Below are 369,762 nucleotides of genomic sequence, written 5' to 3'. Positions count from 1 at the left end.
TGCGCGGGTGGTTCCGACGGATGCTGACACATCTGCGCCGGCCCGCGCGGGATGTGTGGCGCAATCTGTCGCTGTGCGCGGGTGGTTCCGACGGATGCTGACACATCTGCGCCGGCCCGCGCGGGATGTGTGGCGCAATCTGTCGCTGTGCGCGGGTGGTTCCGACGGATGCTGACACATCTGCGTCGACCCGCGCGGGATGTGTGGCGCAATCTGTCGCCGTGCGTGCCCGCATCCGACGGTTGGAGACATATCTGCGACGACGACGTGGGGGCCGTCGCCGCGGCCATCCAGCAGGCGTACTGACCTCGGCGGCCGCCGTCTGTGCGGCGGCCGCCGGGACGCCGCGTCACTCGAAGACGATCGTCGCCGTCTCGTCGTTCAGCACGATCACCGGGGTGATCGGCGACAGGCCCGCGGCCCGGATCCTCTCCGCGTCGAACCGCGCCAGCGGGTCGCCCGCCTCCACGTGATCACCGGTCTTCACGAGCGTCTCGAACCCGTCGCCCTTCATGCCCACCGTGTCGATCCCGATGTGGATCAGCAGTTCGGTGCCGTCGTCGAGGGCGAGTCCGATCGCATGCCCCGTCGGGAAGACGGATGCCACGGTGCCGGCCGCGGGTGCCACGACGGTGTCCCCCGTGGGATCGATGCCCAGGCCTGGCCCCATCGTCCCGCCCGCGAACATCGGGTCGGGCACCTCGGTGAGCGGGATCACCCGACCGGGCACCGGCTGGCGCAATGTCAGGCGCTTCGGCGCCCTGGCGCGGCTGCGCTGCTCCGCAGCGGCTCCGGCCGCCATCGCCGCCGCCGCCACGGTCGGCACCCCGAGCATCGTGGAGACCCCGGCGCTGAACCCCTGCTCCGCCGCCCCGCGACCCGGGAGGCCGGCCTCCGCCTCCGTGGCGGCCTCGATGCGCGCCGTGCGCCCGCTGATCAGGTCGTCCATCGCGTCCTTCACGAACTGCACGTTCAGGCCGTAGACGACCTGCACCGAGTGCTCACCGGTCTTGATCGTCCCGGCGGCGCCGGCGCGCTTCAGGGCGTGCTCGTCGACCTTGGAGGTGTCGGCGATCTCCATCCGCAGGCGCGTGGCGCAGTTGTCGACGTCGATGATGTTCGTCGCTCCCCCGAGGCCCGCGATGAACTTCTCCGCCGTGCCGTGATAGCCGCTGAGGCTCGTCGCGATGTTGTCGGCGTCCTGCGCGTCCTCGTCGTCTTCGCGGCCGGGGGTCTTCACGTTGAAGCGCTTGATCACGAACGAGAACGTGAAGAAGTAGATGAAGAACCAGCAGACGCCCATGATGAGGAGGATCCACGGGTTCTGCGCGAGCGGATTGGCCCACTGCAGCACCATGTCGATGAAGCCGCCGGAGAATCCGAACCCGAGCCTGGTCGGAAGCAGCGCCGCGATGCCGACGGAGATGCCGGTGAACACCGCGTGGATGAGGAACAGCCACGGCGCGACGAACATGAAGGCGAACTCGAGCGGCTCGGTCACGCCGACGAAGAAGGATGCGACAGCGGCCGACAGCATGATGCCGTAGGTCACCTTCTTGCGCTTCGTCTTGGCGGTCATGTACATCGCGAGGGCGGCGCCCGGCAGGCCGAACATCATCACCGGGAAGAACCCCGACATGTACTGACCCGTGACGCCGTAGACGCCGGCGCCGTTGTTGCCGGCGAGGAAGTTCACGAGATCGTTGATGCCGGCGACGTCGAACCAGAACACGGAGTTCAGCGCGTGGTGGAGACCCGTCGGGATGAGCAGCCGGTTGAAGAAGCCGTAGAGCCCGGCGCCGAAGGGCCCGAGCGTCGCGATCCACTCGCCGAAGGTGACGAGCGCGCCGTACACGACCGGCCAGATGAACATGAGGGCGACGGCGACGACGAGCGACAGCCCCGCCGTGACGATCGCGACCGACCTCTTGCCGGAGAAGAACGAGAGCGCGTCGGGGAGCTTCGTGTCCTTGAATCGGTTGTAGCACCACGCCCCGATGAGGCCCGCGATGATGCCGACGAACACGTTCTGCACCTTGCCGAAGGCGGGGTTGACGTCGGCGACGTCCGAGACGCCCTGCAGGTTCTGGATCGTCGCGGGGGCGAGGAGCGTCGTGATCGTGAGCCACGAGACGAGCCCGGCGAGCGCGGACGTGCCGTCGGTCTTGTTGGCCATCCCGATGGACACGCCCACCGCGAACAGGAGCGGCATGTTGTCCAGGAGGGCCCCGCCCGCGGCGCCCAGGAACGCCGAGACGACGTTGGCGCCGCCCGCGGCGGAGCTGATCCAGTAGGAGATGCCGGAGAGGATCGCGGCGACCGGCAGCACGGCCACCGGCAGCATGATCGATCGGCCCAGGCGTTGGAAGAAATTCATCGATTGTCTCCATCCGAGGGGTCAGAGGCCCGGGACCCGCATCAGCGACGATGCGCGCGCACGACGGCCGGACGTACAGGATCCTCTCAGCTTCGCTCTCCTTTTGCAAGGGGTCTGAACTAACCCCCTGGATCCGTGCGGATACGACGGCTCTCAGCGCCCGCGCCGGCGGCCGTCTGCGCGCTCCGCGGCCGCTTGCCGAACGGACCTGCTCCCCAGGACGGCGCGCGTGAGCGCGTGCACGGCGAACATCGCGGGCGCCGCGCTGATCGCGACGACGATGGATCCGGCATCCTGCTCGAGGCGCCCATGATCGCGGAGGACTCGCCGCGCCCAGAGCCAGAAGGGGATGACCACGACGGGCGCCGTCACCACGCCCGGAGTGTAGGCACAGCGCACCACGCTCGCCGCGAGGTGCGTGAAGCCGTGCGCACCGAAGGCCCACAGTGCGCCGCGGAACCACGGCGACCGTCCGCCCGTGGCTGCTCCCGCGGCGGCGACGGCGGCCATGATCGCGCCCATGATCGCGATGGCGAGGTTCACGTGGGTCTGGGACACTCCACTGGCGCGGAGGTCGGCCGGGACAGGCACCCGGCGGGGCAGGCGCGAGAGCACCGCGCGGGAGGTGTGCGACATGGTGACGAGCTCTTCCGCATCGTGCACCGCCCACGCGACGAAGAGGCCGAGACATGCCCGGGTCAGTATCCGCATGAGGCACCGCCACGATTTTAGTTGATACGCTACTGCCAGTAGCATAACTCTCATGAGGAGCGACGGCGAGAGGTGCGCATGACCGGCACGCGTGGGCGACCTCGTGAGCGACGGGTCGACGACGCCGTGCTCGATGCGACCATCGGGCTGTTGCATGCCCGCGGATACGCGGCGCTGCGGATCGACGACATCGCCACAGAGGCGAAGACGGCCAAGACCACGATCTATCGCCGATGGCCGAGCCTCGTCCACCTGGTCGTCGCCGCGATGGAGCGTGCTCTCGGCGATCGCGGGCTCTCGTCGACCGGGCATCTGGCGGCGGACCTGGATCGTCTGGTCGACGCGGGACTCGGCCCGTTCGGCGCCGGCGGCTCCCCCGTACTCGCGGTCGCACTGGACATCGACCGTCAGCGCGACGACGAACTTCGCAGCATCTACCGTCGACGCATCATCGATCCGGTCCGGGAACACGCCGTCGCACTGGTGACGGCGGCGATCCACCGGGGCGAGCTCGGCCCCGACGTCCACCCGCGAACCGCGGTCGACGCCGTCATCGGGGGGCTGATCTACCGCGCCGCGGTCCTCGCCGAGCCGGTGTCCGTCGAGGAGGCGAAGGAGTTCTGGAGGGATGTGCTCGGGATGAGACCGCCCCGCGCCCGGGACCGAGGCACGACGCACGACGCGGAGGTCTGACGCACCCGACCTGCGCCGTCGCAATCACGCCGCGGCGATGCGGGCGCGGTGCCGTCGGACCGCCGCGCGGTTGGCGCACCGTACGGAGCAGTATCTCTGGCGTCCATTGCGGGTGGTGTCGACGACGACCGCGGTGCAGGGATCGCCCGGCGCCTCCCCCGCTGCGCAGCGGTGCAGCCGATGCTGGCCCCGTGTCGTGAGGTGCAGCGCCGTCCCGACGCTGAAGACGGCCGAGAGGACCTCCGGCAGCGACCGCGCGTCGTCGTCGCGATAGTGCAGGTGCCAGCCCTCGTCGTCGTGGTCGGTGAGTCGGGGGTACGCCGATGCCTCCCTCATCTGGTCGTTCAGAAGGCGCGCGCGTCCGCGCGGATCCGTCTCGTCGACGACCCTCAGCCAGTCGTCGACGATCGCGCGGACGCGGGTGTGATCGTCCGCCTGCTCCGGGAACTCGACGGTCATCCCCTCGTCGCGAGTGCGCGCGACGATACCCGCGCGATCGGACGGCCAGTCGTTCGCGAGCGACGCGGCGAGAAGCACCGCGTACTCGCCGTAAGGGTTGAGATGCATAAGGGCATTACATCACGATGGCAGCATGACCGCCATCGCGCACTCCCAGCCCGTACCCGCGTCCACCTCGGCCACCTCGCCGCACGAGCACGGGTGGAGCGTCGAGTCGCGTCACTCGACGTCCGACGGCGTGATCCTCTACGTGCGGTGCACCTCGTGCGGAGTGCGGCGCGTCGATCGTGAGCATGGCCGGGGCACGCCGCCCACGGCCCTGAGCACGACGGCGCCGCGCGAACACCCCACCGGAGCCCCCGCACGCCGCCTCGCCGGCCTGGAGCACCTCGTCGAGCCGGTCACCACCGACCGGGCGCCCGTCCCTCCGTCAGGAACTCCGCGGTGACCGCGTAGAGCCGCTCGATCGCTTCGGGGACGAGCGTCTCGAAGAACGCGAAGGCGTGGATCATGCCCGATGCCACGATCAGCTCCGCTCGCGCACCCGCAGAGCGCATCCGTTCGACGTATCCGACGGCCTCCGAGGAGAGGGGGTCGTACTCCGCGGCGATCACGAGCGTCTCGGGCATGTCGGCCGAGAACGGCCCGAACAGCGGCGACGCCGCCCGACGGTCGACGCCCTCGAGGAAGTAGTGATCGAAGTACCACGCGACCCGCTCCGCCGAGAGGAAGTACCCCTCGGCGAACTCCCGGACGCTGTCACCGCTCATCGTGTAGTCGAGACTCGGATAGAGCAGCACCTGGCGTTCGATGGGAGACTCCCACTCGCCCCGCGCGGTCCGCATCGCGATGGATGCGAGTTTCGCCGCTCCCCCCGAATCGGCGACGGCGTACACGTGGCCCGCCGTCGCGACCCCGTCGACGGCGTCGTCGAGGTGACGGAGCACCCGGTAGACATCGGTCAATCCCTGCGGGAACGGCGCTTCGGGCGAGCGGCGGTAGTCCACCGACACGACCACCATGCCGGTCGCGACCGCCGTCCGCCGCGCGGACGCGTCGTACACGTCCAGGTCGCCCGCCATGTGTCCCCCGCCGTGGACGAAGAGGATGACGTCGCTGGCGATGTCGGGCCGCGGGACATAGACGCGGACGGGCACGGGGACGCTCCCGCCGGCGGCCCGGTCGAACACCCGGGCGACGGCGAGCGTGGGCAGCTCGAAGGCTCCCAGACCGGCGAGCGCTGCCCGAGCGGACTCCGGAGTGGGGACGACCCCGTCACGGGCGGCTTGGGCGACGAGCGGATTCAGCTCGTCGAGGTAGGTGCGGAACGCGGGATGCAGGCTCACGCGATCTCCTTCGACGCGTGGGGCGTCTGTCTGCGGAACCAACGCCAGATCAGGAACGTGCCGATCACGAAGGTCGATTCCACGATCACGATGAACACCAGTGGGACGGTGGAGACGGGAACGCCGTCCTGGAGCCCTCCGGTCGCGTCCGCTATCCATGCGAAGACCTGGATGATCACGACCGACCCGGCGTACGCGACGGCCCAGAAGATCGAGAAGGTCACGGCGATCTGCCGGGGGGACACACCCGGCCGGATGAATGCGAGCTGCACGAAGAACGGCATCGGGAAGAAGATCACCAGGCCGAGGATGACGCCGATCAGGGGTGCGAGGCGGTGGTCGGACAGGGACAACACCGCGGCGGCGGTCACGATCTGCGCCGCACCGCAGAACACGACGACGACGGGCTTCCTCGCGTTGGCGACGCGAGACGACACGATCGTCCCCGCCAGAGCACCGACGACGCCTGCGTACACGACCCACCGGATCGTCTGAGGATCCATGAACGTGAAGGCGACGATGTAGTAGGACAGCAGCCCTGTGTACGAGAGCGCGAACACCCAGTTGAACCACTCGCGGAACCCGTCCCGCATCGTGTACGACCCGTCCGTCACGGACACGGCGCGGCTCGCGCCGGCGAGCCCCCGACGCGCGATCACCAGCCACAGGATGAGCAGGATCGCCGAGAGGGCGGCCGCGAGCACGACGGCGAAGCCGGGGTCTCCCGCCAGCTGCATGCTGAAGGTCATGGCGACCGCGAGGCCGGTGTTGAACGCGACGGAGTTGACGCCGTTCGCGACCTGCAGCGCGCGGCCGGTCAGCAGACGTGCCACGATCCCCGACAGCAGCACGACCATCAGCGCGCCGCCGAGACCCAGGACGAAACGGATGAAGAAGATGAGCGGGAAGGCATCCGTGAGCGAGGCCAGCCCGCCGAACACGATGAGCCCCGATGCCAGGGTGAACGCGTGTCGCGGGCCGAGCCGGAGGAGGACGTTTGCCGCGACCACGCTCCCGATCACCTGAGCCAGGGTGATGGCGTTCGTCATCAACGCCGTCCGGGACGCGCTGAAGCCCAGGCTGCGCACATACAGGTCGCCCCAGTTCCAGGCCACCGCGAACAGCATGTAGCTGAGGAAGAGCATCGCCGAGAGGAGGAACTTGACCGTGCCGGACGCCTCGGGGGCGGTCGTCCTCGCCGGCATGGTCGACGAGTCGCTCATCGCAGGTCCCTCCTGTACGCGGTGGCAGCTCCTGTCGAGCGCGTCACGGATAGAAGCGTAGGACCCGCGGGGCCGCGGTTCCCGACACGCATCCCCACTTCTAGGGGGCGCCGTGTGGCGTTCCGCTCGGATCGTCGCACCTCCTCCTCCGACCCGCGTCCGAACGCCTCGGCACCCCACTACGCTCGCCCCGTGGATCCGACCGTCGCCACGGTGCTGATCCTGGTGTGCACCATCGCCGCCTTCATCAGCAATCGCCTTCCGCTCGGAGTGGTCGCGCTGGGTGTGACGGTGAGCCTTCACCTCACCGACGTCCCGACACTGCCGGAGGCCTTCGCCGGCTTCTGTGACCCCACGGTGATCTTCATCGCGTCGCTCTACGTGGTGAGCGAAGCACGTGATGCCACGGGCGTCACCGCCTGGGCCGGACAGGCTACTCGGCCGCGCCGCGATACGCCGTGGGGCTCTCTTCGTCATCGTCGCCCTGCTGACGGCAGCCGCCGATCGCCACCCCCGCGAACCTCATGGTGATGCAGCCCGGCGGCTATCGCTTCGGCGACGACGCGAGATTCGGGCTCCCGCTCGCCCTCTTCCTCCTCGCCGTCGCCGTACTGTACATGCCGGCGATCTGGCCGTTCACCCGGTGACACCGAAATCCCCTCGAACCGGGGGACGGTCCACCCCTGCCGAGTGCCGACGCCGCCCCTTGGAGAGTTCCCGCCGGAGCGGCGTCGGTCAGGGCCCACCCTGCCTCGGCGGGTTCAGTTCCATCGGGCGCGGGCGTCGAGCACGGTCTCCGGATCGGCAGCGGGGTCGATGCGACCGATCACCAGGTCGCCGGTCCGAGGGGAGTCCACCCCTTCGCCGAGCCAGAACCCCTCGCCGAGCACCGCGCCGCGGGCACCGGTGAGTTCGAGGGTGTCCCGGCCCCGCAGGGCGAGCGCCCAGCGGTAGTGGTCGGTGAGGCCCCGGAGGGGGCCATAGGCGGCGAGTGTCTCGTCGGGGGGTGCGGCGCGCCCGTCGAGGATGAGCGTGTCGACGGAGGATCCGGAGAATCTGCGGATCCAGTCGGCGAGGTAGACCGACGCGTTCTCGGCGTCGTCGGCGTCGAACTCCGGGTCGCGAGCCTCTCCCGCCACCGCCGCGAGCCACGCCCACGGCGACGCGATCTGCACCGCCACCGGCACCGGACTCGTCGCGGTGACCACACGGACCAGTGCGACCGCATCGTGGGCGAGGTCGTCGTCGGCCAGGAGCGCCCGCAGGGCGGCCGTAGGGTTCCGGGCACCGGACATCCGATCGGACAGCGGCCGCCGCGCCCGCAATTCCGTCTCGACATACGCCCCGAGATCGAGCAGGCTCAGGTCGGGGCGAAGCAGCGCGCCGACCTGAGCGAGCAGCCGCGCATGTGCGGTGGGCTCCCACGGCACGTCGGCTCCCTGCAGCAGGACACGCTGCGCGTACTCCCGTGCGTCCAGCAGCAGCCGGGGCGCCGCGCGGCCTGTCGCAGCGAGCGTCACGACTTCCTCGCAACGATCTCGCCGTGCCGTTCCTCCAGCTCACGGACGCGAGACTCGAGTTCCGAGATCTTCAGGTCGCGGCGATCGGGGACGAGGATGATCGGCAGCTCGTCGACCGGCGCGACGACGCGGCGCGCACCGTCGATGTCGTAGATCGTCGCGGTGAGCTCGGCGGCGTCATCGCCCCAGGATCCGTAGTAGGCGAGGGCCGCGGGCGGCTCATCCCGGACGAACTCCTCGACGAACTCGGCGTAGGGCTTCCCTCGGCGCAAGCGGGCGGCACGGGCCTGGCGACGCAGCTCCTCGGTGCCGTCGACATCGAGACGACGCGTCTGCGGGTCCCACGCCACAGCGAAGATGTCGGTGGCGACCGTGGTCGAGATGCGGCCGAGCTCGAGATCCTTCGCGACGGCAGCGGGGTCCCGGTCGAGCGGGTCGCCGTAGCCGCCGCCGGCGCCCTGCGAGATCATGTACAGCTCGCCGTCCTTCGCGACGTCGAACTGCAGCCCCATGTGGGCGGTCTGGTACGTGCCGCCCTCGAACGGACGCTCGTTCATGACCTTCTCCATCGAGAGGTCGAACGATCCGGGCCGGGTGCGGAACTCCTCGTACGCGTTGATCCCCTTGACCATCGCGAGCGGGTAGGTACCCGAACCGTAGCCGCCGAACTGGCCGTAGATCGACGAGAACTTCGCACCGCTGGTCACGGTCATGAAGCCCCACAGGGGCGTTCCCTCCGACGCGACGATCATCTCGTACCCCATGCCGCCGGTGTGTTTGCCGAACCCCATGTTGTCGCGCACGAGTCGCTTCGCGACCAGCTGCATGAACGGCACCTCCTCTTCCATCACCTCCTGCTCGGCGGTGTCCGCCATGGCGCAGAACAGCGGCGAGACGGCATCCTCCCCGTCTCGGAAGGCCTTGGCGCCGCCGGGCATGCCGTTGAGGTCGGCGCAGAGGTTGCCGAGCTGGTCGCCGTGCTGGTTGACGCCCCCCCAGAGGAACGTGTTGATCTGGTTGAACCACGGGGCGATGACGTTGGAGAACTTCTCCGGATTGGAGAACTGCAGCTTCGCCCACGGCGCCTGCAGCGCCGAGAACCCGCGGAAGGACGCCTGCAGCGACTGGCCCATCGGCGCGTCGTACGACGCGTCCGCCCACGTCCCCTCGTCGGAGATGATCTCGATCGGACTCATCGCCGAAGTGCAGCGGGGCAGGTCCGGCCACCAGAATGCGAGGATCGCCTGCATCATCATCGATTTCACGGAGCACAGCGGCGAGTTGATCGCCCGGTTCAGGATCTCGGGCCCGGTGCCGCGCAGGTCGATCGTCATCTGGTCGCCCGCGACGGTGATCGCACAGGCGAACTTGATGAGGATGTTCTCCTTCAGCGTCGAGTCCATGAACTGGTTGAACCGCACGGTGCCGTCGGGCAGCTCCGAGATCCGACGCCGCACCTCCGTCTCGACATCCTCGACGGTGATGCGCAGCGCCGCGACGAAGGTCTCGACGCCGACCTCGTCGATGATCGCATCGATGCGCTGCTTGATCCGGTTGACCGAGGCGATCTTCACTTTCAGGTCGGCTAGCTGCAGCTTCGGATCGCGCACCGAGTGCTGCAGGAAGGTGAGCAGGTCGCGACGCAGCTCGCCACGCTCGACGATCTTGAACGGACTCATCCGCAAGCCGTCGTCGAACGGCGTCTCCGACCCCGACGGCATGCCGCCCGGCTCACACGCGCCGTTCTCCCCCTCGTGGATGGTCGCGGCGACCCACGCGATGATCCGCCCGTCGCGCACCACCGGCATGATCATCGACTGATCGGTGTTGTGCACGTTCCCGTACCGCGCGTCGTTGTGGATGAACCCGTCGCCGTCGTGGATGCCGACGGTCGGCTCGTCCTTCCAGTACTTCATGATGTACCGGATAGGGTGGTGCAGAATCGCGCTGAAGGCGATCACCCCGTGGCACGAAAGATAGGTCACATCCCCTGCCGCGGTGTAGACGGCGGTGGTCAGATCGCCCCACTTCGCGCCCGGCGCGGCCCCCTGGGCCTCGCACATCTCGTAGCCCTCGTCGAGGGCGCCGGCGAGGCGCTTGCGGATGCGGTCGACCTCCAACGGATCCACCCCCCGCGCGATGAAGTCGTCCTCCATCTCGGACCGCGGGGCGATGTGGTGCGACCGCATGATCTCGGGGTCGGGCCCCAGGAACAGCGTCGTGTCGTCCATGAATTTGTCGACCCACTCCTGCTCGAGGGGGCTCAGCCCCGTGGTGCCGGTGGTGGGCTCGTCGATGATCGTCATCGATCTCTCCTTGCTCTGATTGTTCACTGATGGGATTCGGAGGCCGCCGCGGCCTCCGAGCTCAATCGCGCAGGAACCAGACCGCGCCCTGCGATGTGGGCTCCAGGCGCCACCCCGGTTCCACGAGGTAGGTCGTGTTCTCCGTGGTGACGATCGCCGGCCCGGGGATCACGTGGTCGTGGTGGATCGCCGACGCGTCGTAGATGGGTGCGTCGACCGGTTCGTCGTGCCCGGTCAGGTGGATGCGGCGCACCCCGACCGCGTCCGGGAGGATGCGCGGCCCGTCGTACTCAAGCGAAGCGAACTCGACCGTGTCTCCGGAGACGAAGGAGGCGACCCGCACGGTGCCGATGCGAATGCCGGCCTCGGGCGCGGCGCAGTTCGAGCCGAACCGGTGGCTGTACACGTCGCCGAACACCTTGGTGACGTGGAGCACATCGCCGACGCCGTGGAGACGGGTGATGTCGAGTGTCACCGCCTGGGTCAGCAGCTGGTTGCCGTACCGCATGTCCAGTTCGAGACGGTGCTCCACGTCGGCCGGGTCGAAGCCCTGCCGCACGAGATCCTCGCGCCCCTTGGCCTCCAGCTCTTCCACGAGCGCGTTGAACTCCGCGTACCTGTCGAAGAGCGTGCGGTTCGTCGCGTTGTAAAGCGTGATGTGCGCGCCGCGCTCGTGGAAGTGCATCTGGCTGAGGTTGCCGGCGCCGCAGGCGCTGAACACCGACGAGAACGGCGGCGCGAGCACGCGCCGGATGCCCGCCTTGTCGGCGATCCCGCACGCGTGCAAGGGGCCGTTGCCCCCGTAGGCGAGCATCGTGAAGTCCTCGGGCAGGTAGCCGCGCACGCGCAGCTCCTTGGCGATGCCGATCGCCATCTGCTCGTCGACGCCCTTCTTGATCTCCTTCGCCGCATCGATCACGTCGAGGTCGAGCGCATCGCACAGCTCTTCTTCGATGGCGAACCTCGCCCGCTTCACGTTCAGCGTGATGAAGCCGTTGGCGTAGTTCTCCGGGTCGAGGTAGCCCAGCAGCAGATCGGCGTCGGTGACGGTCGGCCTGAGGCCGCCGCGGTCGTAGCACGCCGGCCCCGGGTCGGATCCCGCAGATTCCGGTCCGAGCTTGACACCCTTGTGGATGCGGTCGTAGCTCGCGATCGAACCGCCGCCCGCCCCGAGGGTCAGCAGGTGCACCATGGGCACCGACACGAGCCAGCGATCGATGGTCGGCTGGAAGTCATAGTGCTTGACCCCGCTCTGCGGAACCAGGCCGATGTCGAACGACGTGCCGCCCATGTCGGTGGCGATGACCCCGCCGATGTCGGTCTTCGCCGACAGATGCTCGGCCGCGCTGACGCCGGCGATCGGACCCGAATGGATCGTCTGCAGCGCGTCGGTGGAGTTCATCTGCGCCATGCCGCCGGAGTTGTGCACGACGAGCATCGGCTTGTCGTACCCCGACCCGCGGAGGTTGTGTGCGAGCTGGCCCAGGGCGTGGAACATCGTCTCGTGGAGGAACGCGTCGACGATCGTCGAGGTCGCCCGGACATACTCTCCCTTGCGCCCGGAGACCTGGTGCCCGAGCAGAACCGGGATCGCACCCAGCTCGTGAGGCGGATACTCCTCGTGGATGATCTCCTGGATCCGTAGTTCGTGCTCCGGGTTCTCAGTGGCGTTGGTCAGAGAGACGACGAGCGCTTCGGCTCCGGCATCCACCAGCTCACGAACGCGCGCCCGCACGTCGTGTTCGTCGAGGGGTGCGACGACACCCCCCGCCGAGTTCACGCGCTCACGCACCGAACGGATCAGGTGACGCGGCACGAGCGGCTCCGGCCGCTCGGCGGCGGGAAGGTTCTGCTGCATCGAGGGGTCCAGTCCCTCGCCGTAGCCGCGGCCGCGCGAGAGCGGAATGGTGTCCTCGAAGCCGTGGGTCACCAGGGCGGCGACACGCGGCCCCTTCCGCTCGATGAGCGCGTTCGTCCCGAGGGTGGTGGCGTAGCGCACCGAGTCGACCCCCGAGAGCACGGTCTCACGATCGAGGCCGGCCCGCGAGCACGCGAGTTCGAGCGCCTCGTTGAAGCCGAGTGCCAGGTTGTGATGCGTGGTGAGCGCTTTGGCCTCGATGTACGAGTCGTCCCACACGAAGAAGCAGTCGGTGAACGTGCCGCCGATGTCGACGGAGATGCGGCGCATCAGCGCACACCCCCCTCGATGAGACGGGCGCGCAGCGGCGCACCCCCGGTGTGCTCCTGTACGTCCTCGCCCGGACCGTAGGCGATGACGGTTTCGGGGTCGACACCGCGCTCATCCCACTGGGCGCGGATCGCATCGATGTCCCACTCCATGTCGACGACGGGCGGATGCCCGGGCGGCACGTACTCCGTCTCGAGCTGCGTCGCGCAGGTCGGACAGTAGTACTCCAGGATGCGGCAGTAGTCGGGGTCGGGTGAGAACGTGTACTCGTAGCGCTCCGGGTCGATGATCGGCTGATGGATCTCCCGGGGGTCGCGGTCGTAGACGAGCGTGCCCTCCTTGTAGTTGCCGCGCGCACTCCCGAAGTCGTGGTCGCAGCGCCGGCAGCGCCAGCTCTCGTCGTCGAAGTCGATGTACAGGTACTCCGTCATCGGGATCTTCATGTCATTCCTCATTTCCTCGTTGAAACGGAACAGGTCGTGGTGGGGGTGTGGGTCGATGTCAGTGGTCGCGCTCCAGCAGGAGGTCGCCGCCGGCAGTGACGCTCAGCGTCCAGCTCTCGAGCACACGGGCGGTGAAGAACGGCCCCTCGACGATCGCGGGGCCCGCGGCGGTCGCCCCCGGCTGCAGGTCGTCGAGCCGGAAAACCGGCACGTCGTCGACCCGGTCCGCGCCCGATCGGACCCGGCGGGTGTGCACGGGCAGAGCGACGCTGCGCGCGACCGCGACGTCGCGCGCGATCGTCGCCTGAGGCAGCGCCGCTGCGACATCCAGCCGGAGAAGGAGCGCGTGACCGGGAACGGGAGTGGGAAGGTCGTCCGGGTCGTACGGCACGGCCTCCTCGTGATCCCCGAGCTCGTTCTCGCGCTCGACACTCCACACGAGGCGGCACTGGTCGAGCGGGTACCCCTCCTGGAACATGTCGCGCTCGGCACGAGCGGTCAGGACGCGTCGCTGAGCTTCGAAGGCCGCGGCATCCGGACGCTCCACCGCCGTCTCGTAGGTGCGGCCGATGTCGCTGAACCCGATGCCGAACGCCGAGAAGACCGCGGCCAGGCGGGGGACGATGATGCGGCGGATGCCGACGAGCTGCGCCGAACCGCACGCGCTCATCGGGCCGGCGCCGCCGAATGCGGCGAGCGTCGTGTCACCGTCGGCGAGGTCGACGAACGCCTCGGCCATGCGGGCGACGTACGCCTGCTCCATCTGCACGAGCGCCTCCTCCAGACTGATCCCGAGCGGGTCGGCGACGCGTGCCCGGACGACCGCCTCGGCGCGAGCCGCGTCGAGGGCGAATCCGCCGTCGAGGTAGGTGCCGGCATCCAGGATCCCGAGCAGAAGGTTCACGTCGGTGATCGTGGCCCGAGTGCCGCCGAACCCGAAGCATGCGGGTCCGGGAGCGGCCCCCACGCTCTCCGGTCCGACCTGGATGCGGCCGTCCACGACCTCGATGATGCTCGAGCCGCCGACGCCGCTGGAGTGCACCTCGCTCAGCGGATACGACACCGGCGCCCCCTCCACTCGCCCACGTCGGGCGGTGGCGATGCCCGCGGCGTCGACGACCCCCACGTCGGTCGTCGTTCCGCCGACATCGACCATCAGCACCCGCGCGAAACCGTAGGCGTCGGCGATTGCCCTCGTCCCCTCGAGTCCGCCGCGCGGACCGGACGAGTAGGTCTTCAGCGCCACCGATTTGGCGACGCGCGACGAGGCGCCGTCGTTGCGGTACACCAGCAGGGGGTTCTGCACCTTGTGGGCGCGCAGACGCTCCTCCGTGCTGTAGAGGAAGCGTTCGATGACCGGGTGCAGGAACGAGTTCAGCAGCGCTGACCATACGCGACGGTCGCGACGGGAGTCGTCCACGAAGTCCCACGAGTACAGGAGCGGCACGCTCCCCAGCAGATGCCGGGGGAACGTTCGCAGCAGGATGGCGCGGAGACGGCGCTCGGTCTCGCCGCGGTCCTCGCCGACCGCCACGACGATGCGCGCCGCGCCGGCGTTGATGAGCCTGTTGACCTCGGCGATCGCGGCCTGTTCGAGTGCGTCATCCGCCACAGCGGTATCGATGACCGCGATCCGGCCGCCCAGCAGGTCGTCGAACAGCCCCTCCTCGTCCGCCGCACCGCGCAGCTCGTCCACGATCGCGGCGTCGTCGACGAGCAGGCCGAGCTCGGGTCCCTTGCGTTCGACGAGGGCGTTCGTCCCCTGCGTCGTCGAATAGCGGATGTGGCGGGTGTCGTGCAGGGCGCGCTGAAGGTCGGGTTCGCCGTAGAGCTCGCGCGACGCCTTCGTGATGCCGTCGAACAGGCACTGCGAGAGGTCGAACGGCGTGGTGAGCGTCTTCGTGAAGGTGAACTGGGCCCCGTCCCACACGCACACGTCGGTGAGCGTTCCGCCGTTGTCGATGTTGATCAGCATGTTCATGGTGACTCCGTCGTCGGGCCCGGCCCTGTCGCCGGGTGAGAGCGATCATCACCCGCGTCTCACGGGCGTCGACTGTCTCAATTCGATACAGTCCGAGCACGCAGGCGAACGCGACAATGGTGATCGGATGGCAGAATCGACAGTCACCGACTGATCGAGCACGACGAAGTGCGAACGGGTGTGATCGTGGAACAGACGCACAATCGGCGACTCGAGATCGCCGCTGCGCGCGCGGTGTTCCTGGAACAGGGCACACCGGCGGACGAGGTACGCCCGGTCGTGGCCGCATCCTGGCAGCGCAGCCGGTCTCTCGGAGTCGACGCGCTGACGTCGGCGCCCGGCTACCACACCGACCTCGACACCGACGGGCGACTGGTGTCGGCAGCGCGCCCCGTGCTGGACCGGCTCGCCGACGAGGTCGCGGAGCTCGCGCTCAGCATCGCGCTCACCGACGCGAGCTCACGTCTGCTCCTGCGCGTCGATACCGAACAGCGCATCGGACGACTGCTGGACTCGGTGCACTTCGCGCCGGGGTTCGACTACGGCGAGTCCGCCGTGGGGACGAACGGCGTGGGGACGGCTTTCGAGTCGCGTCAGCCGGTGACGATCAGCGGCCCCGAGCACTTCGCCGAACGGCTGCAGGCGTTCTCCTGCACCGGAGCACCCATCCGGGACCCGCTCTCCGGCCGCGTCGCGGGTGTTCTGGACATCACCTGTCTCTTCGAGGACTCGTCGCCCGTCCTGCGCTCCCTGGTCCGGGCCACGACCAGCGAGATCGAACGGCTCCTCCTGGTGGACCGGGGCTTCGAGCAGCAGGCGGTCTTCGACGCGTACACCCGCATCGCGACGCGTTCCAAGGGCGCCGTCGGCGCCGTCGGTCTCACGGTGCTCCTCGCCGACCACACGATGCACGATCAGTTCAGCCCCGCCGAGTACGAGGAACTGCGCACTCATGCGCGCTACCTCGCGGATCGCAGCGAACGCGCCGAGGACGACATCCAGCTCAGCAGCGGGACACGGGTGCACCTGCGCGCGCAGCGAGTGACCGCCCGGGAACGGGCCGTGGGAGTCGTCTTCGACGTCTTCCGTCTGTCCGACGCGTCCGCGGCGGACGCGGCGGCTCTGACGGCTCCGACCACGGCGAGCCCGGGTTGGCGACGCGCCGAGGCGGACGTCACGACGGCGATCCGGTCGTCGTCGCCCGTCGTCGTGGCAGGCGAAGCTGCCACGGGAAAGGCCACGCTCGTCGCGGACGCGTTCCGCGGCGCGCATCCCACCGGCACGGTCGAGGTCGTCGACTCCCCCGCGCGCGCGGAGGCGCTCGCCGATGAGCTGCCGCACCGGGAGTCCGCCACCCTGGTGCTCATCAGGCGGTTGGACGGCTGGGACGCTGCGTCCGCAGCGTCGATCGCGCGGCTGGCGGAAGCCGCCGGCCCCCCGCACATGCTGGCGGCCACGTTCACCGGATCCGACGGCGACGGCCGCCATGCCGCGCTGCTGCAGGTCTTCGTCGCATCCGTGGTCGTGCCCCCGCTACGGCATCGCACCCACGACCTTCCGCAGCTCGTAGACGCCGCGCTGAGCGGCATGAGCCGTCCGCGCGGACTGTCGCCCCGCGCACTGCGGGCGCTCGCGAACCACGATTGGCCCGGCAACCTCGTGGAGCTGCATGAGGTGCTCCGGTGCGCCGCGTCGCGACGACCCGCCGGTGCGATCGAACTCCACGACCTCCCCGAGTCGCTCTCCGCCCGCGCACCGCGCCGGCTCAGCACGATGGAGTCGTCCGAACGCGACCTGATCGTCGCCGCGCTGCGCGACACCGAGGGCAACCGGCTGCGCGCGGCGTCGCAGCTCGGCATCAGCCGCGCGACGCTGTACCGCAAGATCGGCCAGTACGGAATCGCCCTCTAGCGCGAGAAAGCCCGGCCGAAGGCCGGGCTTTCTCGCGCTGATTCGCTGTCGCGACTGACTTTGGTGGACCTGAGGGGACTCGAACCCCTGACCCCCTGCATGCCATGCAGGTGCGCTACCAGCTGCGCCACAGGCCCAATCTCTGGGTTGTCACCGCTCCCGCGGCAACCCTTCGATGCTACTACATCTCACGGGGTGCGACGAATCCGTGCGCTCACTCGGGCGCGTCGGCACCCACGGCTGCGGGCAGACCGGTCGGGATCACCGGGCAGTCCTTCCAGAGCCGCTCCAGACCGTAGAACACCCGCTCCTGCTCGTGGAAGACGTGGACGACCATGTCGCCGAAGTCGATGAGGATCCAGCGCGCCTCGTGCTTGCCCTCCCGGCGGAGCCGCTTGACACCCTGCTCGAGCATCGCCTCCTCGACCGCATCCGCGATCGCCGCGACGTTGCGCTCGCTGTTGCCCGTGGCGAGCAGGAAGGCGTCGACCAGGGGCAGCGGCTCGGAGACGTCGAAGGCGACGAGGTCTTCCGCGCCCTTGCTCTCGGCCACGGCCGCAGCGATCTCGATCAGTTCGCGCGTGCGCGCACTCGTGGTCATCGGAATACTCCTGTCACAAGGGCGACGATGAGGGCGCCGGTGAGGGCGAGAGCGAGCGCTCCCGCCGTGATCACCAGAGCGAGCATCAATCGACTGCCCTTCTCGGGCGCCGGGGGCTTGATGATGTCCTCGGCGCTCTTGATGGTGCTGATCGCGGAACTCGCCGCGATGGGGGTCGGCGACGACGACGCGGGCAGCTCGCCGTCCACGAGGATCGCGTCGATGTCCTTGCCGTCCGACGAGCCCTGGGTCGTCCCGGCCGAGCCGAGCGACTCGGGCAGGGCGAACGTGCCGGTGATGAGGACCTCTCCGGTCGCCGTCACGGGCGAGGCGAACGATCCGGTGTCCGGCGTCTGCGAGAGGATCAGCGCGTTGGACGCAGAGATCGACCCCGTCGCGGCACTCCCCCGGCTGAGCAGCTGGTCGAAGGATGCCGGCAGCTCGATCTCGACGCCGTCGCCGGCGAGCAGCTCCGACCCGAACGTCGGCGCCACGACCGGGCGCTCCTCCTCGTCGTCGCCGGCATCCGTCGCGGCAGCAGCCGCCGCCTCGACACCCGACGGCGCCTCGTCGGCAGGTGCGGCCGGCTCGTCCGCCACCGGCTCGTCCGCCGCATGCTCGTCCTCGACGGGGATCTCGACGTCGGGCGCCTCGCTCTGCGCCTCGGCCAGCGCGTCCGCAGCGACCTCCGCCGCCACGACGGGCTCGACCGCGTCTTCCGGCTCCGCCGGCTCCGACTCCGGCTCCGAGACCTCGGCGTCCTCCTCGGCCGGCTCGGGTTCCGAGACCTCGGCGTCCGCCGCCGTCGGCGCGTGCTCCTCGGATCGCTCACCCTCCGACTCGCCCTCCGCGTGAGCGACCTCGGACTCGGCCTCGGCCTCGGCGGGAGCGACGACCTCTGGCGCCGCGTCGTCGTGCGACGCATCGGAGGCGTCCGCGTGCTCGCCCTGCGGATTCCCGTCCGCATCGATGACCGGAACGGACGCCGTCCGCAGCCGCTCCTGGCGACGCGCTTCACGACGGGTGAGCGCGGGCGCATCCAGGTCGACGTCGGCCGCGGCGGGCGGCTCGTCCGCGACGACGGCGGGTTCGGCGGCGCGCGGCAACGGAGCCGCGGGCTTCGGCTCCGCCGCGGCGGGGACGTCGTCCGGTGTGATCACCGGGGTCGAGGCGGTGTTGCGCAACTCGCGCAGCTGACGTCTGGTCAGCTGCGGCGCGCCGGGTTCGTCGGGTGTGCTCATGGCTCGCTCCGATACAGGTGGTGCTTCGCAATGTATTGGACGACGCCGTCGGGGACGAGGTACCACACCGGGTTTCCCTCACGAACCCGTGCACGGCAGTCCGTCGACGAGATCGCGAGCGCGGGGACCTCGAGCTGGCTGACGACCTCGCTGGGCAGCCCCTCGGTCGTCAGGACGTGGCCAGGACGCGACACCGCGACGAAGTGCGCGAGGTTCCACAACTCGTCGTGCTGCCGCCAGCCGAGGATCTGGGCGATGGCGTCGGCGCCGGTGATGAAGAACAGTTCGGCGTCGGGTCGCGCCGCCTTCAAATCGCGCAGCGTGTCGATCGTATAGGTGGGGCCGTCCCGATCGATGTCGACCCGGCTGACCGTGAATCGGGGGTTCGAGGCGGTGGCGATCACCGTCATGAGGTAGCGGTGCTCGCCCTCGGTGACCTTGGTCTTCTGCCAGGGGACGCCCGTCGGCACGAACACGACCTCGTCGAGGTCGAAGGACTGCGCGACCTCACTGGCCGCGACGAGGTGCCCGTGGTGGATGGGGTCGAACGTCCCGCCCATGACCCCGATGCGGGGCGCGCGCGCAGGAACCACGGGACCGGCCTCAGTGATGGCCGTGGCCCACCTGAGCCTGGTCGACGGGGTGCGCCTTGGCGTAGGCCTCGGCCTTGTGCGCGTGACGGTTCGCCACGTTCCGGTACGAGACGGTCACCAGACCGAGCGCGAGGAACACGACGAAGGCGATCGCGCCGTAGATGAACGTCTCCGCCTGCACGTTGCCGTGGTGCTCGGCTCCCTCGGCGGCGAGGACGAGGATCGTGGCGAGGGTCATTCGGGCTCCGTTCGGGTCAGCTGAGTCGAGTTTACGCGGTTCACGCCCGGATCTGACCGGATCCGCGGGCGAGCCACTTCGTGCTGGTCAGTTCCGGCAGGCCCATCGGGCCGCGCGCGTGCAGCTTCTGGGTGGAGATGCCGACCTCCGCGCCGAAGCCGAATTCGCCGCCGTCGGTGAACCGGGTCGAGGCGTTGGCCATCACGACGGCCGAGTCCACCTCCGCGAGGAAGCGCTCCGCCCGGGCATCGTCCGCGGTGATGATCGACTCGGTGTGGTGCGTCGAGTAGCGGCGGATGTGGGCGAGTGCGGCATCCAGGTCGTCGACGACGCGCATGGACAGGTCGAGGCTCATGTGCTCGGTGGCCCAGTCTTCGTCGGTGACGGGCACTGCCCCCGCGACGAGGGAGCGGACGTCGTCGTCGCCGTGGATCGTGACGCCGGCCTCCTCCAGCGCGGCCGCGACCGGCGGGATCAGCCGCTCGGCGGCGTCGCGCAGCACGAGCACCGTCTCGACGGCGTTGCAGACGCTCGGGCGCTGAGCCTTCGCGTTGACGACGATCTGCTCCGCCCACTCGAGCGGGGCCGAGCTGTCGAGGACGATGTGCACGACCCCCGCCCCGGTCTCGATGACGGGGACGGATGACTGGGTCACCACGGTCTCGATGAGCTGTGCGCTCCCGCGCGGCACGAGCACGTCGACCAGGCCGCGCGCCTGCATGAGCGCGTTCGCCCCGTCGCGTCCGAAGTCGTCGACGGTCTGGATCGCCTCGGGATCGATCCCGCGCGCCGCGAGCGCGCCGCGCATCACACGGACGAGCTCCGCGTTGCTCGACTGGGCGGCCGTACCGCCGCGGAGCACGACGGTGTTCCCCGCGCGCAGCGCCAGCGCCGCGATGTCGACGGTCACGTTCGGCCGGGCCTCGTAGATCGAGCCCACCACCCCGAACGGCACGGCGACCTTCTGCAGGGCCACGCCGTTCGCGAGCGTGCGCTCGTCGAGCACCCGCCCGACGGGGTCGGGCAGCTCGGCGACGGCCCGCACCGCCGATGCCAGTGCGCCGACCCGCGCGTCGTCGAGGCGCAGGCGGTCGAGCAGTCCGTCCGACAGGCCCGACTCGCGGCCGCGCGCGAGGTCCTCGGCATTCGCTGCGACGATCGAGGGCACGGATGCCTCGAGGGCGTCGGCGATCGCGCGCAATGCGTCGGCCTTCTCGGCGTCGCCGAGCAGGCCGACCGTCCGGGCCGCGTCCTTCGCGCGCTGCATGCGCTCCTGAGCGGTCGTCGCGGTGATCGTCATGGCGTCAGTCTATCGAGGCGGCCGAGGGTCGACCCGCCGGTCAGGACGCCGTCGCCGGCGCGCGCAGCGTGCCCGTGTGCGAGGTGGGCACGACGTCGGGGTCGGGCGCGAACCACGTCCCGATCGGCGCACCCGACAGCGCCTCGGCGACCAGGTCGGCACTCGTGACGAGCACGCCGATCCCGGCGGCGGCCGCGAGGCGGGCGGCACTGACCTTGGTCGCCGCTCCCCCGGTGCCGACGCTGTTGACGACGACGGATCCGAACTCGAAGCCCGCCAGATCGTCACCGAACGCGACCGTGTCGATCGGGCGTGCGCCCGGCTCGCTCGGCGGCCGGGTGTACAGGCACTCGATGTCGCTCAACAGCACGAGGGCGTCCGCACCGATGAGCTCGGCGACCAGGGCGGCCAGCCGGTCGTTGTCGCCGAAGCGGATCTCGTGCGTGGCGACCGTGTCGTTCTCGTTGACGATCGGCAGGATGCGCAGGCCGAGCAGCCGCTCCATGGCACGGCGCGCGTTGGAGCGGTGCGTGACGTTCTCCAGGTCACCCGCGGTCAGGAGCACCTGCCCGGCGACGATCTCGAAGGGCCGCAGCGCATCCTGGTAGCGGTAGATCAACACGTTCTGCCCCACGGCGGCGGCGGCCTGCTGCGTCGCGAGGTCGACGGGACGCTCGTCGAGTGACAGATAGGGCATTCCCGTGGCGATCGCGCCCGACGAGACCAGTACGACCTCGGTGCCGCGGGCGTGGGCATCAGCGAGAGCCTGGACGATGAGCCCGATCTTGTCGGCGTTCTCGCCGCTGATCGACGACGACCCGACCTTCACGACGACGCGGCGGGCACCGTCGATGCCCGAACGATCCCGGATGCTCACGACTCGTCGTCCTCCACCCCGTCGCCCTCCCAGGCGGTGTCGCCGGCGATGCGCTCGCTCTCGAGCTCGGCGCGGGCCTCCGCCTTGGCGTCCATGCGCTCGTGGTAGCGCTCGCGACGCTGCGACGTCGTGCGCCGCGGGTTGAGGTCGAGGCGCGGGTCCGTACCGCGCGGCGCCGTCATGAGCTCGGCGGCGGAGGAGAGCGACGGATGCCAGTCGAAGACGACACCGTCGCCCTCGCCGATCACGACGGTGGACCCCGCGACGGCGCCGACGCGGAACAGCTCGTCCTCGACGCCCAGCTTCTCCAGGCGGTCGGCGAGGAAGCCCACCGCCTCCTCGTTCTGGAAGTCGGTCTGCTGCACCCACCGCACGGGCTTGGAGCCCAGGATGCGGTAGAGGTTGCCGTAGGTGCCGCCTTCGACACGGATCTCGAACTCGCGCTCGGCACCCTTCGGGCGGATCACGACACGCTCGGGGACGGGTGCGGCGGCGAGCTCCGCGCGGTGGCGGGCGACGATGTCCGCAAGGGCGAAGGTCAGCGGACGCAGGCCTTCGTGGCTGACGGTGGAGATCTCGAACACGCGGTAGCCGCGGGCCTCGAGCTCGGGACGGACGAGGTCCGCGAGATCCTTCGCCTCGGGGACGTCGACCTTGTTCAGGGCGACGAGCTGCGGGCGCTCGAGCAGCGGCGTCTGTCCCTCGGGCACCGGGTAGGCTCCGAGCTCCTCGAGGATGACGTCGAGGTCGGTCAGCGGATCGCGCCCCGGTTCGAGGGTCGCGCAGTCGAGCACGTGCACGAGCGCCGTGCAGCGCTCGACGTGCCGCAGGAACTCGAGTCCGAGCCCCTTGCCCTCGCTCGCGCCTTCGATCAGGCCCGGGACGTCGGCCACGGTGAAGCGCACCTCCCCCGCCTGCACCACACCGAGGTTCGGGTGCAGCGTGGTGAACGGGTAGTCGGCGATCTTCGGCCGAGCGGCCGACACGGCAGCGATGAGGCTGGACTTGCCGGCAGAGGGGAATCCGACGAGAGCGACGTCGGCGACGGTCTTCAGCTCGAGGAAGACATCGCCCTCCCAGCCGGGGGTGCCGAGCAGGGCGAATCCGGGCGCCTTGCGCTTGGGGTTCGCCAGCGCGGCGTTGCCCAGGCCGCCCTGGCCGCCGGGCGCCGCGATGAAGCGGGTGCCGGGGACGATCAGGTCGGCCAGCACCTCGCCGTCCGCGTCCTTGACCACGGTCCCGACCGGGACAGCGAGCTCGAGGCCCTCGCCCTGGGCGCCGGAGCGGTTGTCGCCCATTCCGAAGCCGCCGTTGCCGGCGCTGCGGTGCGGCGAGTGGTGGTACGACAGGAGGGTCGTCACCTGCGGATCGGCGACGAGCACGACGTCGCCGCCGTGTCCGCCGTTACCGCCGTCGGGCCCGGCGAGGGGCTTGAACTTCTCGCGGCGCACCGACACGCAGCCGTTGCCGCCCTTGCCGGCACGCAGGTGCAGCGTGACGCGGTCGACGAACGTCACCATGTCGGTCTCCTTATCGAAAGAAGGCGAGGGGCGAGCTGATGCTCACCCCTCGCCGAAAGCGTGGATCGCGTCGTGCGGATTACTCCGCGGCCGCCACGATGTTGACGACCTTGCGGCCGCCCTTCGTGCCGAACTCGACCGCACCGGCCTCGAGGGCGAACAGGGTGTCGTCGCCGCCGCGACCGACGTTCGCGCCCGGGTGGAAGTGCGTGCCGCGCTGGCGGACGATGATCTCGCCGGCGAGGACCTGCTGGCCGCCGAAGCGCTTCACACCCAGTCGCTGGGCGTTGGAGTCACGACCGTTGCGGGTGGAGCTTGCGCCCTTTTTGTGTGCCATCTCTGCGTCTCCCGAGTCTTACTTGATGCCGGTGATCTTGACGCGCGTGAGGTCCTGACGGTGCCCCTGGCGCTTCTTGTAGCCGGTCTTGTTCTTGAACTTCTGGATCACGATCTTCGGGCCGCGCTCCTCGCCGAGGACCTCGGCGGTGACGGTCACCTTCGCCAGCTTGTCGGCGTCGGTCGTGACGGTGTCGCCGTCGACGAACAGCACGGCGGGAAGCTCGAGCTTCTCACCGATCTTCGCCTTCTGGCGGTCGAGAACGACGATCGTGCCGACCTCGACCTTTTCCTGCCGGCCACCGGCGCGCACAACTGCGTAAACCACTTCACACCTGTTTCTTCTGTGGAGCGCGGGGCTCCGAGTTGTCCCTGCGAGACGTGAACACCTCGAGGGGAAAGTCGCGGTGCGGACGACCGCCGGCGGGACCCGCGGCTGGACGGCAGTCACAGAAACGAGTCTGCGACGCGACGCACCAAGGGACTACTTTACCGGATGCCGGAGCATGAGGCAAAAGACGCCGTCGGGCGTGTCGGAGCTCTCACCCCGTCGCCGAGACGAGGCGCGAGATATGGAGACTGAGGTACATCGTCTCATCGGCGCTCAGGCGCGATCCCCCGAGCTCGAGCACGTACCTCACCCGCTGAGCGCACGCGTAGGCGCGAGGATGCGCCTCCCGGATCCCCTGCAGCAGCGGCGTGTTGTCGTCCGTGAACTGGGTGCCCGAGTCGATGCGCACGAACAGGTACCGTAGGTGCGTCACGAAGCGGCTGACGTTGAGCTCGCCTTCGCCGAGCGGCGTGTCCAGTTCTGCGGAGACGATGTCGAGCACCTGCCGGATGCGATTGGTCATCGCGATCGTCGCCTGCAGCCCGTCCGAGGCGAACTGCGCGTTGACGATGTGCAGCGCGAGCGAGGTCGCCTCATCGGGCGGGAGGCGCACGCCGAGCTCCGCATTGGCGAGGGCGACGGCCTCGCGTCCGACCGCGAGTTCGCGCGGATACAGCTGGGCGATCTCCCAGCGCAGCGGATAGTCGACCTCCACGCCCTCCTGCGCGCGGCGCACCGCGAACGCGAGGTGGTCGGCGATCGACAGCACGAGGCCCTGGGTGATGCGCGTGTCCAGCCGATCGTGCACCATCCGGGCGATCGCCGCGGAGCACTCGATCGTGTCCAGGGGGATGTCCGAGGCGACCGCCGCGAGCCGTTCGAGGCTGTGCGCGGGACCCGGGACGAACCTCTGGTCGACCAGCTCGTCGCCGAGCTCGTCCCCCGGCCTCCGGCCGTGCCCGATGCCCTTGCCGAGCACGACCGCCTGGGCGTGCTCCTCGTCGTCCACGATCACGGCGTTGTTGTTGAGGACGCGGATGACCTTCATGTCGATTCCTTCGCTTGCGGAGCGGACTCCCGAGCGCGCCGCCACGGCGCGCCCGGGGTCCGTCGGTCACTCCCCAGTGAGTGAGGCGCCGTCGGTCGCGATGACGCGCTCGTACCAGTAGGACGACGTCTTGCGTCGTCGCCCGAGGGTGCGGAGATCCTTCTCTCCCCGGTCCACGTAGATGAAACCGTATCGCTTGGACGATCCCTGGTGGGTGGAGATGAGGTCGATCGCCGACCACGGGCAGTACCCCATGACGTCGACCCCGTCGGCGAGGGCGAGCTGCATCTGCGCGATGTGGGCGCGCAGGTACTCGATGCGGTAGCCGTCGTGGACCACGCCGTCGGCATCGGGCTCGTCGAAAGCGCCGAGTCCGTTCTCGGTCACCAGGAGCGGCAGCCGATAGCGGTCCCACAGTGCGCGGAACGTCGTGCGGAAGCCGACCGGGTCGATCTCCCACCCGAACGCGTTCGTCGGCAGGTTCGGGTTCGTCGTCGCACGGTAGAGCCCGACCTCGCCCCGGACCATCTGCTGATCGCCCTTGCGGGCGAGCAGGTCCTCCGAGGTCCCGGTCGGGGCCGCCACCGTCTGCGTGGCGTAGTAATTGAAGGCGAGGAAGTCTGGCTTCGCGGCCGCCAGGATCTCGAGGTCGCCGGGCTCGATCTCGGGCTCCCAGCCGCGCTCGACCAGGTACGCCCACGCGAGCGAGTTGTATCGTCCGTGGACCGCCAGGTCGGTGTAGAGCCAGTTGCGGATCGCGTTCCAGTCGTCCGCGGCGACCACGTCCTCCGGCGTCCCGGTGGCCGGGTACACGAACGCGATGTTCGGCGCCGGACCGATCTTGGCGCCCGGGACCGTCTCGTGGCACAGCGCCATGGCGCGGGCCTGCGCGAGGAACATGTGGTGGTTCTGCTGGTAGAGCGCGCGCTGTGCGTCGCCCGCGTCCACGGAGGTCACCCCGAGCGCCGTCCCGTGCAGGATCATCATGTTCTGCTCGTTGATGGTGAGCCAGCGCGAGACCTTGCCGCCGTACTCCGCGAAGAGGATGCCGGCGTAGCGGACGAAGGCGTCGACCGTCGCCCGGCTGCTCCAGCCGCCCTTCTCTTCGAGTGCCTGGGGCAGATCGAAGTGGTACATCGTGACGATCGGCTCGATCCCGTGCGCGATCAGCTCGTCGATGACCGCGTGGTAGTGCGCGATGCCGAGCGGGTTGATCTCCCCGTGCCCGTCCGGGACGATGCGCGTCCAGGCGATGGAGAAGCGGTACGCCCGGAACCCGATCTCGGCCATCAGCGCGATGTCCTCGCGGAACCGGTGGTAGTGGTCGCTGGCCACAGCGAAGTCGGTGCGGCCCTCATGCGGCACGTGGTTCGCGTCGATGACGGACAGGCCCTTCCCGTCCTCGGCGGCGGCGCCCTCGACCTGGTAGGCCGAGGTCGAGCCGCCCCAGAGGAAGGTCGAGGGGAACGGGGCGAGGTCGCGGTACTGCATCAGCGCACCGTCCCCGCCTCGAGGACGGGCTCGCCGGCCTCGAGGAGACCGTCCGTGCCCGCGGAGAACGACGGTGAGACGTCCAGGTCGGCGCCGTTGACGATCACGACGATGGTGGTGGTGTCGATCCCCGCGGCGCGGATGGCGTCGAGGTCCGCCGTGGCGAGCGGGTCGCCGGCGCGCACCCGGTCGCCCACGGCGACCAGGGCGGTGAAGGGGGCTCCGCCGAGGGTGACCGTATCGATGCCGATGTGCACGAGCAGCTCGACGCCCGATGCGGTGCGGATGCCGTAGGCGTGACCCATCGCGACCATGATCTCCCCGTCGACGGGCGAGACGAACTGCCCCGAGGCGGGGCGCACGGCGAATCCCTCGCCCATCGCCCCCGACGAGAAGGCCTTGTCGTCGACCTCGGCGAGGTCGATGGCCGTGCCGGTGACCGGAGAGACGATGCGCAGCTCGCCCGCGACGGGCTGCTCGTCGTCCGATGCCGGAGCGGTGTTCTCGGCCTGCTCGCGGTCCGCGGCGATGTCGGCCTTGGACAGGCCGAAGAAGTAGGTGCCGATCGTCGAGACGATGAAGGCGACGACCGAGCCCGCGACGAGCCACAGGAAGTTGACCGGCGATCCGGAGGGATCGATGCCGATGGGCAGGGTCAGCAGACCCGGCGCGCCCGTCGAGAACACCTTGACTCCGCCCGCGCCGACGACTGCGCCGCCGATGGCGCCCGAGATGCAGGCGACGATGAACGCGCGCTTGCGCGGCAGGGTGATGCCGTAGATGGCCGGTTCGGTGATGCCGAAGATCGCGGCGAGGGTCGCCGAAGCGCCGAGCGCCTTGGTCTTCTTGTCGCGCACGCGCAGCGTGATCGCGAGGGCGGCCCCGGCCTGGGCGAACACCGCGGCGAAGGCCGCCGACTTCATGTAGTCGAAGCCGTTGGTGGCGATGTTGTTGATGAACAGCGGCACGATGCCCCAGTGGATGCCGAAGATCACCAGGACCTGCCACAGGCCGCCCATCAGGACGCCGAGGAGGATCGGGGAGAATCCGTACGCACCGGTCATCATGTCGGCCATGACCGCGCTGAGCCACGTGCCGGCGGGGCCCACCGTGAGGACCGTAAGCGGCACCATCACGACGAGCACGATGAGCGGGGTGATGAAGTTGCGGACCGCCTCGTGGATGACGCGGTTGGCGAGCCGCTCGAGGTGGCTCTGGAGCCACACGGCCACGATGATCGGGATCACCGAGGAGGTATAGGTCTGCAGCAGCACCGGGATGCCGAGGAAGTCGACGACGTTGCCGGCCCGCAGGAACTCGAGCATGGTCATCGGGGTCACCTGGCCGTCGATGAGCCAGTTGACGTTGACGAGGTTCGTGTAAAGCAGCGCCCCGGCGATCGTCATCGACGTGAAGACGCTCGCCCCGAACTTCCGCGCCGCGGTGACGGCGAGCATCATCGGCAGGAAGGCGAAGAAGGCATCCGCGGCCGCGTACAGCAGCTGGTAGGTGGGCGAGGAGGCCGTCATCACCTTCGAGGTCGAGAGGATGATCAGCAGGCCCTTGAGGATGCCCGTGGCCGCCATGACCCCCAGGATCGGGGCGAAGATCGACGAGACGATGTCGATGGCCCGCGACAGGATGCCGACCTTGGCCGCCTTCTCGCCGCCGGACGCCGAGGCGACGCCTTCGGAGAGCGATGTCGGCAGCGCCGCGTACACACGGGGAACGTTGTTGCCGATCACGACCTGGTACTGGCCTCCGTTCTCGACGACGGCGATGACGCCGGGGAGCGCCTGCGTGCGCTTCTTGTCCGCGCGGCCGCGGTCCTTCAGCGTGAACCTGAGGCGCGTCGCGCAGTGCACGACGCTCGTCACGTTCTGTTCGCCGCCGACGCTGTCGAGCACATCGCCCGCCAGCGCCGCATAGTCGATCGAAGCCATCGCGGCTCTCCTTCGTTCGTCATCGAACTCGTGGATCTCGAGGCAACAAAAAAGGCCCGAGCCGCACGAAGAGGATTCTCTTCGATTCGGCCCAGGCCTTGCCTCGCTCGAGACGAGTTACATACCGGTGCCCGCATCATCACAGATGCGACAATCCGACGGTAGCACATGGACGGGGCCCTCCGGAGCGCCGCGTGTCCTGCGTCGTAGCATGGGCGGATGGCGATCCTCATCGACGGCGCGCGCTGGCCCGCGCATGGCCGCATGTGGGCTCACCTCGTGAGCGACAGCGACCTCGAGGAGCTGCACGCGTTCGCCGCCCGCACCGGCATCCCCCCGCGCGCCTTCGACCGTGACCACTACGACGTGCCGGACGACGCCGTCGACCGTCTCGTCGCCGCCGGTGCGCACCCGGTGAGCGGGCGCGAGCTGGTGACGCGCCTGATCGCCTCCGGGCTGCGCATCACCGCCCGCGAGCGCCGGGACCGCTGAGGCTCACTCGCCGCCGTCGGCGCCCTCACCCGCGGGAGCGGCCGTCACGGGAGTGCCGGTGAGCGCCGCGGTCGTCACGCGACGGCGCGCCCGCCCCTGACCGGGCGCCTTGGGCTCGGGCAGCGCGCTCAGGACGGAGTCGAGCAGCAGGTCCTTCTGCGTGCGCGGCGCGTCGGGCTCGCCACGGCCGGTCCGATCGGCTGCGGCTCCGGTGCGCGAGGACTCGCCGCGCTTGCGGCGGGGCTTCTTCGGGCGCTCCGCCGGAGCCTCGGCGTCGGCGGGGACCACGGCGGGGGCCGCCTCGGTCGCGGGGTGGATCGTCGAGGCGGCGATCGCCGCGAGCGCGGACTTGGCACCCTCGGTGATGACGTGCGTTCCACCGTTCCCGTTCGCCGGCGTCGAGCCCGACGAGCGAGGGCGGCGTCCGCCCGAGGAGCCGTTCGAGGCGGGAGCCCCGCGGTGCTTCACCACGGGGTCGTGGTGGACGATGACGCCACGACCCGCGCAGACCTCGCACGGCTCGCTGAAGGTCTCGAGGAGCCCGAGACCCAGCTTCTTGCGGGTCATCTGGACGAGGCCGAGCGAGGTGACCTCGGCGACCTGGTGCTTCGTCCGGTCGCGGCTCAGGCATTCGATGAGACGGCGCAGCACGAGGTCCCGGTTGGACTCGAGCACCATGTCGATGAAGTCGACGACGATGATCCCGCCGATGTCGCGCAGCCGGAGCTGGCGCACGATCTCCTCGGCAGCCTCGAGGTTGTTCTTCGTGACGGTCTCCTCGAGGTTTCCCCCCGAGCCCACGAACTTGCCGGTGTTGACGTCGACGACGGTCATCGCCTCGGTGCGGTCGATGACGAGGGAGCCTCCGGAGGGCAGCCACACCTTGCGGTCGAGGGCCTTCTCGATCTGCTCCGTCACGCGGAACCGATCGAACGGATCCTGGTCGTCCTCGTACTTCTCGATCCGCTCCAGGAGGTCGGGGGCGACACCCGTGAGGTAGGCCGTGATCGTCTGGTAGGCGTCCTCGCCCTGGATGAGCATCTTCGAGAAGTCCTCGTTGAAGACGTCGCGGACGATCTTGACGAGGAGGTCCGGCTCGGAGTGCAGCAGCGCCGGGGCCTGCTGGGACTCGACCTGCGTGGAGATGTGCTCCCACTGCGAGGTGAGACGCTGCACGTCGCGGGTGAGCTGGTCCTCCGTGGCGCCCTCGGCGGCGGTGCGGACGATCACTCCGCTCGACTCGGGGAGCACCTCCTTGAGGATGCGCTTGAGGCGCGCGCGCTCCGTGTCGGGGAGCTTGCGCGAGATGCCGTTCATGGCGCCGCCCGGGACGTAGACGAGGTAGCGGCCGGGGAGGGAGATCTGGCTCGTGAGGCGCGCGCCCTTGTGGCCCACCGGGTCCTTCGTCACCTGGACGAGGACGCGGTCGCCCGACTTGAGCGCCAGCTCGATACGGCGCGGCTGGTTGCCGGTCTCGACGGCATCCCAGTCGACCTCGCCCGAGTACAGGACGGCGTTGCGGCCCCGGCCGATGTCGACGAACGCTGCCTCCATCGACGGCAGGACGTTCTGGACCCGACCGAGGTACACGTTGCCGATGAGCGAGGACTCCTGGCTGCGGGCGACGTAGTGCTCGACGAGGACGCTGTCCTCGAGCACCGCGATCTGGATGCGCCCGTTCTTCGAGCGCACAATCATGTCGCGGTCGACGGCCTCGCGGCGGGCGAGGAACTCCGCCTCGGTCACCACGGTGCGGCGGCGACCGGCCTCGCGGCCGTCGCGACGACGCTGCTTCTTGGCTTCGAGGCGCGTCGAGCCCTTGATGCGCTGCGGCTCGGTGATCAGCTCGACCGCGCGCTGACGCGGCGCGCGTCCTCCGCGCTCGGTGGGAGCGGCGGTGTCGTCGGCGTCGGATGCCGCACCGCCGCGACGGCGGTTGCGCCGGCGCGCGCTGGATCCGGCTTCGGGAGCCTGCTCGTCACGGTCCTCGAACGCCCGGCCGGGGCGGGCGGGAAGCGGTGCGATCTCGGGTGCGTAGAAGAAGAGCTGCGTCGAGACCTGCGACACGAACTCCGCGGGGAGCAGTCCCAGCGACACGGCCGTCGCGGGCTCGGGGGCGGACTCGGTCTCGGGGGTCGGCTCCGCCTCGGGGGCGAGCTCCGCCGGAGCGGAGGCGTCGGCGGGGCTCGTTTCCGAGACATCCGCGTTCGGGACATCCGTCTCCGTCGCATCCGCGGCGGAGGCCTCGTCGACGATGGTCTCGGCGTCGGCGACGACCGCCTCCTCGGCGACTTCCTCGGCCGCTTCCGCATCGTCGACGATGCTCGCAGCGTCCGCGACGACGTCGGCGTCCGCGCGCTCTTCGGCGGCGACGAGGGCCTCCGCCTCGCTGACGACCTCGGCCTCCGCAGCGGCCTCCGCTGCGGGAGTCTCCGGCTCGGGCGTTCCGGGCTCGGGCGTCAGCGGCTGATCCGCATCGAAGGGCGAGGTGTGGGTCTGGTCGTTGTGCTCATCGGCCATCTCTGGCTTACTCCTTGCGGGGCGGCTCCGCGGGCCGTCCCGGGCGAATCTGGCGGTGACACTCCGGTCCGGAGGTGCCGCGTACTCATACGGTCTGCAGCCTCACCCGCTCGGCGGCGGGACTCGTGCTGCGAAGGGCATTCGTCGCCCCGAAGTCTTCGGTGATGTCCCGGTGCGCGGCGCGGCCGCGCGGACACCGGCCTTCATTATCGCACTTTCGACGGCGATTGCCAGGAGCGGCGCCCGACAAGGCCTCCCGGCGTAGTCATATGCATCCGATGACATAATCTCGGCATGCCGCAGCGCACCATCGACAGCCGACCGATCGCCCTCGCCGTCTGGCTGGTGATTGCCGGCGTGATCGGCTGGATCGCTGCCTTCGCGCTCACCACCGAGAAGTTCCACGCGCTGGCGACCCCGGACTCCGGCCCGGCATCGTGCGACTTCAGCATCATCGTGCAGTGCACCGCGAACCTCGATTCGTGGCAGGGCAGCGTGTTCGGGTTCCCGAACCCCATCCTCGGGCTCACCGGGTGGGTGGCACCGATCGTCGTCGGCATGGCTGTCCTCGCGGGGGCGCGCTTCGCCCGCTGGTTCTGGCTGCTCTTCGCGGCGGGGGTGACCTTCGCGTTCGGATTCGTGCTCTGGCTGATCGGCCAGAGCATCTACTCCCTCGGCACGCTGTGCCCGTGGTGCATGGTGACCTGGCTCGTGACGATCCCGACGTTCTACGCGCTCTGGGTCCATCTGTTCCGCTCGGGCGTGATCTCCGACGCACCGCGCGTGCGCGCTGTGGGCGCCCGGCTCGCGGCCTGGGTCCCCCTCATGGCGTTCGTGACCTACGCGATCGTGCTGCTGCTGGCGCAGCTGCGTCTGGACGCCATCCCCCAGCTGCTCGACGTCATCTTCTGACCCGGGTTGCCGCTCGCCCCCCCGCAGGTTCGGGGTCGCGTGTGGTCCAGGTTCGGGGTCGGGTGTCGTCGCGCGGGGCCGCGCCCCGCAGGTTCGGGGTCGCCACTGGCCACCCCCAGGGAAGTTCGGGGTCGCGTGTCGTCGCGCGGGGCCGCGCCGCGCAGGTTCGGGGTCGCCACTGGTCACGAGTGGCCGCGCCCCGCAGGTTCGGGGTCGCCACTAGCCGCCTCCGGGCATCCGCACCGACCACCCGCGACCCCGAACCTGTTCTCCACCGACAACAAGCGACCCTGAACTCGGTCAGCAGGGGCAGGATGCCGCGCATCACCCGTCTCGAGGCCGGACGGTCCGAGCGCCACCACTCCTCTCAGTCCACGGCGCAACCCGCTCACGATCGAGAAGCCCCGCACGTTCGGGTCGCCAAAGGCCGCCTCCAGGGATCCGCACCGACCACACGCGACCCCGAACACGCAGGCCACCGACCACACGCGACCCCAAACATGAAAGCCACACGCCCCGCACGCCACATGCGACCCCGAACGTGACGAACAGGGGCTGGATGCCGCAACCCACCCGCCTCGACGTCGACCCCCGAGCCGGCGACTGCCCCTCGCCCCACGGCGCCCTCACTTACGCGGTGACAGCCTCAGCAGGTTCGGGGTCGCCAAAGGCTGCCTCCAGGCATCCGCACCGACCACACGCGACCCCGAACACGCGGGCCGCCGACCACACGCGACCCCGAACACGCGGGCCACACGCCCCGAAAACCACACGCCCCGCAAGCCACACGCCCCGCAAGCCACACGCCCCGCAAGCCACGCCCCGCGACCCCGCGCGGGGCGGGCGTCAGAACCAGATCGCGAGTTCGCGGGCGGCCGACTCCGGGCTGTCGCTGCCGTGCACGAGGTTCTGCTGCACCTTCGCACCCCAGTCGCGACCGAAGTCGCCTCGGATGGTCCCGGGCGCGGCCGTGGTGGGGTCCGTGGTGCCGGCGAGGGATCGGAACCCCTCGATGACGCGGTTGCCGGCGAGGCGGATCGCCACCGACGGGCCGGACAGCATGAACTCGAGCAGCGGCTCGTAGAACGGCTTGCCTGCGTGCTCAGCGTAGTGCTGCTCGAGCAGCTCGCGCTCCGGCTCCACGAGCTTGATGTCGACGAGGGCGTACCCCTTCGCCTCGATCCGGGCGAGGATCGCGCCGGTGAGGCCTCGGGCGACCCCGTCGGGCTTGACGAGGACGAGGGTCTCTTCCGTGGGCATGTCAGTCTCCGTTCGTTGCGGCGCGCGCCGCGTTGCGGCGGTCGAGCGCTCCGCCCTTGATCGTCGCATACGCGTACATCGCACCGAAAATGAGCGCGACGAGGACGAGAGCGGGCACGAGGAACGCGCCGAGCGCGACGAGCACCTGCCACACCCATCCGAGCGCGATCCCCCAGCGGTGCCGGAGCACGCCGGTCGTGGCGATCATCGCGACCGCGAGCACGCTGCCCGCCACGATCCCCCAGACGTCCGGGATGCCCTCCGGGAGAGCTCCGAGCCCGTAGACGACGAGTCCGCCCAGGAACACGATGATCGACTCGAACCCGAGCACGACAGACGCGAGCGACTCCGCCGCGCCCCGCGGACGACGCGGGCGACGGGCACGCCTGGCCCGGCCGGAAGCCACGGATCCGCCGAGGGCGCCCGACCCCCCGGCCCCCTCGGTCCCCCCGGGGCTGGTGGGTCCGGTCATCCTCGCCACCCGTCCTTCCAGTCCTCCTCCGCAGCGAGCTGCAGGGCCTCACCGGCGAGCACGACGCTCCCGGCGATCACGACCGCCCGACGGTCCGACGAGGATGCCCACGCGCGGGCGGCCTCGGCGGCGTCGGCCAGATCGGGATGCACCGTCACGGCTCCCCCCGCGGCTTCGACCAGGTCGGCGAGGGCGTCCGCGTCGGCGGCTCGCTCGGAGGCGGGGGACGTCGCGAACACGTGCGTCGCCGCAGGGGCGATCGTCGAGACGATGCCGGCGATGTCCTTGTCGCCGAAGGCGCCCAGCACCACTCCCCACTCGTCGAAATCGAACGAGTCGCTCAGCGCCGACACCAGAGCACGAGCTCCGTGCGGGTTGTGGGCGCTGTCCACCAGCACCGTCGGGGCTACTCCCACGAGCTGCAGGCGTCCCGGAGAGGTCACCTGGGCGAGCCCGTCGGCGAGCACGTCGGGCGCGAGAGCCTTGTCAGCTCCCCCGATCAACGATTCGACGGCGACGATCGCGAGCGCCGCGTTGTGACCCTGGTGCGCACCGTACAGGGGGAGATACAGGTCGTCGTACGTGCCCGCGAGCCCGCGCACGCTGATCTGCTGCCCTCCGACGGCGAGCTTCTGTTCGGTGAGGCCGAACTGCGCGCCCTCGACGGCGAACGAGGCGTCCTGCGACGCCGCGGTATCCTGCAGCACCGTCAGCGCTGCCGGATCCTGCTCTGCCGACACGACGGCGGCGCCCGACTTGATGATGCCCGACTTGACGGTCGCGATCTCCCGCACGGTCGCCCCGAGCTTGTCCGCGTGGTCTAGGTCGATCGGGGCGAAGACGGCGACGTCGCCGTCGGCGGTGTTGGTGGAGTCCCACGCCCCGCCCATGCCGACCTCGATCACGGCGACGTCGACGGGGGCGTCGGCGAAGGCGACGAACGCCAGCACCGTCAGCAGCTCGAAGAAGGTCAGCGGCGCGTCGCCGGATGCGTCCAGCTCCGCGTCGACCAGGTCGACGAACGGTTCGATCTCGTCCCAGGCATCCGCGATGAGGGCGTCCTCGATCGGCTCGCCGTCGATCATGATGCGCTCGGTGAACCGCTCCAGGTGCGGGCTCGTGAACAGTCCCGTCCGCAGCCCGTGCGCGCGCACGATCGACTCCGCGAGGCGCGCGGTCGAGGTCTTGCCATTGGTGCCGGTGACGTGGATGACGCGATAGGTGCGCTGCGGGTCGTCGAGAAGCTCCAGCACGCGCCGCGTCCGCTCGACGCGCGGCTGCACCCACTGCTCTCCCTGGCGGGTCAGCAGGGCGGCGTAGACGGCGTCTGCGCGGTCGCGCGCGCTCATGACCCCACCTCGATCCGGCTGACCGCGACCGTGACGTCGCCGGTGTTCGCGTACGTCCCCGCCGCGACGACGGCCGTGTGATCGGCGTCGATGGTCTGGGCGGAGGCGAGCACCGACCCTTCGCCCAGCAGCGTCTCGCCACCCGGGCCGACGACGGCGTAGTCGAGGGCGAGCGTCTCGCCCGCGATGTCCGCGGCGGCGAACGCTGATGCGACGGCCTGCGCGTCCTCGGACGCGGCGAACAGCAGCTGCAGCCGGATGCGGTCGCTGACCTCGAAGCCCGCCGCCTTCCGCGTGTCCTGCACGGCGCGGATGACATCGCGCGCCAGGCCCTCGGCTTCGAGCTCGGGGGTCGTCGTCGTGTCGAGCAGCAGGAATCCTCCGTCGCTCAGCAGAGCGATCGCCGTCCCGTCCGCGACGCCGCCGGCCTCGAGGGTGAGGTCGTACTCCCCCTCCTCCAGTGCGACGCCGTCGACGACGACCGTGCCGTCCACCACTTCCCAGAGGCCTGCGCGCGCACCCGCGATCACGTGCTGCACCTGCTTGCCCAGGCGCGGTCCGGCGGCGCGGGCGTTGACCGCGAGCCGCTGACTGATGCCGTACTGCTCGGCGAGGCCCTCGCCCAGCTCGATCAGGCGCACCTCCTTGACGTTCAGCTCGTCGCGCACGATGTCCTCGAACTGCTCGAGCGAGGCGGCATCCGCGACGGCGACGGTGAGGGCGGGCAGCGGCAGGCGCACGCGCTTGCCCTCCTTCTTGCGCAGCGCGTTGGCGACGGACGACACCTCGCGGACGGCGTCCATCGCCGTGCGGATCTCGGGGGACGCCGGGAACTCGCTCGCGTCGGGCCAGTCCTCGAGGTGCACGCTGCGTCCGCCGGTGAGCCCCTGCCAGACCCGCTCGGAGACGAGGGGAAGGAGCGGCGCCGCGACGCGCGTGAGGGTCTCGAGCACCGTGTAGAGCGTGTCGAATGCCTCGGTGGACGTCGGATCGTCCGACACCCCCACCCAGAACCGGTCGCGCGACCGGCGGATGTACCAGTTGGTCAGCGCCTCGGCGAAGTCGCGCAGACGCGCGGCGGCGGTCGTGGAATCCAGCGCCTCGAGGTCGGCGGCGACGTCGCGCACGAGGTCGCCGGTGAGCGCCAGGATGTAGCGGTCGAGCACGTCCGTCGAATCCGTGCGCCGGCGAGCCTGGTAGCCCGCACCGTCGGGTCCGCCCGCGGCGTTGGCGTAGGTCGCGAAGAAGTACCACGTGTTCCACAGCGGCAGGAGGAACTCGCGGACGCCCGCGCGGATCCCCTCCTCGGTGACGACGAGGTTGCCGCCTCGCAGCACCGAGGATGCCATGAGGAACCAGCGCATGGCATCCGACCCGTCGCGGTCGAAGACCTCGCTGACATCCGGGTAGTTGCGCAGCGACTTCGACATCTTCTGCCCGTCGCTGCCGAGCACGATGCCGTGGCACGCGACTCCGGAGAACGCCGGGCGGCCGAACAGGGCGACCGAGAGCACGTGCATGACGTAGAACCAGCCGCGCGTCTGGCCGATGTACTCGACGATGAAGTCCGCCGGGGCATGGGCGTCGAACCACTCCTGGTTCTCGAACGGGTAGTGCACCTGCGCGTACGGCATGGATCCCGAGTCGAACCAGACGTCGAAGACGTCCTCGATGCGGCGCATCGTGGCGCGTCCGGAGGGATCGTCGGGGTTCGGCCGCGTGAGGTCGTCGATGTACGGGCGGTGCAGGTCGACCTCGCCCGCCTCGTTGCGCGGGAGTCGGCCGAAGTCGCGCTCGAGGTCGGCGAGGGAGCCGTACACGTCGACGCGCGGGAACTCGGGGTCGTCGCTCTTCCACACCGGGATGGGCGACCCCCAGAACCGGTTCCGGCTGATCGACCAGTCGCGGGCGCCGTCGAGCCACTTGCCGAACTGGCCGTGCTTGACGTTCTCCGGAGCCCAGGTGATCTGCTCGTTCGCCGCGAGGAGGTCGTCCTTGATATCCGTGACGCGCACGAACCAGCTCGAGACCGCCTTGTAGATGAGGGGGTTCCGGCACCGCCAGCAGTGCGGGTAGGAGTGCTCGTAGCTCGCCTCGCGGAGCAGCCGACCCTCGGCTTTCAGCAGCCGGATGAGGGGACGGTTCGCGTTCATCCAGAGCTCGCCCGCGACATCCGTGACCTGCGGGAGGAACTTTCCGCCGTCGTCGAGGCTCATGATGAGCGGGATGCCCGCGGCCGCCGTGACCCGCTGGTCGTCCTCACCGTAGGCGGGTGCCTGGTGCACGATGCCGGTGCCGTCGGTGGTCGTGACGTAGTCGTCGACGAGGATGCGCCACGCGGTGCCTGTCCCCCACACCTCGGCGTCCGCGTAGTAGTCGAAGAGACGGTCGTAGTGCACGTCTTGGAGCTCTGCGCCGCGCAGGGTGCGCTCGACGGCCTCGGCCGCCTCGGCGGCGCTCTCGTAGCCGAGGTCCTTCGCGTAGCCGGCGAGCAGGTCGGACGCCAGCAGGTAGCGGTGCGCCTCGCCCTCCGCGGCGTCCTCGTGGACGTCGGCGGCTCCGCGGGGGCCGCCGGGCACGACGACGTACTCGATCTCGGGACCGACGGCGAGCGCGAGGTTGGTCGGCAGGGTCCACGGGGTCGTCGTCCAGGCGAGGGCGCGGACGCCGGTGAGACCCAGCGTCTCCGCCTTCACGCCGACGAGCGGGAACGTGACGGTGACCGAGGGATCCTGGCGCATCTTGTAGACGTCGTCGTCCATGCGCAGCTCGTGGTTGGACAGGGGCGTCTCGTCGCGCCAGCAGTACGGCAGCACGCGATGGCCCTCGTAGGCGAGACCCTTGTCCCACAGGGTCGAGAACGCCCACAACACCGACTCCATGTACCCGGTGTCGAGCGTCTTGTATCCGCGCTCGAAGTCGACCCACCGGGCCTGGCGGGTGACGTAGTCCTCCCACTGCTGCGTGTACTCGAGCACGGACTCGCGCGCCTTCGCGTTGAAGGCGGCGATCCCCATGTCCTCGATCTCGCTCTTCTCGGTGATCCCGAGCTGTTTCATCGCCTCGAGCTCGGCGGGGAGGCCGTGCGTGTCCCACCCGAAGACACGGTCGACCTTCTTGCCGCGCATCGTCTGGAAGCGCGGGAAGAGGTCCTTGGCATATCCGGTCAGGAGGTGACCGTAGTGCGGGAGGCCGTTCGCGAACGGGGGGCCGTCGTAGAACACCCATTCGTCTGCGCCGTCGCGCCGGGAGATGGACGCCCGGAACGTGTCGTCGCTCGCCCAGAAGGCGAGCACATCGCGTTCGATCTCGGGGAAGCGCGGGCTCGGCGCGACGGCATCGGCCGCCGGTCCGAAGGCCGAGGCGGAAGGTCGGGGGTAGGTCATGTCACTCCAGCAGGTGCGTTGTGTCGTGCTCCTGCGAGGACGATCGTGCGACCGCGGTACCACCCCGCTTGTCGACCGCGGGCGTCCCGGCCGACCTCTCGTGCTGCGGCTGTGACGGGCCTGCCCCGCGCGGTTCTACCGGGCGGTCTCCCGCCGTTCTTCCACGAGCTCCCCGGTGATGGCCGGATCGATGCCGATCGGCCCATCATACCGGCTGCGACGGGGCCGGTGGGCGTGCGCGCAGGCGCCGTGCGGGGAGCGGGAGCGCCGCCTAGGCTCGACACATGGTCGCTCGCCCCACGCGCCCCGTGGCTCCCCGGATCGGCGCACCCGATCTGCCCACGTCGCTGGAGCGGGTCTCCCGTGTGGAAGCCCGCGCTGACCTCCTGGGCGTCGAGATCCTCGACCTCTCCGGCGAGGTCGACGCGCCGCATTCCCACATCGCCGAGGCCCGGGTGGCCCCGGCATCCGTCGGGCGCCTGGACCTGACCGGCGCGAGCCTCGTCGACGTCGCGGTGGTCGAGCTCCGCGCGGTCGAGATGATCGCTCGCGACGGCACGTGGCGCAACGTCGAGATCAGCGGCGGACGGATCGCGACGATCGACGCATCCCGCGCCCGATGGGACAGCGTCGCGGTGCGCGGCGTGCACGTGGACTACCTGAACCTCGCCTCCGCCGAGCTCGCCGACGTCCTCTTCGTCGACTGCCGGTTCGGAACCGTCGACATCCCCGAGGCGCGCCTGTCGCGGGTGTCGTTCGAGCAGTGCCGGGCCGACGAGGTCGACACCCGTGGTCTACGCGCGGGGGACCTGGATCTGCGCGGGCTGGAGGCCGGCGCGTTCACCGACGCCCGCTCTCTCGCGGGTGCGTGGATCGACGAGCGCCAGGCCGAGATGCATGCCGCGACGTTCGCCCAGGCGCTCGGCATCCGGCTGGCGTCGTGATCGTCACGACCGCGCGCCTGGATCTGCGCGAGATGACCGATGCCGACCTCCCCGCGCTGCGGCGGATCCTCCACGATCCGGTCGCGATGGCCGCGTACGATGGGGCCTTCTCCGACGCCGAGTCGCTCGCGTGGCTGCGCCGGATGCAGGAGAGCTATCGCCGAGACGGCTTCGGTCTCTGGGCCGCCGTCCTCCGCGAGACCGGCGAGATGATCGGGCAGTGCGGCATCACCCGGCAGCGCATCGACGAGGACGAGGTCATCGAGGTCGGGTATCTGTTCCAGCGCGACCATTGGCATCGGGGATACGCGGTCGAAGCCGCTGCCGCGTGCCGGGACTGGGCGTTTCGCACCCTGCAGACCGACGTGGTCTACGCGAAGGTGCGCTCCACCAACGTGGCATCCATGAACGTCGCGATCCGTCTCGGGATGACGGTCCGCCGTGCCTTCACGACGCACTATCGCGGCGTGGACATGCCGCACCTCGCGTTCGCGATCCCCCGCCCGCCCTCCCCCTCCCCGACCGCCTCGCCCTCGTCCGCCTCGCCCCCGTCCGCCTCACCCCCGTCCTGACTGCCGAGTGTCCACGACGCGCGGCCCCGCCGGCATCCCGCGCCGCGTGTTCTGGACACTCGGCGGGGTGTGGGCGCGGGCCCGCGGGGCGGGGAGGGGCGGGCGGGGGCGCGGGGAGGCGCGGAGAGGCGGGCGGGGGCGGGGCGACGGTAGACTGGGCGGCACCCACACTCAGGCACGCTCACACAGTGCCGCACATATCGCTCGAGGAGATACCGATGTCGAACGCGCAGATTCCCGACAAGCCCGCCCTGGAAGGCCTCGAGCAGAAGTGGGATGCCGCGTGGAGCGCGGCCGGAACGTATCTGTTCGACCGTGACGCGGCGAAGGCCACCGGCCGAGCCGGCGTCTTCTCCATCGACACTCCCCCGCCGACCGCCTCCGGCAGTCTGCACATCGGCCACGTCTTCAGCTACACGCACACCGACGTGAAGGCGCGCTTCGAGCGCATGCGCGGCAAGACGGTGTTCTACCCGATGGGCTGGGACGACAACGGCCTGCCGACCGAGCGCCGCGTGCAGAACTACTACGGCGTGCGCTGCGACACCTCGCTCCCGTACGACCCCGACTTCACGCCCCCGTTCCACGGCGACGCGAAGAGCCTCAAGCCGGCCGACCAGGTGCCGATCAGCCGCCGCAACTTCATCGAGCTCTGCGAGGAACTGACCCTCGAGGACGAGAAGGCGTTCGAGGACGTCTTCCGCCAGCTCGGCCTCTCCGTCGACTGGACCCAGACCTACCGCACCATCTCCGACGACACGATCCGGACGAGCCAGCTCGCGTTCCTGCGCAACCTCGAGCGCGGCGAGGCGTACCAGGCCATGGCGCCGACCCTGTGGGACATCGACTTCCGCTCCGCGATCGCGCAGGCCGAGCTCGAGGACCGCGAGCAGCAGGCGAGTTACCACCGCCTCGCATTCCACAAGACCGACGGTTCGGGCGACATCCACATCGAGACGACCCGGCCCGAGCTCCTCGCCGCCTGCGTCGCCCTCGTCGCGAACCCCGACGACGAGCGCTACCAGTCGTACTTCGGGCAGACCGTGCGCACCCCGATCTTCGACGTCGAGGTGCCGGTGCTCGCCCATCACCTCGCGCAACAGGACAAGGGATCCGGCATCGCCATGGTCTGCACCTTCGGCGACGTGACCGACATCATCTGGTGGCGCGAGCTGGACCTCCCCAACCGCACGATCCTGGGCCAGGACGGTCGCGTGCTTCCCGACGCACCGGAGGCGCTCGAGACGGATGCCGCGACCGCCGCCTACGCGGAGATCGCCGGGCTCACCGTGTTCAGCGCCAAGAAGAAGATGGTCGAGCTGCTGCAGGCCTCGGGCGAGCTGCTCGAGGTGTCGAAGCCGTTCAGCCACCCGGTGAAGTTCTACGAGAAGGGCGATCGGGCCCTCGAGATCGTGTCCACGCGCCAGTGGTATCTGCGCAACGGCGCCCGCGACGCCGCCTTCCGCGACAAGCTCATCGAGCTCGGCCAGGCCATGGACTGGCATCCCGACTTCATGCGGGTGCGCTACGAGAACTGGACGAACGGCCTCACGGGCGACTGGCTGATCAGCCGCCAGCGTTTCTTCGGCGTGCCGATCCCGGTCTGGTATCCCCTCGACGAGAACGGCGACCGGATCGAGGGCGGCGTGATCACGGCCGACACCGCCTCGCTGCCGGTCGACCCCACGACCGACCCCGCCCCCGGCTTCGACGAGGCGCAGCGCGGCGTGCCGGGCGGCTTCGAGGGCGAGAAGGACATCTTCGACACCTGGGCGACCTCTTCGCTCACCCCCCAGCTGGCCGGCGGCTGGCAGCGCGACGATGAGCTGTGGAACCTCGTCGCCCCGTTCGACCTGCGCCCGCAGGGCCAGGACATCATCCGCACGTGGCTCTTCTCGACCATGGTGCGCTCCGCCCTCGAAGACGATCGCGCGCCGTGGACCGACGCCGCCGTCAGCGGCTTCATCGTCGACCCCGACCGCAAGAAGATGTCGAAGTCGAAGGGCAACGTCGTCACTCCGGCCGACATCCTCGACCAGCACGGCACCGACGCGGTGCGCTACTGGTCGGCATCCAGTCGACTCGGCGCCGACGCCGCCTTCGACCCGCAGAACCCGACCCAGGTGAAGATCGGCCGGCGCCTCGCGATCAAGGTGCTGAACGCGGCCAAGTTCGTGCTCTCCTTCCCCGTGCCTGAGGGCGCCGAGGTCACCCATGCCCTCGACGCCGCGATGCTCGCGACGCTCGACCGGGTCGTCCGCGACGCGACGGCGGCGTTCGAGGCGTACGACCACGCGCGAGCGCTGGAGATCACGGAGGCGTTCTTCTGGACGTTCTGCGACGACTACCTCGAACTCGTCAAGGAGCGCGCCTACAACCAGACCGACGCGGGCCAGGCCTCGGCGGCGCTCGCGCTGCGCCTCGCGCTCTCGACGCTCCTGCGCCTCCTCGCTCCCGTCCTCGCCTTCGCGACGGAGGAGGCGTGGTCGTGGTTCGAGGACGGCTCGATCCACACCGCCGCGTGGCCGGAGCCGCTCGGCTTCGACGGTGACCCCGAGGTCCTGACGGCGGTGAGCGCCGCGCTCATCGGCATCCGCCGAGCGAAGACCGAGGCGAAGGCCTCGCAGAAGACGCCCGTCGCGCGTCTCGTGCTGGCGGCGCCGGATGCCGCGGTGGCGAGGCTCACACTCGCCGAGGGCGACCTCAAGGCGGTGGGACGGATCGCGCAGCTCGAGATGAACGGCGGAGCCGACGCCCTCGCCGTGCAGACCGTCGAGCTGGCACCGGAGGCGTGACATGAGACTCGGAACCCGGTGGGCCAGCGGCGACGAGCCGCCCCAGGCCGTTCCCGACGCTCTTCGCCCGCAGATCGCGGCCGTCGATCGGGCACTCCCCGACGACGACCTCGGTCAGCCGCGCCCGCGCTGGACGCTGACCTTCCTCGAGGGGCGGCCGATCGCCGAGCTTGACACCGGTGTCATCGTCGAGCAAGGTGCCGACGGCGTCGTCACGGTGCGCCACGACGACGAGGACGAGTTCGCCTGACCCGAGCGGGGCGGCGCTCCGTGCCGCGGGCCGGCGTGCCGGTGCGACGCCCGCGCCTTATCGACGGCTGTTCGGTGGGAGGCTCGGCCGCGCGTGTGTCTAGCGTGGGGACATGAGCCCGATGCTTCTGACATCGAGGGCGGCGCGCCGGCGCGCGGTCGTCGGGACCGTGCTCGTCGCTGTCGCCGTCGCGGTCGTCATGAGCCTCGCGCCGCTGCTCTTCGGGATGGCCGCCTCGCCCCCGGCGAGGATCGCCGTCTTCCTCGGGCTCTACGCCGCGATGGCCGCGCTCACCCTCGGCGCGCATCGCCTGGACGGCCTCTCCAAGCTCGGTCTCGGATTCTCGCGCGCCCGGAGCGGGCGCCAGGTCGCCATCGGCGCAGCGCTCGCCGCAGCGCTGCTCATCCTGGTCGTGGGTATCCCGGTGGCCGTCGGCGTCGACCCCGCGGACATCGTCGGATCGGGCAACACCCTCATCTTCGCGGCGCTGTCCGCGGTCGTCGTGGGCACCGGTGAGGAGCTCCTCTTCCGCGGCTATCTGCTGGGTCGCCTGACGGTCGCCCTGCGCTCCCCGGTCGCGGCACTCGCGATCTCCTCTGCGCTCTTCGGGCTGTCGCACCTGCCGCTGTCGGGCAGTTGGGCGCAGGTCGCGGTGACGACGGGCATCGGCGCCGTCTTGGCCGCCGGGCGGATCTGGCTGCCCGGATGCTCGCTGCTGTCGCTCATCGTCGCCCACGCGCTCTACGACTTCTCCCTTGCGGTCATCGCCGGCTCGCTCTCCTGAGAGCCGGGACCGACCGCAGCGGCCGCGACGTGCCGTCAGCGCAGCCCGAGCAGATACGCGCGGGCGCGCTGCGCGTCCCGTTCCGCACGCAGGCTCTCGTCGTTCTCGAGACGCCGCGCGAGGGCCGTGAGTCGCTCCGAGCGGGCATCCATCCGTCGCACCGCCCACCCGGCGATCGCCGTCGAGACGGCGAGGGCGATCCGTTCGGCGCGGGTCGGAGTGATCCGAGGGGCGTGGACGAGGGCCATCATCGGTCTCCCTCGTTCGTGTCGGTGGCGAGCTGGGCGCCGGGAGCGGTGCCGTCGATCGGGAACATGTCGAGCCGGATGAGGTAGGGACGCACGTCCTCGCCCTCCTGATCGCGGTAGGCCCGCACGGCGTCGCCGACGAGCGCCATGATGTCCGAGGACAGCTTCTCGAACTGCTCGCGGGTCAGCCGCGCGTTGGCCGTGGCGAGTTCCGCGGCATCCTCGATGCGGTCCTCGCGCATGGACCGCTCGATGAACCGCATGAGCTGTTCGTGGCGCTGGCGATAGGTCTCGGTGACGACGATCTGCGAGGCGGCACGCCCCGACGGAGTCCGCAAGGCGTCCGGCGTGGAGATCGTCACCGCACCTCGGGGGCGCTCCCACCAGCGCTCCCGCGCGGTGCCTCGACCGGCGACCTCGCGGATGAGGTCGTGCTTCGCGAGGGCCCGGAGGTGATAGCTCGTCGCACCGCTCGACTCCCCCAGCTGCTCGGCGAGCGAGCTGGCCGTCTGAGGGCCGTACTGACTGAGCAGGTCGTAGATGCGCACGCGCAACGGATGCGCGAGCGCCTTGAGCGCACCGGCATCGAGAGAGCGATCCTGCTCCGCGCCCGCATCGCGGGTGTCGGAGGTTCGCGGTGACTCGGTCATGGCTCGACTCTAGCAATGCAAAGTATTCTTTGCAAGCAATTCTTTGCATCCGATCCGGTGCTCACCGCTCGCTGCATCCCGCCGGTCCCGTAGCCCCTGCCCCAGGGCGTCCGTCCTCGGCGCCTAGGCTGGTCTCATGGTCGACGAGAACCCGCTGCTCTCCCCCTCACCCCTGCCGTTCGGCCTCCCGGACTACGCGGCGATCCGACCGGAGCACTACCTGCCCGCCTTCGAGGCGGCGTTCGCCTCGCACCGCGGCGAGATCGACGCGATCACCCGCGTGCGCTCGATGCCGACCTTCGCCAACACCATGGTCGCTCTCGAGCGTTCGGGCGAGCTGCTCGACCGCGTCGCCCGCACCTTCTACACGGTGTCATCGGCCGACGCCACCGAGGAGATCCAGGAGATCGACGAGCGCCTCGCCCCGCTCATGTCGGCCCACCACGACGCCATCCAGCTCGACGGCGCGCTCTACGCCCGCATCACGCACCTGCACGAGAGTCTCGACGACCTCGACCTCTCGCCGGAGGAGCGCTACCTCGTCGAGCGGCGCCACCGCGAGATGACCCACGCGGGAGCGGCACTCGACGACGCGCAGAAGGCACGTCTGTCCGACCTGAACCAGCGCCTGTCGGTGCTCACGACGACGTTCGAGAAGAACCTCCTGGCGGACACCAACGACCTCGCCGTCGTCTTCGAGGATGCCGCCGAGCTCGACGGCCTCACGACGGGAGAGCTCTCGGCGGCGGCACGGGCCGCGGATGACCGGGGTCTCCCCGGCCGCTACGTGATCACTCTGACGCTGTTCACGGGGCATCCGTACCTCTCCAGCCTCACGAGCCGCGACAGCCGGAAGCGGCTGATGGACGCCTCCCGCGCACGCGGCATCCGCGGCGGTGCGCATGACAACCGCGGCGTCCTGCGCGAGATCGTGCGGCTGCGTGCCGAGCGCGCCGCGCTCCTCGGGCACACGAGCCACGCCGCGTATGTGACGAGCGACGAGACCGCCGGTTCCGCCGAGGCGGTCGAGGCGCTGTTGCGCCGGCTCGCCGCTCCGGCCGCCGCGAACGCGCGCCGCGAGCAGGCTGCGCTGCAGGCGATCGTCGACGAGTCGCCGGAGCCGTTCCCCCTCGAGGCGCACGACTGGGCGTTCTCGACCGAGCGGGTGCGCGCGGCCGCCTACGACCTCGACCGGACGGCGCTGCGCCCGTGGTTCGAAGCGGAACGGGTCCTCCGCGACGGCGTCTTCCGGGCGGCGACGGAGCTGTACGGCATCACCTTCGTCGAGCGCGACGACCTGCGCGCCTACCACGCGGACGCGCGCGTCTTCGAGGTGCGCGAGGAGGACGGCGCCCCGCTCGGACTGTTCGTCCTCGACCTCTACACCCGTGACACCAAGCGCGGCGGCGCGTGGATGAACTCGATCGTCGCCCAGTCGGAGCTGCGCGGGACGGCGCCGATCGTGGTGAACAACCTGAATGTGCCCCAGCCTGCGCCGGGCGAGCCGACCCTGCTGACGCTCGACGAGGTGACCACGCTCTTCCACGAGTTCGGCCACGCGCTGCACGGGCTGTTCGCCCACGTGACGTATCCGCATTTCGCCGGCACGGCGGTCTTCCGGGACTTCGTCGAGTTCCCCAGTCAGGTGAACGAGATGTGGATCCTCTGGCCGGAGGTGCTCGCCGCCTACGCACGGCACATCGACACCGACGAGCCGCTTCCCGCCGACGTGGTCGACAAGCTCCTCGCCTCCGAAGCCTTCAACCAGGGGTACGCCACCAGCGAGTACCTCGCGGCGGCGTGGATCGACCAGGCATGGCACACCCTGGATGCCGCGGCGGCCGCCGGCGAGATCGACGTCGAGTCGTTCGAGGCATCCGCTCTCGCCGACATCGGACTCGACAACCCCGTCGTTCCGCCGCGGTACTCCTCGACGTACTTCGCCCACGTGTTCTCCGGCGGCTACAGCGCGGGGTACTACTCGTACATCTGGAGCGAGGTCCTCGACGCCGACACCGTGGAGTGGTTCCGCGAGAACGGCGGCCTCGACCGCGCGAACGGACAGCGCTTCCGCGAGCGCCTGCTGGGTGTCGGCGGATCGACCGATCCGCTCGCCGCCTACCGCGACTTCCGCGGCCGCGACGCCGACATCGCCCCGCTCCTGAAGCGACGAGGTCTCGGCGACGACTGACGCACCCGACGCGATCGGCGACCGGTCAGGCGTCGCGAGGGCGAACGACCTCGTAGACGAGCCGCGCGAACGGTCCGACGGCCCTCGCCGACACGAGCCGGAGCCCCTCCGCCTCGCGGCGTCGGGGCAGGAGCGGTGCGCCGCCGGCGAGCAGCACCGGCGCGATGGACACGGCGATCTCGTCGAGGACTCCGGCGTCCAGGAACTGACCCGCGAGGTCTCCCCCGCCCACGATCCAGATGTCGCGGTCGCCAGCGGCATCGCGGATGGCGGGGAGCGCCTCGCGGACCGGGCCCGACACGAAGCGGACGTCGGCGCCGTCGGGCACCGGCAGGTCGCGCGTCGTGAAGACGAACGTGGGCCGATCGCCGTAGAACTCGCGCCACTTCTCCGGCTGGGCGAGAAGATCCTCGTGCTCGAGCACCCACTCGTAGGTGGTCGAGCCCTCGACCATCACCCCGGCATCCGGCAGCAGGGCGACGTCCGGGTCCTCCGGCACGTCGAGGGCGAGCAGCCAATCGAGGGAGTTGTGCTCATCGGCGATCCACCCGTTGAGCGAGACGGCGGTGTCGAAGACGATGCGTGGCATACCCCACACGCTACGCCGGGCCTCCGACAGAGCACCGGTGGGGTGCAGGTCAGGCGCTCTTGCGCTTGCGCTCCAGGACGAGGGTGGGCTCGGCACCGTCGGTGACGGCGGCGCGGGTGACGATCACCTTCGCGACGTCCTCCATCGAGGGGATCTCGAACATGATCGGACCGAGCACGTCCTCGAGGATGGCACGGAGGCCCCGGGCGCCCGTCTTGCGCGCCACGGCGAGGTCGGCGACGGCGCGCAGGGCGTCGTCCTCGAACTCCAGTTGCGCACCGTCGAGCTCGAACATGCGCTGGTACTGCTTCACGAACGCGTTCTTCGGACCGGTGAGGATCTCGATCAGGGCTGTCTGGTCGAGCGGCGCGACCGAGGTGACGACCGGCAGCCGGCCGATGAACTCCGGGATCAGGCCGAACTTGTGCAAGTCTTCGGGCTCGACCTCGCTGAAGAGGTCGAGCTCGTTGCCCTTGTCCTGCAGCGGAGCGCCGAACCCCACGCCGTGCTTGCCGACGCGCGACGAGATGATGTCCTCGAGACCGGCGAACGCGCCGGCGACGATGAACAGCACGTTCGTCGTGTCGATCTGGATGAACTCCTGGTGCGGGTGCTTGCGACCGCCCTGCGGCGGGACGGAGGCGACCGTGCCCTCGAGGATCTTCAGGAGCGCCTGCTGCACGCCCTCACCCGACACGTCGCGCGTGATGGAGGGGTTCTCGGCCTTGCGGGCGATCTTGTCGACCTCGTCGATGTAGATGATGCCGGTCTCCGCACGCTTGACGTCGAAGTCGGCGGCCTGCAGGAGCTTCAGGAGGATGTTCTCGACGTCCTCGCCGACGTAGCCCGCCTCGGTGAGCGCGGTCGCGTCCGCGACGGCGAACGGCACGTTCAGACGCTTCGCGAGAGTCTGCGCGAGGTACGTCTTACCGCAGCCGGTCGGACCGAGGAGCAGGATGTTGCTCTTGGCGATCTCGACCTCGTCGGCGCGCTGTTCGGCCGGCTGCAGAGTGCCGTGCGCGCGCACGCGCTTGTAGTGGTTGTAGACGGCGACGGACAGCGCCTTCTTCGCGGAGTCCTGCCCGACGACGTACTCCTCGAGGAACGCGAAGATCTCGCGCGGCTTCGGCAGGTCGAAGTCGGCGACGGCGCCGTCTCCGGCCTCGGCCATGCGCTCTTCGATGATCTCGTTGCACAGTTCGACGCACTCGTCGCAGATGTACACGCCGGGACCGGCGATCAGCTGCTGCACCTGCTTCTGGCTCTTGCCGCAGAAGGAGCATTTGAACAGGTCGGCGCTCTCACCGATGCGAGCCATGACGCTCCTCCTCCAGGGACCTCTCAGGATGCTCTTCGAGCCTAACCGCAACCGCCGACACTTCGGCGGATTGAGTCGTTCGTTGTGGACGCGTGACCGGTCGAGACGCGACGGGGACCCGTCATCCGGAGCGTGCTCCGGGCGGCGGGGCCCCGTCGTGCGATGTGTCGGGTCAGGACGTGATCGCGGCCGGCTGACGCTTGCGCGAGGTCAGCACCTGGTCGACGATGCCGTACTCGAGCGCCTCGTTCGCCGACAGGATCTTGTCGCGGTCGATGTCCTTGTTGACCTGCTCCTGCGTCCGGTTGGTGTGACGCGCCATCGTCTCCTCGAGCCAGGTGCGCATGCGGAGGATCTCCGCCGCCTGGATCTCGATGTCGGAGGCCTGTCCGTGGCCGGCCTCGCCGACCGCGGGCTGGTGGATGAGGATCCGGGCGTTGGGCAGCGCGAGACGCTTGCCCGGGGCGCCGGCGGCCAGCAGCACGGAGGCGGCCGACGCGGCCTGCCCGAGCACGACCGTCTGGATCTGCGGCGAGACGTACTGCATCGTGTCGTAGATCGCCGTCATGGCCGTGAACGAGCCGCCGGGCGAGTTGATGTACATGATGATGTCGCGATCCGGGTCCTGCGACTCCAGGACGAGCAGCTGCGCCATGACGTCGTCGGCCGACGCGTCGTCGACCTGCACGCCGAGGAAGATCACGCGATCTTCGAACAGCTTGTTGTACGGGTCCTGGCGCTTGTAGCCGTACGCCGTGCGCTCCTCGAACTGAGGGAGGATGTAGCGGCTCTGCGGCATGAGACCCGGCAGCGCGAGTCCCTGCGGGGTGCCGAAGGCGGGGGTGTTCATTCGTCGATCTCCTTCGGGGTCAGTTCGCGCTGGTCTCGGTGCCGCCGCCGCCCACGACGTCGGAGGCCGACTCGCGGATGTGGTCGACGAAGCCGTACTCGAGGGCTTCCTGCGCGGTGAACCAGCGGTCGCGGTCACCGTCGGCATTGATCTGCTCGACCGACTTGCCGGTCTGCGCGGCGGTGATCTCGGCGAGGCGGCGCTTCATGTCGAGGATGAGCTGCGCCTGCGTCTGGATGTCGCTCGCGGTGCCGCCGAAGCCGCCGTGCGGCTGGTGCAGCAGCACGCGCGCGTTGGGCGTGATGTAGCGCTTTCCCTTCGTGCCCGCGGTCAGCAGCAGCTGCCCCATCGAGGCGGCCATGCCGATGCCGACGGTGACGATGTCGTTCGGGACGAACTGCATCGTGTCGTAGATCGCCATGCCCGCGGTGATCGATCCGCCGGGCGAGTTCACGTAGAGGTAGATGTCGCGCTCGGAGTCTTCGGCGGCGAGCAGGAGGATCTTCGCGCAGATCTCGTTGGCGTTCTCGTCGCGCACCTCCGACCCGAGCCAGATGATGCGGTCTTTCAGCAGTCTGTCGAAGACGCTCGTGGCGAGAAGTGGTTCAGCCATGGATGCTCCTGATTCCGGGTTTCCGTACGCCAATGAATCTACCGAGCGGGCGGGGCGCCCCCGCCCGTGTTCGCCGTCGGCGGAGCGCGTGTCGGCGCGCGGACGACGAGGACGACGAAGGGCCGGATGCGCTGGCATCCGGCCCTTCGTCGTGACGGTCTTACTCGGCGTCGGCCTTCTTCGCGGGCGCCTTCTTGGCGGCCGGCTTGCGTGCGGGCTTCTTCTCCGCCGCGGCCTCGGCCGGTGCGTCCTCGACGTCCGCGGCCGTGGCGGCGGGAGCCTTCTTCGCGGCGGCCCGCTTCGCCGGGGCCTTCTTCGCCGGCGCCTCAGCGGCGGCGTCCTCGGCCGGTGCCTCCTCGGAGGCGGCGTCCTCGGCGGACTCGTCCTCGTCCGGGGCGGCGAAGCCGGTCAGGTCGACCGCCTTGCCGTCGGTGTCGACGACCGTGACCTTGCCGAGCGCGATCGCGAGCGCCTTGTTGCGGGCGACCTCACCGACCATGAGCGGGAGCTGGTTGCCCTGCTGCAGCGCCTCGACGAACTCCTGCGGAGCCATGCCGTACTGGGCCGCCGACTGGATGAGGTACTGGGTGAGCTCCTCCTGCGAGACCTGCACGTCGTGCGCCTCGGCGAGCTTGTCGAGGATCATCTGCGTGCGGAACTGCTTCTCGCTAGCCGCGGTGACCTCGGCACGGTGCTCGTCGTCCTCCAAGCGCCCCTCGCCCTCGAGGTGCGCGTGCACCTCATCCTCGACGAGCTGCGCCGGCACGGGGATGTCGGTGGCCTCGATCAGCGCCTCGACGAGCTTGTCGCGCGCGGCGGCGCCCTGCACGTACACCGACTGCTCGGAGACCCGCTCGGCGAGGCTCTCGCGCAGCTCCGCGATCGTGTCGAACTCGCTCGCCATCTGGGCGAAGTCGTCGTCGGCCTCGGGCAGCTCGCGCTCCTTGACCGCGGTCACCGTGACGGAGACCTCGGCCTCGTCGCCGGCGTGGTCGCCGCCGACCAGCTTCGAGCGGAACGTGGTGTCCTCACCGGCGGTGAGGGAGTCGATCGCCTCGTCGATGCCCTCGAGCAGCTCGCCGGAGCCGACCTCGTAGGACACGCCCTCGGCGCGGTCGATCTCGGCGCCGTCGATGGTGGCGACGAGGTTCAGCTCGACGAAGTCACCGGTCGCCGCGGGGCGGTCGACGGTGACCAGCGTGCCGAAGCGGCCGCGCAGACGGTCCAGCTCGGCGTCGATCGCGGCCTCGTCGGTCGCGACGGGCTCGATCTCGACGGTCACGCCGGACAGCTCGGGCAGCTCGAACTCGGGACGGACGTCCACCTCGACCTCGACCTTGAGGTCACCGGAGAAGTCCTTGTCGCTCGGCCACTCGACGACCTCGGCGGAGGGGCGACCGACGGTGCGCACCTCGTTCGCCGTGACGGCCTCGCGGAAGAATCCGTCCAGGCCCTCGCTGACCGCGTGCTCGATGACCGCTCCCCGGCCGACGCGCTGGTCGATGATCGGCGCGGGCACCTTGCCCTTGCGGAAGCCGGGGATCTGGATGTCCTGAGCGATGTGCTCGTACGCGTGCGCGACGGCGGGCTTGAGCTCGTCGGGGGTGACCGAGATGTGGAGCTTGACCCGGGTGGGGCTGAGCTTCTCGACGGTGCTGGTGACCATGCCTGTTCGTTCTCCTCTGATTCGGTCGCGCAGGGGCGCGTCCGGGGTGTGGGTCTGGGTCTGTGGGGCCGGTGGTCGGGGCGACAGGATTTGAACCTGCGGCCTCCCGCTCCCAAAGCGGGCGCTCTACCAAGCTGAGCTACGCCCCGGGCGCGCACGCAAGCGAGCGCCGAATCACGGCCGTTGGTCAGTCTAGCCGACTCGACCTTGTAGACTCTTCTGGATGCCGTCGTGAGGCGGCTTCGGGGATGTAGCTCAATGGTAGAGCTTCAGTCTTCCAAACTGACGGCGCGGGTTCGATTCCCGTCATCCCCTCCACTGTGTGCCCGCCGCGTGCGGATCGGCCTCGCACGGCATCCGCGGCTCGAGAGCAGCGCGCCTAGGATCGATGCGTGAGTTCCTCGTCGCCCCACCGTGACGCGGTGCGCATCGGTACGGGGATCCTGCTGGCGGTCATCGGCTGTGCGCTCGTCTTCTGGCACGCGCAGATCGCCTCGTCGATCGAGTGGGAGTGCGTGATCAGCACGTGCGGCACCGACGATCTCCGCTCCGTGCTGCCGTGGCTCGGCGCGGGCTGCGTCATCGGCGCGTGCGCGTTGCTCGCCCGGCTCCCGCGGAGTTTCGGGCAGGCGATTCCCCTGCTGGCACTGAGCGCGACGGCGGTGGTGGGCCAGCTGACCTCCGACGGCCGCGACGGCACCTTCTTCCCCGTGACGGTGACCGTCGTCATCGCGATCGGCGCCGGCCTCGTCGGGCTGCTCTTCCTCGCCGCATCCCTGCGCACCCGGCGTCGATCCCGGTCCTGACACCGACCGTCGCACTCGCGCCAGCCTCGGAGATCTGCACATCTGCGGAGAGCTGGGGCACAGGCATCCGCAGATGTGCGGATCTCCGCGGGAGCGCGCGGGCGCGAGGGCTCAGCGCGCGTCGGATGCGGCGGCGTGCGCGGCGGAGTGGGCGCGGTACACGTCGGCGTTGCGGAGGATGCCGGCCTTCTCCTCGTCGGTGAGCTCCCGACGGACCCGGGCAGGCACGCCCGCCACGAGCGAACCGTCCGGGATGACGGCCCCCTCGAGCACGACCGCGCCGCCCGCGACGAGGCATCCCGCGCCGACGGACGCACCGGACAGGACGACGCTGCCCATGCCGATCAGGGTCCCGTCGCCGATCGTGCAGCCGTGGACGACCGCGTTGTGACCGACCGACACGTTCCGGCCGATGACCACGGGATGCCCGGAGTCGACGTGCACGGAGACGTTGTCCTGCAGGTTGCTGCCGGCGCCCAGGGAGATCGATGCGCTGTCCCCGCGGACGACGGCGTTGTACCAGACGCTCGCACCCTCCGCGAGGCTCACGTCTCCGACGAGGCGCGCCCCCGAGGCGACGAAGGCGGTCTCGTGCAGGCGGGGTGCGCGGTCCCCGAGCGCGAGGAGGGAGGCGTCGGCGGCGATCGTCATGCCTCGACCCTAGCCCCGGCGCATCCGGGGACGCAGGCCGGACCCCCGCCCCGGCGAGCCGCCGCACGAACCGCGCCGGTGACCCACCCCGCGAGCCGGGGAAAGCCCCCGGATCGGACGCTGTAAGCCCAGCCTTCTCTTGCTTGCGGAATGCCGGGCGCTGAGTAGCGTTGTCCTCGATGTGGGCACACGATGCCCGGCAGGAACATGAGGAGGAAGAGACCATGACCGACACCAAGACGATCTCGATGACCGCGGCGGGCCCCGAGGCATCCGCCGGAACCGCCCAGTTCCTCACCCCCGTCGCCGTGGGCCTGCAGGCCCTCGCGGTGAACGGCAAGCAGGCGCACTGGAACGTGCGCGGAGCGAACTTCATCGCGATCCACGAGCTGCTCGACCAGGTGGTCGCCAACGCCCAGGGCTTCGCCGACCTCGCCGCGGAGCGCATCGTCGCCCTCGGGCTGCCGATCGACGCCCGCCTGTCGACGGTCGCCGAGAAGTCCGGGGCCACGGCGGTCCCCGCCGGGTTCGCGCAGTGGCAGGACATCGTGCGCGCGATCGTCACCGACATGGATGTCGTCATCGCCGACGTCCAGGCCGCGATCGACGGGCTCGACGAGACCGACCTCACGAGCCAGGACGTCGCGATCGCCATCAAGGCGGGTCTCGAGAAGGACCGCTGGTTCCTCTCGGCGCACCTCGCCGAGTGAGCGCACGACGCTGAGATCACGGATGCCCCGGGCCGCACGGTCCGGGGCATCCGTCGTCCGAGGGGGAACGCGTCGCGGCCGTCACGCGAGGTGGGTCAGCCGCCCCTCGAGGAGCGTCGCCACGGCCCGCGTGCCGCGCAGCGACGCCTCGTCCGCGCCGAGCGGGTCGCGGTCGATCACGACGAGATCGGCGATGTCTCCCGGAGCGAGCGCGGACCCGCCGATCGATCCGCCTCCGGTGGAGGCGGCGAGGGCCGTCGCGGGGTCCACCGCCTGCTCGGGACGCCACGCGGGGCGGCCGTCGCGGGTCCGGTGCACCGCCGCCGCCATCGCCGCCCACGGGTCGAGGGGCGCGACGGGAGCGTCGGAGCCGAACAGCAGGTTCGTGCCGGCGTCCGCCAGCGCGCGCAGAGGGTAGGCGATCGCCGTCTGGTCGGCCCAGATCGTGTCGGTGAGGTCGCGGTCGTCCAGGGCATGCTCGGGCTGCACGCTCGCGCCGACGCCGAGGCGGGCGAACCGCGGGATGTCGGCGTGCGCGACGAGCTGGGCGTGCTCGATCGTTCCCGTCGCCCCGGTCGCGGCGAACGCGTCGAGGGCGTGGGAGTTGGCGAGGTCGCCGATGGCGTGCACCGCGCATGAGAGACCTCCCGCCGTCGCGCGCGTCATCATGTCGACGAGGTCCTCGGGCGCCACGGTCAGCACCCCGTGGTTGTGCGGGTCGCCGGGGTAGGCGTGCGAGCACGCCGCGGTGCGGGTGCCCAGCGAGCCGTCGGTGATCACCTTCAGGGAGCCGACCTGCACCAGCGCGGCGGGGTCGAGCGCATCGCCGGATGCCAGACCCTCCGAGATCGCCCGGTCCAGTTGGGCCGGGTACACGCCGAAGCGGATCCGGGTCGTGTCGAAGCCCCGATCCAGACGCCGCGCCCACGCCTCGGCGTTCCACGCCATGTCGAGGTCGACGACCCCGACGATCCCCCGCACCGCGGCCTCGGCGAGCGTCTGCACCACGAGCCGGTCTCCGACGACCGGATCGGCCGCGTTCAGCCGCCGGGAGATCTCGAACGCCGGCTCCTCACGGACGAGGCCCGCCGGATCGGACGGCATCCCTTCGCGGCGGAACGCGGCGGAGTTCATCCAGACGCTGTGCACGTCGGCGTTGATGAGGTAGGTCGGCACGTCGCCGGTCGTGGCATCGAGCAGGTCCAGGGTCGGCGCGTCCGGCCAGAGCGCGTCGCGGAATCCGGTCCCGATGCGGCGGCCGTCGGCCAGGATCGGCGCGCGTCCCATGATCGCGGCGCCCTCCGCGGCGGACACGACGTGGCCGAGCGGCTCCCGCTGCGCGACCAGGGCCCACTGGACCGTGTGCACGTGGTGGTCCCAGAGCCCGGGCACGACCCAGCAGCCGTCGGCCGCCACGATCGGGCCGCGTCGCGGCAGGGCCCCCGCGGGGGCGATGTCGACGATCCTGCCGTCGGCCAGGTGCAGATCGACCGGATCGTCGCCGAACGGATCCAGGCGGCCGGCGCCCGTGAGACGGGCCCCGGCGATGACGGTCGGACGGTCGCCGAGACCGAGTGAACCCGTCATGACCGATCTCCTTCCGCGGCGCGGCCGCGCGCCGCACGCAGGGCCGCGTGGGCCCGGCGCATCTCGTCGGCGAGCCGCGGGTCGGCGTAGGGACTCGCGCCCCGATCGAGTTCGCCGATGATCGTGTCGACCACGTCGTCCGGCCGGTTCTGGCTCAGCTTGCGCTTGGCGACGACCTTCGTGGGGGTGAGCCGGAAGCCGACCGTGCCGCGCTCCAGGCGCCGGACGAAGTCCTCGTCGTTCGGCGGCGCCCACATCGGACGCGGGTGCGGAAGGTCCCGTTCGAACCTGTCGACGAGCCGATCGAGGACGCGGAGGTTCTCGTCGGTGTCCAACAGCTCCGGCACACCGCTGAGGTGCACGGAGACGAAATTCCAGGTGGGCACGGCGGCGACGTCGCCGTACCAGCCCGGCGAGATATAGCCGTGCGGACCCTGGACGACCACCAGCAGCTCCCGCTCGCCGAGTCCGAGGAGGGCGTCGTCAGGCTTGCCGACGTGGCCGACGATGGTGAGGTCGTCGCGCTCCTCGTCGAGCAGCACCGCATAGTGCGACGCGACCATCCCGTCGGGGCCGGCGCCCACGAGGGTCATCCACGGGTGGGCGTCGATCACGCGGCGCAGCTCCGCCACGTCGGTCATCGCGAAGCTCGGGTTCTGTCTCATCGGGCCCTCCTCGACGACCGAGCGGCGTGCCGCCCGATCACTTCTGACACGAGGGGCACCAGTAGAGCTTGCGCGCCCCCATCTCTTCGAGGACGATCTCGGTGCCGCAGACGCGGCACGGCAGACCGGCGCGGTGGTACACCCAGTGCCGGTCGTCGCGATGCGCCATCGCGCGCCGGTACGCCTCCGGATCGAGATCGTCCATCGTCATCATCTGGCCCGTCTCCACGCCGATGACCAGCAGCCGGGCCCAATCCCGCCAGATCTGCCGGACGACGTCCTCGGGAACGACCTTGCCCGGCGTATGCGGGTCGACGAGGGCCCGATACAGCAGCTCGGCCCGGTACACGTTGCCGATCCCGCTGACGACGTTCTGGTCCATCAGCAGCAGCCCGATGGGCGTGGGCTTGCGGCGCACGACCGCGGTGAACCGGTCCTCGCCCTCGGCGAGGTCGTCCACGAGCGGGTCGGGGCCGAGCTTCGCGATCGTCGCCTGCACCTGATCGGGCGACTGCAGCTCGCACGCCGTGGGTCCGCGCAGATCCGCGCACGTGCTGTCGGTGAGAAGGCGCAGGCGCACCTGGCCGACGACCGGCGGAGGCCACTCATCCGCCTCGTCGTCGCCCAGTCCTCGGGTCTGCTCGCTCATCCGCACGCGCCCGCGGGTCTTGCGCGGCGCGCCGATCGAGCTCAGCGAGTTCTCCCCCGCGTCGTCGAGCACGCGTGCCGGATCGGACGTCAGATCGGTGCCGCGCTGGTTGGTCTGCCCCATCCGGCCGTTCGCGGAGGCGATCGTGGGGTCGACGATGATCTCGCCGGCGAAGTCCCACGCCCCGTACATCCCGAGGTGCACCCGCAGCCAGAGCTCGTCCTCGAACTCGAGGAACATCTGCTTGCCGACGGCGCGGACGCCCACGGCCTCGCGCCCGTCGAGCATGGCAGCTCCCTCCGCGAAGCGCCCCTGCGGGCTCGACGCGGCGACGCGGCGTCCGACGACGTTCCGGTCGAACTGCCGGGCGATGCGGTGGACGGAGTGGCCCTCGGGCATCAGCCGGCTTCGGGGTCGAACGCGTCGGCGGACTCGCCGCCCTGCGCCCCGGGCGCGGCGATCGCGCGCGGGTCGGGGAGGAGGGTGCCGTCGCGCTCGAAGTCCGCGAGCTGCGCGATGCGGCGCGCGTGGCGCTCCTCCCCGGAGAAGGGCGTGGCGATGAAGCGGTCGATGAAGGCGATCGCCTCGCCGACGGTGTGCTGACGTGCGCCGATCGAGATGACGTTCGCGTCGTTGTGCTCGCGCGCGAGCTCGGCGGTCGCGATGCTCCACACGAGTGCGGCGCGGGCGCCCTCGACCTTGTTCGCGGCGATCTGCTCGCCGTTGCCCGATCCGCCGAACACGACGCCGAGCGTCTCGATGCCCGCCGCCTGATCGCGCACCACGGCCTGGGCGGCGCGGATGCAGAACGCGGGATAGTCGTCGAGCGGGTCGTACTCGAGCGGACCGTGGTCGACGACCTCGTGCCCCGCCTCGGCGAGGTGGTGCTGGAGCTGGGTGGAGAACTCGAGGCCGGCGTGATCGGTCGCGATGTGGATGCGCATGGCCCCCATCCTACGAGCGGGACCCCCTCTGTCGCCGAGCGATATGATGATTCCATCATGCCATTCAGTCACGGGCAGCGCCCCCTGTACGAGGTGAAGGCGAATCTGTTCAAGGGACTCGCCCATCCCTTCCGCATCCGCATCCTCGAGCTGCTCGCCGAGGCCCCCGAGCGATCCGTCGCGGATCTGCAGACGCAGACGGGCCTCGAGGCATCCCACCTGTCGCAGCACCTGTCCGTGCTCCGCCGGCATCGGCTCGTGGCCTCCGAGCGCCGCGCGAGCCATGTCTACTACCGCCTCTCCGACCCCGCCGTGGCGGAGCTCCTCGCGGCGGCGCGGGCGCTGCTGCTGAACGTGCTCGCCGCCGCCGACGCGCTCCTGCGCGACGCACGCTCGCTGCCGGCGATCGCGGAGCGGCGATGAGCGCGCCGGCCCGCGCCGGACGGGCGTTCGCCTGGGCCCGGTCACTGCTGCCCACCCGTGCGGACTACGCGGCGCTGCCCCGGACCTGGCGGGGGGATCTGCTGGCGGGTCTGACCGTCGGGATCGTCGCACTCCCCCTCGCCCTGGGGTTCGGCGTCAGCTCGGGGCTGAGCGCGGAGGCGGGCCTGGTGACCGCGATCGTCGCGGGTCTGGTCGCGGCCGTCTTCGGCGGCTCGAACGTGCAGGTGTCGGGCCCCACCGGCGCGATGGTCGTCGTGCTGGTGCCGATCGTCGCCTCGCACGGACCGGGTGCGGTCGTCACCGTCAGCCTCCTGGCCGGCCTCATCGTCCTCGTCGCCGGAGTCCTTCGCCTCGGCCGCGCGGTCTCGTTCATCCCGTGGCCCGTCATCGAGGGGTTCACCCTCGGCATCGCGGCCATCATCTTCGCCCAGCAGGTCCCCGCGCTCGTGTCGGCGCACGTCGCCCCCGCCGCCGAGCACTCCTCGAACGCCGTCGTCGCCGCCGTGCAGTCGTTCGCTCACCTCGATCCGGGGTACGCCGCGTGGGCGCTCGGCGCGGTCGCCATCGTCGCGGGATGCATGCTCGGCGCCCCGCGACTGCATCGCGCTCTGCCGGGGTCGCTCATCGGCATCGTCGTCGTCACGATCCTCGCCGCGGTGCTGCCCGCGCCCCTCGCCCGCATCGGCGCACTGCCGTCCTCGTTCCCCTCCCCGACGCTCCCGGTGCTCGACCCGGCGACCCTCGGCGCCCTGGTCGCCCCGGCGGCGACCGTCGCCGCCCTGGCGGCCATCGAGTCCCTGCTGTCCGCCCGTGTCGCGGCGACGCTCGCCGACACCGGCGACGTCGATCCCGATCGCGAGCTCGTCGGTCAAGGACTCGCATCGATCGCCTCGTCGCTGTTCGGAGGGATGCCCGCCACCGGCGCGATCGCGCGGACCGCCGTGAACGTGCGCTCCGGCGGACGTACGCGACTCGCCGCGATCACCCACGCGATCGTGCTGCTCCTCGTCGTGCTCGCGATCGCGGGCCCGATCGGGCAGATCCCCCTCGCCGCGCTCTCCGGCGTGCTGATGGTCACGGCGGTGCGGATGGTGCACCGCGACACGGTCCGGACGATCCTCCGCTCGACGCGGGCCGATGCGCTCGCGTTCATCGTCACGGCCGTCATCACGGTCTCGTTCGATCTCATCGTCGCCGTCCTGATAGGTGTCGTCCTCGCCGGAGTCGTCGCCCTGCGCAACATGTCGCGCGCATCGTCGGTGCGCCGCGAGGAGATCGTCGGCGACGCCGAGCCCGGCGACGACCGCATCGCGATCCTCCGCCTCGGCGGGCCCCTGTTCTTCGCAGCCGCCGACCGCGTGTCCGCCGAGATCGACGGCGTCCGGGGTGTCTCGGTCGTGATCCTGCGGATGAGCCGACTCGAGCTCGTCGACGCGACGGGGGCGCGAGCCCTGGGAGACATCGTGCAGGCTCTCGAACGGCGCGGCGTCACCGTCCTGATCAAGGGCGTCCAACCCCGCCACGAGAGCCTGTTCCGCACCGTCGGAGTGCTCGGATCCCTGCGTCACCACAACCACCTCTTCACCGACCTGCCGTCGGCGATCGCGCACGCGCGCAGCCACGTGCGGCGCGAATCGGCGAGCGCGTAGGCTGGACCGGTTGCCGTCGGCGCCAGCAGCGCCCGTCCGCGGCATCCCACCCTCACCCTCGGGAGTCATCGCAGTGCCTGGACAGAACCTCACCCGCATCGAGGCGCAGGAGCGCCGTGCGATCGTCGACACGCAGAGCTACGACATCGCCCTCGACCTCACGACCGGCCCGGACGTCTTCCGGTCCCGCACCGTCGTCCGCTTCACCGGGGTCGACGGCGCCTCGACCTTCATCGACCTGATCGCGCGCGACGTGCGCGAGATCACGCTCAACGGCGTCGCCCTCGACCCCGCAGAGGTCTTCGCGGACTCGCGCATCGCGTTGCACGGGATCGCCGCCGACAACGAGCTGATCGTCGACGCCGACTGCCTCTACACGAACACCGGTGAAGGACTCCACCGCTTCGTGGACCCGGTCGACGGCGAGGTCTACCTCTACTCGCAGTTCGAGGTGCCCGATTCCCGTCGCGTCTTCGCCGTGTTCGAGCAGCCCGATCTGAAGGCGACGTTCACCTTCACGGTCACGGCCCCCGCGGCGTGGAAGGTCGTCTCCAACTCCCCGACCCCCGACCCGGTGCCGGCCGACGCGGGCACGGCGATCTGGGCGTTCGAGGCGACGCCGCGGATCTCGTCCTACATCACGGCGATCGTCGCCGGCCCGTACGAGTCGACGTTCTCGGAGCTCACGAGCGCGTCCGGCCGTGTGATCCCCCTCGGCGTGTACGGCCGCAAGAGCCTGTGGCAGCACCTCGACGCGGACTACATCTTCGACAAGACGCGGGAGGGCTTCGCGTACTACGAGGAGAAGTTCGGCTACCCGTATCCGTTCGCCAAGTACGACCAGCTCTTCGTGCCCGAGTTCAACGCCGGGGCGATGGAGAACGCGGGAGCGGTCACCTTCACCGAGACCTACGTCTTCCGCAGCAAGGTCACCGACGCCGTCAAGGAGCGGCGCGTCGTCACGATCCTGCACGAGCTCGCCCACATGTGGTTCGGCGACCTCGTGACGATGAAGTGGTGGAACGACCTCTGGCTCAACGAGTCGTTCGCCGAGTGGGCCTCCACGATCGCGACCGCCGAGGCCACCGAGTGGACCGAGGCGTGGACGACCTTCAACGCGATGGAGAAGACCTGGGCGTACCGCCAGGACCAGCTCCCCTCGACGCACCCCGTCGTCGCCGAGATCAACGATCTGCACGACGTCGAGGTCAACTTCGACGGCATCACCTACGCCAAGGGCGGATCGGTGCTCAAGCAGCTGACCTCGTGGGTCGGCATCGACGCCTTCTTCGCGGGCGTGGGCGCGTACTTCCAGAAGCACGCCTTCGGCAACACCGAGCTCGCCGACCTCCTCGCCGAGCTCGAGGTCACGAGCGGACGCGAACTGGGCTCGTGGTCGAAGAAGTGGCTCGAGACGGCCGGCGTGAACACGCTCTCGCCCGAGCTGAAGACGGATGCCTCGGGCACGATCACGCGCTTCGCGATCGTGCAGACGGCTCCCGCCGACTACCCGACGATCCGCCCGCACCGCCTGGGCGTCGGCTTCTACTCGCTCGACGGCGATGCGCTCGTCCGCACGCACCACATCGAGCTCGACGTGGACGGCGACCTCACCGAGGTGCCCGAGCTCGTCGGTCTCGCGCAGCCCGACCTCGTCCTGCTCAACGACGACGACCTCGCCTACGCGAAGATCCGTCTCGACGAGCGCTCGCTGCAGACCGCGATCGCACACCTCGCGGCGATCAGCGACCCGCTCGCCCGGTCGCTCGTATGGGGCGCGGCGTGGGACCAGACGCGGGACGCCGAGGCGTCGGCGTCGGACTACGTCGACCTCGTCCTGCGCAACATCGGCTCCGAGACCGAGTCGACCACCGTGCGCACCACGCTCGGCCAGCTGCAGCTCGCCGCCAACTCGTACGTGGCCCCCGCGCGACGCGCCGAGACGCGTCGGAAGGTCGCCGAGGGCCTCTGGGCCCTCGCTCAGGGCGCCGAGGCGGGCAGTGACAGCCAGCTGCAGTTCGTCACGGGTTTCGCGAACGCGGCGTCGACTCCGGAGCAGTGGGAGCAGGTGCGGGCACTGCGAGCCGGCGAGACCACCCTCGCGGGTCTCGAGATCGACGCCGACCTGTCGTGGGCGCTGCTCATCTCGCTCGCCGCGGGCGGACTCGTCGCGGCGTCCGACATCGACGCCGCCTTGGCCGCCGACAACACCGCGAAGGGCGGGGAGTTCGCGGCGCAGGCCAAGGCCGCGCTCCCGGACGTCGCCGCCAAGCGCGCCGCCTGGTCCTCGCTGATCGACACCGCCGACCTGCCCAACACGGTCGTCCGCGCGGCGTCGCTCGGCTTCGTCCACCCCGCGGGAGTCGACGCCCTCGCGGAGTTCGTCGGCCCGTACTTCGACATGCTCGTGCCGATCTGGGAGAGCCGGACGTACCACATCGCGGAGTACCTCATCATCGGCCTCTACCCGGCCCCGCTGGCGAGCGCCGCGCTGCGCGATGCGACCCGCCAGTGGCTCGACGCGCACGCGGACGCGCCCGCGGCGCTGCGCCGCCTCGTCCGCGAGAACCTGGCCGGTGTCGAGCGCGCCCTGTCGGTGCAGGAGCGCGACGCCGCCGAGTGAGTGCATGATCGGCCGCGCGTCCTCCCTCCGACGGACGGATGCGCGGCCGATCTCATCCCCTCGCAGGATGCCCGCGCGTACGGCGGCGCGTAGCGTCGAAGCATGATCGTCGCAGAGAACCTCACCAAGAAGTACGGCAGCACCACGGCCGTCGATGACGTCTCGTTCACGGTGCGCCCGGGTCACGTGACCGGGTTCCTGGGCCCCAACGGCGCCGGCAAGTCCACGACGATGCGCATGATCGTGGGACTGGATGCTCCGACCGCCGGCGACGTCACCGTCGGCGGCCACCGCTACGCCCAGAGCCGCAGCCCCCTCACCGAGGTGGGTGTGCTCCTGGACGCCAAGGCGGTGCACACGGGGCGCTCCGCGCGCGCACACCTGCGCGCCATGGCCGCCACCCACGGCATCCCGTCGTCGCGCGTCGACGAGGTCATCGGCCTCACGGGCCTCGAATCCGTCGCGGGCAAGCGCGCGGGGAAGTTCTCGCTCGGCATGGGCCAGCGCCTCGGCATCGCCGCCGCCCTGCTCGGCGATCCGCGCACGCTCATCCTCGACGAACCCGTGAACGGCCTCGATCCCGAGGGCGTCCGCTGGGTGCGCGAGCTCGTTCGGCACCTCGCCGCCGAAGGCCGCACGGTCCTGCTCTCCAGCCACCTGATGAGCGAGATGTCGCAGACGGCCGATCACGTCATCGTCCTCGGCCGCGGGCGCGTCCTCGCCGATGCTCCTCTCGCCGACCTCGTGAGCGCCTGGACCCGCGCGGAGGTGCTCGTGCGCACGCCGCGAGCCGCCGACCTCGCCTCGGCGCTGGCCGCACCCGATGTGACGGTGAGCGACGCGGGCGGCGGAAGCCTGGTGGTCTCGGGCGTCCCGGCCCGCGCGATCGGAGACCTGGCGGCCGACCGCGGCATCCCCCTGCACGAGTTGACCCCGCGCACGGGTTCGCTCGAAGAGGCGTACATGGCACTGACCGAAGGCGCCGTCGAGTACAAGACCAAGGAGATCCGATGAGCACCGTGACCGCCCCCTCCCCCCGCACGGGCACGGTCGCCGTCCCGGCGGCGTCGCCCTACCGTCTGAGCTTCGCGCGGGTCGTCCGCAGCGAGTGGCTGAAGCTCGTCTCGCTGCGCTCGACGTGGTGGTCCCTCGCGATCGCCGTCGTCCTGTCGGTGGGCATCTCCCTCATGATGGCCGCCGCCAGCCGTGACTTCGCCCCCGGCTTCTCCCCCGTCGTCACCATCGTGATGCCGATGCAGTTCACGATGCTCGTCGCCGGCATCCTCGGCGCGATCGCGGTCACCGGCGAGTACTCGACGGGCATGATCCGCTCGACCTTCACCGCCGAGCCGCGCCGCGGCGTCGTCCTCGCCGCCAAGTCGCTCGTGATCGCCGTCGTGATCGCCCTGACGACCGCCGTGACGTATGCGATCGCGATCGTGGCGACCGCACCGATCCTCGCCACGGCGATCGACTGGTCGCAGCCCGCCGAGTCGGTCATCCCGCTCGTGAACGGCGTCTTCGCCATGGCCACGTTCGCCCTCATCGGTGTCGGCTTCGGCTTCCTCCTGCGCAACGGCGCAGGCGCGATCGCCGCCACGGTGGGCGTGCTGTTCGTGCTCACGATCGTCCTGAGCATGTTCTCGATCGCCGGCGAGGGCTGGGCGTGGCTCGTCGATCTCGGCGACTACCTGCCCGTGTCCGCCGCACAGGCCGCCACCGCACCCGACGGAGAGAACGTCGTGCGCGGCCTGCTGACCCTCGCCGCGTGGCCCGCGGTGCTCCTGTCCTGCGCCTGGCTGACGCTGCGCCGACGCGACGCGTAGGTGACCGCCTCGGCAGATTCCCGCAGCTCGCCCGACACCGCGTCGGGCGAGCTGCGTCTGCCGCGTCCTCCCGGCGTCATCCGGAGGTTCTGGGCGCGGCATCCGCGCGTCGCGGACGTGCTGATCGCGCTCGTGGCGATTGCGTTCACGGGGATGTCCGGAGCCCGCAGCGGCGATGCGCCGCTCTGGGACGTCGTGCGGCCGGCGGCGTCCATCGTCCTGATCCTCGCCTGTGTCGCCCTGGTGGTGCGCCGCAGATGGCCGATCCTCGGTTTCGCGCTCGCGGCGACCGGTTCCCTCCTGACGATCCCGTCCGGCGGCGGGGTCGGTCTCGCCGTCCTCGCGGTCTTCACCTACACGGTGGCGGTCTACCGCAGCACCTCCGCCGCCGTCACGGCCTCGGGCGTGACCATGGCGGCCGCTCTCCTCGCGAGCGTCGTCGGCGTCGCCGCAGCAGGCCTCTCATGGCAGTCCGCGGCCAACGGCTGCGCCTCCGTGCTCCTCACCCTGGTGGTCGCCGCCCTCGTCGGCGCGAATGTGGGCAACCGGAAGAGGTACGTGAGCGCGATCCTCGACACCTCCCGCCAGCTGTGGGAGGAGCGCGAGCAGCACGCCCGCCTGGCCGCATCGGCAGAACGCACGCGCATCGCCCGCGAGATGCACGACGTCGTCTCCCACTCCCTCACCGTGATCGTCGCCCTCGCCGAGGGCGCCACCGCCACGCCCGACGCCGAGCGCGGACGCGCCGCCACGGCCCGCATCGCCACGACGGCACGCGGAGCGCTGGACGAGATGCGCGACATGCTGGGGGTGCTCCGCGACGACAGCGGGGAGCACGCGCCGCTGGTCCCCCTGGACGGCGAGGCCGTGCGCACCGCCGTCGCCGCCGCACGGAGCGCCGGCGTCCCGGTGGTGCTGCACACCTCGGGCCCGGAGCCGACGCAGCTGCACGTGCGGCTCGCCGTCGCCCGCGTCGTGCAGGAAGGCCTCACCAATGTCATCCGCCACGCCCCCGACGCCCGCGAGGTCACCGTCGACATCGCGAGCACGCCCGAGGCGGTGACGGTCGAGATCGTCAACGACGCGGCGACGAAGCCCGTCTCCACGGGCGGCTTCGGCCTTCGCGGGCTGCACGAACGGGCGGCTCGGCTCGGCGGGACCGCCGAGGCGGGCCCTGTGCCCGGGGGCCGGTGGCGCGTGCTGCTCCGCGTGCCCTCCCCGGTCGTCGCCGACGCGGTCCGCGACGGAGGTGCGCCGTGAGCGACGCGATCCGGGTGCTGATCGTCGACGACCAGCCGCTGATCCGGCTCGGATTCGCCATGGTGCTCGACGCGGAGTCCGACATCGAGGTCGTCGGTGAAGCCGGCGACGGCGAAGAAGGGTTCGCCCAGAGCATCCGGCTGCGCCCCGACGTCGTGCTCATGGATGTGCGGATGCCGCGCGTGGACGGCGTCGCCGCGACCGGCAGAATCGTGTCCGCGCTCCCGGACACGCGCGTGCTCGTGCTGACGACGTTCGACCTGGACGACTACGCCTTCGGAGCCCTCGACGCCGGCGCCGGCGGGTTCCTGCTGAAGGACGTCGACCGCACCGCCCTCGTCGGCGCGGTGCGTGCCGTCGCCCGCGGAGACGCCGTCCTGTCGCCGCGGGTCACCCGCGAGGTCCTCGCCCGGATGACGGGCGACCCCGGCGGGGCCCCGAGCGGACCCGGAACGAGCGGTCCGACGGCGGGCGGTTCCGCGCCGACCGCCGAGGCGTCCGAGGACGAGCGGCGTCGGATCGCCGACCTCACCCCGCGCGAACGGGACGTCTTCGGCGCGATCGCCCGCGGCCTCACCAACGCGGAGATCGCGACCGAGCTGTTCCTCGGCGAGACGACGGTCAAGACCCACGTCGGCCGGGTGCTGGCCAAACTCGGCGCGCGGGATCGCATCCACGCGGTGATCATCGCGCACCGCTGCGGCTGGACGGACGGACGGCCGCCTCCGTCGGAGCCGGGTCACAGGAGCGCTCGTTAGGATCGGAGCGATGCGGTACTTCTCCGACACGGGCGGCGACCCCGCCCCCTCCCTTCTCGACACCGAACCCTGGCGGACCATCCTCACCTGGCTCACCGAGGTCGGCCTCAATCTGCTCGCGGTCCTGTGCATCGTCATCGGCGCGTTCGCCGCCTCGTGGGTGCTGCGACTGGTCATCCGCCGGGTGGTGAACCGCATCGTGTCGGGAGCCAAGAACAAGGCCAACGTCGACGACACCCAGGCCCTCGAGCGCTCGCCTCTGGCCGCGATGCGCCTCGTCCAGCGCACGCGCACGCTCGGCTCGATCCTGCAGAACATCGTCAACGTGACCCTCGTGATCATCGCGACGCTCCTCATCGTCAACGTCATCAACTCCGACGCCCTCGGATCGTTCGCCCTCCTCTCGGCCGCGATCGGCGCGGGCCTGGGTTTCGGCGCGCAGAACATCGTCAAGGACGTCCTCAACGGCATCTTCATCGTCGCGGAGGACCAGGTCGGCATCGGCGACGTCGTCGATCTGGGGCTCGCGACGGGCGTCGTCGAGTACGTGAGCGTCCGCATCACCCACGTGCGCGACGTCAACGGCACGCTCTGGTACGTCCGCAACGGCGAGATCCTCCGCATCGGCAACATGTCCCAGGGGTGGTCGCGCGTCATCGTCGACCTCGCCGTGCCCACCGACGTCGACATCGCCGATGTCGAGAAGGCGATGATGGATGCCGCGAAGAGCATCCAGAAGGACCCGAAGTGGCGCTCGCGCGTCATCGAGGCGCCCGAGGTGTGGGGCCTCGAATCCATCACGGGCGACGCGCTCGTCATCCGGCTCGTGATGAAGACGCGCGCCAACGCCAAGGACGACGTCGCACGCGAGCTGCGCATGCGCCTCAAGCGCGCGATGGACGACCTCGGGATCACCCTCCCCGCCCTGAACTCGATCACCCTCAGCGGCCTCGAGGGCGCCCAGCGGGTGCGCGGCGCGAACCCGCCGAAGACCAAGCCGACCCTCGTCACGGTCGTCGACGACAAGCCGGTGTGGCGCCCCAAGCGCGGGACGACGAAGAAGCCGCGCGGCGCGACCGAGACCGAGACCTCCGGCCCGTCCCCCGATTCCACCCCTTCCGGAGCCAACGAGGAGCCCACACCGTGACCGACAGCGATCCGCGCAGCTTCTACGACGAGATCGGCGGCCACGACACCTTCGTGAGGCTCGTCGACATCTTCTACCGCGGCGTCGCGACCGACGAGGTGCTCAAGCCCATGTACCCCGAAGAGGACCTCGGGCCCGCCGCCGACCGCCTCACGATGTTCCTGGAGCAGTACTGGGGCGGACCGGCCACCTACAGCGAACGCCGCGGGCATCCGCGCCTGCGGATGCGTCACGCGCCGTTCCACGTCGACCCCGACGCGCGCGACCGCTGGCTGCGGCACATGCGCACCGCCGTCGACGAGCTCGCCCTGCCGCCCCTGCACGAGGCGACGCTGTGGGACTACCTCCAGCGCGCGGCCCATGCGATGGTGAACACGTTCGAGCCGAGCGGGATCGGGCGCGCGGCCGCCCCGGGCGCCCCGCACCTGCCCATCCACCCGGGCACCGCCTGATCGACCGCGTCCAGCCTCCGCCCGACCGGCAGCATCCCCGTACGACGAAGGAGTCGTCCATGGCCACCACCCCCGCACACGCAGCGGACGTCCTCGTCATCGGCTGGGGGCTGGCCGGCCTCGTCGCCGCCGCCGAGGCCGCCGCGGCCGGTCGGCGCGTCGTCATCGTGGACCAGCAGCCGCGCTCCGACCTGGGCGGGCAGGCGTTCTGGTCCTTCGGCGGACTCTTCTTCGTCGACTCGCCGGAACAGCGTCGCATGGGCATCCGCGACTCGCTCGACCTCGCCCGTCAGGACTGGTTCGCCACCGCCGGCTTCGACCGCGACGACGACGGCTGGCCGCGGCGCTGGGCGGACGCCTACCTGGACTTCGCCCACGGCGAGAAGCGGGCCTGGCTGCGCCGGAAGGGGGTCGGCTTCTTCCCCGTGGTCGGATGGGCGGAGCGCGGCGGATACACCGCCACCGGCCCCGGCAACTCGGTGCCCCGCTTCCACATCACCTGGGGCACGGGACCGGGGCTCGTCGCGCCCTTCCAGCAGGCCGTCGAGCGCGGCGAGGCCGAGGGACGGATCACGATCCTGCCCCGCCACCGCGTCACCGCGCTCACCGTCGAGGAGGGTACCGTCACCGGCGCGACCGGCGAGGTGCTCGCCCCGTCGGATGCCGCGCGAGGCGTGGCGAGCCCGCACGACGTGGTGGGCGGGTTCGAGGTTCGGGCGGGTGCGACCGTCGTCGCCGCCGGCGGCATCGGCGGCAACCACGACCTCGTGCGTCGCCAGTGGCCCGAGCGCCTGGGCACGCCGCCGACGCACATGATCACCGGCGTCCCCGCCTACGTCGACGGGTCGATGCAGCCCGTGGCGGCGGCGGCGGGCGCGCGGCTGATCAACGGCGACCGGATGTGGCATTACGTGGAGGGCATCCGGAACTGGAACCCGGTGTGGCCGCAGCACGGCATCCGGATCCTCCCCGGGCCCTCCTCGATCTGGCTGGACGCGACCGGGCGTCGGCTGCCCGTCCCCCTCTTCCCCGGGTTCGACACGCTCGGGACGCTCGCGCATCTGCGCGCGACGGGGCACGACCACTCGTGGTTCGTGCTGTCCCAGCGCATCGTCGAGAAGGAGTTCACCCTGTCGGGCAGCGAGCAGAATCCCGACCTGACCGGGAAGGACGTGCCGCTGCTCGTGCGATCTCGGCTCGGATCCGGCGCGGCGGGACCCGTGCAGGCGTTCCTCGAGCACGGCGCCGACTTCGTGGTGCGTCCGACGCTCGGCGAACTGGTGCAGGGGATGCGCGCCCTGCCGGGAGGCGAGGCCCTCGACGGCGACCTCGTGCGGCGCGAGGTGGAGGCACGGGATCGCGAGATGGACAACGACTTCACGAAGGACGCGCAGATCGCCATGCTCCGCTCCGCGCGCGCGTACCGCGGCGACCGCCTCGTGCGGACGGCGGCGCCGCACCGGATCCTCGACCCGGCGGCCGGCCCCCTGATCGCCGTCAAGCTCCACGTGCTCACCCGCAAATCGCTCGGCGGCATCGAGACGGATCTGTCCTCACGCGCGCTCGGCGCGGACGGATCTCCCGTCCCCGGGCTGTACGCGGCCGGCGAGGCGGCCGGATTCGGCGGCGGCGGCGTGCACGGGTATCGCGCACTGGAGGGCACGTTCGTCGGCGGCTGCCTCTTCTCCGGCCGCATCGCGGGGCGTGCGGCCGCGGAAGCCGTCTGAGCGCGTCCCGGGTCAGACGCCGGTCGCCCGGACCGGTGTGAGCCCCACGCGCACGGTTCCCCGGGTCAGCACGTGGCCGCGCGCGAGGCTGACGCGCGTCCACGGCCCGTTCGTGCGCACCTCGGCGGACTCCTCGCCCCCGATGAACCCGAGCGCGAACGCGGCGAACGCCGTGCCCAGCGGCAGATCGTCCAGCGGTCCGTCCGCGGCGCCCCAGATCGACGCCCGCACGGCGTGGAGGGCCTCCTCGCCGGCGTCGGTGGGTGCCGTCTCCGCCACGGCGGCGATCCCCCACTGCGCGCGCTCGGCGAGCGTGGCCGCGGAGAGCGTTCCGACCGCGCTCCACCCGCTGCGGGGAGCGGAGACCCCCGCCCACGTCGCCGTGACCGCCGTCTCGGGCAGCTCCAGCGCGGACGGATCGTCGGCGACGGCGAGACCGGACCCCGGCACGACGAGGTCGCAGACCAGTTCGGGGTCTACGCGCACCGCGCGCATGCCGATGATCGTGGGCGTGGATTCCATCAGACTGCGCGGCGCCAGCGGTGCGGCGCTCATGAGCAGCAGACCGCCCTCGGCCTTCAGCCGCACCGCTCCGTCCCCGAGGCGGGCGGCGCGGCGGGCGAACGTGAGGGCGTCGGCGGCGGAGGGGGCGTCGGCGAAGAGGAGACGGTGGGACATCCGCCCTAAACTACCAAGCGGCTCGTCGGGACCGGCGCGCCGGGAAGGAACAGCGTGGGAGTGTCAGGCCGATCGCCGGAGCCGGGGCACGCGCCCGAGGCGGATGACCCGGTCGCCACGATGCTCGACGTGCTCGATCTCGACTCGGGCGCGGCACGCACGACGGAGGACATCTTCACCGGCTCGTCCCATCCGATGCCCGCCGGCAGGATCTTCGGCGGGCAGGTGCTCGCTCAGGCGATCGTCGCCGCGGAACGGACGACCGACGAGGACCGCGTGCCGCATTCGATGCACGGCTACTTCCTCCGACCGGGCGATGCGACCCAGGGTGTGACGCTCTCCGTCGATCGGATCCACGACGGCCGCTCGTTCGCGACGCGGCGCACCCAGGTCTACCAGGACGGGCTGCCGATCTTCTCCATGATCGCCTCGTTCCAGCGCGAGGACGGCGGCCTGGACCACCAGGCCGAGGCGCCCACCGACGTCCTCTCGCCCGAGGACGCGCTCGACCGTCGGGCCGGCGCGACGCTCCATCCGATCTCCCGGCGCCTGCTCCGCGACAGTCCGATCGAGGTCGTGCACGCCGACGGGGCGATCTACGACACCGTGACCGGCGCGCACGAGCCGCGCCAGGACGTCTGGATGCGCGTGCGTCGCCCGATCGGGGACGACCCGGCGATGCACCGGGCGGTCCTCGCCTACATGAGCGATCTGACGATTCAGGAGCCGGTGCTACGCGCCCACGGGGTGGCCTGGGCGTTCCCGGGGCTGAAGGTCGCGAGCCTCGACCACGCGATGTGGTGGCACCGTCCGGCGCGAGCCGACGAGTGGCTGCTCTACACCCAGGACTCGCCGAGCGCCCGCGGCGGACGCGGGCTCTCCACGGGACGGATGTACACCCGCGAGGGAGCCCTCGTCGCCACCGTCGCGCAGGAGATCACGGTCCGCGTGCCGGAGGGCGACCTCAGCGCCGCGTGAACGCGACCGGCTCCCCGAGGTAGGGGCCCCAGGCCTCACGCATCCTGGCGCTGAGGCGCGTCGGTCGGAACGTCTGCGCGTCGACGAGCACGACGACGGAGGATGCCCGTGCGTAGAGGGTCTGGTCGGCGTCGCTGAGGGGGCTGTAGACCTCGTAGCAGACCTCGACGCTCGACCCGCCGATCGCGCCGAACCACATCTGGACGTCGAGCGGCTCGCGCCGGTAGGGCACCGGTGCGAGGTACTCGATCTCCTGCCGCGCGATCAGGGTGAGCACCGCGGCATCCGCCCCCGCGTCGATCACCGCCGTGTCGGGAGCCTCCTCGCCCACGATCGGCTCCCAGAAGACGCGCACGCGCGCCTCCTCCAGGAGCTTCAGCATCGTCGCGTTGTTGACGTGGTTGAACGCGTCCAGATCGCCCCACCGCAGCGGGATCGGGACGTGGATGCGCTCAGTCACGGGTCAGCTTGCGGTGGGTCGAGCGGTGCGGGTTCGCCGCGTCCGGACCCAGCCGCTCGATCTTGTTCGCCTCGTACGCCTCGAAGTTGCCCTCGAACCAGTACCACTGGTCGGGGTTCTCGTCCGTGCCCTCGTAGGCCAGGATGTGCGTCGCGATACGGTCCAGGAACCACCGGTCGTGGGTGATCACGACGGCGCAGCCCGGGAACTCCAGGAGCGCGTTCTCCAGCGAGCTCAGCGTCTCGACGTCGAGGTCGTTCGTGGGCTCGTCGAGGAGGAGCAGGTTGCCGCCCTCCTTGAGCGTGAGCGCGAGGTTCAGACGGTTCCGCTCGCCACCGGAGAGCACGCCGGCCTTCTTCTGCTGGTCCGGGCCCTTGAAGCCGAACTTCGACACGTAGGCGCGGGAGGGGATCTCGGTCTTGCCGACCGTGATGATGTCGAGGCCGTCGGAGACGACCTCCCACAGCGTCTTGTTCGGATCGATGTTCGCGCGGCTCTGGTCCACGTAGCTGATCTTGACCGTCTCGCCGACCTTCAGGTCGCCGCCGTCGAGCGGCTCCAGTCCGACGATCGTCTTGAACAGCGTGGTCTTGCCGACGCCGTTCGGGCCGATCACCCCGACGATGCCGTTGGGCGGCAGGCTGAAGCTGAGGCCGTCGATCAGAGAGCGGTCGCCGAAGCCCTTCTGCAGCTTCTTCGCTTCGATGACGACGCTTCCCAGGCGGGGACCCGCCGGGATCTGGATCTCCTCGAAGTCGAGCTTCCGCGTCCGCTCGGCCTCCGCCGCCATCTCCTCGTAGCGCTGCAGACGCGCCTTCGACTTGGTCTGGCGTCCCTTGGCGCTCGATCGGACCCACTCGAGCTCGTCCTTCAGCCGCTTGGCGAGCTTCGCGTCCTTCTTGCCCTGGATGTCGAGGCGCTCGGCCTTCTTCTCCAGGTAGGTCGAGTAGTTGCCCTCGTAGCCGATGAGCCGGCCGCGGTCGACCTCGGCGATCCACTCGGCGACGTTGTCGAGGAAGTACCTGTCGTGGGTGATCGCGATGACCGCGCCCTTGTACGACTGCAGGTGCTGCTCGAGCCACAGGACGCTCTCCGCGTCGAGGTGGTTCGTCGGCTCATCGAGGAGCAGCAGGTCGGGCTTCTGGAGCAGCAGCTTGGCGAGCGCGACGCGACGACGCTCACCGCCGGAGAGCTTCGTGACCGGCTCGTCCCCGGGCGGCGTGCGCAGGGCATCCATGGCCTGCTCCAGCTGGGAGTCCAGGTCCCACCCGTCGGCGGCGTCGATCTCCTCCTGGAGGACGCCCATCTCGGCGAGGAGGGAGTCGAAGTCCGCGTCCGGGTCCGCCATCAGGGCCGAGATCTCGTTGAACCGGTCGAGCTTCGCCTTGATCGCGACGCCCTCCTGGATGTTCTCGAGGACCGTCTTGGTCTCGTCGAGCTCCGGCTCCTGCATGAGGATGCCCACGGTGAAGCCCGGGGTGAGCTTCGCCTCGCCGTTGGAGGGGGTGTCGAGCCCCGCCATGATCTTCAGGATCGTGGACTTGCCGGCACCGTTCGGGCCGACCATGCCGATCTTCGCGCCCGGCAGGAACGACATCGTGACGTCGTCGAGGATCAGCTTCTCGCCCACCGCTTTGCGGGCACGGACCATGGAGTAGATGTATTCGGCCATAACGCGCCAAGTCTACGGGGCGGCGCGCACGCGCGGACGACGGGAGAGGTGCGTCGAGCCCGCGCCTCCGGTCGTCACCAGTCGATCGGGCGCGTCTGCCCGATGAGGCAGGTATCTCCGGGAACGAGCGGGAGGACCATCGCGGTCGGCACGGCGATAGACGGCCCCACCTGGCCGACGAGGCACTCCCCGTCCCATCGGACGGAGAACTGGATCGAGTCCGCGGGGTTGCCGACGGTCGTCTGGTCGTTCGTGACCTCCATGTCCGCCTTCGGGAAGCCGGCGGCCACCAGCGCATCGATGTACGCCCGCCCCTGGACGCGGGCGTCCGTCGCGGCGACGCCGTCCATCACCTGCGTGAACAGCGGCAGGTTGTCGGCCGCCGATCCCTCGGGGAGAAGCACCGCGCCCGTGGCGGTCGGGGACGGGTCCGGGGCTGACGACGCCGGCGGATCCGCCGGGGTCGGAGCGCATCCCGCCGCGCCGACGGCCCCGATCGCGCCGGCCACGACGATCGCCGTGGCGACGAAGGCCCGCGAGGCGGGGCGGTCGGATCCGGGCACGCACCGATCCTAGGCCGTCGGCGTCGTGGCACTCGCCGTCACGGCACCGGCGGCCCGCACGGCGACGGCATCGGCCACCCGCACGGCGACAGCGTCAGCCCGCACGGCGACAGCGTCAGAAGGGCGGTCCCTCCTCCTCGTCGGGCGCGACGGCCCATCCGTCCTCCGCCGCGAGTCGGGAGTCGGGCGGGTCGGCGGGCACGGCGTCGCCGGGCCCCTCCCCCTCCGCCGCGGCATCGTACGCGGCGGCCGCACCGTGCTTGCGGAAGGAGGCGACCCCGAACTTGAGGTCGGGCCCGAGGCTGCTGGCCTCGAGGTCGACGCTCGTGCCGGTGCGGCCGGCGGCCTCCCACCTGCGCACGCGCAGACGCCCGACCGCCACGACGCGCTGTCCCTTCGCCAACGACGCGAAGGCGTGCTCGGCGAGCGCGCGGAACGCGGAGACGTTGTAGAAGTTCGTGTGGCCGTCCTGCCACGCGCCGTTCTCGAAGCGGCGCTCGGTGCTCGCGAGTCCGAACGTGACCATCGGGATGCCTCCCCCGGTCGTGTGCAGCACCGGTGAGGCGGTGACATTGCCGGTCACGGCGATGAGATCTGTCATGGATCGCTCCCTTTCGTGTGCGCGCCGCAGTCGGTCTCCGGCGCCGCTCCGGCACCCGCGTGCCCGTGTCGGGTGCCGGAGCACGCCCAGCTTCCCGCCGCTCGTCGTCGCGCGTCCGCGATGAGCCGACGAATGTGGACCACAGTCCGCAATCCGCGGCTGTGGAGGACGGCATCGCGCGGCCCTCGGCCTTCGGGGCGATGTCGGAGGTCGCACATATGTTCGAGTGAAGGAGGAAGACATGACGACCATCACCCCCACCCCTCATCCGATCGTCCGCGGAGTGACGCTGCGCGCCGTCTCGGCCACCCGGTGGCGCGTACTCGATCGAACCGGCCGCGTCGTGGGGCACCTGCGCGCCGAGGACCGCGCCGAGGGCGTCCGATTCCACGCCGAGAGGTTCGACGTGGCGGCCGCGCGCCTACGACATCTGGGGGCGTTCTGGACAGCCCGCGAGGCCGTCGAATGCCTCAGGTACCTGCGCTGAGCCGAACGCGACTCACACGAGGGCGTCGGCCGCGTCGACGGCCTCCACGGGCGCAGCGGCCCGCACCTCGGGCCAGCTCTCCGCGAGGACGTCGACCGCCCGTCGGAGGTCCTCGACGGGCGCCGTGAACGGAATGCGCAGATGACGATCGTGCGTCCCGTCGACGGCGAACCGAGAACCGGCCGAGAGGAAGACCCCGCGCGGGCGGACCGCCAGCACGAGTCCCGAACTCAGGGGCGCGTCCAGCTCCACCCACATCGCGACGCCGCCCGCGACACGGGGCGCACGCCAGGCGGGGAGATGAACCGCCAGAGCATCCGAGAGCGCATCCCGCCCCGCGCGCAAGAGCTCGGCGCGCTGCGCCAGGACGTCCGGCATGCGCGCGAGCAGGCGCACCGCGACCGCCTGCTCGAACTCGGGGGTCCCGAGATCGCGCGGCGGGCGCGCGGCGAGCAGGCGGGAGATCCGGTCGCCGTGGGCGCGGATCCACCCGACGCGCAGGCCGCCCCAGACCGTCTTCCCGAGCGATCCGACCCGGACGACGTCGCCGCCGACGGCGAACGCCGGATCGCGACGGGCACCGTCGTCGATGACGAGGTCCGCGGTCGTGTCGTCGACGACGAGCAGCGTGCCCGCACGGGCGGCGGCATCCGCGACGACCGTCTCCTCCTCGAGGCTCATGGACCGACCGGTCGGGTTCTGGAAGCGGGGCATGAGGTAGGCGAGGCGGGGCTCGGTCCGGGCGAACGCCTGCACCGCGCGGTCGAGGTCCCAGCCGTGCTGAGCGGAGACGGGCACGCCGACGAGACGCCCTCCGGCCAGCCGGAATGCTTCGGCGGCATGGGGATAGGTCGGCGTCTCGATGAGGGTGCGATCCCCGCGCCGCAGCCGGCTCTCGGCGAGGAGGTGGATCGCCGACTGCGCACCCGTGGTCACCATCACCTCGTCGGGGGTCGTCGGAATCCCCATCCCCGTGTACCGGTCGGCGATGGCGGTGCGCAGCGCGATCGCACCGCGCACGTCGTACCCCGCACGCGACACCAGCGACGCGGCATCCTCCGCCGTCTCGCTGATGACACCGGCGAGCCCCGGCCACGCGGCGGGGCTCGCCTGCTGGAGGTCGATGTCGCCCTCGCCCGCGGCGACCCGGCCGGGCTCACGGCCCCGCTGCGGGAGCGTCACACTGCCCGACCCGCGGAGGCTCTCGATGTGGCCGCTGTCGCGGAGGCTGCGGTACGCGGCCGCCACGGTCGTCCGGCTCACGTTCAGGGCACCGGCGAGTTCGCGCTCCGCCGGGAGCGCCGTCCGAGCGGCGAGCCGATTGTCGAGGCAGAGCAGCCGGATGCCGTCGGCGAGCGCTTCGTACCCCGGGGAGCGCGTTCGCCACCCGCCGAGCGCGACAGCGAGCGAACGCGCCGTGATCCGAGAATCCATGCGGCCACCATAGCGCAATTGGCATCGTGCTCTGAGTCCAATTGTGCGCTGAGATGGACCCATGTCACTCCGGATCACCCAACTCCTCGTCGGCCTCGTGTTCTACGGCGCGGGCTGCGCGATCATGGTGCGCGCGGACATCGGGGTGGACCCGTGGACCGTCTTCGGGCAGGGCGTGTCGGTGCAGACCGGGATCGGCATCGGGTGGGTGACCAACATCGTCGGCTTCCTCGTCCTCCTGCTGTGGATCCCGTTGAAGCAGCGGCCGGGGATCGGCACCGTCGCCAACATCCTCCTGGTCGGAACGAGCATGCAGCTGACGCTGTCGTTCACTCCCGCCGTCCAGGGGTTCGCCCTGCAGGTGCTCGTCTTCGTCGGCGGCATGCTGCTCGTGGCGGTCGCCTCCGGGCTCTACATCGGCGCCGACTTCGGGCCCGGCCCGCGCGATGGGCTCATGACCGGGATCCATGCCCGGCTCGGGTGGCCGATCTGGGCGGCCCGCCTCGGGGTCGAGGCGTCCGTCCTCCTCGCGGGATGGCTGCTCGGCGGCACGGTCGGGCTCGGCACTGTGCTCTTCGCGGCGGGTATCGGTCCGCTCGTGCACCGCACGCTGCCGCTGTTCGACGGACGCCGTCGCTCCGCGCGCCGGGCGACGGCGGTGACGACACCCGCGGCGTGAGCGCCGACGGCTCAGTGTTCGCGGAAGGTCGGCCAGTCCGCACCCGGCGGCAGGTGACCGTGCAGCGCGTTCTTCGCGATGTCCATCGTCGGATAGGTCCCGAGGCTCGAGTCCGCCCCCGCCACGGTCGCGGTGTATCCCTCGTCACCGCGACGCACGGTACCGACCACGTTGCCTTCGGACCCGTACGCGACCCACAGACCAGACGAAATGGTGCTCATGATGACTCCTCTCGTCAACGCCGACGCTACGCCGACGCCGACCGGAAAGCCAGAGGACGAACCGAGGTGCCCCCGGATGGATTCGAACCATCGACCGGCGGATTAGAAGGCCGCTGCTCTATCCCCTGAGCTACGGAGGCGCGGATCCAGCGTAGCGGGCTCGGGGCCGGTGTCCGGCCGTCTCATTAGGATGATGGGCATGGTGAATGCCGCGGAGAACGACCGCCTCGTCTGGATCGACTGCGAGATGACGGGGCTCGACCTCGAGAACGACGAGCTCGTCGAGATCGCGATCATCGTCACCGACTTCGACCTCACCCCCGTGCACGAGGGCTTCCAGATCGTCATCAAGCCCGACGCGTCGGCGCTCGACCACATGGGCGAGTTCGTGCGGTCGATGCACGAACGCTCGGGCCTGCTCGCGGAGATCCCGAACGGTGTCAGCCTCGCCGAGGCGGAGTTCGAGGCGCTCGAGTACATCCAGCGTTTCGTCGCCGAGGGCAAGGCCCCCCTTGCCGGAAACACCATCGGCACCGATCGGATGTTCCTCGCCAAGTACATGCCGAGGATCGACCGCTGGCTGCACTATCGCAATGTCGACGTCTCCAGCGTGAAGGAGCTGTCGCGGCGGTGGTACCCCCGCGCCTACTTCAACGCGCCGGCGAAGGACGGCGGACACCGCGCGCTCGCGGACATCCGCGAGTCGATCCGCGAGCTCGCGTACTACCGCGAGGCGGTGTTCGTGCCCGCTCCGGGCCCGACCAGTGACGAAGCTCGACAGGCCGCTTCCGCCGCCGTGTCGTCGTATGCCTCCGAGGTGTAATAGAATCGTCTGGTTGCCCGGTGACGGGGACATGGTGGCTATAGCTCAGTTGGTAGAGCACCGCGTTGTGGTCGCGGGGGTCGCGGGTTCAAGCCCCGTTAGCCACCCCACTTTCGCCCTCGTACCGGGGGCGCGGACGACATCCGTGGCGCGAACGGTCGGAATCGGGGATGCCACGCGGCGGAATGGTGCATCTTTGTTGGGGAGACCCGCCGGGAGGTGCGCATGATCGAGATGGACGCCGATGCGTTCGACGCCCTCGTCTCCGATGAACTCGACGCTCTGCCGGACGAGATGATCGGCGGACTCGACAACGTCGTGTTCGTCATCGAGGACCGGCCCGAGGACGGATCGCTCGACCTGCTCGGGCTGTACGACGGACTCGCTCTGACCGAGCGCGACCGCTACGGCGTGGGCGAGCTGCCCGACCGGATCATCGTCTACCGCGAGCCGCATCTGGACGCCTGCGACGACGTCGAACAGCTGCGGGACGAAGTCCACACGACGCTCGTGCACGAGATCGCCCATTTCTACGGCATCGACGACCGGCGGCTCCACGAGCTCGGATGGGCGTGAGCTCTGCCATGGCATCCACGCTCCCCCTCGACGACGTCGACCTGGCGGTTCGGGATCACACGTCCGGCCCGTGGCAGGCGGTGGTGTGGAACGACCCGGTGAACCTCATGAGCTACGTCACCTACGTGTTCCGCACGTACTTCGGCTTCTCCCGCGAGCGCGCGGAGCAGCTCATGCTCTCGGTGCACCACCGCGGCCACGCCGTCGTCGCCGAGGGCGCGCGGGAACTCATGGAGCTGCACGTGCAGGCCATGCACGACTTCGGCCTCTGGGCCACGGTACGAGAGGGCGGCGCATGACCCGTGTCCTGCTGGAGATGTCCATCCTCGAGGCCGCGCACCTCACCGACCTCGTCGAGCAGTTCGCCGACCTCATCGCGGAGACGGTCGACGACGCCGTGGATGACGATCCGGCGATCGCCCGGCTCGTCCCCGACGCGTACCGCGACGATGCCGTGGCGGCGGACGAGTTCCGCCGCCTGACCCAGGGAGACCTGCTCGATCGTCGACGCGACGACGCGACGACCGTCCTCACGACGCTGCGGCGCGAGGGAATCGCCCTGCGGCCGGAGGAGATCTCGGATGCCGACGCGACGGAGGCCTTCGTCGTCGAGCTCGACGGACCCGGGGTCTCGGCGTGGCTGCGCACCCTCACGTCGGTGCGCCTGGTCATGGCGACGCGTCTCGGGATCACCGACGAGGGACAGGACGACCCCGACGATCCCCGCTTCGGCATCTACAACTGGCTCGGGTTCCGCCTCGAGGGACTGCTCCACGCGCTCGAGGACTGAGCCCTCAGGGGACCGCGACGACGATGGTCGCGAGCGATCGGGGGTCGTCCCGATCGAGATGGCGGACCTCCTGGTCCGCCCAGCGCTCCCAGTGCGGACGGTAGGTGTCGCCGTCACGGGCCAGCGCACGCTCCCGCCTCGTGTCCTCCGGGGACTCCAGCCACACCCGGATCGGCGCGAGAGGCGCGGACGCAGCCGTCAGCACCCCGGATCCCTCGATGATGAGAGCCGCGTCGGGTGACGTGACGGCCTCGTCCCCCGGCGCCGAAGTCGACCAGTTCCAGCGGCGCCAGCGTGCGGGTCTCCCGGCATCCCAGGGAACGAGGATGTCCGTCCGGGCCGTCTCCGCCCCGGACTCGAGCCCGTCCCACCCGGGGTAGAGCTCGTCGAGCGCCACGACCTGCACGGGGCCGGGCCACGTCCGGGCGAGGCGAGCGGCCAGCGTGGTCTTCCCCGCGCCCGAACGACCGTCGATCAGGATCGCCACGCGATCCGGCGCGAGCGCCCGCGCGGCAACCCGCACGCGCTCGAGCGCGTCGGAGATCGCGGCGTCGAATCCGTCAGCGCTTGAGGGCACGGATGACGCGGCTGAGCGCCCGGCCGGCGACCCAGACGAAGGGGATGCCCACGGCGAGCAGCGAGATGATGTTGGGCTCGAAGCTCACGCCGTCCCCGCGCCGGATGTAGGCCCCGACCGGGAACGCCGCACCCCCGCCACCGCCGCCGGCAGCGCCGTTGCCGTCATCGCCCGCGCCGAACCCCGACCACGAGACCGCGACGGGGACGAGGCGCACGCCGTCGACATCCTGCTGTTCGCCGTAGACGCTCGTGACGCCGAGGGACGCGGTCTGCTTGGCGAGTTCGAGTGCGAGATTGGGCATACGACCACCGTAGCCGCTGGCGTGCGCCCGCGCGACGGCCCTCAGTCGCGCGGAAGCCGTGGATTCGTCGGAAGCGCGTTGACGTCGCGACGCGGCCCGAGCACGCTCGCGCGGGTGACCGCCCCGCCGCCGAACCTGGTGCGCGCGTCGTCGAGGGCGGCGTCCACGCGGCGCCAGTCCTCGTCGTCGTCCCAGAGGGCGAGCGCCGCCGCTCCCCCGCTCTGCAGCTTCTCGGCGCGGACCCCGATGAGGCGAACGGGCTGCGACAGCTCGAGGGCGTCGAAGAGGCCGATCGCGACGTCGCCGATCCGCTGCCCGACGTCCGTCGGCTCGGGGAGAGTGCTCGCCCGGGACAGCGTCGTGAAGTCGGCGTAGCGGAGCTTCAGCGCGACCGTCCGCGCCTCCCACCCGCCGGTCCGCAGTCGTCCGGCGACGCGGTCGGCGAGACGGCGCAATTCGCTGCGCAGCGTCGCGGGGTCGGCGACGTCGTGCAGGAAGGTCTCCTCGTGGCCGATGCTCTTCTCGACGCGGTCTGTCTCGACCTCGCGGGGGTCGCGGCCGTGCGCGAGCTGCCAGATGCGCTCGCCTCCGGCCGCCCCGAGCGTGCGCTCGATGACCCGGCGCGGCGAGGCGAGGATGTCGGAGACGAGACGGATGCCTCGACTCTCGAGGGCTTCGGCCGCCTTCGGTCCCACGCCCCAGAGGGCGCGCACCGGAAGCGCCGCGAGGAAGCCCGCGGTCTCGGCCTCGCTCACGATCAGCAGACCGTCCGGCTTGGACAGGGTCGACGCGATCTTGGCGACGTGCTTGGTGGACGCCACGCCCACGCTGCACACGAGGCCGGTCTCCGCGAGCACCCGGCGGCGCAGCATCCGCGCGATCTCGCCGGGCGAGCCCCAGAGCCGCCGCGCGCCCGACACGTCGAGGAACGCCTCATCGATCGACAGGGGCTCGACGAGCGGGGTCATCTCGTGGAAGATCGCCATCACCTGTCGCGACAGCGTCGCGTACCGCTCGAAATGCGGCACCACGACGATCGCCTGCGGGCACAGCCGCAGCGCCTGGGCCACGCCCATCGCCGAGCGGACCCCGTACCGTCGGGCCTCGTACGACGCGCTCGAGACGACGCCGCGCCCCTCCATCCCGCCGACGATCAGGGGCTTGCCTGCGAGCGACGGGTCGTGGAGGACCTCGACCGAGGCGTAGAAGGCATCCATGTCGACGTGCAGGATGCGCGTCCCCGTGTCATCCGCGTCGTCGGGCGACACGCGTCGCCCACTCCCATCGCCGCGTCCCACGCACCCATTCTCGCCGACGCCCCGGACACGCGCCCCATCCCCTCCCGAGTGTCCACGACGCGCGGCGACGCGCCCCCCTCTCGCCGCGCGTCGTGGACACTCGGCGGACGGGGGCGAGGGGCGGGGGGGCGAGGGACGGACGGCGGGCGGGGACGGGGGCGAGGCGCGGGCGGCGGGCGGGTCAGCCGGCGGCGCGCTCCAGGACGAGCTCGCGGACGCGGGCGGCGTCCGCCTGGCCCTTCATCGCCTTCATGACGGCGCCGATCACGGCGCCGGCGGCCTGCACCTTGCCGTCGCGGATCTTCGCGAGCACATCGGGCTGCGCGGCGAGGGCCTCGTCGATCGCGGCGATGAGCGCACCGTCGTCCGAGACGACGGCGAGCCCGCGGGCGTCGACGACCTCCTGCGGCGTGCCCTCACCGGCGATGACGCCCTCGAGGACCTGCCGGGCGAGCTTGTCCGTGAGCGTCCCTGCGTCGACCAGCTGCTGCAGCGCGGCGACGGATGCCGGGTCGACGAGCGACCCGGGCTCGACGCCCTGCGCGTTCGCGATGCGGGAGATCTCGCTCATCCACCACTTGCGTGCGGCGGCGGGTGCGGCGCCCGCTGCGATCGTCGCTTCGACCTCGGTGAGCAGTCCCGCGTTGACGATGCCCTGGAAGTCGATGTCGGCGAAACCCCAGTCCCCCTTGAGGCGGCGACGGCGCACCGCCGGCGCCTCGGGGAGCGCCGCACGCAGGCTCTCGATCAGGTCGATCGAGGGCGCGACGGGCAGCAGATCGGGCTCCGGGAAGTACCGGTAGTCGTCGGCATCCGACTTCGGGCGCCCGGGCGAGGTCGTCCCGGTGTCCTCGTGCCAGTGCCGGGTCTCCTGGGTGATGGTGCCGCCGCCGGCCAGGATCGCGGCCTGGCGCTGGATCTCGTAGCGCACCGCACGCTCGACCGATCGCATCGAGTTGACGTTCTTGGTCTCGGTGCGGGTGCCGAGCTTCTCCTGGCCGCGCGGGCGGAGCGACACGTTCGCGTCGCAGCGGAGGTTGCCGCGCTCCATCCGCGCCTCGGAGATCCCGAGGGCGAGGACGATGTCGCGGATGGCCCGCACGTACGCCGCCGCCAGCTCCGGCGCCCGGTGCTCGGCCCCGAAGATCGGCTTCGTGACGATCTCGACGAGCGGCACCCCGGCGCGGTTGTAGTCCACGAGAGAGTACTCGGCGCCCTGGATGCGTCCGGTCGAGCCGCCGACGTGCGTGAGCTTGCCCGCATCTTCCTCCATGTGGGCGCGCTCGATGGGCACCGTGACGATGTCGCCGCCCTCGAGCTCCACCTCGACCTGACCTTCGAACGCGATCGGCTCGTCGTACTGCGAGATCTGGTAGTTCTTGCCGAGATCGGGGTAGAAGTAGTTCTTCCGCGCGAACCGGCTCGACGGGGCGATCTGACAGCCGAGCGCGAGGCCCAGGCTGATCGAGAAGCGGACGGCCTGCTCGTTGACGACGGGGAGCGAGCCGGGCAGCCCCATGTCGACGGGCGCGACGAGCGTGTTCGGCGCCGCGTCGTGGTTCGACGCGTGGGCAGGGTTCGCCGCGGGCGAGAACATCTTCGTCTCGGTGTTGAGCTCGACGTGCACCTCGAACCCGAGCACGGGCTCGTAGAGCTTCAGGGCCTCGTCGAAGTCCATGAGTGCGGCCTTGGCCATCAGCGGTTCCCTCCCAGGAGCGGTGCGCGGTCCAGCAGCGGACCACCCCACGAATCGACGAGCAGCGCTTCGGCGGCCGCTCCCACGCGGTAGAGGCGGGCGTCCTCGCGCGCCGGCGCGATGAACTGGATGCCCACCGGCAGCCCGTCCTCCTCGGCGAGACCCGACGGGATCGAGATGCCCGGGATCCCCGCGAGGTTCACGGGGATCGTCGTGACGTCGTTGAGGTACATCTGCAGCGGGTCGTCGATCTTCTCGCCCAGCCGGAACGCGGTCGTCGGAGCCGACGGCGTCGCGATGACGTCGACCTGCGCGAAGGCCGCGTCGAAGTCGCGCTGGATGAGCGTGCGGACCTTCTGGGCGCTGCCGTAGTAGGCGTCGTAGTACCCGGCCGACAGCGCATACGTGCCGAGGATGATGCGGCGCTTCACCTCGTCGCCGAAGCCGACCTCGCGCGAGCGCGCCATGACGTCCTCGACGGTTCCGCCGGGCACGTCGACCCGCAGGCCGAAGCGCACGGAGTCGAACTTCGCAAGGTTGCTGGACGCCTCCGCGGGAAGGATCAGGTAGTACGCGGCGACGCCGTACTCGACGTGCGGTGCGCTGACCTCGACGATCTCCGCCCCCTGCGCCTCGAGCAGCGCGAGGGCCGCGCGGAACGATGCGGAGACGCCGGCCTGGAACCCCGAGTCGGGGAGTTCGCGGATGACACCGACGCGCAGCCCCTTCAGGACCTCGCCGGTCGCGCCCTCGCGGGCGGCGGTGGCGAACGACGGCCAGGCATCCGTCAGCGACGTCGCGTCGTGCGGGTCGTGCCCCGCGATCACGTCGTGCAGCAGGGCGGAGTCGAGCACCGTGCGGGAGACGGGGCCGACCTGGTCGAGGGAGGATGCCAGGGCGATCGCGCCGAAGCGGCTGACGCCGCCGTAGGTGGGCTTCATGCCCACCGTGCCGGTGACGTGCGCGGGCTGGCGGATCGAGCCGCCCGTGTCGGAGCCGAGCGCGATCGGCGCCTCGAAGGCCGCCACGGCCGCGGCCGAGCCGCCGCCGGATCCGCCCGGGATCCGGTCGAGATCCCACGGGTTGTGCGTCGGGCCGTACGCGGAGTGCTCCGTGGAGGAGCCCATCGCGAACTCGTCCATGTTGGTCTTGCCGAGGGGTACGAGCCCCGCGGCGCGCGAGCGCGCGACGACGGTGGCGTCGTAGGGCGACATGAACCCCTCGAGGATCTTCGACCCGCTCGTGGAGGGCATGTCGGTGGTGACGAGGACGTCCTTGATCGCGAGCGGAACGCCGGCGAGCTCGCCCAGCGGCTCTCCCGCGGCCCGGCGCCGGTCGATGCCCTCGGCGACCTCGAGCGCGTGGTCGCTCACGTGGAGGAAGGCGTGCACGTCGCCGTCGACGGCGGCGATGCGGTCGAGGTGGGCGCGCGTCGCCTCGACGCTCGAGACCTCGCCGGCGGTCAGCTTCGCGGACAGGTCCGCAGCGCTCAGGCGCGTGAGGTCGCTCACTGCTCCTCCCCCAGGATCGCCGTCACCCTGAAGCGGTCGCCCGTGGCGTCGGGCGCGTTCTGCAGCACCTGCGCGGTGGTCAGCATCTCGCCCACGACATCGGGGCGGAAGACGTTCTCGAGCGGGATCGGGTGGCTCGTCGCGGGCACGTCCGGGGTCGCGACCTCCGACACCTTCGCGATGTTGTCGACGATCGCGGAGAGCTGGCCGGTCAGGCGCTCCACCTCGGCGTCGTCGAGCTGGATCCGGGCCAGCACGCCGAGATGGCGGACGAGATCAGGGGTGATTTCAGACACCCGCACATTCTACGGGCGTTCCCACACTTGACCTGCGTATCAGAACTGATGAAACTGTCAGACAGTCTCATCCGGAAGCGCCGACGAGGGCGCCCGTCCCGAAGGATGTCCATGGTCACCGTCGACCCGATGCCCTCCCCTGCCACCCTCCCCGCCCGCGCGGACGTCGTCATCGTCGGCGCCGGCCCTGTCGGCCTGTGCGCGGCAATCCTGCTCGCCGGCCGCGGGCTGCGCTCGATCGTCCTCGAGCGGCACGACGCGCCGTACCCGCAGCCGCGAGCCGTCCACCTCGACGACGAGGTCCTGCGGATCCTCGACCGCGCCGGAGTCGGTGCGGACTTCCGCCGGATCAGCCGCCCCGGCAAGGGCCTGCGACTCGTCGACGCACGACTGCGCACCCTCGCGATGTTCCGGCGGTCGGAGTCGGCGGATCGATCGCTCCCCGCGGCCAGCATGTTCCACCAGCCCGACCTGGAGCTCCTCCTGCGTTCCCGCGTCGCCGACCTGCCCGAGATCCACCTCGCCTGCGGATACGAGTACGACGGGTTCACCGACATCCCGGGCGGGGTCCGCGTGCGCGCGCACCGGACGAAGGGCGCGACAGCCGAGGACGTCGACGCGCGGTATCTCCTCGGATGCGACGGTGCGCGCAGCACCGTCCGCGACCATATCGGTGCTCGGATGCAGGACCTCGGCTTCGACCAGCGGTGGGTCGTGATGGACGTCGAGGTGGCCACGGGGGTCCGCTCGTGGGGCGGGATCGACCAGGTCTTCGACGCGTACCGGGCAGGGACCTACATGCAGATCGACGATCGACGGCACCGGTGGGAGTTCCGGCTGCGAGACGGCGAGCGCGGCGCCGATTTCGCCGATCCGCACGTGATGCGCGCCGTGATCCGGCCGTGGCTCGACGATCCGGAGCACACCGAGCTCACGGTCATCCGGTGCGTCGAGTACGCGTTCCGCGCGATGATCAGCGATCGCTGGCGGCGCGGTCGCGTGTTCCTCGCGGGCGATGCCGCGCATGTCACGCCGCCGTTCGTCGGGCAGGGTCTCGGCTCGGGACTGCGCGATGTCGCGAACCTCTCCTGGAAGCTGGCGGCACACGCCGCAGGCGCCCCCGACGAGGTGCTCGACACCTACGCCGCGGAGCGCGCGCCGCACACCCGCGCGCTGATCCTCCGCGCCGTCATGATCGGTCGCGCGATGACGAGCACGACGATCCGGGCGCGCGCTCTGCGCACGCTGCTGCTGCCGCGCGCCGAGCGGGTGCCGGGGCTCTCCACGCTGGCGACGAGTTCCGTCACGCCCGCGCTGGTGCCGTCGCGGCTCGTCTGGGGTGCGCGCGCCGACCGGCGCGGGATGCTCTTCCCCTACGAGATCCCGGGCGGGGCGACCGCCGGCGGCTGCCTCGTCGAGACGTCCGGACGACCGGATGCCGCCCTGGCGCGCCTGGCGCGCCGGCACGGCCTGCTCTGGGTCTCCGGGTGGCGCGGCCCGGCCCCGTCGATGCTGCGCCGCTGGTCGGGGGGCAGGCGATTCCTGCTCGTCCGGCCGGACGGCACCGTCGCGGCCGGACATCGGGGTCGACGGCGGGCCGCCGCCTCCCTCGCCCGCTATGCCGCCACGCTGGCCCCCGCCGCGACCGCGGACCTCGAGCCGGCGCGGGTCACCGGGGTCAGCTGATCTCCGGGAGCGGACGGTACGCGATCTCCCGGGCTTCGGCGGGGTCCATGCCGCAGGCCCGGAGCAGCTGCTCGGAGAGGATGCTGAACGCCGTGTCGGGGTCGCGGGAGCCGGCGCGCGTCTCGGCGCCGCCGGACAGGACCCGGTGCAGCAGGGCGAGCAGTCCGCCTCCGGCCAGCTCCAGCGCGACATCGACGTCGGCGACGTCGAAGCGCCCCTGCTCGACCGCGTCGACGAGATCGCGCCGACCCTGCGGAGCGAGTCCCGTGGTGGCCGACAGCGGCCGCAGACCCAGCTCGAGCAGCTCGTGCGCGAACTCTCGGTCGGTCGTGGCCAGACGCCCGGTCAGACGGATGCCGCTGACGAACCGCGCGGCGGGATCCGGCATGTCCGCGAGCGCCGTGTTGACCTTGTCGGCCCAGTCGTCGAGGACAGCCTCCGTCGCGACGTCGAACAGCTCCGGCTTGGAGGCGAAGTGGTTGTAGAACGAGCCGAACCCGACGTCCGCGCGTTCGGTGATCTCCTGGATGCTGGCGGCCGCGGCGCGACCGTCCGCGATCAGCTCGCGGGCGGCGCCGATCAACGCCTCTCGCGTGCGCCCGCGCCGCCGTGCGGACCTCGATGCATCGTCGGAACTCATCCGCCGCAGTCTATCGAGCGGTCGATGCTTGCAATCCGCGACGACATAACTGATACTTTCATCACAATTGATCACACTTGACAAAGGAGTTGAGGATGGACGATCTGAACGCCGATGCCGGCGCTCCCGTGGCCGACGTGCACTCCGGGCTGCACAGCGAGGCCGGCGGGCTGCGGGCCGAGCATCCCGGGCGGGCGAAGAATCCCGTCATCAAAGTGCGAGACCTCGCCTGGCTCGAGTTCGCCAAACCCAATCTCGACCGCGCCGAACTGTTCGCGCGCGACTTCGGCTTCTCGGTCGCGCAGCGCACCGCCGACGCGCTCTATCTGCGCGGCACATGGTCGCGCGTTCCGTGTCTCGTGATCCGAAAGAGCGAACGCGGCGGTTTCGTCGGTCCCACCTTCCTCGCCGATGACCGCGCGGACCTCGACCGCCTCGAGCGGGCGCTCGGAACGCCGGTCATCCCCTACCTCGACGGCTGGGCGATCGAGATCGCCGACCCCGCGGGCATCCCGATCCGCATCGTCGCGGGCCTTGAGGCGCTGCCGGCCCTGCCCGATCAGCAGCCGCTCGTGTGGAACACGGGCAGCGCGGTCGCGCGCATCGACGTCGCGCAGCGCCCTGCGCCGCAGCCGGCCCGCGTGCAGCGGCTCGGCCACGTCGTCCTGGAGACCCCGCGCTTCCGTCGCACGCTCGACTGGTACCTCGAGAACCTCGGCATGATCGTCAGCGACTTCCTGTATCTCGACGACCTCCGCGACCGCGGCCCGACGATGGCGTTCATCCGGTGCGACCGTGGCAGCGTCCCGACCGACCACCACACCCTCGCGATGCATCTGGGGCCGGGCAGCGGCTACGTGCACTCCGCGTATCAGGTCACCGATCTCGACGCCGTCGCGATGGGCGGCGAGTACCTGCGCGGTCAGGGATACGACCGGGTCTGGGGCATCGGGCGACACATCCAGGGCAGCCAGATCTTCGACTACTGGCGCGACCCCGACAAGCTGATGTTCGAGCACTTCGCGGACGGCGACCTCTTCGCCTGCGACGTCCAGCCCGGCTGGGCCTCGATGAGCGCGAGCGGGCTGTCCCAGTGGGGCCCGCCGGTGACCAAGGACTTCCTGGGCACGAAGCTCTCCCCTCATCTCATCAAGAACGTCACGTCCGCGCTGCGGGGCGAGACCGACCTCGATCCCACTGTCCTGCGCAGCCTGATGAAAGCGATGGCACCGTGAGCGTCTCCCTTCTCCGATCCTCCGAGGGGTGGTGGATCGATCGCGGCGACCGCGCCGAACCGTATCCGACGTCCGCGCGCACCACCGGCGAGCTCATGCTCGAGCGCGACGACATCCTCGCCGCAGCGACGCGCGCCGCCGGCGACGGCGTCCCGATCGCCGACCTGGACCTGCTGTCCCCCATCACCGCTCCGTGCCGGGTCGTCGCACAGATGGTCAACTACCGCTCGCACGCCGTGGATTCGGGGATCGACCCCGACACGGTGCCGACGACGTTCTTCCGCAAGGCATCCGGATCGATCGCCCCCGCGCGCGCCGTCGTCACCCGACCCCCTCACGTCGGCTTCCTCGACTACGAGATCGAGCTCGGCCTCGTCTTCCATGCACCGCTCGACGTCGGCGGGAACGCGCGACTCGAGGACGTCGTGGGCGCCCTCGTCATGGCCGACGACCTGAGCGCACGGGACGTCCAGCTGACGAAGACCCAGTTCTACGAGAGCAAGTCCTACCCCGGCTTCACACCGCTCGGACCGCGACTGGTCGTCCTCGCACCCGGCGAGCACGCCTACCTCCAGCAGGACCTGCGCCTGACGCTGTCCGTCAACGGCGTGACCCGCCAGGATCGGACGGTCGCCGACATGATCACGCCGCCGCAGGACGCCCTGGGCGTGCTGCAGCGCTTCCAGCGCATGGATCCCGGCGACGTCCTGCTGACCGGCACACCGGGTGGGACCGCTCTGAAGGCGCCGCCCGCGATCGTGGAGAAGATCGCGGCCCTCCTTCCCGCGCCGGTCAAGTGGCGCGCGTTCTTCCGCTCCCAAGAGCGCAACACCCGGTACCTCCAGGACGGAGACGTGGTCGAGTCGACCATCGTCAGCTCGGACGGGCGCCTGGATCTCGGCCGTCAGGAACTGACTGTGAGGGATGCCTCGTGACCGTCGCCTATGCCGTCGCGGCGGGGCTGCTCGCCCTCGCGTGCCTGGCGACCGGCGGCGCGAAGCTCGCCGGCACGGCCGGCATGCGAGCCCGCGCCGCGCACCTGCGCGTGCCCTGGTCGGGCTACGTCGTGATCGGCACCCTCGAAGCGCTCGCCGCCGCCGGGCTCGTCGCCGGCGTCTGGCTTCCCGTCCTTGGCGCGGCCGCGGCGGCGGGACTCGTCGCGCTCATGGCCGGAGCGGTCGTGATGCACGCCCGCTCGGGCGAGCCCGTCGCCGCGACGGCACCCGCGCTCGTCGTCGGCGCCCTCGCCGCCTCCGCGCTGGTCCTCGCCGTGCTCCGGTTCTGATCGGCCGGAGCGTCACACCATGAATCGACAGGCAGACCCCATGGCCCACCCCCGCACTCCCCCCTCCACCGCACCCGGCTCCCCCGCGTCGGCGGCGCCCGGCATCCGCATCGACGCGATCGCCGACGTCGAACGGATGGAGTCCGTCCCGCTGGCCGCACGCGGTCTCCCCGGAAGCACCTACGAAGCGCTCGCCGCAGGCGCGCGCATCGATCCGCCGGCGCCCGCGCTCTCCTTCTTCCTCGACGTGGCGGGCTTGCGCGATCCCGTCGTGTGGACGCACGAGGAGCTGCTCTCCGACATCCACCGCACGGCGAACGCCCTGCGCCGGCTCGGCGTGCAGCGCGACGACGTCGTCGCCTTCGTGCTCCCGAACCTGCCCGAGACCCACCTGGTGATCTGGGGGGCGGAGACCGCCGGCATCGCCTTCGCCGTCAATCCTCTCCTCGACGGCGCCCAGATCGCGCAGCTGCTGCGCGCCGGCAACGCGTCGTGGCTCGTCACGCTCGCCCCGACGCCCGGCACGGACGTCTGGGAGCGTGTGAGCGCGGCGGCGGCGCAGACCGACTCGCTCCGGGGCATCCTGACGGTCGATCTGGTCCGGTATGCCCCCGAAGCCCAGCGCGCGGCCCTGGCGGCCCTCGCCGCCACGACGGGGCCGACGATCGGCGACGTCGAGGTCCGCGGGTTCGCCGAGGTCATCGCCACGGCGCCGCACGACCGACTGGAGTTCCCGCCGCCGACGTCGGACGACGTCTCCTCGTATGTCTGCACGGGCGGGACGACGGGCCTCCCGAAGATCGCACGCCGCACGCACGGCGCCGAGGTGTACGACGCGTGGGCGGTGCAGCCGTTCGTGCCCGACGCGTTCCACACCGGCGCGGCCGTCTTCTGCGGCCTGCCGCTCTTCCACGTGAACGCGCAGCTGGTGACGGGCCTCAGCCCGTGGTCGCGCGGCGCGCACGTCGTCCTCGGCACAGCGCAGGGGTACCGGGGAGAGGGGGTGCTCGACGCCTTCTGGGAGATCGTCGAGCAGTACCGCATCCGGGTGTTCTCCGGCGTCCCCACGGTGTTCGCGGCGCTCCTCCACCGCTCCGCGGGCGATCACGACGTCAGCAGCATCGGCTACGCCCTCTGCGGGGCGGCACCGATGCCCGAGGAGCTGTTCCGCGCGTTCCAAGAGCGGACCGGTGTGCGCGTGCTCGAAGCGTACGGACTGACCGAGGGCACGTGCGCCTCGAGCGTGAACCCCGCCGCGCGACCGCGCATCGGCTCGATCGGACTGCGACTGCCGTATCAGCGGATGAGCGTCGGCATCTTCGACGACGACGACACGTTCCTGCGCTTCGCCGCGCCCGACGAGCCGGGCGTCCTGCTCATCAGCGGCCCCAACGTGTTCGCCGGATACGTCGATCCCGACCACGAGCGCGGCCTCTGGGTCGAGGCCGACGGTGCGCGCTGGGTGAACACCGGCGACATGGCGCGTCAGGACGCGGACGGCTACTTCTGGCTCACCGGGCGCAAGAAGGAGATCATCATCCGCGGAGGCCACAACATCGATCCGAAGGTCATCGAGGAGCCGTTCCACGAGCATCCCGCCGTCGGTCTCGCCGCGGCGGTCGGCCGACCCGATGCGCACGCGGGAGAGGTGCCCGTCGTGTACGTGCAGCTCGTCCCCGGGGCGGCGGCGACACCGGAGGGGCTGCTCGCCTCCGTCGCGCCGCGCATCGGCGAGCGCGCCGCGCAGCCGCGCGCCGTGCGGATCGTCGACCAGCTGCCGATCACGCCGGTCGGGAAGATCTTCAAGCCTGCGCTCGTGCGGCGCGAGATCGAGGACGTCTGCCGCGCGGCGGCGGCGGGCCTGCCCGTGACGGTCCACTCCGTGGACGTCGTGCAGGACCCCGCTCGCGGTCACGTCGCACACCTGCACGCGTCGGGTGATGTCGCGGCGCTGCGGGAGGCGCTCGCGCCCTTCGCCTTCCGGATAGAGATCCACGATCGGTGACCGGGGCGGGCCGTCGCGCGCGCACCGCCGCTAGGCTGGCGCGCGTGACGAGCTACGACCCGCCCCGCCCCTGGATCCGCAGCTACGCAGACGGCGTCCCCGCCGATCTGGCGCCGGTCGACGGCTCGCTCCTCGACATCGTCGAGGCATCCGCCCGGGACTACCCCGACGCTCCCGCGCTGCAGTTCTTCGGACGCACGACGTCGTACCGCGAGCTCATGGACGCCATCGAGCACGCCGCGGCGGGGCTCAAGGCTCTGGGGGTCTCGAAGGGGGACACCGTCGGGATCGTCCTGCCGAACTGCCCGCAGCACATCGTCGCCTTCTACGCGATCCTGCGGCTGGGCGCGATCGCGATCGAACACAATCCGCTCTACACGCCTCGTGAGCTGCGCAAGCAGTTCGAGGACCACGGGGCGAAGACGGCGATCGTGTGGAGCAAGGTCGTCGGCACCGTGCAGCAGTTCCCCGCGGACGTCGCGGTGCCGAACCTCATCAGCGTCGACGTGACCCGTGCGATGCCGCTCTCCCTGCGCCTGGCGCTGCGGCTGCCGGTCGCGAAGGCGAAGGCATCGCGCGAGGCGCTGACCGAGCGGACCACGGGTGCCCTCGCGTGGGAGAAGCTCCTGCAGGCGCCCGCGCTGCCGGCATCCGTCCCCGGTCCCGGCACGGACGATCTCGCGATCATCCAGTACACGAGCGGCACGACCGGCACACCCAAGGGCGCGATGCTCACGCATCGGAACCTGCTGGCCAATGCCCGCCAAGCGCAGGCGTGGGTGCCCTCGATCGTGCGCGGGCACGGCTGCGTCGTGTACGCGGTGCTGCCGATGTTCCACGCGTACGGCCTGACGCTCTGCCTCACCTTCGCGATGTCGATGGGGGCGCGCCTCGTCCTGTTCCCCCGCTTCGAGCCCGCGATGGTGCTCGAGGTCACCAAGAAGCACCCCGCGACATTCCTGCCCCTCGTCCCCCCGATCGCCGACCGGCTGCTGAAGGCCGCGCAGGAGGACGGCGTCTCGCTCGCGGGCACCGAGGTCGCGATCTCCGGCGCGATGGCGCTGCCGCACGAGCTGGTCGTGCCGTTCGAGAAGGCCACCGGCGGGTACCTCGTCGAGGGGTACGGCCTGTCGGAGTGCTCTCCGGTGCTCATGGCGAACCCGGTCGCCGACAACCGCAGACCGGGGACGGTGGGACTCCCGCTGCCGGGTACCGAGTGCCGGGTGGTCGATCCCGACGAACCGTCGACGGATGTGCCCGCAGGCGAGCGCGGCGAGCTGCTCGTCCGCGGCCCGCAGGTGTTCCGGGGCTACTTCGGCAAGCCGGAGGAGACCGAGGAGGTCTTCGTCGACGGCTGGTTCCGCACGGGCGACATCGTGCAGATCGACGAGGACGGGTTCGTCCGGATCGTCGACCGCATCAAGGAGCTCATCATCACCGGCGGGTTCAACGTCGCCCCGACCGAGGTGGAGAACGCGCTGCGCCAGCACCCGCACGTCGTGGATGCCGCCGTCGTCGGCCTTCCCAGCGACCGGTCCGGCGAGGAGGTCGTGGCGGCCGTCGTCCTCGACGGTTCGGGCGAGGTGGACACCGAATCGATCCGCGAGTTCGCCCGGAGCGTTCTCACTCCGTACAAGGTGCCCCGACGCATCTTCGTCGTCGACGAGCTGCCGAAGTCCCTCATCGGAAAGGTGCTGCGTCGCCAGGTGCGCGAATCGCTGCGGGAGCTCACGCAGCCGGAGGCTTAGGCGTTCGGGCTCATCCCGCGGGCCGGTGCCACGTCACTGCGTAGCGCCAGAGCGCGAACCGCTGCCAGCGTGCACCGGGCAGCGCCTCGGCGGCGATGCGGCGCGCCTCGCGGAACGTGTGCGGCGGCGGCCAGACCGTGGGCGCCGAATGCTCCCACACCCGGCGGGTCCGGGACAGCCACTGGTGCTGGACGACACCGCCGAGGGAGCGGAGTCGATCTCCGGCGGAGGCATCGCGCGCCAGGCCGATGACGACGAGCACTCCGCCCGGAGCCGTGAGGTCCGCGAGCCGGCGCAGCCCGGATCCGAGGTCCGGGAGGTGATGCCCCTCGACGGCGGAGAGCGCAATGTCGGAACCCCGTCGTAGTGTGATCAGTGTCAGAAACGCACACGTGCCTACCTTCGTGCGAATCGGATGCCGCGGCGACGCGGCGGACGGCTGAGGAGCGACCATGGGCACGATCGGACACACCGCGACGGATGACCTGAGTGACGCCGCCGAGCTGTCTGCCCTGGTCGACGACATGCTCGCCGCGCGCGCCGCACTCGCCCGGGCGCAGGCCGCGGAGACCCGGGTCCTCGCTGCGGCGGTCGAGCTGGTGCTCGCCCGCTCCGAACGTCGGCGGCTGCGGCGCTCGGACGAGTCCGATCTCGCGCTGCGTGAGGTCGCCGCCGAACTCGCCACCGCGATGCGCGTCAGCGACCGCACGGTGCAGCGCCGCATGAGCGGTGCATTCGAGATCACGAAGGGCTACGCGCTGACGCTCGAGGCATGGGAACGGGGTCGCGTCGACGCGGCACACGTCGGCGCGATCGTCTCGGCCGGCGGAGGGCTCGATCCCGACGCGCGCGAGCGGTTCGAACGGCTCGCACTCGCGGCGGCCGAGACGACGAGCGCCGGACGGATGCAGGACCTCGCCCGCGCCATCGCGGCGCGCATCGACCCGGACGGCACGACCGCACGCATCCGCGACCGACAGCTCGACCGCGGGGTGCGCGTGTACGACCTGGGTGAGGGGATGTCGCGGCTGCTCGCGGACCTGCCCGCGGTGCTCGCGCATGCCATCCACGATCGGCTCACGCAACAGGCCCGCGTCGTGCGTGACGGCACGGATGACTCCGCGCCGCCGTCGCCGCCCACGGAGGGCGTCGAGTCTGAGATCCCGGGAGCGTCGCACGCCGCACCCGACGTCACGACGTGTGGCGGGACTCCTCTCCTCGAGGACGCCTCGCACGCCGTGCCGGACGCTCGAACCCTCGATCAGCTGCGCGCGGACATCCTCAGCGATCTTCTCCTCGCCGGGGCACCGGCGGCGCACGGCGCAGGGCTCGACACGGTCGTCGCCCACATCCAGGTGTCGGTACCGCTCGAGACGCTCGTCGACGGCGGGGTCGTGCCGCCGCTCCTCGCCGGTTCTGGGCCGGTCGGCTCCGACCTCGTGCGTACTCTCGCCGGGCGCATGCCGACGTGGGATCGCGTGACTGTCGATCCTCGCTCGGGAGCCGTGCTCGCCGTCGACGCGTACCGGCCGTCGGCCGCGCTGCGGCGGATGCTGCGCGCGCGGGACGAGCACTGCCGGTTCCCGGGCTGCCGATGCTCGGCGCCCCGTTGCGACATCGACCACACGCACGATGCGGCGTGGGGAGGTGCGACGAGTGTCGAGAACCTGAGTCATCTGTGCCGACGACATCACACGCTCAAGCACGAGACCGCGTGGACCGTGCGCCAGCGCGGCGGCGGCGTGCTCGAGTGGCGAAGTCCCACCGGGCGCCGCTACACGGACCGGCCCGCCGCGACGGTGCGGTTCGTGCCCGACTCCGACGACCCGCCGCCCTTCTGATTCTCCTGATTGGAAGAAGCCCCTCGCACGCCCACCGCGCCGTCGGGCCCGCAGCGCGGCAACGGCCCTGCCGCGTCAGCCGGCGTCGGGCTCGAGCGCGTCGAGAGCCGCCGGCCCCTGTTCCACGAGGATTCGGAACTGCGCCGCATCGATGATGCGGATGCCCAGCTCCTCCGCCTTGCCGAGTTTGGACCCCGCTCCGGGGCCAGCCGCGACGAAGTTCGTCTTCTTCGAGACGCTCGAGGCCGCCTTGCCCCCCGCAGCGAGGATCGCTTCCTGTGCACCCTCGCGGCTGTACCCCTCGAGCGAGCCCGTGGCCACGACCGTGACGCCGTCGAGCACGCCGCCGGCAGAGGCGGCCGCACCCGGGCCCGGGTGCCCGGGAATCTCCAGCCGCGCTCCCGCCGCCTCCCACCGCTCGACGATCTCGCGATGCCAGTCGACCTCGAACCACTCCCGCAGCGCGTCGGCGATGATGCCGCCCACGCCCTCGACGGCAGCGAGGTCTTCGCGGCTCGCCGCGCGGATGGCCGCCAGGGATCCGAACCACTGCGCGAGCGCGCGCGCCGCGACCGGCCCGACGTGTCTGATGCTCAGCGCGACGAGGAACCGCCACAGATCCTTGGTCTTCGCCTTCTCGAGCTCGGCGAGCAGCTTCAGCGCCTGTTCGGAGGGCAACGTCTCGCGGTAGTCCTTGCGGATGCCTCGACGTCGCCGCTCCGCGGCATCCAGCTCCTCGGTCCCCGGCGGGTACTGCGCCGGCCCGAGCTTCTGGAAGGGCGCGCGGCGCACATACTCTCCGGTGGTCTCGTCGACCTTCGCCTCTCCCGTCTCGCTGTCGCGGACGACGACCTCGATCGGCACGAGTTGGTCGAGGGTGAGATCGAACAGGGCCGCCTCGGTGATCAGCGGCGGAGTGGCAGGCGTGGACGGCTGCGTGAGAGCCGCCGCGGTGACCTCGCCGAGCGCTTCGATGTCGAGCGCACCGCGCGAGCCGATGTGCTCGACGCGACCCCGCACCTGCGCGGGGCACGACCGGGTGTTGGGGCAGCGGAGGTCGATGTCGCCCTCTTTCGCCGGCGCGAGCGGGGTGCCGCAGGAGGGGCAGTTCGCGGGCATGACGAAGGCGCGCTCACTGCCGTCGCGCAGTTCGACGACGGGTCCGAGGACCTCGGGGATGACGTCGCCCGCCTTGCGCAGCACGACCGTGTCGCCGATGAGCACGCCCTTGGCCTTCACGACGTCCTGGTTGTGGAGGGTCGCCTGGCGGACCACGGACCCCGCGACGAGCGCGGGAGCCATGACGGCGAACGGCGTGGCCCGCCCGGTCCGCCCCACCGACACGACGATGTCGAGCAGCTTCGTGTTGACCTGCTCGGGCGGGTACTTGTAGGCGATCGCCCATCGGGGGGCGCGGCTGGTCGCGCCGAGTTCGTCGTGGAGCGCCAGCTCGTCGACCTTGACGACAACGCCGTCGATCTCGTGCTCCGGGTCGTGTCGATGCTCGCCGTAGTGCGCGACATACGCCTGGACGCCGCCCAGGTCGTCCTCGGTGCGGAAGTAGGGGCTCGTAGGGAGCCCCCAGTCGGCCAGCAATCCGTAGACCTCGCTCTGCGACCCCACCGGCGGATCGGGCCATGCTCCGATGCCGTGGACGTACAGACGCAGCGAGTCCAGCCGGGCCTGTCCGGCTTCGAGCTCGAGACCGTCCTTCTTGTCCAGCTGCTGGCGCAGTCCGCCACTCGCGGCGTTGCGCGGGTTCGCGAACGCCGGGAAGCGCCGCGCGGCGCTCCGCTCGGCGCGCTCCTCATCGACGCCACGGCCGCGCATCTCGGCGACGACCCGTTCGCGCAGAGACGCCTGCAGGGCGTTCAGGTCGTCGAATGCCGCGACGGGAATGAACACCTCACCGCGCACCTCGACGAGATCGGGGTGGCCCGTGCCGCTCAGCCGCGTCGGGATCCCCGCGACCCTCACCGCGTTGACGGTGACGTCCTCGCCCACCCGGCCGTCACCGCGCGTCGCGGCCGATACGAGCACTCCCCGCTCGTACCGGAGGCTGATCGCGAGCCCATCGATCTTCAGCTCGACCAGCCACCTCACCGCGCGCCCCGCCGCGCTCTGCGTCTTCGCGCACCAGTCCCCCAGCTCCTCGGCGCTGAAGACGTTGTCGAGACTCAGCATGCGTTCGGCGTGCTCGACAGGTGCGAACATCGAGGACTCGGCCGCGCCCACACTGAGCGTCGGGGAATCCTGACCCTGAACGAGCGGGAACGCGGCCTCGACGCGCTCCAGACGGCGCATCCATCCGTCGTAGGTGGCATCGTCGACGAGCTCCGCGTCACGACCGTAATAGGCGTCCCGCGCGTCGACGATCAGTCCGACGAGTCGTTCCGCCTCGTCTCTCGCCTCGTCCAACGTCGTCGGGAGGGAGTCGTCTCTTGCTGCCACCCGGACAGTGTAGGTCGAGTCGCCGACATCGTCGCCCCGCGACGCATCTCGCCCCTCCGAGCCCCGCGCGCCCAGTCTCCACGACCCACGACGGAGTTTCGGTCCCCTCGGGCGACCGAAACTCCGTGGCGAGGGCGTTCGGTCGCCAGAGGAGCCCGAAAGCGCGCCGCGTTCGCGCCCGGATCCGAGAGGGAAAAGCTCAGGGCACGCGGGTGAGCTTGCGCGGATTCGAGATCCGGCGGATGCCGCGGATCCGGTCGCCCGCGAACTCGACGGCGATGACGTCGGTCACCCCGGACACCGTCATGGACAGCGCCGATTCGCCGTTGACCTCGATCACGGCGATGCGCGGTGACTCCCCGTCGAGGGCCGACTTCGCCATGATGCCGCCGAAGAACCGCAGGATGCGGGCAGGCCCGAAGATCGGGTTGACGGCACTCTTGACGATGCCGCCGCCATCCGACCACAGGACGGCGTCGTCGGTCAGGAGCCGTGCGACGCGGTCGACGTCGCCGCTCTCGATGCCGTCGACGAGCTCCCGGATCGCGACGGCGACGCTCGCCGACGACGGTCGAGGGCCCGCGCCCGCATCCGTGAGGTGCAGGCGTCGCTCGGCACGCGAGACGAGCTGACGGACCGCGGCAGGAGTCCTGTCGAGGATCGGCGCGATCTCCACCGCCGTCATCCCGAACGCGCGGTGCAGCACGATGGCGGCCCGTGCGTCGGGGCCGAGCTGCTCCGCCAGGTGCAGCATCGCGATGGACAGCAGCTCCCGCCCGGCCACCACGTCGTCGGGCAGCCGGGAGGTCGCCACGGGCTCGGGCAGCCACGGACCCGGATAGTCCTCCCGAAGCGACTGCACGTGGCGGAGCCGATCGATCGACCGACGGACGCATGTGGTCGTGAGCCACGCGGGCCACGATCGGATGGCGCTGCCCGCCCGCTCGGCGGCGAGCGCGTCGAGCGCGACCTCCGAGGCCACGTCCTCCGCCGCCCCGTAGTCGCCCAGCATCCGGTACGCGATCCCGACGAGACGGTCTCGCTCGCCGGCCCACGCTCGCGCCGCCGGACTCGCCGTTCCCGCGCGATCGGCGGACGGCTGCGGCTGCATGACGACCACCCTAGGTGCCGGTCAGGACGCGGCCGGCGGAGCGATGGGATGCTTCGCATCGACCGGCGGCGTCATCCCGGTCGAGATCGCGATCCTGTTCCAGACGTTGATGGTCGCGATGGTGAGCACGATCGACCCCAGCTGCTTCTCGGTGAGGTGCTGCGCGGCATCCGCCCAGATCTCGTCGGTGACGCTCGCGGGGCCGAGGGCGGTGACCGCGTCGGTGAGGGCGAGCACCGCGCGCTGCCGAGGATCGAGCAGTTCTCCCGCGTGCTGCCAGGCGGCGACCGCGTGCAGCACGCGGGCGGGGATGCCACGAGCGGCGCCCTCGGTGGCGTGCATGTCGACGCAGAACCCGCATCCGTTGACGATCGAGGCACGCAGCTTGATCAGCTCGTACAGCTGCGGGTCGACGTGGGTGCGCGCGTAGGCCTCCATCCCCAGGACGGCGGCATAGCCGGTGCGGTTCGTGCGGGACAGGTCGATGCGGGACATCCGAGCTCCTCGTTCGGCGGGGGCCGGGTCGCCCCCTCACCCCTGTGTCGATCCCCCGCCCCGAAGTGTGACACCCCCGCACCCCGCACGATCATCGCGCCCGTCTCTCCCGGAGTTTCGGACTCCTCTGTCGCCCGAAACTCGCCGTACGCCTCGATCGGACGCCAGAGGGGTCCGAAACTCGGAACCGCACCGCCACCCCACCCCGAGGCGCAACCCCCACCCGGGGCTACGCGGGGACGGCGGAGAGGGTGCGGTCGATCGTGAACTGTCCGATGACGCGGGTGCCGTCGTACAGGACGGCGGTCTGGCCGGGCGCGACGCCCTCGAAGGCCGTCTCCGGCACGACGCGGAGCCCGCCGTCCGACAGTTCCGCCCGGGCGGGGACGGGATCGGCGTGCGCACGGATCTGCACGTGGCAGGCGAACACACCCGAGCCGGGCGCGCGGCCCGTCCACGTGTACCGGTCCCCGGCGATCTCGGCGGTCGCGAGAGCCTCCTTGGGGCCGACGACGACCGTGTTCGAGACGGGCCGCACCTCGAGCACGAAGCGGGGCTTGCCGTCGAGGGCGGGGACCCCCAGCGACAGGCCGCGGCGCTGCCCGACAGTGAAGGCGTGGGCTCCCTCGTGGCTGCCCACGACCGCGCCGGTGCGATCGACGATCTCGCCCGTCGCGGCGCCCACGCGCTCGGCGAGCCACCCGCGCGTGTCGCCGTCGGGGATGAAGCAGATGTCGTGACTGTCCGGCTTCTGCGCGACGGTGAGCCCGCGCGCCGCCGCCTCGGCCCGGACGAGCGCCTTGGACGGGGTCGCCCCGAGCGGGAAGTACGTGTGGGCGAGCTGGTCGGCGGTCAGCACGCCGAGCACGTACGACTGGTCCTTCGCCTCGTCGCTCGCGCGGTGCAGCTCGCGCCCATCCGGACCGTCCACGAGCGTCGCGTAGTGCCCCGTGCACACGGCGTCGAAACCGAGCTCCAGGGCGCGCTCCAAGAGGGCCGCGAACTTGATCTTCTCGTTGCAGCGCATGCAGGGGTTGGGCGTCCGCCCCGCCCGGTACTCGGCCACGAAGTCGTCGATGACGTCGTCGCGGAAGCGCTCGGAGAAGTCCCACACGTAGAACGGGATGCCCAGGAGGTCGGCCGCGCGCCGCGCATCCATCGCATCCTCGATCGTGCAGCATCCGCGGCTGCCGGTGCGCAGCGTCCCTCCGGCGCGGGAGAGGGCGAGGTGCACGCCGACCACGTCGTGCCCCGCCTCGACGGCCCGGGCGGCCGCGACGGCGGAGTCGACGCCACCGCTCATCGCCGCCAGGATCCGCATCCGACCAGTCTACGAGCGGGCGGCTACGCGCGGGTCGCGGCGCCGGATGCCCGGGTGTACGCCTCGGGCAGCGCGGCGAGCACGGCGTCGACGTCCGCGTCCGTCGAGGTGCGCCCGAGCGTCATCCGCAGGACCGACCGGGCGGAGCGCGCGTCGCGACCCAGAGCGAGCACGACGTGCGAGGGCTCGGCGACCCCGGCCTGGCACGCCGACCCCGTGGAGACCGAGATGCCCGCCCGGTCGAGCAGGAAGAGCAGCGACTCGCCGGCCGCCCCCGGGAACAGAATGTGCACATTCCCCGGCACCCGGCGGACGGGGTCCCCCAGGAGTTCCGCGGCCGGGATCGCCGCGCGGATGCCCGCCGTCAACCGGTCGGCGAGCGCGGTCAGTCGCACCGCCTCGGCCGGCTGCTCCTCCATCGCCTCGGCGAGCGCGGCGGCGAGCGCGACGGCGCCCGCCACATCCGGCGACCCGGAGCGGAGGCCCCGCTGCTGGCCTCCCCCGTGCATGAGCGGCGACAGGCGCGCATGGCGGGACACCAGGAGAGCGCCCGTGCCGACCGGAGCGCCGAACTTGTGCCCCGACAGGCTCATCGCGACGAGCCCCGACGAGCCCGCCGCATCGCCGCGCCACCGGTCGAAGGAGACGGGGAGGTGCCCGACCGCCCCGACGGCGTCGAGGTGCAGCGGCACCCCCGCGTCGGCGGCATCCTCGGCGAGCCGCGGAGCATCCTGCACCGTGCCGATCTCGTTGTTCACCACGAGCGCGGTCGCGAGCGCCGCTCCGGGCAGCGCACGCGCGAACGCGTCGCCGCCGATCCGGCCGGTCCCGTCGAGCGCCACGCGCCGCACCTCGGCGCCCTGGCCCTCCAGCCAGGCGACGGTGTCGAGGGTCGCGTGATGCTCTCCGTCCGGGAGGACGACGCCGGACGCCTCCCGGCCGCGTGACCACCACAGACCTTTCAGCGCGAGGTTCACCGACTCCGTGCCGCCGCCCGTGAAGACGACTTCGATCGGTTCGCACCCGAGCAGAGCCGCGAGGCGTTCGCGCGCGCCTTCGAGCATCCGCCGCGCCTCCTGGCCGGCCCCGTGCACGGACGAGGCGTTGCCCACCGCGGTGGACGCGGCGAGCCAGGCGTCGCGCGCGCTGTCGCGCAGCGGGGACGAAGCGGCATGGTCGAGATAGATCACGTTCTCCCGCCCTTCACGACACCGAGGCCCACCCGGGATGAGACCCGGGCCTCGGCCTTACTACTCTAGAGCGCATGGCCACCCCGAAGCCTCTGACCATCGCCCCCTTCCTCGACGCCCGGTACGACGGCCTCGGCGTGACGACGGGGCCCGACGGCGGGACGCTGCGGGTGTGGTCGGGCGAGGCGTCGGCGGTCGAGGTCGTGATCTTCGACGCGACCGACCTCGACTGGATCACCGCGGTCGTGCCGCTCGCCCCGATCGGCGACGGAGTGTGGACGGTGACCACTCCGGAGCTGCACCCTGGGGCGCGCTACGCCCTGCGCGTCGACGGGCCGGCGGGAGCGCGCAACCTCTTCAACCCGGAGACGCTGCTCCTCGATCCGTACGCCCGCGGCCTTGTCCCGGTGCGTCGCGGTGAGTGGCGGTCCGTGGTGGTCGACCTCCCCACCGCGCCGCCGGCGATCGACCGCCTCGCGACGCCGCTCGATCGGACCGTCGTCTACGAGGCGCACGTGCGAGGGCTGACCAAGCGGCATCCGGACATCCCCCCGGCGCTGCACGGCACGTACGCCGGGCTCGGCCACCCCGCGATGGTCGAGCACCTGACCTCGCTCGGGATCACCGCGGTCGAGCTCCTCCCGATCCACGCGTTCGACACCGAGCCGCGACTGCTCACGCAGGGCCTGACGAACTACTGGGGATACAACACCCTGAACTTCTTCACACCCCACGGCGCCTACGCGACGGCGGAGGCGCGCGCCGCCGGCCCGGAGGCGATCCTCGCCGAGGTGCAGACGATGGTGCGCACGCTGCACGCGGCGGGCATCGAGGTGATCCTCGACGTCGTCTACAACCACACGTCCGAGCTCGACATCGGCGAGCCGCGATCGAGCTTCCGCGGCATCGACAACTCCGGGTACTACCGCCAGCACGACGACGGGTCGTACATCGACGTGACCGGATGCGGTAACTCCGTCGACACCTCGACGGACGCCGCCGCGCGCCTCGTGCTCGACTCGGTGCGCTACTGGACGGAGGTCGTCGGCGTCGACGGCTTCCGCTTCGACCTGGCGACGACGCTCGGCCGGGACGCCGACCATGCATTCCGCGCGGACCACCCGCTGCTGCGCGCGCTCGTGGACGACCCCCGCCTGGCGGGCATCAAGATGATCGCGGAGCCCTGGGACGTCGGTATGGGCGGATGGCAGACCGGCGCGTTCGGCGCCGGGTGGAGCGAGTGGAACGACCGCTATCGCGACCGGGTCCGCAACTTCTGGCTGAGCGACGTCGACTACACGCGCCGCGCGGGCACCCCACCGGCGGGGGTGGGCGGCTTCGCGACGCGACTGGCGGGGTCCTCGAACACGTTCAGCGACGAGCGCGGCCCCCTCGCGAGCATCAACTTCGTGACGGCCCACGACGGATTCACGCTGCGCGACCTCGTGTCCTACGACGTGAAGCACAACCTCGGCAACGGCGAGCAGAACCGCGACGGGGCCGACACGAACCGCTCCTTCAACCACGGCGCGGAGGGGCCCACGGACGATCCGGCCATCCTCGCGACCCGCCGCAAGGCGATCCGCAACCTGCTGGGCACGCTGCTGCTGTCGGCGGGGGTGCCGATGATCACGGCGGGAGACGAGCTCGGACGCACGCAGCGCGGCAACAACAACGCCTACTGCCACGATTCGGACCTCACCTGGATGCACTGGCAGCTCGCTCCCTGGCAGGACGATCTGCTCGCCCACGCCCGGGCCCTGGTGCGGATCCGCCACGAGAACCCCGCCCTGCGCCCGGCGCGGTTCGCCCACGACTCCCGGGTCGTGCCGAGCGCCTCGATGATCGACTGGTACGACGAACACGGCGAGACGATGTCGCACGAGGGATGGACGAACCCGGCGCACCGCACGCTCCAGTACGCCGCGCGCTCGACGCCCGTCGACGAGGCGCCCAACGGGATCCTCCTCGTGGTCCACGGGAACGAGCGTCCGATCGACGTGACGCTGCCGCGCATCGACGGCGTCAACGCCTACACGTCGCTGTGGTCCAGCGTGCCGGAACGGCCCGACGACGCACTCCCCGCGCACGCGCCGGGCGACATCATCGCACTTCCCGGCACGGCTCTCCACCTGTTCCGCATGGAGTGACCGCGGCGGTAGGTTCAAGACGTGGCCTCGAAGAAGCGAACGTCAGAACCCCGGCCGGAACCTGCCCCCAGCGTCCGCAGCCTTTCCGAGATCCCGGCCCGCGATGCGGCGCCCTGGAGCGGGGCGCCGGCCACGCGGATCGGACGCATCCCGCTGAGCCTGCCGCACCCGAGCGTTCCGGATGCCCGGTACCACCCCTCCGCGTACGTGGGCGAGGCCGTGCCGTTCCAGGTGACAGCGTTCCGCGAGGGCCATGACCTCATCGGCGTGCACGTGCGGCTCACGGCGCCGTCGGGCGCGGTGTCGCTGCATCGACTCTCGGCCCTGCACGACGGGTTCGACCGGTGGCGCACGAGTGTCGAGCCGCTCGAGCAGGGCCGGTGGACGTTCCGCTTCGAAGCGTTCGCCGACGACTTCGCGACCTGGGAGCACGCGGCGGACCTCAAGATCGCGGCCGGCGTCGACTCCGCCCTGATGCGCGAGATCGGCGCGCGCCTTCTGACGCGCGCGGCGACCGAGAAGGACCGCGGCGCCGCGCAGATCCGGGCTCTCCGCGCCGCCGCCGCAGCCCTGCGCGACGCGCAGACCTCCGACGAGGACGCTCTCGTCGTCGTGCGCGACCCGCAGCTCGCCGGCTTCTTCCGCGAGCGGCCGCTGCAGTCGCTCCTCACGGTCGGTCCCGACGAGGAGCTGCTCGTCGAGCGGGAGCGCGCCGGCGTCGGCGCGTGGTACGAGTTCTTCCCCCGGTCGGAGGGCGCGAAGCGCCTCAAGGACGGCACGATCAAGAGCGGCACGTTCCGGACGGCCGCCAAGCGCCTGCCGGGCGTCGCCGCCATGGGGTTCGACGTCGTGTACCTCGTGCCGGTGCACCCGATCGGCGAGACGAACCGCAAGGGGCGCAACAACACCTTGACCGCATACCCCGAGGACCCCGGATCGCCGTACGCGATCGGGTCCCCGGAGGGCGGACACGACGCCCTCCACCCCGATCTGGGGACGGCCGCCGACTTCCGCTTCTTCGTCCGCGCGGCGCGCGAACAGGGCCTCGAGGTCGCCCTCGACCTCGCCCTGCAGGCGGCGCCGGACCATCCGTGGGTCGCCGAGCACCCCGAGTGGTTCACGACTCTCCCCGACGGCACGATCGCCTATGCCGAGAACCCCCCGAAGAAGTACCAGGACATCTATCCGCTGAACTTCGACAACGACCCGGCGGGGATCTACGCCGAGATGCTCCGGGTCGTCCGGCACTGGGTCTCGCAGGGGGTCAAGATCTTCCGCGTCGACAACCCGCACACGAAGCCCCTGCAGTTCTGGGAGTGGCTCATCGGCACGGTCAACGCCGAGGATCCCGACGTCATCTTCCTCTCCGAGGCCTTCACCCGCCCCGCGGTCATGCGCTCGCTCGCGATGGTCGGGTTCCAACAGAGCTACTCGTACTTCACCTGGCGGAACACGAAGGCGGAGCTGGAGGAGTTCCTCGAATCGGTGTCGCACGAGACGAGCGACTACATGCGCCCGAACCTCTTCGTGAACACGCACGACATCCTCACCGAGTACCTGCAGTACGGGGGTCGTCCCGCGTACAAGATCCGGGCGGCGATCGCCGCGACCGCGGCGCCGATCTGGGGGGTGTACGCGGGATACGAGCTCATCGAGAACGTCGCCCGCCCGGGCTCCGAGGAGAACATCGACAACGAGAAGTACGAGTACAAGCTGCGCGACTGGGAGGGCGCGGAGGAACGCGGCGAGTCGCTCGCGCCGTATCTCCGGCGGCTCAACGAGATCCGCGCCGCGCACCCCGCTCTGCGCCAACTGCGCAACTGGTCGGCGCACTGGAGCGACGACGACGCCATCCTCGTGTACTCCAAGCACCTCGACGCCGCCCTCTCCCCCGACGGCCGCAGCGACACCGTCATCGTCGTCGCCAACGTCGACCCCCACTCGGTCCGCGAGACGACCGTGCATCTCGACACGCGGATCTGGGGCGTCGACCCGGGCACGCCGTTCGAGGTCGAGGACCTCATCACGGGGGCCACCTGGACCTGGAACCAGAACGCCTTCGTCCGTCTGGACGCGTTCGTCGAGCCCGTCCACATCCTGCACGTCAAGGAGGCTCGATGAGCACCGTATCCGACCAGATCCTCGACGCCGTCGCGAGCGGCTCGTACCACGCACCCCATGACGTGCTGGGGCTGCACGAGGGCCCGGACGAGACGTGGGTGATCCGTGCGCGGCGCCCCATGGCGGCGTCCGTGACGGCCGTCACCGATTCCGGGGCCGAGATCCCGCTCGTGCACGTGCGCGGCGGGGTGTGGGAGGGCGCGACGACGTCACGACCGGACTCGTACGAGATCGTCGCCGCGTACGACGGCGCTCCCGAGTACCGCAGTGACGATCCTTACCGGCACCTGCCGACGGTGGGCGAGATCGACCAGCACCTCATCCGGGAGGGCCGGCACGAGGAGCTCTGGAACGTCCTGGGCGCCCACGTCCGGCACTTCCCGGGCGTGAGCGGCGTCGCGTTCTCCGTCTGGGCGCCGAACGCACGCGCGGTGCGCGTCGTCGGCGACTTCAACTCGTGGGACGGTCAGCCGCACGCGATGCGGAGCCTCGGCTCGACGGGCGTGTGGGAGCTGTTCGTCCCGGGCATCGGCGCCGGCACCGCCTACAAGTACGAGATCCTCACGCCGCACGACGGGTGGATCCTGAAGGCCGACCCGATGGCGCAGTGGGCGGAGGTCCCGCCGGCCACCGCTTCGGTGGTCACCGAGTCCGCGTACCGCTGGGGGGACGACGCGTGGATGTCCGCGCGCGCGCAGCGCTCCCCCTCCGACCAGCCGATGTCGACCTACGAGCTGCACCTCGGGTCGTGGCGACCGGGGCTCGGCTACCGGGACGCGGCCGATCCCCTGATCGACTACCTCACCGAGGTGGGCTACACCCACGTCGAGTTCCTGCCGCTCGCGGAGCACCCCTTCGGCGGCTCCTGGGGCTATCAGGTGTCCGGGTACTACGCGCCCACCAGCCGTTTCGGGACGCCCGACGACCTGCGCTACCTCATCGATCGCCTGCATCAGGCGGGCTTCGGCGTGATCATGGACTGGGTCCCCGGTCACTTCCCGAAGGATGCCTTCGCGCTGGCCCGCTTCGACGGCCAGCCTCTCTACGAGCACCCCGATCCGCGGCGCGGCGAGCACAAGGACTGGGGCACCCTGATCTTCGACTACGGACGCAACGAGGTGCGCAACTTCCTCGTCGCGAACGCGCTGTACTGGCTCGAGGAGTTCCACGTCGACGGGCTCCGCGTCGACGCGGTCGCCTCGATGCTCTACCTCGACTACTCGCGCAACGAGGGCGAGTGGGAGCCGAACGAGTACGGCGGGCGTGAGAACCTCGAGGCCATCCGTTTCCTGCAGGAGGTCAACGCGACCGCCTACAAGCGCTACCCCGGCATCGCGATGATCGCCGAGGAGTCGACGAGCTATCCCGGGGTCACGGCGCCGACCAGCGCGGGCGGACTCGGGTTCGGCCTGAAGTGGAACATGGGGTGGATGAACGACACGCTCGTCTACTTCCAGCGCGACCCCATGTACCGCTCGTACCACGAGGGAGAGCTGTCCTTCTCGTTCGTCTACGCGTTCAGCGAGCACTTCGTCCTGCCGATCAGTCACGACGAGGTCGTCCACGGCAAGGGGACGCTGTTCACCCGGATGCCCGGCGACCACTGGCAGAAGCTCGCGAATGTACGCGCCTTCCTCGCGTACATGTGGGGCCACCCCGGCAAGCAGCTGCTCTTCATGGGCCAGGACTTCGGCCAGCTGTCCGAGTGGTCCGAAAGCCGGAGCCTCGACTGGTGGATCCTGGACCAGCCTCCGCACCGCCAGCTGCTCGACTTCGTCGGCGCCCTCAACCGCGTCTACAAGGAGCATGCTCCGCTGTGGTCGCGCGACGACGACGGTGCGGCTTTCCGCCGCCTCGGCGCTCCGACGTGGAATCCCAACGTCATCGCCTTCTCCCGTGTCGACCACCACGGCAACACCGTCGTCGTGGTGTGCAACTTCTCGGGCGAGCCGCTGAACGACTACGTCCTCGAACTGCCGGCGGGCGGCGAGTGGAGCGAGCTGCTCAACTCGGACGCCCTGCAGTACGGCGGATCCGGGGTCGGCAATCTCGGGACGGTCCACGCCGACCCGCAGGGCCGCGCCACGATGGTGATCCCCCCGCTCGGCGTGCTCTGGCTGGGCCACAGCTCCTGACGATGACGGCCCCCGCTCGGAGCGGGGGCCGTCATCCGGTCGAGATCAGAACAGCAGCGACGACAGCCGTCCGCGGGCGCGGATGACGCGGGGGTCCGCGTCGCCGACGAGGCCGAACAGCTCCAGAAGGCGCTCGCGCACCGGGCCTCGCTCGTCGTCCGGGAGGGCGGCGAACAGGTCGAGCAGACGCCCGAACGCGTCGTCCACGTGGCCGCCCGCGAGATCGAGATCCGCGACGGCGGACTGCGCGTCGACGTCGAGCGGAGCGGCCGCGGCGGCGGCCCGCGCCTCCTGCAGATCGAGGTGCTGGACCCGATCGAGCAGACGGACCTGTCCGAGACCCGCTCGCGCCTGCTCGTCGCGAGGGTTCTCCGCGAGGGCCGCCTCGTATGCCGTCACGGCGCGACCGTAGTCGCCCGCCTCGATCGCGTCGAACGCCTCCTGATGGAGCGGGGGCAGCGGCGGCTCGGCGTCGTCTTCCGCGTCGGGGCCGGGCTCACCGACGGGGACGACCCCCGTGACACCCTGTTGCGCGGCCAGCTGCAGCAGCTGGGCGAACACCTCGCGCACCTGCTGCTCGGGGACCGCCCCGGTGAACAGCGGCACGGGCTGTCCGGCGACGAGCGCGACGACCATCGGGATCGACTGCGCGCGGAAGCCCTGAGCCAGCTGCGGGTTCGCGTCGACGTCGACCTTCGCGAGCACGAGACGGCCGCCCAGCTCGGTCACGACCTTCTCCAGGATCGGGCTCAGCTGCGTGCACGGCCCGCACCACTCCGCCCAGAGGTCGACGACGACGGGAACGGTGCGGGAGAGCTCCAGTACCTGCCCGAAGCTCGCATCCGTGACGTCGAACACGAGCGAGGGAACGGCGCTCCCCCCGCCGGCCCCGGAGGCCGCCGAGGCGGGCTCCGCGGCGCGCGACCGCAACGCCGACAGGTCGACGGCGCCGCGCAGCACCGCTGTGGGATTCGGATCGCTCATCAGCCGACCACCTTCGCTTCGAGGACGTTGGACGAGTATCCCAAGAGCTGGATGCGCTCCTTGGAGCTCTGGCTCGGGACGAAGAAGAAGAGCTGGTTCGCGTAGGTCGTCGTGAACCCGGTCGCGGACTGGGCCACTCCGGCGAGCGTCTGCACGACCGGATACTGGTCGACCTTGATGACTGCGTCGGTGTTGGTCGGCGTCACGGTCTCGAGGTCGTCGACCGTCACGGCGACGATCGCCCCCGAGTCCAGGGTCGCCAGCGCGACGGGGGGCACGGTGCCCGCCTGCGCGGAGAACGTCATCGCCCCCGTCTGGGCGCCCGTCTGGTTGAACGTCTCGAGGCGGGAGGATCGGCTGGCGGCGAGCTGGGTCTGGAACGCGTCGTCGTCCTCGTCGAACTGCGAGGCGAAGGCGCTGCCGGATCCGTTCGTCACGACGTCGGCGTAGGCGGCGGCGAGATCCTTGGGGGCGATGGCGAGGAACGGCGAGTCTTCGGGGATCGGGATCGCTCCGACGTAGTCGGGGGCGAGGTTCAGCTTCGCATCCGAGGAGAGGTCCGCCAGGGTCGTCAACTTGTACGGGGACCAGGGGTCCTGCTGGGTCACGCTCATGATGACGTCGGGCTTGTCGGTCCCGCCGTCCGAGCCGCCCGCCGCGACGGCGAAGAAGGTCCGCGGCCAGTCGTCGTTCGCCTCCGGGAGGATGACCACGAGGTCGCCGCTCGGCACGGGGGGCAGAGCGGCCTGGTCGGCGATCGCGCCGCGGAGGGTGTAGTTGGTCGTGCGCGTCGCGAGCGCCGTGCCGCCGAGTCGGGCCGCCGCGGCGTCGGGGTCGCGGTTCTCATCGGCGGTGGCGACGTCGGTCGAGATCCGGCTGATGATCCGCTCGGCCTGCGCCTGCGTCACGACCGGGCTCCCCTGATCCTGCGGCACGACGACCGACGGCGTGGGCGACGGTGTCTCGGTGGGCACCAGGCGAGGCCAGGCGTCCGGAGAGCATCCGGTCGCCAGCATCGCCGAGAAGGCCAGGACCGGCACGGCGATGAGCGACCGCCGACCGCGGGTGAGCCCGCGCCGTGTCGGCGTCGCCGAGATCACGCCCTTGTCGGCGCCCTCCACCGCGAGGTCGATCGGTTCGGTGACCGGCAGCGGCAGCCCCTTGCGTCGAGGGCCCCGGGAGCGGCGCGCGTGCCGCACGCCCAGGACGTACAGGACGATGCCCGCCGCGAGCAGGATCGATCCGAAGACGATCAGAGGACCGGCCCAGGGCGTCTCGGTGCGCACGGGCCAGGTGAGGCTGAGCGACTGCGGCGCCGGGGCGGTGCCGTCGGTCGCCACGAGCAGGCTCATGTCGGCAGGCAGCTGGAGCTGGGTGATGAGGAGGTCGTCCTGCTCGAACTCGTCGAGCCACAGGTCGGAGCCGACCGGGGTGAGGGCCGGTTCGCCGGCGGTCGAGGTCTCGGCGGCGGCGACCGACTGCGAGGTGACCTCGCCGTCCGCGAAGCCGACGTGGGTGTAGTCGGCGCGGGCGAGCCACGCGTCCAGGTCGGCGGTGCGCCCGTAGGCGGCGAAGATCTTGCCGCTCTGCTGCACGCGGAGCGTCTGCGGCCCCTCGTGGCTGTCGAGCACGCTGCCGTCGATCAGGACGTACGGGGCGTCGCCGCTCACCTGGATCGCCTGGCTCTCGGACTTGGGTCCGACGAGAACCGTGCGCTGGGCGATGCCCGCACCGATCATGAGAGCGGCCAACACGAAGGCGACCACGGCCCACACGAAACGCACGAATCACACCTTCCTGAGCTCACCGACTCGGGCTCGGGAGCACACATCGACGTTCCAGCCTAGCGAAGAGGACCTGTGCGTCGCCCGGGAGGCGTGTCAACCCCGCGTCATGCGCGGGCCACGCCCACTAGTCTGCGTATCCTGACACCACGATCGGTGATCCTGAGGAGTTCGCGTGAAGCTGCACCACCCGTTCCGCACGGCCCTCGTCGCCACGCTCGGCGTCGGCGTCGGGATCCTGCTCATCACGAGCATCCAGTCGCTGTCGACGATCCTCCTCTACGTCGGGACGGCGCTCTTCCTGGCGCTGGGCCTCGACCCGCTCGTGTCGTGGCTCGAGCGCAAGGGGCTGCCCCGCTGGGCCGCTCTCCTCATCACGTTCGCCGCCGTCATCGCCGTCATCACGGGGATCGTGGTGATCGTGATCCCGGTGCTCGTCGGGCAGATCTCCCAGCTGATCGCGCAGATCCAGACGCTCGTCTCCCGCGTCGTCGACGGACAGTGGGACCCCGTGGCCGACCTGCACGGCTGGCTGCAGGCCACGTTCCCGACGCTGAAGGTGGACGAGGTCTTCTCGTACGTCGCCGACTGGGCGAACTCGCTGGACTACGGCAAGATCGGCGGCGCGGCGACCTCCGCGATCCTCGGCATCGGCGCCGGCATCATCGCCGGCTCCACCGGCGCGCTGATCGTCCTCATCCTGACCATCTACTTCACCGCCTCCACGCCGAACCTCAAGGCCGCCGTCTATCAGCTCGTCCCCGCGTCCAAGCGCGCGCGGTTCATCGACCTCTCCGAGCAGATCACCGCGTCGGTCGGACACTACGTCATGGGGCAGGTGACGCTCGGCGCGATCAACGGCGTCCTGAGCGCGATCTTCCTCTCCATCATCCAGGCGCCCTTCCCCGCCGTGCTCGCGGTCGTGGCCTTCTTCTTCTCGCTGATCCCGCTCGTGGGAACCCTCACCGGTTCCGCGATCATCGTGCTGACCTGTCTGATCCCCGGCCTCGGCTCACCGCTGACGGCGCTGGTGGCCCTCATCTGGTACGCGATCTACATGCAGGTCGAGGCGTACCTGCTCTCGCCGCGGATCATGAACCGTGCGGTCTCGGTGCCGGGAGCGGTCGTGGTCATCGCCGCCCTCGCCGGTGGATCCCTGCTGGGGCTGCTGGGAGCCCTTGTGGCGATCCCCGTGGCAGCGAGCATCCTGATCATCTACCGCCAGGTCGTCGTACCCCGCCAGAACGAGCTCTGACAGGCGCGCACGTCGCGCCGCGTCAGTCGTCCCACTCCGTGGCCAGCGGCAGCGCGTCGGGATTCACGGCGGCGACGATCTCGGTGAGCACGCGTCGGGTCTGGCTCTCCCCCACCCACAGGTGCTTGCCGCCCTCGACGGCGATCAGCACGGCGCCGGGGACCGCGGCGAACCGCTCGCGCGCCTCGGCGGGGCGCAGATAGTCGTCGAACTCGGGGACCAGGACCACCATCCGGCGGTCGTCGCCGGCCCAGGCCGCCACGTCGTCCGCCGTCGCCCGATGCAGCGGCGGCGACAGGAGGATGACGCCCTCCACGTCGTGATCGCGACCGTACTTGAGCGCCAGCTCGGTCCCGAAGGACCAGCCCACCAGCCAGGGGCGGGGAAGGGCGCGCTCACGGACGACGTCCATCGCCGCCGCGACGTCGAAGGCCTCGGCACGCCCGCCGTCGAACGCACCCTCGCTCGTACCGCGCGGCGACGTCGTCCCGCGCGTGTTGAAGCGGAGGACGGCGAGGTCGGCGAGAGCCGGCAGGCGCGCGGCGGCCTTGCGCAGAATGTGCGAGTCCATGAACCCGCCCGCCGTGGGCAGCGGATGCAGGGTCACGAGCGTCGCGACCGGCGCCGTGTGCTCGGGCAGGGCGAGTTCCCCGACCAGGGTCAGGCCGTCGAGCGTCTCGAGCTCGATGTCCTCGCGCCGGGCCGGGAGCAGAACGGGTCCGCGGATCTCCATGTCAGCCGATCCTCCAACAGGTCGTGTGCCAATGCCGCCTCGCGGCGAGATCCGCGGCGTCCCCCAGGACCCCATCGGCGCGCCAGGTCACCACGTGCGCGACGCCGGGCGACACGTCGCGTCGGCACCCGGGGCACGTGTAGGTCTTCTGCGCGGCGGCGGCGCTCACCGGCTGGATCGTCCACGTGACGCCGCGGCGCACCTCGGTGCGCTTCCAGCCGCTCAGCAGACGATCGAAGGAGTCGTCATCGGGTTCCGGACGACGACGGTTCGCGCGGGGCATCCGATCAGTACCACCCCACGGACTGCGAGTGACCCCACGCGCCGCACGGCGATCCGTAGCGCCCCGAGATGTACCCGAGGCCCCACGCGATCTGCGTCGCGGGGTTGGTCTCCCAGTCGGCGCCGGCCGACGCCATCTTGTTGCCCGGCAGAGACTGCGGGATGCCGTAGGCGCCGCTCCCGGCGTTGTAGGCGTTCACGCGCCAGCCGGACTCGCGATTCCACAGCGCGACGAGGCAGGAGAACTCGCCGTCGCCCCAGCCCCGCCCCTGGACCATCCCGTAGGCGATGGCCTGGGCGCTGCCCGGATCGGGGGCCACGAACGGCGGCGTCCAGACGGCGGCCGACTCGGCCGTCGCGCGCTCCGGCGTCGGTGTGGGCGTCGGCGTGGGGGTGACGTAGACCGTGTATCCCACGGCACCGCGGTCCATGGCGACCTCCGCAGTGACCTCGCCGAGGTAGGACTGCGCGTCGGCGAGCGTGCCGGCGTACAGCGACACGGGCGGGAGGTCGGCGGCGACGGCGCGCGGAACCGTGGCGCCGAGGGGCGCGAGGTACGCGATCCCGAAGCCCGCGACGGCGAGCACGGCGCCGACGCTGAGCATCCGGCGACGCCGCGACGGCCGGGGCGCCGTCGTACGGACGGCGGTGCGGGCGTGCGGGGCGACCGGGCGGTCGGCCGCGGAAGTCAACTCGGCGTCGGAGGTCACAGTGCTCCGATTCTACCCAGCGAGACGGGGCGACTCCACCCGGCTCGAGGGGCGACGCCACGACGGCGTCGCGGTGTCAGACGACGGCGAGCATGACCTCGATGACCGCGTCGAGGACCGCGTCGACCTGCGCCTCGCTGTAGCCGCCGCGCTGCATCCGGAAGGCCACGCCCCGCACCTGGTCGACGGTCACCGGCTCCCCGCTCTCGAGGAACCGGGCGATCTTTTCCGCCACGATGTCGACCTCGTCCACGCGATATCCGAAGCGGAGCAGACCGACGCGACGGAAGCGCCGACCCCGCGGCCGTGTGAGCCGGTCGAGCACCTCCTGGGCGAGCCTGCGCGACTGCCCGACCCACGCCCGCGCTCCGGCGCGGCTGAGCGCGTGCTCGCGCTCGCGGGCGGCGAACGCATCCTCGATACGGCCGAGCGCCGCATCCACGGCGCCGACCTGGTAGCCGCGCCGCACGAGCGGGAAGGCGACGGTGCGCACCGCGACGGAATCGATGTCGGCGGACTCCGGCGACTCGAACGCCGCACGTGCACGTTCGAGGAACGCGTCGACATCGCCGGGGCGATAGCCCTTCTGCCGTCCCGCGGCGTGCGGGAAGGGGGACGGGGCGGTCGCGATCTGATCGGTCATACACTCACCAGGGGGAAGAACAGGAAGTAGAGGCCGAGCGCCGCGGCCGCCGAGGGCAGGATGGAATCGAGGCGGTCGAGCACGCCTCCGTGACCCGGCAGCCAGGAGCTCATGTCCTTGATGCCGAGGTCGCGCTTGATCATGGACTCGCCGAGATCGCCGACGGTCGCGCAGGCGAGGATGACGACGCCGAAGACCGCGCCGACCCACCACGGCGCCTCGAGCACGAAGATCGCGTAGACGACCGCGACCGCGGTGGTCGCGACCGCCCCGCCCGCGAAGCCCTCCCACGTCTTCTTGGGACTGATCCGAGGTGCCATCGGGTGCGATCCGAACGCGAGACCGCTCGCGTAGGCGCCGGTGTCCGCGACGACGACGACGAGGATCATCCCGAGCACCCACCACTCGCCCTGCTCCTGGCGCAGCAGCACCAGCGTGAGCGAGCCGAGGAAGGGGACGTACAGCGGCATGAAGCCCGACACCAGGACATCGGTGAGGACGTCGCCGTAGCTGCGGCCGTCCGCCGCCGCCATCTGCGCGAGAAGACGCCAGATCACGACCGCGACGACCGATGCGAACGTGACGACCAGATGCGTCCAGTGCCCGACGAAGTACCCGGACAGCATGATGAGGCCGCCGACGACGAGCTGCGGGACGAGATCGACGCGACGACCCGCCGTCTGCAGCGCCCGCGTGAACTCGAAGACGCCGAGGAGGCACACCGGGATCGCGAACAGCAGGAAGGCCCACTTCACGAACAGCAGCGACGCGAGCACGAGCGCGCCGACCCCGACGCCGATCACCGTCGCCATCAGGAGGTTGCGCCCCGTGCGCGCGTTGATGCGGTCGTTGACCTGCTCGAAGTCCGCGCGGGCCTTGTCGATCTGGTGCTCGAACTCGCTGCGCGCGGCTCGCACATGCTCGCCGAAGGCCGTCGAAGGGTCCGCCGGTCGACGGCCCGTCGCTCGGGTCGGGGGTGCCTCCTCCCCGGTGTCGGGTGCGTCGGAGGGATCGCTCATCGCGTCAGACCTCGAGGAGTTCAGCCTCTTTGCGCTTGAGCGCCTCGTCGATCTCGTCGACGTGCGAGCGCGTGAGCGCGTCGAGCTCCTTCTCGGCGCGAGCGAGCTCGTCCTCGCCGACCTCGCTCTTGAGGCCGTCCAGCTCGTCCTTGGCCTTGCGTCGGATGCCGCGGAGGTGCACCTTCGCGTCCTCGCCCTTCGTGCGCACGAGCTTGACGTACTCCTTGCGACGATCCGCGGTGAGCTCGGGCATCGTGACGCGCACGAGGTTGCCGTCGTTCGTCGGGTTCACGCCGAGGTTCGGAACGTCGCGGATCGCCTGCTCGATGGCCTTGAGCGCGGACTTGTCGTACGGGGTGACGACGAGCGTCCGCGCCTCGGGCGCGTTCAGCGACGCCAGCTGTGACAGCGGCGTCGGGGACCCGTAGTAGTCGACCATCACCTTCTGGAACAACTGCGGGTTGGCACGCCCCGTGCGAACGGTCGCGAAGTCGTCCTTCGCGGCCTCGACGGCGCGATCCATGCGCCCGGTCGTGTCGGCCAGGATGTCGGCGATCACGGTCACTCCATTCGTTGGTGCTTCGTTGACGATTCTAGTGGCGCGCTCGTGGTCAGACCGTGACCAGCGTGCCGATGCGCTCTCCGAGCAGGGCGCGGGTGACGTTGCCCGCCGGCTCCATGCCGAACACGCGCATGTCGATGCCGTTGTCCATGCACAGGCTGAACGCGGTGGAGTCGACGACCTTGAGGCCGCGCTGCAGCGCGTCCTGGTAGGTGATCTCGTCGATGCGCACGGCCTCGGCATCCTTCTTCGGGTCGGCGGTGTAGACGCCGTCGACCCCGTTCTTGGCGACGAGCACCTCGTCCGCGCCGATCTCCAGTGCGCGCTGCGCGGCGACCGTGTCGGTGGAGAAGTAGGGCAGTCCGGCCCCCGCGCCGAAGATGACGACCCGGCCCTTCTCCATGTGGCGCTCGGCCCGACGCGGGATGTACGGCTCGGCGACCTGGGTCATCGAGATCGCGGACTGCACGCGCGTCGCGGCTCCGGCCTGCTCCAGGAAGTCCTGCAGGGCGAGCGCGTTCATCACGGTGCCGAGCATGCCCATGTAGTCGGCCCGGCCGCGGTCCATGCCGCGCTGGCTCAGCTCCGCACCGCGGAAGAAGTTGCCGCCGCCCACGACGATCGACACCTCTACGCGGTCGACGGCCGCGGCGATCTCCCGCGCGATCTGGCCCACGACGTCCGGGTTGACGCCGAGCTGGCCTCCCCCGAACGCTTCGCCGGACAGCTTCAGCAGGACGCGGCGGCGTCCGGTGTTCTCATCGATCACGGGGGGTTCCTCTCGTCGGGTTGCAGACTATCGAAGCGGGCATGGAAAAGGGGCCCGCATCGCGAGGAATGCGGACCCCTTCCGGCGACTTACGCGCCGACCTTGAACCGGGCGAAATCGGTGAGCGTCAGGCCGGCGTCTCCGGCGACCTTCGCGACGGACAGCTTGTTGTCCTTCGCGTAGTCCTGGTCCAGGAGCGCGACCTGCTTGAAGAACGCGTTCACGCGGCCCTCGACGATCTTCGGCAGAGCGGCCTCGGGCTTGCCCTCGTTGCGGGAGATCTCGGTGACGATCTCGCGCTCCTTCTCGACCTCGGCGGCGGGGACGTCCTCGCGCGTGAGGTAGGTCGGGTTCGCGAACGAGATGTGCTGCGCGATGGAGCGCGCCGTCTCGGCGTCGTCGCCCGTGTAGGCCAGCACCACGCCGACCTGCGGCGGCAGGTCCTTGCTCGTCTTGTGGAGGTAGATCTCGAACTTGTCGCCCGAGATCGTGCGCACGCGGCGCAGCTCGACCTTCTCGCCGATGATCGCGGCCTCGTCCGAGATGAGCTCGGCGACCGTCTGCGACCCGGCGGGCGCGGCGAGCGCGGCCTCGACCGAGTCGGCGTCCACCGCGGCGGCCGCCTCGAGGACCTTGTCGGCCAGAGCGATGAAGCGCTCGTTCTTCGCGACGAAGTCGGTCTCGGTGTTGAGCTCGAGGATCGTCACCTTGTCGCCGTGCGCGACGGCGGTCACGAGGCCCTCGCTGGTCGAGCGGTCGGCACGCTTGGCGTTGCCCTTCGCGCCCTTCAGACGCAGGATCTCGACGGCCTTCTCGAGGTCGCCGTCGGCCTCCTCGAGCGCCTTCTTGGTGTCGACCATGCCCGTTCCGAGCTGCTCGCGCAGCGTCTTGATGTCGGCGATGGTGAAGTTTGCCATGGGTGGTGGCTCCTTGGTTTCGATGAGTGGATGCCGGTGCGGGACCGACGCGATTCGCGACGATCCCGCACCGAGAGGTGTGTGAGCCTTACTCGGCGGCGACAGCCGCGGCGTCGCCTTCGGCCTTCGCCTCGGCGCCCGCCTCGTCGGCGGCCGACTCGGTGGCGATGGTCTCGACCTCGGCCACGTCCGTGACGATCGTCGCGTCGGCGGCGGGCTCGGTGGGGGCGCCACCCTGCTCGAGGAGCTCGCGCTCCCAGTCAGCCAGCGGCTCGGCGTCGGCGGACTCGTCGGTCGGCTGGTGACGCTGGATCAGGCCCTCCGCCGCGGCGTCGGCGATGATGCGGGTGAGCAGACCCACCGAGCGGATCGCGTCGTCGTTGCCCGGGATCGGGAACTGGAACTCGTCCGGGTCGGCGTTGGTGTCGAGGATGCCGATCACGGGGATGCCGAGCTTCTTGGCCTCGTCGATGGCGAGGTGCTCGCGCTTGGCGTCGACGACCCACATGGCAGACGGCGTCTTGGTGAGGTTGCGGATGCCGCCGAGCGACTTGTGCAGCTTGTCGAGCTCGCGCTTCTTGAGCAGGAGCTCCTTCTTCGTGAAGCCCGAGTCGGCCGGGTTGTCGAAGTCGAGCTGCTCGAGCTCCTTCATGCGGGCGAGGCGCTTGCTCACGGTCGAGAAGTTCGTGAGGAGGCCACCGAGCCAGCGCTGGTTGACGTAGGGCTGGCCCACACGGGTCGCCTGCTCGGCGATGACTTCCTGCGCCTGCTTCTTGGTGCCGACGAACAGGATCGTGCCGCCGTGGGCGACCGTCTCGCGCACGTACTCGTACGCCTTGTCGATGTATCCGAGCGACTGCTGGAGGTCGATGATGTGGATGCCGGAGCGCTCCGTGAGGATGAAGCGCTTGACTTTCGGGTTCCAGCGGCGGGTCTGGTGCCCGAAGTGGACGCCGCTGTCGAGCAGCTGGCGGATCGTGACGACGGCCATGGCCGTTCTCCTTCGTGTAGGTTTCTCGCTCGGCCGGACGGCCGATGCTCCTGGTGCCCGGCGCACACCCGCACTCCGCGGACGGAGAGACCTGTGGGTGTGGATGCCGCGCCGACGGACCGGGACGATCCGCGACGGCGCTCTGGGCACGCGTAGTCACCCCGACGAGCGGGGTGCATCGTCCAGTGTATCAGCCGGCGGCGTGCCGGACTGCGCGGCGCGGCATCATCCTCTCCTCCCCCGTGAACCGATCCGACCATCCGTCCCCGGGCGGCCACGACCCGGTCTCGGCACGGTGGCGGGCACGGCACAGTCGGGACATGGCCGCACCCACGACCCCCACGCCGGCCGCGAGACGAGCCCGCACGCGGGCCTTGCGTCGCGGCGTGGCCGTGGCGATCCTCGCCGCGCTGTGGACGGGATCGGGCCCCGCCTGCGGCGACTCGGCGCACGCCGGTGCCGCCGCAGCGGCGCCGGTCACGGAGGAGGGGCTCGCGGCGCCTGTCACGGAATGGCGATGGCGATGGCCCGTCCTGCCGGTCCGCATCACGAGCCGGTTCATCGCGCCCGCCCATGCCTATGCGCCGGGGCACCGGGGCGTCGATCTCGCCGCGGACGTCGGTGCCGACGTGGTCTCTCCCGCCGCGGGGACGGTCGCGTTCTCCGGACGGGTCGTCGACCGCGGCGTCGTGACGATCGACCACGGCGAGGGTCTCGTCTCCACTCTGGAGCCGGTGGTCTCCGCTCTTCCGATCGGCAGCGTCGTCGCCGCGGGAGAGGTCGTCGGCCGTGTCGATCGAGGCGGTCACGCGGAGCTCGGGACCCTCCATCTGGGGGTGCGCGAGGAGGGCGCGTACATCGACCCCCTGCGACTGTTCGGCGATCTTCCGCACGCCGTGCTCCTGCCCTGCTGCTGAGGAGTCAGGCGTCCCCGACCGCGTTGCCGTCGCCGCTGATCTGTGTGGAGCCGACCCGCGTCCCCTCCACGGTGTTGCCGTTGCCGAAGACCGTGACGGCTCCGATCTCGCCGCTGCTGGACACCGTGTTCCGATCGCCCCGCACGGCGGCACTGCCGATCGCGCCGCTCGTGACGCGGCTCCCCTGGCCCTCGAGCGTCAGGTCGCCCAGCGCTCCGACGTCCACGCCGATCCCCTCGCCGCGAACGGTGAGACTCCCCACGACACCGGAGAGGCGCACCGTGATCCCCTCGCCGGACACCTCGACGCGCGCGCAGTCGTCGCTGACGACGTAGGCGCCGCCCTCACCGCTGATCGCCGCGAGTCCCTCGGAGCAGGGGGCGACCGTGCCGGACCCGGCCTCGAGTGCAGACGTCGGTGCCGTGGTGGGTGACGCGGTGGGCGCCGCGGCCGTCGGGCGGGCGGTCGCGCTCGGCTGCACCTGCGACGTCGGCGACGATGCGTCGTCGTCCGGGACCACCGTCGCGCGCGGCGACGAGTGCGCCGCGCATCCGGAGAGCAGCGCGAGCGCGGCGGCCGCTCCGACGAGGGATCGGACGGCGCGTCGGGTCATCGTGGCCATGCGCCCAGCGTACGCGCACGCGTGTGGCGGCCCGGGCCGGTCGGCGGCGGTCTCAGGCGCGGGGATGGGCGAGGCGGTAGGCGGCGGCGAGGCGCTCGGCCGACACGTGCGTGTAGATCTGCGTCGTCCCGAGACTCGCGTGACCGAGCATCTCCTGCACGGTCCGCAGGTCGGCTCCGCCGTCGAGGAGGTGGGTGGCGGCGGAGTGGCGGAGCGCGTGCGGGCCGATCGTCTCCGCGCCCACCGCGGGGGCCACGGCGCGCGAGACCACTCCGTAGGCGGCACGGGTGCCGAGCCGGCCTCCGCGCACCCCGAGGAAGAGCGCGGCCGTCCCGTCCCCCCGGGCGACCAGCGCCGGGCGGGCACGGGCGAGATACGCGTCCAGCGCGCGGGCCGCGGGTTCTCCGTACGGGACGACGCGTTCCTTGGCCCCCTTGCCCATGACGCGCACGACACGGCGGTCGAGGTCGAGGTCGTCCACGTCCGCCCCGCACAGCTCCGCCACCCGCAGCGCCGAGGCGTAGAGGATCTCGAGGATCGCCGCATCCCGCAGCGCGATCGCGTCGCCGCCCGCCGCGCGAGCGGACGCGGCGTCCAGCACCGCGTCGAGAGCGGGGGCCGCCGCCACCTTCGGCAGCGTACGACCGCGTTTGGGCGCGACCAGTCGCAGGCTCGGGTCGGCGCGGACGAGCCCCGCGTCGAGGGCCCATGCGAAGAATCCGCGCGCGGACGCGGTGCGACGCGCCAGCGTCGATCGCGCATCGCCGCGTCGCGTCGCCGACCACAGCCAGTCGCGGAGGGCATCGAGGTCGACGTCGCCGAGGTCGGCGTCGCCCACGGCATCCGCGAGGTCGCGCAGGTCCGCGGAATAGGCGCGAACCGTCGCGGGCGAGAGCCGGCGCACCTCGGCGAGGTGCGTCGCGTACGCCTCTGCTGCCCGTGTCAGTCGCACTCCCCCAGCATGCCCGCGCCCGGGGTCTCCCGTGCGCCGCGGAAGGCGTGTCGGCCAGAGCCGGAGCGGGGGGTCGCCCGCGCCCATGCCCGCACGGCATCGAGGTCGTAGGAACGGCGTGCGGGTGCGGCGTGGGATCACGGCGTCGCGAGCACGGGTCGGGAGCGCACGACGAGCCCGACGGTCACGGGATGCCGCCCGCCGTTTCCGCTCGCGCGGGACGGACCCACCCGGAGGGCGTTCGCGCGGCGCGTCCCTCCAGTTCGAGCAGGCCGAGGAGCGCGGCGGCCTCCTCGGGAGCGAAGCCGGCTCGACGCGCGACCTCCCCGACCGTGCGCGCGGAACGAACGCTGAGGGCGTCGAGGATGCGCGTCCTCTCGCCGGTGTACTCGCCGCCGGTGTCCGCGGACCGGACTCCCCTGGCGTCCGCCCCCTCCTGAACGCCGAGGAGGTCGCGCACATCGTCGATGCCCGTGATGCAGACGGCGTCGCCCTCTCGCAGCAGCCGGTGGCATCCCATCGAGGATGCGCTCGTGATCGGACCGGGGACGACGCCCACGGGCCGGCCGAGCGCCTGCGCGTGGTGCGCCGTGTTGAGGGCGCCGCTGCGCCATCCCGCCTCGACGACGACGGTCGCGTCGCTCAGCGCGGCGATCAGTCTGTTGCGCGCGAGGAAGCGATGCCGGGTCGGCGCCGTCCCGCACGCGACTTCGGCGATGACCGCGCCGGTCGCCGCGATCCGGTTCAGCAGATCGGCGTGACCCGCCGGGTAGGGACGCTCGATGCCCCCGGCCATGACGGCGACCGTCGGACCGCCGGCGGCCAGCACCGCCCGGTGCGCGGCGGCGTCGATGCCGTACGCGGCGCCGGAGTAGACGACGTGCCCGGCGCCCGCCGCATCGGCGCCCAGCTCCGCCGCCACGTGTTCGCCGTAGCCCGTCGCCGCGCGCGAACCGACGATCGCCACCGCCGCGGGCGCGGTGTCGAGCGCGGCCGGATCGCCCCGCACCCAGAGGCACAGCGGGGCGAAAGGGCCCAGATCGTCGGCCCGGCACGGCCACGGCGGGTCGCCGGGGACGATCAGGTGCACTCCCGCGCGACGGGCGTTGGCGAGCGCCGTCGCGACGCCGCCGAGCCGCGGATGCCATCGACGGCGACCGGCGGCGAGTTCTTCCGCCGAGACGCCCGCCTCGTCGAGCGCGCCGTCGGCGCGTCCGGACGCGGCGAGCTCGAGAGCCGCCGCCGCCCCGTGCGTCCGCACGAGCGTGCCTGCGATCCGGTCTCCGGGTTCGGTGAGCACCGACCAGATCGTGCGCGCGTAGGCGGCGATGGTCGCCTCGTCGTCGCGCCCACCGGCGAGCGCGCCCAGCTCCCGCCGCGCGACCGCGATGCTCAGATCCGGGCCGGTCATGCCGACGCTCCGCGCTTGAGGTAGAGCGCTCTGCCGATGTCGGCGGCGTCGAGGTGCTCGCGCCCGGCCATGTCCGCGTTGGACCATGCCACCCGCAGCACCCGGTCGTACCCGCGGAGGGTCAGCGCTCCGCGGTGCAGCGCGACGTCGAGCGGCCGACGTATCTCGGCCGACGGGGCGAGCGGGCCGTCGCGCAGCCAGGCTCCGGACACCTCCGCGTTCGTCCGCCAGGGCGTCCCCGCGAGACGTCGGGCGGCGCGTTCGCGCGCCGCCGCGACGCGGGCGCGGGCCTGAGCGGTGGTCACCCGGGCCTCGTCTCCCGCGCGGAGCCGCGCGACGCGCTGCAACTGGAGCTCGATGTCGATGCGGTCGCGCAGCGGTCCGGAGAGCTTCCCGAGGTACCGACGGATCGCCAGCGACGGGCAGCGGCACTCCGCCTGCGGCACGCCGTAGTTGCCGCAGGGGCACGGGTTCGTGGCGAGCACCAGCTGGAACCGCGCCGGGAACACCGCGCGGAACCCCGCCCGGTGGATCTCGATGCGGCCGGACTCCAGCGGCTGCCTGAGGGCGTCGAGGGCATGCGCGCCGTACTCGCCCGCCTCGTCCAGGAACAGCACGCCGCCGCTCGCGCGTGCGATCGCACCCGGACGGACGGCCCGGCTGCCACCGCCGACGAGCGCCGCGACGCTCGCACTGTGGTGGGGCGCCTCGAACGGAGGCGTCCGATCGAGCCGGGTCACGGGCAGGCCCGCAAGCGAGCGCAACGACGCCGCCTGCAGCGCGTCCTCGTCGTCGAGACCGGGGAGGATCCCCGGGAGTCGCCGCGCGAGCATCGTCTTGCCCGCGCCCGGCGGACCGCTCATCAGCAGGTGATGCCCGCCCGCCGCGGCGAGGATCAGCGCATCGACGGCGTCGCGCTGACCGACGACGTCGACGAGGTCGGGGCTCTCCTGTGTCTCGGAGGGCGAGCCGCCGGGATGCGGCACCGGCTCCACCTCGATGTCGTCGACCTCTCCGCCGTGGTGGCGGACCGCGTCGCGCAGCGCCGCGGCCGCGACCACCTCGATGCCCGGCACGAGCTCGGCCTCGGCGCGGTTCGCGTGCGGCACCATGACGCGCCGCATGCCGGCGCGCGCGGCGGCCGCGACCGCGGGGAGGACACCCGGGACGGGTCGTACCCGACCGTCGAGACCCAGCTCCCCCAGGTGTGCGGTGCGGGCGAGCGAGGAGACGTCCATCGGCGTCTCGGTCGCGAGTGCGGCGACCGCGATGGCGAGGTCGAGTGCCGTCCCGTGCTTGGGGAGACGGGCGGGCGACAGGTTCACGGTGAGGCGTCGTCGGGACAGCGGCAGTCCGCTGTTCGCGCACGCATTGTGCACGCGCCGGTGCGCCTCGCCGATCGCGCGGTCCACGAGTCCGATGATGTCGAATCCCGGCGTCTGGGCGGAGAGGTCGGCCTCCACCTCGACGAGATCCCCGTGCAGACCCGTCAGGACGACGCCCCACGTGCGCGCGACGCTCATCCGAGGTCCTGCAGGTGCTCGAGCCGGGCGGTGGCCGGATCCTCACCGGTGATCCCGATCACATCGATCCGGAGTCGGCGGTGGCGAGCGGTCTCGGGGTGGGCACGGGCCCAGGCCGCGCACAGTCGCCACAACCGGTCGCGTTTGCGCCGATCGACGGCCTCGAACGGGTGACCGTACAGCGCGGTGCGCCGCGTCTTCACCTCAACCACGACGAGGTCGGCGCCCCGCACCGCGACGATGTCGATCTCGCCGGCGGCACACCGCCAGTTGCGATCCCGCACCTCGAACCCGAGGCTCCGAAGGTAGGCGGCGGCTCGTTCCTCGCCCGCCCGACCCCGCTCATCCTTGTCCGCCATGACGGCATCGTGCCCGCTCCGACCGGCGGGGCGGGGGCGCGATCGGCGATCCGTGGACGATCGGGCTCCCGTCCCGTCTGGGGAGGAGCCGGCATCGAGCGCTCAGACGGAGCGCTCCCCGTTCAGGAGTCGAGCGAGAGCTCGTCGGGCAGCTCGAAGTCGCGGCGCTGCAGCTCTTCGACGTTGACGTCCTTGAAGGTCAGCACCCGCACGCTCTTCACGAAGCGGTCCGCGCGGTAGATGTCCCACACCCACACGTCGGTCATGGAGATCTCGAAGTAGAAGTCGTGCTCCGTGTCGCGGCGGACGACGTTGACGTCGTTCGCGAGGTAGAAGCGTCGCTCGGTCTCGATCACGTACTGGAACTGCGATACGACGTCGCGGTACTCCTTGTACAGGGCAAGCTCGAGTTCGCGGTCGTAATCCTCGAAGACTTCGTCATCCATGGTGGATCCAGTCTAGGCGCGCGTCAGAACAGCGTCGGTGCGTCCGCGATGGCCCACGACGCCCGGTGATGGATGCTCAGACCGTGCGACCGGATCGCGGAGCGGTGATCCGCGCTCGCGTATCCCTTGTTGTGCGCCCACCGGTACACCGGCAGATCGTCGTGCAGCCGCACCATCAGGTCGTCGCGCGCCACCTTGGCGAGCACCGAGGCGGCGGCGGCCGACGCGCAGTCGCGGTCCGCCTTGACGATCGGCTGGACGCGCAGCGCACCGCCCCCGGCGGGCGTGATGTAGTCGTGGTTCCCGTCGAGGATGACGACCGCCTCCTCCGGCACGACGCCCGCCGTCCGCAGTCCATCGACCGCCCGCAGGGCGGCGAGGCCCAGCGCGCGGATGATTCCGACCTCGTCGATCTCGGCGGCCGAGGCCCAGCCCACGGCGGAGGCGCCCACCCATGCCGCAGCCCGTTCGGCCACCGCGGGACGGCGGAGTTCGGGCACCAGCTTGGAATCGCGCAGTCCCTCCGGCACCCGCCGCCGCGCGCGGGCCGCGTCCACCGCGACGGCCCCGACGGCCACCGGCCCGGCGACGGCTCCCCGGCCGACCTCGTCGCACGCGATCACGAGCGCGTGCTCGCGCAGCAGTCGTCGCTCGACCGTGAGCCGAGGCGAGACGACGCTCATCCGTCCGCTCCGGCGGGCACCCCCTCGAACACGCCGTGGTGCGTGTCGAGCGTCCCGAACCGCGGAAGCGGCCAGGTGATCAGGAACGCACGCCCCACGACGTTGTCGAGCGGGACGAAGCCGTGCGAGGGCTGCTCCATGTTGAACCGGGAGTCGCGGGAGTGGTCGCGGTTGTCGCCGAGGACCCAGAGGGACCCCCGCGGCACGGTGACGTCGTAGGGCACCGGCTGCGGCGCACTCTGGCCCGGCGCGAGGTCGAGATACGGAGTCTCGTCGATCGGGGTGCCGTTGACGGTGATCTGGCCGAGCGCATTGCAGCACACGACGTGATCCCCGCCCACGCCGATGATGCGCTTGATCAGGTGCTCGTCGCTGTCCGACGCGGTGATGCCCACGAGCGACAGCAGCCAGTCGCCGAACTGCACCAGCGGTGGCCCCGGCGGCGGCGTGGGGACGGTGTCGAGCCATCCGCCCGGATCGCGGAAGACGACGATGTCGCCCCGGTCGTACCCGGTGAACCGCGGGGTCAGCTCGTCGACGAGGATCCGGTCCTTGACCATCAGGGTCTGCTCCATCGAGCCGGACGGGATGTAGAACGAGCGCACGAGGAACGTCTTGATCACGAACGAGACGAGCACCGCGACGACGAGGATGACGAGGATGTCGCGTACGAGCGGCCAGACGCCCCGGCGACGTCTCGGTCGGATCTGGGTGCCCACCGCGGCACCCGTTCCGGGGCTCGCCACACTGTCGGAGGTCATGCACGTCCTTCTCGCCGGCGCACCGCGAGTCGGTCGCGCACCCTCAAGGGTCGCACATCCGACGCGAACCGAAGCGCCGCGCCGCGTGCCGTGTCCGCACAGACGACGAGCCCCGGACGGCGCGGGGCCGGTCCGGGGCTCGTGGTGCGGCGGGCAGTGCCCGGGGCGCGTCAGTTGTCGCGCTTCTCCTTGATCTTGGCCTTCTTGCCGCGGAGGTTGCGCAGGTAGTAGAGCTTGGCACGACGCACGTCACCGCGCGTGACGACCTCGATGTGGTCGATCACCGGGGAGTGCACCGGGAAGGTGCGCTCGACGCCCACCTGGAAGCTGATCTTGCGGACCGTGAAGGTCTCGCGCACGCCATCGCCGGAGCGGCCGATGACGACGCCCTGGAACACCTGCACGCGCGAGCGGTTGCCTTCGGTGATGTTCACGTGCACCTTGACGGTGTCGCCGGGGGCGAAGGCGGGGATGTCGGAGCGGAGCGAGGCCGCGTCGACGGAGTCGAGGATCTGCATGATCGTCACTTCCTGCGACCGCCACAGGTCGATCGCGAGAGTTTGAAGGGAAAGGATGGTGTGTGCCCGAGGCGTCGGATCCCGACACCGTGCTCCCCTGAGGCAGAGCCTGGTCAGGGCACAAACAGCTATTCTGCCACGGATGCGGCGCCGCACCAAAACGCGTCGGGCGCGCCAGCCGCGCCTCGCCTCATGCCGCGGGCGGCGCGCCCTTCTCGCGGACGACGATCACCTCGGGGTCCACCGCGGACGTCTCGCCCCGGGCCTCGGGGGCGGGGACGTAGCCCATGCCCGCCGGGGTCCGCAGCACCACGCCCATGGGCCGGGCCTCGCGCCACAGCTGCGCCAGCACCCCCCAGAAGGCCACCACTCCGACGGCGACGGTCAGGCCGAACAGCGCCCACCACCACGGGTTCGAGAAGAAGCCGAGCGCGACGATGAGCACGTTCCAGCCGCCGATGAGACCCATGTCGGTCCACGAGACGGCGCGCTCCGCGCGCGCCGTGCCGCGCGCGCGGACGAGCAGGCTCAGCACCAGCTGGCCGATGAGGACGATCGGGGCGGACAGCAGCACCCACAGCAGCGACAGCGGATTGGCGCCGAAGACGATCCATCCGACGAACAACCAGGCGGGCAGGGCGAATGCGCCCGGTATCAGCCACCGATAGAACCCACTGCGCAGTGCCATGCCTCCGATGCTACGCCGACCCACCACAATGGAAGCTGACGAAAGGATCACGATGATCGAGCTGCGCACTCCGGCCGAGATCGAGGCGATGCGTCCCGCGGGGCGCTTCGTGGCGGAGGTGCTCGCGACCCTGCGGGACGACACCACGGTGGGGACCAACCTGTTGTCGATCGACCGCCGCGCGCACGAGATGATCCGCGCGGCCGGTGCGGAGTCGTGCTACATCGATTACCACCCGTCGTTCGGCGCGAGCCCGTTCGGCAAGGTGATCTGCACGTCGGTCAACGACGCCGTGCTGCACGGCCTCCCCCACGACTACACCCTCCGCGACGGCGACCTCGTCTCGCTCGACTTCGCGGTGTCCGTCGACGGCTGGGTCGCCGACTCGGCCGTCTCGTTCGTCGTGGGCTCCCCCCGCGACGAGGACCTCGCCCTCATCGACACCACCGAGCGGGCGCTCCATGCGGCCATCGGCGCCGCGGTCGCCGGCGGTCGCATTGGCGACATCTCGCACGCGATCTCGCAGGTGGCCCGCGCCGACGGCTACTCCATCAACACCGACTTCGGCGGCCACGGGGTCGGCCGCACCATGCACGGCGATCCGCACGTCCCCAACGACGGCAAGCCGGCACGCGGATACCCGCTGCGCCCGGGCCTCGTGCTCGCGCTCGAGCCGTGGTTCCTGCAGACCACCGACGAGCTCGTGACCGACGCGGACGGCTGGACGCTGCGCAGTGCCGACGGCTCACGCGGCGCGCACGCCGAGCACACCGTCGCCATCACGGCGGACGGTCCCCTCATCCTCACCGACCGGTCGTTCCTCGGCGTCGACTGATCCCCACCCGCCTGCCCCGGGCCCGCCTGGCGCCCCGGGACCGCCTCGGAAACAGGCGGATCGGCCGAACCAGGACGATGCCGCGGCGAACCGTCCTGATCCGGACGATCATCCTGTCGCCGAAGGCGGGCGGGGCCGGTCATCCGCGTCGAGGGGCGCGGTGCAGGCCCTGGGCGATCGCCATCGTGACGGTGGCGATGACCTCGTCGGGCGAGAACAGCACCTGGACGAAGTCGAACCGCAGGACGGTGTAGCCGCGGAGGACGAGGCGGGCGTCGGCGCGCAGGTCTCGACGGCGGTCGGCGGCCTGGTGATGGGCGAACCCGTCCACCTGCAGCACGAGCCGCTCCCCCACGAGTCCGTCGACGCGATGGCCGTCGACGCGCACCTGCTGCCGCACGGGCACCCCGAGCGACCGCAGGATGCCGACGAACCGCGTCTCGATGCCGGAATCCGACAGCACGGAGGCGACGCTCGCGTACCGTGCGGCGGCGCTGCTGTGCCACGCCACGCGTCTCAGCTCGTCCGGATCCGCCGTGCGCGTCCGGATCGCCGACTCCCAGACGGCCAAGGCGTCCGGCGGCGGAAGGCACTGGGCCACATGGAACAGGATGTTCACGACGTCGTCCACGACGGCGTGCCGGGGCACGGGCCGGGGCCCGGCACCCCAGTGCAGCCGCAGGCCGTCCCCTGACAGGCGAGACGACGTCCGCGGCACCGCGACGTGGAGCGCATCGGCGCGCGCGGTCCACAGCCCGCGTCGGGCGGCGGCCGTCACGCACGTGAGTCGCCCTCCGACCTCGACCGCGCGCCGGATGCCCGCATCGCACGCGTCGGCGACCAGCCACGACCTGCGCATCCGCTCCAGGCGCCCCGCGGCGACCGCGAGGGCCATCGTGTGCGCGGAGTGTCCCGCCGCACGCAGGTCCGCGCTGTGCACGCTGCCCCCGCGGGCGCGGACCTCGCCCTCGAGGCGGAGCAGCGGATCGCTCGTCGTCATCCCCGCATCCTGGCCCGAGGGCGGATCCGTCGACGCCGGCGAACGCCCCGTTGTGGACGGATCCGGCGTCGCGCCTCCTGGGGAGGAGGAGACGGCATCCGCTCAGGACAGGACGAGCGGCCGAAACAGGATGACCGGGGTGCGGATCGTCCTGATGCGGGCGGATCTCCTGTCGCGGATCGACCCGGCGACTCCTCCCCGGCGGCGGGGGTCAGTCGGGCAAGAGGTCGGGGCGGCGCTCCCGCGTGCGCTCGACCTGCTGCTCGTGCCGCCACGCGGCGACCCGGCCGTGGTGGCCGCTCAGGAGGACATCCGGCACCTCGTAGCCGCGCCACGAGGCAGGTTTCGTGTACGACGGATACTCCAGCAGACCGTCCTCGTGGGATTCCTCGACGAGACTCTCGGGGTTGCCGACGACGCCGGGCACGAGCCGTCCGATCGCCTCGATCATCGCCATGGCGGCGACCTCGCCACCGTTGAGCACGTAGTCGCCGAGGCTCACGAGGCGCACCTCGCCGCGCGTCGCCGCGTACGAGAACACCCGCTCGTCGATGCCCTCGTAGCGTCCGCAGCCGAACACGAGGTGAGGGACCGAGGCCAGCTCGCGCGCCGTCGCCTGGGTGAACACCTCGCCCGCCGGCGACGGGAAGACGAACACGGGGGCCGCGTCGACGCCATCCGAGATCTCGTCGATCGCCTCGCCCCACGGCTCGGGCTTCATCACCATGCCGGCGCCGCCGCCGTAGGGGGTGTCGTCGACCGTGCGATGACGGTCGTGGGTCTTGTCTCGCAGGTCGTGCACGCGCACGTCCAGGATGCCCGCGCCGCGCGCCTTGCCGAGGAGCGAGACCTCGAGGACGTCGAAGAAGGCGGGGAAGATCGTGACGACGTCGATGCGCACGTCAGGCCTCGCCCGACTCGTCCTCGATCGCCGGGGCGGCCTCGTCGCGCGGAGCCTCGTCGTCATCGTCGACGAGCGGTTCGAACAGCCCGGCCGGCGGGGTCACGACGACCCGCCCGGCCGCGACGTCGACCTCGGGGACGATGGCGGCCACGAAGGGCACCAGCACCTCGGTGTCGCCGCCGCCCGCGGGCTGGACGACGAGCAGGTCCTGAGCGGGGAGGTGGTCCACCCGGATGACCCGTCCGACGGTCTGCCCGTCGCGCACGACGTCGAGACCCACCAGCTGGTGGTCGAACCACGCGTCGTCCTCCGCCGGGGCGCTCTCGTCCTGGTCGATCCAGAGGATCGCGCGGACGATGGACTCGGCGGCGGAGCGGTCGTCGACGTCGTCGAAGAAGACGACGGGGTGCGAGTTCATCCATCGGAACTCGCGAACGGTCACCGTCTTGCCGTGCCAGGGCGAGGCCTCGGGCACCTGCAGGGTGAAGACGGCGCCGGGGACGAATCGTCCGTCCGGGTCGTCGGTGTAGAGCTCGAGCTTGAGGGCGCCCTTGAGCCCGTGCGCCTTGACGAGTCGCCCGACGCGCAGCTGGGTGCGGGCCGGTTCTGCGGCGGCCACGTCAGTCGTCCGCGACGTCGACGCGCACGCGGGCGCCGTCGGCGAGGGCGGACACCAGGGTGCGCAGCGCCTTCGCGGTGCGGCCGCCGCGCCCGATGACCCGACCCCGGTCGTCGGGGTGCACACGCACCTCGAGGACGTCACCGCGAGGCGACGTGGAGGATCGGACGACGACATCGTCCGGGTGATCGACGATCCCCTTGACGATGTGCGCGAGCGCGGCGGACAGCAACGCGATTACTCGGCGTCGGTCTGCTCGGCGTCGGCCGCGGGGGCCTCCGCGTCCGCAGAGTCGGCGACGGGCGCCTCGGCCTTCTTCTCGGCCTTGGGCACGATGACGGACTTCTTGGCCGCGTCGACCTGGAAGTCGTCCTTGGCCTCGGCGACCTTGACCGTCGAGACGGCGTCCTTGTCGCCCTTGAAGCGACCCCAGTCGCCGGTGAGCTTCAGCAGCGCGGCGACCTGCTCGGTCGGCTGGGCGCCGACGGACAGCCAGTACTGCGCGCGGTCGGAGTCGACCTTGATGATCGAGGGCTCTTCGGTCGGGTGATACTGACCGATCTCCTCGATGACGCGGCCGTCGCGCTTGGTGCGCGAGTCGGCGACGACGATGCGGTAGTAGGGCGCACGGATCTTGCCGAGGCGCTTGAGACGGATCTTGACAGCCACAATTCTCCTGAATGGTGTTGTGAGGTGATGAACGTCGCCTGGAGCGTGGGGTGCACACCCGGCGGGAGCTCTGAGGTGGACCTTCTCCGCCGGATAGAGGGTCGAGCGGGAGGTCCAACCGTCCATTTTGCCAGATTGTGTCGGATGCCGCGAACCGAGCCGTCCGGCAGGTCGCGCGCATGCCAGACTGACGCCATGACGGTGACCTTCGCGACCTCCGCACGCTCCACCGTGGGCCTGGAGTGGGAGCTCATGCTGGCCGACCGTGCGTCGGGCGATCTCGTCGGGCGCGCGCCGGAGATCCTGCCCGAGCTCGAGGAGCGCACCGAGCACGAGCGCTACACGGTGACGGGCGAGCTGCTCACCAACACCATCGAGGTCACCAGCGGGATCGGCGACACCGTGGCGGCGGCCGTCGACGACATCGGCGACGCGATCGCACAGATCCGCACGCTGACCACACCGCGGGACATCGAGCTCCTGTGCGCGGGCAGCCATCCGTTCGCCCAGTGGTACGACCAGGACGTCACCGACAAGACGCGCTACCACAAGCTCATCCAGCGCACCCAGTGGTGGGGGCGCAACATGATGATCTGGGGCATCCACGTCCACGTCGGCGTCGACGACGTGTCGAAGGTCTTCCCCATCATCGGCGCCCTGGGGACCTACCTCCCCCACCTGCAGGCACTGTCGGCCTCGAGCCCGTTCTGGGCGGGCGAGCGCACGGGGTACGCCTCCAACCGCGCCCTCGTCTTCCAGCAGCTGCCGACGGCAGGGCTCCCCTGGCCGCTCACCGAGTGGTCGCAGTACGAGTCGTACCTCGACGACATGGTGCGCACGGGCGTCATGGAGGATGCCACGGAGGTGCGCTGGGACATCCGCCCCGCGCCGCGCTGGGGCACGATCGAGGTGCGCGCGTGCGACGGGATGTCGACCCTGCCGGAGCTCGCCGCCGTCGCCGCCCTCGTGCAGGTGCTCGTCGAGCATTTCTCGCGGGAACTCGACGAAGGCCGGGAGCTGCCCGCCCTCCAGCCGTGGTTCGCCCGGGAGAACAAGTGGCGCGCGGCGCGGTACGGGACGGACGCACGCGTCATCGTCGACACCGCGGGCACCCAGCGCCCCGTCGCCGAGCACCTGCGCGAGACGATCGAGCGGCTCGCCCCGATCGCCGCGGAGCTGCACTGCGCCCGCGAGCTGGCCGGCGTGACCCGGATCCTCGACGAGGGCGGCAGCTCGGCCCGCCAGCTCCTCGTCGCGGACGCGGCGGAGGGCGACCTGCGCGAGGTCGTCCAGCACCTGATCCGCGAGTTCCGCGCCGGACCCACGCTGCGCGATCATCTGCGGGCCCTCGCTCTCGGCGAAGACCAAGCTCCGCCCGCGTAGTCTGCCTCCATGGCCCGCCGCGCATCCGCCGTGATCCTCACCGTGTTCGCGTCGTCGGCTCTCCTGCTCACCGCCTGCGCGCCCGACCCCACCCCGCAGGACGTGCCGCGCGTCGCGCGCACGTACTCCGCTCCGGTCGCGACCCCGAACCCGACGGCGAGCGGCGCGAACCGGCTGCGCGTCGTGACGATCGGCGATTCGCTCATGTCGGGCTACGGACTCGATCTCGGCCAGGCGTGGCCGACCCTCCTCGCCAACAAGCAGCACGTCACGCTCACCAACCTCGCGTGCGGGGGCATGGGGTTCGTCGTCTCCGGCGACTGCGGCACCCCGTACTCCGGGCTCGTCCCGGCCCTCGCCGCCCTGCAGCCCGACGTCGTGATCGTCCAGGCATCCAGCAACGACTTCGGCGAGGACCCCGACGACGTGCGCGCCGAGACCATCACGACGGTGCAGGAGATGCGCGAGGCCGCGCCCGCCGCGCTCATCGTGGGCCTCAGCACGATCTGGAACGACGAGGACGATCTGCCCGACGAGGTGGCCTCGACCTCGGAGGACCTGAGCGACGCGATCGCGCTCGTCGACGGGATCTTCATCGATGTCGGGCAGCCGCTGCAGGACCATCCCTCGTGGATGCAGGACGACGACATCCACCCCACGGCGCGCGGTCAGCAGTCGATCGAGGAGACCGTGCGGGCGAAGCTCGTCGACGACGGCGTCCTGCGCTGACCCGCGGGGACCCGCCGCCCGCCCGCCGGCCGGGTGTCAGCCCTTGCCGAACAGCTTCTGGATCTCGGCGAGATCGGCCTCGCTCGGCTGCGGCGAGCCCGCTCCCGCGCCCAGGCCGAAGCCCGAGCCGGTGGGGGCGCTCTCCGCTGCCGCGGCGAGGCCTGCGTTCTCCGCGGCGCGCTTGGCGGGGTTGCCCGAACGCGATCCGCTCTTCGCCTTCTGCTTGTTGCCGCGCTTGGTCGAGGCACCCGGCTTGCCGCCCAGCGATCCCATCCCGGGGATGGACGGCACTCCGCCGCGCGCGACGGTCTTCATCATCTTGGCCGCCTGGTCGAACCGCTGCACGAGCTGGTTGACGTCGGTGACCGTCATGCCCGAGCCGCGCGCGATGCGCAGGCGCCGCGAACCGTTGAGGATCTTGGGGTTGCGTCGCTCGACAGGGGTCATCGACCGGATGATCGCCTCGGTGCGATCGATCTCCTTGTCGTCGAAGTTCTCGAGCTGCTGCTTCATCTGGCCCATGCCCGGGAGCATCCCGAGCATCTTCTTCATCGAGCCCATCTTCTTCATCTGCTGCAGCTGATCGAGGAAGTCCTCGAGCGTGAAGGCCTCGTTCGCGAGCTTCTCGGCGACCTTGCGGGCCTCCTCCTCGTCGAAGGCCTGCTGGGCCTGCTCGATGAGGGTGAGGATGTCGCCGAGGTCGAGGATCCGGCTCGCCATGCGGTCGGGGTGGAAGGCCTCGAGGTCGTCGAGCCCCTCACCCGTGGAGGCGAAGATGATCGGACGCCCGGTGACCGACGCAACCGACAGCGCGGCACCGCCGCGGGCGTCGCCGTCGAGCTTCGAGAGCACGACACCGGTGAAGTCGACGCCGTCCTGGAACGCCTTCGCGGTGTTGACGGCGTCCTGACCGATCATCGCGTCGATGACGAACAGCACCTCGTCGGGGTCGACGGCCCGGCGGATGTCGGCGGCCTGCTTCATGAGCTCGGCGTCGACGCCGAGTCGTCCCGCCGTGTCGATGATGACGATGTCGTGCTGCTGGCGCCGCGCGGTCTCGACGCCGTCGCGCGCGACGCGCACCGGGTCGCCGACGCCGTTGCCCGGCTCGGGGGCGTAGACGGCGGCGCCGGCCTGCTGGGCGACGACCTGCAGCTGGTTGACCGCGTTCGGGCGCTGCAGGTCACAGGCGACGAGGAGCGGCGTGTGCCCCTCCTTCTCGAGCTGCTTGGCGAGCTTGCCGGCGAAGGTCGTCTTGCCCGAGCCCTGCAGGCCGGCGAGCATGATCACCGTCGGAGGGTTCTTGGCGAACTGCAGGCGGCGCTGCTGCCCGCCCAGGATCTCGACGAGCTCCTCGTTGACGATCTGCACGACCTGCTGAGCGGGGTTGAGCGCCTTGCTGACCTCGTCGCCCAGGGCGCGCTCGCGCACCTTCGCCGTGAAGTCCTTGACCACGGCGAGGGCGACGTCGGCGTCCAGCAGCGCACGCCGGATCTCGCGGACGGTGCCGTCGACGTCCGCGGGCGTGAGCTTGCCCTTGGTGCGGAGGTTGCGGAAGGTCTCAGTGAGCCGGTCGGAGAGGGTGCCGAAAGTCGCCATGATCCCCCGATTCTACGGGACCGCTCCCCCGTCGACGGCGCGCAGGGCCTCGTCCAGCAACGACCCGAGCCGACCGCGCGGAGGGCCCGACGACGCCCACGCCCAGACGGCCGCGAACACGGCGCCGGCCTCACCCGCGGCGCGGGCCTCGGCGGCGAGGCGCGTCATCCCGTCCGCGGCGTGGCGGTCGGCGACCGCGCGGGCGAGCCGCCCCGTGCGCACGGCCCGCTCCTCCGCGAGCTCGGCGGAGATGCCCATCGCCGCGCCGTGGACGATACCGACGGCGAGACTGTCCGGGACGAGCTCGTCGACGAGCCGGCCCAGCACGTCGGGTACCCGCTCCCCGGCGCGGAGAGCGGCCTCCGCCGCGGAGATCGCCTCATCCAGCCCCGCCCACAGGATCGCGGACTTCGAGGTGAAGTAGTTGAAGAAGCTCGACCGGCTCACCCCTGCCCGCTGGGTGATGTCGGCGACGGTGGTCCCCTCGAACCCCCGCTCGAGGAAGAGCTCGCACGCGGCCTCGGCGATCGTGTCGCGCGACGTGGCGCGCGGGCGGCCGGTGCTCATCCCCACACTGTATCGAGGCGTATTGTTGGACGCGGTACAACAATCGAGTCGAAGGAGCGGCATGATCGACGTGCGCACGGTGGGCCTCGCGCCCGACCTGGTCCCCTACACCGACGCGTGGGCGCTGCAGCGAGAGGTCCACGCGGGGGTCGTCGCGGGCGACCGGCCCGACACGCTCCTGCTTCTCGAGCACGAGCCGGTCTTCACCGCCGGCGCCCGCACGGCCCGCCACGAGCGCCCCACCGACGGCACCCCCGTCGTCGACGTGGACCGCGGCGGCAAGATCACCTGGCACGGCCCCGGACAGCTCGTCGGGTATCCGATCGTGCGCCTCACCGAACCGGTCGACGTCGTCGCCCACGTGCGACGGCTCGAGCAGATCCTCATCGACGTGCTGGCGCGGCTCGGTGTCGACGGATACCGCGTCGAGGGCCGCAGCGGCGTCTGGGTGCGCCGGCCGCTCTCCGAGGACAAGATCGCCGCGATCGGCGTGCGCGTGCAGCGCGGCGTCACGATGCACGGGTTCGCGGTCAACTGCGACAACTCGCTGCTGCCGTTCTCGCAGATCGTGCCCTGCGGCATCTCGGATGCCGGTGTGACGACCCTCAGCGAGATGCTCGGTCGAGACGTGCGACCGGCCGACGTGGTGGATGCCGTGGCGGATGCGTTCCGGGCATCCTTCGCGACGACGGCGGAGGTCGCCGCGTGAGCGCCTGCGGGACGGGCGCTCCAGACAACGCCGGGGCGTGCGGCGTGACGCCCAGCGAGTCCGGACCGGCGAACGCCCCGGCGGGACGCAAGCTGCTGCGCCTGGAGGTGCGCAACGCCGAGACGCCGATCGAGCGCAAGCCGGAGTGGATCAGGACGAAGGCGAAGATGGGCCCGGAGTACCAGGCGCTGCAGGCGCTCGTGAAGGGGGAGGAGCTCCACACGGTCTGCCAGGAGGCGGGCTGCCCGAACATCTACGAGTGCTGGGAGGATCGGGAGGCGACCTTCCTCATCGGGGGATCCCAGTGCACGCGCCGGTGCGACTTCTGCCAGATCGACACCGGCAAGCCCGCGGACTACGACACCGACGAGCCGCGCCGCGTCGCCGACAGCGTCCGCCGGATGCAGCTGCGCTACGCCACGGTGACCTGTGTCGCGCGCGACGACCTGCCCGACGGCGGGGCCTGGCTGAACGCCGAGACGATCCGGCAGATCCACGCGGTCAACCCCGGCACCGGCGTCGAGCTGCTCGCGACCGACTTCAACGGCGACCCGGCCCTCCTCGGCGAGGTCTTCGAGGCGCGCCCCGAGGTCTTCGCGCACAACGTGGAGACGGTGCCCCGGATCTTCAAGCGGATCCGCCCCGCGTTCCGCTACGAGCGCTCGCTCGACGTGCTGACGCAGGCGCGGGCGGCCGGGCTGATCACCAAGTCGAACCTCATCCTCGGCATGGGCGAGGAGCCCGAGGAGGTGATCCAGGCACTGCAGGACCTCCACGATGCGGGCACCGACATCGTCACGATCACCCAGTACCTGCGACCGTCCCCCCGGCACCTCCCCGTCGCGCGCTGGGTCAAGCCCGACGAGTTCGTCGCCTTCAAGGAGGAGGCGGAGCGGATCGGATTCCTCGGAGTGCTCGCCGGTCCCCTCGTGCGTTCGTCGTACCGCGCGGGCCGGCTGTGGGCCCAGTCGATGACGTCGAAGGGTCGGGAGCTGCCGGCTCACCTGGCCCACCTCGCACGCTCCGACACCGACTCCCCCGCCTTCGCCCAGGCCGTCTGAGGTCCACCCGCCCTCGCGAGACCGCCCGAATGTCACGCAATCCGCCCGGAGAGCGCACATTTGCGGTCTCGCGGGGGTGTCATGGGCGCGACAGGAAGCCGCGCTCGAGGGCGAGGGTGACGGCGCGCGTTCGGCTGTCGACGCCGAGCTTCTCGTAGATGCGCAGGAGGTGCGTCTTCACCGTCGACTCGCCGATGCCCAGCCGCAGCGCGATCTGCTTGTTCGCATCCCCGGCGGCGACCCGCCCGAGCACCTCGGTCTCGCGCGCGGTCAGCACCGGCGCCGCGGGATCGGGGCGCCGCATCCGCTCGACCAGACGTGCCGCGACCGCCGGCGAGAGAGCCGTCTGTCCGGCGAGGACCGAGCGGATGCCCGCGATGATCTCCTCGCGAGGCGCGGCCTTCAGCAGGTATCCGCTCGCCCCCGCCTCGATCGCGGCGAGGATCTGATCGTCGCTCTCGTAGGTCGTGAGGATCAGCACGCGCGGAGGGAACGACTCCCCGCGGGCCGCGACGATGCGCGCCGTGGCGGTCACCCCGTCCACCGAGGGCATCCGCAGGTCCATCAGCACCACGTCCGGCCGGGTCTGCGCGGCCAGGCGGACCGCCTCGTCGCCGTCGGACGCCTCGGCGACGACGTCGATGTCGGGTTCGTCGGAGAGCAGACCCGCGAGCCCCGCCCGCACGATCGGATGGTCGTCGGCGATCAGCAGCCGGATCATGCCGCGCCGCCGATCCGTTCGGACGCCGCCGGAAGCACGACCGTCAGCGTCGTCCCCTCCCCCGGGGCCGACGCGACCTCGACCGTGCCGGCGGCGAGGGAGACCCGGTCGCGGATGCCGTCGAGGCCGTACCCGAGCGCCGGGGATGCGGGGTCGAACCCCCGCCCGTCGTCCGCGACGGAGAGCCGCACGCCCCCGCCCGGCTCGCGGCGCACCTCGACGGCGACGCGGGTCGCCGCCGCGTGCTTGCGCGCGTTCGCCAGCGCCTCCTGCAGGCAGCGCAGGACGACGACCTGCGCGTCCCGGTCGAGCGCCTCCGCGCCTGCCGGCGCGGTGACGGCGATCTCCCACCCGGTGTCGGCGCGGAAGCGGGCGGCGAGCCGCTCGACGGCCGCCTCGAGCGCCTGATCGCCCGGGACGGCGGCGGTGCGGGCGACGAGGGCGCGCGCCTCGTCCAGAGCCTCGCGCGCGACCGCCTCGAGACGCCCCGCCGTCTCCGTGGCCCCCGCGACGTCGCCCGAGTGCGCGCGGCGCCCCGCCTGCTCGGCGAGGATCACGAGGCCCGCGAGCGTCTGGGCGAGCGTGTCGTGGATCTCGCGCGCGAGACGCTCGCGCTCCTCGCCCGCTCCCTTCTCGCGGCTCAGCGCCTCGACCTGCCGCTGCGCGGACGTGAGCTCCGCGACCAGTCGCGCGCGCTCCTCCCCGTACGCCGCGATCGCGCTCATCCACCACCCCATCGCGACCGAGAACCCCGCCGACAGCGCGGCGACGATCGCGGCCTCGCGCACGGCGCCCGCGGTGAACCCGAGCCCTCCGGCGAAGCCGACGAACATCCCGACGCCGACCGCGCACGATCCCCACACCGCCGCGCGACGGCCGGGGCTGAGGATCCACACGAGCGGGTAGGCGATCACCTGCACCGTCGCCAGGGCCGGACTCGCCCACGTCACGAGGGCGATCGCGACCGCGAGGAGGCCCACCGACCACGGGGTCCGACGGAAGTCGGTGGTCCCGACGACCGGGCGCACCCACAGATAGGCTGCCCCGAGCAGCGCAAGACCCCCGAGCGCTGCCGGAGCGCGGTCGCCCACACCGACCGCGACCAGGATCGCCACCCCGAGCAGGACGACCGCGCCGACGGCGACGTCCACCCAGAGGTGCCTGATCATGCCTTCATCCTGCCCTCAACGGATGCGGGCACGGATGCGGATCACCGCGAGCACCGTGAACACGACCGCCATGAGCCCCAGCACGGCCGCGGCGATCCCCACCGGCACGACCCCGCCTCCGACCTGCAGCTCGAGCCCGTAGGCGCGGGCGAGGTCGGTCGTCTCCGGCGACGCTCCGCCGGTGAGCGCCTCGAGGGGCGCGGCGGCGAACTCGCGCCGCACGAGCATCGCGGACTGCGCGAAGGGCAGCGCGCTGACGCCGTCGCGCACCGCGTCGGGCAGAGCGCCCAGCGGGATGTACGCGCCCGCGACGAAGCCGGTGAGCGTGCCGACCAGGGTCGACAGGCCCGAGAACGCCCCGGTCGTCGGCAGGAACGACACGACGAAGGCCCACAGCGCCGTGTAGGCGGCGACGGACAGCGCGGTCCAGCCCACGATGCTCGCGAGGGCCCCGCCGTCGGGGACCGCCCGCCCCGTGGCGGCGAGGTAGGCCACCGCCACCCCGAGCACGACCAGCGTCATGATGAGCCCGATGAGGAACGCCGATCCCAGGTAGCCGAGCACCAGTTGAGCTCGGCGCACCGGCGAGACGAGGAAGTCGCGGAACCGCCCGGATGCGGCGTCCTCGACGAACACCGAGAGAGCGGCGAGCGGCGTCGTGATCGCCGCGACCGCGACGACCCCCGCGAACATCCACGCGTCGACGAAGTCACGGGCCAGCGTCCGCTCCACCCCTGGCGCCGATGCGAGCGAGTCGATCTGCATCTGCCCGAGGAACAGCGTGTAGAGCAGGAAGACGACGAGAGCGCCGGTGAGGGCGAAGAACACACCGAGCGGGTCGCGCGAGAACAGTCGCAGGTTGCGGCCGACGTAGGCGAGGACGGTGCTCATCGGATCGCCCCCTCGCCCGCGGCGCGACCGGTGAGCGCGAGGAACACGTCGTCCATCCGTCCGTGCCGGAACTCGAAGTCGAGGATGCCGTCTCCGCGCTCCACGAGGATGCCGCGCGCCTCGGCGGCATCTGCGACGGAGAGCCGCTCGGTGCCCGCCGCGGTCACGAGCGTGAGGATGCTCGAACTGTATCGGGCGCGCAGGTCGTCGGGCGTGCCTTCGGCGATGATCCTGCCCCGGTCGATGATGCACACGCGGTCGGCCTCCTCGGTCTCCTCCAGATAGTGCGTCGTCAGGAAGACGGTGAGCCCGATCCGCTCGCGCAGCTCGTGGACGGTGTGCCACACCGCCTGCCGGCTCGCCGGATCGAGTCCGGTCGTCGGCTCGTCGAGGAAGACGATCTCGGGGTCGTGCAGCAGCGCCCGCGCGATGTCGGCGCGGCGCCGCTGCCCGCCCGACAGCCGTCCGTACCGCCGATCGAGGAAGCCCCCCAGGTCGATCAGGTCGGTCAGACTCTCGATCCGCTCGCGGATGAGCGCCGTCGAGCCGAGGTACGGCCGCGCCCGTACGGTGAGGTTCTCGCGGACCGTCAGAGCCGCATCGAGCAGGGAGTCCTGGAAGACGACCCCGATCGAGCGCCGTACGGCGTCGCCCTCGGTGCGCACGTCGTGGCCCGCGACGCTGATCGTCCCGGCATCCGGCTCGATCACCGTGGTGAGCGCCCCGATCGTCGTCGACTTGCCGGCGCCGTTCGTGCCGAGGAACGCGAAGACGTCGCCCGGCGGCACCTCGAAGCTCACGTCGTCGACGGCCGTGACGTCGCCGTATCGCTTGGTCAGCCCCCGGACAATGGTGGGGGCACCGGTTCTCGCGGTCATGGATCCACCCTCGCGGCGGGGCCGCACCCGCGTCAGCCGTCATCCGGTGGCGGTCTCGTCCCCCATCCGGTGGACGCCGTGGCACTCCGGTCGCGGCCTCGCGCGGCGGGCGTCAGTCGGCGCTCGTGACGGACTGGACCGCGCCGTCGCTCGTGAGGTTGACGAGGAGCACCTCGTCGGTGGCGTCCGCGTCCAGCGCGTACTCGAGGACGGCGAAGGGATCCGATCCGCCGTGCTCGTCGGCGAGGATCGTCATGCTCACGAGCTGGAGCGAGCGGATGATGTCGATGTGCACGTCGCCCGAGATGTCCACCAGCACGTCGGGGAGGTCGTCGCCGAACTGCTCCTGCTGCTGCAGCAGGTACTCGGTGACCTCGCTCGTGCGGTCGTCGAGCTCGGAGACCATCGCGTTGCGCGCGGCGAGGTCGATCTGCTCGAGCGAGGAGATCATCCCCGCCGCGACGTCGAGCGCCGCCTGGGAGACGTCGTCCTGATCGGGCGCGGTCAGATCGACGGTCACCCGCTGGTCCGCGAAGTCGACGGTCTCGGACCAGAAGATCGATCCGTCGGGTCCGGACTCGAGGAGTCCGAAGTAGTCGTGCTCGATCGCCATGGCCCTATGCAACCACCCTCGTCGCCCGAACGCGACCCCGCCGCCGCATGTCGCCGCCTCAGTCGACCAGCGCGGCCGCGAACACGTGCGGCGTGAAGCCGGTCAGGTCGCCGATCCCCTCGCCCTGGCCCAGCAGTTTCACCGGGATGCCGGTGCGCTCCTGCACCGCGAGGACGAAGCCGCCCTTGGCCGATCCGTCGAGCTTCGTCAGCACGAGCCCGGTGACCCCCGCGTGCTCCAGAAAGGCCTCGGCCTGCATCACGCCGTTCTGCCCGGTGGTCGCGTCGAGCACGAGCAGCACCTCGCTGATGGGCGCCTGCTTCTCGATGACCCGGCGGATCTTCGTGAGCTCGTCCATCAGCCCGCCCTTGGTGTGCAGGCGTCCCGCGGTGTCGACGAGCACGATCTCGGTGCCCGTCTGCTTCGCGTAGTCGATCGTCTGGTAGGCGACGGACGCCGGATCCTGGCCCTCGTGCTGCGGGCGGACGATCGTCGCGCCGCCCCGCTCGGCCCACGTCGCGAGCTGATCGACCGCGGCGGCGCGGAAGGTGTCGGCGGCGCCGACGACGACCGAGCGGCCGTAGCGCTGCAGGAACTTGGCGAACTTGCCGATCGTGGTCGTCTTCCCGACGCCGTTCACGCCGACGACGAGGACGACCGCGGGTCGCTCGGTGAGACGGAGCGTCGTGTCGAACTTCGCGAAGTGCTCCTCGAGGGTCTCCTTGAGCATCCGCTGCAGATCACGGGGATCCGTCGTCCGGTAGCGGTCGACCTTCTCATGCAGCTCGTCGACGATCCGCTCGGTGATGTCGGGACCGAAGTCGGCCGTCAGCAGCGCCGTCTCGAGGTCCTCCCACGTCGTCTCGTCGATCGTGGGCTTGACGAACATGCCGCGCAGCGCACGTCCGAGCGACCAGGAGTTCTCCGCCATGCCCCCAGCCTACGGCGTGGACTCAGGATGCCGCGCGATCGCGCACCCGCTGGCCGACGACGGCGGAGACCCCGTCCTGGCGCATGGAGACCCCGTACAGCGCATCGGCGATCTCCATGGTCCGCTTCTGGTGGGTGATGACGATGAGCTGGCTGGATGCCCGGAGCTGCTCGAACACGCCGAGAAGGCGCCCCAGGTTGGCGTCGTCGAGCGCCGCCTCGACCTCGTCCAGGATGTAGAACGGACTCGGGCGGGCCTTGAAGATCGCCGTCAGCAGGGCGACCGCGGCGAGAGATCGCTCCCCTCCGGACAGGAGCGACAGTCGCTCGATCTTCTTGCCGACGGGGCGCACGGTCACCTCGATGCCGGTGGTGAGCGGGTGCTCGGGATCGGTCAGCGAGATGCTGCCCGCGCCGCCCGGGAACAGGATCGGGAACACCTCGCCGAAGGCGGTCTTGGTGTCCTCGAACGCGGCGACGAAGATCGTCGCCATCCGCTCGTCGAGCTCGCCGATGATCGTCTCGAGGTCCGCGCGGGTCTGGACGAGGTCGGAGAGCTGCTCGGTGAGGAACGCGTGACGCTGCTCGAGCGCGGCGTACTCCTCCAGCGCGAGCGGATTCACCCGTCCGAGCTGGGCCAGCTTGCGCTCGGCCTCCTGCAGCCGTCTGCGCTCGGCGGCGCGGTCGAACGGACCCCGTTCGGCGTCCTCTCCGTCGCCCCCGGGACCCTCGTCCGCGTCGGACCGCACGGGTCGGTCGGGGCCGTATTCCGAAACGAGAATATTCTCGTCGAGGCTGAGCTCGGAGGCCACCCTCTCGAGCAGGCTCGTGACGTAGAGCCGCTTCTCGTGCATCTGCAGCTCGAGACCGTGGACGCTCTCGGTGAGACCCGCGAGCCGCTCGCGCACGGCGGCGTCCCGCGTCCGCAGCTCGGCCAGCTCTGCCGTGAGGGCCGTGCGCGCCTGCTCCGCCAGCTGCAGCTCGACGCGTGCCTGCGTCACCGATCGGTCGACCGAGTCGAGCAGCGGGGGCAGGCTCGCTGCGACGTCCGCGGCGACCTCGCGCTGGGCGCGCCGGATGACCGCGCGCCGCGCCGCCTCCGCCGCCGCCGCGCGCTCCCGCTCCCGCTGCCGGGTGAGCTGATCGACCCGCGCTTCGCCCGCCCGCACGCGCTCCTTGAGGGTCTCGACGTCGAGCCGCGCCCGCATCTCCGCATCGCGGGCCTCATCGAGGTCGCCGAGCAGCCCGTCGCGCGCCGAGGCGTCGAGGATGGGCCGGGGCGCCTGCTGGGCGGTGTGCAGCGCATCCTCCGCGATCCGCGCCGCCGTCTCCGCCTCCGCGACGGCCACCTGCGCCTGCCGGACCCCCGCCTCGAGGCGCTCGCACTCGGCGACGGCGGCCTCGTGGCGCACGGTGGCGCGGTTGAGCTGCTCGGTGTGCGCGGCCAGGGCGGCGTCGTGCTCGCGGAGGCGCTGCAGCGCGTCGCGCGTGCGCTGCCGCCCCTCCTCCCACCCGGCCTGTGCGTCCGCCAGCGCCTCGCGCAGCGAGTCCGCGACGACTCGGATCTCACCCAGCCGATCCGCGGCGGCATCGCGCTCGGCCGCCAGCTCGAGGCGGGACCGGCCGCCCCCCGAGCCCGCGCGCAGGGTGAAGACGGTGGCGATCTCGCCGGAGCGGGTCACGATCCTGGCCGGGCGATCGGCGTCGGCCACGGCGGCGCGTACCGCCGCGACGTCGTCGAGCGTGTCCACGATGAGCACGTCGGCGAGCAGTCCGACGATCCCCGGTGGAGCGGTGACGACCTCCGCGGCGGGCGTGGCCCCGGCGGCGCGGAGCGGGATGGCGTCGTGCCCCGGATCGGCGATCGCGATGTCGACGGCGCCGAAGTCGCCGTCGCGCGCGTCACGGGCCACGGCGAGCGCGTCGTCGATCCGGTCGACCAGGACTCCCTCCGCCAGCGCGCCGAGGGCCGCCGCGATCGCCACCTCGTACCCGGGGGTGACCTTGACGGCGTCTCCGACCAGGCCGCTGATGCCTCCGCCTCCACGGGCGATGAGACTCGCCGCCGCGTTGCGGACGTCGAGCGCACGCCCCAGGGCCGCGGCCTGCGCCGTCAGCGACTCGATCTCGCGTTCGACGCCGTGCAGGCGCTCGCGCAGGGCCGACACCTCGGCCTCGGCGGCGGCGGCATCGCGCTGGGCCCGCTCGTAGGCGGCCGCGAACTCGGCGGACGATCCCTCCGGCGCGGTCTCGGGGTCGACGTCCCTGACCTCCGCCTCCGTCTCGGCGCGCCGGGCGAGGGCGGCATCGAGGGCCCGCTGCTGACGCTCGGCGCCGGCACGGAGCGCGTCCAGGCGGGACCCGGCGGCCTCTGCCGTGCCGCGGAGCTTCGTCAGGCGCATGTCGTGCTCGGAGACGAGCGCGCTCTGCGCGGCGATGTCCGCGTCGAGGGCGTCGAGCTCGGCGCGGGCGCGGATCACATCGCGACCGGCCGCGGCTGCGGCATCCTGGGCCGCACCCAGGCCCGAGGCGATGTCGTCGATCTCGGTGCGGGCCTCGTCGATGACGGCCTGGCTGACGGTCGCGACCTCCAGCGCGAGCGTGCCGTCGTCCTCGAGCAGCGCCAGGCGCTGACCGGCGAGCGAGTAGAGCCCGCGCAGCCGTTCCTGCACGCGTTCCAAGGCGAACGCGACACCTCGCGCGCTGTCGACGGCCTCGCTGCGCTCGTGGCGCTCGAGCTCCTCGACGCGCCGCTTGAGCTGGTCTGCGTCGTCCTGCAGAACGAGGCGCTCGGCGTGGCGCTCCTGCTCGTTGCGGGCGTGGTCGGCGAGCTGGGCGCGGAGCGCCACGAGCTCGTCCGCATACAGCCGCGCCTTCGCGTCGCGGACGACGGCGGCGATCGTGGCCGCCTCCCGCGCGATCTCCGCCTGCTTCCCGAGCGGCTTGAGCTGACGGCGCAACTCGCCCGCGAGGTCACTCAGGCGCGTGAGGTTCGCCTCCATCGCCTCGAGCTTGCGGAGGGTCTTCTCCTTGCGGCGGCGGTGCTTGAGGATGCCCGCGGCCTCCTCGATGAAGCCGCGCCGGTCCTCCGGACTCGCCTGCAGGACGCTGTCGAGGCGGCCCTGCCCCACGATGACGTGCATCTCGCGCCCGAGCCCCGAGTCGCTGAGGAGCTCCTGGACGTCCAGGAGGCGGCAGCTCTCCCCGTTGATCGCATACTCGCTCGTGCCGTTGCGGAACAGCGTCCGACTGATCGTCACCTCGCTGTACTCGATCGGCAGGGCGCCGTCGGAGTTGTCGATCGTCAGCTGCACCTCGGCCCGTCCGAGCGGCCCGCGCGTCGAGGTCCCCGCGAAGATGACGTCCTCCATCTTGCCGCCGCGGAGGGTCTTCGCCCCCTGCTCCCCCATGACCCAGGCGAGCGCATCCACGACGTTGGACTTGCCCGATCCGTTGGGTCCGACGATGCACGTCACGCCGGGCTCCAGCGCGAAGGCGGTCGGCTGCGCGAACGACTTGAATCCCTTGAGCGTCAGGCTCTTCAGGTGCATGCGTCGTCCTCCGCCGGGTGGGTGTCGCACCCACGCTAGCGGACAGGAGTGCGCGCGCCGTCTTGACGCGCGACAGGAGTGCCCGCTAGTGTCCTAGATCGCGTCAGAAGTCGAGAAAGGAGGTCCCTGACATGATTCACATGAACATCACCATCGCCGCCGGAGCGTTCGCTCCCGCTCGTGCGTTCTCGGGGACCCGCTCCTTCGGCGCCGCCGTCGCCGCGCACTAGTCGCCGCCCCGCGAGAACTCCGCCCCGGCTCCGTGCCGTGCGGGATCCGCGCCCCCGTGCGTGGATGACCCGGCGCCGCACGATCCGCCTCCCCGCGTCCTGAACGCGATCCCCTGCCGCGCACGCCGGCACCCTCACCCGCTCCGCCATCCGTCCGCGATGTCGCGCGGCATCTCCGGGCCATCCGCCCGACACCCACCGAAAGCACACCACCATGCGCACCTCCACCTGGTTCCACGATTCGTCCGATCACGAGCAACGCCGTCTGCGGCTCGCCCAGCGCGACCGCCTGCAGCGGGAGAACGACTGGCAGCGCCTGCTGCAGGTCCGTCCGTTCCTATGATCCCGACGTGGGGCTCCGCCCGGGGCCCCACGTCCCCCCCCTCCCCCCGACACCCGACCCCCGAAGGACTCGACATGACCGCCTCGCACGGCGCGCAGTTCCGCCCCCTGACCATCCCCGCATCGATCGACGGTCCCGACGCCGCCGAGTTCCGCGAGTTCACCCGCGTCCGCAACGAGGTGTACCTCGAGATCTCCGGCAGCGACCACGATGCGGTCACGCCCGAGGAGCTCCTCCCCTTCTACCGTCCCGATCCCGAGGAGATCCGGCACGTGTGGGCCGTGATCCTCGACGGCCGCATCGTGGGCCGCGCCGGGGTGGACCTCCCGCTCGAGACGGGCTCGCGGACCGCGTTCTGGCTCATCGAACTGCTCGAGTCCGTTCACGGCCGCGGAATCGGCACGGCCGCGTACGACCTCATCGAGCGGACCGCGCGTGAGGCGGGACGCACGGTCCTGCAGTCCTGGGCACAGCATCCCGACGCGCCGGGACCCCGCCTCACACCCCCGACCGGCTTCGGATCGATCCCCGAGGACCGGGTCGCCCGCTTCTACCTGCGCAACGGCTACACCCTGGAGCAGATCGAACGCGAGAGCGCGCTCGATCTGGCCGGATCCGCCGCCACGGTCGATCGACTCCACGCCGAGGCGGAAGCCGCGGCCGAGGGATACCGCGTGGTGCAGTGGCAGGTGCCGACCCCGCCCGAGCGCGTCGCGGGGTACGCCTGGATGAAGTCGCGGATGTCGACCGACACCCCGATGGGCGCACTCGAGTTCGACGAGGAGCAGTGGGACGCCGAGCGCGTAGCCCGCCACGACCGCAAAGCGCTCGACGGCGGACGGACGATGCTCGTCACGGCGGCACAGCACATCGGCACCGGCGAGCTCGTCGCCTTCAACGAACTCGTGCTGGGGCCCGATCCCACCGGCCCCTCGCACCAGGAGGACACCCTCGTGCTCCGGGAGCACCGGGGCCACCGACTCGGGATGCTCGTGAAGTGCGCGGGGCTGCGCACCTGGCGCGCGCAGATCGCCCCGCGGTCGCCGCGCGTGATCACCTACAACGCCGAGGAGAACAGGCCCATGCTCGACATCAACGAGGCGATCGGCTTCGCGCCTCTGGCCTACAACGGCGCCTGGAAGAAGGTCCTGACGTGACCACGATCGTCCCCGTCCCCGTGCCCGACCGCCTCGACGACGCGGACGCCGCGGTGTTCGCCGCGACGATCGCGGTCCTCAACGAGGCCCTCGAACACGACCTCGGGCTGGACCACCTGCGCGTCGAGCCGTCCGAGGAGCTCCCCGGCTGGCAGGACGAGACCTATCGGCTGCGCCGGGGGTTCCTCGCGCAGGATGCCGAGGGGCGCCCCGTCGGTGCGCTCGTGCTGAGCGTGCCGCGCGAGGAGGGCGCGACCGAGGTCGAGTTCGAGCTCGGGGTGGTCCCCGCCGCGCGCGGCGGAGACGTGGAGCGCGCGCTCCTCGCGCAGCTCGAGGCCGAGGCGCGCGCCCTGGGGCGCACCGCGCTGCAGACCTACACGGCGCACCGCATCGACGCGGACGCCGAGCCGGTCCCCTCGCCGTCCGGCTTCGGCGCCGTCCCCCTCGACGGCACCGCGCGCTTCTACCTCGACGCGGGGTTCGCGCTCGCGCAGGTCGATCGCAACAGCTCGCTCGACCTGACGGCGCCGCTCGACGTCGTGCGGGCGATGCTCGACGAGGCCCTCGTGGTCGCCGGGCCCGACTACCGGCTCGTGACGTTCACGCCACCCACCCCGGAGCACCTGCGGGAGAGCTTCGCGTTCGTCCTCTCCCGGATGTCCACCGACGTCCCGGCGGGCGGACTGACGATGACCGAGGAGACCTGGGACGCCGCGCGCGTCGAGACGCGCGACCGGAGGATCGCCGAGGCGGGCCTTCTCGTGTCGGTGGCCGCCGTGGTGCACGTGCCCACCGGACGGGTCGTCGCGTACAACGATCTCTCGATCGGCGAGGACCGCACCCGACCGACCAACCAGTGGGGCACGCTCGTCGCGCGCGAGCACCGGGGACACCGTCTCGGCACGATCGTGAAGTGCGCGAACATCCTGCGCTGGCGCGAGCTCGTGCCGCAGTCGCCGTTCATCTCGACGTTCAACGCGGAGGAGAACCGGCCGATGCTCGACGTCAACGAGGCGATCGGCTTCGTCCCGCTCACGGTCGGGGGCGCCTGGGAACGGCGGCTCGTGTAGGGACGTCCGCGACCCGCTGGCAGCGTGCGCAGTAGTGCGACGATCGGTTCATGAACACGACCCGCTCGATGGGCCGGCCGCACCGTGGGCACGGCGCACCCTGACGTCCGTACGCGTTCAGCGAGTGAGCGAAGTAGCCGGCCTGCCCGTTGACGTTGACGTACTGGGAGTCGAAGCTCGTCCCTCCCTCGGCGAGAGCCTTCTCGAGCACGGACCGCGCCTCGAACAGCAGCCGGCCCACCGCGCGCGCGGAGAGCGCCGAGGCGGAGCTGTCGGGATGGATCCGGGCGGCCCACAGAGCCTCGTCGGCGTAGATGTTGCCGACGCCGCTGACGACGGTCTGATCGAGCAGCACGCGCTTGATCGCGGACCGCTTCGCCCGGAGCGCGCGGCGGAACCGCTCGTCGGAGAAGGCGGGGTCGAGCAGGTCGCGGGCGATGTGCGCGACCTGCGACGGCACGGCGGCCTGAGACGTCCCGCGGCCTCCGGCTGCGTCGTCGCCTGTGGGGACGAGGTGGTCGATCGCGAGCGAGCCGAACGTGCGCTGGTCCGCGAAGACCACGGCGAGCTCTCCGTGCAGCGGGTGGCGGATGTCCAGCCGCACCCGTTCGTGCCGCTCCCGCGGCGCACCCGACGCCCGCAGCAGCAGCTGTCCGCTCATGCCGAGATGCCCGACGACGGCCTCGTCGCGTGCGGTGCCGCGGTCCTCGAGCGGAAGCCACAGGAACTTGCCGCGCCGGGCCGCGGCGGAGACGGTGCGCCCCGTCAGCGCGGCCTCGAACGAGAGCGCATCGCCCGGGTGACGGGTGAGCGCGCGGTCGTCGACCACCGTGACGGCGTCGACGACGGCGCCCACGACCGCGGGCGCGAGTCCCGCACGCACGACCTCGACCTCGGGGAGCTCGGGCATCGCGGATCAGCCGAGGTCGGTGAGCGCGTACCAGAGGGCGAGCGCGCCCGTCATCTCGGCCTGCTTCTTGCTGGAGCCGGTGCCCGTCCGAGAGGTGCCGCCGACCGTCACGGTCGCCGTGAAGGTGCGGTTGTGGTCGGGGCCGTCCGCCTCGACGATGTACACCGGCGGCGCCTCGGCACGACGGGCGGCGAGCTCCTGCAGGCTCGTCTTGGGGTCCATCGCGGCGCCGTAGCGCTCGGGGTCCGCCATCAGCGGAGCGACCAGGCGCAGCACGAGATCGGTCGCGGCTTCCCCGCCGGCGGAGAGGAAGGCGGCGCCGAAGACGGCCTCCATGGTGTCGGCGAGGATCGAGTCCTTGTCGCGCCCGCCGGTCTGGTCCTCGCCGCGGCCGAGGCGCAGATGCTCGCCGAGGCCGATCGACCGCGCGACCTCGGCGAGGGCGACGGTCGACACGACGCTCGCCCGGCGCTTCGCCAGCGCCCCCTCCTCGAGGTCGGGGTGGGTCGTGAACAGGTGCACGGTGACGGCCTGGCCGAGGATCGAGTCGCCGAGGAACTCCAGCCGCTCGTTGTGCGGCACACCGCCGTTCTCATACGCGAACGAGCGGTGCGTCAGGGCGAGCGACAGAAGCTCGGGGTCGATGTCGACCCCGAGCTTGTCGGTGAGCACGCGGTGCTCGGATCGTGCGTCTGCCATGATCGGGCAGCCGCGATCAGATGTCGGCGACCTTGCGGCCCTTGTACTCGAGGAACAGCTCGGTGCCCTGCGAGTCGGTGACGACCTTCGCCTGGTGCGGACGGCTGTAGACGACCTTGCCGTTCTCGACGGTCTTGACGAGGGGCGTGGGCTCCGCCTTCCACTGCGCGCGACGCGAGCGCGTGTTGGAGCGGGAGACCTTCCGCTTCGGGGGGTTACCTGCCATGGCTAGCTCTTCTCTGTGTTCGGGACGACGCGGCGCACGGCCTCGTCTGGGTCTGGGGTGTCGGTCGCGAGTGCGGCCAGCGCATTCCACCGCGCATCGATCGGGGGCTCCGGTACGGTGCCTTCGACCAGCTTCTCGCCCGTGACCGGATCGAGTCCGGGGCAATCCGGCTGGCACACCGGTTGGAACGGAAGCGACAGGACGATCGAATCCCTGACCGGAGTTTCAAGATCCACGTGGTCGTCTTGAACCTCGAAGTCGATCGCTTCGGCTCCAGGATACCCGAAGAGCTCCTGAAACTCGACTTCGAGCGGTTCGGCGATGTCGTCGAGGCACCGCCCGCACACACCTGTGTACCGAGTGCGCAGCTCGGCCGTGACGAGGATGCCCTCGTGCACGGCTTCGAGCCGGATGTCCGCGGAGACCGGCTCGCCCGCGTCGACGACCACCAGGCCCTCCCCCCACTTCTCGGGGGCGGGAACCTCGATCTCGAACTCCCGCATCTCGCCGGAGCGGTGCAGGATGTCACGGACGGGGAACGCGAACGGACCGTTCACATGCTTTCTGACCACGCGGACATGCTATCCCGCGCAGCCGTGACCGGCTCTCAGCCTTCGCGCGAGCCCGTGTCGAGGAAGCGTGCGACCGGCCCCGGGACGAAGGGCGACACGTCGCCGCCGAGCGCGGCGACCTGGCGGACGAGCGAGCTCGACACGAGGGCGTGCGATGGGTCGGGGAGCAGGAAGACCGTCTCGATCTCGGCGAGGTGCCGGTTCACGATCGCCATCGGCGTCTCGTAGGCGACGTCGACCTGCGAACGGATGCCCTTGACGAGCACACCGGCGTCGACGTCCTGCGCGTAGTCGACGAGAAGGCCCATGCTCCAGGCCGCCACCACGACGTTTCCCTCCACGCCCTGGTCCGCGATCGACTGCTCGAGCAGCGTGAGGCGCTGGGCGATCGGGAGCATCGCCTCCTTGCCGGGGTTGTGCACCACGAGCACGTGCAGCTCGTCGTACAGGGCCGCCGCGCGGCGGATGACGTCGAGGTGACCCAGCGTCGGCGGGTCGAAGGAGCCCGGGACGACCGCGATGCGGTTGTTCATGCTCCGAGCCTACCGAGGGTTCAGTTCTTCGCGAGCGCGGCCCGCTCCTGCTGACCCAGCCGCCGCGCGAGCGCGTCCGCGAGGCCGGGATGCGCCTGGAGGGTCGGATCCGCCTCGAGCAGGCGCTCGGCGGCGTCGCGTGCGACGGCGATCAGGTCCGCGTCGGCGACGACCCGCAGCAGCCGCAGCGACGACCGCGCGCCCGACTGTGCGTCGCCGAGGACGTCCCCCTCGCCGCGGAGTTCGAGGTCCACGTCCGCGAGCGCGAACCCGTCGGTCGTCGCCGCGACCGCCTCGACGCGCGAGCGCGCCGGGGTCCCCTCGGGCGCCTCGGTCACGAGCAGGCACAGCCCGGGCACGTCGCCGCGACCGACCCGCCCGCGCAGCTGATGCAGCTGCGAGACCCCGAACCGGTCGGCCTCGAGGATCACCATCGCGGAGGCGTTGGGCACGTCGACGCCGACCTCCACGACGGTCGTCGCCACGAGCACGTCGATCTCGCCGCGGGCGAACGACTGCATGACGGCGTCCTTCTGCTCCCCCGGCATCTTGCCGTGGAGCGTCTCGACCCGGATCGAGCCGTACGCCGGCATCCCGTCGAGCAGCTCCCGCACCTGCACGACGCCCCACCGCGTGCGCGGCTGTTCGCCGTCCAGGACGGGCGCCGACTCCGCCGCATCCCTGTCCTTGTCCTTGCCGGCCGCCTCGGCGTCGATCGCGGCGCAGACGACGAACACCTGATGGCCGGCGGCGACCTCCTCGGTGATCCGCTCCCACACCCGTCCGAACCAGCCCGGCTTCTCGGCCAGCGGCGCGACGTGGGTGGCGATGCCGGCCCGTCCGGGCGGCAGCGACCGGATCACCGACACGTCGAGATCGCCGAACACGGTCATCGCGACCGTACGAGGGATGGGCGTCGCGGTGAGCACCAGGACGTGGGGCGAGGTCCCCTTGGCCCGGAGGGTCTCGCGCTGCTCGACTCCGAAGCGGTGCTGCTCGTCGACGACGACGAGCCCGAGATCGGCGAACGTCGTGGACGCGCTCAGCAGGGCGTGCGTGCCGACCACGATCCGCGCCTGACCGGATGCGGCGCGCAGGGCCGCTTTGCGGCGCTCGGCCGCCGGCAGCTGACCGGTGAGCAGCGTCGGCATCAGCTCCGGCGCGAGATCGGGGCCCAGCAGACGCGCGATCGAACGGACGTGCTGGGCCGCGAGCACCTCGGTCGGGGCGATGAGCGCCGACTGCCCTCCGGACTCGGCGACCTGGAGCATCGCCCGCAGCGCGACCAGGGTCTTGCCCGAACCGACCTCGCCCTGCACGAGCCGGTTCATCGGCCACGCGCCCTCGAGGTCCCGCGCGATCGCATCGCCCACGGCCCGCTGATCGGGCGTCCGGTCGAAGGGCAGCCGGGCGTCGAAACGCTCGAGCAGCGCACCACCCGGCCGCGCGGTGGCCGACATCGCCCGCACCAGGAGCCGCTGCTGCAGGAGGGCGGTCTGCAGCACGAAGGCCTCGTGCATGCGCAGGGTCTGCCGCGCCGCGTCGATGTCCTCGAACTCCTCCGGAGCGTGCAGACGTCGCACGGCGGTGTCGGCGTCGAGCAGGCCGTGCGCGGCCCTCAGCGTCTCCGGCAGCGGATCGGCCAGCGGCGCGAGGCGTGCGAGCACGTCGGCGACGGCCTTCTGCACCTGCCAGCTGGCCACCGTGCTGGTCGCGGGGTAGATCGGGATCGGGGTGTTCTGCCGGGCCTCGGCATTCAGACGTGCGGCGTCCTCGTCGTCGAACAGCGTGTAGTCGGGATGCGCGAGCTGCTGGTGCCCCTTGAACTGTCCGACCTTTCCGGAGAAGATCCCCTGACGACCGACCTGCAGCTGCTCGGCCCGCCACTTCTGGTTGAAGAACGTGAGGGTGAGGGCGCCGGCGCCGTCGCTGATCACGACCTCGACGATCGACCCGCGTCGCTGGCGCATCGGCCGCTCGGCGACCGAGCGGACCTCGGCGACGATGGTGACCTGCTCGCCGAGCGGCAGCGAGGCGATCGGCGTGAGCTCGCCCCGACGGGCATATCGCCGCGGGTAGTGGCTGAGGAGATCGCCGACGGTCTCGATGCCGAAGGCTCGCTGGAACAGGCCCGCGGTCTTCGCACCCAGGGCGTCGCCGAGGCCCGTGTCGAGCGTGAGGGAGGGCATGCGTCGAGTCTAGGGACCGCCGCCGACGGCGCGGCGGCGGGGTACGGACCCGGCGGGGCATACACCGCCGCGTACCCTTGCACGGTGATCCGCCGACTCCTCTCCCGCCTGTTCTGGACGTTCAGCCGGTGGACCCTGCGCACGGAGCCCGCCCCGACCCGGCCGAGCGTCCTCATCGGCGCACCGCACACCTCCAACTGGGATTTCGTGCTCATGCTCGCCATCTCCTGGCGGCTGGGCGTCCCGATCCGCTGGCTCGGCAAGGCGAGCCTGTTCGCGGGCTGGCGCGGCCCGGTGATGCGTCGCCTCGGCGGGATCCCCGTCCAGCGCGACGACGCGTCGCGCGTCGTCGACGAGGTCGTGGCGCGCGTCCGCACGGGCGAGGTGTTCGGGCTGGTCGTCACCCCCGACGGCACCCGCGGCGGGAACACCCACTGGAAGAGCGGCTTCTACCGGATCGCGCGGGCGACGGGGATGCCGGTGACCCTGGGCTACGTCGACCGCACGACGATGACGACGGGCCTCGGGCCGACCATCGCCCTCACCGGCGACGTCGCCGCGGACATGGACCGCATCCGGGCGTTCTACGCCGACAAGGCCGGTCTGCGCCCCGAGCGGCGCACCGAGCCGCGGCTCGCGAACGAGACCGGCACCGCGGAGGCGGCTGCGGGCGAGGAGTCCGCGCCGATCACACGGCCGCTCACCGATCGGTAGGGTGTCTGCGTGACGCGGATCATCGCCGGAGCGGCCGGCTCCCTGAGTCTCGCCGTGCCCGACGCGGGCACGCGGCCCACGAGCGACCGCGTCCGCGAATCGCTTTTCGGCGCCCTCGAGGCCGGCGACCGGATCGCGGATGCCGCTGTCCTCGACCTCTTCGCGGGGTCGGGCGCCCTGGGACTGGAAGCGCTCAGCCGCGGGGCGGCGAGCGCCGACCTCGTCGAAAAGGCGCCGCGGGCGGTGTCCGTCGTGCAGCGCAACGTCCGCGCCGTCTCGCGGGCCGTCCCCGGCGCGCGCGTGCGCGTGCACCATTCCGCCGTCGACACGTTCCTCCGCGCGAGCACCGCGACGTTCGACCTCGTGTTCGTCGACCCCCCGTACGACCTGGACGACACGGCCCTCGCGGGAGTGCTCGCGCTCCTCGTCCCGCGCCTGTCGAGCTCGGCCGTCGTCGTCGTCGAACGCGCGACGAGGTCCGGCGCCCCCGAGGTACCTCCGGGGCTGCGCATGTTCCGCGATCGGAAGTACGGCGACACGACGCTGTGGTGGCTCCAGCCGGCCTCCCCCGAGTGAGGCCGCCCCGGCGGAGGCGAGAGCGACACGACGAAGGAGAGGCCCATCCCCATGACGACACCCCGAGGCGTTTCGCGACGCATTCCCGGATGGTCGATCATCCTCGCGCTCGTCCTCGCGGCGGGGGGGATCTTCACGATCGTCGCCGTGACCGTCGCGAACGAGGCGCCGATCGCCGCACGCCCGGGGGCGACCACGGAACCCACGCCGACCCCCACCCCCACACCCACGGCCCCGGAGGTCGCGGAGCCGGATGTCGCCGCGTTCTGCCGCGCGGGCGGTGCCGTCGCGCAGGCCCTGCGCGGCACCGTGGCGGACGACCTCGCGGCGCGGCGAGATCAGTTGGACGCCATCGAGAGGCTCCTGCCCCTCCGGGGCGTCCCCGCAGAGGTCTCCGCAGGATCCGAGGTGTTCGTCCGGTCGGCGCAGGAGAACATCGGCATCCTCGAGGACCTGCCCGGCGGCACCCTCGTCGCGGATCTGCCCCTCGACACCTTCACCGGGACGAGGAGCATGGCCGACCTCGCGACCGACGCCGACTATCAGGCGTTCATCGGCTGGACGATCGAGACCTGCGGGATCGGGCTCGGCGGCTGAGCCGGAGGCGCACGGAGGTCCTGCGGCTCGCGCTCAGCCGCGACCGGCGTCCCAGTCGCGGTGCGGGTCCCAGCCGAGCCGCCCGGTGACCGGCTCCCCCGCGATGGTCACCGCGGACACGCCGCGCGCGACGACCCGTCCGACCACGCGGAACGGATCGGGCACGGCCGCTCCCGGCGGGAAGCACGCCAGCAGGGCGTGGTCCTCTCCTCCCCGGAGCGCCGCTTCGTCGAAGCCGGTCCGTTCCGCGGGGTCGAAATCGACGGTGACCCCCGAGGCGTCCGCGAGGCGCGACGCGTCGAGCAGCAGTCCGTCGGAGACGTCCATCATCGCCCGGGCGCCCGCTCGGGCGGCGGTGAGGCCCGCGGCGATCGGCGGCCTCGGCCGCAGCTGGGCGGCGAGGTCGGCGCGCTCGGCGGGGTCGAGCGAGGCGGTATCGACCGCGAGGGGAACGCCCGCGTCGTCACGGAAGCGCGCGAACAGCAGGGAGACCCCCCGCGCGGCGGCGCCCAGCTCCCCGGCCACCGCGACGACGTCCCCCGCCGACGCACCCGAGCGCAGCACCGGCTCGTCCGACGGCCCGTCGAGGACCCCGAGCACCGTGACGGCGATCGTCAGGGTGTCGGACGCCGTCAGGTCGCCGCCCTCGACGGCGCAGCCCGGCGCGAGCTCCTCGCACGCCGCGCGCAGGCCCGCGGCGAGGTCCTCGACGAAGCCCGCGGTCGTCTCGTCCGGCAGGGCCAGTGCGACGAACAGGGCCGTGGGACGCGCGCCCATCGCGGCGATGTCGGCGAGGTTCACCGCCGCCGCCTTCCAGCCCAGATCGACGCCGCTCGACCACGCGAGGCGGAAGTCCGGTCCGTGCACGAGCGTGTCGGTGGACACCACGACGCGTCCCCCCGGTGCGGCGAGCACGGCGGCGTCGTCGCCCGGGCCCACCAACGCCCGCGAGGTGCCGTCCAGGGTCGAGAGGATCCGCGCGAGCAGGGCGCTCTCGCCGAGTTCGCCCACGGTCCGGTCGCGCGGTGAGGTCATCCCTCCACGGTAGCCTGGTGGAGTGTTCCGCCCCCGCACGACCGCACTCCTCATCGCGCTGCTGGCGACCGTCGGACTCACCGGCTGCTCGACCACGGTGTCGATGACCTCGGCGCCCGAGGCCGACGATCCGTCGTGCGCGGCCGTCACCGTCCGGCTGCCCGCCCGCGTCGACGGCCAGGAGCGGCGCTGGACCGACGCCCAGGCGACGGGAGCGTGGGCGGGCGCCGACGGTCGGACTACCGTCCTCATGACCTGCGGCCTCGAGCCGCCGGGACCGTCCACGCTCCCCTGCCAGAGCGCGGGCGGCGTGGACTGGCTGATCGACGACTCCGCCGCCCCGAACTACCGGTTCACGAGCTTCGGGCGCGCTCCGGCCGTCCAGGTGTACCTGGACTACGACGTGGTGAGCGCGCGGTCGGTGCTCGACGCGCTCGGCACCGCCGTGTCGCAGCTGCCGGCGACCGGGTCGGTGTGCACCGACCGTCCGTCGTCCTGATCCGCGATCAGGCGTCGACGGCGAGGTCGATGAGCTCGCTGATGAGGTCGCGGTAGGACATCCCCGTCGCGATCCAGCACTTCGGGAACATCGAGATCGGCGTGAACCCCGGCATCGTGTTCACCTCGTTCACGAAGAACTCCGCACCGGTGTAGAAGAAGTCCACGCGCGACAGGCCCTGGCCGCCGACCGCCTCGAACGCACGCGCGGCGACCCGCTGCATCTCGGCCAGCTCACCGTCCTGCAGATCCGCCGGGCAGACGAGGTCGATGCCCGGCGCGTCGAGGTACTTGGCGTCGAAGTCGTAGAACTCCCGCCCCGAGAGGACGATCTCGCCGGCGACGCTCACCCGCGGCGGCGCGCCGTCCCGGCCCTGCAGCACACCGCACTCCACCTCGCGGCCCACGACGGCCTGCTCGACGAGCACGGTGCCGTCCTCGGCGAACGCGGTCTCCAGCGCGTCGTCGAGCTCCGACCACTCCGACACCTTCGAGACGCCGACGCTCGATCCGGCCCGAGCAGGCTTGACGAACGCGGGCAGTCCGAGGGCGCGGATCCGGCGCTCCCACAGGTCGCGGTCGCGCTCCAGCGCACGCCGCGTGACCGTGACCCACGGCACGACCGGCACGCCCGCCGAGCGGAGGACGCTCTTGGTCGTGTGCTTGTCCATGCCGATGGCCGACATGAGGAGCCCCGCGCCCACGTAGGGCAGATCGAGCAGCTCCAGGAAGCCCTGGACCGTGCCGTCCTCGCCGAAACGTCCGTGCAGGATGGGGAAGACGACGTCGACGTCCCCGAGGGAACGGACGCCGTCGGCGTCGGCGACCTTCAGTTCCCGCGAGCGCACGGAGTCCGGCCAGACGATCCGCGTGCCGTTGTCGACGACCTCCGGGAGATGCGCAGGATCGAGCGCGAACTTGTCCGGGTCGTCGTCCTCGAGCACGAACGCCCCGTCGCGGGTGATCCCGATCGGGATGACGTCGAACCGGTCGCGGTCAATCGCCCGGAGCACGCCCCCCGCCGTTGCGGAACTGATCGAATGCTCGCTGGAGCGCCCGCCGAAGAGCACCGCCACCACCGCTTTGTCCATTCAGGGTCCTCTCACCCGCGGGCTTGTCGTCGTCCGTCGTCAGGTGGGGCGCGATGTCGCGCGGGTTCATGGTGCCGTCCAGCACCATCTTCACCTGCTCCACGATGGGCATGCGCACGCCGGATTCGCGAGCGAGCTGCAGCACCGGAGCCACCGATGCCAGACCCTCGGCGGTCTGGTTCATCTGCTTCACGACGTCCTGATAGCTGTAGCCCTGCCCGAGCAGGCGGCCGGCCGTGTTGTTGCGGCTGAGGGGCGACTGGCACGTGGCGATGAGGTCGCCAAGACCGGCGAGCCCCTGCAGCGTCTCGGCCTGCGCGCCCTGCGCGACGGCGAAGTCGGTCATCTCCACGAGACCGCGGGTGATGATCGACGCCTTCGTGTTCTCGCCGTACCCGACGCCGTCCACGATCCCGATCGCGACGGCGATGAGGTTCTTCAGCACCCCGCCGAACTCGGTGCCGATCACATCGGTGTTCACGAACGTGCGGAAGTAGGCGTTGCGCGCGCGGCGGGCGACCGCCTCGGCGGTCTCCCGGCTGCCCGACGAGATGACGGCCGCCGTGGGCTGCTCGCGTGCGATCTCCAGCGCGAGGTTCGGGCCGGATGCCACGGCGATCCGGTCGGGATCGCAGTGCAGCTCCTGCTCGATGACCTGACTCATGCGCAGCCCCGTGCGCTTCTCGACACCCTTCATGAGCGAGACCACGGGGGCGTCGCTGTCCGCGACGAGCGCCCGCACGGCCTTGAGGTTCTGCCGCAGCGCCTGACTGGAGATCGCGAGGTAGACCTGCGAGGCGCCGTCGAGGGCCTCGGAGAGGTGGCTGGTCGCCGACATGTTGCGCGGCAGGTTGACCCCGGGCAGGTACTCGCTGTTGCGGTGCCCCGCGTGGATCTCCTGGGCCAGCTCGGCGCGCCGCGCCCACATCACGACGTGCGCGCCGCCGTCGGCGAGCACCTTGCCGAAGGTCGTGCCCCAGCTGCCCGATCCGATGACGGCGACCCGCGGCATCCCGGGCTCCGGGCGCTTCCCGTCAGCTCGGGGAGTCAAGACGCCCCGTCTCGCTCTGGCCGTGCACCGCGGGATTCCAGCGTTCGGCCGGCGGCTGCTCGCCGCGCAGTTCGCCCAGGAGGGCCGCGACGTCCGCCATCACGACGTCGGTCGCCGCGACGAGGGCCGCCGACCCGATCTGACCCGAGCCAGGTGCGCGACGATAGGCGTCGAGGTCCACCGCGGGACCCACCCGGACCTGGACTCGCTTGCGCGGAGGCCACAGGCTCAGCTTGCCGTAGCGCGGAAGGATGCGCTGCACCCCCCACGTGGCCATCGGGATCACCGGGATGTCGCCCGCGAGGGCGAGGCGCACGGCGCCGGTCTTGCCGCGCATGGGCCACAGGTCCGGGTCTCGCGTGAGCGAGCCCTCGGGGTAGACGATGACCCCGCGGCCGTGCTCGACGAGGTCTTCGGCCTGCGCGATGGTCTGCTTCGCCGCCGAGGCGGACGACGCCCGGGCGACGGGCACCATCCCCGTGGCGCGCAGGAGCGCGCCGAGCACGGGAACGCGGAACAGGCTCTCCTTCGCCATGAAGCGCGGCGCACGGCCCATCCGCCAGGTCGCCACGGCGATCACGACCGGGTCGAACTCGCTGTAGTGGTTCGGCGCGAGCACGTACGGGCCGTCCATCGGCAGATGCTCCGCGCCGGAGATCTCGATCCGGGTGATCAGCCCCGTGAGCGGGACGACGACCGCCGCGGCGGTCCAGAACACGCTCGGCCGGGTCTTCTCGGCGGACGCACGGCGGCGCGGCGCGGTGCCCATCACGAGACGCGGAAGTCGGCGCCGAGCGCGGTGAGCTTGTCGAAGAACTTCTCGTAGCCGCGGCGGATGATCTCGACGTTGCGGACGATCGACTCCCCCTCGGCGGCCAGCGCGGCGATGACGTAGCTGTAGCCGCCGCGGAGGTCGGGCACGACCACGTCCGCGCCGTGCAGCGGGGTCGGGCCGGTGATGACGGCGGCCTGTTCGAGCGCGCGCCGCGGGACGCGGCGGTCGGGACTGGCGATGCCCTCGGGGTGCACGACGATGTCGGCGCCCATCTTGTTGAGCGCCTGGGTGAAGCCGAGGCGGTTCTCGTAGACCGTCTCGTGCACCGTCGAGACGCCGTGGGCCTGCGTGAGGGCCACGATGAGGGGCTGCTGCCAGTCGGTCATGAACCCCGGGTGCACGTCGGTCTCGACGACGACGGGCTTGATGTCGCCGCCGCGACGGAATCGGATGCCGTCCTCGCGGACGTCGAAGTCGCCGCCGGCCTTGCGGAACACGTTCAGGAAGGTCAGCATCTCCTGCTGCTTGGCGCCGCCGACGAAGATGTCGCCGTCGGTCGCGAGCGCGGCGCACGCCCACGAGGCCGCCTCGTTGCGGTCGAAGATGCAGCGGTGGTCGTACCCCCGCAGGGTGTCGACGCCCTCGATGAAGATGACGCGGTTGGGCTCGTAGGAGATGATCGCGCCCATCTTCTGCAGGACGGCGATGAGGTCCATGATCTCGGGCTCGATGGCGGCGTTGCGCAGCTCGGTCGTCCCGCGCGCCCGGACAGCCGTGAGGAGGACCTGCTCGGTCGCGCCCACGCTCGGGTACGGAAGCGTGATGTTCGCGCCGTGGAGGCCGTCGGGCGCCGACAGGCGGATGCCGCTGGGCAGCTTGTCGACGGTCGCCCCGAACGAGCGCAGCGCGTCGAGGTGGAAGTCGATCGGGCGGTCGCCGATGCGGCATCCGCCGAGGTCCGGGATGAACGCCTGGCCGAGCAGGTGCAGCAGCGGGCCGCAGAACAGGATCGGGATGCGCGACGCGCCGGCGTGCGCGTCGATCTCCTCCATGTGCGCGGACACCGCGCCCCGCGGATCCAGCGTGAGGACGCCGTCGCCGTCGTCCTCGACCGTCACGCCGTGGACCTCCAGGAGCGAGCGCACGACCTGCACGTCGCTGATGTCGGGCACGTCGCGCAGCACGCTCTCGGTCTCGCCCAGAAGAGACGCGACCATCGCCTTCGTCGCGAGGTTCTTCGCACCCTTCACCTCGACACGGCCCGTGAGGGGCCGCCCGCCCCGGATCGTCAGGATCTGGTCGACGCGGTCGGAGCCGTCGCCGCCGGGCTGCGATGCCGCTGAAGCGCTGAGGAGGGTGTTCATTCGATGGGACCTCACATTGTGTATCGAGGGCGGGCCTGCGTCTCCCCGGGTGCGGGGCGCCGGGCTCGGGCTAGCGGACGGGGAGCGTCCGCGGCCGCCACGCCTCTCGGCGCGCCTCGAACTGCGAGATCTTGTCTTCGTTGCGCAGGGTGAGCCCGATGTCGTCGAGCCCTTCGAGGAGCCGCCACCTAGTGTAATCGTCGATGTCGAAACCGACGCGGAGGTCGCCGACCTGCGCCGTGCGCTCCCCCAGGTCGACCGTCATCTCGATACCGGGCTCGGCGGCCAGGGCGGCCCAGATCGCCTCGACGTCCGCCTCGGTGACCACACCGGTGACCAGGCCCTGCTTGCCCGCGTTGCCGCGGAAGATGTCGGCGAACTTGGGGCTCAGGACCACGCGGAAGCCGTAGTCGCGCAGCGCCCAGACGGCGTGCTCGCGGCTGGAGCCGGTGCCGAAGTCGGGGCCGGCGACGAGGATCGACGCGCCGGAGTACGCGGGCTGGTTCAGCACGAACGCGGGGTCCTGGCGCCAGTTGGCGAAGAGCGCGTCGTCGAAGCCGGTCTTGGTCACCCGCTTCAGGTAGACGGCGGGGATGATCTGGTCGGTGTCGACGGCCGAGCGCCGCAGCGGAGCGGCGACGCCGGTGTGCGTGGTGAACTTCTCCATCTCAGGCCTCGACCTTCTCGGCGGTGCGGTCCACCGCGGGCAGGTCGCCCGGGCTCGCGAGACGACCCAGCACGGCGGTCGCGGCGGCGACGAGGGGGGAGACGAGGTGGGTGCGCCCGCCCTTGCCCTGGCGACCCTCGAAGTTGCGGTTGCTCGTCGAGGCGCAGCGCTCGCCGGGGGCGAGCTGGTCGGGGTTCATGCCCAGGCACATCGAGCAGCCGGCGAAGCGCCATTCCGCCCCGAAGTCGGTGAACACCTTGTCCAGGCCCTCGGCCTCGGCCTCCAGTCGCACGCGCGCGGAGCCCGGCACGACCATGACGCGGACGCCGTCGGCCTTCGTCCGACCGTCGATGACGGACGCGAACGCGCGGAGGTCCTCGATGCGGCTGTTCGTGCACGACCCCATGAACACCGCGTCGACCGCGACGTCCTTCAGAGGGGTGCCGGCCCGAAGGTCCATGTACTCCAGCGCGCGCTCGGCGGCGGCGCGCTCGTTCGGGTCGTCGAACGACGCCGGGTCGGGCACGGTGTCGCTCAGCGACACGCCCTGTCCGGGGTTCGTGCCCCACGTCACGAACGGCTCGAGCTCGTTCGCGTCGAGGAACACCTCGGCGTCGTAGACGGCGCCCTCGTCGGACGGGAGCGTCCGCCAGTAGGCGACCGCGTCGTCCCAGTCCTGCCCCGTCGGCGCATGCGGCCGGCCCTGGACGTAGGCGAACGTGGTCTCGTCCGGGGCGATCATGCCGGCACGGGCGCCGGCCTCGATCGACATGTTGCACATCGTCATCCGGCCCTCCATCGAGAGCGAGCGGATGGCGCTGCCGCGGAACTCGAGCACGTATCCCTGGCCGCCGTTGGCGCCGATCTTCGCGATGATCGCGAGGATGATGTCCTTCGCGGTGACTCCGGGCTTCAGGTCGCCCTCCACCGTGATCGCCATCGTCTTGAAGGGCTTCAGCGGGAGCGTCTGGGTCGCCATCACGTGCTCGACCTCGCTGGTGCCGATACCGAAGGCCATCGCGCCGAACGCGCCGTGGGTGGAGGTGTGCGAGTCGCCGCAGACGACCGTGATGCCCGGCATCGTCAGGCCCAGCTGCGGGCCGACGACGTGGACGATCCCCTGCTCCTTGTCGCCGAGCGAGTGCAGGCGGACCCCGAACTCCTCGGCGTTGCGGCGCAGCGTCTCGATCTGGGTGCGACTGGTCAGATCGGCGATCGGCTTGTCGATCTCGAGCGTCGGGGTGTTGTGGTCCTCGGTCGCGATCGTGAGGTCGAGCCGGCGCACGGGGCGGCCCTCGGCGCGCAGGCCGTCGAACGCCTGCGGGCTGGTCACCTCGTGCACCAGGTGCAGGTCGATGTAGATCAGGTCGGGCTCACCGTTCTCGCCCTTGACGACGAGGTGGTCGTCCCAGACCTTCTCGGCGAGCGTGCGCGGACGGTCGGGAATCGTTGTGCTCATGTGTGTGTCTCGTTCTCCAGGAGTGGGGGTCTGCCCGCGACGAACTCCGCGACGAGGGAGGGCTCAGAACGAGGTCTCGTCGCGGCCGCTAAGGAGAAGGCGAGCGATCCGCACGCGCTCACATTACCACCGGGTGCGGGTGGGGCCGCGCCCGGTGACGACGGCGAGGCGCCCGCAGGCGCGTCACGGACCGTCGACCGTCGGCGGTGTCCCCTTCTCCTCCGCCACCGCGTCGGCCGCGGAGGCGGGCGTCGCCGGGGCCGCGCCCGCCGGCATGGCGCGGCGCTCCCGGGCGGAGGCGACGAGGCTCGCGACGGTGGCGACCGCCATCGACAGGACGATCACCCCGAGCGAGGTCCAGGTCGAGATCTCCGGCGCCCACTCGATGTGCTGCCCGCCGTTGATGAACGGGAGCTCGTTGACGTGCATGGCGTGGAAGAACAGCTTCACGCCGATGAACGCGAGGATGAACGCGATCCCGTAGTGCAGGTACTTCAGCCGGTCGAGGAGGTCGCCGAGGAGGAAGTACAGCTGCCGCAGACCCATGAGGGCGAACAGGTTCGCCGTGAAGACGATGAAGGGGTTCTGCGTGATGCCGAAGATCGCGGGGATCGAGTCGATCGCGAACAGCAGATCGGTCATCCCGATCGCGGCGAAGACGATGAGCATCGGGGTGAACATCTTCTTGCCGCCGACGACCGTGCGGATCTTGGCGCCGTCGTAGTGGTCGCTGATGTCGACCATGCGGCGCAGCGTCCGCACGATGAAGGACTCCTGCTTCACCTCCTCGTCGTGGTCGCCGCCGGGGAAGGCCTGACGCCAGGCCGTCCAGATGAGGAAGGCGCCGAAGATGAAGAACACCCAGCTGAACTGCTCGATGATCGCCGCCCCGGCGAGGATGAAGAGGCCGCGCAGCACGAGCGCGATGATGATCCCGACCATCAGCACCTCCTGCTGATAGCGACGCGGGACCGCGAACTGCCCCATGATCAGGACGAACACGAAGAGGTTGTCGATCGAGAGGCTGTACTCGGTGAGCCACCCGGCGATGAACTGCCCGGCGAACTCGTGGCCGGCGAACATCCACAGCAGCCCCGCGAAGACGAGCGCGAGGGTGACGTAGAAGACGACCCAGAGCGTCGACTCCTTCGTGGAGGGGATGTGCGGCCGCTTGAGGATCAGCAGCAGGTCGCCGACGAGGATGAGCACGAGGACGACGAGCGAGCCGACCTCGAACCAGACAGGAAGCTCCATGAGCGCCTTTCGAAAGGGATGACGAAACGTCGAAAGTCTCTCCCCCGCCTCGGCCTCGGCCGCGCGGCGCGTGCCCGGAGCCCCGACGACGGAGCCCGTACTGACGGACACGCGATCCGGGATACTCCCTCTCGCTCGCACAAGGATACAGCCGTCGACCGATGCACAGGTCCGGGAATCGATGCGGATCCGAGACGATGTGGCGGGTACCGACACTGGCAGGGTGGGAACGGACGAGGAGACCATGACCGAGACGACCCTGTCGAGCGACGCGGAGCTCGTCGCCGCCGCCGGCGGCGGGGACGACGCGGCCTTCCGCGCGCTGTACCGCGCCTACGTGCGCCCGGTCTACTGGCTGGCGCACTCCCTGGTCGGGAACGCGGGCGACGCCGAGGACGTGACGCAGGAGACGTTCCTCGCCGCGTGGCGGAAGCTGCCGGGCCTCGAACTGGCCGGTGAGTCGCTCCTCCCCTGGCTCGTGACGATCTGCCGCTTCCAGAGCGCGAACCGCATCCGGCGTCAGCAGCGCGACCGTGCGCACACGGCCGCCGCGGTGGAGGAGACCCTGCCGGCGACGGTGGATGTGGAGAAGCAGGTGATCGACGCCGTGCTCGTCGAGCAGGTCATCGCGGAGGTGGGCTCGCTGAGCCCCCTCGACCGGGAGATCTTCCGGCTCTGCGCGGCCGAGGGCTACGCGTATCAGGCCGCGGCCGACCGGCTGGGCGTCTCGCACGCGGTGGTCCGCAACCGTCTGTCCCGCATCCGTGCGCGCGTGCGCACATCGATCGAACCGGAGGGGACATGACCACCCACGACACCATGCTGCCCGCGCTGGGCGAGGACCGGATCGACGAGATGGAGGCGGCACTGTTCCGGCGGATCGCGGCCGAACGCGGCGACGAGCTCGCCGACGCGCGGCGCGCACGCACGCGCGCCGTCCGACGCGGACGCATCTGGATGGGCGCGGCCGCGGCGGCGTCGGTGGTCGCCGTCGCCGCGCTCATCGCACCCCAGCTCGGGCTCGGCACCGGCGTGACGAGCGCCGGCTCGTCGGCGCCGTCGGTGTCGGTCGCCGAGGACGCCCGGACCTTCGACACGGGCACCGCCGCCTCGGGCGGGGGCGCGGTCGCGGACAGCGTGACGACCCCCCCAGACCGCGTCGTGATCGCATCCGCCACCGCCACCGTGCGCGTGGACGATGCCCGCGCGGCGATCGACGCCATCTCCACCGCAGCGACGGGTGCGGGCGGATACACCGAGTCGATGAGCATCACCGGAACGGACGCGCCGGCGCACGGACCGATCCCGCAGGGCGACGCGATCGCGTTCCCGACTCCGGGCGCCGTGATCGCCGTGCGCGTCCCCGCGGACGCCCTGACGAGCACGCTGCAGGACCTCGCCCGTGTCGGCGAGGTCACCTCCTCGCAGATCAGCCGCAGCGACGTGACGACCCAGTCGGTGGATCTGCGCGCCCGGGCGAGCTCTCTCGAGGCCTCCGTGGCGCGCCTCACGGAGCTCATGGCGCAGTCGACCTCGACCGCCGACCTCATCGCCGCCGAGTCGGCACTCGCCCAGCGGCAGTCCGAGCTCGACTCGCTCCGCCAGCAGCTGACGTGGCTCGACGACCAGGTGCGGATGTCGTCGCTCGTCGTCACCCTCGTCGACACGGAGCCGGCACCCGCGGCGGACCCGGCCGGCTTCGGCGACGGCCTGGTCGCGGGCTGGCACGGACTGATCGCGACGCTCAACGGAGTCGTCGTCGGCGTGGGCTTCCTGCTCCCGTGGCTCGGCGTCGCGGCCGTCGCCGCGGTCGTCGTCTGGGCTGTGCGCGCCGCGGTCCGCCGCCGTCGTCAGCGCCCCAGCCAGCCCCCGTCGACGGGAAGCACGACGCCCGAGACGTAGTCGGACGCCGGGGCGCACAGGAACACGACCGCGCCGCCGAGATCGCGGGGCTCGCCCCAGCGACCCGCCGGGATCCGCTCCTCGATGCTGCGCGAACGATCCGGGTCGGCGCGCAGCGCCGCGGTGTTGTCGGTGGCGATGTATCCCGGGGCGATCGCGTTGACGTTCACGCCGCGCCCGGCCCACTCGTTCGCCAGGGCACGCGTGAGCCCGGCGATCGCCGACTTGGACGCGGCGTAGCCGGGGACGTTGATGCCGCCCTGGAAGCTCAGCAGCGACGCGGTGAAGACGATCTTGCCGCGGCCCCGCTCGAGCATGCTCCGGCCGACGGCCTGCGTCAGCAGGAACTGGCTCGAGAGGTTCACCTGGAGCACGCGGTCCCACGCCTCGGCGGGATGCTGTGCCGCGGGCGCGCGCTCGATCGTGCCCGCGTTGTTGACGAGGATGTCCACGCCGCGGCCCGCGAGCTCGTCGCCGAGGGCCGCGACGGCGTCGCGGTCGGCGAAGTCGCACCTCATCGCGTCGAAGCGGCGGCCGTGCGCCGTCACCGCGTGCTCCGCGGCGCTTCCCGACGCCGCGAGCGAAGCGCTGACCCCGATGATGTCCGCGCCGGCCGCGGCGAGGGCATCCGCCATCGCGAGCCCGATCCCGCGACTGACGCCGGTGACGACCGCGGTACGCCCGGAAAGATCGAACGAATCGTTCATCGCTGCGCTCCGTCGTCCGCCGCCGCATCGACCGCGACGAGCACCTTCAGCGCCCGCCCGGACTCGAGGTCCGCGAAGGCGTCGGACGCAGCCTCGAGGGGGACGATCCGCGTGATCAGGGCGTCGGCGGGGATCTCGCCCGCCGCCAGCAGCTTCACGGCGGTCTCGATGTCCGCCCGCTGGTAGACCCGCGCGCCGAGGATGCGCAGCTCCCTCCAGAACACCTGCATGAGGTCCAGTTCGCGCGGCTGCCCGTGGATGGCGACCACCACGATCGTGCCGCGCACCTTGGCGAGCGAGGTGGCCGCACGCACGGCGGCAGCAGCCCCCGAGACCTCGAAGACGACATCGGCTCCGGCTCCCTCCGTCCATTCCTCGACCCGCGTGCGCAGGTCGTCGGCGGCCGCGTCGAGCGTCGCGAATCCGAGCTGCTCCGCCTGGGCCCGACGGGTCGGGTCGAGCTCGACCACCGTCACCTCGGCTCCGAAGCGGCGCGCGACGGTCGCGATGAGCATGCCGATCGGTCCCGCACCGAGGACGACCACCCGATCGCCGGCCACGAGCTCCGAGCGGCGCACGTCGTGCACCGCCACCGCGACGGGCTCCACGAGCGCGGCATGCTCCAGCGAGAGCGCGGCGGGCAGCCGCACGAGGATGTCCGCCGGCACGTTCCACCGCTCCTGGAGCGAGCCCGGGGTGTCGATGCCCACGAAGTCGAGGTTCTGGCAGACGTGCTCGTTGCCGGCGCGGCATGCGGGGCAGGTCCCGTCCCAGAGCAGCGGCATCACGCTCACGCGGTCGCCGGCGGACCATTCCCCCACGCCGGGGCCGACCGCGGCGACGGTGCCGCTCATCTCGTGGCCGAAGACGAGCGGGGTGCGCACGCGGGCGTCCATGTCGCCGTGGTAGATGTGCAGGTCCGTTCCGCACAGGCCCGTGAACGCCACCGCGATCTGCACCTCGCCCTCCGCGGGAGGGACGGCCTCCGCCGTGGCCGGACGCAGCGTCCGGGGGCCGGTGTACTGGAGTATGCGCATCGCGAGCCTCTCGATCGACGGTCGGAGAGTCGCCGACCTGACTCCTAGCCTAGCGCCTGGGGAGCGGAAAGATCAGATGTATTCATCACTTTCGTCGATGCCGAGTCGCAGACCCGCCCGCTCGGGTCGCACGTGCGGCCCGGCGGGCACGAGCCAGCTCGCCCCCTCCCGGGCACGACGGATCTCCTCCTCGTCGACGGTCACCCCGTGACCGGGCTCGTCGCCGAGCACGATCCCACCGTCGGCGATCTCCTGGTCGATGCGCAGGCCCGTCGGGAGCGCGAGCCCCTGCACCTCCGCGCCCAGGTGGTTCGGCACGGCCGTCGTCGCATGCGCCACGGCGTGGTCGGTGGTGAGCCCGACGGGGCTCACGGGGAGGTCGCGCGCGTGTGCGGCGGCGGCGACGCGGAGGAAGTGGGTGACGCCCCAGACGCACCCGGTCTGCACGATGTCGACACCGCCCGCATCCATCAGGGGACGGTACTGCTCGAGCCCCGACAGGTTCTCCCCCGTCGCCACGGAGGCGCGCACGGCGCCCGACAGGCGCGCGTGCCCGGCGGCGTCCCACCTGCGCATCGGCTCCTCGATCCAGACGAGGTCGAACTCCTCCTCGATCGCCGCGACGTGTCGGATCGCCTGCCCCAGGTGCCACGACTCGTTCGCGTCGAGCATGAGTCCCGGGCGGGCGGCGCGGAGACTCAGCGCGTCGCGCACGATGCCGAGGCGACGACGGTCCGCCGCGACGTCCCGGCCGCCCTTGAGCTTTCCGCTGGTGAAGCCCGCCTCCGCCATCTCGCCGTGGAAGACGGCGAGCGCGTCGTCGTCCAGCCCCATGTCGAGGCCGGACGCATACCCGGGGACGAAGCGGTCGCGCCCACCCAGGAGCCGCCACAGCGGCTCACCGGCGAACTTGGCCTTGAGATCCCACAGCGCCATGTCCAGCGCGCCGATGCCCCCGAAGGTCGCCCCACCGTGCCCCGCCTTGAAGACCCTCGCCAGCATGCGGTCGTAGAGGGATGCGACCGCACGCGGGTCCTCTCCCTCCAGCGCGGGGAAGAGGCGGTCGACGTCCTGCGCCGACCCGGTGCCGACGCCCGTGACGCCCTCGTCGGTGTCGAGGAGCACGATGGGCAGGTCGGTGACCCCCGACGCGATGACACCGTTGACGTCGCCGATCGGACGCCCCCACGAGTGGACGGTGCTCAGCACGCGGTAGCCGGTGATCTTCATCGTCATCCTTCGGTCGACGCGGGCATCGAACTCGATACATCATATGTTAAGAAGGAGATCGGCACCGACACCGCCGCCGCGTCTCTTCGTCGCCCCGGCGGCCCACCCCCGGAGGACCCGTATGCTCTCGCGCACCGGATCGCGCATCCCCCCGCTCACGGAGATCGGGTTCGGGGCGTCCCAGATCGGCAACCTGTACCGTGAAGTCGAGGACGACACGGCACAGCGGGCCGTCGACGCCGCGTGGGAGGCGGGCATCCGCTACTTCGACACCGCCCCCCACTACGGACTCGGACTGTCCGAGCGGCGCCTCGGGACCGCGCTGCGCTCGCGACCCCGTGACGCGTTCGTGCTGTCGACGAAAGTCGGACGAATCCTCGTTCCCGATCCCGGCGGCGCGGGGCGTGCGGACGACGAGGGGTTCGCCGTCCCCGCCACGGCGCGCCGCGTGTGGGACTTCAGCCGCGACGGCATCCTGCGCTCGATCGACGACAGCCTCACGCGCCTCGGACTCGATCGCATCGACATCGCCTACCTCCACGATCCCGACGATCACTGGGAGGAGGCGTCCACGAGCGGCGTCGACGCCCTCGCGGACCTGCGGGACCAGGGCGTCGTCCGTGCCATCGGCGCCGGGATGAACCGGGCGGCGATGCTCGCGGACTTCGTCGAGCGCTGCGACATCGACGTCGTCATGGTCGCCGGGCGCCACACGCTCCTCGACGGGGAGGCGCGCGAGCGCCTCCTCCCCCTCGCCGCCGAGCGGGGAGTCGCCGTCGTCGCCGCGGCGGTCTACAACTCCGGGCTTCTGAGCACCGCCCGTCCGCCCGCGGTCGGCGCGCGCTTCGACTACGACGCCGCACCGACGGCCCTGGTCGAACGGGCGCACGCGATCGCGGACGTGTGCGAGCGTCACGGCGTCGAGCTGCCGGCAGCCGCCGTCCACTACCCGCTGCGGGATCCTCAGGTCGCGTCCGTCGTCGTCGGGATGCGCACGGCCGCTCAGGTGACCTCGACGCTGGCGCGCTGGCGGGCCGAGGTGCCCGCTGCGCTCTGGGACGAGCTGGGCGACCTCGGCCTCCTCCCCGGATGATCCCCGGGGTGATGGTGAGGGGTGAGCGCCGAGCGCCTCAGTCCCGGCGGCGTCGCCCCGCCTCCGCCATGACCCGACGCGCCTCCTCGGGCCACTCGCCGTCGAGCACGACGACGTTGTCCACGAAGCGGTTGCCGTGAGCCGCCGCCTCCGGCGCATGCGTGCGCCCGCCGTCGTTCCAATTGCCGCGGAAGGTGTTCCGGTCGGTGCGCGCGCCACGGTACGTGTTGGTGAACGCCCACACCGGGGTGTCCTGGACCACGTTGCGCTCGACGAGGATGTCGCTGGACCCCTCGTCGAGATAGACGCCGACCGACCCGCCGTTCGCGTACACGTGGTTCTCCGCGATGCGCGTGCCGGGAGCGGAGGAGAGCGTGTAGAGCGCCCCACCGTCGTGGAAGGACGTCTTGGTGTGGTGGATCAGGTTGTGCGTCACGACCGACCCCCTCAGCGTGGTGGGAGTCTCGTACACGGGTTGGAAGGCGTACAGGCCGCGCTCGGCGTAGTCGGCGCTGCCCCCCGGGTCGTGCGCGCCCCAGCCGTAGCCGACGTCGATGCCGTCGTAGGGCAGGTGGGACAGCTCGTTGCGGGTGATCACGACGCCGTCGACGTAGGTGGCGAGGATCCCCGCGTTCTCGCGGTAGTCCGTCGCGACGCGGGTCACGAGGTTGTCGTCGATCACGATGTCGCGGACGGTCATCCGTTCGTCCGACGGATGGTGCGCGTCGGCGGCGACCCCGCCGACCACGATCGCGCCGCCGGAGACCTCGAAGAACTCGTTGCCCCGCACGATCACGTCCGCGACCGCCCAGCCGGCGCCTCCGGTGTAGGTCGCCGCGTCGTTTCCGATGCCGAGCGCGGTCTGACCCAGACACGTGAACACGCAGTCCTCGACGTCCACCCGGTGCGCGGCGGCCAGGCGCACCGCCGCCGGCATCTGCTGCCAGTCGGCCCGCGTCGCCTCGAAGGCGGGACAGCCGTTCTGACAGGTGGTGAGCGCGTCGGCGGGGCGCGGGTAGGCGCGGTCGAGGAACGTCCCGGTCTGCTGGCTCGCGTACCCGACGGATGTGCTCGGCTTCAGCCAGCTGGTGTGCGAGAACCGCAGCCCGGTGAAGACGAGGTCGTGGACGGGCTCGTCGAGGGATCCTGCGATCTCGAGGAGATGCTCGTGCCGTGGGACGACGATGTCGTGCCGGTCCGGATGGTCGCCGGGCTCGACGCGGTACGAGAGCTCCCGCGTGGCCGGATCGAACGCCCACTGGCCCGGCTCCATCAGCGCGTCGACGCCGCGCAGGCTCAGCCGGCCGCCGTCGAACGGGTGCGCGAGGGTGTCGTACCCCCACGTGTTGTTGTCCCAGGCGGGCTGGCTCATCACGATGCGGCCGTCGGCGACGCGGGCGACCGGGCTGATCCGGTGCGTGAAGGAGCCCAGGCAGTGCACCTCCATCCGCTCGGCGCCGGGCAGATCGGCCAGGAAGAAGAGCGCGGGATCGCGCAGCACGATGCCGTCCGCGTCGATCGCGATCTGGTTGCGGTCGATGGGGAGGGAGGGGCGCTCGGCCCCGCGTCCGTCGACGTACAGCTGCCGCGTGTCGCGCACCTCGGGCACGTGGGCGCGGAAGATCCCCGCCTCCTCGTCGTGCACCCGCCAGCCGGAGACCGCCACGCCCCCCGACAGCACGGCGCGCGCCCCGGGCGCCGAGGTCCACACCACCGGCGCCCCCGGCGTCCCCCCGTCGGCCGCCTCGAAGCGCAGCGGTCGCTCGAGCGGCCAGGTCCCCCCGGCGAGCTCCACGACCATGCCGTGATCGCCGGAGCGATCGCGCACCCTGCGCTGCGCCTCGTCGAGGGAACGGATCGGTGCCCGCGCGGTCCCCTCGGCCGCGTCGTCGCCGTCGGGCGAGACGACGATGCGCAGCGCCTCGGGGTGGGCGGAGGGGACCGCGCGCACGCTCACTCCTGCACCAGCGACGCGACGGCCCACGGCTGCAGCTCGAGGTCGATCTCGAGTCGTCCCCCGTCGTCGGCGACGAGCGTGAAGCGCTCGAGGCCGTCGGCGACCTCGCGCAGCGCCGACGTCTGCGGGAGCGTCAGGTTGACCGGCTCTCCCATCCGGTGCCAGGCCTCGGCCACGTCGCCGTGCTCGAGATCGAGCACCTCGACGTGGAACACCGCGCCGGGAGCCAGGCCGTCGAGCGTGTGCCGCACGCGACGGGCGGGACCGTACCCGCGCAGATCGTGCGTCTGCTCGTACGTGTCGCGGGATCCGACGGACCGCGTCCCCATCTCCGCCGGATAGTTGAAGAACACGGCCGAGACCGCACCGGATCGGCTGTCGCCGGCGATGACGCCGTGGTCGGTCGACAGCAGGCGGCGATCCCCCAGCCGCGCCAGCGCGGCGAACGCGTGGAACGTGGGCTTGGGGATGCCCTGTTCGTTGACGATGCCGAAGCCGCCGTGGAAGGGGCCGATGCCGGCGCCGCCCTCCTCGAAGACGTCGGTGAACGTCCAGTAGGAGATCGACTCCGCGAGCTCGCTGCTCTGCAGGTAGGCCCGCACGATGTAGGTCGCCGCGTATACGGTGTCGTGGATGCGGTCGCGGCTGGAGGGCGTCGTCGACCACTCGGTGATGTGCACCTCCGCCTCGGGGTACGCGCTGCCCGCGACCAGTGCGCGCAGCACCGTCAGATCGTCCCGCGTGGCGTCCGCGTACCGACTGATGAGGGTGGCCTCCCCGCTGACTCCGAACGCGTAGTCGGTGGGATAGACGTGGGTCGTGACGAAGTCGACGGGCAGGTCGCGCTCGGCGCACCAGGCCAGGAACTCCTCGATCCACACCGGCTTCCAGTCGAGCGCGTCGACGTCCTCGGCCGCGGCGGTCGCGAACTGCGACTCCAGGTCCTCCGTCTCCCCGTCGTAGCGTCCGTCGGGCACGAACACGCTGGTGGAGGGACCGCCGACCTGCAGCACGGGGTCGATCGCCTTGATCGCGCGGACGGTCGCCGCGTACAGCTCGAAGTACTGCGTCTTGGTGCCGGTCCAGAAGTGCGGGACCAGGTTCGGCTCGTTCCACACCTCGAACTTCCACTGCGAGACCTCGTCGATCCCGTAGCGGTCGATCCAGTGCTCGACCGTCGCGACGACGAGCCGCACCCAGGCGTCCATGTCCTTCGGGGGGCTGGCGTGGGCCTTCCACCAGAACACGGTGTCGTGGTCGGTGGCGAGGTCCCGCGGCATGAAGCCCAGCTCGACGAACGGCCGGGTTCCGGTGGAGAGGAGGAAGTCGAACACCTTGTCGACGTAGGAGAAGGTGTAGAGCTCCTCGCCGAGGTCCGCATCGGGCCCGAATCCGCTTCCCGCACGCGCGCGGTAGACGAACATGTCGTCGTGGAAGAGACCGTGGAACCGCACCGAGCGCATGCCCAGACGGCTGACCGCGTCGCGGAAGTGCTCCTGCCAGTCGGCGCGGAGGGCCTCGTTGGCCCGGCCCGCCCCGACGCAGGCGTTCCAGACGTGGGTGAGTGGCGAGTCCTCGACGGCGAAGCCGTCGATGCGGACGGAGGTCAGCGGCATCAGGCGAGCTCCAGTTCGATGGTCGAGAACGAGTGCGGCGGCAGTGTGACGATCAGCTCGCCGGCCTCCTGAACCGTCTGCAGCGGCTGCGGCGCGACGCGTGACGGCGATGCGGGGTCGTTGTGGTCGGAGGGGCTCGCACCTCCCAGCACCCGGGCGCGGGCGACGGTCGCGGCCCGACCGCGCAGATCGATCCGCACGGTGCAGTCCTCGTCGTACGACATGTGCGTGAGCGAGATCAGCGCCGTGTCGTCCTTCGTCGACGCCGACATCGACACGAGCGGCAGCTCGCCCCCTCGCGCCGTGGCGAGGGGGGTCTCCACCACGAACGCGGGGAGGCTCAGCGCGTCCTGGTGCCCCTTGTTCATCTCGAACACGTGGTAGGTCGGGGTGAGGACGAGGTTCTCGCCGTCGGTGAGGATCATCGCCTGGAGCACGTTGACGGTCTGCGCGATGTTGGCCATGGATATGCGCCGCGCGTAGCGGTGGAACACGTCGAAGTGGATGCCCGCGACGAGGGCGTCGCGCACCGTGTTCTGCTGGAAGAGGAAGCCCGGGTTGGTGCCCTCCTCCGCCGTCCACCACGTGCCCCACTCATCGCAGACGAGGCTGATGCGCCCGTCCGGATCGTAGGAGTCGACCACGGCGACGTGACCGCGCACGACGCGCTCGATGCCGCGGGCGTAGGCCATCGTGTCGTAGAACTGCGTCTCGCTGAACGGCAGGGCCGACTCGGAGTTGATGCCCGACCCGGAGTGCGTATAGAAGTGGAACGACACCGCCTGATAGGACAGGTTGTCGTAGAGCGTCGCGACGTGCGAGTCCACGAGGCTCTTCACGAGCACACGCGTCCACTCGACGTCGTCCTCGTTGGCGCCCGCCGCGATCAGCGTCAGCCGGTTGGCGCCGTGGTCGTGGCAGTAGGTCGCGTAGCGCCGGGCCTGCTCGGCGTAGAAGCCGGCGGACATGTTGCCCCCGCAGCCCCACGGCTCGTTCCCGATGCCCCAGAAGGGCACGACCCACGGCTCCTCACGTCCGTTCTCCCTGCGCAGCCGCGCCATGGGACTGTCGTCACCGCGTGTGACGTACTCGACCCACTCGCTCATCTCCTGCACCGTGCCGCTGCCGACGTTCCCGTTGATGTAGGCGTCGGCGCCGAGCATCTCGCACAGATCCAGGAACTCGTGCGTGCCGAAGTGGTTGCTCTCGACGACGTCGCCCCAGTTCGTGTTGGCGATCTTGGGTCGTGCGTCGCGGGGGCCCACTCCGTCGCGCCAGTGATAGGTGTCGGCGAAGCAGCCGCCCGGCCAGCGCAGGTTCGGGATGTCGAGCGCTCGCAACGCCTCGACGACGTCGCTGCGGATGCCGCGGACGTTCGGGATGGGCGAGTCCTCGCCCACCCAGAACCCCTCGTAGATGCACCGACCGAGGTGCTCGGCGAAGTGGCCGTAGATGTGCCGGCTGATGCGGTCGCCGCGGACATCGAGGTCGACGACGGCGCGTGCGGAAGCGGTCATGGGGTGGTTCTCCAGTGGGATCGTTCGGTCAGGGGGACCGGCGACGGGCGCTCGGCCGTGGTGGTGAGGGCGATGCTGCGCCGCTCCCGCGCGGATGCGTCGAGGGCGCTCATGATCTCGAGGACGTGGAGCGCCACGGCGCCGCCGGCGCGACCGGCGCCCTCTCCCCCGCGGACGAAGTCGAGCAGGCCGATCCCCCGGCCCGCGCCCCGGTAGCCGGCGCGCGGCGCGAGGACGGTCCAGTCCGGATCGCCGGGGCGACGCAGCGACACGTCTCCGTCGAAGAGGTTGGGATCCGGAAGCGCGAGCGACCCCGTCTCGCCGTGCACCTCGATCGGTGCGGCATGAGTGCCCGCGGCGTCGAAGCTGAAGGTGACCGTCGACACCGCGCCTCCGACGTGCTCGAGCACCCCGGTGACGTGGGTGTCGATCTCGACCGGGATGCGCTCGCCGGCCCGGGGACCGGACCCGATCGTGCGCTCGTCGCGGGAGCGGGTGGACGCACCGGTGACCCGGGCGACGGGACCGAGCAGGTGGAACAGCGCCGTGAGGTAGTACGGGCCCATGTCGAAGAGCGGCCCGCCGCCGGCGCGATAGTAGAAGTCCGGGTGCGGGTGCCACGCCTCGTGACCCGAGGAGACCCATGTCGCCACCGCCGAGACGGGACGTCCGATCTCGCCCGCGTCGACGACGGCCCGCGCCGTCTGGACCCCGGTGCCCAGCGCCGTGTCGGGCGCCGCGCCGACCCACAGCGGGCCCGCCGCCGCGACGACGTCGACGGCCTCGCCGAAGGTCGCCGCCAGCGGCTTCTCGCCGTAGACGTTCTTCCCGGCGCGCAGCGCCGCCCGGGCGACCTCGCCGTGCGCGGCGGGGATGGTGAGGTTCAGGACCGTCTGGACGGCGGGGTCGGCGACGAGCTCGTCGACCGTCAGCGCGCGCGCCCCCGGGAACCGATCGGCGACCGCCTGGGCGCGCGCGGCGTCCAGGTCCGCCGTCGCGGCGATGCGCACCGCGCCGTCCTCACCCAGCGTCTCGAGGTACTGCCCCGAGATGACGCCGAGACCGACTATTCCGATGCCGTGCGGCTGGCCCACAGCATTCCCCTTTCGATGATGGTGCGTACGTTGAGGTCGCGGAGCACGACGAGGCTGTGCCCCGGCGTCGCGACGAAGATCCGTCCCCGTCCCCACTGCCGGGTCCACACGGCCGGCGAGGTGTGCGGCCGATGCCACGGCAGGTAGGGCTGGGCGGGGTGGGTCGTGGTGGCGAGGACGTCGTTGAGCTCGTCCGTCAGCACCCAGTACTGCTCGGTGGTGAGCGTGAAGTCCTCGATGCCCGCCATGATCTCCGACGCGCGACCCGCATCGGTGAGATCGACCGTGTAGGGCAGGTAGTTGTCCGTCTCGTCGCCGACACGGGCGTCGGGGTGCTTCGGCGGATGCGTGGCGAACTGCCCGCCGATCAGCTGCAGGTAGTCCGAGCTCTCGCGGTAGGAGTCGGCGATGCCGCCGTGCCAGCCGGCCAGCCCCGTGCCGCGCTCGACCGCGTCGCGCAGCCCCGCCACGGCCTCCCCCGAGATCTCGGACATCGTCACCGACTGGACGATCAGATCGGTGCGGTCCATGGTCTCGCGGTCGGCGTAGACCTCGTTGTCCTCCTCGACCCGCACCTCGAAGCCGTTGCTCTCGAGGAACGGGATGAACAGCTCGGTCGCCTCGACGGGCTTGTGCCCCTCCCACCCGCCTCGGACGACGAGGGCGTGACGTGCGGTCATGATCGGATTCCTTCCACCTGGATCTGCCTGCTCTCTGATCGGGCGCTGCGCTCGACGGCGTCGAGGACGCGCTGCACCTGGGCGGCCTCCGCGAACGAGGGATGCGCCGGGATCTCCCCCGCGACGGCGCGGACGAAGTCGACGCTCTGGTGCGTGAAGAGGTGCTCATAGCCGAGGCCGTGCCCCGCCGGCCACCAGGCGCCCGCGTACGGATGCTCCGGCTCGGTCACGTCGATGCGGCGGAAGCCCTGCTCGGCCGCGGGGAGGGTCGCATCGGCGAACTGGAGCTCGTTCAGGCGCGAGAAATCGAACGCGACGGCTCCGCGGTCCCCGCTCAGCTCGATGCGGTTGGCGTTGCGGTGTCCGGTCGCCATGCGCGTCGCCTCGAACACCCCCAGCGCGCCGTCGTCGAACGACGCCGTGAAGGCGGCCGCATCGTCCACGGTGACCTTCTCGCGGGCCGCGCCCGCGCCGGCCCGACCGCCGAGGCCCACCCGCTCGTCGAGCACGGGGCGATCCGTCACGAACGTGCGGGTCGTCGCCGAGACGGCGGTGATGGCGGAGCCCGCGAGCCACTGCGCCGCATCGATGCTGTGCGCACCGATGTCGCCGAGCGCGCCCGAGCCGGCCCGCCGGCGGTCCAGGCGCCAGGTGAAGGGGGCCTCGGGGTCCGTGAGCCAGTCCTGCAGGTACTGGGCGCGCACGTGCCGGATCGTTCCGATCCGTCCGTCCTCGACGAGGCGACGGGCGTACGCGAGCGCGGGGGTGCGCCGATAGCTGAAACCGCACATCGCGACGATCCCCCGCCCCGCGGCCTGCGCTGCTGCGTCGGCCATCCGGTCGGCGTCGGCGGTGTCGTTGGCGAGCGGCTTCTCGCACAGGACGTGGCGCCCCGACTCGAGCGCCGCGAGGGCGATCTCGGCGTGGGTGTCGCCGGGGGTGCAGATGTCCACCGCGTCGATGTCGTCGCGCTCCAGGACGCGGCGCCAGTCGTCGGCGGACTCCGCGATCCCGAAGCGCTCCGCGGCAGCCGCGGTGCGTCCGGCGTCGCTGCCGACGAGGACCACCGCCTGCGGGTCCAGCGGCAGTTCGAAGAAGCGCGGCGCGGTGCGCCACGCGTGGGCGTGCATGCGCCCCATGAATCCGGTTCCGATGATGGCGATCCGCAACGGTGTCGGCATCCTCCCTCTCCCCTCCACGTCGATGGGTGACTGACGGGCCTCACGATGACACAGCGGTGGACACGAGTCCCGGAACTTGCGCAAAATGGAGGACATGGATGCCGGCACCCGTGCGACCCTGTCCGACGTGGCCGGCGCGGCCGGGGTGAGCGTGGCCACGGCGTCGCGAGCCCTGCGCGGCCGCGGGGAGATGGCGCCCGAGACGCGGGCACGGGTGCTCGCCGCGGCGAAGGGTCTCGACTACTCCCGCGCCGGAGATGCGCGCGGGCGCCCCCGCGGCGGCACATCGCGCGTCTTCGACCTCGTGCTCGGCCACTTCCACGACCCGTACACCGACGAGGTGACCGCCGGGGCGCACACGGCGGCATCCGAGCTGGACTACGACCTCGTGCTCACCGCCGAACGGGATGACCCGGCCGACGACTGGCCCGTCCGCACCCGCTCGCGCGGCACGGCGGGGGTCGTGCTCGGCCTCATCGTCCCGACGACCTCGCAGATGGAGGTGATGCAGGGCGCGGGCATCCCGGTCGTCCTCCTGGAGCCGCCGTCGGGGTCGACGCTCAGCCTCCCGAGCGTGCGCAACACCGACGCCGCGGGCGGCGAGGCCGCCGCCGAGCACCTGCTCGCACGGGGGGCGCGCCGATTCATCCTGATCGGCGGCATCCCGTCGTACCGGTACGGGCGGGCGCGGATCGACGGCTTCGTGGCCGCCCTGGAGCGCTCGGCACCGCGCGCCCCCCGCGTCCGCACCCACGCGGACTGGACCGCGGTGGACGCACGTCGCGCCTGTGCGCGAGCGCTCGACGATCTCGGCGGGGACGGCATCATCGGCCTGTTCGCGTGCTCCGACGAGATGGCCGCGGGCGCCTACCGCGCGATCGCGGACGCGGGCCTCACCGTCGGGCGCGACGTGCTCGTGGTCGGGTTCGACGACGTCCGCGGCGCGCGGTGGCTGCATCCCCCGCTGACGACGATCCGGCAGCCCATCCGCGAGATGGCCGCCGCCGCCGTGCACATGCTCGCCGAGATGGCCGCGGGCGAGACGCTGACCGATCGGGTCGTCGAGCTTCCGACCGAGCTGGTCGCCCGCGGATCGACCGGAGGTCAGAGCCCGGCAGGCGGGCGCACGGGGAAGTAGACCGCGTACGGCTCGTCGACGACCTCGTGCAGCGGGACGAGACGGATCGAGAACGGCTGCCCGGCGGTGCGGTAGCGCGTGAGCCACTGCGACCACTGGCGCTCGTCGTCGGGCCGCAGGAGCGCCGCCGCGTCCGCGGGGTCGCCCTCGAGCGAAATCTCCCGGTCGACGAGACCCGCGAGCACGGTCGCGCCCTCCACGAAGGCGACCGTGGTCGGCTCGTCGGGGATCGGGACGGCGCGCACCGTGAACGGGAAGGCGACCTCGATCGTGTGCGCACCGCCGGGGTGCCGCACCTCGAGGAAACGGCCGATCCGCTCGACCGGGATCGACGCGTGCACGTCGGGCTCGCCGACGGTCCAGGCGGGAACCCGCAGGCGCAGCCGCACGGTGCCCGAGGCGGAGATCTCCACCGAGATGCGCTGCGCGCGCGGCCGATGGGCGTCACCCCCGGGCCCGGCATTGGCGTCGGGCCCGACGTAGCGCGCGTCGTCGAGGACGCGCACGTGCACCGTCGCGGGCCCCGTCGGCGTCGACAGCTCTGCTCGGACGGGCACGTACTGCGCGATCGTCGCCGCGCCGTCGTCGTCGGCGTAGAGCGCGAGAGCGCCGTGGCGGGTGTGGGCCTGGACGAGGGTGCCGTGACAGCACCAGAAGTCCTCCGTCGGCGAGCCCCAGGCCTTGGTCGCGCCGCTCTCGAGCGGGAGGAAGTAGGCGACCATCCCGGTTCCCGGGTGCTGCTGGGCGAGGATGCCGTTGACGAGGTTCGCCTCGATGTAGTCGAGGTAGCCCGCCTCGCCCGTCCACCGGTACAGGACGTCCGCGAGGCGGATCATGTTGTAGACCGAGCAGTGCTCCTGCGTCTTGCGCCCCCGCCGGCTCGCGAACGCGTGGGGCGGCGTCCAGATCTCCCCCGAGGTCTGACCGCCCGTGCAGAACGTGCCGCGCCGGGTCACCGCCCAGTCCCAGTACGCCTCCACGACTCGACGCCAGGCGGCGTCGCCGGTCACCTCGAACGCGCGCGCGGCTCCGAGGATCTCCGGGATCGTCGTGTTGGCGTGCATGTTGGTCAGCATGTCGCGCCCGTCGAGGAGACCGTCGAACAGGGACCTGTGCGTGTACCGCTCCAGCAGGTCGCGGTACATGTCGTCTCCGGTGGCCTCGAGCAGGTCGGCCCACACCTCCAGCATCCCGCCGGTCTCCACCTCGAGGATCTGCTGGAACGCCGCGGCGTCGAAGCCGCGCGCCCAGGCGGCGATGACCTCCGACGCCCGGCGGGCCATCCCGAGCGCACGCTCGTCGCCGAGATCGCGGTACACGTCGACGAGTCCCATGAGGGTCTTGTGGATGTTGTACTGCGGCGCCCACACGTCGCGCCCTTCCGCCAGTCGGCGCAGGTAGGCGGGCGGGATGCCGAAGACCCAGCCGTCGCCACCGTCCTGGCAGGTCTCCAGCGCGTCGAGCACCACCTCCAGCTTGCCGCGCAGCACGGGGTCCCCGGTCACCGCCACCTCGCGGGCCGTCGCCGACAGCCAGTGCCCGAGGAAGTGCCCGCGCAGCTGCGCTCCCGGCGTCTCCCACCCCCAGTGCCGACCCCAGCCGCGCTCGACGCCCGGCGTCGAAGACGGCGCCAGATGCCATCCCTGGTCACCGATGCCGGCCTCGATCCGGTGATTCTGCACGAGAGCGTCCTCGTCGAGCGCCGCGAGGTAGTCGCGGTTGACTCGCCGACGCCGGTCGTAGGTCCCCGGCAGCAGCCGGACCGCAGCGAGCGGGAGAGAGGAAGACATCATGTTGTGCACAGCTCCTTCGGTGTGGTGAGATCGATCTCTGAGAGAGTACTCCGTCGTACCGATTCACAGAAGAGGAGCATGTCTTCATGCGCGTCGTCCACCTCACCGCCGAGGGGGTGTCGATCGTCGTCTCGGCGATCGACGACCGCCTGCCCGCGATCGTCCACTGGGGCCGAGCGGTCACCGGCTCCGACGAAGATCTGCTCGGTCTCGTCGCCGCGGAGTTCCGCCCGGGCCTGGACGACGTGTCGGATGTCCCGTATCCACCGTCATTACTGCCCGAACATGCTCGCGGGTGGTTCGGCACGCCGGGAGTGAGCGCGCACCGCGGCGGAGCCGCCTGGGCCCCGCGCCTCCGCCTTCACTCCCTCACCCTCGACGGCGAGGAGCTGCCTCCGGGTGTCACGACGGCCGGGGCGGGGCGCATCGTGGCCCGCGCCCACGATCTCGACGCTGCGATCGAGGTCGAGCTAGAGATCGATCTCTCGGTCGGCGGACTCCTCCGCTCTCGTGGACACATCCGCAACCTCTCGTCGGCCGTCGAGCCCCTCGAGGTCCAGGAAGTGTCGGTGATGCTGCCGATCCCCACCCGGGCGAGCGAGATCCTCGACTTCAGCGGCCGGTGGGCGCACGAGCGCATTCCGCAGCGTCACCCCGTCGTGCGCGGCACGCACGCCCGCTCCTCGCGCCGCGGGCGCACGGGGCTCGACGCCACCACCGTGCAGGCGATCGGCACACCCGGGTTCTCCGCGGACGCCGGCGAGACGTGGCTCTGCCATGTCGGCTTCAGCGGCAACCATCAGCACGCGGTCGAGCGCGCAGACGGGACGCTCGCGTTCCGCGGGGGCGAACTGCTCCTGCCCGGCGAAGTGCGGCTGGCATCCGGCCAGGAGTACACCGGGCCGTGGGTCTCCGGCGCCTTCGGCGACGGGCTCGACGAGGCCTCGGGACGCTTCCACGCGTGGCTGCGCGGAATCTCGCGGTCCTCCCGCCGGGCCCGGCCGGTCACTCTGAACGTCTGGGAGGCCGTCTACTTCGACCACGATCGTGCCGTCCTGTCCGACCTGGCCGCCCGCGCCGCCGCCCTCGGCGTCGAGCGCTACGTCCTGGACGACGGGTGGTTCCGCGGCCGGACCGACGATCGGGCGGGGCTCGGCGACTGGACGCCGGACCCGATCGCCTGGCCGGAGGGCCTGCGTCCGCTCGCGGACGAGGTGCGCGCTCTGGGGATGGAGTTCGGTCTCTGGGTGGAGCCGGAGATGATCAACGAGGACTCGGATCTCGCCCGCGCGCACCCCGACTGGATCCTCCGCGCGGGGCCGGAGCTGCCGCCGCAGTACCGGTTCCAGCAGGTGCTCGACCTGACGAACCCGGAGGCGTTCGCCCACATCCTGGAGCGGCTCGACGCGCTCGTCCGCGAGATCGGCGTGAGCTACCTGAAGTGGGACCACAATCGCGACCTCGTCGCCGCCGGCCATCCCGCCACCGGGACGCCCGCGGTGCACGAGCAGACCCTCGCGCTCTACGCGCTCCTCGACGAGCTTCGCCGCCGCCACCCCGACCTCGAGATCGAGAGCTGCGCCTCCGGCGGCGGCCGGGTGGATCTCGGCATCCTGGAGCGCACCGACCGCATCCACCCGTCGGACAGCCACGACCCGAGCGACCGCTTCCACATCCTCCGCTGGACGGGGCTGCTCGTCCCGCCGGAGATGATGGGCTCGCACGTCGCCTCCCCCGTCTCGAGTGTGACCGGACGCACACACGCGCTGGACTTCCGCTGCGCCGTCGCCTTCCTCGGACACTTCGGCATCGAGTGGGACATCCGCGAGCTCGATGACGCCGACCGCGCCACGATCGCCGAGTGGATCGCCCGGTACCGCCGTCACCGCGAACTCATCGCCACCGGCCGGAGCGTCGGCGGCGGGGAGCTCGACGCGACAGCGCCGCAGGTGCGCGGCGTCGTCGCGCCCGACGGAGCCGAGGGCATCTTCACGATCGTCACTCCGCCGGTGACCCCCGACACGCTCGCGCGTGTCCGCTTCGCCGGGCTGCGCGACGATGCACGATACCGGGTCACCGCCTCGGCCCCCGAGTCGCTGGGCCCGCCGTGGCAGGTTCCCGAATGGCTGCGCGAGAACCCCGGTTTGGAGGGCGACGGACCGGCTCCCGTCCTGTCCGGATCGCTGCTGGGTCGCGTGGGCCTCGAGTTCCCGACCTTCCACCCGGATCGTGCGGCGATCGTCCACCTCGAGGAGGTCTCGACCGCATGACCCCGCTCCACCACGACCACGACCACGACCACGACCTCGACCTCGACCTCGACAAGGAGACGATGATGATCGACGCCCGCCGTCTGGCGGCCGCACGGCCGCCGCTGGGCTGGAACAGCTGGGACTGCTTCGGCTCGTCCGTGACCGAGGAGGAAGTGATCGCGAACGCCGAGTATCTGGCCGAGCACCTGCTGCCCTTCGGCTGGGACACCGTGGTCGTGGACATCCAGTGGTACGAGCTCGACCCGGGCTCGCACGACTACCAGACCGTCTCCACCCCGCTGCTCGACGCGTGGGGCAGGCCGATCCCGGCACCGGAGCGGTTCCCGTCCTCGGCCGGGACGGGCTCGTTCGCGCCGCTGGCCGAGCGGATCCACGGGCTCGGCCTGCGCTTCGGCGTGCACCTGATGCGCGGAGTGCCGCGGGCCGCGGCGGATGCGGCGCTGCCGATTCTCGGGGAGCCATCCGCGACGTGCGACTCGATCGCCGATCGCGCGAACACCTGCGTGTGGAACCCCGACAACTACGGGGTCGACATGACTGCGCCGGGTGCCCAGGCGTACTACGACTCCGTCTTCGCGCAGCTGGCCGAGTGGGGGGTCGACTTCGTCAAGCTCGACGACGTCCTCTACCCGCCGGTGGAGTCGGCCGAGATCGCCGCCGTCTCGCGGGCCATCGACCGCACGGGCCGCCCCATGGTGCTGAGCCTGTCGCCGGGCAAGCAGCTGTCGCTCGCGCATCTCGACTCCCTCCGGGCGACCGGGCAGATGTGGCGCATCTCCGACGACTTCTGGGACGACTGGGGCCAGGTCCTCGAGCAGTTCCAGCGCGCGGCGCGGTGGGCACCGCACCAGGTCCCCGGGGCCTGGGCGGACGCCGACATGCTCCCCTTCGGTCGGATCGGCGTGCGGGGCCACGTCGGCGAGGACCGGCTGAGCCGGCTGAGCATCGAGGAGCAGCGCACGGTCACCACTCTCTGGTCGATGATGCGTTCGCCGCTGATGTTCGGCGGACACCTTCCGGACACCCCGGCGGACACGCTGTCCCTGCTGACGAACCGCGACGTGCTCGCGCTGCGCGACAGCACCGACGGACACGAGATCATCCGCGACGGGAACCTCGTCGTGTGGAGCGCACGGCTCGGCGAGACGGCCTACCGCGCGGTCTTCTGGCTGGGCGAGGAGGCGACGACGCTGCGCCTCCACACCGACGATCTGGGCTGCGACGCCGCCGCGACGTGCCGCGACGTCTGGGACGACAGCCCCGTGGGGATCGATGCGGGCTGGATCGAGCTCGCCGTCCCCGCGCACGGGACGCGGCTGCTCGCCCTCAGCTGAGCCGCGCGGGTCCGTCTCCGCGCGAGACGGACCCGCCGCTCTCGAGGACGGCGACGGCGTCCGCATCGCCCCGGCCGCGCGCCAGCGCGACGGCCCGGAGGAGCGAAGCCTCGAACAGGTCGTCCAGACGAACCGGCCGGCCGGAGGCGGACGAATCCACGGCGGCTTCGACCATGGCGAGGCTGTGCACGTTCCGGTGGATCTCCCCGGACGGCGGCGGCCCGCCGTCGAGCGCGGCGACGAACTCGTCGAGTGCGGCGTCCAGACCCTCCGCCGCCGACCGGAGGGGGCGCGCCCGGGGCTCGTCCCCGGCTCGCTGTGCGATGACCTCGCCCTCGCCGTCCCAGACGGCGGAGCCGCCCGGAGCGGTACCGCGCCACTGACCGTTCCACGAGGTCGTCAGACCGTCTGCGCACCAGCTCCCGGAGTAGGCGAATCGTCGCCCGTCCGCAAAGCGGAAGACGGCCTGCGCCGCCGCATCGCCGCGGTACCAGCTCCAGCTCGGCGAGAACTCCTCGCAGTAGACCGACTCCGGCTCGGCATCCAGCAGGTAGCGGGCCTGGTCGAAGGTGTGGATGGCCATGTCGACGAGCAGCGGCGAGGCCATCTCGTCGCGGAACCCGCCGAACCGCGGATTCTGGAAGAAGCGGGCGTCGAGCTGCTCCGCGGAGCCGAGCTCGGCGAGCGCGTCGCGGAACGCGCGGATGCCGTCGGAGTGCCGCCGCGACTGGCTCGTGGCCACCAGGACGCCCGTCGCATCGCTGAGCGACGCCAGCACGAGGGCTTCGGCCACGGTGGGGGTCACCGGCTTCTCGGACAGCACCGGGACGCCGGCCCGGACGGCCGTCGCGGACACGTCGAGGTGGGCCTGGGGGATCGTGACGTTGATGAGGAGATCCGCGTGGACGGCGGCGAGCGCGTCGGACGCCGTCGCCACGCACGGGACGTCGAGTCCGCGCGCCCGGGCGGCGGCGCGGGCCGCGTCGGGGACGATGTCCGCGACGGCGGCGATCCGGAGGTCGTCGCGTCGGACGACCGTGTCCATCCAGGCCCCGCCCATGCCGCCCGCACCGACGATGACGACCTCGCGCGCGCGCCGATCCGTCACCGCTGGACCTCGCCGTCCCACTCCCGTGGGATGTCGAACTCGCCCTCGCGGTGCATCGCCAGGTGCGGCAACTCCCGGGGGCGATCGCTCCCGGCCCAGCGCGCCGCATTGGCGAGGACGCGCTGGATCTCCGGCTGGTGGTACACGGGGTAGTCCTGGTCTCCCGGCGAGAAGTAGAAGACGCGCCCCCGGCCGCGGGTGTAGGTCATCCCGGAGCGGAAGACCTCGCCGCCGGAGAAGTTCGACACGAAGACGAGCTCGTCGGGGGCGGGGACGTCGAAGAACTCCCCGTACATCTCCTGCGCGGGGATCACGATGGGCTGCGGCACGCCCTCGGCGATCGGGTGCGCGGGGGCGACCGTCCACACGAGCTCCCGGTCCTGCGCCTGCCGCCAGCGCAGCGCGCAGGTCGTGCCCATCAGGCGGATGAAGATCTTCGAGAAGTGCGCGGAGTGCAGGGCGACCAGTCCCATGCCGCTCAGGACCTGGCGGTGCACCCGGTCGACCACGTGGTCGCTCACCGCGTCGTGGCGGAGGTGACCCCACCAGAAGAGCACGTCGGTGCGGTCGAGGCGCTCCTGCGTGAGCCCGTGCTCGTCGTCGTCGAGGGTCGCGGTCTCGACCACCGCGTCGGGGCCGAGGAGCGCCCGGAGCCCCGCCGCGATCGTCCCGTGCATCGTGTCCGGATAGAGCGCCCGCGGTATGTCGTGGTGCTTCTCGTGGTGGTTCTCGCCCCACACCAGGACGCGCAGCGGCGGCGTGCTCACCGCGCGTCCTCGACGCTCCACGGCGTGCGCAGGGCTCGCCGTGCCGGGGCGATCCGCTCCCCCGTGAGCTCGACGCGCGCCGAACGGTCGAGGTGCGCGGACGACGGTCCGACGGCGAGCTCGACGACCCCCGGCTCGACGGCGAGGACGCCGTCGGAACCCGTGGCCGCGAGCATCGCCGCCGGCAGGACGAACCGCACGCGTCGCCGGGCACCGGCGGGGACCTCGATACGCGCGAACCCGACCAGCTGCACCGCGGGGCGGACGATGACCCCGACCGGGAACGAGGCGTACAGCTGGACGACCTCCACGGCCGCCTCGCCGTCGTTGCGGATGACGGCGGACACCTCGACGTCGCCGTCGGTCGGAACCGCCGCCGCGACGTCGATGCTCCCGTAGGAGATCCGCCCGCGCGTGATGCCGAAGCCGAACGGGTAGAGCGGGCTGGGATCGGCGACCGTGATGCCTGCGTTGTGCCGCCCGAGCGGAGGCTGCAGGTAGGTCGTCGACGCGCCCGGCGCGCGCGGGATCTGCACCGGCAGGCGCCCGCTCGGCGAGACACGGCCCGACAGGATGCCGGCGACCGCCGCCGCGCCGTCCGCGCCCGGGAAGAACGCCTGCACGATGCCCGTCGCCGCCGCGTAGTCGCCCAGCGCGTACGGACGTCCGGACAGGACGACGAGGACCGTGGGGACACCGGTTCCCAGCACCGCGGTGACGAGCTCGTGCTGATGCCCCGGGAGCCGCAGGTCGGGGGCGTCGCAGCCTTCGCCCGAGGTGCCGGCGCCGAACAGGCCCGCCACGTCGCCCACGACGAGGACGGCGAGATCGCTCCGGCGGGCGAGCTCGACCGCGGCGGGGATGCCGCTGTCGTCGCCGCCGACGATCTCGCAGCCGCGCTCCAGACGGATCCGGGCGTGCGGGAACTCGGCGCGCATCGCCGCCTCGACCGTCGGGATCTCGATGCCGGGGTCGTGGCCGGGGTGCTTGGAGAGCACGTGGTTCGGGAACGAGTAGCAGCCCAGCAGGCTGCGGTACTCCTCCGCGGCGGGGCCGATCAGGGCGATGCTCGCGGAGTCCGGCAGCGGGAGCACGTCGTCGTCGCGCAGCAGCACCACGGACTCCTCGGCCATGCGCGCGGACAACGCCCGGTTGGCCGCACTGTCGAGATCGACCGTCTCGGCCCCGTCGGGGACGACCGGTGCGCCGTCGAGCAGACCGGCGGCGATCTTCTGCTCCAGGTGACGCACCACCGCACGGTCGAGGTCGGAGGCCTCGACGACCCCTTCCCGGACGAGGCGGGGAAGGGCCGCGTAGGCGACCGTCTGCGGCAGCTCCACGTCGACCCCCGCGGCGAGCGCGAGCGCCCCCGCGGCATCCGAGTCGCCCGCCACGCGGTGCATCGAGACGAGGAACGGGATCGCCCAGTAGTCCGCGACGACGGTGCCCTCGAAGCCCCACTCGTCGCGCAGGATCCGGCCGAGCAGATCTCGGTTCGCGGAGCTGGGGACGCCGTCGACGTCGGTATAGGAGGTCATGACGCTCCGTGCGCCGCCGAGGCGGAGCGCGGTCTCGAAGGGCGGCAGCACGGTGTCGGCGAACTCGCGCGGGCCCATGCTCACCGGAGCGTGGTTGCGGGCGCCGCGCGAGGCGGCGTATCCCGCGAAGTGCTTGAGGGTGGCCACGATCCCCGCGCTCTCCAGGCCCGACACGTACGCCGCGCCGAGCTGGCCGACGAGGTACGGGTCTTCGCCGAGGGTCTCCTCGACCCTCCCCCAGCGGTAGTCCTTCACGACGTCGACGACGGGGGCGAGCCCCTGATGGATGCCGAGGGCCCGCATGTCCTCGCCGATCCGGCGCGCCATCCGGCGCACGAGGTCCTCGTCGAAGGTCGCGGCCCAGGCGAGCGGGGTCGGGTAGGCCGTGGCGCCGAACGCCGCGAGACCCGTGAGGCACTCCTCGTGGGCGAAGGCGGGGATGCCCAGTCGTTGTCCGTCGACGACACGCGCCTGGAGCTCGCGCAGGCGCCGGACGCCCTCGGACACCGTGATCGGCTCGGTGCCGAACACACGCGTGAGCTGCCCCAGTCCTCCCGTGAAGAGATCGGCCGGGGTGCCCGCCCGATCGTCGTCGAGCCGAGGGGCGAAGTCGTCCGCGGCATCCGTGAGCCAGACCGAGCCCAGCTGCGCGGCCTTCTCCTCGAGCGTGAGCTCCGCCACGAGCAGTTCCGCGCGCTCGCGCGCACTCCGCGTCGTGTCGCGCCACCGGTCCGTGCCGGCGGCGATCGCGTGCGTGCCCATCAGCCCTTGAACGCCCCGTCCATGATGCCGGCGACCATGCGACGCCCGACGAAGAAGAACACGATGAGGAGCGGCAGCGTCGCCAGGAACGAGCCGCCCATGGACAGTGCCAGGTCGATCGTCCGGTTGGCCTGCAGCTGCTTCAGCGCGATCTGCACCGTGAACAGCTCGGGCGACTTCAGCACGATGAACGGCCACATGAAGTCGTTCCAGACGCTCGTGAAGGTGATGAGCCCGAGCACGAACACGGCCGGCCGCACGACGGGCAGGCCGATACGCCAGAAGATCTGCCAGCTGTTGGCGCCGTCGATGCGGGCGGCGTGCATGAGCTCGTCGTTCAGCGTGGTCGACATGTGCTGACGCATCCAGAAGATGCCGAAGGCGCTCGCGAGACCCGGGACGATGATCGCCTGCAGGGTGTCGACCCAGTCCAGCGCCGAGATGATGAGGTACTGCGGGATGACGCTCAGCTGCGCGGGAACGGTCATCGTCAGGATGACGATCAGGAAGAGCACGTTGCGACCGGGGAATTCGAGCTTGGCGAACGCGAACCCCGCCAGCGCGCACAGCAGCGACGCGACGACGGCGATCGTGAGCGAGACGATCACGCTGTTCATCAACGACTGGAAGAACGGCACGGTGTCGAACACCTTCGCAGCGATGTCGAAGAAGTTCAGACCCGGGTACAGTCGCGGCGGGACCGAGGTCACCGCCGAGGCGCCCGCCGAGGCGATGACGAACATGTAGTACAGCGGGAAGACGCTGATGAGCACGGCGATGCCGAGCATCAGGTAGACGGGCCAGCGCACGCGGCCCACCCGGCCGCCTCCGCGCTTCTTCTTCCCGGGGCGGGGTGCCCCGTCGATCTCCTGCAGCGCCTGCGGGATCGCGGTGTCGATCGGATCGGACATCAGCGTGCCTTCCGGGTGCGGGTGGACAGGAAGAAGTTGAGCGCGGCGACGACGACGACGATGACGAACAGGGCGACGCCGATCGCGGATCCGTAGCCGAACGAGAACTGGCCGAAGCCCTGCTCGTAGAGGAAGAGCGCGAGGGTCTGGCACTGTCGTCCGCCGCCGCACGTCAGGCCGGATTCGGGCGAGACGAGCAGGGGCTCGGTGAAGATCTGCAGACCGCCGATCGTCGACATGACGACCGTGAAGATGATGATGGGCCGCAGCGACGGGATCGTCAAGTGGATGAACTGCTGCCATCCGCTGGCTCCGTCCACGGATGCCGCCTCGTAGATCTCGCGCGGGATCGCCTGGAGACCGGCGAGGTACAGGAGGGTGTTGTAGCCGAACCACCTCCACATCACCATCGAGGAGATGACGATCCAGGATCCGACCTGCGAGGACAGGAAGTTGACCGCCGGCAGGCCCAGGGACCCGAGCACCCAGTTGATCAGTCCGAAGTTCTTGTCGAAGATCTGCGCGAAGACGATCGCGGTCGCCGCCACCGAGGTGATGTAGGGCACCAGGAGCGCCATCCGGAAGAAGTTCGCCATCTTCAGGGCTGCATGGTTCAGCAGGTGGGCGAGTCCCAGGGCGAGGAGCAGCTGCGGGATCGTGGAGATCAGGAAGATCCCGAACGTGTTGACGAGCGCGTTCCAGAAGCGGCCGTCCTGGAGCAGCCGCTCGAAGTTCGCGAGGCCGACGAAGGTCTGCTCACCGATCGGGTTCCAGTCGAACAGCGCCACGTAGAACGTGAACAGCAGCGGGAAGAGCCCGAAGACGATGAAGATGACGAAGAACGGCGCGATGTAGATGTACGGTGCCACCCGCTCCGCCCAGTGCTGGCGGATGGGACGGCGATCGCCGCGATGTCGTCGTCGGGGTTCCTTGCGGGTGGGGATGGCGGGGGCTGTCGCCGTCGACGCGCTCATGATGCTCCTTCGGTCGGGGGGGGGGGGGGGGGGGGCCCCCCCCCCCCCCCCCCCGACGGGGTGGATCAGCCGCCGATCGCAGCCTTGGCGTTGCCGACCGCGGTCTGCCACGCGTCTGCGGGCTTGACGTTGCCGACTTCCATGTCCACGAGGGTGTTGAGCAGCGCCGAGCCGATCGCACTGGTGTCCGGACCGTTGTAGAAGGCCTTGAACTTCAGCACCGAGTCGCTGACGACCTCGCCGATCTTGGAGTCGCCGTAGAACGGGTCGGTGTAGGAGCGCACCTCGGTGCTCTCCAGCGCGCTCTTGGCGGCGGGGAAGGTGCCCGTCTCGGTGAAGTGCGTGGTCTGGCCCTCCGGCGAGAGCATCGTGGAGATGTACTGCCACGCGGCCTTCGGGTTCTTGGCGCGCGCCGGGATGGCGATCACGCTGCCGCCCCAGTTGCCGCCGACGCCGGGGATGGAGGCGTAGCGCCAGTTGCCCGAGGTGTCGGGCGCGGCGTTCTTGATGCCGGCGAGCAGCCACGACGGGGCGATGGTCACGGCGAAGGAGCCGTTCGCCTTACCCGGGTCCCAGCCCGACGACCACGCGGCGATGCCCGCGCTGATGCCGGCGTCGTAGGTCTCCACCGCGACGTCGAACGCGTTCTTCACCTGGGGGTTGGTGTCGAACACCAGCTCCCCGTCGGGCGAGTAGTACTTCTCGTCGACCTGGTTGACGGTGGAGAAGAAGATGCTGGTCTCGACGTTGTCCACGAACGGCTTGCCGGTGGCGGCCGTGTACTTCTTGCCCATCGCGATGAAGTCGTCCCACGTCGACCACATCTTCGCGACCTCGGCGGGATCGGTCGGCAGGCCCGCCGCCTCGAAGAGGTCCGCCCGGTAGGCGAAGCCGAGTCCGCCGATGTCGGTCGGGATGCCGATGATCGAGCCGTCCTTGGCGGTCGCGGCGCCGACGGCCCAGTCGAGGTACTTGTCGCCGATGTCGTCGCCGCCGAGCGTGCGCAGGTCGACGAAGTTGCCCGGGTTCTCGACGAACTTGGGCAGGTCGTCGTTCTGGATCATCACGAGGTCGGGAACCTTGCCGCCGGCGAGGGCGGCGGTGAGCGCGGTGGCGGTCTCGGTGGTGCTGCCCACCTCGGTCAGCTTCACCTTCGCGTCCGGGTTCTGCGCCAGGTATCGGTCGACCGAGGCCTTCTGGCCGATGCCGGTGAACGACCAGAAGTCGAACTCCGCGTTGGGATCGTCCGACGCACCGCCGGATCCTCCCGACGTGCATCCGGCGAGCGCCAGCGCCACAACGGCGGCGGCGGCGGGAATGGCGAATCTGCGACGAGACACGACTGCTCCTCTTCTTTGGGGACATGTGACTGCGGTGAGGCCACCCTGACCTCGCTGAGAGATCGATCTCTCATCCACGGAAACAGTAACGGCTCGGCGCTCTCCCGGCAAGGCCAATGTCTGATGAATTTCGGGCAGCACCCTCGAAAGCCACCGAAAACCGCGCCGACAGTGCACCCCACCTCCGAATCATGCAATGATCGTCCGAGTCTGAGATCGATCTATGACAGACCAGATCGGCCGATCTCGTAGGAGAGGGAAGCGATGCCACGACCGACGATCCTCGATGTCGCCAAGGCTGCGGGCGTCTCGCGCGCGACGGCGGCGCGAGTGCTGGCGGGGGCGACGAACGTCGACCCCGCGATGGCGTCCGCGGTCGTACGCGAGGCCGCGCGGCTGGGCTACGAGACCAACTTCGCGGCGCGCGTGCTGCGCGGCGGCCGAGCGGGCGCCATCGGTCTCGTCATCGCCTTCAACGAGCTGGGCAGCCTCAACGGGACCTTCTTCACGGCCGTGCTCAAGGGGGCCGCCAAGGGCCTGTCGGCGGGAGAGGTCCAGCCCGTCCTGCTCCCCGCGGACCACGAGGACCTCGACCGCATTCCCCGATTCCTCCGCTCGGGAGCGCTCGACGGCGCGATCGTCGTCCTCCAGCACGAGATCACCCATCTCGTCGAGCGGCTCGCCGATCCCCCGGTGCCGATCGCGTGGGTGGGTCGCCCGCGCAGCGATCTGGGAGCGTCGTCCATCGTGATCGACTCCGACAACTACGGCGGGGGTCGCCTCGCCGCCCGCGCGCTCATCGAGGCCGGCCGACGTCGCATCGGGATCATCACCGGTCCGCCTGACATGGAGCAGGCGCGGGAACGCTCGCGGGGGTGGACCGACGAGCTCGCACAGCACGGGATCGAACCCGGTCCCATCGTGCACGGCGACTTCACCCTCGACAGCGGGACGGCGGCCATGGCCCGGCTGCTCCAGCGCGCGCCCGACCTGGACGGCGTCTTCGCCTCGTCCGATCTGATGGCCGCCGGAGCGGTGCGCGTGCTGCACGCCGCCGGACGCCGGGTCCCGCAGGACGTCTCGCTGGTCGGCTTCGACGACGTCCTCATCGCCTCCACGAACGATCCGCCCCTGACGACCGTCCGCCAGCCGCTCGAGGAGATGGGCCGCGCCGCGGCCGACACCCTTCTCGCCGCGATCCGCGGGCAGAGCGTGGAGGGGATGCAGCTGCTGCCGACGTCTCTCGTGCGTCGGGAGTCGCTGTGACGCGGCCGCCGCGCCCCGTCCTCCTCAGCACCGACGCGAAGAACGAGGCCGACGACCAGTTCGCGATCGTCCACGCGCTGCTCACACCGACGCTCGACGTGCGCGGCATCCTCCCCGCGCACTTCGGCTCCGCAGGCAGCCGAGTCGCGTCCACGGCGGAGGTCGCCCTCCTCCTCGAGCTGCTCGGCGACGAGGCGACCACGGTCGCCGACGGCGCCGACGGTGCGCTCGCGCATGCCGACCATGCCCGGCCCTCCGCAGCCTCCGCGCTGATCGCCGCGGAGGTGCGCGCGGCGTCCGAGCGCGTGTCGATCGCGGTCCTCGGCCCGCTCACCGACGTCGCCTCCGCGCTTCTCGAGCATCCGGACCTCCTCGCGAAGGACCCGCTCGTGGTGTGGGTGGGCGGTCCTCCGTACGAGGGCGTCGTCGGCTACTCGCCCGAGTTCAATCTGATCAACGACGTCGCCGCGGCCAACGTCGTGATGGCCTCCGGGGTCGAGGTCTGGCAGATCCCGATGTCCGTGTACACGATGATCGGTGTCGGTCACTCGGAGCTGGAGGGGCGCCTGCGGGGCACGAGCGCACTGGGCGACTACCTCGTCGATCAGCTCATCGCGTTCAACCGCACGGTCGAGTACGGACCGCTCGATTTCCGATCGCTGGGCGACAGCCCGGCCGTCGGTGCCGTCATGAACCCCCTCGCCGCGCGCTGGAGCCTGCGTCCGCCGCCCCGCTTCAGCTCCGACGGCGAGATCGACGGCACGCACGACGATGCCCGCCGGATCCGCGTCTGCGAGGCCTTCGACACCCGCTGGCTGATCGAGGACATGTTCGCCAAGCTGCGGGCGTTCGGCACAGGCCCGCGGAGCTGACCCCCACCGAACGACCCGGAGACCCATGATCATCGATGCCCACGTCCACGTCTGGGACCCGCGCGAGCGGTCGTACGCGTGGCTGGACGGCTCCGACCTGCACCGTCCCCTGCTGCCCGACCGGTACGCCTCGGAGGCTCGCGCGGTGGGCGGCGTCGTCTTCGTCCAGGCCTCCGATGCCGACGGCGCGGGTGAGGCCCGCTGGGTCGACGCCCTCGACTGGCCGGAGCTCCTCGGCATCGTCGCGCGCATCGATCTCGCACAGGAGGCCGACGCCGTCCGCGCCGACCTCTCCGAGCTCGCCGCGATCGAGCGGGTGGTCGGGGTGCGCCACCTCCTGCAGGACGTCGACGTCGCCGACTTCCCCGCCGTCGCCGAGGGACTGCGGATCCTGGGGCGGGCAGGCGGATCCTTCGACGCCTGCATCCGCGCGACGCAGCTCCCCGCGCTCATCGACCTCCTCGAGAGCGTGCCGGACCTGACCGTCGTGCTCGACCACGTCGGCAAGCCTCCCGTCGACGCCGGGATCGACAGCGCGGATGGGCGGGCGTGGGCGGCGGGCATCACGCGGCTCGCCACCCGGCCCCGCACCTTCGTCAAGCTGTCGGGCCTGGCGGCCGAATCCCGGGATCCGGTCGCCTTCGACACCCACACGGGAGCCTTCCTCCGGCACGCCGTCGACGCGTTCGGCGCGGACCGCGCGATGCTGGGCAGCGACTGGCCCGTCAGCGCGTACGTCGGCGTCGGCGGAACGTTCTCGGACTGGACCGAGCGTGTCCGCTCGGTCGTGTCGCCGGGCGACTGGGCCGCCGTCTCGGAGACGAGCGCCCGGCGCGCCTACCTGCCGGGCGGATCGCGCGGCTTCGCCCCCGTCGCCGGGAGGCGCGCATGACCGGACCGCTCGTCTTCCGCACCCGCACGCCCGCTCCGCGCTGGGAGGACGGCCTGATCGCCGGGAGCGGGCGGGTCGGTGCGCTCGTCCACGGGTCCGCCGACGCCCTCCGGATCTCCCTCGCGCACGAGCGGTTCTTCCTGCCCGCGAACCCCCGGCCCGGGGCTCCCGACCTGCGGGCCGCCCTTCCGGACCTCCGCGCCGCCGTCGACGAGCGGGACGCGGGCGAGAGCGCATCGACAGTGCTGCGCGCGGCGTTGACGGCCGCCGGGTACGACGGTCTCGTCTGGACCGACCCCCTCGGACTGTGCGCCGTGCTCTCGCTGTCCACTCCGGGCGGGGCGAGCGAGGTCGAGCGCACCGTCGACCTCGAGCGCGGAGTCGCGACCGTGTCGTGGCTCGACGACGGCGGCGCACGGCACCGCGCGCACACGGTCGCGGTGCGCGACACCGACACGGTCCTCGTCGCGCTCGAATCCGACGTCGCGGTCCGGATCACCGTCCGTGTCGGGCTCGAGCTCGACGACGACGCGCCCGCCGCCTCTTTCGCCCCGGACTACTCCGGCGTGGTGGAGGGACATCCGCACGCGGGCCCGCCCGCGCACCTCGACGTGCGCAGCCACGACGGCTCCGTGCTCGCGACGTCGACCGTGACATCCGACGACTCCGCCGTGTGGCAGGTCCGTGGGCGGTCGCTCGAGGCCGTCCTCGACGTGCCCGCCGGCGGTCGTCGGACGGTGCGACTCGACGTCGCGGTCACCGGCCACCGCCCCCGTCCCGCCGGATCGGTCACCGACTGGCGCGGAACGCTCGACGCGCAGGAGCGCACCCACGGCGCCCTCGTCCGGAGGTCGCTCCTGGATCTCGGCAGCGACGACGGGCAGCCCGACGACAGCGTCGAAGACCTCTGGGCGCGGGCGCGCGCGGGCGATGCCACGGCGATCCGCCGCGCCGTGTCGATCGCGTACGCGGCGGGCCGGGCGAACATCATCGCGGCGACCGGTGAGCTTCCGGCCACTCTGCAGGGCGTGTGGCAGGGCACCTGGAAGCCGGCGTGGTCCGCGGACTACACGATGAACGGCAACGTGCAGAACGGGACGGTCGCCGCGCTGCTGTCGACGGGGACTCCCGAACTGATGCGCTCCGTCGCCGAGCTCGTGCTCGACCACCTCGACGACTATCGCGACAACGCCCGCCGCATCTTCGACGCGGACGGCATGCTGCTGCCCGCGCGCATGTCGACCCACGGCATCGCGAATCACGCGAATACGGACTTCCCGCACGTGTTCTGGGTGGGAGCCGGAGGGTGGGTGCTCCGGCTGATCGCCGATCTCGTCTCGACGACGGGCGACCGCACCGTCGTGGACGACCGGGTCTGGGAGCTGGCGGAGGGGGTGCTCCGCTTCGCCGAGTCGGCGACCGTGACCACCGCCGCAGGGCGGCGTCTGATCCCCGGATACTCCCCCGAGAACACCCCCGCCGGCGCGGCGTCCCCGCTCGCGGCGGACGCCACGATGGACGTCGCCATCCTCCGCGATGCCGCGCGAGCGACGCGGCTGCTCGGCGCCGCGCGCGGCGACGACTCCCTCGACGACCGATGGGCGTGCGTCACGGCCGATCTCCCGGCGTTCCGGGTGGCCGCGGACGGCACGCTTGCCGAGTGGCTCGACCCGCGGTTCCCGGAGAACCTCGCCCACCGCCACGTCTCACAGCTGTACCCGCTCTGGTACGAGCCCGACCCCGCCTTCACCGGCGACTCCCCCGCCGCGGCACAGCTGCGCGCCGCGGCTCGAGCGACCATCGACGCGAAGATCGCCTGGCGCGCCGCCGACCCGACTGCTCCTCCCGGGCGGATGGAGATGGCGTTCGGCCTCGCCCAGCTGGGCCTCGCCGCCGCTGCGCTCGGCGAGGCCGACGCGGCGCGCACGTGCGCGGAGTGGCTGGCGCTCCTGCACTGGCGGCCCGCCTTGACGACCACCCACGATGCCGGAGCGATCTTCAACCTGGATGCCAGCGGAGCGCTGCCCGCCGTCGTCGCCGCGATGCTCGTCGGCTCGACGACCGACACGGTGACGCTCCTTCCCGCCCTTCCCCGCGACTGGCCGAGTGGAGAGGTGACCGGACTGCGCGCTCGCGGCGGCATCGTCGTCGACCGGCTCCGGTGGGACGAGCACGGCGCGACCGCACTGCTGCGGTTCCTTCCCGAGGCGGAGTGGCTCCGACCCGCCGCCGGCACGCGCGTGATCGCGGGGCCCGGATTCAGCCTGTCGGACGTGCCCGACGGCACCGGCGGCACGCCCCGACGCGGGCGGCTCGTCGGCGAGCGGATCGGTGCGGCGCCGACCGAGATACGGATGGAGCGCGTCGTCGCCGACACACCCCGGCACGGCGATTCATCGCACTAATACATCCATTTCGACCACCCTTTTCCAAAAGGCGCCCGGATTCCCCCGATATAGGTAGGATGTTTATACCTCATCGAGAAGGGCCTCCATGTCGATCATCACCGCGGTGCACGTCCACGACGTGCGCTTCCCCACGAGCCTGCTCAGCGACGGCTCCGACGCGATGAACAAGGACGGGGACTACTCCGCCGCCTACGTCGTCCTCGAGACCGACGGCGACCTCGCCGGCTACGGTTTCACCTTCACGATCGGTCGCGGCAACGACCTCTGCGTCGCAGCGGCGGAGCAGCGCGCCGCACCGCTGATCGGACGGGATGTGGACGAGCTGCTCGACGACCTCGGCGCCACCTATCGGTATCTGCAGTCCGACACGCAGCTGCGGTGGCTCGGGCCCGACAAAGGGGTCGTGCATCTCGGCCTGGCCGCGGTGATGAACGCCCTGTGGGACATGGCCGCGCGACGCGCGGGGGTCCCCCTGTGGCGCCTGCTCGTCGACATGTCCCCCGAGCAGCTCGTCGCCGCCGCCGACCTCTCCTACCTGTCCGACGCCCTGACGCGTGCCGAGGCGGTCGCTCTGCTGGAGGAGCTCGCGCCCACGCGTGCGGAGCGCATCGCCCGGCTCGAGGCGCAGGGCGGGTACCCCTGCTACACGACGAGCGCGGGATGGCTCGGCTACAGCGACGAGAAGCTGCGGGGGCTGCTCGAAGAGGCCGTCGCGCAGGGGTACCGCCACGTCAAGCTCAAGGTCGGCGGGAGCCTCGAGGACGACGTCCGGCGGCTCGGCATCGCACGCGAGGTCATCGGGTGGGACGCGCAGCTCATGATCGACGCCAATCAGGTGTGGGACGTCCCGCAGGCCATCGACTGGATGGCGCATCTCGCGCCGTTCCGTCCGCTCTGGATCGAAGAGCCCACGAGCCCGGACGACATCCTCGGCCACGCCGCGGTGCGCCGCGCCGTCGCTCCGATCGGGGTGGCCACCGGCGAGCACGGCATGAACCGCGTCCTGTTCAAGCAGATGTTCCAGGCCGAGGCGATCGACTTCTGCCAGCTCGACGCGGCACGGCTCGGCAGCGTCAACGAGATCATCGCCGTCTACCTCCTCGCGAAGAAGTTCGGCGTGCCCGTGTGTCCGCACGCGGGCGGAGTGGGCCTGTGCGAGCTGGTCCAGCACCTGTCGATCTTCGACTACGTCGCCGTCTCGGGGAGCCTCGACGGGCGCGTGACCGAGTTCGTCGACCACCTGCACGAGCACTTCGTCGACCCCTGCATCGTCGAGCGGGGTCACTACCTGCTGCCGACCCGGCCCGGCTACAGCGCACAGATGCACGAGACGTCGATCGCGGAGTACTCCTTCCCCCGCGCCGAGGTCCGGCCGCCCGTGCTCTCCGCCGACGCGCGCTGACCGCGTCGCTCAGCAGGTCACGACGCCGACGCCCGCCACCTTCGGCACCCCGCGCGAGGCCAGGATCTCGATCGACAGCGCACTCGTGCGCACGGGCGGGAACGGCATGATCCTCTGATAGCCGACGCTGAACGCCTCGGCGACGATGTCTCCCGCGGCCGTGCGCACGACGACGTGCTCCACGCGCTGGCTCGCGATGATCTCCTCCTTCAGCACGACGGCGGAGACCGTGCGCTCCTCCCCCAGGTCGCACGCGATCGTCGGCGCCTCGTCGGCGCCGTCCGGCTCCCACCAGCCCGTCCCGTTCTCGAGGGTCAGACGCGGCTCGTCACTCGGCGCGACCCCGGGCCAGACCGCCCCCTCGGACGCCGCGTGCAGCCGGCCGGACGAGAAGCGCAGTGCGGGCAGGATGGTGCGCGCGCGCAGGTCGGACACCAGCTCGCCGAGCCCCTCCAGGGCGTGGACGTCAGGTTCGGCGAGCAGCCCGTCGGGGGTCGGCGCGACGTTGAGCAGGAGGGCGCCGTTCCCCCCGACCGAGCCGAGGTAGATGTCGAAGAGCTCCGCCGGCGTGCGCACGGCGGTGTCCTCGTCCGGGTGGTAGAACCAGCCCGGCCGCACCGACGTGTTCACCTCGGCCGGATACCAGACGAGGTCGTGCTCGAGCCCCCGTACCGCCTCGCGACTGCCCAGGTCCTCCTCGTCGCTGCGCACCAGGCGGGAGAACGCTCCATCGTCCGCGTGCTGCGAGCGCTCGGCGATGCGTTCGGCGTCCTGGAGCGTGCGCGGCACCACGCTCCACTCGTTCGCCCGGGGATGCCCCGCCTCGTTGCCGCACCACCGCACGTCCGGGCCGCAGACGCAGATCGCGGCATCCGGTTGGAGGCGGCGGATGACCTCTTCGTAGCGCGCCCAGTCGTAGTCCTGCCGGCGGTCCGGGTCACCGTTGGCACCGTCGAACCACACCGAGGAGATGTCGCCGTAACCGGTGAGGAGCTCCTCGAGCTGCGCGACGAACAGATCGTCGTACGCCGCTCCGGTCGCCCACCGTTCGTCGGCGCGGTCCCAGGGCGACAGGTAGACGCCGAAATCGAGACCGTGCCGCGCGGCGGCATCCGCCACCTCCGCGACCACGTCGCCGCGGCCGCCCCGCCAGGGCGCATGCGCGACGCTGTGCGTCGTCGTCGCCGTGGGCCACAGGCAGAACCCGTCGTGGTGCTTGGCGGTGAGGATCACACCACGCGCGCCCGCCCGCACGAGCACGGGCATCCACTGATCCGGATCGAGGCCGCCCAGCGTGAAGTCCTCGGCACGTTCCGTGCCCGTGCCCCACTCGCGCCCCGTCACCGTGTTCATGCCGAAGTGGATGAACGCGGAGAACTCCCGCGCCTGCCACCTCAGCTGGCGCGCGGTGGGGACGGCCGCCACGAGGAGCGACGCGTCCGCGACGTTCATCCGGCCGCATCCGGTGCGGCCGCGCCGACGACGTCCGGGATCGCGTCGACGGACACCTCCGCCGAGCCGTGCGCCTCGCTCCGGGCGGAGACGACGATGCGCCCCTCGCCCACCGGCCGCACGACGGCGAGGACGTGTCCCCGGAAGGTGCGGTGCGTCGCGCCGACGTAGGACTGCTCGTTGTGCGGCGAGGCGGACCCGAAGCCCTGGAGCACGCCGGGGCCGTCGATCGACACGGTCACCTCGTCCTCGCGGTCGGTCGCGAGAACACCGGTCTCGTCGGCGAGGTCGAGGTCGACGTAGACGAGATCGTCGCCCGCGGCGGACACCCGGTCCCGGTCGGCCCGGGCGACCAGCCCGGCGGGGCCGGCGGTGCGCAGCTCGGTCCGTTCGGCAGGCTCTCCCCCGCGGATCGCCACCGCCTCTATCCGTCCCGGCCGGTAGGTCACCGCGAAGACGGCACGGAACCGATGCGCCCGCCCGGCGGGGAGGCGCCCGGCGGACTCCCCGTCGACGAACAGCTCGACCTCGTCGGCATCGGAGTACACCTCCACCTCGATGGGGGCGCCGTCGGAGCCCGCCCAGTTCCAGCTCGAGATGCTGTCGCTCCACGACCACGGCGCGGGCGCGGGCTCGAGCCCGAACGATGCCGGGGTGCGCACCGCGAGGTAGGGGCGGGACCTCAGGCCGTAGACGATCTCGCGATAGAAGGACGCGGGGCGGCGCCGTCCGGTGATGTCGAGGTCACCGACCCACGCGGTACCCCACGGGTAGTCGGCGAGCGCGCCACCCGCGGAGTCGACGCCCTGGTAGTGGGGTCGGCCGATGCCCGCCTCGCCGAGATAGTCCCATCCGGTCCAGGTGAAGTCGCCGATGACGTGATCGTGAGCCGTCACCGCCGCCCACAGCTCGTCGATGCGCGTCGGGAACGTCTCCGATCCGACGATCACCCGGTGCGGGAAGAGGGTGCGGTCCAGGTCGTAGCGCGAGTCCAGGTAGTTGAACCCGGCGACGTCGAGGGTCGCGAGGGTCTCCTCGGTCAGTGCGCTCACGGCCGAGGACACCCCGAGCGCGTTCAGACGGTCGGCAAGGCCCGCCATCATGGTGTTGATCTCCGAGACCTCCGCCGACGCCCATTCGCCCAGCAGCTCCGGGTCGCCGTCGATCGTGTCCGCGATGACGAGGAGCGCTCCGTTGACGCCGCTCGTGACGAGCCGGGTCGGGTCGAGCCGGCGCGTCTCGGTCGCGAGGCGCCGCGCCCAGGCCGCGCCGGCGCCGGTTCCGATCTCGGGGATCTCGTTGCCGATCGAGTACAGCACGACACTGGGGTGGTTGCGGTCCTTGCGGACCATCGCCGCCAGGTCCGTGCGCCAGCTGTCGGGGAAGGCGAGTGCCGCGTCGAAGGCGTGCTTGGGCCGCGTCCACATGTCCGTGAGCTCGTCCATCACGAGCATGCCGACCCGATCGCACGCCGCCAACGCGGCCCGGCTCAGCGGCTGATGAGCGCTGCGGACGGCGTTGAACCCCGCCTCCTTCAGTAACTCGATGCGGCGCTCCTCGGCACGATCGAAAGTGGCCGCACCGAGCACGCCGCTGTCGTGATGCACGCACGCGCCGCGCAGCTTCACGGTCTCGCCGTTGATCCTGAGCCCCCGAAGAGGGTCGACGGAGAGGGATCGGATGCCGAACGTCACTTCGCACTCGTCCACGATCGCCTCCCCGTCGAGCAGGCGCAGCGCCACGCGGTAGATGTGCGGCGAGTCGACCGACCACAGCGCGGGCGCCGGGACGAGCACACGCTGGTGCACGACGGCGCCCTCTCCACCGAACACCGTCACGGGCGTCCGGTCGACCGCGACCTCGACGCCCTCGGGGTCGAGGATCCGTGTCTCCAGACGCCGCGTCGTGGTGGCACGACCGACGTTCTCGATCGTCGTGTCGATGCAGACCAGCGCCGCGTCCGCGTCGATGTCGGGGGTGGTGACCACGACTCCGTCGGCCTGGATGTGGACGTGATCGCCCACCAGGAGCCAGACGGGGCGAGTGATCCCCCCGCCGGAGTACCACCGGGAGTCGCGATGGGCGCGCGCCTCCACACGGATCTCGTTGGACTGGCCGAAGCGGAGGAACGGGTCGATCTCGACGACGAAGCCACCGTACCCGGAGGCGCCGTGCCCGGCCAGGTCTCCGTTCACGTACACGGAAGGGGACCGGTAGACGGCCTCGAACTCGAGGCTCACGGCGCGACCCCGCCAGCTCTCCGGAGCGTCCAGCGTCCGGGTGTACTCCCAGGCGCCGCCGGAGAAATAGCCGGTGCCGACGAGTTGTCTGTCGGGGTCGCGCGGCGTGCCGATGACGGCGTCGTGCGGCAGGGCGACGGGAACCGGGTGGTTCGGCCCCTGCGGCTCGGCGATCAGCGGGCGGAAGGACCACCCGTCGTTAAAGCTCTGACGAATCATCCTCGCCCCTTCGTCGAACAGCGGATCGGGGCGAGGCTATCAGCGCTGGATCAAGGGGTCGAGAGCGGCGAGTCTATTTGCGCAAGATGCTGGAACGAACGCGAGAACCGATATACGTCGGACCTATACCGACGGGCAGACCGCCGAGATGAGATCCGGATCACTCGGCTGCGGGGGACGCCGACGCGTCGTCGGCGGGCGCGTGGGCCGCCGCGAACTCCTCGACGCCGAGCAGATGCGACAGCATCCGGATGCGCGCGCGCTCGGGATCGCGCTGACGGAGGGCGTCCAGGATGAGCCGGTGCTCCGCGTGCGCGACGCCGACGGAGTCCCGTTCCGTGATGGCACGCCACAGGCGCCCGCGGAACGTCCGGGTCATGAGCCCGTCGATCAGCGCGGCCAGGGCCGGATTCCCGCTGGCGCGGGAGATCAGCTGGTGGAAGCGCATGTCCGCGTCGATGAAGTCCTCGGGATCGACCGAGCCGTCGGCCACCAGGACATCGATGGGAGCAAGGATCGCCTCGAGCCCGTCGATCTGGTCGTCGGTGAGCGCGCGGGCGGCCAGCGCGACCGACTCCGCCTCCAGCACCCGTCGCACCGCGAGCAGGTCGGCCGCCTGCGCCGTACCCTGCAGATCGGCGAAGAATCCGAGCGGTCGCAGCAGCGCGTCCGGATCGAGATCGGTCACGTACGTGCCGTCGCCCTGGCGCGTCTCCAGGACGCCGAGCGTCGCGAGCGCGCGCACGCCCTCGCGCAGCGACCCGCGCGACACGCCCCAGCGCTCGGCGAGGTCCTTCTCGATCGGGAGGCGGTCTCCGGCGGAGAGCTCCCCCGCCGCGATGAGGCGCTTCACGTTGCCGATCACGAGATCGACGCGCGAACCGCCCTCGGCGGGTCCGATCTCGTCAGCAGGCATGCGAGGAGTCTACTGGCCGCGGCCCAACCGGCGCCGTGGCGCCGCGGGACGATGCGGAGGGAGCGTCGCGCCCGCACCGGAGAGTCCCTGTCCTGAACTGAGCTACAGGCTCGGGAGGTCGCGCCCCCGCCCGGTCCTGCCGTCATCGGTGGGCGGCCGATGCCGACCGAGTCGGGCGGCGCGCGCCTCGCGCGCTACCTGCGCTCGTTCCGCCGCCCGTCGCTCCGCCCCGTCTCGTGTTCCCGTTTTTCCCGATCGAGCGGGAAGTCCTGCCCTGGCCGCGAACACGATCCGATTTCAGTCTGGGGACCACGGCCGCGTCCGCGAGCCTCTCAGCGATCAACCGAAGTCGGGAGCCAGCAGTGTCTTCGAACGTCCCCTCAACCGTTTCCCCTCCCGTGCCGGCAACGGCGGGAGACGTGCGCCGCGCCGGGTGGGGAGCCATCTTCGCCGCGATCGCTCTGATCGTCACCCCCGCCTATGTCTTCATCGGTCCCCTGCTCGGGGTCGAGTTCCGCGTGGGAGCGGATGCCTACGACCCTGTGATGAATGCCAGCTGGACGAGCGGCCTGTTCGGACTGCTGGAACTCGCCCAGGCGACCGGGATCGCGTTCTTGGTGGTCGGTGTGCGTCGCGCGCTGCCGTCGGGCTGGGCGCGCGATCTCGGTGCGCTCGCGGGGATGCTGTGGGTCGCGGGGCTGGCTCTGCATGCTGCGGCGTTCATGGTGCAGAACACCCAGGCTCAGGCGGCCAACTGGAGCAGTCTCACTCCCGAGGTGAGTGTGCGAGCCATGATCGGGGCGGCGGTCACGGTCGTGGAGTGGGCCTTCTTCGGCCTCGCGGTGTTCGCCGCATTCGCCTGGATGCTCGCATTCTTCATCGCGGGACGCCCGGCCGGGATCGTGGGGCGCGGGGCGGGTATCCCGGCCGTTGCCATCGCGGCGATCGCTGCGGGGGTTGCGACGCTCGGCATCGTCCCGCCGGCGGCGACCTTCGCGCAGATCCCGGTGTGGCTGATCGTCGGGATCACCCTCGTTCGGCGTTCACGTCCACTGCGATAATGGGCGGCATGCGGCATGCACTCGTCAGGGTGGCCGCCCTCTTGGCGGCCACCCTGGCCTGCCTGCTGCTCGGTCTCTCCTTCGTCGGCGCAGCAACCCTCGGCTGGGGATCAACCGAACTCGCCGAGCACGGCCTGGCGAGTATCCCCTGGCTCGTCGTCGGATTCATCCCGGCCGGAGCGATCCTGGCGTGGCAGCGGGCGCGCAATCCGATCGGCTGGTTGATGCTGGCGACCGGTCTCGTGGCGGCCATCACCGTCGTCGCCATTCCGGGCACGGCGATCGCGGCTGAACGGGGCTGGCCGCTGTGGGCGCAAGCCGCCGTCGCGAATGTCTCCTTTTCGGCCTGGTCGTTGTGGCTGGTCTTGATCCCGCTCACGCTGCTCTGCTTTCCCCCCGGCCGGTTCGGCAGCTGGCCGGTGCGCATCGTGGCGGTCGTCATCATCGCAGGCGGTGCAGGCATCCTCGTGCTCAGTCTCGCTGATCCGGGGATCGATGCGTGGGTCACCGGCCTGGGAGCCACCGTGGATGGGCAGCCCCTCACGGGCGGCTCGATCGCCGCGCTCGGCCATACCTTCCTTGTCTCGTGGCTGCCGTTTCTTCCGCTGCTGCTCGTCGCCCAGTCCGCCGCGTTCGTCGGGGTGGTCGTCGCCCTGATCTTCCGGTTCGCGCGCGGCGACGACCAGGTGCGGCGGCAGCTGTTCTGGATACTGCTCGCGGCACTCACCAGCATCGTCCTCGTGAGCACGGGAGTGGTCGCCACCGCCTTCGGCCCTGCTTTCGGTCTGCTCGCGCTCCTGCCGCCGCCGATCGGCATCCTGATTGCGATCGTGCGCGTCAATCTCTTCGACGTGAAGCTCGTCTTCTCCCGCGCCCTTGCGTGGAGCATCCTCACCACAGTCATGATCGCCGGGTTCTTCGGCCTGGTCGCCATCCTCGGCACGCTGCTCGTGCAGGCGGCGAGTGCGGTCGTCGCGGCCCTGGCCGTGGCGCTGGCTTTCGACCCGTTGCGTCGAGTGCTGCAGCGCGTGGTCGACCGACTGATCTACGGGCGTCGCTCGGAGCCGGTCTACCTGGTCGAACTGGTCGGTTCCGGGATCAGCCGAGCGAGCGACCTGCAGAGCCTGATCGGTCAGCTCGCCGACGCCCTGAAGCTCCCCTGGCTGGCCGTTCGCGCCGGGGAACGGACGCTGGCCGAGAGTGGGACTCGGCCGGCGGCCGTGGCGGCCTTCCCGCTACGCCACGGCGACGACGAGCTCGGCTCCGTCGAGGTGGGATTGCGTCGCGGTGAAGACCGACTCGGCCGGCTGGATCGTGAGGTGATGGGGTTGCTCACTCCACTGCTCGCGATGCTGCTGCGGTTGACGGCGGTCTCGGAGGATCTCGCCGCTTCACGCGGTCGGATCGTTGAGGCGGCAGAGGACGAACGTCGGCGGTTGCAGCGAGACCTGCACGACGGTGTCGCCTCAGCGCTCGGCGGGGTGGCCTTCAAGATCGAGGGGATCAGGAATCTGATCACCAAGCGTCCGGGCACGGTCGTCGACTTGCTGGCCGGCGTCCATGACGACATCGTGCGGGCCAGTTCCACCCTCCGCGAGGTGATCCATGACCTGCATCCGCCCGAACTCGACACCCTGGGACTGGTCGAAGCCCTCCGAGAGGCGACCTCTTCGCTCAGACTACGTGGCGAGGCACGCCGGCCTACCGTGACGGTGAGCGCCGACCCGGAGCGGTTGGTGCTTCCCGCCGCCGTCGAGGTCGCGGTGTTCCGGATCGGAGTCGAGGCCACAGCCAATGCCCTGCGGCATTCCCTTGCAACCGAGGTCGCAGTGGATCTCATCCTCTCCTCGTCGGCGGTGTCCATCACCGTGCGCGACAACGCGACGACGGCAGCCGAATGGACGACCGGAGTCGGTCTGCGCTCGATGCGCGAGAGAACCGAGCAGCTCGGCGGCTGGTTCCGCGCCGGACCGCACGCGACCGGAGGGGTCGTAGAAGCCGTGATCCCCCTGCGCCAGGCGGTGAGTCACAGTGCATGACAAAGCGATACGGGTGCTGATCGCTGATGACCACCCGGTCGTGCGCGACGGCCTTGCCGTGCTGGTCTCCTCCCTGTCTGAGATCGACGTCGTCGGGGCAGCCTCCTCGGGCGAGGAAGCCGTTCGCGCCTCGGTCGAGCTGCACCCCGATGTCGTCCTCATGGATCTGTCCATGCCCGATCTCGGCGGAATCGAGGCGACCGCGCGCATCCGTCACGCAGCGCCGACGGTGCGGGTCCTCATCCTCACCACCCATGAAGACCCCGCCAGCCTCCTCGGCTCGATGCGGGCCGGCGCCAGCGGCTACCTGCTCAAGACCAGCGGCATCGGCGAGATCGCGACCGCAGTCCGGGCAGTGCACAGCGGCCAGTTGACATTCAGCAGCGACATCGCCGACACGGCACTCGGACTGTTGACCAACGACGAGAACCACGCGCCCCGTGCCTTCCCGGAGCTGACCGAACGCGAGTTCTCGATCCTCGATCTGCTCGCCAGCGGAGCCACGACCGAACGGATCGCCGATCGTCTCGGACTCTCGGGCAAGACCGTCAGCAACAACCTCTCGACCATCTTTGCCAAGCTCCACGTCGCCACACGCACCGAAGCTGCGCTGCTCGCAAGCTCTCACGGGCTCGGAGGCCACGAACCCGCACCGCAGTAACCGCGCCGTTGCCGGGCTCGCTGGACCAAGCGCGTGTTTCGCGCGACCGACGGTAGGCGGCGACGCCTGCATCGCCCGGCGCGCCCGCGCCGTCCTGGTGGAAGCAGTCCGCGGGAGCACGCCGTCGTCCTGCGCCAGCACGCGCGGGTCGCCGAGCGGGGCGGGCACGTCGCGCGCGTGCAGCGTGCGACCGCTCGGGACGACGGGCTCGCCGCCCTCACGCCGGGTGGCTCCTGTGACGGCGCCCTGGGGAGGATCCTGATCGGCGACCTCACGCGCCTTCGCGTGCAGGAGCCGCCTGAGGTCCGCTCGCGCCTTTCGGCAGGAACACGAAAGCCCCCGGCGAACCGGGGGCTTTCTGGTGGTGACCCCAGCGGGATTCGAACCCGCGTTACCGCCGTGAGAGGGCGGCGTACTAGGCCGCTATACGATGGGGCCGTACTTTTTCGCTGCGTAAGCAACCGTTCGATTATGCCATGCCCCGAGCGGTCACGCCAAATCGGCGCCGGTAGCCGCGTCGCGCTTGCCCGCGCCGGGTCGGAGGCGTTGACTGTGGAGCATGCGCGTCACCAAACACGAACACGCCTGTCTGCGCCTGGAGCGCGAGGGCGCCCAGCTGATCATCGACCCCGGCTCCTTCACGCTTCCGCTCGACGACCTCCAGGGGACGGTGGGCGTCGTGCTCACGCACGAGCACCCCGACCACTGGACGCCGCAGCATCTGCGTCACATCCGCGAGTACGCGCCGGACGTGCCGATCTACGGGCCCGCCGGGGTCGTCCACGCGGCCGCGGAGTTCGGGGTCATCGAGGTCGCCCCGGGCGACAGCGTGTCGGTCGGGCCGTTCGCCCTGTCGTTCACGGGCGGTCGGCACGCCGTGATCCACGAGTCGATCCCCGTCATCGACAACGTCGGGGTCCTCGTCGACGACGAGTTCTACTACCCGGGCGACTCGTACGCCGTTCCGAAGCACGCCGACATCCGCCTGCTGGCCGCACCCGTCGGCGCCCCCTGGCTCAAGATCGGCGACGCGATGGACTTCGTCCTCGCCGTCAAGCCCCGCCACGTCTTCGCGACGCACGACATGACGCTGTCGCGGATCGGCCTCGACATGCACCGCGCCCGACTGGAGTGGGCGAGCGGTCAAAACGGCGGCGGCTTCACGCCGCTCGAGCCCGGCGAGTCGCTGGAGAGCTGACCCCGCGGGGCCGCGCCGGAATAGCGGGGACGGCGCCCCTGTTGCGGCAGGAGTGACGGTCGATCCGCGTGCCCTCGAGGACATCCTCTCGGACCTCGACCTGCGCCTCGAGTCCTCCTCTCGACCGACGCTCTCCCCCGGGGCCTCGACGACCCTCGACGCATCGGCGGCGACCCTCGTCTTCGTCCTCCGCGGTGAGCTGGAGATCGATGTCGCCGCCACATCCACGTGCGCACCATCGGTCGACGCCGCGCACCGCCCGGGAACGCGTCTGCGCACGGGCGACGTGCTCCTCACGGCCGAAGCCGCGGAATCGGCCGGCACGCGTCCGATGCGCGTCGTGTCCCCGGCCGGCGCGGCGCTGGTCGTCGCCCGCTTCCGCCTTCGCGACGGGCGGGGTGCCCGGGCTCTCCCCCCGGCGCTGACCGTCTCGGCGTTCGCCGAGCGCGAGCCGGCGGTCGCCGCGCTCGCCCGGGGGCTCGGCGTCCCCGACCCCGCGCTCGGCGGCCGATCGGGCGACCCCGTCATCTGCCGCCTGATGGTGACGACCCTCGTCCTCGCCGTGGTGCGCGCCTGGGCCACGGCGGGCTGTGCGCCGCGCGGCTGGCCGGCGACCACCCTGGACCCCTACCTCCGCTGCGTCCTCGCGGCGATCCACGACGACCCCGGCCGGGACTGGTCGGTCGAGATGCTCGCCGCCCTCGGCACCATGTCGCGCACGGTGTTCGCGGAGCGCTTCCGCTCCGCGGTCGGGGTCTCCCCGGCGGCCTACGTGACCGACGTGCGGATCGAACGGGCGCGGGGGCTCCTGGCATCCGGTCGCTCGGTGTCCGAGACCTCCCGCGCGCTCGGCTACTCCTCGGACGAAGGGTTCAGCCGGGCCTTCCGTCGCCGCACCGGCCTCGCGCCGTCGGCGTGGCGGGCTCAGCGGGGCGCCGAGTCCGAGGCGATCCCCGCCTGACGCCGTCGACCCGCGACGGCGAACAGCGTAGCGCCGACGACGAGGAGCGCCACCCCGATCCCGTCCACCGCTCCGACGCCCATCGTGTCGATCAGCACACCGCCCGTCGCCGCGGCGAGTGTGATGGCGCCCTGGAAGCCGGTGACGACGAGGCTTCCCCCGGCCTCCAGGCGATCGGGCAGGCGGTGACCCACCCACGTGTTGATGACGATCAGCCACGACGCGAAGAAGAAGCCCCACACGACGACCGCGACACCCACGGCGACGATCGATCCGGGCAGGAGGGCGGTGGCGGTGATCGCCGCCGCGATGGCGAGGGGAGCGATCACCGACAGCGGGCCGAACGACCGATCGACGAGCAGGCCGATCACGAGGTTCCCGATCAGACCGCCGACCCCGAAGAGCGCCAGGAGCAGCACGATCTGGTCGGGCCGCACCTCCGGCACCCGATCGAGCGCCACGCGGATGTAGGTGTACGCGAGGAAGTGCCCGAGGACGATCAGCACATGCCCGGCGAGCCCGAGGCCGACACCCGGTCGCCGAGCCGCATCGGCGAGCACACGCAGACTCGCGGCCCGATCCGCCGGGACGGAGGGGAGAGCGATCCGCAGCACGATCGCGAGGAGCCCCGTGAGGATGCCGGTGAGGACGAACACGGCGCGCCAGTCCAGGATCTCGCTGAGCAGCACCCCGACCGGCACCCCCGCGACGGTGGCGAGCGAGACCCCCGCGGAGGTGAACATGACGGCGCGTCCGAGGCGATCGGGGCCGGCGAGACGCGCGGCGACCGTGATCGACATGGCCCAGAACGCGCTGATCGCCATTCCCAGGAGCGCGCGGGACAGCAGGATCAGCGGAAGACTCGGGGCGATACCTGCGACGACGCTCGACACCGCGGCGGCCACCGCCATCCAGACGAGCAGCAGCCGACGATCCATCCGCGGGACGATCAGCCCGATCGTCGGGGCGACGACGAAGCCGACGAGGGCGGTGACGGTGACCGTCTGGCCCGCCTGACCCGGCGTGACGCCGAGGGAGTCGGCCATCTCGATGAGGACGCCGTTGGGCAGGAACTCCGCGGTGACGAGCAGGAAGCTCAGCAGCATCATCGCGATGAGGGCGCCGTAGCGCATCGGGGGCGCGTCGCGGATCACGGGAGTGGGGGCGGTGGTGGTCATCCTCCCATCGTGACGATCGCGCCGCCCCGGCGCCCGACCGCCCGTCCGGAGCATCCGACCGAACGTCCGGGACCACGAACGACGGATGCCGCGCATCCCGGGATTCCGGGGATGCGCGGCATCCGTCGTTCGTGAGGGTCCCGCTCAGGCGTCGTGGTCGGTCTCGAGGAACTCCACGAGGGTGTCGAGCGCCGCGTCGGCGCCCTCGCCCTCGGCCTTGAGCGTGACGACCGTGCCCTGCGTGGCGCCCAGCCCCATGAGGGTCAGGATGCTGCCCGCGTTCAGGTCGGGGCCGCCCTCGACCGCGATGGTCACGGGGACGCCGGTCTGCTGCACGGCCTGTACGAAGAGCTTCGCGGGGCGGGCGTGCAGGCCCGAGCTGCTGGCGACGGTGGCCTGGCGTTCTGCCATGGGATCCTCCTTGGATCGAAGTGAGATCGTCAGTATCGAGACTAGGCGGTGACGGCGGCGTTCGTCACCGCGGAATCACCGGGAATACCCTCGTCGATCGACGGCCCGCGGCGGACGAAGCGCTTGAGCGCGACGACGCTGAAGGCGGCGACGACGGTACCGGCGGCGATCGCCACGAGCCACAGCCAGAAGTTGTCGATCGCGAAGAAGACGAAGACACCGCCGTGCGGGGCCTTGCTCGTCACCGCGAACGCCATCGACAGGGCACCGGTCACGGCGCCGCCCAGCATCATGGCGGGGATGACGCGGAACACGTCCGCCGCGGCGAACGGGATCGCACCCTCCGAGATGAACGCCGCGCCCAGCAGCCACGCCGCCTTGCCGTTCTCCCGCTCGGGCTCGGTGAAGAGCTTGCGGTCGATCACGGTGGAGGCCAGCGCCATCGCGAGCGGCGGCACCATGCCGGCGGCCATGACCGCCGCCATGATCTGCAGGTAGCGCTCGTCGCCCGCGATGCCGGCGGCGAGGTTGCCGGTGGCGAACGCATAGGCGACCTTGTTGACGGGACCGCCGAGGTCGAAGCACATCATGAGGCCGAGGATGATGCCGAGGATGATGACGCCGGCACCGGTGAGGCCGGAGAGCCAGGTGTTCAGCGCCTGGGTCAGCCAGGCGATCGGTCCGCCGAGGACGAGGATCATCAGGCCCGAGGCGAAGATCGACCCGAGCAGCGGGATGATCACGACCGGCATCAGGCCGCGCAGCCAGCGCGGCACGTCCAGGCCGTTGAGCCACCGCGCCGCGACACCGGCGAGCAGACCGCCCACGATGCCGCCGAGGAAGCCGGCGCCCATGAAGCCGGCGACCGCACCGGCGACGAAACCGGGGGCGATGCCGGGCCGGTCGGCCATGCCGTAGGCGATGTATCCGGCGAGCGCGGGCACGAGGAAGCCGAACGACAGCGCACCGATCTTGAACAGCACCGCACCGAGGTAGACGATCAGGGACGTGTCGCCGAGGTTCCAGATCGTCGAGGCGCCGAGGATCTTGTCGACGTCGAAGGCGATCGTGTAGCCGCCCAGGAGGAAGCCGAGGGCGATGAGCAGACCGCCGCCCGCGACGAACGGGATCATGTAGCTGACGCCGGTGAGCAGCGCCCGCTTGATGCTCGCACCGTAGGACTCGGAGCTTGCCGTCGACGTGCTCGAGGTGGCCGCCGCGGTGCCGCTGACACGGGCCGCGTTCGGGTTCTTCGCGGCCGCGATCGCCTCGGCGACGAGCTGACCGGGAGCCTCGATGCCCTTCTTCACGCTCGCGCGCACGGCGGGCTTCCCGGCGAAGCGCTGCGGCTCGCGGACATCCACGTCCACCGCGAAGATGACGGCGTCCGCCGCGTCGATGATCTTCGGGTCGAGCGCCTTGTAGCCGCTCGAGCCCTGCGGCTCGACGATGAGGTCGACCCCGTCCTTGGATCCCTGCGCGGTGAGGGCGTCGGCCGCCATGAAGGTGTGGGCGATGCCGGTGGCGCAGGCGGTGACAGCCACGATGCGCGCGGGCCGGCCGTCGATGGTGTGGGCGCCGTCGGCCGCGGCGGCGGGCGCTGCGGGGGCGGGCGCTGCGGGGGCGGCGGGGGCGGCGGGGGCGTCGCTGACGGCGTTCTGCACGAGGGCGACGATCTCGCCGGGCGTGGACGCGGAGCGCAGCCCCGTGGTGAAGTCCTCGCGCATGAACGCCCGGGCGAGACGCGAGAGCACCGCGAGGTGCTCCTCGGCGGCGGTGTCGGGCGCCGCGATCAGGAAGACGAGGTCGGCGGGGCCGTCCGTCGCCCCGAAGTCGACGCCGGGCTTCAGGCGGGCGAAGGCGAGCGTCGCCTCGCGCACCGCCGCGCTCTTCGCGTGCGGGATGGCGATGCCGCCGGGGAGACCGGTCTCGTCGGTCTCCTCGCGCTTCCACGCGTCGGCGGCGAGGGCGGCGGCGTCGCTCGCCCGGCCGGTCTGCGCGACGCGCGCGGCGAGGGCGTCGATGACCGCCCTCTTGTCGGTGCCGAGCTGCTCGTCAAGACTGACGAGCGCCGGCGTGATGATGTCGGACACGGTGACCTCCCAGTGGTCGGATGGATCGAGGATGGAGTTCAGAGGACGATCGGGCTCACCGGCACATCACCGGGGAGGAAGTCGGCGGGCGTGGGGGCCTGCGTGCCCGGGAGGGCGGCGGCGGCGGAGCCGTAGCGGATGCCGCTGCGGACGCACTCCGCAGCACCGGCCCCGGCGACGTCGGCGAGGAGGAAGCCCGCCAGCGAGCTGTCGCCGGCGCCGACCGTGCTGCGCACGCGCGTGGGCGGCGGGGTGCCGAACCAGGCGCCGTCGGCGGTGACGAGGACAGCGCCCTCGCCGCCGAGCGTGACGAAGGCCGCTCGCACGCGGTCGGGGACGAGCTGGGCGGCGACCGCGACGACCGCCTCGGCCAACGGCCGATCCGCGTCGAGCTCGACCCCGGCGAGTTCGACCAGCTCCTCGTCGTTGGGCTTGATCAGGTCGGGCGCGCCGCGCTCGACGACCGCGCGCAGCGCGGGGCCGGACGTGTCGACCGCGATGCGCGGGGCGTCCTCTCCCCCGGCGCGCACCGCCGCGATGACGTCGACGTAGAAGTCGTCCGGGAGCCCGGGCGGGAGCGAGCCCGCCAGCACGAGCCACTGTGCCCCGGCGGAGGCGGCGACGACCGCGGCGATGAGCGCCTCGGCATCCGCGGACGCGCGCGTCACGCCCGGCAGGTTGATCTTCGTCGTGACGCCGTCATGATCGGCGATCGTGAGGTTCGCACGCGCGACGCCCGGCAGCGGGACGGCGACCACCGGCACGTGCGCGGCGCGGAGGACGCCGGCGAACGGGTCCTCACCGTCGAGCGGGAGGACCGCGGTGCTCGCGACCCCCGAACCGACGAGGACCCGGGTGACGTTGATGCCCTTGCCTCCGGCATCCTCCCGAACGGCCGCGGCGGACTGCACCTCGCCCACGCGGAGGGGCTCGGGCAGCGTGACGGTGCGATCCAGGGACGGGTTCGCGGTGAGCGTGACGATCATGCGATCCACACCTCCACATCGGCGTCGCCGAGAGCGGCGACGAGGTCGGCAGGGGGCTCCACGTCGGTGACGAGGATGTCGAGCTCGGCGAGCCGACCGAAGGAGACGAGGAGCTCGGCGTCGAACTTCTCGGCGTCGGCGAGGACGACCACGCGGCGAGCCGACGCGATGACGGCGCGCTTGACGGCGGCCTCGTCGGGGTCGGGGGTGCTCAGCCCGAATCCGGCGGACAGACCGTTCGTCCCGATGACGGCGAGGTCGGGGCGCAGCCGTGAGACCGCGTCGACGGTCTGGGCGCCGACGGCCGCGGCGGTCAGGCCGCGCACGCGGCCACCGATCGCGGTGAGGTTGAGCCCCGGCGCACCGGCGAGGAGGTGGGCGACGGTCATCGAATGCGTGACCACCTCGAGGGGGTGGCTTCCGACCGAGCGCTGGGCGAGCAGTCCCGCCAGGGCTGCCGTGGTCGTCCCGGCGTCCAGGTAGATGGATCCCTCGCCGTCCGCGCCGATCGCCTGCATGGCCCGTGCGGCGATGGCGAGCTTGGCCTCGCTGCGCAGCTGCGTGCGCTCGGCGAGCGAGATCTCCGCGGTGCTGACGCGGGTGCGCGCCACGGCGCCCCCGTGCACGCGCCGGACGAGGCCCGCGGTCTCGAGCTGGTCGAGGTCGCGACGCACGGTCTCGGTGGTGACACCGAATCGTCGCGCGAGGTCGACGACGACGACCCGACCGTCCGTGGTGATCAGCTGCTCGATGAGCTGCTGTCGCTCCGTTGCGTACATGATTCCTCCGTGAATACCCACACGATACAACTCATACAAAGATAAAACAATGCCTGTCTGCGAATAAAACAACATCGACGGCGGACAGACGCGGACAGGGCCCCGATCCGAAGATCGGGGCCCTGTCGGGAGGGCGTCACCGCCCGGGCGCGTGGCGGGGCCTCAGGCCTCGCTCATCGCCGTGACTTCCTGCTGGCCTCGGGCAGCGAGCGCCGCGGCACGCGCGGCGATCCGGCGCTCCTGCTCGATCTGCCCGGCATCCAGCGTCTCCTGGTCGACCGGGAAGCTCTCGACCTTGTTCACACCGTTGTACTTGGCGATGTAGGCGTCCAGCTCGGGGCCCGACTCCCACGAGGTGATCAGGCAGTAACGGGGCTCGTCACCGGGGTGGGTGGCGGCGTGCCACAGGCGCTGGGTGTCGACGATCAGCTGCGCACCGGCGGGCAGCGCGATGCGGGTCTCCTCGCTCGGGTCGGTGCGGTTCTCCCGCAGCACGAAGTAGCTGGTCTTGTCGTCGGTGAGGTTGAAGAATCCCCGCACGACCCACCCGGTGCCGTCGGGGTTCAGGCGGTTGTTGTCGTCCTGATGCAGGTTGTAGAGACAGTCGGCGTAGGTGTTCGGCTGCAGCTCGATGATGCGGCAGCGGCCGACGTTCGCCCCGGGCTCGAGCGCGCGCTCGGTGAGGGTCGGCGCGATCGCCGTCTGCGAGTCGATCCACACGCCGTCCTTGTCGGTGCGCGGCGGCTTGTGGTTCCAGAAGCCGTTGCACTCGATCTCACCCTTGGCCGAGGCCAGCGGCGCGAAGCGCGTGTCACCCGACGACTTCCAGTCGACGTACTCGACGTCGAGCCACTCCTTCGGATCGATCGGCTTGTTGTACATGTCGAGAACGACGTAACCGGTCTCCTCGAGAGCGGCGCTCGTGATGTATGCCATGACGGATCATGCCCTTTCTGTCGGTCCAGCGAAGTTTTTACAGGCCCGACTTAGGCAAGCCTACAGAGCCGTTCCGAGGACGCGATTAGACTCGTCCGAGGTTTCCCGGAGGAGCGTTATCCCGACCATGAGCACAGTCACGACCGTCCCCGGCACCTCGGCCGCCGCCCTCGCCGCCACCAACGTCGAGGCCACCGCGGTCAACACGATCGCCTGGCTGGGAGGCGCCGACACGACCATCGTCGTCCCCGTCTACCAGCGGCAGTACCGCTGGGACATCGGGGGCTGCGAGCAGCTGCTCGCCGACATCCGTGCCGTGTCCGAGGCGGATGCCGCCGACACCCACTTCCTCGGCTCGATCCTCTCCACGACCTCCGCCGGCGACGACGCGGAGCCCGGTGCGCACCTCGTCCTCATCGACGGCCAGCAGCGGCTCACGACCCTCATGCTGCTGGTTGCCGCCCTGCACCACACCCTGCGGGAGGACGATCCGGGTCTGGCCGCCGAGCTGCGCCGCGTGCTCGTCCACGACGGCGGGGACGAGCGGACGAAGCTGCGCCCCCACCGCGCGTGGGCCGAGGTCTTCGAGAGCGTGGTGCTCGACCGACGCGGACCGGAGGATGCCGGCCGGGTCTCGCGCTTCGACGACAACTACGCCTTCTTCCGCAGCCAGATCCGCCCCGGCGAGGCCGCCCGCCTCTGGAGAGGGCTGCGCAGGCTCGAGCACGTCTCCATCACGCTCGGACCCGCCGCCAACGCCCAGCAGACCTTCGAGAGCCTGAACTCGACGGGGGAACCCCTGCGCGACCACGAGCTCATCCACAACTACGTCCTGATGGGGCTCACGCACGATCAGCAGAGCGAGATCGAGACGGAGTACTGGCTGCCCATCGAGCAGTCGACGGGCGAGCAGATCGGCGCCTTCTGGCGCCATTACCTCGTGATGCTCACGGGCCGCGAGGTGACCACGTCCGGCGGACGGGGCGTCTACGACGCGTTCCGGCAGGAGTTCCCGCGCCTGGACGTCGCCACCCTGCGCGAGCGGGCCGCGCAGTGGCGCGAGTACGCGGGGATCTACGGACTGCTCCTGGACCCGTCCGCGACGCCGGATGCCGAGATCGGCCGTCAGTTCGGCTACCTCGGCACGTTCGGGCGGGGCATGTTCCCACTCGCGATGCGCCTGTATCGCGAGCACACGCGGGGCGTCCTCGGCACGCACGAGCTGGTGGCCTCGCTCGAGCAGCTGCAGTCGCTGCTGCTTCGTCGGAGGATCGTAGGCACCACGACCGACCGGCTGGTGGCGCGACTGTGTCGCGCCGCCGAACGCGGGCGCGACGAGCTCGTACACGCGATCGCCCGCATCACGCCGTCCGACGAGCGCACGCGCATCGGACTGAAGTTCGGCGAGCTGCCGCACGCGGCCTACGTGCTCGGACGGCTGGCGGGAACGGATGCCACCGGTTCCGTGGACGTCGAGCACATCGCGCCGCTCGCACCCTCCGACGACTGGAGCCCGGACGGCGTCCGCCGCTGGGCCGACCTCTCCGACGACGAGCAGAACAGCTTCCGCGCGCTCGCGCGCACGCTCGGCAACCTCACCGTGCTGGAGCGGCCGCTGGCCGAACGCGCGTTCGACGCCTCCTTCCCCGCCAAGCGCGACATCTACGCGCTGAGCGGCATTCCCCTGACGACGGATCTCGCCGAGATCCCCGCCTGGAGCACGGCCGCCGTCGGCGAGCGGACGGCGGAGCTCACGGAGCGCTTCTTCGAGGTGTGGCGGCGTCCCGCCGTCGTCGGAATCGACGACGACAACCTCACGCCGATCCTCGACGCGAGGAAGCGCCGGGGCTGGCCGCGCGGCTGGGAACGCGAGTTCGACTACGTCGAGTTCCGCGGCGAGCACTGGGAAGTGCCCGACATCCGGTACCTCTTCAACCGGATCTTCCGTCGCCTGTGGACGGAGTCGGAGCACTCCCGCCGTGCCGTGGTCGACTTCAGCGCGCGGCGAGGGGGCCCGCTCTACCCCGCGATGGCCTGGAACGGGCAGTGGGACGAGGTCGCGGAGGGCCAGTACCTCTACATGGGGTGGGACTCCACGTACATGCTCACCGCCGTGCAGGGCGTCCTCGACGAGGCCGGTTGGGCCTCGGAGGTGTTCCTGAAGTACAGCTATATCGGCGACGCGATGCCCTGAGGGAGGCGGCCATGACCCGGAAGCGCGGACGAGGCGGACGCACGGCGACGACACCGACCGACGCCCGCCGGTGGCGGAGCGTCCGCCGGCAGGTGGATGCCCTGGACATCGCGGTCTTCGACGCCGTGGCCCACACCCGCAGTCCCCTGCTGGATGCCACGATGCCACCCCTCACGCGGGCGGCCGATCGGTCGGTCCTCTGGATGGGCATCGCGGGTGTGCTCGCCGCGACCGGCCGCCCGCGCGCGCGGCGCGGTGCGGTGCGCGGCCTGGTCTCGATCGGGATCACGAGCCTCGTCGCCAATCAGGTCTCCAAACGCCTCCACCGCCGACCGCGTCCGTCGATCGCGCAGGTGCCTCAGCAGCGGCTGGCCCACCGCATCCCGGCGTCCACCTCCTTCCCGAGCGGACACTCCGCCAGCGCCATGGCCTTCGCGGCGGGCGTGTCGGCGGAGTGGCCGATCCTGTCCGTCCCGCTGCGCGCGTTGGCGGGGCTGGTCGGCTTCTCTCGGGTCGCCACCGGTGCGCACTACCCGTCCGATGTGGCCGCCGGCTTCGCGCTCGGCGAGGTCGTGGCGTGGCTCACCACTCGGCTCGTGCCTGTCGAGGTCGTCGACCCGATGCGTGACGAGCTCACCGTGCGGGCCGGGACGGCCCGCACGGACGGCGCCGGGATCACGCTCGTCATCAACCCCGCCTCCGGCTCGGGGCGCGCCGGTCGGATCCTCCCGACCGTGCGCGCGGCCCTGCCCCGCATGCGCATCGTCGAACTCGGCGGCCCGGGGGCGGAGGACTACGGCGGCGCCATCGACGACGCTGCGGCGACCTGTGAGGTCCTCGCCGTGGCCGGCGGCGACGGCACCGTCCAGCGCGCGGCCGCGGCGGCCCGCTCCCGGGGCATCCCTCTGGCGGTGCTGCCCGCGGGCACGTTCAACCACTTCGCGAAGGACCTCGGCATGTATCCGCTGCAGACGGCCATCGACGCCGTCCGTGCGGGGACGACGGCGCAGGTCGACCTCGGCGAGGTCAACGGCGGGATCTTCGTCAACACGGCGAGCGTCGGCGCCTACACGGATTTCGTCTCGATCCGCGAGACGTACGAGCACCGCGTCGGCAAGCCGCTCGCCGCGGTCATCGCCGCGCTGCGCACCCTCGGCCGCGCCAGATCCGTGCGGCTGCGGGTGCAGGATCTCGACGGCGAGACCGTCGACGCGCGCTTCAGCCTGATGTTCCTCGGCAACGGACGTTACGAACCCCGCGGATTCGCCCCCGTGCACCGCGCGACGCTCGACGACGGCCGGCTCGATCTCCGTCTGCTGGGCGTCACGCGGCTCGCCTCCCGCGCGCGCGTGCTCCTGGACCTGTTCACCGGCCGCATCGAGCGCAATCGCCGCTACCAGCAGTACTCCGACGGCGAGTACCACCTGGAGCTCCCCGACGGTCCGTACCGCATCGCCCGCGACGGCGAGCTCGGCGAGCAGGTCGACCGGATCGATGCACGCGTCCTTCCCCGCGCACTGACGGTCATCGCCCCCGCCGCGCGCCGTCGGCATTGACCCGGCTCGAGGAGCGCGCCTCGCGCCCGTGCCGGGGTAGCGTCGGGCCATGACGAGTGGGTCGACGTGGACAGCACAGCTCACATCGATCCCGGTGCCGGAATGGCCCGGGTTCCTCGAGGCGCATTCGGGATTGCCCGGACCGCGCGCGAACCTGCCTCTCGCACACGACGCGGCGCTGGCGGCGGACGAGACGGCGATCGCCGTCCTGCTGCAGCACGACGGCGAGTTCCCCGCGATGTGCGCCGCCGCCGCGCTCGGGCGACGCGCCGCCGACCCCGCCGACGAAGCCCGCGCCCGCGCGCTGGCCGCAGACCCCCGGTGGCGGGTCCGGGAGGGTGTCGCCCTCGGACTCCAGCTGCTGGGCGACGTCGACATCGACGCCCTCGTCCGCCTGGTCACGTCGTGGTCCGCCGCCCCGGATCCGCTCGTCGTGCGCGCCGCGATCGCCGCGATCTGCGAACCGCGTCTGCTGCGCAGCGAAGTCGGCGCGACCGCAGCGCTGGCGGCATGCCGCACCGCGACCGAGAGGCTGACCGTCGTCCCGGCCGCACATCGGCGCGACGATGACGTGCGCACACTCCGTCAGGCTCTCGGCTACTGCTGGAGCGTCGCCGTGGCGGGCGACCCGACGTCAGGGCTGGAGACGTTCCTCGCTCTCGACGCGTCGGACCCCGACGTCGCCTGGGTCATCGCGCAGAATCGGCGCAAGAAGAGGCTGGCGAGCCTGATCTGACCGACATCCGCGGTCAGCGCGAGGACCACCCGTTCGCGTGCAGACGCTCCACACCGTCCAGCAGGAGATCCAGGGCGAAGAGGAACTCCGCGTCGGTGTCGCACGACTCCCCCGCGCCCGGCGCGGTCGTCGCCATCCGCACGATAGAGGGATAGTGCTCGGCGAAGGCCGCGTACGCCCGGGCACGCTCGGCGGGATCGGCGGGAGCGGTCGGGGTGGGCAGGACATCCCGGGTGAACCCCCACATCCGTGTGCTGAGGGCATGCATCGCGTGATGCACGAGGTCGGACGACAGCCCGCCGTCGAACATGGTCGCCATCAGGGCATCCATGTGCGCGAGCACCGCCGGGCTCGCCGCCGTGCGACTCTCGATCGCCGACTGCATCCACGGATGGCGCCGCGTGGCGGACCGGGCCGCGAGGATGCGCGCCCGCAGGTCGTGCTTCCATTCCCCCACCGTGCTCGCCGAAGCGATCTCGGCGACCACATGATCGACCATCGCGTCCAGGAGCCGCTCACGGTTGTCGATGTGCTTGTAGATCGCCATCGGCGTCACGCCGAGCTCGTCGGCGAGACGGCGCATGCTGAGCGCCTCGAGGTCGCCCCGATCGGCGACGCGGAGTGCCGCCGTGACGATGCGATCGACGTCGAGACCGGGCCGACCATCGCCCGCACTCCTTGACATGTCTACATCGTATACCTAGGCTCTGACCCGTGCGGTATACGCCGTATACATCTATGAAGGAGATCGATGGACACGCGCCTTCCGCCCTACGCCCGCTGGGCGGGCATCCTCTACCTCGTGACCCACGTCACGTCCGTCTCCGCCCTCGTGGTCTACGGCGACGCGACGGATCCGCTCGGCGTCCGCGTGGGTGTCGTGCTGGAGTTCACCCTCGCGCTGGGATGCCTCGGGACGGGCATCCTGCTCTTCGCCGTGCTGCGCGCCTACGGGCCGGCGCGCGCCCAGACGTTCGCGCTGCTGCGCGCCGTCGAGGCGGCGGTGATCATCGCCGGTGCGCTGCCGATGGTCGTCGTGGCCGCGCACGGCCCCGAGGACGCGGCGCTCGTCGACCTCCATGCGGCGGCGTTCCTCCTCGGTCAGGGCTTCATCATCGCGGTCAACACGATCGTGCTGGCATCGCTGCTGCGCGCGTCGGGGCTCGTCCCGCGCGCACTCCCCTTCCTCGGCGTGGCGGGAGGCGCGATCGTGCTCCTGAGCGACCTCGGGCAGTTGTTCGCACTCGTACCGCCACGTGGAGTCGTCGCCGCGCTCGCGGCGCTCCCCATCTTCGCGTTCGAGATCTGGCTCGCGATCACCCTCATCGTCGGCGTGCGCCCGCGCACCCCGCTCAGGAGCACGCGTACAGCGTGAACCCCCCGCGCGTGGCGCGCGCGAGCTGCTGACCGCGACCACCGGGCGACGACGAGACGGCGTTCTCACGGTGCGCGGACCACGAGGCGACCACTCCGCACGCGTCCGAGTGCACGACCTCCGCCATCGGGTCGCGCACTGCGGCGCCGTCCCGCAGGACGACGAGGTGGACGCCGTCCGCGATCCGCTGCCGTACCTGCTCAGCGGTGAACACCGGCGCCTGGCCGGTGTACCCCCCGTCCGCGAGCACCTCCTGGCCCGTCGCGTCGATGATGGGCGCGGCGAGACTCCACGAGTCCGTCATGAACAGCGGAGACCCGTCGGCGCCCCCGCCCGCGGCCCTGACCGCCGCGAGCAGCTGGGTCTGCTCCAGGTCGATCTGCGGGGCGCCTCCCCAGGGGTCGGGCGGCGAGATCGCGAACGTCTCGGGCGTCACGTGCGCACGCGTCGGCTTCACGCCGACGTACGCCTCGATGCCGCTTCCGTCGCGGGACCCGTCCAACGCCTGCACGCTGTACAGGGCCGGCCCGGCCAGGACGGCGGCGATCGCCGCGATCGCGACGGGGATCGCGACCCGGCGCGCTGCCCGCGGCGCAGACGCGCCGAGGGCCACGGCGAGGACCCCCGCCACGCTCACCCCCACGATCGCGACCGTGAGGGGAATCGGCGTGCCGCCCCAGATCGCGAGGAGCACGGCCCACCCCGCCTGCAGCGAGATCAGACCCGGGAGCATCGCCCGCTCGACCGGGGACGCCGATGCGCGCACCCGCAGCGCCTCGGACAGCGCGAAAGCGCTCAGCAAGGCGAGTTGGACACCGATGGCGGCCAGATATGCCGCGTGCGGCATGCGCGCCGCAGACAGGACCGCGGCGCTCGTGAGGAGCCAGACGACGAGGACGACGAAGAGTGCTCGGCGCCGGCGCTCGCCGGCCGTCGGCGCACCGCGCCCGAGGCGCCACCATCGCCACAGCCCCCAGAGCACGCCGACGAGCGCTGCCGGGTACAGCCAGCCGATCTGCGTCATGTACAGCGGATCGACGAGTTTCGTGAGTGTCGCGAGCTCGCCCGCGGGGCTCTGCGCCGCCGCGGCGACGTGCACGGCACCGGGCACGGCGTCAGAGAGGAAGCGGTCGACGCCGTTGTATCCGAACACCATCGCGAACACGTCGTCGTCCGTCGTTCCGTCGACGAACGGTCGGGACGCCTGTGGAGTCAGCTGGATCAGCAGCATCCAGCTGAGCGAGGCGGCGAGCGCGCTGCCGGCGAGGACCGCCGCAGCGCCCAGGCGACGCCGCCAGGGGCCCGCGACGGCGAGAACGGTGCCGACCACGAGGGCGGGGAGCGGGAACCACGCCTGCGCCATCTTCGCCTGGAAGCCGATCCCGATGAACAGGCCCGCCATCAGGAGGGGCCACCACCGCGCCGTCAGCACGGCACGCTGCCACCAGACCAGCGCCACCGCGAGCGCCATCGTGAGGAGGCCGTCCTCCATGGGGTGCCCGAACATGGAGACGAAGATCGGCGTGACGGCGGCGGCAGCCGCGGCCACCAGGCCCGTGGAGCGGCCCATCCAGCGCAGCCCCACCAGCGCGCACGCGAAGACGGTCACGAGGCCCTCGATCACCTGCGGCAGCGCGAGCGCCGCAGTGGACATGCCGAACAGGCGCACGCTCAGCGCCTGCGGCACCGCGAAGCCGCTGAGCTTGTCGAGCGTGACGGTCGCGGCCGGGTCGAAGGCTCCGAACAGGAGCGCGCGCCACGATTCCGACATCGATCGCGCAGAGGCCTCGTAGAAGGCGAAGTCGACGCCGCGGCCGAGGTTCCACGCCGTCAGCGCGGCGGAGCAGAACAGGATCAGGGCGAGGAGGAGGCGCGCCCACCAGGGCTCTCGCCACCATCGGGAGAGGGCGGGTGTGTCCAGCACGACGGTGACGATAGCCCGCGTCCCTCGGTGGCCACCCTGCGCCGGCTATCGGGCGGATGTGAGCGCATTCGTATTGACATCCAAACTAGTTAGAGAGACGATCTAGTTATGGAGATGGAATCGGATCTCGGCACGACCGAGTGGCCCAGCGACTGGATGCGGGCCGTGCTGGGCGCGCTCACTCTGCGCGCGCTGGAGCCCGGCCCGTCCTACGGGTACGCCATCATCGCCGATCTCGAGGAGCACGGCATGGGCGCCGTGAAGGGCGGCACCCTCTACCCGCTGCTGACCCGCTTCGAGAACGCCGGCCTCGTCGCCGTCGAATGGCGACCCGGCGAGGGCGGACCGGGTCGCAAGTACTTCTCCCTCACCGACACAGGCCGGCGAGAGCTCGACCGGATGCGCGCGCACTGGGCCGACTTCACGGCGCACAGCAACGACTACCTCGCGCAGAACACACGAACGGAGACGCCATGAAGACCACGATGACCGACGCCACCTGGATCGAGCTGTTCACTCTGGAGCTGCGGCTCCGGCGCGTCCCCGGGAACGTCATCGGGGACGCCGTCGCAAGCGTCCGGGAGTTCCTCGCGGACTCGGGGCAGAGCGCGGAAGAGGCGTTCGGCCCCGCGCGAGCGTACGCCGCCGCGCTCGACCTGCCGGCGCGGCCGCCGCGATCCCACGCGGTGCGGACGGTCCTTCTGCCCGTGCTCGGGCTCTTCGCCTTCCTCGTGTTCGCCCTGGCGAGCACGGCGTGGTTCGCCGGGGGCGAGATCCTCCTGTCCGTCCCGCAGGCGTTGCTGATGTGCGTCCCGCTGCTCCTGACGGTGATGTTCGCCTTCCCCTTCTATCCCCGCGCCGTCCTCCGGCAGCGCTGGGTGCCGGCCGCACTCGTCGTCGTGGCCGGACTCGTCGGCGCCGTCTCATCGCTCATCGCCCCGTCGTCGGCGGCGGACGCCTGGCTCGAGCTCGCCCCCCTGCCGGTTCTGATCGGCACGGCGATGCTCATGGTCACCCTCTCGATCGTCGCAACGGTTCTGACGCTTCGCGGCGGCACGGACGAGATCGTCGACCCGCTGCCGACGGCGGAGGCGAGGACGGCGCGCGGCCCGGGGCGCCGCTTCCTGATCCTCGTCGACTGGCTGTTCCCGATTCTCGCGGTGGTGGTGTTCGCGCTGACGGCGCTGCTCACGATGGCACGGGGGTGAACCGCCGCACGCTGCTCGGACTCAGCCGAGCATCCACCCCGGCGACGTGACGGAATCTCGCGTCACCTCTTGGCGGTGACGACGACCGTGAACTCGAGAGGCTGGATGCCTCCCTGAGCGTTGGTCATCGTGACCGCCGTCGTCCCGGGCGCGACAGCTGTGACTCCGGGGTTGAACACGGCGCCGGACTTCTCGCCGCCCGGGGTGAACGTCGCGACCTGGGTGTCGGCGACCTCACCCGTGTAGCTGTCGACGGCGAGGTCGCCGGTGTTGATGTTGAGGACCTGCCCGACGACCAGGTCGACGGTCGCTCCCTGAAGCTCCCCCGCGGACATCGTGACAGGGGCGACGATGTCGCCGCCGATGGCCGTGGGAGAGGCGCTGACGGACGGGTCGGGAGTGGCCGAGGCGGTGCAGGCCGCGAGGCCGAATGCCGCGACCGCCAGAACGGTCGCCACGAGCGTGCGAGAGGTTCGCTGGACGTTCATCGTTTCCCCTGATTCTGGAGGAACGCGCGCTCCCCCACTGGAGACGATCCTCCCACGGGACGAGCCCGCGACTCCTCCACGAAATGCGCCCGTCCGATCAGCCTCGCGCCGTCGTCCCGTCCCCGGCGTCGACCCGGAGACCGAAGCCGGCTCGGAACGACGGCTCCGCGGTGTCGAACGGAACATCCTCGCGCGAGGCCTCCACGGCCGCCATCGAGCTCGGGACATCGAAGGGCAGCACTCCGCCGAACCCGACCCGTCCGAGAAGCGCATCCAGGACAGCCCGGTCGCTCGCTCCGAAGTCCGCCACGACCGCGGCCGCGAACCCGAGGAGGGGTTCGACGATGGCCGGGCGCTCCATGAACACCACGACGTAGACCGGAGCGTGGGAGCTGTACGCGCGCAGCGCGGCGACCTCCGCGTCGGAGAAGGCGAGAGTGCCGCCTCGGAAGAAGTCCGCCATCGAGCCGCGTCCCGGCTCGAAGGGGCAGTCCCGGCGCACGACGATCGCGTCGGCGAGGTCCGGCTGCGTGACGATGTCATTCGGAATGCCGGCACCGTCGAGTCCATCGAGGAAGAGCCTGGACGTCGGCGCGATCGGCAGCTGTCCTCGGTGTGAGAGCAGCACGAGCGACGCGCGCTGGGCGCGCTCCCCCGCCTCGGTGAGCGGCGCGGATCCGCAGATCTCACGCGTGCGCTCGGGGTCGACGCGGCGGCGTTCGAAGAGCCCGAGTCGGAACTTCTCGCGCAGAAGGCGGCGCACCGACTCGTCCAGGCGCGCCTCGGTGAGACGCCCGGCATCGACGAGTTCCTCGAGGAGTGCCGGATTGCGGTCACCGCCGAACTGGTCGACGCCCGCCTCGACGGCGATGGCGGCGCGCTCGATCGGGGTGCGATCCTCGAGACCCCACCCGTTCGGGCCGAACTGCCGTCCGGCGATCAGCGTCGATTCGAGGACGTTCCAGTCCGTCACGACGATGCCGTCGAAGCCGAGCCGTCGGCGGAGGATGTCCCGGACGACGGGCTCGTTGAACGCGAAGCCGACCTCGGGCCAGTCGGTGCCGACCGGCTTGGCGTAGTAGGTCATCACCTGAGTGACGCCCGCGTCGAACGCGTCGACGAAGGGCCGCAGGTGCAGCTCCCGTCGCCCTCCCGGATACACCTGCTCCGTGTACCGCGGGTCGTGCGCGTCGTCGCCTGCCAGCTGCGGGCCGCCGCCGGGGAAGTGCTTCACGACCGCCGCCACCGAGTGCGCACCGAGATCGGGTCCGCCGCGCAGCCCTTCGATGAAGGCGACAGTGAGCTGGGAGACACGGCCGGGATCCTCGCCCCACGTGCCGAAGCCACGCGACCACCGGGGCTCGCTGAAGATGTCGGCCATGGGGCCGAGATAGACCCGGATGCCCATCGCGAGGAACTCCCGGCGGACGACGTCGCCGTACTCCCGTGCGGCGTCGACCGACCCGATGGCGGCGATGCCGGTCGTCTCCGGCCACCGGGACAGGCTGTTCAGCGCCTGTCCCGTGAACGGGTTGTCGCGGAACCCGTGTCGAGGATCGGAGGAGAGCGAGATCGGAATGCCGAGGCGCGTGCTCTCCGCCATCTCCTGGATCGTGTTGTGCCAGCGGGCGACGGCGACGGAGTCCTCGCCGCCCAGGACGTTCATGTGCGTCATCCCCCGTCGCACGATGTCCTCCTCGGCCGCGGCCCGCGCACTCGCCTCCCCCGCGCCGCTTCCGGGCTGCGTCGACGGCTGGAACATCAGAGCGGCCTTCTCCGCCACCGTCATCCGTGCGAGGAGGTCCTCGACGCGCCGCTCGACGAGGAGGTCTGCGTCTCGATAGTCGTTCATGGTGACGTCTTCCTTCAGCGAGTGGCTCGGATGAACAGCATCGGGACGATGCCGAGGATCGACAGCGCTCCGCCCGTGATGAGCAGCGCCGGATAGTTGCCCCCGCCGCCGATGCCGAGCAGCAGCGGAGCGGCGAACGGCATCATCGAGAAGGGCAGCGTGTAGGCGATGTTCGTCACCCCCAAGTCGCGTGCGGACGTGGACGGGTCGTTCATGGTCGAGATCGCGAAACCGATGTACGTTCCCGACAACAGACCGAGGCCGAGCCCTGCGGCGACGCAGACGGCGATGAGGAAAGGGGTGACCTCGGTCGCGGTCGCCAGCATGACGGTGCCCGCGCCGTTGACGATCGCGGCCGCGCCCATGAGGAGCTTGCGGCGGCCGGTCCGGTCGTTGAGCCATCCGACGAAGGGAGCCAGGATGGTGGCGATGATGCCGGGGATCACGTAGGCCAGGGTGATGACGCGACCGATCGCGTCGTCCGATACGTTCACCCGGTCCTGAAGGATGTAGACGGTGTACGTCGAGACGACCGCGACACCGCACGAGACGAGGAACATCGTCACGAGGAACAGCGCGAAGTCGGGCGAGCGGCGCGGGTTGATGAGGAAGCTTCCGAAGAACTCGCCGATGCCGAACGGCTGACGCGGGAGACCGCGGGAGTCGTCGCCGCGCAGCAGCCACATGAGGATGCCGCAGAAGACGAGCGCGACCACGACCGGCAGACCGAACTGGGCGAGGATGTTCGTTGGGAACCACTCGACGAAGAACACGCCGATCACGAGCGACGCCGATGAGGCCATACCCGACAGGGCGCCGACCAGACCCTGCTGCGCCACCGGCACACGGTCTGCGACCACGGCCAGAGCGGCCGCGATCGACGCGTTGATGAACGCCTGCATGATGAGCCAGCCGACCAGCAGCAGCGGGAAGGAGTCGCTGAGTGCGATGACGAGCGCCCCGACCATCGTGCCGGCGAGGCCGATCGCGATCCAGGGGCGCCGCCGCCCGAAGCGGCTGCGCGTCCGGTCGCTCAGCCGGCCGAAGAACGGGTTCGCGAGGAGCGCGACCAGGGTGCCGAGGCCCGCCGCGATCGAATAGCTGTCGGTCTTGCCGTCCGGGTCGAGCTCCGAGATGCGCAGGGCGATGGTGACCGAGGCCGGGAGCATGATCGACATCCAGATGCCGAGCAGTGCGAGCGCGTAGATCGTGATGAACAGCGCCCCGACCCGTCGGGCGGGTGCGGATGCGGCGACCGGGGCGAGGTCGTGCTGCGTATGTTCGGGCACAGTGTGTTCGGGCACAGGGCTCTCCTTCGAGTGGTGCAGGACGGCGGCATGATCGGCATCGGGCGATGCTCTCCGGAATCGTTACCGCAATCGATTCCGGACGATGTCGCCTAGAGTACGAGACACACGTCCCGTCGTCAACACGAGAGGAGTCCGTCGTGGACCAGGCTCACCCGAGACCCACCCTCTCGGACGTCGCTCGCGAGGCGGCGGTCTCGTCCGCCACCGCGTCACGAGCGCTCAACGACCATCCGGATGTCAGCGAGGTCACCAAGCAGCGCGTCCGCGAGGTGGCGACGCGGATCGGGTTCCGGGCGTCCCGCACCGCTCGCGCACTGCGCCGCGGCTCCTTCCGCGCAGTGAGCGCGATCGTCCCCGATCTCGTGTGGGGCTGGTGGGAGCCGGTCCTGCGTGCCGCCTCGCAGGAAGCGGCCGAGCGCGGCATCCATCTGCTCGTGCATCCCGTGGCGGGCACGGAGGGTGGTCTCGCCGCCGTCATCGACAGCCTCGCCAACGTGCCCACCGAGGGCGTCATCGTGGTCAGCGTTCCCGACCAGGAGTCGGTGCGGGACGCCTGCGCGCGCATCGGGCTGCCGGTGGTGGCGATCGACGACACCTCCCACGCCGTGCACGTGCCCAGCATCGCCGCCCGCAACCGGGAGGGCGCCCGGGCCATGGTCGAGCACCTGCTGAGCATCGGTCGACGGCGGATCGCCTTCGTCGGCGCCTCCGCCGATCACTTCGGCCCGCACTGGGGCGAGGGTCGGTTCATCGGCGAGCGCCTCTCCGGGTATCACGACGCGCTCACGGCGGCAGGCGTCGACATCGACCCCTCGTTCGAGCTGGGGTGGGAATCTCCGGGCGACGAGACGATCCCGACCTTGCCCGAGCTCGACCGCCTTCTGGGGACGACAGCGGGGCCCGACGCGGTGTTCTGCGCTGCCGACCTCCTCGCCGCGCCCGTGTTGCGCACTCTTTCCGCGCGCGGCCTCTCGGTGCCCGGCGACATCGCCGTCGCCGGCTTCGATGACGAGCGCGCCGCTCTCTTGCTCTCCCCGCAGCTGACCACGATGCGGCAGCCGTACGACGAGATGGGCAGGGTCGCCGTCGAGATGCTGACCCGCATCCTTGCGGGTGAGCCTGTGCCGGTGCAGCGGCACGAGCTCGACACGACGCTCGTGCTTCGCGCCTCCACCGTCGGATGAGCGCGTGGGCGACGGGGTCCGCTCGACTCCTCTAGCGCGGCAGCCGAGCCGTCACGACCAGTCCGCCGCCCTGCCGCGGCGCGAGCGCGAGCTCGCCACGGTGGACGCGCACGATGGACGCCACGATCGCGAGACCCAAGCCGACGCCGGATCCATGCGTGACCGTGCGCTGCCCCCGCTGGAACGCATCGGTGAACGTCGCCACGGCGGATGCCTCGAGCACCGCCCCCGTGTTCTCGACGACGAGCCGCGCGGCGTCGCGGGTCGATCGTGTGCGGATCACCACCCTGCCGCTGTGCGGGAGGTTGTGGACGAGAGCGTTGTGCACCAGGTTCATCGTCATCTGACGCAGGAGCGAGATATCGCCGGTGGTCTCGGCCGACTCGGGATCGGTGTCGACCCGGACGCCGCGGGACGTCGCGAACGGCTCGAGCGTTTCGACCGCATCCTCCGCGAGGAGCGACAGGTCGACCGGATCCCGGCGTGCGAGCGAGTTCTCGGCCTTCGCCAGCAGCAGGAGCGACTCGACGAGCGCGATCTCGCGCGCATTCACCTCGCTCAGCTTGCCGATCAGCTCGGCCGTATCGGTCGCCGGGTCCGCCGCGGCGTTGTCGAGCATGGTGCGGGTGATCGCGAGAGGCGTGCGCAGTTCGTGCGATGCGTTGGCCGCGAAACGCTGCTGCTCTCCGACGTGGCGCTCGAGCTCGTCGAGCATCCGATCGAAGGCGTCGGACAAGTCGCGGAACTCGTCGCCCCGGCCCTCGAGTGCGACACGATGCGACAGCGACCCCTCCGATGCGCGCTGCGCGGCGTCGTGCAATCGGGCCAGCGGGCGCAGCATCCGTCCGGCCAGGAACCAGCCGCCCGCCAGCCCGACGACCACCAGGAGCGCGAAGATCGCCGTCGTCGGCGGGATGAACGCGCGCAGCAGGTCGTCGCGATCGGGCACGACGCTCGACCCGCCGTCCGGGTACACGATGGAGATGTACCCGCGAGGGACGTAACGCAGCAGGAACAGCCAGACCACCGAGAGGAGGATGCTGCCGGTGAGGATGATCACCGCGGCGTAGCTCAGGGTGAGGCGCAGCCGCACCGACAGCCCGCGGCTACGGGCCATCGTCCACTCGGTATCCGACACCGGGAACGGTCGCGATGATCCACGGCTCGCCGAGGCGCTTGCGCAGGGCGGACACCGTGATCCCTCGGCGTTCGTGAAGGGATCCGCGTTCTCGTCCCAGGCGCGCGCGAGGAGCTCCTCGGCACTGACGACTCCCCCGTCGGCGGCGATCAGCACCTCGAGGACGGCGAACTGCTTGCGGGTGAGCGGGACGTACCTCCCGTCGCGATAGACTTCCCGGCGGAACGGGTCGACGCGCACCCCGGCGCGTTCGAGCACGGGCGGCGTCGCGCGCGGAGCGGCGGGCGAGCGCCCGCAGCCGCAGCACCAGCTCGCGCATCGCGAAGGGCTTCGTGAGGTAGTCGTCGGCGCCCGACTCGAACCCGGTCTGCTTGTCGTCGAGGCGATCGGCGGCCGTCAGCATCAGAATGGCGGTTCCCGAGCCGCCCGCCACGATCGATTCGGCGACCTCATCGCCGCTCGGTCCGGGCACGTCGCGGTCGAGCACGGCGACGTCGTAGGCGTTGTACGAAAGTAGTTCCAGGGCGACGTCTCCGTCGGGAGCGATGTCCGCGGCGATCGCCGCGAGCCGAAGACCGTCACGGATGGCCTCCGCCATCAGCGTCTCGTCCTCCAGGATCAGCACCCGCATGCCGCCAGTGTAAGGAGCGGCGTGTATCGGGCGCGTATGCGGATTCGCAGACGCCGCGGCGACGACCGCCTCGACACGATCGGCGGATGAGCAGATCTCCGCACGCGACCGCCCGGGTCGCGCTCCCCATCGTCCTCGTCGTCCTCCTCGCGATCGCGGCGGTCGCCGTCGGCGTCCTCGTCCAGTCCTTCGCTCCGACGGCTCGGGGCGAGGCGATCGCCCCGTCCACGCCCGCCTCGGAATCCGGCGGTCCGATCTCGCCTTTCGACGACGACGATCCCGCCATCGCGAACCTGCGGCCGGAGCTTCGCACCGCACTGCAGCAGGCGGCGCAGGCGGCGGCGGGCGCAGGCTTCGATCTCGTGGTCAACAGCGGATGGCGCACCGCCGAGGAGCAGGCCCGCCTCTTCGAAGAGGCGGTGGTGACCTACGGGTCACGCGAGAAGGCGGCGCGGTGGGTCGCTCCCCCGGAGACGTCGTCGCACGTCTCGGGCGAGGCGGTCGATGTGGGCGATCTCGACGCCTCCATCTGGCTCGGTGACAACGGGCGCGATTTCGGGCTCTGCCGCACGTATTCGAACGAGCGGTGGCACTTCGAGTTCCGCGCCGAGGCGATCGGCGCGGACTGTCCAGAGCCGTACCTCGACGCCAGCGACGATCCGCGGCTGCGGTAGTCGGCCGGGTAGCAATCCGCCGTGAGAAGGCACAGCGTCGTGCGATGGTCGGCTCCGGATGACTTAGTCTCGTATCCGACCATCGCGCCTCACCCCCGGCAGGGACCGGGATGAACGCGCGGACCGATCGGCCGCGGGTGACCCGAACCACCGCCGCGCTCCCGCATCGGTCCTTCCCCGGAGGCGCCGAAAGGAAGACGTACGTGATCGGTGTCACCGTGCAGCCGCCGACGACGCCTCGGCACCGTCTGAGAAGAGTCCGGGCCCGCCTTCTCGCCGCGGTCGTCGTACTCGGACTGGGCGCCGGGATGGTCGCCGCCTCGCCTCCGCCACCCACCGGCAGCTCGACGGCGAGCCCCTACGCGAGCCCGTCCGCGAGCCCATCTGCGGGGCCGTCTCCGTACATGGACGGCATCCGACCCGTCACCTCCGCGGCCGGCTTCACCCATCCGGGTGTCTTCCTCGGGCTGCCGCAGCTCGAGTCGGTGCGGCGCAAGATCGCAGCGGGGGTGGACCCGCAGGCCTCGATCTATGCGTGGCTGACCGGCCCCGCCGGGCGGTCGATCATCGACCGCGAGCCGGACTGGAGCGTCTACTCCGATGCCGACGACCTCTCCCAGCCCTGCGACCCGACCAGTGCGCAGGGATGCGTGATGGATGCGGGCTACAAGCGCGCGCCGCAGGACCGCGAGCACACGGACCTCGCGAAGCAGAACATGAGCGTGCAGATCAACAGCGCGTACACCAATGCGCTGCTGTACTACTACTCCGGCGGGGATGAGACGTACGCCGAGAACGCCGTCCGCATGCTCAACGCCTACGGCCACAGCTTCCGGGGCTTCACCGCCACGCGCGCCAACGGCTACGCCGGCGAGCTCTTCGCGGCCTGGATGGCGGAGACGCTCGTCCGCGCGGCGGAGATCATCCGCTACACCTATCAGCCCGGCGCCGGGCAGACCGCCTTCGACGTCGACGCGTTCGAATCGATGCTGAGAACGGCGTTCGTGCCGCGGCTGCAGAACGGGACCACCCGCATCAACAATTGGCGCACCAGCGCAACGGAGGGCCTGATGAACATCGGCGTCTTCCTCGACGACCGCGACCTCTACGAGAAGGGGCTCGCACTCTGGCGCGAGGTGACGCCGACCTACATCTACCTGGCAAGCGATGGCGCGCGCCCCGCGTCGCTCCTCAAAGGATCCGACGCGCAGCGCGACTGTTCGTGGGTCCACGACTTCTCCGATCACTGCACGACCAACCCGAAGACGCTCCCCGGCCTCGTCTACCAGAACGGGCAGAATGAGGAGACCTGTCGGGACATGTGGCACTCGGCGGCAGGCGTCGGCGGCATCATCAATGCCGCCGAGACCGCCGCCCTGCAGGGTGACGACCTCTACGGCGAGCAGCGCGCCCGCATCATGACCGGGCTCTCCTACATGCTGCAGCTCAGTCAGGGCATGTCCACCTACGGCTATCCGGACGACTTCTGCGCGGGCGCCGGGAAGCACCGCACGGACGAGCCTTCCGGCGATTCGTTCCCCACGACGTGGGACGCCACCAACCCACTGTCCGTCGTCGTCGCCTACAACCACTACGTGACACAGGAGGGTCGCTCCTTCGCGACCGTCCGCATCCCGGGCTGGTCCGACTCGTACCCGAACACCGACCCCGTCACCGCGTACATCGCCCTCAACCGGTCGGGCCCGACCGACGTCCGGGGATACGTGACGGCGTGGCAGGTGTTGACGCACACCGGTGTCGGAGCGGGTGTCGCGCCGGACAGCGCTCCGCAGACGCTTCCCACTCCCACCCCGACGCCCACGGGACTCTCCCCCGCGGACACCGGTCCGGCACTCGCGCTCCCCCTCCTCGCGGCCGTGCTCGCGGTCCTCGCCGCCGTCGTCGGTCTGTTGACCCGCCGTCGGGTGCGCCGCCGACGACGGCGGAATGCGTCGAGGGCCGCACCGAGCGAATGACGAGTCGGCCGTCGGCAGATGGCTATGCCACCGCACTGCCCGTTGCCACCGTTGCACTTACGACGTTGTAAGGTGGTGCCACCGCGGCGAACGGAGGACCCATGGCGGCGACGCTCCACGACGTGGCGCAGCTGGCCGGAGTGTCGATCAAGACCGTCTCCAATGTCGTCAACGACTACCCGCACGTGCGACCCGCCACCCGAGAGCGGGTCCAGGCTGCCATCGACCAGCTCGGGTACCGACCCAACCTCTCCGCGCGCAGCCTGCGCTCGGGGCGAAGCGGCGTCATCGGCCTGGTGCTGCCCGAGCTCAGTCTCAGCTACTTCGCCGAGCTCGCGGATGCGGTGATCACCCAGGCCGAGAGCCACGGCCTGGTGGTGATCATCGAGCGCACGGGCGCCGACCGTGATCGAGAGCTCGCCGTCCTGACCAGCCCTCGCATGCGGATGACCGACGGCGTCATCTTCAGCCCGCTGGGGATGGGCCAGGACGACGCCGGACTCCTCGCCGTCGACTTCCCGCTCGTGCTGCTGGGCGAGCGGATCTTCGGCGGCCCGGTCGATCACGTCACGATGCGCAACATCGAGGCGGCGCGCGCCGCAACGGAGTTTCTGCTCGCGGCGGGTCGCCGCCGAATCGCGCTGATCGGCGCGCACCCCGACGAGTCCCTGGGCTCTGCCGCGCTGCGCCTGAAGGGATACGAAGAGGCGCTGACAGCGGCGGGAGTGTCGCTGGACCCGGCCCTGGTGCGTCCGACGACACTGTGGCACCGGTCGAACGGCGCGGAAGCCGCACGAGCCCTGATCGAGAGCGGCGCGGCGTTCGATGCCGTCTTCGGGCTGAACGACGCCCTCGCCCTCGGTGCGATGCGGGTCCTCCAGGAGAGCGGCAGACGGATTCCCGAGGACGTGGCGGTGATCGGGTTCGACAACATCGAAGAGGCGCAGTACGCGGTGCCGAGCCTGACGACGGTCGATCCCGGGCGCGAGCAGATCGCGCAGCGCGCGGTCGATCTGCTCGTACAACGGATCGGCTCCGATTCGAGCCGACCCGCTGACCCGAGCCACGAGACCGTCGCCTTCCAGGTGATGATCCGCGAATCCGCGCCCGCCTGACCGCCGCTCAGGGAGTCGTTCCCGGCGCGTCCCCGCGCTCAGCCCGTGGAGGCGTCGGTCACCGCGCTCACTCCCGTCGGTCGGCGGTGGCGAGTCGATGGAACGCGTCGGCCACCGGGGTCTTCACCCGCCGCAGCGTGCCGTCGGATTCCTCCTCAAGGGACCAGAGCCCCATCGTGAGGAGGTACTCCATCGGCGGCTTGTCGCCGGTGCGGTAGGTCCACTCGATCATGTCGGTGATGCACCACCAGGTGTAGCCGACGACGTCGACGCCTGCGGAGCGCAGCTCGACGATGGCGGAGACGGACTCCTCCATCCACGCGATCCGCTCATCGACCGTGCCGGTGAAGCTCGTCTCCGTCAGGAAGACGGGCGCTCCGTAGCGTTCGGCGAAGGCGGCGAGGACGTCCTTCAGCCCCTCCGCACCCGCGTCGTGGCGGGGACGGAGATCCCGCGGTCCGCCCGACCGCGTGACGTCGCGCTCGAAGACCTCCGTGGAGTGCTGCGGATAGTAGTTCACCCCGACCACGTCGGGCTGAGCGGTGTTCTGCCGCGCCCATGCGAAGTCCGCGTCGGTGAATCCGTTCTCACGCAGATAGGGCACGAGAGGATGGTCGTCGTCGACGCGCCCCATCACGAGATCCTGGATCAGGAACCGTCGGTGGCGAAGATGCTCGTGGGTCTCGCGATGCGCGTCGGTGTCGCCCGCGAACCGGAACGACGCCTCCACGTGCACGAAGTCGGCTGCGTCGTCGACGGCCGCGATCGCCGTCTGGGTCGTCACGATGCCGCGCGTGATTCCGCGCAGGACGTCGACGAACCCTCGATCCCCCGTCCGGTACGGGGGCCACTGGCCGTACTCTCCGCAGTACATGACGTTCAGGAGCGGCTCGTTGAGCGGTGTGTAGTGCCGGATGCGACCGCGGTATCGCTGGGCGACGGCGGCGGCGTACTCGGCGACCCGCTCCGGGTACTCCGGGTTCACGAACTGGTCCTCGAGCCACAGCGGCGTGCCGTAGTGCATCAGGTCTGCGACGAGGTCGAGACCGAGCTCCTCGAAGGAGTCGACCACGCGGTCCAGCCACTCCCAGTCCCAGACTCCGCGCTGGGGTTCGATGCGGTACCACGGGATCCCCCACCGCACCATCTCGCTTCCGGCTTCGGCGCAGTACTCGAGGTCCTCGCGCCAGAAGCGGTAGTGCTGCATGAGGTCGTACTCATCCAGCGCACGCTCCCCCGGCCTCGTCTGCGGGATGAACGTGTCTTCTACTCCGACGGCGAATCGGAGGCGTCCGTCTTCGAACCAGCGCATGTGTCGTCTTTCGGTCGTGGGTCACGGGGACCAGGATCGTGGGGCGGTCAGCCGTGGACCGGGCCGCGACCCCGCAGATGCGGTGCCACGGTCCGGTCCACGATCGAAGGCGTCAGCCGGCGAGCGCGGCGTCCATCTCCTTCTGGGCGGAGCCGAGCAGGGATGCGACATCTCCGCCGACCAGCGCCTTCTGCGTCGCTGTGTCCATCGCCGTCAGCACGTCCGTCGAGGGGATCACGCCCGGGAGCAGGGCGACGCCATAGGCGGCCTGTTCCGTCAGTGCAGCGACGACCTTGTTCTCAGAGACATCGGCGGCGGTCACCTCGGTCGTCAGCGGGGGCCACCCGGAGGCGAGCGACCAGGTCACCATGTTGTCCTTCGCGTAGAACCACGTGAGGAACGTCTCGATGGCGGCCTTCTCCTGATCGGTCGCCTGGGACGTGATGCTCAGGTCGACGGCCAGGGCGGATGCCTTGATTCCAGCCGGCCCGGCCGGGAGGGGAGCGATGCCGAAGTCGATACCGGAGGATTCGGAGACCGTCGCCATCCACGGACCGGCGAGGGTCATGGCGACCTTGCCCGCGCTGAAGAGGCCGTCGGCGTCGGCGCCCGCGAGACCGGTCGGGGAGAACGAGCTCTTCGCCAGGGCATCCTTCCAGTACGTCAGCGTCTTGACATTCTCCGGGGAGTCGATCACGGCCTTGCCGTCGGCGGTGACGACATCGCCGCCGCCGCTCTTGAACAGAGACGGCCAGACCCCGTTGCCCACGGTGGCGTGATCCTGGAGAGCGAGTCCGTACTGCTCGGGCGTGCCGTCCCCGTTCTCGTCGATCGTCAGCGCAGTGGCCGCAGCCACCCACTCGTCCCACGTCGTCGGGACCGTGACCCCGGCCTTGTCGAACATCGCCCGGTTGTAGAACATCGTCAGCGGGGTGAAGCTCAGCGGCGCCGCATAGTGGGTGCCGTCGACGATGCCGGTCGCGACGGCGCCCTCGTTCAGCACTCCCGCACCACTGTCCGCGGCACCGTACCAGTCGTCGAGATCGTGGAGGGCGCCCTTCGAGGCCCACACCGGGACGTTCTCCGCGGGAAGGGCCACCAACTCGGGGCCGGTCTTGGAGCTCAAGGCAGGCAGCGCGGAATCCAGCAGAGTCGCCCACGGCTTGGTCGACGCGGTGATCCGGATCTTGTCCTGAGACGCGTTGAACTCGTCGACGAGACTGTTGAGCACTTTGCCGTCGGCCTCGGTGTACCCGTGCCAGAAATCGATGGCGACGGGTCCGTCGGCGGTGGGTGCCCCGGCGGCACAGCCGGATGCCATGAGCACGAGGACACTCCCGAGTGCTGCTGCGGTGATGGGCTTCTTCATTGCTGCTGGACCTCCACGAGTCGACTCCACTGTCGGTGGCACGGCGAGACGCCCTCTCGCCTGCGGGTTCTACAACGTTGTAACAACGCTGTGATCACATAGTGGATCGTCGTGCGGAGTTTGTCAAATGTGTGCTCGAGGTCGCCTGTCCCCGCCGACTTGACGCCGAGACACCCTGGCCCATACTGTCATTTACAACGTTGGAGAAGCGGTGACCGATACCGCTCGGAAGAGGGAAGCAGCGATGACGCTCACCAGCACACGGCGGTTCCGCCCGCCGCCTCAGATCGGCGGTCGCGGTCCGTTGCGCGGACGGGCGAGACGACGCCTCACCGTCATCGCGTTCCTCCTCCCTGCGATGACGATCCTCGTCACCTTCGTGTTCTGGCCCATGCTCGCCGCCCTCCGGCTGTCGTTCACAGACGCGAGCGGGTTCGGGCGCGAGCGATGGGTGGGACTGGAAAACTACATCGCCGTGTTCACGCAGCCGAACATACTGCGCGCGATGGGCAACACGGCGGTGTATACGGTCATGTTCACCCCGGTCGTGGTGCTGCTCGCGCTGATGCTGGCACTCGCACTCAACAGCCGCATGCTGCCGCTGCGCGGCGCGTTCCGCACGGCGCTCTTCCTGCCCTTCATCGTGTCGCTCGCGGTCGCCGCGTTCGCCTGGCAGTATCTGCTCGACCCGCAGGTGGGTCTCCTCAACTTCTGGCTGCAGTCGTTCGGCATCCGCATCGGCGACGTGCTGCAGGATCCGGCGCTGGCGATGCCCACCGTCGTGCTGATCGCGGTGTGGAAGAACTTCCCCTTCTACATGATCGTGTTCCTCGCCGGCGTGCAGGAGATCCCGCAGAGCCTGTACGAGGCGGCCAAGATGGACGGCGCCGGGCCGCTGGCGCGCTTCCGGAACATCACCGTTCCGCTGCTCAGCAACACCACGGGTTTCGTCCTCGTCATCTCGACCATCGCCGCACTGCAGGCGTTCGACCAGATCTACATCCTCACCGGAGGAGGGCCGTACCAGAGCACGCAGACCGTCGTGATGCAGATCTACAAGTCAGGATTCAAAGACCTTGAGCTCGGCTTCGCCTCGGCGCTGTCCTACGTGCTGCTGATCGCCACGCTTCTGCTGAGCCTGGTGCAGTTCGCGATCACCGCGCGCGGCGAGAAGGACGCAGGCTGATCATGACTCGCCTCGCTCATCGCCGCCGCCTCACGGACCTCGTCACCCGAGGGCTGTTCTTCCTCGCGATGCTCGTCGTCGCGCTGCTCATCCTGCTGCCGATCGCGATCATCGTCTTCACGGCGTTCAAGCCCGTGGGCGAGGTGAACGCGTTCCCGCCCACTCTCATCCCCGGGGCATGGACACTCGACAACTTCGCCCGGATCTTCACAGACCTGCCATTCGCCCGCCTGATCTTCAACAGCTTCGTGTTCGCGGGAGGCGTCACCCTCTTCGCGCTCGTGTTCGACTCGCTCGCAGCGTACGTGCTGGCGCGCGTCGACTTCCGAGGCAGCAAGCTGCTGTTGATCGCCATCGTCGCTAGCCTCATGGTGCCCTTCCAGGCGACGCTGATCCCCGTCTACCAACTCGTCGCGGACCTGGGGTGGATCAATTCCTACACGGGGCTCATCGCACCGCGCGCAGCCGATGCTTTCGGGATCTTCTTCCTCCGGCAGTTCTTCCTCTCGTTGCCGCGAGACCTGGACAACGCCGCCCGCATCGACGGCGCATCCGAACTGCGCATCTTCCGCAGCATCGTGCTCCCCAATGCCGTGCCGGCGTTGGTGACCCTCGGCATCTACACGTTCGTCAACAACTGGAACGACCTGCTGTGGCCGCTCGTGTTCACCACCGACCAGCAGATGGGGACGATCACGTCCGGGCTCACCCTGCTCACCGGGCCCGACGGCATCATCCCGTACGGCGTGATGATGGCCGGGTCGCTCATCGCCCTGGCCCCCCTTGCCATCCTCTTCCTCGTGCTCCAGCGCCGGTTCATCCAGAGCGTCGCCAGCACGGGCCTGAAATGACCACGACCCCGAAACGAGAGGCTGACATGGCCACCGCACGACTCCTGTTCGACACCCGGATGCCGATCGGCGCGATCGACCGCCGCCTCTTCGGCTCCTTCGTGGAGCACCTCGGCCGGGCGGTCTACAGCGGCATCTATGAGCCCGGTCACCCGACGGCGGACGCGCAGGGCTTCCGCGAGGACGTCCGCGCCCTGGTCGGCGAGCTGGGCGTGAGTGCCATCCGATACCCCGGCGGCAACTTTGTGTCGGGGTTCCGGTGGGAGGACAGCGTCGGGCCCGCGGGCGAGCGACCCCGCAGGATCGATCTCGCCTGGCACTCGACGGAGACCAACGAAGTCGGCCTGCATGAGTTCCAGAGCTGGCTCGACTCGATCGGGAGCGAACTGGTGCTCGCCGTCAATCTCGGCACCCGCGGCACCCTCGAGGCGCTCGACCTCCTGGAGTACGCGAACCTCCCCGCGGGGAGCGCACGCGCCGACGATCGCGCCCGCCATGGCCGTGCGGAGCCGTTCGGGGTCCGCATGTGGTGCCTGGGCAACGAGATGGACGGCCCCTGGCAGCTCGGTCACCGGTCCGCGGAGGACTACGGCAAGCTCGCCGCGCAGACCGCGCGCGCGATGCGGATGTTCGACCCATCCCTCGAACTCGTCGTCTGCGGTTCCTCCAGCCGGCACATGCCGACCTTCGGCGAATGGGAGCGGGTCGTCCTCTCCCACGCGTACGAGGACGTCGACTTCATCTCCTGCCACGCGTACTACGAGGAGAAGGACGGCGACGCCGCCAGCTTCCTCGCGTCCGCCGTCGACATGGATGCCTTCATCGAGCAGGTCGTCGCGACCATCGACCACGTCAAGGCGGCGACGCGCAGCGACCACACCGTCAACATCTCGTTCGACGAGTGGAACGTCTGGTACAACGAGCGGTTCGAGAAGGTCGACAAGCTCACCGGAGTCGACAACTGGCCGGTCGCGCCGAGACTGCTGGAAGACACGTACTCGGTGCTCGACGCCGTCGTCGTCGGCAACCTGCTGATCTCGCTCCTGCGACACGCAGACCGGGTCACGAGCGCCTCACTCGCTCAGCTGGTCAACGTCATCGCCCCGATCATGACGGAGCCGGGCGGCATCGCGTGGAAGCAGACGACGTTCTTCCCCTTCGCTCTCACCTCCGCCCTCGCCATCGGAGACGCCGTCACCACCCGCGTGGAGTGCGACACGTATGAGACCGCCTCCTACGGGTCGGTGCCGACGGTCGACGCCGTCGTCACCCACGACCCCGACACCGACACCGACACGATGAGCATCTTCGTCGTCAACCGCTCGCAGACCGACGCGACGACGCTCGAGTTCGACCTCTCGTCTGGCCACGCGAGCACAGCGGAAGCGCAGACGCTGGCGGATGAGGACATCTACGCCGCGAACACGCTCGCCGAGCCGCACCGTGTCTCGATGCGAACGAACGAGTCGCTGTCGATCACCGACGGCCGTGGACGCATCGACCTTCCCCCCGTCTCGTGGACGGTGATCACGCTCCGCGGCGACGGCGCTGACCGAGGCTGAGGCCAAGGCGGCACCCGCCTACCGCACGCACTCCTCGGATCGTTCGGTGATGATCCACGCCGTCGCGGCGCGGGTCATCACGATCGGTGGCGGTCTCCTCCTGCACGACGATGTCGATGTCGGGGACTCGCGACGCCGCGAGCCATGCGCGGTAGCTCTCGACCGGGCCCTCCTCGGACGCCGAGGGCGACGAGAGGGCGCTCGATCCGGCGTCCGGTGCCGCCGAGACACCCGTCGACCCGGGGTCGGGCGTCGCCGCATCTCCCCCTGGCAGGCTAGCTGCACGGGAGCCATGAGGCTGACGGCGCGTCACCGCTGGGACATTCACTCGGCGGCACGACGACGCTCTGGAGAGAATCAAAAACCCCCGCCAGAGCGGGGGTTTTTTTCTGCTGGGGTACCTGGACTCGAACCAAGAACAACTGAACCAGAATCAGCCGTGTTGCCAATTACACCATACCCCAAGGGTGTTCGACCGAAGTCGTACCGAGGGTCAAGCTTAGCCCACGCTCGGAGCAGGGCAAAACCGGCGCGGGTGGCGCGCCGAGATCCGGTCGTCGCTCACGGCTCTTCGCGCACGACTGTCCTCACCCGCCGCCTCGTACCCAGGTCTCGATACCGGTCAAGGGGCCGGACCACACTGCGTCGCGTCGCAGCCCCGCGGCCTCGAGCGCGGCGACGTCGTCGGCCCGGTCGGCGTCGGTGAGCGCCAGGCTGTACACGAAGAACACTCGGTCCAGTCGGGACATCGTCGGCACCGCGGCGCTCGGCTCGGAGCGTTCGTCGAAGAGCGCAGGGCGCTCCCTGCCCGGAACGAGCAGCGTCACATCGACGAGCCCGGCGACGGCCTCTGGATGCACGAGCGCGATGAGACTCGGCCACGTGCGGTAGTCGATGGGCGTCGAATACAGGATGCCCTCGCCCGGGGCGGCGGTCCGCTGGAGCTCCTCGGCGACGACCGGCCAGTCGGCGTTCTTCGCCGTGAGCTCCCGGTTCGCCGCGAAGGCGCCGGCTCCGGACACCACCACGGCGAGGGCGACGGCCACGGCTGTCACTCCCCCGAACGCACGACGCACGAGCGCGGCCAGCAGCACGCAGAACGCGGGCGCACTCAGCACGAGCGCGCGGGGCTGGTAGATCGACGGTCCGAGAACGGACACCACGATGATCGCGAGCGTCGGGACGACGAGCCACGGAAGGACGACCGGCCATGGAGATACGCCCGAGCTCGGCAGCGGCTGGACGGCCTCGGCATGTGCGAGACCGCGTCGCCGGAGCAGCATCGTCGCCGCAGCGACGGCGAGGGCAGCCCACGCGAGCGTGCTCTGCCCTCCCTCCCGGTGGAAGAACTCCCCCACCGACACGCGTTCGATCAAGCGGCCGTCGACGGGGAACACTCCCCCGAGCTGACCCCGCTGCGCGACGGAGGCGAGCGCGACGGGAGCGCTCAGGGCGAGAGCAATCGCCATCGCCGCCAGCAGCGCCATCCCGCGCCGGCGCGGGCGCAGCAAGGCGACCGTGATCGCATGGGCGACGACCACCAGCGATACGTAGAGGAAGACGTAGACGCCGAGCAGCGCGACCAGGGCGTAGGCGACGATCAGCGGAGCGGACGGACGCCTCGCACGCACCGCGCGGACGAGGAGCAGCGTCAACAGGGTCGACAGCGCAGTCGCCAGCGCGAATGATCGCGCCTCGGTCGCCATCCACGCCGTCCGGCCGAGCCCCGCGAACACCAGCGCAGCCGCGGCGGCGGACCAGGGGGTTCCGAACTCCCGCGCCAGCAGATAGACGAGCACCGCCGCCGCACCGACGGCGACGGTCGAGGGGAAGCGGAGCGCGAAGGCGTCCGCGCCGAACGACGCGGCGACCGGATGCATGAGCGCGTAGAACATGCCGTGGACGGCATCGACCTCGCCGACCATGTCCCACAGACCCGCGAACGTCCGGGACGCGCCGGAGTAGGTCGCGGCTTCGTCGTACCACAGCGAGGGGGTCGCGATCCCCTGAGCCTGGACGGCGACGAGGAGGGCGGCGGCGAGGCCGACGAGGATCGCCTCGCGCCACCGACCTCGGGCGGGCGTCCTCGTCGCGCCGCCGGTCACGATCGGTCGGCCGCGCCCGGCGCGGCGTCCTCGCTCTCGGCTCGCTCGACGCCGTCGGCTCCGCGGCCCAGGCGGCTCCGGAGCGCACCGACCACCTGTTGCTCCCACAGGCGAGCCGAGAGCAACGCGCCGCCGAACAGGGGGACGTCATGCGTGACGCCGCGGTACTGGACGACCGCCGCCTCGACTCCCGCGGCCCGCAGCGCCGCGCCGTACGCGTCACCCTGCGGGCGGAGAGGGTCGTATTCCGCCGTGAGAATGAGCGCGGGCGGCAGGTCGGAGTGGGAGGACGCGCGCAACGGCGACGCGAGGCTGTCGCGGGCCTGAGCGCTGCTGCGGAGGTAGGTGCGGGCGATCGATCTCAGCTCGCGCACAACGAAGATGCTCGGGATGCCCAGGGCCCACGTCGCCCGCACATCGATGTGCGCACCCGTCAGGTCGACCACCGGCACTTCGAGCACCTGGAACACCAGCGGGTGTCGAGCACCGTCCCGGTTGGCGAGGCACACCGCCGCAGCGATGCACGCTCCCGACGAGACTCCGCTCACAGCGATCCGACTGCGATCGACGCCCAGCGAGTCGGCGGTGTCGAACAGCCAATCGATCGCCGCGATCCCCTGTTCGACCTGCGTCGGATAGCGGTGCTCGGGCGCCAGCGCGTAATCGACGGCGACCACGACGGCGCCCAGGGCGACGGCACGCCGACGGCAGGCGGCATCCGTCGACGGATAGTCGATGCCGCCGATCCGGAACGCGCCGCCGAAGAAGGTCACCACCGCCGCGAGCGGGGTGTCGCTCGACGCGACCGGCCGATACACACGTACGCGCACGTCGGGATGGCCGGGCACGGGCACCTGGTACTCCGCCGTCGGCAGCGCCGGTCCGGGCACGCCGACCGCGGCGAGCTCGCTGCGGTCCCAGGCGAGCGCCGCCCTGCGGTGACGCGCTCGCGCCGAGGGCACGGCGCCTCCCCCGTCGGCCCGCGGTCCGGCCGCCGCGGGGCTCGCCGGGCTCGCCGTCCGCTCGGCGCCTCTCAGGCGCGTGACGCGGGACCACGCCTCCACGACACGCGCACGGACCCGACGCCGAGACTGGTCGAACAGGTACCGCCGGTGGACCCGCAGGCGCTCCGCGAAGAACGGGTCCAGCGGCATCAGACCCGCCGGTCGACGAGGGCGCCGAGCCGGCGGATCGACTCCTGCTTGCCCAGGAGCTCCATCGATTCGAACAGCGGCGGCGACACCCGGCGACCGCTCAGCGCGACGCGCAGCGGGCCGTAGGCGACGCGCGGCTTGAGGCCGAGCCCCTCGATCAGCGCGACCGAGAGGGCATCCTGCACGGCGGCGGCGGTGAAGCCCTGCTCGGGGACGAGCTCGAGAGCGCCCACGGACGCGACGAGGACCTCCCCGGCGTTCGCCGGGAGACCTGCCAGGGCGTCGTCGTCGTAGACGACCTCGTCGCGGAACAGGAAGCCGAGCAGGCCCGGGGCGTCGCCGAGCAGCTGCATCCGCTCCTGGACAAGGGGCGCGGCGGCAGCCAGCATGGCCTGCTGCTCGGCGGTCGGCGGCTCCGACACGAGCCCCGCCGCGGCGAGGTACGGGACGAGCCGGCCCGCGAAGTCCGCCGGTTCGAGCATGCGGATGTGGTCGCCGTTGATCGACTCGGCCTTCTTCTGGTCGAAGCGGGCCGGGTTCGGATTGACGTCGGCGATGTCGAACGCGGCGACGAGCTCGTCACGCGAGAAGACGTCGCGGTCGGCCGCGATCGACCAGCCCAGCAGCGACAGGTAGTTCAGCAGACCCTCGTGGATGAAGCCGCGGTCGCGCAGCAGGAACAGGTCCGCCTGCGGGTCGCGCTTGGAGAGCTTCTTCGTGCCGGTCTCGCCGAGGACGAGCGGCATGTGTCCGAACCGGGGCACGAATCCGGTGACGCCCGCGTCGCACAGCGCCGCGTAGAGCGCGAGCTGCCGGGCGGTCGAGGGCATGAGGTCCTCGCCGCGGATGACGTGGGTGATCCCCATGAGGGCGTCGTCGACCGGGTTGGTGAACGTATAGAGCGCCTGACCTCCGGCACGCACCACGACGAAGTCGGGGAAGGATCCCGCGGGGAAGGTCACCTCGCCGCGGATGAGGTCCACATACGTGAGGTCGTGCTCGGGCACGCGCAGGCGCCACGCGGGCTCGCGTCCCTCGGCGCGGAACGCGGCCTTCTGTTCGTCGGTGAGGTCGCGGTCGAAGTTGTCGTAGCCGAGCTGCTTCGCCCTGCCGGATGCCTCGTTGCGGGCGTCGATCTCCTCGGCGGTGGAGTACGACTCGTAGACGGCGCCGGAGGCGATGAGCGTCTCGAGCACCCCGGAGTAGATGTCGCGCCGCTGCGACTGGCGGTACGGGGCGTGGGGTCCGCCCTTCTCGACACCCTCGTCCCAGTCGATCTCGAGCCAGGTGAGCGCGTCGACGAGCTGACGGTAGCTCTCCTCGCTGTCACGCGCCGCATCGGTGTCCTCGACGCGGAAGATCAGCTTGCCGCCGGTGTGCCGGGCGTAGGCCCAGTTGTACAGCGCCGTGCGGACCATGCCGACGTGCGGCAGGCCGGTCGGCGAGGGGCAGAACCGCACGCGGACGTCGGCTCCGGAGGCGGTGGTGGTTCGGGGATCGATCGCTGCAGACATCCCGTCCAGTCTAGTTCGCGGAGAGCGGCCGCCCCGGGGAGGGCGGCGCCGCGGAACCGAGCACCTGCGCGATCGTCGCGAGCGCTGCCCGTAGGGACGGGACGCGCTCGGCGTCGCGCGCCGTGACCACGTGCAGGCTCCGCGCCTCCGCGGCGGGGAGGGGCGTCGCGACGATCCCGGGGAGCGTGGGGAACGAGTCGATCGCCATGCGGGGCAGGGTGGCGACACCGATGCCCTGAGCGACGAGGCCCTCGACGGCGACGGCATTGTCGGTCTCGAAGCCGATGCGCGGCTCGAACCCCGCGCGCCCGCACAGTTCCAGCAGATGCCCGCGGCACCGGGGGCATCCCGCGATCCAGGTCTCGTCCGCGAGCGCGGCGATGTCGACCGGTGCACGTCGGTCGGCGAGCGCCGCGTGCCCGACCGGCAGGACCAGCATCAGTTCGTCGCTTCCGGCGCTGCGCACCGACAATCCCCGCGCACTCGATCCGTGCGGATCGCTGCGGTCGCCCGGATAGCTGAAGGTGAGCGCGATATCGGCGCGGTCCTCGCGGATCGCCTCGACGGCCTCGGGCGGTTCCGCCTCCACGTAGGTGAGGGTGAGTCCGGGGTGCGACGCCGCGAGCGCCGCGATCACGCGCGGAACGACGACGGGCGAGGTCGAGGGGAAGGCGACGAGGCGCACGACGCCGGTGCGCAGGCCCTGCAGCTGTGCCAGTTCCTCGCCGGCGGCCTCGAACGCGAGCATGACCGCCCCCGCGTGGCGTGCGAGGACGCGGCCCGCCTCCGTCAGCCGCACGCCGCGACCCACCCGCTCCACGACGGCGACGCCCAGACGGGTCTCGAGCCGGCGCAGGTGCTGACTGATCGCGGGTTGGCTGTAGCCGAGGGCCGCGGCCGCACCGGTGATCGAGCCGGTGTCGCCGATCGCGCGCACGATGCGCAGGCTCTGCACGTCGAGGTCGGCGGAGGGATCGAGCACGGACACATCATCCCACGGCATGCGTTTCATGCAACACCTGCCATAGACGCATGTGTTGCCGGTCGACAGGCTGGGGACATGCCCACCGCCCTCGCCACAGACGTCCTCGCCCCGCTGCGCGCCCAGTTCGACGGGAGCACCGGCTACCTCGCCGCGTGCACCGCGGGTCTGCCGACCTCCGGCACGCGTACCGCGGTGACGGCAGACCTCGCCGGTGCACCCGACGTCACGGCGTACAGCGCGGCGGTGGAGGCGTCACGGGCCGACTTCGCCCGCCTCGTCGGGGTCGGCGTGGATCGGGTGGCGATCGGGGCGCAGACCTCGGTGCAGGTCGCCGTCCTCGCCGCCGCCCTTCCGGACGGCGCGGAGGTGGTGGTGCCCGAGGACGAGTTCTCCTCCCTCGTCCTCCCCTTCGTGCACGCGGGCCGCGGCATCCGCGTCCGCACGACGCCGCTCTCGGGCCTCGCGGCGGCGATCTCCGCCGACACCGCCGTGGTCGCCTTCTCGCTCGTCCAGTCGGCGTCGGGCGAGGTCGCGGATCTGAACGCCATCTGCGCCGCGGCGGCCCGCGTGGGTGCCCGCACCGTGTGCGACGCGACTCAGGCGGTCGGGTGGATGCCCGTCGACGCGACGCGGGTCGACGCGCTCCTCTGCCACGCGTACAAGTGGCTGTGCTGCCCGCGCGGAGTGGCGTTCCTGGTGCTCGCCGAGGACTACGCGACCACCCTTCGCCCGGTGCAGGCGGGATGGTACGCCGGCGACGACCCGTGGGACGCCTGCTACGGCGGCGACGCCGAGCTCGCGTCCTGCGCACGCCGGTTCGACGTCTCCCCCGCGTGGCAGGCGTTCGTCGGCGCCGCACCGGCGCTGCGGGCGTTCGCCGACACCGACATGGCGGCGGTACAGGCGCACACGACGGGTCTCGCGGCCGCGTTCCGCGCACGCCTCGGGCTCGCCGAGCCCGCGCTGCCGAGCGCGATCGTCACCTGGCCGGACGCGACGGGGTGCGACCTCGCGCGTCTGACCGCGGCGGGGATCACGGCGTCGGGACGCAACGGACGCGCGCGCGTCGCCTTCCACGTCTTCAACGACGGCGTGGACGTCGACCTCGCGGCGCGCGCCCTGGGTCGCTGAGCGACTCGCGCCGACCCGTCAGATCGCGAAGCCGAGCGCGCGCATCATGTCGCGCCCGTCGTCGGTGATGCGCTCCGGACCCCACGGCGGCATCCACACCCAGTTGATGCGGAAGCGCTCCACGACGTCGTCGAGGGCCTGGGCCGTCTGCTCTTCGAGGACGTCCGTCAGCGGGCAGCCGGCGGAGGTCAACGTCATGTGGATGACGAGGGCGTCGTTCTCCTCGTCCCACGACAGGTCGTAGATGAGTCCGAGATCGACGACGTTGATCCCGAGCTCGGGGTCCATGACGTCCTTGAGCGCCTCGGTGACCTCGTCGTACTTCTCCGGGCTGAGCGTGGCGGTCATCCCTCGATCCTAGGCTTCGATGGGTGCAGCGGGGTCGAGGAAGCGGTCGTAGCCCTCGTTCTCGAGGCGCTCGGCGAGCTCGGGCCCACCCTCCTCGACGATCCGGCCGGCGACCATCACGTGCACGAACTGCGGCGTGATGTAGCGGAGGATGCGCGTGTAGTGCGTGATGAGCAGCACGCCGAGGTCGGTGGCCTCCTTCGCACGATTGACGCCCTCGGACACGATCTTCAGCGCGTCCACGTCGAGTCCCGAGTCGGTCTCGTCGAGCACGGCGATCGCCGGCTTGAGGAGCTCCAGCTGGAGGATCTCGTGCCGCTTCTTCTCGCCGCCGGAGAAGCCCTCGTTGACGTTGCGCTGCGCGAACTTCGGGTCCATGCGCAGGTTCTTCATCGACTCCTTGACGTCCTTCGTCCACGAGCGGATCGCCGGCGCCTCGCCGTCGATCGCGGTCTTCGCGGTGCGCAGGAAGTTGGTGACGGTCACGCCCGGGATCTCCACCGGGTACTGCATCGCGAGGAACAGCCCCGCGCGCGCCCGCTCGTCGACCGACATCTCCAGGACGTCGTCACCGTCGAGCGTGATGGTGCCCGAGGTGACGGTGTACTTGGGGTGCCCGGCGATCGTGTAGGCGAGCGTGGACTTGCCCGAGCCGTTGGGGCCCATGATCGCGTGGGTCTCCCCCGTGCGGACGGTCAGGTCCACGCCGTTGAGGATCGGGGTCTGCCCCGCCTCGGTCTCGACGGTCACGTGCAGGTCGCGGATCTCGAGAACAGCCATGTCGTTACCTTCTTCAGTTCACTTCTTTGCGGACGGCCGGGTCGATGAGGACGTCGTCCCCGTCGATGACGACCTCGTAGACGGGCACCGGCTCGTAGGCCGGCAGGTTCAGGGGGCGACCGGTGCGCAGCGAGAACTGCGAGCCGTGCGCCCAGCACTCCAGCGCCTCGCCCTCGACGAACCCGTCGGCCAGCGAGATGTCGCCGTGCGTGCACGTGTCGCCGATGGCGTGGACCTCGCCGTTGCCGTCCATCACGACGGCGATCGGCACGTCGTCGACGACCACGCGCACCGCGGTGTCCTGTTCGAGGTCGCTGAGGTTCAGCACCTTCTGTGCGCTCATTCGGATGCCTCCACGATGCTCTGGGTGAGGGCCAGCTCGGCCTCGATGGCGTCGATCAGCTCATCCTGCAGATCGGCGACACCGATCTTCTGCACGATCTCCGAGAGGAATCCGAGGACGACGAGGCGACGGGCCTCGTCGTCGGCGATTCCGCGGGCCTGCAGGTAGAACAGCTGCTCGTCGTCGAAGCGACCGGTCGCACTGGCATGGCCGGCGCCCAGGATGTCGCCCGTCTCGATCTCGAGGTTCGGGATCGAGTCGGCGCGCGCCCCGTCGGTGAGCACGAGGTTGCGGTTCGCCTCATAGGAGTCCGTCCCGGTGGCATCCGGCCCGATCAGCACGTCGCCGATCCACACGCTGCGCGCGCCCGAGCCCTGCAGGGCTCCCTTGTAGAGGACGTCGCCGACGGTGTGCGGACCCTTATGGTGGAGGTACACCTGGCTCTCGAGGTGCTGCCCCGCGTCGGCGAAGGACAGGCCGTAGAGCTTGCCGTCGGCTCCGGCTCCCGCGAGCTCCACCGAGGGGTTCACGCGCACGACACCGCCGCCGAGGCTGACGACGACGTGCGTCAGCGCGGCGTCGCGATCGACGCGCGCCTGGTGGGATGCCAGGTGCACCGCGTCGTCGTCCCAACGCTGCACCGACACCACGGTGAGCGCCGCGCCCTCGCGCACGATGATCTCGACGTTCTGGAGCTGCTGCGCCGATCCCTCGTGGCGGAGCACGACGGTGCCCCGTGAGTGCGGCTGCGCCTCGATGACGACGTGCGCGTGGGCGACGCCGCCACGACCGGTGAGCCGCACGACGACGGGCTCGTCGAGCTCGATCTCGGCGGGGATCCGGATGAGCGGAGCCTCCGCCTCCTGCGACCACGCGATCGCGCTCGCCCGGTCCTCGGGTCGGAAGACCTCGCCGCGGGGCGCGTCGCCGACGGCGAGCCTCGTCTGCTCGACCCCGGCGGGGGCCGACACCTCGACGCCGATGACGCCGTGGGGTGCGGGCTCGTCGCTCAGGATGTCGGCGATCCGCGCGAGGGGGGTGTGCTTCCAGTTGACCTCACGGCCGGTCGGCACGCCGAAGTCCGCGGGGTCGAACGAAGTGGGCCGCTCCGAGCGGGTCTGCACCGGGACGAAGGCGTCGCCGCGCAGTGCGGCCGCAGGGTCGAGGTGACCCTCCGCCGACCCGGCGGGGGTCTGAGTCGCTGTCGTCATCAGCCGACGGATCCTTCCATGCCCATCTCGATGAGCTTGTTGAGCTCGAGGGCGTACTCCATGGGCAGCTCACGTGCGATCGGCTCGATGAAGCCGCGGACGATCATGGCCATCGCCTCGTCCTCGGGCATGCCCCGGCTCATGAGGTAGAACAGCTGTTCCTCGCTGACCTTCGACACCGTGGCCTCGTGGCCGAGCTGCACGTCGTCGACGCGGATGTCGATCGCGGGATAGGTGTCCGACCGCGAGATCGTGTCGACGAGCAGCGCGTCGCAGCGCACCGTGTTGGCCGAGTGGTGCGCCTCGGGCGCGACCCTGACCTCGCCGCGGTATCCGGCGCGGCCGCCACCCCGGGCGATCGACTTCGAGACGATCGAGGACTGCGTGTAGGGCGCCATGTGGATCATCTTGGCGCCGGCGTCCTGGTGCTGCCCGGGGCCCGCGAAGGCGACGGACAGGGTCTCGCCCTTGGCGTGCTCGCCCATGAGGAAGATCGACGGGTACTTCATCGTGACCTTGGAGCCGATGTTGCCGTCGATCCACTCCATCGTCGCGCCCTCGTGGGCCACGGCCCGCTTGGTGACGAGGTTGTAGACGTTGTTCGACCAGTTCTGGATCGTCGTGTAGCGCACGCGGGCGTTCTTCTTCACGATGATCTCGACGACGGCCGAGTGCAGCGAGTCGGACTTGTAGATCGGGGCCGTGCAGCCCTCGATGTAGTGCACGTACGATCCCTCGTCCGCGATGATGAGCGTCCGCTCGAACTGGCCCATGTTCTCCGTGTTGATGCGGAAGTAGGCCTGCAGCGGGATCTCGACGTGGACGCCCGGCGGCACGTAGACGAACGAGCCGCCCGACCAGACCGCCGTGTTGAGCGCGGCGAACTTGTTGTCCCCGGCCGGGATCACGGTGCCGAAGTACTCCTCGAAGAACTCCGGGTGCTCGCGCAGCGCCGTGTCGGTGTCCATGAAGATGACACCCTGCTTCTCGAGCTCCTCGTTGATCTGGTGGTAGACCACTTCGGACTCGTACTGCGCGGCGACGCCGGCGACGAGGCGGGCGCGCTCGGCCTCGGGGATGCCGAGCTTCTCGTACGTGTTGCGGATGTCCTCGGGGAGGTCCTCCCACGACTGCGCCTGCTTCTCGGTCGAGCGCACGAAGTACTTGATGTTGTCGAAGTCGATCTCCGACAGGTCGGCACCCCAGGTGGGCATGGGCTTGCGCCCGAAGAGCTGGTGACCTTTGAGTCGGGTCTTCAGCATCCACTCCGGCTCGGCCTTCAGTGCGGAGATGTCACGCACGACGGCTTCGGAGAGGCCGCGCTTCGCGCTCGCCCCCGCCGCGTCGGGGTCGTGCCAGCCGAACTCGTAGACTCCGAGTCCGTCCAGCTCCGGTCGGTCGATGAGCACATCCGACATCGCTTGCCTCCTTCGTGCCCGGCGGTGTCATCCGCTCCGGCATTCCCTGGACCTCGTCTGGATCACGATGGAGGGTCGTGGACGGGGGTGGGATGCCGCTTTCAGGGCCGTGTGCGTCATGGATTCGCGCGCAGTTCGCGCGCCTAGACTGTGAGTGGGCCGGGCTCGCCGGGCGAGGCCGGCCCCACCATCCGAGTCTACAGGCAACGCTCCCCCCGGGGGCGGCCGGCGTCCGTCCGGGACGCGTCCCAGGAGGTCCTCTCCCATGTCCGACACCGCCGTGCTCTCGTCTGCGAGCGGCACACCCGCGACAGTCCGGAGCCGAGCGCTGCGTGCCGTCGCATGGGCGAATCTCTTCGGCAACATCGTGATCATCGGCACCGGCGGCGCCGTGCGCCTGACCGGCTCCGGCCTCGGCTGCGACACCTGGCCGCTGTGCACCGAGGGGTCGCTGACCCCGACGCCCGCGCTCGTCAGCGAGGGCGTGCACTCGCTCATCGAGTTCGGCAACCGGATGATGAGCCCCCTCCTCGGACTCCTCGCCCTGGCGCTGCTGATCCTCGTCTGGCGCGAGCGCGCCACGCGCCGTGATGCGTTCGTCCTGGCCTGGATCGTGATGGGCGGCATCGTGGCCCAGGCGTTCGTCGGCGGGATCACCGTCTGGACGGGCCTCAACCCCTTCATCGTGGGATTCCACTACGTCGCGTCTCTGGTGCTGGTCTGCGTGTGCGCCGCCCTCGTCGTGCGCCTCTATGCACCGAGCGGGCCGCGCCTGCGCGCCACGCCGCGGTGGTACGCGATCACGACGCACGTGACGACGCTCGTCCTCGCCGTGACGATCGCCTTCGGCGTGCTCACCACCGGTGCGGGGCCGCACTCCGGAGATGCCGAGGCCGGCCGCAACGGCTTCGACGCGACGATCCTCGAGCACGTGCACGCCTGGCCCGGATACCTCCTCTTCGCGCTGACCATCCTGCTCACCGTCGTCGCCTGGCGTCAGGCGCTGCCGACCAGGCGCTGGATCACGGTGCTCCTCGTCATCGAGCTCGTCCAGATCGCCGTGGGGCTCTACCAGGCGCGAAACGGCGTCCCGCCGCTCGCCGTCGGTGCACACATGATCCTCGCCGCGCTCACCGCCGCCGCCATGACCGTCGTGGTGCTGAGACTCAAGGCCCCCGCGCCCTCGGACGTGGCGTCGCAGCCGGGAGCCGGCCCGGCCCCGCGGGCCGCCGCCTCGAGCGGCGCGTCGGCGTAGCGGTCGGCCACGGCGCCGGGTTCGGCCGAGCGATCCACAGCATCCTCATAGGCGACGCATCAGCCCTACCATGGTGCTTCGCAGATAGTCGAATGGACGTCGCGTGTGCGACGCCACGACCGAAGGAGCCTTCATGTCCACCACCCGCCTCAGCCGCAGCACCCCGTTCTGGGTGCTCGTGGGCGGATCCGTCGTCACGATCGCCGGCGGCGCCTACCTCCTCGTCTCGAAGCTGACGCTCATGGCGTCGACGCTCACCGACGGCACCGCGACCGGCGTCGAGGTCTACGCCGGTCAGATCTGGGCCGTCCTCGGCGCCATCCTCGTCGGCGTGGGTGCGATCGGTCTCGCCCTCGCCCTCACCCTCGGCGCACTGCGCACGATCGTCGCCCCTGCCCCCGCCGTCTGGGAGGAGGAGGTCGTCGAGATCGACGCTCCCGCGTTCGTCGAGGCGCCCGCCTCCGAGGGCGACGTGTCGCTCGCTGCTGCGGAGACCGCACCGGAGACCCGTGCCGCCGCCCGCGCCGCATCGGCCGAGTCGTCCGAGCCCGTCGAGACCTCCGAGCCTGTCGAGGCATCCGAGCCCGTCGAGACGCCCGCGGCCGAGGCGTCGAAGCCCGTCATCGCCTTCGGCGACGAGGCCACCGCGTCCGAGTCCTCGACCGGGGCTTCCGACCCCGACGCGACGGGGACGACCACGCGCTGACGCACCCCCGGGCCTGAGACCCTCACGAGCGGAGATCTGCACACCTGCGGATGCCTCACCGGCATCCGACCGCAGGAGTGCAGGTCTCCGCTTCTGCGTGCGGGGGTCAGGGCGCACGATGGAGCCCCTGAGCCACCGCGCGCATGATCGCGTCCTGCACCTGAGGCCAGTCCGAGACGACCTGCGCATACGTGAACCGCAGGACGTGGTAGCCGAGCAGCATCAACCGCGCATCGTGCCGCAGGTCCTCCGAACGCTGTGCGTCGACGTGATGGCCGCCGTCGAGCTGCACCACGAGCCGCTCGCCGATGAGGACATCCACGCGGTGACCGTCGATCCAGATCTGGGTCAGGATGCGCACACGCAACCAGCGCAGGCGCACTCGGAACAGCGTCTCCAGCCCGGAGTCGGAGTAGTCCTGCGCCGCGACGAGCACAGAACGCGCCGCCGGCCCGAGCGGCAGGCGCTCGAGCGCCGCTCGGTCGGCCCTCCCCTGCCGCAGCGCGGACTCCCAGACGACGACAGCGTCCTCGAAAGGCTGACACGAGGCCACCGCGGCCAGGACGTTCTCGATCGGATCGACCAGAGCGCCCGGAGGCCGCGGCACGAGCGGTCTCGACCAGTGCACCGTCGCCGCGGTCGGTGCGACCCCGCCTCGATGGGGTTCGGCCGCGACGTGGCGGCGGTCTTCACGCAGCACCCACAGGCCGTCGCGCCGCGCCTGGGTGATGCAGCTCAACACGACGCCGTGGCGCGCGGCCGCGACGAGTTCGGGATCCGCGGTCGGCACCGCGACCCACCCGCGCCGCACGCGCCGAAGCTCACCCCGGTCGACCGCCGCGGCGATCCGTGATCGCGAGAATCCCGCCTCGATGAGCGACGGGGTGCGCGCGACACCGCCGAGCGCGCTCACCCCTCGCACGACGTCGGAGGTCGAGCGGGGCACCTCCCTGTGGCGTGGCATGTCGCCATCCTCGCCGCCCACCCGCACACCCGTGGCGTCGTGGACCTCGACCGTGGACAAGTCGGCGAAGCCCGCGCCTGGGGAGTGCTCGACGCGGGCCCGCAGCCCGCGTACGCAGCCACGGAGAATCACACTCCTGCGGATCCTCCGGCCTCAGGTCTCCGCAGATGTGCAGATCCCCGCAGATGCGCGCCCGGCGCGCCGCCGCAGCCACCCACCCGAGGCGGGCGCGGATTCAGAAGGGAAGCAGGGGGTCGACCGCGATCGCGACGAACAGGAGCGTCAGATAGGTGATCGAGGCGTGGAACACGCGCATCGGGCGGATCTGCTCGCCGCGCACCGCACGGTTGTACAGCACGTGGGACTCCACGATGAACCATCCGCCGAAGACGACGGCCGACACGGTGTACACGAGCCCCATGTGGGCGACCGGGATGAGCAGCAGCGACGAGGCCACCGTCGCCCAGGCGTAGAGGATGACCTGCAGCCCCACCTGCAGGCCGTCGCGGGTCGCGCCGAGCATCGGGACGTCGGCCTCCTGGTAGTCGCCCTTGTACTTCATCGAGAGCGGCCAGTAGTGCGGCGGGGTCCAGAGGAAGACGAGGAGGAACAGGATGAACGGCGTCCAGGTGAGGGATCCGGTCACCGCGGACCAGCCGATGAGCACCGGGAAGCAGCCCGCGATGCCGCCCCACACGATGTTCTGCTCGGTGCGGCGCTTGAGGAGCATCGTGTAGACGACGACGTAGAAGAAGATGGCGGCGACGCTGAGCGCGGCCGCGAGCCAGTTCGTGGTCACGAACAGCCAGACCGTGGATGCCACCGCGAGCGTCCACGCGAAGATGAGAGCCGCGCGCGGCGACACCTCCCCCGTCACGATCGGGCGGTTCTCCGTGCGATGCATGTGCGCATCGATGTCGCGGTCGAGGTACATGTTGAACGTGGCGGCCGAGCCGGCGCTCATCGCCCCTCCGACGACGGTCGCGAGCACGAGCCACAGGTTCGGGACGCCGCCCTGCGCGAGGATCATGACGGGAACGGTCGTGACGAGGAGGAGCTCGAGCACGCGAGGCTTCGTCAGCGCGACGTACGCCCGGATGGTGCGACCGAGGGGGCGACGCCCGGCGTCGACAGCTCCGGAGACGCTCGACTGCACCATTCCGCGGATCCCCTCTTTCGGCCTCCCCCAGTGTAGGCCACGGCATCCGGCACCTCGGCGCGCCGGAGTCACCGCCGCTTCGGGCACTCCCGGTCGATTTGCAGTTGTTGACCACAAATTGTGTCGATCCGCGTCTCACATGGCCTGCAGGGCATGCCACTTCGCTAAGCTGGCAGGGCAGGCGGCCCGAACGCCGGTGAGCCCGACCCGTCGTCGCGCCCCGGCCTGGATCTCGGTCGCAACACCTCTCCGTATGAAAGGGCACCACGTGTCGGAACTGGTTTGGGACGAGATCGATCGCCGCGCGGTGGACACCGCGCGCGTGCTGGCGGCGGACGCCGTGGAGAAGGTGGGCAACGGCCACCCCGGCACGGCGATGAGTCTGGCACCCGCCGCGTACCTGCTCTACCAGCGCGTGCTGCGCCACGACCCGTCTGACACGCACTGGCTCGGCCGCGACCGCTTCATCCTCTCGGCGGGTCACTCCTCGCTCACGCAGTACGTGCAGCTCTACCTCGGCGGGTTCGGCCTGGAGCTGTCGGACCTCGAGGCGCTGCGCACGTGGGGGTCGCTGACCCCGGGCCACCCCGAGTACGGACACACCAAGGGTGTCGAGATCACGACCGGACCCCTGGGCCAGGGGCTCGCCTCGGCGGTGGGCTTCGCGTACGCGGCGCGCTACGAGCGGGGCCTGTTCGACCCCGAGGCACCCGCGGGCGAGAGCCCGTTCGACCACTACGTGTACGTCGTCGCGGGCGACGGCGACCTGCAGGAGGGCGTCACCTCCGAGGCGTCGAGCCTGGCGGGTCACCAGGAGCTCGGCAACCTGATCGCGATCTACGACTCGAACCAGATCTCGATCGAGGACGACACGAACGTCGCCTTCACCGAGGACGTCGCGAAGCGCTACGAGGCCTACGGCTGGCAGGTGCAGGTCGTCGACTGGAAGAAGACCGGCGAGTACGTCGAGGACGCCGCTGAGCTGTACGCGGCGATCGAGGCGGCGAAGGGCGAGACCGCCAAGCCGTCCCTCATCATCCTGAAGACGATCATCGGATGGCCGAGCCCCGGCAAGCAGAACACCGGCAAGATCCACGGATCGGCCCTCGGCGCCGACGAGCTCGCCGCCACCAAGAAGGTCCTCGGCTTCGATCCCGAGAAGTCCTTCGTCGTCGCCGACGACGTCATCGCCCACACCCGCGCCCTGAAGGACCGCGCCGCCGAGGCCCGCGCGGCCTGGCAGAAGGACTTCGACGCGTGGGCCTCGGCGAACCCCGAGCGCAAGGCCCTCCTCGATCGCCTCGAGGCCGGCGAGCTGCCCGCGGACCTCTCCGCCCCGTCGTTCACGGCGGGCAAGGACGTCTCCACCCGCGCCGCGTCCGGCCAGGTCATCAACGCCCTCGCCGCCCAGCTCCTCGAGCTGTGGGGCGGTTCGGCCGACCTCGCCGAGTCGAACCTGACCACGATCAAGGATGCCAAGAGCTTCATCCCGGCCGAGTGGTCGACCCACGAGTGGTCGGGCGACCCCTACGGCCGCGTGCTGCACTTCGGCATCCGCGAGCACGCGATGGGCGCCATCGTCAACGGCATCAAGCTGCACGGCCCGACGCGCCCCTTCGGCGGCACGTTCCTGATCTTCAGCGACTACATGCGCCCGCCGGTGCGTCTGGCCGCCCTGATGGACATCCCGTCGGTGTTCGTCTGGACGCACGACTCCGTCGCCCTCGGCGAGGACGGACCCACCCACCAGCCGATCGAGCAGCTGTCCACGCTGCGCCTGATCCCGAACTTCACCGTGGTGCGCCCCGCCGACGCGAACGAGACCTCCGCCGCCTGGCTCGAGATCGTGCGCCGGACCTCGGGATCGCCGGTCGGCATCGCCCTCACCCGCCAGAACGTCCCGACGTTCCCCCGCGGCGAGCAGGGCTTCGCGACCACCGACGGCGTCGCGAAGGGCGCGTACGTCCTCGTCGATGCGGAGGGCACCCCCGACGTCATCCTCGTCGCGACCGGCTCCGAGGTCCAGCTCGCCGTGCAGGCGCGCGAGACCCTGGCCGCCGAGGGCATCCAGGCCCGCGTCGTCTCGGCCCCCTCGCTGGAGTGGTTCGCCGAGCAGGACGAGGAGTACCGCGAGTCGGTGCTCCCCGCCGCGATCACGGCGCGCGTGTCGGTCGAGGCCGGGTCGACGCCGCTGTGGCGCGGCATCGTCGGCGACCGTGGCCGCAGCGTCGGCATCGACCACTTCGGCGCATCCGCCGACTACAAGACCCTGTTCGAGAAGTTCGGCGTCACCGCCGACGCGGTCGTCGAGGCGGCCCGCGCAACTGTCAAGGAGAACGCATGAGCACCCCCACGCAGCAGCTGTCCGAGGCCGGCGTCAGCATCTGGCTCGACGACCTGTCCCGCTCGCGCATCGACTCCGGCAACCTCGCCGAGCTGATCGAGACGCGCAACGTCACGGGCGTGACGACGAACCCGTCGATCTTCCAGGCCGCCATCGGCAACCAGAACGACGACTCGTACGACGCCCCGCTCGCCGCCCTCGCCGCCTCCGGCGCCGATGTCGACACGGCGATCTTCGAGCTCACGACGACCGACGTGCGGGATGCCGCGGACATCTTCCGCCCCGTCTACGACGCCACCGGCGGCCTCGACGGTCGCGTGTCGATCGAAGTCTCCCCCGACCTCGCGCACGACACCGACGGCACCAGCGCCGAGGCGAAGAAGCTCTGGGAGAAGGTCGGCCGCGACAACGCGCTGATCAAGATCCCCGCGACCAAGGCGGGTCTGCCCGCGATCACCGCGACCCTCGCCGAGGGCATCTCCGTCAACGTCACGCTCATCTTCTCCCTCGAGCGCTACAGCGAGGTCATCGATGCGTACCTCGCCGGCCTCGAGCAGGCGAAGGCGAACGGCCACGACCTCGCCGGGATCCACTCCGTGGCGTCGTTCTTCGTCTCGCGCGTGGACACCGAGGTCGACAAGCGGCTCTCGGCGTTCGAGAGCGAGGATGCCGAGGCCCTGAAGTCCAAGGCCGGCGTCGCGAACGCGCGCCTCGCCTACGAGCTCTTCGAGAAGCGCTTCGCCGAGCAGCGCGCACAGGAGCTCATCGCCGCCGGCGGCAACGTGCAGCGCCCGCTGTGGGCCTCCACCGGCGTCAAGGACCCGGCGCTCCCCGACACGCTCTACGTCACCGAGCTCGTCGCCGCCGGCACGGTCAACACCATGCCGGAGAAGACCCTCGAGGCGACCTTCGACCACGGCGTCGTCACCGGCGACACCATCACCGACGGCTACGAGGACGCGCGTCTCGTCTTCGCGCAGCTCGCCGAGCTCGGCATCGACATCACCGACGTCACCCAGCTGCTCGAGGACGAAGGCGTCGCGAAGTTCATCGCGTCCTGGCACGACCTGCAGAAGACCGTCGCCGCCGCGCTCGCGGAGGCTCCGGAGACCGCCCGGTGAGCTTCGAGATCCACGTCTCGGGCCACGTCAAGAACGTCGTCGAGTACACCCTTCCGGGCCTCGTCGACGATCTCGTCGCCAGCGGCATCACCGCCGGCGACGCCGACCTGTGGGGTCCCGACGCCGCCGCCGAGGCGGCGCACCGGCTCGGCTGGGTGAACGCGGTCAGCGTCTCGCGCCCGCTCGTGCCCGAGATCCTGGATCTGCGCGCCGCCCTGGTGGCACGCGGCATCACGCGGGTGGTGCTCGCGGGCATGGGCGGCTCGTCGCTCGCCCCCGAGGTCATCGCCGCCACGGCGGGAGTCCCGCTCGTGGTCCTGGACTCGACCGCGCCGGGCCAGGTGCTCGCCGCGATCGACGGTGACGCCGAGCAGGGCGGGCTCGCGCAGACCGTCCTGGTCGTGTCGTCCAAGTCCGGTTCGACCGTCGAGACCGACTCGGCACGGCGGGCGTTCGAGGCCGCGTGGCGCGACCTGGGGATCGACCCCGCGGAGCACATCGTCGTCGTCACCGACCCGGGGTCGCCGCTGGAGGAGTCCGCTCGTGCGGCGGGCTACCGCGTCTTCACGGCGGACCCCGAGGTCGGCGGACGCTACTCAGCCCTCACCGCATTCGGTCTCGTCCCCGCCGGACTCGCCGGCGTCGACATCTCCGAACTGCTCGACGAGGCGGAGGCCACGCTGCTGGAGGTCGCGATCGACGACCCCCGCAACCCGGCCCTCGTGCTCGCCGCCGCGATCGCGGGCTCCGAGCCCGGATCGGCCCGGCGCGACAAGATCGGCCTCGTCACGGACGGCACCCACATCGTCGGACTCCCCGACTGGATCGAGCAGCTCGTCGCCGAGTCGACGGGCAAGAACGGCACCGGCATCCTGCCCGTGGTCCTGCTGCCGGTCTCGCCGGAGGTGGACGAGACCCCCGCCGACCTGCAGATCGTGCGGTTGGTCGACGACGCCGTGCACTTCCAGCTGATCGAGCAGTACCCCGACCAGGTGCTCGTCAGCGGCTCGCTCGGCGCGCAGTTCGTCGTCTGGGAGTATGCGACGGCGATCGCCGGCCGTCTCCTCGGGATCGATCCGTTCGACCAGCCCGATGTGGAATCGGCGAAGGAGTCCGCTCGCGGGCTCCTCGACGCGCGTCCCGCCGTCCCGCCGCCCGCGTTCGTCGAGGGCGATGTGGAGGTCCGGGTCTCCGACCCCGCCCTGGCCGCCTCGGGAGACCTCGCCGGCGTGCTGGATGCCCTGTGGGCGCGACTGGGCCCGACCGGGTACGTCGCCATCCAGGCCTACGTCGACCGTCTCGCCGTCCCGCAGCTGGCCGGACTGCGTGAACTCGTCGCCGCCGACAGCGGCCGCCCCACGACCTTTGGATGGGGACCGCGGTTCCTCCACTCGACGGGCCAGTACCACAAGGGCGGCCCCGCAGAGGGGGTGTTCCTCCAGATCCTCGGGTCGGACGACGTCGACCTGGAGATCCCGGGGCGCCCGTTCACGTTCGGCGCGCTGATCGCCGCCCAGGCGGCCGGAGACGCCGCCGTCCTGGTCGCGCACGGCCGCCCCGTCGTGACCCTCACCCTGACCGACCCGCAGACCGACGTGCTCGCGCTCTTCGACGCGGCACAGTAGGAGCACTCCCCCGATGCCTATCGAGATCTCGCGCGGGCACAATCCCCTGCGCGACCCCGATGACCGCCGTCTGAGCCGGATCGCCGGCCCGAGCGCGCTGGTCATCTTCGGCGTGACCGGAGACCTGTCACGCAAGAAGCTCATGCCCGCCGTGTACGACCTGGCCAACCGCGGCCTGCTGCCCCCGGGCTTCGCGCTCGTCGGCTTCGCGCGACGGGACTGGGCCGACCAGGACTTCGCGAACGTCGTCCACGACGCCGTCCGCCAGTACGCGCGCACCCCGTTCCGCGAGGAGACGTGGAAGCAGCTCCTGCAGGGCATCCGCTTCGTCTCCGGAGAGTTCGGCGACGACGACGCGTTCCGCCGGCTGCGCGAGACGGTCGACGAGCTGGACGCGGAGCGCGGCACGATGGGCAACCACGCGTTCTACCTGTCGATCCCGCCGAAGGACTTCCCTATCGTCGCGAGGCAGCTGAAGCAGTCGGGCCTCGTCGACGACAAGTCGACCAACCCGGACGCCTGGCGTCGCGTCGTCATCGAGAAGCCGTTCGGATCGGACCTGCAGACCGCGCGCGAGCTCAACGCCGCCCTGGAGGTCGCCTTCCCCGCCGACTCGATCTTCCGGATCGACCACTATCTCGGCAAGGAGACCGTCCAGAACATCCTGGCGCTCCGCTTCGCCAACGAACTGTTCGAGCCCATCTGGAACGCGAACTACGTCGACCACGTGCAGATCACGATGGCCGAGGACATCGGAGTCGGCGGTCGCGCGGGCTACTACGACGGGATCGGCGCCGCGCGCGACGTCATCCAGAACCACCTCCTGCAGCTCCTGGCGCTCACCGCGATGGAGGAGCCCATCTCGATGGATGCCACCGACCTGCGCGCCGAGAAGGAGAAGGTCCTCGCGGCGGTGCGCGTGCCCGCGGACCTCGCCACGGCGACCGCACGCGGCCAGTACGGCGGCGGCTGGCAGGGCGGCGAAGAGGTCACCGCCTTCCTCGACGAGGAGGGGATGAACCCCGCGTCCACGACCGAGACCTACGCGGCCGTGAAGCTCGAGATCGCGACGAGGCGCTGGGCCGGCGTGCCGTTCTACCTGCGGACGGGCAAGCGCCTGGGTCGCCGGGTGACGGAGATCGCCGTCGTCTTCAAGCGCGCGCCGCAGCACCTGTTCCAGCGCAACCAGACCCTCGAGATGGGCCAGAACGCGCTCGTCATCCGTGTCCAGCCCGACGAGGGCGTCACGATCCGGTTCGGCTCGAAGGTGCCGGGCGCCGCGAACGAGGTCCGCGACGTGACGATGGACTTCGGCTACGGCCACGCGTTCACCGAGTCGAGCCCCGAGGCGTACGAGCGTCTGATCCTCGACGTGCTGCTCGGCGACCCGCCGCTGTTCCCCCGGCATCAGGAGGTCGAGCTGTCCTGGAAGATCCTCGACCCGGTCGAGGAGTTCTGGGCCGCCGAGGGCGGTCCGCTCGAGCAGTACTCCCCCGGTTCCTGGGGTCCCCCGTCCGCCGATGAGCTCCTGGCCCGTGACGGCCGCGTCTGGAGGCGCCCGTGATCGTCGACCTGCCCGACACGACGGTGTCGAAGATCGCCCGCTCCCTCGTGAGCGTGCGCGAAGAGGGCGGAGCGGTCGCGCTCGGCCGCGTGCTCACCCTCATCATCGTGACGACCCACGGTCTGCACGAAGAGGCCATCGAGGCGGCGAACGACGCCTCGCGCGAGCACCCGATGCGCGTCATCGTGCTCATCAGCCACCCGGAGGGCGACGCACGTCTGGACGCCCAGATCCGCGTGGGCGGCGATGCGGGAGCCAGCGAGGTCGTGGTGCTGCGTGCCCACGGCGGCGCGGCCACGAACCAGGAGAGTCTCGTGACGGGCCTGCTCCTCCCCGACGCGCCGGTGGTCGCGTGGTGGCCCGACTATCCGCCCGCCGAGCCCTCCACGTCGGAGGTGGGCCGCATGGCTCAGCGCCGCATCACGGATGCCTCGACGAAGCCGTTCACGAAGGACCGCCTGTCGCAGCTCGGCGACTCCTACGCCCCCGGCGACACCGACCTCGCCTGGACGCGGCTCACGCATTGGCGCGAGCAGCTGGCCGCGGTGCTCGACCAGCCCCCGTACGAGGAGGTCACCGCCGTCGAGGTGGTCGGCGCGGGCAGTTCGCCCTCGACCGGTCTGCTCGCCGCGTGGCTGCGCCTCCAGCTCGACGTGCCGGTCGTCTGGCGCTATTCGGTGCCCGAGGACTGGTCCCACGGCATCCAGAGCGTGCGTCTCAGCCGGGCGAGCGGGGACATCGTCCTCGAGCGCAGCAACGACATCGACGCCACTCTGACGCAGCCGGGACAGCCGTCGCACGACATCGTCCTGCCGCGCCGGACCCTGCGGGAATGCCTGGCCGAGGAGCTCCGCAGACTCGACCCGGACGTCCTGTATGGTCGAGTGATCACGGAAGGCTGGGAGCTGCTCGGGCCCCCCACCTCTTCCCCGTCCTAGGAGTTCCGATGGCGCAGTTGTGGACCGAGAAGCGGGTGGTGATCAGCTCCGACGCGGCCGCACTCGCGCACGATGTCGCGGAACGGCTGATGGTGCGCCTGATCCGTCGTTCGGCGGGCGGGAAGACCTCGCACCTGGCTCTCACCGGGGGATCGATCGGCACCGAGGTGCTGCGCGCCGCCGGCGCGCACCCGCGGCGCTCCGAGGTCGACTGGTCGAAGGTGCACCTGTGGTGGGGCGACGAGCGCTTCGTCCCCGCGGACGACGACGAGCGCAACGATCTCGCGGCGCGCCGCGCGTTCATCGACCACATCGACATCCCCGCGCAGAACGTGCACGCGATGGCCACGAGCGACGACGCCGGCGACATGGCGGAGGTCGTGTCGGCGTACACGGCGGAGCTCGCCTCCTTCGGCGACGACGAGCAGCCGTGGCCGCCGTTCTACCTGTGCTTCCTGGGTGTGGGGCCCGACGGACACATCGCGTCGCTCTTCCCGGACCGGGGCGAGATCCAGGTCACGGATCGGCCGGTGGTCGCCGTCCACGATGCCCCCAAGCCGCCGGCGGACCGCATCACCCTGACGCGTCCGGTCATCAACTCCGCGCGCTGCGTGTGGCTGGTCGTGTCGGGCACGGACAAGGCATCCGCTCTCGGCCTCGCCCTCGCGGGCGCGAGCTACGAGACCGTCCCCGCCGCGGGGGCCAAGGGGCGGCGACGCACGATGTTCTTCATCGACGAGGACGCGGCGACCAACGTCCCCGTGGAGCTCATCGACCAGGAGTTCTGAGCCGGAGCGGATCGCTCCTCCGCGCCGGTGACCGACGCGGGCCGGCGCGGGTCAGGCCTGGCCGCGGCGCTCGCGCAGCTGCTGGAGCGCGTCGTCGAGGAGGGCGTCCGCCTCTTCCTCGGTGCGACGCTCCTTCACGTAGGCGAGGTGTGTCTTGTACGGCTCGGTCTTGGCCACCGCGGGCGGATTGTCCTTGTCGCGCCCGGCCGGAAGACCCGAGTGCGGGGAGTCGATGACCTCGGGGATCTCCTCCTCGGCGATGCCGGCCGCGAAGTAGCGGACGGTCTCGTTGCCGAGGGCGTCCCAGTACGACACGGCGAGCCGGTCGGCGTGGTGTCCGTGGTCCTGCTCGCCCATCGGGCCCGCGCCGACGCGCGTACCCCGGATCGCGTTTCCTCCGGTTGCCATCAGATCCCCTGGAATTTCGTGATCAGGCCGAGGGCCACGATCGAGACGAACCACACGAGCGCGAGCACGACCGTGAACCTGTTCAGGTTGCGCTCCGCGAGACCCGACGAGCCCATCGCAGAACTCATGCCGCCGCCGAACATGTCGGACAGGCCGCCGCCGCGGCCCTTGTGCAGGAGGATCAGCAGGGTCAGCAGGAGGCTGGTGATGCCCAGCACCACCTGCATGACGAACTCGAGGATGTCCACAGTGGATGAAGCCTTTCGCGGCGCCGTCGACGGGCGCACAAAGGTCGAGTATACCGGTCCGCGGGCCGCGTCCCCCAGGGACGCGGCCCGCGGCCGGAGGCGTCAGACGCCGACGTGCTTCTGGTAGCGGATGATCGCCGCGAACTCGTCGGCGACCAGGCTCGCGCCGCCCACGAGGGCGCCGTCGACGTCGGGCTCGCGCATGAAGCTCGCGATGTTGCCGGACTTGACCGAACCGCCGTAGAGGATGCGCGTGCGCGCGGCCGCGTCGTCCCCGAGGGTGTCGGCGACGACGGCGCGCAGTGCCGCGCAGACCTCCTGAGCCTGCTCGGGAGAGGCGACCTGGCCCGTCCCGATGGCCCAGACCGGCTCGTACGCCACGACGACGTCGGCATCCGCCGGCACGCCCTGGAGCGCCGCCGTCAGCTGTGCGACGGACACGGCCGTGGGACCGGACTGCTCACGCTGCTCGAGGGTCTCCCCCACGCAGATCACCGGCACGAGCCCGTTGCGAAGGGCCGCCTGGACCTTCTCCGCGACGATCGCGTCCGTCTCGTGGTGGTAGTCGCGGCGCTCGGAGTGCCCGATGATCACGTACCGGCAGCCGAGCTTGCTCAGGAAGACGCCCGAGACCTCGCCCGTGTACGCACCCGAGTCCTTCGTCGACAGGTCCTGCGCGCCGAGGGCGAACGGGATCTTGTCGGCGTCGATCAGGGTCTGCACCGTGCGAAGGTCGGTGAACGGCGGGAAGACGGCGACCTCGACGGATCCGTCGTCGTGACCGGCATCCTTCAGCGTCCAGTGCAGCTTCTGCACGAAGGCGACCGCCTGCAGGTGGTCGAGATTCATCTTCCAGTTGCCGGCGATGAGCGGTGTGCGCGCCATCAGCTCTCCCATCCGAGGATCTCCAGACCCGGGAGCTTCTTGCCCTCCAGGAACTCCAGGCTCGCCCCACCGCCGGTGGAGATGTGCCCGAACTGGTCGTCGGCGAAGCCGAGCTGACGCACGGCTGCCGCCGAGTCGCCGCCGCCGACGACCGACAGGCCCTCGACCTCGGTGAGTGCCTGCGCGACGGCCTTCGTGCCGGCGGCGAACGCCGCCATCTCGAACACGCCCATCGGGCCGTTCCAGAACACCGTCTTCGACCCGCGGATCGCGTCGGCGAAGATCTTCGCCGTCTCGGGGCCGATGTCCAGGCCCATGCCGTCGGCGCCGAAGGGGGTGTCCTCCAGGGCGTCCGCCGCAGCGACGACGTGCTCGGCGTCGGCGGCGAAGCCGGAAGCCATGACCGCGTCGACCGGCAGGATGAGCTCGACGCCCCGTTCGGCGGCGTCGGCGATGTACCCCTTCACGGTGTCGATCTGGTCGGCCTCGAGCAGGCTCTTGCCGACCGCGAGGCCCCGGGCCGCGAGGAAGGTGAAGAGCATGCCGCCGCCCACGAGGATCTTGTCCGCCCGCGGCAGCAGGTGCTCGATGACGCCCAGCTTGTCGCTGACCTTCGACCCGCCGAGGACGACCGCGTAGGGACGCTCCGGATTCTCGGTGAGGCGGTCGAGGACGTCGACCTCCTTCTCGATGAGGAAGCCGGCCGCGGAGGGCAGGAGCTCGGCGAGCTCGTACACGGACGCCTGCTTGCGGTGCACGACGCCGAAGCCGTCGGAGACCAGGGCATCGCCGAGGGCGGCGAGCTGCTCGGCGAAGACGCGGCGTTCGCCGGCGTCCTTCGCCGTCTCACCCGGGTTGAACCGCAGGTTCTCGATCACCGCGACATCGCCGTCACCGAGGGCGGCGACCGCCTCTTCGGCGGAGGATCCGACGGTGTCACGGGCGAACGCGACCGGCTTGCCGAGGAGTTCGGACAGTCGCTGGGCGACCGGCTCGAGGCTGTACTTCGCATCGGGGGCGCCGTCGGGGCGACCCAGGTGCGAGCACGCGACGACGCGGGCGCCCTGGTTGATCAGGTGGTTGATCGTGGGAAGAGCCGCCCGGATACGGCCATCGTCCGTGATGACGCCCTCTTTCAGAGGGACGTTGAAGTCAACACGGACGATGACGCGCTTACCGGCCAGCGAACCCAGCGAATCGAGGGTGCGCAGAGCCATCGTGGATCAGCTCAGAGCTTCTCGGCGACGAGCTCGGCGAGGTCGACGAGACGGTTCGAGTAGCCCCACTCGTTGTCGTACCACGCCGACACCTTGACCAGGTTGCCCGAGACGTTGGTCTGACCGGCGTCGAAGATCGACGAGTGCGGGTCGTGGACGATGTCGGTGGACACGATCGGGTCGGTGTTGTACTTCAGGAAGCCGACGAGCTCGCCCTCGGCCGCAGCCTTCTCGTAGGCGGCGTTGATCGTGTCGACGGTCAGGCCCTCGGTCGGGGTGATGATCGTGAGGTCGACGATCGAGCCCGTGGGGATCGGAACGCGGTACGACGAGCCGGACAGCTTGCCGTTGAGCTCGGGGAGCACGAGGCCGATCGCCTTGGCGGCACCGGTCGAGGCCGGAACGATGTTCAGCGCGGCGGCGCGGGCACGGTGCAGGTCGCTGTGCGGGCCGTCCTGGAGGTTCTGGTCGGCCGTGTAGGCGTGAGCGGTCATCATGAAGCCGCGCTCGATGCCGAAGGCGTCGTTGAAGACCTTGGCCAGGGGCGCGAGGCAGTTCGTCGTGCACGAGGCGTTGGAGATCACGTTCATCGTCGCCGAGTCGTAGTCGCCGTCGTTGACACCCATGACGAACGTGCCGTCGACGTCCGTGCCGGGGGCCGAGATGATGACCTTCTTGGCGCCGCCGTCGATGTGCTTCTTGGCGTCGACGGCCTTGGTGAAGCGACCGGTCGACTCGATGACGATGTCGACGCCCAGGTCGCCCCAGGGGAGGTTCGCGGGATCGCGCTCTTCGAAGACCTTGATGGCCTTGCCGTTGACGGTGATCGAGTCTGCGTCGTACGAGACCTCGGCGTCGAGGCGTCCGCCGACAGAGTCGTACTTGAGGAGGTGGGCGAGGGTCTTGTTGTCGGTGAGGTCGTTCACCGCCACGATGTCGAGGTCCGCGCCCTGCTCCAGAGCCGCGCGGAGGAAGTTACGTCCGATACGGCCGAAGCCGTTGATTCCGATCTTGACAGACACGTTGTCTCCCGAATTCTTGTCGCGCCGGAGTCGCCGTGTGGACGCCCCGGGACGCGAACGTGTGAAGAGAAAAGGATGCCGGGTCTCCCCCGTCGCCGGGCGGGACCCGGCATCCTCACCTGGTCACGACACTACTACTTGAGCAGGCCCGCCGTCTTGTCGCGCGCCGTCGAAAAGCGCTCCGCGACGTTGCCCCAGTTCGCGATGTTCCAGACCGCCTTGACGTAGTCGGCCTTCACGTTGAGGTAGTCGAGGTAGAAGGCGTGCTCCCACATGTCGAGCTGGAAGATCGGCACCGTCCCCTGGGCCGTGTTCGACTGCTGGTCGAAGAGCTGCTGGATGATGAGCTGCTCGCCGATCGGGTCCCAGCTGAGCACGGCCCAGCCGGAGCCCTGGATGCCGGTCGCCGCCGCCGTGAAGTGCGCCTGGAACTTGTCGAACCCGCCGAAGAACTCCTCGATCGCGGACTTCAGCTCGCCCTCGGGCTCACCGCCGCCGCCGTCGTTCGCGGGCGCCAGGTTGGTCCAGAAGATGGAGTGGTTGACGTGGCCGCCGAGGTTGAACGCGAGGTCCTTCTCGAGCTTGTTGACGTTGGCCAGGTTGCCGCTCTCACGGGCCTCGGCGAGCTGCTCGAGGGCGGTGTTCGCACCGGTGACGTAGGTCTGGTGGTGCTTGTCGTGGTGCAGCTCCATGATCTTGCCGCTGATGTACGGCTCGAGGGCCGCGTAGTCGTAGGGGAGGTCGGGCAGTGTGTACTTCGCCATCATCTCTTCTTCCTGTCGGCGCCGCGCTGCGCACGCGGCGAGGGGACGACTTTCATCCTATTGAGGTCCAACGTCAGCGGCAGGGGGTTGTTCCCCCGCGTGACGTATGCCGTCGCCCCACGCCTCGTCGAGACCGCGTCCTGCCGTCGAGACCGCGCGCCGCCGTCGAGACCGCCTTGCGCCGTCGAGACCGCCTCCGACGACGGCGGTCTCGACGTGCGTGGCGGGTCTCGACGTGGCGGCGTGCGCGGCATCCATTCCTCCCCGGCCGGTCTCATCCGCGGAGTTCCCACAGATCGGGGCGGAGGGCGACCGTCGCGGGGCGATTCGCGATGGGGTGGCTGCATGTCCGCATCCGTATCCACGAGTCGGCTCTCACCGTCGCCCGTGCCCCTGATCCACGCGGCGGAGTCGTCGAACACGGCCCGCGCGGCGCGGGCGGGCGACCTCGTGCGGATCGGGCGCGGGACGTACGCCCCCGCCGAATCCTGGTCGTCGCTGACACCGTGGGCCCGCTACCTCGCCCGCGTGCACGGCGTGGCGCGCATGTATCCCGACGCGGTCTTCGTCGGCGAGTCGGGGTGCGCCCTCCGGGGGCTTCCGGTGTTCGGGGAGCCTCCCGACGTGCACATCCTCCTCCCGAGCCCGACGAAGTCCCGGCGCATGGCGGGCATCCGGGTGCACGCCAGCGAGCGGATGCCACGGGCCGAGAACCTGGACGGCATCCTCGTCGCGAGCGCGGAGGAGGTCGCCGTCGAGATCGCGCGCACGCGGCATCCCGCCGTGGGCCTGGCCGTCGCCGACGCGGTGCTGCGGAGCGACGCGCAGTCGTCGGGCGAACACCTCGAACGGCTGAGCGCCGAGCTCCCGAGCTCGCGGGGCGTCCGAGCCGCGCGATGGGTCTTCTCACGCGCGAGCGGCATCCGCGAGACTCCGCTGGAAAGCGTCAGCTCTGCAGCGATCGAGTGGCTCGGCTTTCCCGAGCCTGAGCTGCAGGTGTGGTTCCGGGGCGCATCCGCGCACGACGATGCGCGCGTGGACTTCTGGTGGCGAAGACTCCGCCTCGCGGGCGAGAGCGACGGCGAGGTGAAGTACAGCGGCCTGCTCGGCGATGCGCGGCGAGCGCTGGCCTATCGGAACGCTCGCGACGCGATGCTCCACGCCCGAGGCGTGCGTGCGACGGCACACTGGTCGTGGCGAGATGTCGCCGCACCGGCGCAGCTGCGCGCACTGCTGACGGCGGTCGTACTCCCGATCGTCCATCCGGAACGCGGAGCTCCCCTCGCCAGCCTCGCCACCGCGTTGGGCGGCAGCGCGTCCGCCGGGGCGATCCCGTCCGCGCGCTGAGCCACCCTCGCCCCCGCCCCGGCGCACCAATCTGGCGCACCGCCCCGCCCCCGGCCCGCCGGTCGAGACCCACCGCGCCCCCCGTCGAGACCCACGACCCCGGTCGAGAGCCACCCCGCACGCCGAGACCCGCCGCACACGTCGAGACCCACGCCGCGGCCCACGGTCTCGACGCCCACACGCGGTCTCACCGGCCTCCACGCCCGAAGGCCCACTCCGCACGTCGAGACCCACTCCGCACGTCGAGACCCACGCCGCCACCCGCGGTCTCGACGCCCACACGCGGTCTCGCCGGCCTCCGCACCCGACAGCCCGTCCACGCATCGAGACCCACCCCACCCGTCGAGACCCACCCCACGCGTCGAGACCCACGCCACCACCCGCGGTTTCGACGCCCACACGCGGTCTCGCCGGCCTCCGCACCCGACACCCCGCCCACGCGTCGAGACCCGCCGCACACGTCGAGACCCACCCCACGCGTCGAGACCCACCCCGCACGTCGAAACCCACGCCCCGGGTCGAGACCCACCCCACCAACCGCGGTCTCGACGCCCACACGCGGTCTCGCCGACCTCCGCACCCGACACCAGCCCCACGCGTCGAGGCCCGCCGCGCGGGTCGAGACCCACGGGGAGGGCGAGGCGAGAGATCAGTCCTCGAAGCCCTCGGGGACGGCGGATTCGGTACCGGGGATGCCCTCGGCGCCGGCCTTCTTGTCGGCCATGGCCAGCAGGCGGCGGATGCGGCCGGCGACGGCATCCTTCGTCAGGGGCGGATCGGCGTGGTGACCGAGCTCATCGAGGCTCGCATCGCGATGCGCGAGCCGCAGGTGGCCGGCCTCGCGCAGGTGATCCGGAACCTCGTCACCCAGGATTTCGAGCGCGCGCTCCACGCGTGCGCACGCGGCGACGGCGGCCTGCGCCGAGCGGCGGAGGTTGGCGTCGTCGAAGTTCACCAGACGGTTCACCCCGGCTCGCACCTCGCGGCGCTGACGCATCTCCTCCCACGCGTGCGCGGTGCGCACCGCACCCATCTCGGCGAGGGCGACGCGGATCGCCTCACCCTCCCGTACGACGACCCGGGGCACACCACGCACCTCGCGGGCCTTCGCGGCGATCCCGAGGCGGTGCGCCGCACCGACGAGAGCCATCGCGGCCTCACCCGACGGGCAGGCGATCTCGAGCGCCGCGGAGCGGCCGGGCTCCGACAGGGAACCGGCGGCCAGGAACGCGCCCCGCCACACGGCGGCGAGGTCGGGCCGGGCGCCCGTGGTGAGCTTGTTCGGCAGACCGCGCACGGGACGCCGGCGCTGGTCGAGCAGTCCGGTCTGGCGCGCCAGGGTCTCCCCGCCGTCGATGACGCGGACGGCGAACGACCCGCCCGTCCGCCCCCCGGATGCCTGCACACGGTGCAGCTCCGGACGCACCCCGTAGAGCTCCATGATGTCGCGCGCCACCCGGCGCGCCAGCGGGTCCGAATCGAGCTCGGCCTCGACCGCCACGCGCCCGGCGATCGAGTGGAGGCCGCCGGAGAAGCGGAGGACGGCGGTCAATTCGGCCACCCGTGCCGTGGGACGAGGATCGCGTACCGCGACCAGCTCGGACTTCACGTCAGCGGTAGGCGACACAGCGATCCTTCGGAGTGGAGAGCGGGGGGAAGGTCCAGCCTACTCGCGTCCGAGGTCGCGGTGCTTCACCCGTACGGCTACTCCGGGGACGTCGGCGAGGCGCTCCGCCAGCTCGATGGCGGTCACGACGGAGCGATGCTTGCCCCCCGTGCACCCCACCGCCACGACGGAGTGGCGCTTGTTCTCGCGCTGATACCCCTCCATCACGGGCTGGAGCGCGGCCGCATAGGCACCGATGAACTCGCGCGCGCCGTCCTGGTCGAGGACGTACTCGCGGACGGCCGGATCCTCCCCCGTCCGCCCCTTCAGCTCGGGGATCCAGAACGGATTCGGGAGGAACCGCATGTCCGCGACGAGATCGACATCGGTGGGGAGCCCGTACTTGAACCCGAAGCTCATCACGGTCACCGTGTGCCGCGCCTGACCCTCTTCGCTGAACATGTCGATGACGCGCGTCGAGAGCTGATGGATGTTCAGCGTGCTGGTGTCGATGATGACGTCGGCGCTCTCGCGGATGACGGCGACGCGCTCGCGTTCGCGGCGGATGCCGTCGAGGATCGTGCCGTCGCCCTGAAGCGGATGCGGGCGCCGCACCGCCTCGAAGCGACGCACGAGCACGTCGTCGGCGGCGTCCAGGAACAGCACGTGGAGCTTGCGCCGATCGCGCAGGGCCTGCGTGATCGCGGGCAGATCGCCGAACAGATCACGACCGCGCACGTCGACGACCGCGGCGATCTTCGGCAGGGCCCCGGCGGCCAGGTCGCTCAGCTCGATCAGGGGTCGCAGCATCTGCGGCGGCAGGTTGTCCACGACGTACCAGTCGAGGTCTTCGAGGGCGTTCGCCGCCGTCGTCCTGCCCGCGCCGGACATCCCCGTGACGATCAGGATCTCGCCGGCCGCCTGCTCCTCTGCCACGTCGTCTCCCAGCCGTCGCTCCGCGGTCGTGCCCTCAGCCTACCGATTCACGCACGTCCGCGGTCGCCGGCCCCTGGCGCCGCGCGAGGCGCTCCTCGATCGCCGCCGCCAGCTTGGGCCCGATGCCCGGCAGCTCGGTGATCTCGTCCGCGCTCGCGCGGCTGAGAGCCGCCACGGAGCCGAAGTGCTTGAGGAGGGCCTTGATCCGGGCCTCGCCGAGCCCGGGCACCTCGCTGAGGACGGTCGTGATGTCGCGCTTGCGGCGCTTGCGCTGATGCGTGATCGCGAACCGGTGCGCCTCGTCGCGCAGACGCTGCAGCAGATACAGGGCCTCGGACGTCCGCGGGAGGATCACCGGGTACTCCTCCCCCGGCAGCCAGATCTCCTCGAGCCGCTTCGCGATGCCGCACAGCGCGATCTCGGTGTGGCCCGCGTCCTCGAGGGCGCGCGCCGCCGCCGCGACCTGGGGCGCGCCGCCGTCGACGACCAGCAGCTGCGGCCGGTAGGCGAAGCGGGGACGCGCGCGCTCGGTCACCACGGGGGCCTCGTCGCCCGAGGCGACCACACGCTCCGCGACCGACGCGGCGTCGGCAGCCGCCTCGTCCCGGTCGACGTGAGCGAGCCGTCGGGTGAGCACCTGGTACAGGGAGTCGGTGTCGTCGGTGGTCTCGGGCACGCCGAACGAGCGGTACTGGTCCTTCCGCGGCAGCCCGTCCTCGAAGACGACCATGGATGCCACGACGTTCGTCCCGGACAGATGCGACACGTCGTAGCACTCGATCCGCAGCGGCGCCTCGTCCATCCCCAGAGCCGTCTGCAGGTCGGTGAGGGCTTTGGTGCGCGCCGTGTAGTCCGAGGTGCGCCGCGTCTTGTGCAGCAGCAGCGCCTGCTGGGCGTTCAGCGTCGCCGTCCGCAGGAGGTCCGCCTTCGCACCGCGCTGCGCGACCTGCAGGCTGACCCGCTTGCCCCGCCGCTCCTGCAGCCACTGCTCGAGCTCCGCGGCGTCATCGGGCAGCGTCGGGACCAGCACCTGGCGCGGGATCTCCCCCGGCGTCGCCCCGCCGTAGGTGCGCTGGAGCACCTGGTCGACGAGGTCCGCACCCGAGATGTCGAGCTCCTTGTCGATCGTCGTCGCGCGCACACCGCGCACCCGGCCCCCGCGCACGACGAAGTGCTGGACGGCGGCGGACAGCTCGTCCTCGGCGATCCCGAACAGGTCCGCGTCGGTGTCGTCGGAGAGGACGAGCGCGCTGCGGCTGAGCACGGCGTCGATCGCCTGGAGCCGGTCGCGGTAGATCGCGGCGGCCTCGTAGTCCATCTCCGCGGAGGCCTCGCGCATGAGCGACGTCAGCTCCCGGGTGAACCGCGCGTCCCCCCCGGCCATGAAGGCCACGAAGTCGTCGACGATCTCGCGATGCTCCTCGATCGTGACCTTCATGGAGCACGGGCCGCCGCACCGCCCGATCTGCCCGGGGAAGCACGGCCGACCGGTCGCCATCGCCTTCTTGTAGGACGCGTCCGAGCATGTCCGGATCGGGAAGACCTTGATCATCAGGTCGATCGTGTCGTGGACGGCCCAGATCTTCGGGTACGGCCCGAAGTAGCGCGCTCCCGGGATGCGGCGGTTGCGGGTCACGATGACGCGCGGCGCCTCATCGGCGAGCGTGATCGCCAGGTACGGGTACGACTTGTCGTCCTTGTAGCGGACGTTGAACGGAGGCGAGAACTCCTGGATCCACATGTACTCCAGCTGCAGCGACTCGACGTCGCTGCCGACCACGGTCCACTCCACCGACGTCGCCGTGGTCACCATCCGCCGCGTGCGCTCGTGGAGCGTGCGCAGCGGCGCGAAGTAGTTCGACAGGCGCGCGCGCAGGTTCTTCGCCTTGCCGACGTAGAGCACGCGCCCGTCGGCGTCGCGGAAGCGATAGACCCCGGGCTGGGTGGGGATCTCCCCGGGTCGGGGTTTGTACGGCAGGGCGTCGGCCATCAGCCCGCCTTACGGACCCGTTCCCGTGCCGCGCTCTTGTCCGCAGCCGCGGCGATCGCCTCGACGGCGACGCGCGACCGGTCCGCGAGGACCTCGGCGAGGAACGCACCGGTGTGGCTGCCCTCGACCTTCGCGACCTGCTCGGGGGTGCCGGTCGCGACGATGCGTCCACCGCCCGATCCCCCCTCGGGGCCGAGATCGATGATCCAGTCCGAGGACTTGATCACGTCGAGGTTGTGCTCGATGACGATGACGGTGTTCCCCTTGTCGACGAGCCCGTTCAGCACCTTCAGCAGGAGGGAGACGTCCTCGAAGTGCAACCCGGTGGTGGGCTCGTCGAGCACGTAGATGCTGCGACCGTTGGAGCGCCGCTGCAGCTCGGTCGCGAGCTTCACGCGCTGCGCCTCGCCACCCGAGAGCGTCGTCGCCGACTGCCCGAGTCGCACGTACCCGAGCCCGACGTCGACGAGCGTCTTGAGGTAGCGGTGGATCGCCTGGATCGGCTCGAAGAAGTCCGCCGCCTCGGCGATCGGCATCTCGAGCACCTCGGCGATGTTCTTGCCCTTGTAGTGCACGCTCAGGGTGTCGCGGTTGTAGCGCTTGCCGTGGCACACCTCGCAGTCCACGTACACGTCGGGCAGGAAGTTCATCTCGATCTTGATCGTGCCGTCGCCGGAGCAGGCCTCGCACCGGCCGCCCTTGACGTTGAAGCTGAACCTGCCCGGCTGATACCCGCGCACCTTCGCTTCGGTGGTCTCGCTGAACAGCGTCCGGATCCGATCGAACACGCCCGTGTAGGTCGCGGGGTTCGAGCGCGGCGTACGGCCGATCGGCGCCTGGTCGACGTGGACGACCTTGTCGAGGTTGTCCAGGCCCGTGACGCGGGTGTGCTTGCCGGCCACCCGACGCGCGCCGTTGAGCTTGGTGGCGAGCACTTCGTACAGGATGCCGTTCACGAGCGAGGACTTGCCCGACCCGCTGACCCCGGTGACGGCGGTGAGCACGCCCAGCGGGAAGTCCGCGGTGACGTTCTGCAGATTGTTCTCGCGCGCGCCGACGACGGTCACCATCCGCTTCTTGTCGATCTTGCGGCGGGTCGTGGGCGTCTCGATGCTGCGGCGTCCGCTCAGGTACGCACCCGTCAGCGATCGCGGCTCGTCGAGCAGGGACGACAGCGGCCCGGAATGCACGACTTCCCCGCCGTCGACGCCGGCCCGCGGACCGATGTCGACGATCCAGTCCGCCGCGTGCACGGTCTCCTCGTCGTGCTCGACGACGATGAGGGTGTTGCCGAGACTCTTGAGCCGGACGAGCGTGTCGATGAGGCGCCGGTTGTCGCGCTGGTGCAGACCGATCGACGGCTCGTCGAGGACGTAGAGCACACCGGTGAGCCCCGATCCGATCTGCGTCGCGAGCCGGATGCGCTGGGCCTCTCCGCCCGAGAGCGTCCCCGCCGCGCGTCCCAGGCTCAGATAGTTCAGGCCGACCTGGATGAGGAAGTCGAGGCGTGCGCGGATCTCGCGCAGCACCGCGGCGGCGATCTTGGCCTCCCGCTCGGTGAGCTCGAGCTCGGCGAAGTAGCTCTGCGCCTCCCCGAGGCTCATCCGCGAGGCGTCCGCGATCGAACGGTCGTGCACGAGCACCGCGAGGACCTCGGGCTTCAGGCGGTCGCCGCGGCAGACCGGGCACGGCACCTCGCGCAGGTACTCCGCCCAGCGCTGGCGCTGCGCGTCGGTCTCGGCCTGCGTGTACTGCCGCTCGATGTAGGGCACGACGCCCTCGAAGCCCGACGAGTAGCGCATCTCGCGCCCGTAGCGGTTGCGCCACTTGACCGTGACCTTGTAGTTCTCCCCGCGGAGGATGGCCTCTTGGACGTCGGTCCCCAGCTCGCGCCAGGGCGTGTCGAGGGAGAAGTCGAGATCGTCGGCGAGACCGACGAGCAGCCGCTCGTAGTACTGGTAGAGCCCCTTGCCCTGCGTCGTCCAGGGGATGATGACGCCCTCGTTGATCGACAGCTCCTCGTCGCCGAGCATCAGCTCCACGTCGACGGACATCCGCGTGCCGAGGCCGGAACAGGTCGGGCAGGCGCCGAACGGCGCATTGAACGAGAACGTGCGCGGCTCGATCTCGGTCAGCTGCAGCGGATGCCCGTTCGGGCACGCGAGCTTCTCGCTGAAGCTCTGCCACGCGTCGTCGCCCTCTTCGTCGACGTAGTTGACCTGCATGATGCCGTCGGCCAGGCCGAGCGCGGTCTCGACGGAGTCCGTCACACGCCCGAGGATGTCGGGGGCGGCGACCAGCCGGTCGACGACGACCGCGATGTCGTGCTTGTAGCTCTTCTTCAGTGTCGGAGGTTCCGACAGCTGGATGAGGTCCCCGTCGACGACGGCGCGCGCGTAGCCCTTCGCGGAGAGCTCCTTGAAGAGGTCGACGAACTCGCCCTTCTTCTGGGTGACGACCGGGGCGACGATCTGGTACCGGGTACGCTCCGGCAGGTCCATCAACTGGTCGGCGATCTGCTGCACCGTCTGCCGCTGGATCTCGGCACCGCACTCGGGGCAGTGCGGCACGCCGATGCGCGCCCACAGCAGACGCATGTAGTCGTGGATCTCGGTGATCGTGCCGACGGTCGAGCGCGGGTTGCGGTTCGTCGACTTCTGATCGATCGACACCGCAGGACTCAGCCCCTCGATGAAGTCGACGTCGGGGCGGTCGACCTGTCCGAGGAACTGGCGCGCGTAGGCGCTCAGCGATTCGACGTAGCGACGCTGTCCCTCGGCGAAGATCGTGTCGAATGCGAGGCTCGACTTGCCCGAACCGGACAGGCCGGTGAAGACGACGAGGGAGTCACGAGGGATGTCGAGATCGACGTCCTTGAGGTTGTGGACGCGGGCTCCGCGGACGCTGAGTTTCGAGGCTGCGACGGGGACGATAGGCACCCGACAAGTCTAGGCGGGGCCTCCGACACGGGCTCGGGCGCAGCCTCAGATCGCGCGCCGCCCCGCGAAGGGCGCGAGCCCGTCGCGCAGCGCGGAGACCTGACCGATGTCCATGCCGACCCGGGCCATGATCTGCTCGGGGACCGCGAGTGCCCGAGCACGCAGCTCGAGCCCTTCGTCGGTGAGGGCGATGTCGAGCACGCGCTCGTCGTCCGCACGGCGGGTGCGCATGACGCGCCCCTGCGACTCGAGTCGCTTGACCAGCGGGGAGAGCGTCGCCGGCTCCATCGCCAGCTCGTCGGCGAGGTCGCCGAGCGAGCGCGGTGAGTGCTCCCACAGCGCGAGCATGACCAGGTACTGGGGATGGGTCAGCCCGAGGGGCTCGAGCACCGGCCGGTACACCGCCACGACGTTGCGAGCCGCCGTCACCAGAGCGAAGCACAGCTGGTTCTCGAGCTTCAAGAGATCATCCCGGGCATCCACACGACCATCCTACGCGAATTACTTAGTACACTAATGGTCATGACACAAAAGGATTCGGAACGCCCTCCTCTACGCGAGCGCGTGCGCGAGGCGGGCGGGTGGTACGCCTACCTCAACAGCCGGCTGATCCGCGTGGCGGGTCCCGCCTCCGTGGGCCCCTACGACACGGACCCCGAGCCCGTGCGGAGCGAGCGGGCCTGCCCGCTCTGCGGTCACCCGATGTCGGAGCACACCTTCGACCGGTCGGGGCCGAAGCCCCTCATGCACTGCCCCTGAGCCGGGCGATCAGGCCCCGGCGCCCCGGCGCCGGTTGAGGGCCCACTCGACCTCGTCGGGGTCGCTGTGCGGGACGATGCCGTGCGCCATGATCTGGTGGCGCTCGTCGCCCTTGCCGACGATGACGATCATGTCGCCCTCCCGCGCGAGGTCGACGGCGACGTGGATCGCCTCGGCACGACCGGCGACGTCGTGCACCTCGGCCCGCGAGCCCCGGGTGCCCCGCACCACGGCGCGCCGGATGAGCGCCGGATCCTCGCTGGCCGGATTGTCGTCGGTCACGATGACGATGTCGGACGCCATGGCGGAGAACCGCCCCATGAGCGGACGCTTGTGCGGGTCGCGGTCGCCGTTCGATCCGATCACGGTGATGAGACGTCCCGGCGTCGACGGACGCAGCGCGCACAGGAGCGCGTTGATCGCCTCCGGCTTGTGGCCGGCGTCGATCACGACGCGGAAGTCCGCGTCGACGGGCACGAACTGCACGCGGCCCTCGACCCCGGTGAACGACGCGATGCCCGCGACGGAGTCCTCCAGGGGATGGCCGACCCGATCCAGCGCCGCGACGGCCGCGAGGATGTTGCTCACGGTGAACGTTCCGGGGATCGGCGTCGAGAACCGCGCCGACTGTCCCTCCGGTCCGACGACCGTGAAGGTCGAGCCGTCCGGGCCCAGGTCGATGTCGAGCGCACGCCAGTGCGCGTCGCGCCCCTCGATGGAGAACGACTCGACGTTTAGCTCCGGATCGGCGAAGAACCGGCGCCCCGTCTGGTCGTCGATGTTGACGAGCCCGCGACGCGACATCCGCGCCGTGAACAGCTCGCGCTTCGCGTCGCGATACGCCTGCTGGGTGCCGTGGAAGTCGAGGTGGTCGTGCCCGAGGTTGAGGAAGACGCCGACGTCGAACACCAGCCCGTCGAGCCGGTGCATCGAGATCGCATGGCTGGACACCTCGGAGACGACGACCTTCGCACCCAGCTCCCCCATGCGCGCGAGGAGGGCCTGGAACTGCACCGACTCGGGTGTCGTCAGCTTGGACGGCAGCGGCTCGCCGTCGATGCGCGCGCCCATCGAGCCGATGACGCCGCTGTGCCGGGAGCCCAGGGCGGCGTCGACGATATAGCTGGTGGAGGTCTTGCCCTGCGTGCCGGTGATGCCGATCGTCTTCAGAGCGGCGGCCGGGTACCCGTAGAACCAGGCGGCGAGCGGACCCAGGACCGGCCGCACATCGGCGACCACGATCGACGGGGTGTCGGCGGGCAGGAGCGCCGCGCCCGCTCCGTCGGTGAGGACGGCGACCGCGCCGCCGGCCAGCGCGTCGGCGGCGAAGGTCGCACCGTGGGTGCGGGCGCCGGGGAGGGCGACGAACAGGTCGCCGGGGATCACCGTCTGCGTGCTCAGCGCGATGCCCGTCGGTGCGGCGTCGCCGCGGCTCTCGTCCGCACCGACCTCGAGAGCGATCTCCGCGAGGGTATGGGGCGTCAGACGCCGCGGTCGCGCTTCGGTCTGGATCGGATCAACCACCCCGTGACTTTACCAACCCGGGCCCGTCGAACCCCGCCCGACGGGCCGGAGCTGGTCTCAGGCGTGTCCTGCCTGCTCCATGGCGCGCAGCTCCTTCTTGAGGTCCTGGACCTCGTCGCGCAGCCGACCGGCGAGCTCGAACTTGAGCTCGGATGCGGCCGCGAGCATCTGCGCGGTGAGATCCTCGATCGTCGCCTCGAGCTGCTGCGCCCCCTCCGCCGCGATGCCCTCGCGCCGGAGCTGCGGGGTCGGGCTCTTCCCGCGGCCGGACTTGTTCTTGGCCGTCGCGCGACCACCGAGGAGGTCCTGCGTGTCGGATGCCTCCCGCGTCAGCGCATCGGTGATGTCGGCGATCTTCTTGCGCAGGGGCTGGGGGTCGATACCGTGCTCGAGGTTGTACGCCACCTGCTTCTCGCGGCGACGCTCGGTCTCCTCGATCGCGACGCGCATCGAGTCGGTCATGTTGTCGGCGTACATGTGCACCTCGCCGGACACGTTGCGCGCGGCGCGGCCGATCGTCTGGATGAGGGACGTGCCGCTGCGCAGGAACCCCTCCTTGTCCGCGTCGAGGATGGCCACGAGCGACACCTCGGGGAGGTCCAGTCCCTCTCGGAGCAGGTTGATGCCCACGAGCACGTCGTAGACGCCCTGGCGCAGCTCCGTCAGGAGCTCGACGCGACGCAGCGTGTCGACGTCCGAATGGAGATAGCGGACGCGGACCCCGTGCTCGCCGAGGAAGTCCGTGAGCTCTTCGGCCATCTTCTTGGTCAAGGTCGTCACGAGCACCCGCTCGTCGCGTCCCACGCGCACCCGGATCTCCTCGAGCAGATCGTCGATCTGCCCCTTCGACGGCTTCACCACGATCTGGGGATCGACGAGGCCCGTCGGACGGATGATCTGCTCCACGATGCCGTCGGCGATCCCCATCTCGTACCGCCCGGGCGTCGCGGACAGGTACACGGTCTGGCCGATGCGCTGCTTGAACTCGTCGAAGCGCAACGGGCGGTTGTCCATCGCGCTCGGCAGGCGGAAGCCGTGGTCGACGAGCGTGCGCTTGCGCGAGGCATCACCCTCGTACATCGCACCGATCTGCGGGACGGTGACGTGCGACTCGTCGATCACGAGGAGGAAGTCGTCGGGGAAGAAGTCGAGGAGCGTGTGCGGCGCCTCGCCCGGCTGGCGTCCGTCGATGTGGCGCGAGTAGTTCTCGATGCCCGAGCAGAATCCGAGCTGCTGGAGCATCTCGAGGTCGAAGGTCGTGCGCATGCGGAGGCGCTGCGCCTCCAGGAGCTTGCCCTGGCCCTCGAGCTCCGCCAGACGACCCGCGAGCTCGTCCTCGATCGTGCCGATCGCCCGGTGCACGGTGTCGGTGCCCGCGACGTAGTGCGACGCCGGGAAGATCGGCACGCTGTCGAGCCGCTGCACGATGTCACCGGTGAGCGGATGGAGCATGTACAGCGCCTCGATCTCGTCGCCGAACAGCTCGATGCGCACGGCGTACTCCTCGTACACCGGGATGATCTCGATCGTGTCGCCGCGCACCCGGAAGTTGCCCCGGGAGAAGTCGACGTCGTTGCGGTTGTACTGCATCGCGATGAACTTGCGGATCAGCGCGTCGCGGTCGTACCGCTCCCCGACCTGCAGGGCCACCATCGCGCGCAGGTACTCCTCGGGGGCGCCGAGTCCGTAGATGCACGACACCGTGCTGACCACCACGACGTCGCGGCGGCTCAGCAGCGCGTTCGTCGTGGAATGACGCAGACGCTCGACCTCCGCGTTGATCGACGAGTCTTTCTCGATGAAGGTGTCCGTCTGGGGGACGTAGGCCTCGGGCTGGTAGTAGTCGTAGTAGCTGACGAAGTATTCCACCGCGTTGTGGGGCATCAGCTCGCGGAACTCGTTGGCGAGCTGGGCGGCGAGCGTCTTGTTGTGCGCGAGGACGAGCGTCGGGCGCTGGACCTGCTCGACGAGCCACGCCGTCGTCGCCGACTTCCCTGTGCCGGTCGCGCCGAGCAGGACGACGTCCGTCTCGCCGGCGTTGATGCGCGCGGCGAGATCGGCGATCGCCTGCGGCTGATCGCCGCTCGGCGCGTACTCGCTGATGACCTCGAACGGGCGCACGGATCGCGTGGTCTGCATTCCTCCAGCGTAGGCGGGGCCTCCGACATCGGCTCCGCCGTTCGCCGAGGGCGCGACGGCCCCGGCGCCTGCCCGGTGGTCAGGCGTCCGGGTCGGACCCGGACTCGAAATCCCCCGTCGCGAAGTCGTCCCACTCGAACTCGGGTTCGGAGCACCGCGGTGCGCGGGTGGTCGGGGCCATGGTCGTCTCCGTTCGATGTCGAGCGCCGACGCGGCGCGGGTGGAGCTCAGGTCATGCCGTCACGCTAGCCGAGCGGCGTGAACGGGTCGTTGCGCGCGCGTCTCGCGCCTGTGTCCCTACGCTGGAGACATGCTGGAGTTCATCGTCGGATCGAGCCTGGCCGCCGCGGCGGGCCTGAACGCGTGGATGCCGCTGTTCGTCCTGGGTCTCCTCGACCGACTGCTGCCCGATGTGTCGCTGCCCGCCGGATGGGCGTGGCTGTCCAGCGACGCGGCGCTGTGGATCGTCGGGGGCCTGCTCGTGATCGAGATCGTCGCCGACAAGGTCCCGGCACTGGACTCGGTCAACGACGTCCTCCAGACGGTGCTGCGCCCCGCGGCGGGCGGCATCGCCTTCGGGGCCGGTGTGAGCGCACAGACCCCGACCGACCCGCGCGCCCTCGTCGAGGGCGGGGCCTGGATCCCCGTCGTCGCCGGCATCCTCATCGCGCTCGCGGTCCATGCCGCGAAGGCCGCGATCCGGCCGGTGGTCAACATCGCGACCGCCGGCCTCGCCGCACCGGCGCTGTCGACGGTCGAGGACGTCTCCTCCCTCGCCCTCGCCGTCGCCGCGCTCCTCGCGCCGGTCCTCGCGGGCATCCTGCTCGTCGGCCTCGTCGTCGCCGCCGTGCTCCTCCTGCGGCGCCGCCGACGTCGTCACCGCCCGGCGTCGCCGGCCGCACCCTGACCGACTGTCCGAGGCTACGGCCTGTCGGACGCGAGGCGCCGCCAGAGGGCATCCGTCTGGGCCGTCGTGTCCTCCACCGAGCCGGAGGTGTCGATCACGACGTCGGCCATCGCCCGGCGCACCGCGTCGTCGACCTGCGCGGCGATGCGGGCGACGGCGTCCTCCCGGCGGAAGCCGCGCAGCTCGACGAGGCGCTCCGCGCGCAGGTCCGCGGGTGCGTCGGCGACGACGACGAGGTCCCACGCGTCGCCCGCCCGCGCCTCCGCCAAGAGCGGCACATCGTAGACGACGACGGCCGCCGGGTCCGCGGCGAACGCCGCGGCGAACCGCGCCGCCGACTCCGCCGCCACGGCGGGATGGACGATCGCGTTCAGACGCGCGCGGGCGTCGGGATCGGCGAAGACCACGGCCGCGAGGGCCGGGCGGTCGAGGGCCCCGTCCGGGCCGATCAGGTGCCCGCCGAACTCCGCGGCGATGGCGTCCAGCACCGGGGAGCCGGGCTGCTGCACCTCGCGGACGATGGCGTCCGCGTCGACGATCACGGCCCCGCGCTCGGCCAGTCGACGGGCGATCGTGGACTTGCCGGATGCGATGCCTCCGGTGAGCGCGACGAGGGGCATGGGTGACAGCCTGTCACGCCGGGGGCGTCGGCGCATCGATGACGACGGATGCGCCCGGGGTGTGAGCCGCGCGCCGCGCCGCATCGCGGGCGCCCTCCTCGAGCCGGATCAGGTCGTAGCCGACGTCGGCGCTGAAGGCGACGCCGACCCCGACGAAGGGGAACAGGCCGGACTGCGCCGCCGCGAGCTCCTCCATGCATCCGCGATAGATCGTCGCGCCCAGCCGTCGGGCGTCGGCGGCGGTCGCGGCGACGGCGGAGACCGCCAACCGGTCGTCGGCGTCCTCACCGACCAGGGCGGATGCCGGGGCATACCGCCGCACCGCGAGCCGGCACGCCCCGCTCACGGCGTCCGCGGCCTCCGGCCCGAACGCCCGTCGGATCTCGGTGAGTCCCTCGATCCGGATGATGACGAGGGCGACGCCCTCGGAGCGCCACTCGGCCCGTGCGACGAGGTCGGTGCTCGCCGCCGCGAACGTCCTCGCCAGCATGATGCCGTCGGAGCCGACACCGCCTTCGGTCAGCCACTCGTACCGTCGATCGTTGCTGCGCTGCGCGCGCAGCACGGAGGTGACGATCGCCGCGACCACCGTGAGCATCACGGTGACGAAGTTGGCGCTGATGGAGCCGAAGACCTCGGAGAACAACCGCCCCGTCGTGCCCTCGACGAAGAACAGGACGAGCCGCAGGGCGTAGAAGGCCGCCGCGAACAGCAGGGTGGCCGACAGCGCCCAGGAGCTGCGGATGCGGCCCAGGGGCGCGCGCAGGGTCTCCACGCCCGCCGCGCCGCACAGCACGACCAGACCGGACGCCATGGTCGGCCAGCCGCCCCAGCTGCCCATCTCGGGGGCCTGCACGACGGCCATGGTGAACACGACGACGGCGACGAGCGCCGTCACGCCGAGCGCGACCCCGACCGGGCGGTCGTTGAACCGGCGCGAGCCGAGCCACATGAAGCCGGGCACCAGCACGAACAGCGTGTTCCCCGCGGCCACCGAGGGCGCACCCCCGACGCCCGACGACCACGCCATGTACGCCACCGTCGTGGACAGGCCGCTGAAGAACGCGGCGGCCCAGAACCGCCCGGGCCCGGTGTCGCGTCGGATGACGGTCTCGAGGATGAACGTGAGGCTCGCGACCGCCACGGCGAGTGCGGTCATGACCGTCACACTGAACAGGTCGAGGTTCATCGCGACGCTCCGATCGGGGGGTGCGTCGGGATGGACACGGTGAACGTGGAGCCGACGCCCGGCTCGGAGTCGACGGTCAGCGCACCCCCGTGGGCCTTCACGATCTCGTTGCTCAGAGCGAGACCGAGGCCGTTGCCCGGGACGTCCTCGGAGGCCCGGAAGAAGCGCTCGAAGATGTGCTCGCGCGCCTCCGGGGGCACCCCGACGCCCGTGTCGCGCACCGAGATCGTCGTCGTCTCGCCGTCGGAGTCGACCGCGATGTCGATCGACCCGCCGTCGCGGTTGAACTTGATGGCGTTGCCGACGAGGTTGTCGACCACCTGCCGGAGTCGCGCCGGGTCGGCGAAGGCGCGCACGCTGTCCGGCCCCGTGCGGCTGATCTTGAGGACCCGGTCGTCCGCCAGAGGGCGCAGCGCGAGGATCGACGCGCGCACGATCTGCACCACCTCGGTCTCGCGCGGGTGGACGCTGGATTCGACCGACTTGATCGAACGGCGCGAGGCGCTGAGGATGTCGGAGACGATCTCCAACAGCCGTTCCCCGCTGCCCAGCGCCGTGTCGACGAAACGACGCGGCCGCTCGGGAAGGTCCTCTTCGTCGAGCGTCAGCTCCAGGTATCCGAGGAGCGAGGTCAGCGGCGTCCGCAGCTCGTGCGACACCGAGGCGACGAGATCGTCGCGCGCCTGCAGGGCCTCCCGTTCGGCGGTGACGTCGCGGGCAGTGACCACCGCACCGGAGTCGGCACCGCGATGGTCGACGAGTCGGCGCGCCGTGAAGGTCAGCGCCGTCCGGCGCCCGTCGGGGTCGACGGACCACGCCACGTCGTCGTCGAACGTCTCGCCGCGCCGTGCCCGCGCGAGCGGATAGTCGTCGGCGTTGAGGGGCGTCCGCCCGTCCGCGGCGAGGAGCGTCGTCGCCCCCGTCGCCGCGTGGAGGCCGGGCATCGCCGCGCCGAGCCGCCCCGCCGCGTCGTTCTCGTAGACGATGTCGCCGCCCAGCGAGAGGCGCACGACGCCGAAGTCGACGGTGTCGAGCACTTCCGAGACCAGCTGCTCCTGACGGATCGCGACGGAGCGCGCATAGGCGAGCCGGGCGGCCTGTCCGTCGAGGAGCTCGCGCTGCGCGCGGAATCTCCGTGCCGACGAGTAGCCCGCACCGCTGATGGCGATGATGACCAGCGGCAGCAGCAGCGTCGCGAAGCTGAACGCCTGAGACGGGCCGGTGACCAGGAGGCCCCAGTAGATCGCGGGGATGACCGTGCAGCTCGCGATCAGTCCCGACCGGCCGAGCGATCCCAGCCACATCGCCGGGAACGCCCACAGGAGACCGAGTCCGGCCGCCGGATCGGACATCCGCAGGAGGGCGATGGCGAGGATGTCGACGATCGGCACGACCGCGGCCCAGCCGGGCGGGATCTGGTCCCAGGGCACCGTGAGCGACGCCAGCGCCGCGAAGGTGATGCCGAGAGCGCCGAGGGCGAACAGTTCGGGGTTCGGCAGGGCGCCCGTCGCGATGCTCGTGAGCAGCAGCAGGGTGACGATGGCCCAGAGGAGCAGCTGGTTGCCCGTGGCGACCCGATCGCGCACCTCGAATCGCAGCAGGCGCACGATCGAGGTGGATGCGCTGCGCGCCGCGGCCGCGGCATCCGCGCGCTTCATTCGCTCATCACAGGACGACGCTATCGCGCTGCACGCCCGTGCGGGAACGACGCGCACGGGACGGCACAGGGGCCGAGACCCGAAGGTCCCGGCCCCTGTGCGGAAGGGATCCGCGGATCAGCGACCCGAGAGCTTCTCGCGGAGCGCCGCGAGAGCCTCGTCGTCGGCGAGCGTGCCGCCGCCGTTGCTGTCGGAGGAGAACGACGACGACGCCGTGGACGTCTCGGTCGGGGCGTTCGCCTCGGCCTCGAGAGCCTTGGCGACGGCGACCTTGTGCGCCTCCCAGCGAGCCTGGGCAGCCGCGTACTCCTGCTCCCACTTCTCGCGCTGAGCGTCGAAGCCCTCGAGCCAGGCACCCGACTCGGGGTCGAAGCCCTCGGGGTACTTGTACTCGCCGTTCTCGTCGTACTCGGTCGTCATGCCGTACAGGGCCGGGTCGAACTCGGTGCCGTTGGGGTCGACCGACTCGTTCGCCTGCTTGAGCGAGAGCGAGATGCGGCGACGCTCGAGGTCGATGTCGATGATCTTGACGAAGACCTCTTCGCCGACCGACACGACCTGCTCGGCGAGCTCGACGTGCTTGCCGGAGAGCTCCGAGATGTGCACGAGGCCCTCGATGCCGTCCGCGACGCGGACGAAGGCGCCGAACGGGACGAGCTTGGTGACCTTGCCCGGGGCGACCTGGCCGATCGCGTGGGTGCGGGCGAAGACCTGCCACGGGTCCTCCTGCGTCGCCTTCAGCGACAGCGAGACGCGCTCGCGGTCGAGGTCGACCTCGAGGATCTCGACGGTGACCTCCTGGCCCACCTCGACGACCTCGGAGGCGTGCTCGATGTGCTTCCAGGAGAGCTCGGAGACGTGGACGAGACCGTCGACGCCGCCGAGGTCCACGAACGCGCCGAAGTTGACGATCGACGAGACGACGCCCTTGCGGACCTGACCCTTGTGCAGGTTGTTGAGGAACGTGGTGCGCGACTCGGACTGCGTCTGCTCGAGCAGGGCGCGGCGCGAGAGCACGACGTTGTTGCGGTTCTTGTCGAGCTCGAGGATCTTCGCCTCGATCTCCTGGCCGAGGTACGGCGTGAGGTCGCGGACGCGACGCAGCTCGATGAGCGACGCGGGCAGGAAGCCGCGCAGGCCGATGTCGACGATGAGGCCACCCTTGACGACCTCGATGACCGAACCGGTGACGACGCCGTCGTTCTCCTTGATGCGCTCCACGTCGCCCCACGCACGCTCGTACTGCGCACGCTTCTTGGACAGGATCAGACGGCCTTCCTTGTCCTCCTTCTGGAGAACCAGGGCCTCGACCTCGTCGCCGACCTGGACGACCTCGTTCGGGTCGACGTCGTGCTTGATGGAGAGCTCGCGCGAGGGGATGACACCCTCGGTCTTGTAGCCGACGTCGAGGAGGACCTCGTCGCGGTCGATCTTCACCACGGTGCCTTCGATGAGGTCTCCGTCGTTGAAGAACTTGAGGGTCTTCTCGACCGCGGCCAGGAAGTCTTCAGCAGATCCGATGTCGTTGATGGCGACCTGCTTGGTGGCCGGGGCGGTCGTTGCGGTAGTCATGTAGTGGGTTGTCCTTGGGTGGTTGGGGTATCGGGCCGCATCCGTCCCGTACGCACGAGGGCGAACGGATGCCGGAGACTGCGGCGGTTGGATTGTCGAGCGATGACGCGCGCGCATGCCGAAGGGCCACACGCGTGACGTTCCATGGTAACAGAACCCGTTCGTCGCCGCGCCGCCCGAGTCCTCCCCTCACCCCCGCAGCGGGTCGGCGGGGTCGAACGGATCGAGGGCGGGGGCTCCGGGGCGCGACAGCGTGAGCACCGCCCATGCGACGCGGGGCCCCGCGTGGAGGTCGTCCTCGATCCGGTTCAGCTCCGAAGCGACCTCGTGCTCGGCCATGTCGCCGGCGAGGTCGACCGCCGCCACGAGGAAGACGCGCCGCGGGCCGACGTACTCCACGTGCAGATACGTCACCTGCGCGACCGCCGGATAGGAGAGGAGGCGCTCGACCGTCGCGCGCCTGACGTCGGGGTCGACGGTGACCCCCACGAGGAATCGGACGTTCTGCCGGATGAGCACGACGGCCACGACCGCCAGGAGGATGCCGACGAGGATCGATCCGACCGCATCCGGCACGCTCGAGCCCGTGAGCTGGTGCAGGAGGATGCCGGTGAAGGCGATCACGAGCCCGATCAGCGCGGCGGCGTCCTCGAAGAAGACGGCGCGCAGTGTGGGGTCGGACGTGCTCATCACGTGGTCGAGCAGATCCCGCTGCACGGCGTGCGCCTCGCGGCGCGATTGGCGCGTCGCCTGCAGGAACGAGGCGCCCTCCAGCACGAACGCGATCGCGAGGACCGCGTAGGACACCCCGAACAGCCCCGCCGGCTCGGGCCGGAAGAGCTCCTGCACCCCGTGCCAGATGGAGACCCCGGCGCCCACGACGAACAGCCCGAAGGCGGCGAACAGCGACCACACGTAGGCGGCGCGCCCGTACCCTCCCGGATGACGCGCGTCGACGGGATGACCGCTGCGGCGGGTGGCGATGTACAGGAAGACCTCGTTGCCCGAGTCCGCCCAGGAATGAGCGGCCTCGGCGACCATCGAGGCGGCACCGGTGAGGACGGCGGCGACCGTCTTCGCGATCGCGATCAGGACGTTGGCCGCCAGGGCGACGAGCACCGTCGTGAGAGACTCCGTCGACGCGTCGGCAGCAGGGCTGCCGGTGCGCGAGGAGGCCACGCTAGGCCTGCCCGTCGACGACGCCGTCGAGGTAGTACCACCGGCCCGCTACGGCGCGGAAGCGGCTCCGTTCGTGCAGGACGCCGCGCTCCCCGGTCCGCGTGTCGCACCACCGCGCGCGGAACTCCACGACGCCCCGGCGGTCACCCTCCCGGCCTTCGGCCGCCATGATCTCGAGACGCTCCCAGCGCAGACCCCCGTCGAGCGTCAGATCGTCGGGGACGCTCGACGGATGCCACGACGCGCGCACGTGCGCCTCGTCGCCGAGAGCGAACGCCGTGAACCGCGACCGCATCAGCTGCTCGGCGCCGGAGGCGGCGCGACCGGCCAGGATCGGGCCGCAGCACTCCCCGTGGCGTCCGCCGCCGCACGGGCACGGCGCGTCGTCCGCCAGCCGGGGCCTGCGCTGCGCGGCGACACCGAAAGACATGCCGCCGAGCCTACGCGCCTGTGGACAAGGTCCGGGCGTGGCCTGTCGGAGTGGCTACCGTGGGGTCATGGGAGCGACGGTGCGACGGCGGTGGGCCGCGGTGGGCATCGTGTGGGCCGTGACGGCACTGTCGGCCTGCACTCCCCCGCCCACTCCGAGCCCGACGCCCACGGGCTTCGCCTCCGCCGAGGAGGCGTTCGCCGCCGCCGAGGCCACCTACCGTGCGTACGTAGATGCGCTCAACGCATATCGCTCCTCATCGGTGGCGACGCTGAGGCCCACAGATTTCCTGACCGGTGAGGCTCTCGATGCAGAGCTATCCGCCGAGAGGAGCTTCACCGCACAAGGGATACGTCTCGTCGGCGACACTTCCGTACGTTCGATCCGACTGGTTCGTGCGGACGCATCATCAGGCGAACTCGGTGTGTGTCTTGATGCTACCCAGACGCGGGTCATCAACTTGGACGGCCTGGACGTCACACCCCCAGATCGGCCTGATCTCTTGGGGCTACAGGTTCGAGTGGCTTGGTCCGCCGAGCGTCCGTTAATCACGAGTACCACAGCGAGCGATTCAGAGTGCTAGCTCTTGTGCTGGCTTTCGCGATCAACGCGGGGTCGCAATGTTCAGCCGTCGAGCGACTGGCGGGCCTGTGCTCGGTGACGAACACGGGCACCACCGTCGAGGTCGGGGCGACGCGGCCGGGCGGCGGCACCGACGGCACCGACGCGACCGACGCGACCGATGACGCGCCGCCCGCAGACCCCCTCCTGCGCACGCCCGCGGGGTGCGGCGGCCTTCGCGGCGAAGGCTGCTACAGCGTCGAGGTCGTGCGCGAACCCGCGATGAGCGACCTCGCCTCGTTCGCGCCGGCGCCCCTCGCCCTCGGGGACGAGCCCGGCGGGGTGGGGCTCGTCGGCATGCCCGTGAACTTCGTCGTCGACGCCCACGGGCATGAGCAGACCGGCACGCTGTTCGACCTTCCCGTGGCGGTGCGCTTCACGCCCGAGGCTGTCCTCTTCTCCTACGGCGACGGCGCGACGCGCACCGCCGCGGACGGAGGACGCTCGTGGGGAGAGCTCGGGCTCGCGTCCTTCAGCGCCACGTCGACGAGTCACGCCTACTCCGCGCGCGGCTCCTACACGGCCTCCGCGGCGGTCCGGTACTCGGCGTCCGTCGACTTCGGGCGCGGCCCGGTCGCGGTTCCGGGGTGGCTGGAGATCCCGACGGGGACCTCGGAGGTGCGCGTGTTCGAGGTCCGCACCGCACTGGTGGACCGCACCTGCATCGAGGATCCGGCGGCGAGCGGCTGCTGAACCGCGCCGTGCCAGGATGATGCCGTGACCGATCGCCTCATGCTCCTCGACACCGCGAGCCTGTACTTCCGCGCCTTCTACGGGGTCCCCGACACGGTCACCGCGCCGGACGGACGACCGGTCAACGCGGCGCGCGGCCTGCTCGACATGATCGCCAAGCTCGTCACGACCTACGAGCCGACCCATCTCGTCGCGTGCTGGGACGACGACTGGCGCCCGCAGTGGCGGGTCGACCTCATCCCGAGCTACAAAGCGCACCGCGTCGCGGAGGTCGTCGCTGTCGGCCCCGACGTCGAGGAGGTCCCCGACCCGCTCGAGGTCCAGATCCCGGTGATCCGCGAGGAGCTCGCCGTCCTGGGCATCCCGGTCGTGGGTGCCGCGGAGCACGAGGCCGACGACGTCGTGGCGACCCTGGCGACGCGCGCGTCGATGCCGGTCGACGTCGTCACGGGCGACCGCGATCTCTTCCAGCTGGTCGACGACGACCGGGGCGTGCGCGTCGTCTACACGGGGCGCGGGATGAGCAACCTCGAGGTCCTCGACGCGGCGGCGGTCGTGGCGAAGTACCGCGTGCTGCCCGCCCAGTACGCCGACTACGCGGTGCTCCGCGGCGACGCCTCCGACGGGCTGCCCGGCGTCGCCGGGATCGGCGAGAAGACGGCGGCGTCACTCCTCGCCGCGCACGGCGACCTGACCGGCATCCGCGCGGCGGCCGAGGCGGGCGAGGGGATGACGGCGGGGGTCCGCGCGAAGATCCTCGCCGCCGCCGACTACCTGGCGGTCGCTCCAACGGTCGTGGAGGTCGTGCGCACCCTCGACCTCCCCGCGATCGACGCCCGTCTGGGAGTCCCCGATGCGGACGCCGTCGCCGCGCTCGGTGCCGCGTGGAACCTGGGCTCCTCGCTCGATCGCGCCCGCGCATCGATCGCCGCGCGGGCCTGACCCGCGCCCGGTCGTCAGCCTTCGCGGCGCGTCCACTCCCTCAGCCGATCCAGCGGCCACGTCGTCACGATCCGCTCGGCGGGGACGCCCGCCCGCTCGGCGCGGGCGGCGCCCTCGTCGAGAAGTCCGAGCTGACCCGGCGCATGCGCGTCCGAATCGATCGAGAACAGGCACCCCTCCGCGAGCGCGAGGGCGATGAGCCCATCCGGCGGATCCTGCCGCTCGGGTCTGGAGTTGATCTCCACGGCGATGTCGTGCGCGGCGCAGGCGCCGAACACGGCGCGGGCGTCGAAGGACGAGGGCGGACGCGTGCCGCGGTCGCCGCTGACGAGGCGGCCCGTCACATGCCCGAGGACATGCACGTCGCCGCTCGAGACCGCCGCGACCATCCGCCGGGTCATCGCCGGTCCCGGCATGCGCAGCGTGGAATGCACCGAGGCGACGACCACGTCCAGTCGCTGCAGCAGCCTCCGCTCCTGATCGAGGCGCCCGTCGTCCAGGATGTCGACCTCGATCCCGCCGAGAAGCGTGAACCCGTCCCCGGAGAACGCCGGGAGCTCCGCGAGCTGGGCACGCAGGCGCTCGGGCGAGAGCCCGTGCGCGATGCGCAGCCGTGGCGAGTGATCCGTGAGCGCCAGGTACTCATGGCCCAGGGCCCGGGCCGCGTCCACCATGGCACCGATCGGCGTGGTGCCGTCGGACCAGTCCGAGTGGCAGTGCAGGTCGCCGCGCAGGAGGGACCGCAGCTGCGAGGTCGCGGGAGCGTACCGTGCCCGCAGCTCGGCGAGGTACGACGGCACGCCGCCCGCCAGGGCCTCTCGGATGACGGAGTACGACGACTCACCGATGCCCGCACGCCGACGCAGTCCCGGATCCGCCAGCTCGGACTCGCCGAGGTCCGCGATCACCGCGGCCGCCTTCCGGAAGGCGGCCGAGCGGTATCGCGACGCCCGCTCGCGTTCGAGCAGCGTCGCGATCTCCAGGAGCGCGTCGTGGGGCTTCATCCGGTTCCCCGTTATACCGGACCTCGCGGGCCGCCGGAACGGGCTCGACGAGCGGTGCACCAACGACGACGAGCCCCCGCGTCGCAGGGGCTCGTCGTGAGGTCGGTCTCGTCAGGCTCGCGTGACCGCGGATCTGCGGACGACGACGGGGACCGAGGCGAGTCGCACCAGCGCTCCGCCGAACAGGATCGCCAGCACGCCCATCCCCATCGCGAAGGCGGCGACGCCGAAGGAGACGACGGACGTGAACAGCGACGCCCGCAGGAACGAGGCGTTCATCATCGTGGCGCGCACCGGGTCGTCGCGGTCGAGCTCGGCGTAGGTCTTGCCGCCGGACGCCTCGAGGGCGTGGTGCTGGATGATGTCGGCCTGGACGTACGCGGTGAACGGGCCGGCGACGGTCTGACCCTGGAAGGCGGCGGCGTCGTCGGGGACGGTGATGTTCTCCGCGCGCAGCTGGCTCGAGACGGTGGCCCAGACGATCACACCGACCACGATGAGGGCGATTCCGCCGAGGATGCCGAGAATGCCTGCGACCTTGACGAAGCCCACCTTCTTCTGCGGCGGCTCGAGCGTGTCGGCGGTGTGGCTGACTTCTTCGGACATGGGGAGGTTCCTCTCTGCGGCGTGGTGATGCGTTGGTGTCACGGTATCGCGGCATCGCTCCCACGGCCCGGCGCATCGACCGGAGAAAACCCCTCCGATGCCGCGGAAAAGCCCCGCGAAGCCGCGCTCCGCCGCCCCGCGACGGATCAGGCCACGTCGCGACCGGATGCCTCCACCCAGCGCGCCAGCACACCCGCCGCGGCGCCGCCGTCGATCGCCGCCGCGGCCCGGTCCCGCGCCGCGGCGAGGCGCTCGATGATCGGGAACTGCACCTGCGTCGCGTCGCGGAAGAGCTCGTACGAGACGATGCCCGCGGCCGCGTTCAACAGGACGATGTCGCGCACCGCGCCGGTCTGCCCGTCGAGGACGCGCCGGACGACCTCCGCGTTGTGCGCCGCGTCGCCGCCCAGCAGGTCGTCGATGTCGGCGAGCGGGATGCCGAGGTCGCGCGGGTCGAGATCGTGCTCGTGGACGTCGCCTCGGCTGATCTCCCAGACGCGGCTGTGGCCGGTCGTCGTCAGCTCGTCGAGGCCGTCGTCGCCACGGAAGACGAGCGCGGTGGCACCGCGCGTCTGGAAGACGCCCGTGATCAGCGGCACCCGGTCGAGGGCGGCGACCCCCACCGCGTTCGCCTCGGCGCGAGCCGGGTTGCACAGAGGGCCGAGGAAGTTGAAGACCGTGGGGACGCCGAGCTCCCGACGCGTCGCCCCGGCGTGCGCGAAGCCGGGGTGGAACGCCGAGGCGAAGGCGAAGGTGATGCCGACCTCCGCGAGCACCTCGGAGACGCGCTGCGGAGACAGTGCGAGGTCGATGCCGAGCGCGCCCAGCACGTCGGAGGAGCCCGATGCGGAGCTCGCCGCCCGGTTGCCGTGCTTGACGACCGGGATGCCCGTCGCCGCCGCCACGATCGCCGACATCGTCGAGATGTTCACCGTGCCGAAACGGTCGCCGCCGGTGCCGACGATGTCGAGCACTTCCGCGGGGACCGGAAGCGGCAACGCGGCCTCGAGGATCGCGTCGCGGAAGCCGACGATCTCGTCCACCGTCTCGCCTTTGGCGCGCAGCGCGAGGAGGAATCCGCCCAGCTGGGCGGGCGTGGCCTTCCCCGTCATGACCTGACGCATCGCCCACGTCGACTCCGACACGCTGAGGTCACGCCGATCGAGGAGGGCCGTCAACACTTCCGGCCATGAGTAGAGCTCCGCCACGGGAGTAGATCCTATCGGCAGACTGTCAGCACACTCGCGGGCTGCTCAGAGCGCACGCCGATGCCCCCGAAAGTCCGGTGATGTGGGCTGACACCTTCAGGGATGCGAAAACTGGGCGCTGAATCCGCCATAATGGGGAACGTGACGACGACTCCAGCTGCCTACTCCCAAGCCTTGCGATCCGTGAAGCGACCGGATCCGGTGGCTGTCGGCACGATCGTGTGGCTCGGCAGCGAGGTGATGTTCTTCGCCGGACTGTTCGCGATCTACTTCACCCTGCGCAACGCCGCGCCGGAGATGTGGGCCGAGAGCGCACAGGATCTGAACGTCCCGTTCGCCGCGGTCAACACCGTCATCCTCGTGCTGTCGTCGTTCACCGCCCAGGCAGGCGTCTTCGCCGCGGAGCGGTTCCAGCCCTACCGCACCGGCTCGTTCTGGCAGTTCCGCCGCTGGGGCATGGTCGAGTGGTTCTTCCTCTCCTTCCTCATGGGCGCCGTCTTCGTCTCCGGCCAGGTGTGGGAGTACGCGACGCTCGTCGCCGAGGGCCTGCCGATCAGCGCGAACTCCTACGCGTCGGCGTTCTACCTCACCACCGGTTTCCACGCCCTCCACGTCACGGGTGGGCTCATCGCATTCCTCCTGGTGATCGGCCGCGCCTTCGCCGTGAAGAACTTCGGGCGCAAGGAGATGACGTCCGCGATCGTCGTGTCGTACTACTGGCACTTCGTCGACGTCGTCTGGATCGTCCTGTTCTTCGTCATCTACGTCGTCAAGTGAGAGCGGAGCTGACTTCCTCTATGTCCTCGAAGACCCCGCGCCAGAAGACCGGCCGTCGCAGCAAGTGGGCCGCGGCCGCCCTCATCGGCATCGGCCTGCTCGTCACCGGCGGCATCTACGCCGGCGCGTCCGCCGCGATGGCGGCCACCGAGCCCGCATCCCCGACCACGGCCCTCACCGCCGACGACGGCAAGAAGCTGTTCCAGGCGAACTGCGCCACCTGCCACGGCCTCAACCTGGAGGGCACCGCCGACGGTCCCTCGCTCTACGGCGTCGGCGAGGTCGCGGTCGAGTTCCAGATGTCCACGGGCCGCATGCCCCTGCAGATGCAGGGACCGCAGGCGCCGCAGAAGCCCGCGCAGTTCACCGAGGACCAGATCCTCGCGATCTCCGAATGGGTCCAGTCCACCTCCCCGGGCCCGATGTTCCCCGCCGCCCGCACCCTGGACGGTCAGGGCGACGTCGCCAACGGCGCCGAGCTGTTCCGCATCAACTGCGCCATGTGCCACAACGTCGCCGGCGCCGGCGGTGCTCTGACGGAAGGCAAGTACGCCCCCGCGCTGACCAGCACGAGCGCGCTGCACATGTATGCGGCGATGGCGACCGGCCCGCAGAACATGCCCGTCTTCAACGACATGACGCTCACCGCGGACGAGAAGCGCGACATCATCTCCGCGCTCCTGTTCCTCCAGAAGAACGAGTCGCCCGGCGGCTTCTCCCTCGGGTCGCTCGGCCCGGTCTCCGAGGGCCTGTTCATCTGGATCTTCGGTATCGGCAGCCTGATCGGGCTCACCGTGTGGATCACGGCGAAGTCCAACTGATCGGGAATCTGTGGACAACGACGGCACTGACGTAGCGAACGGACGAACAATGGCACACGAGGAAGACGCGCTCGAGCACGAGAGGGGCTCATGGAAGCCCTCCGCGGGGCTCGCCGTCGCCGTCCCCGACCCGGTACGCAACCCCGGTCTGCCCCCGCATCGGGAGCGCATCACCGACAAGGACCCCGCCGCCATGAAGCGCGCGGTCCGGACGGTGTACACCCTGTTCTATCTCTCCCTGGCGGGGAGCATCTGGGCCATCGCCGCCTACATGCTGTTCCCGATCGAGAGCGGATCGCTGGTCGACATCCGGCACAACAACCTCTTCATCGGCCTCGGCATCGCCCTGGCTCTGCTCGCGATCGGCATCGGCGCCATCCACTGGTCCAAGGCCGTCATGAGCGACAAGGAGTTCATCGAGCCCCGCCACGCGACGCGCGGCCGCGACACGACCCGTGAGGGCGCCATCCAGGCGTTCCGGGACGCGAACGAGGAGTCCGGCTTCGGTCGGCGCACCGCGATCCGCGGATCGCTCATCGCCGCGCTCGTCGCCTCGATCCTCCCCGGCATCACTCTCTTCCGCGGGCTCGCCCCGCAGAACAACCCGGAGAACCCGATCGCGGGCGACCCGGTCGCCCTCCTCAGCCACACGATGTGGAAGAAGGGCGAGCGCCTCGCCCACGACCCGTCCGGCGAGCCCATCCGCGCCGCAGACCTCACGCTCGGCTCCGCCGTCCACGTGATCCCCGCGTCCCTCGCCGACCTCAGCCACCACGACGGCTACCTCGAGGAGAAGGCGAAGGCGATCGTCCTGCTGATGCGTCTGCTCCCCGAGCAGCTGCCCGCCGAGCACAACAAGCTCGAGTGGTCCTATGACGGCATCGTCGCGTACTCCAAGGTCTGCACGCACGTCGGATGCCCCGTGGCCCTCTACGAGCAGCAGACACACCACCTGCTGTGCCCCTGCCACCAGTCGCAGTTCGACGTCTCGCGCTCGGCCGCCGTCATCTTCGGCCCGGCCGCGCGCCCGCTGCCGCAGCTGCCGATCACGGTGGACTCCGAGGGCTACCTCGTCGCACAGAGCGACTTCCACGAACCCGTCGGCCCGAGCTTCTGGGAGCGTCATTGAGCACCGCGACCGTCACTGAGACCCCCGCCTCCACGGCGGACGCCGACAAGCCCCTCGGGGGCCGCTTCGTCGCCGGCGCGGCGAACTACATCGACGAGCGAACGAGCATCTCCGGGATGGTCAAGGAGCTCGGCCGCAAGATCTTCCCCGACCACTGGTCCTTCATGCTCGGCGAGATCGCGCTGTGGAGCTTCGTCGCCGTCCTCCTGTCGGGGACGTTCCTGACGTTCTTCTTCCAGGCCTCGATGGTGGAGACGCACTACAACGGCGCCTACCTGCCGCTGCGCGGCGTGGAGATGTCGGCCGCGATGGACTCGACCCTGCGGCTGTCCTTCGACATCCGCGGCGGTCTCCTGGTCCGCCAGATCCACCACTGGGCGGCGCTCGTGTTCGTCGCCGGCATCGGCGTGCACATGCTCCGCGTGTTCTTCACCGGCGCCTTCCGCAAGCCGCGCGAGCTGAACTGGGTGATCGGCTTCATCCTCTTCATCCTCGCGATGGGTGAGGGCTTCACCGGCTACTCGCTGCCCGACGACCTGCTCTCGGGCAACGGTCTGCGCATCATCGACGGCATGATCAAGGGCATCCCGCTGATCGGCACGTGGACCTCGTTCCTGCTCTTCGGCGGCGAGTTCCCCGGCACCCAGATCGTCGGACGCCTCTACACGCTGCACATCCTGCTGCTGCCGGCGATCCTGGTCGCCCTGCTCGCCGTGCACCTGATGCTCATGATCGTGAACAAGCACACGCAGTTCGCCGGCCCCGGCCGCACGAACAGCAACGTCGTCGGCTACCCGATGATGCCGGTGTACATGTCCAAGATGGGCGGCTTCTTCTTCATCACGTTCGGCGTGATCGTGCTGATCGCCTCGCTGTTCACGATCAACCCGATCTGGAACTACGGCCCGTACGACCCCTCCCCCGTCTCGGCGGGTACCCAGCCCGACTGGTACATCGGCTTCGCCGACGGCGCCCTGCGCCTCGTGCCGCCGCACCTGGAATTCGTGCTGTGGGACCGGACGTGGTCGTTCAACATCCTCATCCCGCTGGGCGTCATCGGCATCTTCATCGTCCTGGTGATGCTGTACCCGTTCATCGAGTCGTGGATCACGGGTGACAAGCGCGAGCACCACATCGCACAGCGCCCGCGCCACGCGCCCACGCGCACCGCGATCGGTGTGGCCGGTGTCGTCTTCTACGCCGTCCTGTGGGCCGCCGCCTCGTCGGACATCATCGCGACGCACTTCCATCTGACGATGGAGGGTGTGATCCACACCCTGCAGGCGCTCCTGATCATCGGGCCCGTCGTCGGCTACTTCATCGCGAAGCGCATCGCCCTGGCGCTGCAGAAGAAGGACCGCGAGATCGCTCTGCACGGGTACGAGTCCGGTCGCATCGTGCGCCTTCCCGGTGGCGAGTTCATCGAGGTGCACCAGCCCGTCGACGCGTACGAGCGCGTGAAGCTCGTGGACTTCGAGACCAACGCCCCGCTGGTGGTCCGACCCGACGACCAGGGCCGCATCCCGTGGCACGAGAACCTGCGCTCCTCGCTGTCGCGCTGGTTCTTCGAGGATCGTCTGGTTCCGGTCACGCAGGCCGAGATCGACGAGGCGGAAGCCCACGCACACCACGCGGCGGTCCACCTCGCCGAGTCGGAGGACGCCGAGATCCAGGGCATGCACGAGCGTGCGGGTGTGCCGGATGCGCCGCACCACCCCATCGACGACGGTCGCCGGAGTGAGACCGCGGTGCGCCCCTCCAACGTGATCGTCCCGGACGAGGACGACTCCACGAAGGGCTGATCACACAAGCTGGCAGTCAAGCGGCGAGGAGAGACCGTTCCGGTCCTCCTCGCCGCTTCGTCGTGCGCGTAGCCTCGCACGCATGTCAGACACATCGCCACTGTCCTACTTCTCCGCCAAGCTCCGGCACGAGACCGATCCGTCCGACGTCTACGCGGCGCAGAAGGCGGGCGAGCCCGTCGTGCTCGTCGACGTCCGCAGCGCGGAGGCGTGGGCCCAGGGTCACGCCGCCGGTGCCGTGCACATGCCGTACCGCGACATCGCCGACCGTGCGCCCGACGAGCTCGACCCCGGCGTCCCCGTGGTGGTCTACTGCTGGAGCCCGGGGTGCAATGCGGGCGCGAAGGGCGCCGTGGAGTTCGCCCGAGCGGGATTCGCGGTGCGCGAGATGATCGGCGGATACGAGTACTGGGCCCGGGAGGGTCTTCCCGTCGAGAGCGCGCAGGGCCCCCTCCCCCGCCGGTTCGATCCGCTCGTGATGGTCGTGCGCGACGCGGGCTGAGGTCTGCGTCGGCGTGCCGGCCTCAGCCCACGCGGTCGATCTCGTCGGCGAAACGCGACGCGGCCGCCCCGAAGAAGCGGGGAGCGCCGGTGGCCGCCTCGTACGCGGCTGCGGCGACGTCGGCGACGACGGCCGTGACGTTGTCGCGTGAGCCCGCCTCGAGCGACAGGCGGACGAGCTCGTCCGCCGCCGCCTGAGGGCCCGCCACGTCGCGCAGGACGTCGGCGATCGCGTCGTCCGGCAGGTAGTCACTGACTCCGTCGCTGCAGAGCAGCCAGCGGTCGCCCCGCTCCGGCGTACGCTCGTCCACGCGGACGGGGTCGGTCGCGTCGCCGCTCAGCGACGCCGTGATGATGTTCCGCCGCGGGTGGGTCATGGCGTCCTCCTCGCGCACGAGGCCCTGCTCGATGAGGACCTGCACGTACGAGTCGTCCCGGGTCTGTCGCGACAGCTTCCCGCCCCGCAGCAGATACGCGCGCGAGTCACCCGTGTGCGCCAGCAGGAGCTCGCCCCCGTCGGAGAACCACAGCGCCGTGAGCGTGGTCGCCATCCCCGCCAACGCGGGGTCGCGCCGCACGTGGGCGCCCAGATCCCAGTTCGCCCAACGGATCCGGTCGACGAGGGCCCCCGCGTCGGACACGGGGTGTCCGCCGCTCACCAGACGACGCAGGAAGGCGGCGGACGCCAGGTCCCCGGCCGGGCCTCCGCCCACGCCGTCGGCGACGCCCGCACCCCAGGACGCGGCGAAGGCCGCGTCCTGGTTCACGTCTCGATGGGCACCGATGTCACTGGACACACCGGCCCTCAGGATGAAGGCCATGGATCAGACCGGATGCGTCCGCTCAGCGGGCGAAGTATCCGCGGTAGTACTCGTACACCCACCCGACGATGGCGACGACGAAGACGCCGAGACCGATCGGCAGGATGAACGTGCCCACGGCGAGACCGAGGATCGCCAGCGCTGCGGAGAACGCGAGCACCAGCGGCCACCAGGACCACGGGCTGAACTCGCCGATCTCGGGGTCGCCGTCGTCGATGTCGGCCGTCAGGGAGTCCTCCGGCAGCTCGCCGCCCTGCGCGCGGTGGACGCGATCGACGTAGAAGCCGATCATCAGCGACATGAACACGGTGAACAGCAGCGCCACCGTGCCGACCCACTCGATCGCGTGGTACCACGGCCGGCTCGAATGCTCGACGATGTTCCAGCCCGTGTACAGCGCGAAGCAGAGGAAGAAGAACCCGGAGAGGATCCACCAGAGGTTGATGTTGGTCTTCACTTACTTCACCTCTCCATCGGCCAGGTCGACGACGGGTGCGTCGGGGGCGTCCTTCGCCGGTCCGACCCCCACCGGGACGGCGGCCTCGGGGTGGTTGAGGTCGAACGCAGGACGCTCGCTGCGGATGCGCGGGATCGACGTGAAGTTGTGGCGCGGGGGCGGGCAGCTGGTCGCCCACTCGAGCGATCCGCCGTAACCCCACGGGTCGTTGACGGTCACCTTCGGCGCGGTCCGCGACGTGATCCAGACGTTCAGGAAGAACGGGATCATCGAGGCGCCGAGGATGATCGCACCGATGGTCGACACCTGGTTCTGCCAGGTGAAGCCGTCGGCGGCCGAGTAGTCGGCGTAGCGGCGGACCATGCCCTCCACGCCCAGCCAGTGCTGGATGAGGAACGTCATGTGGAAGCCGATGAACAGCAGCCAGAAGTGGACGACGCCGAGGCGCTCGTTGAGCATCCGTCCCGTCCACTTCGGCCACCAGAAGTAGAAGCCGGCGAACATCGCGAACACGACCGTGCCGAACACGACGTAGTGGAAGTGGGCGACGACGAAGTAGGAGTCCGACAGGTGGAAGTCCAGCGGCGGCGAGGCGAGGATGACGCCGGTGAGGCCACCGAACACGAACGACACCAGGAAGCCGAGCGAGAACAGCATCGGCGTCTCGAAGGTGATCGAACCCCGCCACATCGTGCCGATCCAGTTGAAGATCTTCACGCCCGTGGGCACGGCGATGAGCATCGTCATCAGCGCGAAGAAGGGCAGGAGGACGGCGCCCGTGACGTACATGTGGTGCGCCCAGACCGACACGGACAGGGCGGCGATGGCGATCGTCGCGTAGACCAGGGTCTTGTACCCGAAGATCGGCTTGCGGCTGAAGACCGGGAAGATCTCCGACACGATGCCGAAGAACGGCAGGGCGATGATGTACACCTCGGGGTGACCGAAGAACCAGAACAGGTGCTGCCAGAGCAGAACGCCGCCGTTGGCCGGGTCGTAGATGTGCGCACCGAGCACACGGTCGGCCGCAGCAGCGAGGATCGCCGCCGCCAGCACCGGGAAGGCCATCAGGATCAGGATGCTCGTGACGAGCGTGTTCCACGAGAAGATCGGCATGCGCCACATGGTCATACCGGGCGCGCGCATCGTGATGATCGTCGTGATGAAGTTCACGGCACCGAGGATCGTTCCGAAACCGCTCATGCCGAGGCCGAGCATCCAGAGGTTTCCTCCCGCACCGGGCGAGAAGCTCGCTCCGGCGAGCGGCTGGTAGGCGAACCATCCGAACGCGGCGGCGCCCTGCGGCGTGAGGAAGCCGGCGACCGCGATGAGCGAGCCGAAGATGAACAGCCACAGCGCGAACGCGTTCAGGCGCGGGAAGGCGACGTCGGGTGCGCCGATCTGCAGCGGGAGGATCGCGTTGGCGAACCCGGCGAACAGCGGGGTCGCGAACATCAGCAGCATGATCGTGCCGTGCATCGTGAACAGCTGGTTGTACTGATCCTTCGTCGGCAGGATCTGCATGCCGGGCTCGAACAGCTCCGCGCGGATGATGAGCGCCATCACGCCGCCGAGCAGGAAGAACAGCACGGAGGCGATCAGGTACATGTACCCGATGGTCTTGTGGTCGGTGGAGGTGATCCACCGCACGAGGATGTTGCCCTTCTCCTCGACGCGCGAGGAGCTCAGAAGAGCGGCCTGGCGCGGCGGGATGGTCGTGGGGCGCTGCGGAGCATCGCCCTGCAGAGGAAGGGTCGTCGCCATCAGTGGTCTCCCTCGGATTCAGCCGAAGCACCGGTTCCCGGCAGGTTCTGCAGACGGTTGTAGGCCTCGTTGACGTCGCCGGTCTGGCCGCGCTCGCGCAGTCCGTCCAGGTAGGCCTGGTACTCGGCGGGCTCGACGACCTTGACGTTGAACAGCATCATCGAGTGGTACTGGCCGCACAGCTCCGCGCAGCGGCCGTCGTACTCGCCGACGCGGGTCGGGGTGAAGGACCAGAAGTTGTCCTTGCCGATGTACATGTCCTTCTTGTACAGGAAGTCCACGATCCAGAACGAGTGGATGACGTCGCGCGAGGTGAGCTTGATCTTCACCTTTTTGTCGACCGGGAGGTAGAGGGTCGGCAGCTCGTTGGTGATGTTGCCCTGAGCGTCGGTCTGCGCCTGGACGCCCATGGTCCAGACGGCGTCGCTCGCGTCGTCGCAGTCCTGCTGCGCGTACTGGAAGTCCCACGCCCACTGCTTGCCGATCGCGGTGATGCAGACGTCCGGCTCGTCGTACTGGGTCTCGAGGGCGACCTGGTCGCGCGCCGTGAAGGCGAAGAAGCCGAGCACGAGGATCAGCGGCACGACGGTGTAGAAGATCTCGACCGGCATGTTGTAGCGCAGCTGTACGGGAAGACCCGACTGCCCCTTGCGACGGCGGTACGCGATCGCGGCCCACCCCATGAGCGCCCACGTGATGACACCGACCGCGAGGAGCACGAGCCACGAGTTCACCCAGAGGCCCGACACCATCTCGGTGTGGTTGGTGGCCGGCGTGCCCTCTTCGGTGAAGCCGGGCAGGAATCCGTTCAGCTGGCTCGGCGTACACCCGGCCAGGGTGATCGCTGCGGCGATCCCGAGGGGGATGGCGACGAGCCGGAGGCGGCGTGTGACGCGCACGGTGCACCTTTCGGAGTCATGAAGGTCGAACACCGTTCAGTCTAGGGCAACCTCCCATCCGATTCAGGCCATCCGCCCAGGATGTCCCCCTCGGACGGAGGGGTTTTCCCGCGCTGATCCGGCCCGGAGCTCGGTCGCGCCCGCCAGAACGGGCGGAGCTCAGTGGAAGCTGTCGCCGCAGGCGCAGCTGCCCGCCGCGTTGGGGTTGTCGATCGTGAAGCCCTGCTCAGAGATCGTGTCCTTGAAGTCGATCGTGGCGCCGTCGAGGTACGGCACGGACATGTCGTCGACGATCACCTCGACGCCGTCGAAGTCGACGGCCTGGTCGCCGTCGAGGAAGCGCTCGTCGAAGTAGAGTTGGTAGATCAGTCCCGAGCATCCGCCGGGCTGCACGGCGACGCGCAGGCGGAGATCGTCGCGACCCTCCTGCTCGAGCAGGTTCTTGACCTTGGCGGCCGCGGCGTCGGTCAGTCCGACTCCGTGCGCGGCGGCGTCGGTGGTCGAGGGCGTGAGGGCGGTGTCGGTCATGGCATTCTCCCCGGAAGGTCGAGCCGGCTGCGGCCGGCGGGATGCCACGATTCTACGCCGCGACGGGGCACGCGGGCCCGGATGGGGACGGTCAGTCCCCCAGCCCCTCGCGGTCGAGCCGTTCGAGCAGCATCGCCTCGGAGACGAGGGCGTGCCGGAAGGTGTCCAGGTGCAGCGACTCGTTCGGGCTGTGTGCCCGCGCGTGCGGATCCTCGACGCCCGTGACGAGGATCTGCGCCCCCGGGAACTCCCGGACGAGGTCGGCGATGAACGGAATCGACCCGCCGACGCCGATGTCGACGGGTGCGACGCCGTAGCCCTCCTCGAGGGCGGCCCGCGCGTGAGCCACCGCGGACCCGGTCGTGTCGACGAGGAAGGGGTCGCCGAACTCCACGTCCGAGAAGGTCAGCTGCGCGCCGAAGGGCGCGTGGGCCCGCAGGTGCTCCTCGAGTGCCACGAACGCGGAGCGACCGTCCTGACCGGGAGCGACCCGCGCGCTGATGACGACGGACAGCTCCGGCGTGAGGGTGTTGGAGGCGTTCTTCACCGAGGGGAAGTCGATGCCGGTGACGGTCACGGCGGGCTGGTTCCAGATCCGGCTCAGGATCGAGCCGCGCCCGATGGGACGCACCCCGGCGGCCAGGCCCGCCTCGTCGCGCAGCGTGTCCTCGGAGTAGTCGGGCGTCGACGCGTCCCGCGACGTGAGGCCTGCGACGGCGACGGCGCCGTCATCGTCCCACAGCGACGCGAGGAGCTTGGAGGCGGCGAGCATGGCGTCGGGGACGGCTCCCCCGAACATGCCGGAGTGCGAGGCGTGGTCGAGCGTGCGCACCGTCAGCGTGAAGCGGACGTTGCCCCGCAGCGACACGGTGAGGGCGGGCGTCGTCGCATCCCAGTTGCCGGAGTCGGCCACCACGATGACGTCGGCGCGCAGCGCGTCGGCGTTCTCGCGAAGGAAGGTCGCGAACGACGCGGAGCCGGCCTCCTCCTCGCCTTCGATGAAGACGTTCACGCCGAGGTCGACGTCGGTGCCCAGCGCGCCCACGAGCGCGCGCAGCGCGCCCACGTGGGCCATGATCCCCGCCTTGTCGTCGGCGGCGCCGCGACCGTAGAGTCGCCCGCCCCGGACCGTGGGCTCGAAGGGCGGCGACTCCCACAGGGACTCGTCCCCCACCGGCTGCACGTCGTGGTGCGCGTAGAGGAGGATGGTGGGACGACCGGCACGCGCGGCCCGCGATGCCAGCACCGCGGGCATCCCCTCGAGACCCGTCTCGGGGACGACGGCGGTCTTCACCTCCACGCGGTCGAAGAGCCCCAGGTCCTCGAACAGCCCCGCGACGGCGGCGGCGCTGCGCTCGACGTCGGCGCGGTCGAAGCCCGGGAAGGCGACCGACGGGATGCGCACGAGCCGCCCCAGGTCGGCGAGCGCCGCGGGGACACCCCCCTCCGCGGCGGCGCGGACGGACTCGGGTCGGGACAGCTCGGAGGTCATGCGGGTAATCTTAGATCGGCGCCTCTCGCGCTTCAGTCGCCCAGATAACGAGGATCCACCCCGTGGCCAAGAACCCCGCAGCACCCGACACCGCTCCCGACGTGCCGACCGGACCGGGCAAGAACCGTCCGACGCCGTCGCGCGCCGAGCAGGAGGCGGCACGCAAGCGCCCCCTCGTCGCCGACACGAAGGAGGCTCGGGCCCGGGCGAAGGCCGACCTCGCCGCGCAGCGCGAGAAGGCCCGCATCGGCATGGCCAACGGCGAGGATCGCTACCTCCCGGTGCGCGACAAGGGACCGCAGCGCCGGTTCGTCCGCGACGCGGTGGATGCGGGCTGGCACGCGGGCGAGCTCCTCATGCCGCTCATGCTCGTTGTGATCCTGGTGAGCCTCGTGCAGAACCAGGCGGTCGTCACCTACGCGTTCCTCGGGCTCTGGCTGTTCATCCTCGTCGTCATCGGCGACATGGTGATCACGAGCCACACCGTGAAGAAGCGCGCCAAGGAGAAGTTCGGCGACCGCACGGAGAAGGGCCTCGGCTGGTACGGCGCGATGCGCACCATCCAGATGCGCTTCATGCGCCTGCCGAAGCCTCAGGTCAAGCGCGGCGGTCGCCCCGTCTGACCCGCGAGTCAGCGCCGCGCCGCGAGGGCGCGGTTGATCTGGCGCGCCCAGAGCGGGCCGCGGTAGATGAACCCGGTGTAGCCCTGGACCAGGTCGGCGCCGGCGTCCAGACGTTCCCTGACGTCGTCCGCCGTCTCCACGCCTCCGGCGGAGATCACGCAGAACCCCTCCGGGACGACCGCGCGCACCGTGCGCAGCACGGCGAGCGAACGCTGGCGCAGCGGGGCGCCGGACAGTCCGCCCGCCCCCATCGCCGCGACCGCGTCGGGGTCCGTCGACAGCGGCTCGCGCGCGACGGTGGTGTTGGTCGCGACGAGGCCGTCCAGGCCCGCGTCGACCGCGAGGCGCGCGATGGCCTCGATCTCGTCGTCGGGGAGGTCGGGGGCGATCTTCACCAGCAGGGGCGTGCCGCCGGCGGCGTCCCGCACGGCCTCGAGCAGGGGACGAAGCGTTTCCACGGCCTGCAGGCCGCGAAGCCCCGGGGTGTTCGGCGACGACACGTTCACCACGAGGTAGTCGGCGACGGGCGCGATCCGACGGGTGCTCGTGACGTAGTCGGCGGTGGCCTGCTCGACGTCGACGACGCGGCTCTTGCCGATGTTCGCGCCGAGGATCGCCCGTCGCGCGCGCCGTCGGGACCGGCCGAGACGTGTCGCCGCCGCCGCCGCTCCGGCGTTGTTGAAGCCCATCCGGTTGATGAGCGCGCGGTCCTCGATGAGCCGGTACAGCCGCGGCCGCGGGTTTCCGTCCTGCGCGATCGCGGTCACGGTGCCGACCTCGACGTGGCCGAAGCCGAGGGCGTACAGGCCCTCGCTCATGACGGCGTTCTTGTCGAAGCCCGCCGCGACGCCGAAGGGCGAGTCGAACACGAGTCCGAGCGCACGGGTCTTCAGACTCTCGTCGGGCTTCGTGAGGGCGCGCGTCACGACGGACAGCGGCCACACGCCGAGGGCACGGATGACCGGGATCACCAGATGATGCGCGGTCTCGGGATCCATGCGCGCGAACACGGTGCGGAAGATGAGCGGATACATCGCCCACCAGCCTAGGGCCGCCGACACGGGTCGCGACGCCGCGGTCCCGGGAGAAACCCGTTACGCCGTCTCGGTCGCGTCCGCCCGCGCAGCCGCGTGATCGGCGCGCAGTTGCGCTATCGACGCCTCGAAGTCCTCGAGCGAGTCGAACGCCTGGTAGACGCTCGCGAAGCGGAGATAGGCGACCTCGTCGAGGTCGCGCAGGGGCGCGAGGATCGTCAGGCCGATCTCGTTGGTGTCGATCTGCGACGATCCGGTCTGGCGCACCGCCTCTTCGACGGCCTGCGCGAGGACCGCCAGGTCGGCCTCCGTCACCGGTCGACCCTGGCATGCCTTGCGCACGCCCGACATGACCTTCTCCCGGCTGAACGGCTCGATCACGCCGGAGCGCTTGATGACGTTGAGGCTCGCCGTCTCGATCGTCGTGAACCGTCCGCCGCACTCGGGGCACTGGCGGCGTCGGCGGATGCTGAGACCGTCGTCGCTCGTGCGCGAGTCGATGACACGGGAGTCGGCGTGACGGCAGAAGGGACAGTGCACGGTTCAGCCCTCCGATCCGGCGAAGCGCGCCGTGACGGCTTCGCCGTGCGCGGGGAGGGCCTCGGCCTCGGCGAGGGCGACGATCGCATCGCTCACCGCCGCGAGGGCCGCACGGTCGTACTCGATCACCTGCTGCGGACGCAGGAACGTCGACGCGGAGAGCCCGGATGCGTAGCGTGCCTGTCCCCCGGTCGGCAGGACATGGTTGCTGCCGGCGAGGTAGTCGCCGAGGCTCACCGGGGAGTAGTCGCCGACGAAGACCGCGCCGGCGTTCACGAACTCCTCCGCGCGCGGGTCGCGCAGGTGCAGCTCGAGGTGCTCGGGCGCGTAGGCGTTGCTGAACGCGGTGGCCGCGGCGAGGTCGTCGACCAGGACGACGGCCGACTGGGGACCCTCCAGCGCCGTCTGCGCCCGCGCCCCGTTGCGGGTCGCGGAGACCCGCCGACCCACCTCGGCGCGCACCGTGCGGGCGAGATCCTCCGACCAGGTGACCAGAACCGCGGATGCCTGTTCGTCGTGCTCCGCCTGGCTGATCAGGTCCACGGCGACGAGGGCCGCATCCGCGCCGTCGTCGGCGACGATGAGGATCTCGGTCGCGCCGGCCTCGGAGTCGGTGCCGACGAGTCCCGCGACGGCTCGCTTCGCGGCGGCCACGAAGTTGTTGCCGGGGCCGGAGACGACGTCGACGGGGTCGAGTCCGATCTCCTCGACACCGTGCGCATACGCGCCGATCGCGCCGGCGCCGCCCATCGCGTAGACCTCGGTGATCCCCAGCAGCTTCGCGGCGGCGAGGATGTCGGGGTGGACGCGCCCGCCGAAGGCCGCCTGCGGCGGCGAGGCCAGCGCGACCTCCCCCACGCCGGCGACCTGCGCGGGGACCACGTTCATGACGACGCTCGACGGATAGACGGCCTTGCCGCCGGGCACGTACACACCCGCCCGGCGCACCGGCTGCCATCGCTGCTCCACCCGCGCACCCGGACCGAGTGCGGTGAGCGAGGGGGCGGGCACCTGCGCCGCCGACGCGGCGCGCACGCGCCGGATCGCCTCGTCGAGCGCGGCGCGCACGGCGGGATCGAGGGCCTCCAGCGCGTCGTCGAGGTGGTCGGCGGGCACCCGGATCTCGTGCCCGCTGACGCCGTCGAAGCGCTCCGCCTGCTCGCGCAGCGCGGACTCGCCCCGCTCGCGCACATCGGAGACGATGTCGGCGGCGGCGGTCAGAGCCTGAGCGCGCGCGGCCTGGGCGCGCGGGACGGCGGCGAGCAGCTCGGCCGTGCTGAGCTCACGGCCGCGGAGATCGATCGTGCGGAGCATCCGTCCAGGCTAACGGACCGGTGCGCCCGCTCAGCCGCGTGTGACGCCGGAGACGTCGGTGAGATACCCGATCCGGCCGTCGTCGTGGCGGACCACGAAGCGGTCGCCGCGGTCCTCGATCACGAGGGCCCACGCGGTGGGTCCGATCGTGAAGAGCGGGGTGCCGGCGTCGTCCACGACCGTGCGCTCGACGGGTGCGAGCGCCCAGAAGGCCTGCGACGCGGCGGGTGCCGCGACCGTATCGACGGCGACCTCGGGCTCCGCGACCGGGGGGACCGTGGTCTGCGACGCGTCGACGGACGCCGCCGCGACGCCGGTCTCGGGCTCCGCGCTCGGCACCGGAGCGGACGGCGCCGGCCGCGGGGCGACCGGGCGGGCCACGACGGGGCGGGCGGGGCGGGCGAAGCGGTGGGCGGGCACCTCGGAGCGGTGACGGAAGTCGTCGCCGATGGTGGGGAACAGCGGGGCGAACACCGTCAGCAGGACGCCGGCGAGCATGAGGATGAACTCGACCCACACGACCCAGGTGGCGAGGAAGATCCGCTGGCCGGCCAGCGACACGAACGACGACCAGAGCGTTCCGAGCCAGATGACCATCGACACCGTGAAGGCGACCGAGGCGAACTGGTCGATGCCCAGCGATCCGACACGACGGATGCCCTGGGGCGACAGACGACGAAGCAGCAGCAGGAACACGGCCACGGTCGGGACGCCGATGGTGAGCACCCAGTCGATGCCGCCGTTCCAGACCGAGCGCCCGCCGACGATCTCGCCGTAGATGGGGAAGAACGACACGACGAAGGCCACGAGCCACACTCCGCCGAGCGCCACCTCGCGGAGGGAGAACGGTCCGACTCCGTACTGCGGCGGAGCGGCCTCGTCCACCCCGTCCGGGCCGTCGGTGACGGCGGCGAAGGCGTCGGACACCGAGGCGAAGGTCACGTCCGGATCGGCGGATTCCGCGGGCGCCCGCTCCCCCGGCTCGTCGGCGGGCACCTCCGCAGAGAGGCCGGCCTCCTCGTGCGGAGCGCCCGCGAAACCGTCGTCGAGACCGCCCTGCTCGGTCGTCTCGCGTGTGGACGCCGACGCGTCCTCGGGTGTGCTCTCGGGCGCGGGGATGTGCTTCTCGTCGGTCACGATGATCGATCCTTCCACGACGGGTTCGTCGCGGACGATTCTACCCGCGACGCATTTCCGGACATGTGCGTCAGCCGAGACACTGGGGCCCCAGCAGCCCCTTCAGTTCTCCGTAGAGGTCCACCGAGACGCCGACGCGCGCCGGCACGTCGAAGACCTTCGCCGTGCCCCCCTTGTGGAGCTTCAGAGTGACCTCGGAGCTGCCGGGATGACGCTGGAAGACGCGCGCGAGCTCGCCGATGGTGGTCTCGGTCGCGCGGTGCTCGGGCATCAGCAGGACGAGAGCCCCGGAGGCGTCCACCGCCCCCAGATCCGGCACGAAGGCGGACTGCCCGTGCAGGTTGAGCCCGTCGTCGCGCCGCGAGACGCGCCCGCGGACGACGAGGATGCTGTCGGCGACGAGCATCGACTGGAACTCGGTGTACGTCTTGCCCATGAACATGACGGTCACCTCGCCGTCGAAGTCCTCGACCGTGATCATGCCGTACGGGTTGCCGCTCTGCTTCGCGACGCGATGCTGCACGCTCGTGACGAGTCCCGCGACCGTGACGATGTCGCCGTCGGCGACGTCCTCATCGGCCAGCAGATCGTGGATCGACGTCGACGCGTGCTTCGCGAGCGGGATCTCGAGACCTGCGAGCGGGTGGTCCGAGACGTACAGACCGAGCATCTCGCGCTCGAAGGCCAGTTTGTCCTTCTTCGTCCACTCCGGCCGAGCGGGTACCTTGGCCGGCACGGCCTCCTCGGCGGCGTCGTACAGGCTGTCGAAGTCGAATCCAATCGCGCCCTGCGCCTCGTTGCGCTTGCGGTCGACCGCCGCCTCGACGGCGTCCTCGTGGATCTCCATGAGTGCGCGACGCGTGTCGCCCATCGAGTCGAACGCCCCGGCCTTGATGAGCGACTCGACCGTGCGCTTGTTCGCGACGTGCGGCGGCACCTTGTCGAGGAAGTCGTGGAACGAGGCGTACGTCGCACCCTCGCGGGCCGCGACGATGCCGTCGACGACGTTCGCCCCGACGTTGCGCACCGCGCCGAGACCGAAGCGGATGTCCTCGCCGACGGCGGCGAAGTACCGGATCGACTCCCCGACGTCGGGCGGGAGCACGCGGATGCCCATGCGGCGGCACTCGTTAAGGTACACCGCCATCTTGTCCTTCGAGTCGCCGACGCTCGTGAGCAGCGCGGCCATGTACTCGGCGGGGTAATGCGCCTTGAGGTACGCCGTCCAGTACGAGACGAGCCCGTACGCGGCCGAGTGGGCTTTGTTGAACGCGTAGTCGGAGAACGGCAGCAGGATGTCCCACAGCGCCTGGATCGCCCCTTCGCCGAAGCCGCGCTCCTTCATGCCGCCCGAGAAGCCCTCGTACTGCTTGTCGAGCTCGGACTTCTTCTTCTTGCCCATCGCCCGACGCAGGATGTCGGCCTGTCCGAGCGAGAACCCGGCGACCTTCTGCGCGATCGCCATGACCTGCTCCTGATAGATGATCAGGCCGTAGGTGGTGTCGAGGATGTCGCGCAGCGGCTCTTCCAGCTCGGGGTGGATCGGAGTGATCGGCTGCAGACCGTTCTTGCGCAGCGCGTAGTTGGTGTGCGAGTTCGCACCCATGGGACCGGGGCGGTAGAGCGCGATGACGGCCGAGATGTCCTCGAAGTTGTCGGGCTTCATGAGGCGGAGCAGCGACCGCATCGGGCCGCCGTCGAGCTGGAACACGCCGAGCGTGTCGCCGCGGGTGAGCAGGTCGTACGCGGGACGGTCCTCGAGCTCGAGATGCTCGAGATCGAGCTCCTCCCCCCGGTTCATCCGGATGTTGTCGAGCGCGTCCGAGATGATCGTGAGGTTGCGCAGCCCCAGGAAGTCCATCTTGATCAGGCCGAGGGTCTCGCACGACGGATAGTCGAACTGCGTGACGATCTGCCCGTCCTGCTCGCGCCGCATGATCGGGATGATGTCGAGCAGCGGCTCCGAGGACATGATGACGCCGGCGGCGTGCACGCCCCACTGGCGCTTCAGTCCCTCGAGCCCCAGCGCGCGGTCGAAGACCGTCTTGGCATCCGGATCCGACTCGACGAGCGCGCGGAACTCGCTCGCCTCCTTGAACCTCGGGTGCTCCGGGCTGAACATGCCGCCGAGCTCCATGTCCTTCCCCATCACCGCGGGGGGCATGGCCTTCGTGAGCCGCTCGCCCATGCTGAACGGGAAGCCGAGGACGCGCCCGGCGTCCTTCAGCGCCTGCTTCGACTTGATCGTGCCGTAGGTGACGATCTGGGCGACGCGCTCGGAGCCGTACTTCTCGGTGACGTACTCGATCACCTCGCCGCGACGACGGTCGTCGAAGTCGACGTCGAAGTCGGGCATCGACACGCGATCGGGGTTGAGGAAGCGCTCGAAGATGAGACCGTGCTCGAGGGGGTCGAGGTCGGTGATCCGCATCGCGTAGGCGACCATCGAGCCGGCTCCCGAGCCGCGGCCCGGCCCGACCCGGATGCCGTTGTCCTTGGCCCAGTTGATGAAGTCGGCGACGACGAGGAAGTATCCCGGGAAGCCCATCTGCAGGATGATGCCGGTCTCGTACTCGGCCTGGGCGCGCACCTTGTCGGGGATGCCGGCCGGGTAGCGGTAGTGCAGGCCCTGTTCGACCTCCTTGATGAGCCAGCTGTCCTCGGTCTCGCCGTCGGGCACCGGGAAGCGCGGCATGTAGTTCGCCGAGGTGTTGAACTCGACCTCGCACCGCTCGGCGATCAGCAGCGTGTTGTCGCACGCCTCGGGGTGGTCGCGGAAGAGCTGGCGCATCTCACCGGCCGTCTTGATGTAGTAGCCGTCACCGTCGAACTTGAACCGGTTCGGGTCGTCGAGGGTCGACCCCGACTGCACGCACAGGAGGGCCTCATGGGCGTCCGCCTCGTGCTGATGCGTGTAGTGCGAGTCGTTCGTGGCCACGAGCGGGATGTCGAGATCCTTCGACAGCCGGATCAGGTCGGTCATCACGCGGCGCTCGATCGAGAGCCCGTGGTCCATGATCTCGGCGAAGTAGTTCTCCTTGCCGAAGATGTCCTGGAACTCGGCGGCGGCGGCGCGCGCCGCGTCGTACTGTCCGAGCCGCAGCCGGGTCTGCACCTCGCCGGACGGGCACCCCGTCGTCGCGATGAGGCCCTTGCCGTAGGTCTGCAGGAGCTCGCGGTCCATGCGCGGCTTGAAGTAGTACCCCTCCATGCTCGACAGCGAGCTCAGGCGGAAGAGGTTGTGCATCCCCTGCGTGCTCTGGCTCCACAGGGTCATGTGGGTGTACGCGCCCGAGCCCGAGACGTCGTCGCTCTTCTGATCGGGAGATCCCCAGGACACGCGGGACTTGTCGCTGCGGTGCGTGCCGGGCGTCACGTAGGCCTCGAGCCCGATGATGGGCTTGACGCCGGCCGCCTTGGCCGCCTTGTAGAACTCGAACGCCGCGAACGTGTTGCCGTGGTCGGTGACGGCGATCGCGGGCATGCCGTAGTCGGCCGCCGCCTGGGTCATCGCCCCGATCTTGGCGGCTCCGTCCAGCATCGAGTACTCGCTGTGCACGTGCAGATGAACGAAGGAGTCGGATGCCACCCTTCGAGTCTACGAAGACCTCCGACATCGGCACCGCGATCCCGCCGATCCGTCGCGGGCTCGCCTCACCTTCGAGTTCAGCGTGAAGGTCGGCGTCAGCGCGCGCGACGGCGCACGATCTCCTCGCGCACCTCGCGCCGGATCACCTTGCCGACGAGCGAGCGCGGCAGGGCGTCGAAGCGCTCGATCGATCGGGGCACCTTGTACCCCGTCAGATGCTCTCGGGCGTGCGCGCGCAGCCGGTCGGCGTCGAACGCCGCGCCCTCGCGCAGCACCACGGCGGCGGTGACGGCCTCGCCGCCGTCGGGCCGCGGGATCCCCACGACGGCGGCATCAACGACGTCCCGATCGAGCAGGAGCGCGTTCTCGACCTCGCTCGGACTGATGTTGAACCCTCCCGTGATGATGAGCTCCTTCAGCCGGTCGACGACCGTGACGAAGCCGTCGGCATCCGCCACGACGATGTCGCCCGTGCGGAGCCATCCTCCGGCGAGGAGCGTGCGCGCCGTCTCGTCGGGCTGGTTCCAGTACCCGCGGAACACCTGCGGACCCCGCACCAGCAGCTCCCCCGGCTCGCCCGTGGGACGGTCCGCGGTCGGGTCCTCGGGGTCGACGACCCGGATCTCGGTGCTCGGGAACGGCACGCCCACCGTGCCGGTACGGCGCAGAGGGCCCATCGGGTTGCCGATGCTGATCGGCGACGACTCGGTCATCCCGTACCCCTCGACGAGGATGCCGCCCGTCGCCTCCTCCCAGCGCTCCACCGTCGCGGCGGGGAGTGCCATCGCGCCGGAGATCGCGTTGCGCAGGCTCGACAGGTCGACCCCCGCGCGCGCCGTCGCCCGCGCGAGAGCGTCGTAGATGGGCGGGACCGCCGGGAGGAAGGTCGGCGGCGTCCGACGGAGCGCCGCGAGGGTGAGTCCGACGTCGAAGGTCGGGAACAGGACGATGCGGGCACCGATCGAGATTGCGGTCGTCAGGCACAGCGTCAGGCCGTAGGCGTGGAAGAGCGGCAGGACCGCGTAGAACACCTCGTCGCCGTGACGGAGGCCCGGCACCCACGCCTCGGACTGCGCGGCGTTCGAGCGCAGGTTGCGGTGGGTGAGGACCGCCGCCTTGGGGCGGCCCGTCGTGCCGCTCGTGAACTGCAGCACGGCGATGTCGTCGAGGGCGGGGCGGGCATGACGGCGTGCCAGCCGGCGGCCGAGGAGCGAGGACCACGACGCGACGCCCTTCGCCCGCGGCCGCGAGGTGAGGGCCGCACGCGAGCGCCGGGCCTTCGGCAGCGGCAGGCGCAGGGCCGCGCGGACGCGCCAGGGCATGGCGTCGGGCATCGTGACGGCCACCACGCGCTCGGGCCGGATGTCGGAGGGGAACTCCGCGATCGTGTCGGCCACGGCGTCCCAGACGATCGCCACGCGGGCGTGGTGCACCTCGAACAGGTGGCGGAGCTCGGGCGCGGTGTAGCGGGGGTTGTGCTCCACGACGATCGCGCCCAGTCGCGCGGCGGCGTAGAAGGCGACGACGTGCTGTGGGCAGTTCGGGAGGATCAGGGCGACCCGGTCCCCCGCGCGGACGCCGAGGCGACGGAGCCCCTCCGCCGCCCGTGCGACCTCGTCGCCCAGGCGCCGATAACTCGTCACCGCACCGAAGAACTCCAGTGCGGGTCGCGCCGGGTACCGCGCCACGGCGTCGTCGAGCATGTCGACCAGCGTCTGCGTGACGGGCTCGATGTCGGCGGGGACGCCGTCCGCGTAGGAGGCGAGCCACGGGCGGGTCGAGAGGTCGGTCATCCCTCCAGGCTAGGCATCCGCTCGTACGCCCCGAGGCATGCGCCCCGAGGCATGGACTCCGCCGGGTGACGATCCCGGTCGTCGGACCGGTGGGGCCGGTGTCCACCTCGGCGCCACGGAAGGCTGCATCCGCACCACCGATCCGACGACCGGCACTCACCGGCCCAGGATCGGTCAGCCGCGTAGCACCTCGAGGGCATGGGCGAGGTCGGCGGGATACGCGCTCGAGAAGGTGACCCAGTCCGTCGTCACCGGGTGGGCGAAGGAAAGCTCGTGCGCATGGAGCCACTGACGGGTCAGGCCGAGACGGGCGGACAGCGTCGGGTCCGCGCCGTAGAGCGGGTCACCCACGCACGGATGACGGTGCGCGGCCATGTGGACCCGGATCTGATGCGTCCGCCCGGTCTCGAGGTGGATCTCGAGCAGCGACGCCGACGGGAAGGCCTCGAGCGTCTCGTAGTGCGTGACCGAGTCCTTGCCGTCCGGGGTGACGGCGAACTTCCACGAATGGGACGGATGGCGTCCGATCGGTGCGTCGATCGTGCCCGCGAGCGGATCGGGGTGCCCTTGCACGACCGCGTGGTAGATCTTGTCGACCTCGCGCTCCTTGAACGCCCGCTTGAGCGCGGTGTACGCCCGCTCGGTCTTCGCGACGACCATGAGACCGCTCGTGCCCACGTCGAGGCGGTGCACGACGCCCTGGCGCTCCGCGGCGCCGGTCGTCGCGATGCGGAACCCGGCCGCCGCGAGCGCGCCCAGCACGGTCGGCCCCTCCCATCCGACGGAGGGGTGTGCGGCGACGCCGGACGGCTTGTCGACGACGACGATGTCGTCGTCGTCGTACACGATGCCGAGGTCGGGCACGGCGATCGGGACGATCTCCGGCTCACGCCGGTCCTCCCAGTCGACCTCGAGCCAGCCGTCGGCCCGCAGCTTGTCGCTCTTGCCCAGCACCCGCCCGTCCTGGCGGACGCCGCCGGCCTCCGCGACCTCCGCCGCGAACGTGCGCGAGAACCCGAGGAGCTTCGCGAGCGCCGCATCCACGCGCACACCGTCGAGCCCGTCGGGCACGGGGAGAGCCCGCACCGGCATCAGACGTCCGCCGCGCGCGCGCCCGATGCGGGATCGGGCTGCGCCGACTCGCCCTCGGAGTCGCCGGCAGTGCCGTCCTTCCGGCGCGCCTCGCGCGAGCCGTCGAGATGGATGCCCATCAGCACGAGGAGCGCGACCCCGATCATCATCGTGACGATGAACATGTCCGCGACGTTGTAGATCGCCGGCATCATCCAGGGGGTGTAGATGAAGTCGACCACGTGACCGACGCCGAAGCCGGGGTCGAGGAAGAGGCGATCGGTGAGGTTCCCGAGGATCCCGCCGAGCAGCAGGCCCAGCACGACCGCCCAGGCACGACCGCGCACGCGCGTGGCGGCGAGGAACAGGATCAGCAGGGCCGCGGCGGCGAGGACGAGGGTGAACACCCACGTCACCTCTTCACCGAGCGAGAACGCCGCGCCCGGGTTGCGCGTCAGGTACAGCTGCAGGACGTCTCCCCAGACGGGGACCGCCTGCTGATACGGAAGGTTCTGCAGTGCGAGGTGCTTCGTGAACTGGTCGACGGCCAGCACCGCCACCGCGAAGATCGCGATGAGGATGCCGGCCGTCGACGGACGCAGTCGTGTGCGGCCTTCCACCGTCCTGCTCAGGAGGCCGAGACGGGCGTGCCCGAGGTCGCGCCGGCGACGTCGAGGTCGCGCAGCTTCTCCTCGATGAAGCCGCGCAGCTGCGAACGGTAGTCGCGCTCGAACTGACGCAGCTCGCTGATGCGGGTCTCGAGGGTGGCGCGCTCCGCGTCCAGGCGGGCGATCTCGTCGCGGCCCTTCGCCTCGGCGTCGGCGAGGATCGACGCGGCCTTGGCCTCGGCGTCCGAGATCAGCTTGTCGCGCTGGGCCTGGCCCTCGGCGACGTGCTCGTCGTGCAGGCGCTGAGCCAGCTCGATGATGCCGGCCGAGGCGGCGGCGGGCGCCACCGCGGCGGGAGCGGGCGCCTCCTCGACGACCTCTTCGACGACGGCTTCCGGCTCGGGCTCGGCGACGGGCTCCTCGACGGGGGCCTCGGCCGCCGGCGCCGCAGCGGCACCGGACTCGAGCTCGGCGACGCGCGCCTTGAGCTCCTCGTTCTCGGCGATCGTCTTGCGCCACTCGACGACGATCTCGTCGAGGAAGTCATCGACCTCGTCGGGGTCGAAACCCTCCTTGAAGCGGACGTGCTGGAACTGCTTCGTGACGACGTCTTCGGGGGTCAAAGCCATGGTGTTACCTCTTTCGGGGGCTCACGACGCGAACCGCTCGGGTCAGCCCGCGATGAGCGGGCCCGTATGGAGACAGCATAGTCCGCACATCCCGGGCGTGCGAGGCGAGCGTCAGGCGCGCGACAGCGCGCCGGTGATGGACATCAGGATGAAGACGACGAGCATCGTCAGCGGGAATCCGAGGTCGATGGCGATCGGCCCCAGACGCAGCGGCGGGATCAGCCTCCGCAGGAACTTCAGCGGCGGGTCGGTCACCGTGAAGACGACCTCCGCCAGGATCAGGCCCATGCCGCGCGGTCGCCACTCCCTGTTGAAGAGGGGGATGTACTCCAGCACGAGTCGGGCCAGCATCATGAGCAGATAGACGAGGAGAAGCAGGTTGACGACGGATGCCGCCAGGCGCACGACCTCCACGTCTACTGGGTGAAGGGAGCCGCCTCGGGGTCGGCCGGCGCGAGGGTGCCGTCGCCCGAGATCGCGACGGACTCCGGCGAGAGGAGGAACACCTTGCTGGTGACCCGCTCGATGCGCCCGTACAGGCCGAGCGACAGACCGCTCGCGAAGTCGATGAGGCGGCGCGCGTCGGCGTCACTCATCTGCGACAGGTTGATGATGACGGGGATGCCGTCGCGGAAGTTCTCGGCGATCAGCTGCGCGTCGCGGTACTGCTTGGGGTGGACGGTCAGGATCTCGCTCACGGTGCCCGCGGTCGGCTGACGCACGACGGCGGGGCGATGCAGGGGCGTCACCGGCGCGGCCTTCTCGACCGTGCGCTCGGGCGTGCTGCGCGTGCGCGCGGGGGTCTCTGCGACAGGCTCGTCATAGATCTCTTCCTCGTCGGCGAGGCCCAGGTACACCATGGTCTTCTTGAGCGGGTTCGACATCGCATCCTCCGTTTGCTCGTCTGTGTCGAGGTTAACCGTGTGGGGGTCGCGGACCGGTGATTGCCGTGCCGATCCGCAGGTGTGTCGCGCCGGCGGCGATCGCCTCGGCGAAATCGCCCGACATCCCCGCCGACATCCACGTGGCATCCGGGACGACCGTGCGCACGGCCTCGGCGCACGACGCGAGACGCTCGAACGCCGCCGCCGGGGCGTCCCGCAGGGGCGCGACGGCCATCACGCCCCGCAGGCGCAGCGACGGGCAGGCCTGCGCGATGTGATCGGCGAGGCGCCGGACGTCGGCGGGAGCGACGCCGCCGCGCGCCGGGTCGTCGGTCAGGTTCACCTGGACGAAGACGTCGAGCGCGTCGCCGTCCGGATCGGCGGCATGCAGAGCATCGGCCAGCCGGTCCCGGTCCACGGAGTGCACGGCATCCGACGCGGCGCGCACGGCTCGCGCCTTCTTCGACTGCACCTGACCGACGAAGTGCCAGCGCAGATGGTCGAGGGACGGCAGCTCGGCCCGCTTCGCGGTGAGCTCCTGTTGGCGGCTCTCCCCCACGTCGCGCACGCCCAGCTCGTGGAGGTCGGCCACGAGCCGGGCGGGGTGGAACTTCGTCACGACGATCCGGGTGAGCTCCTCGGGCGAACGGCCCGCCGACCTCGCCGCGTCGCGGATGCGCGCGTCGAGGTCGGCCAGCCGTGTCGCCAGGTCGGCCGCCTCGGCGCTCCCCGCGATCGTCACTTCAGGAAGTCGGGGATGTCCAGGTCGTCGGCACCGTAAACCGAGTCGTACGACTCGCTCGGGGTCGACACGGCGACCGGCTCGCGCTCCTCGACGACGGGCGCCTCGCGGGCCGCCTGATCCGCCGGCACGGCGGGCAGCACAGGCGCGGCGTTCGGACGCTGCGTCGTGATCGGCTCGATGCGCGCCTGCGGCTCGCCGCCGTCGAATCCGGCCGCGATCACCGTCACGCGCACCTCATCGCCGAGAGTGTCGTCGATGACGGTGCCGAAGATGATGTTCGCCTCCGGATGGGCAGCCTCACGGACGAGCTGCGCGGCGTCGTTGATCTCGAAGATCCCGAGGTTCGAGCCGCCCTGGATCGACAGCAGCACGCCGTGCGCACCCTCGATCGAGGCCTCGAGCAGCGGCGATTCGACCGCGAGCTCGGCGGCCTTGATCGCGCGATCGGCGCCGCGCGCCGACCCGATGCCCATGAGCGCGGACCCGGCACCCTGCATGACCGACTTGACGTCGGCGAAGTCGAGGTTGATGAGACCCGGCGTGGTGATGAGGTCGGTGATGCCCTGCACACCGGCGAGGAGCACCTGGTCGGCCGTGGCGAAGGCCTCGATCATCGAGATGCCCCGGTCGCTGATCTCCAGCAGCCGGTCGTTCGGCACGACGATGAGGGTGTCGACCTCTTCCTTGAGCTTGTTGACGCCGGCCTCGGCCTGGCTCTGTCGGCGACGGCCCTCGAAGGAGAACGGCCGCGTGACGACACCGATTGTCAGGGCGCCGATCGACTTGGCGATGCGCGCCACGACGGGCGCGCCGCCCGTGCCGGTGCCGCCGCCCTCGCCGGCGGTGACGAAGACCATGTCGGCGCCCGCCAGGGCCTCCTCGATCTCCTCCGCGTGGTCCTCGGCCGCACGACGACCGACCTCCGGGTCGGCGCCCGCGCCGAGCCCGCGAGTGAGCTCGCGGCCCACGTCGAGCTTCACGTCGGCGTCGCTCATCAGCAGCGCCTGCGCGTCGGTGTTCACCGCGATGAACTCCACGCCCCGCAGCCCGAGCTCGATCATCCGATTGACGGCGTTCACGCCGCCGCCACCCACACCCACGACCTTGATCACCGCGAGGTAGTTCTGGTTCTGGCTCATGCCGACCTCCATCTCGTCCCGAACCGCCCTAAACCTTGAACCCCCAACCTTGAACTTCAAGTTGAGGTTTAAAGAATTGCCGAGTATGCAATTCCTGGTCTGAAGGTATGCGGCGCCGCCACGCGCACCCCCGCGATTCTGGGCGTGTCGCGCAATCGGCGGCGATATCCGCGAGCCCGCGACCTCAGCGGGTGACGACCGTGCCCGGCGAGGACACGTCGTAGCTCGAGACACCGCTCGGCGGCAGCGCGGTCATCGCCTTGGCGAGCACGACGGACTTGAGCTCCGAGTCGTCGGCGTTCCCCCAGACGACCTGCGTGCCGGTTCCGCCGAGGGTGAGGGTGACGTCGTTCGCGGTCGTGGCCGACATGGCGGTGACCTGGGCACGGATGTCGTCCGGAAGCGACCGGAACACCGTGCCGATCGCGTCGAACGCGGGTGAGCCCACGCCGCCCTCCACGGTGAGCACGGGGTGCCCGGGCGGCGGTTGCGGGGTGGTCGAGAGCGCGACGCCGGCCGCGTCCACCAGCGTGTATCCGGCCGCCGACTCGAGGGAGCCGATCGGGGTGCGCTCGACGATGCGGACGACCAGCTCGTGCGGCGGACGAGCCTCCAGGGTGTAGGACTCCACGAGCGGGAACGCCACCAGCGCCGCCTTCACCGCCGATGCGTCGACGCGGGGAAGGGGGACGCCCACCTGACCGGACAGAGCCGCCTCGACGGCCGCCGGGTCGAGCGTCTGGGTGCCGACGACGCGCACGCGCTCGACGGCGAACAGCGGGCTGTAGGCGGCGCCGATGCTGCCGAGCACGAGGACGACGAGTGCGCCGAGAACGCCGATCCAGAGCATCCGACGCCGGCGCTGCCGCACGGTGAACCGGCGCACCTCGGCGCGCAGGGCCTTCCGACGGGCGCGGGCCGCAGACCAGACCTCACGGACCCGGATCCCGTCGACGGAGTCCTCCCCCGCTCCGTCCACGCCGGCAGGCGCTCCGGGGGCGCCGGGCGCGCGCGTGACGGAGGGCGCCGCGGACGCGGTCGGGGCCGCGTCATCCTGCCCCGGGTCGTCCGCGGTGGACGGCGACGACCGGCGCGGCCGAGGAGCGGGCAGCAGGTCGGGGCCGGTGGCGTCGAGGTCGGCGGGCACGTCCGGACGCGCCGAGGGCGCCGGGCGCTCCGTCGGCAGCGGAACCGGACGGCGCATCCCTACGCCTCGGTCTCGGCGAGGGCCTGCAGCACCTGCGGGATGATGAGGTACACGTTCCCGCAGCCGAGGGTGATGACGTAGTCGCCCGGGCGGGCGATGGACGCCGTGTAGTCCGCGGCCGCCTGCCAGTCGGGGACGAAGCGGACGTTCTGCGGATCGGCGAAGGCTCCGCTGACGAGCTCGCCGGTGACACCGGGAACCGGATCCTCGCGCGCGCCGTAGACGTCGAGCATCACGGTGTGGTCGGCGTACGTCTCGAGCACGTCGGCGAACTCGCGGTACATCTCCTGCGTGCGCGAGTACGTGTGCGGCTGCTGGATGGCGATGAGTCGCCCCCCGCCCACGACGGTGCGCGCGGCGACGAGAGCGGCGGCCACCTCGGTCGGATGGTGCGCGTAGTCGTCGAACACGCTGACCCCGCGCTCGACCCCGTGGAGCTCGAAGCGGCGCACCGTCCCGCCGAAGCCCTCGACGGCGCGCAGCGCCGGCTCGAGCGCGTGGCCGAGGGTGAGCAGCACCGCGACCGCGCCCGCGGCGTTGATCGCGTTGTGGGCGCCCGGCACGGCGAGGCGACCCGGCACCGTCTCGCCGTCGTAGGTGAGGGTGAACGTCACGGGGCCGTCGGTCACGATCTCGGCGACGCGGACGTCGGCGGCGGCGTCCTCGCCGAACGTGAGGACACGGGGGTGGCGCAGAGCAGCGGCGACCCGTCGCGCGCCCGGATCGTCGGCGCTGATGACGACCGCCTCGCTCGCGCCGTCGCCGAAGCGGACGAAGGCGTCGTAGAACGCCTCGCGGCTGCCCCAGTGGTCGAGGTGGTCGGGGTCGACGTTCGTGATGAGGGCGACGGACGTGTCGTAGAGGAGGAAGGTGCCGTCCGACTCGTCGGCCTCGATGACGAACAGGTCGTCGGAGCCGGTGCCGCTGGAGACGCCGAGGTCGGCGATGACGCCGCCGTTGACGAAGGTCGGAGATGCACCGAGGGACTGCAGGGCGGTCACGAGCATCCCGGTCGAGGTCGTCTTGCCGTGCGCCCCCGCGACGCTGACGAGACGTCGCCCGCCGATGAGCCAGTGGAGGGCCTGAGAGCGGTGGATGACGTGCAGGCCACGCTCCTTGGCGAGGAGGAACTCCGGGTTCTCGGGCCAGATCGCCCCCGTGTGGATCACGGCATCGGCGTCGGCGGGGAGGTTCGCCGCGTCGTGCCCGACGTGCACGTCGGCACCGCGCTCGGCGAGCGCACGCAGCGCCGCGCTGTCGGCGCGGTCGGACCCGGACACGCGGATGCCGCGATCCAGGAACATCCCGGCGAGCCCGGACATGCCGGAGCCGCCGATCCCGATGAAGTGGGCGACGGAGATCTCGTCGGGGATGGGCAGGCTCAGGTCGGGTCGAATCATGGCCCGACAAGTCTAGGTCGGCCCCCTGTGAGCCCCGACACGGCGCGCGGATCAGCAGGCGGCGTCGTGGACGTCGGAGTGGGGCGTCGAGACCACGGCGACCGGCGACGCCGGCGGCCCTCCCCCTTTGCACCCCCAATGTATTGACACATTGATACGAAGCGAGATACAAAAGAGTCATGGCTGACCCCTCCGCCCTGCGTGTCCTCTTCGGCGTGCTGCTCGCCGGCGCGACCGTGACCTTCGCCGTCGCGACAGCGCTCGCCGCGACCCGGCCGACGATAGCCCTCCGGGCGCTCGGACGATTCGCGGATCGATCCCGGCTGCCCGTGCCTGCGGCATCCGCCGACGCGCTCGAGGCGTACATGAGACGCAGCAAGGTCGTCGAGTTCGCGGGTCTGACCATCGCCTGCGCCGTCTGCATCGTCCTGCTCGCCTCCCCGCTCGGCGCCAGTGCGCTCTACCCCATCGCCGTGTTCGCCCCCGTGCTCCTGCTCGCGGCCATGGTGAGCGCGACGGTCGTAGCGCTGCGCGAGCGTCTGTTCCGCCCGCCGCTGGGGTCGCCGCGCGTCGCCCGGTCGCGCGCGACCACGGCGCGCGACTACCTCGGACCCGGACGCTGGATCCTGCCGTGGGTGCTGGCCGCCGCCGCCGGCATCGCCGGGGCGTGGGTCGTGTGGATGCTCGCCCGCGGCGCAGCACCCCGACCGGAGGTCGCGGTGATCACGCTCGTCGTCGCCGCGCTGGCGGTCGGCACCGCGATCGGACTGCCCCGCCTCGACGCGGCGATCCTCGGACGACCCCAGCCCGCCGGTTCCGAGCTCGAGCTCGCCTGGGACGACGCGTTGCGCGCGAGCGCGGTGAACGCCTGCCGCCAGACGGCGACAGTCCTCTCGATCGCCGCGATCGCGCTCGCGGTGGTCGCCGTGGTCGCCGGCGCGGATGCTGTGCCCGCCTGGGCGTTCACGCTCTTCCTCTGGGCGCAGCTGCCGATCGCTTTCGTCTACCCCACGGCGGGCGCTCCGCTGCGACGGCAGCTGCATCCGCACGGCATCCACGTCCCCCTCGGGAGCACCGCGTGATCGTCGTCGACCCGGCCTCGCCGGTGCCGCCGTTCGAGCAGCTGCGCGCGCAGCTCGTCGACGACATCGCATCGCACGAGCTCGCCGCCGGCACCCGGCTGCCCACGGTGCGCCGGCTCGCCGAGGAGCTCGGGATCGCCCCCGGCACCGTCGCGCGGGCATACCGGGAGCTCGAGGTCGCGGGGTTCATCGAGACCCGGGGGCGCCACGGCAGCTTCGTCGCGGCGCAGGGGGACGTCGCGACGCAGCAGGTGCAGCGCGCCGCCGCAGCCTTCGCGGAGCAGGTGCGGACGCTGCGGGTCGACCCCGACGAGGCGCTCGGGCTCGTCGCGGCGGCGCTGCGCGGGACGGCATAGCAGACGACGTCGGGCCGCGCGCCGGTCGATGCGGGGGACGTCGCCGACGGTCAGCCGGCGATCGCCTCGTCGATCAGGCCGATGACGTTCTCGGTGCCCGCGCGGGTCCCGACGCCGACGGCGGCGACCCGCAGGGCGGCGAGGGCCTCCGCATCGCGCAGCAGCGGCACGACCTCCGCGCGCACCCGTTCGGCGCTGAACTCCGCGTCGGGGATGATCCGCGCCGCACCCGCCCGCACGACGGACGCCGCGTTGAGGGCCTGTTCGCCGTTGCCGACCGCGTACGGCACGTACACCGCGGGGATGCCCAGGGCACTGACCTCGGCGACCGTCGCGGCGCCCGAGCGCGACACGATCGCATCGGCGAGGGCGAAGGCGAGGTCCATCCGGTCGAGGTACGGGACGGGGCGGTAGTCGGGGTGCCCGGGATCGATCACGGTGTTGCGCTCCCCCACGGCGTGCAGCACCTGCCAGCCGGCATCGACGACGTCACGCCATCCGTCCGCGAAGGCCTCGTTCAGGCGCTGCGCGCCGAGGGATCCGCCGAAGACGAGGAGCACCGGGCGCGCGGCATCCAGCCCGAACGCCGCGGCCGCCTCCGCTCGGCGTGCGTCCCGGTCGAGGTCGACGATCTCGTGGCGCAGCGGCATCCCCACCACACGCGCTCCCCGCAGGGGGGTGCCCTCGAAGACGACGCCCGCGCGCGCCGCGCCGCGCGCGCCGAGGACGTTCGCGAGCCCCGGCCGGGCATTCGCCTCGTGCACGACGTACGGGATGCCCTCCCGACGCGCCGCCACGTACGCGGGCGCGGAGGCGTACCCGCCGAAGCCGACCACGACGTCGACGCCGCGGTCGCGGATGTGTCCGCGCACCTGGGCGACCGCCCGTCGCCACGCCATCGGGAATCGCAGCGCCGCACCGTCGGGGCGACGGGGGAAGGGGACCTTGTCGACGATCAGCAGCTCGTAGCCGCGGGCCGGGACGAGCCGCGCCTCGAGGCCCTCCGCGGTGCCGAGGACCAGCACCGACGCGCGCGGGTCGCGCTCGCGCAGACCGTCCGCGACGGCGAGGAGGGGGTTCACGTGCCCGGCCGTCCCGCCACCGGCCAGGAGATACGTCGTCGCAGGCTGCTCGGTCATCGCCCCGAGCCTACCCGCCGCCGCGCCGTCCCCCGCGGTCCGCCCGACCGACCGCCCGTCCGCCCGTCCGCCCGACCGCCCGTCCGCCGTCCGCCCGTCCACCCGCCCGCCGCCCGCCCGTCCGTCCGCGGCGAGACCGCGCCCCCACGTCGAAACCCACGACCACACCCGCGGTCTGGACGCAGCGCCACGGTCTCGACGCACCAGCACGGTCTCGACGCAGCACCGTGGTCTCGACGCACCAGCACGGTCTCGACGCATCACCGCGGTCTAGGCGTGTCATCCCGGTCTCGACGCATCACCCTCCGAGGCCACGCCCGTGCGGCGAGACCACGCCCGCGCATCGAAACCCACGACCACACCCACGGTCTCGACGCCTAGCCACGGTCTCGACGCATCACCACGGTCTCGACGTGTCCACCGGCCGGCCCCGGCCATCCCGCCGAAACCGCGCCCCCACGTCGAAACCCACGACCACACCCACGGTCTCGACGCATCACCACGGTCTCGACGCCTGACCGCGGTCTCGACGCGCGCGGCGGACCGGCACGCGCGCGGCGCGGTCAGCGGCGCGGGGCGGGGGCGAGCACCGGGGCGCGCGTCGGCAGCGTGCGCGCGAAGGACAGCAGCACCCCGCACGCCATCAGCACCGAGAGCAGGGAGGTGCCGCCCTGCGACATGAACGGCAGCGGGACGCCCAGGACGGGGAGGAGCCGCAGCACGACGCCGACGTTGACGAGTGCCTGTCCGACGATCCACACCGTGATGCCGCCGGAGACGATACGGATGAACGGGTCGTCGGTCTTGCGGATGATGTGGAACGCGCCGACGGCGAACAGGGTGAACAGCAGCAGGACGACGAGGCATCCGATCAGCCCGAGCTCCTCGCCGAGGATCGCGAAGATGTAGTCGTTCGCCTTCGCCGGCAGCCACCCGTACTTCTCGCGCGAGTTGCCGAGCCCGAGGCCGAAGACGCCGCCGTTCGCGAGTCCGAAGATGCCGTGGAGTGCCTGGTAGCACGACGTGGTGTAGCAGGACTCGCTGTCGATCTCGAACAGCTGCGTGATGCGGCGCATCCGATTCTCGCTCGTCATGGCCGCCACGGCCGCGACGACGCTCACCAGGATCAGCGGGATGAGGAACAGCCGCAGCCGCACCCCGGAGAAGAAGAGGCAGCCGAGCAGGATCGCCATGAGGATCAACCCCGTGCCGAGGTCGTGGCTGCCGACGGCGACGAGGCCGATCACCAGGCCGCCCACGGGCACGACGGGGATGAAGACGTGCCGCCACAGGCGCAGCAGCGACTGCTTGCGGTACATGACGTATCCGAGCCACAGCGCGAGGCTGAGCTTGAGGAACTCGGAGGGCTGCATCTGGAACCCGGCGATCTGGATCCAGTTCTGGTTGCCGTCGTTGACGATGCCGAGACCGGGGACGAAGACCAGCAGCTGGAACCCGAGCGTGACGATCAGCGCGGGCCAGGCCATCTTCTTCCAGAACGCGATCGGGAAGCGACTGGCGACGAACATGAGCGGGATGCCGATGAGCGCGAACGTCGCCTGCTTCATCACCACCTCGAACGGGCTCGCCCCCTCGGCCACCGCGTCCGCCATGGTCGCGGAGAGCACCATCACGAGGCCGAAGCCCGTGAGCAGCAACGCCGTCGACGCGATCAGCAGGAACTCGCTCGGCACGGGGGCGAACGCGCGCCCCAGGGAGACGCGCGCGGCGAAGCCCCGCTTGGCCGACCCCTCGGCCTCAGCGGGCGCCGTCGTCGGCCGGGTCCGCCTCGTCGTGGTCGTCGCCACCGGCTCCCCCTCCGTCTGCGGCCGTCCGGCCGTCGTTCCCGCTCTCGTCGTGTCGGGCGATACGCGCTCGCACCGCCTCCGCGAAGCGAGCGCCCCGCTCGGCGTACGACGCGAACTGGTCGAGGGATGCCGCCGCCGGAGCGAGGAGGACCACGTCTCCGTCACGGGCGATTCCCGCGGCCAGGTCGACGACCTGCGCCATGACGTCTTCAGTCTGGGCGTGGTCGACCTCGAAGAGCGGAATGGCGGGCGCGTGTCGTGCGAACGCCGCCGCGATCTCGGCGCGTTCGAGGCCGATCACGATCGCGGCCTTCACGCCGGCGCCGCGAGCGGCGACCAGATCGGAGATGTCGACGCCCTTGAGCTGACCTCCGACGATCCACACGGCGCCCGGGAAGGCCGCGAGCGACGAGGCCGCCGCGTGGGGGTTGGTGGCCTTGGAGTCGTCGACCCACGTGATGCCCGCCGACGTCGCGACGACCTCGATGCGGTGCGGATCGAGCCGGAAGGCCTCGAGAGCTGCGGCGATCGCCGACGGCGCGACGTCGAGCGAGCGGGCGAGAGCGGACGCTGCGAGGATGTTCGCGACCATGTGCGGGGCGGCCAGCCCGTGGGCGGCGAGATCGGCCACGGTCGTGAGCTCGAGGGCGCTCGTGCGCCGTTCCTCGAGGAAGGCGCGGTCGACGAGGATGCCGTCGACGAGACCGACGTCGCTCGGGCCGGGGACGCCCAGGTCGAAGCCGACGGCCCGGCATCCCTCGACGACGTCTGCCTCCTCGACCATCTCCCGGGTGGCCGCATCGGCCTTGTTGTAGATGCACGCGATACGGGTGTTGCGGTAGACGACCGCCTTGGCATCGCGGTAGGCGGCCGCGGAGCCGTGCCACTGCAGGTGGTCGTCGGCGAGGTTCAGGCAGACCGCCGCGTGCGGCGAGACCGCATCGGATCCGTCCTGCAGCGACAGGTACCACAGCTGGTGGCTCGACAGTTCGACGACGAGGGCGTCGAAGCCGCCCGGATCGCGCACGGCGTCGAGCACCGGCACGCCGATGTTGCCGACCGGTGCGACGCGTCGCCCGTCCGCGGCGAGCATCGCGGCGGTGAGCCGCGTCGTCGTGGTCTTGCCGTTCGTCCCGGTGATGAGGACCCACGCCGCCGGGGTGCCGTCCGGACGGAGGACCTTGTCGCGCACGCGCCAGGCCAGCTCGATGTCGCCCCAGAGCGCGATCCCGGCCTCTCGCGTCCAGCGGACGAGCGGATGGTGCGGGGCGAAGCCGGGCGAGGCCACGACGACCTCGGGGGCGAACGCGACGAGCTCGTCGGGCGCCGCGTCGAGCGGGCCCGTCCACAGACGCGCGCCGATCACGGGCAGCAGGCGCGCGTACTCCTCGTCCGCCCTCTCGCTGACGACGAGGACCTCGGCGCCGAGCTCGGCGAGCGTGTCGGCGACGGAGAACCCGGTCATCGACAGGCCGAGCACGGCCACCCGGAGGCCGCGCCAATCGGCGTGCCAGCTGCGCAGGGCGTCGAGGTCGCGCCCGCTCACAGCGAGGCCAGCCATGCGACGTAGAACAGCCCGACCCCCGACACCGCCAGCATCCCCGCGATGATCCACATCCGCACGACGATCGTGATCTCCGGCCAGCCGCGCATCTCGAGATGGTGGTGGAACGGGCTCATGAGGAACAGGCGCTTCCCGCCGGTCGCCTTGAAGTACCACCGCTGCAGGATGACGGAGCCCGGGGCGATGATGAAGACGCCCGCGACGATGATCGAGAGGATCTCGGTGCGCGAGAGGATCGCCATGGCGGCGATGACGCCGCCGATCGCCATCGACCCCACGTCTCCCATGAAGATCTTCGCCTTGGGGGCGTTCCACCACAAGAACCCGACGAGGGCGCCCACGAAGGCCGCCGCGATGATCGTGAGGTCCATCGGGTCGCGGGTGTCGTAGCAGGCCGCCTGATAGGCGGTGACGAGGGCCTCCGACATGCACCGCTGCTGGAACTGCCAGAACGTCACGAGGCTGTACGCGGAGACCGTGAAGATGCCCGCACCGGTCGCGAGGCCGTCGAGGCCGTCGGTCAGGTTGGTGGCGTTCGACCACGCGACCGACAGGAACGACACCCAGATGAGATAGGCGATCCAGCCCACCACGACGCCGAGCGCCATGAACGAGAGCATGGGGATGTCCCGGAAGAACGAGATGTACGGCGACGCGGGCGTCTGGCGGTACTCGTCCGGGAAGTTCAGGGCGAAGATCCCGAAGGGGACCGCCACGAGCACCTGACCGACGATCTTGCGCCAGCCGGAGAGTCCGAGGCTGCGCTGCTGTCGCACCTTCATGAAGTCGTCGACGAATCCGACGACGCCGAGTCCGACCATCATCCAGATGACGAGCAGTCCCGAGGTCGACGGCGGGGCGCCGCCGGTGAGCGTGCCGACGAAGTAGCCGACGACGGCGCCGAGGATGAACACGACACCGCCCATCGTGGGAGTCCCCCGCTTGGCCTGGTGCTGCGGGTTGTTGCCGTCCTCGGTGCGGATCACCTGCCCCCAGCCGATCTTCTCGAACAGCCGGATGAACAGCGGCGTGAGGAAGAGGGTGAAGGCGAGGGAGATCGTCGCGGCGGTCAGCAGGGATCTCACGAGAACGATTCTCCCAGACGATCGCCGAGATGCCGCAGCCCCGCGGAGTTCGACGACTTCACCAGGACACGGTCGCCGTCGCGCAGCTCCGTGAGGAGGTAGTCGTACGCCTCGTCCGCCGTCTCGAAGAAGACGGCCTCGCTGTCCCACGACCCCTCGGCGATGGCCGCGAGGTACAGGCGTCGCGCCTCGCGCCCGACCACGACGATGCGCTGGATCCGCAGCCGCACCGCCTGGAGCCCGACGCGGTCGTGCTCCTCCCCGGCCTGCTCGCCGAGCTCGCTCATGGCCCCGAGGACGGCGACCGTGCGCTCCCCCGGACCGGTGATCTGCGCGAGGGTGCGCAGCGCGGCGGACATGGAGTCGGGGCTGGCGTTGTACGCGTCGTTGATGATGCGGACGCGGTCCGATCCGAGCGGCTGCATGCGCCAGCGCTCGGCGACCTCGACGGTCTCCAGTCGCGCGATCGCCGCCGCGGGGCTCACTCCGAGCACGCCCGCGGCCGTGATCGCCGCGAGCGCGTTCATCACGTGGTGCTCCCCCAGGACGCGCAGGCGCAGCGGGATGCGCTCCCCGTCCGCCACGACGACGCACGTGGTGCCGGAGGCCGTGACCTCCACGTCCTCGGCGCGGACGTGGGCGTCCGGGCCGCGGCCGAACCAGCGCACCGAGAGGCCGCGCTCCGCCGCGACGTCCGCCATCGTCACGACTCGGGGGTCGTCGGCGTTGAGCACGGCGACCCCGCCGGGGCGGATGGCTCGGACGAGCTCGGTCTTGGCCTTGAGGGTCTCCTCGACTCCGCCGAACCCGCCGGCGTGCGCGAGTCCGACCATGAGCACGACGCCCACGTCGGGGGTGACCAGGCCTGCGAGCCGGGCGATCTCGCCGGGACCGGAGGCGCCGAACTCGTTGACGAGGTAGCGGGTGTCCGCCGTGACGCGCAGCATCGTCAGCGGCGCGCCGACCTCGTTGTTGTAGGACCCGCGGGGGGCGATCGTCTCGCCCTCGTCCTGCAGGATCCGCGCGAGGAGGTTCTTGGTCGTCGTCTTGCCGTTGGAGCCGGTGATGCCGGTCACGGTGAGGCGGCCGCCCGCACGCACGCGCGCCACCACCGCGCGCGCCAGATCGGCGAGGGCGTCGACGGCGTCCGGGACGACGATCTGCGAGATCGGTGCGTCGACGGGGCGCTCGACGATCGCGAGGGCGGCGCCGGCCTCGGCGACCGCGCCGACGAATCGGTGACCGTCGGTCGTCTCCCCGGGCTTGGCGACGAAGACGTCGCCGGGACCGAGGACGCGCGAGTCGGTGTCGACCGCGCCGCCGACGAGGGTCGCGGCGGTGTCATCGCCGAACACGTCGAGGGTTCCCCCGACGGCCTCTGCGATCTCTCCGAGGGTGATCCGGATCATGGCTGTGGTTCCTCACGCGCGGGGGCGCGTCAATTCATGATGGGCAGCAGGGGGGTCGGGGTGTTCGAGGGCATCACGCGATAGTGGGTCAGCACCTGCATCATCGCCTTCTTGAAGACGGACCGGTTCGCGGACGACATCCGGTTCGTCTTGGGCTCGTCGAACAGCGTCAGAACAACGTACTGCGGATCATCGGCGGGAGCGAACCCGGCCAGCGACGTCATGAACAGGCCGTCCTTGTAGCCGCCGGCTCCGTCCGGGACCTGCGCGGTGCCCGTCTTGACCGCGAGGCGGTACCCCGGGATCTTGATGTCGTCGGCGAGCGTCCCCTGGGCGTAGACGTTCTCGAGCATCTGGGAGACCTCCGCCGCGGTCTCGGGCTTGATGACCTGCTGCGGTGCGGGCTCGTCGGGGGTGACGACGGTGCCGTCGGGCTCCGTGCACGACTCGACGAGGCTCGCGGGCATCCGCACACCGCCGTTGGCGATGGTCTGGAAGACACTCGCCACCTGCACCGGGGTCACCGTGAAGGCCTGGCCGAACGTCGTGGTGTAGTAGGTCTGGTTGTCCCAGTCCTTGGCATCCGCGGAGAAGCCCGCGTCGGGCGCCCCCGACCAGCCGAGGGCGTCGCCGCCGCCGACGCCGAACCGTTCGAGGTACTGCTGGCGCACCTCCGGCGAGACGAGCGTGCCGAACTGCGACATCGCGACGTTGGAGGACTCGACGAGTCCGCCGGTGAGGGTCAGGTTCTGCGTCGGGTGGCTCTCGGAGTCGTTGATCACCGCCCCGTTGGGGAACTGCATCCGATCCGGCACCTGCACGGTCGAGGTGGGGGTGAGGCCCGCCTGCTCGATCGCCGTGGCCGCGGTGACGGGCTTGAACGTCGAGCCGGGCTCGTAGGAGACCCGCAGCAGCCGCGAGCCGCGGTCCTCGGGGGCCGAGGCGCCCGGGTCGTTGGGATCCACCGTCGGGGTCTCGGCGATCGCACGGATCTTGCCGGTCTTGGCCTCCATCACGATGATCCCGCCCCAGTCGGCCTGGTAGTTCGCGGTCTCCTCGGCGATCAGCTGCTGCAGGTACCACTGCAGGTCGGTGTCGATCGTGAGCTTGAGAGTGCCGCCGGCGACGGCGGGATCCTCCACCTCGGTTCCGGGGATGATGACGCCGTCCGCCCCGCTCTGGTACCTCAGAGTGCCGTTGTGGGCGGCGAGGCACGAGTTCTGCAGGTCTTCGAGGCCTTCGAGCGGCGTGCCGTCGGATCCGACGAAGCCCAGGATGTTGCCGGCGACCGCACCGTCCGGGTAGGTCCGGGAGGGGTGCGACGGGAAGGTCAGGAAAGGCAGCTTCAGTGCCGCGAGGGCACGGTACTCCTCGGTCGAGACGAACTGCTTGATGATCGCATAGCGCTTGTCCGGGTCGATCGCGAGCGCCTCGTCGACGATCTTCTGCACGTCGGCCGCCGACTGACCGGTGACGGCGGCGATGCGTCCCGCCAGTTCCGACCAGGGCACCTTCACGGGGTCGCCCTTCGCGTCCTCGACGGTCGTGCCGTCGGCGTCGGTCTTGTCGATCCCCTGGGCGGCCAGCATCGGGTCGATCTGCACGTCGTACAGCATCGTGCTCGTCGCGAGCACGGAGCCGTTGGTGTCGACGATCTCGCCGCGCGCGGCGTAGATGGTCTGCGACGCGCCCGTCGCGAAGGCGCGCGAGTCGGCGACGTGATCGTTGGCGTTGACGACCTGGATGTCCACGAGGCGCACGACGAAGGCTCCCAGGACCGCCAGGACGACGGCGAGGGCGACGACGGTGCGCCGCCGCGGACTGCGGGTTGCTCGGGTCGTCATGGATTCAGTGTGTGGTGGGGGTCGGCAGACCGTCGGCGATGGCGGGGGGTGTCGACGTATTGGTGGCGGCGGCCTTGATCGCGTCGTCGGCCGCGGTGGCGCCGGCGCCGAGGCTGGCGGACGGGTCGTTGACGAGCGGGCGGCCCGCCACCAGGGCGTTGGCGACGGCGGCGTGGGTGAGCGCGTTGATCGAGCTCCCGCCGGTGGATCCGGCCGCCGTGCCGATGATGGCGCTGTCGCTCAGCCGCAGGTAGGTCGGCGGCTGGCCGGTCACCATGCCGAGCGCGGACGCGTTGGCCGCGAGGTACTGCGGCGAGCTCAGCCCCGCGATCGAGTCGGTGAGCATCTGCTTCTGGAAGTCCAGGTCGCGCTGCTGGGCGGTGAGGGAGGCGATCTCGTACGAGGACTGCGTGGTCAGGATCGACAGCCCCATCTGCACCGCACCGATCAGCACGGCGCCGGCGACGGCGGCGACGCCGTACACGAGGCGCGGCCGCCGACGCGGGATCGGACGTTCGAGCGCCTGCAGACGCCGCGGCCGCTCGGGTCGGGGGGCGGCGGCGGGCTGCCCCGCCAAGAGGTCGAGGTCGGCCGGGATGCTCATGCGGCCTCCGCCACTCTCTCTGCCGCGCGCAGGCGCACGGGGGTCGCCCGCGGGTTGCGCGCGCGTTCGTCATCGGATGCGAGTTCGGCGCCCTTGACCAGCAGGCGGAAGCGCGGTGCGTGCTCGGGCAGCTCGACGGGGAGTCCCGCGGGCGCGGTCGACGAGGATGCCTCCGCGAACACGCGCTTGACGATCCGGTCCTCGAGGGACTGGTAGCTCATGACCACGATGCGCCCGCCGACGCGCAGCAGATCCATCGCAGCCGGGACGGCACGGTCCAAGACCGACAGCTCGGCGTTGACCTCGATGCGCAGCGCCTGGAAGACCCGCTTGGCGGGGTGCCCGCGCCCCTCGCGCTGCACGGCGGCGGGCGTGGCGGCGATGAGGACGTCGACGAGACGCCCGGACCGCTCGATGGGCGCCTCGGCCCGCGCCGCGATGATGGCCCGTGCGTACCGGCCCGCCAGCTTCTCCTCGCCGTAGCGTTCGAAGATCCGGCGCAGGTCCCCCTCGCCGTAGCTCGCGACGATGTCCGCGGCGGTGGTGCCCGCCGTCTGATCCATCCGCATGTCCAGCGGGGCGTCCTGGGCGTACGCGAAGCCCCGCTCGGCCTCGTCGAGCTGGAGCGAGGACACGCCGAGGTCGAACAGCACTCCGTCGATGCGCTCGACGCCCGCGGATGCCACGGCCTGCGCGATGCCGTCGTACACCGTGTGCACGAGGGTGACCCGGTCGCCGAACGGAGCGAGCCGCTCCCCCGCGATGCGCAGGGCGTCGGTGTCGCGGTCGAGCCCGATGAGGCGGATGTCGGGGAACCGCTGCAGCACGGCTTCCGAGTGCCCGCCCATCCCCTCGGTCGCGTCGACGAGGACCGCTCCCGGACGGACGAGGGCGGGGGCGAGCAGCTCGACGCAGCGGTCGAGCAGCACGGGGGTGTGGATGTCGGAGTGGTCCATGGTGCGGAGGGCGTTGATCCGGAGTCGTGATCCCCATCCGCCTGACCTGGCACCGGGGAAGTGTGTCAGGGCGTGCGGCTGGGAGTCACGGCCACGGATCAGAAGAGGCCCGGGATCACCTCCTGCTCCATGTCCGAGTAGCTGTCTTCGTTTCCCTCGGCGTACGCGTTCCACGCGTCGGCGTCCCAGATCTCCGCGTGCGCGCCGACACCGGTGACGACGAGTTCGCGGTCGAGGTTCGCGTAGGTCCGCAGGTGCGGCGGGATCGTGATCCGGCTCTGGCTGTCCGGCTTCTCGTCGCTCGCGCCGGACAGGAACATGCGCTGGAAGTCGCGCGCCTGCTTGTTCGTCAGCGGCGCCTCGCGGATCTTCTCGTAGACGCGCTCGAACTCCTTGGTGCTGAAGACGTAGAGGCAGCGCTCCTGACCGCGGGTGACGACGAGCCCGTCCCCCAGATCGGTGCGGAACTTCGCCGGGAGGATGACCCGCCCCTTGTCGTCGAGCTTCGGGGTGTAGGTGCCCAACAGCATCCACAACCACCCCCTTCGCTCGGCCCGACTCAGGTGCGCACCACTTTACTCCACTTCCCTCCACTTCACTATCGATCCGCTGGAAGAACGCTCCCCCCGCGCACAAAAAAGAGCACCGACCCGGAGGTCGGTGCTCTGTGTCCGTGCGGCGGACGGAAGGTCAGTGGGCGATCATCGCTCGCCCTGGCGGCGGTCCCATCGATCGTTCATCCGGTCCATGAAGGAGGACGATCCCGTGGGCTTGCGCGCCGGGCCCGTGCCCGCGGAGACCGAGTCGTCGAGGGAGACGGGACCGCCGGCGCCCTTGGCGGGGGTGACGGCCAGCACGACGCCGGCCACCATCACGAGGAAGGCGATGACGCCGACGACGATCAGGCTGCTCGCCACCCCGGCGATCAACCCGCCGAGACCGAGGAGGACCAGCACCGTGCCGTACACGATGTTGCGATAGCTGAGCGTCTGGCCCTCGCGCGGAGCGCTGACGACGTCGGCGTCCTTGTTCATGAGATGGCGTTCCATCTCATCGAGCAGGCGCTGCTCCTGTTCTGACAGCGGCATGCGTCCCCCTGACGGGTGTTGCTGGCGGGTATATGCGCACGATTCTACGCGTGCGCCTGCGAACTAGGCTAGGCCTGTGAGCGCTTCCGACGACCCGATCGAGGCAGTTTCCCAGCGACTGGCGAGCTATGTCGCAGGCCAGCTCGACGTCTGGAGCGGCGCGGGCGACGAGGCCGCCGTCTTCGTCGCGGCCGGCGCCGCCGCCCTGGCGGGCGGAAAGCGGCTGCGCGCCCGGTTCTGCGTGACCGGCTGGGAGGCCGTGGCACGCCTCGACGCGCACCCGGCAGGGCTCGCCGCGGCGCCCGGCGAGGACGTCGTCGCCGCTGCCGGTGCGCTCGAGATCTTCCACGCGGCGGCGCTCGTCCACGACGACCTGATCGACAACTCGGACACCCGACGCGGGCGGCCGGCCGCCCATCGGGCGTTGGAGGCCGAGCACCGCGCCGCCCGCTGGGCCGGCGATGCGGCCGCCTTCGGCCGTTCGGGCGCGATCCTGCTCGGCGACCTCCTCGTCGCGTGGAGCGACGACCTCCTCGAGGACGGGCTGCGCGACGCTCAACACGCGGCCGCGGCCCGCGAGGTGTTCGCCCTGATGCGACGAGAGGTGACGGTCGGCCAGTTCCTGGACATCGCCGAGGAGGCGGCGTTCGTGACCGCCCCGACCGCCGAGCACGCCGAGCGGGCGCTTCGCGTCGCGTCGCTGAAGTCCGCGCGGTACTCGGTGCAGCACCCCCTGCTCCTGGGCGCGGCCCTGGCCGGGGCGGATGCCGCGCAGTCCGCGGCGCTGTCGCGATTCGGGCATCCGCTCGGACTCGCGTTCCAGCTGCGCGACGACGTCCTGGGCGTCTTCGGCGACAGCGCGGTCACCGGCAAGCCCTCCGGGGACGACCTCCGCGAAGGCAAACGCACCGTCCTCGTCGCGTTCGCGCGGGAACGGATGACTCCCGCGGAGACCGCGGACTTCGACGCCCTGCTCGGCGACCCGCGGCTCGACGCAGAGCAGATCGCTCACCTGCAGCGGACCATCATCGGCACCGGAGCGCTCGATCGCGTCGAAGAGCTCATCGCGCGCAACTGCGCGGAGGCCGACGACGCCCTGCGCGACGCGCCGCTCGCCGCGTCGGCGGTCGACGCGCTGACGGCGCTCGCCCACGACGCGACGGCGCGTACCGCCTGACCGCGAGCGTCAGGCGAGGGTCTGCGCGACCCGGCGCACCTCGCTCTTGCGCCCACGGCGCAGAGCCTCGATGGGGGCGAGACCGATGGACTCCTCCTCGGCGAGGAGCCAGTCGATCACCTCGTCGTCGGAGAAACCGGCATCCTGCAGCACGATGACCGTTCCGCGCAGGGACGCGAGCGGCGCGCCGTCGACCAGGAACAGCGAGGGGACGGCGAAGACCCCCGTCCGCTTCGAGCCGACGAGGTGCCGCTCGTCGAGGAGTCGCCGGACGCGACCGAGGGACTCACCGAGGGCCTCGACGAGGTCGGGCATCGTGAGCCACTCGATGGCGGGTTCGAGGGATGCGGGTGCGGCGGAGGCGTCGGTCACCCCTCCACTATCCCATCCCCGCGCATCCTCGGCGTGTCGCCGGGCGTGCTCGCGACGGGCGTGCGGAAGCACATCGATCCCACTCGTCACATCAGTCACAAAAACAACGCCCGTTGACAGCTGTTTACATCCGTGACACGGTGTCGGAGTCTGCAGAGGGGGATATCTTGCGACGCACACCTGCACCGATCCGACAGCGGATCGCCACCACGACGGCCGTCATCGGCTCCGTCTCGCTCGCGCTGAGCACGACGCCCGCCGTCGCCGCCGCGCCCGCGGAGCGGTCCTCCGCGGCCCCCGGACTGCGCCTCGCGGCGACCGTCCCGCCGCCGCACACCCTTCTGCGCCCCGCCGCCCTGCGCGCGACGCAGATTCCGCCCGACACGTACACGATCGTCGCCGGCGACACGATCAGCGACATCGCCGCGCGCTACGGGCTGCGCACCGCCGACGTGCTCGCCGCCAACGGACTCGACTGGGCGAGCGTCATCCACCCCGGTCAGTCGATCGCCCTGACGGCGACGGCGACGGCGGCCGAGGCACCCGCGAACGAGCCCGCGCCCGTCGCCGAGCCCGCCGCGGTCGAGCACGTCGTGACGGCCGGAGACACGCTGTGGGCGATCGCGACCTCGGCCGGCATCCCGCTCGCCGACCTGCTCGCGGCGAACGGGCTGGATTCGGGCTCGATCATCTATCCCGGGCAGAGCCTGCTCGTCCCGACCCCCGGCGCCGCGTCGCCCGCGCCCGCCGCTGCGGGCGACGCGGTCCCGCTGGAGGCCGAGCCCGCGGCGGTCGTCACCCCGATCACGGGCCTCGATGCGGAGCAGAGCGAGAACGCGCGCATCATCATCGCGGTCGGGCGCGACCTCGGCGTCCCCGACCGCGGCATCGCCATCGCGCTGGCGACCGCCATGGTCGAGTCCTGGGTCCGCAACCTCGACTGGGGCGACCGCGATTCGCTCGGGCTGTTCCAGCAGCGGCCGAGCATGGGCTGGGGCACCCCCGACCAGGTCCGCGATCCGTATCGGGCCGCGAGGTCGTTCTTCGTCGGCTCGGTCGACGAGAACGGCGCGACCACCGACGGCCTGCTCGACATCGACGGATGGGAGTCGATGGACTTCGGCGCCGCGGCGCAGGCCGTGCAGATCTCCGCCTATCCGGACCGGTACGGGGTGTGGGAGCAGGACGCCTACGCCTGGCTCGCCACCCTCGGGTGAGCCATCCGGTCCTCGCAGGTGAGCCGCTGCCCGGACTCGCGGTCTCCGCTCCGTAGACTCGTCGCGTGAGCACGAGCCAGCAGACCGACCCGCTGATCGGCCGTCTGGTCGACGGCCGGTACCGGGTGCGCGCTCGCATCGCCCGCGGCGGCATGGCGACGGTGTACGTCGCGACCGACCTGCGTCTGGAACGCCGCGTCGCGCTCAAGGTCATGCACGGCCATCTCTCCGACGACACCGTCTTCCAGGGGCGTTTCATCCAGGAGGCGCGCGCGGCGGCGCGGCTGGCCGACCCGCACGTGGTCAACGTCTTCGATCAGGGCCAGGACGGCGAGATGGCCTACCTGGTCATGGAGTATCTTCCGGGGATCACGCTCCGCGATCTGCTGCGCGAACAGCGCCGCCTGTCGATCCCGCAGACGATCACGATCATGGATGCGGTGCTGTCGGGCCTCGCTGCGGCGCACCGCGCCGGCATCGTGCACCGCGACGTGAAGCCCGAGAACGTCCTGCTCGCCGAGGACGGCCGCATCAAGATCGGCGACTTCGGTCTGGCGCGCGCGACGAGCGCCAACACGGCGACGGGGCAGATGCTGCTCGGCACGATCGCCTACCTCGCCCCCGAGCTCGTCACGCGCGGTACCGCGGACGCCCGCAGCGACATCTACGCCCTCGGGATCATGCTGTACGAAATGCTCGTCGGCGAGCAGCCGTACAAGGGCGAGCAGCCGATGCAGATCGCCTACCAGCACGCGACGGACTCCGTGCCGCGGCCGTCCGCCAAGAACCCCGGCGTGCCGGAGGTGCTCGACGAGCTCGTGATGTGGGCGACCGAGCGCGACCCCGACGAACGACCGATCGATGCCCGCCAGATGCTCGACCGGCTCCGTGACATCGAGAAGGAGCTCGGCGTCTTCCCGCACGTCGTGCGCGCGCCCGCGCCCGGCATCGTGGCCGTCGACGACGGGGTCGATTCCGGGGAGCTCACCAAGGTCATGCCGGGCACCTTCACCGCTCCGGTGGTGACCGAGGCCGCGGACAACGCGACCCTCCTGCGCCGTCGCGCCCGCCGCAACGCGTCCAAGGGGTGGGGGCTGCTCGCGCTGGTGCTCGTCCTGGCCGCGCTCGCCGGGGGCACCGGCTGGTGGTTCGGCTCGGGGCCCGGCTCGCTCGTGGCCGTGCCGGAGGTGTCCGGGATGTCGCTGGAGGAGGCCGGTGCCCTGCTCGCGGAGCACTCCCTGGTGGCGGCGCCCGGGCAGGACTTCAGCCGGGACGTCGCGGCGGGGCTCGCGATCCGCACGGATCCCGCCTCGGGAGACCGGGTCGAGCGGGACAGCACCGTCACCGTCGTGATCTCGCAGGGACCGGCATCCCACGACATCCCCGCGCTCAGCGGCATGGATGTCGATGAGGCGACGCGCGTGCTGGGCGACGTGTTCATCACGTCGTCGGGCGAGCCCGCCCGCTTCTTCGAGGACGCACCCGCCGGCTCCGTCACCCACGCCGCGATCACGCCTCCGGGCGGCGGCGAGGCGGTCGACTGCACCGAGGGCTGCACCGCTCTCGAGGGCGGGACGGTCGCTCTGGAGGTCTCGGCCGGACCGTTGCCCGACGTGGCCGATCGGAGCCTCGACGCGGCGCGCAGCGCGCTCGACGCCGTCGACCTCCAGGCCACGACGACCGAGGAGTACGACGACACGATCGAGAAGGGCAAGGTCGTCGGCATCGCGCCGCGCGGCGACGGCAGCCGCGTGCAGCCCGGCCAGACCGTCACCCTCGTCGTCTCGAAGGGACCCGCGCCCGTCGAGGTGCCGGACGTGTCGAACCAGACCGTCGCCGCCGCGATGCAGACGTTGCGCGACGCGGGCTTCGAGCCCGGCACCGCGCTCCCCGAGATCGTCTGGAGCATCTTCACCGTCACGCGCACGACTCCCGCCGCCGGGACGATGCAGCTGCCCGGGACGAAGATCACCATCGTCTCCGTGGGCTGACCCCCACCCCACCCCCTCTCGCGAGACCGCGCGAACGTCACGCACAGCGCCCGGAAAGCGGGCATATGCGCGGTCTCGCGGAATCGGAGGGAGGCGGAGGGGGTGAGAACAGAGGGAGCGAGAGCGGGTCAGCGCTTCTCGAGCTCCTCGGCGACCAGGAAAGCGAGCTCCAGGGACTGCATGTGGTTCAGCCGCGGATCGCAGAGGCTCTCGTAGCGCGTCGCGAGGGAGGCCTCGTCGATCTGCTCCGAGCCGCCCAGGCACTCGGTGACGTCGTCGCCCGTGAGCTCGACGTGGATGCCCCCGGGGAAGGTCCCCACGGCGCGGTGCGCCTCGAAGAAGCCGCGGACCTCGTCGACCACGTCGTCGAAGCGACGCGTCTTGTATCCGGTCGGCGTCGTGATGCCGTTGCCGTGCATCGGGTCCGTGACCCACAGCGGGGTCGCGCCGGAGTCGCGCACGGCCTCGAGCAGCGGCGGCAGGGCATCGCGGATCTTGCCCGCACCCATCCGCGTGATGAACGTCAGCCGTCCGGGCTCGCGCTCGGGGTCGAGCTTGTCGATGAGCTCGAGCGCCGTCTCGGGCGACGTCGACGGACCGAGCTTGACGCCGATGGGGTTCCGGATCTTCGAGAAGTAGTCGACGTGCGCGCCGTCGAGGTCGCGCGTGCGCTCCCCGATCCACAGGAAGTGCGCCGAGGTGTTGTACGGCGTCCCCGTCCGCGAGTCGATGCGGGTCATCGGGTGCTCGTAGTCCATCAGCAGACCCTCGTGACCGGTGTAGAACTCGACGCGCTTGAGCTCGTCGAAGTCCGCACCCGCGGCCTCCATGAACTTGATGGCGCGGTCGATCTCCGTCGCGAGACGCTCGTACTGCTGGTTGGCGGGGTTCTGCGCGAAGCCCTTGTTCCAGCTGTGCACCTCGCGGAGGTCCGCGAATCCGCCCTGGGTGAAGGCGCGGATGAGGTTGATGGTGGATGCCGCGGTGTGGTACCCCTTCAGCAGCCGCTGCGGGTCCGCCGCACGCGAGAGCTCGGTGAAGTCGTAGCCGTTGACGATGTCGCCGCGGTAGGCGGGCAGGGTCACGTCGCCCCGCGTCTCGGTGTCGCTCGAGCGCGGCTTGGCGAACTGCCCCGCCATCCGCCCCATCTTCACGACCGGCATCGACGCCCCGTACGTCAGCACGACGGCCATCTGCAGCACCGTCTTGATCCGGTTGCGGATCTGCTCGGCAGTCGCCCCGGCGAACGTCTCGGCGCAGTCGCCGCCCTGGAGCAGGAAGGCCTGCCCGGACGCGGCGCGCCCGAGGCGGTCACGCAGGTTGTCGACCTCGCCCGCGAACACGAGCGGCGGCAGCGAGGCGATCTCGTCGGAGACGGCGGCGACCGCGTCGAGGTCGGTCCAGGTCGGCTGCTGCTTGATCGGGAGCGAGCGCCAGTGATCCAGGTCGGCGTGCAGGGTGGGCATCCGCTCAGTCTAGTGGCGCCGCACGACGCCCCGTCGCCGCAGGCAAGACCGGTCAGGCCGGTCGGCGGTCCTTCACCGTGGAGGCGTAGACGTCCTCGTACTTCTGCTCCCCCAGGCGCTGCAGCGCGACCATGATCTCGTCGGTGACCGAGCGCAGCACGTACCGGTCGGACTCCATGCCCTGGAACCGGGAGAAGTCCAGCGGCTCGCCGATCACCATCCCGACGCGCCCGATCCGCGGGATCGTCCGCCCGATCGGCATGACCTCGCCGGTGTCCACCATCACGACGGGCACCACCGGCACGCGCGCCTCGAGGGCCATGCGCGCCAGTCCCGTCCGCCCGCGGTACAGCTTGCCGTCGGGGCTGCGCGTCCCCTCGGGGTAGATGCCGAGCAGGTCTCCGCGGCCCAGCACCTGCAACCCCGTGTTCAGCGAGTCCTCGGACGCCTTGCCCCCGGTCCGGTCGATGGGGATCTGACCGGTCGCCTTCATGAACACGCGCGTGGCCCAGCCCGTGAGCCCGGTTCCCGTGAAGTAGTCGCTCTTGGCGAGGAAGCTCATCGGACGGTCGATCATGAGCGGCAGGAAGATGGAGTCGCTCACCGAGAGATGGTTCGAGGCGAGGATCGCCGCGCCGGAGGTCGGGATGTTCGAGCGACCCACGATCCACGGGCGGAAGATCGCCTTCACGATCGGTCCGATGACGATGTACTTCATCACCCAGTAGAACATCAGACGCCCTTCCGCATCAGCGCGTTCGCAGTCCCGCCAGGTCCGCGACCCCGACCAGTCCCGCATCGTTGCCGAGGGTCGCGGTGACGAACCGCGCGGTCGGGCGGTCCCCGAACCCGGGGAGGGATGTCTCGTAGGCGAGCCGCGTCGGCTCGAGCAGCACCTCGCCGAGCTCGGCGACACCCCCGCCGATGACGAAGACGTCGGGGTCGAGCACGGCCTGGAACGCGCCGCAGGCCTCGCCGAGCGCGGTCGCCACGCGACGGACGGCCTCGAGGGCGCCCGCGTCCCCCTCCGCGAGGAGCATCGCCAGGTCGCGCCCGGGCACGATGCCGTCCGGGCCGCGGTGCGCCGCGAGGCGCTCGCCGATCCCCCCGGCGTCGGCGATGTCGCCGAGCTCGCGCTGCAGAGCGCGGCCGGAGGCGTACTGCTCGAGACATCCGTTCTGACCGCAGCCGCAGGGGCGGCCGCCGCGCACGAAGCGCATGTGCCCGAGCTCCGCGGCGCTGCCGTTGGCCCCGAGGATCAGGCGTCCGTCGCCGACCACCGCTCCTCCGACGCCCGTTCCCAGGGTCACCATGACCATGTCGCTGGCGCCGCGCCCGGCACCGAACCGGTACTCGCCCCAGCCGGCGGCGTTGGCGTCGTTCTCGAGGGTGACCGGGCGCCCGACGAGCGCCTCGAACTCGGCCCGCAGCGGGACGTCGTGCCAGTCGATGTTGGGCGCGTGCAGCATGATCGAGCGCGTGCGGTCGATGAACCCCGCGGCAGCGACCCCGACGGCGTGCACCGCGTGGCGGCCGGCGAGCTCGCCGACCATGTCGGCGACGGCGCGCGCGAGGGCCCCGGTGTCGACCGGGGTGGGCACCCGCAGGCGTTCGACGATGACGCCGTCCGCGTCCACGACACCGCCCGCGATCTTCGTCCCACCGATGTCGATGCCGACGTTCAGCACAGCGCTCCTCTTTCCGCCGGCCCGGGTGGTCCGACAGGACGGCACGGCATCGGAGAGTCTAGTGTGGAAGGGGAAGCCCGACGCTCTCGCGAGCCGGAGGAGAAGAGAGACCGGACACCGCGGGACTCAGTGTCACGAACAGTTAGACTCGATCTCACCACGTCGTTCCGACGCTACCGGTACCGAAGGAGTTGCCGCCCATGAGCGCCGCCGTCCAATTCGAAGTCCCCCCGATCGTCCCGGCCGAGCCGGACGCGAACATCGCCGACCTCCTCGTGGAGCGCGTGAAGGCCACGCCGTCGCTCGCGCTGTTCGCGGTACCGGAGGGCGCCGGGTGGCGCGACATCACCGCGGCCGAGTTCGAGCGGGACGTGATCGCGCTCGCCAAGGGGTTCGTGGCGGCGGGTGTCGAGCCCGGAGACAAGGTGGCGTTCATCGCGCGCACCACGTACGAGTGGACTCTCGTCGACTTCGCCCTCTTCTTCGCCGGCGCGGTCATGGTCCCGGTCTACGAGACGAGCTCCCCGACCCAGATCAGCTGGATCCTGTCGGACTCCGGCGCGGTCGCCGTGCTCGCCGAGTCGGCCGAGCACGAAGCCCGCGTGGCCGAGATCCGAGCGGACGTCCCGCTCGTCCGCGACGTCTGGACGATGGCCTCCGGGGCCCTCGACGATCTGCGCACCCGTGGCGCGGATGTCGCGGACGCCGAGATCGACCGCCGCCGCTCCCTCGCCGTCGGCTCCGACATCGCGACGCTCATCTACACGTCCGGTTCGACGGGACGACCGAAGGGATGCGTCCTGACGCACAGCAACTTCGTCGAGCTCGCCCGCAACTCCGCCCGCGCACTCGACGAGGTCGTGCAGACCCCCGGTGCCTCGACGCTGCTGTTCATCACGACGGCGCACGTCTTCGCGCGCTTCATCTCCATCCTCGACATCCACGCCGGCGTGAAGACCGGTCACCAGCCCGACACCAAGCAGCTGCTGCCCGCGCTCGGGTCCTTCCAGCCGACCTTCCTCCTGGCCGTGCCGCGCGTGTTCGAGAAGGTGTACAACTCGGCCGAGCAGAAGGCGGAGGCCGGCGGCAAGGGCAAGATCTTCCGCGCCGCCGCCCACACGGCGATCGAGCACTCCACGCTGCGGCAGGAGGGCAAGCGGATCCCCCTCGTCACGAAGATCAAGTTCGCCCTCTTCGACAAGCTCGTCTACGGCAAGCTCCGCGCCGCGATGGGCGGACGCGTCACGTACGCCGTGTCCGGCTCCGCTCCGCTCGGGCCCCGCCTCGGCCATTTCTTCCACAGTCTCGGGGTGACGATCCTCGAGGGCTACGGCCTCACGGAGACCACCGCTCCGGCCACCGTGAACCTCGCGAAGAAGTCCAAGATCGGCACGGTCGGTCCGGTGCTGCCCGGCGTCGGCGTCCGTCTCGCGGACGACGGCGAGGTCGAGGTGCGCGGCATCAACGTGTTCAAGGAGTACTGGCGCAATCCCGAGGCGACGGCGGCGGCGTTCGACGGCGACTGGTTCAAGACGGGCGACGTGGGATCGTTCGACCAGGAGGGCTTCCTCACGATCACGGGGCGCAAGAAGGAGATCATCGTGACGGCGGGCGGCAAGAACGTCGCGCCGGCCGCGCTGGAGGACCCGATCCGCGCGAACCCGATCGTCGGCCAGGTCGTCGTGGTGGGCGACCAGAAGCCCTTCATCTCCGCGCTCATCACGCTCGATCCCGAGATGCTGCCGACCTGGCTGGCGAACCACGACCTGCCCGGCGACATGTCCCTGGCGGATGCCGCGAAGAACGCGGCCGTGCGCGAAGAGGTGCAGCGCGCCGTCGACATCGCGAACAAGAACGTGTCGCGCGCCGAGTCGATCCGCAAGTTCACGATCCTCGACACCGAGTGGACCGAGGCGAGCGGTCACCTGACGCCCAAGATGAGCATCAAGCGCAACGTCATCCTCGATGACTTCGCCGACGCGATCGAGGAGATCTACGCCGTCCCGGTCACCACGACCAACGTCTCGCTGGGGTGAGCGTCGGCCCGGGGCGGCACGCACGACCCCGGGCCCTCACCGCGGATCAGAACCAGGAGCTCTCGCGGACCTCGCGCATGGCCGCCCGGCGATCCTCGGGCGTGAGGCGCGACAGGTAGAGCATTCCGTCGAGGTGGTCGGTCTCGTGCTGCAGCGCTTGCGCGAGCAGGCCGTCCCCCTCGAGGACCACCTCTCGTCCGTCGAGGTCGATCCCGACGACCCGCGCCCACGGATAGCGCACGGCGTCGTGCCAGAGGCCCGGCACCGACAGGCATCCCTCGCCCACGGGACCCGGCTCGCCGCGCACCTCGACGAGGACGGGGTTCAGCACGTATCCGATGTCGCCGTCGATGTTGTAGCTGAACGCACGCTGACCGACCCCGATCTGGGGAGCGGCCACGCCCGCACGTCCGGGCAGCTCGACGGTGTCGAGCAGATCCTGCACGAGGGCGCGGACGCCGTCGTCGATCCGCTCGATGGGCGCGCACGCGGCGCGCAGGACGGGATCGCCGAAGAGGCGGATGTCGCGGACGGTCACGAGACGGGTGCTCCGGCGCGAAGGCCCTCGACGACGATCGCGGCGAGCTCGCGCGCGGCGAGTCGGGTCGCCGGCTGCAGATCACGGAACGAGATCGCACTGCCGGAGGCGATGTGCGGATCGTACGGAAGGCGCACGACGGCGCGCACGCGGCTGCGGAAGTGCGCGTCGAGCTCGTCCGCGCGCACGAGCGGTGCACCCGGCCGCGCGGTGTTGAGGACGACCACGGCCGAGCGCACCCGGTCGCCGTAGCCGTTCGATTCGAGCCAGGTGAGCGTCTCCGACGCGAGGCGCGCCTCGTCCACGCTCAGCCCCGCGACGATCACGAGCTCGTCGGCGTGCTCGAGGGTCGACGACATCACCGAGTGCACGATCCCGGTGCCCGTGTCGGTGAGCACGACGGAGTAGAAGTGGGCCGCGACCTCGGCGACCTCCCGGTAGTCGGTGTCGCTGAACGCCTCGGACACGTGCGGGTCGGCGTCCGACGCGATCACGTCGAGACGCGTGTCGTCGCGCGCGACCAGCTGCGAGATGTCGTTGAACCCGTGCACGTCCGCGCGGACGCGGACGAGGTCTCGCACCGTCTTGCCGCTGGGGCGGCCGATCCGCTCCGCCAGCGTTCCCCGATCGGGATTGGCGTCGACGGCGATGATGCGATCCTCGCGGGCATCCGCCAGTGCCATGCCGAGGAGCGTCGTCACGGTCCTCTTGCCCACGCCGCCCTTGCGCGAGAGCACCGGGACGAAGCGCGCGCCGCCGGGGAGGGGGGCGCCGATGCGCCGGTCGAGCTCCTTGCGGGCCCGGGCGCTCTTGCTGTCCCCCAGGTGGATGCGGTGCCCCGACAGCCGGTACACGAGGTGCTGCCAGGCCCCCTCGGGTTCCGGCCGCACGATGTGCGCCGGGTCGAGCAGTCGATCGGCCGTCAGCAGATCGGGGCTCTCGCGGGACGCCTCGAAGTCGCCGAGACGTCGCGACTGCAGCGTGATCTCGGAGGTGCGGGGGCGGAACCGCTCGTGGTGGTCGACCTCCGTCGACGCGGCCTTCGCCGACGGCGCGGGTGCGGACGCGACGGGCACGACGGAAGACGTCGCCGGGGAGGGAGCCTCGTCCGCGGGAGACGCATCGGCGTCGATCTCGACCCGCTCCTCGGCCTCGACGACGGATGCGGCGCGGTCGCCGACGGGTCCGGCGACGGGTCCGGCGACGGCCTCGTCCTCGTCCGGGTCATCGGCGACGACGGCGACCGGGTCCACGTGGGCGGACCCGCCGTCGGCGCCGTCCTCCGTCGACACGTGCGACGCCGCCAGGGAGGCGTCGTCGTCGACGACGTCGTCGTCCACCAGGTCGTCGTCGTCGACGACGGCCGGGAGCATCACGTCGATCTGCGCCGTCGCACCGTCGACGATGCCGATGCCCGTCGTCTCCAGCCCGGCAGGCTCGGCCAGCAGTCCGTTGTCGGCGCCGTCGCCGTCCGTCTCGTTTCGCTCGTGCGCCACTTTCCCACACTCCATGTCTCTCGGACGCGGAGCGCCCCGCCCCAGGCTAGTCGGCGGGTCGGACGACGACCAAAAGATCGCCGGCCTCGACTCCCGCCGTCGCGGCGACCGCGAGACGCTCGACGACGCCGTCGACGGGGGCGGTGATGGCCGCCTCCATCTTCATCGCCTCGATGGACGCGACCGGCTGCCCGGCCACCACGAGATCGCCCACGGCGATCTTCAGGGTGACGACGCCGGAGAACGGTGCGGCCACCTGTCCGGGTGTCGTCGTGTCGGCCTTCTCGGCCTGGCGCGTCTCCACCGCGATGCTGCGGTCGCGCACGAACACCGGTCGAAGCTGGCCGTTGAGGGTCGTCATCACCGTCCGCATGCCGTTCGCGTCCGGCTCGCCGATGGCTTCCAGACCCACGTACAGCTGGACGCCCGGATCGATCTCGGCGACGTGCTCCTCCCCCGGCTTGAGTCCGTAGAAGTAGTCCGGGGTGCCCAGCGCCGACAGGTCGCCGTAGGTCGCGCGCATCGCCTCGAACTCCTTCGCCGGCCCGGGGAAGAGCAGCCGGTTGAGCGTCTGGCGGCGGGTCTGGGCGTCGCCGACGAGACCGTCCTCCTCCTCCGGCGTCAGCGGCGGGATCTCCACGCGGATGTCCCGCCCGGCCAGCACCTTGGTGCGGAAGGGCTCGGGCCAGCCGCCGGGCAGATCGCCGAGCTCTCCCGCCATGAATCCCACGACCGAATCGGGGATGTCGTAGGCCTGCGGATTCTCCTCGAAGTCGGCCGGGTCCGCGTTGGCGGCGACGAGCGCGAGGGCGAGGTCGCCCACGACCTTCGACGACGGCGTCACCTTCGGGATGCGCCCGAGGATCCGGTCCGCGGCCGCGTACATGTCCTCGATGCGCTCGAAGTCGTCCGCGAGACCCAGGGCGATCGCCTGCTGACGCAGGTTCGACAGCTGACCGCCGGGGATCTCGTGGTGGTAGACGCGGCCGGTGGGGCCGGGCAGGCCCGACTCGAAGGGACGATAGAGGTGGCGCACCGCCTCCCAGTACGGCTCGAGGGCGCCCACCGCGGCGAGGTCGAGCCCCGTGTCGCGATCGGTGTGGGCGAGGGCGGCGACCAGGGCCGACAGCGACGGCTGGCTCGTCGTCCCCGCCAGCGGGGCGGCGGCCGCATCCACCGCGTCCGCGCCCGCCGCGCTCGCGGCGAGCAGAGTCGCGAGCTGGCCACCCGCCGTGTCGTGCGTGTGCACGTGCACCGGCACGTCGAACCGTTCGCGCAGCGCCGAGACGAGCCGTGCCGCGGCGGCAGGCCGCAGGAGCCCCGCCATGTCCTTGATCGCGAGGATGTGGGCGCCCGCGGCGACGATCCGGTCGGCCAGCCCCAGGTAGTAGTCGAGTGTGTAGAGCGGCTCGGCGGGATCGAGCAGATCCCCGGTGTAGCAGACCGCGACCTCGGCGACCGCCGTGCCGGTCTCCAGGACGGCGGAGATGGCGGGCACCATCTGGTCGACGTCGTTGAGCGCGTCGAAGATCCGGAAGACGTCGACGCCCGTCGCGGCCGCCTCCTTCACGAAGGCGTCCGTGACCGCCGTCGGACGCGGCGTGTAGCCGACGGTGTTCCGTCCGCGCAGCAGCATCTGGATCGGGATGTTCGGCATCGCGTCGCGCAGCGCCTCGAGCCGCTCCCACGGATCCTCCGCGAGGAACCGCAGCGCGACGTCGTAGGTCGCACCACCCCAGGCCTCCACCGAGAGCAGCTGCGGCGTCATGCGGGCCACGTGCGGGCCGACGCGCACGAGGTCGCGCGTGCGCACGCGGGTGGCGAGGAGCGACTGGTGCGCGTCGCGGAACGTCGTCTCGGTGACGGCGAGCGCCGTCTGCGCGCGCAGCGCCTGGGCGAACCCGACCGGACCGACCTCGCGCAGGAGATCCCTCCCCCCGCGCGGCGGCGGAGCGCCGAGATCGATGGCCGGCAGCTTGCTGCCCGGCGAGACGGACAGCGGCTTCTCGCCGTACGGACGGTTCACCGTGACGTCGCCGAGCCACTTCAGCAGCTTGGTGGCACGGTCGCGCGAGGGGTGTCGGGTGAGCAATTCGGGGCGTTCGTCGATGAACGAGGTCGACACGTCACCGGCGACGAACGCCGCGTCGTCGAGCACGGCTCGGAGGAACGGGATGTTCGTCGAGACGCCGCGGATGCGGAACTCCGCCAGCGCTCGGCGCGCCCGGGTGACCGCCGCGGGGAAGTCGCGCCCGCGGCAGGTGAGCTTGGCGAGCATCGAGTCGAAGTGCGGGCTGATCTGCGAGCCGGCCGCCGTCGTGCCGCCGTCGAGGCGGATGCCCGCGCCGCCCGGCGAGCGATACGTGGTGATGCGGCCGGTGTCGGGGCGGAACCCTTGGGAGGGGTCCTCGGTGGTGATCCGGCACTGCAGGGCCGCGCCGCGCAGGTGGATGTCCTCCTGACGCAGTCCGAGATCGGCGAGGCTCTCCCCCGCCGCGATCCGGATCTGCGACTGGACGAGGTCGACGTCGGTGACCTCCTCGGTCACCGTGTGCTCGACCTGGATACGGGGGTTCATCTCGATGAAGACGACCTCGCCGGTACGGGGCCCCGCGGTCTCGAGCAGGAACTCAACGGTGCCGGCGTTGACGTAGCCGATCGAGCGCGCGAAGGCCACCGCGTGCGCGTGCAGCGCATCGCGGATGGCGGGGTCGAGGTTCGGCGCCGGGGCGATCTCGATGACCTTCTGGTGGCGCCGCTGCACCGAGCAGTCCCGCTCGAACAGGTGCACCGTCTCGCCGTCCGCGTCCGCGAGGATCTGCACCTCGATGTGCCGCGGGCGGATGACGGCCTGCTCCAGGAACACACGGCCGTCGCCGAAGGCGGCCACGGCCTCGCGGGAAGCCGCCGCGATCGCCGGCGGGAGTTCTCCTGGCGTCTCGACGCGACGCATGCCGCGACCGCCGCCGCCCGCGACGGCCTTGACGAAGATCGGGAAGCCGATGTCCTCCGCCTGGGCGACGAGCGCGTCGACGTCCTCGGACGCCTCCGTCGAGCGCAGCACCGGGACGCCCGCGGCGATCGCGTGCTCCTTCGCGGTGACCTTGTTGCCGGCCATCTCGAGCGCCCGGGCGGGCGGGCCGATGAACACGATGCCGTTCTCGGCCGCGCGCGCGGCGAGGTCGGGGTTCTCTGAGAGGAACCCGTACCCCGGGTAGATCGCATCGGCGCCGGAGGCGAGCGCGACCCGGATGATCTCGTCGACGGTGAGGTAGGCGCGGACCGGATGGCCCGGCTCGCCGATCTCGTAGGACTCGTCCGCCTTCTGGCGATGCAGCGATCCGCGGTCCTCCCACGGGAAGACGGCGACGGTCCGTGCGCCGAGCTCGACGGCGGCGCGGAAGGCTCGGATGGCGATCTCACCGCGGTTCGCGACCAGGATCTTTCGGAACATGCTCACCTCTTCACGGAGAGTCCGGCGCGCGACGTCGCACGACCGGAGTGCCTGAGTGTCCTCACAGCCTAGGGGACGGTAACGTAGGGAAACGTGCACGTACTCTCCGTCTCCTCACTCAAGGGAGGTGTCGGCAAGACGACCGTGACACTCGGTCTCGCCTCCGCGGCGTTCGCCCGGGGCGTCCGGACCCTCGTCGTCGACCTCGACCCGCAGTCCGACGTGTCGACGGGGCTGGACATCCAGGTCGCCGGTCGGCTCAACGTCGCCGACGTGCTCGCGAATCCCAAGGAGAAGGTGGTCCGTCAGGCCATCACCTCCAGCGGCTGGGCCAAGGTGCACGCCGGCACGATCGACGTCATGATCGGCAGCCCGTCCGCGATCAACTTCGACGGCCCGCACCCGAGCGTCCGCGACGTCTGGAAGCTCGAGGAGGCCCTCGCCACGATCGAAGGCGACTACGACCTGGTCCTCATCGACTGCGCCCCGTCGCTGAACGCGCTGACGCGCACGGCGTGGGCGGCCTCCGACCGGGTCATCGTGGTGACCGAGCCGGGCCTGTTCTCCGTCGCCGCCGCGGACCGTGCGCTGCGCGCGATCGAGGAGATCCGGCGCGGGCTGTCGCCCCGGCTGCAGCCCCTCGGCATCGTGGTCAACCGCGTGCGTCCGCAGTCGATCGAGCACCAGTTCCGCATCAAGGAGCTGCGCGACATGTTCGGCCCGCTGGTGCTGTCGCCGCAGCTGCCCGAGCGGACCTCGCTGCAGCAGGCGCAGGGCGCGGCCAAGCCGCTCCACATCTGGCCGGGGGACTCCGCCCAGGAGCTCGCGGGCGACTTCGACGCCCTGCTCGACCGCGTCATGCGCACCGGCCGGATCAGCGCCGGCGAACAGCGCGCCTGACCACGCGCGGTCAGTAGAGCAGCGGCGCGATCGCGCGCGCGGCCTCCATCCCCTCGGGGACGAGCTCTTCCAGTGCGTCGGCGCGCTCTGTGACGCCCGCGAGGCACAGGGCTCCCCCGACTCCGCGCGCACTCCCCGTCAGCGGCACCGCGATGCAGGTCAAGCCGTCTTCCAGTTCGTCGACGGCGCGCGCGTAGCCGTCGCGGCGCACCTCGTCGAGGGCGCGGCCGAGCACGACCGGGTCGACGATCGTGCGCGACGCGAGCGGAATCAGTCGACCCGCCGAGGGGCGCTCCGCCGAGCGCGACGACAGCAGCAGCTTGCCCGCCGCGGACGCGTGGAGGGCACGCGTCAGGTCGGCTCGCGCGCGCAGCGGGTGATCGGCGTCCTCGTCGACCACGACGAGCGAGGACTCGCGGAACTCCAGCACGTGGACGCCGAACCTGACGCGTCGGCGGAACCGGTCGATCGCGCTCCGTGCCGCGGTGGTGACGACCGGCGGCGCGATGTCGGCGATGAACTCCGCCGCGGCCCGTCCCAGTCCGAAACCCCGGAGGTCGGCGGTGCGGACCAGGTACTCCTCGCCGACCAGGGTGTTCAGAACCCGGTAGATCGTCGCGGGAGGCGCGTGGAGGTCGGCGCAGATCTCCCGCGCCGTCACACCGAAGCCCAGGCGGGCGACGGCGCGGAGCACCGCGAGAGCCGTGACGGCGGGAGGGCGCGGAGGCTGGCTCATCGCGAGCGCGTCACCGTCCTTCGCCGGACGCCCCGGGCCGCGCCGCCGCGGAGAGGGATGCGGCATCCAGGACGTCGGACGCGATGGTCTCGTCGTACACGCCGACCGCCCGCAGCCGCGCGGGGCGCCACCTCTTCAGTGCGAACGCGTGGACCGCGGCCGCGCAGAGCACGACGAGATAGATCAGCGGCAGCTCCGGCTCGTTCGCCAGATGCAGTGCCGTGGCACCCACGGCGATGAGGGCCACCAGGGCGACCGCCGTGCCGGACAGCCAGGCGTACCGCGGTTGGAGCTCGCCGATCCGACGGAGGAAGAACGGCATCGCGGCGCAGGCCAGGAGATAGGAGCCGATGTAGCCGAAGGAGCTCAGCAGCAGGAGCCAGGTGAGGGCGGTGTCGGCGGGCACGCCGGTGAGCAGGAGCATGACCGGCACCGCGGTCACGACCGGCATCGTCGCCAGCAGTGCGACGCTCGGCGAATGGAACCGCGGATGCGTGCGCCCGAAGGCCGCCGGGATGACGCCCTCGCGGCCCATGCTGAACAGGACGCGCACGAGGGCGTTGAGCGAGGAGATCGCGCACGCGAGGAAGGACGACGCGACGCAGAGGTCGATCACGATGCCGAGGACGGGGGCGTGCGGGGCGGCGACGAACGAGACGAGAGAACCGTCGGGCCCGGGATCCACGTGCCGTCGTAGGGCGTACTCCTGGAATGCGACGGCGACCAGGTAGAGCGCCCCGCCGCCCACGGTCGTGATCATGAGCGCGCGCGGGATCGTGGCGAGAGGGCGGCGTGCCTCGCCGCCGAGAGTGGTGACGCTCTCGAACCCGACGAACCCCCCGATCGCGAGGACAACGCCGACGGCGATGCTGCCCGGATCGGTGCGCGTGTCCGGGCGGGGCGCCTCGCCCGCGGCTCCGCCGCTGAGGAGCGAGGCGACGAGGAGCGTCAGCAGGATCGCGATCGCGACGCCTTCGACGAGGAGGACGACGAACGAGGTCGTGCGGATGCCGCGGAGCATGGCGACCGTGGTGCCGGCGGCCGCCGCGACGACGAGGCCGATGGCCACGAGCGGGCCCGCCGGCAGCCCCAGCGCCGCGAGCACCCGGGTGAGGTGCACCCCCACCGCGTAGAGACCGGTCATCCCGATCAGCGCGTAGCCGAACACCGCCGACCACCCGCCGAACAGCGCCGCCACCGGGCCGAGCCCGCGCGCGATGTAGCTGTACAGCCCGCTGACGGCGGCCATCCGCCGCGCGAGGGGTCGGATGCACGCCGCGACGAGGATCGCGATCGCCGCGGCGAGGCCGAAGGTCAGGAGCAGGTTCGCGCCGGAGGCCTGGAGCACGAGCGCCGGGATGACGGAGATCACGCCCGCGGGCGCGACGGCCGCGGTGGACTGGGCGAGGACGCCCACGAAGGGCAGGCGTCGTCGGCTCAGCCCGTGCACGGGCGACCGGGCGGGCACCCGCTGCTCCTGCATCGTCGGCACGGTGTCGCCCCCTCGTCTCCGGCCAGATCGCACCGACCCCTGCGGCACGTGGCTCCGATTCTCGCCTCCTCGCCGCCCCCGGGTGCATCCGGCACGTTTCCGGCACGTTACCGAGGGTGAGAATCCCGGACCGCGATTTCTCACGGCGCGTAACCCCTCGGCGCGCGTGATGAGACGCCGCCGACACCGCGGCGCGTCACACTCGGTCGCACCGCCGGCGGCGCGCACCCCGCGCCGGGACCGGCGACCATGTGAAAGGAACCGTGATGCCGTCCGTCACCACCACCCGACCGCTCGCCCCCCTGACCGCCGAAGAGATCAGCACCGCCGTCGAGGCGCTCCGGAACGGGCCCGCCGCCGCGCCCACGTTCCGGTTCAGCAGCGTCGCCCTGCGCGAGCCGCGCCGCAGCGAGCTGCGCACCGGCACGTTCTCCCGCTCCGCGGAGGCGGTGCTCGTCGATCGGGCGACCGCACGCACCTACGAAGCCGAGGTGGACCTGACCACGGGCGAGGTGACCTCGTGGCTCGAACTCGCCGAGGGCATCCACGCCCCGATCATGCTCGACGAGTTCGCCGACGTCGAGCGGGTCTCGGTGGAGCACCCCGACGTGATCGCCGGGCTCGCCCGCCGCGGCATCACCGACATGGCGCTCGTGTGTGTCGAGCCGTGGTCGATCGGCTACTTCGGCGAGGAGCAGAGCGGCAAGCGACTCATGCGCGCCCTGGTCTACGTGCGGCTCGAGCCCGACGACAACCCCTACGCGCACCCGGTCGAGAACTTCACGATCCTGTTCGACCTCGCGGCCGGCGAGGTCGTCGCCGTCGAGGACGACGGCTTCCTGCACGTCCCGCAGGAGAAGAACAACTACCTCCCGCGATTCGTCGGCCCCGCACGGACCGACATCAAGCCGCTCGAGATCACCTTCCCGCAGGGCCGCAACTTCACGGTCGAGGGGCATCACGTCGAGTGGGCGGACTGGTCTTTCGACATCGGCTTCACGCCTCGCGAGGGCCTCGTCCTGCACAACATCGCGTGGAAGGACCACCGCACCGCGGAGGTCCGGTCGATCCTCAACCGCGCGAGCGTGACCGAGATGGTGGTCCCCTACGGAGCCCCCAGCCGATCGCAGCAGCAGAAGAACGCCTTCGACGCCGGCGAGTACAACTTCGGCTACATGACCAACTCGCTGACCCTCGGATGCGACTGCCTCGGCGACATCCAGTACTTCGACGCGACCCTCGTGACCTCGAAGGGCAAGCCCTTCACGATCCAGAACGCGATCTGCCTGCACGAGGAGGACGATTCCATCGCGTGGAAGCACTGGGACTTCCGCACGAACGACGCCCAGACCCGGCGCTCGCGGCGCCTGGTGATCTCGTTCATCGTGACCGTCGCCAACTACGAGTACGCCTTCTACTGGCATTTGCGCCTCGACGGCACGATCCGGCTCGAGGTCAAGGCGACAGGCATCCTGTCCACCGCCGCGCAGGAGCCGGGCGCGGTCAACAAATACGGCCAGACGCTGAACAACGACGGCCTGTGGGCGCCGATCCACGAGCACATCTTCAACGCACGCCTGGACTGGGCGGTCGACGGGGAGAAGAACTCCGTTCTCGAGTACGAGACGGTGACCGAGTACGACGGCGACCCGGCGATCAGCCCCTTCTACGCGCAGGAGACGCTGCTGCGCACGGAGCAAGAGGCCGCCCGGCTGCCCTCGCCGCTGACGCACCGCTTCTGGAAGGTCGTCAGCAGCGACCGGACGAACAAGGTCGGGGAGAGGACCGCCTACCGGGTCAACGCCACCGACCCCGTGGTGATCAAGAAGCACCCGGATTCCTGGGTCACGCGTCGGGCGCAGTTCGCGACGAAGTCGATCTGGGTCACGAAGCACGAGGAGGACGAGCGCTACCCCGCCGGCGAGTACCCGAACCAGTCCCGCGGCCACGACGGGCTGCCCGCCTACATCGCGGGGGACGACTCGATCGTCGACGAGGACATCGTCATGTGGCACTCCTTCGGCGTCCACCACGTCGTCCGCGTCGAGGACTGGCCCGTCATGCCGACGCAGAGCTTCGGGTTCTTCCTCGAGCCGTTCGGGTTCTTCGACGAGAACCCGACCCTGGACCTTCCCGTGACGGAGGCCGACGGCTCGACGTGCGCTCCGCACTCCGCCGACCACGACCACGACCACGCCGGGCATGACCACGCCGGCCACGACCACGCCGGCCACGCGCACTGAGTCCGTCCGGACGTCGTGATGCTCCAGCTCCTCCACGCCGCGGCGGCGGCTCCCGCCGCCGTCGCGGCGTGCTGCGCGGTCGCCACCCGAGCCTCTCGCGGCGCGAACACTCTCGCCGCGCTCCTGATGCTCGTCCCGATGGTCGCCGCTGCCGTATCGCCGGAGCCCCTCTGGCTCGTCTGCGGCGCGGTCGCCCTCTGGCTCTCGTGCCTGGTCACCGCCTACGGCGTGCGCCGCACGGCCGACGGATCGCTCGCGCGGGCGATGGGATGGCATCGCCTGTCCGGCACTCTCGCGATGGCCGCCGTCATGCTCGCCATGGCACTGCGCCACGCGCCGTCCTCGGCCGGCACTCCGGCCTCCCACGCGCACTCCCACGGGAGCGCGTGGGACGTCGGCCTCGGCGGCACCGGCGTGGCCCTCGTCGTCCTCGCGGGCGTCGCCGTGCACTCGGCGTACGTCGTCGTCCGGATGCGCCGCACCGCCGCGGCGGGAGGCTCCGCCCGGCACGCGGTACGGCTCGACGCCGTCGAGATGGCGAGCATGACGACCATGCTCGCCGTCATGGCCGCCGCTCTCGTCCTCTGACCCCACCCCCGCGCGTCCGGCGCGGAACGCCCCTCTCGAAAGGAATCGCCGCATATGGACAGCGGAAACGTCGCCTGGACGATCATGGCCACGGCACTGTGCGTGTTCATCACCCCCGGAATCGCCTTCTACTACGGCGGCATGGTCCGCGCGAAGTCGGTCGTGAGCATGATGATGCTGAGCTTCGGCGCCATGGGCGTCGTGGGCGTGCTGTGGATCCTGTACGGGTTCGGCATGTACTCGATCACGGCGGCCAACGACGGCTCCTTCCCCGGGTTCCGATTCGCCGGCAACCCCTTCACGGAGCACTTCGCCCTCGCCGGCCTCGATCAGGACACGCTCATCGGGGCGGCCTTCGGCGCGACGTTCGCGATCGCCACGACGGCGATCGTGTCCGGGGCGATCGCCGACCGCGCGCGCTTCGGCCCCTGGCTGCTGTTCGCCGGGCTGTTCGCGACCTTCGTCTACTTCCCCGTGGCGGGGTGGGTGTGGGGCGAGGGCGGCTGGATCTTCAACCTCGGATCGATCCTCGGCTTCGACGGCGTCGCGACCATCGACTACGCGGGCGGGACCGCGGCCCACATCAACGCCGCGGCGGGCGCGCTCGCCCTCGCCCTGGTGCTCGGCAAGAGGACCGGGTTCGCCAAGGGGGTGCACACCCCCCACAACGTCCCGCTCGCCCTCACCGGGGTCGCGATCATCTTCTTCGCGTGGTTCGGGTTCAACACGGGAGCCGAAGGCGCGTTCGGGCTGCTCGGCACGGTCGACGCGGACGGCGCGCCCGCCAGTCACGCCGGGCTGATCGTCGTGAACACCCTCGGCGCGGCGTGCGCCGGCGTCCTCGGCTGGACGCTCGTCGAACGCCTGAAAGAGGGGAAGGCGACCTCCATCGGCGCGGGGTCCGGAGCGATCGCGGGGCTCATCGCGATCACACCCGCCTGCGCGGCCCTCGACCCCGGATGGGCCCTGCTCCTGGGAGTCGTCTCGGGCGCGATCTGCGCCCTGGCGATCGAGCTGAAGTTCCGTCTGGGCTTCGACGACTCCCTCGACGTCGTCGGCCTGCACGGCATCGGCGGCATCGTCGGCTGCTGGTACCTGGGCTTCTTCGCGCAGGGGACGGGACTCATCTACAGCGGCAACCTCGAGCAGCTCATCGTCCAGGTCATCGCCTCGGTGGCCGTGCCGATCTACTCCTTCGGGGTGTCGTGGATCATCGGCACCGCGATCGAGAAGACGATCGGCTTCCGCGTGCGCAACGAGGACGAGCTCGCCGGCATCGACACGGTGCTGCACGGTGAGCGCGGCTACAGCCTCGCCGACGCCCGCTGAGGGGCTGAGGACGCTCCCTGATCACGCGCCGCCGCACGGGCGCGGCGCGTGGTCAGGCCGACTTGACGGCGCGGCGCGCGGCGAGCTCGTCGACCGGATCCGGCACCTGCGGGTCGAAGTCGACGAGCGTCGACTCGACCTCGTGGAGGACCTTGCCGACGGCGATGCCGAACACGCCCTGACCCCGGCTCACCAGGTCGATGACCTCGTCGTTGGACGTGCACAGGTACACCGAGGCGCCGTCGCTCATGAGGGTCGTGCCCGCGAGGTCCCGGATGCCCGACGCGCGCAGCTGGTCGACGGCGGTGCGGATCTGCTGCAGCGAGATGCCGGTGTCGAGCAGACGCTTGACGAGCTTGAGGACCAGGATGTCCCGGAAGCCGTACAGACGCTGGGAGCCCGACCCCTTGGCGCTGCGGACCGTGGGCTCGACGAGCTCCGTCCGAGCCCAGTAGTCGAGCTGGCGGTACGTGATGCCGGCCGCGCGTGCGGCGACGGCGCCGCGGTAGCCGACCTCGTCGTCCATCTGCGGCAGCCCGTCGGTGAACAGCAGTTCGGTGGCGAACTGCGCGTCACCGGGCACGTCTCGCGCGCTCATTCTCGCCTCCAGCCGGACTCGGGTGTTCTTCCACGGTAGATCAGGGCGACCCCACCGGCAACGACATCCGCGTTCCCCCGCCCGGCGTGTCGCGATCGGATCACGGCGCGAGGCGATCGAGAGCGGCCGTGAGGAAGGCGGCGCGCACCTCGTCGAGACGGCGCAGCAGCTCGGGCGCCAGTTCATGGGCGCGCGCCCGGGAGGCCGGATCGGTGCGGCGCAGGAGCGGCGCGAGCGCGCTGCCCACGAGGGCGACCTCGCGTTCGGCGGCCTGACGCATGCCACGGACGTGCCTCGGCTGGATGCCGTGCCCGTCGAGCGCCACGAGCGCGCGCAGCACGGTGAGTGCGCGCTCGTCGTAGGAGTCCGCGGCGGCCACGAGCCCCGCGCTCACCGCGTCGTCGAGGAGTCCTGCCGGAGCACCGGCCATCGACAGCAGGTCGTCGCGGCGGTAGCGACGCGGCGCCTCGAGGATCGACGGCGGAAGCGTCACGTCGTGGTCGCCGTCGTGGGAGTCGAGGTACTCGCGGATGCGGGCCAGCTTGAAGTCGTGGTCGCGCTGCAGCGTCAGGGCGGTGCGCAGACGCGCCACGTCCGACGGCGAGAACTTCCGATACCCCGCCTCCGTGCGCAGCGGCGTGACGAGACCCTGCTCCTCGAGATACCGCAGCTTGCTCGCGCTGAGCTCGGGGAACTCGGGCGTCAGCCGGGCCAGTACCTGACCGATGCTCAGATACCCCGTCGACGCCGGGCGTCCACGGGGCGATACCGCCGGAGTCACGCGCCCGTCACCGGGGCGCGGTCCGCGGGCGAGACGAAGAAGTTGAGACGGAACTTGCCGATGCGCACCTCTGCGCCGTCGTCGAGGACGGCGCGGTCGACGCGCTCGCCGTTGACGTACGTCCCGTTGAGGGAACGCTGGTCGATCAGCTCGAAGAATCCGCCAGTGCGGGTGATCTCCGCGTGACGGCGCGAGACCGTCACGTCGTCGAAGAAGATGTCCGCCTCGGGGTGACGCCCCACCGTGGTGACGTCGGAATCCAGCAGGTAGCGGGCGCCGGCGGTGGGGCCCGAACGCACGAGCAGCAGTGCCGCACGCGACGGGAGCGACGAGATCGCCTCGGCCTCCGCCTCGGTGAGGTCGCTGCCGAACGGCACGAAGGACAGATCGGAGTCGTGCCCGAAGGTCTGGGTGGTGTCGACCGAGCGCCCGGCACCCGAATCGCGTCGGATGTCACCGGCGCCGGCCGCGGCGTCGCGCTCGTTCTCGTTCACACTGTCCTCCTCTCATCCAGCCTAGCCGATGCGCCCGCGCGCGGTCTCCCCCATCGACCGCCCCGGACAGGCGGGGCGTTTGTTGCACCGTGTGTCGTCTCGCGGGCGCCGGAGCGCCGCCGCGCCTAGCCTGATCCACACGCCCCGGGGACGCTCTCCCCGCCGACCGAAGGAGCCGTCCGTGTCCACGCCGCAGAACCGCCTCACGCCCGCACCGGTGCGTCAGGACGCGATCTGCATGTGCGCGCGCGGCGGAGCCTGCTCGTCGTTCGCCCCCGGCCACGCGGTGCACCTCATCCAGTCGCGCCTCGTCTCCGCGACGCCGACCGAATGGGTCGACGCCCTCGTCTCGGCCGTCGACGCCGCCGAGGGCACCGTCGTCGTGCACACGCTCGACGGACGCGCGATCACCGTCTGGAACGGAGCGTGGCGGGGCGTGACGGACGAGATGGTCGTCGGCGCGCCCGTCTCGTTCCACGAGCGGTACCACGCCCTCTCCACCGGCGCGCGCCTGTTCAACGTCGCCGTGCTCTGAGCCCGCGCCGCTCAGGCGGCGGCGAGTGCGCTGCGGACGGCGCTGCAGGCGTCCATGCACGCCTGGCACGCGTCGGCGCACATCGCGCAGATCGGACTCATGTCCGCGTGCTCGCGGCACTCGTCCATGCACATCTGACACATCGCGATGCACGCATCGAGCATGGCCATCATGACGGCGGGGGTCATGCCCTGCATCCGCAGCATCGAGCGCATCATCGTGTTGCACATGTCGGCGCAGTTCATGCACGCAGGTGCGCAGTCCATCATCTGCGTCGCACACACCGTGCACGCCTGCTCGCAGGCCGCACAGGCGTCCATGCACGCCTGCATCATCGCCATGTCCATGGCGGGCATGCCCTCCATCGACATCATGTCCTTCGACATGGCATCCATCATCATCGCGTCCATCTCGTACCTCGTCTCTCGTGTGGGGTCGATTCACCGCCGGGCCGGCGACGCGGTCGAGAGCCGATCGCGCGTCCGCCCGATCCGCACGTTACCCCGATCGGGCTCCGGCGTCACGGGCGCACGGAGATCCTCAGGCGCAATTCATACGACGCCCGCGGCTACCCTGACAGGGATGCCTTCCTCGATCCCCGCTCCGCCGCGCCGCCCCCGCTCCCCCGTCGAGATGCTCGCGCGTGCGGGCGCGATCGTCGCGGCCACGCTGGCGGTCCTCGTCGGCACGTTCATGACGGCCGCTCCCGCATCGGCCCACGACGAGCTGATCGGCGCGGAACCCGCCGCGCAGTCGCAGGTCGACGCACCGCCGGACGAGCTCGTCCTCACCTTCAGCGGCGTGCTCCTGGATCAACCCGGCACGACCGAGGTCGTGGTCACCGATGCCGCGGGCACCGATCTGACCGACGGCGACCCGGTCCTCAGCGGCACGCGCCTCACCCAGCCGCTCACGCCGACCGCGCAGCCGGGAGCCGTCACCGTCGTCTGGCGGGTCGTCTCCAGCGACGGACACCCGGTCTCGGGTCAGTACACCTTCACCGTCGGAGGCGACGCGGACGGCGCGCCGACGCCCGCGGCGAGCCCCACGGAGGTTCCGGGCGCCCCGATGGAGGGCACCGACATGACCTGGCTCCTGGTCGTCGGCGGGATCGTCCTCGTCGGTGCCGGCGGCGCGCTCGTGGCCGTCCTCCTCGCGAGATCGCGGCCGCCCCACGAGGACTAGGCTGGAGGCATGCCTCATTACAACGTCGTCGTCCTCGGTGCCGGCCCCGGTGGCTATGTCGCGGCGGTCCGCGCCGCCCAGCTCGGGCAGTCCGTCGCCATCATCGAAGAGAAGTACTGGGGCGGTGTCTGCCTGAACGTGGGCTGCATCCCCTCGAAGGCGCTCCTGAAGAACGCCGAGATCGCGCACACCCTGAAGCACAAGGCCGACTTCTTCGGCATCTCGGGCGAGTTCACGCTCGACTTCGGCAAGGCGTTCGACCGCTCGCGCGTCGTCGCCGACGGCCGCGTCAAGGGCATCCACTACCTGATGAAGAAGAACAAGGTCACCGAGTACGAGGGTCGCGGATCGTTCACCGGCCCGAAGGCCATCACGGTGACCAAGAGCGACGGCTCGACGGAAGAGGTCACGTTCGACAACGCGATCATCGCGACCGGGTCGACGGTGCGGCTGCTGCCCGGCGTGACCCTCAGCGACAACGTCGTCACCTACGAGGAGCAGATCCTCACGCGCGACCTCCCCGGCTCGATCGTCATCGTCGGCGCGGGCGCCATCGGCATGGAGTTCGCCTACGTCCTCACCAACTACGGCGTGAAGGTCACGATCATCGAGTTCCTCGACCGTGCCCTCCCCAACGAGGACCCGGACGTGTCCAAGGAGATCGCCAAGCAGTACAAGAACCTCGGCGTCGACATCCTCGTCGCCACGAAGGTCGAGACCGTCGTCGACTCCGGCGACAAGGTCACCGTCAGCTACAGCGACAACAAGACCGGCGAGAAGGGCCAGATCGAGGCCGACAAGGTGCTCATGTCGATCGGCTTCGCCCCGCGCGTCGAGGGCTTCGGTCTCGAGAACACGGGCGTGACGCTCACCGAGCGCGGCGCGATCGACATCGACGACCACATGCGCACCAACGTCGAGGGCATCTACGCGATCGGCGACGTCACCGCGAAGCTGCAGCTGGCCCACGTCGCGGAGGCGCAGGGCGTCGTCGCGGCCGAGACCATCGGCGGCGCCGAGACGATGACCCTCGGCGACTACCGCATGATGCCGCGCGCGACCTTCTGCTCGCCGCAGGTCGCCTCGTTCGGCTACACGGAGGCCCAGTACAAGGAGACCGGCCGCGAGTACAAGGTCGCGACGTTCCCGTTCATGGCCAACGGCAAGGCTCACGGCCTCGGCGAGCCGGTCGGCTTCGTCAAGCTCATCGCGGACGCCGAGCACCTCGAGCTCGTCGGCGGCCACCTGATCGGCCCCGACGTGTCGGAGCTGCTGCCCGAGCTGACCCTCGCGCAGAAGTGGGACCTCACGGCCCTCGAGCTGGCGCGGAACGTCCACACGCACCCGACGCTGTCCGAGGCCCTGCAGGAGGCGTTCCACGGTCTCGCCGGTCACATGATCAACCTGTGAAGTAGAGCAAGCTCTTGTGACCGGCAAGCTTTCGTATTTCTTCGCTGACCAGGGATTTATGAATCTCAAGTCATCAGACGATCTGAAAACTACGCTCTGGACTACGCTCTACTAATGTAGTTTTGGTCCGCGTCACGACCCGAAAAGACCCCCGATGCGCATCGGGGGTCTTTCCATTGTGTGCCTTTGGGAACACATGAGCGCACGTGGTGAAGTGCAGCACACGCGCACGCACGAAGGCTACGAGCCGTCGATCACGCGCCACCGAAATGTCACGAACGGGGCGACATAGGCAGGTGCAGTCTCCTCATCCTGGACGTCAAGGACATCCACAAGCGCTATGCGTCCGGATTGGTTGAGGAGAACGACGGACTGTCCGATGCTCGGACTCATGGTACGTCCCGGCGACAGCTGCGCCTCGAGAACCTGCGCGTCCAGCGCGCGATCATAGGCGATGCCAACAGCTGCGATCTGGGCCGGGTCTCGATAGACATAGATCGAATCAGCCCCTTGCCCGGTTATCTCCAGCGCAAACTCTGAGTCACCGAAACCCCACGTGTACGTATTGCGCTGAGCATCGGCGTACCTGAATGTCGCTTCACCCTCCAAGGCTGGACTGTGCCACTGCGAGGGATCGCGACGCAATTCAGCCCGCTCGAGACGGGCTGCTCGTTCGCGTAGGGTCACCATTGAAGTTTCTGCGTCGCGATTGGCAGGAAGGTCCTGAAGCCAACGCCACAGATCCTCGATCTGTTCAGCGCCGGGACCGCGCTCAGGTCGATCGGGATCGAAGTTGAAGTCAAGCCCCTTCGGCGTCGTCTCAGTCAGCCACGCAGGCAACGCATGTCGCGGGTTGTCTATGAACACGACGGACAGCCAAGAAGGCAGTCGGTCTCCGTACACCTCCGAGATCCAGCGATTCTCTTTGCCAACACCTGATTCTGGGAGCGTGTCGGCTCGTTCCACGTAGTTTGTATCGACAATGAGCAGGACATGCCGAGCATCGGTGACGCGGCGCATGAATCCGGTGAGCGAGTCCCCATAGTCGACATCGGCGTCCAACAGGACGTCATAGCCGAGCGCTTTGAGCTGAATGGCCAACAGACGCACCCATTGCCGATGCTGCGCGGATGTCCACGCGTATGAAATGAAGATATCCGCAGTCACGTGGCCCTCCTACTGTGGGGAAAACTGCATGCACCCCATTGGAAGGGCCATGACAACATCCTCTCGCCACGTTGCCACGGTCGCACTTCCTACATGGCCCACAGTCGACTCGCGATCTGCCAGTCGCGCGCTGCACCCAGATGGGATAGAGGAAGCAGCGTGACGTGTGGATAGGTCTTCACGACAGTCGGCAGCATCCGCGTCCTGCCGAGGTCAAGTCGGTCAAGGAGGAACTGGATGAGCGTCAGTTGACCGAATGTGCGATTCCATTCGGTCGTTGCTGCATCAAGGTCAGGATAGGTACCGGCGCTGGGTAGCTTCGGCATCAGCGTATGGACTCGGTTGAAGAGCCGACCGTGATGAGCGCACGTGTTACGTACGAGGTTCAGTGACTTCAGCCAGCTCGTCAGCTGTGGGGCGCGAAGTCCACACGCATCAGCGACGGCGTCTTGAACGTTTCGTGGCGCGTAGCCGTAGAGGTAGGTCAGCGATCCCCAGTCCAACAATTCGACGGCGGCCCACACGGGGAGCGTTCCGCCGTACTTGAGATGATGATGCGCGACGAAGTCCTCGCGCGACTGTCCGAGTTCCGCTTCGTAGTTCCTGCGCCAACGGCTGTACGAATCACTCTGATCTCCATTACGGTTGCGCGCGGTCGGGCCGAGGAGCGTCGGCTCGAGATGCGCGCGCGGATCAATCCTCCCGAGCTCATGGCCGAGCAACGCGCGGATCGCTAGCTCGATCGGCGCAAGCACGGAGAAGGTCGCAGCGCGAAGCCGAGCGTCAAAGTCGTAGAGAGCGACAACGTCCTCCAACCGAGTACCGGGGTAGGTCAAGCCCCAGCACGTGGTGTAGCGGTCGGTGATCCTTCTGCTGTTGTTTTCGGTTAGGCGCTGAGCTCGAGGACGGTGTCGGTGTTCACCTCGGTTCTGGTGTCGGT

General features: G+C 70.9%; 338 protein-coding genes, 7 tRNA genes and 1 pseudogene. 120 read left to right on the top strand and 226 right to left on the bottom strand.

Features of this window, described 5'->3' with window-relative positions:
* Positions 1-349: 349 nt before the first annotated feature.
* Together nagE and WFI00_RS01725 are read right to left on the bottom strand one after the other, a co-directional pair.
* Complete coding sequence (gene nagE / locus WFI00_RS01730) at positions 350-2,377, bottom strand: N-acetylglucosamine-specific PTS transporter subunit IIBC (protein ID WP_336631160.1); 2,028 nt, start codon at positions 2,375-2,377, stop codon at positions 350-352.
* A gap of 153 nt (positions 2,378-2,530) precedes the next feature.
* Positions 2,531-3,088: an HXXEE domain-containing protein gene (locus WFI00_RS01725; RefSeq protein WP_336631161.1), complete on the bottom strand. Its 558-nt coding sequence runs from the start codon at positions 3,086-3,088 to the stop codon at positions 2,531-2,533.
* A 78-nt stretch (positions 3,089-3,166) separates the two neighbouring features.
* On the opposite strand from WFI00_RS01725, the gene WFI00_RS01720 reads away from it, so the two are divergent.
* On the top strand, positions 3,167-3,781 hold the full coding sequence (locus WFI00_RS01720) for a TetR/AcrR family transcriptional regulator (protein ID WP_336631162.1): 615 nt from the start codon (positions 3,167-3,169) through the stop codon (positions 3,779-3,781).
* A 24-nt stretch (positions 3,782-3,805) separates the two neighbouring features.
* On the opposite strand, the gene WFI00_RS01715 is transcribed toward WFI00_RS01720, so the two are convergent.
* Positions 3,806-4,348 carry a CGNR zinc finger domain-containing protein gene (locus WFI00_RS01715; RefSeq protein WP_336631163.1) on the bottom strand — a complete coding sequence of 181 codons (543 nt, stop codon included), beginning with the start codon at positions 4,346-4,348 and terminating at the stop codon, positions 3,806-3,808.
* A 25-nt stretch (positions 4,349-4,373) separates the two neighbouring features.
* On the opposite strand from WFI00_RS01715, the gene WFI00_RS01710 reads away from it, so the two are divergent.
* Positions 4,374-4,688, top strand: a complete 315-nt coding sequence (locus WFI00_RS01710; protein WP_336631164.1) for a hypothetical protein — start codon at positions 4,374-4,376, stop codon at positions 4,686-4,688.
* Here WFI00_RS01710 and WFI00_RS01705 read toward each other — a convergent pair.
* On the bottom strand, positions 4,642-5,586 hold the full coding sequence (locus tag WFI00_RS01705) for an alpha/beta hydrolase (RefSeq protein WP_336631165.1): 945 nt from the start codon (positions 5,584-5,586) through the stop codon (positions 4,642-4,644). The two genes, WFI00_RS01710 and WFI00_RS01705, sit on opposite strands and share 47 nt — an antisense overlap.
* Positions 5,583-6,809, bottom strand: coding sequence for an MFS transporter (locus WFI00_RS01700; RefSeq protein WP_336631166.1), 1,227 nt, complete (start codon positions 6,807-6,809; stop codon positions 5,583-5,585). Before WFI00_RS01700 ends, WFI00_RS01705 begins: the two co-directional genes overlap by 4 nt.
* A gap of 192 nt (positions 6,810-7,001) precedes the next feature.
* Between WFI00_RS01700 and WFI00_RS01695 the strand changes: the two genes are divergently transcribed.
* Both WFI00_RS01695 and WFI00_RS01690 read left to right on the top strand, forming a co-directional pair.
* Positions 7,002-7,340: an SLC13 family permease gene (locus WFI00_RS01695; protein ID WP_336631167.1), complete on the top strand. Its 339-nt coding sequence runs from the start codon at positions 7,002-7,004 to the stop codon at positions 7,338-7,340.
* Positions 7,334-7,456: a hypothetical protein gene (locus tag WFI00_RS01690; RefSeq protein ID WP_336631168.1), complete on the top strand. Its 123-nt coding sequence runs from the start codon at positions 7,334-7,336 to the stop codon at positions 7,454-7,456. Before WFI00_RS01695 ends, WFI00_RS01690 begins: the two co-directional genes overlap by 7 nt.
* Positions 7,457-7,570: 114 nt before the next feature.
* On the opposite strand, the gene WFI00_RS01685 is transcribed toward WFI00_RS01690, so the two are convergent.
* The 5 genes from WFI00_RS01685 to WFI00_RS01665 form a co-directional block, all read right to left on the bottom strand.
* Positions 7,571-8,329, bottom strand: a complete 759-nt coding sequence (locus WFI00_RS01685; RefSeq protein WP_336631169.1) for a hypothetical protein — start codon at positions 8,327-8,329, stop codon at positions 7,571-7,573.
* The gene (locus WFI00_RS01680; RefSeq protein WP_336631170.1) at positions 8,326-10,635 is read right to left on the bottom strand and encodes a hydantoinase B/oxoprolinase family protein; all 2,310 of its coding nucleotides are present in this window, start codon (positions 10,633-10,635) and stop codon (positions 8,326-8,328) included. The genes WFI00_RS01685 and WFI00_RS01680 overlap by 4 nt, the downstream gene beginning before the upstream one ends.
* A gap of 61 nt (positions 10,636-10,696) precedes the next feature.
* Positions 10,697-12,823 (bottom strand): hydantoinase/oxoprolinase family protein, encoded by a 2,127-nt coding sequence (locus WFI00_RS01675; protein WP_336631171.1) that lies wholly within the window; start codon positions 12,821-12,823, stop codon positions 10,697-10,699.
* Positions 12,823-13,266, bottom strand: a complete 444-nt coding sequence (locus WFI00_RS01670; protein WP_336631172.1) for an acetone carboxylase subunit gamma — start codon at positions 13,264-13,266, stop codon at positions 12,823-12,825. The genes WFI00_RS01675 and WFI00_RS01670 overlap by 1 nt, the downstream gene beginning before the upstream one ends.
* Before the next feature lie 58 nt (positions 13,267-13,324).
* Entirely contained in the window at positions 13,325-15,247 is a 1,923-nt protein-coding gene (locus WFI00_RS01665) for a hydantoinase/oxoprolinase family protein (RefSeq protein WP_336631173.1), read from the bottom strand.
* A 186-nt stretch (positions 15,248-15,433) separates the two neighbouring features.
* Between WFI00_RS01665 and WFI00_RS01660 the strand changes: the two genes are divergently transcribed.
* Positions 15,434-17,158, top strand: a complete 1,725-nt coding sequence (locus WFI00_RS01660; protein ID WP_336631174.1) for a sigma-54-dependent Fis family transcriptional regulator — start codon at positions 15,434-15,436, stop codon at positions 17,156-17,158.
* A gap of 61 nt (positions 17,159-17,219) precedes the next feature.
* On the opposite strand, the gene WFI00_RS01655 is transcribed toward WFI00_RS01660, so the two are convergent.
* From WFI00_RS01655 to WFI00_RS01595, 13 genes are all read right to left on the bottom strand, one after another.
* Positions 17,220-17,295, bottom strand: a tRNA-Ala gene (locus tag WFI00_RS01655).
* 77 nt (positions 17,296-17,372) lie between these two features.
* Positions 17,373-17,759, bottom strand: coding sequence for a ribosome silencing factor (gene rsfS / locus WFI00_RS01650; RefSeq protein WP_336631175.1), 387 nt, complete (start codon positions 17,757-17,759; stop codon positions 17,373-17,375).
* Positions 17,756-19,000: a hypothetical protein gene (locus WFI00_RS01645; protein ID WP_336631176.1), complete on the bottom strand. Its 1,245-nt coding sequence runs from the start codon at positions 18,998-19,000 to the stop codon at positions 17,756-17,758. The genes rsfS and WFI00_RS01645 overlap by 4 nt, the downstream gene beginning before the upstream one ends.
* On the bottom strand, positions 18,997-19,593 hold the full coding sequence (gene nadD, locus WFI00_RS01640; RefSeq protein ID WP_336631177.1) for a nicotinate-nucleotide adenylyltransferase: 597 nt from the start codon (positions 19,591-19,593) through the stop codon (positions 18,997-18,999). The genes WFI00_RS01645 and nadD overlap by 4 nt, the downstream gene beginning before the upstream one ends.
* A gap of 10 nt (positions 19,594-19,603) precedes the next feature.
* Positions 19,604-19,831, bottom strand: a complete 228-nt coding sequence (locus WFI00_RS01635) for a hypothetical protein (protein ID WP_336631178.1) — start codon at positions 19,829-19,831, stop codon at positions 19,604-19,606.
* Between the two features lie 40 nt (positions 19,832-19,871).
* Complete coding sequence (locus WFI00_RS01630) at positions 19,872-21,131, bottom strand: glutamate-5-semialdehyde dehydrogenase (RefSeq protein WP_336631179.1); 1,260 nt, start codon at positions 21,129-21,131, stop codon at positions 19,872-19,874.
* 40 nt (positions 21,132-21,171) lie between these two features.
* Positions 21,172-22,008 carry a glutamate 5-kinase gene (proB, locus tag WFI00_RS01625; RefSeq protein ID WP_336631180.1) on the bottom strand — a complete coding sequence of 279 codons (837 nt, stop codon included), beginning with the start codon at positions 22,006-22,008 and terminating at the stop codon, positions 21,172-21,174.
* Positions 22,005-23,528 (bottom strand): GTPase ObgE, encoded by a 1,524-nt coding sequence (obgE, locus tag WFI00_RS01620; protein ID WP_336631181.1) that lies wholly within the window; start codon positions 23,526-23,528, stop codon positions 22,005-22,007. The genes proB and obgE overlap by 4 nt, the downstream gene beginning before the upstream one ends.
* A 79-nt stretch (positions 23,529-23,607) precedes the next feature.
* Complete coding sequence (gene rpmA / locus WFI00_RS01615) at positions 23,608-23,865, bottom strand: 50S ribosomal protein L27 (protein WP_204963532.1); 258 nt, start codon at positions 23,863-23,865, stop codon at positions 23,608-23,610.
* Positions 23,866-23,883: 18 nt separating this feature from the next.
* Positions 23,884-24,192 carry a 50S ribosomal protein L21 gene (gene rplU, locus WFI00_RS01610; RefSeq protein ID WP_336631182.1) on the bottom strand — a complete coding sequence of 103 codons (309 nt, stop codon included), beginning with the start codon at positions 24,190-24,192 and terminating at the stop codon, positions 23,884-23,886.
* Positions 24,193-24,406: 214 nt separating this feature from the next.
* Complete coding sequence (locus WFI00_RS01605) at positions 24,407-25,243, bottom strand: PRD domain-containing protein (protein WP_336631183.1); 837 nt, start codon at positions 25,241-25,243, stop codon at positions 24,407-24,409.
* Positions 25,244-25,309: 66 nt separating this feature from the next.
* Positions 25,310-26,734, bottom strand: coding sequence for a glycoside hydrolase family 1 protein (locus WFI00_RS01600; protein ID WP_336631184.1), 1,425 nt, complete (start codon positions 26,732-26,734; stop codon positions 25,310-25,312).
* On the bottom strand, positions 26,734-28,677 hold the full coding sequence (locus WFI00_RS01595; RefSeq protein WP_336631185.1) for a beta-glucoside-specific PTS transporter subunit IIABC: 1,944 nt from the start codon (positions 28,675-28,677) through the stop codon (positions 26,734-26,736). The genes WFI00_RS01600 and WFI00_RS01595 overlap by 1 nt, the downstream gene beginning before the upstream one ends.
* 219 nt (positions 28,678-28,896) lie before the next feature.
* Here WFI00_RS01595 and WFI00_RS01590 point away from each other — a divergent pair, with 219 nt between their 5' ends.
* A complete protein-coding gene (locus WFI00_RS01590; RefSeq protein ID WP_336631186.1) occupies positions 28,897-29,169 on the top strand; it encodes a DUF4031 domain-containing protein in 273 nt (90 codons plus the stop codon).
* 3 nt (positions 29,170-29,172) lie between these two features.
* On the opposite strand, the gene WFI00_RS01585 is transcribed toward WFI00_RS01590, so the two are convergent.
* Positions 29,173-31,689, bottom strand: a complete 2,517-nt coding sequence (locus WFI00_RS01585; RefSeq protein WP_336631187.1) for an Rne/Rng family ribonuclease — start codon at positions 31,687-31,689, stop codon at positions 29,173-29,175.
* A 294-nt stretch (positions 31,690-31,983) separates the two neighbouring features.
* Here WFI00_RS01585 and WFI00_RS01580 point away from each other — a divergent pair, with 294 nt between their 5' ends.
* Positions 31,984-32,601: a vitamin K epoxide reductase family protein gene (locus WFI00_RS01580; protein ID WP_336631188.1), complete on the top strand. Its 618-nt coding sequence runs from the start codon at positions 31,984-31,986 to the stop codon at positions 32,599-32,601.
* An 846-nt stretch (positions 32,602-33,447) separates the two neighbouring features.
* Here WFI00_RS01580 and ndk read toward each other — a convergent pair.
* Genes ndk through ileS form a run of 4 tightly spaced genes read right to left on the bottom strand, consistent with a single transcriptional unit; the run spans position 33,448 to position 39,068 of the window.
* Positions 33,448-33,861, bottom strand: a complete 414-nt coding sequence (gene ndk / locus WFI00_RS01575; RefSeq protein ID WP_336631189.1) for a nucleoside-diphosphate kinase — start codon at positions 33,859-33,861, stop codon at positions 33,448-33,450.
* A 1-nt stretch (position 33,862) separates the two neighbouring features.
* Complete coding sequence (locus WFI00_RS01570) at positions 33,863-34,333, bottom strand: DUF4233 domain-containing protein (RefSeq protein ID WP_336631190.1); 471 nt, start codon at positions 34,331-34,333, stop codon at positions 33,863-33,865.
* A complete protein-coding gene (locus WFI00_RS01565) occupies positions 34,330-35,682 on the bottom strand; it encodes a bifunctional folylpolyglutamate synthase/dihydrofolate synthase (protein WP_336631191.1) in 1,353 nt (450 codons plus the stop codon). Before WFI00_RS01565 ends, WFI00_RS01570 begins: the two co-directional genes overlap by 4 nt.
* Positions 35,679-39,068: an isoleucine--tRNA ligase gene (ileS, locus tag WFI00_RS01560; protein ID WP_336631192.1), complete on the bottom strand. Its 3,390-nt coding sequence runs from the start codon at positions 39,066-39,068 to the stop codon at positions 35,679-35,681. Before ileS ends, WFI00_RS01565 begins: the two co-directional genes overlap by 4 nt.
* 284 nt (positions 39,069-39,352) lie before the next feature.
* Here ileS and WFI00_RS01555 point away from each other — a divergent pair, with 284 nt between their 5' ends.
* The 5 genes from WFI00_RS01555 (at position 39,353) to WFI00_RS01535 (ending at position 44,413) form a co-directional block, all read left to right on the top strand.
* Entirely contained in the window at positions 39,353-40,012 is a 660-nt protein-coding gene (locus WFI00_RS01555; protein WP_336631193.1) for a pentapeptide repeat-containing protein, read from the top strand.
* Complete coding sequence (locus tag WFI00_RS01550; RefSeq protein ID WP_336631194.1) at positions 40,009-40,584, top strand: GNAT family N-acetyltransferase; 576 nt, start codon at positions 40,009-40,011, stop codon at positions 40,582-40,584. Before WFI00_RS01555 ends, WFI00_RS01550 begins: the two co-directional genes overlap by 4 nt.
* 218 nt (positions 40,585-40,802) lie before the next feature.
* Positions 40,803-43,379, top strand: coding sequence for a valine--tRNA ligase (gene valS, locus WFI00_RS01545; protein ID WP_336631195.1), 2,577 nt, complete (start codon positions 40,803-40,805; stop codon positions 43,377-43,379).
* Between the two features lies 1 nt (position 43,380).
* Positions 43,381-43,629 (top strand): hypothetical protein, encoded by a 249-nt coding sequence (locus tag WFI00_RS01540; RefSeq protein ID WP_336631196.1) that lies wholly within the window; start codon positions 43,381-43,383, stop codon positions 43,627-43,629.
* A 112-nt stretch (positions 43,630-43,741) separates the two neighbouring features.
* Positions 43,742-44,413 (top strand): CPBP family intramembrane glutamic endopeptidase, encoded by a 672-nt coding sequence (locus WFI00_RS01535; protein WP_336631197.1) that lies wholly within the window; start codon positions 43,742-43,744, stop codon positions 44,411-44,413.
* A gap of 35 nt (positions 44,414-44,448) precedes the next feature.
* Here the strand turns inward: WFI00_RS01535 and WFI00_RS01530 are convergent, their stop codons facing one another.
* Both WFI00_RS01530 and WFI00_RS01525 read right to left on the bottom strand, forming a co-directional pair.
* Entirely contained in the window at positions 44,449-44,664 is a 216-nt protein-coding gene (locus WFI00_RS01530; protein WP_336631198.1) for a hypothetical protein, read from the bottom strand.
* Entirely contained in the window at positions 44,661-45,311 is a 651-nt protein-coding gene (locus WFI00_RS01525) for an ArsR/SmtB family transcription factor (protein ID WP_336631199.1), read from the bottom strand. Before WFI00_RS01525 ends, WFI00_RS01530 begins: the two co-directional genes overlap by 4 nt.
* A 136-nt stretch (positions 45,312-45,447) precedes the next feature.
* Here WFI00_RS01525 and WFI00_RS01520 point away from each other — a divergent pair, with 136 nt between their 5' ends.
* Positions 45,448-47,502: a M3 family metallopeptidase gene (locus WFI00_RS01520; protein WP_336631200.1), complete on the top strand. Its 2,055-nt coding sequence runs from the start codon at positions 45,448-45,450 to the stop codon at positions 47,500-47,502.
* A 25-nt stretch (positions 47,503-47,527) separates the two neighbouring features.
* On the opposite strand, the gene WFI00_RS01515 is transcribed toward WFI00_RS01520, so the two are convergent.
* The 6 genes from WFI00_RS01515 to WFI00_RS01490 form a co-directional block, all read right to left on the bottom strand.
* On the bottom strand, positions 47,528-48,091 hold the full coding sequence (locus tag WFI00_RS01515; RefSeq protein ID WP_336631201.1) for a dihydrofolate reductase family protein: 564 nt from the start codon (positions 48,089-48,091) through the stop codon (positions 47,528-47,530).
* A gap of 49 nt (positions 48,092-48,140) precedes the next feature.
* On the bottom strand, positions 48,141-49,409 hold the full coding sequence (gene clpX, locus WFI00_RS01510) for an ATP-dependent Clp protease ATP-binding subunit ClpX (RefSeq protein ID WP_336631202.1): 1,269 nt from the start codon (positions 49,407-49,409) through the stop codon (positions 48,141-48,143).
* A 172-nt stretch (positions 49,410-49,581) separates the two neighbouring features.
* Positions 49,582-50,259, bottom strand: a complete 678-nt coding sequence (locus WFI00_RS01505; RefSeq protein ID WP_204963514.1) for an ATP-dependent Clp protease proteolytic subunit — start codon at positions 50,257-50,259, stop codon at positions 49,582-49,584.
* A 19-nt stretch (positions 50,260-50,278) separates the two neighbouring features.
* Positions 50,279-50,872: an ATP-dependent Clp protease proteolytic subunit gene (locus tag WFI00_RS01500; protein WP_336631203.1), complete on the bottom strand. Its 594-nt coding sequence runs from the start codon at positions 50,870-50,872 to the stop codon at positions 50,279-50,281.
* Between the two features lie 160 nt (positions 50,873-51,032).
* On the bottom strand, positions 51,033-52,538 hold the full coding sequence (tig, locus tag WFI00_RS01495; RefSeq protein WP_336631204.1) for a trigger factor: 1,506 nt from the start codon (positions 52,536-52,538) through the stop codon (positions 51,033-51,035).
* 72 nt (positions 52,539-52,610) lie between these two features.
* A tRNA-Pro gene (locus WFI00_RS01490) sits at positions 52,611-52,687 on the bottom strand.
* Between the two features lie 95 nt (positions 52,688-52,782).
* Here WFI00_RS01490 and WFI00_RS01485 point away from each other — a divergent pair.
* Positions 52,783-52,856: transfer RNA gene (locus WFI00_RS01485), tRNA-Gly, on the top strand.
* Between the two features lie 74 nt (positions 52,857-52,930).
* Positions 52,931-53,344: a hypothetical protein gene (locus tag WFI00_RS01480; protein ID WP_336631205.1), complete on the top strand. Its 414-nt coding sequence runs from the start codon at positions 52,931-52,933 to the stop codon at positions 53,342-53,344.
* A 111-nt stretch (positions 53,345-53,455) separates the two neighbouring features.
* On the opposite strand, the gene WFI00_RS01475 is transcribed toward WFI00_RS01480, so the two are convergent.
* On the bottom strand, positions 53,456-53,995 hold the full coding sequence (locus tag WFI00_RS01475; protein WP_336631206.1) for a gamma carbonic anhydrase family protein: 540 nt from the start codon (positions 53,993-53,995) through the stop codon (positions 53,456-53,458).
* A gap of 224 nt (positions 53,996-54,219) precedes the next feature.
* On the opposite strand from WFI00_RS01475, the gene WFI00_RS01470 reads away from it, so the two are divergent.
* On the top strand, positions 54,220-54,705 hold the full coding sequence (locus WFI00_RS01470) for a Dps family protein (RefSeq protein ID WP_336631207.1): 486 nt from the start codon (positions 54,220-54,222) through the stop codon (positions 54,703-54,705).
* 81 nt (positions 54,706-54,786) lie between these two features.
* On the opposite strand, the gene WFI00_RS01465 is transcribed toward WFI00_RS01470, so the two are convergent.
* Genes WFI00_RS01465 through WFI00_RS01450 form a run of 4 tightly spaced genes read right to left on the bottom strand, consistent with a single transcriptional unit; the run spans position 54,787 to position 58,550 of the window.
* The gene (locus tag WFI00_RS01465; protein ID WP_336631208.1) at positions 54,787-56,292 is read right to left on the bottom strand and encodes an amidohydrolase; all 1,506 of its coding nucleotides are present in this window, start codon (positions 56,290-56,292) and stop codon (positions 54,787-54,789) included.
* Positions 56,289-56,957 carry an FMN-binding negative transcriptional regulator gene (locus tag WFI00_RS01460; protein WP_336631209.1) on the bottom strand — a complete coding sequence of 223 codons (669 nt, stop codon included), beginning with the start codon at positions 56,955-56,957 and terminating at the stop codon, positions 56,289-56,291. The genes WFI00_RS01465 and WFI00_RS01460 overlap by 4 nt, the downstream gene beginning before the upstream one ends.
* Positions 56,958-56,994: 37 nt before the next feature.
* A complete protein-coding gene (locus WFI00_RS01455; protein ID WP_336631210.1) occupies positions 56,995-58,005 on the bottom strand; it encodes an Fpg/Nei family DNA glycosylase in 1,011 nt (336 codons plus the stop codon).
* On the bottom strand, positions 58,005-58,550 hold the full coding sequence (locus tag WFI00_RS01450) for a ribose-5-phosphate isomerase (RefSeq protein WP_336631211.1): 546 nt from the start codon (positions 58,548-58,550) through the stop codon (positions 58,005-58,007). The genes WFI00_RS01455 and WFI00_RS01450 overlap by 1 nt, the downstream gene beginning before the upstream one ends.
* A gap of 57 nt (positions 58,551-58,607) precedes the next feature.
* Here WFI00_RS01450 and WFI00_RS01445 point away from each other — a divergent pair, with 57 nt between their 5' ends.
* The 10 genes from WFI00_RS01445 to WFI00_RS01400 all read left to right on the top strand — a co-directional run bounded on the left by WFI00_RS01445 (position 58,608) and on the right by WFI00_RS01400 (position 70,436).
* The gene (locus tag WFI00_RS01445; RefSeq protein WP_336631212.1) at positions 58,608-58,973 is read left to right on the top strand and encodes an ArsR/SmtB family transcription factor; all 366 of its coding nucleotides are present in this window, start codon (positions 58,608-58,610) and stop codon (positions 58,971-58,973) included.
* A complete protein-coding gene (locus tag WFI00_RS01440; protein ID WP_336631213.1) occupies positions 58,970-60,643 on the top strand; it encodes a SulP family inorganic anion transporter in 1,674 nt (557 codons plus the stop codon). Before WFI00_RS01445 ends, WFI00_RS01440 begins: the two co-directional genes overlap by 4 nt.
* 73 nt (positions 60,644-60,716) lie before the next feature.
* Positions 60,717-63,266 (top strand): aminopeptidase N, encoded by a 2,550-nt coding sequence (gene pepN, locus WFI00_RS01435; protein WP_336631214.1) that lies wholly within the window; start codon positions 60,717-60,719, stop codon positions 63,264-63,266.
* Positions 63,267-63,368: 102 nt separating this feature from the next.
* Positions 63,369-64,280: an ABC transporter ATP-binding protein gene (locus WFI00_RS01430; protein WP_336631215.1), complete on the top strand. Its 912-nt coding sequence runs from the start codon at positions 63,369-63,371 to the stop codon at positions 64,278-64,280.
* A complete protein-coding gene (locus WFI00_RS01425; RefSeq protein WP_336631216.1) occupies positions 64,277-65,092 on the top strand; it encodes an ABC transporter permease in 816 nt (271 codons plus the stop codon). The genes WFI00_RS01430 and WFI00_RS01425 overlap by 4 nt, the downstream gene beginning before the upstream one ends.
* Complete coding sequence (locus tag WFI00_RS01420; protein WP_336631217.1) at positions 65,093-66,352, top strand: sensor histidine kinase; 1,260 nt, start codon at positions 65,093-65,095, stop codon at positions 66,350-66,352.
* Positions 66,349-67,110 (top strand): response regulator transcription factor, encoded by a 762-nt coding sequence (locus tag WFI00_RS01415; protein ID WP_336631218.1) that lies wholly within the window; start codon positions 66,349-66,351, stop codon positions 67,108-67,110. Before WFI00_RS01420 ends, WFI00_RS01415 begins: the two co-directional genes overlap by 4 nt.
* Before the next feature lie 10 nt (positions 67,111-67,120).
* The gene (locus WFI00_RS01410) at positions 67,121-68,257 is read left to right on the top strand and encodes a mechanosensitive ion channel family protein (RefSeq protein ID WP_336631219.1); all 1,137 of its coding nucleotides are present in this window, start codon (positions 67,121-67,123) and stop codon (positions 68,255-68,257) included.
* A complete protein-coding gene (locus WFI00_RS01405) occupies positions 68,254-68,709 on the top strand; it encodes a globin (protein WP_336631220.1) in 456 nt (151 codons plus the stop codon). The genes WFI00_RS01410 and WFI00_RS01405 overlap by 4 nt, the downstream gene beginning before the upstream one ends.
* A gap of 59 nt (positions 68,710-68,768) precedes the next feature.
* Positions 68,769-70,436 (top strand): FAD-binding dehydrogenase, encoded by a 1,668-nt coding sequence (locus tag WFI00_RS01400; RefSeq protein ID WP_336631221.1) that lies wholly within the window; start codon positions 68,769-68,771, stop codon positions 70,434-70,436.
* A 12-nt stretch (positions 70,437-70,448) separates the two neighbouring features.
* Here the strand turns inward: WFI00_RS01400 and WFI00_RS01395 are convergent, their stop codons facing one another.
* Positions 70,449-71,114, bottom strand: coding sequence for a hypothetical protein (locus WFI00_RS01395; RefSeq protein ID WP_336631222.1), 666 nt, complete (start codon positions 71,112-71,114; stop codon positions 70,449-70,451).
* Positions 71,115-71,234: 120 nt separating this feature from the next.
* Here WFI00_RS01395 and WFI00_RS01390 point away from each other — a divergent pair, with 120 nt between their 5' ends.
* A complete protein-coding gene (locus tag WFI00_RS01390) occupies positions 71,235-72,092 on the top strand; it encodes an acyl-CoA thioesterase (RefSeq protein WP_336631403.1) in 858 nt (285 codons plus the stop codon).
* Here the strand turns inward: WFI00_RS01390 and WFI00_RS01385 are convergent.
* The 4 genes from WFI00_RS01385 to WFI00_RS01370 all read right to left on the bottom strand — a co-directional run bounded on the left by WFI00_RS01385 (position 72,079) and on the right by WFI00_RS01370 (position 75,388).
* Entirely contained in the window at positions 72,079-72,552 is a 474-nt protein-coding gene (locus WFI00_RS01385) for an acyl-CoA thioesterase (RefSeq protein ID WP_336631223.1), read from the bottom strand. The two genes, WFI00_RS01390 and WFI00_RS01385, sit on opposite strands and share 14 nt — an antisense overlap.
* The gene (gene ettA / locus WFI00_RS01380; RefSeq protein WP_336631224.1) at positions 72,545-74,224 is read right to left on the bottom strand and encodes an energy-dependent translational throttle protein EttA; all 1,680 of its coding nucleotides are present in this window, start codon (positions 74,222-74,224) and stop codon (positions 72,545-72,547) included. Before ettA ends, WFI00_RS01385 begins: the two co-directional genes overlap by 8 nt.
* A gap of 74 nt (positions 74,225-74,298) precedes the next feature.
* Positions 74,299-74,787 carry a DUF6993 domain-containing protein gene (locus WFI00_RS01375; protein WP_336631225.1) on the bottom strand — a complete coding sequence of 163 codons (489 nt, stop codon included), beginning with the start codon at positions 74,785-74,787 and terminating at the stop codon, positions 74,299-74,301.
* Between the two features lie 115 nt (positions 74,788-74,902).
* Positions 74,903-75,388: a single-stranded DNA-binding protein gene (locus tag WFI00_RS01370; RefSeq protein WP_336631226.1), complete on the bottom strand. Its 486-nt coding sequence runs from the start codon at positions 75,386-75,388 to the stop codon at positions 74,903-74,905.
* Positions 75,389-75,629: 241 nt separating this feature from the next.
* Between WFI00_RS01370 and WFI00_RS01365 the strand changes: the two genes are divergently transcribed.
* On the top strand, positions 75,630-75,875 hold the full coding sequence (locus tag WFI00_RS01365) for a DNA mismatch repair protein (RefSeq protein ID WP_336631227.1): 246 nt from the start codon (positions 75,630-75,632) through the stop codon (positions 75,873-75,875).
* A gap of 12 nt (positions 75,876-75,887) precedes the next feature.
* Here the strand turns inward: WFI00_RS01365 and yczR are convergent, their stop codons facing one another.
* Positions 75,888-77,309, bottom strand: a complete 1,422-nt coding sequence (yczR, locus tag WFI00_RS01360; protein WP_336631228.1) for a MocR-like transcription factor YczR — start codon at positions 77,307-77,309, stop codon at positions 75,888-75,890.
* A 61-nt stretch (positions 77,310-77,370) separates the two neighbouring features.
* Between yczR and yczE the strand changes: the two genes are divergently transcribed.
* On the top strand, positions 77,371-77,988 hold the full coding sequence (yczE, locus tag WFI00_RS01355) for a membrane protein YczE (protein ID WP_336631229.1): 618 nt from the start codon (positions 77,371-77,373) through the stop codon (positions 77,986-77,988).
* An 11-nt stretch (positions 77,989-77,999) separates the two neighbouring features.
* Here yczE and WFI00_RS01350 read toward each other — a convergent pair whose 3' ends face one another.
* Positions 78,000-78,209: a methyltransferase gene (locus WFI00_RS01350; protein WP_336631230.1), complete on the bottom strand. Its 210-nt coding sequence runs from the start codon at positions 78,207-78,209 to the stop codon at positions 78,000-78,002.
* 67 nt (positions 78,210-78,276) lie between these two features.
* Positions 78,277-78,349: transfer RNA gene (locus WFI00_RS01345), tRNA-Arg, on the bottom strand.
* A 59-nt stretch (positions 78,350-78,408) separates the two neighbouring features.
* Between WFI00_RS01345 and orn the strand changes: the two genes are divergently transcribed.
* From orn to WFI00_RS01320, 5 genes are all read left to right on the top strand, one after another.
* Positions 78,409-79,032 (top strand): oligoribonuclease, encoded by a 624-nt coding sequence (gene orn, locus WFI00_RS01340; RefSeq protein WP_336631231.1) that lies wholly within the window; start codon positions 78,409-78,411, stop codon positions 79,030-79,032.
* Between the two features lie 34 nt (positions 79,033-79,066).
* A tRNA-His gene (locus WFI00_RS01335) sits at positions 79,067-79,142 on the top strand.
* A 115-nt stretch (positions 79,143-79,257) separates the two neighbouring features.
* Positions 79,258-79,608 carry a metallopeptidase family protein gene (locus tag WFI00_RS01330; protein ID WP_336631232.1) on the top strand — a complete coding sequence of 117 codons (351 nt, stop codon included), beginning with the start codon at positions 79,258-79,260 and terminating at the stop codon, positions 79,606-79,608.
* Positions 79,609-79,616: 8 nt separating this feature from the next.
* Positions 79,617-79,907, top strand: coding sequence for an ATP-dependent Clp protease adapter ClpS (gene clpS / locus WFI00_RS01325; protein ID WP_336631404.1), 291 nt, complete (start codon positions 79,617-79,619; stop codon positions 79,905-79,907).
* The gene (locus WFI00_RS01320; protein ID WP_336631233.1) at positions 79,904-80,398 is read left to right on the top strand and encodes a DUF2017 family protein; all 495 of its coding nucleotides are present in this window, start codon (positions 79,904-79,906) and stop codon (positions 80,396-80,398) included. Before clpS ends, WFI00_RS01320 begins: the two co-directional genes overlap by 4 nt.
* A 4-nt stretch (positions 80,399-80,402) precedes the next feature.
* Here WFI00_RS01320 and WFI00_RS01315 read toward each other — a convergent pair whose 3' ends face one another.
* The 6 genes from WFI00_RS01315 to gatC form a co-directional block, all read right to left on the bottom strand.
* Positions 80,403-80,975: a hypothetical protein gene (locus WFI00_RS01315; protein ID WP_336631234.1), complete on the bottom strand. Its 573-nt coding sequence runs from the start codon at positions 80,973-80,975 to the stop codon at positions 80,403-80,405.
* Positions 80,959-81,279: a hypothetical protein gene (locus tag WFI00_RS01310; RefSeq protein ID WP_336631235.1), complete on the bottom strand. Its 321-nt coding sequence runs from the start codon at positions 81,277-81,279 to the stop codon at positions 80,959-80,961. The genes WFI00_RS01315 and WFI00_RS01310 overlap by 17 nt, the downstream gene beginning before the upstream one ends.
* 41 nt (positions 81,280-81,320) lie before the next feature.
* Entirely contained in the window at positions 81,321-82,577 is a 1,257-nt protein-coding gene (locus WFI00_RS01305) for a DNA polymerase IV (protein ID WP_336631236.1), read from the bottom strand.
* A gap of 181 nt (positions 82,578-82,758) precedes the next feature.
* The gene (gatB, locus tag WFI00_RS01300) at positions 82,759-84,273 is read right to left on the bottom strand and encodes an Asp-tRNA(Asn)/Glu-tRNA(Gln) amidotransferase subunit GatB (RefSeq protein ID WP_336631237.1); all 1,515 of its coding nucleotides are present in this window, start codon (positions 84,271-84,273) and stop codon (positions 82,759-82,761) included.
* Positions 84,273-85,784: an Asp-tRNA(Asn)/Glu-tRNA(Gln) amidotransferase subunit GatA gene (gene gatA, locus WFI00_RS01295; protein WP_336631238.1), complete on the bottom strand. Its 1,512-nt coding sequence runs from the start codon at positions 85,782-85,784 to the stop codon at positions 84,273-84,275. Before gatA ends, gatB begins: the two co-directional genes overlap by 1 nt.
* Positions 85,781-86,080, bottom strand: coding sequence for an Asp-tRNA(Asn)/Glu-tRNA(Gln) amidotransferase subunit GatC (gene gatC, locus WFI00_RS01290; RefSeq protein ID WP_336631239.1), 300 nt, complete (start codon positions 86,078-86,080; stop codon positions 85,781-85,783). Before gatC ends, gatA begins: the two co-directional genes overlap by 4 nt.
* A 111-nt stretch (positions 86,081-86,191) precedes the next feature.
* Here gatC and WFI00_RS01285 point away from each other — a divergent pair, with 111 nt between their 5' ends.
* Positions 86,192-87,766: a bifunctional 3-(3-hydroxy-phenyl)propionate/3-hydroxycinnamic acid hydroxylase gene (locus WFI00_RS01285; protein ID WP_336631240.1), complete on the top strand. Its 1,575-nt coding sequence runs from the start codon at positions 86,192-86,194 to the stop codon at positions 87,764-87,766.
* Here the strand turns inward: WFI00_RS01285 and WFI00_RS01280 are convergent.
* Positions 87,759-88,406, bottom strand: coding sequence for a TetR/AcrR family transcriptional regulator (locus tag WFI00_RS01280; protein ID WP_336631241.1), 648 nt, complete (start codon positions 88,404-88,406; stop codon positions 87,759-87,761). The two genes, WFI00_RS01285 and WFI00_RS01280, sit on opposite strands and share 8 nt — an antisense overlap.
* Positions 88,407-88,501: 95 nt before the next feature.
* On the opposite strand from WFI00_RS01280, the gene WFI00_RS01275 reads away from it, so the two are divergent.
* The 5 genes from WFI00_RS01275 to WFI00_RS01255 are packed head-to-tail and all read left to right on the top strand — an operon-like array spanning position 88,502 to position 94,679.
* Positions 88,502-89,641 carry a VOC family protein gene (locus WFI00_RS01275; protein ID WP_336631242.1) on the top strand — a complete coding sequence of 380 codons (1,140 nt, stop codon included), beginning with the start codon at positions 88,502-88,504 and terminating at the stop codon, positions 89,639-89,641.
* Positions 89,638-90,576, top strand: coding sequence for a fumarylacetoacetate hydrolase family protein (locus WFI00_RS01270; protein ID WP_336631243.1), 939 nt, complete (start codon positions 89,638-89,640; stop codon positions 90,574-90,576). Before WFI00_RS01275 ends, WFI00_RS01270 begins: the two co-directional genes overlap by 4 nt.
* Positions 90,573-90,926, top strand: a complete 354-nt coding sequence (locus WFI00_RS01265) for a DoxX family protein (protein WP_336631244.1) — start codon at positions 90,573-90,575, stop codon at positions 90,924-90,926. Before WFI00_RS01270 ends, WFI00_RS01265 begins: the two co-directional genes overlap by 4 nt.
* Before the next feature lie 19 nt (positions 90,927-90,945).
* Entirely contained in the window at positions 90,946-92,931 is a 1,986-nt protein-coding gene (locus tag WFI00_RS01260; RefSeq protein ID WP_336631245.1) for an acyl-CoA synthetase, read from the top strand.
* A 44-nt stretch (positions 92,932-92,975) separates the two neighbouring features.
* The gene (locus WFI00_RS01255; protein ID WP_336631246.1) at positions 92,976-94,679 is read left to right on the top strand and encodes a long-chain-fatty-acid--CoA ligase; all 1,704 of its coding nucleotides are present in this window, start codon (positions 92,976-92,978) and stop codon (positions 94,677-94,679) included.
* A 10-nt stretch (positions 94,680-94,689) separates the two neighbouring features.
* On the opposite strand, the gene WFI00_RS01250 is transcribed toward WFI00_RS01255, so the two are convergent.
* Positions 94,690-95,133 carry a hypothetical protein gene (locus WFI00_RS01250; protein WP_336631247.1) on the bottom strand — a complete coding sequence of 148 codons (444 nt, stop codon included), beginning with the start codon at positions 95,131-95,133 and terminating at the stop codon, positions 94,690-94,692.
* Here WFI00_RS01250 and WFI00_RS01245 point away from each other — a divergent pair.
* Entirely contained in the window at positions 95,132-96,520 is a 1,389-nt protein-coding gene (locus WFI00_RS01245) for an HNH endonuclease signature motif containing protein (RefSeq protein ID WP_336631248.1), read from the top strand. The genes WFI00_RS01250 and WFI00_RS01245 overlap by 2 nt on opposite strands.
* Before the next feature lie 75 nt (positions 96,521-96,595).
* Here the strand turns inward: WFI00_RS01245 and ligA are convergent, their stop codons facing one another.
* From ligA to WFI00_RS01220, 5 genes are all read right to left on the bottom strand, one after another.
* On the bottom strand, positions 96,596-98,971 hold the full coding sequence (gene ligA, locus WFI00_RS01240) for an NAD-dependent DNA ligase LigA (RefSeq protein WP_336631249.1): 2,376 nt from the start codon (positions 98,969-98,971) through the stop codon (positions 96,596-96,598).
* Between the two features lie 199 nt (positions 98,972-99,170).
* On the bottom strand, positions 99,171-100,082 hold the full coding sequence (locus tag WFI00_RS01235) for a sigma-70 family RNA polymerase sigma factor (protein ID WP_336631250.1): 912 nt from the start codon (positions 100,080-100,082) through the stop codon (positions 99,171-99,173).
* 21 nt (positions 100,083-100,103) lie between these two features.
* The gene (locus WFI00_RS01230; protein WP_336631251.1) at positions 100,104-100,577 is read right to left on the bottom strand and encodes a carboxymuconolactone decarboxylase family protein; all 474 of its coding nucleotides are present in this window, start codon (positions 100,575-100,577) and stop codon (positions 100,104-100,106) included.
* 229 nt (positions 100,578-100,806) lie between these two features.
* Positions 100,807-101,898, bottom strand: a complete 1,092-nt coding sequence (gene mnmA / locus WFI00_RS01225; RefSeq protein ID WP_336631252.1) for a tRNA 2-thiouridine(34) synthase MnmA — start codon at positions 101,896-101,898, stop codon at positions 100,807-100,809.
* Between the two features lie 23 nt (positions 101,899-101,921).
* On the bottom strand, positions 101,922-103,088 hold the full coding sequence (locus WFI00_RS01220) for a cysteine desulfurase family protein (protein ID WP_336631253.1): 1,167 nt from the start codon (positions 103,086-103,088) through the stop codon (positions 101,922-101,924).
* A 74-nt stretch (positions 103,089-103,162) separates the two neighbouring features.
* On the opposite strand from WFI00_RS01220, the gene glgX reads away from it, so the two are divergent.
* The 3 genes from glgX to glgB are packed head-to-tail and all read left to right on the top strand — an operon-like array spanning position 103,163 to position 109,494.
* Entirely contained in the window at positions 103,163-105,238 is a 2,076-nt protein-coding gene (gene glgX, locus WFI00_RS01215) for a glycogen debranching protein GlgX (protein ID WP_336631254.1), read from the top strand.
* Between the two features lie 21 nt (positions 105,239-105,259).
* Complete coding sequence (locus WFI00_RS01210) at positions 105,260-107,359, top strand: maltotransferase domain-containing protein (RefSeq protein WP_442928277.1); 2,100 nt, start codon at positions 105,260-105,262, stop codon at positions 107,357-107,359.
* The gene (gene glgB, locus WFI00_RS01205; protein WP_336631255.1) at positions 107,356-109,494 is read left to right on the top strand and encodes a 1,4-alpha-glucan branching protein GlgB; all 2,139 of its coding nucleotides are present in this window, start codon (positions 107,356-107,358) and stop codon (positions 109,492-109,494) included. The genes WFI00_RS01210 and glgB overlap by 4 nt, the downstream gene beginning before the upstream one ends.
* A 45-nt stretch (positions 109,495-109,539) precedes the next feature.
* Here glgB and WFI00_RS01200 read toward each other — a convergent pair whose 3' ends face one another.
* Together WFI00_RS01200 and WFI00_RS01195 are read right to left on the bottom strand one after the other, a co-directional pair.
* Positions 109,540-110,478, bottom strand: a complete 939-nt coding sequence (locus WFI00_RS01200; protein WP_336631256.1) for a tetratricopeptide repeat protein — start codon at positions 110,476-110,478, stop codon at positions 109,540-109,542.
* Entirely contained in the window at positions 110,478-112,262 is a 1,785-nt protein-coding gene (locus WFI00_RS01195) for a glycosyl transferase (protein ID WP_336631257.1), read from the bottom strand. Before WFI00_RS01195 ends, WFI00_RS01200 begins: the two co-directional genes overlap by 1 nt.
* Positions 112,263-112,437: 175 nt before the next feature.
* On the opposite strand from WFI00_RS01195, the gene WFI00_RS01190 reads away from it, so the two are divergent.
* Positions 112,438-113,517 carry an AI-2E family transporter gene (locus WFI00_RS01190; protein WP_336631258.1) on the top strand — a complete coding sequence of 360 codons (1,080 nt, stop codon included), beginning with the start codon at positions 112,438-112,440 and terminating at the stop codon, positions 113,515-113,517.
* Positions 113,518-113,539: 22 nt separating this feature from the next.
* Here WFI00_RS01190 and WFI00_RS01185 read toward each other — a convergent pair whose 3' ends face one another.
* The 9 genes from WFI00_RS01185 to rpsB all read right to left on the bottom strand — a co-directional run bounded on the left by WFI00_RS01185 (position 113,540) and on the right by rpsB (position 120,143).
* A complete protein-coding gene (locus WFI00_RS01185; RefSeq protein WP_336631259.1) occupies positions 113,540-114,250 on the bottom strand; it encodes an alpha/beta hydrolase in 711 nt (236 codons plus the stop codon).
* Position 114,251: 1 nt separating this feature from the next.
* Positions 114,252-114,533, bottom strand: a complete 282-nt coding sequence (locus WFI00_RS01180; RefSeq protein ID WP_336631260.1) for a hypothetical protein — start codon at positions 114,531-114,533, stop codon at positions 114,252-114,254.
* 4 nt (positions 114,534-114,537) lie between these two features.
* Positions 114,538-115,242 (bottom strand): lytic transglycosylase domain-containing protein, encoded by a 705-nt coding sequence (locus WFI00_RS01175; protein WP_336631261.1) that lies wholly within the window; start codon positions 115,240-115,242, stop codon positions 114,538-114,540.
* 76 nt (positions 115,243-115,318) lie between these two features.
* Positions 115,319-115,885 (bottom strand): DivIVA domain-containing protein, encoded by a 567-nt coding sequence (locus WFI00_RS01170; protein ID WP_336631262.1) that lies wholly within the window; start codon positions 115,883-115,885, stop codon positions 115,319-115,321.
* Complete coding sequence (locus WFI00_RS01165) at positions 115,882-116,904, bottom strand: phosphatidate cytidylyltransferase (protein ID WP_336631263.1); 1,023 nt, start codon at positions 116,902-116,904, stop codon at positions 115,882-115,884. Before WFI00_RS01165 ends, WFI00_RS01170 begins: the two co-directional genes overlap by 4 nt.
* A gap of 4 nt (positions 116,905-116,908) precedes the next feature.
* Entirely contained in the window at positions 116,909-117,463 is a 555-nt protein-coding gene (gene frr / locus WFI00_RS01160) for a ribosome recycling factor (protein WP_336631264.1), read from the bottom strand.
* A gap of 52 nt (positions 117,464-117,515) precedes the next feature.
* Complete coding sequence (pyrH, locus tag WFI00_RS01155) at positions 117,516-118,235, bottom strand: UMP kinase (protein ID WP_336631265.1); 720 nt, start codon at positions 118,233-118,235, stop codon at positions 117,516-117,518.
* An 89-nt stretch (positions 118,236-118,324) separates the two neighbouring features.
* Positions 118,325-119,152, bottom strand: coding sequence for a translation elongation factor Ts (gene tsf, locus WFI00_RS01150; RefSeq protein WP_336631266.1), 828 nt, complete (start codon positions 119,150-119,152; stop codon positions 118,325-118,327).
* An 88-nt stretch (positions 119,153-119,240) separates the two neighbouring features.
* A complete protein-coding gene (gene rpsB, locus WFI00_RS01145; protein ID WP_336631267.1) occupies positions 119,241-120,143 on the bottom strand; it encodes a 30S ribosomal protein S2 in 903 nt (300 codons plus the stop codon).
* A gap of 320 nt (positions 120,144-120,463) precedes the next feature.
* Between rpsB and WFI00_RS01140 the strand changes: the two genes are divergently transcribed.
* Positions 120,464-121,060, top strand: coding sequence for a murein hydrolase activator EnvC family protein (locus WFI00_RS01140; RefSeq protein WP_336631268.1), 597 nt, complete (start codon positions 120,464-120,466; stop codon positions 121,058-121,060).
* A gap of 4 nt (positions 121,061-121,064) precedes the next feature.
* Here the strand turns inward: WFI00_RS01140 and WFI00_RS01135 are convergent, their stop codons facing one another.
* The 10 genes from WFI00_RS01135 to WFI00_RS01090 all read right to left on the bottom strand — a co-directional run bounded on the left by WFI00_RS01135 (position 121,065) and on the right by WFI00_RS01090 (position 129,023).
* Positions 121,065-121,682, bottom strand: coding sequence for a DUF3060 domain-containing protein (locus tag WFI00_RS01135; RefSeq protein ID WP_336631269.1), 618 nt, complete (start codon positions 121,680-121,682; stop codon positions 121,065-121,067).
* Positions 121,683-121,734: 52 nt separating this feature from the next.
* Positions 121,735-122,634 (bottom strand): tyrosine-type recombinase/integrase, encoded by a 900-nt coding sequence (locus tag WFI00_RS01130; RefSeq protein WP_336631270.1) that lies wholly within the window; start codon positions 122,632-122,634, stop codon positions 121,735-121,737.
* Between the two features lie 184 nt (positions 122,635-122,818).
* The gene (gene dprA / locus WFI00_RS01125) at positions 122,819-124,045 is read right to left on the bottom strand and encodes a DNA-processing protein DprA (RefSeq protein ID WP_336631271.1); all 1,227 of its coding nucleotides are present in this window, start codon (positions 124,043-124,045) and stop codon (positions 122,819-122,821) included.
* Positions 124,042-125,568 carry a YifB family Mg chelatase-like AAA ATPase gene (locus WFI00_RS01120; RefSeq protein ID WP_336631272.1) on the bottom strand — a complete coding sequence of 509 codons (1,527 nt, stop codon included), beginning with the start codon at positions 125,566-125,568 and terminating at the stop codon, positions 124,042-124,044. Before WFI00_RS01120 ends, dprA begins: the two co-directional genes overlap by 4 nt.
* Entirely contained in the window at positions 125,565-125,927 is a 363-nt protein-coding gene (locus WFI00_RS01115; protein WP_336631273.1) for a YraN family protein, read from the bottom strand. The genes WFI00_RS01120 and WFI00_RS01115 overlap by 4 nt, the downstream gene beginning before the upstream one ends.
* Before the next feature lie 122 nt (positions 125,928-126,049).
* Complete coding sequence (locus WFI00_RS01110) at positions 126,050-126,373, bottom strand: DUF2469 family protein (protein ID WP_336631274.1); 324 nt, start codon at positions 126,371-126,373, stop codon at positions 126,050-126,052.
* A 23-nt stretch (positions 126,374-126,396) separates the two neighbouring features.
* Positions 126,397-127,056, bottom strand: coding sequence for a ribonuclease HII (locus WFI00_RS01105; RefSeq protein ID WP_336631275.1), 660 nt, complete (start codon positions 127,054-127,056; stop codon positions 126,397-126,399).
* Positions 127,053-127,817, bottom strand: a complete 765-nt coding sequence (gene lepB, locus WFI00_RS01100; RefSeq protein WP_336631276.1) for a signal peptidase I — start codon at positions 127,815-127,817, stop codon at positions 127,053-127,055. Before lepB ends, WFI00_RS01105 begins: the two co-directional genes overlap by 4 nt.
* A 170-nt stretch (positions 127,818-127,987) precedes the next feature.
* Positions 127,988-128,335: a 50S ribosomal protein L19 gene (rplS, locus tag WFI00_RS01095; RefSeq protein WP_336631277.1), complete on the bottom strand. Its 348-nt coding sequence runs from the start codon at positions 128,333-128,335 to the stop codon at positions 127,988-127,990.
* Positions 128,336-128,525: 190 nt separating this feature from the next.
* Positions 128,526-129,023, bottom strand: a complete 498-nt coding sequence (locus tag WFI00_RS01090) for an MFS transporter permease (RefSeq protein ID WP_336631278.1) — start codon at positions 129,021-129,023, stop codon at positions 128,526-128,528.
* Between the two features lie 52 nt (positions 129,024-129,075).
* Between WFI00_RS01090 and map the strand changes: the two genes are divergently transcribed.
* Positions 129,076-129,858, top strand: a complete 783-nt coding sequence (gene map / locus WFI00_RS01085) for a type I methionyl aminopeptidase (protein ID WP_336631279.1) — start codon at positions 129,076-129,078, stop codon at positions 129,856-129,858.
* 139 nt (positions 129,859-129,997) lie between these two features.
* On the opposite strand, the gene WFI00_RS01080 is transcribed toward map, so the two are convergent.
* The 5 genes from WFI00_RS01080 to rpsP all read right to left on the bottom strand — a co-directional run bounded on the left by WFI00_RS01080 (position 129,998) and on the right by rpsP (position 133,050).
* The gene (locus WFI00_RS01080) at positions 129,998-130,858 is read right to left on the bottom strand and encodes a DUF559 domain-containing protein (protein WP_336631280.1); all 861 of its coding nucleotides are present in this window, start codon (positions 130,856-130,858) and stop codon (positions 129,998-130,000) included.
* Between the two features lie 211 nt (positions 130,859-131,069).
* The gene (gene trmD, locus WFI00_RS01075) at positions 131,070-131,759 is read right to left on the bottom strand and encodes a tRNA (guanosine(37)-N1)-methyltransferase TrmD (protein ID WP_336631281.1); all 690 of its coding nucleotides are present in this window, start codon (positions 131,757-131,759) and stop codon (positions 131,070-131,072) included.
* A gap of 1 nt (position 131,760) precedes the next feature.
* A complete protein-coding gene (gene rimM, locus WFI00_RS01070; protein WP_336631282.1) occupies positions 131,761-132,381 on the bottom strand; it encodes a ribosome maturation factor RimM in 621 nt (206 codons plus the stop codon).
* Between the two features lies 1 nt (position 132,382).
* Positions 132,383-132,613 (bottom strand): RNA-binding protein, encoded by a 231-nt coding sequence (locus WFI00_RS01065; protein WP_336631283.1) that lies wholly within the window; start codon positions 132,611-132,613, stop codon positions 132,383-132,385.
* A gap of 5 nt (positions 132,614-132,618) precedes the next feature.
* Positions 132,619-133,050 carry a 30S ribosomal protein S16 gene (gene rpsP / locus WFI00_RS01060; RefSeq protein WP_336631284.1) on the bottom strand — a complete coding sequence of 144 codons (432 nt, stop codon included), beginning with the start codon at positions 133,048-133,050 and terminating at the stop codon, positions 132,619-132,621.
* 195 nt (positions 133,051-133,245) lie between these two features.
* Between rpsP and WFI00_RS01055 the strand changes: the two genes are divergently transcribed.
* Together WFI00_RS01055 and WFI00_RS01050 are read left to right on the top strand one after the other, a co-directional pair.
* Positions 133,246-134,433, top strand: a complete 1,188-nt coding sequence (locus WFI00_RS01055; protein WP_336631285.1) for a glutamate--cysteine ligase — start codon at positions 133,246-133,248, stop codon at positions 134,431-134,433.
* Positions 134,434-134,442: 9 nt separating this feature from the next.
* Complete coding sequence (locus WFI00_RS01050; protein WP_336631286.1) at positions 134,443-135,162, top strand: SGNH/GDSL hydrolase family protein; 720 nt, start codon at positions 134,443-134,445, stop codon at positions 135,160-135,162.
* Between the two features lie 36 nt (positions 135,163-135,198).
* Here the strand turns inward: WFI00_RS01050 and ffh are convergent, their stop codons facing one another.
* On the bottom strand, positions 135,199-136,761 hold the full coding sequence (ffh, locus tag WFI00_RS01045; RefSeq protein ID WP_336631287.1) for a signal recognition particle protein: 1,563 nt from the start codon (positions 136,759-136,761) through the stop codon (positions 135,199-135,201).
* A gap of 12 nt (positions 136,762-136,773) precedes the next feature.
* Positions 136,774-137,328 carry a TetR/AcrR family transcriptional regulator gene (locus WFI00_RS01040; protein ID WP_336631288.1) on the bottom strand — a complete coding sequence of 185 codons (555 nt, stop codon included), beginning with the start codon at positions 137,326-137,328 and terminating at the stop codon, positions 136,774-136,776.
* A 61-nt stretch (positions 137,329-137,389) separates the two neighbouring features.
* Between WFI00_RS01040 and lipB the strand changes: the two genes are divergently transcribed.
* Positions 137,390-138,037, top strand: a complete 648-nt coding sequence (gene lipB, locus WFI00_RS01035) for a lipoyl(octanoyl) transferase LipB (protein WP_336631289.1) — start codon at positions 137,390-137,392, stop codon at positions 138,035-138,037.
* 44 nt (positions 138,038-138,081) lie between these two features.
* The gene (gene lipA, locus WFI00_RS01030) at positions 138,082-139,098 is read left to right on the top strand and encodes a lipoyl synthase (RefSeq protein WP_336631290.1); all 1,017 of its coding nucleotides are present in this window, start codon (positions 138,082-138,084) and stop codon (positions 139,096-139,098) included.
* A 79-nt stretch (positions 139,099-139,177) separates the two neighbouring features.
* Here the strand turns inward: lipA and WFI00_RS01025 are convergent, their stop codons facing one another.
* The 7 genes from WFI00_RS01025 to smc form a co-directional block, all read right to left on the bottom strand.
* Positions 139,178-139,819 carry a response regulator transcription factor gene (locus WFI00_RS01025; RefSeq protein ID WP_336631291.1) on the bottom strand — a complete coding sequence of 214 codons (642 nt, stop codon included), beginning with the start codon at positions 139,817-139,819 and terminating at the stop codon, positions 139,178-139,180.
* Positions 139,816-140,988 (bottom strand): sensor histidine kinase, encoded by a 1,173-nt coding sequence (locus tag WFI00_RS01020; protein ID WP_336631292.1) that lies wholly within the window; start codon positions 140,986-140,988, stop codon positions 139,816-139,818. The genes WFI00_RS01025 and WFI00_RS01020 overlap by 4 nt, the downstream gene beginning before the upstream one ends.
* Positions 140,989-141,003: 15 nt before the next feature.
* Positions 141,004-141,879, bottom strand: coding sequence for an ABC transporter permease (locus WFI00_RS01015; RefSeq protein ID WP_336631293.1), 876 nt, complete (start codon positions 141,877-141,879; stop codon positions 141,004-141,006).
* A complete protein-coding gene (locus tag WFI00_RS01010) occupies positions 141,876-142,757 on the bottom strand; it encodes an ABC transporter ATP-binding protein (RefSeq protein ID WP_336631294.1) in 882 nt (293 codons plus the stop codon). Before WFI00_RS01010 ends, WFI00_RS01015 begins: the two co-directional genes overlap by 4 nt.
* Before the next feature lie 112 nt (positions 142,758-142,869).
* Entirely contained in the window at positions 142,870-143,370 is a 501-nt protein-coding gene (locus WFI00_RS01005; protein ID WP_336631295.1) for a DUF2004 domain-containing protein, read from the bottom strand.
* Positions 143,371-143,428: 58 nt separating this feature from the next.
* Positions 143,429-144,301, bottom strand: a complete 873-nt coding sequence (gene ftsY / locus WFI00_RS01000) for a signal recognition particle-docking protein FtsY (RefSeq protein WP_336631296.1) — start codon at positions 144,299-144,301, stop codon at positions 143,429-143,431.
* Between the two features lie 22 nt (positions 144,302-144,323).
* Positions 144,324-147,851: a chromosome segregation protein SMC gene (smc, locus tag WFI00_RS00995; protein WP_336631297.1), complete on the bottom strand. Its 3,528-nt coding sequence runs from the start codon at positions 147,849-147,851 to the stop codon at positions 144,324-144,326.
* Between the two features lie 444 nt (positions 147,852-148,295).
* On the opposite strand from smc, the gene WFI00_RS00990 reads away from it, so the two are divergent.
* From WFI00_RS00990 to WFI00_RS00980, 3 genes are all read left to right on the top strand, one after another.
* Entirely contained in the window at positions 148,296-148,424 is a 129-nt protein-coding gene (locus WFI00_RS00990) for a hypothetical protein (RefSeq protein ID WP_336631298.1), read from the top strand.
* A 74-nt stretch (positions 148,425-148,498) separates the two neighbouring features.
* Positions 148,499-149,581, top strand: a complete 1,083-nt coding sequence (locus WFI00_RS00985; protein WP_336631299.1) for a GNAT family N-acetyltransferase — start codon at positions 148,499-148,501, stop codon at positions 149,579-149,581.
* The gene (locus WFI00_RS00980) at positions 149,578-150,651 is read left to right on the top strand and encodes a GNAT family N-acetyltransferase (protein ID WP_336631300.1); all 1,074 of its coding nucleotides are present in this window, start codon (positions 149,578-149,580) and stop codon (positions 150,649-150,651) included. The genes WFI00_RS00985 and WFI00_RS00980 overlap by 4 nt, the downstream gene beginning before the upstream one ends.
* Here WFI00_RS00980 and mutM read toward each other — a convergent pair.
* The 6 genes from mutM to WFI00_RS00950 all read right to left on the bottom strand — a co-directional run bounded on the left by mutM (position 150,614) and on the right by WFI00_RS00950 (position 155,780).
* Positions 150,614-151,561, bottom strand: coding sequence for a bifunctional DNA-formamidopyrimidine glycosylase/DNA-(apurinic or apyrimidinic site) lyase (gene mutM, locus WFI00_RS00975; protein ID WP_336631301.1), 948 nt, complete (start codon positions 151,559-151,561; stop codon positions 150,614-150,616). The genes WFI00_RS00980 and mutM overlap by 38 nt on opposite strands.
* Before the next feature lie 6 nt (positions 151,562-151,567).
* On the bottom strand, positions 151,568-152,260 hold the full coding sequence (gene rnc / locus WFI00_RS00970; protein WP_336631302.1) for a ribonuclease III: 693 nt from the start codon (positions 152,258-152,260) through the stop codon (positions 151,568-151,570).
* Between the two features lie 16 nt (positions 152,261-152,276).
* Complete coding sequence (gene rpmF / locus WFI00_RS00965; protein ID WP_196323994.1) at positions 152,277-152,486, bottom strand: 50S ribosomal protein L32; 210 nt, start codon at positions 152,484-152,486, stop codon at positions 152,277-152,279.
* Between the two features lie 2 nt (positions 152,487-152,488).
* Positions 152,489-152,989, bottom strand: coding sequence for a YceD family protein (locus WFI00_RS00960; RefSeq protein WP_336631303.1), 501 nt, complete (start codon positions 152,987-152,989; stop codon positions 152,489-152,491).
* 104 nt (positions 152,990-153,093) lie between these two features.
* Positions 153,094-153,591, bottom strand: coding sequence for a pantetheine-phosphate adenylyltransferase (gene coaD / locus WFI00_RS00955; RefSeq protein ID WP_336631304.1), 498 nt, complete (start codon positions 153,589-153,591; stop codon positions 153,094-153,096).
* A 20-nt stretch (positions 153,592-153,611) separates the two neighbouring features.
* On the bottom strand, positions 153,612-155,780 hold the full coding sequence (locus WFI00_RS00950) for an ATP-dependent DNA helicase RecG (protein ID WP_336631305.1): 2,169 nt from the start codon (positions 155,778-155,780) through the stop codon (positions 153,612-153,614).
* Positions 155,781-155,864: 84 nt separating this feature from the next.
* Here WFI00_RS00950 and WFI00_RS00945 point away from each other — a divergent pair, with 84 nt between their 5' ends.
* From WFI00_RS00945 to WFI00_RS00935, 3 genes are read left to right on the top strand one after another with little or no spacing between them, the layout of a single operon-like run.
* The gene (locus WFI00_RS00945) at positions 155,865-156,494 is read left to right on the top strand and encodes a 1-acyl-sn-glycerol-3-phosphate acyltransferase (protein WP_336631306.1); all 630 of its coding nucleotides are present in this window, start codon (positions 155,865-155,867) and stop codon (positions 156,492-156,494) included.
* A 9-nt stretch (positions 156,495-156,503) separates the two neighbouring features.
* Positions 156,504-157,070: a 16S rRNA (guanine(966)-N(2))-methyltransferase RsmD gene (gene rsmD, locus WFI00_RS00940; protein ID WP_336631307.1), complete on the top strand. Its 567-nt coding sequence runs from the start codon at positions 156,504-156,506 to the stop codon at positions 157,068-157,070.
* Between the two features lie 51 nt (positions 157,071-157,121).
* Entirely contained in the window at positions 157,122-157,667 is a 546-nt protein-coding gene (locus tag WFI00_RS00935) for a hypothetical protein (RefSeq protein ID WP_336631308.1), read from the top strand.
* A gap of 33 nt (positions 157,668-157,700) precedes the next feature.
* On the opposite strand, the gene thiL is transcribed toward WFI00_RS00935, so the two are convergent.
* Entirely contained in the window at positions 157,701-158,702 is a 1,002-nt protein-coding gene (thiL, locus tag WFI00_RS00930) for a thiamine-phosphate kinase (RefSeq protein WP_336631309.1), read from the bottom strand.
* A 22-nt stretch (positions 158,703-158,724) separates the two neighbouring features.
* On the opposite strand from thiL, the gene WFI00_RS00925 reads away from it, so the two are divergent.
* The gene (locus tag WFI00_RS00925) at positions 158,725-159,201 is read left to right on the top strand and encodes a DUF3515 family protein (RefSeq protein ID WP_336631310.1); all 477 of its coding nucleotides are present in this window, start codon (positions 158,725-158,727) and stop codon (positions 159,199-159,201) included.
* A gap of 7 nt (positions 159,202-159,208) precedes the next feature.
* Here the strand turns inward: WFI00_RS00925 and WFI00_RS00920 are convergent, their stop codons facing one another.
* The 7 genes from WFI00_RS00920 to WFI00_RS00890 all read right to left on the bottom strand — a co-directional run bounded on the left by WFI00_RS00920 (position 159,209) and on the right by WFI00_RS00890 (position 166,861).
* Positions 159,209-160,291 (bottom strand): D-alanine--D-alanine ligase family protein, encoded by a 1,083-nt coding sequence (locus tag WFI00_RS00920; protein WP_336631311.1) that lies wholly within the window; start codon positions 160,289-160,291, stop codon positions 159,209-159,211.
* Positions 160,197-161,303, bottom strand: coding sequence for an NAD(P)H-dependent glycerol-3-phosphate dehydrogenase (locus tag WFI00_RS00915; RefSeq protein ID WP_336631406.1), 1,107 nt, complete (start codon positions 161,301-161,303; stop codon positions 160,197-160,199). Before WFI00_RS00915 ends, WFI00_RS00920 begins: the two co-directional genes overlap by 95 nt.
* Positions 161,304-161,325: 22 nt before the next feature.
* Positions 161,326-162,111, bottom strand: a complete 786-nt coding sequence (locus tag WFI00_RS00910; protein WP_336631312.1) for a lysophospholipid acyltransferase family protein — start codon at positions 162,109-162,111, stop codon at positions 161,326-161,328.
* Entirely contained in the window at positions 162,111-163,481 is a 1,371-nt protein-coding gene (murA, locus tag WFI00_RS00905) for a UDP-N-acetylglucosamine 1-carboxyvinyltransferase (RefSeq protein WP_336631313.1), read from the bottom strand. The genes WFI00_RS00910 and murA overlap by 1 nt, the downstream gene beginning before the upstream one ends.
* Before the next feature lie 70 nt (positions 163,482-163,551).
* Positions 163,552-164,148 (bottom strand): 3-isopropylmalate dehydratase small subunit, encoded by a 597-nt coding sequence (gene leuD / locus WFI00_RS00900; RefSeq protein WP_336631314.1) that lies wholly within the window; start codon positions 164,146-164,148, stop codon positions 163,552-163,554.
* 1 nt (position 164,149) lies between these two features.
* Positions 164,150-165,607: a 3-isopropylmalate dehydratase large subunit gene (gene leuC, locus WFI00_RS00895; protein WP_336631315.1), complete on the bottom strand. Its 1,458-nt coding sequence runs from the start codon at positions 165,605-165,607 to the stop codon at positions 164,150-164,152.
* Between the two features lie 183 nt (positions 165,608-165,790).
* A complete protein-coding gene (locus WFI00_RS00890) occupies positions 165,791-166,861 on the bottom strand; it encodes a TerC family protein (RefSeq protein ID WP_336631316.1) in 1,071 nt (356 codons plus the stop codon).
* Between the two features lie 244 nt (positions 166,862-167,105).
* Between WFI00_RS00890 and WFI00_RS00885 the strand changes: the two genes are divergently transcribed.
* Together WFI00_RS00885 and WFI00_RS00880 are read left to right on the top strand one after the other, a co-directional pair.
* On the top strand, positions 167,106-167,666 hold the full coding sequence (locus tag WFI00_RS00885) for an RNA polymerase sigma factor (protein ID WP_336631317.1): 561 nt from the start codon (positions 167,106-167,108) through the stop codon (positions 167,664-167,666).
* The gene (locus tag WFI00_RS00880; protein ID WP_336631318.1) at positions 167,663-168,763 is read left to right on the top strand and encodes a DUF4349 domain-containing protein; all 1,101 of its coding nucleotides are present in this window, start codon (positions 167,663-167,665) and stop codon (positions 168,761-168,763) included. Before WFI00_RS00885 ends, WFI00_RS00880 begins: the two co-directional genes overlap by 4 nt.
* Here the strand turns inward: WFI00_RS00880 and WFI00_RS00875 are convergent.
* The 3 genes from WFI00_RS00875 to WFI00_RS00865 form a co-directional block, all read right to left on the bottom strand.
* A complete protein-coding gene (locus WFI00_RS00875) occupies positions 168,712-169,470 on the bottom strand; it encodes an SDR family oxidoreductase (RefSeq protein WP_336631319.1) in 759 nt (252 codons plus the stop codon). The genes WFI00_RS00880 and WFI00_RS00875 overlap by 52 nt on opposite strands.
* Entirely contained in the window at positions 169,467-170,507 is a 1,041-nt protein-coding gene (locus tag WFI00_RS00870; RefSeq protein ID WP_336631320.1) for a zinc-dependent alcohol dehydrogenase, read from the bottom strand. The genes WFI00_RS00875 and WFI00_RS00870 overlap by 4 nt, the downstream gene beginning before the upstream one ends.
* A 72-nt stretch (positions 170,508-170,579) precedes the next feature.
* Positions 170,580-171,737: a mandelate racemase/muconate lactonizing enzyme family protein gene (locus WFI00_RS00865; RefSeq protein ID WP_336631321.1), complete on the bottom strand. Its 1,158-nt coding sequence runs from the start codon at positions 171,735-171,737 to the stop codon at positions 170,580-170,582.
* Between the two features lie 121 nt (positions 171,738-171,858).
* On the opposite strand from WFI00_RS00865, the gene WFI00_RS00860 reads away from it, so the two are divergent.
* On the top strand, positions 171,859-172,830 hold the full coding sequence (locus WFI00_RS00860; protein ID WP_336631322.1) for an aldo/keto reductase: 972 nt from the start codon (positions 171,859-171,861) through the stop codon (positions 172,828-172,830).
* A gap of 37 nt (positions 172,831-172,867) precedes the next feature.
* On the opposite strand, the gene WFI00_RS00855 is transcribed toward WFI00_RS00860, so the two are convergent.
* Genes WFI00_RS00855 through WFI00_RS00830 form a run of 6 tightly spaced genes read right to left on the bottom strand, consistent with a single transcriptional unit; the run spans position 172,868 to position 180,875 of the window.
* On the bottom strand, positions 172,868-174,781 hold the full coding sequence (locus WFI00_RS00855) for a right-handed parallel beta-helix repeat-containing protein (RefSeq protein ID WP_336631323.1): 1,914 nt from the start codon (positions 174,779-174,781) through the stop codon (positions 172,868-172,870).
* A 2-nt stretch (positions 174,782-174,783) separates the two neighbouring features.
* Complete coding sequence (locus WFI00_RS00850; RefSeq protein WP_336631324.1) at positions 174,784-176,403, bottom strand: GH39 family glycosyl hydrolase; 1,620 nt, start codon at positions 176,401-176,403, stop codon at positions 174,784-174,786.
* Positions 176,403-177,920 carry an alpha-N-arabinofuranosidase gene (locus tag WFI00_RS00845; RefSeq protein WP_336631325.1) on the bottom strand — a complete coding sequence of 506 codons (1,518 nt, stop codon included), beginning with the start codon at positions 177,918-177,920 and terminating at the stop codon, positions 176,403-176,405. Before WFI00_RS00845 ends, WFI00_RS00850 begins: the two co-directional genes overlap by 1 nt.
* Complete coding sequence (locus WFI00_RS00840) at positions 177,917-179,014, bottom strand: Gfo/Idh/MocA family protein (RefSeq protein WP_336631326.1); 1,098 nt, start codon at positions 179,012-179,014, stop codon at positions 177,917-177,919. The genes WFI00_RS00845 and WFI00_RS00840 overlap by 4 nt, the downstream gene beginning before the upstream one ends.
* A complete protein-coding gene (locus WFI00_RS00835) occupies positions 178,987-179,694 on the bottom strand; it encodes a ThuA domain-containing protein (protein WP_336631327.1) in 708 nt (235 codons plus the stop codon). The genes WFI00_RS00840 and WFI00_RS00835 overlap by 28 nt, the downstream gene beginning before the upstream one ends.
* Positions 179,691-180,875 carry a Gfo/Idh/MocA family protein gene (locus WFI00_RS00830; protein ID WP_336631328.1) on the bottom strand — a complete coding sequence of 395 codons (1,185 nt, stop codon included), beginning with the start codon at positions 180,873-180,875 and terminating at the stop codon, positions 179,691-179,693. Before WFI00_RS00830 ends, WFI00_RS00835 begins: the two co-directional genes overlap by 4 nt.
* Positions 180,876-180,969: 94 nt before the next feature.
* On the opposite strand from WFI00_RS00830, the gene WFI00_RS00825 reads away from it, so the two are divergent.
* A complete protein-coding gene (locus tag WFI00_RS00825) occupies positions 180,970-182,013 on the top strand; it encodes a LacI family DNA-binding transcriptional regulator (RefSeq protein ID WP_336631329.1) in 1,044 nt (347 codons plus the stop codon).
* On the opposite strand, the gene WFI00_RS00820 is transcribed toward WFI00_RS00825, so the two are convergent.
* Complete coding sequence (locus WFI00_RS00820) at positions 181,980-183,806, bottom strand: beta-L-arabinofuranosidase domain-containing protein (RefSeq protein ID WP_336631330.1); 1,827 nt, start codon at positions 183,804-183,806, stop codon at positions 181,980-181,982. The two genes, WFI00_RS00825 and WFI00_RS00820, sit on opposite strands and share 34 nt — an antisense overlap.
* An 86-nt stretch (positions 183,807-183,892) precedes the next feature.
* Here WFI00_RS00820 and WFI00_RS00815 point away from each other — a divergent pair, with 86 nt between their 5' ends.
* On the top strand, positions 183,893-186,076 hold the full coding sequence (locus WFI00_RS00815; protein WP_336631331.1) for an alpha-galactosidase: 2,184 nt from the start codon (positions 183,893-183,895) through the stop codon (positions 186,074-186,076).
* Entirely contained in the window at positions 186,073-187,413 is a 1,341-nt protein-coding gene (locus WFI00_RS00810; protein ID WP_336631332.1) for a glycoside hydrolase family 27 protein, read from the top strand. The genes WFI00_RS00815 and WFI00_RS00810 overlap by 4 nt, the downstream gene beginning before the upstream one ends.
* Here the strand turns inward: WFI00_RS00810 and WFI00_RS00805 are convergent.
* From WFI00_RS00805 to WFI00_RS00780, 6 genes are all read right to left on the bottom strand, one after another.
* The gene (locus tag WFI00_RS00805; RefSeq protein ID WP_336631333.1) at positions 187,406-188,521 is read right to left on the bottom strand and encodes a Gfo/Idh/MocA family protein; all 1,116 of its coding nucleotides are present in this window, start codon (positions 188,519-188,521) and stop codon (positions 187,406-187,408) included. The genes WFI00_RS00810 and WFI00_RS00805 overlap by 8 nt on opposite strands.
* Positions 188,518-189,288 carry a ThuA domain-containing protein gene (locus tag WFI00_RS00800; RefSeq protein WP_336631334.1) on the bottom strand — a complete coding sequence of 257 codons (771 nt, stop codon included), beginning with the start codon at positions 189,286-189,288 and terminating at the stop codon, positions 188,518-188,520. Before WFI00_RS00800 ends, WFI00_RS00805 begins: the two co-directional genes overlap by 4 nt.
* Positions 189,285-191,588 (bottom strand): beta-glucosidase, encoded by a 2,304-nt coding sequence (locus WFI00_RS00795; protein WP_336631335.1) that lies wholly within the window; start codon positions 191,586-191,588, stop codon positions 189,285-189,287. Before WFI00_RS00795 ends, WFI00_RS00800 begins: the two co-directional genes overlap by 4 nt.
* Positions 191,588-192,499, bottom strand: a complete 912-nt coding sequence (locus tag WFI00_RS00790; RefSeq protein ID WP_336631336.1) for a carbohydrate ABC transporter permease — start codon at positions 192,497-192,499, stop codon at positions 191,588-191,590. Before WFI00_RS00790 ends, WFI00_RS00795 begins: the two co-directional genes overlap by 1 nt.
* Positions 192,499-193,473 carry a carbohydrate ABC transporter permease gene (locus WFI00_RS00785; RefSeq protein ID WP_336631337.1) on the bottom strand — a complete coding sequence of 325 codons (975 nt, stop codon included), beginning with the start codon at positions 193,471-193,473 and terminating at the stop codon, positions 192,499-192,501. Before WFI00_RS00785 ends, WFI00_RS00790 begins: the two co-directional genes overlap by 1 nt.
* Before the next feature lie 65 nt (positions 193,474-193,538).
* On the bottom strand, positions 193,539-194,813 hold the full coding sequence (locus WFI00_RS00780) for an ABC transporter substrate-binding protein (RefSeq protein ID WP_336631338.1): 1,275 nt from the start codon (positions 194,811-194,813) through the stop codon (positions 193,539-193,541).
* A 264-nt stretch (positions 194,814-195,077) separates the two neighbouring features.
* Here WFI00_RS00780 and WFI00_RS00775 point away from each other — a divergent pair, with 264 nt between their 5' ends.
* The 5 genes from WFI00_RS00775 (at position 195,078) to WFI00_RS00755 (ending at position 201,653) form a co-directional block, all read left to right on the top strand.
* A complete protein-coding gene (locus tag WFI00_RS00775) occupies positions 195,078-196,079 on the top strand; it encodes a LacI family DNA-binding transcriptional regulator (RefSeq protein WP_336631339.1) in 1,002 nt (333 codons plus the stop codon).
* Positions 196,076-196,951 (top strand): nucleoside hydrolase, encoded by an 876-nt coding sequence (locus WFI00_RS00770; RefSeq protein WP_336631340.1) that lies wholly within the window; start codon positions 196,076-196,078, stop codon positions 196,949-196,951. The genes WFI00_RS00775 and WFI00_RS00770 overlap by 4 nt, the downstream gene beginning before the upstream one ends.
* A 25-nt stretch (positions 196,952-196,976) precedes the next feature.
* On the top strand, positions 196,977-197,843 hold the full coding sequence (locus WFI00_RS00765) for an amidohydrolase family protein (RefSeq protein WP_336631341.1): 867 nt from the start codon (positions 196,977-196,979) through the stop codon (positions 197,841-197,843).
* Positions 197,840-200,248 (top strand): glycosyl hydrolase family 95 catalytic domain-containing protein, encoded by a 2,409-nt coding sequence (locus tag WFI00_RS00760; RefSeq protein WP_336631342.1) that lies wholly within the window; start codon positions 197,840-197,842, stop codon positions 200,246-200,248. The genes WFI00_RS00765 and WFI00_RS00760 overlap by 4 nt, the downstream gene beginning before the upstream one ends.
* Before the next feature lie 88 nt (positions 200,249-200,336).
* Positions 200,337-201,653 (top strand): L-fuconate dehydratase, encoded by a 1,317-nt coding sequence (locus tag WFI00_RS00755; protein WP_336631343.1) that lies wholly within the window; start codon positions 200,337-200,339, stop codon positions 201,651-201,653.
* Between the two features lie 9 nt (positions 201,654-201,662).
* Here the strand turns inward: WFI00_RS00755 and WFI00_RS00750 are convergent, their stop codons facing one another.
* The 3 genes from WFI00_RS00750 to WFI00_RS00740 form a co-directional block, all read right to left on the bottom strand.
* Positions 201,663-203,105, bottom strand: a complete 1,443-nt coding sequence (locus WFI00_RS00750) for an alpha-L-fucosidase (protein WP_336631344.1) — start codon at positions 203,103-203,105, stop codon at positions 201,663-201,665.
* Positions 203,102-205,564 (bottom strand): glycoside hydrolase family 2 TIM barrel-domain containing protein, encoded by a 2,463-nt coding sequence (locus WFI00_RS00745; RefSeq protein ID WP_336631345.1) that lies wholly within the window; start codon positions 205,562-205,564, stop codon positions 203,102-203,104. The genes WFI00_RS00750 and WFI00_RS00745 overlap by 4 nt, the downstream gene beginning before the upstream one ends.
* A gap of 160 nt (positions 205,565-205,724) precedes the next feature.
* The gene (locus tag WFI00_RS00740; protein ID WP_336631346.1) at positions 205,725-206,480 is read right to left on the bottom strand and encodes a FadR/GntR family transcriptional regulator; all 756 of its coding nucleotides are present in this window, start codon (positions 206,478-206,480) and stop codon (positions 205,725-205,727) included.
* Positions 206,481-206,878: 398 nt separating this feature from the next.
* On the opposite strand from WFI00_RS00740, the gene WFI00_RS00735 reads away from it, so the two are divergent.
* The 3 genes from WFI00_RS00735 to WFI00_RS00725 are packed head-to-tail and all read left to right on the top strand — an operon-like array spanning position 206,879 to position 210,241.
* Positions 206,879-207,541 carry a hypothetical protein gene (locus WFI00_RS00735; RefSeq protein WP_336631347.1) on the top strand — a complete coding sequence of 221 codons (663 nt, stop codon included), beginning with the start codon at positions 206,879-206,881 and terminating at the stop codon, positions 207,539-207,541.
* Positions 207,542-207,549: 8 nt separating this feature from the next.
* Entirely contained in the window at positions 207,550-209,580 is a 2,031-nt protein-coding gene (locus tag WFI00_RS00730; RefSeq protein WP_336631348.1) for a sensor histidine kinase, read from the top strand.
* A gap of 13 nt (positions 209,581-209,593) precedes the next feature.
* Positions 209,594-210,241, top strand: a complete 648-nt coding sequence (locus WFI00_RS00725; RefSeq protein WP_336631349.1) for a response regulator transcription factor — start codon at positions 209,594-209,596, stop codon at positions 210,239-210,241.
* A 362-nt stretch (positions 210,242-210,603) separates the two neighbouring features.
* On the opposite strand, the gene WFI00_RS00720 is transcribed toward WFI00_RS00725, so the two are convergent.
* A tRNA-Glu gene (locus WFI00_RS00720) sits at positions 210,604-210,679 on the bottom strand.
* A gap of 121 nt (positions 210,680-210,800) precedes the next feature.
* Between WFI00_RS00720 and WFI00_RS00715 the strand changes: the two genes are divergently transcribed.
* Positions 210,801-211,439, top strand: a complete 639-nt coding sequence (locus WFI00_RS00715; protein WP_336631350.1) for an MBL fold metallo-hydrolase — start codon at positions 210,801-210,803, stop codon at positions 211,437-211,439.
* A 52-nt stretch (positions 211,440-211,491) separates the two neighbouring features.
* The gene (locus tag WFI00_RS00710) at positions 211,492-212,400 is read left to right on the top strand and encodes an AraC family transcriptional regulator (protein WP_336631351.1); all 909 of its coding nucleotides are present in this window, start codon (positions 211,492-211,494) and stop codon (positions 212,398-212,400) included.
* Here WFI00_RS00710 and WFI00_RS00705 read toward each other — a convergent pair.
* The 6 genes from WFI00_RS00705 to WFI00_RS00680 form a co-directional block, all read right to left on the bottom strand.
* Positions 212,364-213,578, bottom strand: coding sequence for an MFS transporter (locus WFI00_RS00705; protein WP_336631352.1), 1,215 nt, complete (start codon positions 213,576-213,578; stop codon positions 212,364-212,366). The genes WFI00_RS00710 and WFI00_RS00705 overlap by 37 nt on opposite strands.
* Positions 213,579-213,722: 144 nt before the next feature.
* Positions 213,723-213,989 carry an HPr family phosphocarrier protein gene (locus tag WFI00_RS00700; protein WP_336631353.1) on the bottom strand — a complete coding sequence of 89 codons (267 nt, stop codon included), beginning with the start codon at positions 213,987-213,989 and terminating at the stop codon, positions 213,723-213,725.
* Between the two features lie 41 nt (positions 213,990-214,030).
* The gene (locus WFI00_RS00695; RefSeq protein ID WP_336631354.1) at positions 214,031-216,082 is read right to left on the bottom strand and encodes a PTS fructose transporter subunit IIABC; all 2,052 of its coding nucleotides are present in this window, start codon (positions 216,080-216,082) and stop codon (positions 214,031-214,033) included.
* Positions 216,083-216,120: 38 nt separating this feature from the next.
* Positions 216,121-217,068, bottom strand: a complete 948-nt coding sequence (locus tag WFI00_RS00690; RefSeq protein WP_336631355.1) for a 1-phosphofructokinase family hexose kinase — start codon at positions 217,066-217,068, stop codon at positions 216,121-216,123.
* A complete protein-coding gene (locus tag WFI00_RS00685; protein WP_336631356.1) occupies positions 217,065-217,847 on the bottom strand; it encodes a DeoR/GlpR family DNA-binding transcription regulator in 783 nt (260 codons plus the stop codon). Before WFI00_RS00685 ends, WFI00_RS00690 begins: the two co-directional genes overlap by 4 nt.
* A 162-nt stretch (positions 217,848-218,009) precedes the next feature.
* Positions 218,010-218,783, bottom strand: coding sequence for a hypothetical protein (locus WFI00_RS00680; protein WP_336631357.1), 774 nt, complete (start codon positions 218,781-218,783; stop codon positions 218,010-218,012).
* A gap of 127 nt (positions 218,784-218,910) precedes the next feature.
* On the opposite strand from WFI00_RS00680, the gene WFI00_RS00675 reads away from it, so the two are divergent.
* From WFI00_RS00675 to WFI00_RS00665, 3 genes are read left to right on the top strand one after another with little or no spacing between them, the layout of a single operon-like run.
* The gene (locus tag WFI00_RS00675; RefSeq protein WP_336631358.1) at positions 218,911-220,977 is read left to right on the top strand and encodes a DUF262 domain-containing protein; all 2,067 of its coding nucleotides are present in this window, start codon (positions 218,911-218,913) and stop codon (positions 220,975-220,977) included.
* 11 nt (positions 220,978-220,988) lie between these two features.
* Positions 220,989-222,533: a bifunctional phosphatase PAP2/diacylglycerol kinase family protein gene (locus WFI00_RS00670; RefSeq protein WP_336631359.1), complete on the top strand. Its 1,545-nt coding sequence runs from the start codon at positions 220,989-220,991 to the stop codon at positions 222,531-222,533.
* 49 nt (positions 222,534-222,582) lie between these two features.
* Positions 222,583-223,269: a HEAT repeat domain-containing protein gene (locus tag WFI00_RS00665; protein ID WP_336631360.1), complete on the top strand. Its 687-nt coding sequence runs from the start codon at positions 222,583-222,585 to the stop codon at positions 223,267-223,269.
* A 13-nt stretch (positions 223,270-223,282) separates the two neighbouring features.
* Here WFI00_RS00665 and WFI00_RS00660 read toward each other — a convergent pair whose 3' ends face one another.
* Entirely contained in the window at positions 223,283-223,954 is a 672-nt protein-coding gene (locus tag WFI00_RS00660; RefSeq protein WP_336631361.1) for a TetR/AcrR family transcriptional regulator, read from the bottom strand.
* Positions 223,955-224,020: 66 nt separating this feature from the next.
* Here WFI00_RS00660 and WFI00_RS00655 point away from each other — a divergent pair, with 66 nt between their 5' ends.
* Positions 224,021-224,644: a DUF4386 domain-containing protein gene (locus WFI00_RS00655; protein WP_336631362.1), complete on the top strand. Its 624-nt coding sequence runs from the start codon at positions 224,021-224,023 to the stop codon at positions 224,642-224,644.
* Here WFI00_RS00655 and WFI00_RS00650 read toward each other — a convergent pair.
* Complete coding sequence (locus WFI00_RS00650; protein WP_336631363.1) at positions 224,622-226,568, bottom strand: glycosyltransferase family 39 protein; 1,947 nt, start codon at positions 226,566-226,568, stop codon at positions 224,622-224,624. The two genes, WFI00_RS00655 and WFI00_RS00650, sit on opposite strands and share 23 nt — an antisense overlap.
* Before the next feature lie 108 nt (positions 226,569-226,676).
* Between WFI00_RS00650 and WFI00_RS00645 the strand changes: the two genes are divergently transcribed.
* Both WFI00_RS00645 and WFI00_RS00640 read left to right on the top strand, forming a co-directional pair.
* Positions 226,677-227,045 (top strand): PadR family transcriptional regulator, encoded by a 369-nt coding sequence (locus WFI00_RS00645; protein WP_336631364.1) that lies wholly within the window; start codon positions 226,677-226,679, stop codon positions 227,043-227,045.
* Complete coding sequence (locus tag WFI00_RS00640; RefSeq protein ID WP_336631365.1) at positions 227,042-227,776, top strand: hypothetical protein; 735 nt, start codon at positions 227,042-227,044, stop codon at positions 227,774-227,776. Before WFI00_RS00645 ends, WFI00_RS00640 begins: the two co-directional genes overlap by 4 nt.
* A gap of 62 nt (positions 227,777-227,838) precedes the next feature.
* On the opposite strand, the gene WFI00_RS00635 is transcribed toward WFI00_RS00640, so the two are convergent.
* The 3 genes from WFI00_RS00635 to WFI00_RS00625 form a co-directional block, all read right to left on the bottom strand.
* Positions 227,839-228,264, bottom strand: a complete 426-nt coding sequence (locus WFI00_RS00635; protein ID WP_336631366.1) for a hypothetical protein — start codon at positions 228,262-228,264, stop codon at positions 227,839-227,841.
* 97 nt (positions 228,265-228,361) lie between these two features.
* A complete protein-coding gene (locus WFI00_RS00630; protein WP_336638475.1) occupies positions 228,362-230,116 on the bottom strand; it encodes a glycoside hydrolase family 3 protein in 1,755 nt (584 codons plus the stop codon).
* Between the two features lie 14 nt (positions 230,117-230,130).
* Complete coding sequence (locus tag WFI00_RS00625) at positions 230,131-231,420, bottom strand: MFS transporter (RefSeq protein ID WP_336631368.1); 1,290 nt, start codon at positions 231,418-231,420, stop codon at positions 230,131-230,133.
* Positions 231,421-231,563: 143 nt separating this feature from the next.
* Between WFI00_RS00625 and WFI00_RS00620 the strand changes: the two genes are divergently transcribed.
* Complete coding sequence (locus WFI00_RS00620; RefSeq protein ID WP_336631369.1) at positions 231,564-232,610, top strand: LacI family DNA-binding transcriptional regulator; 1,047 nt, start codon at positions 231,564-231,566, stop codon at positions 232,608-232,610.
* Between the two features lie 31 nt (positions 232,611-232,641).
* On the opposite strand, the gene WFI00_RS00615 is transcribed toward WFI00_RS00620, so the two are convergent.
* Together WFI00_RS00615 and WFI00_RS00610 are read right to left on the bottom strand one after the other, a co-directional pair.
* Positions 232,642-233,727 carry a sensor histidine kinase gene (locus WFI00_RS00615; protein WP_336631370.1) on the bottom strand — a complete coding sequence of 362 codons (1,086 nt, stop codon included), beginning with the start codon at positions 233,725-233,727 and terminating at the stop codon, positions 232,642-232,644.
* A pseudogene (locus tag WFI00_RS00610) lies at positions 233,717-234,379 on the bottom strand (response regulator transcription factor). Before WFI00_RS00610 ends, WFI00_RS00615 begins: the two are co-directional and overlap by 11 nt.
* Positions 234,380-234,465: 86 nt before the next feature.
* On the opposite strand from WFI00_RS00610, the gene WFI00_RS00605 reads away from it, so the two are divergent.
* From WFI00_RS00605 to WFI00_RS00595, 3 genes are all read left to right on the top strand, one after another.
* On the top strand, positions 234,466-235,053 hold the full coding sequence (locus tag WFI00_RS00605; RefSeq protein ID WP_336631371.1) for a D-alanyl-D-alanine carboxypeptidase family protein: 588 nt from the start codon (positions 234,466-234,468) through the stop codon (positions 235,051-235,053).
* A gap of 137 nt (positions 235,054-235,190) precedes the next feature.
* A complete protein-coding gene (locus WFI00_RS00600; RefSeq protein ID WP_336642270.1) occupies positions 235,191-237,029 on the top strand; it encodes an alginate lyase family protein in 1,839 nt (612 codons plus the stop codon).
* 101 nt (positions 237,030-237,130) lie between these two features.
* Complete coding sequence (locus tag WFI00_RS00595; RefSeq protein ID WP_336631373.1) at positions 237,131-238,144, top strand: LacI family DNA-binding transcriptional regulator; 1,014 nt, start codon at positions 237,131-237,133, stop codon at positions 238,142-238,144.
* A 67-nt stretch (positions 238,145-238,211) separates the two neighbouring features.
* Here WFI00_RS00595 and WFI00_RS00590 read toward each other — a convergent pair whose 3' ends face one another.
* Positions 238,212-239,456: a family 1 glycosylhydrolase gene (locus WFI00_RS00590; RefSeq protein ID WP_336631374.1), complete on the bottom strand. Its 1,245-nt coding sequence runs from the start codon at positions 239,454-239,456 to the stop codon at positions 238,212-238,214.
* Between the two features lie 112 nt (positions 239,457-239,568).
* Positions 239,569-240,825 carry an ABC transporter substrate-binding protein gene (locus WFI00_RS00585; RefSeq protein ID WP_336631375.1) on the bottom strand — a complete coding sequence of 419 codons (1,257 nt, stop codon included), beginning with the start codon at positions 240,823-240,825 and terminating at the stop codon, positions 239,569-239,571.
* A gap of 244 nt (positions 240,826-241,069) precedes the next feature.
* Here WFI00_RS00585 and WFI00_RS00580 point away from each other — a divergent pair, with 244 nt between their 5' ends.
* The 3 genes from WFI00_RS00580 to arfA are packed head-to-tail and all read left to right on the top strand — an operon-like array spanning position 241,070 to position 244,424.
* Positions 241,070-242,011, top strand: coding sequence for a carbohydrate ABC transporter permease (locus WFI00_RS00580; RefSeq protein WP_336631376.1), 942 nt, complete (start codon positions 241,070-241,072; stop codon positions 242,009-242,011).
* Positions 242,012-242,013: 2 nt separating this feature from the next.
* Positions 242,014-242,862: a carbohydrate ABC transporter permease gene (locus WFI00_RS00575; RefSeq protein ID WP_336631377.1), complete on the top strand. Its 849-nt coding sequence runs from the start codon at positions 242,014-242,016 to the stop codon at positions 242,860-242,862.
* Positions 242,863-242,888: 26 nt separating this feature from the next.
* Complete coding sequence (gene arfA / locus WFI00_RS00570) at positions 242,889-244,424, top strand: arabinosylfuranosidase ArfA (protein WP_336631378.1); 1,536 nt, start codon at positions 242,889-242,891, stop codon at positions 244,422-244,424.
* A 392-nt stretch (positions 244,425-244,816) separates the two neighbouring features.
* On the opposite strand, the gene WFI00_RS00565 is transcribed toward arfA, so the two are convergent.
* From WFI00_RS00565 to WFI00_RS00545, 5 genes are all read right to left on the bottom strand, one after another.
* Positions 244,817-244,888, bottom strand: a tRNA-Gln gene (locus WFI00_RS00565).
* 123 nt (positions 244,889-245,011) lie between these two features.
* A complete protein-coding gene (locus WFI00_RS00560; protein WP_336631379.1) occupies positions 245,012-246,529 on the bottom strand; it encodes a hypothetical protein in 1,518 nt (505 codons plus the stop codon).
* Positions 246,526-247,683, bottom strand: a complete 1,158-nt coding sequence (locus WFI00_RS00555; RefSeq protein ID WP_336631380.1) for an alpha/beta hydrolase — start codon at positions 247,681-247,683, stop codon at positions 246,526-246,528. Before WFI00_RS00555 ends, WFI00_RS00560 begins: the two co-directional genes overlap by 4 nt.
* Complete coding sequence (gltX, locus tag WFI00_RS00550) at positions 247,683-249,197, bottom strand: glutamate--tRNA ligase (protein ID WP_336631381.1); 1,515 nt, start codon at positions 249,195-249,197, stop codon at positions 247,683-247,685. Before gltX ends, WFI00_RS00555 begins: the two co-directional genes overlap by 1 nt.
* Before the next feature lie 10 nt (positions 249,198-249,207).
* Positions 249,208-250,209, bottom strand: coding sequence for a LysR family transcriptional regulator (locus WFI00_RS00545; RefSeq protein WP_336631382.1), 1,002 nt, complete (start codon positions 250,207-250,209; stop codon positions 249,208-249,210).
* Between the two features lie 48 nt (positions 250,210-250,257).
* On the opposite strand from WFI00_RS00545, the gene WFI00_RS00540 reads away from it, so the two are divergent.
* Positions 250,258-251,313, top strand: coding sequence for an aminotransferase class V-fold PLP-dependent enzyme (locus WFI00_RS00540; RefSeq protein WP_336631383.1), 1,056 nt, complete (start codon positions 250,258-250,260; stop codon positions 251,311-251,313).
* Positions 251,314-251,331: 18 nt separating this feature from the next.
* On the opposite strand, the gene WFI00_RS00535 is transcribed toward WFI00_RS00540, so the two are convergent.
* Genes WFI00_RS00535 through sufB form a run of 5 tightly spaced genes read right to left on the bottom strand, consistent with a single transcriptional unit; the run spans position 251,332 to position 255,413 of the window.
* Positions 251,332-251,661: a metal-sulfur cluster assembly factor gene (locus tag WFI00_RS00535; protein WP_336631384.1), complete on the bottom strand. Its 330-nt coding sequence runs from the start codon at positions 251,659-251,661 to the stop codon at positions 251,332-251,334.
* A 9-nt stretch (positions 251,662-251,670) separates the two neighbouring features.
* Positions 251,671-252,441, bottom strand: coding sequence for a Fe-S cluster assembly ATPase SufC (gene sufC / locus WFI00_RS00530; RefSeq protein ID WP_336631385.1), 771 nt, complete (start codon positions 252,439-252,441; stop codon positions 251,671-251,673).
* 13 nt (positions 252,442-252,454) lie between these two features.
* Positions 252,455-252,784 (bottom strand): non-heme iron oxygenase ferredoxin subunit, encoded by a 330-nt coding sequence (locus WFI00_RS00525; protein WP_336631386.1) that lies wholly within the window; start codon positions 252,782-252,784, stop codon positions 252,455-252,457.
* The gene (gene sufD / locus WFI00_RS00520) at positions 252,781-253,995 is read right to left on the bottom strand and encodes a Fe-S cluster assembly protein SufD (protein ID WP_336631387.1); all 1,215 of its coding nucleotides are present in this window, start codon (positions 253,993-253,995) and stop codon (positions 252,781-252,783) included. The genes WFI00_RS00525 and sufD overlap by 4 nt, the downstream gene beginning before the upstream one ends.
* The gene (gene sufB / locus WFI00_RS00515; protein WP_336631388.1) at positions 253,995-255,413 is read right to left on the bottom strand and encodes a Fe-S cluster assembly protein SufB; all 1,419 of its coding nucleotides are present in this window, start codon (positions 255,411-255,413) and stop codon (positions 253,995-253,997) included. The genes sufD and sufB overlap by 1 nt, the downstream gene beginning before the upstream one ends.
* A 265-nt stretch (positions 255,414-255,678) precedes the next feature.
* On the opposite strand from sufB, the gene WFI00_RS00510 reads away from it, so the two are divergent.
* Together WFI00_RS00510 and WFI00_RS00505 are read left to right on the top strand one after the other, a co-directional pair.
* Positions 255,679-256,668, top strand: a complete 990-nt coding sequence (locus tag WFI00_RS00510; RefSeq protein WP_336631389.1) for a COX15/CtaA family protein — start codon at positions 255,679-255,681, stop codon at positions 256,666-256,668.
* A 133-nt stretch (positions 256,669-256,801) separates the two neighbouring features.
* Positions 256,802-257,374 carry a hypothetical protein gene (locus WFI00_RS00505; RefSeq protein ID WP_336631390.1) on the top strand — a complete coding sequence of 191 codons (573 nt, stop codon included), beginning with the start codon at positions 256,802-256,804 and terminating at the stop codon, positions 257,372-257,374.
* Between the two features lie 106 nt (positions 257,375-257,480).
* Here the strand turns inward: WFI00_RS00505 and WFI00_RS00500 are convergent, their stop codons facing one another.
* Together WFI00_RS00500 and WFI00_RS00495 are read right to left on the bottom strand one after the other, a co-directional pair.
* Positions 257,481-258,338 (bottom strand): type IV toxin-antitoxin system AbiEi family antitoxin domain-containing protein, encoded by an 858-nt coding sequence (locus WFI00_RS00500; protein WP_336631391.1) that lies wholly within the window; start codon positions 258,336-258,338, stop codon positions 257,481-257,483.
* A 235-nt stretch (positions 258,339-258,573) separates the two neighbouring features.
* Positions 258,574-259,497, bottom strand: a complete 924-nt coding sequence (locus WFI00_RS00495) for a heme o synthase (protein WP_336631392.1) — start codon at positions 259,495-259,497, stop codon at positions 258,574-258,576.
* A gap of 268 nt (positions 259,498-259,765) precedes the next feature.
* On the opposite strand from WFI00_RS00495, the gene tkt reads away from it, so the two are divergent.
* The 6 genes from tkt to pgl are packed head-to-tail and all read left to right on the top strand — an operon-like array spanning position 259,766 to position 267,877.
* On the top strand, positions 259,766-261,841 hold the full coding sequence (gene tkt / locus WFI00_RS00490) for a transketolase (protein WP_336631393.1): 2,076 nt from the start codon (positions 259,766-259,768) through the stop codon (positions 261,839-261,841).
* The gene (gene tal / locus WFI00_RS00485) at positions 261,838-262,962 is read left to right on the top strand and encodes a transaldolase (protein ID WP_336631394.1); all 1,125 of its coding nucleotides are present in this window, start codon (positions 261,838-261,840) and stop codon (positions 262,960-262,962) included. Before tkt ends, tal begins: the two co-directional genes overlap by 4 nt.
* On the top strand, positions 262,959-264,587 hold the full coding sequence (locus tag WFI00_RS00480) for a glucose-6-phosphate isomerase (RefSeq protein ID WP_336631395.1): 1,629 nt from the start codon (positions 262,959-262,961) through the stop codon (positions 264,585-264,587). Before tal ends, WFI00_RS00480 begins: the two co-directional genes overlap by 4 nt.
* A 13-nt stretch (positions 264,588-264,600) precedes the next feature.
* Positions 264,601-266,151, top strand: a complete 1,551-nt coding sequence (gene zwf, locus WFI00_RS00475; RefSeq protein ID WP_336631396.1) for a glucose-6-phosphate dehydrogenase — start codon at positions 264,601-264,603, stop codon at positions 266,149-266,151.
* Positions 266,148-267,089: a glucose-6-phosphate dehydrogenase assembly protein OpcA gene (locus tag WFI00_RS00470; protein WP_336631397.1), complete on the top strand. Its 942-nt coding sequence runs from the start codon at positions 266,148-266,150 to the stop codon at positions 267,087-267,089. The genes zwf and WFI00_RS00470 overlap by 4 nt, the downstream gene beginning before the upstream one ends.
* Before the next feature lie 8 nt (positions 267,090-267,097).
* Positions 267,098-267,877, top strand: a complete 780-nt coding sequence (gene pgl / locus WFI00_RS00465; RefSeq protein WP_336631398.1) for a 6-phosphogluconolactonase — start codon at positions 267,098-267,100, stop codon at positions 267,875-267,877.
* 51 nt (positions 267,878-267,928) lie between these two features.
* On the opposite strand, the gene WFI00_RS00460 is transcribed toward pgl, so the two are convergent.
* From WFI00_RS00460 to WFI00_RS00435, 6 genes are all read right to left on the bottom strand, one after another.
* Positions 267,929-268,285: an RNA polymerase-binding protein RbpA gene (locus tag WFI00_RS00460; protein ID WP_336631399.1), complete on the bottom strand. Its 357-nt coding sequence runs from the start codon at positions 268,283-268,285 to the stop codon at positions 267,929-267,931.
* A complete protein-coding gene (secG, locus tag WFI00_RS00455; protein WP_196383956.1) occupies positions 268,285-268,533 on the bottom strand; it encodes a preprotein translocase subunit SecG in 249 nt (82 codons plus the stop codon). The genes WFI00_RS00460 and secG overlap by 1 nt, the downstream gene beginning before the upstream one ends.
* Positions 268,534-268,635: 102 nt before the next feature.
* Entirely contained in the window at positions 268,636-269,418 is a 783-nt protein-coding gene (gene tpiA / locus WFI00_RS00450; protein ID WP_336633042.1) for a triose-phosphate isomerase, read from the bottom strand.
* A complete protein-coding gene (locus WFI00_RS00445; RefSeq protein WP_336633043.1) occupies positions 269,418-270,635 on the bottom strand; it encodes a phosphoglycerate kinase in 1,218 nt (405 codons plus the stop codon). Before WFI00_RS00445 ends, tpiA begins: the two co-directional genes overlap by 1 nt.
* An 11-nt stretch (positions 270,636-270,646) precedes the next feature.
* Positions 270,647-271,657, bottom strand: a complete 1,011-nt coding sequence (gap, locus tag WFI00_RS00440; RefSeq protein ID WP_336633044.1) for a type I glyceraldehyde-3-phosphate dehydrogenase — start codon at positions 271,655-271,657, stop codon at positions 270,647-270,649.
* Positions 271,658-271,791: 134 nt separating this feature from the next.
* The gene (locus WFI00_RS00435) at positions 271,792-272,421 is read right to left on the bottom strand and encodes a superoxide dismutase (RefSeq protein WP_336633045.1); all 630 of its coding nucleotides are present in this window, start codon (positions 272,419-272,421) and stop codon (positions 271,792-271,794) included.
* Between the two features lie 345 nt (positions 272,422-272,766).
* Here WFI00_RS00435 and WFI00_RS00430 point away from each other — a divergent pair, with 345 nt between their 5' ends.
* A complete protein-coding gene (locus WFI00_RS00430; protein ID WP_336633046.1) occupies positions 272,767-273,768 on the top strand; it encodes a hypothetical protein in 1,002 nt (333 codons plus the stop codon).
* A 649-nt stretch (positions 273,769-274,417) separates the two neighbouring features.
* Here WFI00_RS00430 and whiA read toward each other — a convergent pair.
* Genes whiA through WFI00_RS00405 form a run of 5 tightly spaced genes read right to left on the bottom strand, consistent with a single transcriptional unit; the run spans position 274,418 to position 281,722 of the window.
* A complete protein-coding gene (gene whiA / locus WFI00_RS00425; RefSeq protein WP_336633047.1) occupies positions 274,418-275,395 on the bottom strand; it encodes a DNA-binding protein WhiA in 978 nt (325 codons plus the stop codon).
* 39 nt (positions 275,396-275,434) lie between these two features.
* A complete protein-coding gene (rapZ, locus tag WFI00_RS00420) occupies positions 275,435-276,310 on the bottom strand; it encodes an RNase adapter RapZ (RefSeq protein WP_336633048.1) in 876 nt (291 codons plus the stop codon).
* A 34-nt stretch (positions 276,311-276,344) separates the two neighbouring features.
* Complete coding sequence (uvrC, locus tag WFI00_RS00415) at positions 276,345-278,300, bottom strand: excinuclease ABC subunit UvrC (RefSeq protein WP_336633049.1); 1,956 nt, start codon at positions 278,298-278,300, stop codon at positions 276,345-276,347.
* A complete protein-coding gene (uvrA, locus tag WFI00_RS00410) occupies positions 278,300-281,239 on the bottom strand; it encodes an excinuclease ABC subunit UvrA (protein ID WP_336633050.1) in 2,940 nt (979 codons plus the stop codon). The genes uvrC and uvrA overlap by 1 nt, the downstream gene beginning before the upstream one ends.
* A 45-nt stretch (positions 281,240-281,284) precedes the next feature.
* Positions 281,285-281,722 (bottom strand): MarR family winged helix-turn-helix transcriptional regulator, encoded by a 438-nt coding sequence (locus WFI00_RS00405; protein WP_336633051.1) that lies wholly within the window; start codon positions 281,720-281,722, stop codon positions 281,285-281,287.
* Positions 281,723-281,755: 33 nt separating this feature from the next.
* Here WFI00_RS00405 and WFI00_RS00400 point away from each other — a divergent pair, with 33 nt between their 5' ends.
* On the top strand, positions 281,756-281,998 hold the full coding sequence (locus WFI00_RS00400) for a hypothetical protein (protein WP_336633052.1): 243 nt from the start codon (positions 281,756-281,758) through the stop codon (positions 281,996-281,998).
* Between the two features lie 9 nt (positions 281,999-282,007).
* On the opposite strand, the gene WFI00_RS00395 is transcribed toward WFI00_RS00400, so the two are convergent.
* Positions 282,008-283,522: a UDP-N-acetylmuramoyl-L-alanyl-D-glutamate--2,6-diaminopimelate ligase gene (locus tag WFI00_RS00395; protein WP_336633053.1), complete on the bottom strand. Its 1,515-nt coding sequence runs from the start codon at positions 283,520-283,522 to the stop codon at positions 282,008-282,010.
* A gap of 57 nt (positions 283,523-283,579) precedes the next feature.
* On the bottom strand, positions 283,580-285,661 hold the full coding sequence (gene uvrB / locus WFI00_RS00390; RefSeq protein WP_336633054.1) for an excinuclease ABC subunit UvrB: 2,082 nt from the start codon (positions 285,659-285,661) through the stop codon (positions 283,580-283,582).
* 310 nt (positions 285,662-285,971) lie between these two features.
* Here uvrB and WFI00_RS00385 point away from each other — a divergent pair, with 310 nt between their 5' ends.
* Positions 285,972-286,568: a DUF4126 domain-containing protein gene (locus WFI00_RS00385; RefSeq protein WP_336633055.1), complete on the top strand. Its 597-nt coding sequence runs from the start codon at positions 285,972-285,974 to the stop codon at positions 286,566-286,568.
* Positions 286,569-286,582: 14 nt separating this feature from the next.
* Here the strand turns inward: WFI00_RS00385 and coaE are convergent, their stop codons facing one another.
* The 6 genes from coaE to WFI00_RS00355 form a co-directional block, all read right to left on the bottom strand.
* Entirely contained in the window at positions 286,583-287,188 is a 606-nt protein-coding gene (coaE, locus tag WFI00_RS00380; protein ID WP_336633056.1) for a dephospho-CoA kinase, read from the bottom strand.
* A gap of 13 nt (positions 287,189-287,201) precedes the next feature.
* A complete protein-coding gene (locus WFI00_RS00375; RefSeq protein WP_336633057.1) occupies positions 287,202-288,377 on the bottom strand; it encodes a diguanylate cyclase in 1,176 nt (391 codons plus the stop codon).
* On the bottom strand, positions 288,374-290,035 hold the full coding sequence (locus WFI00_RS00370) for a sensor histidine kinase (protein WP_336633058.1): 1,662 nt from the start codon (positions 290,033-290,035) through the stop codon (positions 288,374-288,376). Before WFI00_RS00370 ends, WFI00_RS00375 begins: the two co-directional genes overlap by 4 nt.
* A 117-nt stretch (positions 290,036-290,152) precedes the next feature.
* Complete coding sequence (gene rpsA / locus WFI00_RS00365; RefSeq protein WP_336633059.1) at positions 290,153-291,607, bottom strand: 30S ribosomal protein S1; 1,455 nt, start codon at positions 291,605-291,607, stop codon at positions 290,153-290,155.
* Between the two features lie 189 nt (positions 291,608-291,796).
* A complete protein-coding gene (locus WFI00_RS00360; RefSeq protein WP_336633060.1) occupies positions 291,797-292,786 on the bottom strand; it encodes a cation diffusion facilitator family transporter in 990 nt (329 codons plus the stop codon).
* Position 292,787: 1 nt separating this feature from the next.
* Positions 292,788-293,216 carry a YchJ family protein gene (locus tag WFI00_RS00355; protein ID WP_336633061.1) on the bottom strand — a complete coding sequence of 143 codons (429 nt, stop codon included), beginning with the start codon at positions 293,214-293,216 and terminating at the stop codon, positions 292,788-292,790.
* A 576-nt stretch (positions 293,217-293,792) separates the two neighbouring features.
* Here WFI00_RS00355 and WFI00_RS00350 point away from each other — a divergent pair.
* Together WFI00_RS00350 and WFI00_RS00345 are read left to right on the top strand one after the other, a co-directional pair.
* On the top strand, positions 293,793-294,530 hold the full coding sequence (locus tag WFI00_RS00350; protein WP_336633062.1) for a hypothetical protein: 738 nt from the start codon (positions 293,793-293,795) through the stop codon (positions 294,528-294,530).
* 24 nt (positions 294,531-294,554) lie between these two features.
* Positions 294,555-295,472 (top strand): 5'-3' exonuclease, encoded by a 918-nt coding sequence (locus tag WFI00_RS00345; protein ID WP_336633063.1) that lies wholly within the window; start codon positions 294,555-294,557, stop codon positions 295,470-295,472.
* 14 nt (positions 295,473-295,486) lie between these two features.
* Here the strand turns inward: WFI00_RS00345 and WFI00_RS00340 are convergent, their stop codons facing one another.
* The 3 genes from WFI00_RS00340 to trpD all read right to left on the bottom strand — a co-directional run bounded on the left by WFI00_RS00340 (position 295,487) and on the right by trpD (position 298,290).
* Complete coding sequence (locus tag WFI00_RS00340) at positions 295,487-296,476, bottom strand: PHP domain-containing protein (protein ID WP_336633064.1); 990 nt, start codon at positions 296,474-296,476, stop codon at positions 295,487-295,489.
* Between the two features lie 111 nt (positions 296,477-296,587).
* Positions 296,588-297,082, bottom strand: a complete 495-nt coding sequence (locus WFI00_RS00335) for an aromatic ring-opening dioxygenase LigA (RefSeq protein ID WP_336633065.1) — start codon at positions 297,080-297,082, stop codon at positions 296,588-296,590.
* Between the two features lie 146 nt (positions 297,083-297,228).
* On the bottom strand, positions 297,229-298,290 hold the full coding sequence (gene trpD / locus WFI00_RS00330; RefSeq protein WP_336633066.1) for an anthranilate phosphoribosyltransferase: 1,062 nt from the start codon (positions 298,288-298,290) through the stop codon (positions 297,229-297,231).
* A gap of 132 nt (positions 298,291-298,422) precedes the next feature.
* Between trpD and ctaE the strand changes: the two genes are divergently transcribed.
* From ctaE to WFI00_RS00305, 5 genes are all read left to right on the top strand, one after another.
* A complete protein-coding gene (gene ctaE, locus WFI00_RS00325) occupies positions 298,423-299,067 on the top strand; it encodes an aa3-type cytochrome oxidase subunit III (protein ID WP_336633067.1) in 645 nt (214 codons plus the stop codon).
* Between the two features lie 20 nt (positions 299,068-299,087).
* Positions 299,088-299,888, top strand: coding sequence for a cytochrome bc1 complex diheme cytochrome c subunit (qcrC, locus tag WFI00_RS00320; protein WP_336633068.1), 801 nt, complete (start codon positions 299,088-299,090; stop codon positions 299,886-299,888).
* Between the two features lie 49 nt (positions 299,889-299,937).
* On the top strand, positions 299,938-301,017 hold the full coding sequence (gene qcrA, locus WFI00_RS00315; protein WP_336633069.1) for a cytochrome bc1 complex Rieske iron-sulfur subunit: 1,080 nt from the start codon (positions 299,938-299,940) through the stop codon (positions 301,015-301,017).
* Positions 301,014-302,819 (top strand): cytochrome bc1 complex cytochrome b subunit, encoded by a 1,806-nt coding sequence (qcrB, locus tag WFI00_RS00310; RefSeq protein WP_336638474.1) that lies wholly within the window; start codon positions 301,014-301,016, stop codon positions 302,817-302,819. The genes qcrA and qcrB overlap by 4 nt, the downstream gene beginning before the upstream one ends.
* A gap of 82 nt (positions 302,820-302,901) precedes the next feature.
* Positions 302,902-303,321 (top strand): rhodanese-like domain-containing protein, encoded by a 420-nt coding sequence (locus WFI00_RS00305; protein ID WP_336633071.1) that lies wholly within the window; start codon positions 302,902-302,904, stop codon positions 303,319-303,321.
* Positions 303,322-303,343: 22 nt separating this feature from the next.
* Here the strand turns inward: WFI00_RS00305 and WFI00_RS00300 are convergent, their stop codons facing one another.
* The 6 genes from WFI00_RS00300 to WFI00_RS00275 all read right to left on the bottom strand — a co-directional run bounded on the left by WFI00_RS00300 (position 303,344) and on the right by WFI00_RS00275 (position 309,281).
* A complete protein-coding gene (locus WFI00_RS00300) occupies positions 303,344-304,117 on the bottom strand; it encodes a PP2C family protein-serine/threonine phosphatase (RefSeq protein WP_336633072.1) in 774 nt (257 codons plus the stop codon).
* 46 nt (positions 304,118-304,163) lie between these two features.
* On the bottom strand, positions 304,164-304,598 hold the full coding sequence (locus tag WFI00_RS00295) for a cytochrome c oxidase subunit 4 (protein ID WP_336633073.1): 435 nt from the start codon (positions 304,596-304,598) through the stop codon (positions 304,164-304,166).
* A complete protein-coding gene (gene ctaD, locus WFI00_RS00290; protein WP_336633074.1) occupies positions 304,599-306,362 on the bottom strand; it encodes an aa3-type cytochrome oxidase subunit I in 1,764 nt (587 codons plus the stop codon). It lies immediately after the preceding gene.
* Entirely contained in the window at positions 306,362-307,261 is a 900-nt protein-coding gene (gene ctaC / locus WFI00_RS00285) for an aa3-type cytochrome oxidase subunit II (protein WP_336633075.1), read from the bottom strand. Before ctaC ends, ctaD begins: the two co-directional genes overlap by 1 nt.
* A 159-nt stretch (positions 307,262-307,420) precedes the next feature.
* Positions 307,421-307,789, bottom strand: a complete 369-nt coding sequence (gene erpA, locus WFI00_RS00280; RefSeq protein ID WP_336633076.1) for an iron-sulfur cluster insertion protein ErpA — start codon at positions 307,787-307,789, stop codon at positions 307,421-307,423.
* A gap of 91 nt (positions 307,790-307,880) precedes the next feature.
* Complete coding sequence (locus WFI00_RS00275) at positions 307,881-309,281, bottom strand: dipeptidase (protein WP_336633077.1); 1,401 nt, start codon at positions 309,279-309,281, stop codon at positions 307,881-307,883.
* A 62-nt stretch (positions 309,282-309,343) separates the two neighbouring features.
* On the opposite strand from WFI00_RS00275, the gene WFI00_RS00270 reads away from it, so the two are divergent.
* The gene (locus tag WFI00_RS00270; protein ID WP_336633078.1) at positions 309,344-309,904 is read left to right on the top strand and encodes a DUF3043 domain-containing protein; all 561 of its coding nucleotides are present in this window, start codon (positions 309,344-309,346) and stop codon (positions 309,902-309,904) included.
* Positions 309,905-309,912: 8 nt separating this feature from the next.
* Here the strand turns inward: WFI00_RS00270 and WFI00_RS00265 are convergent, their stop codons facing one another.
* The 15 genes from WFI00_RS00265 to murC form a co-directional block, all read right to left on the bottom strand.
* A complete protein-coding gene (locus tag WFI00_RS00265) occupies positions 309,913-310,938 on the bottom strand; it encodes a quinone-dependent dihydroorotate dehydrogenase (protein ID WP_336633079.1) in 1,026 nt (341 codons plus the stop codon).
* A gap of 60 nt (positions 310,939-310,998) precedes the next feature.
* On the bottom strand, positions 310,999-311,478 hold the full coding sequence (nrdR, locus tag WFI00_RS00260; protein ID WP_336633080.1) for a transcriptional regulator NrdR: 480 nt from the start codon (positions 311,476-311,478) through the stop codon (positions 310,999-311,001).
* A 3-nt stretch (positions 311,479-311,481) separates the two neighbouring features.
* A complete protein-coding gene (hisD, locus tag WFI00_RS00255; protein WP_336633081.1) occupies positions 311,482-312,792 on the bottom strand; it encodes a histidinol dehydrogenase in 1,311 nt (436 codons plus the stop codon).
* A 30-nt stretch (positions 312,793-312,822) separates the two neighbouring features.
* Positions 312,823-313,929 (bottom strand): hypothetical protein, encoded by a 1,107-nt coding sequence (locus tag WFI00_RS00250; RefSeq protein ID WP_336633082.1) that lies wholly within the window; start codon positions 313,927-313,929, stop codon positions 312,823-312,825.
* A 70-nt stretch (positions 313,930-313,999) separates the two neighbouring features.
* Positions 314,000-317,470: a DNA polymerase III subunit alpha gene (dnaE, locus tag WFI00_RS00245; RefSeq protein WP_442928279.1), complete on the bottom strand. Its 3,471-nt coding sequence runs from the start codon at positions 317,468-317,470 to the stop codon at positions 314,000-314,002.
* Between the two features lie 143 nt (positions 317,471-317,613).
* On the bottom strand, positions 317,614-319,311 hold the full coding sequence (locus tag WFI00_RS00240; protein WP_336633084.1) for a long-chain-fatty-acid--CoA ligase: 1,698 nt from the start codon (positions 319,309-319,311) through the stop codon (positions 317,614-317,616).
* 174 nt (positions 319,312-319,485) lie between these two features.
* Entirely contained in the window at positions 319,486-320,403 is a 918-nt protein-coding gene (locus tag WFI00_RS00235) for an RluA family pseudouridine synthase (protein ID WP_336633085.1), read from the bottom strand.
* The gene (lspA, locus tag WFI00_RS00230; RefSeq protein WP_336633086.1) at positions 320,403-321,002 is read right to left on the bottom strand and encodes a signal peptidase II; all 600 of its coding nucleotides are present in this window, start codon (positions 321,000-321,002) and stop codon (positions 320,403-320,405) included. Before lspA ends, WFI00_RS00235 begins: the two co-directional genes overlap by 1 nt.
* 8 nt (positions 321,003-321,010) lie before the next feature.
* The gene (locus tag WFI00_RS00225; protein ID WP_336633087.1) at positions 321,011-321,619 is read right to left on the bottom strand and encodes a DivIVA domain-containing protein; all 609 of its coding nucleotides are present in this window, start codon (positions 321,617-321,619) and stop codon (positions 321,011-321,013) included.
* Between the two features lie 111 nt (positions 321,620-321,730).
* The gene (locus WFI00_RS00220; RefSeq protein ID WP_336633088.1) at positions 321,731-322,033 is read right to left on the bottom strand and encodes a YggT family protein; all 303 of its coding nucleotides are present in this window, start codon (positions 322,031-322,033) and stop codon (positions 321,731-321,733) included.
* Between the two features lie 2 nt (positions 322,034-322,035).
* Entirely contained in the window at positions 322,036-322,503 is a 468-nt protein-coding gene (locus WFI00_RS00215) for a cell division protein SepF (protein WP_336633089.1), read from the bottom strand.
* A 31-nt stretch (positions 322,504-322,534) separates the two neighbouring features.
* Positions 322,535-323,245: a YggS family pyridoxal phosphate-dependent enzyme gene (locus tag WFI00_RS00210; protein ID WP_442928276.1), complete on the bottom strand. Its 711-nt coding sequence runs from the start codon at positions 323,243-323,245 to the stop codon at positions 322,535-322,537.
* Entirely contained in the window at positions 323,242-324,387 is a 1,146-nt protein-coding gene (gene ftsZ / locus WFI00_RS00205; protein ID WP_336633090.1) for a cell division protein FtsZ, read from the bottom strand. Before ftsZ ends, WFI00_RS00210 begins: the two co-directional genes overlap by 4 nt.
* A gap of 184 nt (positions 324,388-324,571) precedes the next feature.
* Positions 324,572-325,591 (bottom strand): FtsQ-type POTRA domain-containing protein, encoded by a 1,020-nt coding sequence (locus WFI00_RS00200; RefSeq protein WP_336633091.1) that lies wholly within the window; start codon positions 325,589-325,591, stop codon positions 324,572-324,574.
* A gap of 2 nt (positions 325,592-325,593) precedes the next feature.
* Complete coding sequence (gene murC, locus WFI00_RS00195) at positions 325,594-326,994, bottom strand: UDP-N-acetylmuramate--L-alanine ligase (RefSeq protein ID WP_336633092.1); 1,401 nt, start codon at positions 326,992-326,994, stop codon at positions 325,594-325,596.
* A 179-nt stretch (positions 326,995-327,173) separates the two neighbouring features.
* On the opposite strand from murC, the gene WFI00_RS00190 reads away from it, so the two are divergent.
* Both WFI00_RS00190 and WFI00_RS00185 read left to right on the top strand, forming a co-directional pair.
* Positions 327,174-328,076, top strand: a complete 903-nt coding sequence (locus WFI00_RS00190; RefSeq protein ID WP_336633093.1) for a hypothetical protein — start codon at positions 327,174-327,176, stop codon at positions 328,074-328,076.
* Complete coding sequence (locus WFI00_RS00185) at positions 328,073-328,432, top strand: GntR family transcriptional regulator (protein WP_336633094.1); 360 nt, start codon at positions 328,073-328,075, stop codon at positions 328,430-328,432. The genes WFI00_RS00190 and WFI00_RS00185 overlap by 4 nt, the downstream gene beginning before the upstream one ends.
* 50 nt (positions 328,433-328,482) lie before the next feature.
* Here WFI00_RS00185 and WFI00_RS00180 read toward each other — a convergent pair whose 3' ends face one another.
* The 10 genes from WFI00_RS00180 to WFI00_RS00135 all read right to left on the bottom strand — a co-directional run bounded on the left by WFI00_RS00180 (position 328,483) and on the right by WFI00_RS00135 (position 339,929).
* The gene (locus tag WFI00_RS00180; protein WP_336633095.1) at positions 328,483-329,571 is read right to left on the bottom strand and encodes a UDP-N-acetylglucosamine--N-acetylmuramyl-(pentapeptide) pyrophosphoryl-undecaprenol N-acetylglucosamine transferase; all 1,089 of its coding nucleotides are present in this window, start codon (positions 329,569-329,571) and stop codon (positions 328,483-328,485) included.
* A 563-nt stretch (positions 329,572-330,134) separates the two neighbouring features.
* Entirely contained in the window at positions 330,135-331,379 is a 1,245-nt protein-coding gene (ftsW, locus tag WFI00_RS00175; protein ID WP_336633096.1) for a putative lipid II flippase FtsW, read from the bottom strand.
* Positions 331,330-332,940, bottom strand: coding sequence for a UDP-N-acetylmuramoyl-L-alanine--D-glutamate ligase (gene murD / locus WFI00_RS00170; protein ID WP_336633097.1), 1,611 nt, complete (start codon positions 332,938-332,940; stop codon positions 331,330-331,332). Before murD ends, ftsW begins: the two co-directional genes overlap by 50 nt.
* On the bottom strand, positions 332,922-334,028 hold the full coding sequence (gene mraY / locus WFI00_RS00165; RefSeq protein ID WP_336633098.1) for a phospho-N-acetylmuramoyl-pentapeptide-transferase: 1,107 nt from the start codon (positions 334,026-334,028) through the stop codon (positions 332,922-332,924). Before mraY ends, murD begins: the two co-directional genes overlap by 19 nt.
* The gene (locus WFI00_RS00160; protein ID WP_336633099.1) at positions 334,025-335,437 is read right to left on the bottom strand and encodes a UDP-N-acetylmuramoyl-tripeptide--D-alanyl-D-alanine ligase; all 1,413 of its coding nucleotides are present in this window, start codon (positions 335,435-335,437) and stop codon (positions 334,025-334,027) included. The genes mraY and WFI00_RS00160 overlap by 4 nt, the downstream gene beginning before the upstream one ends.
* A 29-nt stretch (positions 335,438-335,466) precedes the next feature.
* Entirely contained in the window at positions 335,467-337,281 is a 1,815-nt protein-coding gene (locus tag WFI00_RS00155; RefSeq protein ID WP_336633100.1) for a peptidoglycan D,D-transpeptidase FtsI family protein, read from the bottom strand.
* A gap of 4 nt (positions 337,282-337,285) precedes the next feature.
* A complete protein-coding gene (locus tag WFI00_RS00150; protein ID WP_336633101.1) occupies positions 337,286-337,885 on the bottom strand; it encodes a hypothetical protein in 600 nt (199 codons plus the stop codon).
* Positions 337,882-338,841: a 16S rRNA (cytosine(1402)-N(4))-methyltransferase RsmH gene (gene rsmH, locus WFI00_RS00145; RefSeq protein WP_336633102.1), complete on the bottom strand. Its 960-nt coding sequence runs from the start codon at positions 338,839-338,841 to the stop codon at positions 337,882-337,884. The genes WFI00_RS00150 and rsmH overlap by 4 nt, the downstream gene beginning before the upstream one ends.
* Positions 338,842-338,939: 98 nt before the next feature.
* Complete coding sequence (mraZ, locus tag WFI00_RS00140) at positions 338,940-339,371, bottom strand: division/cell wall cluster transcriptional repressor MraZ (protein ID WP_336633103.1); 432 nt, start codon at positions 339,369-339,371, stop codon at positions 338,940-338,942.
* A 171-nt stretch (positions 339,372-339,542) separates the two neighbouring features.
* Positions 339,543-339,929 carry a DUF3040 domain-containing protein gene (locus WFI00_RS00135; RefSeq protein ID WP_336633104.1) on the bottom strand — a complete coding sequence of 129 codons (387 nt, stop codon included), beginning with the start codon at positions 339,927-339,929 and terminating at the stop codon, positions 339,543-339,545.
* A gap of 76 nt (positions 339,930-340,005) precedes the next feature.
* Here WFI00_RS00135 and WFI00_RS00130 point away from each other — a divergent pair, with 76 nt between their 5' ends.
* A complete protein-coding gene (locus WFI00_RS00130) occupies positions 340,006-341,106 on the top strand; it encodes a polyprenyl synthetase family protein (protein ID WP_336633105.1) in 1,101 nt (366 codons plus the stop codon).
* 9 nt (positions 341,107-341,115) lie between these two features.
* Here the strand turns inward: WFI00_RS00130 and WFI00_RS00125 are convergent, their stop codons facing one another.
* Positions 341,116-341,478, bottom strand: coding sequence for an Rv2175c family DNA-binding protein (locus tag WFI00_RS00125; RefSeq protein ID WP_336633106.1), 363 nt, complete (start codon positions 341,476-341,478; stop codon positions 341,116-341,118).
* 164 nt (positions 341,479-341,642) lie between these two features.
* Here WFI00_RS00125 and WFI00_RS00120 point away from each other — a divergent pair, with 164 nt between their 5' ends.
* Together WFI00_RS00120 and pknB are read left to right on the top strand one after the other, a co-directional pair.
* Positions 341,643-342,695 carry a LysM peptidoglycan-binding domain-containing protein gene (locus WFI00_RS00120; RefSeq protein WP_442928278.1) on the top strand — a complete coding sequence of 351 codons (1,053 nt, stop codon included), beginning with the start codon at positions 341,643-341,645 and terminating at the stop codon, positions 342,693-342,695.
* Between the two features lie 65 nt (positions 342,696-342,760).
* Complete coding sequence (gene pknB / locus WFI00_RS00115; RefSeq protein ID WP_336633108.1) at positions 342,761-344,686, top strand: Stk1 family PASTA domain-containing Ser/Thr kinase; 1,926 nt, start codon at positions 342,761-342,763, stop codon at positions 344,684-344,686.
* 128 nt (positions 344,687-344,814) lie between these two features.
* Here the strand turns inward: pknB and WFI00_RS00110 are convergent, their stop codons facing one another.
* The 3 genes from WFI00_RS00110 to WFI00_RS00100 are packed head-to-tail and all read right to left on the bottom strand — an operon-like array spanning position 344,815 to position 347,840.
* A complete protein-coding gene (locus WFI00_RS00110) occupies positions 344,815-346,152 on the bottom strand; it encodes a class II 3-deoxy-7-phosphoheptulonate synthase (RefSeq protein WP_336633109.1) in 1,338 nt (445 codons plus the stop codon).
* A 52-nt stretch (positions 346,153-346,204) separates the two neighbouring features.
* Positions 346,205-346,885 carry a lysophospholipid acyltransferase family protein gene (locus WFI00_RS00105; RefSeq protein WP_336633110.1) on the bottom strand — a complete coding sequence of 227 codons (681 nt, stop codon included), beginning with the start codon at positions 346,883-346,885 and terminating at the stop codon, positions 346,205-346,207.
* A 16-nt stretch (positions 346,886-346,901) separates the two neighbouring features.
* Positions 346,902-347,840, bottom strand: a complete 939-nt coding sequence (locus WFI00_RS00100) for an ROK family protein (protein WP_336642269.1) — start codon at positions 347,838-347,840, stop codon at positions 346,902-346,904.
* A gap of 200 nt (positions 347,841-348,040) precedes the next feature.
* On the opposite strand from WFI00_RS00100, the gene WFI00_RS00095 reads away from it, so the two are divergent.
* Entirely contained in the window at positions 348,041-349,876 is a 1,836-nt protein-coding gene (locus WFI00_RS00095; protein ID WP_336633112.1) for an AMP-dependent synthetase/ligase, read from the top strand.
* Between the two features lie 46 nt (positions 349,877-349,922).
* Here WFI00_RS00095 and WFI00_RS00090 read toward each other — a convergent pair whose 3' ends face one another.
* From WFI00_RS00090 to WFI00_RS00080, 3 genes are read right to left on the bottom strand one after another with little or no spacing between them, the layout of a single operon-like run.
* Positions 349,923-350,414, bottom strand: coding sequence for a peptide deformylase (locus WFI00_RS00090; RefSeq protein WP_336633113.1), 492 nt, complete (start codon positions 350,412-350,414; stop codon positions 349,923-349,925).
* The gene (locus WFI00_RS00085) at positions 350,411-351,910 is read right to left on the bottom strand and encodes a MinD/ParA family ATP-binding protein (protein WP_442928275.1); all 1,500 of its coding nucleotides are present in this window, start codon (positions 351,908-351,910) and stop codon (positions 350,411-350,413) included. The genes WFI00_RS00090 and WFI00_RS00085 overlap by 4 nt, the downstream gene beginning before the upstream one ends.
* A 46-nt stretch (positions 351,911-351,956) precedes the next feature.
* Positions 351,957-355,364, bottom strand: a complete 3,408-nt coding sequence (locus WFI00_RS00080) for a pyruvate carboxylase (RefSeq protein ID WP_336633115.1) — start codon at positions 355,362-355,364, stop codon at positions 351,957-351,959.
* A 93-nt stretch (positions 355,365-355,457) separates the two neighbouring features.
* Here WFI00_RS00080 and WFI00_RS00075 point away from each other — a divergent pair, with 93 nt between their 5' ends.
* Entirely contained in the window at positions 355,458-356,264 is an 807-nt protein-coding gene (locus WFI00_RS00075) for a ParA family protein (protein ID WP_336633116.1), read from the top strand.
* A 10-nt stretch (positions 356,265-356,274) separates the two neighbouring features.
* On the opposite strand, the gene WFI00_RS00070 is transcribed toward WFI00_RS00075, so the two are convergent.
* On the bottom strand, positions 356,275-357,000 hold the full coding sequence (locus WFI00_RS00070; RefSeq protein ID WP_336633117.1) for an IclR family transcriptional regulator: 726 nt from the start codon (positions 356,998-357,000) through the stop codon (positions 356,275-356,277).
* 10 nt (positions 357,001-357,010) lie between these two features.
* A complete protein-coding gene (locus WFI00_RS00065; protein ID WP_336633131.1) occupies positions 357,011-358,483 on the bottom strand; it encodes an APC family permease in 1,473 nt (490 codons plus the stop codon).
* Between the two features lie 275 nt (positions 358,484-358,758).
* Between WFI00_RS00065 and WFI00_RS00060 the strand changes: the two genes are divergently transcribed.
* From WFI00_RS00060 to WFI00_RS00050, 3 genes are read left to right on the top strand one after another with little or no spacing between them, the layout of a single operon-like run.
* Positions 358,759-360,735: a primary-amine oxidase gene (locus WFI00_RS00060; protein WP_336633118.1), complete on the top strand. Its 1,977-nt coding sequence runs from the start codon at positions 358,759-358,761 to the stop codon at positions 360,733-360,735.
* 18 nt (positions 360,736-360,753) lie between these two features.
* Positions 360,754-361,323, top strand: a complete 570-nt coding sequence (locus WFI00_RS00055) for a hypothetical protein (RefSeq protein ID WP_336633119.1) — start codon at positions 360,754-360,756, stop codon at positions 361,321-361,323.
* A 54-nt stretch (positions 361,324-361,377) separates the two neighbouring features.
* A complete protein-coding gene (locus WFI00_RS00050; protein ID WP_336633120.1) occupies positions 361,378-362,652 on the top strand; it encodes an ammonium transporter in 1,275 nt (424 codons plus the stop codon).
* Between the two features lie 52 nt (positions 362,653-362,704).
* On the opposite strand, the gene WFI00_RS00045 is transcribed toward WFI00_RS00050, so the two are convergent.
* From WFI00_RS00045 to WFI00_RS00035, 3 genes are all read right to left on the bottom strand, one after another.
* Entirely contained in the window at positions 362,705-363,250 is a 546-nt protein-coding gene (locus tag WFI00_RS00045) for a MerR family transcriptional regulator (protein ID WP_336633121.1), read from the bottom strand.
* A gap of 100 nt (positions 363,251-363,350) precedes the next feature.
* A complete protein-coding gene (gene ftsR / locus WFI00_RS00040; protein ID WP_336633122.1) occupies positions 363,351-364,031 on the bottom strand; it encodes a transcriptional regulator FtsR in 681 nt (226 codons plus the stop codon).
* Positions 364,028-364,525: an FHA domain-containing protein gene (locus WFI00_RS00035; protein ID WP_336633123.1), complete on the bottom strand. Its 498-nt coding sequence runs from the start codon at positions 364,523-364,525 to the stop codon at positions 364,028-364,030. The genes ftsR and WFI00_RS00035 overlap by 4 nt, the downstream gene beginning before the upstream one ends.
* Before the next feature lie 181 nt (positions 364,526-364,706).
* On the opposite strand from WFI00_RS00035, the gene WFI00_RS00030 reads away from it, so the two are divergent.
* Positions 364,707-365,060, top strand: coding sequence for a hypothetical protein (locus tag WFI00_RS00030; protein ID WP_336633124.1), 354 nt, complete (start codon positions 364,707-364,709; stop codon positions 365,058-365,060).
* A gap of 11 nt (positions 365,061-365,071) precedes the next feature.
* Here the strand turns inward: WFI00_RS00030 and WFI00_RS00025 are convergent, their stop codons facing one another.
* Entirely contained in the window at positions 365,072-365,470 is a 399-nt protein-coding gene (locus WFI00_RS00025; protein WP_336633125.1) for a hypothetical protein, read from the bottom strand.
* 172 nt (positions 365,471-365,642) lie between these two features.
* Between WFI00_RS00025 and WFI00_RS00020 the strand changes: the two genes are divergently transcribed.
* Together WFI00_RS00020 and lpdA are read left to right on the top strand one after the other, a co-directional pair.
* Positions 365,643-366,245 carry a copper resistance CopC family protein gene (locus WFI00_RS00020; RefSeq protein ID WP_336633126.1) on the top strand — a complete coding sequence of 201 codons (603 nt, stop codon included), beginning with the start codon at positions 365,643-365,645 and terminating at the stop codon, positions 366,243-366,245.
* A gap of 9 nt (positions 366,246-366,254) precedes the next feature.
* Positions 366,255-367,655: a dihydrolipoyl dehydrogenase gene (lpdA, locus tag WFI00_RS00015; RefSeq protein ID WP_336633127.1), complete on the top strand. Its 1,401-nt coding sequence runs from the start codon at positions 366,255-366,257 to the stop codon at positions 367,653-367,655.
* Between the two features lie 240 nt (positions 367,656-367,895).
* Here lpdA and WFI00_RS00010 read toward each other — a convergent pair whose 3' ends face one another.
* Both WFI00_RS00010 and WFI00_RS00005 read right to left on the bottom strand, forming a co-directional pair.
* The gene (locus tag WFI00_RS00010) at positions 367,896-368,822 is read right to left on the bottom strand and encodes a toll/interleukin-1 receptor domain-containing protein (RefSeq protein ID WP_336633128.1); all 927 of its coding nucleotides are present in this window, start codon (positions 368,820-368,822) and stop codon (positions 367,896-367,898) included.
* 89 nt (positions 368,823-368,911) lie between these two features.
* Positions 368,912-369,762: Abi family protein (locus WFI00_RS00005; protein WP_336642268.1), on the bottom strand; the 851-nt coding region annotated here is incomplete at its 5' end.

The organism is Microbacterium sp. MMO-56, from assembly GCF_037146215.1.
GTDB lineage: Bacteria > Actinomycetota > Actinomycetes > Actinomycetales > Microbacteriaceae > Microbacterium.
Note: the sequence above shows the minus strand (reverse complement) of the source record. Positions and strands in the feature narration are given on the sequence as shown.

Bases quoted from the DNA above. Each gene is read 5' to 3' on its own strand.
- WFI00_RS01245 (WP_336631248.1), top strand. From the start codon at position 95,132: ATGGGCACGATCGGACACACCGCGACGGATGACCTGAGTGACGCCGCC.
- murD (WP_336633097.1), bottom strand. From the start codon at position 332,940: ATGGCTGGCCTCGCTGTGAGCGGGCGCGACCTCGACGCCCTGCGCAGC.
- WFI00_RS00575 (WP_336631377.1), top strand. From the start codon at position 242,014: ATGACTCGCCTCGCTCATCGCCGCCGCCTCACGGACCTCGTCACCCGA.
- WFI00_RS00605 (WP_336631371.1), top strand. From the start codon at position 234,466: ATGAGCAGATCTCCGCACGCGACCGCCCGGGTCGCGCTCCCCATCGTC.
- WFI00_RS01200 (WP_336631256.1), bottom strand. From the start codon at position 110,478: ATGAGCGATCCGAATCCCACAGCGGTGCTGCGCGGCGCCGTCGACCTG.
- WFI00_RS01500 (WP_336631203.1), bottom strand. From the start codon at position 50,872: ATGGCTGAACCACTTCTCGCCACGAGCGTCTTCGACAGACTGCTGAAA.
- WFI00_RS00935 (WP_336631308.1), top strand. From the start codon at position 157,122: ATGACGACACCCCGAGGCGTTTCGCGACGCATTCCCGGATGGTCGATC.
- WFI00_RS00990 (WP_336631298.1), top strand. From the start codon at position 148,296: ATGCGCACCTCCACCTGGTTCCACGATTCGTCCGATCACGAGCAACGC.
- WFI00_RS01515 (WP_336631201.1), bottom strand. From the start codon at position 48,091: ATGCCACGCATCGTCTTCGACACCGCCGTCTCGCTCAACGGGTGGATC.
- WFI00_RS01250 (WP_336631247.1), bottom strand. From the start codon at position 95,133: ATGGTCGCTCCTCAGCCGTCCGCCGCGTCGCCGCGGCATCCGATTCGC.
- zwf (WP_336631396.1), top strand. From the start codon at position 264,601: ATGCCTATCGAGATCTCGCGCGGGCACAATCCCCTGCGCGACCCCGAT.
- WFI00_RS01455 (WP_336631210.1), bottom strand. From the start codon at position 58,005: ATGCCCGAGGGCCACTCCGTCCACCGCATCGCCCGGCAGTTCGACCGG.
- smc (WP_336631297.1), bottom strand. From the start codon at position 147,851: ATGCACCTGAAGAGCCTGACGCTCAAGGGATTCAAGTCGTTCGCGCAG.
- ftsZ (WP_336633090.1), bottom strand. From the start codon at position 324,387: ATGAGCCAGAACCAGAACTACCTCGCGGTGATCAAGGTCGTGGGTGTG.
- WFI00_RS00680 (WP_336631357.1), bottom strand. From the start codon at position 218,783: ATGGCATACATCACGAGCGCCGCTCTCGAGGAGACCGGTTACGTCGTT.
- coaE (WP_336633056.1), bottom strand. From the start codon at position 287,188: ATGCCCCTCGTCGCGCTCACCGGAGGCATCGCATCCGGCAAGTCCACG.
- WFI00_RS00200 (WP_336633091.1), bottom strand. From the start codon at position 325,591: ATGCGCCGTCCGGTTCCGCTGCCGACGGAGCGCCCGGCGCCCTCGGCG.
- WFI00_RS00730 (WP_336631348.1), top strand. From the start codon at position 207,550: ATGCGGCATGCACTCGTCAGGGTGGCCGCCCTCTTGGCGGCCACCCTG.
- WFI00_RS00060 (WP_336633118.1), top strand. From the start codon at position 358,759: ATGCCGTCCGTCACCACCACCCGACCGCTCGCCCCCCTGACCGCCGAA.
- WFI00_RS00265 (WP_336633079.1), bottom strand. From the start codon at position 310,938: ATGTATCCGCTCATCTTCCGCACCGTGTTCGCGCGCATGGATCCCGAG.
- WFI00_RS00595 (WP_336631373.1), top strand. From the start codon at position 237,131: ATGGCGGCGACGCTCCACGACGTGGCGCAGCTGGCCGGAGTGTCGATC.
- WFI00_RS00460 (WP_336631399.1), bottom strand. From the start codon at position 268,285: ATGGCAACCGGAGGAAACGCGATCCGGGGTACGCGCGTCGGCGCGGGC.
- WFI00_RS00150 (WP_336633101.1), bottom strand. From the start codon at position 337,885: ATGAGCATCCCGGCCGACCTCGACCTCTTGGCGGGGCAGCCCGCCGCC.
- WFI00_RS00080 (WP_336633115.1), bottom strand. From the start codon at position 355,364: ATGTTCCGAAAGATCCTGGTCGCGAACCGCGGTGAGATCGCCATCCGA.
- clpX (WP_336631202.1), bottom strand. From the start codon at position 49,409: ATGGCTCGCATCGGTGAGAGCGCCGACCTGTTCAAATGCTCCTTCTGC.
- WFI00_RS00665 (WP_336631360.1), top strand. From the start codon at position 222,583: ATGACGAGTGGGTCGACGTGGACAGCACAGCTCACATCGATCCCGGTG.
- WFI00_RS00495 (WP_336631392.1), bottom strand. From the start codon at position 259,497: ATGGTGCAGTCGAGCGTCTCCGGAGCTGTCGACGCCGGGCGTCGCCCC.
- WFI00_RS00190 (WP_336633093.1), top strand. From the start codon at position 327,174: ATGGCTGACCCCTCCGCCCTGCGTGTCCTCTTCGGCGTGCTGCTCGCC.
- WFI00_RS01590 (WP_336631186.1), top strand. From the start codon at position 28,897: ATGGCGATCCTCATCGACGGCGCGCGCTGGCCCGCGCATGGCCGCATG.
- WFI00_RS01570 (WP_336631190.1), bottom strand. From the start codon at position 34,333: ATGACCGGACCCACCAGCCCCGGGGGGACCGAGGGGGCCGGGGGGTCG.
- WFI00_RS01115 (WP_336631273.1), bottom strand. From the start codon at position 125,927: ATGGCGGACAAGGATGAGCGGGGTCGGGCGGGCGAGGAACGAGCCGCC.
- WFI00_RS00275 (WP_336633077.1), bottom strand. From the start codon at position 309,281: ATGACCTCCGAGCTGTCCCGACCCGAGTCCGTCCGCGCCGCCGCGGAG.
- rpmA (WP_204963532.1), bottom strand. From the start codon at position 23,865: ATGGCACACAAAAAGGGCGCAAGCTCCACCCGCAACGGTCGTGACTCC.
- WFI00_RS00870 (WP_336631320.1), bottom strand. From the start codon at position 170,507: ATGCGCATACTCCAGTACACCGGCCCCCGGACGCTGCGTCCGGCCACG.
- gltX (WP_336631381.1), bottom strand. From the start codon at position 249,197: ATGTCTGCAGCGATCGATCCCCGAACCACCACCGCCTCCGGAGCCGAC.
- WFI00_RS00645 (WP_336631364.1), top strand. From the start codon at position 226,677: ATGGAGATGGAATCGGATCTCGGCACGACCGAGTGGCCCAGCGACTGG.
- WFI00_RS00025 (WP_336633125.1), bottom strand. From the start codon at position 365,470: ATGGACGCGATGATGATGGATGCCATGTCGAAGGACATGATGTCGATG.
- WFI00_RS01595 (WP_336631185.1), bottom strand. From the start codon at position 28,677: ATGGCTTCGATCGACTATGCGGCGCTGGCGGGCGATGTGCTCGACAGC.
- WFI00_RS01670 (WP_336631172.1), bottom strand. From the start codon at position 13,266: ATGAAGATCCCGATGACGGAGTACCTGTACATCGACTTCGACGACGAG.
- WFI00_RS00370 (WP_336633058.1), bottom strand. From the start codon at position 290,035: ATGAAGCGCGCGGATGCCGCGGCCGCGGCGCGCAGCGCATCCACCTCG.
- arfA (WP_336631378.1), top strand. From the start codon at position 242,889: ATGGCCACCGCACGACTCCTGTTCGACACCCGGATGCCGATCGGCGCG.
- WFI00_RS00050 (WP_336633120.1), top strand. From the start codon at position 361,378: ATGGACAGCGGAAACGTCGCCTGGACGATCATGGCCACGGCACTGTGC.
- WFI00_RS00875 (WP_336631319.1), bottom strand. From the start codon at position 169,470: ATGAACGATTCGTTCGATCTTTCCGGGCGTACCGCGGTCGTCACCGGC.
- WFI00_RS01230 (WP_336631251.1), bottom strand. From the start codon at position 100,577: ATGTCCCGCATCGACCTGTCCCGCACGAACCGCACCGGCTATGCCGCC.
- WFI00_RS00635 (WP_336631366.1), bottom strand. From the start codon at position 228,264: ATGAACGTCCAGCGAACCTCTCGCACGCTCGTGGCGACCGTTCTGGCG.
- WFI00_RS00950 (WP_336631305.1), bottom strand. From the start codon at position 155,780: ATGCCCTCCCTCACGCTCGACACGGGCCTCGGCGACGCCCTGGGTGCG.
- WFI00_RS01400 (WP_336631221.1), top strand. From the start codon at position 68,769: ATGGCCACCACCCCCGCACACGCAGCGGACGTCCTCGTCATCGGCTGG.
- WFI00_RS00065 (WP_336633131.1), bottom strand. From the start codon at position 358,483: ATGCAGGAGCAGCGGGTGCCCGCCCGGTCGCCCGTGCACGGGCTGAGC.
- WFI00_RS00615 (WP_336631370.1), bottom strand. From the start codon at position 233,727: ATGGCCCGTAGCCGCGGGCTGTCGGTGCGGCTGCGCCTCACCCTGAGC.
- WFI00_RS00070 (WP_336633117.1), bottom strand. From the start codon at position 357,000: ATGAGCCAGCCTCCGCGCCCTCCCGCCGTCACGGCTCTCGCGGTGCTC.
- nagE (WP_336631160.1), bottom strand. From the start codon at position 2,377: ATGAATTTCTTCCAACGCCTGGGCCGATCGATCATGCTGCCGGTGGCC.
- uvrC (WP_336633049.1), bottom strand. From the start codon at position 278,300: ATGGCCGACGCCCTGCCGTACAAACCCCGACCCGGGGAGATCCCCACC.
- WFI00_RS00215 (WP_336633089.1), bottom strand. From the start codon at position 322,503: ATGTCGAACCCGCTCAAGAAGACCATGGTGTACCTGGGCCTCGCCGAC.
- WFI00_RS01055 (WP_336631285.1), top strand. From the start codon at position 133,246: ATGACGGTGACCTTCGCGACCTCCGCACGCTCCACCGTGGGCCTGGAG.
- WFI00_RS01025 (WP_336631291.1), bottom strand. From the start codon at position 139,819: ATGATCCGGCTGCTGATCGCCGACGACCATCCGATCGTGCGGGCGGGG.
- uvrB (WP_336633054.1), bottom strand. From the start codon at position 285,661: ATGCAGACCACGCGATCCGTGCGCCCGTTCGAGGTCATCAGCGAGTAC.
- yczR (WP_336631228.1), bottom strand. From the start codon at position 77,309: ATGGATTCTCGGATCACGGCGCGTTCGCTCGCTGTCGCGCTCGGCGGG.
- WFI00_RS00510 (WP_336631389.1), top strand. From the start codon at position 255,679: ATGTCCGACACCGCCGTGCTCTCGTCTGCGAGCGGCACACCCGCGACA.
- WFI00_RS00340 (WP_336633064.1), bottom strand. From the start codon at position 296,476: ATGAAGCCCCACGACGCGCTCCTGGAGATCGCGACGCTGCTCGAACGC.
- WFI00_RS00700 (WP_336631353.1), bottom strand. From the start codon at position 213,989: ATGGCAGAACGCCAGGCCACCGTCGCCAGCAGCTCGGGCCTGCACGCC.
- WFI00_RS01015 (WP_336631293.1), bottom strand. From the start codon at position 141,879: ATGAGCACCGTCCTCGCCTACGTCGGCCGCAACCTGCGACTGTTCTCG.
- WFI00_RS01280 (WP_336631241.1), bottom strand. From the start codon at position 88,406: ATGAGTTCCGACGATGCATCGAGGTCCGCACGGCGGCGCGGGCGCACG.
- mnmA (WP_336631252.1), bottom strand. From the start codon at position 101,898: ATGCGGATCCTGGCGGCGATGAGCGGTGGCGTCGACTCCGCCGTCGCG.
- WFI00_RS01585 (WP_336631187.1), bottom strand. From the start codon at position 31,689: ATGGCCGATGAGCACAACGACCAGACCCACACCTCGCCCTTCGATGCG.
- rnc (WP_336631302.1), bottom strand. From the start codon at position 152,260: ATGGCAGACGCACGATCCGAGCACCGCGTGCTCACCGACAAGCTCGGG.
- WFI00_RS01110 (WP_336631274.1), bottom strand. From the start codon at position 126,373: ATGGATGACGAAGTCTTCGAGGATTACGACCGCGAACTCGAGCTTGCC.
- WFI00_RS00765 (WP_336631341.1), top strand. From the start codon at position 196,977: ATGATCATCGATGCCCACGTCCACGTCTGGGACCCGCGCGAGCGGTCG.
- WFI00_RS01605 (WP_336631183.1), bottom strand. From the start codon at position 25,243: ATGAAGGTCATCCGCGTCCTCAACAACAACGCCGTGATCGTGGACGAC.
- tpiA (WP_336633042.1), bottom strand. From the start codon at position 269,418: ATGGCGCGCACACCGCTCATCGCCGGCAACTGGAAGATGAATCTCGAC.
- sufC (WP_336631385.1), bottom strand. From the start codon at position 252,441: ATGGCTGTTCTCGAGATCCGCGACCTGCACGTGACCGTCGAGACCGAG.
- WFI00_RS00755 (WP_336631343.1), top strand. From the start codon at position 200,337: ATGTCGATCATCACCGCGGTGCACGTCCACGACGTGCGCTTCCCCACG.
- WFI00_RS01725 (WP_336631161.1), bottom strand. From the start codon at position 3,088: ATGCGGATACTGACCCGGGCATGTCTCGGCCTCTTCGTCGCGTGGGCG.
- WFI00_RS00785 (WP_336631337.1), bottom strand. From the start codon at position 193,473: ATGAGCGCGTCGACGGCGACAGCCCCCGCCATCCCCACCCGCAAGGAA.
- WFI00_RS00630 (WP_336638475.1), bottom strand. From the start codon at position 230,116: ATGAACGACTATCGAGACGCAGACCTCCTCGTCGAGCGGCGCGTCGAG.
- WFI00_RS00375 (WP_336633057.1), bottom strand. From the start codon at position 288,377: ATGAACCTCGACCTGTTCAGTGTGACGGTCATGACCGCACTCGCCGTG.
- WFI00_RS00865 (WP_336631321.1), bottom strand. From the start codon at position 171,737: ATGAAGATCACCGGCTACCGCGTGCTGAGCACCGTCCACTCGTGGGGG.
- dprA (WP_336631271.1), bottom strand. From the start codon at position 124,045: ATGACCGGCCCGGATCTGAGCATCGCGGTCGCGCGGCGGGAGCTGGGC.
- WFI00_RS00670 (WP_336631359.1), top strand. From the start codon at position 220,989: ATGACCCGGAAGCGCGGACGAGGCGGACGCACGGCGACGACACCGACC.
- rpsB (WP_336631267.1), bottom strand. From the start codon at position 120,143: ATGGCCGTCGTCACGATCCGCCAGCTGCTCGACAGCGGCGTCCACTTC.
- WFI00_RS00910 (WP_336631312.1), bottom strand. From the start codon at position 162,111: ATGGGCACCGCGCCGCGCCGCCGTGCGTCCGCCGAGAAGACCCGGCCG.
- murA (WP_336631313.1), bottom strand. From the start codon at position 163,481: ATGAACACCCTCCTCAGCGCTTCAGCGGCATCGCAGCCCGGCGGCGAC.
- WFI00_RS01505 (WP_204963514.1), bottom strand. From the start codon at position 50,259: ATGAACACCCCCGCCTTCGGCACCCCGCAGGGACTCGCGCTGCCGGGT.
- WFI00_RS01535 (WP_336631197.1), top strand. From the start codon at position 43,742: ATGAGCCCGATGCTTCTGACATCGAGGGCGGCGCGCCGGCGCGCGGTC.
- WFI00_RS01395 (WP_336631222.1), bottom strand. From the start codon at position 71,114: ATGTCCCACCGTCTCCTCTTCGCCGACGCCCCCTCCGCCGCCGACGCC.
- WFI00_RS01465 (WP_336631208.1), bottom strand. From the start codon at position 56,292: ATGACGGGTTCACTCGGTCTCGGCGACCGTCCGACCGTCATCGCCGGG.
- rpmF (WP_196323994.1), bottom strand. From the start codon at position 152,486: ATGGCAGGTAACCCCCCGAAGCGGAAGGTCTCCCGCTCCAACACGCGC.
- WFI00_RS00580 (WP_336631376.1), top strand. From the start codon at position 241,070: ATGACGCTCACCAGCACACGGCGGTTCCGCCCGCCGCCTCAGATCGGC.
- WFI00_RS01010 (WP_336631294.1), bottom strand. From the start codon at position 142,757: ATGACCGCGAGAACCGGTGCCCCCACCATTGTCCGGGGGCTGACCAAG.
- lipB (WP_336631289.1), top strand. From the start codon at position 137,390: ATGATCGACGTGCGCACGGTGGGCCTCGCGCCCGACCTGGTCCCCTAC.
- WFI00_RS01520 (WP_336631200.1), top strand. From the start codon at position 45,448: ATGGTCGACGAGAACCCGCTGCTCTCCCCCTCACCCCTGCCGTTCGGC.
- valS (WP_336631195.1), top strand. From the start codon at position 40,803: ATGTCGAACGCGCAGATTCCCGACAAGCCCGCCCTGGAAGGCCTCGAG.
- WFI00_RS01540 (WP_336631196.1), top strand. From the start codon at position 43,381: ATGAGACTCGGAACCCGGTGGGCCAGCGGCGACGAGCCGCCCCAGGCC.
- WFI00_RS01630 (WP_336631179.1), bottom strand. From the start codon at position 21,131: ATGACGATCACCGCGACGACCGCTCAGGAGCGCATGCAGCGCGCGAAG.
- WFI00_RS01185 (WP_336631259.1), bottom strand. From the start codon at position 114,250: ATGGAGATCCGCGGACCCGTTCTGCTCCCGGCCCGGCGCGAGGACATC.
- WFI00_RS00705 (WP_336631352.1), bottom strand. From the start codon at position 213,578: ATGACCACCACCGCCCCCACTCCCGTGATCCGCGACGCGCCCCCGATG.
- WFI00_RS01710 (WP_336631164.1), top strand. From the start codon at position 4,374: ATGACCGCCATCGCGCACTCCCAGCCCGTACCCGCGTCCACCTCGGCC.
- WFI00_RS00400 (WP_336633052.1), top strand. From the start codon at position 281,756: ATGGTCATGACACAAAAGGATTCGGAACGCCCTCCTCTACGCGAGCGC.
- WFI00_RS00810 (WP_336631332.1), top strand. From the start codon at position 186,073: ATGACCCCGCTCCACCACGACCACGACCACGACCACGACCTCGACCTC.
- WFI00_RS01445 (WP_336631212.1), top strand. From the start codon at position 58,608: ATGCCATTCAGTCACGGGCAGCGCCCCCTGTACGAGGTGAAGGCGAAT.
- orn (WP_336631231.1), top strand. From the start codon at position 78,409: ATGGTGAATGCCGCGGAGAACGACCGCCTCGTCTGGATCGACTGCGAG.
- ffh (WP_336631287.1), bottom strand. From the start codon at position 136,761: ATGGCGACTTTCGGCACCCTCTCCGACCGGCTCACTGAGACCTTCCGC.
- WFI00_RS01020 (WP_336631292.1), bottom strand. From the start codon at position 140,988: ATGATCAGGCACCTCTGGGTGGACGTCGCCGTCGGCGCGGTCGTCCTG.
- tsf (WP_336631266.1), bottom strand. From the start codon at position 119,152: ATGGCAAACTTCACCATCGCCGACATCAAGACGCTGCGCGAGCAGCTC.
- WFI00_RS00960 (WP_336631303.1), bottom strand. From the start codon at position 152,989: ATGCGGGAGTTCGAGATCGAGGTTCCCGCCCCCGAGAAGTGGGGGGAG.
- WFI00_RS00445 (WP_336633043.1), bottom strand. From the start codon at position 270,635: ATGGCTCTGCGCACCCTCGATTCGCTGGGTTCGCTGGCCGGTAAGCGC.
- leuD (WP_336631314.1), bottom strand. From the start codon at position 164,148: ATGGAGAAGTTCACCACGCACACCGGCGTCGCCGCTCCGCTGCGGCGC.
- WFI00_RS00655 (WP_336631362.1), top strand. From the start codon at position 224,021: ATGGACACGCGCCTTCCGCCCTACGCCCGCTGGGCGGGCATCCTCTAC.
- WFI00_RS01525 (WP_336631199.1), bottom strand. From the start codon at position 45,311: ATGACCGAGTCACCGCGAACCTCCGACACCCGCGATGCGGGCGCGGAG.
- WFI00_RS01440 (WP_336631213.1), top strand. From the start codon at position 58,970: ATGAGCGCGCCGGCCCGCGCCGGACGGGCGTTCGCCTGGGCCCGGTCA.
- pgl (WP_336631398.1), top strand. From the start codon at position 267,098: ATGGCGCAGTTGTGGACCGAGAAGCGGGTGGTGATCAGCTCCGACGCG.
- WFI00_RS00690 (WP_336631355.1), bottom strand. From the start codon at position 217,068: ATGATCGTCACGCTCACCGCGAACCCGTCCCTGGATCGCACCGTCACG.
- WFI00_RS01275 (WP_336631242.1), top strand. From the start codon at position 88,502: ATGGACGATCTGAACGCCGATGCCGGCGCTCCCGTGGCCGACGTGCAC.
- WFI00_RS01720 (WP_336631162.1), top strand. From the start codon at position 3,167: ATGACCGGCACGCGTGGGCGACCTCGTGAGCGACGGGTCGACGACGCC.
- ettA (WP_336631224.1), bottom strand. From the start codon at position 74,224: ATGGCCGAATACATCTACTCCATGGTCCGTGCCCGCAAAGCGGTGGGC.
- WFI00_RS00235 (WP_336633085.1), bottom strand. From the start codon at position 320,403: ATGCCGGTGCGGGCTCTCCCCGTGCCCGACGGGCTCGACGGTGTGCGC.
- WFI00_RS01635 (WP_336631178.1), bottom strand. From the start codon at position 19,831: ATGACCCTCGCCACGATCCTCGTCCTCGCCGCCGAGGGAGCCGAGCAC.
- coaD (WP_336631304.1), bottom strand. From the start codon at position 153,591: ATGAACAACCGCATCGCGGTCGTCCCGGGCTCCTTCGACCCGCCGACG.
- WFI00_RS01460 (WP_336631209.1), bottom strand. From the start codon at position 56,957: ATGAGACAGAACCCGAGCTTCGCGATGACCGACGTGGCGGAGCTGCGC.
- WFI00_RS00675 (WP_336631358.1), top strand. From the start codon at position 218,911: ATGAGCACAGTCACGACCGTCCCCGGCACCTCGGCCGCCGCCCTCGCC.
- WFI00_RS01530 (WP_336631198.1), bottom strand. From the start codon at position 44,664: ATGATGGCCCTCGTCCACGCCCCTCGGATCACTCCGACCCGCGCCGAA.
- WFI00_RS01350 (WP_336631230.1), bottom strand. From the start codon at position 78,209: ATGAGCACCATTTCGTCTGGTCTGTGGGTCGCGTACGGGTCCGAAGGC.
- qcrA (WP_336633069.1), top strand. From the start codon at position 299,938: ATGGCACACGAGGAAGACGCGCTCGAGCACGAGAGGGGCTCATGGAAG.
- WFI00_RS01390 (WP_336631403.1), top strand. From the start codon at position 71,235: ATGCTCGACGTGCTCGATCTCGACTCGGGCGCGGCACGCACGACGGAG.
- mraZ (WP_336633103.1), bottom strand. From the start codon at position 339,371: ATGCTGTTGGGCACCTACACCCCGAAGCTCGACGACAAGGGGCGGGTC.
- WFI00_RS00385 (WP_336633055.1), top strand. From the start codon at position 285,972: ATGCTGGAGTTCATCGTCGGATCGAGCCTGGCCGCCGCGGCGGGCCTG.
- WFI00_RS00845 (WP_336631325.1), bottom strand. From the start codon at position 177,920: ATGACCGCTTCCGCACGCGCCGTCGTCGACCTCGATGTCCGCGGCGAC.
- WFI00_RS01310 (WP_336631235.1), bottom strand. From the start codon at position 81,279: ATGCCCAATCTCGCACTCGAACTCGCCAAGCAGACCGCGTCCCTCGGC.
- leuC (WP_336631315.1), bottom strand. From the start codon at position 165,607: ATGAGCACAACGATTCCCGACCGTCCGCGCACGCTCGCCGAGAAGGTC.
- WFI00_RS01285 (WP_336631240.1), top strand. From the start codon at position 86,192: ATGGTCACCGTCGACCCGATGCCCTCCCCTGCCACCCTCCCCGCCCGC.
- WFI00_RS00850 (WP_336631324.1), bottom strand. From the start codon at position 176,403: ATGCCGCTGACCTCCGTCCGCATCGACGGCTTCGCCGTCGAGGACTCG.
- WFI00_RS00155 (WP_336633100.1), bottom strand. From the start codon at position 337,281: ATGACGACCCGAGCAACCCGCAGTCCGCGGCGGCGCACCGTCGTCGCC.
- WFI00_RS00825 (WP_336631329.1), top strand. From the start codon at position 180,970: ATGGATGCCGGCACCCGTGCGACCCTGTCCGACGTGGCCGGCGCGGCC.
- WFI00_RS00305 (WP_336633071.1), top strand. From the start codon at position 302,902: ATGTCAGACACATCGCCACTGTCCTACTTCTCCGCCAAGCTCCGGCAC.
- WFI00_RS01475 (WP_336631206.1), bottom strand. From the start codon at position 53,995: ATGACGATCGCCGCCGACGCCTCCCTCCTCGCGCTCGGGGACCGCGCA.
- WFI00_RS01370 (WP_336631226.1), bottom strand. From the start codon at position 75,388: ATGACAGATCTCATCGCCGTGACCGGCAATGTCACCGCCTCACCGGTG.
- sufD (WP_336631387.1), bottom strand. From the start codon at position 253,995: ATGACGACAGCGACTCAGACCCCCGCCGGGTCGGCGGAGGGTCACCTC.
- WFI00_RS00760 (WP_336631342.1), top strand. From the start codon at position 197,840: ATGACCGGACCGCTCGTCTTCCGCACCCGCACGCCCGCTCCGCGCTGG.
- ndk (WP_336631189.1), bottom strand. From the start codon at position 33,861: ATGCCCACGGAAGAGACCCTCGTCCTCGTCAAGCCCGACGGGGTCGCC.
- WFI00_RS01235 (WP_336631250.1), bottom strand. From the start codon at position 100,082: ATGCAGCCGCAGCCGTCCGCCGATCGCGCGGGAACGGCGAGTCCGGCG.
- WFI00_RS00240 (WP_336633084.1), bottom strand. From the start codon at position 319,311: ATGACCGACCTCTCGACCCGCCCGTGGCTCGCCTCCTACGCGGACGGC.
- WFI00_RS00835 (WP_336631327.1), bottom strand. From the start codon at position 179,694: ATGACCGCACGTCACGCCCTCGTCGTCCGAGGCGGGTGGGAGGGGCAC.
- glgX (WP_336631254.1), top strand. From the start codon at position 103,163: ATGGCCACCCCGAAGCCTCTGACCATCGCCCCCTTCCTCGACGCCCGG.
- ctaD (WP_336633074.1), bottom strand. From the start codon at position 306,362: ATGGCGACGACCCTTCCTCTGCAGGGCGATGCTCCGCAGCGCCCCACG.
- WFI00_RS00920 (WP_336631311.1), bottom strand. From the start codon at position 160,291: ATGGACAAAGCGGTGGTGGCGGTGCTCTTCGGCGGGCGCTCCAGCGAG.
- WFI00_RS00890 (WP_336631316.1), bottom strand. From the start codon at position 166,861: ATGGAGCTTCCTGTCTGGTTCGAGGTCGGCTCGCTCGTCGTCCTCGTG.
- WFI00_RS00795 (WP_336631335.1), bottom strand. From the start codon at position 191,588: ATGGGCACGCACGCGATCGCCGCCGGCACGGACCGGTGGCGCGACACG.
- WFI00_RS00885 (WP_336631317.1), top strand. From the start codon at position 167,106: ATGACCGAGACGACCCTGTCGAGCGACGCGGAGCTCGTCGCCGCCGCC.
- WFI00_RS01365 (WP_336631227.1), top strand. From the start codon at position 75,630: ATGACGACCATCACCCCCACCCCTCATCCGATCGTCCGCGGAGTGACG.
- WFI00_RS01665 (WP_336631173.1), bottom strand. From the start codon at position 15,247: ATGAACATGCTGATCAACATCGACAACGGCGGAACGCTCACCGACGTG.
- WFI00_RS00880 (WP_336631318.1), top strand. From the start codon at position 167,663: ATGACCACCCACGACACCATGCTGCCCGCGCTGGGCGAGGACCGGATC.
- WFI00_RS00590 (WP_336631374.1), bottom strand. From the start codon at position 239,456: ATGCGCTGGTTCGAAGACGGACGCCTCCGATTCGCCGTCGGAGTAGAA.
- yczE (WP_336631229.1), top strand. From the start codon at position 77,371: ATGTCACTCCGGATCACCCAACTCCTCGTCGGCCTCGTGTTCTACGGC.
- WFI00_RS00430 (WP_336633046.1), top strand. From the start codon at position 272,767: ATGTCCGCATCCGTATCCACGAGTCGGCTCTCACCGTCGCCCGTGCCC.
- rsmH (WP_336633102.1), bottom strand. From the start codon at position 338,841: ATGGACCACTCCGACATCCACACCCCCGTGCTGCTCGACCGCTGCGTC.
- WFI00_RS01425 (WP_336631216.1), top strand. From the start codon at position 64,277: ATGAGCACCGTGACCGCCCCCTCCCCCCGCACGGGCACGGTCGCCGTC.
- WFI00_RS00660 (WP_336631361.1), bottom strand. From the start codon at position 223,954: ATGTCAAGGAGTGCGGGCGATGGTCGGCCCGGTCTCGACGTCGATCGC.
- WFI00_RS01080 (WP_336631280.1), bottom strand. From the start codon at position 130,858: ATGACGACGAGCGATCCGCTGCTCCGCCTCGAGGGCGAGGTCCGCGCC.
- WFI00_RS01005 (WP_336631295.1), bottom strand. From the start codon at position 143,370: ATGGCGATCGAGCACGACTACTTCGGACTCCTCGAGTCCGGACCCGAC.
- WFI00_RS01260 (WP_336631245.1), top strand. From the start codon at position 90,946: ATGAATCGACAGGCAGACCCCATGGCCCACCCCCGCACTCCCCCCTCC.
- WFI00_RS01450 (WP_336631211.1), bottom strand. From the start codon at position 58,550: ATGCGCATCCACATCGCGACCGATCACGCCGGCCTCGAGTTCTCCACC.
- WFI00_RS01320 (WP_336631233.1), top strand. From the start codon at position 79,904: ATGACCCGTGTCCTGCTGGAGATGTCCATCCTCGAGGCCGCGCACCTC.
- ctaE (WP_336633067.1), top strand. From the start codon at position 298,423: ATGGGGAACGTGACGACGACTCCAGCTGCCTACTCCCAAGCCTTGCGA.
- WFI00_RS00820 (WP_336631330.1), bottom strand. From the start codon at position 183,806: ATGATGTCTTCCTCTCTCCCGCTCGCTGCGGTCCGGCTGCTGCCGGGG.
- WFI00_RS00830 (WP_336631328.1), bottom strand. From the start codon at position 180,875: ATGCCGACACCGTTGCGGATCGCCATCATCGGAACCGGATTCATGGGG.
- thiL (WP_336631309.1), bottom strand. From the start codon at position 158,702: ATGACCTCACCGCGCGACCGGACCGTGGGCGAACTCGGCGAGAGCGCC.
- WFI00_RS00985 (WP_336631299.1), top strand. From the start codon at position 148,499: ATGACCGCCTCGCACGGCGCGCAGTTCCGCCCCCTGACCATCCCCGCA.
- WFI00_RS00160 (WP_336633099.1), bottom strand. From the start codon at position 335,437: ATGATCCGGATCACCCTCGGAGAGATCGCAGAGGCCGTCGGGGGAACC.
- WFI00_RS00110 (WP_336633109.1), bottom strand. From the start codon at position 346,152: ATGCCCACCCTGCACGCCGACCTGGATCACTGGCGCTCGCTCCCGATC.
- WFI00_RS01135 (WP_336631269.1), bottom strand. From the start codon at position 121,682: ATGGCCACGATGACCCGACGCGCCGTCCGATCCCTCGTCGGAGCGGCC.
- WFI00_RS01580 (WP_336631188.1), top strand. From the start codon at position 31,984: ATGCCGCAGCGCACCATCGACAGCCGACCGATCGCCCTCGCCGTCTGG.
- WFI00_RS00715 (WP_336631350.1), top strand. From the start codon at position 210,801: ATGCGCGTCACCAAACACGAACACGCCTGTCTGCGCCTGGAGCGCGAG.
- WFI00_RS00815 (WP_336631331.1), top strand. From the start codon at position 183,893: ATGCGCGTCGTCCACCTCACCGCCGAGGGGGTGTCGATCGTCGTCTCG.
- WFI00_RS00745 (WP_336631345.1), bottom strand. From the start codon at position 205,564: ATGATTCGTCAGAGCTTTAACGACGGGTGGTCCTTCCGCCCGCTGATC.
- lpdA (WP_336633127.1), top strand. From the start codon at position 366,255: ATGCCTCATTACAACGTCGTCGTCCTCGGTGCCGGCCCCGGTGGCTAT.
- hisD (WP_336633081.1), bottom strand. From the start codon at position 312,792: ATGCTCCGCACGATCGATCTCCGCGGCCGTGAGCTCAGCACGGCCGAG.
- ileS (WP_336631192.1), bottom strand. From the start codon at position 39,068: ATGACCTACCCCCGACCTTCCGCCTCGGCCTTCGGACCGGCGGCCGAT.
- WFI00_RS01690 (WP_336631168.1), top strand. From the start codon at position 7,334: ATGGTGATGCAGCCCGGCGGCTATCGCTTCGGCGACGACGCGAGATTC.
- murC (WP_336633092.1), bottom strand. From the start codon at position 326,994: ATGATTCGACCCGACCTGAGCCTGCCCATCCCCGACGAGATCTCCGTC.
- tal (WP_336631394.1), top strand. From the start codon at position 261,838: ATGAGCACCCCCACGCAGCAGCTGTCCGAGGCCGGCGTCAGCATCTGG.
- WFI00_RS01565 (WP_336631191.1), bottom strand. From the start codon at position 35,682: ATGAGCGCGCGCGACCGCGCAGACGCCGTCTACGCCGCCCTGCTGACC.
- ftsY (WP_336631296.1), bottom strand. From the start codon at position 144,301: ATGGCGGAGAACTCCTGGTCGCTCGGACGTGCGCTGCGCGGCATGTTC.
- WFI00_RS01165 (WP_336631263.1), bottom strand. From the start codon at position 116,904: ATGAGCGATCCCTCCGACGCACCCGACACCGGGGAGGAGGCACCCCCG.
- dnaE (WP_442928279.1), bottom strand. From the start codon at position 317,470: ATGCTGGACGGAGCCGCCAAGATCGGGGCGATGACCCAGGCGGCGGCC.
- WFI00_RS00225 (WP_336633087.1), bottom strand. From the start codon at position 321,619: ATGGCTTTGACCCCCGAAGACGTCGTCACGAAGCAGTTCCAGCACGTC.
- WFI00_RS00790 (WP_336631336.1), bottom strand. From the start codon at position 192,499: ATGTCCGATCCGATCGACACCGCGATCCCGCAGGCGCTGCAGGAGATC.
- WFI00_RS01050 (WP_336631286.1), top strand. From the start codon at position 134,443: ATGGCCCGCCGCGCATCCGCCGTGATCCTCACCGTGTTCGCGTCGTCG.
- WFI00_RS00355 (WP_336633061.1), bottom strand. From the start codon at position 293,216: ATGTCTTTCGGTGTCGCCGCGCAGCGCAGGCCCCGGCTGGCGGACGAC.
- WFI00_RS01090 (WP_336631278.1), bottom strand. From the start codon at position 129,023: ATGGCACTGCGCAGTGGGTTCTATCGGTGGCTGATACCGGGCGCATTC.
- WFI00_RS01700 (WP_336631166.1), bottom strand. From the start codon at position 6,809: ATGAGCGACTCGTCGACCATGCCGGCGAGGACGACCGCCCCCGAGGCG.
- lepB (WP_336631276.1), bottom strand. From the start codon at position 127,817: ATGACCTCCGACAGTGTGGCGAGCCCCGGAACGGGTGCCGCGGTGGGC.
- WFI00_RS00775 (WP_336631339.1), top strand. From the start codon at position 195,078: ATGCCACGACCGACGATCCTCGATGTCGCCAAGGCTGCGGGCGTCTCG.
- clpS (WP_336631404.1), top strand. From the start codon at position 79,617: ATGGCATCCACGCTCCCCCTCGACGACGTCGACCTGGCGGTTCGGGAT.
- WFI00_RS00540 (WP_336631383.1), top strand. From the start codon at position 250,258: ATGCCCACCGCCCTCGCCACAGACGTCCTCGCCCCGCTGCGCGCCCAG.
- WFI00_RS00525 (WP_336631386.1), bottom strand. From the start codon at position 252,784: ATGAGCGCACAGAAGGTGCTGAACCTCAGCGACCTCGAACAGGACACC.
- WFI00_RS00860 (WP_336631322.1), top strand. From the start codon at position 171,859: ATGCTCTCGCGCACCGGATCGCGCATCCCCCCGCTCACGGAGATCGGG.
- WFI00_RS00585 (WP_336631375.1), bottom strand. From the start codon at position 240,825: ATGAAGAAGCCCATCACCGCAGCAGCACTCGGGAGTGTCCTCGTGCTC.
- WFI00_RS00505 (WP_336631390.1), top strand. From the start codon at position 256,802: ATGTCCACCACCCGCCTCAGCCGCAGCACCCCGTTCTGGGTGCTCGTG.
- WFI00_RS00180 (WP_336633095.1), bottom strand. From the start codon at position 329,571: ATGACCGAGCAGCCTGCGACGACGTATCTCCTGGCCGGTGGCGGGACG.
- WFI00_RS00685 (WP_336631356.1), bottom strand. From the start codon at position 217,847: ATGTACGCAACGGAGCGACAGCAGCTCATCGAGCAGCTGATCACCACG.
- map (WP_336631279.1), top strand. From the start codon at position 129,076: ATGATCGAGCTGCGCACTCCGGCCGAGATCGAGGCGATGCGTCCCGCG.
- WFI00_RS00055 (WP_336633119.1), top strand. From the start codon at position 360,754: ATGCTCCAGCTCCTCCACGCCGCGGCGGCGGCTCCCGCCGCCGTCGCG.
- WFI00_RS00105 (WP_336633110.1), bottom strand. From the start codon at position 346,885: ATGTTCTACTGGGTGATGAAGTACATCGTCATCGGACCGATCGTGAAG.
- WFI00_RS01430 (WP_336631215.1), top strand. From the start codon at position 63,369: ATGATCGTCGCAGAGAACCTCACCAAGAAGTACGGCAGCACCACGGCC.
- WFI00_RS01170 (WP_336631262.1), bottom strand. From the start codon at position 115,885: ATGACCGATCAGATCGCGACCGCCCCGTCCCCCTTCCCGCACGCCGCG.
- WFI00_RS01555 (WP_336631193.1), top strand. From the start codon at position 39,353: ATGGTCGCTCGCCCCACGCGCCCCGTGGCTCCCCGGATCGGCGCACCC.
- WFI00_RS01600 (WP_336631184.1), bottom strand. From the start codon at position 26,734: ATGCAGTACCGCGACCTCGCCCCGTTCCCCTCGACCTTCCTCTGGGGC.
- rpsA (WP_336633059.1), bottom strand. From the start codon at position 291,607: ATGACTACCGCAACGACCGCCCCGGCCACCAAGCAGGTCGCCATCAAC.
- WFI00_RS01715 (WP_336631163.1), bottom strand. From the start codon at position 4,348: ATGCATCTCAACCCTTACGGCGAGTACGCGGTGCTTCTCGCCGCGTCG.
- rplS (WP_336631277.1), bottom strand. From the start codon at position 128,335: ATGCAGATCCTCGACTCCGTCGACGCGGCCTCGCTCCGCTCCGACATC.
- WFI00_RS00095 (WP_336633112.1), top strand. From the start codon at position 348,041: ATGAGCGCCGCCGTCCAATTCGAAGTCCCCCCGATCGTCCCGGCCGAG.
- WFI00_RS01470 (WP_336631207.1), top strand. From the start codon at position 54,220: ATGACCGACACCAAGACGATCTCGATGACCGCGGCGGGCCCCGAGGCA.
- WFI00_RS00555 (WP_336631380.1), bottom strand. From the start codon at position 247,683: ATGCCGCTGGACCCGTTCTTCGCGGAGCGCCTGCGGGTCCACCGGCGG.
- WFI00_RS00535 (WP_336631384.1), bottom strand. From the start codon at position 251,661: ATGACCGCCACGCTCAGCCCGGAGAAGTACGACGAGGTCACCGAGGCG.
- WFI00_RS00045 (WP_336633121.1), bottom strand. From the start codon at position 363,250: ATGAGCGCGCGAGACGTGCCCGGTGACGCGCAGTTCGCCACCGAACTG.
- WFI00_RS01140 (WP_336631268.1), top strand. From the start codon at position 120,464: ATGGCCGCACCCACGACCCCCACGCCGGCCGCGAGACGAGCCCGCACG.
- WFI00_RS00020 (WP_336633126.1), top strand. From the start codon at position 365,643: ATGCCTTCCTCGATCCCCGCTCCGCCGCGCCGCCCCCGCTCCCCCGTC.
- WFI00_RS01645 (WP_336631176.1), bottom strand. From the start codon at position 19,000: ATGAGCACACCCGACGAACCCGGCGCGCCGCAGCTGACCAGACGTCAG.
- WFI00_RS00135 (WP_336633104.1), bottom strand. From the start codon at position 339,929: ATGCCGCTGTCAGAACAGGAGCAGCGCCTGCTCGATGAGATGGAACGC.
- tig (WP_336631204.1), bottom strand. From the start codon at position 52,538: ATGGTCACCAGCACCGTCGAGAAGCTCAGCCCCACCCGGGTCAAGCTC.
- obgE (WP_336631181.1), bottom strand. From the start codon at position 23,528: ATGGTGACGTTCGTCGACCGCGTCACGCTGCACCTGCGTGCCGGCAAG.
- WFI00_RS00335 (WP_336633065.1), bottom strand. From the start codon at position 297,082: ATGTCCGAAGAAGTCAGCCACACCGCCGACACGCTCGAGCCGCCGCAG.
- WFI00_RS00500 (WP_336631391.1), bottom strand. From the start codon at position 258,338: ATGCCACGCCACAGGGAGGTGCCCCGCTCGACCTCCGACGTCGTGCGA.
- WFI00_RS00640 (WP_336631365.1), top strand. From the start codon at position 227,042: ATGAAGACCACGATGACCGACGCCACCTGGATCGAGCTGTTCACTCTG.
- WFI00_RS00750 (WP_336631344.1), bottom strand. From the start codon at position 203,105: ATGAACGTCGCGGACGCGTCGCTCCTCGTGGCGGCCGTCCCCACCGCG.
- WFI00_RS01105 (WP_336631275.1), bottom strand. From the start codon at position 127,056: ATGAGCGTCGTCTCGCCTCGGCTCACGGTCGAGCGACGACTGCTGCGC.
- WFI00_RS00435 (WP_336633045.1), bottom strand. From the start codon at position 272,421: ATGGCGAAGTACACACTGCCCGACCTCCCCTACGACTACGCGGCCCTC.
- WFI00_RS00915 (WP_336631406.1), bottom strand. From the start codon at position 161,303: ATGCCGCGGGTCGCCGTCATCGGATCGGGCAGCTGGGGCACGACCTTC.
- WFI00_RS01410 (WP_336631219.1), top strand. From the start codon at position 67,121: ATGCGGTACTTCTCCGACACGGGCGGCGACCCCGCCCCCTCCCTTCTC.
- WFI00_RS00545 (WP_336631382.1), bottom strand. From the start codon at position 250,209: ATGAAACGCATGCCGTGGGATGATGTGTCCGTGCTCGATCCCTCCGCC.
- WFI00_RS01040 (WP_336631288.1), bottom strand. From the start codon at position 137,328: ATGAGCACCGGCCGCCCGCGCGCCACGTCGCGCGACACGATCGCCGAG.
- WFI00_RS01180 (WP_336631260.1), bottom strand. From the start codon at position 114,533: ATGCCCCGCGCGAACCGTCGTCGTCCGGAACCCGATGACGACTCCTTC.
- gatB (WP_336631237.1), bottom strand. From the start codon at position 84,273: ATGGCCAAGGCCGCACTCATGGACTTCGACGAGGCCCTGAAGCTCTAC.
- WFI00_RS00740 (WP_336631346.1), bottom strand. From the start codon at position 206,480: ATGCCTGCTGACGAGATCGGACCCGCCGAGGGCGGTTCGCGCGTCGAT.
- erpA (WP_336633076.1), bottom strand. From the start codon at position 307,789: ATGACCGACACCGCCCTCACGCCCTCGACCACCGACGCCGCCGCGCAC.
- WFI00_RS01330 (WP_336631232.1), top strand. From the start codon at position 79,258: ATGATCGAGATGGACGCCGATGCGTTCGACGCCCTCGTCTCCGATGAA.
- WFI00_RS01120 (WP_336631272.1), bottom strand. From the start codon at position 125,568: ATGAGCGTCGCGCGCACGTGGGGCGTCGTCCTGACGGGTCTGCACGGG.
- mutM (WP_336631301.1), bottom strand. From the start codon at position 151,561: ATGCCCGAGCTCCCCGAGGTCGAGGTCGTGCGTGCGGGACTCGCGCCC.
- sufB (WP_336631388.1), bottom strand. From the start codon at position 255,413: ATGTCGGATGTGCTCATCGACCGACCGGAGCTGGACGGACTCGGAGTC.
- qcrC (WP_336633068.1), top strand. From the start codon at position 299,088: ATGTCCTCGAAGACCCCGCGCCAGAAGACCGGCCGTCGCAGCAAGTGG.
- WFI00_RS01675 (WP_336631171.1), bottom strand. From the start codon at position 12,823: ATGCGCCGCATCTCCGTCGACATCGGCGGCACGTTCACCGACTGCTTC.
- WFI00_RS01680 (WP_336631170.1), bottom strand. From the start codon at position 10,635: ATGACGATCATCGACGAGCCCACCACCGGCACCACGGGGCTGAGCCCC.
- glgB (WP_336631255.1), top strand. From the start codon at position 107,356: ATGAGCACCGTATCCGACCAGATCCTCGACGCCGTCGCGAGCGGCTCG.
- rsfS (WP_336631175.1), bottom strand. From the start codon at position 17,759: ATGACCACGAGTGCGCGCACGCGCGAACTGATCGAGATCGCTGCGGCC.